Origin of the sequence: Xanthomonas campestris pv. badrii (assembly GCF_012848175.1) — a bacterium.
Taxonomy (GTDB): domain Bacteria; phylum Pseudomonadota; class Gammaproteobacteria; order Xanthomonadales; family Xanthomonadaceae; genus Xanthomonas; species Xanthomonas campestris_C.
Window position 1 is genome coordinate 2,759,165 of record NZ_CP051651.1, and the last position, 461,373, is coordinate 3,220,537.

368 protein-coding genes, 1 tRNA gene, 5 other RNA genes, 18 pseudogenes and 2 riboswitches (1 of these 394 running past the window's edge) are annotated in these 461,373 nt (G+C 66.0%); of the genes and pseudogenes, 198 read left to right on the forward strand and 194 right to left on the reverse strand.

All coding sequences use genetic code 11. The annotated features are described in order from the left end of the window. Positions 1 to 383: the 5' portion of a hypothetical protein gene (locus HG421_RS11650; protein ID WP_169706512.1), read on the reverse strand. The gene continues 37 nt to the left of window position 1, outside the view; 383 of the gene's 420 nt are visible here — the first part of the coding sequence; its start codon is at positions 381 to 383; its stop codon lies off the left edge, out of view. Between the two features lie 7 nt (positions 384 to 390). Continuing rightward, positions 391 to 1,719, reverse strand: coding sequence for a cell envelope integrity protein CreD (gene creD / locus HG421_RS11655; protein ID WP_169706513.1), 1,329 nt, complete (start codon positions 1,717 to 1,719; stop codon positions 391 to 393). A gap of 96 nt (positions 1,720 to 1,815) precedes the next feature. On the opposite strand from creD, the pseudogene HG421_RS11660 reads away from it, so the two are divergent. Further along, a pseudogene (locus HG421_RS11660) lies at positions 1,816 to 1,917 on the forward strand (peptidase C1); the annotation flags it as partial. 118 nt (positions 1,918 to 2,035) lie between these two features. Here the strand turns inward: HG421_RS11660 and creC are convergent. Further along, positions 2,036 to 3,484, reverse strand: coding sequence for a two-component system sensor histidine kinase CreC (gene creC / locus HG421_RS11665; RefSeq protein WP_169706514.1), 1,449 nt, complete (start codon positions 3,482 to 3,484; stop codon positions 2,036 to 2,038). A 49-nt stretch (positions 3,485 to 3,533) separates the two neighbouring features. Then, positions 3,534 to 4,238 (reverse strand): two-component system response regulator CreB, encoded by a 705-nt coding sequence (creB, locus tag HG421_RS11670; RefSeq protein ID WP_211161720.1) that lies wholly within the window; start codon positions 4,236 to 4,238, stop codon positions 3,534 to 3,536. 172 nt (positions 4,239 to 4,410) lie between these two features. On the opposite strand from creB, the gene HG421_RS11675 reads away from it, so the two are divergent. Continuing rightward, positions 4,411 to 5,319 carry a 23S rRNA (adenine(2030)-N(6))-methyltransferase RlmJ gene (locus HG421_RS11675; protein ID WP_169706516.1) on the forward strand — a complete coding sequence of 303 codons (909 nt, stop codon included), beginning with the start codon at positions 4,411 to 4,413 and terminating at the stop codon, positions 5,317 to 5,319. Positions 5,320 to 5,698: 379 nt separating this feature from the next. Further along, entirely contained in the window at positions 5,699 to 6,241 is a 543-nt protein-coding gene (locus tag HG421_RS11680; protein WP_169706517.1) for a GNAT family N-acetyltransferase, read from the forward strand. 165 nt (positions 6,242 to 6,406) lie between these two features. On the opposite strand, the gene HG421_RS11685 is transcribed toward HG421_RS11680, so the two are convergent. Further along, a complete protein-coding gene (locus HG421_RS11685) occupies positions 6,407 to 7,540 on the reverse strand; it encodes an Hrp-dependent type III effector protein (RefSeq protein WP_169706518.1) in 1,134 nt (377 codons plus the stop codon). 476 nt (positions 7,541 to 8,016) lie between these two features. Further along, positions 8,017 to 8,165 (reverse strand): annotated as a pseudogene (locus tag HG421_RS11695) (transposase); the annotation flags it as partial. 90 nt (positions 8,166 to 8,255) lie between these two features. On the opposite strand from HG421_RS11695, the gene mfd reads away from it, so the two are divergent. After that, positions 8,256 to 11,723: a transcription-repair coupling factor gene (gene mfd / locus HG421_RS11700; protein ID WP_169706519.1), complete on the forward strand. Its 3,468-nt coding sequence runs from the start codon at positions 8,256 to 8,258 to the stop codon at positions 11,721 to 11,723. A 208-nt stretch (positions 11,724 to 11,931) separates the two neighbouring features. Here the strand turns inward: mfd and HG421_RS11705 are convergent, their stop codons facing one another. The 4 genes and pseudogenes from HG421_RS11705 to HG421_RS11720 all read right to left on the reverse strand — a co-directional run. Next, on the reverse strand, positions 11,932 to 12,672 hold the full coding sequence (locus HG421_RS11705; protein WP_425533330.1) for a hypothetical protein: 741 nt from the start codon (positions 12,670 to 12,672) through the stop codon (positions 11,932 to 11,934). Next, complete coding sequence (locus tag HG421_RS21090; protein ID WP_211161844.1) at positions 12,626 to 16,369, reverse strand: hypothetical protein; 3,744 nt, start codon at positions 16,367 to 16,369, stop codon at positions 12,626 to 12,628. The genes HG421_RS11705 and HG421_RS21090 overlap by 47 nt, the downstream gene beginning before the upstream one ends. A gap of 301 nt (positions 16,370 to 16,670) precedes the next feature. Beyond that, positions 16,671 to 17,324, reverse strand: a complete 654-nt coding sequence (locus HG421_RS11715) for an imm11 family protein (protein WP_169706520.1) — start codon at positions 17,322 to 17,324, stop codon at positions 16,671 to 16,673. 68 nt (positions 17,325 to 17,392) lie between these two features. Then, a pseudogene (locus HG421_RS11720) lies at positions 17,393 to 18,382 on the reverse strand (hypothetical protein); the annotation flags it as partial. Positions 18,383 to 18,485: 103 nt separating this feature from the next. Here HG421_RS11720 and HG421_RS11725 point away from each other — a divergent pair. The 8 genes from HG421_RS11725 (at position 18,486) to HG421_RS11760 (ending at position 27,450) form a co-directional block, all read left to right on the forward strand. Further along, positions 18,486 to 18,626 carry a hypothetical protein gene (locus tag HG421_RS11725; protein WP_169706521.1) on the forward strand — a complete coding sequence of 47 codons (141 nt, stop codon included), beginning with the start codon at positions 18,486 to 18,488 and terminating at the stop codon, positions 18,624 to 18,626. Between the two features lie 452 nt (positions 18,627 to 19,078). Continuing rightward, positions 19,079 to 19,408 carry an STAS domain-containing protein gene (locus tag HG421_RS11730; RefSeq protein WP_169706522.1) on the forward strand — a complete coding sequence of 110 codons (330 nt, stop codon included), beginning with the start codon at positions 19,079 to 19,081 and terminating at the stop codon, positions 19,406 to 19,408. An 18-nt stretch (positions 19,409 to 19,426) separates the two neighbouring features. Then, positions 19,427 to 21,430: a chemotaxis protein CheA gene (locus tag HG421_RS11735; RefSeq protein ID WP_169706523.1), complete on the forward strand. Its 2,004-nt coding sequence runs from the start codon at positions 19,427 to 19,429 to the stop codon at positions 21,428 to 21,430. Positions 21,431 to 21,520: 90 nt separating this feature from the next. Then, complete coding sequence (locus tag HG421_RS11740) at positions 21,521 to 23,674, forward strand: methyl-accepting chemotaxis protein (RefSeq protein WP_169706524.1); 2,154 nt, start codon at positions 21,521 to 21,523, stop codon at positions 23,672 to 23,674. Positions 23,675 to 23,685: 11 nt separating this feature from the next. After that, on the forward strand, positions 23,686 to 24,201 hold the full coding sequence (locus tag HG421_RS11745; RefSeq protein ID WP_169706525.1) for a chemotaxis protein CheW: 516 nt from the start codon (positions 23,686 to 23,688) through the stop codon (positions 24,199 to 24,201). A 25-nt stretch (positions 24,202 to 24,226) separates the two neighbouring features. Further along, positions 24,227 to 25,510, forward strand: a complete 1,284-nt coding sequence (locus HG421_RS11750) for an EAL domain-containing response regulator (protein WP_169706526.1) — start codon at positions 24,227 to 24,229, stop codon at positions 25,508 to 25,510. Between the two features lie 3 nt (positions 25,511 to 25,513). Next, a complete protein-coding gene (locus tag HG421_RS11755) occupies positions 25,514 to 26,320 on the forward strand; it encodes a CheR family methyltransferase (protein WP_169706527.1) in 807 nt (268 codons plus the stop codon). After that, positions 26,317 to 27,450: a protein-glutamate methylesterase/protein-glutamine glutaminase gene (locus HG421_RS11760; RefSeq protein ID WP_211161721.1), complete on the forward strand. Its 1,134-nt coding sequence runs from the start codon at positions 26,317 to 26,319 to the stop codon at positions 27,448 to 27,450. The genes HG421_RS11755 and HG421_RS11760 overlap by 4 nt, the downstream gene beginning before the upstream one ends. A gap of 115 nt (positions 27,451 to 27,565) precedes the next feature. Here the strand turns inward: HG421_RS11760 and HG421_RS11765 are convergent, their stop codons facing one another. The 4 genes from HG421_RS11765 to gpmA all read right to left on the reverse strand — a co-directional run bounded on the left by HG421_RS11765 (position 27,566) and on the right by gpmA (position 32,973). Beyond that, positions 27,566 to 29,128 (reverse strand): phospholipase D family protein, encoded by a 1,563-nt coding sequence (locus HG421_RS11765; protein ID WP_169706528.1) that lies wholly within the window; start codon positions 29,126 to 29,128, stop codon positions 27,566 to 27,568. Positions 29,129 to 29,360: 232 nt separating this feature from the next. Continuing rightward, complete coding sequence (locus HG421_RS11770; RefSeq protein WP_169706529.1) at positions 29,361 to 31,463, reverse strand: M13 family metallopeptidase; 2,103 nt, start codon at positions 31,461 to 31,463, stop codon at positions 29,361 to 29,363. A gap of 305 nt (positions 31,464 to 31,768) precedes the next feature. Then, entirely contained in the window at positions 31,769 to 32,083 is a 315-nt protein-coding gene (locus tag HG421_RS11775) for a hypothetical protein (RefSeq protein ID WP_169706530.1), read from the reverse strand. A 140-nt stretch (positions 32,084 to 32,223) separates the two neighbouring features. Continuing rightward, positions 32,224 to 32,973, reverse strand: a complete 750-nt coding sequence (gpmA, locus tag HG421_RS11780; RefSeq protein WP_169706531.1) for a 2,3-diphosphoglycerate-dependent phosphoglycerate mutase — start codon at positions 32,971 to 32,973, stop codon at positions 32,224 to 32,226. Between the two features lie 103 nt (positions 32,974 to 33,076). Between gpmA and nfi the strand changes: the two genes are divergently transcribed. From nfi to HG421_RS11795, 3 genes are all read left to right on the forward strand, one after another. Continuing rightward, positions 33,077 to 33,784 (forward strand): deoxyribonuclease V, encoded by a 708-nt coding sequence (gene nfi, locus HG421_RS11785; protein ID WP_169706532.1) that lies wholly within the window; start codon positions 33,077 to 33,079, stop codon positions 33,782 to 33,784. 143 nt (positions 33,785 to 33,927) lie between these two features. Then, entirely contained in the window at positions 33,928 to 34,818 is an 891-nt protein-coding gene (locus HG421_RS11790) for a pirin family protein (RefSeq protein ID WP_169706533.1), read from the forward strand. A gap of 250 nt (positions 34,819 to 35,068) precedes the next feature. Beyond that, a complete protein-coding gene (locus tag HG421_RS11795; protein ID WP_169706534.1) occupies positions 35,069 to 35,533 on the forward strand; it encodes a hypothetical protein in 465 nt (154 codons plus the stop codon). A 234-nt stretch (positions 35,534 to 35,767) separates the two neighbouring features. On the opposite strand, the gene HG421_RS11800 is transcribed toward HG421_RS11795, so the two are convergent. The 3 genes from HG421_RS11800 to HG421_RS11810 form a co-directional block, all read right to left on the reverse strand. Further along, the gene (locus tag HG421_RS11800; protein ID WP_169706535.1) at positions 35,768 to 36,199 is read right to left on the reverse strand and encodes an OsmC family protein; all 432 of its coding nucleotides are present in this window, start codon (positions 36,197 to 36,199) and stop codon (positions 35,768 to 35,770) included. Positions 36,200 to 36,356: 157 nt separating this feature from the next. Beyond that, positions 36,357 to 37,211: a pirin family protein gene (locus HG421_RS11805; RefSeq protein ID WP_169706536.1), complete on the reverse strand. Its 855-nt coding sequence runs from the start codon at positions 37,209 to 37,211 to the stop codon at positions 36,357 to 36,359. Positions 37,212 to 37,357: 146 nt separating this feature from the next. After that, a non-coding RNA gene (locus HG421_RS11810) (sX9 sRNA) lies at positions 37,358 to 37,433 on the reverse strand. Between the two features lie 154 nt (positions 37,434 to 37,587). Here HG421_RS11810 and HG421_RS11815 point away from each other — a divergent pair. Both HG421_RS11815 and HG421_RS11820 read left to right on the forward strand, forming a co-directional pair. Next, complete coding sequence (locus tag HG421_RS11815) at positions 37,588 to 39,660, forward strand: carbon starvation CstA family protein (RefSeq protein WP_169706537.1); 2,073 nt, start codon at positions 37,588 to 37,590, stop codon at positions 39,658 to 39,660. Next, positions 39,660 to 39,884 (forward strand): YbdD/YjiX family protein, encoded by a 225-nt coding sequence (locus HG421_RS11820; RefSeq protein ID WP_005926176.1) that lies wholly within the window; start codon positions 39,660 to 39,662, stop codon positions 39,882 to 39,884. Before HG421_RS11815 ends, HG421_RS11820 begins: the two co-directional genes overlap by 1 nt. A gap of 809 nt (positions 39,885 to 40,693) precedes the next feature. Here the strand turns inward: HG421_RS11820 and HG421_RS11825 are convergent. Continuing rightward, positions 40,694 to 41,398: an HAD family hydrolase gene (locus tag HG421_RS11825; protein WP_169706538.1), complete on the reverse strand. Its 705-nt coding sequence runs from the start codon at positions 41,396 to 41,398 to the stop codon at positions 40,694 to 40,696. Positions 41,399 to 41,591: 193 nt separating this feature from the next. Here HG421_RS11825 and HG421_RS11830 point away from each other — a divergent pair, with 193 nt between their 5' ends. After that, the gene (locus tag HG421_RS11830) at positions 41,592 to 42,401 is read left to right on the forward strand and encodes an ankyrin repeat domain-containing protein (protein WP_169708173.1); all 810 of its coding nucleotides are present in this window, start codon (positions 41,592 to 41,594) and stop codon (positions 42,399 to 42,401) included. Positions 42,402 to 42,437: 36 nt separating this feature from the next. Beyond that, complete coding sequence (locus tag HG421_RS11835) at positions 42,438 to 43,634, forward strand: XVIPCD domain-containing protein (protein WP_169706539.1); 1,197 nt, start codon at positions 42,438 to 42,440, stop codon at positions 43,632 to 43,634. A 165-nt stretch (positions 43,635 to 43,799) separates the two neighbouring features. Here the strand turns inward: HG421_RS11835 and HG421_RS11840 are convergent, their stop codons facing one another. From HG421_RS11840 to HG421_RS11875, 8 genes are all read right to left on the reverse strand, one after another. Beyond that, positions 43,800 to 45,050 (reverse strand): DUF819 domain-containing protein, encoded by a 1,251-nt coding sequence (locus HG421_RS11840; protein WP_169706540.1) that lies wholly within the window; start codon positions 45,048 to 45,050, stop codon positions 43,800 to 43,802. A gap of 375 nt (positions 45,051 to 45,425) precedes the next feature. After that, complete coding sequence (locus tag HG421_RS11845; protein ID WP_169706541.1) at positions 45,426 to 45,641, reverse strand: hypothetical protein; 216 nt, start codon at positions 45,639 to 45,641, stop codon at positions 45,426 to 45,428. 530 nt (positions 45,642 to 46,171) lie between these two features. Beyond that, positions 46,172 to 46,780 (reverse strand): nucleotidyltransferase family protein, encoded by a 609-nt coding sequence (locus HG421_RS11850; RefSeq protein ID WP_169706542.1) that lies wholly within the window; start codon positions 46,778 to 46,780, stop codon positions 46,172 to 46,174. Between the two features lie 360 nt (positions 46,781 to 47,140). Beyond that, positions 47,141 to 48,154 (reverse strand): XdhC family protein, encoded by a 1,014-nt coding sequence (locus tag HG421_RS11855; RefSeq protein ID WP_169706543.1) that lies wholly within the window; start codon positions 48,152 to 48,154, stop codon positions 47,141 to 47,143. Then, positions 48,151 to 50,358: an aldehyde oxidoreductase molybdenum-binding subunit PaoC gene (gene paoC, locus HG421_RS11860; protein WP_169706544.1), complete on the reverse strand. Its 2,208-nt coding sequence runs from the start codon at positions 50,356 to 50,358 to the stop codon at positions 48,151 to 48,153. The genes HG421_RS11855 and paoC overlap by 4 nt, the downstream gene beginning before the upstream one ends. A 1-nt stretch (position 50,359) precedes the next feature. Further along, positions 50,360 to 51,310 carry an FAD binding domain-containing protein gene (locus tag HG421_RS11865; RefSeq protein WP_169706545.1) on the reverse strand — a complete coding sequence of 317 codons (951 nt, stop codon included), beginning with the start codon at positions 51,308 to 51,310 and terminating at the stop codon, positions 50,360 to 50,362. Further along, on the reverse strand, positions 51,307 to 51,966 hold the full coding sequence (gene paoA, locus HG421_RS11870; RefSeq protein ID WP_282434615.1) for an aldehyde dehydrogenase iron-sulfur subunit PaoA: 660 nt from the start codon (positions 51,964 to 51,966) through the stop codon (positions 51,307 to 51,309). The genes HG421_RS11865 and paoA overlap by 4 nt, the downstream gene beginning before the upstream one ends. A gap of 466 nt (positions 51,967 to 52,432) precedes the next feature. Further along, positions 52,433 to 53,440 carry a zinc-dependent alcohol dehydrogenase family protein gene (locus HG421_RS11875; RefSeq protein ID WP_169706547.1) on the reverse strand — a complete coding sequence of 336 codons (1,008 nt, stop codon included), beginning with the start codon at positions 53,438 to 53,440 and terminating at the stop codon, positions 52,433 to 52,435. A gap of 247 nt (positions 53,441 to 53,687) precedes the next feature. Between HG421_RS11875 and HG421_RS11880 the strand changes: the two genes are divergently transcribed. After that, positions 53,688 to 54,326 (forward strand): hypothetical protein, encoded by a 639-nt coding sequence (locus HG421_RS11880; RefSeq protein WP_169706548.1) that lies wholly within the window; start codon positions 53,688 to 53,690, stop codon positions 54,324 to 54,326. A gap of 529 nt (positions 54,327 to 54,855) precedes the next feature. Here the strand turns inward: HG421_RS11880 and HG421_RS11885 are convergent. After that, the gene (locus HG421_RS11885; RefSeq protein WP_169706549.1) at positions 54,856 to 55,866 is read right to left on the reverse strand and encodes a LacI family DNA-binding transcriptional regulator; all 1,011 of its coding nucleotides are present in this window, start codon (positions 55,864 to 55,866) and stop codon (positions 54,856 to 54,858) included. 94 nt (positions 55,867 to 55,960) lie between these two features. Between HG421_RS11885 and HG421_RS11890 the strand changes: the two genes are divergently transcribed. Genes HG421_RS11890 through HG421_RS11910 form a run of 5 tightly spaced genes read left to right on the forward strand, consistent with a single transcriptional unit; the run spans position 55,961 to position 60,571 of the window. After that, on the forward strand, positions 55,961 to 57,013 hold the full coding sequence (locus HG421_RS11890) for a sugar phosphate isomerase/epimerase family protein (protein ID WP_169706550.1): 1,053 nt from the start codon (positions 55,961 to 55,963) through the stop codon (positions 57,011 to 57,013). 18 nt (positions 57,014 to 57,031) lie between these two features. Next, on the forward strand, positions 57,032 to 58,246 hold the full coding sequence (locus tag HG421_RS11895) for a nucleoside permease (protein ID WP_169706551.1): 1,215 nt from the start codon (positions 57,032 to 57,034) through the stop codon (positions 58,244 to 58,246). Between the two features lie 11 nt (positions 58,247 to 58,257). Continuing rightward, a complete protein-coding gene (locus HG421_RS11900) occupies positions 58,258 to 59,382 on the forward strand; it encodes a Gfo/Idh/MocA family protein (protein ID WP_169706552.1) in 1,125 nt (374 codons plus the stop codon). A 19-nt stretch (positions 59,383 to 59,401) separates the two neighbouring features. Beyond that, complete coding sequence (locus HG421_RS11905) at positions 59,402 to 60,256, forward strand: sugar phosphate isomerase/epimerase family protein (protein ID WP_169706553.1); 855 nt, start codon at positions 59,402 to 59,404, stop codon at positions 60,254 to 60,256. An 18-nt stretch (positions 60,257 to 60,274) separates the two neighbouring features. Next, positions 60,275 to 60,571: a c-type cytochrome gene (locus tag HG421_RS11910; RefSeq protein ID WP_211161722.1), complete on the forward strand. Its 297-nt coding sequence runs from the start codon at positions 60,275 to 60,277 to the stop codon at positions 60,569 to 60,571. A gap of 257 nt (positions 60,572 to 60,828) precedes the next feature. On the opposite strand, the gene HG421_RS11915 is transcribed toward HG421_RS11910, so the two are convergent. The 4 genes from HG421_RS11915 to HG421_RS11930 are packed head-to-tail and all read right to left on the reverse strand — an operon-like array spanning position 60,829 to position 64,702. Continuing rightward, the gene (locus tag HG421_RS11915; RefSeq protein WP_169706554.1) at positions 60,829 to 61,572 is read right to left on the reverse strand and encodes a 3-keto-disaccharide hydrolase; all 744 of its coding nucleotides are present in this window, start codon (positions 61,570 to 61,572) and stop codon (positions 60,829 to 60,831) included. A gap of 44 nt (positions 61,573 to 61,616) precedes the next feature. After that, the gene (locus HG421_RS11920) at positions 61,617 to 62,192 is read right to left on the reverse strand and encodes a gluconate 2-dehydrogenase subunit 3 family protein (RefSeq protein WP_169706555.1); all 576 of its coding nucleotides are present in this window, start codon (positions 62,190 to 62,192) and stop codon (positions 61,617 to 61,619) included. Next, positions 62,192 to 63,877, reverse strand: coding sequence for a GMC oxidoreductase (locus tag HG421_RS11925; RefSeq protein WP_169706556.1), 1,686 nt, complete (start codon positions 63,875 to 63,877; stop codon positions 62,192 to 62,194). Before HG421_RS11925 ends, HG421_RS11920 begins: the two co-directional genes overlap by 1 nt. Before the next feature lie 30 nt (positions 63,878 to 63,907). Further along, the gene (locus tag HG421_RS11930; protein ID WP_429001922.1) at positions 63,908 to 64,702 is read right to left on the reverse strand and encodes a hydroxypyruvate isomerase family protein; all 795 of its coding nucleotides are present in this window, start codon (positions 64,700 to 64,702) and stop codon (positions 63,908 to 63,910) included. A 568-nt stretch (positions 64,703 to 65,270) separates the two neighbouring features. On the opposite strand from HG421_RS11930, the gene HG421_RS11935 reads away from it, so the two are divergent. Both HG421_RS11935 and HG421_RS11940 read left to right on the forward strand, forming a co-directional pair. Continuing rightward, positions 65,271 to 67,721 carry a mechanosensitive ion channel family protein gene (locus HG421_RS11935; RefSeq protein ID WP_169706557.1) on the forward strand — a complete coding sequence of 817 codons (2,451 nt, stop codon included), beginning with the start codon at positions 65,271 to 65,273 and terminating at the stop codon, positions 67,719 to 67,721. A 122-nt stretch (positions 67,722 to 67,843) separates the two neighbouring features. Further along, a complete protein-coding gene (locus HG421_RS11940; RefSeq protein ID WP_169706558.1) occupies positions 67,844 to 68,629 on the forward strand; it encodes a DUF3011 domain-containing protein in 786 nt (261 codons plus the stop codon). Positions 68,630 to 68,754: 125 nt separating this feature from the next. On the opposite strand, the gene HG421_RS11945 is transcribed toward HG421_RS11940, so the two are convergent. After that, positions 68,755 to 69,261: a hypothetical protein gene (locus HG421_RS11945; RefSeq protein WP_169706559.1), complete on the reverse strand. Its 507-nt coding sequence runs from the start codon at positions 69,259 to 69,261 to the stop codon at positions 68,755 to 68,757. A 418-nt stretch (positions 69,262 to 69,679) separates the two neighbouring features. Between HG421_RS11945 and HG421_RS11950 the strand changes: the two genes are divergently transcribed. Continuing rightward, positions 69,680 to 70,438 carry a CPBP family intramembrane glutamic endopeptidase gene (locus HG421_RS11950; protein WP_169706560.1) on the forward strand — a complete coding sequence of 253 codons (759 nt, stop codon included), beginning with the start codon at positions 69,680 to 69,682 and terminating at the stop codon, positions 70,436 to 70,438. 276 nt (positions 70,439 to 70,714) lie between these two features. Here HG421_RS11950 and HG421_RS11955 read toward each other — a convergent pair whose 3' ends face one another. Further along, positions 70,715 to 71,248, reverse strand: coding sequence for a single-stranded DNA-binding protein (locus tag HG421_RS11955; protein ID WP_169706561.1), 534 nt, complete (start codon positions 71,246 to 71,248; stop codon positions 70,715 to 70,717). A 271-nt stretch (positions 71,249 to 71,519) separates the two neighbouring features. Here HG421_RS11955 and HG421_RS11960 point away from each other — a divergent pair, with 271 nt between their 5' ends. Next, the gene (locus HG421_RS11960; protein ID WP_169706562.1) at positions 71,520 to 72,518 is read left to right on the forward strand and encodes a polyprenyl synthetase family protein; all 999 of its coding nucleotides are present in this window, start codon (positions 71,520 to 71,522) and stop codon (positions 72,516 to 72,518) included. A 200-nt stretch (positions 72,519 to 72,718) separates the two neighbouring features. Here HG421_RS11960 and HG421_RS11965 read toward each other — a convergent pair whose 3' ends face one another. The 5 genes from HG421_RS11965 to HG421_RS11985 form a co-directional block, all read right to left on the reverse strand. Next, the gene (locus HG421_RS11965) at positions 72,719 to 73,522 is read right to left on the reverse strand and encodes a dienelactone hydrolase family protein (RefSeq protein WP_169706563.1); all 804 of its coding nucleotides are present in this window, start codon (positions 73,520 to 73,522) and stop codon (positions 72,719 to 72,721) included. Positions 73,523 to 73,644: 122 nt separating this feature from the next. Next, positions 73,645 to 75,051 carry a UDP-N-acetylmuramoyl-L-alanine--D-glutamate ligase gene (gene murD / locus HG421_RS11970; protein ID WP_169706564.1) on the reverse strand — a complete coding sequence of 469 codons (1,407 nt, stop codon included), beginning with the start codon at positions 75,049 to 75,051 and terminating at the stop codon, positions 73,645 to 73,647. Then, the gene (murL, locus tag HG421_RS11975) at positions 75,032 to 76,387 is read right to left on the reverse strand and encodes a UDP-N-acetyl-alpha-D-muramoyl-L-alanyl-L-glutamate epimerase (protein ID WP_169706565.1); all 1,356 of its coding nucleotides are present in this window, start codon (positions 76,385 to 76,387) and stop codon (positions 75,032 to 75,034) included. The genes murD and murL overlap by 20 nt, the downstream gene beginning before the upstream one ends. Continuing rightward, positions 76,384 to 76,842: a hypothetical protein gene (locus HG421_RS11980; RefSeq protein ID WP_169706566.1), complete on the reverse strand. Its 459-nt coding sequence runs from the start codon at positions 76,840 to 76,842 to the stop codon at positions 76,384 to 76,386. Before HG421_RS11980 ends, murL begins: the two co-directional genes overlap by 4 nt. Next, the gene (locus HG421_RS11985) at positions 76,826 to 79,435 is read right to left on the reverse strand and encodes a bifunctional aspartate kinase/diaminopimelate decarboxylase (RefSeq protein WP_169706567.1); all 2,610 of its coding nucleotides are present in this window, start codon (positions 79,433 to 79,435) and stop codon (positions 76,826 to 76,828) included. Before HG421_RS11985 ends, HG421_RS11980 begins: the two co-directional genes overlap by 17 nt. Before the next feature lie 182 nt (positions 79,436 to 79,617). On the opposite strand from HG421_RS11985, the gene HG421_RS11990 reads away from it, so the two are divergent. Continuing rightward, positions 79,618 to 80,496, forward strand: coding sequence for a PhzF family phenazine biosynthesis protein (locus HG421_RS11990; RefSeq protein WP_169706568.1), 879 nt, complete (start codon positions 79,618 to 79,620; stop codon positions 80,494 to 80,496). A gap of 31 nt (positions 80,497 to 80,527) precedes the next feature. Continuing rightward, positions 80,528 to 81,409, forward strand: a complete 882-nt coding sequence (locus HG421_RS11995; protein ID WP_169706569.1) for a PhzF family phenazine biosynthesis protein — start codon at positions 80,528 to 80,530, stop codon at positions 81,407 to 81,409. Between the two features lie 82 nt (positions 81,410 to 81,491). Here HG421_RS11995 and HG421_RS12000 read toward each other — a convergent pair whose 3' ends face one another. From HG421_RS12000 to HG421_RS12025, 6 genes are all read right to left on the reverse strand, one after another. Beyond that, a complete protein-coding gene (locus tag HG421_RS12000; protein WP_169706570.1) occupies positions 81,492 to 82,091 on the reverse strand; it encodes a glycine zipper 2TM domain-containing protein in 600 nt (199 codons plus the stop codon). 151 nt (positions 82,092 to 82,242) lie between these two features. Beyond that, positions 82,243 to 82,677, reverse strand: coding sequence for an OsmC family protein (locus HG421_RS12005; RefSeq protein ID WP_169706571.1), 435 nt, complete (start codon positions 82,675 to 82,677; stop codon positions 82,243 to 82,245). A gap of 254 nt (positions 82,678 to 82,931) precedes the next feature. Next, positions 82,932 to 83,879 carry an aspartate carbamoyltransferase catalytic subunit gene (locus HG421_RS12010; protein ID WP_169706572.1) on the reverse strand — a complete coding sequence of 316 codons (948 nt, stop codon included), beginning with the start codon at positions 83,877 to 83,879 and terminating at the stop codon, positions 82,932 to 82,934. A 13-nt stretch (positions 83,880 to 83,892) separates the two neighbouring features. Beyond that, positions 83,893 to 84,360 (reverse strand): Holliday junction resolvase RuvX, encoded by a 468-nt coding sequence (ruvX, locus tag HG421_RS12015; protein WP_169706573.1) that lies wholly within the window; start codon positions 84,358 to 84,360, stop codon positions 83,893 to 83,895. After that, positions 84,353 to 84,919, reverse strand: a complete 567-nt coding sequence (locus HG421_RS12020; protein WP_169706574.1) for a YqgE/AlgH family protein — start codon at positions 84,917 to 84,919, stop codon at positions 84,353 to 84,355. The genes ruvX and HG421_RS12020 overlap by 8 nt, the downstream gene beginning before the upstream one ends. A 9-nt stretch (positions 84,920 to 84,928) precedes the next feature. Then, positions 84,929 to 85,117 carry a hypothetical protein gene (locus tag HG421_RS12025; RefSeq protein WP_169706575.1) on the reverse strand — a complete coding sequence of 63 codons (189 nt, stop codon included), beginning with the start codon at positions 85,115 to 85,117 and terminating at the stop codon, positions 84,929 to 84,931. A gap of 76 nt (positions 85,118 to 85,193) precedes the next feature. On the opposite strand from HG421_RS12025, the gene HG421_RS12030 reads away from it, so the two are divergent. Next, the gene (locus HG421_RS12030) at positions 85,194 to 85,766 is read left to right on the forward strand and encodes a DNA-3-methyladenine glycosylase I (RefSeq protein WP_169706576.1); all 573 of its coding nucleotides are present in this window, start codon (positions 85,194 to 85,196) and stop codon (positions 85,764 to 85,766) included. Positions 85,767 to 85,773: 7 nt separating this feature from the next. Continuing rightward, on the forward strand, positions 85,774 to 86,709 hold the full coding sequence (locus HG421_RS12035; RefSeq protein WP_211161723.1) for a DUF72 domain-containing protein: 936 nt from the start codon (positions 85,774 to 85,776) through the stop codon (positions 86,707 to 86,709). A gap of 162 nt (positions 86,710 to 86,871) precedes the next feature. Here HG421_RS12035 and HG421_RS12040 read toward each other — a convergent pair whose 3' ends face one another. The 3 genes from HG421_RS12040 to HG421_RS12050 all read right to left on the reverse strand — a co-directional run bounded on the left by HG421_RS12040 (position 86,872) and on the right by HG421_RS12050 (position 89,966). After that, positions 86,872 to 87,546 carry a YitT family protein gene (locus tag HG421_RS12040; protein ID WP_169708177.1) on the reverse strand — a complete coding sequence of 225 codons (675 nt, stop codon included), beginning with the start codon at positions 87,544 to 87,546 and terminating at the stop codon, positions 86,872 to 86,874. 130 nt (positions 87,547 to 87,676) lie between these two features. Beyond that, positions 87,677 to 88,807: a PilT/PilU family type 4a pilus ATPase gene (locus HG421_RS12045; RefSeq protein WP_104587276.1), complete on the reverse strand. Its 1,131-nt coding sequence runs from the start codon at positions 88,805 to 88,807 to the stop codon at positions 87,677 to 87,679. A gap of 121 nt (positions 88,808 to 88,928) precedes the next feature. Beyond that, positions 88,929 to 89,966, reverse strand: coding sequence for a type IV pilus twitching motility protein PilT (locus tag HG421_RS12050; RefSeq protein ID WP_104543511.1), 1,038 nt, complete (start codon positions 89,964 to 89,966; stop codon positions 88,929 to 88,931). 339 nt (positions 89,967 to 90,305) lie between these two features. On the opposite strand from HG421_RS12050, the gene HG421_RS12055 reads away from it, so the two are divergent. The 3 genes from HG421_RS12055 (at position 90,306) to HG421_RS12065 (ending at position 92,833) form a co-directional block, all read left to right on the forward strand. Continuing rightward, positions 90,306 to 90,998 (forward strand): YggS family pyridoxal phosphate-dependent enzyme, encoded by a 693-nt coding sequence (locus tag HG421_RS12055; protein WP_169706577.1) that lies wholly within the window; start codon positions 90,306 to 90,308, stop codon positions 90,996 to 90,998. A gap of 52 nt (positions 90,999 to 91,050) precedes the next feature. Next, on the forward strand, positions 91,051 to 91,902 hold the full coding sequence (proC, locus tag HG421_RS12060; RefSeq protein ID WP_169706578.1) for a pyrroline-5-carboxylate reductase: 852 nt from the start codon (positions 91,051 to 91,053) through the stop codon (positions 91,900 to 91,902). A gap of 508 nt (positions 91,903 to 92,410) precedes the next feature. Further along, positions 92,411 to 92,833 (forward strand): HU family DNA-binding protein, encoded by a 423-nt coding sequence (locus HG421_RS12065; protein ID WP_169706579.1) that lies wholly within the window; start codon positions 92,411 to 92,413, stop codon positions 92,831 to 92,833. Positions 92,834 to 92,901: 68 nt separating this feature from the next. Here HG421_RS12065 and HG421_RS12070 read toward each other — a convergent pair. After that, positions 92,902 to 92,977, reverse strand: a non-coding RNA gene (locus HG421_RS12070) — sX9 sRNA. Positions 92,978 to 93,124: 147 nt separating this feature from the next. On the opposite strand from HG421_RS12070, the gene HG421_RS12075 reads away from it, so the two are divergent. From HG421_RS12075 to HG421_RS12090, 4 genes are all read left to right on the forward strand, one after another. Next, entirely contained in the window at positions 93,125 to 93,709 is a 585-nt protein-coding gene (locus HG421_RS12075) for a M23 family metallopeptidase (RefSeq protein ID WP_169706580.1), read from the forward strand. 90 nt (positions 93,710 to 93,799) lie between these two features. Continuing rightward, complete coding sequence (locus HG421_RS12080; RefSeq protein ID WP_425479546.1) at positions 93,800 to 94,102, forward strand: DUF3861 family protein; 303 nt, start codon at positions 93,800 to 93,802, stop codon at positions 94,100 to 94,102. Between the two features lie 58 nt (positions 94,103 to 94,160). Continuing rightward, positions 94,161 to 94,700 carry a hypothetical protein gene (locus tag HG421_RS21625; RefSeq protein WP_169706582.1) on the forward strand — a complete coding sequence of 180 codons (540 nt, stop codon included), beginning with the start codon at positions 94,161 to 94,163 and terminating at the stop codon, positions 94,698 to 94,700. A gap of 55 nt (positions 94,701 to 94,755) precedes the next feature. Beyond that, on the forward strand, positions 94,756 to 95,352 hold the full coding sequence (locus HG421_RS12090) for a DUF1439 domain-containing protein (protein WP_169706583.1): 597 nt from the start codon (positions 94,756 to 94,758) through the stop codon (positions 95,350 to 95,352). Between the two features lie 140 nt (positions 95,353 to 95,492). Here the strand turns inward: HG421_RS12090 and HG421_RS12095 are convergent, their stop codons facing one another. Both HG421_RS12095 and HG421_RS12100 read right to left on the reverse strand, forming a co-directional pair. Then, the gene (locus HG421_RS12095; protein ID WP_169706584.1) at positions 95,493 to 96,035 is read right to left on the reverse strand and encodes a type 1 glutamine amidotransferase domain-containing protein; all 543 of its coding nucleotides are present in this window, start codon (positions 96,033 to 96,035) and stop codon (positions 95,493 to 95,495) included. 105 nt (positions 96,036 to 96,140) lie between these two features. Next, positions 96,141 to 96,608, reverse strand: a complete 468-nt coding sequence (locus tag HG421_RS12100) for an SET domain-containing protein (protein WP_104543498.1) — start codon at positions 96,606 to 96,608, stop codon at positions 96,141 to 96,143. A gap of 174 nt (positions 96,609 to 96,782) precedes the next feature. On the opposite strand from HG421_RS12100, the gene HG421_RS12105 reads away from it, so the two are divergent. The 15 genes from HG421_RS12105 (at position 96,783) to HG421_RS12175 (ending at position 112,690) form a co-directional block, all read left to right on the forward strand. Beyond that, complete coding sequence (locus HG421_RS12105) at positions 96,783 to 97,241, forward strand: SUF system Fe-S cluster assembly regulator (RefSeq protein ID WP_029218812.1); 459 nt, start codon at positions 96,783 to 96,785, stop codon at positions 97,239 to 97,241. A 15-nt stretch (positions 97,242 to 97,256) separates the two neighbouring features. Then, positions 97,257 to 98,714 (forward strand): Fe-S cluster assembly protein SufB, encoded by a 1,458-nt coding sequence (sufB, locus tag HG421_RS12110; RefSeq protein WP_169706585.1) that lies wholly within the window; start codon positions 97,257 to 97,259, stop codon positions 98,712 to 98,714. A gap of 257 nt (positions 98,715 to 98,971) precedes the next feature. Next, positions 98,972 to 99,736: a Fe-S cluster assembly ATPase SufC gene (gene sufC, locus HG421_RS12115; protein ID WP_169706586.1), complete on the forward strand. Its 765-nt coding sequence runs from the start codon at positions 98,972 to 98,974 to the stop codon at positions 99,734 to 99,736. Then, on the forward strand, positions 99,736 to 100,998 hold the full coding sequence (sufD, locus tag HG421_RS12120) for a Fe-S cluster assembly protein SufD (protein WP_169706587.1): 1,263 nt from the start codon (positions 99,736 to 99,738) through the stop codon (positions 100,996 to 100,998). Before sufC ends, sufD begins: the two co-directional genes overlap by 1 nt. Beyond that, a complete protein-coding gene (locus tag HG421_RS12125; protein WP_169706588.1) occupies positions 100,995 to 102,239 on the forward strand; it encodes a cysteine desulfurase in 1,245 nt (414 codons plus the stop codon). The genes sufD and HG421_RS12125 overlap by 4 nt, the downstream gene beginning before the upstream one ends. A gap of 300 nt (positions 102,240 to 102,539) precedes the next feature. Then, complete coding sequence (locus tag HG421_RS12130) at positions 102,540 to 103,079, forward strand: GNAT family N-acetyltransferase (RefSeq protein WP_169706589.1); 540 nt, start codon at positions 102,540 to 102,542, stop codon at positions 103,077 to 103,079. Next, a complete protein-coding gene (locus HG421_RS12135) occupies positions 103,076 to 103,405 on the forward strand; it encodes a non-heme iron oxygenase ferredoxin subunit (RefSeq protein WP_169706590.1) in 330 nt (109 codons plus the stop codon). Before HG421_RS12130 ends, HG421_RS12135 begins: the two co-directional genes overlap by 4 nt. Positions 103,406 to 103,744: 339 nt before the next feature. Beyond that, positions 103,745 to 106,063 (forward strand): TonB-dependent receptor, encoded by a 2,319-nt coding sequence (locus tag HG421_RS12140; RefSeq protein ID WP_169706591.1) that lies wholly within the window; start codon positions 103,745 to 103,747, stop codon positions 106,061 to 106,063. 48 nt (positions 106,064 to 106,111) lie between these two features. Continuing rightward, on the forward strand, positions 106,112 to 106,798 hold the full coding sequence (locus HG421_RS12145) for a Fe2+-dependent dioxygenase (protein WP_169706592.1): 687 nt from the start codon (positions 106,112 to 106,114) through the stop codon (positions 106,796 to 106,798). Beyond that, positions 106,791 to 107,537: a tetratricopeptide repeat protein gene (locus HG421_RS12150; protein WP_169706593.1), complete on the forward strand. Its 747-nt coding sequence runs from the start codon at positions 106,791 to 106,793 to the stop codon at positions 107,535 to 107,537. The genes HG421_RS12145 and HG421_RS12150 overlap by 8 nt, the downstream gene beginning before the upstream one ends. Positions 107,538 to 107,544: 7 nt before the next feature. Then, positions 107,545 to 108,183, forward strand: coding sequence for a PepSY-associated TM helix domain-containing protein (locus HG421_RS12155; protein WP_169706594.1), 639 nt, complete (start codon positions 107,545 to 107,547; stop codon positions 108,181 to 108,183). A 20-nt stretch (positions 108,184 to 108,203) separates the two neighbouring features. Then, entirely contained in the window at positions 108,204 to 108,719 is a 516-nt protein-coding gene (locus HG421_RS12160) for a DUF2271 domain-containing protein (protein WP_169706595.1), read from the forward strand. 161 nt (positions 108,720 to 108,880) lie between these two features. Next, entirely contained in the window at positions 108,881 to 109,684 is an 804-nt protein-coding gene (locus HG421_RS12165; protein WP_169706596.1) for a DUF4198 domain-containing protein, read from the forward strand. A gap of 361 nt (positions 109,685 to 110,045) precedes the next feature. After that, the gene (locus HG421_RS12170) at positions 110,046 to 111,020 is read left to right on the forward strand and encodes an FAD:protein FMN transferase (RefSeq protein ID WP_169706597.1); all 975 of its coding nucleotides are present in this window, start codon (positions 110,046 to 110,048) and stop codon (positions 111,018 to 111,020) included. Next, positions 111,017 to 112,690 (forward strand): flavodoxin domain-containing protein, encoded by a 1,674-nt coding sequence (locus tag HG421_RS12175; protein WP_169706598.1) that lies wholly within the window; start codon positions 111,017 to 111,019, stop codon positions 112,688 to 112,690. Before HG421_RS12170 ends, HG421_RS12175 begins: the two co-directional genes overlap by 4 nt. 258 nt (positions 112,691 to 112,948) lie before the next feature. Here HG421_RS12175 and HG421_RS12180 read toward each other — a convergent pair whose 3' ends face one another. Together HG421_RS12180 and HG421_RS12185 are read right to left on the reverse strand one after the other, a co-directional pair. After that, positions 112,949 to 113,806 (reverse strand): HutD/Ves family protein, encoded by an 858-nt coding sequence (locus tag HG421_RS12180; protein ID WP_169706599.1) that lies wholly within the window; start codon positions 113,804 to 113,806, stop codon positions 112,949 to 112,951. A gap of 412 nt (positions 113,807 to 114,218) precedes the next feature. Further along, positions 114,219 to 114,593 carry a ComEA family DNA-binding protein gene (locus HG421_RS12185; RefSeq protein ID WP_005993268.1) on the reverse strand — a complete coding sequence of 125 codons (375 nt, stop codon included), beginning with the start codon at positions 114,591 to 114,593 and terminating at the stop codon, positions 114,219 to 114,221. 157 nt (positions 114,594 to 114,750) lie between these two features. Between HG421_RS12185 and HG421_RS12190 the strand changes: the two genes are divergently transcribed. The 4 genes from HG421_RS12190 (at position 114,751) to murU (ending at position 118,723) form a co-directional block, all read left to right on the forward strand. Then, positions 114,751 to 116,244 carry a M20 family metallopeptidase gene (locus tag HG421_RS12190; RefSeq protein ID WP_169706600.1) on the forward strand — a complete coding sequence of 498 codons (1,494 nt, stop codon included), beginning with the start codon at positions 114,751 to 114,753 and terminating at the stop codon, positions 116,242 to 116,244. Positions 116,245 to 116,660: 416 nt separating this feature from the next. Then, complete coding sequence (locus HG421_RS12195; protein WP_104541895.1) at positions 116,661 to 116,933, forward strand: GlsB/YeaQ/YmgE family stress response membrane protein; 273 nt, start codon at positions 116,661 to 116,663, stop codon at positions 116,931 to 116,933. A gap of 39 nt (positions 116,934 to 116,972) precedes the next feature. Further along, positions 116,973 to 117,992, forward strand: coding sequence for an aminoglycoside phosphotransferase family protein (locus HG421_RS12200; protein ID WP_169706601.1), 1,020 nt, complete (start codon positions 116,973 to 116,975; stop codon positions 117,990 to 117,992). Then, the gene (murU, locus tag HG421_RS12205) at positions 117,989 to 118,723 is read left to right on the forward strand and encodes an N-acetylmuramate alpha-1-phosphate uridylyltransferase MurU (protein WP_169706602.1); all 735 of its coding nucleotides are present in this window, start codon (positions 117,989 to 117,991) and stop codon (positions 118,721 to 118,723) included. The genes HG421_RS12200 and murU overlap by 4 nt, the downstream gene beginning before the upstream one ends. Before the next feature lie 90 nt (positions 118,724 to 118,813). Here murU and hda read toward each other — a convergent pair whose 3' ends face one another. Genes hda through HG421_RS12220 form a run of 3 tightly spaced genes read right to left on the reverse strand, consistent with a single transcriptional unit; the run spans position 118,814 to position 121,814 of the window. Next, entirely contained in the window at positions 118,814 to 119,542 is a 729-nt protein-coding gene (gene hda / locus HG421_RS12210) for a DnaA regulatory inactivator Hda (protein ID WP_169706603.1), read from the reverse strand. Continuing rightward, positions 119,539 to 120,705 (reverse strand): AI-2E family transporter, encoded by a 1,167-nt coding sequence (locus HG421_RS12215; protein WP_169706604.1) that lies wholly within the window; start codon positions 120,703 to 120,705, stop codon positions 119,539 to 119,541. The genes hda and HG421_RS12215 overlap by 4 nt, the downstream gene beginning before the upstream one ends. Next, positions 120,702 to 121,814, reverse strand: a complete 1,113-nt coding sequence (locus HG421_RS12220) for a DUF2066 domain-containing protein (protein ID WP_169706605.1) — start codon at positions 121,812 to 121,814, stop codon at positions 120,702 to 120,704. Before HG421_RS12220 ends, HG421_RS12215 begins: the two co-directional genes overlap by 4 nt. A 22-nt stretch (positions 121,815 to 121,836) precedes the next feature. Here HG421_RS12220 and purM point away from each other — a divergent pair, with 22 nt between their 5' ends. The 6 genes and pseudogenes from purM to HG421_RS12250 all read left to right on the forward strand — a co-directional run bounded on the left by purM (position 121,837) and on the right by HG421_RS12250 (position 125,906). Continuing rightward, a complete protein-coding gene (gene purM / locus HG421_RS12225) occupies positions 121,837 to 122,970 on the forward strand; it encodes a phosphoribosylformylglycinamidine cyclo-ligase (protein WP_211161724.1) in 1,134 nt (377 codons plus the stop codon). A gap of 12 nt (positions 122,971 to 122,982) precedes the next feature. Further along, positions 122,983 to 123,453: a hypothetical protein gene (locus HG421_RS12230; protein ID WP_169706607.1), complete on the forward strand. Its 471-nt coding sequence runs from the start codon at positions 122,983 to 122,985 to the stop codon at positions 123,451 to 123,453. Positions 123,454 to 123,559: 106 nt separating this feature from the next. Next, positions 123,560 to 123,670: pseudogene (locus HG421_RS12235) on the forward strand (DUF2238 domain-containing protein); the annotation flags it as partial. Next, positions 123,657 to 124,325, forward strand: coding sequence for a phosphoribosylglycinamide formyltransferase (gene purN / locus HG421_RS12240; protein ID WP_169706608.1), 669 nt, complete (start codon positions 123,657 to 123,659; stop codon positions 124,323 to 124,325). The pseudogene HG421_RS12235 and the gene purN, both read left to right, overlap by 14 nt. A gap of 64 nt (positions 124,326 to 124,389) precedes the next feature. Next, positions 124,390 to 125,220, forward strand: a complete 831-nt coding sequence (locus HG421_RS12245; protein WP_169706609.1) for a DUF3108 domain-containing protein — start codon at positions 124,390 to 124,392, stop codon at positions 125,218 to 125,220. Between the two features lie 2 nt (positions 125,221 to 125,222). Beyond that, on the forward strand, positions 125,223 to 125,906 hold the full coding sequence (locus tag HG421_RS12250) for a DUF3108 domain-containing protein (protein WP_169706610.1): 684 nt from the start codon (positions 125,223 to 125,225) through the stop codon (positions 125,904 to 125,906). 493 nt (positions 125,907 to 126,399) lie between these two features. Here the strand turns inward: HG421_RS12250 and HG421_RS12255 are convergent, their stop codons facing one another. The 3 genes from HG421_RS12255 to HG421_RS12265 all read right to left on the reverse strand — a co-directional run bounded on the left by HG421_RS12255 (position 126,400) and on the right by HG421_RS12265 (position 128,475). Next, a complete protein-coding gene (locus HG421_RS12255) occupies positions 126,400 to 126,723 on the reverse strand; it encodes an EF-hand domain-containing protein (protein ID WP_169706611.1) in 324 nt (107 codons plus the stop codon). Next, on the reverse strand, positions 126,720 to 127,994 hold the full coding sequence (gene murA / locus HG421_RS12260) for a UDP-N-acetylglucosamine 1-carboxyvinyltransferase (RefSeq protein ID WP_169706612.1): 1,275 nt from the start codon (positions 127,992 to 127,994) through the stop codon (positions 126,720 to 126,722). The genes HG421_RS12255 and murA overlap by 4 nt, the downstream gene beginning before the upstream one ends. A 253-nt stretch (positions 127,995 to 128,247) precedes the next feature. After that, complete coding sequence (locus tag HG421_RS12265; protein ID WP_169706613.1) at positions 128,248 to 128,475, reverse strand: BolA family protein; 228 nt, start codon at positions 128,473 to 128,475, stop codon at positions 128,248 to 128,250. A gap of 54 nt (positions 128,476 to 128,529) precedes the next feature. Here HG421_RS12265 and HG421_RS12270 point away from each other — a divergent pair, with 54 nt between their 5' ends. From HG421_RS12270 to HG421_RS12340, 15 genes are all read left to right on the forward strand, one after another. After that, a complete protein-coding gene (locus HG421_RS12270) occupies positions 128,530 to 129,531 on the forward strand; it encodes a KpsF/GutQ family sugar-phosphate isomerase (protein ID WP_169706614.1) in 1,002 nt (333 codons plus the stop codon). A gap of 48 nt (positions 129,532 to 129,579) precedes the next feature. Continuing rightward, positions 129,580 to 130,128, forward strand: coding sequence for a KdsC family phosphatase (locus tag HG421_RS12275; RefSeq protein WP_169706615.1), 549 nt, complete (start codon positions 129,580 to 129,582; stop codon positions 130,126 to 130,128). Further along, positions 130,125 to 130,700: an LPS export ABC transporter periplasmic protein LptC gene (lptC, locus tag HG421_RS12280; protein ID WP_169706616.1), complete on the forward strand. Its 576-nt coding sequence runs from the start codon at positions 130,125 to 130,127 to the stop codon at positions 130,698 to 130,700. The genes HG421_RS12275 and lptC overlap by 4 nt, the downstream gene beginning before the upstream one ends. Beyond that, the gene (lptA, locus tag HG421_RS12285) at positions 130,678 to 131,244 is read left to right on the forward strand and encodes a lipopolysaccharide transport periplasmic protein LptA (protein WP_211161725.1); all 567 of its coding nucleotides are present in this window, start codon (positions 130,678 to 130,680) and stop codon (positions 131,242 to 131,244) included. The genes lptC and lptA overlap by 23 nt, the downstream gene beginning before the upstream one ends. Next, positions 131,244 to 131,963 (forward strand): LPS export ABC transporter ATP-binding protein, encoded by a 720-nt coding sequence (gene lptB, locus HG421_RS12290; protein ID WP_169706618.1) that lies wholly within the window; start codon positions 131,244 to 131,246, stop codon positions 131,961 to 131,963. The genes lptA and lptB overlap by 1 nt, the downstream gene beginning before the upstream one ends. Before the next feature lie 82 nt (positions 131,964 to 132,045). After that, a complete protein-coding gene (locus tag HG421_RS12295) occupies positions 132,046 to 133,437 on the forward strand; it encodes an RNA polymerase factor sigma-54 (RefSeq protein ID WP_248279371.1) in 1,392 nt (463 codons plus the stop codon). 86 nt (positions 133,438 to 133,523) lie between these two features. Further along, the gene (gene hpf, locus HG421_RS12300; RefSeq protein WP_011037930.1) at positions 133,524 to 133,841 is read left to right on the forward strand and encodes a ribosome hibernation-promoting factor, HPF/YfiA family; all 318 of its coding nucleotides are present in this window, start codon (positions 133,524 to 133,526) and stop codon (positions 133,839 to 133,841) included. 21 nt (positions 133,842 to 133,862) lie between these two features. Beyond that, a complete protein-coding gene (locus tag HG421_RS12305) occupies positions 133,863 to 134,321 on the forward strand; it encodes a PTS sugar transporter subunit IIA (protein WP_169706620.1) in 459 nt (152 codons plus the stop codon). Then, positions 134,318 to 135,268: an HPr(Ser) kinase/phosphatase gene (gene hprK, locus HG421_RS12310; RefSeq protein ID WP_064507316.1), complete on the forward strand. Its 951-nt coding sequence runs from the start codon at positions 134,318 to 134,320 to the stop codon at positions 135,266 to 135,268. The genes HG421_RS12305 and hprK overlap by 4 nt, the downstream gene beginning before the upstream one ends. After that, positions 135,265 to 136,137, forward strand: a complete 873-nt coding sequence (gene rapZ, locus HG421_RS12315; protein ID WP_169706621.1) for an RNase adapter RapZ — start codon at positions 135,265 to 135,267, stop codon at positions 136,135 to 136,137. Before hprK ends, rapZ begins: the two co-directional genes overlap by 4 nt. Positions 136,138 to 136,683: 546 nt before the next feature. Then, a complete protein-coding gene (locus HG421_RS12320; protein WP_169706622.1) occupies positions 136,684 to 137,076 on the forward strand; it encodes a PTS sugar transporter subunit IIA in 393 nt (130 codons plus the stop codon). Beyond that, positions 137,069 to 137,338: an HPr family phosphocarrier protein gene (locus HG421_RS12325; RefSeq protein WP_169706623.1), complete on the forward strand. Its 270-nt coding sequence runs from the start codon at positions 137,069 to 137,071 to the stop codon at positions 137,336 to 137,338. Before HG421_RS12320 ends, HG421_RS12325 begins: the two co-directional genes overlap by 8 nt. Positions 137,339 to 137,396: 58 nt before the next feature. Then, positions 137,397 to 139,136, forward strand: coding sequence for a phosphoenolpyruvate--protein phosphotransferase (gene ptsP / locus HG421_RS12330; RefSeq protein WP_169706624.1), 1,740 nt, complete (start codon positions 137,397 to 137,399; stop codon positions 139,134 to 139,136). 318 nt (positions 139,137 to 139,454) lie between these two features. Further along, complete coding sequence (mgtE, locus tag HG421_RS12335) at positions 139,455 to 140,816, forward strand: magnesium transporter (protein ID WP_169706625.1); 1,362 nt, start codon at positions 139,455 to 139,457, stop codon at positions 140,814 to 140,816. A gap of 123 nt (positions 140,817 to 140,939) precedes the next feature. Further along, positions 140,940 to 141,737 carry a prolyl oligopeptidase family serine peptidase gene (locus HG421_RS12340; protein WP_169706626.1) on the forward strand — a complete coding sequence of 266 codons (798 nt, stop codon included), beginning with the start codon at positions 140,940 to 140,942 and terminating at the stop codon, positions 141,735 to 141,737. Between the two features lie 10 nt (positions 141,738 to 141,747). Here the strand turns inward: HG421_RS12340 and cydB are convergent, their stop codons facing one another. The 12 genes and pseudogenes from cydB to HG421_RS12400 form a co-directional block, all read right to left on the reverse strand. Beyond that, the gene (gene cydB, locus HG421_RS12345) at positions 141,748 to 142,764 is read right to left on the reverse strand and encodes a cytochrome d ubiquinol oxidase subunit II (protein ID WP_169706627.1); all 1,017 of its coding nucleotides are present in this window, start codon (positions 142,762 to 142,764) and stop codon (positions 141,748 to 141,750) included. Beyond that, positions 142,764 to 144,161, reverse strand: coding sequence for a cytochrome ubiquinol oxidase subunit I (locus tag HG421_RS12350; protein ID WP_169706628.1), 1,398 nt, complete (start codon positions 144,159 to 144,161; stop codon positions 142,764 to 142,766). Before HG421_RS12350 ends, cydB begins: the two co-directional genes overlap by 1 nt. Positions 144,162 to 144,591: 430 nt before the next feature. Further along, the gene (locus HG421_RS12355) at positions 144,592 to 145,980 is read right to left on the reverse strand and encodes an amino acid permease (protein ID WP_169706629.1); all 1,389 of its coding nucleotides are present in this window, start codon (positions 145,978 to 145,980) and stop codon (positions 144,592 to 144,594) included. A gap of 274 nt (positions 145,981 to 146,254) precedes the next feature. Next, complete coding sequence (locus tag HG421_RS12360; RefSeq protein WP_169706630.1) at positions 146,255 to 147,316, reverse strand: pectate lyase family protein; 1,062 nt, start codon at positions 147,314 to 147,316, stop codon at positions 146,255 to 146,257. Between the two features lie 629 nt (positions 147,317 to 147,945). Continuing rightward, positions 147,946 to 148,665, reverse strand: a complete 720-nt coding sequence (locus tag HG421_RS12365; RefSeq protein WP_169708179.1) for a hypothetical protein — start codon at positions 148,663 to 148,665, stop codon at positions 147,946 to 147,948. Continuing rightward, positions 148,622 to 152,320 (reverse strand): hypothetical protein, encoded by a 3,699-nt coding sequence (locus HG421_RS12370; protein ID WP_169708178.1) that lies wholly within the window; start codon positions 152,318 to 152,320, stop codon positions 148,622 to 148,624. The genes HG421_RS12365 and HG421_RS12370 overlap by 44 nt, the downstream gene beginning before the upstream one ends. 322 nt (positions 152,321 to 152,642) lie before the next feature. Beyond that, positions 152,643 to 153,296, reverse strand: coding sequence for an imm11 family protein (locus tag HG421_RS12375; RefSeq protein WP_169706631.1), 654 nt, complete (start codon positions 153,294 to 153,296; stop codon positions 152,643 to 152,645). A gap of 98 nt (positions 153,297 to 153,394) precedes the next feature. After that, a pseudogene (locus HG421_RS21260) lies at positions 153,395 to 155,098 on the reverse strand (hypothetical protein); the annotation flags it as partial. A 303-nt stretch (positions 155,099 to 155,401) separates the two neighbouring features. After that, positions 155,402 to 156,073, reverse strand: a complete 672-nt coding sequence (locus tag HG421_RS12385) for a DUF1629 domain-containing protein (RefSeq protein WP_169706632.1) — start codon at positions 156,071 to 156,073, stop codon at positions 155,402 to 155,404. 160 nt (positions 156,074 to 156,233) lie between these two features. Then, positions 156,234 to 156,659: pseudogene (locus tag HG421_RS12390) on the reverse strand (hypothetical protein); the annotation flags it as partial. A 49-nt stretch (positions 156,660 to 156,708) separates the two neighbouring features. Continuing rightward, positions 156,709 to 157,650 (reverse strand): proline iminopeptidase-family hydrolase, encoded by a 942-nt coding sequence (locus tag HG421_RS12395; RefSeq protein WP_169706633.1) that lies wholly within the window; start codon positions 157,648 to 157,650, stop codon positions 156,709 to 156,711. A gap of 156 nt (positions 157,651 to 157,806) precedes the next feature. After that, a complete protein-coding gene (locus tag HG421_RS12400) occupies positions 157,807 to 158,571 on the reverse strand; it encodes a LuxR family transcriptional regulator (RefSeq protein ID WP_169706634.1) in 765 nt (254 codons plus the stop codon). A gap of 42 nt (positions 158,572 to 158,613) precedes the next feature. On the opposite strand from HG421_RS12400, the gene HG421_RS21430 reads away from it, so the two are divergent. From HG421_RS21430 to HG421_RS12420, 5 genes are all read left to right on the forward strand, one after another. Beyond that, positions 158,614 to 158,745 carry a hypothetical protein gene (locus HG421_RS21430; RefSeq protein ID WP_266103523.1) on the forward strand — a complete coding sequence of 44 codons (132 nt, stop codon included), beginning with the start codon at positions 158,614 to 158,616 and terminating at the stop codon, positions 158,743 to 158,745. A 15-nt stretch (positions 158,746 to 158,760) separates the two neighbouring features. Further along, a complete protein-coding gene (locus HG421_RS12405; protein ID WP_169706635.1) occupies positions 158,761 to 160,143 on the forward strand; it encodes an APC family permease in 1,383 nt (460 codons plus the stop codon). Positions 160,144 to 160,576: 433 nt separating this feature from the next. Continuing rightward, positions 160,577 to 161,974, forward strand: coding sequence for a trypsin-like serine peptidase (locus HG421_RS12410; protein ID WP_169706636.1), 1,398 nt, complete (start codon positions 160,577 to 160,579; stop codon positions 161,972 to 161,974). 278 nt (positions 161,975 to 162,252) lie between these two features. Then, positions 162,253 to 162,657 (forward strand): hypothetical protein, encoded by a 405-nt coding sequence (locus HG421_RS12415; protein WP_228332060.1) that lies wholly within the window; start codon positions 162,253 to 162,255, stop codon positions 162,655 to 162,657. A 21-nt stretch (positions 162,658 to 162,678) separates the two neighbouring features. Further along, a complete protein-coding gene (locus HG421_RS12420) occupies positions 162,679 to 163,686 on the forward strand; it encodes an MBL fold metallo-hydrolase (protein ID WP_169706637.1) in 1,008 nt (335 codons plus the stop codon). Positions 163,687 to 163,719: 33 nt separating this feature from the next. Here the strand turns inward: HG421_RS12420 and HG421_RS12425 are convergent, their stop codons facing one another. From HG421_RS12425 to soxR, 6 genes are all read right to left on the reverse strand, one after another. Further along, the gene (locus tag HG421_RS12425; protein ID WP_169706638.1) at positions 163,720 to 165,240 is read right to left on the reverse strand and encodes a tryptophan halogenase family protein; all 1,521 of its coding nucleotides are present in this window, start codon (positions 165,238 to 165,240) and stop codon (positions 163,720 to 163,722) included. Between the two features lie 165 nt (positions 165,241 to 165,405). After that, positions 165,406 to 166,446: a cupin-like domain-containing protein gene (locus HG421_RS12430; RefSeq protein WP_169708181.1), complete on the reverse strand. Its 1,041-nt coding sequence runs from the start codon at positions 166,444 to 166,446 to the stop codon at positions 165,406 to 165,408. Positions 166,447 to 166,450: 4 nt separating this feature from the next. After that, positions 166,451 to 167,209 carry a SapC family protein gene (locus HG421_RS12435; protein WP_169706639.1) on the reverse strand — a complete coding sequence of 253 codons (759 nt, stop codon included), beginning with the start codon at positions 167,207 to 167,209 and terminating at the stop codon, positions 166,451 to 166,453. A 438-nt stretch (positions 167,210 to 167,647) separates the two neighbouring features. Continuing rightward, on the reverse strand, positions 167,648 to 170,803 hold the full coding sequence (locus tag HG421_RS12440) for a TonB-dependent receptor (protein ID WP_169706640.1): 3,156 nt from the start codon (positions 170,801 to 170,803) through the stop codon (positions 167,648 to 167,650). A gap of 753 nt (positions 170,804 to 171,556) precedes the next feature. Continuing rightward, entirely contained in the window at positions 171,557 to 173,548 is a 1,992-nt protein-coding gene (locus HG421_RS12445; RefSeq protein ID WP_169706641.1) for a M1 family metallopeptidase, read from the reverse strand. Positions 173,549 to 173,708: 160 nt separating this feature from the next. Then, entirely contained in the window at positions 173,709 to 174,155 is a 447-nt protein-coding gene (soxR, locus tag HG421_RS12450) for a redox-sensitive transcriptional activator SoxR (RefSeq protein ID WP_169706642.1), read from the reverse strand. A 97-nt stretch (positions 174,156 to 174,252) separates the two neighbouring features. Here soxR and HG421_RS12455 point away from each other — a divergent pair, with 97 nt between their 5' ends. After that, positions 174,253 to 175,623 carry an MFS transporter gene (locus HG421_RS12455; protein ID WP_169706643.1) on the forward strand — a complete coding sequence of 457 codons (1,371 nt, stop codon included), beginning with the start codon at positions 174,253 to 174,255 and terminating at the stop codon, positions 175,621 to 175,623. A 102-nt stretch (positions 175,624 to 175,725) separates the two neighbouring features. On the opposite strand, the gene HG421_RS12460 is transcribed toward HG421_RS12455, so the two are convergent. The 9 genes from HG421_RS12460 to pdxH form a co-directional block, all read right to left on the reverse strand. After that, positions 175,726 to 175,911 (reverse strand): hypothetical protein, encoded by a 186-nt coding sequence (locus tag HG421_RS12460; protein ID WP_168968112.1) that lies wholly within the window; start codon positions 175,909 to 175,911, stop codon positions 175,726 to 175,728. Between the two features lie 90 nt (positions 175,912 to 176,001). Further along, positions 176,002 to 177,168 (reverse strand): glutathionylspermidine synthase family protein, encoded by a 1,167-nt coding sequence (locus tag HG421_RS12465; RefSeq protein WP_169706644.1) that lies wholly within the window; start codon positions 177,166 to 177,168, stop codon positions 176,002 to 176,004. Then, positions 177,168 to 177,740, reverse strand: a complete 573-nt coding sequence (locus HG421_RS12470) for a DUF1190 domain-containing protein (protein ID WP_169706645.1) — start codon at positions 177,738 to 177,740, stop codon at positions 177,168 to 177,170. Before HG421_RS12470 ends, HG421_RS12465 begins: the two co-directional genes overlap by 1 nt. Positions 177,741 to 177,753: 13 nt before the next feature. Continuing rightward, on the reverse strand, positions 177,754 to 178,158 hold the full coding sequence (locus HG421_RS12475) for a DUF350 domain-containing protein (protein WP_169706646.1): 405 nt from the start codon (positions 178,156 to 178,158) through the stop codon (positions 177,754 to 177,756). 34 nt (positions 178,159 to 178,192) lie between these two features. Next, positions 178,193 to 178,870 carry a YjfK family protein gene (locus tag HG421_RS12480; protein ID WP_211161846.1) on the reverse strand — a complete coding sequence of 226 codons (678 nt, stop codon included), beginning with the start codon at positions 178,868 to 178,870 and terminating at the stop codon, positions 178,193 to 178,195. Then, on the reverse strand, positions 178,867 to 179,949 hold the full coding sequence (locus HG421_RS12485; RefSeq protein ID WP_169706648.1) for a potassium channel family protein: 1,083 nt from the start codon (positions 179,947 to 179,949) through the stop codon (positions 178,867 to 178,869). The genes HG421_RS12480 and HG421_RS12485 overlap by 4 nt, the downstream gene beginning before the upstream one ends. Positions 179,950 to 179,977: 28 nt before the next feature. After that, positions 179,978 to 180,751 (reverse strand): PspA/IM30 family protein, encoded by a 774-nt coding sequence (locus HG421_RS12490; RefSeq protein WP_169706649.1) that lies wholly within the window; start codon positions 180,749 to 180,751, stop codon positions 179,978 to 179,980. Positions 180,752 to 180,760: 9 nt separating this feature from the next. Continuing rightward, complete coding sequence (locus HG421_RS12495; protein WP_169706650.1) at positions 180,761 to 181,177, reverse strand: YjfI family protein; 417 nt, start codon at positions 181,175 to 181,177, stop codon at positions 180,761 to 180,763. Between the two features lie 178 nt (positions 181,178 to 181,355). After that, entirely contained in the window at positions 181,356 to 181,955 is a 600-nt protein-coding gene (pdxH, locus tag HG421_RS12500) for a pyridoxamine 5'-phosphate oxidase (RefSeq protein ID WP_169708182.1), read from the reverse strand. A 204-nt stretch (positions 181,956 to 182,159) separates the two neighbouring features. Here pdxH and HG421_RS12505 point away from each other — a divergent pair, with 204 nt between their 5' ends. The 17 genes and pseudogenes from HG421_RS12505 (at position 182,160) to HG421_RS12580 (ending at position 192,481) form a co-directional block, all read left to right on the forward strand. Next, entirely contained in the window at positions 182,160 to 182,702 is a 543-nt protein-coding gene (locus tag HG421_RS12505; protein ID WP_169706651.1) for a shikimate kinase, read from the forward strand. Next, on the forward strand, positions 182,699 to 183,811 hold the full coding sequence (gene aroB, locus HG421_RS12510; RefSeq protein WP_169706652.1) for a 3-dehydroquinate synthase: 1,113 nt from the start codon (positions 182,699 to 182,701) through the stop codon (positions 183,809 to 183,811). The genes HG421_RS12505 and aroB overlap by 4 nt, the downstream gene beginning before the upstream one ends. 134 nt (positions 183,812 to 183,945) lie before the next feature. Then, complete coding sequence (locus tag HG421_RS12515; protein WP_169706653.1) at positions 183,946 to 184,197, forward strand: WGR domain-containing protein; 252 nt, start codon at positions 183,946 to 183,948, stop codon at positions 184,195 to 184,197. A 14-nt stretch (positions 184,198 to 184,211) separates the two neighbouring features. Further along, positions 184,212 to 185,276: a uroporphyrinogen decarboxylase gene (gene hemE / locus HG421_RS12520; RefSeq protein ID WP_169706654.1), complete on the forward strand. Its 1,065-nt coding sequence runs from the start codon at positions 184,212 to 184,214 to the stop codon at positions 185,274 to 185,276. Positions 185,277 to 185,881: 605 nt separating this feature from the next. Then, complete coding sequence (locus HG421_RS12525; RefSeq protein ID WP_011051975.1) at positions 185,882 to 186,175, forward strand: RebB family R body protein; 294 nt, start codon at positions 185,882 to 185,884, stop codon at positions 186,173 to 186,175. 21 nt (positions 186,176 to 186,196) lie between these two features. Then, complete coding sequence (locus HG421_RS12530) at positions 186,197 to 186,466, forward strand: RebB family R body protein (RefSeq protein ID WP_047696491.1); 270 nt, start codon at positions 186,197 to 186,199, stop codon at positions 186,464 to 186,466. Positions 186,467 to 186,496: 30 nt separating this feature from the next. Then, positions 186,497 to 186,763 carry a RebB family R body protein gene (locus HG421_RS12535; protein WP_169706655.1) on the forward strand — a complete coding sequence of 89 codons (267 nt, stop codon included), beginning with the start codon at positions 186,497 to 186,499 and terminating at the stop codon, positions 186,761 to 186,763. A 52-nt stretch (positions 186,764 to 186,815) separates the two neighbouring features. Further along, on the forward strand, positions 186,816 to 187,094 hold the full coding sequence (locus HG421_RS12540; protein WP_011051978.1) for a RebB family R body protein: 279 nt from the start codon (positions 186,816 to 186,818) through the stop codon (positions 187,092 to 187,094). Positions 187,095 to 187,151: 57 nt separating this feature from the next. Then, positions 187,152 to 187,535 carry a hypothetical protein gene (locus HG421_RS12545; protein WP_248279372.1) on the forward strand — a complete coding sequence of 128 codons (384 nt, stop codon included), beginning with the start codon at positions 187,152 to 187,154 and terminating at the stop codon, positions 187,533 to 187,535. Between the two features lie 22 nt (positions 187,536 to 187,557). Next, entirely contained in the window at positions 187,558 to 187,803 is a 246-nt protein-coding gene (locus HG421_RS12550) for a RebB family R body protein (RefSeq protein ID WP_169706656.1), read from the forward strand. Then, positions 187,800 to 188,009: pseudogene (locus tag HG421_RS21265) on the forward strand (RebB family R body protein); the annotation flags it as partial. The gene HG421_RS12550 and the pseudogene HG421_RS21265, both read left to right, overlap by 4 nt. Before the next feature lie 286 nt (positions 188,010 to 188,295). Beyond that, positions 188,296 to 188,475, forward strand: coding sequence for a hypothetical protein (locus HG421_RS21270; RefSeq protein WP_248279529.1), 180 nt, complete (start codon positions 188,296 to 188,298; stop codon positions 188,473 to 188,475). 59 nt (positions 188,476 to 188,534) lie between these two features. Further along, positions 188,535 to 188,882, forward strand: a complete 348-nt coding sequence (locus tag HG421_RS12560) for a hypothetical protein (RefSeq protein ID WP_064507355.1) — start codon at positions 188,535 to 188,537, stop codon at positions 188,880 to 188,882. A gap of 19 nt (positions 188,883 to 188,901) precedes the next feature. After that, positions 188,902 to 189,972, forward strand: coding sequence for a hypothetical protein (locus HG421_RS12565; protein WP_169706658.1), 1,071 nt, complete (start codon positions 188,902 to 188,904; stop codon positions 189,970 to 189,972). Then, positions 189,969 to 190,589 (forward strand): hypothetical protein, encoded by a 621-nt coding sequence (locus HG421_RS12570; RefSeq protein WP_169706659.1) that lies wholly within the window; start codon positions 189,969 to 189,971, stop codon positions 190,587 to 190,589. The genes HG421_RS12565 and HG421_RS12570 overlap by 4 nt, the downstream gene beginning before the upstream one ends. Positions 190,590 to 190,752: 163 nt before the next feature. Further along, the gene (locus tag HG421_RS12575; protein ID WP_169706660.1) at positions 190,753 to 191,439 is read left to right on the forward strand and encodes a glycoside hydrolase domain-containing protein; all 687 of its coding nucleotides are present in this window, start codon (positions 190,753 to 190,755) and stop codon (positions 191,437 to 191,439) included. A gap of 547 nt (positions 191,440 to 191,986) precedes the next feature. After that, positions 191,987 to 192,481 carry a hypothetical protein gene (locus tag HG421_RS12580; protein WP_169706661.1) on the forward strand — a complete coding sequence of 165 codons (495 nt, stop codon included), beginning with the start codon at positions 191,987 to 191,989 and terminating at the stop codon, positions 192,479 to 192,481. A 160-nt stretch (positions 192,482 to 192,641) separates the two neighbouring features. Here HG421_RS12580 and HG421_RS12585 read toward each other — a convergent pair whose 3' ends face one another. Then, on the reverse strand, positions 192,642 to 194,174 hold the full coding sequence (locus HG421_RS12585; protein WP_169706662.1) for an AraC family transcriptional regulator: 1,533 nt from the start codon (positions 194,172 to 194,174) through the stop codon (positions 192,642 to 192,644). A gap of 438 nt (positions 194,175 to 194,612) precedes the next feature. Here HG421_RS12585 and mdtD point away from each other — a divergent pair, with 438 nt between their 5' ends. Further along, positions 194,613 to 196,034 (forward strand): multidrug transporter subunit MdtD, encoded by a 1,422-nt coding sequence (gene mdtD / locus HG421_RS12590; RefSeq protein ID WP_169706663.1) that lies wholly within the window; start codon positions 194,613 to 194,615, stop codon positions 196,032 to 196,034. 130 nt (positions 196,035 to 196,164) lie between these two features. Here the strand turns inward: mdtD and HG421_RS12595 are convergent, their stop codons facing one another. The 4 genes from HG421_RS12595 to HG421_RS12610 form a co-directional block, all read right to left on the reverse strand. Then, positions 196,165 to 199,647, reverse strand: a complete 3,483-nt coding sequence (locus tag HG421_RS12595) for a hybrid sensor histidine kinase/response regulator (protein WP_248279510.1) — start codon at positions 199,645 to 199,647, stop codon at positions 196,165 to 196,167. A gap of 229 nt (positions 199,648 to 199,876) precedes the next feature. After that, positions 199,877 to 203,392, reverse strand: a complete 3,516-nt coding sequence (locus HG421_RS12600) for a hybrid sensor histidine kinase/response regulator (RefSeq protein WP_169708184.1) — start codon at positions 203,390 to 203,392, stop codon at positions 199,877 to 199,879. A gap of 260 nt (positions 203,393 to 203,652) precedes the next feature. After that, on the reverse strand, positions 203,653 to 207,192 hold the full coding sequence (locus tag HG421_RS12605; protein WP_169706665.1) for a sensor histidine kinase: 3,540 nt from the start codon (positions 207,190 to 207,192) through the stop codon (positions 203,653 to 203,655). 82 nt (positions 207,193 to 207,274) lie between these two features. Next, on the reverse strand, positions 207,275 to 210,832 hold the full coding sequence (locus HG421_RS12610; RefSeq protein WP_169706666.1) for a hybrid sensor histidine kinase/response regulator: 3,558 nt from the start codon (positions 210,830 to 210,832) through the stop codon (positions 207,275 to 207,277). Between the two features lie 96 nt (positions 210,833 to 210,928). Here HG421_RS12610 and HG421_RS12615 point away from each other — a divergent pair, with 96 nt between their 5' ends. From HG421_RS12615 to HG421_RS12630, 4 genes are all read left to right on the forward strand, one after another. After that, positions 210,929 to 211,591 (forward strand): YceI family protein, encoded by a 663-nt coding sequence (locus tag HG421_RS12615; RefSeq protein WP_169706667.1) that lies wholly within the window; start codon positions 210,929 to 210,931, stop codon positions 211,589 to 211,591. Beyond that, on the forward strand, positions 211,588 to 212,151 hold the full coding sequence (locus HG421_RS12620; RefSeq protein WP_169706668.1) for a cytochrome b: 564 nt from the start codon (positions 211,588 to 211,590) through the stop codon (positions 212,149 to 212,151). The genes HG421_RS12615 and HG421_RS12620 overlap by 4 nt, the downstream gene beginning before the upstream one ends. 9 nt (positions 212,152 to 212,160) lie before the next feature. Continuing rightward, a complete protein-coding gene (locus tag HG421_RS12625; protein ID WP_169706669.1) occupies positions 212,161 to 212,730 on the forward strand; it encodes a YceI family protein in 570 nt (189 codons plus the stop codon). A gap of 133 nt (positions 212,731 to 212,863) precedes the next feature. Beyond that, a complete protein-coding gene (locus tag HG421_RS12630) occupies positions 212,864 to 213,433 on the forward strand; it encodes an excalibur calcium-binding domain-containing protein (RefSeq protein WP_169706670.1) in 570 nt (189 codons plus the stop codon). Between the two features lie 18 nt (positions 213,434 to 213,451). Here HG421_RS12630 and HG421_RS12635 read toward each other — a convergent pair whose 3' ends face one another. Then, positions 213,452 to 213,694, reverse strand: a complete 243-nt coding sequence (locus HG421_RS12635; protein WP_169706671.1) for a glutaredoxin family protein — start codon at positions 213,692 to 213,694, stop codon at positions 213,452 to 213,454. 85 nt (positions 213,695 to 213,779) lie between these two features. Between HG421_RS12635 and HG421_RS12640 the strand changes: the two genes are divergently transcribed. Beyond that, the gene (locus HG421_RS12640) at positions 213,780 to 215,162 is read left to right on the forward strand and encodes an L-serine ammonia-lyase (protein ID WP_169706672.1); all 1,383 of its coding nucleotides are present in this window, start codon (positions 213,780 to 213,782) and stop codon (positions 215,160 to 215,162) included. Positions 215,163 to 216,018: 856 nt separating this feature from the next. Beyond that, the gene (locus HG421_RS12645) at positions 216,019 to 217,014 is read left to right on the forward strand and encodes an alpha/beta fold hydrolase (RefSeq protein WP_169706673.1); all 996 of its coding nucleotides are present in this window, start codon (positions 216,019 to 216,021) and stop codon (positions 217,012 to 217,014) included. A 92-nt stretch (positions 217,015 to 217,106) separates the two neighbouring features. Here HG421_RS12645 and HG421_RS12650 read toward each other — a convergent pair whose 3' ends face one another. The 3 genes from HG421_RS12650 to metX are packed head-to-tail and all read right to left on the reverse strand — an operon-like array spanning position 217,107 to position 220,437. After that, positions 217,107 to 218,195, reverse strand: a complete 1,089-nt coding sequence (locus HG421_RS12650) for a homoserine dehydrogenase (RefSeq protein ID WP_169706674.1) — start codon at positions 218,193 to 218,195, stop codon at positions 217,107 to 217,109. Then, entirely contained in the window at positions 218,192 to 219,409 is a 1,218-nt protein-coding gene (locus HG421_RS12655) for an O-succinylhomoserine (thiol)-lyase (protein WP_169706675.1), read from the reverse strand. Before HG421_RS12655 ends, HG421_RS12650 begins: the two co-directional genes overlap by 4 nt. Next, complete coding sequence (gene metX / locus HG421_RS12660) at positions 219,406 to 220,437, reverse strand: homoserine O-succinyltransferase MetX (protein ID WP_169706676.1); 1,032 nt, start codon at positions 220,435 to 220,437, stop codon at positions 219,406 to 219,408. Before metX ends, HG421_RS12655 begins: the two co-directional genes overlap by 4 nt. 71 nt (positions 220,438 to 220,508) lie before the next feature. Next, positions 220,509 to 220,629: riboswitch (SAM riboswitch) on the reverse strand. A gap of 139 nt (positions 220,630 to 220,768) precedes the next feature. On the opposite strand from metX, the gene HG421_RS12665 reads away from it, so the two are divergent. The 4 genes from HG421_RS12665 (at position 220,769) to HG421_RS12680 (ending at position 226,124) form a co-directional block, all read left to right on the forward strand. Continuing rightward, a complete protein-coding gene (locus HG421_RS12665; RefSeq protein ID WP_429001923.1) occupies positions 220,769 to 221,665 on the forward strand; it encodes a M23 family metallopeptidase in 897 nt (298 codons plus the stop codon). 125 nt (positions 221,666 to 221,790) lie between these two features. Continuing rightward, positions 221,791 to 223,395, forward strand: a complete 1,605-nt coding sequence (locus HG421_RS12670; RefSeq protein ID WP_169706678.1) for a peptide chain release factor 3 — start codon at positions 221,791 to 221,793, stop codon at positions 223,393 to 223,395. 75 nt (positions 223,396 to 223,470) lie between these two features. Continuing rightward, entirely contained in the window at positions 223,471 to 224,115 is a 645-nt protein-coding gene (gene trhA / locus HG421_RS12675) for a PAQR family membrane homeostasis protein TrhA (protein WP_064507376.1), read from the forward strand. Between the two features lie 62 nt (positions 224,116 to 224,177). Further along, positions 224,178 to 226,124 (forward strand): AsmA family protein, encoded by a 1,947-nt coding sequence (locus HG421_RS12680; RefSeq protein WP_211161847.1) that lies wholly within the window; start codon positions 224,178 to 224,180, stop codon positions 226,122 to 226,124. 98 nt (positions 226,125 to 226,222) lie between these two features. Here HG421_RS12680 and HG421_RS12685 read toward each other — a convergent pair whose 3' ends face one another. The 3 genes from HG421_RS12685 to mtgA are packed head-to-tail and all read right to left on the reverse strand — an operon-like array spanning position 226,223 to position 228,403. Further along, positions 226,223 to 226,651 (reverse strand): CBS domain-containing protein, encoded by a 429-nt coding sequence (locus tag HG421_RS12685; RefSeq protein WP_169706679.1) that lies wholly within the window; start codon positions 226,649 to 226,651, stop codon positions 226,223 to 226,225. After that, positions 226,611 to 227,663 (reverse strand): glycosyltransferase family 2 protein, encoded by a 1,053-nt coding sequence (locus tag HG421_RS12690; protein WP_169706680.1) that lies wholly within the window; start codon positions 227,661 to 227,663, stop codon positions 226,611 to 226,613. Before HG421_RS12690 ends, HG421_RS12685 begins: the two co-directional genes overlap by 41 nt. Positions 227,664 to 227,665: 2 nt before the next feature. Continuing rightward, positions 227,666 to 228,403, reverse strand: a complete 738-nt coding sequence (gene mtgA / locus HG421_RS12695; RefSeq protein WP_169706681.1) for a monofunctional biosynthetic peptidoglycan transglycosylase — start codon at positions 228,401 to 228,403, stop codon at positions 227,666 to 227,668. Between the two features lie 75 nt (positions 228,404 to 228,478). Between mtgA and HG421_RS12700 the strand changes: the two genes are divergently transcribed. Further along, entirely contained in the window at positions 228,479 to 229,369 is an 891-nt protein-coding gene (locus HG421_RS12700) for an Hsp33 family molecular chaperone HslO (RefSeq protein ID WP_169706682.1), read from the forward strand. Between the two features lie 152 nt (positions 229,370 to 229,521). Further along, on the forward strand, positions 229,522 to 230,355 hold the full coding sequence (locus HG421_RS12705; RefSeq protein WP_211161848.1) for a hypothetical protein: 834 nt from the start codon (positions 229,522 to 229,524) through the stop codon (positions 230,353 to 230,355). A 661-nt stretch (positions 230,356 to 231,016) separates the two neighbouring features. Here HG421_RS12705 and HG421_RS12710 read toward each other — a convergent pair. Beyond that, positions 231,017 to 233,980, reverse strand: a complete 2,964-nt coding sequence (locus HG421_RS12710) for a TonB-dependent receptor domain-containing protein (RefSeq protein WP_169706684.1) — start codon at positions 233,978 to 233,980, stop codon at positions 231,017 to 231,019. 356 nt (positions 233,981 to 234,336) lie between these two features. Next, positions 234,337 to 234,945: a TetR/AcrR family transcriptional regulator gene (locus tag HG421_RS12715; protein WP_169706685.1), complete on the reverse strand. Its 609-nt coding sequence runs from the start codon at positions 234,943 to 234,945 to the stop codon at positions 234,337 to 234,339. Between the two features lie 136 nt (positions 234,946 to 235,081). Here HG421_RS12715 and HG421_RS12720 point away from each other — a divergent pair, with 136 nt between their 5' ends. Together HG421_RS12720 and HG421_RS12725 are read left to right on the forward strand one after the other, a co-directional pair. Next, positions 235,082 to 236,005 carry an alpha/beta fold hydrolase gene (locus HG421_RS12720; protein ID WP_169706686.1) on the forward strand — a complete coding sequence of 308 codons (924 nt, stop codon included), beginning with the start codon at positions 235,082 to 235,084 and terminating at the stop codon, positions 236,003 to 236,005. After that, positions 236,002 to 238,476, forward strand: a complete 2,475-nt coding sequence (locus HG421_RS12725; RefSeq protein ID WP_169706687.1) for an acyl-CoA dehydrogenase — start codon at positions 236,002 to 236,004, stop codon at positions 238,474 to 238,476. The genes HG421_RS12720 and HG421_RS12725 overlap by 4 nt, the downstream gene beginning before the upstream one ends. 182 nt (positions 238,477 to 238,658) lie before the next feature. Here HG421_RS12725 and HG421_RS12730 read toward each other — a convergent pair whose 3' ends face one another. Together HG421_RS12730 and HG421_RS12735 are read right to left on the reverse strand one after the other, a co-directional pair. Further along, positions 238,659 to 239,012: a DUF1304 domain-containing protein gene (locus HG421_RS12730; protein ID WP_169706688.1), complete on the reverse strand. Its 354-nt coding sequence runs from the start codon at positions 239,010 to 239,012 to the stop codon at positions 238,659 to 238,661. Between the two features lie 274 nt (positions 239,013 to 239,286). Continuing rightward, positions 239,287 to 240,657: an NTP/NDP exchange transporter gene (locus HG421_RS12735; protein WP_169706689.1), complete on the reverse strand. Its 1,371-nt coding sequence runs from the start codon at positions 240,655 to 240,657 to the stop codon at positions 239,287 to 239,289. A gap of 372 nt (positions 240,658 to 241,029) precedes the next feature. Here HG421_RS12735 and HG421_RS12740 point away from each other — a divergent pair, with 372 nt between their 5' ends. Continuing rightward, positions 241,030 to 242,364, forward strand: a complete 1,335-nt coding sequence (locus tag HG421_RS12740) for a serine hydrolase domain-containing protein (RefSeq protein WP_211161849.1) — start codon at positions 241,030 to 241,032, stop codon at positions 242,362 to 242,364. A 383-nt stretch (positions 242,365 to 242,747) separates the two neighbouring features. On the opposite strand, the gene HG421_RS12745 is transcribed toward HG421_RS12740, so the two are convergent. After that, positions 242,748 to 243,203: a hypothetical protein gene (locus HG421_RS12745; protein ID WP_029218708.1), complete on the reverse strand. Its 456-nt coding sequence runs from the start codon at positions 243,201 to 243,203 to the stop codon at positions 242,748 to 242,750. Between the two features lie 223 nt (positions 243,204 to 243,426). Between HG421_RS12745 and HG421_RS12750 the strand changes: the two genes are divergently transcribed. After that, positions 243,427 to 243,765 (forward strand): hypothetical protein, encoded by a 339-nt coding sequence (locus tag HG421_RS12750; protein WP_169706691.1) that lies wholly within the window; start codon positions 243,427 to 243,429, stop codon positions 243,763 to 243,765. Positions 243,766 to 244,196: 431 nt separating this feature from the next. Here HG421_RS12750 and gcvH read toward each other — a convergent pair whose 3' ends face one another. The 9 genes and pseudogenes from gcvH to nudE form a co-directional block, all read right to left on the reverse strand. Next, positions 244,197 to 244,592 (reverse strand): glycine cleavage system protein GcvH, encoded by a 396-nt coding sequence (gene gcvH, locus HG421_RS12755; RefSeq protein WP_169706692.1) that lies wholly within the window; start codon positions 244,590 to 244,592, stop codon positions 244,197 to 244,199. A gap of 140 nt (positions 244,593 to 244,732) precedes the next feature. Beyond that, complete coding sequence (gene gcvT, locus HG421_RS12760; RefSeq protein ID WP_169706693.1) at positions 244,733 to 245,842, reverse strand: glycine cleavage system aminomethyltransferase GcvT; 1,110 nt, start codon at positions 245,840 to 245,842, stop codon at positions 244,733 to 244,735. 155 nt (positions 245,843 to 245,997) lie between these two features. After that, a complete protein-coding gene (locus HG421_RS21275) occupies positions 245,998 to 246,432 on the reverse strand; it encodes an NfeD family protein (RefSeq protein ID WP_064507390.1) in 435 nt (144 codons plus the stop codon). 3 nt (positions 246,433 to 246,435) lie between these two features. Beyond that, positions 246,436 to 246,930: pseudogene (locus HG421_RS21280) on the reverse strand (SPFH domain-containing protein); the annotation flags it as partial. Between the two features lie 267 nt (positions 246,931 to 247,197). Continuing rightward, positions 247,198 to 247,668: pseudogene (locus tag HG421_RS12770) on the reverse strand (SPFH domain-containing protein); the annotation flags it as partial. 151 nt (positions 247,669 to 247,819) lie between these two features. After that, the gene (locus tag HG421_RS12775) at positions 247,820 to 248,155 is read right to left on the reverse strand and encodes a YnfA family protein (protein WP_169706694.1); all 336 of its coding nucleotides are present in this window, start codon (positions 248,153 to 248,155) and stop codon (positions 247,820 to 247,822) included. 44 nt (positions 248,156 to 248,199) lie between these two features. Beyond that, positions 248,200 to 249,009: pseudogene (gene mazG / locus HG421_RS12780) on the reverse strand (nucleoside triphosphate pyrophosphohydrolase); the annotation flags it as partial. Positions 249,010 to 249,185: 176 nt separating this feature from the next. Continuing rightward, positions 249,186 to 249,986, reverse strand: coding sequence for a 3'(2'),5'-bisphosphate nucleotidase CysQ (gene cysQ / locus HG421_RS12785; RefSeq protein ID WP_169706695.1), 801 nt, complete (start codon positions 249,984 to 249,986; stop codon positions 249,186 to 249,188). Then, positions 249,983 to 250,531, reverse strand: coding sequence for an ADP compounds hydrolase NudE (gene nudE / locus HG421_RS12790; RefSeq protein WP_169706696.1), 549 nt, complete (start codon positions 250,529 to 250,531; stop codon positions 249,983 to 249,985). The genes cysQ and nudE overlap by 4 nt, the downstream gene beginning before the upstream one ends. Positions 250,532 to 250,572: 41 nt before the next feature. Between nudE and bioA the strand changes: the two genes are divergently transcribed. Together bioA and HG421_RS12800 are read left to right on the forward strand one after the other, a co-directional pair. Then, a complete protein-coding gene (bioA, locus tag HG421_RS12795; protein ID WP_169706697.1) occupies positions 250,573 to 251,991 on the forward strand; it encodes an adenosylmethionine--8-amino-7-oxononanoate transaminase in 1,419 nt (472 codons plus the stop codon). Further along, on the forward strand, positions 251,982 to 252,716 hold the full coding sequence (locus tag HG421_RS12800; RefSeq protein ID WP_169706698.1) for a 16S rRNA (uracil(1498)-N(3))-methyltransferase: 735 nt from the start codon (positions 251,982 to 251,984) through the stop codon (positions 252,714 to 252,716). Before bioA ends, HG421_RS12800 begins: the two co-directional genes overlap by 10 nt. Before the next feature lie 320 nt (positions 252,717 to 253,036). Here HG421_RS12800 and HG421_RS12805 read toward each other — a convergent pair whose 3' ends face one another. Continuing rightward, positions 253,037 to 254,053, reverse strand: a complete 1,017-nt coding sequence (locus tag HG421_RS12805) for a glucokinase family protein (RefSeq protein ID WP_169706699.1) — start codon at positions 254,051 to 254,053, stop codon at positions 253,037 to 253,039. A 699-nt stretch (positions 254,054 to 254,752) separates the two neighbouring features. Between HG421_RS12805 and HG421_RS12810 the strand changes: the two genes are divergently transcribed. The 9 genes from HG421_RS12810 to HG421_RS12850 all read left to right on the forward strand — a co-directional run bounded on the left by HG421_RS12810 (position 254,753) and on the right by HG421_RS12850 (position 275,434). Next, positions 254,753 to 257,431 carry a TonB-dependent receptor gene (locus HG421_RS12810; RefSeq protein ID WP_169706700.1) on the forward strand — a complete coding sequence of 893 codons (2,679 nt, stop codon included), beginning with the start codon at positions 254,753 to 254,755 and terminating at the stop codon, positions 257,429 to 257,431. Positions 257,432 to 257,638: 207 nt separating this feature from the next. Continuing rightward, on the forward strand, positions 257,639 to 259,321 hold the full coding sequence (locus HG421_RS12815; RefSeq protein WP_169706701.1) for an alpha-L-fucosidase: 1,683 nt from the start codon (positions 257,639 to 257,641) through the stop codon (positions 259,319 to 259,321). A 3-nt stretch (positions 259,322 to 259,324) separates the two neighbouring features. After that, positions 259,325 to 260,392 carry a glycosyl hydrolase family 18 protein gene (locus HG421_RS12820; protein ID WP_169706702.1) on the forward strand — a complete coding sequence of 356 codons (1,068 nt, stop codon included), beginning with the start codon at positions 259,325 to 259,327 and terminating at the stop codon, positions 260,390 to 260,392. A gap of 462 nt (positions 260,393 to 260,854) precedes the next feature. Continuing rightward, positions 260,855 to 263,269: a family 20 glycosylhydrolase gene (locus HG421_RS12825; protein WP_343204216.1), complete on the forward strand. Its 2,415-nt coding sequence runs from the start codon at positions 260,855 to 260,857 to the stop codon at positions 263,267 to 263,269. A 21-nt stretch (positions 263,270 to 263,290) separates the two neighbouring features. Then, entirely contained in the window at positions 263,291 to 265,990 is a 2,700-nt protein-coding gene (locus HG421_RS12830) for a beta-mannosidase (protein ID WP_169706704.1), read from the forward strand. Between the two features lie 378 nt (positions 265,991 to 266,368). Beyond that, positions 266,369 to 269,029, forward strand: coding sequence for a glycoside hydrolase family 3 C-terminal domain-containing protein (locus HG421_RS12835; RefSeq protein ID WP_169706705.1), 2,661 nt, complete (start codon positions 266,369 to 266,371; stop codon positions 269,027 to 269,029). Between the two features lie 362 nt (positions 269,030 to 269,391). After that, complete coding sequence (locus tag HG421_RS12840; RefSeq protein WP_169706706.1) at positions 269,392 to 270,852, forward strand: glycoside hydrolase family 125 protein; 1,461 nt, start codon at positions 269,392 to 269,394, stop codon at positions 270,850 to 270,852. Between the two features lie 137 nt (positions 270,853 to 270,989). After that, complete coding sequence (locus HG421_RS12845; protein ID WP_169706707.1) at positions 270,990 to 273,332, forward strand: GH92 family glycosyl hydrolase; 2,343 nt, start codon at positions 270,990 to 270,992, stop codon at positions 273,330 to 273,332. Between the two features lie 266 nt (positions 273,333 to 273,598). After that, positions 273,599 to 275,434: a glycoside hydrolase family 35 protein gene (locus tag HG421_RS12850; RefSeq protein ID WP_169706708.1), complete on the forward strand. Its 1,836-nt coding sequence runs from the start codon at positions 273,599 to 273,601 to the stop codon at positions 275,432 to 275,434. A 195-nt stretch (positions 275,435 to 275,629) separates the two neighbouring features. Here the strand turns inward: HG421_RS12850 and xopK are convergent, their stop codons facing one another. Beyond that, positions 275,630 to 278,203: a type III secretion system effector XopK gene (gene xopK, locus HG421_RS12855; RefSeq protein ID WP_282434616.1), complete on the reverse strand. Its 2,574-nt coding sequence runs from the start codon at positions 278,201 to 278,203 to the stop codon at positions 275,630 to 275,632. Between the two features lie 435 nt (positions 278,204 to 278,638). Between xopK and xopAU the strand changes: the two genes are divergently transcribed. Further along, positions 278,639 to 280,138: a XopAU family type III secretion system effector serine/threonine kinase gene (gene xopAU / locus HG421_RS12860; protein WP_282434638.1), complete on the forward strand. Its 1,500-nt coding sequence runs from the start codon at positions 278,639 to 278,641 to the stop codon at positions 280,136 to 280,138. 116 nt (positions 280,139 to 280,254) lie between these two features. Continuing rightward, positions 280,255 to 280,522: pseudogene (locus HG421_RS12865) on the forward strand (hypothetical protein); the annotation flags it as partial. Positions 280,523 to 280,600: 78 nt separating this feature from the next. Here the strand turns inward: HG421_RS12865 and HG421_RS12870 are convergent. After that, complete coding sequence (locus tag HG421_RS12870; RefSeq protein ID WP_169708186.1) at positions 280,601 to 280,861, reverse strand: XAC0095 family protein; 261 nt, start codon at positions 280,859 to 280,861, stop codon at positions 280,601 to 280,603. A 162-nt stretch (positions 280,862 to 281,023) separates the two neighbouring features. Here HG421_RS12870 and HG421_RS12875 point away from each other — a divergent pair, with 162 nt between their 5' ends. The 9 genes from HG421_RS12875 to xopL all read left to right on the forward strand — a co-directional run bounded on the left by HG421_RS12875 (position 281,024) and on the right by xopL (position 293,473). Then, positions 281,024 to 281,611 carry a restriction endonuclease subunit S gene (locus tag HG421_RS12875; RefSeq protein WP_169706711.1) on the forward strand — a complete coding sequence of 196 codons (588 nt, stop codon included), beginning with the start codon at positions 281,024 to 281,026 and terminating at the stop codon, positions 281,609 to 281,611. A gap of 15 nt (positions 281,612 to 281,626) precedes the next feature. After that, positions 281,627 to 283,135: a type I restriction-modification system subunit M gene (locus HG421_RS12880; RefSeq protein ID WP_169706712.1), complete on the forward strand. Its 1,509-nt coding sequence runs from the start codon at positions 281,627 to 281,629 to the stop codon at positions 283,133 to 283,135. Beyond that, complete coding sequence (locus HG421_RS12885; protein WP_169706713.1) at positions 283,128 to 284,207, forward strand: virulence RhuM family protein; 1,080 nt, start codon at positions 283,128 to 283,130, stop codon at positions 284,205 to 284,207. The genes HG421_RS12880 and HG421_RS12885 overlap by 8 nt, the downstream gene beginning before the upstream one ends. A gap of 125 nt (positions 284,208 to 284,332) precedes the next feature. Beyond that, complete coding sequence (locus tag HG421_RS12890) at positions 284,333 to 285,601, forward strand: restriction endonuclease subunit S (protein WP_169706714.1); 1,269 nt, start codon at positions 284,333 to 284,335, stop codon at positions 285,599 to 285,601. Beyond that, positions 285,598 to 288,888 (forward strand): type I restriction endonuclease subunit R, encoded by a 3,291-nt coding sequence (locus tag HG421_RS12895; RefSeq protein WP_169706715.1) that lies wholly within the window; start codon positions 285,598 to 285,600, stop codon positions 288,886 to 288,888. The genes HG421_RS12890 and HG421_RS12895 overlap by 4 nt, the downstream gene beginning before the upstream one ends. Positions 288,889 to 288,911: 23 nt before the next feature. Continuing rightward, positions 288,912 to 289,631, forward strand: a complete 720-nt coding sequence (locus HG421_RS12900) for a M48 family metallopeptidase (protein ID WP_169706716.1) — start codon at positions 288,912 to 288,914, stop codon at positions 289,629 to 289,631. 297 nt (positions 289,632 to 289,928) lie between these two features. Next, positions 289,929 to 290,129, forward strand: a complete 201-nt coding sequence (locus HG421_RS12905; RefSeq protein ID WP_064507411.1) for a hypothetical protein — start codon at positions 289,929 to 289,931, stop codon at positions 290,127 to 290,129. Positions 290,130 to 290,478: 349 nt separating this feature from the next. Continuing rightward, positions 290,479 to 291,612 (forward strand): sialidase family protein, encoded by a 1,134-nt coding sequence (locus tag HG421_RS12910; protein WP_169706717.1) that lies wholly within the window; start codon positions 290,479 to 290,481, stop codon positions 291,610 to 291,612. An 85-nt stretch (positions 291,613 to 291,697) separates the two neighbouring features. Continuing rightward, positions 291,698 to 293,473, forward strand: coding sequence for a type III secretion system leucine-rich repeat domain-containing effector XopL (gene xopL / locus HG421_RS12915; RefSeq protein ID WP_169706718.1), 1,776 nt, complete (start codon positions 291,698 to 291,700; stop codon positions 293,471 to 293,473). Positions 293,474 to 293,576: 103 nt separating this feature from the next. Here the strand turns inward: xopL and HG421_RS12920 are convergent, their stop codons facing one another. After that, positions 293,577 to 294,308, reverse strand: a complete 732-nt coding sequence (locus tag HG421_RS12920) for a copper homeostasis protein CutC (RefSeq protein WP_169706719.1) — start codon at positions 294,306 to 294,308, stop codon at positions 293,577 to 293,579. Continuing rightward, positions 294,305 to 295,369, reverse strand: coding sequence for a N(4)-(beta-N-acetylglucosaminyl)-L-asparaginase (locus HG421_RS12925; protein ID WP_169706720.1), 1,065 nt, complete (start codon positions 295,367 to 295,369; stop codon positions 294,305 to 294,307). Before HG421_RS12925 ends, HG421_RS12920 begins: the two co-directional genes overlap by 4 nt. Before the next feature lie 660 nt (positions 295,370 to 296,029). Here HG421_RS12925 and HG421_RS12930 point away from each other — a divergent pair. Beyond that, positions 296,030 to 296,962, forward strand: a pseudogene (locus HG421_RS12930) (vWA domain-containing protein); the annotation flags it as partial. 279 nt (positions 296,963 to 297,241) lie between these two features. Here the strand turns inward: HG421_RS12930 and HG421_RS12935 are convergent. The 8 genes from HG421_RS12935 to pilG all read right to left on the reverse strand — a co-directional run bounded on the left by HG421_RS12935 (position 297,242) and on the right by pilG (position 310,149). Further along, positions 297,242 to 297,823 carry a GNAT family N-acetyltransferase gene (locus HG421_RS12935; protein WP_169706722.1) on the reverse strand — a complete coding sequence of 194 codons (582 nt, stop codon included), beginning with the start codon at positions 297,821 to 297,823 and terminating at the stop codon, positions 297,242 to 297,244. A gap of 79 nt (positions 297,824 to 297,902) precedes the next feature. Beyond that, positions 297,903 to 298,382 carry a chemotaxis protein CheW gene (locus HG421_RS12940; protein WP_169706723.1) on the reverse strand — a complete coding sequence of 160 codons (480 nt, stop codon included), beginning with the start codon at positions 298,380 to 298,382 and terminating at the stop codon, positions 297,903 to 297,905. A gap of 33 nt (positions 298,383 to 298,415) precedes the next feature. Then, the gene (locus HG421_RS12945) at positions 298,416 to 299,600 is read right to left on the reverse strand and encodes a chemotaxis protein CheB (protein WP_169708187.1); all 1,185 of its coding nucleotides are present in this window, start codon (positions 299,598 to 299,600) and stop codon (positions 298,416 to 298,418) included. Between the two features lie 7 nt (positions 299,601 to 299,607). Then, positions 299,608 to 306,648: an Hpt domain-containing protein gene (locus HG421_RS12950; RefSeq protein WP_169706724.1), complete on the reverse strand. Its 7,041-nt coding sequence runs from the start codon at positions 306,646 to 306,648 to the stop codon at positions 299,608 to 299,610. Positions 306,649 to 306,761: 113 nt separating this feature from the next. Next, positions 306,762 to 308,798 (reverse strand): methyl-accepting chemotaxis protein, encoded by a 2,037-nt coding sequence (locus tag HG421_RS12955; protein ID WP_169706725.1) that lies wholly within the window; start codon positions 308,796 to 308,798, stop codon positions 306,762 to 306,764. 39 nt (positions 308,799 to 308,837) lie between these two features. Beyond that, positions 308,838 to 309,368, reverse strand: a complete 531-nt coding sequence (locus HG421_RS12960) for a chemotaxis protein CheW (RefSeq protein ID WP_014508568.1) — start codon at positions 309,366 to 309,368, stop codon at positions 308,838 to 308,840. After that, positions 309,368 to 309,730 (reverse strand): response regulator, encoded by a 363-nt coding sequence (locus HG421_RS12965; RefSeq protein WP_029220782.1) that lies wholly within the window; start codon positions 309,728 to 309,730, stop codon positions 309,368 to 309,370. The genes HG421_RS12960 and HG421_RS12965 overlap by 1 nt, the downstream gene beginning before the upstream one ends. A gap of 17 nt (positions 309,731 to 309,747) precedes the next feature. Next, complete coding sequence (pilG, locus tag HG421_RS12970; protein ID WP_005913706.1) at positions 309,748 to 310,149, reverse strand: twitching motility response regulator PilG; 402 nt, start codon at positions 310,147 to 310,149, stop codon at positions 309,748 to 309,750. A gap of 236 nt (positions 310,150 to 310,385) precedes the next feature. Between pilG and gshB the strand changes: the two genes are divergently transcribed. Together gshB and HG421_RS12980 are read left to right on the forward strand one after the other, a co-directional pair. After that, entirely contained in the window at positions 310,386 to 311,336 is a 951-nt protein-coding gene (gene gshB / locus HG421_RS12975) for a glutathione synthase (RefSeq protein WP_169706726.1), read from the forward strand. Then, positions 311,333 to 312,208, forward strand: a complete 876-nt coding sequence (locus tag HG421_RS12980; protein ID WP_169706727.1) for an energy transducer TonB family protein — start codon at positions 311,333 to 311,335, stop codon at positions 312,206 to 312,208. Before gshB ends, HG421_RS12980 begins: the two co-directional genes overlap by 4 nt. Positions 312,209 to 312,252: 44 nt before the next feature. On the opposite strand, the gene HG421_RS12985 is transcribed toward HG421_RS12980, so the two are convergent. The 5 genes from HG421_RS12985 to mrcB all read right to left on the reverse strand — a co-directional run bounded on the left by HG421_RS12985 (position 312,253) and on the right by mrcB (position 319,403). Continuing rightward, entirely contained in the window at positions 312,253 to 313,170 is a 918-nt protein-coding gene (locus HG421_RS12985; protein ID WP_169706728.1) for an ADP-ribosylglycohydrolase family protein, read from the reverse strand. Next, a complete protein-coding gene (gene tsaB, locus HG421_RS12990) occupies positions 313,167 to 313,886 on the reverse strand; it encodes a tRNA (adenosine(37)-N6)-threonylcarbamoyltransferase complex dimerization subunit type 1 TsaB (RefSeq protein ID WP_169706729.1) in 720 nt (239 codons plus the stop codon). Before tsaB ends, HG421_RS12985 begins: the two co-directional genes overlap by 4 nt. A gap of 245 nt (positions 313,887 to 314,131) precedes the next feature. Next, a complete protein-coding gene (locus HG421_RS12995) occupies positions 314,132 to 316,144 on the reverse strand; it encodes an ATP-dependent DNA helicase (RefSeq protein WP_169706730.1) in 2,013 nt (670 codons plus the stop codon). Between the two features lie 273 nt (positions 316,145 to 316,417). Beyond that, positions 316,418 to 316,942 carry a hypothetical protein gene (locus HG421_RS13000; protein ID WP_169706731.1) on the reverse strand — a complete coding sequence of 175 codons (525 nt, stop codon included), beginning with the start codon at positions 316,940 to 316,942 and terminating at the stop codon, positions 316,418 to 316,420. Positions 316,943 to 316,955: 13 nt separating this feature from the next. Further along, complete coding sequence (gene mrcB / locus HG421_RS13005) at positions 316,956 to 319,403, reverse strand: penicillin-binding protein 1B (RefSeq protein WP_169706732.1); 2,448 nt, start codon at positions 319,401 to 319,403, stop codon at positions 316,956 to 316,958. Between the two features lie 236 nt (positions 319,404 to 319,639). On the opposite strand from mrcB, the gene HG421_RS13010 reads away from it, so the two are divergent. Next, positions 319,640 to 321,742 (forward strand): glycosyltransferase, encoded by a 2,103-nt coding sequence (locus HG421_RS13010; protein WP_169706733.1) that lies wholly within the window; start codon positions 319,640 to 319,642, stop codon positions 321,740 to 321,742. 265 nt (positions 321,743 to 322,007) lie between these two features. Here the strand turns inward: HG421_RS13010 and HG421_RS13015 are convergent, their stop codons facing one another. Then, the gene (locus HG421_RS13015; protein ID WP_169706734.1) at positions 322,008 to 323,522 is read right to left on the reverse strand and encodes a hypothetical protein; all 1,515 of its coding nucleotides are present in this window, start codon (positions 323,520 to 323,522) and stop codon (positions 322,008 to 322,010) included. A gap of 320 nt (positions 323,523 to 323,842) precedes the next feature. Beyond that, a complete protein-coding gene (locus HG421_RS13020; RefSeq protein WP_343204235.1) occupies positions 323,843 to 326,083 on the reverse strand; it encodes a RelA/SpoT family protein in 2,241 nt (746 codons plus the stop codon). Between the two features lie 236 nt (positions 326,084 to 326,319). On the opposite strand from HG421_RS13020, the gene pqqA reads away from it, so the two are divergent. From pqqA to HG421_RS13070, 10 genes and pseudogenes are all read left to right on the forward strand, one after another. After that, a complete protein-coding gene (pqqA, locus tag HG421_RS13025) occupies positions 326,320 to 326,400 on the forward strand; it encodes a pyrroloquinoline quinone precursor peptide PqqA (RefSeq protein WP_002812057.1) in 81 nt (26 codons plus the stop codon). Positions 326,401 to 326,480: 80 nt separating this feature from the next. Further along, positions 326,481 to 327,380 (forward strand): pyrroloquinoline quinone biosynthesis protein PqqB, encoded by a 900-nt coding sequence (gene pqqB, locus HG421_RS13030; protein WP_169706736.1) that lies wholly within the window; start codon positions 326,481 to 326,483, stop codon positions 327,378 to 327,380. Then, positions 327,377 to 328,129, forward strand: coding sequence for a pyrroloquinoline-quinone synthase PqqC (pqqC, locus tag HG421_RS13035; protein WP_169706737.1), 753 nt, complete (start codon positions 327,377 to 327,379; stop codon positions 328,127 to 328,129). Before pqqB ends, pqqC begins: the two co-directional genes overlap by 4 nt. Next, on the forward strand, positions 328,126 to 328,404 hold the full coding sequence (gene pqqD, locus HG421_RS13040) for a pyrroloquinoline quinone biosynthesis peptide chaperone PqqD (RefSeq protein ID WP_169706738.1): 279 nt from the start codon (positions 328,126 to 328,128) through the stop codon (positions 328,402 to 328,404). Before pqqC ends, pqqD begins: the two co-directional genes overlap by 4 nt. Next, positions 328,401 to 329,534 (forward strand): pyrroloquinoline quinone biosynthesis protein PqqE, encoded by a 1,134-nt coding sequence (gene pqqE / locus HG421_RS13045; protein ID WP_169706739.1) that lies wholly within the window; start codon positions 328,401 to 328,403, stop codon positions 329,532 to 329,534. The genes pqqD and pqqE overlap by 4 nt, the downstream gene beginning before the upstream one ends. A 218-nt stretch (positions 329,535 to 329,752) precedes the next feature. After that, positions 329,753 to 330,265, forward strand: coding sequence for a hypothetical protein (locus tag HG421_RS13050; RefSeq protein WP_169706740.1), 513 nt, complete (start codon positions 329,753 to 329,755; stop codon positions 330,263 to 330,265). A 61-nt stretch (positions 330,266 to 330,326) separates the two neighbouring features. After that, positions 330,327 to 330,407: non-coding RNA, sX9 sRNA (locus tag HG421_RS13055), on the forward strand. A 373-nt stretch (positions 330,408 to 330,780) separates the two neighbouring features. Further along, on the forward strand, positions 330,781 to 332,268 hold the full coding sequence (locus HG421_RS13060) for a PhoPQ-activated pathogenicity-related family protein (RefSeq protein WP_169706741.1): 1,488 nt from the start codon (positions 330,781 to 330,783) through the stop codon (positions 332,266 to 332,268). A 432-nt stretch (positions 332,269 to 332,700) separates the two neighbouring features. Next, positions 332,701 to 333,735 (forward strand): glucokinase family protein, encoded by a 1,035-nt coding sequence (locus HG421_RS13065; protein WP_169706742.1) that lies wholly within the window; start codon positions 332,701 to 332,703, stop codon positions 333,733 to 333,735. Between the two features lie 99 nt (positions 333,736 to 333,834). Next, positions 333,835 to 336,470 (forward strand): annotated as a pseudogene (locus tag HG421_RS13070) (TonB-dependent receptor). A 102-nt stretch (positions 336,471 to 336,572) separates the two neighbouring features. On the opposite strand, the gene hrpA reads toward HG421_RS13070, so the two are convergent. Then, positions 336,573 to 340,685 carry an ATP-dependent RNA helicase HrpA gene (hrpA, locus tag HG421_RS13075; protein WP_169706743.1) on the reverse strand — a complete coding sequence of 1,371 codons (4,113 nt, stop codon included), beginning with the start codon at positions 340,683 to 340,685 and terminating at the stop codon, positions 336,573 to 336,575. 102 nt (positions 340,686 to 340,787) lie between these two features. On the opposite strand from hrpA, the gene HG421_RS13080 reads away from it, so the two are divergent. From HG421_RS13080 to HG421_RS13095, 4 genes are all read left to right on the forward strand, one after another. Beyond that, positions 340,788 to 341,336 (forward strand): Dps family protein, encoded by a 549-nt coding sequence (locus HG421_RS13080; RefSeq protein WP_029220802.1) that lies wholly within the window; start codon positions 340,788 to 340,790, stop codon positions 341,334 to 341,336. A gap of 226 nt (positions 341,337 to 341,562) precedes the next feature. Then, positions 341,563 to 343,365 carry a DNA helicase RecQ gene (gene recQ, locus HG421_RS13085; RefSeq protein ID WP_169706744.1) on the forward strand — a complete coding sequence of 601 codons (1,803 nt, stop codon included), beginning with the start codon at positions 341,563 to 341,565 and terminating at the stop codon, positions 343,363 to 343,365. Between the two features lie 137 nt (positions 343,366 to 343,502). Further along, the gene (locus HG421_RS13090; protein WP_169706745.1) at positions 343,503 to 343,985 is read left to right on the forward strand and encodes a hypothetical protein; all 483 of its coding nucleotides are present in this window, start codon (positions 343,503 to 343,505) and stop codon (positions 343,983 to 343,985) included. A gap of 78 nt (positions 343,986 to 344,063) precedes the next feature. Beyond that, positions 344,064 to 344,468 (forward strand): response regulator, encoded by a 405-nt coding sequence (locus HG421_RS13095; protein ID WP_169706746.1) that lies wholly within the window; start codon positions 344,064 to 344,066, stop codon positions 344,466 to 344,468. 886 nt (positions 344,469 to 345,354) lie between these two features. Here the strand turns inward: HG421_RS13095 and HG421_RS13100 are convergent. Then, positions 345,355 to 346,065 (reverse strand): rRNA pseudouridine synthase, encoded by a 711-nt coding sequence (locus HG421_RS13100; protein ID WP_169706747.1) that lies wholly within the window; start codon positions 346,063 to 346,065, stop codon positions 345,355 to 345,357. A 214-nt stretch (positions 346,066 to 346,279) separates the two neighbouring features. Here HG421_RS13100 and HG421_RS13105 point away from each other — a divergent pair, with 214 nt between their 5' ends. Beyond that, on the forward strand, positions 346,280 to 346,486 hold the full coding sequence (locus tag HG421_RS13105) for a hypothetical protein (RefSeq protein ID WP_169706748.1): 207 nt from the start codon (positions 346,280 to 346,282) through the stop codon (positions 346,484 to 346,486). 514 nt (positions 346,487 to 347,000) lie between these two features. On the opposite strand, the gene HG421_RS13110 is transcribed toward HG421_RS13105, so the two are convergent. Further along, positions 347,001 to 347,363, reverse strand: coding sequence for a response regulator (locus HG421_RS13110; RefSeq protein WP_169706749.1), 363 nt, complete (start codon positions 347,361 to 347,363; stop codon positions 347,001 to 347,003). Continuing rightward, a complete protein-coding gene (locus HG421_RS13115; protein ID WP_169706750.1) occupies positions 347,360 to 348,367 on the reverse strand; it encodes a sensor histidine kinase in 1,008 nt (335 codons plus the stop codon). Before HG421_RS13115 ends, HG421_RS13110 begins: the two co-directional genes overlap by 4 nt. A gap of 300 nt (positions 348,368 to 348,667) precedes the next feature. Between HG421_RS13115 and HG421_RS21285 the strand changes: the two genes are divergently transcribed. Next, positions 348,668 to 348,985 carry a hypothetical protein gene (locus HG421_RS21285; protein ID WP_248279376.1) on the forward strand — a complete coding sequence of 106 codons (318 nt, stop codon included), beginning with the start codon at positions 348,668 to 348,670 and terminating at the stop codon, positions 348,983 to 348,985. A 283-nt stretch (positions 348,986 to 349,268) separates the two neighbouring features. Here HG421_RS21285 and HG421_RS13125 read toward each other — a convergent pair. From HG421_RS13125 to aspS, 19 genes are all read right to left on the reverse strand, one after another. Then, a tRNA-Lys gene (locus HG421_RS13125) sits at positions 349,269 to 349,344 on the reverse strand. Between the two features lie 47 nt (positions 349,345 to 349,391). Then, a complete protein-coding gene (gene queC / locus HG421_RS13130) occupies positions 349,392 to 350,066 on the reverse strand; it encodes a 7-cyano-7-deazaguanine synthase QueC (RefSeq protein ID WP_169706751.1) in 675 nt (224 codons plus the stop codon). Positions 350,067 to 350,250: 184 nt separating this feature from the next. Further along, positions 350,251 to 350,934 carry a 7-carboxy-7-deazaguanine synthase QueE gene (gene queE / locus HG421_RS13135; protein ID WP_169706752.1) on the reverse strand — a complete coding sequence of 228 codons (684 nt, stop codon included), beginning with the start codon at positions 350,932 to 350,934 and terminating at the stop codon, positions 350,251 to 350,253. 41 nt (positions 350,935 to 350,975) lie between these two features. Further along, positions 350,976 to 351,794, reverse strand: a complete 819-nt coding sequence (ybgF, locus tag HG421_RS13140; RefSeq protein ID WP_169706753.1) for a tol-pal system protein YbgF — start codon at positions 351,792 to 351,794, stop codon at positions 350,976 to 350,978. A gap of 6 nt (positions 351,795 to 351,800) precedes the next feature. Next, positions 351,801 to 352,319 carry a peptidoglycan-associated lipoprotein Pal gene (pal, locus tag HG421_RS13145; RefSeq protein ID WP_029220381.1) on the reverse strand — a complete coding sequence of 173 codons (519 nt, stop codon included), beginning with the start codon at positions 352,317 to 352,319 and terminating at the stop codon, positions 351,801 to 351,803. A 57-nt stretch (positions 352,320 to 352,376) separates the two neighbouring features. Further along, the gene (tolB, locus tag HG421_RS13150) at positions 352,377 to 353,696 is read right to left on the reverse strand and encodes a Tol-Pal system beta propeller repeat protein TolB (protein ID WP_169706754.1); all 1,320 of its coding nucleotides are present in this window, start codon (positions 353,694 to 353,696) and stop codon (positions 352,377 to 352,379) included. 252 nt (positions 353,697 to 353,948) lie between these two features. Further along, positions 353,949 to 354,989 (reverse strand): cell envelope integrity protein TolA, encoded by a 1,041-nt coding sequence (gene tolA, locus HG421_RS13155; RefSeq protein ID WP_169706755.1) that lies wholly within the window; start codon positions 354,987 to 354,989, stop codon positions 353,949 to 353,951. Then, positions 354,979 to 355,428, reverse strand: a complete 450-nt coding sequence (gene tolR / locus HG421_RS13160; protein WP_169706756.1) for a protein TolR — start codon at positions 355,426 to 355,428, stop codon at positions 354,979 to 354,981. The genes tolA and tolR overlap by 11 nt, the downstream gene beginning before the upstream one ends. A 157-nt stretch (positions 355,429 to 355,585) precedes the next feature. Continuing rightward, positions 355,586 to 356,365: a protein TolQ gene (tolQ, locus tag HG421_RS13165; protein ID WP_005996093.1), complete on the reverse strand. Its 780-nt coding sequence runs from the start codon at positions 356,363 to 356,365 to the stop codon at positions 355,586 to 355,588. A gap of 11 nt (positions 356,366 to 356,376) precedes the next feature. Next, complete coding sequence (gene ybgC, locus HG421_RS13170) at positions 356,377 to 356,835, reverse strand: tol-pal system-associated acyl-CoA thioesterase (RefSeq protein WP_169706757.1); 459 nt, start codon at positions 356,833 to 356,835, stop codon at positions 356,377 to 356,379. A 52-nt stretch (positions 356,836 to 356,887) separates the two neighbouring features. Further along, positions 356,888 to 357,928 (reverse strand): Holliday junction branch migration DNA helicase RuvB, encoded by a 1,041-nt coding sequence (gene ruvB / locus HG421_RS13175; RefSeq protein WP_169706758.1) that lies wholly within the window; start codon positions 357,926 to 357,928, stop codon positions 356,888 to 356,890. Positions 357,929 to 357,967: 39 nt separating this feature from the next. After that, on the reverse strand, positions 357,968 to 359,086 hold the full coding sequence (locus HG421_RS13180; RefSeq protein ID WP_169706759.1) for an SMI1/KNR4 family protein: 1,119 nt from the start codon (positions 359,084 to 359,086) through the stop codon (positions 357,968 to 357,970). A gap of 2 nt (positions 359,087 to 359,088) precedes the next feature. Continuing rightward, positions 359,089 to 360,996, reverse strand: a complete 1,908-nt coding sequence (locus HG421_RS13185) for a potassium transporter Kup (protein ID WP_169706760.1) — start codon at positions 360,994 to 360,996, stop codon at positions 359,089 to 359,091. 53 nt (positions 360,997 to 361,049) lie between these two features. Then, complete coding sequence (gene ruvA, locus HG421_RS13190; RefSeq protein ID WP_169706761.1) at positions 361,050 to 361,634, reverse strand: Holliday junction branch migration protein RuvA; 585 nt, start codon at positions 361,632 to 361,634, stop codon at positions 361,050 to 361,052. A 121-nt stretch (positions 361,635 to 361,755) separates the two neighbouring features. Next, a complete protein-coding gene (gene ruvC / locus HG421_RS13195) occupies positions 361,756 to 362,277 on the reverse strand; it encodes a crossover junction endodeoxyribonuclease RuvC (RefSeq protein ID WP_169708189.1) in 522 nt (173 codons plus the stop codon). Between the two features lie 131 nt (positions 362,278 to 362,408). Then, positions 362,409 to 363,137: a YebC/PmpR family DNA-binding transcriptional regulator gene (locus tag HG421_RS13200; RefSeq protein WP_169706762.1), complete on the reverse strand. Its 729-nt coding sequence runs from the start codon at positions 363,135 to 363,137 to the stop codon at positions 362,409 to 362,411. An 89-nt stretch (positions 363,138 to 363,226) separates the two neighbouring features. Then, the gene (locus HG421_RS13205; RefSeq protein WP_169706763.1) at positions 363,227 to 363,904 is read right to left on the reverse strand and encodes an esterase/lipase family protein; all 678 of its coding nucleotides are present in this window, start codon (positions 363,902 to 363,904) and stop codon (positions 363,227 to 363,229) included. Between the two features lie 161 nt (positions 363,905 to 364,065). Continuing rightward, a complete protein-coding gene (locus tag HG421_RS13210) occupies positions 364,066 to 364,593 on the reverse strand; it encodes a GNAT family N-acetyltransferase (protein WP_169706764.1) in 528 nt (175 codons plus the stop codon). 372 nt (positions 364,594 to 364,965) lie between these two features. After that, a complete protein-coding gene (gene aspS, locus HG421_RS13215; RefSeq protein ID WP_169706765.1) occupies positions 364,966 to 366,732 on the reverse strand; it encodes an aspartate--tRNA ligase in 1,767 nt (588 codons plus the stop codon). Between the two features lie 157 nt (positions 366,733 to 366,889). On the opposite strand from aspS, the gene HG421_RS13220 reads away from it, so the two are divergent. After that, entirely contained in the window at positions 366,890 to 367,657 is a 768-nt protein-coding gene (locus tag HG421_RS13220) for a DUF3011 domain-containing protein (protein ID WP_169706766.1), read from the forward strand. 33 nt (positions 367,658 to 367,690) lie between these two features. Here the strand turns inward: HG421_RS13220 and HG421_RS13225 are convergent, their stop codons facing one another. Continuing rightward, positions 367,691 to 367,987 carry an FmdB family zinc ribbon protein gene (locus HG421_RS13225; RefSeq protein ID WP_169706767.1) on the reverse strand — a complete coding sequence of 99 codons (297 nt, stop codon included), beginning with the start codon at positions 367,985 to 367,987 and terminating at the stop codon, positions 367,691 to 367,693. 159 nt (positions 367,988 to 368,146) lie between these two features. Between HG421_RS13225 and HG421_RS13230 the strand changes: the two genes are divergently transcribed. From HG421_RS13230 to HG421_RS13245, 4 genes are all read left to right on the forward strand, one after another. Continuing rightward, positions 368,147 to 369,388 carry an MFS transporter gene (locus tag HG421_RS13230; protein WP_169706768.1) on the forward strand — a complete coding sequence of 414 codons (1,242 nt, stop codon included), beginning with the start codon at positions 368,147 to 368,149 and terminating at the stop codon, positions 369,386 to 369,388. A 59-nt stretch (positions 369,389 to 369,447) separates the two neighbouring features. After that, positions 369,448 to 371,742 (forward strand): glucosylglycerol-phosphate synthase, encoded by a 2,295-nt coding sequence (ggpS, locus tag HG421_RS13235; RefSeq protein ID WP_169706769.1) that lies wholly within the window; start codon positions 369,448 to 369,450, stop codon positions 371,740 to 371,742. A gap of 175 nt (positions 371,743 to 371,917) precedes the next feature. Further along, positions 371,918 to 374,335 (forward strand): TonB-dependent receptor domain-containing protein, encoded by a 2,418-nt coding sequence (locus HG421_RS13240; RefSeq protein WP_169706770.1) that lies wholly within the window; start codon positions 371,918 to 371,920, stop codon positions 374,333 to 374,335. 638 nt (positions 374,336 to 374,973) lie between these two features. Beyond that, positions 374,974 to 377,121 carry a phosphocholine-specific phospholipase C gene (locus HG421_RS13245; protein ID WP_169706771.1) on the forward strand — a complete coding sequence of 716 codons (2,148 nt, stop codon included), beginning with the start codon at positions 374,974 to 374,976 and terminating at the stop codon, positions 377,119 to 377,121. 149 nt (positions 377,122 to 377,270) lie between these two features. Here the strand turns inward: HG421_RS13245 and bla are convergent, their stop codons facing one another. After that, on the reverse strand, positions 377,271 to 378,164 hold the full coding sequence (bla, locus tag HG421_RS13250; RefSeq protein WP_169706772.1) for a class A beta-lactamase: 894 nt from the start codon (positions 378,162 to 378,164) through the stop codon (positions 377,271 to 377,273). A gap of 100 nt (positions 378,165 to 378,264) precedes the next feature. Between bla and ampR the strand changes: the two genes are divergently transcribed. Further along, positions 378,265 to 379,137 carry a LysR family transcriptional regulator AmpR gene (gene ampR, locus HG421_RS13255; protein ID WP_169706773.1) on the forward strand — a complete coding sequence of 291 codons (873 nt, stop codon included), beginning with the start codon at positions 378,265 to 378,267 and terminating at the stop codon, positions 379,135 to 379,137. Positions 379,138 to 379,572: 435 nt separating this feature from the next. Here ampR and HG421_RS13260 read toward each other — a convergent pair whose 3' ends face one another. Further along, on the reverse strand, positions 379,573 to 381,492 hold the full coding sequence (locus HG421_RS13260; protein ID WP_169706774.1) for an ABC-F family ATP-binding cassette domain-containing protein: 1,920 nt from the start codon (positions 381,490 to 381,492) through the stop codon (positions 379,573 to 379,575). 180 nt (positions 381,493 to 381,672) lie between these two features. On the opposite strand from HG421_RS13260, the gene HG421_RS13265 reads away from it, so the two are divergent. The 4 genes from HG421_RS13265 (at position 381,673) to HG421_RS13280 (ending at position 390,483) form a co-directional block, all read left to right on the forward strand. After that, complete coding sequence (locus tag HG421_RS13265) at positions 381,673 to 384,066, forward strand: TonB-dependent receptor plug domain-containing protein (protein WP_169706775.1); 2,394 nt, start codon at positions 381,673 to 381,675, stop codon at positions 384,064 to 384,066. Between the two features lie 591 nt (positions 384,067 to 384,657). Beyond that, positions 384,658 to 385,083, forward strand: coding sequence for a VOC family protein (locus tag HG421_RS13270; RefSeq protein WP_169706776.1), 426 nt, complete (start codon positions 384,658 to 384,660; stop codon positions 385,081 to 385,083). Positions 385,084 to 385,359: 276 nt separating this feature from the next. Beyond that, positions 385,360 to 387,747, forward strand: coding sequence for a TonB-dependent receptor plug domain-containing protein (locus HG421_RS13275; RefSeq protein ID WP_169706777.1), 2,388 nt, complete (start codon positions 385,360 to 385,362; stop codon positions 387,745 to 387,747). A 336-nt stretch (positions 387,748 to 388,083) separates the two neighbouring features. After that, the gene (locus tag HG421_RS13280; RefSeq protein WP_169706778.1) at positions 388,084 to 390,483 is read left to right on the forward strand and encodes a TonB-dependent receptor plug domain-containing protein; all 2,400 of its coding nucleotides are present in this window, start codon (positions 388,084 to 388,086) and stop codon (positions 390,481 to 390,483) included. A gap of 143 nt (positions 390,484 to 390,626) precedes the next feature. Here HG421_RS13280 and HG421_RS13285 read toward each other — a convergent pair whose 3' ends face one another. Further along, positions 390,627 to 391,820 carry a cytochrome P450 gene (locus HG421_RS13285; RefSeq protein WP_169706779.1) on the reverse strand — a complete coding sequence of 398 codons (1,194 nt, stop codon included), beginning with the start codon at positions 391,818 to 391,820 and terminating at the stop codon, positions 390,627 to 390,629. A gap of 728 nt (positions 391,821 to 392,548) precedes the next feature. Here HG421_RS13285 and ybaL point away from each other — a divergent pair. Further along, positions 392,549 to 394,246: a YbaL family putative K(+) efflux transporter gene (gene ybaL, locus HG421_RS13290; RefSeq protein ID WP_169706780.1), complete on the forward strand. Its 1,698-nt coding sequence runs from the start codon at positions 392,549 to 392,551 to the stop codon at positions 394,244 to 394,246. A gap of 139 nt (positions 394,247 to 394,385) precedes the next feature. Here ybaL and HG421_RS13295 read toward each other — a convergent pair whose 3' ends face one another. Genes HG421_RS13295 through HG421_RS13305 form a run of 3 tightly spaced genes read right to left on the reverse strand, consistent with a single transcriptional unit; the run spans position 394,386 to position 396,876 of the window. Continuing rightward, the gene (locus HG421_RS13295; RefSeq protein WP_169706781.1) at positions 394,386 to 394,955 is read right to left on the reverse strand and encodes a relaxation protein; all 570 of its coding nucleotides are present in this window, start codon (positions 394,953 to 394,955) and stop codon (positions 394,386 to 394,388) included. 29 nt (positions 394,956 to 394,984) lie between these two features. Then, positions 394,985 to 396,301: a DUF6792 domain-containing protein gene (locus tag HG421_RS13300; protein ID WP_169706782.1), complete on the reverse strand. Its 1,317-nt coding sequence runs from the start codon at positions 396,299 to 396,301 to the stop codon at positions 394,985 to 394,987. After that, positions 396,298 to 396,876 (reverse strand): hypothetical protein, encoded by a 579-nt coding sequence (locus HG421_RS13305; RefSeq protein ID WP_169706783.1) that lies wholly within the window; start codon positions 396,874 to 396,876, stop codon positions 396,298 to 396,300. The genes HG421_RS13300 and HG421_RS13305 overlap by 4 nt, the downstream gene beginning before the upstream one ends. 341 nt (positions 396,877 to 397,217) lie before the next feature. On the opposite strand from HG421_RS13305, the gene HG421_RS13310 reads away from it, so the two are divergent. The 7 genes from HG421_RS13310 to HG421_RS13340 all read left to right on the forward strand — a co-directional run bounded on the left by HG421_RS13310 (position 397,218) and on the right by HG421_RS13340 (position 407,619). After that, positions 397,218 to 397,979 carry an HpcH/HpaI aldolase family protein gene (locus tag HG421_RS13310; protein WP_169706784.1) on the forward strand — a complete coding sequence of 254 codons (762 nt, stop codon included), beginning with the start codon at positions 397,218 to 397,220 and terminating at the stop codon, positions 397,977 to 397,979. Then, positions 397,980 to 400,112, forward strand: a complete 2,133-nt coding sequence (locus HG421_RS13315; protein ID WP_169706785.1) for a TonB-dependent receptor family protein — start codon at positions 397,980 to 397,982, stop codon at positions 400,110 to 400,112. A 360-nt stretch (positions 400,113 to 400,472) separates the two neighbouring features. Continuing rightward, positions 400,473 to 401,699 carry an ATP-grasp domain-containing protein gene (locus tag HG421_RS13320; RefSeq protein WP_169706786.1) on the forward strand — a complete coding sequence of 409 codons (1,227 nt, stop codon included), beginning with the start codon at positions 400,473 to 400,475 and terminating at the stop codon, positions 401,697 to 401,699. Then, positions 401,696 to 403,498, forward strand: a complete 1,803-nt coding sequence (locus HG421_RS13325; RefSeq protein ID WP_169706787.1) for an IucA/IucC family protein — start codon at positions 401,696 to 401,698, stop codon at positions 403,496 to 403,498. Before HG421_RS13320 ends, HG421_RS13325 begins: the two co-directional genes overlap by 4 nt. Then, positions 403,495 to 404,679, forward strand: a complete 1,185-nt coding sequence (locus HG421_RS13330; RefSeq protein ID WP_169706788.1) for an MFS transporter — start codon at positions 403,495 to 403,497, stop codon at positions 404,677 to 404,679. Before HG421_RS13325 ends, HG421_RS13330 begins: the two co-directional genes overlap by 4 nt. Further along, positions 404,657 to 406,426 (forward strand): IucA/IucC family protein, encoded by a 1,770-nt coding sequence (locus HG421_RS13335; RefSeq protein ID WP_169706789.1) that lies wholly within the window; start codon positions 404,657 to 404,659, stop codon positions 406,424 to 406,426. Before HG421_RS13330 ends, HG421_RS13335 begins: the two co-directional genes overlap by 23 nt. After that, positions 406,423 to 407,619 (forward strand): type III PLP-dependent enzyme, encoded by a 1,197-nt coding sequence (locus tag HG421_RS13340; RefSeq protein WP_169706790.1) that lies wholly within the window; start codon positions 406,423 to 406,425, stop codon positions 407,617 to 407,619. Before HG421_RS13335 ends, HG421_RS13340 begins: the two co-directional genes overlap by 4 nt. A gap of 47 nt (positions 407,620 to 407,666) precedes the next feature. Here HG421_RS13340 and HG421_RS13345 read toward each other — a convergent pair whose 3' ends face one another. The 14 genes and pseudogenes from HG421_RS13345 to HG421_RS13410 all read right to left on the reverse strand — a co-directional run. Then, positions 407,667 to 408,527, reverse strand: a complete 861-nt coding sequence (locus tag HG421_RS13345; protein ID WP_248279378.1) for an AraC family transcriptional regulator — start codon at positions 408,525 to 408,527, stop codon at positions 407,667 to 407,669. 275 nt (positions 408,528 to 408,802) lie between these two features. Next, positions 408,803 to 409,537 carry an adenosylcobinamide-GDP ribazoletransferase gene (locus tag HG421_RS13350; protein ID WP_169706791.1) on the reverse strand — a complete coding sequence of 245 codons (735 nt, stop codon included), beginning with the start codon at positions 409,535 to 409,537 and terminating at the stop codon, positions 408,803 to 408,805. Beyond that, entirely contained in the window at positions 409,534 to 410,148 is a 615-nt protein-coding gene (locus HG421_RS13355) for a histidine phosphatase family protein (RefSeq protein ID WP_169706792.1), read from the reverse strand. The genes HG421_RS13350 and HG421_RS13355 overlap by 4 nt, the downstream gene beginning before the upstream one ends. Then, complete coding sequence (gene cobT, locus HG421_RS13360; protein ID WP_169708190.1) at positions 410,145 to 411,191, reverse strand: nicotinate-nucleotide--dimethylbenzimidazole phosphoribosyltransferase; 1,047 nt, start codon at positions 411,189 to 411,191, stop codon at positions 410,145 to 410,147. The genes HG421_RS13355 and cobT overlap by 4 nt, the downstream gene beginning before the upstream one ends. Next, positions 411,191 to 411,520, reverse strand: a pseudogene (locus tag HG421_RS13365) (bifunctional adenosylcobinamide kinase/adenosylcobinamide-phosphate guanylyltransferase); the annotation flags it as partial. The gene cobT and the pseudogene HG421_RS13365, both read right to left, overlap by 1 nt. Continuing rightward, positions 411,411 to 412,094 (reverse strand): annotated as a pseudogene (locus HG421_RS13370) (cobyric acid synthase); the annotation flags it as partial. The pseudogenes HG421_RS13365 and HG421_RS13370, both read right to left, overlap by 110 nt. Next, positions 412,091 to 413,074, reverse strand: a pseudogene (gene cobD, locus HG421_RS13375) (threonine-phosphate decarboxylase CobD). The pseudogenes cobD and HG421_RS13370, both read right to left, overlap by 4 nt. Positions 413,075 to 413,179: 105 nt before the next feature. Further along, positions 413,180 to 414,091, reverse strand: a pseudogene (cbiB, locus tag HG421_RS13380) (adenosylcobinamide-phosphate synthase CbiB); the annotation flags it as partial. Between the two features lie 64 nt (positions 414,092 to 414,155). Next, entirely contained in the window at positions 414,156 to 414,767 is a 612-nt protein-coding gene (gene cobO / locus HG421_RS13385; protein ID WP_169706793.1) for a cob(I)yrinic acid a,c-diamide adenosyltransferase, read from the reverse strand. Positions 414,768 to 414,996: 229 nt separating this feature from the next. After that, complete coding sequence (locus HG421_RS13390; RefSeq protein WP_169706794.1) at positions 414,997 to 415,584, reverse strand: hypothetical protein; 588 nt, start codon at positions 415,582 to 415,584, stop codon at positions 414,997 to 414,999. A gap of 97 nt (positions 415,585 to 415,681) precedes the next feature. Then, positions 415,682 to 417,559, reverse strand: coding sequence for a TonB-dependent vitamin B12 receptor (gene btuB / locus HG421_RS13395; protein ID WP_169706795.1), 1,878 nt, complete (start codon positions 417,557 to 417,559; stop codon positions 415,682 to 415,684). Between the two features lie 117 nt (positions 417,560 to 417,676). Next, positions 417,677 to 417,903, reverse strand: a riboswitch (cobalamin riboswitch). 568 nt (positions 417,904 to 418,471) lie between these two features. Continuing rightward, the gene (locus HG421_RS13400; RefSeq protein ID WP_169706796.1) at positions 418,472 to 419,758 is read right to left on the reverse strand and encodes an O-acetylhomoserine aminocarboxypropyltransferase/cysteine synthase family protein; all 1,287 of its coding nucleotides are present in this window, start codon (positions 419,756 to 419,758) and stop codon (positions 418,472 to 418,474) included. Positions 419,759 to 419,966: 208 nt separating this feature from the next. Continuing rightward, positions 419,967 to 422,552: an ATP-dependent chaperone ClpB gene (clpB, locus tag HG421_RS13405; protein ID WP_169706797.1), complete on the reverse strand. Its 2,586-nt coding sequence runs from the start codon at positions 422,550 to 422,552 to the stop codon at positions 419,967 to 419,969. Positions 422,553 to 422,734: 182 nt separating this feature from the next. Continuing rightward, positions 422,735 to 422,980 (reverse strand): annotated as a pseudogene (locus HG421_RS13410) (ABC transporter ATP-binding protein); the annotation flags it as partial. Between the two features lie 177 nt (positions 422,981 to 423,157). Here HG421_RS13410 and HG421_RS13415 point away from each other — a divergent pair. Both HG421_RS13415 and HG421_RS13420 read left to right on the forward strand, forming a co-directional pair. Continuing rightward, positions 423,158 to 423,466 (forward strand): GIY-YIG nuclease family protein, encoded by a 309-nt coding sequence (locus HG421_RS13415; protein WP_169706798.1) that lies wholly within the window; start codon positions 423,158 to 423,160, stop codon positions 423,464 to 423,466. A 45-nt stretch (positions 423,467 to 423,511) separates the two neighbouring features. Continuing rightward, positions 423,512 to 424,219: a glutathione S-transferase gene (locus HG421_RS13420; RefSeq protein ID WP_169706799.1), complete on the forward strand. Its 708-nt coding sequence runs from the start codon at positions 423,512 to 423,514 to the stop codon at positions 424,217 to 424,219. Between the two features lie 222 nt (positions 424,220 to 424,441). Here the strand turns inward: HG421_RS13420 and HG421_RS13425 are convergent. Beyond that, positions 424,442 to 424,516: non-coding RNA, sX9 sRNA (locus tag HG421_RS13425), on the reverse strand. On the opposite strand from HG421_RS13425, the gene HG421_RS13430 reads away from it, so the two are divergent. Continuing rightward, positions 424,500 to 424,575: non-coding RNA, sX9 sRNA (locus tag HG421_RS13430), on the forward strand. The two genes, HG421_RS13425 and HG421_RS13430, sit on opposite strands and share 17 nt — an antisense overlap. 8 nt (positions 424,576 to 424,583) lie before the next feature. Here HG421_RS13430 and HG421_RS13435 read toward each other — a convergent pair. The 3 genes from HG421_RS13435 to HG421_RS13445 all read right to left on the reverse strand — a co-directional run bounded on the left by HG421_RS13435 (position 424,584) and on the right by HG421_RS13445 (position 428,439). Continuing rightward, entirely contained in the window at positions 424,584 to 425,399 is an 816-nt protein-coding gene (locus HG421_RS13435; protein WP_169706800.1) for a DUF3014 domain-containing protein, read from the reverse strand. A gap of 272 nt (positions 425,400 to 425,671) precedes the next feature. Then, positions 425,672 to 426,841 carry a lysozyme inhibitor LprI family protein gene (locus HG421_RS13440; RefSeq protein ID WP_169706801.1) on the reverse strand — a complete coding sequence of 390 codons (1,170 nt, stop codon included), beginning with the start codon at positions 426,839 to 426,841 and terminating at the stop codon, positions 425,672 to 425,674. Beyond that, positions 426,838 to 428,439: a hypothetical protein gene (locus HG421_RS13445; protein ID WP_169706802.1), complete on the reverse strand. Its 1,602-nt coding sequence runs from the start codon at positions 428,437 to 428,439 to the stop codon at positions 426,838 to 426,840. The genes HG421_RS13440 and HG421_RS13445 overlap by 4 nt, the downstream gene beginning before the upstream one ends. Before the next feature lie 239 nt (positions 428,440 to 428,678). On the opposite strand from HG421_RS13445, the gene HG421_RS13450 reads away from it, so the two are divergent. Together HG421_RS13450 and HG421_RS13455 are read left to right on the forward strand one after the other, a co-directional pair. Next, positions 428,679 to 429,338, forward strand: coding sequence for a hypothetical protein (locus HG421_RS13450; protein WP_169706803.1), 660 nt, complete (start codon positions 428,679 to 428,681; stop codon positions 429,336 to 429,338). 10 nt (positions 429,339 to 429,348) lie between these two features. Next, a complete protein-coding gene (locus tag HG421_RS13455) occupies positions 429,349 to 429,618 on the forward strand; it encodes a hypothetical protein (RefSeq protein WP_169706804.1) in 270 nt (89 codons plus the stop codon). A 272-nt stretch (positions 429,619 to 429,890) separates the two neighbouring features. Here the strand turns inward: HG421_RS13455 and HG421_RS13460 are convergent, their stop codons facing one another. Continuing rightward, positions 429,891 to 430,364 carry a DUF3574 domain-containing protein gene (locus HG421_RS13460; RefSeq protein WP_169708192.1) on the reverse strand — a complete coding sequence of 158 codons (474 nt, stop codon included), beginning with the start codon at positions 430,362 to 430,364 and terminating at the stop codon, positions 429,891 to 429,893. A 208-nt stretch (positions 430,365 to 430,572) separates the two neighbouring features. Between HG421_RS13460 and HG421_RS13465 the strand changes: the two genes are divergently transcribed. The 6 genes from HG421_RS13465 (at position 430,573) to HG421_RS13490 (ending at position 442,395) form a co-directional block, all read left to right on the forward strand. Continuing rightward, positions 430,573 to 433,008 carry a TonB-dependent receptor plug domain-containing protein gene (locus HG421_RS13465; protein WP_169706805.1) on the forward strand — a complete coding sequence of 812 codons (2,436 nt, stop codon included), beginning with the start codon at positions 430,573 to 430,575 and terminating at the stop codon, positions 433,006 to 433,008. 205 nt (positions 433,009 to 433,213) lie between these two features. Further along, positions 433,214 to 433,972, forward strand: coding sequence for a trehalose-phosphatase (gene otsB, locus HG421_RS13470; protein ID WP_169706806.1), 759 nt, complete (start codon positions 433,214 to 433,216; stop codon positions 433,970 to 433,972). 47 nt (positions 433,973 to 434,019) lie between these two features. Continuing rightward, positions 434,020 to 435,798 (forward strand): glycoside hydrolase family 15 protein, encoded by a 1,779-nt coding sequence (locus HG421_RS13475; RefSeq protein WP_169706807.1) that lies wholly within the window; start codon positions 434,020 to 434,022, stop codon positions 435,796 to 435,798. Next, complete coding sequence (otsA, locus tag HG421_RS13480) at positions 435,795 to 437,162, forward strand: alpha,alpha-trehalose-phosphate synthase (UDP-forming) (protein WP_169706808.1); 1,368 nt, start codon at positions 435,795 to 435,797, stop codon at positions 437,160 to 437,162. The genes HG421_RS13475 and otsA overlap by 4 nt, the downstream gene beginning before the upstream one ends. A 554-nt stretch (positions 437,163 to 437,716) precedes the next feature. Continuing rightward, complete coding sequence (locus HG421_RS13485) at positions 437,717 to 440,152, forward strand: membrane-bound PQQ-dependent dehydrogenase, glucose/quinate/shikimate family (RefSeq protein ID WP_211161851.1); 2,436 nt, start codon at positions 437,717 to 437,719, stop codon at positions 440,150 to 440,152. Positions 440,153 to 440,529: 377 nt separating this feature from the next. Continuing rightward, positions 440,530 to 442,395, forward strand: coding sequence for a methyl-accepting chemotaxis protein (locus HG421_RS13490; RefSeq protein WP_169706810.1), 1,866 nt, complete (start codon positions 440,530 to 440,532; stop codon positions 442,393 to 442,395). Positions 442,396 to 442,558: 163 nt separating this feature from the next. Here HG421_RS13490 and HG421_RS13495 read toward each other — a convergent pair whose 3' ends face one another. The 4 genes from HG421_RS13495 to rluD are packed head-to-tail and all read right to left on the reverse strand — an operon-like array spanning position 442,559 to position 445,319. Beyond that, a complete protein-coding gene (locus HG421_RS13495; RefSeq protein WP_425533296.1) occupies positions 442,559 to 442,993 on the reverse strand; it encodes a thiol-disulfide oxidoreductase DCC family protein in 435 nt (144 codons plus the stop codon). Then, the gene (locus HG421_RS13500; RefSeq protein ID WP_169708194.1) at positions 442,980 to 443,486 is read right to left on the reverse strand and encodes a DUF4166 domain-containing protein; all 507 of its coding nucleotides are present in this window, start codon (positions 443,484 to 443,486) and stop codon (positions 442,980 to 442,982) included. Before HG421_RS13500 ends, HG421_RS13495 begins: the two co-directional genes overlap by 14 nt. 20 nt (positions 443,487 to 443,506) lie before the next feature. Beyond that, entirely contained in the window at positions 443,507 to 444,322 is an 816-nt protein-coding gene (gene pgeF, locus HG421_RS13505) for a peptidoglycan editing factor PgeF (RefSeq protein WP_169706811.1), read from the reverse strand. A 1-nt stretch (position 444,323) separates the two neighbouring features. Next, positions 444,324 to 445,319 (reverse strand): 23S rRNA pseudouridine(1911/1915/1917) synthase RluD, encoded by a 996-nt coding sequence (gene rluD / locus HG421_RS13510; RefSeq protein WP_169706812.1) that lies wholly within the window; start codon positions 445,317 to 445,319, stop codon positions 444,324 to 444,326. 120 nt (positions 445,320 to 445,439) lie between these two features. On the opposite strand from rluD, the gene HG421_RS13515 reads away from it, so the two are divergent. Next, positions 445,440 to 446,321: an outer membrane protein assembly factor BamD gene (locus HG421_RS13515; protein WP_064511063.1), complete on the forward strand. Its 882-nt coding sequence runs from the start codon at positions 445,440 to 445,442 to the stop codon at positions 446,319 to 446,321. 146 nt (positions 446,322 to 446,467) lie between these two features. On the opposite strand, the gene HG421_RS13520 is transcribed toward HG421_RS13515, so the two are convergent. Together HG421_RS13520 and HG421_RS13525 are read right to left on the reverse strand one after the other, a co-directional pair. Continuing rightward, on the reverse strand, positions 446,468 to 448,108 hold the full coding sequence (locus HG421_RS13520; RefSeq protein ID WP_169706813.1) for an NAD+ synthase: 1,641 nt from the start codon (positions 448,106 to 448,108) through the stop codon (positions 446,468 to 446,470). A 1-nt stretch (position 448,109) separates the two neighbouring features. After that, positions 448,110 to 448,502, reverse strand: a complete 393-nt coding sequence (locus tag HG421_RS13525) for an endonuclease domain-containing protein (RefSeq protein WP_169708195.1) — start codon at positions 448,500 to 448,502, stop codon at positions 448,110 to 448,112. Between the two features lie 221 nt (positions 448,503 to 448,723). Here HG421_RS13525 and HG421_RS13530 point away from each other — a divergent pair, with 221 nt between their 5' ends. Then, positions 448,724 to 448,927 carry a hypothetical protein gene (locus tag HG421_RS13530; protein WP_169706814.1) on the forward strand — a complete coding sequence of 68 codons (204 nt, stop codon included), beginning with the start codon at positions 448,724 to 448,726 and terminating at the stop codon, positions 448,925 to 448,927. Between the two features lie 70 nt (positions 448,928 to 448,997). Here the strand turns inward: HG421_RS13530 and sucD are convergent, their stop codons facing one another. Both sucD and sucC read right to left on the reverse strand, forming a co-directional pair. After that, entirely contained in the window at positions 448,998 to 449,873 is an 876-nt protein-coding gene (gene sucD, locus HG421_RS13535) for a succinate--CoA ligase subunit alpha (RefSeq protein ID WP_104539103.1), read from the reverse strand. A 24-nt stretch (positions 449,874 to 449,897) separates the two neighbouring features. Next, positions 449,898 to 451,067: an ADP-forming succinate--CoA ligase subunit beta gene (sucC, locus tag HG421_RS13540; protein WP_005992833.1), complete on the reverse strand. Its 1,170-nt coding sequence runs from the start codon at positions 451,065 to 451,067 to the stop codon at positions 449,898 to 449,900. A gap of 232 nt (positions 451,068 to 451,299) precedes the next feature. Between sucC and HG421_RS13545 the strand changes: the two genes are divergently transcribed. Both HG421_RS13545 and HG421_RS13550 read left to right on the forward strand, forming a co-directional pair. Next, positions 451,300 to 452,913, forward strand: a complete 1,614-nt coding sequence (locus HG421_RS13545; RefSeq protein WP_169706815.1) for a sensor histidine kinase — start codon at positions 451,300 to 451,302, stop codon at positions 452,911 to 452,913. Between the two features lie 315 nt (positions 452,914 to 453,228). After that, complete coding sequence (locus HG421_RS13550; RefSeq protein WP_169706816.1) at positions 453,229 to 454,623, forward strand: sigma-54-dependent transcriptional regulator; 1,395 nt, start codon at positions 453,229 to 453,231, stop codon at positions 454,621 to 454,623. A 159-nt stretch (positions 454,624 to 454,782) separates the two neighbouring features. On the opposite strand, the gene HG421_RS13555 is transcribed toward HG421_RS13550, so the two are convergent. From HG421_RS13555 to HG421_RS13580, 6 genes are all read right to left on the reverse strand, one after another. Further along, entirely contained in the window at positions 454,783 to 454,971 is a 189-nt protein-coding gene (locus HG421_RS13555; protein WP_169706817.1) for a hypothetical protein, read from the reverse strand. Between the two features lies 1 nt (position 454,972). Further along, positions 454,973 to 455,092, reverse strand: coding sequence for a hypothetical protein (locus HG421_RS13560; protein WP_029220459.1), 120 nt, complete (start codon positions 455,090 to 455,092; stop codon positions 454,973 to 454,975). Positions 455,093 to 455,160: 68 nt separating this feature from the next. Further along, entirely contained in the window at positions 455,161 to 455,349 is a 189-nt protein-coding gene (locus HG421_RS13565; protein ID WP_169706818.1) for a hypothetical protein, read from the reverse strand. Between the two features lies 1 nt (position 455,350). Next, complete coding sequence (pilB, locus tag HG421_RS13570) at positions 455,351 to 457,084, reverse strand: type IV-A pilus assembly ATPase PilB (protein ID WP_169706819.1); 1,734 nt, start codon at positions 457,082 to 457,084, stop codon at positions 455,351 to 455,353. Positions 457,085 to 457,126: 42 nt separating this feature from the next. Then, entirely contained in the window at positions 457,127 to 457,540 is a 414-nt protein-coding gene (locus HG421_RS21435) for a pilin (RefSeq protein WP_169706820.1), read from the reverse strand. 99 nt (positions 457,541 to 457,639) lie between these two features. Continuing rightward, on the reverse strand, positions 457,640 to 458,065 hold the full coding sequence (locus tag HG421_RS13580; RefSeq protein WP_169706821.1) for a pilin: 426 nt from the start codon (positions 458,063 to 458,065) through the stop codon (positions 457,640 to 457,642). Positions 458,066 to 458,423: 358 nt separating this feature from the next. Here HG421_RS13580 and HG421_RS13585 point away from each other — a divergent pair, with 358 nt between their 5' ends. The 3 genes from HG421_RS13585 to coaE are packed head-to-tail and all read left to right on the forward strand — an operon-like array spanning position 458,424 to position 461,175. Continuing rightward, entirely contained in the window at positions 458,424 to 459,683 is a 1,260-nt protein-coding gene (locus tag HG421_RS13585) for a type II secretion system F family protein (protein ID WP_169706822.1), read from the forward strand. 6 nt (positions 459,684 to 459,689) lie between these two features. Further along, positions 459,690 to 460,553, forward strand: a complete 864-nt coding sequence (locus HG421_RS13590; RefSeq protein WP_169706823.1) for a prepilin peptidase — start codon at positions 459,690 to 459,692, stop codon at positions 460,551 to 460,553. Between the two features lie 13 nt (positions 460,554 to 460,566). Further along, positions 460,567 to 461,175: a dephospho-CoA kinase gene (gene coaE / locus HG421_RS13595; RefSeq protein ID WP_169706824.1), complete on the forward strand. Its 609-nt coding sequence runs from the start codon at positions 460,567 to 460,569 to the stop codon at positions 461,173 to 461,175. Positions 461,176 to 461,373 lie beyond the last annotated feature (198 nt).

A 461,373-nucleotide genomic window follows, 5' to 3' on the forward strand; every position in this document is an offset into this window, starting at 1 on the left:
ACCGGCTGTTGCCACATCAACCACACCGCGGCGTCTTCTGCGGCCACCAGCACCCCGAGCAGCGCATCGCTGCTGCGGGCCCAATAGCTGCCATTGCTCAGCCGCTGCCATGGTCCGTAACGACGCAGTGCCGCGGCTCCGGCCTGCAGCTGTCGCCGCGACGCCTGCAAGAATGCGCAACCGCCGCTACGTAGCGCCTGCGCCGTACCCTCGTGCAGGCGCAGGCCGATCACGCCGCGGCGCCCCTGCCCGGCCAACGCCAAGGCCGACAACGCCGAACATTCCCAATGGTGCGGTGGCGCTGCGGGAAGCAGCGCCACCGTCTCGATCCCGGCGGGCAGCAGCCGCTGCGCCCGCCGGACCACCTGCCCCTGCGTCCTCATGCCGGCCTCAGCGCAGGCTGTTGCCAAGCTCGTACCAATCGAGCTTGCGGGTCACCCACATGATGCTGGCCAGGATGCCGAACAGCAGCAACGACCCCATCAGCAGCGCGTTGTCTTCGCAGATCAACAAGCTGTAGAGCACGCCATACAGCGCGGTAAGCATCACCGAGAATCCCGCCGCGCGGCGCCAGCTGCGCAACACTCCGGACAAGTAGAAGAACTGCAGGCCGATACAGGCCGCCGCCGACAGCAGGTAGGCCTGCCAGAACGCGATGTGCTCGGACAGGCTGAGCAGCAGCAAGAAGAAGATTGCCAGCGCCAGGCCCACCAGCAGGTACTGCAACGGATGGATCGGCAGGCGCTTGATCAGCTCGAACAGCACGAAGGCCACGAAGGTCAGCACCGCGAACAGGATGCCGTACTTGCTGGCACGGTCGGCCTGGGTATACACGTCCACCGGGTCCACCAGGCGCACCTCCAGCATGTCCAGCGCAGACTGGCTGGACTGCAACTGCGTCTGTGCGCCGGTGGCCAGCGACGACAGCGACCAGCTGGCATCGAAGCCTTTCGGGCCGATGCTGGGCGCGTTGGGCAGGAAACGGCCGCCGAAGGACGGGTGCTGCCAGGCAGAACGCAAGGCGATCTCGTTGTTGTCGGCGATCGGTGCGATGGCCAGGCGGCGGGTGCCGTCCAGCACGAACTGCATGTCCACCACATTGCCCGCCTGCAGCCGCCCGGCCACCGGATCGGCCAGCGGGCTCAGCTCGGCATGCACGCCCGCCGACCGATCCGCCAGCGCGCCGGCTCCACTTTCCAGTGCCACTGCACGCCCATCCACCTGCAACCGCGGCGTGCCGACCAGCCCGCGCACATCGGAAATGCCCACCGCCAGATGCGGCTGGCCATACACGCGGGTGGGTACGGCGGCGTAGTCCAGTGGTTCGTATTCGGCGTGCAGCGTCGCTTTCCAGGAATACACCTGTACGCGGTACAGGCCCACTTCGCGCACCGACGGCACCATGTCGCCGCCGAGTTTCAGGCTGCGCGGGGTCTGCAACAGCGCACCCTCGCGCTTGCGCCACACCTTGCGCTGGTTGCGCTGGTTGCCCTGCTCGTCCGGCTCGGCCACCTGCACCTCTTCGGTATACGGCAGCACGCGCACCGGCGCGATGAACTGCTGCTCGCCGGCCTTGCCCTGCGCCACCCGCTCCATCGCCTCGTCGCGGTAGCGGGCACGGTCCTGCACCGCGCCCCGGATCAGCAACAAGGGAATCAGCAACAACAGGATCAGCCCGCCGATGGTGGCAAAGCGCAACAGCAGTTTCAGGGATTTCATCGACCGTCCTCAGTCTGGGAGGTGCTCAGGCTGCGCCGTGTCGGTGGCGGGGGTTTGAGGCGAAGTTGAAGCGAATGTGAAGTAGCCGCCGCGCCGGTCAAAAACAGCTGGGGCACCGAGTCGGGCAACAAGGGCTTTGGCAAGCTGGCGTGGTCGGTGGTGGCCAAGGACGTCGTGGTGGCCGACGTGGTGCACTGATACGCCACGCGATTTGATCTGCGGATGATCCAGCTGCGGCATGTGCCACGGCGCATGCCGCATCTGCCCTGCTGCAGCATTCGGCTGCAGGCCTGTCGCGCAGCGCACGCCAGGCGCGTCAGCCGATGCGCAGGCGCAGTGCTGCCACCGCTCCACCGCCTTCGCGATTGCGCAAGGCCACCTCGCCGCCGTGCAGGCGCGCCACTTCGCGCACGAACGGCAGGCCCAGACCGGAACTGCGTTGCCCGGTCTGCGGGCGTGCCAGCGAGTAGAACCGCTCGAACACGCGTTCGATCGCGTAGTCCGGCACGCCGCTGCCGCGGTCTTCGACCATCAGGTGCAGCTGCGCGCCCTGCACCTGCGTACGCAAGTGCACGTGACTGCCCGCGGGTGAGAACGCAATGGCATTTTCCAGCAGGTTGATCAGCGCCTGCCGCAGCAGGAACGCATCGCCATGCACGGCCTGACCGCCGGCCGTCAGGCCTGCGGCATCGATCTCGACCTGCACCCCGGCGCTGGCAGCGCGTTGCGCCACGGCATCCACCGCCGCCTGCAGCAAGCCGGACACGGCGATGCGCTCGCGCGTCTGCAGCCAGCCATGCTGTTCCACTTCGGCCAGCGCCAGCAGCTTGTCGATGGTTTCGGTCAGGCGCTGCTCCTGCGCACGGATGCTGGCGACGAAGTGCTGGCGGTCGGCGTCCGGCATCGGCTCGGTGAGCAGCTCGGAGGCGCCACGGATCGCGGCCAGCGGGCTTTTCATCTCGTGCGTCAGCGATTGCACGTACTGCTCGACGTAGGCCTTGCCTTCCAGCTTGCGACGCATGGTTTCCAGCGCCTGGCCGAGGTCGCCGATTTCATCGCCGCGCGGCTCGGGCAGCGGCACCGGGATGCCGGCGCTCACCGCCTGCGCATAGCGATTGAGCCGGCCGATCCCGCGCATCAGCCACCAGGTCATCGCGATGCCGATCAATGCGGAAATGCCGATCAACCAGGCGCCGCGCTGCAGGATGTTGCGCTGGCTGGCTTGGATGAAGGGATCGATGCTGCGATTGGGCTGGGCCAGGGTCAGTACGCCGATCAGTTTGTTCGGATCATCCGGCGCATAGATCGGTGCGGCCACATGCATCACCGTGGCGGTGGGGTCGCCATCGATCTCGGGGCTGGAACGCGCGCCATACTCGCCGCGCAAGGTGCGGTAGACATCGTTCCAGCGCGAATTGTCGCGGCCCACATCGCGGCCCAGCGAATCGAACACCACCACGCCGCGCGCATCGGTCACGGTGACGCGGTAGTCCACGGTGTTCTTGCGGAAGCGCCACACCCACGCCTTGGGATCGCGCTGCTGCGCCTGCGCCAGATGGCGGGCGAAGCTGCCACTGGCAAGCGTCCCCTGCGCAAGCTCGGGGCTGGCCATCTCCGCCAGCACATTGGCCGCATCCACCAGGGTCGATTCCATCGCCTGGCGCACGCCGGGCTTGACCTCGTTGACGAACACCCGCATCACGAAGAACGCGGCCAGCCCGACGATCAGGAAAAATCCCAGGAACAGCTTGAGCCCGAGCCGCATCTCAGCGCGCCGCCCGGGTGATGCATACGCGCCTGCGCGAGGGCATCGCCTACAGCTCCAGCGCGTAGCCAAGGCCACGGTGGGTGCGGATCGGGTCGGCCGGCACGCCGGCCTGGCGCAGCTTGCCGCGCAGGGTCTTGATATGGGTATCGACGGTGCGGTCGGCGCTGTCGGCGCCGGCATCCCAGCCACGGTCCATCAGCTGCGCGCGGCTGAGGATGGCGCCGGGACGCTGCAGCAGCGCGGCCAGCACTGCGTATTCGTAACGGGTCAGCGGCAACAGGGCCTCGCCATAGCGGATGCGGCTGCCTTCGCGGTCGATCGCAAAGCCGCCATGCGGTTGCCAGCCGGGTTCGGCCACCGCTGCCGCGCTGCGGCGACGCAGGCGCGCGCGCACCCGTGCCACCAGCTCGCGCGGGGAGAACGGCTTGGCCATGTAATCGTCGGCGCCCAGTTCCAGCCCCAGCACGCGATCGATCTCGTCGTTGCGCGCGGTGAGAAAGATCACCGGCACCTCGCTGAAGCTGCGCAGGCTGCGACAGACCTCGAAACCATTGATGTCCGGCAGGCCGACATCCAGCACCACCAGATCGGCCGGCTCGGCACGCAGCCGCGCCAGCGCCTCGCGGCCCAGCAGGCAGTGTTCGGGCGCATAACCTTCGCTGCGCAGCGCGTACAGCACGGTATCGGCGATGGCGGCTTCGTCTTCGACGACGAGCACGCGGACAGGAGTGTCGGACATGGCGCGCAGCATAGCCGCAGGCGTGCACGATCTATAGCGCTGTGGCGCTGTGGCGCCGCGGCAGCGCGCGCGAGGGTCCGCGGCAGCGCAGGCCTGATCGCTGGCGCCGCCCGCACCGGCAGCAGCAGACCGCAAGCGACCGCGCACCCCAGCGCAAACCCCCGCGCCCGCTTACACTGCCGCGATGAACTATCGCCACGCCTTCCATGCCGGCAACCATGCCGACGTGCTCAAGCACATCGCCTTGCTGGCGCTGATCGACTCGCTCAAGCGCAAGGACACCCCGGTCTTCGTGCTCGACACCCACGCCGGACGCGGCCGCTACCAGCTCGGTGGCGAGGAAAGCCGCAAGACCAGCGAAGCCGATGCGGGGGTGATGCGGTTGATGGCCGAATCCACCCTGCCGGAGGTGGTCGAGCGCTACCTGCGCGCGGTGCAGGCCGACAACCAGCCCACCGCGCGCGCCGCCGCCCCCGGGCAGAAGCCGGGCCGCCCCACTGCCGGCATCCAGCTCAACCATTACCCCGGCTCGCCGCTGCTGGCGGCCCAGGCGCTGCGCGCGCAGGACCGCATGGCGTTCTGCGAACTGCAGCCGGACGAAGCCCAGGCACTGAAGCACCTGTTCGACACCGACAGCCGCGTGCGCGTGCACGCCGGCGACGGCTATGCGGCGATCCGCGCCTTCCTGCCGCCGCGCGCGGGCGAGACCAGGATCGGCCGCGGGCTGGTGCTGATCGACCCGCCCTACGAAGCGCAGGATGCCGAGTACCCGCAGATCATCCATAGCGTGCGCGAGGCCCTGGCGCGCTGGCCGCAGGCGATCTGCATGGTGTGGTACCCGATCAAGCTGCGCCGCAGCCTGCAGCCGTTCATGCGCAAGGCCGCCACCCTGCCCGCCAAGTCGGTGCTGGTCGCCGAGCTGCAGGTGCGCCCGGACGACTCGCCGCTGCGCCTGACCGGCAGCGGGCTGTTGATCGTCAACGCCCCCTGGCAGTTCGACCAGGTGCTGGCGCCGGCCTTGCCGGTGCTGAAGAAGCACCTGGGCGAACCCGGCGCCTCGACCCGGCTGGAGTGGCTGCGGCAGGACGCCTGATCCGCCGCCGGCCGTCACCATGGCCGATGGCGGCCAAGCAGCAGGACGATAGGTAGCGGCAAGCCGCTGACTGCCACCGCGCCAGGCCTCTCGATGCGGACTCGCTGCATGCCAGCAACGGGCTGGTCCTGGAGTGACTGCCCGTTCGCCGGGATGGCGCGCTCGGTCGCCCGGCTGCCACCTCGCCGCCCGGAGGTGGATCGACAGCGCCCGGCCGGCGCCTGTCCCGACACTCTCACGACTGGCTCACGGCTCGGCTCGTTACAGTTGCGTGGGAAGCACTGCCACCCCCTGTTGGTCCTTGGCGACGCACCGGATTCATTCACGGTTGCGCGCCGAGCTGGTGCCAGAATCTTCCGATCTTTAAGGAATACCGGTCATGGCCATTCGCAATCGCATGCCTCCCTGGCATGAAAACTTCAGCCTGCCCAATGGCCGCACCCTGTTGCTCCGCCCGATCCGTCCCGAGGACGGCCCGCCGCTGCAAGGGGCGTTCAGCCTGTTGGGACCGGAGGAAATCCGCGCGCGCTTCGTGCGTTCCTCCACCGAAATCACTCCGGAGATGGTGCAGAGCCTGACCCATCCCAACCCCAAGAGCGAGATCGTGCTGGTTGCCGCCGAGCAGCTGCCGCCGGGCGAAGCCCTGGTCGGCGCGGTGGCGCGCGCAGCATTGGTGCCGGGCACCCGCCAGGCCGAGTACACCATCCTGGTCAGCAGCTTCGTCGCCGGCCAGGGGCTGGGCCGGCAGCTGATGCGCAAGCTGGTCAAGTGGGCGCGCCGCAAATACCTCGACTGCCTGTTCGGCGACGTGCTGCAGAGCAATGTGCCGATGCTGCAGCTGGCCGAATCGCTGGGCTTCAAGCCGCAGGCGCATCCGGAGTCGCCGGAGTTGGTGCGGATGGTGCTGGAGTTGGATGCCTGAGGGGCTGGGATTCGGGAATCGGGATTCGGGATTCGGCTTAGGGCTGGCGATCTGCGGCTTGGCTGCAAGGCCCCTGCCCGCTCACCATCGCGGGACATGCTGCAGGTACGTCCTTGTAGCTCCGGCGCGGCATCCATGTCGAGTCAGGTCCTGCGACAGCGGGCGTCATGCCTCCTGCGTCTGGTAGGGCCCGGGCGCGAACGCGATACGCTGCATGTCGAACCTGAGCGGGCCGGAGATCAACTGGCGGCCGGATTCGTCACGCACCTCATAGCGCACGTTGGGATTGCCGCTGAAGGGTACATCCCATTGATCGACCGGAGTTGCCAGTTGGTCCGCGATGGCGCTATCGGGATCGCGAAATTTTTCAGCGACGAAATTGTCGCGTATCGATGGGTAGTCACTGCGGTCCATAGCCTGCAGCCTCAGCGCCCTTTCGATGTTCAGGGCCGGCGCAACGGTGCCGGCAGGTTTGGTGTAGTCGAGCTCTGCGCCGCGCAGGATCGCCCGATGCATGGGAAGTGCATCCTGGACAAGCGTGGGTGAGGCGAAAGGCGCCCACGGGTCCACCACGATATCGTGATCCGGCGTCTGCCCCCGGATCACCACGAACACGTGGTCTTCTCCGCTCACCATGTCTATCCTGCAGTCCCTCAGCGCAGGATTCTGCGACAGCAGTTGGTACGCCAGGCCAGCTTGCGCGTCGCAGTAGCCACCTTGCGCCCGGATTGCGGCCAAAGCCCGGAACTCCGGTCTTCCCCCATGTCTGAACGCCAACGAAGAGTGGAGCACACTCTCTCCCTCTGTCGCTGCGATGTCCTTGATCTGGTTGCCAGCCCCGTAGGGAAGAAGTGCCTTGACCAGATCGATGACCTCGCGTGCCGCTGCCAGATTGGCAGCGACTGCGGGCGTGATCACCCGCAAGCATGGTTTGGTGTCCGGCATTTGCGTCTTGACGATTGGATGCCTGGTGGCGAGTGCGTTGAGCTGATCCAGGTGGCTCGACGAAAGCTCGATCATCCTGTCGGACCGCAATAGCCCGGGGATCAGCTCCTGCCCTGGGGCCAGGGTTAGCGTATTTGTGCCGGATGCATCGGCTGCAAGGTACATATGGAACTGGTGCCCGCCTTGTCGTGCGGGCAAGGTGAATTCCAATGAGCGGGTCACTGCGGCTGCCGTGTCGAGCAGGCTCATCCTGGCAGCCCGTGCATGCGGGAAGTTGGCATCGATCCAGGCGCTGGGTTCGAGGATGTTGTTCGACGCCGCTTCCGCCACCCATCCCCGCATCCTGCTGAACACGGAGGGCTGCGGCGGCGGGCGCGAGTGAGCGGACAAGTGGCTGGTCCGGGGGCGAGTGCCTGCCTTGCCACCGGGACGTCTCGGACCTGCTTCTGCCAAGGCGGCCAGGGGAGCCAGGGCAGGTGATGCACTGTCGCTGGACGCCGCTCCTTGACGCGATGGGCTGGAGCTGGTCGCTTCATCGGCGCTATCGTGCTGGGGCGTGCTTGAATGGAAGAGCGCGGTCAATTTCTGCATGTAACTGTCTCCTGCTAAAAAACACCTGACGCGCAGCGTAAATGCGACGATTGATACCCAAGATAGCGGGGGATGCGAATGTGCCCGCCTGCTGCACGAACGCATTGGGCCACGTGCGAACCCAGGCATGATCGGCGGTCTCTTGCGCCTGCCGGGCTGCGGGGAGAGCTGCCGCTGCCCATCACGCTGACACTGCCTTCGCCCGCCGACATCGCCCGCGCCGAAGGCGAGCGGCTGGATGAGATGCCCTGCATCTGGTCGTACTCGGCCGGACCGCGTTGCACAGCGCTTCGAAGAAGCCTGCGGCCGGCCATTCAACAAAGCGCCGATGAACCGCGCTGGCGCTTCCAAAACACTCCTTGGGCAAGGCCTTCCACTGGCAACACGTAAGGCAGGGCTTGCGCCACAGCCGGGCCAAGGCCATCTTTCACGCCAGATGGACCGGGCACTGCGGGGGCTCTGATAAAATCGCCGGCTGATGCCCTCGCCTACCTACCCCTCTCCGCCGCTGCCCAAGTCTGGCCAGCTCCGCGCCTATTGGCGCGCACCGTCGTCTCCCACTGCGTTGGCCTGGTCGATCGCGCGGGCTGCCGAGGCGCATGCCGGGCCGCTGCTGGTGATCGCGCGCGACAACCAGAGCGCACACCAGATCGAAGCCGATCTGCATGCCCTGCTGGGTGAATCGACGTCGCTGCCGGTGGTGCCGTTTCCCGACTGGGAAACCCTGCCCTACGACCAGTTCAGCCCGCACCCGGAGATCATCAGCCAGCGGCTGGCTGCGCTGCATCGCCTGCCCGGCCTGAACCGCGGCGTGGTGATCGTGCCGGTGCAGACCTTGCTGCAGCAGTTGGCGCCACTGAGCTATATCGTCGGCGGTAGCTTCGATCTCACCGTCGGCCAGCAGCTGGATCTGGAGGCCGAAAAGCGCCGTCTGGAAAGCGCCGGTTACCGCAATGTCCCGCAGGTAATGGACCCGGGCGATTTTGCGGTGCGTGGCGGGCTGCTGGACGTGTTTCCGATGGGCGCAGATACGCCACTGCGCATCGAGTTGCTGGATGAGGACATCGATTCCATCCGTGCCTTCGACCCGGAATCGCAGCGCTCGCTGGACAAGGTGGACGCGGTGAAGATGCTGCCCGGCCGCGAGGTGCCGATGGACGATGCCAGCATCGACCGCGTACTGGCCTGCCTGCGCGAACGTTTCGACGTGGATACCCGCCGCAGCGCGCTGTATCAGGACCTGAAATCCGGCATCGCGCCCTCCGGCGTCGAGTATTACCTGCCGATGTTCTTCAGCAAGACAGCCACGCTGTTCGATTACCTGGACAAGCGCGTGCTGCCGCTGATCGCCACCGGCGTGTCCAACGCCGCCGATGCGTTCTGGATCCAGGCGCAACACCGCTACGAACAGCGTCGCCACGATGTGGAGCGGCCGCTGTTGCCGCCGGACGAGCTGTACCAGTCGCCCGATGCGCTGCGCGAGCGGCTCAACAAGCTGGCCCGCATCGAAGTGTGGCCAGCCGATCACCCGCGCATCGAGGACGCCGCCGCGCTCGGCGACCAACCGTTGCCGCCGCTGCCGGTGGCCGCCAAGGACGCACCCGCCGGCCAGGCGCTGGCGTCTTTCCTGGGCCATTACCCGGGCCGCGTGCTGGTGGCGGCCGATTCGGCCGGCCGTCGCGAGGCCTTGATGGAAGTGCTGGCCGCCGCACAGCTCAAGCCGGAAGTGGTCGCCGACCTGCCTGCGTTCCTGGCCGCGGCCACGCTGCGTTTCGGCATTACCGTGGCGCCGCTGGAAGATGGCTTTGCGCTGGATGACCCGCAGATCGCGGTGCTCACCGAGCGCCAGCTGTTTCCCGAGCGGGCCACCCAGCCGCGCCGCACGCGCCGGGTCGGGCGTGAGCCGGAAGCGATCATTCGCGACCTGGGCGAATTGTCCGAGGGCGCGCCGATCGTGCACGAGGATCACGGCGTGGGCCGTTACCGCGGCCTGATCGTGCTCGATGCCGGCGGCATGCCCGGCGAGTTCCTGGAAATCGAATACGCCAAGGGCGACCGGCTGTATGTGCCGGTGGCGCAGCTGCACCTGATCAGCCGCTACTCCGGCGCCTCGGCCGAGACCGCGCCGCTGCATTCGCTGGGCGGCGAGCAATGGACCCGTGCCAAGCGCAAGGCCGCCGAGAAGGTGCGCGACGTGGCCGCCGAACTGCTGGAGATCCAGGCACGTCGCCGTGCACGCGCCGGCCTGGCGTTGCAAGTGGACCGCGCGATGTACGAGCCGTTCGCGGCCGGATTTCCGTTCGAGGAAACCGGCGATCAGCTGGCGGCCATCGATGCGACGCTGCGCGACCTGGCCAGCAGCCAACCGATGGACCGCGTGGTTTGCGGCGACGTGGGCTTCGGCAAGACCGAGGTTGCGGTGCGTGCGGCATTCGCTGCCGCCAGCGCCGGCAAGCAGGTCGCCGTGTTGGTGCCCACCACGCTGCTGGCCGAACAGCACTACCGCAATTTCCGCGACCGCTTCGCCGATTACCCGATGAAGGTGGAAGTGCTGTCGCGCTTCAAGAGCACCAAGGAAATCAAGGCCGAACTGGAGAAGGTCGCCAGCGGCGATATCGACGTCATCATCGGCACGCACCGTTTGTTGCAGCCGGATGTGAAGTTCAAGGATCTCGGCCTGGTCGTGGTCGACGAAGAGCAGCGCTTCGGCGTGCGCCAGAAGGAAGCGCTCAAGGCGATGCGTGCCAACGTGCACCTGCTCACGCTCACCGCCACGCCGATCCCGCGCACGCTCAATATGGCCATGGCCGGCCTGCGCGACCTGTCCATCATCGCCACCCCGCCGCCGAACCGGCTGGCGGTGCAGACCTTCATCACCGCCTGGGACAACACGCTGCTGCGCGAAGCATTCCAGCGCGAGTTGAGCCGCGGCGGGCAGCTGTACTTCCTGCATAACGATGTGGAAAGCATCGTGCGCATGCAGCGCGAGTTGTCCGAACTGGTGCCGGAAGCGCGCATCGGTATCGCGCACGGGCAGATGCCCGAACGCGAACTGGAACGGGTGATGCTGGATTTCCAGAAGCAACGCTTCAACGTGTTGCTGTCGACCACGATCATCGAATCGGGCATCGACATCCCCAACGCCAACACCATCATCATCAACCGCGCCGACCGTTTCGGTCTTGCGCAGTTGCATCAGCTGCGCGGACGCGTGGGCCGCTCGCACCACCGCGCCTACGCGTATCTGGTGGTGCCGGACCGGCGCTCGATGACCTCCGATGCAGAAAAGCGCCTGGAAGCGATTGCCTCGATGGACGAGCTCGGTGCCGGCTTCACCCTGGCCACGCACGACCTGGAAATCCGCGGCGCCGGTGAGTTGCTGGGCGAAGACCAGAGCGGGCAGATGGCCGAGGTCGGCTTCAGCCTCTATACCGAACTGCTGGAACGCGCGGTGCGCAGCATCCGCCAGGGCAAGCTGCCCGACCTGGATGCCGGCGAGGAAGTGCGCGGGGCCGAGGTGGAACTGCACGTGCCCTCGCTGATTCCCGAGGATTACCTGCCCGATGTGCATACGCGCCTGACTCTGTACAAGCGCATTTCCAGTGCGCGCGATGCCGAGGCCTTGCGTGAATTGCAGGTGGAAATGATCGACCGCTTCGGCCTGCTGCCGGACCCGGTCAAACACCTGTTCGCCATTGCCGAGCTCAAGCTGCGGGCCAACGCCTTGGGCGTGCGCAAGCTGGATCTGGGCGAAAACGGTGGGCGGTTGGTGTTCGAGGCCAAGCCGGCCATCGACCCGATGACCATCATCCAGATGATCCAGAAGCAACCGAAGATCTACACCATGGATGGCCCGGACAAGCTGCGCATCAAGCTGCCGATGCCCGAAGGCGCGGATCGCTTCAACGCCGCGCGCGGCCTGTTGGCGGCGTTGGCACCGGGGTAGCGCCGGCGTCGCGCCTGCAACGACGGCTGCACGTGCGCAGCCGGCCCAACGATTGAGAAATCACTCGCCTGGGCGGCACGCGAACGCTGGCGGTTGGCGCAACAGCACGCAGTCCGCAGGGAGCAACCCGGGCACACCATCGAAGAGACGATGCAGATGCAGATGCAGATCGATCCGACCTCGCGGCAATCGATATCTTTGTCGGCGTTTACTGCGAAGTAGATTTGCGAAGCGTGATTTCACGATACTGACCGCGATCACCATAGCGCCGCCCTTTCTTTTCCAACTCGGCGCACAGCCTGTTTTCGCCGCAGGGAACGATATTTGCGCGGGCCACACGGTCCAGATAGGCGATCTCCGCGCGGCGCTGCTTGGCGTCGGCCAGAATGGGTTGGGCTGCCTTGACCGCGTAGCCTACTGCCGCAAGGCACATGATTGCCCCGACCGCCATCGCAGCCAATCCGATCCACATGCGTCGCGCCGCCGTCGTTTCCAGGCCGTGTTGTGCCTGCGCATACCGATGGGTGGCATGCGCCAGCGTCTGCCCTGCATCGACCATCTTCTTGGTGAACCGAGCAGCGGCCGGTTCCAGCGTTTGCGTCAACGCCTGATCGCTCAACTGCGTCAGACGCGGAAGCGCGTTCTCCACCACCCGGTTGATACGTTGATCGGCGCTGTTGACCGCGCTCTGTAAGAGCTGCAGTTGCTGCAGGACCAGATCTTCCAGGCCCTGCTCTCCTCGCTGTTGCACGGCAATCAAGGTGGCCAGGACATCGATCGCTTCCTGCAATGCCTGATTGGAGGCCCTCAACGCGGCATCGGCGTCAGCGAAGGCGGCTCGGTCCTGCATCTCCATCGTGGTGTTCCCCTCAACGATTCGATGCGCTGCACAAGCGGCCGATTCACCCACCACCGCCTCCGCCGCCTCCACCTCCACCGTCGCCCCCACCACCGCCGTCACCCTGCGGTCCGCCCTGCATCATCGGTCCATGGGCGAACTGCGGCAGCGTCATCACCATCACCGGGCCACGACTGGTTTGCACTTCCGCCGGCATGTCCAGTGCCAATGCCTGGCGTGCGGCGACCTGCTCCTGTGCTTCCTGCATGGCCTTGGCTTCCAGATGTTCGCGGCCGCGCTCGATCAACGCATGGGTGTTGGCGCTGTTGGCGATCCGCTTCAAGGCTTCATTGATCGCCAGGTCGTTCTTGGAGTCGATGGCGTAGATCAGATCGTTGACATCCGGGTCCTTGCTGATCGCCCTGCGCATGGGCGGCTGCCCATCGTCCTGCGGATTGCCTGTGCGCGCAATGGCGGTATCGGCGTCGGTAGGGGAGACTGCGCTTTGAAGACGGGAGGGGGTATTCCTCAACGCCGAGGGGCCATCCGGATCGTATCCATCACGCAATTCAAGCTGCGTAAACTGCTGCTCACCGCGCGCGGCTCGCGCTTGCCGCGCTTCAGAGATGCGGGTTTCCAGTGCAAGATCCTGTTCGAGCTGTTCTCGCAGCGCACGCATTTTCTGCAGCGTTGCTTGCCACGATTCAGCGCTTCCAGGCGCTGGGGCAGCGGGTGCTTCCTGCTCCACAGTCCGGGTGACCGAGGCCGCATCGCGTTCAGCAGATTCGCTGTCGGGCAAGCCGGCCGGGTGCTCGGCGATAGACGCTTCCAGCAGTGGCGTTTGCGCAAGACCGGTAGACGATGACAAGACAGCAAGATCACCCGGCGCTTCCGGCACTCGCGTCTGCTGCATCGACGTGTGTTGCGCGTCACTGCGATCTGCAACGACCGTGGCAGTGCGCGATACCGCGGGTGGCGCGGCCGCCAGCTGCGCGTTTGTCGGTTCCTCAGACTGTTGCGCAGGCGCATCGTGGGCCGCCTGTGCGGCATGTGCCGTCGGCAGTTGCTGCTCGTGCACCACGGCATCCGGCTGCGGATACGCCAACGGCGCATGCGTCAGCGCAACCTCATGCGCTGCGTTGGTTTGTCTGTCGTGGGCGTGGTGTTCCTGCGCCTGTTGGCCGAGCATATGCGGCTGCACCCTCTCGGCTGCAGGCGATTGGCCGTGCGGTATCTGCTGCGCCTGCGCGTGCTGGGCAATGACTTCCTGGCCCGGATGCGCCTGCCTTTCATGCGCTTGTGTGCCCGGCGCTTGAAGCGGCGGCGGCGCGGCTTGGTGCGCGCGCGGCTCCTGCTCGGGTGGTACAGCGCTCTTGGCCTGCAGCGGCTGTTGCTCAAGACCGTCAGCGTCTTGCGCCCGCCGCTCCTGCACGCGCTGCCGCGCTTGCTGGGCCTGATGTGTTTCCTCCTCGCGCTGCTGGTTGTCCTGGACCTGGCGTTCCTGCCTCTGAGGTTGCTGGGTTTCCCGTTCCTCACGCTGCTGCTGTTCTCGCTGCAAGCTGGTCTGTGCCTGGCGCTCCTGCACATCACGCTGTTCGTATTCACGCTGTTGGGCCCGGCTTTGACGCTCAAGCAATGCATGTGCCTGCAATGGGTCTTCGCTGTGCGACGTATGTCTGTGCTCAGGCGCTGCCTGCTGGAGGTGTTCGCGTACCTGGGTCGCATGCTTCTCGTGCGCAACACGCTCTTGTTGGTCGCGTTCCTGCCGCGCCTGCGCCGCGCGTGCGGCCTGCAGCTGTACCCGCATATCCAGCACCAGCTGCGGGCTGGATGATGCGTCGGCGCTCGATGCGTCGCCGCTGGCCGCCCCGTCCGATGTGGGCGCCGTGGCGGTGAGGTGGAGTGCTGGTTGGTCCGGCAAGGACGGCTGCGTCTGTTGCGCACGCACCTCCTGCAACGCCTGGCGGATGTCTTCGGTGCTGGTGAGCGCCACGATGCGCTCTACCCCATCGGCACCGCGTTGCAGGTGTGCAATGGGGCTATCGGCACCGAAGGTGCCACCCGGGCCACGTTGCAGCTTCTGCGCGCTATCACCGGTAAGTCCCGTTGCCTCGCGCGTGCGTTGGGTCGCCAGTTCGATCGCCTCGCGCCATTGCGGCTGCAGTTCCGTGCCTACGATGCGGTAGCGGTACAGCGTCTGTTCGCGCTGCCGATCTTGTGGCGATGGCGGCGCTTGCTGGATGGCCGCAATCGCCTGCGCCTGCTCTGCAAGCGCCGGTTGCAGCAGTGCGCGCATGGTGTCCAGTTCCAGCACGCGATTGCCATCGGGCTGGGCACCGTTGGTGGTCCACTGGCCTTCGATGGTGCGGTAGTAGCGCTGACCGTTCGAGGCGGTCAAGGCATCCGGATCGGGCAGCGCCTGCTGCACGGCCGGCGACATCGGCAGGCCATCGGCGGCCCAGCCGCTGCAGTGGTGGGCAAGCTCATAGCGCGCGGCGATGGCACCGGGGCTGTTGGCGATGTTGCGCGCGATGACCGCTTGCGCCTGTGCTTCCAGCTCTGCGGCCCGCAGTGGCGTTGCGATATCGGTGCGATACACAGCGCTGTCGGCGTCTGCGACCACACCGCTTTGCACAGTGCGCCGCCACTGCCCATCGCCGGGATCGCGCGTCCAGTCGGCCGTGCTGAGGCTGGGTGGATCGGTGTTGCTGGCCGGTAGGCGATACGGGTCCTGTGGTGCGGGCGCATCCTTCAGCGCCAATGCGGCGGCGACGTTGGTCGCTTGATAATTGAGTTCGCGGGCCTTCTCGTAGCTGGCGACGATGGGGGTGGAGGTGGGGTTGTCCACGCCATCATTAGTGATGTCGGCCCTGCCCTCGCGCGCCCAGGCAGTGCCGTTGAACGACCACTGCGTGCCATCGCGGTCGGTCTGGGTATAGATGGCGCGGTTGTCGAGCAGTGCGGCGGCTTTTTCGCCGGCCACGCTCATGAAATAGGCATCGGCAGCGATCAAGGCCATCGGCCCGGCGCCGGACGCGCCAAGCGCGTAGGCGGCCGTCGTGCCGCCGGCCCAGCCACCGACATTGCGGCCGGCGAAATGGGCGAGTTCTGATTGCGCTGCGAGTGGGTTGTCCCGGCCGAGTAAATGCGTGGCGCGTTGGCCGGTCATGACCGTGTCGGCGGCGGTGGCGAGCAAGCCGGCGGTGCGTAGCGCCTGGCCTGCAGATAGATCGCCTGCCAACAACTCGGCGGTGGTGAAGCCGCGCTGGGATACTGGTGTGTACGCCGGATGCGGTGCGGCGCCTGAGCCTTGGCGAATGCTGCGCGCAGCACCGCTGATGCTTATTGGCGTGTCATCCAATACCTGCTGGACCAAGGCCGCGTTGGACTCGGATAACCTCACGCGCCCGGCATCTTGGGCGTGCGCGATGACCATGCGGAATTCTTCGCGGCCGGCGATTTCGCGGATGACGGCATCGCGTTCATCCGGGACAGCGACCAGATTTTTGCCGGTCGTGCGTGCGGCGTCGATCACCGTGGCGATCCGCTGCTCGGTGCGGGTGATGGCGAACCATTCGGATTCGACATTGCTCATCGAGCGCAGCGTCTTGAGCTGGTCGGCATGGGCGGTGCGGTATTGCTCGTACTCTGAGAGCGTCCTGCGGTTTTGCGCGTTGGTCTCGGTCTTGGTCAAACGATCCGGGGTCGTTGCGAACATATCCCCATTGCTCAGCGCGACTTTGAGGGTGTCCTGCAGGTCGTGGACCTGGGCGGCGACGCGCTTTAATGCGGCAGCGTCGTTGCGCATAGCGGCTTCGCCATCCGGGGAATCAGTGAGATCGTCAAGATAACCAAAGATTGCTTTCGTGTAAGAGCTGCGCGTGCGTCCTCGGTGGGGGGATGTTTCGATTTCGTCAGCTAGCGTGCCATCTACCGGCAGATACAGGCGATTGGTCGATACGTCTTTGTCGATCAGGCCATGCTCACGCAATTTCTTGAGCAACCTATGATCGCGAAAGACGGTGTTTTCAATGACATGATGACTTTCAAGGATGACGTTACCGGACGGCATCTGCTCTTACTCCATCAAACGGTCAAAGGTTCATCGCTCAGCAACCGAAAGTGTCTATCAGCCAGACGCCGCGCGTCTTGGGTGATTTACCAAATCCCTGCGCGATCAAGGTGTCGCGCAGGAACCGATCACAAAAGGCATCTGACGTATAAGGTGTCCTGAAGACATGCGCGGCGCCGACAACGTCTTTCCTGAATCCGAACTCTGCACCACCCGCAACACTGTAGTGCTTGCCATTACGGTATCCGGTCAAGATCTTGACGGTGGATGCTTCCTCGTCGATGGCATCGATAATCCGCACCACCTCGCAGAGATAGTGCGGTGCCCCGGGCGTACCGTCTTCCAATCGGAAGTCGCATAGCGCGAAGGCAAAACCCTTCGGGTCTGCAGCTTCGAGGACCTGCTTCAGTGGCTCTGAGACCAGCCAGTAGCTCTTGAATCCACTGTGCATGTCATTGGGCATATCGCCGATGCGGCTGTCGTAGCGCAGGCGCGGGGTTTCTTTCAGTGCGGCCAAGCCCGCGTCCTCTCCAGGCAGGCTGTCAGCAATGGAAAACGGCACCGCATCTTCGTTCTCGAACTCCACGCCATGCCCGCGCCCCCCGCCACGCACGTCGGACCTGATGATGTAGAACTCGCCCTTCTTCGGCGCATTGTGATGAATCGTTTGCGTTTGCTCGGTTTGTTTCATTGCTGCCCTCCGATAGACGGTGCATGTCGTCGAGAGGCGGTCGCCGCTCTCGCTAGACGGACGCTACCAGCATACCGCTTCCGGCCGGTTGCTCGGTGTCGCAGCTGCATGATTCTGCTATCGGCGCCAAAGTTGCCACCATGGTCACCATGGCCACGTTGCAGCTTCTGCGCGCTATCACCAGTAAGTCCCGTTGCCTCGCGCGTGCGTTGGGTCGCCAGTTCGATCGCTTCGCGCCAAGCCGGTTGGAGTTCGGTGCCGACGATGCGGTAGCGGTAGAGCGTCTGTTCGCCCTGAACCTCCTGCGGCGATTGCCGGAGGGCCGCAATCGCCTGCGCCTGCTCTGCAAGCGCCGGTTGCAGCAGTGCGCGCGTGGTCTTCAGTTCCAGCACGCGATTGCCGTCGGGCTGGGCACCGTTGCTGGTCCACCGGCCCTCGATGGTGCGGTAGTAGCGTTGACCATCTGAGGCGGTCAAGGCATCCGGATCGGGCAGCGCCTGCTGCACGGCCGGCGACATCGGCAGGCCATCAGCGGCCCAGCCGCTGCGGTGGTGGGCAAGCTCATAGCGCGCGGCGATGGCACCGGGGCTGTTGGCGATGTTGCGCGCGATGACCGCTTGCGCCTGTGCTTCCAGCTCTGCGGCCCGCAGTGGCGTTGCGATATCGGTGCGATACACAGCGCTGTCGGCGTCTGCGAGCACACCGCTTTGCACAGTGCGCCGCCATTGCCCATCGCCGGGATCGCGCGTCCAGTCGGCCGTGCTGAGGCTGGGTGGATCGGTGTCGCTGGCCGGTAGGCGATACGGGTCCTGTGGTGCGGGCGCATCCTTCAGCGCCAATGCGGCGGCCGCATTGGTGGCCTGGTAGTTCAGCTCACGAGCCTTCTCATAGCTGGCAACTATCTGTGTGGCAGTGGGGTTGTCCTCGCCATCATTGGTGGTGTCGGCCATGCCCTCGCGCGCCCAGGCGCGGCCATCGAACGACCACTGGGTGCCCTGGCGGTCGGTCTGGGTATAGATGGCGCATTTGAGAGCGAGTGCTGCGGCGGCATCGGTGGCCTGGTAATTGAGTTCGCGCGCCTTTTGGTAGCTGGCGACGATGGGCGTTGCGGTGGGGTTGGTCACGCCATCGGCGCTGGTGGCAGCTTGCGTAGGGTTCGGAATGACCGTGATGATCCAGGAGCGACTGCGGATCTACACCATGGACGGCCCGGACAAGCTGCGCGTCGAGCTGCCGCTGCCCGAAGGCGCGGACCGCTTCAATGCCGCACGCGGTTCGTTGGCGGCATTGGCACCGGGCTGAAGCGCAACGCCGCCCTCGACGGCGTCACGACAGACTCGACAGCACTGCACGCCATGCACGTAGGTGAGCACCACCTGCGCGCATGGCGTGCGCGCGATTCGTCTGCGCCGTCGCGCTGATCTGCGCCATTCGTAACGGGCTTGCAGCCCTTGTCCTTGCTGGATTCGCTCCGCTCGGCCTTGTTTGAAATACACGTGCATTGTCCCGGGACTGTCCAGGACAAGCGCTCTATGAGCCTGCTTGCGACAAACCTGAGCAGTTAATGGCAAAACTGCTAGCGGATTTCACATTTACGTCATTCGACTTAATTTGGCCTAAATATTTCAGCGAGGCGCCGATATCTGCATAGACCGACATGGGCCTGCGTGCAGAGCAACGCCACGCACAGCCGCGTCACCGCGACCTTCTCCCCCCGTCATTCCACCCAACGTGCGCCATCGCTTGAGGCACCCATGAACCTTGCATCTTCCGACCTGCCTGCGCCGTTGACGCTTGCCCTGGAGGGCGAGATGACCATCCGCCGCGCTGCCGAACTCAAGCCGCTGCTGCAGCCGGCACTGGCGCACCCGGGCGGGTTGCATCTGGACCTGGGCGCGGTCAGCGAGATCGACACCACCGGGCTGCAGTTGCTGCTGGCCACCAAACAGGCGATCCAGGCCGATGGCCGGCCGTTCTCGCTCACCGATTCCAGCCGCGCCGTGGTCGATGTGATCGAACTGCTTGGCCTGCTCGAAGCCTTGTATCCGCATGCGGTTGCAAGCCTCGACGCACGCATCCACTAACGGACCGGTGACGCACGCATGGACATGAACCAGCTGATGCAGACCTTCCTGGCCGAAAGCCGGGACCTGCTCGAAGACATGGAACGCCACCTGCTCGAAGCCGAGCGTGGCGAGTCTTCGCCGGATGCGGTCAACGCGATCTTTCGCGCCGCGCATACCATCAAGGGCTCGGGCGGCCTGTTCGATCTGCCGCAGTTGGTGGGCTTCACCCATGTGGTGGAGAGCGTGCTGGATCTGGTACGCGACGAAGCGCTGACGCTGAGTTCGGAACTGATCGCACTGTTGCTGGTGTGCTGCGACCATATCCACGCGCTGGTGGAAACCGCCGCCGACCCCAGCCACGCCGATGCGGCGGCGCTGGCCGCCGAAGCCGAGCCGCTGCTGGCGCAGTTGCAGACCTATCTGCAAGGCAGCGCCTGGGGCGTCACCGCCACCACCGTGCAGCACGGCACGCCGGAAAAACAGAGCGGCTACTGGCGCATCGGCCTGACCCTGTTCGCCGACGCGCTGCGTTTCGGCAACTCGCCGCTCAAGCTGATCCGCAATCTGCGCAGCCTGGGCTCGGTGGAATCGATCAGCACCGACTACAGCCAGCTGCCCACCTTCGAAGAGCTCGATCCGGAGGCCAGCTATCTCGGCTTCCAGATCCTGCTGCGCAGCGATGCCGATCGCGCCGCCATCGACGACGTGTTCGAGTTCGTGCGCGACGATTGCGCGCTGGAGATCACCGCCGTACCGGCTCCGACCGATGCGGCAGCCGTATTGGCCAGCACGCCGGTGGCGGCTGCACCCGCCAGCGCACCGGCCGCGGTACCGGCTGCCACGCCGCCGCGCGCAGCAGCCGATGGCGGCGCACGCGGCGGCGCCGACGCGCGCTCGATCCGCGTGGATGCCGACAAGCTCGATCGCATGATCGACCTGGTGGGCGAACTCATCATTGCCGTGGCCAGCACCAATGCCAATGCGCAGCGCAGCGGCGATGCGCAGTTGCTGGAATCGGCCTCGATCCTTGCAGGGCTGGTGGAAGAGGTGCGCGAAAGCGCGCTGCAGCTGCGCATGGTCAAGATCGGCGGCACCTTCAGCCGCTTCCAACGCGTGGTGCACGATGTGGCACGCGAGCTGGGCAAGGACATCGCCCTGGTGGTGGCCGGCGAGGATACCGAGCTGGACAAGTCGGTGGTGGAAAAGATCGGCGACCCGCTCACCCATCTGGTGCGCAACGCGATGGACCACGGCATCGAACCGGCCGAGGTGCGCGTGGCGCGCGGCAAACCGGCGCGCGGCACCGTGGGCCTGAACGCGTACCACGACTCCGGCAGCATCGTCATCCAGATCACCGACGACGGTGGCGGCCTGAATCGCGACAAGATCCTGGCCAAGGCGCTGGAACGCGGCCTGGTCGAACCCGGCCGCCAGCTCAGCGACCGCGACGTATTCGCAATGATCTTCGAGCCGGGGTTTTCCACCGCCGAAAAGGTCACCAACCTGTCCGGCCGCGGCGTCGGCATGGATGTGGTCAAGCGCAACATCACCGCGCTGCGCGGCACGGTCGAGATCGACAGTGCCGCCGGGCTGGGCACCACCATCTCGGTGCGCCTGCCGCTGACCCTGGCCATCATCAATGGCTTCCAGGTCGGCGTGGGCAAGTCGGTGTTCGTGGTGCCGCTGGATGTGGTGGAAGAGTGCGTGGAGTTCACGCCCGACTACGCCAGCGACTACATCGACCTGCGCGGCCGGGTACTGCCATATGTGCGCCTGCGCGAGCTGTTCGCGCTGGGCGGCAAGACGCCGGCGCGCGAAAGCATCGTGGTGATCCGCCAGGGTGCGCAGCGTTTCGGCCTGGTCGTGGACACCTTACTCGGCGAATGGCAGACGGTGATCAAGCCGTTGTCCAAGGTCTTCGCCCAGGTCAAGGGCATAAGCGGCTCGAGCATCCTGGGCAGCGGCGATGTCGCGCTGATCCTGGACGTGCCCAGCCTGGTCCAGCAGTTGCATCCGCAGCAGGACGCGCTGGCCGCCTGAGCGCCCGCGCCACCGCTGCACATCGCCGCATCATCGTTCGCCAACCGCATCGTTCGTTTCGTTGTTCCCTGACTCCAGGAAGCTACCGCCATGTCACACCGTCTTCCGATCGCTACGCAGCTGTGGTTCACCGCCGCGCTTGCCGTTGCCCTGCCCGTCCTCGTGATCGTCGCCGGCTTCGCGCTGACGCTCTCGCACGCCGCCTTGCTGGCTGCCAGCGTGGTGGCGGCAGTGCTCAGCGGCGTGCTGCTGGCCTGGGCTATTCGCCTGGTCAACGGCTCGCTGGAACTGGCCACCACGACGCTGGATGCGTTCTCGCGCGGCAACTTCGACGTGGCCCTGCCGCAGCTGCGCGACGAGCAGGCCGGTGACGTGCTGCGCGGCCTGCGCAAGGTGCAGAGCGGCATCCGCCACGTCAACGAAGAGATCATTCGCGTGTCGCGCGAACACGATACCGGCGACATCGATGCGCGTATCGACGTGGCGCGCTTCGAAGGCGACTTCCGCACCATGGGCGAGGGTATCAACCGCATGGTGGCCAGCCACATCGCCGTCAAGAAGCAGGCGATGGCCTGTGTGGCCGAGTTCGGTCGCGGCAACTTTTCCGCCGAACTGGAACGGCTACCCGGCAAGAAGGCCTTCATCAACGAGATCGTCGACCAGATCCGCGGCAACCTCACCGGCATGGTCGCCGAGGTCAACCGCATGTCGGCCGAGCACGATGCCGGCGATATCGACGTGGTCATCGACACCCAGCGCTTCACCGGCGACTTCCGCCGCATGGCCGAAGGCATCAATGCGATGGTGGCCGGCCACATCGCGGTCAAGAAGCAGGCCATCGCCTGCGTGGGCGAGTTCGGCCGCGGCAACTTCACCGCGCAGCTGCCGCTGCTGCCAGGCAAGAAGCGCTTCATCAACGACACGATCGAACAGGTACGCGGCAATCTCACCGGGCTGATCGCCGAGATCAACCACATGTCGGCCGAGCACGAAGCCGGCGACATCGACGTGATCATCGACAGCAGCCGCTTCGATGGCGATTTCCGCAGCATGGCGCTGGGCATCAACCAGATGGTGGGCGCGCACATCGCGGTCAAGAAGCTGGCGATGGGCGTGATGGCCGAATTCGGCCGCGGCAACTTCGATGCGCCGCTGGCGCAGCTGCCGGGCAAGAAGGCCTTCATCAACGACACCGTGGAGCGCGCACGCGGCAATCTGCGCAGCATTTCCGAGGTGATCCAGGTGATGGGCGCGATGGCCGAAGGCGACCTCACCCACACCGTGGAAGGCCGCTACGAAGGCGCGTTTGCCGACATGCAGCGTTACGTCAACACCACCATGAGCCGCCTCACCGAGATCGTCGACGAGGTCAACCGCAACGCCGAGAACCTGGCCAGCGCCTCCGAGGAAGTCAGCGCCACCGCGCAATCCTTGGCCCAGGCGGCCAGCGAACAGGCCGCCGGCGTGGAAGAAACCAGCGCCTCGCTGGAGCAGATGACCGCCTCCATCGCGCAGAACACCGAAAACGCGCGCGTTACCGACAGCATGGCCGCCAAGGCTGCGAGCGAAGCGGCCGACGGCGGCGACACCGTGCGCGCCACGGTGGTGGCGATGAAGGACATCGCCAAGAAGATCGGCATCATCGACGACATCGCCTACCAGACCAACCTGCTCGCGCTCAACGCCGCCATCGAGGCCGCGCGCGCCGGCGAACACGGCAAGGGCTTTGCAGTGGTGGCTGCCGAAGTGCGCAAGCTGGCCGAGCGCAGCCAGATCGCCGCGCAGGAAATCGGCGAAGTGGCCGGTTCCAGCGTGGAACTGGCCGAAAGCGCCGGCCGCGTGCTTGGCGAGATGGTGCCATCGATCCGCCGCACCTCCGATCTGGTGCAGGAGATCGCCGCCGCCTCCGAAGAACAGACCGCCGGCGTCAGCCAGATCAACACCGCCGTGGGCCAGTTGAACCAGACCACGCAGTCGGCCGCGGCCAATGCCGAAGAACTGGCCGCCACGTCCGAAGAAATGAGCGCGCAGGCCGAACAGCTACAGCAGTTGATGGGCTTCTTCCGGCTGGGCAATGGCGGGCGCGGTGCAAGCCAGGCCAGCCGGCCGGGCCCGCGTCGGGTGGTGCAGGCCAGCCAGGCCACGGCCATCCATGCACCGGCGCGGCGCACCAACGTGCGCCAGATCGGCGCGGTGGCCGCGACCGCCGATGCCATCGACGAATCGCAGTTCGCCAGTTTCTGAAGGAGCCGACGATGCAACCGCACAGCAGCGCAGTCACCGGCACGCCAGCGCCCACGGCGCCGCAGCAATACCTGACCTTTTCGTTGGGCAAGGAAATGTTCGGCCTGGGCATACTCGGCATCAAGGAAATCATCGAATACCGGGTGCCCACCGATGTGCCGATGATGCCGCCGGCCCTGCGCGGGGTGATCAACCTGCGCGGGGCGGTGGTGCCGGTGGTGGACCTGCAGCAACGCGTGGGCCGCACCGCCAGCCCGATCACCAAGCGCAGCTGCATCGTGATCGTGGAGATCGCCCATGGCGACGGGCATCAGGTGCTCGGCCTGCTGGTGGATGCGGTGAGCGAAGTGCTGGACATCGCAGCCGAGGACATCGTGGAAACGCCCAGCTTCGGTGCCGGCATCCCGCGCGACTTCATCCATGCCATGGGCAAGATCGGCGAGCGTTTCGTGATCCTGCTCGATGCCGATGCCGTGCTGGGCCACGATGCCCTGGCCCAGCTCCCCACCGCCGCACTGGCGGCCTGACAGCCGCATGTACGCAAGGACTCCCATGCGCCCCGCCCTTCTTTCCTGCAACTGCACGCTGGCCGGCCCGGTGCTGGTCGTCGATGACAGCGTGGTCCAGCGCGAACACGCCATGGCGCTGTGCCGCCAGCTGGGTGCCAATGTGGTCGATGGCGCCGCCGACGGTCATGCCGCCCTGGAGTGGTTGAGCCGCGCCAGTGCGCCGTCGTTGCTGCTGCTCGACCTGGAAATGCCCGGCATGGACGGCGTACAGCTGCTCGATGCGCTGGCACGCGGCCAGTACGGCGTGCCGGTGGTGGTGGTGTCGCAACGCGGCGGCGCATTGATCGATGCGGTGATGCAGCTGAGCCGCAGCGCCGGCGTGCGCGTGCTGGGCGGCATCGAAAAGCCGATGAACCTGCAGGATCTGGCCACGGTGCTGGAGTGCGAACCCGACACCAGCGCCACCGTGCCGGCCGCGTTGCCGGCGGCGATCTCGCCGCTGATGGCCAGTGGTGGCGCAGCCGCCTCGCGCCTGGACCGCGCCATGCGCCGCGGCGAAATCCGCGTGGCCTATCAACCCAAGCTCGACCTGAAGGACGGACGGCTGCGCGGGGTGGAAGCGCTGGCCCGCTGGCGCCGCCCGCAGGGCGACATGATCGGCCCGGACCGCTTCATCCCGCTGGCCGAACGCGAAGGGCTGATCCACGCGTTGACCCAACAGGTGATCGACAAGGCCATCGCGCAATTGGTCGACTGGCGCGCCGAAGGCTTCGAGCTGAGCCTGGCATTGAACCTGTCGCCCCGCTTGCTGGGCGAAGCAGATTTTCTCGAGCAACTGTGCGCCAAGTTGAGCGACAACGGCCTGAGCCCGGCCGACCTGGTGCTGGAACTCACCGAGAGCGCCATCGTGGAGCCGGCCAATGCGCTGAGCATGCTGGCGCGCCTGCGCCTGCATGGGTTTGGGTTGTCCATCGACGACTACGGCACCGGTTTCTCGTCGCTGCAGCGCCTGGCCAGCATTCCGTTCACCGAACTCAAGCTGGACCGCAGCTTCGTGCAGGCCGCCCATCGCAGCCGCAGCCAGCGCACCGTGCTCGAATCCACGCTGGAGCTGGCACACCGGCTGGAGCTGACCGCAGTGGCCGAAGGCGTGGAAACCCCGGACGACTGGCGCCTGCTGCGCGAGCTGGGCTGCGATCTGGCACAAGGTTATCTGATGGGTTCGCCGATGCCTGGGCCGATGCTCTCGGACTGGTGGCGCGAACACGCCGTGCGCATCGCGCGCCTGAGCGAAGGCGCCTTCTCCGCCGATGCGGACGTGGCCTGAACCATGAGTACCGCCACTGCCATCACCGAACAGGAGTTCGGCCGCTTCCAGCGCTTCATCTTCGAAGCGGCCGGCATCAGCATTTCCTCCGGCAAGAAGGCCATGTTGTGCGGCCGCCTGGGCAGGCGTCTGCGCGAGCACCGGTTCGACAGCTACACGCAGTACCTGCAGCTGCTGGAAAGCCGCCAGGACCGCGCCGAGATCCAAACCGCCATCGATCTGTTGACCACCAACGAGACCTATTTCTTCCGCGAGCCCAAGCATTTCGAGCTGCTGCGCAAGCTGGCCGGCGAGCATCGCGGCGGGTTGCCGTTCCGCTGCTGGAGCGCGGCCAGCTCCAGCGGCGAGGAGGCCTACAGCATGGCGATGGTGCTGGACGACAGCTTGCAGGGGCGCCCGTTCGAGGTGGTGGGTACCGACATCAGCACCCGCGTGCTGGCCAAGGCGCGCACCGGGCACTACGCGCTGCAGCGCATCGATGGCATTCCGCAGCCGTATCTCAAGCGCTACTGCCTGCGCGGCCAGGGCGAGTACGCCGGCACCTTGCTGGTGGAGCGGCGCCTGCGCGAGCGCGTGCAGTTCGTGCATGCCAACCTCAACACCGCGCTGCCGTCACTGGGCAGCTTCGATGCGATCTTCCTGCGCAATGTCATGATCTATTTCAACGGCCAGACCAAGCGCGAGGTGATCCTGCGCGTGCTCGCCAACCTGAAATCGGGCGGACACTTCTGTATTGGCCATTCGGAAAGCCTGAGCGAACTCGACATCGATCTGGTCCAGGTGGCACCCTCGATCTTCCGCAAAGCGTGAGCCAAGGATCCGCCGTGCCGACTGCGTTCAACCGCCCCGCCGCCAACCCTGCCACCAACACCATCAAGGCGATGGTGGTCGACGATTCGGCGGTGGTGCGCCAGGTACTGGTGGGCGTGCTCAACGATGCGCAGGGCATCGAGGTGATTGCCACCGCCGCCGACCCGTTGCTGGCGATCGAGAAGATGCGCCAGCAATGGCCCGACGTGATCGTGCTGGATGTGGAAATGCCGCGCATGGACGGCATCACCTTCCTGCGCAAGATCATGAGCGAGCGCCCCACCCCGGTGGTGATCTGCTCCACGCTCACCGAAAAAGGCGCGCGCGTGACCATGGATGCGCTGGCTGCCGGTGCCGTGGCGGTGGTGACCAAGCCACGGCTGGGGCTCAAGCAATTCCTCACCGAGTCGGCCGATGAGCTGGTGGCCACGGTGCGCAGCGCCGCACGCGCCAACGTCAAGCGGCTGGCCGCACGCGTCACCGCCGCGCCGCTGGAAGCCGAGGTCAAGCACACCGCCGATGTGATCCTCCCCGCGCAAAGCGGCCGTGCGCTGGCACAGACCACCGAGCGCATCGTGGCCATCGGCACCTCCACCGGCGGCACCCAGGCGCTGGAAGAAGTGCTCACCGCCTTGCCGCGCGTGTGCCCGGGCATCGTCATCGTCCAGCACATGCCGGAAAAGTTCACCGCCGCCTTCGCCGCGCGCCTCGACGGCCTGTGCCAGATCGCGGTCAAGGAAGCCGCCAACAACGACAGGGTGATGCCCGGCCGTGCGCTGATCGCGCCCGGCGGCAAGCACCTGCTGCTGCGGCGCAGCGGCGCGCAGTATTTCGTGGAAGTGATGGAAGGCCCGCCGGTCAACCGGCACCGTCCGTCGGTGGACGTGCTGTTCCGCTCGGCCGCACGCGCGGCCGGCAGCAATGCGCTGGGCATCATCATGACCGGCATGGGCGACGATGGTGCCGCCGGCCTGCTGGAAATGCGCCAGGCCGGCGCACGCACGGTGGCGCAGGACGAACACACCAGCATCGTGTTCGGCATGCCAAAGGAAGCGATCAAGCGCGGCGGCGCCGACCGTATCCTTCCGCTGGGCGCGATGGCACGCGAGATCGTCACGCAGTTGCAGTAACCAACGGACGTCCGCGTCACGCGCGAACGGATCCAACAAGGCCGCCACACTCCCTTCTCCCGCCCGCGGGAGAAGGTGCCCGAAGGGCGGATGAGGGCAACCGGCGACCAACCAGCTACAACTGCGACTCCAGCGGGAACCAGCCCATCACCGTTGCCGCGCCACGCCGCCACACGCTCGCGGCCGGCTCGCGCGACCACACTTCCGGCGGCATTGCGGCATCGTCGTGCCAGCGCAGCTCGCCCTGTTCCAGGGTCACCCGATAACTGACCGGCGCGCTGACCTTGTGGTTGTACAGACGCTCCAGCTCGGCGGTCACGCTGCGGTCCTCGAACAGCAACCCCATCTCGGTGTTGAGGTTCATCGAGCGTGGGTCCAGGTTGAACGAGCCGATGAAGCCGCGCGTATCGTCCACCACGAACGCCTTGGTATGCAGGCTGGCGCCGCTGGAACCGAACAGGCTGCCATCGGGCTTGCCCATCGGCTTGAGCTCATGCAGACGCACACCCTGCTGCAGCAACGGCACGCGGTAGTCGGCATAGCCGCTGTGCACGGCCACCACGTCGTTGGCGGCCAGCGAATTGGTCAGGATGTTGACGCGCACCTTGCGCTGGCGCAGTTCTCCGATCCAGCGCATGCCCTCCTCGCCCGGCACGAAATACGGCGAGATCACCTTCAACTCGCGCTGCGCGTGCGCCATCTCGCCGATCAAGACCGATGTCATCCAGTCCGCCTGCGGTGGCGCGCCATCGGCCTTTTCCGGCGGGTCGGAGACGATGCGTGCGTGGTCCAGCCAATGCACCGGGCGGCCGCCCTGCATCAAGGCCTGCACGCTGGGCGCATGCTGCAGCCGCTGCACATAGGGCTGTGCCCGCGCGGAGTCCAGTCCGGCATCCAGGCTGCCGCGCAACGCGTCCAGCGCCTGCGGCTTGGCAGTGACCAGCGCAGCAAGCGGCAGCGCATTGGGGCTGTTCCAGTAGGCGTCGAACACCTGCTCGGCCTGGCCTACCGCCGGCCCCACCACCGCTGCATCCATGTCCATGAAATTGGTATCGCGCGCGGCATCGAAATACTCATCGCCCACGTTGCGTCCACCCACCACCGCCATGCGTCCATCGGCAATCCAGGCCTTGTTGTGCATGCGCCGGTTGATGCTGACCGTGCGCAGCACCATTTCCACCCCGCGCATCAGCGTGCCTTCACGCGCACGGGTGGGATTGAACAGGCGGATCTCGATCAACGGATGGCTGTCGAGCGCGGCCAGCACCGAATCGCTGCCGTGGATATTCATGTCGTCCAGCAGCAAGCGCACGCGCACGCCGCGGTCGGCGGCACGCAGCAGTTCGTTATGCAGCAGGTTGCCGGTGAAATCGGCATGCCAGATGTAGTACTGCAGATCCAGGCTGCGCCCGGCCGCACGCGCGGTGAGCGCGCGCACCGCGAAGGCATCGGTGTTGTCCGCAATGATCACCACCCCGGTCTGTGCGGCATGTGCCCGCTGCAGCGGCGCCACCACCTTGTCGATGGCGGTGACCCCTGCCGTGGCGGGCAACGCGTGACTGACCGGCCCGCGCTGACGATCGGCAAAACGGCCATAGCTATACAGCGACAGCGCGCTGCCCAGCACGAACACCAGCATGCCGATGCCGGTCCATTTGAAGACGTTCCGCTTGGTCACTGCCGCCCCCAGGGCTTGCCAGCGCAGCAGTGTAGAGGTTGACCATGCAACTCCATGTGCACGCGCAACTGCCCGCCCCGGGCAGCGTCCGGGCATCTGGCATTCAACCGGTCGCGACAGGCAGCGCCCGTGGCGTGCAAACCAGCACGCCTGCAGCGCCCGCGCTGCATACCGCAACCGCCACAACCACCGCACCCGCCGGAAGCGCGCGCGGTGGTTCGACCCACGGCGCTTACCAGATCGCGACGCGGTCCTTGTCGCCGCGCACCATCGCATCGCCCGGCTTGCACTGGAATGCCTGCGCGAACACCGGCATGTTCGATGGCGCGCCGTTGGCGCGGAAATTGGCCGGTGCATGCGGGTCGGTATTCAGGCGTACCCGCAATTCGCCGTCGGTGAAATTGCGGCGCCACACCGTGGCCCAGTTCATGAAGAAGCGCTGGTCCTGCGAATAGCCGCCGATCTGCTTGTTGGCATCGGGCCGTTCCTTCAGCGCCATCTGCAAGGCGTCGTAGGCTACGGTCAGGCCACCCAGGTCGCCGATGTTTTCGCCCAGGGTCAGCTTGCCCTTGACGTGCACGCCAGGGATCGCTTCATAGCCGTCGAACTGCGCCACCAGCTGATCGGTGCGCTGGGTGAACAGCTTGCGGTCCGCATCGGTCCACCAGGTGTCGAAATTGCCCTTGGCATCGAACTGGCTGCCGGAGTCGTCGTAGCCATGCATCATCTCGTGCCCGATCACCGCGCCGATGCCGCCGTAGTTCAGCGCCGGATCGGCCTTGGGATCGAAGAACGGCGGTTGCAGGATCGCCGCCGGGAACACGATCTCGTTGCGGGTGGCGTTGTAGTACGCGTTGACCGTCTGCGGGGTCATATGCCACTCGCGCTTGTCCACCGGCTTGCCGATCTTGTCCAGCATGTAGCGGTAATTGAAGGCCTGCGCGGCCTGCATGTTGGCCAGAAATCCGTCGCCACGCGTCTGAAGCCCCGACCAGTCGCGCCACTGATCCGGGTAGCCGATCTTGGGGGTGAAGCTGGCCCACTTTTCCAGCGCGCGCTGCTTGGTCTCGGCGCTCATCCAGTCCAGTTTTTCCAGCCGCGCCTTCAAGGCGACCGACAAGTTCTGAACCAGCTGCTGCATCTGCTCCTTGGACTCGGCAGGAAATGCGGACTGCACATAGAGCTGGCCCAGCGCCTCGCCCATCGCCGCGTTGACCGCGTTCAAGGTGCGCTTCCAGCGCGGCAGCATGTCCTGCTGGCCGCGCAACGTCTTCGCATAGAAATCGAAGTTGGCCTGCTCGAACGGCTTGGCCAGATACGGCGCTGCTTCATCGATGCTGTGGAAGCGCAAGTAAGCTTTCCAGGTGTCCACCGGTGTGTCGGCAAGCATCGCATCGAGCTCGGCAAAATAGCCGGGCTGGCTCAGTGAGAACGTACCGGCCGGCACCTTGAGCGCGCTGAAGAACGCCTGCCAGTCGAAATGCGGCGTCACTGCGTTGGCGCCGGCCACATCGACCGGGTTGTAGCGCTTGGCCGGGTCGCGCAACTCGATCCGCGACAGCGAGGCATTGGCCAGCCGCGTCTCGAATGCCATCACCGCCTTGGCTTGCGTGGCCGCCTGCGCGGCGGGAATGCCGGACAACTCCAGTACCCGTGCGATATACGCCACGTACTGCTCACGGATCTTGGCCTGCGCCGGATCGCTGTAATACCCCTTCTCGGGCAGGCCCAGACCGCCCTGCCCTGCATAGGCGATCATCTGCTCGGAATTCTTGTAGTCGGCATTGGCACCGAACGAGAACACGAAGCCCTGGCCCTTGGCATAACTGTCGCGCAACCACGCGGCGATGGCCGGCGCATCGGCCAGCGCGTCGATGGCCTGCAAATGCGGCTGCAACGGGGTGATGCCGGCGGTGTCGATGGCCGCCTCGTCCGAGCCGGTGCGCCACAGATCGGCGATCTTGGCATCCACCGAACCGGCCGACAGATTGCCGCGCGCCAGCTGCTCCACCAGCGCATGCTGGATGGCCAACGAGCGCTCGGCCAGCACTTCGAAGCTGCCCCAGCTGCTGCGATCGGACGGCACCGGGTTGGCCTTGAGCCACTTGGCGTTGACGAAGCCGTTGAGGTCCTGGCACGCGTTGATGGCAGGATCCAGATCGCCGCTGCCGAATGCCACGATAGGTGCATCCAGCTTGGACACATCCACCCTGGCCGGTGCGGCCTGCGGCGCGGCGGGCGTCGCCTTGGCAGTGTCGTCGGAGGCGCCGCACGCAGACAGCGCGACCGCGATGGCCAGCGCAAGCGACAGCGGCACGAACTTGTTCAACGTCATTGCATTCTCCAAACCATGACCGCGCCTGCGCGGTCGAAAAAAGTCGGCAGCCGGTCGGGAGCCGCCGGCGAAGATCAGCGCATCAGACCGCGCTCGCTTCTTCGTCGGCTACCCCGCAGCCGGCCACACCAAGATCACTGCAGCGGCACCGCAACGCCATGACGTCCGCTGCCGTGCCTTCGCCAACATCAATGCGACGACAGGCTGCCGGCACGTGTACCACTGACGCCGCGACCGCCTGTTCCCCCTGATACCTGCATCCCAACATACTTGCATCCCAACGCAACGCACGCCATTGCAGGCAGTCAACGCTGCGCGTAGAACGGCGCCATCACCAGGTAAACCGGGTACGCCAACACCAGCAGCACCGGGGCTGCCTCATGCCCGGATGTCGCATCGGCCAACGCTTCCATCTGTCGCCTCGGCCCGGCGATACCGAACCCCAGCAGCAGCACGCCCACCGCGCAGATCAGCAGCGCCAGCACCAGCCCAGCGTCGGAGATGTCGCCAGCGGCCAACGCGACGAAGGCAGCGCCGCCTGCCACCAGCACGCCCAGCGTCGCCAGGTACGCGCGACAGTACACAGCGGTCATCTGCCTGGTTTGACGTTTGCCGGACATCGCGTTTTGCCTACATGGCAGCGCGGAGCATGCATCACGCCCACGCACCGCTTCCATTCACCACCGCACGCGGCGTTTTGCAACGTGCGAAGACAGGCGCTGCGCACGACGCACGCAGCGCTTCAACCACGCAGCGGCGCTTACTTGGCCTTGCCCTGGTTGGCCACTGCCTCGGCCGCGCGCTTGGCCGCTTCCGGATCGCCCAGATAGCGGTAGCTGCGCACCTGCAGGCTGTCGTCGAGTTCGAACAACAGCGGGATGCCGGTGGGAATGTTGAGCTCCAGGATCTGCTCGTTGGAGACGTCATTGAGGTACTTGTACAGCGCGCGCAACGAATTGCCGTGCGCGGTCACCAGCACGGTCTGGCCGGCCTTCAGTTGCGGCGCAATCGCGTCGTGCCAGTACGGCAGCACGCGCACCAGCGTGGTGGCCAGCGACTCGGTGCCCGGCAATGCATTGCGGTCCAGGGTGGCGTAGCGGCGGTCGTGACACGGGTGGCCCGGGTCGTTGACGTCCATCGCCGGCGGCGGGATGTCGTAGGAGCGGCGCCAGATCTTGACCTGCTCCTCGCCGTGCTTGGCCGCAGTCTCGGCCTTGTCCAGGCCCTGCAGCCCGCCGTAATGGCGCTCGTTGAGGCGCCAGCTCTTGGACACCGGCAGCCAGTCCTGGTCGAGTTCCTTCAACGCGCCCTGCAGCGTGTGGATGGCGCGCTTGAGTACCGAGGTGTGGGCGACATCGAACTGCAGCCCTTCGTCCTTCATCAGCTTGCCGGCCGCCGCAGCTTCCTGGCGGCCCTGCTCGGTGAGGTCCACATCCACCCAGCCGGTGAAACGGTTGTCCAGATTCCATTGGCTCTGGCCATGGCGCAGCAGTACGAGTTTGCGGGTCACTACGGTTCTCCGATTGGGGGCCGATCAGCCTGCGATTGTAGCGGCAGCCAGCGCATCGCTGGCGTGCACGCGCTGCCCACGCGCTGCAGGCGATGCTGCGGGCATGCCCGACATCGCTCCCGTATTCGCCGGTTGGGACGGCAGTGTCACCCAGGCGCGACAGTTGCAACGGCAACTGGCACGGCAGGTCGTGCTGCAGGACGCAGTCGCTGCAACGCCGCAGTTGCTGGCCGGATTCGATGTCGGTTTCGAGCACGACGGCCAGACCACGCGCGCGGCCGCCGTGCTGCTGGATGCGCAGACCTTGCTGCCGCTGGAAATGCAGGTGGCACGCGTGGCGACCTCGATGGCGTATGTGCCCGGGCTGCTCAGCTTTCGCGAATTGCCGGCCTTGCTGCAGGCTCTGGCGCTGCTGTCGCGCACGCCGGACCTGGTGTTCGTCGACGGCCAGGGCATCGCCCATCCGCGCGGGCTCGGCATCGCCGCGCACTTCGGCGTGGTGACCGGCCTGCCCAGCATCGGCGTGGCCAAGCAACGGCTGGCCGGAAGCTTCGTGGAGCCGGGTGCCGACCGCGGCGACCACAGCCCGATCCTGCTGGGCGGCACGCAGATCGGCTGGGCGCTGCGCAGCAAGCCGCGCTGCAATCCGCTGATCGTCTCGCCCGGTCACCGCGTCTCCATGCAAGGCGCACTCGACTGGACCTTGCGCACCCTGCGTGCATATCGCCTGCCGGAACCGACGCGTCTTGCAGATCGCCTGGCGTCGCGCCGCGGCGAGAGTGCGCTGCCTGCACAGGCCAGCCTGCTGTAGCACGCGTCCCTGCGCACCGCCGGCGCAGTGAGCAACACCGTACGCGACCATGGCAGTCAGAACATTCCGTCTTGACCGACGCCGCGCGCCGCGCGCAGATCGCGTGCGAAGCTTTGGCTTCCCTTCCGTCACGAGCCAGCGCCATGACCACCTTGATCGCCCCACGCGTGCACGACATCGGCGGGCTGCAAGTACGGCGCGCAGTGCCTACTCTGCAGGCGCGCAGCGTGGGGCCGTTCGTGTTCGTCGACCATATGGGCCCGGCCGTGCTGGAGCCGCAGCACGGCATCGACGTGCGCCCGCATCCGCACATCGGCCTGGCCACGGTGACCTTCCTGTGGGCGGGCGAGATCGGCCACCGCGACACGCTGGGCTCGGATCAGGTGATCCGCCCCGGCGACGTCAACTGGATGACCGCCGGGCGCGGCATCGCCCATTCCGAGCGCACCCCCGGCCCCGAGCGCGCGCGCGAACATGCATTGCACGGCATGCAGACCTGGATCGCGCTGCCACGCTCGGCCGAGGAAACCGCGCCGGCGTTCCACCATCACCCCGCAGCCAGCCTGCCGCAGCAGCGCCGCGATGGCGTGTGGCTGCGCGTGATCGCCGGCCGCGCCTACGGCGAGGAATCGCCGGTGCAGGTATTCAGCGGCACGCTCAATGTGGCACTGGACCTGGCGCCGGAGGCGGAGATCGACCTGGACGCCGGGCATGCCGAGCGCGCCCTGTACATCCTCGAAGGCGAGGCGCAACTGGACGGTGCCGACGTGCCCGCCCGCCACCTGATCGTGCCGGCCGCCGGTGCCCGCGGCCGGTTGCGCGCCAAGACTCCCCTGAAGGCCTTGCTGCTCGGCGGCGAGCCGCTCGATGGCCCGCGTCACCTGTGGTGGAACTTCGTGTCCAGCTCCAAGGAGCGCATCGAACAGGCCAAGGAGGATTGGCAGGCCGGGCGCTTCGGCAGCATTCCCGGCGACGACCAGGAATTCATTCCCCTGCCGGAAACCCCGGCCCCCAAGGCGGTCAATTACCCCTGAAACCATGCGCGCAATGCGCAGCCCTGCAGGATCGGTCACCAGGTCTCGTTCTGCGAGTGCCGCATTGCACAAGGCGTGCCGCACCCAGGTGCGACAGGGCTTGAGCTTGCTCGCACAGCTGTGGTAGTGATGCAGCTGTGAGCGGAACGCGCGCCATGTGGGCGGCAGCCTTGAAGCGGGGAGCTTGAGGTGCTGCAGCGGCAGGGAGTGGCGTGGTCCCGCATCGTCATCCAATGCCGGGGAATCTTCGATGAAGTCTGCATTCTGCCTTGTCGGCCTGAGTCTGCTGCTGGCCGCCTCCACCACTGCCCATGCCCAAACCGCGTCGGTCTGCCCGCCGCTGCCACCCGCCTCGGGACTGCAGTGGAACGAGCTGGCCGGTGCCGATTATCTGGTCTGCAAGGCGGTCAACGCCGAGGGCCGCCAGGTGGTCGGGGTGATGCTGACCACCCGCGACCCCGCCATGGTGCTGGCACGCGATCGCCGCGCCGAAAAAGGCCAGATCCAGCAGGAAGAGTTCTACTGGTACAAGCTCGACCTGGGTGGCCGCGAAATACCGGGCACGGAATCGCGCCGCGTCACCGTGGTCGAACTGGGCAAGAAGCGCTACGCGCAGCTGTGGATCGATGGCGCCAGCAGCGAGGAACTCACCTCGATGCAATCGCTGGTGCAGGCGATGGATCTGCAACCGGCCAGCCTGGCGTTGCAGCGCTGATGTCTTGAAGGCACGGCGCTGCCTTGGCCTGGAGGCAGCGCCGCGCCAGTGCAGCTGCGTGGCCCGGCGCGGCCTGCAGCCGCGGTGATGCCGCCGTGCGGCCTGGGCGCTGGGCGCGCGGCTGCAGCGGCATCGGTGCTGATCTCCAATGGCGCGCTGGGCCGCGCCTTCGCTGGACGCAAGACGCAAGGCTGCTTCGCAGCTGGATGCGCAGGCAAAGCCGCGCTTCAATGCCTACGGCGTGACAGCACCGGGGGTGGCAACAAGCTCGATCCGTGGGCGGGTCGCAATGCGCACCTCGCCGGTCAACAGCCGATGGATCGGGCACTTGTCGGCCACGTCCATCAGGCGTGCGCGCTGATCGTCATCCAACGCGCCGTCCAGCACGATCTCGCGACTGATCTGCGTCCCGCCCGCACCGCGCTGGGTGTAGTGCAGGTGCACGTGCACGCCTGTCAGCGGCCATTGCTTGCGCGCCGCCACCATCGACACCGTGATCGCCGTGCAGGCGCCCAGGGCACCCAACACCTGCGATTCCGGATCCGGCCCGGCATCGGCGCCGCCGTTGGCAGGCTGTGCATCGCCGAGCCAGCAGTGCTGCCCATCGTGGATGGTGACGGTGTACGGCACGTTGCCGGTGCTGACACTGACGGGACGGTCACTCACGACGCCCTCCTGTTTACAAGTGTGGCTGACGACAGCAGCCGCTGCGGGTGGCACTCGAACTGCCCCCCGTAGCGGCTGTGCGCGATCTGCATCGCGTGTGCTGCCGATCGCGCCTGCCGATGCATGCGCGACGGTGCAGCTTCGCAAGCCCGAGGCCTCAGAAGCGCCCTTCCTGGAAATCGACGAACGCCTGCATCAGCTCCTGCTTGGTGTTCATCACGAACGGGCCGTGCCGCATCACCGGCTCGTCGAGTGGGCGCCCGGCCACCAGGATCAGCCGCGCACCCTCGGCGCCGGCGTGCAGCGTCAGGCGCTCGCCGCCGCCCAGCACCGCCAGCTCCTGCGCCGGCAGGCTGCGCGCGGCATCGCCCTCGCCCACTGCCACTGCGCCCTCGAAGGCATACGCAAAGGCGTTGTGGCCCTCGGGCAGCAGGTAGTCCCATGCTGCGCCCGCATCCAGGGCGATATCCAGATACACCGGGCTGGTCGCGGGCTGCACGATCGGCCCGACCACCTCGCCCACTGCGCCGGCAATCACCTTGACCGTCACGCCGGGCGCCGGATGCGCCACCGGGATGCGGTCGGGCGCGTACTCCTGGTACTTCGGGTCGGTCATCTTCTCGCGTGCCGGCAGGTTCACCCACAGCTGGAAACCGCGCATGCGCCCGGATTCCTGCTCGGGCATTTCCGAGTGGATCAGGCCGCGGCCGGCGGTCATCCACTGCACGCTGCCCGGCGTCAGCAGGCCCTCGTTGCCGTGGTTGTCCTTGTGCCGCATGCGTCCATCGAGCATGTAGGTCACCGTCTCGAAGCCGCGATGCGGATGGCTCGGAAAGCCGGCCAGATAGTCCTCGGCCTGTTCGGTGCCGAACTCGTCCAGCATCAGGAACGGGTCCAGCTCCGGCAATTGCTGGGTGCCGATCACGCGGGTCAGCTTGACGCCGGCGCCATCGGAGGTGGGCATGCCGCGGATGGTGCGCAGCACATGCGCCGGGGTGGTGAGGGTGCTCATTGCAGTGTCCCTGTGCAGTGTGTGGATGCCGACATCATGGGTGCGCGTGGCGACGCGCCCAACCGCGACGGTTGCAACCGATCGTTCCAAACGCCGGCCTGGCCGCGATGCCGCTAGCGCACCTTGCACCCAAACACCCTAAGAGCGGCCAACAACACGTAGCGAGCGGTCGTCAGGTGGGTGCGGACGGCGCGGAGGAACCGCAGTGTACGAGTGGTACATGCCGATTCCGAGCACCGGCCGCGCCCGCCTGGCGGCCGCGCAGAAGTTTTTCTAGCTGCTCTAAGACCAAAGTTTTACCCCGCTGTCCAAGGCTGCCATTGACCGCAGGCGAGCGCGGGTGGACCCTTGGGCGAATCGTTTACTAGGGACATGCATGAAAGGGTTCTCGAAGCTGGGCTGGGGCGCGCTGGCGCTGCTGGCCGCGTTCTGCCTGGGCACCGTGGCACTGCGGCGTGGCGAACACATCAATGCGTTATGGATCGTCGTCGCCGCGGTCTCGATCTACCTGATCGCCTACCGGTTCTACAGCCTGTTCATCGCCGACAAGGTGATGCAGCTGGATCCCACCCGCGCCACCCCGGCGGTGGCCAACAACGACGGCCTGGACTACGTGCCCACCAACAAGCACGTGCTGTTCGGCCATCACTTCGCTGCCATCGCCGGCGCCGGGCCGTTGGTCGGCCCGGTGCTCGCCGCGCAGATGGGCTACCTGCCCGGCCTGCTGTGGCTGGTGGTGGGCGTGGTGTTTGCCGGCGCGGTGCAGGACTTCGTGGTGCTGTTCCTGTCCTCCCGCCGCAACGGCCGCTCGCTGGGCGATCTGGTGCGCGAGGAAATGGGCCAGGTGCCTGGCACCATCGCGCTGTTCGGCGCCTTCCTGATCATGATCATCATCCTGGCGGTGCTGGCGATGGTGGTGGTCAAGGCGTTGGCCGAAAGCCCGTGGGGCATGTTCACGGTGATCGCCACCATGCCCATCGCACTCATGATGGGCGTGTACATGCGCTACATCCGCGTCGGCAAGATCGGCGAGATTTCGGTGGTGGGGCTGATCCTGCTGCTGGCTGCGATCTGGCTGGGCGGCAAGGTCGCCGCCGACCCGACCTGGGGCCCGGCATTCACCTTCACCGCCAAGCAGATCACCTGGATGCTGATCGGCTACGGCTTCGTGGCGTCGGTGTTGCCGGTATGGCTGCTGCTGGCGCCGCGCGATTACCTGTCCACCTTCCTCAAGATCGGCACCATCCTGGCACTGGCGATCGGCATCCTGGTCGTGATGCCGGACCTGAAAATGCCGGCGCTGACCCAGTTCGCCTCCACCGGCGACGGCCCGGTGTGGAAGGGCGGCATCTTCCCGTTCCTGTTCATCACCATTGCCTGCGGCGCGGTCTCCGGCTTCCATGCACTGATCGCCTCCGGCACCACGCCCAAGCTGCTCGCCAACGAAGGCCACATGCGCTACATCGGCTACGGCGGCATGCTGATGGAATCGTTCGTGGCAATCATGGCGCTGGTAGCCGCCTCGATCATCGAGCCTGGCATCTATTTCGCCATGAACAGCCCGGCGTCGCTGGTCGGCACCGACACCGTGGCGGTGGCCGCCAAGATCAGCGAGTGGGGCTTTTCGATCACTCCGCAGGTGCTCGAAGCCACCGCCCGCGATATCGGCGAGCACAGCATCCTGGCGCGTGCCGGCGGTGCGCCCACGCTGGCGGTTGGTATCGCCCAGATCCTGCACCAGCTGCTGCCGGGCGAAGACACCATGGCGTTCTGGTACCACTTCGCCATCCTGTTCGAAGCCTTGTTCATCCTGACCGCGGTGGATGCCGGTACGCGTGCGGGCCGCTTCATGCTGCAGGACCTGCTGGGCAACTTCATCCCGGCGCTGAAGAAGACCGAATCCTGGGCCGCCAACATCATCGCCACCGCCGGCTGCGTGGCGCTGTGGGGCTACCTGCTCTACACCGGCGTGATCGATCCGTTCGGCGGCATCCAGACCTTGTGGCCGTTGTTCGGCATCTCCAACCAGATGCTGGCCGGGATCGCGTTGATGCTGGGCACCGTGGTGCTGTTCAAGATGAAGCGCGACCGTTATGCCTGGGTCACCATCGTACCGGCGCTGTGGCTGTTGCTGTGCACGACCTACGCGGGGCTGATCAAGATCTTCGACAGCAACCCGGCGCAGGGCTTCCTGGCGCAGGCGCACAAGTTCCAGGCCGCCATCGCCAGCAACACCATCACCGCACCGGCCAAGACGGTGCCGCAGATGCAGCAGATCGTCACCAATGCCTACGTCAACACCGGGCTGACGGTGCTGTTCCTGTTCGTGGTGGGCGCGATCCTGATCTACTCGATCAAGACGATCGTGATTGCGCGCCGCACTGCGCAACGCAGCGACCGCGAAACCCCGTACGTGGCCTTGCAACCACACCAGATGGCGGATCTGTAATGGGCACCCAACTCGTTCTGGCCAGCCAGTATCAGGTGCATCGCCGCATCTGGCGGCGCCTGATCCAGACCGCGCGGCTGTGTTGCGGCATTCCCGACTACGACAACTACGTGCGCCACATGCTGGAAAAACATCCCGACAAGCCGGTGATGGACTATCCGGCGTTCTTCCGCGAGCGCCAGGACGCGCGCTACGGCGGCAAGAGCGGGTTCCGCTGTTGTTGATTGACGATCGATTCACTGGTCGATCGCTTGATCAAACAATCGAAAACGCAACAGGGCGCGATGCGAATCGCGCCCTGTTGCGTTGATGGTTCGAGTTTTGAAGCGGCGGATCTGCGACCTGGCTGCAGCGTTCTTGCCTGCCCACCATCGCGAGACGCGACGCAAGGCAGAGCGGCTGATCTGCGACTTTGCGGATAGATCAGTGGAAGATCAGTGTGTCTGCGGCTTCGCTGCAGGGCCCTCGCCCGCCCACCATCGCGGGACACGCCGCAAGTACGTCCCTGTAGGCTCTTACGCGGCATCCATGCCGCGTAAGGTCCCGCGACGGTGAGCGGGCAAGGACCTATCGAGATGGTAGGTGTGCATGGTTGCAAGCGGTGCGTTCGTCGCATCACTGTGCGTCGACCAGCGCCTCACCACCCCATCGCAAACCGAGTGGTGGACGGATTCCAGCACGCAACCCACAAACGTCTCGTCTGTCACCCAAGCCAAGCAATACGCTCTCAGGAAAGCAACCGACCAACTTCCTGGTGCGGTGTCCTCGCCGCTTGCGGGACCGTTGGCGGCATGGATGCCGCCACCGAGCCTACATGGACGTACTTGCGGCGTGTCCCGCAAGCGGTGAGGGCACCGCGCACTCGAACCAACGAGCTTTTGATCCGGCATTCGACTGCACTCAAACCACGCTAGGACTCGACAGCCCTTTCAGTGCGGGCCGATTGCACGATCTGGCCCGGTCGATTGCAGAACGAGATGGCTGCGACTTCAACGCCATCGACACCGCGCCCAAGACCTCCTGCCGGCAGCTTTCAGCCAGCGCGTTTTTGCGCCAGCTGCCCGAACAACGCAGGCAGCGCGCGCATATCGTCGAACACCGCCAGCACGCCGATCCGGCGCAACCTGTCGCCATGGCCGTGCGGAATATGGCTGGCTCCGGTGAACCCCAGCACCTGCATGCCGGCGGCCAGGGCGGCGGTTGCGCCGGTCGGGCTGTCTTCGACCACCAGGCAACGCTCGGGTGCCACGCCAGCGGTGCGCGCCGCCAGCAGGTACACGTCCGGCGCCGGCTTGGGCCGGTCCACCATGTCGGCGCTGAAGACGCGCCCGGCCGCACGCGCGGTCAGCCCGGCGCGCTCCACCGAGGCGATCACATTGTGGCGACGGCTGTTGGACGCCACCGCCAGCGGCAACGGAATCTGTTCCAGCGCCTGGCGCACGCCCGGGATCGGCTGTACTTCGGCAGCGATCAGGGACTCGCTGCGCGCCTGGATCTGCGCCAGCAAGGTGTCCGGCAACTGCAAGGCAAAATGTTCTTCCACACGCCGCAACACCTCCCGCGTGGTCTGCCCGAACGTGGTTTCCAGCAGCTGTTCCAGTGGCTCGCCCGGCACGAAAGACGCCAGCGCCTCACGCATCACCCGGTCGGCCAATATCTCGCTGTCGACAAGAACACCATCGCAGTCGCTGATCAGTAGCTCGTAACCCATTGCACCCATCTGCTTGCAAAGCGCCATTATGCCGGCCGCCTTGTGACCGGTGGCTGTGCCGCGGCGCCTGGGTGCCGCTGAACGCATCGGACGATCCCGCAGGGCTGCACAGCCCGGCAAGCAGACCCGACCATGCATCGACGCTGCTGCAGCGCAGGTTACGAAATCTTACCGCGCTCGATTTTTACAGCTGGTAGGATCGGCCGCGCTGTGGCGGGACATGCCGCAGCGTCACCAGGAATGCGATCAGGACAAGGAGATTTCGATGCAGACGCGATTCCCCACCCTGCTCGTTCTTGCGACCTCGTTTTTCGCGGTCTCATGCACCGCTTCAGCCGGTGCCAAGGAGCAAACCACCATGTCAGCTACGTTGCAGGACCACACCGTCGCCTTCCGCGACCCAGGCCTGACCGAAATTGCCGGCGCCATCGCACACGGCGATGTCGCACGGATCAAGACACTCGCCTCCACCGTCGATCTTGCCGCACACGGCGATCAGAACGTGACCCTGCTGGAATGGGCGATCTGGAACGAACAACCCAATGCACTGGACGTGCTGCTCGATGCGGGCGCAGACCCGTCGCTGCCCGGCATGGACCAGGAAACGGTCGTGCACATGGCCGCAATGGCGCAGGACCCGCAGTATCTGAAAATCCTGTTGCAGCACAAGGCACCGGTCGATGTGGTCAGCGCGCGTGCCGGCTGGACACCGATATTCCGCGCAGTGCAAAGCAAACGCGATACACAGATCGGCCTGCTGCTCGATGCCGGCGCCGATATGAAGCGCCTCGACCATACCGGCAACAGCCTGTTGCATGTGGCGGCGCAGAGCGGCGCTGCGAGCCCGGTTGTCCTGCAACTGCTCCAGGCCGGCGTGGACCCCACCGTGCGCAATGCGCAACACAAGACCTTCCAGGCGTATTTCTTCACCACGCCGGATCGCCTGCTCAATGCAGCTGGCCAACAGGTCAGATCGGACGTGCGCGCGTGGTTGAGCGCGCACGACATTCCCGTGGAAAGCAGCCGCTAAGCGCGCTTTCCGTACGACGAACGCAAGGAGCCGCGCATGAGCCCGCCAGACATATCTTCTTCCAATCCCGTCTCCACCCCGTTCGCAGAATCGATGCGGGGACAACACCCTCAACCGCAGGATCGGCAGTTTCCCGAATTGCTGCAGGACCTCTACGCCACCGCGAACCAGCGTCGCGAGGGCGGCGCCGAAACCTTTGCGCCCTTGGCCAACGGCTGGTCGCGCATGGACGATAGCGCGTTGCAGCAGGCCGGCATCGACCCTGCACTGCTGCACGACGCCAAGAGCGGTTTCGATGCCGCGTTCTACCGCAATGACCAGGGTCAGGTCGTACTCGGCTTCTGCGGCACCGACGAAGGCAAGGACTGGAAACACAATATCGGCCAGGGGCTGGGGTTCGACGACGCGCAATACGCGTCGGCAATCCAGCTCGGCAGCCAGGCACGGCAGGCATTCGGCGATCAGGTGGTCATTTCCGGCCATTCGTTGGGCGGTGGCCTGGCCGCAGCCTCGGCCATGGTCAATGACATCCCGGCCGTGACCTACAACGCCGCCGGCGTTAACGATCGCACGCTCGAACGCCAGGGTCTGGATGCATCGGCAGCCAAGGACTACGCCAGCAGCGAGTTGATCCGCGGCTATCACGTCAAGAATGAGATCCTGACCCACCTGCAGGAAGACAGCATCCCGCTGAAGTGGACGATGCCCGACGCGGCCGGCCACCAGATCGCGTTGCCGGAGCCGGACCCGCTCTCGTTCGGCCAGCGCCTGGTGCCCGGCATGATGCTCAAGCATCGCCTGGATCTGCATGGCATGGAGTCGGTGATCAAGGCGCAGGACATGCAGGCCTCGGCGCAGACCCGGGGCACCGCCCTGCAGCCCGGCAGCCAGTTGTTCAACGATGCGGTGGTGCAGCTGGATGGCCAGCGCGAACGGCTAGGGCTGCGCGACGACACCGCATTCATCAACACGGCGGCCAGCGTGGCGGCACGCGCGGGCAATGACGGCCTGCAGCGGATCGATCACCTGGTTCCCAACCGCAACGGCGACAGCCTGATCGCGGTGCAGGGACGCATGGACGACCCCACCCATCTGCGCAGCCATGTGCAGACTGCGTCTGCTGCCAACGAGCCTGCACAAGGCAATGTCAGCCAGCTGCAGCAGCACAATCGACAGCAGGCCCAGCCGCCCGTGCAGCAGCAGGAAGAACAGCGCAGGGTGATCCAGCAATAGCCCGGATCGCCGAGCGCGCAGGCAGAGGTCTTGGCAGGATCGCGGCTGCCGGCGCGATGTCTGTCGCCTCGCACTCAACCGCGGCGCCCGTGCGTGCAGAGCCGGCTGCAAGGTGGAGCTGTTCGGTCGAACAGCTCCACCACACCGGTCGGTGTCCCACCTCAGCTACCCGGCCCCTGCCATCGCCCGCAGGGTGATACCGACCAGATAGGCCAGGTAGGTGCCGGTGGCATAGCCCATCGTGCCCAGTAACACGCCCACCGGCGCCAGCGCCGGGTGGAAGGCGGCGGCAACCACCGGCGCGGACGCCGGGCCGCCGATATTGGATTGGGAGCCGATGGCGAAATAGAAGAACGGCACCCGCAGCCAGCGGCCCAGGCCCCACAGCAGGGCGATATGCACTGCGATCCAGATCAAGCCAAGCAGGAACAGCCAGGGGCGGTCCAGCAGCGCCAGCAAATCCATCTGCATGCCGATGCAGGCGATCAGGAAATACAGCAGCAGCGAGCCGATCCTGGAGGCACCGGCGCCTTCGAGAGTGCGGGCCCGGGTAAAGCTCAGCAGCAGCCCCAGGCTGGTGGCCAGCACCACCACCCACACGAACGGCGTGTCCAGGCTGAACTGGGCGGCCCAGCTCAGGTGCGTCTTGCACCATGCGGCCAACGGGGTGGCCAGCGCATGCGCCAGGCCGACACCGCCAAAGGCCACTGCCACGATCACCATCAGGTCGGTCAGGCTGGGAATCCGCGCATGCTCGGCCTGGAAGCGCGCCATGCGCTCCTGCAGCGCATCCAGCGCGCGCGTGTCCGCGCCGCTGCGCGCATCGATCGCGCGGGCACGCCCGGCCATGAAGATCAGCACCGCCATCCAGACATAACCGACCCCGACATCGACCACCGCGAACTGACCGAAGGTGGTCGCGTCCACGTTGAAGACCTCGCGCATCGCCAGCATGTTGGCGCCGCCGCCGATCCAGCTACCCGCCAATGCCGCCATGCCTGCCCAGGTATCGCCCGCCACGGTGGCCGGATGCAGCCAGCGCATCACCCCGAACGCCACCACGGCGCCCAGCATGATGCTCAGCGACGCCCCCAGGTACATGGCCACCAGCTTGGGCCCCAGGCCCAGGATCGCGCGCAGGTCGATGCTCAGGGTGAGCAGGATCAGCGCGGCCGGCAGCAACACGTCGCGGGCGATGGGGTTGTACAGCCGGGTGTTGGCACCGTCGATCAGACCGACGCTGTTGTAGATGCCCGGCAGCAGGTAGCACAGCAGCAAGGTCGGCACCACGGCGTAGAACCGTCGCCAAGGCCCCTGCTCGCGCGACGAGGTCCAGAACACGGCGCCCAGGGTGGCGGCGATCAGGCCGAAGACCACGATGTCGTTCTGGATCAGGGCGGTCACGGGTGCAGTCACGACAGGCGGTGATCCGGCAGGAGGGCCGCCAATGCGGATCGGACCACGGCGGCCGATGACAGCGAATCTAGCCGACGATGACGATGGCGCAAACCCTGGACCCCGCGTGCCCTCGCTTTACGGGCAGCAAGCGGCTTGGCAAAGGTGATCGGGCCATTGGCAGGCACTACGTGCGGCACACCGATGACTAAACGCGACGCGCTTGCCTGACGGCCTGGCAATGTCACCTGCCCCGTCTGTCGCAGCTGATGCCTTCACACCCTAAAACACGCGCCTGCAGCCGTGCGGCCACACTCTGCAAGCCATCATTTCGCCCACTTCCAGGGCAGTGCCGGCCCGCCGTTGCAAGCAAGGCGAGCCAGCCCTCACGGCCGCTCAGCCGTAGCGACGCACCACCCGCTCGCCGTCGGCCGTATCCAGCACCACGCCGCTGGGCTGGCCGGTGGTCAGGCAGTGCAGCTTGGCCATCAGCTCGGCATTTTCCAGGGCACCCTGCTCACGCAGGTAGCGCAGCGGCGACCATTGCGGGCGGGTGACCCACCAGCCGCCCTGCTCGGAATGGATGCGTACCACGTAGCGAGATTCGTCCATATGGCCTCCGGCCAGTAGGTGCCGCGCTCGAACGATGATGCGATGCCGCGCGGGAGAAGCGCATCACACCGGGGATCTGGGGGGACCAGCTCTGGCAGCCAAGCCAACTTGCCCTTACTCAAGGGGCCGCGGGAGAGTGGCCGAGGGCTCCGCGTTTGGCATAGCCAGCATGCAGAATTCCTAATGGCAATGCCGTCGGGCGGACACTGGCGGCGGAGTAGGAAAATTCTTACGTGACACAGTTCACATCCAGGGCTACATTCCGACAAACGGAGTGAAGACATCGTCACAGGCGGCCGTCATCCAGAGCGTGGACGGCGCGTCAGGGGAACCGGCGCTCATAGACACTGCCTCGGGGGAGGGGTTTGGCATGCATCTGCTCAGAAAGTTCCAGTTTCCGGTCAAGACCGCGATGGTGGTGGGCTATGTCCTGGTGATCAGGGAAGCCCTGGTGCTGTGGTCCTGATCGGGCCTTGCTGCACCGAGGCGTAGGCTGCCGGGTATCGCCGACCGATACCCGACGTTGCGTCTCACTCCCGGTCCACCCAACCGCGCTGGCGTGCCGCTTCCAGGTCGCTGGGGGTGTCCACATCCAGCGCCAGTGCCGGCGCGCTGATGCAGCCCAGGGTTTCTACATCCAGGCCTGCGAACAGGCCGCGCAAGCCGTTGTCGCCGGCCAGGGCCACGTCTGCCCAGGCGGCATGGGTGACCACCGCTGGAATGCCGCGCACACCAGCGTAGCCGCTGGTGGCGCACCCGGAGCTGGCCCGATCGGCCTCCTCCAGCAGGGCCCGCAGGTGCGGCGCGTCCAGCGCCGGTTGGTCGCAGCCCAGGATCAGGCTACGGCGCACAGCGGCGTCGCCCTGGATATGCCGGCGCAATGCCGCAAGGCTGGACCCCATGCCATCGGACCAGTCCGCGTGCGTCAGCACTTCCACCTCGAGCCCATGCAGCACCTCGGCAAGCCGGTCCGCATCCGCCCCCAGCACGACCACGCACCGGCGTGGCGCGGTCTGCAATGCGATACGTGCCGCACGCCGCAGCAACGGTTCGCCATCGCGCATCAGCAACTGCTTGGAACGGCCCAGCCGCCGTCCGGCACCGGCAGCCAGTACCAACGCCGCATGATCGTTGCTCATGCCCCGGGATCGCGTTGCATGGAGTGACGCGCTTGTCCGCGGCGTCGTGACAAGGCCGAGACTGACATAGAGCGTGCACGGTCGCGCGACTGGCGCGTGCGGCAGGCTGATGCATGCGGGTCGATGGCGCACCGACCGCAGAGCGCGTCGTCATTGCAAACAGAAACGGCAGACATGGCGACGTCTTGCAGAGTGGAGACGACCCCAGCGTAGAGATCGGACTGTGCGTGCGAGGTGACTGCGCACGGTGGTTGCAAATCCATGCGCTCGCGTCGCACGCATGACGCGCATCAGCGTGGGCATGTCCTGCGTTCTTGATGCCGGTTCCTTCGGATGCCCACGCCGACCATGTTCGCGCGCCTACGCACCCATCAGACCGACCTGCGCGTCTGCCACTGCCTGCGTGGCTTCGGCGACGATCCCGAGCGCGATGGTGTGCGGCGACGACCGTCCCATGCGCCAGCCGGCGGGCAGCCGCAGGCGCGCGAGTGCTGCATCATCGTGCCCGAGGGCGCGCAGTGCCTGCAGGCGCGCTTGGCGCTTGTGCCGGCTGCCCAGGATCCCGATGCACGCGACGTTGGACGCCAGCCCGCGACACGCAACCTGCAGGTCGATCTGGCTATCGTGCGCCAGGCTGTACAACGCAGTGCTGGCGTCCAGCTGCAAGGCGGCGAGCGCATCGCCCAGCGCGCGACGATCGTAGTGTTCCGGCACCAGACCAGGCGGCGGTTCGCTGGGGCCGTGCGGCCGCAGGACACGTAGTTCAAAGCCCATCTGGCTGGCGAGGGACACCAGCACCAATAGCGCCGGATCGGCTCCGACCACCACCACCCGCAAAGGGGGGCGGTGCACGCGTACGAACTCACTCGCACGCGTGTCCTGGGCGTTGGCGGGATAGCGGACCGCCCCGGTCATGCGATCGAGCGCAACATGAAATGCACGCCGGTGCTGGCGCGCATTGCGCCAGCGTGCCAGGTGCTCCGCCAGATCCGGCACCGGCCACACCAGCACGCCGATGCGTCCACCACAGCTGAGCTGGATATCCAGCACCTCGCTGCCTTCGCCGTAGTCCAGCCAGCGCGGCCGCCCATCGCGCAAGGCAGCCAGTGCCTCGTGTGCAACCGCCGCTTCCACACAACCGCCGGACACATAGCCAGCCACCCTGCCGTCTGCACTGATCGCCATCTCGCTGCCCAATGGCCGCGGCGAGGATCCTTGCACATCGATCAAGGTGGCCATTGCAACGCGCTGCCCGGCACGCTGCCAGGCCGTCAGGACCGGCAGCAAATCCTCGTGCAGGGCATAGCCCGGCCACGCTGGCCACGCCGAATCGGCCGGCGCCCCCTGCGTGACCGGTGCGACGACCGCGCTCACGCGCGCAGCGACTCGGGCAGGTGCGGCAACAGCTTCTCCAGCGTGACCGGGTAATTGCGCACGCGCACCCCGGTGGCGTGATAGACCGCATTGGCGATCGCCGCCGCCACGCCGCAGATGCCAAGCTCGCCCACGCCCTTGGCCTTCATCGGCGAAGACATCGGGTCGCTCTCTTCCAGGAAGATCACTTCCTGGTGCGGGATATCCGCATGCACCGGCACTTCGTATCCGGCCAGATCGTGATTGACGAAGAAGCCGAAGCGTTTGTCCACGGCCAGCTCTTCCATCAATGCCGCACCCGCACCCATCGTCATGCCGCCGATGACCTGGCTACGCGCAGACTTGGGGTTGAGGATGCGCCCGGCCGCGCACACCGCGAGCATGCGGCGGATGCGTATTTCCGCAGTGGCGATATCCACACCGACCTCGACAAAGTGCGCACCGAAGGTGGACAGCTGCTGCTTCTTCGCCAGGTCGCCGAACTCGATCTTGTCCTCCACCACCAATGCACCGTTGGCGGCCGCATCGCCAAGCGCGATGCGCTTGCCACCGGCACGCACATGGCCATCGGCGAACTCGGCCTTGGCCGGGTCCAGCCCGAGCCGTGCGGCAACGGCCTCGCGCAGTTTCACCGATGCGGCGTAGACACCGGCAGTGGAACTGTTCGCCCCCCACTGCCCGCCCGAACCGGCCGACGCGGGGAAACTGGAGTCGCCCAGCCGGACATCCACCCAGTCCAGCGGCACGCCCAGCATCTCCGCGGCGGTCTGCGCGATGATGGTGTAGGAGCCGGTGCCGATGTCGGTCATGTCGGTTTCCACCACCACGCGCCCACCCTGCTCCAGCCGCATGCGCGCACCGGATGTCATCACCGGCGCATTGCGAAACGCCGCGGCCACGCCCATTCCGACCAGCCAGCGACCATCGCGCGTATTGGCGGGCTTGGCACTGCGCTTGGACCACCCGAACCGCTTGGCGCCCTCTTCCAGGCACTTGACCAGCTGCCGCTGTGAGAAGGGGCGCTGCGGATTTTCCGGATCGACCTGGGTGTCATTGACGACACGGAATTTGACCGGATCCATCTGCAGTTTTTCCGCCATCTCGTCCATGGCGATCTCCAGCGCCATCAGCCCGGGCGCTTCGCCGGGCGCGCGCATCGCATTGCCTTCAGGCAGATCGAGCACGGCCAGGCGCGTGGTGATCAGTCGATTGGCACCGGCGTACAGCAACTGGGTCTGCGCGGCGGCGATCTCAGGTTCGCCATCGGGCAGGTCGCCAGACCAGGTTTCGTGGGCGATCGCGGTGAGCTTGCCGTCACGCCCGGCGCCGAGGCGGATGCGCTGTATGGTGGCCGGGCGATGCGTGGTGTTGTTGGCGATCAGCGGCCGCGGCAGCATCACCTTCACCGGGCGCCCGACCTCGCGCGCCGCCAGCGCCGCCAGCACCGCATCGGCGCGCAGGAACAACTTGCTGCCGAATCCGCCACCCACGTAAGGCGACATGATCCGCACGTTTTCGCGCGGGATGCCGAGGGTGGTGGCCAAATCACGCGCGCCCCAGGCGATCATCTGGTTCGACGTCCAGACGCTGAGCCTGTCGCCTTCCCACATCGCGATCGACGCGTGCGGCTCCATCATGGCGTGCGAGTGATCCGGAGTGGTGTATTCGGCATCGAGCTGCACCGGTGCCGCGCCAAATGCGCCCGCGAAGTCGCCCACATTGCTATTGGGTGCGCCGCCGGCCTTGGTGACCTTGGCGGCGCCGCGCGCTTTTTCCAGATCGTAGGCACCCACGTGGCGACCGTAGTCCACCTTGATGAGCTGGCCGGCTGCACGTGCCTGCTCGAAGGTTTCCGCAATCACCACGGCAATGGCCTGGTGATAATGCTGGATCTCCGGCCCGCCCAACAGGTTGGCGGTATTGAGCTTGCCCTTGTGCAACGCGCCGGCATTCTGTGCGGTGACGATGCCCAGCACGCCGGGGGCATTGCGTGCTGCGCTCAGATCGATGCTGCGGATGGTGCCCTTGGCAATGCCTGCACCCACCACATGCCCATAGGCGGCGCGGCCCGGCAGGTCGTGATGCTCGTAGGCGTACGGCGCCTGGCCGGTGGTCTTGCGTGGCCCGTCGATGCGGTCCACGGGCTTGCCCACCATCTTGAGTTGATCGGTGGGGTTGGTTCCGGCTGGAGTATCGAATTTCATGTCAGGCCCTCGCGTCGGCCAGGATCGCCGTCAAGGTGCGCTCGACCAGCGGCAGCTTGAATGCGTTGTGTTCGGTGGGCTGTGCGCCTTCCAGCAGCACGGAGGCAATGGCGCGGGCGCCCTGGCGCGATTGCGCTTCGGCCGCCTCGCTACGCCAGGGTTTGTGCGCCACGCCACCGACGCCGATACGGGCGCTGCCGTCGCGCTGCACCACGGCAGCCACCGACACCAGCGCAAATGCATAGGACGCGCGATCACGCACCTTGCGATACACATGCGTTCCGCCCAGCGGCTTGGGCAGCGTCACCGAGGTGATCAACTCGCCTCGTTCCAGGACTGTTTCCAGGTGCGGCGTTGCACCCGGCGCGCGATAGAACTCGGCCAGCGGCACTGCACGGGTCTGCCCGTCCGGACGCACGGTGTCCACCACGGCATCCAGCACACGCATGGCGATCGCCATGTCGCTGGGATGGGTGGCGATGCAGGAGTCACTGGTGCCGATCACTGCCAACTGCCGATTGAAACCGCCAATGGCCGCGCAACCACTGCCAGGCAGGCGCTTGTTGCATGGCTGATTGGTGTCGTAGAAATAGGGGCAGCGCGTACGCTGCAACAGATTGCCGGCGGTGGTTGCACGGTTGCGCAGTTGGCCCGACGCGCCTGCCAACAGCGCGCGCGACAACACCGCATAGTCGCGGCGCACGCGCGCATCGGCGGCCAGATCGGTATTGCGCACCAGCGCACCGATGCGCAAGCCACCTTCCGGTGTCGCCTCGATGGTGTCCAGGCTCAGGCCATTGACGTCGATCAGATGCGACGGGGTTTCGATCTGCAGCTTCATCAGGTCCAGCAGATTGGTGCCGCCGGCGATGAATTTGGCCCCGGGTTGACGCGCGGCCTTGGCCGCAGCATCGGCCGGCGAAGTGGCGCGCTCATAGCTGAAAGCCTTCATGCGCGTTCTCCTGCCACATCGTTGATCGCTTCGACGATATTGGAATACGCACCGCACCGGCAGATGTTGCCGCTCATGCGCTCCTGCAATTCCGGGGTGGTGAGCTTGGTCCGGGCGGTGAGGTCTTCGGTCACGTGACTGGGAATGCCACGCTTGACCTCATCCAGCACCGCCACCGCCGAACAGATCTGGCCAGGCGTGCAGTAGCCGCATTGATACCCATCATGCTTGACGAATGCAGCCTGCATCGGATGCAACTTGTCCGGCGTTCCCAGGCCCTCGATGGTGGTGACCTTGGCGCCCTGGTGCATCACCGCCAGCGACAGACAGGCATTCATGCGATGCCCATCCACGATCACCGTGCAGGCACCGCATTGCCCGTGATCGCAGCCTTTCTTGGTACCGGTCAACTGCAGATGTTCGCGCAGCGCATCCAGCAAGGTGGTGCGATTATCCAGGGTCAGCGTCACCGGCTTGCCGTTGACTTCGAACGCGATCTGGCTGGACGTATTGGCCGGCTCCACCGCCTGCCGTTGCGCCATCGCATTGGCGGCGGTGGCAGCCATCGATTGGGTAGCGGCAACGCTGGCTGCCGACGCCGTGCCAGCGATCAATACTTCGCGACGGGTCATCTTGATGTCTCTCATGGCTGGCATCTCCAACAATGCTGGCTTGTACAGTTCTTTACCAATGTGCAGGGTCACCGGTCACAGGCGCGTGAGTGCAGCCTGCGCGATTGCCCTGGGATCACCCGATTCCAGGGATGGCCTGCAGCAGCATCGACGTTGGAGTCTGCATGCGGTTATGAAACGTGCTCGTCATTGGATGCGTGTTGCCGTACCGCTGTGTCACTGCGCGATGCGGTAGGACGTCAAGTGCCTGCAGCATCACCTGCGAACCGGGACCTGGGCGATACCTGCAATGCAGCGGCGATGCGCGCGCCGCGCATCACCTGCCTGCGCGGCGCGCCGTAAAGCGGCTATATCAAACCGTAAGCGAACGGTCCTCCGGTGGGTGTAGACGACGCGCAGGAACCGCAGTGGACGCGTGCTACATGCTACATGCCGCACCGAGCACCGGCCGCGCCCGCCTGGCGGTGAGCGCAGTCGGTTTGTTGGCTGCTCAAAACTCCAGCACGATCTTGCCCAGGTGGCCGCCCGCCTTCTGCAGCGCGAATGCCTCGCCGATGGCCTCCAGCGGGTAAGCGCGGTCGATCACCGGGCGCAGCGGCAGGCCGTCCAGTGCACGCACCAGATCCCGCTGGTGCCGCCGGCTACCGACCACCAGCCCCTGCAGGCGCTGGTGGCGGCCCATCATCTCGGCGGTCGGCACCGGGCCGGCAGCACCGGTCAATACGCCGATCAGGGCGATGTGCCCGCCCACGCGCGCTGCGCGGATCGATTGGGCAAGCGTCCCCGGCCCGCCGACTTCCACCACATGGTCCACCCCACGGCCGTCGGTGATCTCCAGCACCTGCGCGGACCACTCGGCATGCTGCCGATAGTTGACGACATGGTCGGCACCGAGCGCACGCGCCGTTTCCAGCTTCTCGTCGGACGAGGACGTGGCGATCACCCTGGCGCCCATGGCCTTGGCGAACTGCAGCGCAAAGATCGACACGCCACCGGTGCCCAGCACCAGCACCGTGTCGCCCGCCTTCAGCCCGCCATTGACGACCAGCGCACGCCAGGCAGTGACGCCGGCGGTAGTCAGGGTGGCTGCCTGCGCATGGCTGTAACCGGCCGGCGCATGCGTGAACGCGGTTGCGGCCGCCACGACCGCAGACCGCGCATAGCCATCGACTCCATCGCCTGGCGTGGTCGCGAAACCGGGCTGCACGGGCTCACCGTCCAGCCACTGCGGGAAGAAGGTGGACACCACATGATCGCCCACGGCGAACTCGCTGACCTCCGGGCCGACCGCTTCGATCACCCCGGCGCCATCGGACATCGGGATGCGTCCGTGCGCCGTCGGCATTTGACCGAGCACGATGCCCAGATCGTGGTAATTGAGCGAGCTGGCCTGCAGGCGCACGCGGATCTGTCCGCGTGCGGGCTGCCCGGGATCGGGCAGTTCGACCGACTGCAAGGCGTCCAGACCGCCGGGGTGAGCAAGACGAATGGCGCGCATGGGAGTTCCTCAGCTAACGAATCGGGTAGCGGGATACCACGCACGCCGTGACGCGAATGCAGTCGAGCTGGCTTGCCTTGGTGCGACGGGTACTTGGCGTATTGGGCGTCGCAGGCGCATCGTGAGCCGCCGCCAAGCGAGCTTGTGCATCCTGGTGAGCCGCCATGTTCCACATCTGCGCTGTAAAATTTACATAACTTAAATTAAGGTATTGGACTTCATCAACGTTAAGACCGCGCGACAAAACATGAGCATTAAAGACAGCATTAGCCGAAAGATTGAAAACGCCATCAGCACTAGCCTTGAGAATGTAATCGACTCACGTGGCGACCACTACAGCAATCATCCTGACAAGCGCCCGACTCAGGACAACGTCTCGTCTCTCATTTCATCGTCAGCAAACACAAATGCCGTTATTACAGGCGGTTCAAGCCTGATTCCCGGTCCATGGGGAATGGCAGCTGTACTGCCCGAGTTGACGGTGGTCATTCACAACCAGATCAAGTTGATTTACGACATCGGCGTCGCTCACGGCAAAGAAAAGATCATTACCAAAGAACTCGTGTTGGGCATCTTCATCAGTGCCTTGGGCACGAGCGCTGGCAGCGTGCTGACTATCCAAGGAGGCCGCGTACTCGTAAAGCGTGCTTCGCTGCGTGCAATCCAGAAGATGATTGCAATGTTGGGTGGACGTATTACTCAGCAAGCAATCAAGTCAGCCGTGAGCAAGTGGCTGCCGCTTGTTGGCGCCGCAGCAATGGCGACCTGGACACGCTACACGACGAAAAAGATAGGAGAGCGTGCTCAGCAGATTTTCCGATTAGACATCCAGGACGACCCCAGCACAGGGGATATCGAACTTGCAAGCCATCAGCAAAACACCTGACAGCAAGCGCTTTAAGTTGTTTGGCTCATCGCAGATTCGTGTGGGTGCCTTGAGGCCCTTGAAGCTGCGTTGAGCTTTTGAAACGAGCCCTTCCCGGTACCGTGTTGGTAGTGCACAAAGACGGGCCGTAGAGCGGCTGGACTAGCTGATCAAGAACCCGCGCTACACTGCGCGACTCGCCCTGCAAGTGGGCAATCTGTGCCGGAGCACGACCCACACGGCCGTGGCCGAGTTGGAGCGGCTGCACGACAGGACGGTCAAGGACCTGTCCACGCTGTGCATGGCCGAACAGGTGCGTCGGGCGGGGAAGCTGGCGCCGCGTGCCATAGGCATCGACTAGATTGCGATCCACAAGGGCCATGACTACCGCGTGGTCGTCAGCGACCTGCAGCGCCACGCAGCTTTCGGCCTCGCGCAGAAAGCCGATGACCTACTCGTCAATAAAACCTTTCTTCACGTTCAATCGCCTTCGGGTAGGGAATTGGACTCCAAACTGGCCTGCTACTCAGGATCCGGAGGACGTTGGACGTCATCTCCCCCGCGGCGCGTCAGTGGACCCGCGCAGCATCAAGCTGAAATCCAGCGTCTGCTGCGGCGGTACGTCCACCCGTTCGATGATCGCGAGCAACAGGTTGACTGCGCGGACACCGATCTCCCGCATGGGTTGCCGGATGGTGGTCAAAGGGGGGGTGAGGTATTTGGACGACGCCAGGTCGTCGAAGCCGACGATGGACAGGTCATCCGGCACGCGGATGCCCAGGTCGCGGCAGGCCGCCAGCGCGCCCAGCGCGGCCTGATCGCTGAAGCAGAACAGTGCAGTCGGCGTGGACGCACGGGCCAACAGCGCCATCGCAGCCGCATGGCCGGATTCCACCGAGAAATCGCCCGGCACCACCACCAGCTTGCGCGCACGGCCGCGCGCCCTGGCGGACGCGCGCGCGCCTTCCAGTCGTTGCTGGTGCAGGGGGTTATCGGGCGGGCCGCCCACCACGACGATGCGCTCGTGCCCCAATCCATACAGGTGATCCATCACGGTGCGCGCGGCGGCCGCGTTGTCGATATGCACGCTGGGAATGCCCAGCGCCGGGTCGAACTCGCAGCCGTTGACCACCGGCGCCGCAGCGCCCAGCTCCTTGACGATCTCACGCGCCGTCGGCGGGAGGCGATGCCCCAGCACGATCAGGCCGTCCGCCTCGTTGCGCCGGAGCATCTGCGCGTAGCGCTCCTCGCGGTCGGGTTGGTGCTGGGTATCGCCCAGCAATACCGCATAGCCAACCGCCTGCGCTGCGTCCTCCGCGCCTTGCAGGATCTGCGCAAAGAATGGGTTGGCGATGTCCGGGACGGTGACCAGGAGCTTGCCGCTGCGCTGGGTCTTGAGCGTCCTGGCCACCGTGTTGGGGACATAGCCCAGCGCGGCGGCGGCCTGCTCGATGCGCGCGCGCGTGGACGGCAAGACTTTGTCCGGCCGCGAAAGCGCCCGCGACACGGTGCCGGCGGTGACGCCGACATGCTTTGCAATGTCGTAAATGGTGATTGCCATGACAGGGGTCTTCTTTCTGCTGTGCAGTGCACAACGGGTCTTGCGGAATGTCCATGCTAGGATAATTCAATCGATTGAATCAGGGCGAATCACCTTGAAGACGCTCAAAGGTCCAGCGCTGTTCCTCGCGCAGTTCATTGGCGACACACCTCCCTTCGATCGCCTGGACACACTGGCCGGCTGGGCCGCGGGCCTGGGTTACTCCGGCGTACAAGTCCCCACCAGCGCGCCGCACCTGTTCGATCTGGCACAGGCCGCGCAAAGCCAGGCGTACTGCGACGACCTTGCCGGCATGCTGGCCGGGCATGGCCTGCAGATCACCGAACTGTCCACCCACCTGCAGGGCCAGCTGGTCGCCGTCCACCCCACCTATGACCACCTGTTCGACGGATTCGCACCGCCGGACAAGCGCGGTGATCCCGCCGCCCGCCAGGCCTGGGCGGTGGAGCAACTGCTGCTGGCCGCCAAGGCCAGCCAGCGCCTGGGACTGACGGCGCATGCCACGTTCTCCGGCGCGCTGGCCTGGCCCTACCTCTATCCCTGGCCGCAACGCCCGCCCGGGCTGCTGGACGCAGCGTTCGCCGAACTCGGCCGCCGCTGGCGCCCCATCCTGGATGCCTTCGATGCCTGCGGCGTGGACCTGTGCTTCGAGATCCACCCGGGCGAGGACCTGCACGACGGCGCGACCTTCGAGCGCTTCCTCGATGTCGTGGACCACCACCCGCGCGCCAGGATCCTGTACGACCCCAGTCACCTGCTGCTGCAGCAGATGGACTACCTGGGCTTCATCGACCGGTACCACGCGCGCATCGGCATCTTCCACGTCAAGGACGCGGAGTATCGCGCCAGTGCGCGCAGCGGCGTCTATGGCGGCTACCAGGACTGGATCGATCGTCCGGGGCGGTTCCGTTCGCTGGGCGATGGCCAGATCGACTTCAAGGCGGTCTTCTCGAAGTTCGCGCAGTACGATTTTCCGGGCTGGGCCGTGCTGGAGTGGGAGTGCTGCCTGAAGCATCCGGAAGACGGCGCGCGCGAGGGTGCCGCGTTCATCCGCGACCACATCATCCGCGTGACCGAACGCGCCTTCGACGACTTCGCCGACAGCGGCGCCGATCCGCAATCGCTGCGCCGCATGCTGGGGATCTAGACGCCTGGGAGGGCAACCATGACGCACACCATGTCGCGCTTGGGCGCGATGATGTTTCTGCAGTTCTTCATCTGGGGGGCATGGTTCGTGACCCTGGGCACGTACCTGGTGCAGGGTCCCTTGCAGGCCAGTGCGAGCCAGGTGGCAACCGCCTTCCTCAGCCAGTCCATCGGCGCCATCCTGGCGCCATTCCTGGTGGGCCTGGTCGCGGATCGCTACTTCGCAGCGCAGCGCATCCTCGCGGTGCTGCACCTCGCCGGCGCGGTGCTCCTGTGGATGGCGTCCACGGCGACGAGCTTCGGCATGTTTTCCGCCTGCGTCATGGCCTACATGCTGCTGTTCATGCCGACGCTGGCGCTGGCCAACAGTGTGGCGATGCGGCACATGCAATCGCCTGAAAAGCAGTTCCCGCCCGTGCGGATGGCCGGCAGCGTCGGCTGGATCGTGGCGGGTGTGTTGATCGGCTGGCTGGGTTGGGAACAGGCGCACCGGCTCGAACTGACGTTTCGGATGGCGGCGATGGCATCGTTGGCCTTGGGCCTGTATGCCTTCACCCTGCCGCACACGCCGCCGCTGGCGCGGCAGCGCGACGCCGGGCTGGGGGAGATCCTGGGACTGGATTCGCTGCGGCTGCTGAAGTCGCGCTCGTATCTGGTGTTCTTCCTTGCATCCATCGCCATCTGCATCCCGCTGGCGTTCTACTACAACTTCACCAACCCGTATCTCAACGCTCTGGGCGTGCGCGGCGCGGCCGGCCTGCAGTCGCTGGGACAGGTGTCCGAAGTCCTGCTGATGCTGGCCATGCCGGTGCTGTTCGTGCGGCTGGGGGTCAAGACGATGCTGGCGCTGGGCATGGCCGCGTGGGTGCTGCGCTACGCGATGTTCGCCTTCGGCGATGCGGGCAGCGGCTTCTCCCTGCTGATCATCGGCATCCTGCTGCACGGCATCTGCTACGACTTCTTCTTCGTCACCGGTCAGATCTACACCGATGCGCATGCCGGCCCCGCCGCGCGCAGCAGCGCGCAGGGCTTCATCACCCTGGCCACGTACGGCGTGGGCATGTTGATCGGCACGTTCCTGTCCGGCGCGGTGGTGGAGCACTACACCACCGCGGCCGGTCCGAACTGGCAGCAGATCTGGCTGTTCCCCGCAGGCGTGGCGCTGGTCGTGCTGGTCGGCTTCCTGCTGCTGTTCCGCGACCGGCCGGTCGCCGCCGCCCCTTCCACGCGCTGAGGCCCCACCCGATGAGCAAGCTTGGAATCGCCATTGTCGGCACGGGCATGATCGGCGCCGTGCACCGTCGCGCGGCGCTGCTGGCCGGTGCGCAGGTTCGCGGCATCGCCGCCTCTTCCGCGCAACGCGCACGCGAGGTCGCGCAGTCATGGAATGTGCCGCGCGCTTACCGCGACATCGAAGAAGTGGTCGCCGATCCGCAGGTGCAGGTGGTGCACGTGTGCACGCCCAATCATCTGCACCGCGCCATGGCGCAGGCGGCGCTGGACGCCGGCAAGCACGTGATCTGCGAAAAGCCCTTGGCCACGACGCTACAGGATGCCCAGGCGTTGGCGGCACTGGCCGCCTCGGCCGGGCGGATTGCCACGGTGCCCTTCGTCTACCGCTACCACCCGGTGGTCCGCGAGGCGCGCGCGCGCATCGCGCAGGGCGAACTGGGGCCGCTGCGCTTGATACACGGCAGCTATCTGCAGGATTGGCTGCTGGACCCCGCCAGCAACAACTGGCGTGTGGACCCGGCGCTGGGCGGCGCATCGCGCGTGTTCGCCGACATCGGCTCGCACTGGTGCGACCTGGTGGAATGGGTCGGCGGCGAGCGTTTCGTCGAGGTCAGCGCGGCGTTTGCGACCGTGATCGCCGAGCGCGGCGCGCTCACCGGGCAGAGCTTCAGCACGCCGACGGCGGGCGGCGCGATGCAGGCGGTATCGAGCGAGGACGTGGCTACGGCGATGTTCAGAACGAGCGCGGGCACGCTGGCGGCGTTGACGGTGAGCCAGGTGTCGGCTGGGCGCCGTAATCGCCTCTGGTTCGAGATCGACGGCGCCAGGGCCAGCGTTGCATTCGACCAGGAGGATGCCGAACGGCTATGGATCGGCCTGCCCGACCAGCGCGAGGACATCTTCGTGCGCGGCCCCAGCGCCGGCAGTGCCGAACAACGCCGGCTGTCGAGGTTGCCGGCCGGGCACGCGCAGGGCTACGGCGATTGCTTCGAGGCGTTCGTCGCCGACACCTATCGCGCCATCGAACGCGAGCGGCCGGAAGGCTTGCCGACCTTCGAAGACGGGGTGCGCTCGGCGCTGATCGTCGATCGCGTCATCACATCGGCCAGAACACGTGGCTGGACATCCATCGATTGAATCCCGGGAGGACTTCCTGATGCATCTGCCTACACGCAGGACCGCGGCCCTCGCTTTGCTGCTGCTCGTCGCCCTGCCCGCCTTCGCACACGACCCCGCCGGCCCGCAACAACCCATCGCGGTGCAGATGTACACGCTGCGCAACGCGGGCTCGCTCGACCAACAGCTGAAGATCGTCCACGACGCGGGCGTGGGCGCGGTGGAAACGGTCGGCACGCAGAACGTCAGCGCTGCCGAACTCAAGCAGCTGCTGGACAGATACTCGATCAAGGCGATCTCCTCGCACGTGCAACTGGCCGAGCTGCGCAAGGACCTGGACGGCGTGATGGCGTTCAACCGCGCGATCGGCAACACGACCCTGGTGGTGCCTTACCTGGACGAGAAGGATCGGCCGACCGATGCCGCGGGCTGGACCGCCTTGGGCCGGGAACTGGGCCAGATCGCGAAGCGGACGCAGGCCAAGGGCATGCGCCTGGCCTACCACAACCACGACTTCGAACTGGTCGACTTCAATGGCAAGACCGGGCTGGAGCTGCTGTTCGCAGCCGCCGGCCCCGATCTGCAGACCGAGCTGGACCTGGCCTGGGTCGCGCGCGCGGGCTACGACCCGGCGACAATGCTGGGCAAGTTCAAGGGCCGCATGTTCGCAGTCCACGCCAAGGACAATGCGCCAAAAGGCCAGGCCGAGGACGAAGGCGGCTTCGCCGCCGTAGGCCAGGGCGTGCTGGACTGGAACGCGATCCTGTCTGCGGCGGCGAATGCCGGCGTACGCTGGTACATCGTCGAACACGACCGTCCACGCGATCCGGCCACCGTCATCCAGACCGGAGCCGATTACCTGCGTCAGCACCTGCCCGCCAGCACGCATCGCTAGCACGCAAAGGAGCCTGGTGTGAAAACGATCCTGACACTGGCCGCGGCGCTGCTGGGTGCGACACTTGCGACCACGGCGTGGTCCAAGGACGACCCGACGGCCGGCGCGCAACTCTACGCAACGCACTGCACGGCCTGCCACGGTGCGACTCGCGCAGGCATGCCGCCCACGTTCCCGGCGCTAACCGACGTGGGCACGCGGCTACAACCCGCGCAGATCAAGGAAAAGATCGTAAAGGGCGGCGGGTTGATGCCGCCCTTCCCTCAGCTGTCGCAACAGGATGTCGACAACCTCGCCAGCTTCCTGGCGCAATAGGGCGTGCCATCGATGCCCGGGCAGCTTGCGTTGGGCGTGTCAGATTGCCAGTCAGGCCGCGCTGCGCAACACCGGCTGGCGGCCTGACAAGCCCAACCCGCAGGTCAGCGCTTGCGCGCCTGGCGCTACGCCACCATTCCGGCCGCATCCTCCACGCATGCGCGCGCTTCCTGCCTGCGTGCATGCGCCACAGCGACGCGATCTGCCCGGGGAGTGATGACACGCCCCAAGATGCCGGCGGCAGCGTTGCGCCGGCGCTACAAGGCGCGTACCCAGATGTTGCGGTAGCTGACCTTGGAATCGTGCTCCTGCAGCAAGATCGGCGCGCACCCATGCGGCGCATACGACGGCGCGCCGATGTACTCGGTCTTGCCCGACAGGACGGTATCGTCCTGCACCAGCACGCCGTTGTGCAGGACGGTGATGCGGGCGGGTGAGGTGAGCCCGCCGCCCTGCGAGAAGCGCGGCGCCTTCCAGATGATGTCGTAGGTCTGCCACTGGCCCGGCGCACGCGAGGCGTTCACCAGCGGAATGGCCTGCTTGTAGATCGCGCCGGCCTGGCCGTTGGGATAGGTCGGGTTGTTGTCGCTGTCGAGCACCTGCAGCTCATACAGTTCCTGCAGGAAGATGCCGCTGTTGCCTCGCTGCTGGCCGTCGAACCCGCGGGTCCCGGTGGGCGTGCGCCATTCGACATGCAGTTGGATGTCGCAGAAGCGCTGCCTGGTGCGGATGCCCTTGCTGCCCGGGACCACGGTCAGCGCGCCGTCGGCAACGCTCCAGGGCGCCCGTCCGCCCTGCTCCGACTCCCAGGCGGAGAGATCCTTGCCATCGAACAACACGATGGCGTCTGAGGGCGCGCTGCCCGGGGGCGTGGCTACGGTCGCGGGGACGGGCGTCCACACCTCGGTCCTGGCCGGATCGCGCGACGCATCGCCGCTGGTCTGCGCGAACGCAGGCGCCGCGGCCAACAGGCACGCCGCCGTCAGGAGGTGTCTGGTCATGGTGTTCCCGGGGACGTGGCGCAGGGGCGCATCGTTGCGGTCCATCAGTTCGTCGCCCAGGCAGGCGTGCCGGGGACATAGGCCATGTCGCCGTCGTAACGGCCCGGCACGGCGACGTAGCGCAGCACGTCGGTCGCGGCGACCTTCGAGGTGAAGAAGCTGAAGATGGCCAGCTGCTTGATCATCGTGAAGTAGTGCGGCATTGCTTTCGCCTTTTCGGCGGTGCCGATATCGGTGGTTTCGACGACATGTTTCCTGGCTTCCGCATCCAGCGCGCGCAGCAGCTCGGTGCGCGCCTGCGGCGCGAGCGACACGAATCGGCCGCCGGCGCGTGTGTCGATGTCGACCAGGCCGGCGCGGAACGCCGCCTGCTGCCGGGCGGTGTAGCAATCGGTGACGAAGCGCGCCATGAACGCGCCGACGCCGGCATCTTTGGCTCCCGGCGTTTTGGTCCGCGGCAGGATGGTCTCGGCGATCTCGTCCAGCGTGGCTACATCGGCAGCGGAGAAGATGGTCTTCGCTCCCTCGGCCGGCGCCTGTGCCTGGCCCAGCGCGGGCAGGCCGATCATGGCCGCCCCCGTGGCGGCGACGATCATCTTCAGCAGTTCGCGGCGTTCCATCACAGATTCCCCGCTTTCAGTTCGCGCACCGCATGATCCGCCGCGCGGGCCGTCAGCGCCATGTAGGTCAGCGAGGGATTGACGCAGGCGCTGGACGTCATGCAGGCACCGTCGGTCACGTAGACGTTCGGCGCGTCCCAGACCTGGTTGTGCTGGTTCAGCACGGAATTCCTGCGGTCGCGGCCCATGCGCGCGGTGCCCATTTCGTGGATGCCCTTGCCGGGCGCGTAGTCGTCGTCGTGCATCTGCACGTCCTTGACGCCGGCGGCCTCGAACATCTCGGCGGCATCGGCGGCCATGTCCTTGCGCATGGCCTTTTCGTTTGCGCGCAGGGACACATCCATCGCCAGCACCGGCAGCCCCCATTTATCCTTGCGCTGCGCATCCAGGCGGATCGTATTGTCGTGGTGCGGCAGCATTTCGCCGAATCCGGTCATGCCGATACGCCAATCGCCCGGCTGGGTCAGCGCCTCCTTCAGGTCGGCGCCGATGTTCAGCTCGGCGATCTCGCGCGACCATCCGGTGCGGCTGGCGCCGCCCTGGTAGCCAAACCCGCGCAAGTAGCCGCGCTTGTCCGCGGCGACATTGCGGAAACGGGGAATGTAGAACCCGCACGGACGACGGCCGAAGTAGTACTTGTCTTCATAGCCCTCGACCCGGCCGGAGGCGCCCGCGCCGAAATGATGGTCCATCACGTTGTGCCCAAGCTCGCCGGACGAAGACCCCAGCCCACCCTCCCAGACATCGGTGGCCGAGTTCATCAACAGCCAGGTCGAGTTGAAGGAGGATGCGTTGAGGAAGATCACGTTGGCCGTGTATTGATAGGTCTGCCTGCTCTCGGCATCGATGATCTCCACGCCCCGCGCACGCTTGCGGTCCTTGTCGTAGAGCACCTCCTTGACGATCGAGAACGGCCGCAAGGTCAGGTTGCCGGTCTTCATCGCCGCCGGCAGCGTCGCCGCCTGGGTCGAGAAGTAGGCGCCGAACGGACAGCCCAGGATGCACTTGTTGCGATACTGGCAGTTGACGCGGCCCTGCTCGGGCATCGGCTGGGTGATGTTGGCGGTGCGCGAATGGATCAGGTGCCTGGTTCCGCCAAAGGCCTTCTTGATCCGCGCAGCCACGTCCTTCTCGACGATGTTCAACGGGATCGGCGGCAGGAACTGGCCATCGGGCAACACGTCCAGGCCCTCGCGCGTGCCGGCGATGCCGGCGAACTTTTCCACATAGTCGTACCAGGGTGCGATGTCGGCGTAGCGGATCGGCCAATCGGTGGCGATGCCATCCTTGAGGTTCGCCTGGAAATCCAGGTCCGACAGGCGATAGCTCTGCCGCCCCCAAAGCAGCGAGCGACCGCCCACGTGATAGCCACGGAACCAGTCGAATCGCTTGATCTCGGTGTAGGGCGATTCGGTTTCGTTGGCCCACATGCCCTGCAGGTTTTCGACCAGGGCGTAGTCGCGCTTCAACACCGGATAATCGGCCTTCATCGCCTGGGTCGGCCGGTTGTAGTGCGGGAAATCCCACACTTCCTTCATCGCGTTGACATAGTCCTTGACGTGCTCGATGTTGCGCCCGCGTTCCAGCATCAGGACCTTGAGGCCTTTCTCGGTCAGCTCCTTCGCCGCCCAGCCGCCACTGATTCCCGAACCGACGACAATGGCGTCGTAGTGATTGTCTGCCATGGATTCTGCTTCACCTGGGTAGAGAGCATTTCAGACGTCGCACAGGCGGATCGCCTCGCGCAGCGAGCCGACGGGATCGGGCGCGGTAGGAATGAATTCCTGCGCCAGGTAGCCGTCGAAACCGGTAGCGCGGATCGCGCGACAGATGGCGGGATAGTGGAGTTCCTGAGCGTCTCCAATCTCGTGCCGACCAGGCACGCCCGCAGTGTGGTAATGCTTGAAGCACGCGTGATGCTTGCCGATGGTGGCGATGATGTCGCCCTCCATGATCTGCATGTGGTAGATGTCGTACAGCAGGCCGAAATGCTCCGAGCCAATCCGCCGGCACAGCTCCACACCCCATGCCGAGTGGTCACAGAGATAGTCGGGGTGATCGACCCTGGAATTCAGCAGTTCCATCACCAGCACCACGCCGCGCTTTTCGGCATGCCCGAGGATGCGCTTGAGTCCGGCTTCGGCGTGGGCCATGCCGTCCTGCGGATCCATGCCATTCCGGTTGCCGGAAAAACAGATGAGGTTGCGATAGCCTGCATCGGCCACCAGATCGATATGCCGCGTATAGCGCTCGACCAACTGGTCGTGGAACTGGCGGCCGGCGAAGCCCTTGTCCAGGCCGATCTCCGCGCCGTTGCACATCGAGCTGTACACGCCGTTGGCCTTCAATGCGGGCCAATCCGTAGGGCCGACCAGATCGATGGCGGCAAATCCAAGCTGTTTCACCGTCTGGCACAACTGGGCGATCGACTGCTGCGGAAACGTCCACCGGGCCACCGAATGCTTCAGCGTGCCCTCGCGCGGCGTGGCAGCGGCAAGCGCAGGCAGCACGCCCGCAACGCTGAAGCCAAGGCTCCCGGCGACACCCAAGCGCAGCGCATCTCGCCTTGTGAACCCCGGAGCCGGAACCGGCCCGCTCGATTGCATGGACATTCGTTTTCCGGCCTCCCAACCGGTCTCAAATGCTGATGATTTGCCTCGATTCAATCGATTGCACCATAGAGGAGAGAATCGTCTTTTTGCAAGACGCAGTGCACGAAAGCCATGCGGCAGGCTACACCGCCTGTCGCGGGGGAAGGTCACGGTGTAGCCGGCGCCCGCAAGGGGTACGTAGAGTCTGGCTCTGAGCGCGCTGTCGGTGCCCACCTGACGCTTGCTCCCACGGTTTGCTCGCCGCTCCAAGCCGACAGGCGTCGCACTGTGATCGATACCCGGAGAACGCTCGGCACGGTGTGCAGGTATCGATTGATGGGCCGCTGCCACTGCCACGCAATGCAGACGAAACACATGACCTTCTTTCTGCTGCAGGAGGCCGGCAGAACCAGACTCAAGCAATGCCTCCGCTAATGCCTGCTGATAACCTGCCGGTATCTACCCGGCTGGTTCCCGGAACGCCATGGTGTCTGCCCTCCACCTTGCATGTGCCGCATTGGCGGGCTTCATGCTGGCGCAGCCTGTCGCTGCGCACACATTGCAGGTCGCTGCTGCCATCGCTACCACCAACCCCGCCGGGTCCATGCCGACAGCGACCGACAGCGCACCGACTGCGATCGATGTCGCCGACATTCCATCGCTGGCTGACGCAGACCAGCGGCTGGCCGAGCGCGCCAACGAAGCGAATGCGGGATCGGTCACACCTGCCGTCTCCTTTGCCCGTCAGTTGGCAATGATCGAAGTTGCTGTCGAAGATCCGTTCTGGCGCATGACCTTTGCGGAAATGCGGACGCTGCCGATTGCGCGCCTGGAAAGCCTGTCACGCCACTGGCGCTTCCAGGCACGTCTACTGACACGCTGGCAATCGGATCTGGCCCTTGCCACCAGGCATCGGGCCAGCGACGCAGCAGGGTTGGCGTCCCGTCGCCAGGCCTGGGTGGCAACCGCGACATCCGGGCAGGAACTGCCCACTGCGCTGCAGGAACGGGTGGACGAAGTCGTGGCCGACCTGACCCAGGCCGAAGCAGGCGTCTCGGATCCGCTGGCCAGACTGATTGCGCTCGGCCGACGCGGCAATGCGGTGGGCGCGCGCATCGAAAGCGCGCAACGCCGCGTCGCGGAGGCGATCGCAGCGTACGACACGCGCCTGCTACGTATCGACGGGCCGCCCCTGTGGCAACTGAAGCCTGTCGGTGTCGTGTCCAACGCCAGTACGGGCAACACTGTTCGTAGCGGCCTGGAGATCGAATCACGCTTTGCCGGAGAGTATGTCAAGAGTGATGCCATGGTCGGCCGGCGCGCCTTGCAGACATTGCTGTGTTGTTCGCTACCGTTGTTGCTTTGGCTCGCTTGGCACAGCCGCGCACCGATCCGGGCTGGGCAGGTCAGCCGGACCGAGGCGAGCGTGCTCTCACGTCCGCTCTCCTGCTGGTTGCTGCTTCTGGTCATCGGCGTGTTTGCTTTCCAGCCCGATGCGCCGATGCTGACACATCAGCTGGCGCTGGTGCTTGCGGTCGTTCCGGTGATGCGGCTGCTGCCGATCTCGCAACGACGGCTACTCGGGATAACTCCTCACGTCGCCAGTGCCTTGTTCCTGCTGCTGCGGCTGGGTTTCGTATTCCTGTCCAGCCCGGTCGCTTATCGCCTCTACATACTTCTGCTGACATTGCTCGGCCTGGCTGCCGCAGGCTGGCTGCTGCGGCGTGCACGCCACCATGGTCACGCATCGCACAACGGACGCCTCGGCAGGGCACTACGTGCAGCGCTACATGTCGCCGGGGTAATGCTGGGAGTGGCGCTGGTGGCCAATGTATTCGGTAACGTGTCGCTGGCCGAGACATTGACCGGCGGCGTCATCGACAGCGCGTACTTTGCCCTGCTGCTCGCCGCCGGCATGACCGTCCTGGCAACCTGGGTCCAACTGCTGCTGAAGCGCCCCGGCGTTTCGCGCTTCCGGCTGGCACGCGAGCATGCGGACCCAGCCGTGCTGGTACTGCTCAAACTGCTGACGGCCGCTTCCGTCGCAGGCTGGCTCGTCTACGCACTGGACCGCTTCCGTGTGCTGGCTCCGGTCAACGAGGCGTTGTCGGCCCTGCTGGACCACAGCTGGGCGCTGGGGGATCTGCGCTTGAGCCTGGGCCATGTCCTGCTGTTCGCACTCAGCGTGGTGCTCGCCTTCTGGCTCGCCAAAACGGTACGTCTGGTGCTCGATGGCGAAGTGCTGTCGCGCATGTCATTGCCGCATGGCGTTGCCAACAGCATCGCTTCACTGAGCTATTACGCTGTACTGCTGCTCGGCTTGATCGCGGCGCTGTCGGCTGCCGGTTTCAGGACCAGCCAACTCACCTTCGTGCTCGGTGCATTGGGCGTTGGGGTCGGCCTGGGCCTGCAGAACGTGGTCAATAATTTCGTCTCTGGCCTCGTACTGATCTTCGAGCGCCCATTTCAACCTGGCGATGTGGTCGAGGTCGCAGGTACGACCGGCCGGGTACGTGACATCGGTATGCGTGCGACCCGGCTGTCCACCTTCGACGGTGCCAGTGTCGTGGTACCGAATGGTCAAATGATCTCCCAGCAACTGGTCAACTGGACGCTGTTCGATCGCAGCCGTCGGCTCGAATTGCGGGTCTCGGTGGCATACGGAAACGCGCCCAAGGAGATAGAAACCCTGCTGATCGACGTCGCACGCGCCACGGAGGGAGTAGCTTCCGCACCTGTACCAATCGTCCTGTTCGACGGCATGGGCAATGTGGCGATGGAGTTCATCGTGCGCGCCTGGACAGTGGAATACGATCATGCAGCGACTACCCGCAGCCTGCTGTACGCGCGCATCTACGAGGCGCTGACCACGCGCGGCATCGGTTTGGCGCATGCTGCAGCGGAGATCTATCCAGCCCCGCCCCGCAACGCATCCTGATTACCATGACGGTGCGGCGATTGGACGCGTCGATGACCGATGTCGATCTTCGCACGCATGCGACATGCCCTTCCTGCAGACCCGTTGCCTGATGACGTGCGGAGATCACCAAGGAGAACGCAGTGAAAAAATGTATCGCTGTCGGTGTTGCCACGTTGGCCACTGCCATTTCGCTTGCGCCCGCCTCGGCGGCGGTCCAGCAGTTCAACGCAACCTGCCCCGGTGGCGTGGAGGTGCATGCGGACCAGGGCGGCCCGGTGTTCATCAACGGACGAGAAACACGCCTGAAGCGATTCAATGAGGATTACTACGAAGCGAGTGATGGACAGGGGCTGACGCTGTCGATCAACCGAACCCCTGATGGCGGCACCCAGATGTCCTATACCGGACCCGGCAATGACAACGGCGTGTGCTCGGTCCAGTCATCCCCGCACGATGTGTATCCAGGCGACAAGCACCCATCGTCCCAGCGCTATGCCGAAGATGCGTTGGCTGCCACCGTGACCTGCGCGTCGGAAGATCGCACGCAGCACGAATGCGCGATGGACACGCGCGGGGAAGTGATCGTCTCCCGACAGATCAGCCACACCCGTTGCGTGCGCGGCGACAACTGGGACGTGAACCGGCATTCCATCTGGGTCAAGGACGGTTGCCGCGCCGAGTTTCGTAATGTGTCTCAGGGCAGTGGAGCCAGGAATTCAGGGCGACAGCAGGCGGGGGGGCGCCGCACCGACCTGGCGAGTGCCTGCAACACGCGTGCACGCGCTGATGGAGAAGAGGTGACGAGAGTGGCGGTCAACCAGGACCTGACCGAACTCATCATCAACTATCCCGATGGCCGGCATGGCTGCCTGGTGCATGATGACGGCACCGTCCAGTCCCTGACGCGACTAGGACGCCAGCGATAGTCTGCTGTCGTTGCGTTTCTGCGCGTAAAAATATTGAGCCACCATCAGGCAACACCAGTCCCTACGCAGTGGGCCGGAGGCACCATCGCCGGCCCCAATAATGGCAATCGCTTTTTCTGCAATCATCAGAAACGGTTCTGACCAGGCTCGACAGCGCTACAGGTGCCTTCGAAGGTTTCCAACCCCTTCATCGTCATGAAGCCGCTACGCCGGTCGATCGAGATCTTCGGAACATTCATGCCGTTGAACTTGAACGACCCCTGGATGCGATCGGGGGTGATATTCAGATCATGCAACTGCCACCAACCGCCGTTGCTTCCGCTTGAAAGCGGCGGTGCCATGCTCTTTGGCGGCCTGATCCGCCCTGCTCCATCGTGGATCTCGATCTGGAATGTCGCCTGCATTTGTTCCCGGCTGTACTGAACGCCGCTGCGCTGGACGTACTTGTGCTTGGCCGGGTCCCATTCGTAGCCGGACGTATCGTGGCTGGCCAGATGTTCTCCACTTCCCGAACAGATCAGGTCGAAGTCGGTACGCCCGGCAACATCCGCTGATGCCGGAAAGGTCAGCACTGTAGACAGACCTGCGAAGGAAATGGCGGATGCACTGCGCCAGATGATCGAACGTTTCATGCTTGATAACTCCGTGCGAGTAATGGTCGGTACCACGACATCATGCAAGATGTCTCTATCCACTCGTACCAGCTTTTCGAAGAATCCACTTATCGATCGAGCCCGTGAGAAGCGGCAACAGCAACGAACCGGATAACCAGGTTGCTCCTGCATTCTTGCGGAAATCGAAGGAAATAACGACACCCGACGCACATACCAAAGCGATCTGTACCATAACGTCAGCAATCGAGTGCAGCCGTCATCGCCTTGCGTTGCAGCCCCCATCGCTCGAAATGACGCGCCCGTTATCGTCTCGGCGAATCAGCTCAAAGCGCACTGAACCTCAGAAGAACTCCTGCAGCTGGTTACGCGATATTCGTCATAGAAAAAAGCGGTTGCGAACGTGCTTGAATATCGCTGTCATCGTGGGCATTCGCAGATGGACGCACGCGCCGACCTCACCCGATCCGATTTTCCTTTTTATAATCGGCAGCCGATCCCGATCTCGGCGCTGCAATGGCTGCTCATCCTGAGTGCGCTGTGCACTGCGTTCGCATTGCTGATCATGCCTTGGCCATCCAGCGACTCCATCGCGGGGCGCTGGGTGCACCCACTGCTTTTTTGCCTGGTGCCGTTGGGCGCAATGACATTGATCAGCGGACGTGCCGTGGCGGCCCTGTTTCACCGGCTGCGTGTTCGCGATGGTCTTTGGATGATCGCGATCGCCGCTCTGAACCTGGCCGTCACCGTCTTGGTGGCGCTCGCGTTTTCCGGGCAGCATCGCGCGTCCTCCAATCCCCTGTTTGCGCAGCTGGGCGGTGCCGATCTGTCGACGCGCATCCTCGCGTTCGGGATGATGGCACCGCAGCTGCTGGGCGAGGAGCTGCTGACCGTGCTGCCGTTGCTTGCGCTTCTGCAGTGGTTTACGGCCCGTGTGCGGATGCGCCGCAGCCATGCGGTCCTGTGCGCATGGCTGTTGTCGGCCCTGCCCTTCGCGCTCGCTCATCTGCCCACCTATCAGTGGGATCTGCTGCAGTGCCTGGTCATCATTGGCACCGCACGGCTGGTGCTTTCCCTGGCCTACCTGACGACACGTAATCTATGGGTCTCGACCGGCGCCCATCTGCTCAACGATTGGGCACTGTTCGGCTTCGCGCTCTCGTATCCAGTCGCCTCGATGCTGGGCGGACTGACATAGCGCAAGCCTGCTGCTTGGGGGTTGGCATGACGTCATGCCGCACCGACTCCAGATCATGCACACAACAGCATTGACGCCGCTTGCAATGCTGCACTGCTCAGTGCGTTGAACATCTGCGAGCAAGAGCAGTGGAGATCCCGTCGCCGTGCTTCCGGACCCCAGGTTCGGAGGCAGCTGCCTGTTCAGGCGCTACGTTCCACGCCTGATACAGAGAAGGAAAAGGCCCGCGTGAGCAGGCCATTGCTTGTAACGCAAGAATTGTTTGAGTCGCCGAACTCAAAAAGGGATGTCGTCGTCGGCAAAATCGTCCATCGGCGGAGCCGACTGCTGCTGCGCCGGCTGCTGACGACGCGGGGCATAGTCCTGACCACCGCCACCGTAGCCGCCGCCCTGGCCGCCACCACCACCGCCCTGCTGGCGCGGGGCCTGCGAGCGCTGCGGACGGTCGCCGCCCATGCCGCCACCACCGCCGTCGCCACGGCCACCGAGCATCTGCATCTCGTTGGCGACGATATCGGTGCTGTACTTCTCCACACCGTCCTGACCGGTGTACTTGTCGTAGCGCAGCTCGCCTTCGACGTAGACCTGCGAGCCCTTGCGCAGGTATTCGCCGGCGATCTCGCCCAGCTTTCCGAAGAACACCACGCGGTGCCATTCGGTGCGCTCCTGGTTGTTGCCGTCGCGGTCCTTGCGCACGCTGGTGGTGGCCAGGCTCACGCGGGTGATCGCCATGCCGGACTGGGTGTACTTGGTGTCGGGATCGTTGCCGAGGTTGCCGACGAGGATGACTTTGTTGATGCCGCGGGCCATAAATGCTTCCGATGGTGCGCCGGCGCCGAAGGGGCGCGGCGGTGAATGTCTTGGGGCCAATGTTACCGCACCTGCCCTGCCCGGGTGCCGCCGCGCGGCGCGCCGCCGGGCCGGGAAATGCCGCGCCGGCAGGTGGGAATCGGCATCGGGCGGCAACCCCGCGGGTCAGGCGCCACAACGGTTTCCGCCCTGCCCCGGCGGCCGCGGCACACGCGGCGGGACGGATCCGGCCCGGGCACCTATAATCGATGTACATCACGAACGCCTGCGCATGACCATCGCCGAAGACCTCCCCACCGTTCTGGGCCTGCCCCAGATCCAGTCCCTCGCCGCGCCCGACATGGCCGCGGTCGATGCGTTGATCCGTCGCCGCCTGGCGTCGGACGTCGTGCTGATCAACCAGATTGCCGATCACATCATCTCCGCCGGCGGCAAACGCCTGCGCCCGATGCTGGTGATGCTGGCAGGCCACGCGGCTGGCGGCTCCGGCCCGGAGCACCATCAGCTCGCGGCCATCATCGAATTCATCCACACCTCGACCCTGCTGCACGACGACGTGGTGGACGAGTCGGACCTGCGCCGCGGGCGCAGCACCGCCAACGCGCTGTGGGGCAACGCACCCAGCGTGCTGGTCGGCGATTTCCTGTATTCGCGCAGCTTCCAGTTGATGGTCGAGCTCGACCGCATGGAAGTCATGCAGATCCTGGCCGATACCACCAACCGCATCGCCGAAGGCGAAGTGCTGCAGCTGTTGCACGTGCACAACCCGGACACCGACGAAGCCGCCTACCTGCGGGTGATCGAGCGCAAGACGGCGGTACTGTTCGCCGCCGGGACCCGCCTGGGCGCGCTGGCATCGGGTGCGGATGCGCAGGTGCAGCAGCAGCTGTACGACTACGGCATGCAGCTGGGCTTTGCCTTCCAGATCGCCGACGACGTGCTGGATTACGCCGCCGAGGCCGAGGATCTGGGCAAGAACCTCGGCGACGATCTGGCCGAAGGCAAGGCCACGTTGCCGCTGATCCACGCCATAGCGCACTCGGACGAGGCCACCCGGCAGCGCCTGCGCGCCATCGTCGAACAGGGCAATGCGGCGGCGATGCCCGACGTCCTGGCCGCCATCCATGCCACCGGCGGATTGGACTACAGCCGCCAGCGCGCCGCCGAATACGCCGCCGCCGCCGAGCAGGCGCTGGCAACCCTACCCGACAGTCCGGCAGTGGCCGCACTGCGCGGCCTGGCACGTTACGCGGTGGAACGGACGCATTGATCCGGCGCGCTGTGCGCGCCGGACGGGATTTGGGATTCGGGATTGGGGATTCGTAAAAGCGGCTTGGCTGTGCTCTTACGCATCCCGGCATTCGATCGCCCAGCGATGTTCAACGCAAATCCCCGAGCACAAACTCACGAAGGATCGGGAGGACGGGACCACGCGTTTGCGAATCCCGAATCCCAAATCACCAATCCCGGCTACTCAGCAAACCGCTCGTCGAAGAAGTCACCCAACATGCGGTAGGCACGCTTGGCGGCGCGCGGGTTGTAAAGGCAGCCCGGCGGGCTGTTCGCATCGGCTTCGGCAAAACAATGCACCGCGCCGCTGAAGTTGACGAACTGCCAATCCGCGCCGGCGGCATTCATTTCGGTTTCGAACGCGGCGATGTCGGCCTTGGTCACGCTCTTGTCGTCGGCGCCGTTGAGCACCAGCAACGGTGTCTTGGCCGAGCCGGCTGAGGCCGGGCTGGGCGTGGCAATGCCGCCGTGCAGGCTGACCACACCGGCCAGCTGCGCGCCGGCGCGTACCAGTTCCAGCACCGTGGTGCCGCCAAAGCAAAAGCCCACCGCACCGATGCGCGCTGCATCCAGCGGCGCCTTGCCGGCCTGCGCCTTGAGCATCTCAACGGCTTTCAGCGCACGGGCGCGCAACGTCGGCGGGTCTTTCTTCAACGCGCCGGCAAACTGCCCAGCCTCGCTGTCGTTGGCGGGGCGCTTGCCCTTGCCGTACACGTCGGCCACCAGCACCACGTAGTCGTCGCCGGCCAGCTGCTTGGCTTTCTCTACGGCAGATTCGTTGACGCCGCGCCAGTTGGGCACCATCACCAGGCCCGGGCGCTTGGCATCGCCGGCGTCGTCGTAGACCAGCACGCCGCTGTAGCTGTCTTTGCCGACCTTCCATTCCAGCGGCCTGGCCTGCATCGCCGCCATGGCCGGACATGCCAGCGCTGCCAGGACGACACCAACCAGACCCACACGGCTCCACGACCATTGCTTGTGCATGCGCTTGCTCCCGGAGATGTGCGCACAGTGTAGGCCGAGCCGGCGTGCAGATGCGATCGCGATGCGCCTCGACGCAAGAACAGGCAGCACGATGGCCACCGCGTTGGCGCAGGCAACGCGTGTTACTGCACGCCCAGCCCGGGAATCGCACTGATCGCCGCCGGATCGAACCCGGCCAACTGGGCGAAATGCCGGCCGCGGGCCACGTAGTCGCTGTACGCGCCGAAGCTGGGCGCACCTGGCGACAGCAGCACCACGCCGCCCTGCTCGCCCAGCGCGTCGCGTGCCAGCTGCATGGCATGTTCCAGATCCGTAGCGGCGTGCAAGCCGAAGCGGCCCCCATCGGCCAGTGGTTCCAGCAGCGCATGGATACGCGGGCCGTTGGCCCCCATGGTGACAATTTCCAATGGTGCCTGCTGCGCCATCTGCGCGGCGAAATCCTGCCAATCCAGCCCGCGGTCATGTCCACCGACCAGCAAGGCCACGCGCCGTTGCGCGAAGCAGGCCAGCGCAGCCAGCGAGGCATGGGGGGTAGTGCTGATGGAATCGTTGACGTAGCTGATGCCGTCCACGCTGCCCAGCAACTGCAGCCGGTTGGGCAAGGGCCGGAAACTCGACGCCGCCGGCGCCAGTGCCGCGGCATCCAGGCCCAGCGCCTCCACTGCGGCCAGCACCGCGCACAGATTACGGCGGTTATGTTCGCCGGGCAGTGGCACATCGGCGGTATCGAAAATGGCCTGTTCGCCGCGGTACACCACGTCGCCGCGCAGATGCCAGCCCTCGGGATGATTGAACCAGCGCACCTGGCTATCGGGCAACTGCATGCCGCGCAACAGCGGATCGGCCGCGTTGAGCAAGGCGATGCGCGGGCGGCCTTCGGTCACCAGCGAGAGCTTGTCGCGCACGTAGCGCGCCTCATCGCCGTGCCAGTCCAGGTGTTCGGGAAACAGGTTCAGCACCAGCGCCAACTGCGGGCGCGCACCACTGCGCGCGACCTCGCCGGTCTGGTAACTGGACAACTCGATCGCCCAGTACGTCGGTGGCGGCTGCGGTGCCAGCACTTCCAGCAAGGGCTGGCCGATATTGCCGACCAGCGCGGTACGCTGCCCGGCGCTGCGCAGCAGGTGCGCCAACAGCGCAGTGGTGGTGCTCTTGCCCTTGGTACCGGTGACACAGATGGCACCAGGCACGTGCCCATCGGCCTGCGCGTGCTCGGCGAACCACAGCGCGGTGCCGCCGATGAACTGCGTGCCTTGCGCGGCCGCGGCCAGCGCCTCGGCGCGATACGGGCTGATGCCGGGCGACTTCAGCACGATCTCGAACCGGCCCAACGCCTGCGCGCTGGCATCGGTCTCTACCTGCAATGCCGCATCGTCCAGCGCCGCGAGTTCGCGCGCCTCTTCGGCACTGCAGAACACCGTCAATGGCTGGGCAGGCAGTGCGGTGCGCAACGCGCGATACGCCGCGCGTCCTTCGCGCCCCCATCCCCACACCGCAACCGCCCTGCCCTCAAGCTGCGAAATTCGCACGCACGCGCTCCCACAGCGCCGCCGGGATACGGTGCTCGCCATCGATGGCCATCAACGGCTCCAGCTGCAGCGCCTGCGGATCCAGTTGCGGCTGGATCTGCCGGATGAAACGCGTCACCAGCGCGTCTTCCTTCCACTCCGCACGCGTTGCCAGCAACGCCATCGCAGCGCGCGATTCGCGGCCCTCGCCCACGCATTCGAACGGCTTGTGGTCCTGGAATTCCAGCAATGCGTCGTAGCCGCCGGCCTGCGCGGCATCGTCGAGCAGATTGCGCCCGAAGATTCCCACCAGTCGCGTCTTCGGCATGAAGGGGGCCAGCGCCAGGAAGACGAAGTGGCACTTCGGGCACACCCCGCACCAGCGGTGTACCGGGCGTTCACCCATGATGTGGAAGTTGCGGTTGCAGCTGGAAAAATGCGCGTCGTAGTGGTCGGTCTTGGCGAACTGACGTGCCACCGCCAGCTCGGACAACGGTCGCAGCAACGAGTAGTAGCGCAGATCGGCCGCCACGTGCCGCTGCACGTACTCGCCGAACGCCTGTTCGAAGGCCCAGCCCTTGGACCATTGGTGATTGACCTCGCCGGTACCCGGAATCTGGCTGCCGTAGCTGGCCGAGCGCTCGTTGGAAAACACCACCTGGTCCACGCCGGTCAGCAATGCCGACAGCACCAGGATGGCCGAATTCACCGCAGTCACCGGAATATGCCCGTTCCAGGCGCCCTGGCGATTGAGCTCGAACAGCTCCGGCGCCAGGACGCGGCCGACATTGAGCACCGGCAGGCCGGTGCGCTCGGCGCAGGCACGGATGAGCTGGGAGCCACCGATCCAGCTCACGGTCTGATCGACACCGGCCCGGCGCAGGGCCTCGATGCTGACCAGCGAATCCTTGCCCCCGCCGATGGCGACCAACGCATGCTCGCGCAAGCCCAACGCAGGCGCTTGCTCAGCTGCCTGCGCAGCCACCGGAAAGTTGATCTTGCCGTGCAGGTTCAAGCCATTGCGGTAGGCAAACTCGCCCAGGCCATGCAGATAGACGCTTTCCACCAACGCGGCGGTGTCGGCATCGATGCTGTAGCTGTCGATGGCGATGGTCGGCGGCACTGCGGCCTTGTAGTAGCTCACGCCCGCGATCAGGTGCAGCAGCTGCACCGCCTGTTGCACGGCGGCGGCACGGGCGCTGTCCAACACGAACGGTGCGCCTGGCACGGCGACGGTTTCCACCAGTTCCGGGCCCTGGTCGAAGGCATACACCAGCGTCGCCACGCCGGTCTGCGCGTCGAGCGCGCAGCGCACGAAACGGAATGTGGAGATCTGGTGTTTGTCGAAAGCGCTCATGGACTACCTGCAGGAACGTGCAAACGACGCAGATAACGTCGGCACAGGACATATTCAATCATGGAAAACGGCACCGCGGCCCACAGCAGCGGCAGGCAACCGATTGCGAACAACAGCAGCATGACCTGCGAGCCGATCACCTTCGCATCGCCGGTCACCGCCAGCGCCAGCACCAGGTACACCAGCAGCGCCGGCAGATAGCCGAGCCCGCTCAACAGCACCGTGCGCACTGCCATGCCGCCGGCCTGCCGTGCCGGGGCGCGCGCCTGGCGACGCTGCTGCCAGCGGCCAGAGCACCACGCGCCGGTGCCGGCGGCAAGCACTGCGGGCAGCACCCACTTCAGGCTGTCGGTCCAGGGCACGCGCAGGTCCACCATGTCGATGGCCGTGGACATCACCATCGACACAGCGCCGGCCAGCATGCTGAGCGCCACGAACTCAGCCAGCGGGCGCATCGATGACCTCTTCGCGTGGCAACTCGCGCTGGTTGTAGGTGCTGGCCATCGAGTAGCCGTATGCACCGGCATCGGCCACCAGCATCACATCCTCCGGCGCGGTGCTGGCCGGCAGCCGGCGGCGCTTGCCGAACACGTCCGAGGATTCGCAGATCGGTCCGACGATATCGAAACTGCCATCGGCCGGCGCGTCGAGCCGGCTGAGATTCTCGATGTCGTGCCAGGCGTCGTACAGCGCCGGACGGATCAAGGTATTCATGCCGGCATCCAGCCCCACGCGCTGCACGCCGTCCTTTTCGATCACCTGGGTGACCTGCGCCAGCAGCACGCCGGCCTCGGCCACCAGATAGCGGCCCGGCTCGATCGCCAGGCGGTAGCCCGGGTGCACGGCCTTGACCTCGGCCAGGCCCTTGGCCCACATCTGAAGATCGAACGGCTCGTCCTCGGCACTGTAGGGAATCGGCAGGCCGCCACCGATGTCGATGGTCTCCACCGTGCCGATGCGGCGCGCGAAGCCGGCCAGTTCGTCGTACATCATCCGCCAGTGTTCGCCGGTCTCCACGCCGCTGCCCAGGTGCGCATGCACGCCGGTGATGGTGACATCGAGCGTGCGCGCCGCCTCCACGAACTCGTCCACGCGCGTGGACGACAAGCCGAACTTGGACGCCTTGCCGCCGGTATTGACCTTCTCGTGGTGGCCATCGCCGTGGCCCAGGTCGATGCGCAACCACACGTTGCGGCCACGGAACACCTCCGGCCAGTTGCGCAGTGCCTCGACGTTGTCCACGGTGACGGTCACGCCCAGCGCAAAGGCGGCTTCGTATTCGGCCCTGGGCGCAAAGCTCGGAGTGAACAGCACCCGCCGCGGCGACAGCTCCGGCAGCGTCTGGAACACCCGGCGCAGTTCACCGTGCGACACGCATTCCAGCCCGAAACCGGCCTGTTCCAGCGCCATCAGGATCGCCGGATGCGCATTGGCCTTGATCGCGTAATAGCGCTGATCCACCGCGGCAATCTGCGCCAGCGCGTGCGCACGCGCGCGCACCGTCGGCAGGTGATAGGCGTAGCGCGGCGTACCGGCCTGCGCCAGCGACAGCAGATGCGCACGCTCGGCATGCCACCACGGCGTGGGCCGCGGACGCACCGCCCCGATGATCTCGCGCCAGCGCGGGCCGAACACCTCGCCTTCGCTGACCGGCATTGCCCCACTGTCGATCAATTCCGCATGCAGGATCGGCAGCAGGCCATCGGCGTCGGCCTCATCGATGACGAAGGTCAGGTTCAAGTCGTTGGACGACTGCGAAATCATGTGCACGCGCTCCTGCCCGAACGTGGCCCACACATCGGAGAGCTTGTGCAGCAGCGAGCGCATGCCGCGCCCGACCAGGGTGATCGCCGCGCAGGGAACAATGATCTTGACCTTGCAGATCTGCGACAGGTCCGCCGACAACGCCGCCAACACGTCGGTATTGACCAGGTTTTCCGACGGATCCAGCGACACGGTGACATTGGTCTCGGCCGAACCGATCAGGTCCACCGACAGGCCGTGCTTCTTGAACAGCGCGAACACATCGGCCAGGAAGCCCACCTGCTGCCACATGCCGATGCCTTCCATCGACACCAGGACGATACCGTTGCGACGGCTGATCGCCTTCACGCCCAGCACCGGCTCGGCATTGCCGTCGATGCTGGTGCCGGGCAGATCGGGGCGTTCGGTATCCAGGATCGCCATCGGCACGCCGGAATCGCGGCAGGGCTTGATCGAGCGCGGATGCAGCACCTTGGCGCCGGTGGTGGCGATTTCCTGCGCTTCGTAATAGTCCAGCCGGGTCAGCAGGCGCGCGTCGGGCACTTCCTTCGGGTTGGCGCTGAACATGCCGGGCACGTCGGTCCAGATTTCGACCCGGCTGGCACCGAGCAGCGCGCCGAAGTACGCCGCCGAGGTGTCCGAACCACCACGGCCCAGGATTGCGGTACCGCCATCGGCGTGCCGCGAAATGAAGCCCTGGGTGATCAACAAACGCGTGGGCTGCGCATCGAATCGCGCGCGCCAGTCCGCATCCGATTGCCATTGGCACGACACCGACAGGCGCTTGGACCATTCGCTCTGGTTGGGCTGCGGCGGCAGCGCCGACAACCACTGCCGCGCGTCCAGCCAGCCCATGTCCAGGCCGTTGGCATGCAGATACGCCGCACCGATGGTGGAAGACAGCAATTCGCCCTGCCCCAGCACCTCGGCCTGCCAATCGAGCGTGCGCGTTGCGGCGCGCGCATCGGCAAGCAAGGCATGCAACGCGGCCAGCCGCTCGCCCAGCACCGTCTGTGCATCGAGCTCGAGCTCGGCAACGAACTCGCGATGACGCTGCTCCAGCGCGGCCACGCGCTGCGCGCTGTCGGCAGCGCCATCGGCAATGGCCGTGAGCTCGTTGGTCACGCCCGACAATGCAGACACCACCACCAGCACGCGGCCGCCGGTGTCGTTCGCCCGTTTGCCCGCCAGTTTTCCAATCGTGTCCCAGCGATGACGACGCGACACCGAAGTGCCGCCGAACTTGAGGACGATCCAACGATCGGTAGAGTGGGGAGCTGACATGGAGTAGGCGTTTGAGATTGGGGGGGGAAAGCCGGTATGCCGGGCAGAACCCCCGATTCTACTGCCAATATCTCTCTCATGACCCCGCCAGCGGTCGCAGTCGCACAGCCTGGCTCCACCACGCCGAGACGGTTCGCGCTGCAACCATCGGCATCCGCATCCGCCATCGAGATCGCACCCGCATGAGCAAACATCGCTATCTGCAACTGGATGTCTTCGCCAGCCGCACCGGCAGCGGCAACCCGCTGGGCGTGGTGTTCGACGCGGCTGCCTTGTCGAGCGAACAGATGCAGCAGATCGCCGCATGGCTGAACCTGTCGGAGACGATCTTTTTCCTGCCGGTCAGCGTGCCGGACGCCGACTACCACATCCGCATCTTCACCCCGCGCGCGGAACTGCCGTTCGCCGGCCACCCCAGCGTGGGTGCGGCGTGGGCCGCGGCCACCCACGGGCTGACCGGCTTCAAGGCCGACGGCCGCCTGCGCCAGCAGTGCGCGGCCGGCGTGCTGCCGGTGGAGGTCTTCGACCGACACGGCGCCCTGCAGGTCCGGCTGCGCGCACCGCGTGCGCGCGTGGTGGCGGCCGGCGACAGCCACGCAGCGGCAGTGCACGCCGCCTGCGCCGGGTTGCGCACGGCCCCGCATCCGGCAGCGCTGTGGAACAACGGCCCCACTTGGTGGCTGCTGGAACTGGCCGATGCCGATGCGGTGCGGCAGGCCGTGCCCGATCTCGCCGCGATCACCCGCCTGACCCAGGCCAGCGCGGCCACCGGCTTGGCCATCTACGCGCCCGTCGATGGCGGCATCGAAGACCTGGTCGTGCGCGCGTTCTGCCCCGGCGATGGCATCCCGGAAGATCCGGTTACCGGCAGCGCCAATGCGTGCATCGCCTCACGCCTGCACGGCGAGGGACGCCTGCCGGGCGAGGGCTCGCGCTATGTCGCCAGCCAGGGCCGTGAGGTCGGCCGCGACGGACGCATCCAGGTGGAACTGGACGATCAGGGCGAGGTTTGGATCGGCGGAACGACGCTGCAGGTGATCGACGGCCGCATCGATTGGTAAGCTGCCGCGCCCTGCCCGCGGATCGCCCCTGATGACCACCCGCCGTTTCCTGCAACTGGATGTGTTCTCCGCCCGCCCCGGCAGCGGCAACCCGCTGGCAGTGGTGCTGGATGCGCAGGGACTGGACGATGCCGCCATGCAGGCCATTGCGCGCTGGACCAAGCTGCCGGAGACCACCTTCGTGTTCCCTGCGGCCGATGCACACAGCAGTTACCGGTTGCGCATGTTCTCCCCGCAAAAAGAGGTCCCGTTCGCCGGTCACCCCAGCGTGGGCACGGCGCATGCGGTGCTCGACGCCGGGCTGGCCGCGCCCGACGACGGCCTGCTGGTGCAGGACGGCATCGCCGGGCAGTTGCCGCTGCGGGTGGAGCAGATCGATGGCCACCGCAGCATCGCCATCCGCACGCCCCGCGCCCGCGTTGCCGAACAGGTCACTGCCGACGACCCGCGCCTGCACGCTGCGCTGCATGGCTGGCCGCTCGGCAGCCTGCCACCCGCGCTGATGGACGGTGGCCGCACCTGGTGGGTAGTTGAACTGGCCAGCGAAACCGCCTTGCGCAGCCTGCAACCGGACTGGGACGCGATTGCCGCGCTGGCCGAATCCACCGGCAGCATGGGCGTGTTCGCCTATGCGCGCGCCGCGACCGCAGGCAGCTACGACCTGGCCGTGCGCGCGTTCGTCGGTAACGGACGGCGCTTCGAGGACGCCGCCTCCGGCGCGGCCAATGCCGTGCTGGCCGCATGGCTGGACAGCCGCCATGCGCTGCCTGGCAGTGGCCGCCGCTATGTGGTCAGCCAGGGCCGCGAAATCGGTTTCGATGCCTTGCTGGAGCTGCGCATCGACAGCAACGGCGACGTGTGGTCCGGCGGCCAGGTGCAGACGGTGATTCGCGGGACCTTGGACTGGCGTTGAGCTGTGGGCTGCAGGGCTCCCGACACAAAAAACGCTGCGGTCTCCCGCAGCGTTTTTTTTCAAACAGCCCAGACCCAGTCGATCAGTCGGGGCGTACGTCCACACGCACGCGGATCCGGTCGCCCGGGTTGTAATCGCTACGCGTGTGATACGTGCGGCCACCGTATTCGTAAGTCACGTCGTAGCCGTCAACGCGTTCGCGCGTGGTGCGGTAGGACACCGGCTCGCAGACGCTGACGTTGCCGCGATAGGTGCGGTTGTTGGCCTCGTAGATCGAGCGGCCCGCGGCCACGCCGGCCATGGTGCCGACAGCGGTACCCACCAGCCGGCCATTGCCGCCACCGACCTGGCTGCCCAGCACCGCGCCGGCGATACCGCCGATCACGCTCGCCACGCCGCGACCGGAATTGGGCGAGGCATAGCCCCCCTCATTGCGATAGTAGCCATCATTGCTGGTGTAGTAGCCATCGGACGGCCGGTTGTAGCAGCGCTCACTGCTGCGTTCGTTGTAGGAGTCCGACACGATGATCGGATCCACGCGCACCACCCGCGCGTATTCGTAACGACCGTCCTCGTAGCCGCCGCGATAGGTGTCGCGGTAGCCGCTGTCGTAGCGCTGCGCCGTTGCGTTGCCCGCTACGGCCAGACCCATTACCAGAGCACCAAGCACAAGAGTTTTCATTGCGGCAGCTTCACAGGGAGGACACGCTGCCGATGCTCGGCTCGCGGCAGTGAAACCGCCCTGAACCGAGCTGGCCCTGCAAAGCCCTATTCAGGTTTCCGCCAGCTGCATGGCGCCGGCGCGCGCGCCAGCGCCATGCACGCGTAGGGCATCAGTTGGAGAACTCGGTCTCCAGACTGATCGGCACTGCGCTCAATGCCTTGGACACCGGGCAATTTTTCTTGGCGGTATCGGCCAGCTCCCGAAACCTGGCTTCATCGATGCCGGGCACCACGGCGGTGAGCTTGAGGCGGATCTGCGACAGCTGCGGGCCGCCTTCCATCGATAGATCCACGTCCGCGCGCGTGTCCAGCGAGGACGGCGGGAAGCCCGCTTCGCTCAGCTGCGCCGACAGCGCCATGGTGAAGCAACCCGCGTGCGCAGCGGCAATGAGCTCTTCCGGATTGGTGCCCTTCTCATCGCCGAAGCGGCTGCTGAAGGCGTAGCGGGTGTTGTCCATCAAGCCGCTCTGCGGCGTGCTGAGCTGACCCTTGCCGGTCTTGAGGTCGCCTTCCCAGTGTGCGGTGGCGTGACGTGAAATACCCATTGCGATCTCCTGCGATGAAAGGGACCTCACGATAGGGGAGCGGGTGTTACGTGGTGGTGCTGGGATTCGGGAATCGGGATTCGGGAATCGTAAGAGCGGATCGCGGGGCGCGGCCGGTGGGAAGCGGCGGTGTCTTCCGCTCACAGGACTTTGCATCGGGCGCGACCACGCAGCAGAGCGTGAGTGCATCCAGCGAAGCTGTTCGCACCTTCGCAATCGAAGATCACACATCGGAAGCGGCCGCGTTGGGGCTGTTAGCCGAGCAGGGTTTCCAGCACGGCCATGCGCACCGCCACGCCGTTGGCAACCTGGCGCAATACGCACGATTGCGCGCCATCGGCGACTTCGTCGGTGATTTCCACGCCGCGATTGATCGGGCCCGGATGCAGCACCGCCGCATCGCGGCCGGCGCGCGCCAGGCGTTCGCGGGTGAGGCCGTAGTCGCTGTGGTACTGCTCCAGCGAGGGCACCAGGCCTTCTTCCATGCGCTCGCGCTGCAGGCGCAGCATCATCAGCGCATCGGCGCCTTCAAGCATCGCATCGAAGTCCTGGCCGACCACGCAACCGTCCAGCATGTCGTCATCGGGCAGCAGGCTGGCCGGGCCGCAGACGCGGATCTCGCCAGCGCCCAGCGTGCGCAAGGCATGCAGGTCCGAGCGCGCCACGCGCGAGTGCTTCACGTCGCCCACGATGACGACCTTGAGCCTGGAAAAATCAGTGCCCTTGGCCTGGCGCAGGGTGAGCATGTCGAGCAGGCCCTGGGTGGGATGCGCACTACGCCCGTCGCCTGCATTGATCAGCGCGGTGCCCTCGCCCGCAGCTGCGGCCAGCGCTTCCACCGCGCCGTCGTCGGGATGGCGCACCACGAAGCCGCGCACGCCCATCGCTTCGAGATTCTTCAAGGTGTCGCGTGCGGTTTCGCCCTTGCGGGTGGACGAGGTGGATGCATCGAAATTGAGCACGTCCGCGCCCAGCCGCTGCGCCGCCAGATGGAAGGAGCTGCGCGTGCGCGTGGAGGGTTCGAAGAACAGCGTGCACACCGCGGTGCCGGCCAGCACGCTGCGCTTGCCGACGCGACCCACCGCGGCATCGCGGATCTGGCCGGCGCGGTCGAGCAGTTGCAGCAGCGTGGCGCGCGGCAATCCTTCCAGGGTGAGCAGGTGACGCAAACGTCCATTCGAATCGAGTTGCATGGCAGTCATCGCAGGTCAGGAATCAGGGAAGAAGAGTGGCCTGGTCGGGCGCGGCCAACCAGCGTTCGACGATCACGGCCGCAGCCATCGCATCCAGTGCCTCGGCATCGCGGCGACGCTTGCGCCCATCGGCACGCTCGCGCGCGAAACGCTGCGCGGCCTCGACCGAACTGGAGCGCTCATCGATCAACACCACCGGCAGCGCATAGCGCTCGCGTAGCTGGCGGGCGAATGCATGGGCACGCTTGCGCGCAGGCTGGTCCTTGTCGTCCAGGGTGAGCGGATCGCCGACCACCAGGCCGTCGGGACGCCACTGCTTGTGCACGCGATCCAATGCCACCCAGTCCGGGCCGCCGGCATGCACGTTGATCACCGCCACCGCGCGGGCGCCTGCACCCAACGCGGTGCCGACCGCCACGCCGATCCGGCGCGACCCCACGTCGAAGCCCAGCACCGTGCCATCGGGGCGGATGGTGCCCGCCTCAGGCATGCCCGGAATAATCCGTCAGCCGGAACAGATCCACGCCGATACGACCGGCGGCCGTCTGCCAGCGATCTTCCAGGGCGGTATCGAACAGCACGTTGGCATCGGAGGGCGCGGTCAGCCAGCTGTTCTCGCCCAGCTCGAATTCCAGCTGCCCCGCCCCCCAACCTGCACAGCCCAGCGCCACCAGCGCATTGCGCGGGCCTTCGCCGGCAGCCATGGCTTCGAGGATGTCGCGCGAGGTGGTCAGGAACACACCCTGCCCCACTTCCAGGCTGGAATCCCATTCGCGCGCATCGTCGTGGATGACGAAGCCGCGCTCCGGGTGCACCGGCCCGCCATTGAGTACGATCTGCTCGCACAGCTGCGCGTCTTCGGTTTCGATCCCCATCTGCGACAGCACTTCGCCCAAGGTGTACTCGGACGGGCGATTCACCAGCACGCCCATCGCGCCGTTCTCGTCGTGCTGGCAGATCAGCGCGACGCTGCGTGAGAACGTGGGGTCGGACAGCGCCGGAAGCGCGATCAGCAGTTGGTTGGCCAGAGGCGTGGGCAAAACGGACATGGCCGCATTCTAGCCGTTCGCTTCGCCGCGCGCAGAGCCGCTGCCATACTGGGCCTTGCCGGCGCCGGAAATGCACGATGCCGCCGATGCGGCTGCCTTCGCGGTGGCCCGCATGCGGTACCCGACCGACGCGTTCAGCTTGATCACGGTGCATGCCACGTGCAGCGCCGCCGAAGCGTTGCGGCGGCGCAACGGCATCGCGCCTTCGGCGCCACGGCTGCTCGCCCACCGTGGCAGCGACTGGCAAGCCTCGCCCCACAACCACAGGCCCCCCATGAGCGGTTATTGCAGCATCGCCCCAGGCCATCCGGTCCATGGCCACTACCACGATCACGAGTACGGCTTTCCGCAGCGCGACGAACGCGAGTTGTTCGAGCGGCTGGTGCTGGAGATCAACCAGGCCGGACTGAGCTGGGAAACCATCCTGCGCAAGCGCGTCAATTTCCAGAAGGCCTACGACGGCTTCGACGTGGACACTGTTGCGGCATATGCCGACCAGGACATCAGCAGGTTGATGGGCGATGCCGGCATCATCCGCAACCGTCTCAAGGTGCTGGCGGCCATCCACAACGCACAGGTCATCCAGGCGCTACGCGCCACGCACGGCGGCTTCGCGCAGTGGCTGGACGCCCACCACCCGCTCGACAAACCGGCCTGGGTCAAGCTGTTCAAGAAGACCTTCCGTTTCACCGGCGGCGAAATCACCGGCGAGTTCCTGATGAGCCTGGGCTACCTGCCCGGCGCACATCATGCCCGGTGTCCGGTGTTTGCGCAGATCCGGGCACTGGCGCCGCCCTGGCTGCAGGCGCAGAAGCCGGCGAAGACGCGCACGGTCCAGCGCGGCTAGACACCTCTTGCACGGCGCACGCGAAATGCTCGTGCGTATGGCTATTCGCATCGGCATTTCCGGTTGGCGTTATGTACGCTGGCGCGGCACGTTCTATCCGGTTGGCCTGGCCCAGCGGCGCGAGCTCGAATACGCCGCGGGCTGCTTTCCCAGCGTGGAAATCAATGGCTCCTTTTATTCGCTGCAGCGCCCGGACAGCTTCCAGCGCTGGCATGACGAAACGCCCGAGGACTTCGTGTTTTCGGTCAAGGGCCCGCGCTTCATCACCCATATGAAGCGCCTGCGCGATTGCGAGCAGGCGCTGGCCAACTTCTTCGCTTCCGGAATATTGCGGCTGGGCGCCAAACTGGGCCCGATCCTGTGGCAGCTGCCGCCGACACTCCGGTTCGATGCCGCGCTGCTGGACGCATTTCTAGGCAGCCTGCCGCGCGATAGCCAGGCCGCGTTGGCGCAGGCGCGCAAACGCGATACCGCGCTGATGCAAGGGCGCAGCGCCCTGGCGATCGATCGCCAGCGGCCGATCCGTCACGCATTGGAAGTGCGTCACGACAGCTTCTGCGATCCAGCCTGCATGCGCCTGCTGCGGCGTCACAAGGTCGCGGTGGTGGTTGCCGACACCGCAGGGAAATTCCCATACCTGGAGGACGTCAGCGCCGATTTCGTCTATGTGCGTCTGCATGGCGATGCGCAGTTGTACGCCAGCGGCTACAGCGACACCGCACTGGATCGCTGGGCAGCACGCATCGCCGCGTGGGCCGGCGGAGCCGAACCGCACGATGCAGCCCGTGTCGGTGCAACCGCCCGCAAACGCTCGATGCGCGATGTGTACTGTTATTTCGACAACGACATGAAGGTGCATGCGCCGTTCGATGCGCGCGGGTTGATGCAACGGCTGCAGTTGCCTACCGATTGCCCGGCACGCGAAAACATCGAGGACCGCTGACAAACGACGGCGCGTGGCCGGGCGGGCTGGCCGGCGCACGGAAGGCGGCATGCATCGCTGGCACGCTGCGGCTGCGGGGGAGCCGCAGCGCCCACTGACAGCTGCCTGCGACGTCGTGTTCGCGGCTCCCAGACGTGCCATGCGGGCGATCTTCGGCCCGCGTCACACGCCCATATACCGGTGCGGGCGGTGATTGAACATCAGCACCAGACTCAGCATCAGCGCGCCGATCGCCGAATACAGCACCTTGTCCGGCTTCAAGACGAAAAACGCCACCAGCATCAGCATCGCGTCGAAGCTCATCTGCACCTTGCCCGCGCTCCAGCCGCGCTCGCGCTGCAGGTAGACCGCCAGGATGCCGATGCCGCCCAGGCTGCCGCGGTGGCGAATGAAGAACAGGATGCCCAGGCCGGACAGCGCACCGCCGACGATGGCCGAAAACGCGGTGCTCATATGCGCGTAATCGGCCCAGCGCGGCAGCAGATTGGTCAGCGCGCCGCAGGCAGCGACCGCCGCGAACGTCTTCAGGGTGAATTCCCAGCCCATCCGGCGCACGCTCAACCAGTAGAACGGCAGGTTGACCAGCACGAACACCAGGCCGAAATTCCAGTCCAGCGCGTAGTGCAGCAAGAACGCCACACCCGCCATGCCGCCGATCATCAACCCACCCTTGGCGAAGATCGCAAGGCCCAGCGAAGCCACCAACGTTGCCAGCACCATTCCCTGCACGTCCTCGGCCACCGAGTGGTGATACGCGTGATCGTCGGCCGCGGTGCCGGCCGAATCCGGCGGTGGCGTCAACGGGCCGGACGTGACCACGGCGCCGTCATCGGGCAACGGCTCTTGCTCCGGACGCAGATCGGAATCGGGAAGGCTCACGGGTATGGCGACTGCAGTGGGGTGCGCTATTAGACACTATCGGCCGCCCTGGTTACATCTGAAACCGGGCGGCCGCTGGCTGCCGACCTCACCGAACCTCGGCAATCTCCACGCCATCCAGCCCCTGTGCCAGGGTCTTGGCATCGCCGCCCTGGGAGAGCTTGATGCGCAGACGTACTTCATTCTGCGAGTCCGCGTAGCGCAGCGCGTCTTCGTAGCTGATTTCACCGGCCTGGTAGAGCTCGAACAGGCTCTGGTCGAAGGTGCGCATGCCCAGGTTGGTGGACTCCTTCATGATCTCCTTGAGCTTGTGGATCTCGCCGTCGCGGATGTAGTCCTGCACCAGCGGCGTGCCCAGCATGATTTCCATCGCCACGCGGCGGCCGCGGCCGTCCGGGGTCGGAATCAGCTGCTGCGCGACCACGCCCTTGAGGTTCAGCGACAGATCCATCAACAGCTGGTTGCGGCGATCTTCCGGGAAGAAGTTGATGATGCGGTCCATCGCCTGGTTGGCGTTGTTGGCGTGCAGCGTGCACAGCACCAGGTGGCCGGTTTCGGCGAAGGCGATGGCGTGGTCCATGCCCTCGCGGGTGCGCACCTCGCCGATCATGATCACGTCCGGCGCCTGGCGCAGGGTGTTCTTCAGCGCATTCTCCCAGCTGTCGGTATCGATGCCGACTTCGCGCTGGGTGATGATGCAGCCCTCGTGCTTGTGCACGAATTCGATCGGGTCCTCGATGGTGATGATGTGCCCGGTGGAATTCTGGTTGCGGTAGCCGATCATCGCCGCCAGCGAGGTCGATTTACCGGTACCGGTGGCGCCGACGAAGATGATGATGCCGCGCTTGGTCATCGCCAGCGTCTTGATCACCGGCGGCAGGCTCAGTTCTTCCACGGTGGGAATGCGCGTCTCGATCCGGCGCAGCACCATGCCCACCTGGTTGCGCTGGTAGAAGCAGCTGACACGGAAACGCCCGACCCCGGACACGCCGATGGCGAAGTTGCACTCGTGGGTCTTTTCGAACTCCTCGCGCTGCGCCGGCGTCATCACGTTCAGCACCAGGTCGCGGCTCTGCTGCGCGGTCAACGGCGTCTGCGTGATCGGGCTGATCTTGCCATGCACCTTGATCGCCGGCGGCATGCCGGAGGTGATGAACAGATCCGACGCCTTCTGATGCGCCATCAGCTTGAGGAAGGAGGTGAAGTCGATGGTGCTCATGGCGTGCTCCCTCGGAGCCGGGAATGGAGAATCGAGAATCGGGAATTGGAGGAGCCGGGCAACGGACTCGGTGACGGGAACCGCCTTTACGATTCCCCATTCCCGATTCCCTATTCCCGAATCACTCGAATATCCGCTTGTCCTTGGCGTACTCGCGCGCCTGGTTGCGCGTGATCAGGCTGCGCTTGACCAGGTCCTGCAGATGCTGGTCCAGGGTCTGCATGCCGTATTGCTGGCCGGTCTGGATCGCCGAATACATCTGCGCCACCTTGTCCTCGCGGATCAGGTTGCGGATGGCCGGGGTGCCGACCATGATTTCCCAGGCCGCAGTGCGGCCGCCGCCGACCTTTTTCAGCAGCGCCTGCGAAATCACCGCGCGCAGCGACTCGGACAGCATCGAGCGTACCATCGGCTTTTCGCCGGCCGGGAACACGTCGATGATGCGGTCGATGGTCTTGGCCGCCGAGCTGGTATGCAGGGTGCCGAACACCAGGTGGCCGGTTTCCGCGGCGGTCAGCGCCAGGCGAATGGTCTCCAGGTCGCGCAATTCGCCGACCAGGATGATGTCCGGGTCTTCGCGCAGTGCCGAGCGCAGCGCTTCGTTGAAGCCGTGCGTGTCGCGGTGCACTTCGCGTTGGTTGATCAGGCACTTCTGCGAGGTGTGCACGAATTCGATCGGATCCTCGACGGTGAGGATGTGGCCGTATTCGTTCTTGTTGATGTAGTCGATCATGCCGGCCAGCGTGGTCGACTTGCCCGAACCGGTCGGGCCGGTCACCAGGATCAGACCCTGCGGCTGGTCGATCAGCTGGCGGAAGATCGGCGGGCAGCCCAGGTCTTCCAGCGTCAGCACTTCGGAGGGAATGGTACGGAACACCGCACCGGCACCGCGGTTCTGGTTGAACGCATTGACACGGAAGCGTGCCAGCGAGGGAATCTCGAACGAGAAATCGACCTCGAGGAATTCTTCGTAGTCGCGCCGCTGCTTGTCCGACATGATGTCGTACACCAGCGCGTGCACCTGTTTATGGTCCAGCGCCGGAATATTGATGCGACGGACATCGCCATCGACACGGATCATCGGCGGCAGCCCTGCAGACAGGTGCAGGTCCGATGCCTTGTTCTTGACAGAAAACGCCAATAGTTCAGCGATATCCATGCGCTGCTTTTCCCCTAGGCTGCGATTGGAAGGTACTCCCCGGCCGGCAGTATAGCGTTCTGGCAGCGCGCGGGAAGCGGGCGGACGCCGGTTCAGGCCGGCAGACCGGTGCAGGGCTGAAGGCGTTGTTGTCCGGGCATGAGCGGCATGGCGCCTGGCTGTATCCGGACCTGGGCGCCGCCGACGACACCCGGCAACAGCCGCACATGTGCGCAAACCTTCCACCTGCCCCGTCTGCGTGCCTGTCCACCTCCTTTATATAGGCGGCCGGACGCTGCGCGCTGGAAGCCAGTCACCGGCAGCGGCACACTAGCGCCCCCGCCTTTGCTGGATGTCCCCGTGCCGGTTTCCTCGCTGCAGCAGATTCTCGATGCCATCCAGGCCGCGGCCGCCCAGCATGCCCGCGGCGACGTCCGCCTGCTGGCGGTCTCCAAGACCAAGCCTGCCGAGGCCATCGCCGCGCTGGCCGCGCAGGGACAGCGCGCATTCGGCGAAAACTACGTGCAGGAAGCCGAGACCAAGGTCGCCACGCTCCGCGCACTGGAGCTGGAATGGCACCTGATCGGCCACCTGCAATCCAACAAGGCCGAGCTGGCCAGCCGGTGCTTCGACTGGGTGCAGACCGTGGACCGCCCCAAACTGATCCCGCTGCTCGCGCGCCACCGCCCGGACGGCCGCGCACCATTGAATGTGCTGATCCAGGTCAACATCGACGATGAGCACAGCAAACACGGCTGCGCGCCGGAGGCGATCGACGCGCTGGCCGACGCCATCGCACTGCATCCTGCATTGCGCCTGCGCGGATTGATGGCCATCCCCGCCCCGTTTCCGGAAGCGGCGCGGCGCGCAGACGCGTTTACCCGCATGCAGCAGTTGTTCGAACAGCTGCAGCAGCGCTTCGCGCAGGTGGACACCTTGTCGATGGGCATGAGCTCGGATTTCACCGAAGCGATCGCGGCCGGCGCCACCATGGTGCGCGTGGGCACGGCGCTATTCGGTGCCCGCGTGCCCGCGCCCGACGCATCCGCCTGATCCGCGCTGCGCGAACGCACGCACCATCCATTCCTGCTCACTGGAGTTTCCAATGACCCTGCCTTCCGCGCCTGCGTCGTCCGCCAACGCCGGCTCCATCGCCTTCATCGGCGGCGGCAACATGGCGCGCAGCCTGATCGCCGGACTGACACGGCAGGGCGTGCCGGCTGCCCGCATCCGCGTCGCCGAGCCAGTTGCCGACCTGCGCGCGGCGCTGTCGCGCGATTTCGGCGTGCAGACGCTGGACAACGCATGCGAGGCCGCCGATGGCGCGCAGACGTGGGTGCTGGCGGTCAAGCCACAGGTGATGGCGTCGGTTTGCGCGCAGCTGGCCGATCTCGCCCAGGCCCGGCAGCCGCTACTGGTCTCGATCGCCGCTGGCATCACCGCAACGCAATTGCAGCGCTGGTGCGGCGGCGAGGTGGCCGTGGTCCGCGCAATGCCCAATACCCCTGCCCTGCTCGGTGCCGGCGTCACCGGCCTGTACGCCACTGCACGCGTCTCCCAGACCCAGCGCGCGCAGGCAACCGAATTGCTGCAGAGTGCCGGCGTCACCGTGTGGATCGACGAGGAGACACAGATGGATGCGGTAACGGCCGTTTCCGGCAGCGGGCCGGCCTACGTGTTCCTGCTGGCCGAAGCGATGGAAGCGGCGGCGCAGGCGCAGGGACTGCCGGCCGACACCGCCCGCACGCTGGTTCTGCAGACCCTGTTGGGCGCCTCGCGCATGCTTACCGAATCGGGCGAGGCACCCGAGGTACTGCGGCGTCGGGTGACCTCGCCCAACGGCACCACGCAGGCGGCCATCGAGACATTTCAGGCCGGTGGTTTCGAAGCGCTGACTGCACAGGCCATTGCCGCAGCCACCGAACGCGGCCGTGGCCTGTCGGCTGCCAACGATTAGGCGAGCTGTGCCTGCTGCACGGCGTGCGGTCGATGCAAACGCGCAGCAACGCGCTGTCCCGGAGCAAGCATCGGTCGGCCGCGTTCCTGGAAGCAGAGCCGCGGCGCGCTGCGGGCTCGCAGCGCAATGGCGCGATGCCGCCACCGAACTGCAGCGCCCTCATGCACCGCGCATGCGGACAGTGCAATCGATGCCAATCGATGCCATCGGCCATCAAGGCACTGACACCGTGGCCCGGCCTGCGCGCATCCGCGCAAACGCGCGCATGCGCGCGCAACCTGCCTGCTGCTTTGCGTCAGATGCGACGCGAACCTGTGCGCGGTGTGTGTTGCGCACGCTGTTTTGTACGCGTTCTACGCCGCTGGTGAACGAATCCCGGTCGAAAGACGCTTTTTTTCGGCCGTTTCATCGTTTGCCTATTGGCGGCGCGCAGCAGTTGCCCTACATTTCGCGTTGCCGACCGGGTCGGCAGACCCAACACCACCAACGAATACGGAACGCATAACTCATGGCAAAAACCGCCGCTAAGAAGGCTGCCCCCAAGAAGGCAGTGAAAAAGGTCGCCGCCACCAAGACCGCAAAGCCGGCCAAGGCCGCTACCAAGACCGCCGCGCCGAAGCCGATCAAGGAAGCCCTGAGCAAGACCGGCCTGGTCGCGCACATCGCCGAATCCACCCAGCTGGCTCCGAAGGACGTCCGCGCCGTGCTGGCGTCGCTGGAAGCCGCTGCGCATTCCTCGCTCAACAAGAAGGGTGCAGGCAGTTTCACCCTGCCGGGCATGCTGAAGCTGACCGCCGTGCACGTGCCGGCCAAGCCGAAGCGCAAGGGCATCAACCCGTTCACCAAGGAAGAGCAGACCTTCCCGGCCAAGCCTGCCAGCTTCAAGGTCAAGGCTCGCCTGCTGAAGAAGCTGAAGGACGCCGCGCTCTGATCGAGCGCGCATCCGGTGTCATCGAGACGGCCTTCGGGCCGTCTTTTTTTTTGCGCAGTTCCAGGAGCGGCACCCAACACGTAGCGAGCGGTCGCCAGGTGGGTGCGGACGGCGCGCAGAATCGGAGTTGTACGCGTGGCACATGCCGCACCGAGCACCGGCCGCGCCCGCCTGGCAGTGCGCGCAGCAGGTTCGTGAGCTGCTCTAAACGTCATGGCAGCGCCGCACCACACGCCACTCATCACCGCTCGCCTACCCTGACCGACATCCCCCCCCCGAAAATCATCATCCGTGCCATCTGCATCTCCCACATCAAGCCCCGCACGCAGGCTTCGCCGCCGTCTGCTGTGGATCGCCGCGCTGTGCGTCCTGGCGGTCGGTGCGCGCTGGGCGTGGCAGCTGCCGGTGGCCGACCGACTCCGCACCACCTGGGAACTGTCGCAGATGCCGGCACCGCAGGCGCTGCGGATTCCGGTGCACAACGTACGTGCCCGGCAGATCGCCGACACGTTCGGCGCGCCACGGGGACGCGACCGCACGCACGCCGGGGTCGACATCTTCGCGCCACGCGGCACACCGGTGGTGGCATCGACGCATGGCGTGGTCAGCGCGATCGGCGATCGCGGCCTGGGCGGCAAGCAGGTCTGGGTACTCGGCCCGGCGATGGAGCGACACTATTACGCGCACCTGGACGACTGGGCGGCAGGCTTGGCGGTAGGCGACGTGGTCGAGCCCGGCACGCCGCTTGGCATGGTTGGCACCACCGGCAACGCGCGCGGCACGCCGCCGCATCTGCACTATGGTGTGTATGGGCGCAACGGTGCGTACGATCCGCTGCCGCTGCTACGCAAAACCGCGCCTTCGCCGGCCGACTGAGCGTGCTGGAACACTGCGTCATGGCCTGCGCTATCGAGCGCGCCGCGGGCTGCGCCTATGGTGGCCTCATCCCGAAGTGACGCGACCACCATGTCCCGAAAACGCTATCGCATTACGGTCACGCCCATCGAAAACGACGGCCGCCCCTGCGACGACCGCTGCACCATCGAGTTCGAACAGCGCTCGCGCGCCGACTGGATGCGCCTGCTCGAGGAATTGCACCTGCGCCGCGACCTCAGCAGCGATGAGTGCGCTGCACTGACGGTGGGATCGCAACTGCTAGAAGACCTGGCCGCGCGCCCACGCGCGCAGCCCAGCGACGCGTTGGACGCGTTGCGGCCCAGGCTGCAGTTGCTGCTGGAGCGCCTGCAACGCGTGCACCCCGGGCCCTGAGCGCGCAGCTGGCTGCATGGCACCGTTACACTGCGCGCTTCGGGGACGGAGAGGCGCCATGCGCTGGGTCACCATTGCCATATCGCTAGCCGCACTTGCCGGTTGCAGTTGTCAGCGCAGCGCAGATCACCAGATCGACGCGGCCACGCCCGCGTCGACGGCGACCACGTCGCCCCCACCGGCAGATGCGGCTGATCGCCGTGTCTCGGCACCATCTGCGGCCGACGCGCTCGCCGCTGCGCAAGCGCGTACCGACCTGACCGAAGCAGGCGCCACCGTGCAACGCTACCTGGGCGCCCTGCCCGGCTCAGCACGTGCCGATGCCGATGCACTGTGGACAGGCGGGCGTCCGCCACCGGTGCCGGATGACGCCGTCCTGCGGGCGATGACCGACATCCAGTCGATGCGGATCAACAACGACCCGCCGGTCCTGCTGGACCCGGGCAACCCGCAGCGACGGATCGAAGTGCCGGTGCGCATCATCGTGCGCAGCGCATCCGGAACGCAGCAGCTGGTTGGCGCGTATCGCCTGCAACCGCGCGCAGGCAGCAACACCCTGGAGATCTACTCGGCCACGCTGCACCCGGTACTGCGCTAACCCGTGGTTCACCGACACGGGCTAAGGTTGTCTCACCCGTTGCCGGAGTCACTCGATGAAACTGCGTTCGCTTGCCGGATCCGCGCTCGCCCTTGCCTTGGCACTGCCTGTCAGCGGCGCGTGGGCGGCGCCACAGATCCAGGGACACCAGATCAGCGTGCAGGCCAGCGATCTGCAGCAGTATCTAGGTGGCCGCTTCCCGCAGACGCATGACGCGCTCGGCGGGCTGATCGAAATGACGGTCAGCAACCCGGCGCTGTCGCTGCCGCCAGGCGACCGGATGAAGATGGCGTTCGACCTGGCGGTTGCCACCGCAGGCGCTGCGCCGGCGCCGGTTGGCAATGTCACCTTGACCAGTGCGCTGCGTTACGACACTGCCAAGCAAGGCATTTACCTGGACCAACCCAGCATCGACGATTTCCGCCCGGCCAACGCCGGTGCGAAGCTCGACCACAGTACCCGTCAGCTGCTCAATACCTGGCTGGCCGACTATGCGCGCAAGGAACCGATCTACCGCATCGACCCGGCGATCGCTGCCGTCATGGGCGCGGTGCAGGTGGAGTCGGTGGGAATCCAGAACGGGCGCGTGGCCGTCAACTTCAACCAGAACATCGAGCAACTGGTGCCGGCGGCGGCGCTATCGGGAAAATAGGCTGCTCGCATCATGTGTGAACCAGGCAAGACCGCCAGGTGCGACGCAACAAGCGCCTACACGAAGGCCCGACGCGATAGCGCCGGGCCTTCCCTCAACAGATGCATGCGTATGCCATCAGTGCCTTTGCAACTTCAGCCTTACGCAGTCAGCGCTTTGGCAACCGCGGCGCTGAAGGCGGGAATGTCATCAGGCTTGCGACTGGTGATCAACTGACCGTCCACCACCACTTCTGCGTCCTGCCAGCGCGCGCCAGCGTTGCTCAGATCGGTCTTGACCGACGGCCACGACGTGACATTACGGTCGCGAACCAGGTCGCTTTCCAGCAACAGCCACGGCCCATGGCAGATCGCGGCAACCGGCTTGTTCGCCGTGGCACATGCACGAATGAAGCTGATCGCCTGCGCATCGGTACGCAAGGTATCGGGATTGAGCACACCGCCGGGCAGCACCAGCGCGTCGTAGTCTTGCGCCGTCGCCTTGTCCAGCGCACGGTCCACCGCCACCGACTGGCCCCAATCGGTGTGATCCCAGGCGCGGATCTTGTCCGCATCGCCCGGCGCGATCACCTCGACCTTGGCGCCCCAGGATTCCAGCAGGCGCTTGGGTTCCAGCAGTTCGGACTGTTCGAAGCCATCGGTGGCCAGCACCGCGATGGTCTTGCCAGAGAGCGAATACGACATGGGTAGGCTCCTTACTGAAAGAAGCCCGCACCGTAGGCAGCGTGGCGTTGCGCACCCGTGAACCGATGTATGCGTCGCGTCAGCGCGCAACGCGCCTGCACAGGCTCAGCGCTTGGGCTGCAGCATCGTGCCGGTGCAGTTCTTGGAGCCGCAACGGCATTCCCAGATCTTCTTCAGCCGTGGCGTATGCCGTTCACTCAGGGTGATGCCGTAGTTATAGGTCAGCTCTTCGCCGGGCTTGATGGCGCGCTTGGCCTCGATGAAGATCTTGTCCTTGCTGCGGTCATCACCCTCGGCCTCCTCGATCACCGCTTCGCAATTGGGATTGCAGCTGTGGTTGATCCAGCGCGCGACATTGCCCTCGTAGTTGGCATCCAGGACGTAATCGTCGCTGAGCGTAAACAGGAAGGTGTGCCCACTCTCCACATCGCCAGTGTCGTCGGCATCCACTTCGGCATGCGTGCGCAGGCGGCCCTTGTACTGGATGATCCGCTCACCCTTGCGGAGCGGGGCGAGGGCGAACATGCCGTTGCCGTGGATACGTGACTTGCGGGCGGCAACTTTGCGCGACATGTAAGGGTCCGGTGATGGGGCCGCTCATTGTGACTGCAGCGCGCCCGGGCGCCAAGCACAAGCGCGCCAACGCCGGCAATGGAGTGCGCTTGCTGCTGGCTGAACCGGGCGGTTGGCCCTGTTGCGCGCAAAAGCGTACAATTTCGGTCCGCTTTCGGATTTTCCCGCCCGCTCATGCTGCGCGTCACCAAACTCACCGATTACGCCACTGTCGTGCTGACCGTGCTGGCTGCACGCAGCGAGCAGGTGCTCAGTGCCAGCGAGCTGGCCGAGCAGGCCGGCCTGGAAGCGCCGACCGTGAGCAAGATCCTCAAGCCGTTGTCGCAGGCCGGCCTGGTCGAAGGCCTGCGTGGCGTACATGGCGGCTACCGGCTCGCGCGCGCGGCCAGCGAGATCACCCTGGTGGAAATCGTCGAGGCAATGGAAGGCCCGCTGGCGATCACCGAATGCAGCCAGGACCACAGCCAGTGCGGCATCGCGCAGACCTGCGGGGTGCGCTCCAACTGGCGCCTGATCAACGACGTGGTGGGCGATGCCCTGCGCCGCGTGACGCTGGCGCAGATGCTGCAGCCCCTCTCCCTCCCTGGCGACAGCCGCCGGCGTTCCATCGCCGCGCGCGTCGCGACCACCTGACCTGTAGGCAGCCCGATGGCCACCGAACTTGCTCCTCCGCAGAATGCGCAGATCCTCGAACGGCTGGGCCGGCGTTACGACGCCGGCTTCGTCACCGAGATCGAATCCGATTCGCTCCCGCCCGGCCTGGACGAAGATGTCATCCGTGCGCTGTCGGCCAAGAAAGACGAGCCGCAGTGGATGACCGACTGGCGCCTGGAGGCCTACCGTCATTGGCTGAAAATGCCGATGCCGGAGTGGGCGAAGCTGCAGATCGCGCCGATCGATTTCCAGGCGCTGAGCTATTACTCCGCACCCAAGGGCCCGAAATACGCCTCGCTGGACGAGGTGCCCAAGGAATTGCTGGACACCTACGACAAGCTGGGCGTGCCCCTGCACGAGCGCGCCAAGCTGGCCGGGGTCGCCGTGGATGCGGTATTCGATTCGGTCTCGGTCGGCACCACCTTCCGCAAGGAGCTGGCCGACAAGGGCGTGATCTTCTGTTCGATGTCCGAGGCCATCAAGGAGCACCCGGAGATCGTCAGGCAGTACCTGGGCAGCGTGGTGCCGGTCGGCGACAACTACTTCGCCGCGCTCAACTCGGCGGTGTTCTCCGATGGCAGCTTCGTGTTCATTCCCAAGGGCGTGCGCTGCCCGATGGAACTGAGTACCTACTTCCGCATCAATGCCGGCCATACCGGCCAGTTCGAGCGCACCTTGATCGTGTGCGAGGACAATGCCTATGTGTCGTACCTGGAAGGCTGCACCGCGCCGATGCGCGACGAGAACCAGCTGCATGCGGCGGTCGTCGAGCTGGTGACGCTGGAAGATGCAGAAATCAAGTATTCCACCGTGCAGAACTGGTACCCGGGCGACGAGGAAGGCCGCGGCGGCATCTACAACTTCGTCACCAAGCGTGCCGAATGCCGTGGCGCGCGCAGCAAGGTGACCTGGACCCAGGTCGAAACCGGCTCGGCGATCACATGGAAGTATCCGTCGTGCGTGCTGCTAGGCGACGATTCGGTGGGCGAATTCCATTCGGTCGCGCTGACCCACCACCGTCAGCAGGCCGACACCGGCACCAAGATGATCCACATCGGCAAGCGCACCAAGAGCAAGATCGTCAGCAAGGGCATCAGTGCCGGACGTGGCCAGAACACCTATCGCGGCCAGGTCAAGGTGGACCGCAATGCCGATGGCGCGCGCAACTACACGCAGTGCGATTCGCTGTTGATCGGCAAGCAATGCGGCGCGCATACCTTCCCTTATATCGAGGTGAAGAACCCGGGCGCCACCGTCGAGCACGAGGCCACCACCTCCAAGATCAGCGACGACCAGCTGTTCTATTGCCGCGCGCGCGGCATCAGCCAGGAAGATGCGGTGTCGCTGATTGTCGACGGCTTCTGCAAGCAGGTCTTCCGCGAACTGCCGATGGAGTTCGCGGTGGAAGCCAAGAAGCTGCTGGAAGTCTCGCTGGAAGGCAGCGTCGGCTGACGTTTATTCCTTCTCCCCCAGGGAGAAGGTGGCGCGAAGCGCCGGATGAGGGGCGCCAAGAAGATCCTCGAAAGATTGACCATGACAAACGCGTCGCCACGCGCCAGCCAGGGTGAATTGTCGAAGAGCTTCGGACGCTCACTTCAATGGCGCGTGGCGACGCGTTCATTAGTCGCTGAGGCTTTCAAGTTGCTTGCGGCGCCCCTCACCCCAACCCCTCTCCCGGCGGGAGAGGGGCTCAATCACTGGACACGACTATGCTCAACATTAAAAATCTCCACGCCAGCATCGCCGGCAAAGACATCCTCAAGGGCCTGTCGCTGGATATCCAGCCCGGCCAGGTGCACGCCATCATGGGGCCCAACGGCGCCGGCAAGTCCACGCTGGGCAATGTGCTGGCCGGGCGCGATGGCTACGAGGTCGGCGAAGGCAGCGTGCAGTTCGACGGCAAGGATCTGCTCGACCTGCCGCCGGAAGAACGCGCCGCCGCCGGCCTGTTCCTGGCCTTCCAGTACCCGGTGGAAATCCCCGGCGTCAACAACACCTATTTCCTGCGCGCCGCGCTCAATGCGCAGCGCAAGGCGCGTGGCGAAGACGAGCTGGATTCGATGCAGTTCCTCAAGCTGGTGCGGCAGAAGCTGGCCGTACTGCATCTGAAGGACGAGCTGTTGCACCGCGGCGTCAACGAAGGCTTCTCCGGTGGCGAGAAGAAGCGCAACGAGATCTTCCAGCTGGCCGTGCTCGAACCCAAGCTCGCCATCCTGGACGAGACCGATTCCGGCCTGGACATCGATGCGCTCAAGAGCGTGGCCGACGGCGTCAATGCGTTGCGTTCGCCGGAGCGCTCGTTCCTGGTCATCACCCACTACCAGCGCCTGCTCGACTACATCAAGCCGGACGTGGTGCATGTGCTGGCCGAAGGCCGCATCGTGCAGAGCGGCGGCCCGGAGCTGGCGCTGGAGCTGGAAAAGCATGGTTACCACTTCCTGAAGGACCGCGTGGTGCCCGAGGTTGCCGCCTGATGAGCGCGCTGCTTGATTCCCTGGCGCGTGGTTTCTGCGGTGATGACAGCCGCCGCGCCGAACTCGATGCCGCCCTGCACAGCGGCCTGCCCGGCCCGCGCGCCGAAGCATGGAAGTACACCTCGCTACGGCAACTGGAACGGCGCAGCTTCCAGCCCGCGCCGCTGGTACCGACGCTGATCGATGCCGCCGCGCTGGACGAGATTCCGTCGCCGCGTCTGGTCTTCGTCAACGGGCGGCCATCGCAGGCACTGAGCGATCTGTCGACCTTGCCCGATGGCGTGCAGCTGAGCACCTTGTCCGCGTTGCCGGCTGAAAGCGGCCAGGCGCAACAACTGCTCGGCCGACGCTTCGACGGCAGCGACGAGATCTTTGCCCGCCTCAATGCCGCACTCGCCGATGAAGGCGTGCTGGTACAGGTGCAGGACGCTGCGCAGATCGCGCTGCCGTTGCATCTGGTGTTCGTCAGCGTGGCCGGCGAACACGACCTGGCCTGGCATCACCGGCATTTGATCGAATTGCGTGCCGGCGCGTCGTTGAACGTGGTCGAACACCACCTGCATGTCGGCGATGCGGCGCACCTGGCCAACAGCTTGATGCATGTGCACCTGGCGCAGAACGCGGTGTTGTCGCATGCACGCGTGCAGGCCGACAGCGCGCAGGCGACCTCACTGCTGCGCACCGACGCCGTGCTCGCGCGCGATGCACGCTACCAGCGCGTGGATCTGGAACTGGGCGCCGGCTTGTCGCGGCACGAACTCAACGTGCGCCTGGAAGGCAGCAACGCCCGGCTCACCGCCAATGGCGTGCTGCTGGGCAATGGCCGCCGCCATGTCGACACCCGCCTGGGCATCGAACACATCGCCCGCGATACCGTCTGTGAGCTGGTATGGCGCGGCGTGGGGGCCGATCGCAGCCGCGTGGTCTTCCATGGCGGCATCCGCATCCGCCCCGGTGCCGACGGTACCGATGCGCGGCTGTCCAACAAGAACCTGCTGCTCTCGTCCAACGCCGAAATCGACACCCAGCCGGTGCTGGTGATCGACGCCGAAGAAGTCCAGGCCGCACATGGCGCCACCGTCGGCCAGCTCGACGACAACGCCTTGTTCTACCTGCGTTCGCGCGGCCTGCCGCAGGCGCAGGCGCAGCGGTTGCTGAGCGCCGCGTTCTGCCACGAGCCGTTACGGGTATTGCCGGACGCGCTGACCGCGGTGCTGGCGCTGCAGCTGGACCGCGCCCTGAATTCGGCGGGCGTGGCATGAACATGCCGGCCGTTCCGCAGCACGCCGCGCCCGATTGGGAGCGCGTGCGCTCCGATTTCCCGCTGCTGATGCGGCAGGTGCACGGCAAGCCGCTGATCTATTTCGACAATGCCAACACCGGGCAAAAGCCGCTCCAGGTCATTGCGGCCACCGACGAGTTCTATCGCCGGCAGAACGCCAATGTCAGCCGCGCAGTGCATGCGCTGGGAACCGAGGCAACCGATGCGTTCGAAGGCGCGCGCAGCAGGCTGGCGCGCTTTCTCAACGTGCGCGCCGACGAGCTGGTGCTGTGCAGCGGCACCACGTTCGCGATCAACCTGGTGGCTTACTCGTGGGCACTGCCGCGGCTGGGCCCGGGCGATGTGATCCTTATCTCGCGCATGGAGCACCACGCCAACATCGTGCCGTGGCAGCTGGTGGCCCAGCGCACCGGCGCCAGCATCCGCGTGGCCGAGATCACGCCCGATGGTGCCCTGGATCTGGAGGCACTGCGCAAGGCGATGACCCCCGAGGTCAAGCTGCTCGCCGTCACGCATGTATCCAACGTATTGGGGACGGTGAACCCGGTGCGCGAGATCTGCCGCGACGCGCGCAAGCGCGGCATCGTCACCGTGGTGGACGGCTCGCAGGCGGCGCCGCACCGGCGTATCGACGTGGCAGCGATCGGCTGCGACTTCTATGCCATCACCGGCCACAAGATGTGCGGCCCCACTGGCACCGGTGCGCTGTGGGCGCGCCGCGAACACCTGCAGGCGATGCCGCCGTTTTTAGGCGGCGGCGAGATGATCAAGGAAGTCAGCTTCGAGGGCACCGTGTTCAACGATGCCCCGCACAAGTTCGAGGCCGGCACGCCCAATATCGCCGGCTTCGTGGGCCTGGGTGCGGCAGTGGACTATCTGGACACCCTTGGTCTAGCGCATGTGGAAGCCCGCGAGGCGGAACTGCTGGCGCACTTGACCGAGGAGCTGCAGCGCATCGACGGCCTGCGCATTTTCGGCACCACGCCCGACAAGGCAGCGGTGGTGTCGTTCCTGGTCGAAGGCGCCCACGCGCACGACCTGGCCACCCTGCTCGACCTGGAAGGCGTGGCCATCCGCTCCGGCCAGCATTGTGCGCATCCGCTGCTGCAGTTCTACAACGTGGCCGCCACCTGCCGCGCGTCGCTGGCGTTCTACAACACCCACGACGAGATCGAGCGGTTTGTTGCTGCACTGAAGAAGGTGCGGACGCTGCTCGGGTAAGTGGCAGACCCTTCAATTCTCTGCGCTGCTGCAGTTCCTTCTCCCGCTGGGACATTGTCCTCCTTTATGGAGGAGAAGGTGCCCCGCAGGGGCGGATGAGGGTACGTGCGAAGCCTGGCGTAGTTCGACTGCGCGAGCGCTTCGCTCCGTACCCTCACCCCAACCCCTCTCCCGACGGGAGAGGGGCTTGCTCAACGGATCCTGCGCACACCGAGCCAACCGGCGTGCATCTCTGATGCAGCCGACCAAGCACCAGCGAATCCCGATTCCCGAATCCCGATTCCCGCTAAACTGCCCCACATGCAGACCACCACCTTCCGCACCGCCACCGTCGATGACATCGACGCCCTTGTCCAGCTGGTGACTTCTGCCTATCGCGGCGACAGCAGCCGTGCGGGCTGGACCACCGAGGCCGATATCCTCGATGGGGCCCGTATCGATCCGGCCGTGCTGCGCCAGGACATCCTGCGCGAACGCAGCCTGGTGCTGCTGGTCGAACAGGATGGCCGCCTGCTGGCCTGCGCGCATATCGCCGACGACGACGGCACCGGGTATTTCGGCATGTTCGCGGTCGATCCGTCGCTGCAGGGCAGCGGGCTGGGCAAGACCCTGCTGGCCGAAGGCGAGCGCATCGTGTCCACCGAGTGGGCACTGCCGTTGATCCGTATGACCGTGATCGACGTCCGGCACGAGCTGATCGCCTTCTACGAACGCCGCGGCTACCGCCGTACCGGTGTCTTCAAGCCCTTCCCGTATGGCGACGAACGCTTCGGCGTCCCGCTGCGCCAGGATCTGCGCTTCGAAGTCCTGGAAAAGCACTTCGAGCACGCCACGCCGTGAGCGAGACCTGGACCTTCGTCTGCGCCAGCGACGCGCTGCTGCCCGGCGAGCTGCAGACCGTGTGGGATGAAGTGACCGACGCGCCCATCGTGGTGTTCAACCTCGACGGCGCGCTGTATGCACTGGAAGACCGCTGCAGCCACGAGGACTACGAGCTGTCGCCCGGCAGCTTCGACCCGGTGGCAGGCACCATCGAATGCCAGTTGCATAGCGCCCGGTTCGATATCCGCGACGGGCGCCCGTTGTGCGCGCCTGCCTACACCGCCGTAGCCAAGTTCCCGGTCAAGCGCGAACACGACGGCATCTGGACCCGCGACGATCGCTGAGGCGGTAGCCACCCCAACCACCGTCCCACGCTGGAGTCTGCCGATGGCGCTGGCGACGTGTACCATCGGTCGGCGAAGATTGCAAAAAAGAATGATTTGCATTTAATATCGCAACCCTTCAGGTGTTCTTAACATCTGACCTGCCCTGCGATCCCATGCGTCCAGCCTTGTCCGACACCGTCGCTCTGCGTTCACCGGAGCTGCGCTTTCCAGCGCGGCGCGGCATCGCATGCGGTGAACGACTACCGGTCGCGACGGGCTGGCAGCGGTAGGCAGACCCTCCCGCATCCGCCGAGCCATCGCCAGGCCGGAGCATCGTTTTCCTTTTCGAGATGTCTCATGACTCCCAGGATTTCCCCGCTCACCTCGGCCGTGCTGTTGACCTTGTCCGCTCCCGCGTTCGCCCAGCCTGGCGATGCGCCCGCGCCTCCGGGCGCGGTGGATCTGGATGCGATCCGGGTGCAGCAGGAACGCGCGCAGAAGCCGTCCTCGCCCAAGTACACCGAGGCGCTGCGCGACACGCCGCAGACCATCACCGTGGTCACCAAGCAGACCATGGACCAGCAGAACCTGCTCTCGCTGCGCGATGTGCTCAGCACCCTGCCCGGCATCACCTTCGGTGCGGGCGAAGGCGGCGGCGGCTATGGCGACAGCATCAACCTGCGCGGCTTCACCGCCAGCAGCGACATCACCACCGACGGGGTGCGCGACAGCGCGCAGTACAGCCGCAGCGACACCTTCAACCTGGAAGCGGTGGAACTGATCAACGGCGCCAACTCGGCCATGTCCGGTGCCGGCTCGGTCGGCGGCAACATCAACCTGGTGACCAAGACCGCCGGCCAGGGCGATTTCACCAACGTGCTGGTCGGCGGCGGCAGCGACCGTTATGGCCGCCTCACCGTCGACAGCAACCAGGATTTCGACAATGGCACCGCGGTGCGTCTGAACGCCATGGGCCACACCCAGGACGTGCCGGGCCGCGATGAGGAATTCCGCCATCGCTGGGGCTTCGCGCCGTCGGTGGCCTTCGGCCTGGGCTCGGACACCCGCTTCACGCTGAGCTACCTGCACCAACACGACAACAACCTGCCGCAGTACGGCGTGCCGTTCGCGCTCAGTCCGTTCAACGATGGCCCGCTGCCGGGCGTGGACCCGGAGACCTTCTTCGGCTATCGCAACACCTCGCGTCAGGAGATCGACGTGGACATGCTGACCGGCGTGCTGGACATGGATTTCAGCGACACCTTCAAGCTGCGCAGCCTGGCGCGCCTGCAGCGGGTGGACCAGTTCCTCAACGCCACCGCCCTGCAGGGCACCTGGTGCCTGCCCAACGGCACCGACCCATACACCGGGCGTGCCTGCGTCGGCCAGCCGCCGGCGACCTGGAACCCGAACAGCGGCCCGCGCGGGTTGGTGCGCGACACCGAGAACTTCATCGCGCACAGCCAGACCGACCTGACCGCAACCCTGCACACCGGTGCCATCGAGCACCGCGTCGTCGCCGGCGTTGCCTTCAGCAAGGAAGACTTCGAACTGGACAGCGGCACCACCTTCCGCAACGCCGACGGCTCCACCACCGGCATCACCTATCCGCAGCAGTCCTTCGACAACCCGTACAACATCTGGACCGGCCCGCAGAACTACTTCCGCACCGGCCGCAGCAAGGGCAGCCTGACCAATCAGGCCGTGTACCTGTTCGATACGCTGCAGTTCAACGAGCAGTGGATGCTCAATCTCGGTGGCCGCTACGAGCACAACGAAGGCGATAGCACCAACTACACCGTCAACGCGGCCGGCGATGTCACCGGCGTTGCGGCCGGCTTCCCGGCGGGCAACGAAGAAGACCTGTTCTCCTACCGCGCAGGCCTGGTGTTCAAGCCGGCGGACAATGCCAGCCTGTACGTGTCCTACGCCAACAGCAAGACCCCGTCCAAGGCCTCGGTCAACGGCTCCTGCACGCCGGTCGCCACCGCCACTGCCGGTGCCAACTGCAATGTCGCGCCGGAAACGGCGGTCAACATCGAACTGGGCGGCAAGTGGGACGTGCTGGATGAGCGCCTGGCGCTGACCGCGGCGGTGTTCCGCAACGAGCGCGAAAACTATCGGGTCAACAGCGGCGACCCGCTGATTCCCGAGCAGGTCCTGGACGGCAAGGCGCGCGTGGACGGTATCGCACTTGGCGCGGCCGGCTACCTGACCGACCGCTGGTCGATCTTCGCCAACTACACCTTCCTGGACAGCGAGGTGCTGCAGAGCGTCTCCAATCGCACCGAAAGCCTCACCGGCGACCCGGTCGCCGGACGCGAACTGGTGCAGACCCCGCGCAATGCCGGCAATGTCTGGACCACCTACACGCTGGATCGCTGGATCTTCGGCTACGGCATCACCTACCAGGGCGGCTTCTACCCGAACAACGCCTCGACTGCGGCCTATATCAAGACCGACGACTACTGGGTGCACCGTGCGATGGTCGGCCTGCGCGTCAACGATTGGCTCAGCCTGCAGTTGAACGTGAACAACCTGTTCGACGAGGAGTACTACACCAGCGTGCGCAACAACCTCACCGTCAATGCCGCCGGTACCGTCACTGCCGGCAATGGCTGGGCGATTCCCGGCGAAGGGCGCTCGGCGGTATTGAACGCCACCTTCAGCTTCTGACCTAGCAGGACGCCGTCCTCCGCGTGCGGACGGCGTGGAGACCACCGCATGCTGCTGCCCATTCCCGATGTCCTCGATGCCACGCAACTGGGCGCATTACGTGCGCGGCTGGACGCAGCCGACTGGGCCGATGGCCGCATCACCGCCGGCCACCAGTCCGCGCAAGCCAAGGACAATGCGCAGCTGCCCGAAGACAGCGCGCTTGCGCGCGAGGCCAGCGCCTTGGTGCTGGAGGCGCTGTCGCGCAGCAGTACGTTCTTTTCCGCCGTCCTGCCACGGCGGATCTATCCGCCGTTGTTCAATCGCTATAGCGGCGGGCAATCGTTCGGGTATCACGTGGACAACGCGGTGCGCTACGACCGCAGCCGTGGTGGCGCCGAGCCGGTGCGTACCGATGTTTCCGGCACGCTGTTCCTCAGCGACCCGGACAGCTACGATGGCGGCGAGCTGGTGATCGAAGACACCTACGGCACGCAGTCGGTCAAGCTGCCCGCCGGGCATCTGGTGATCTACCCCGGCACCAGCCTGCACAAGGTCAACCCGGTCACCCGCGGCACGCGCGTGGCGGCATTCTTCTGGACCCAGAGCATGCTGCGCGATGCGGCGCAGCGCCGGCTGTTGTTCGAACTGGATGTCTCGATTCGGCGGCTGACGCAGGACACGCCGGGGCACCCGTCGCTGATCCAGCTCACCGGCGTGTATCACAACCTGTTGCGGCAGTGGGCCGATGTCTGAGCCCGCGCCGGATCCCGCACGGCTGCGCACGCAGCCCGAGCAGGCCATCGCCTCGCTGCGCAGGGCCGCAGCCGGCCAGGACAGCGCTGCGCAGCTGCTGCTCGCACAGCTGTATGCCGAAGGACGCGGCGTCCCGGCCGATCCGGCCACGGCGATGCTGTGGTACGAAGTGGCCGCCAATGCCGGGCAGCCGGTAGCCATGAACCAACTCGGCCGCTGCCATGAGCTGGGCTTCGGCACGCCCGTCAACGAGGCACTGGCGGCGCTGTGGTACCGCCGCGCCGCCGACCATGGGCTGGACTGGGGCATGTACAACCTGGCGCATCTGCATGCCTCCGGACGCGGAGTGGCACAGGACCAGACGCAGGCCCTGGCGCTGTATCGCCAGGCCGCCGAACGCGGGCATGCCAAGTCGATGAACTTCCTGGCGCGCTACCTCGACCAGGGCCTGGCCTGCACCGCCGACCCGCATGCCGCGCGCGACTGGTATCGCAGGTCTGCCGAGGCCGGCGACTTCCGCGGCCAGGCCAGCTACGCCACCGTGCTGGCCGATGCGGGCGCGCTCGATCAAGCCGAGCGGTGGATGCGCCGCGCCATCGCCGGTGGGCATGCCGGCTTCCTGCGCCAGCTCACCGCCCTGCTCGGCAACGCGCCGCAGCCGCGCCTGCGTGCGCTGCTGGAGGAGGTGACGGCGCGGCAATCGCAGTTGCAGGCAACCGCCGTTGCGGTCACGGCCTGAGCACCGCATGTCGCGACCTGCCGCCACCACTGCCAGTGCCCAGCAACGCCGCGGATTCTGGCTGCGCATGCTGCATCAATGGCACTGGATCAGCTCGGCGCTGTGCCTGATCGGCATGCTGCTGTTTACGATCACCGGGCTGACCCTCAATCACGCTGCGCGGATCGAAGCCAGCCCATCCACCGAGCAACGCACGCTCACCCTGCCAGCTGCCTTGTTGAAGACCCTGGGCAGCCGGCAGGACGGCGATGCACCGCTGCCGCCCCGCGTGGCGCAGTGGCTTGGACGCCAGCTCGATATCAGCATCGGTGCGCGCAACGGCGAATGGTCCGCAGACGAGGTGTATGTCGCGCTTCCGCGCCCCGGTGGCGATGCCTGGCTGAGCCTGGACCGCAACACCGGCGCGATCGAATACGAGCGCACCTCGCGTGGCTGGGTCGCCTATCTCAACGACCTGCACAAGGGCCGCAACGCCGGGCCGGCGTGGGGCTGGTTCATCGACGTGTTCGCCATCGCCTGCCTGGTGTTCTGCATCACCGGGCTGTTCCTGCTGCATCTGCATGCGCGTCAGCGCCGCATGACCTGGCCGCTGGTCGGCCTGGGCCTGTTGATCCCGCTACTGCTTGCCCTGCTGTTGATCCACTGACCCTTTCCTCGGAGACGACCATGCGCGCCACCCTGACCATCGCCCTGAGCGGCCTGCTCGCCATGCCGGCGTATGCGGCCACGCTCGATATCACTGTCGAGATTCCCAAGCTCAATGTCGCCGAATACCACCGCCCTTACGTGGCGATCTGGCTGGAAGGCGCGGACCAGAAGGTCGCCGCCAACCTGGCGGTCTGGTATCAATCCAAGGACACCGCCGAAGGCCACGGAACCAAGTGGTTGCCGGATCTGCGTCAGTGGTGGCGCAAGAGTGGCCGCACGCTGGACGTGCCGGTCGATGGCGTCACCGGCCCGACCCGCCCGGCTGGCGCGCATGCGCTTTCCTTCAGCGACACCAAGAGCGCATTGAAGTCGCTGCCAGCCGGCCAGTACACGCTGGTGGTGGAGGCCGCGCGCGAAGTGGGCGGCCGCGAACTGGTCAAGGTGCCTTTCAGCTGGCCGGCGACAGCGCCGCAAAGCGCCAAGGCCAGCGGCAGCAGCGAACTGGGAGCGATCAGCCTGACCGCCAAGCCTTGATACCAGGCGCCGGCACGCGGAGCGGGCTGTCGTACTGACCCCTGCCCCGCCGGCGCAAGCTGCACATCGTCTTTGCATTTCATTTGCACGCATCCAGCCAGCGCCGCGACGCGCGCTGATCAGACACGCGCCCACCGCCCCCGCATTCTCAAGGAGTTGTCATGCAACGTTCTCTCGTCCTGATCGCCCTGCTCGCCGCACTGCCGGTTACCGCGCTTGCGCACAAGGCCTGGCTGCTGCCCTCGCAGACCGTCATTGCCGGCCAAGCGCCGTGGATCACCGTCGATGCCGCGGTATCCAACGACCTGTTCTACTTCAACCATGTGCCGTTGCGGCTGGACAACCTCAGCATCACCGCGCCCGATGGCAGCGCGCTCAAGCCGGAAAACCCGGCCACCGGCAAATACCGAAGCGTGTTCGACCTGCAGCTCACCCAGCCCGGCACCTACAAGCTCGGCATCGTCAATGCCGGCCTGTTCGCCAGCTGGAAGGAAGACGGCAAGCCCAAGCGCTGGCGCGGCAACGAGGCCAGCTTCGCCAGCGAGGTCCCGAAGAACGCACAGGACCTGCAGGTGTCGCAATCGCTCAGCCGCGTGGAAACCTTCGTCACCCGCGGCGCACCGACCACCACCGTCTTCAAGCCAAGCGGCAAGGGCATCGAGCTGGTGCCGGTCACCCATCCCAATGACCTGGTCGCCGGCGAAGCCGCGCAGTTCACCCTGCAACTGGATGGCAAGCCGGCCGCCGGGCTGGAGATCGAGATCGTGCGCGGCGGCACCCGCTACCGCGATGCGCAGAACGAGATCAAGCTCACCACCGACGCCAAGGGCGGCTTCAGCGTGACCTGGCCAGAGCCCGGCATGTACTGGCTGGAAACCAGCAGCGAAGACAGCAAGACCTCGCTGCCGCAGGCCAAGCAGCGTCGCCTGGGCTATGTGGTGACGCTGGAAGTGCTGCCGCAATAAGCGCAGCCGACAACACTGCTGCGCCGCTATCTGGCGGGCGCGCCAGTGCGCGGAATCGGTCTGTCCCGCTCGTACACGTCGGATCCCGTGCACCGTCCATGTCCGCCCGGTCACTACTCGCTACGCCCCTTATTCGCAGTGGCGGCCGCGCACGCAACGATCCTGGTGACGTGCCGGGCCTCTTGCCTGATGGAGCAGTCGCCCCGCGTTGCTGTCCGCGCGGCGACTGACCGCGCTGGCATCGTCGAAAGGTGCGCACGGCCGCTGGCGTCGATCGCCGAACCAGCACGATGCTGATGCAATCGGCTGCGCCGCACGTCACCATCATGTTCCTGCCGCAGTGCCTGCTCACAGTCCACGTATGAACGCATTCGCTCCTGCAGACACCACGCTTGCCACCCTGGGCGGCCACAGCATGGGCACCACCTGGAGCGTCAAGCTGGTGGCGCCGCGCAGCCGCGACCTGCATCCGCTGCATGCGCGCATCCAGGCAGCGCTCGACCGCGTGGTCGCACAGATGAGCACCTGGGACGCGAGCTCGGACATCAGCCGCTACAACCGTCTGGCGGCCGGCCACTGGCAGGCCTTGCCCGATGCGTTCCACACCGTGCTGCGCACCGCGCTGGACATTGCCCGCGCCAGCGACGGTGCCTTCGACCCCACCGTCGGGCCGATGGTCGAACTGTGGGGCTTCGGCGCCAATGGGGGCCGGCGACGGGTGCCATCGCCCGAGCAGATCGCGCTGGTGAGCCTGCGCTGCGGCTGGCAGCGCCTGGAACTGGATGGCCCGCGTGTCCTGCAGCCGGGCGCGGTGGCGCTGGACCTGTCCGGCATCGCCAAGGGCTATGGCGTGGACTGCGTGCGCCACGCCCTGGTACAGGCCGACATCACCAGCGCCTTGATCGATGTCGGCGGCGAACTGTTCGGTTATGGACGCAAGCCCGATGGCAGCACCTGGCGCGTGCTGGTCGAATCCGCCCCCGATGAAGACGCCGGCGCGGCGCTGCCACCCCGGGTGCTCGCCCTGGACGGCGTCGCCGTGGCCACCTCCGGCGACCGCTGGCACCGCTTCGAAAGCGACGGTCTGCGCTACACCCACACCTTCGATCCGCGCACCGGGGCACCGATTCCGCACGCGCCCGCCGCGGTCACCGTCCTCGCCGCCGATGCCATGCACGCCGACGCCTGGGCCACCGCCATGACCGTGCTCGGGACCGACGCCGGGCTTGCATACGCGCACAAGGCCGGCCTTGCGGTGCGCTTTCTGACGCGCCACGACGGCAGCCTGCACGAAGCCATGAGCCCCGCCTTCGAGCAGCATCTGGCCGCCTCATGACAGCCGCACGCGCACGGGTCTGGCTGGGGAATGGAGCGTTGCTGCTTGCCCTTGCCGCAATCGCTGCATGGCTTGCCAGCCTGCACCAGGGCGCATGGTGGAGCGCGCCGACGCCGCAGCGCTGGCAGTGGGCAGCACTGGGCATGACCCTGTATGCCGCGGTCTGCGCTGCCATTTTTATCCGTAACCGCCAGCGGGCCGGCGTGTCTAACGCAGACAGCAGCGGCATGCTCATCGCCTGGGCCAGCCAGACCGGATTCGCCCGCGAGCTTGCCGAGCGCAGCGCGGCCGCGCTGCAAACCGCCGGCCTCGCTGCGCATGCACTGCCACTGGACGCGGTGGATGCCGATTTACTCGCCCGCGTGCCGCGCCTGCTGTGCATCGTCAGCACCACCGGCGAAGGCGATGCACCGGATCATGCACAGGCGGCCGAGCGCCATTGGCTTGCCGGCAATGCGCAGGACCTGGCTGCCGTGCACTACGCGGTCCTGGCATTGGGCGACCGCCGCTACACGCAGTTCTGCGCGTTCGGCCGTCGCATCGACGCCGGCCTGCAAGCACGCGGTGGCACGCGCCTGTTCGAGCGCATCGAGGTCGACAATGCCGACCCACGCGCCTTGCTGCACTGGCAGCAACGGCTGGCAGAACTCACACCGGCACTGGCGAGCCAGCCAGCGTGGAGTGTGCCGACCTATGCGACCTGGCAGCTGCGCGAGCGTGTCCATGTCAACCCTGGCAGTGCCGGTGCACCGATCCATCGGCTGCGGCTCGTGCCCCGCGACGGCGCGCTACCGCCGTGGAGCGCTGGCGACATCGCCGAGATCGCCCCGCACAACGCGCCTGCGCAGGTGGAGGACTGGTTGCAGCGGCACCGCTGCGATGGCGCGCAGAGAGTCGATGGCCGGGCGTTGCGCGACTGGCTCGCGGGCGCGCAGCTGCCTGCAGATGCAGACGCAAGTGCGGATGCATGTGCAGATCCAGCTGCATGCACGGAGGCAGACGCGAAATCGGATACAGCGATACCACCTGCAGGGCTGGCGGCGATGGTGCGTCACCTGGTCGCGCTGCCGCATCGTGAGTATTCGCTGGCATCGATCAGCGAAGAAGGACATGCCGAACTGCTGATCCGCCAGCATCTGCATGACGATGGACGGTTGGGGATCGGCAGCGGTTGGCTGTGCGTCCATGCACCTGTCGGTGCCGCCATCGCATTGCGATTGCGCAGCAACCCGGGGTTCCATCCACCCGCGCCTGAACGCCCCATGCTGCTGATCGGCAATGGCACCGGCATCGCCGGATTGCGCGCACATCTGCGCGCGCGCATCGCCGCCGGCGCACGCGACAATTGGCTGATCTTCGGCGAACGCAATGCCGCACACGATGCGTTGTACGCCAACGAGCTGCAGCAATGGCAACAGCATGGCTGGATTGCGCGCATGGACCTGGTGTATTCGCGCGACCCCGCCTCCCCAGCACGTTACGTGCAGCACGCGCTTGCCGCCGCGGCCGAGACCCTGCGCGAATGGATCGACCGCGGCGCCTGCATCTATCTCTGCGGCAGCCTGCGCGGCATGGCGCCGGAAGTGGACCGCAGCCTCGACACCATTCTGGGCCAGGCGACCAGGCAGGAGTTGCTGCAAAACGGGCGCTACCGGCGCGACGTGTACTGAGCGGACGCGGCCAGATTTCAGGCAGGTGTCATGATCAAACAGCGGTTTTGCCGGGATCTCTCTCGGGGTTGCAGCCACGCGCCCTGCATGATTTTTATGTCACCGTTCAAGAGCTGCTACTGCCAATGTCTTGATGCAGACCAAGAGCAGCCCGCAAGGCGACTGCGCGGTACGCCAGGCATGCACGGCCGGCAATCGGAAACCTCACCACCATGCCTGCACGTCGGCTACCGTGCGCTCCACCCTGACGACGGCCTGCTACGCTTTATCAGCCGCACTCACCCGGATCGCCAGCAATTCACCGCCGCCATCCAGCACGTAACGGGTCCGTGTCGACGCACTCAACCAGGCGGTATCGCCGGCCGCCAGGGACGGCAGGCCACTCTCGCGCCCGAAGCTGGCCTGCCCGGCAAGCAGATGGATCGCCCAGGCAGTGCCAGGGTCGGCGAAGAACAGCATGGTGCCGACCAACGGCCGATGCAGCAGCTCGGCCTGCAGCACATCGCGTCGCCACATCAGATTGAAATCCTGCGTCGGCCCGTCCAGCAACACCGCGCTTACCGCAGCTTCGCCGGCAAATCGCACGCGTTGATAGGGCGGCATTAACTCGACGCAACGCCCAACCCGCGCAGGGCTTGCGAGAAGATGCTCGGCGCCGCTCGATCTTCCCCCGGTGCCAGCATGTTGGCCGGCATTCGCTGCGCCAGTCGCATCCAGACGACCAACTTTCCCGTCACCTGCACCAGTATCGGTATCAGTGTCGGTGTCGGTGTCGATGTAAGTGTCGGTGCTGGAGTTCGTGTCGGTGTCGGCATCGACAGCAGCGTCGACATCGGCCTTGACGCTGGTATGTGCATCGACATCCACATTGCCAACGCCATTGCCGAACTGCAGACGCATGCCACTGCCCCGCAGCAGCACCAGCTCACGATCGATGCCAGGAAATGCGGAGAACGCGGCATCCTGCTCGATCTCGGCGATCGACAGACGCAGCGCCCATCTTTCCGCATCGCCCAGACGCAGGATCTCGCGCGTCCAGCCCAATTGATTGCGCCACCGCTCGCGGCGGTAGTCGGTGGCCGGAATCACCCGGCTGCTCAGGTCTGTTAGCTGCATCGGTGCATTGTGCCCGAAGCGTCATACCCAGCGCGGCCTGATCCCGGCTACGTGCACGCTGCCGTTTGCCGTTTGCCGTTTGCCGTTTGCCCGAGCATTCAACACGGCCATGCCATCAGAATCCACGCGGCCGCGGCAGCATGGAGGCGAAGGCGCCCGCAGCGCATCGATGTCTCGCGTGGGCAGGTTTCACGCGCCACTGTCCGTGCGCCATCGAGTGCCTTCCACTACGGCAGCATTGCGCTGCGCCCCGGCCCAGATCCGCCCAACGAAAAACGCCCGGCTGCACATCCAAGTGCAACACCGGGCGATTCCACGTCCTTGTCGGCTTCCAGCCATCCCCCGGACATCCTGTCCAGTTAGGTTGCGGCCACGCATCCTCGCGTCGAACCGTATCTCGGATCCCTTCCCCTTAACGCCGTCCCACCGGTTTCACCGCCGCCCCCTTGGCAGCCTTCTTGGCAGGCGCCATCGTGGCCCCCACTTCGATCAGGTCGCGATTCCGTTCGACCGTCTTGAGTCCGATGCCCTTGACCAGTGCCAGTTCCTCGGCACTTTTGAAGGGACCGTTCGCCTGGCGGTGCTCGACGATTGCCTCGGCTTTTGATCGCCCGACATTCGTCAGCACCTTGTCCAATTCCTCAGCAGACGCGGTGTTGATATCGACCTTTTCAAGCGCGTACGCATTCGAGGACAACAACAACGCCAGTAGCAGGGACTTCAGGACTACGGTAAATGACTTCATTGCAACGCTCCTTGTGGCTTGGGTGATGGTCCTAGCCAGCATTCCTGCCGGCGGAGCCAGTGTCCCGCGCCACATGCAGCAATCCTATCGCCAACGAACTTTTCACACAGCCGGTGAACTGCGCGCCGCCTTGTAGGGAAATCCCTACCCCATGTCACCGGCGTAGAATGGGCTGCTACGTCACGCATTCGGAGCCTCCATGGACAGCGCCAAGATCGACCAATTCATCAGCGACACCTGGGACCGCGAGATCGTCCCGCAACTGGTCGATTACATCCGTATCCCCAACAAGTCGCCGATGTTCGACGCCGACTGGGTGGCCAATGGCTACATGGAGCAGGCCGTGACCCTGATGGAAACCTGGGCGCGGGCGCAGGCCATCGACGGCATGCAGGTCGAGGTGGTGCGACTGGAAGGCCGCACGCCGTTGATCTTCATCGAGATTCCGGCCACCGGCGCCGAGTCCGGCGACGACACCGTGCTGTTGTACGGGCACCTGGACAAGCAGCCGGAGATGACCGGCTGGGATGCCGACCTCGGCCCCTGGGAGCCGGTGTTGCGCGAGGACAAGTTGTACGGCCGCGGTGGCGCCGACGACGGCTATGCGATCTTCGGTTCGCTGGCCGCGATCCTGGCGCTGCGTACCCAGGGCCTGCCGCATGCGCGTTGCGTGGTGCTGATCGAAGCCTGCGAAGAGTCCGGCAGCTACGATTTGCCGGCCTATGTGGATCATCTGGCCCAGCGCATCGGCAAGCCGTCGCTGGTGGTCTGCCTGGATTCGGGCTGCGGCAACTATGAACAGCTGTGGTGCACCACCTCGTTGCGCGGCCTGACCGGCGGCAACCTCAGCGTGAAGGTGCTGGAAGAAGGCGTGCATTCCGGCGATGCCTCCGGCGTGGTGCCGTCCAGCTTCCGCCTGCTGCGCCAGCTGCTGTCGCGCATCGAAGACGAAACCACCGGCCGCATCCTGCTCGACGGCCTGCATGTGGAGGTGCCCTCCGAACGGCTGACCCAGGCCAAGGCGGCCGCCGCGACGCTGGATACCGCGATCTTCGACAAGTTCCCGATGGCCGATGGGCTGGTACCGATGCATGAGGATCTGACCGAGCTGGTGTTGAACCGGACCTGGCGCCCGGCGCTGTCGATCACCGGGGTGGATGGCATGCCGCCACTGGCCTCGGCCGGCAATGTGCTGCGCCCGCACACCGCGGTGAAGCTCTCGCTGCGGTTGCCGCCGACCGCCGACGGCAAGGCCTGCGGCGAACTGCTCAAGGCCGCCCTGCTGCGCGACCCACCCAATGGCGCGCAGGTGAGCCTGGAGCTGGAAAAGGCCTCGTCCGGGTGGAATGCACCGGAGATGGCACCGTGGCTGACAAAGGCCATCGACGACGCCAGCCAGGCGTTCTTCGGCAAGCCGGCGATGTACATGGGCGAAGGCGGCTCGATCCCGTTCATGGGCATGCTCGGCGAAAAGTTCCCGGGCGCGCAGTTCATGATCACCGGCGTGCTGGGGCCGCATTCCAATGCGCATGGGCCGAACGAGTTCCTGCACATCCCGATGGGCAAGCGGGTGACTGCCTGTGTCTCGAAGGTGATCGCCGAGCATCACGCCGCCTGCCTGCGCGGGGAGACCAGCGGCGCGCCGGTGGCTGCCGATAGCGGTACCCGGCATGGTGGGCACGGCTGCTGCTGAGCCCTGGGGTTGGCCCTTGCCTGCGGTTGGGTGCGAGGGCGAAAGGTCAGCGGTTTGGATTGTCTAGCCGACGTACCCCTATCTCCACACCCCGTACCCTCACCCCAACCCCCGCTCCGCGCCCCGGCCCGCGCCAGCAGCGCGGGCGCTCCAAGGCACGCGCGCCAGTGGCGCACAAGCTGCGCCTTATCGCCCCGCCGGGAGAGGGGCTTTTGTCGACGCAGTTGCGATAGCCAGTCTCGCCGACGACTTCCGTGTCTCCATTCAGTGCCTCGCGGCCTCCCATCCGGATGTCGCGCGGCGCGAACAACAGCTTGTTGCACGTGCTCGATCAAAGTCGCCAGCGTTGCGCGCGCAACGCGGGTGGACCGCATCCGAAATGCTAGTCTGCCGATCCCGTTCGCTCTGGTGCTGCGATGAACACATTGTTTGGTAGCGACAGCTGGCTCTACATCCTGCTGGTCGGATTTGTGGTCGGATTGCTGGCCCGTTTCATCACGCCCGGCACGCAGCGTCTGGGGTGCCTGCTGACCATCGTGCTGGGCATTGCCGGTGCGGTGGTGGCGAGCTGGTTCGGCCGCTACATGGGCTGGTACCGGCCGGGAGAGCCCGCCGGATTTCTGGGCGCATTGCTCGGCGCCATCGCCATCCTTGCGCTGCTGCGGCTGTTCAGCGGCAGCAAGCGCTGAGCGCCGCGTGTCCATCACTTCACTACTCAGCAACGCACCATGACGTCTTCGCCTTCAGAGACCGCGCGCGACGCGCTTCGCCTGCAATGGGCGCGCCACGCGCTCGACGATCCGCATGCCAGCCTGCACCGCGCGTCGGTCGACGCGGGGTTTCGCAGCTATTGGCGCACCCACGGGCGCGGCGCGGATCGCATCCTGATGGATGCGCCGCCGGAGCTGGAAAACGTGGCGCCGTGGCTGCGGATGCAGGCCTTGCTGGGTGCGCATGGCGTGCGCGTGCCGCAGGTGCTTGCGCAGGATCTGCAGACCGGCTTCTTGCTGCTGGAAGACCTTGGCGTGCCGACATTGGCACAGGTGCTCACCGAGGCCAATGCCGACGCGCTGCTGGACGACGCAATTGCGCAACTGCTGTTGCTGCAGCGCATCCCGCCGCCCGCCGAGAGCGGCAGCTTCGGCGAGGCCTTGTTGCAACGCGATGCCGGATTGTTCGAGGAATGGTTCCTGGGCCACCACTTGGGCGTGCAGCTGAGTTGCGCGCATGCCGAGCAGTTGCAGCTGGTGCAGCGCCGCCTGATGGACAACGCGCTGGCCCAACCCCGTGTGTTCACCCATCGCGATTTCATGCCGCGCAACCTGATGCCGGTGTCCGGTGGCCCGGCGGTGCTGGATTTCCAGGACTGCGTGATCGGCCCGATCGCCTACGATCCGATCAGCCTGTTCAAGGACACCTCGGTGAGCTGGCCGATCGCCCGCGTGGACGGCTGGCTGGAGCGCTACCACGCGCGCGCTGTTGCGGCCGAATTGCCGGTTCCGCCACTGGCGCAGTTCCTGCGCGATGCGGACTGGATGGGCGTGCAGCGGCATCTGAAGAATCTGGGCATCTTCTCGCGCCTGAGCCATCGCGATGGCAAGCACTGGTATCTGGACAACGTGCCGCGCTTCATCGCCTACCTGGACGAGGTGCTGCCGCGCTACGCCGAGCTGGCGCCATTGATCGGCATCCTGGACGAGGTGATCAAGCCAGCCCTGGCTGCGCGGATGCCGCAGGCCACGCCATGAAGGCGCTGATCTTTGCCGCAGGATTCGGCGAGCGCATGCGTCCGCTGACCGAGCGCACTCCCAAGCCCTTGCTGTCGGTCGGTGGCACGCCGCTGATCGTCTGGCACCTGCGCAAACTCGCTGCACTGGGCGTTGTCGAGGTGGTGATCAATACCTCCTGGCTGGCCGAGCAATTTCCGCAGGTGCTGGGAGACGGCAGCGCGTTCGGCCTGCGGCTGACCTATTCCTACGAAGGCGCGACACCACTGGAAACCGGCGGCGGCATGCTGCATGCGCTGCCGCTGCTGGGCGATGCGCCGTTCCTGCTGGTCAATGGCGATATCTGGAGCGACTTCGACTTTGCGCGCCTGTCCGACGAACCAGCCGGGCTGGCACAGTTGGTGCTGGTCGACCAGCCTGCCTATGCGCCCCATGCCGACTTTGCGCTGCAGGCCGACGGCACGGTGCGCGCCGATCTGCCTGCAACCCATACGTACGCCGGTATCGGTGTGTACAGACCGGCACTGCTGCGTGACTGGCAATCGGTGATCCGGCCATTGCCCGAGCAGGCCGGCACGGCGCCGCGGTTCGCATTGGCGCCGATCCTGCGCGCGCAGATGGCGCAGGGCCTGGTCGATGGCATCCATCACGGCGGTCGCTGGACCGATGTGGGAACGCCGCAGCGGCTGGCGGAACTGCAGAGGGAACTGGCGGGACCCGGGACCCGGGACCCGGGACTCGGGAAAAGCTGACGCCAGAGCATGGGCATTACCTGCCGCCGATCCACCGAAGCGGATCCATGCGCGGCACACCACTGCACCGCGACCCGCTTCGCTTCTGCCTTATCCCGGTCCCGGGTCCCGGGTCCCGGGTCCCGGCGCCCCCGCTACCACCCGCCGCAGAAACGGCACGGTGATGCGGCGCTTGGCCGCCAGGGATTCGCGATCCAGCCGATCCAGCAAGGCCACCAGGCCGGCCAGTTCGCGCTCGCTGTGGGTGAGCAGCCAGTCGATCGCCGCGTCGTCCAGCGCCAGACCGCGTCGCTGCGCCCGATCGCGCAGCACCGCCGCGCGTGCCGCGTCGTCGAGCACCGGTAATCCGATGCGGATGCACTGCGACAGCCGCGACCGCAGGTCGGGGAGCACCAGCGCCAGCCCATCGGGCATCTGCCGCGCGGTATAGAGCAAGGTACTGCCGGCCGCGCGTGCGCGGTTGTGGAAATCGAACAGGGCAACTTCGTCGTCGCGTTGCCCGGCGATGCTGTCTACGCCGTCCAGCGCCACCAGGCTGCGCCCTTCCAGTGCTTCAAGCGCATCGCACAGGCGGCCGGCAGCAGCCTGCAGCGGCAGGTACGCCGGCGAGCGCCCGGCCTGCTCGGCCGCCGCGCACATCGCCAGGGCCAGGTGGGTCTTGCCGGTGCCGGCAGGACCGGCCAGGTAGAGCCAATCGCCCGCCTGCCCGGAGGCCAGGGCCTGCAACTGGGCGAGCAGGCCCTCGGGCGCGGCGATATAACTGTCGAAGCGCTGGTCGGGCGGCGCACGCAACGCCAGCGGCAACTGGGGGACGCTCACAACCGATCAGCGTCCTTGGTCGGGTCGATGATGACGCTGCGTTCGGGCGTGGACTGCAGCACGATGCCGGCCCGCTCGCCCGCGTACAGATCGCTGCGGGTGTATTGCTCGTGCGCGTAGCGCAGCAATACGTTGGCCACCGCCGCCACTGGCAGCGCCAGCAGCATGCCCAGAAAGCCGAACAACTGGCCGCCCGCCATCACCGCGAAGATCACCGCCACCGGATGCAGGCCGATCTTGTCACCGACGATGCGCGGGGTGAGCACGTAGCTTTCAAGCAACTGGCCAACGGTGAACACCACGCCCACGCCGATCAGCAGCTTCAGGTCCAGGCCCTGCGCCTGCACGATGGCTGCCAGCAGCGCGAGCACGATGCCGGTAGTGGCGCCCAGGTACGGGATGAAGCTGATGAAGCCGGCGATGATGCCGATCAACAGCCCCAGATTGAGCCCGATGATGGACAGGCCGGTGGCATAGATCGCCCCCAGCGCCAGCATCACCAGGAACTGGCCGCGGATGAAGCCGCCGAGCACGTCGTTGGATTCCAGCGCCAGCCGGCTCACGGTACCGATATAGGCGCGCGGGATGACCGCCGCCACCCGCTCCACCAGCCGGTCCCAGTCGCGCAGGAAGTAAAACGCCAGGATCGGCAGCAGCGCCAGGTTGATCACCCAGGTCACCATCGCAAAGCCGGAGCGCGAGACGTAGCCGAAGAAGGTCTTGGCAGCGCCGCCGGCCTGTTCCCAATGGCTGCGGATCCAGTCGATCAGGCGCTCCGGGTCCAGCCAGGCCATCAGCTGCACGCCGGTCTTGGCCTCCAGCCAGGGAATGGCGGTGCCGATCGCCCAGTTACGCATCTGCGGCAAGGCGTCGATCAGGGTCATGATCTGGCGTTCGATCATCGGCACCAGGATCATCAGCGCCAGCACGAACAGCAGCGTCGCCAGCACGAACACCAGCGCCACCGCCATGTTGCGCGAGCGCCCGGCACGTTCGATGCGATCCACCAGCGGGTCGCCCAGCCAGGCCAGCAGCAGCGCCAGCACGAACGGGGTCAGGATCGGCGCCAGCAGCGAGACCACCCACAGCACGCCGACGATCACCGCCGCCCATTTGAGGCGACGCAAGAAGATGGCGATTTCGGCTTCGGGGCTCAGGGTCATTTCAGGCGGTACTCGGCGTGCTCGTTGTCGAGAATGATCGGGCCCTCGGTCGGGACCGATACCGAGACCAGGGGACTATTGTCACCGAGCATACGGTTGAGCCCGGAAATGCCCGTGAGCAGTTCCAGGTCCACTTCCATGCGATCGCCATTGGCGCTGACCGGGCGGATGCTGCGCACCACCGACACGCCCTGTAGGGCAGCGGCCACGCGCAGATAGTCGTCGGCGCTGTGGATCCCGGTGATCACCGCGCGATACACGCCCGGCACGCCCGAATCCACCCGCTTGGCGTAACGCTTGACCAGTGCGTCGGCGGCGCCATCGGCGCCGGCGGCCATCGCGCGGCGGGCATCGCCATCGCTGCTGGTCCAGCTGGACAGCACGTTGCCGTTGTCCACGAACACCCAATCGGCGGTCCAGCCGGCCCCGCTGCGGTAGAGCTTGCCGATCAGCTGCATCGGCGGGCTGTACTTGGCCGAGGCGCGCGACACCGCAGCGGTGTCCTTGCGCCAGATCGCGCCGGCCAGCACCTGCTCGGCAGCCGCGCCGCCGGGCAGCCCGAGCCGGTAGCCGCGCTCGATGGCGCGGTCGAGCACGCTGCGCGCAGCGTTGGCCTGCGCCACGCCCACCAGGCGCGGGCCGCTGCCATCGTCGATGGCCAGCCACAGCACCGGCTTGGGGCGCGGCAATGGCCACACCGGCAAGCCCAGCGCGGCGATCAGGCCATCCACGTCCGATTGCCGGAACCGTGCAACCAGGGTCGTGCGGAAGGTGGGCGCGCCCGTGCGCGACGTGCCTTGGTCCTGGCGGTAGTCGTAGTGTTCGACGTAATTGGGCGCGTTACGCAGCGCCTGCGGCACGCCGGGGCGGCTCATGACGCTGCGGTCGCCGGAGACCTTGCCCAGCACCGCGCCCAGCGCGCGGGCCAGGGCACCGGGGCGATCGGACTCGCTCTGGCTGTTGACCGGCACTTCGGCATCGTAGGCGCTCTGCGCCTTGGCGACATCGCCTTCGGTACGCAGGTCTGCCTGCGCAAAGGCCGGAACCACAGGCATGGCGACCACGAGGGCGAGAAAGAAAACGAGACTGCGGCGCATCGACGGTTCCATGGCGTAAGCGTATCCGGGTGAATTGTTGCCCGAATGGGGCGCTAGCGCCAACGTGGCTGTTAAAATCGCCGCCTTTACTGCCGAGCCACCCACGCCCGTGACCAGCCCAACGCCTTCCACTCCCTCGCCCATGACTTACCGCGATGCGGGTGTCGACATCGATGCCGGCAATGCCCTGGTCGAACGCATCAAGCCGCTGGTCAAGCGCAGCTTCCGGCCAGAGGTGATGGGCGGCCTGGGCGGGTTCGGCGCCTTGTTCGACCTGTCGGGTAAATATAAGGAACCGGTGCTGGTGTCCGGCACCGACGGCGTGGGCACCAAGCTCAAGCTGGCTCAGCAGCTGGGCCGGCACGACACCATCGGCATCGACCTGGTCGGCATGTGCGTCAACGACGTGCTGGTGCAGGGCGCCGAGCCGCTGTTCTTCCTGGACTACTTCGCCACCGGCAAGCTGGATGTGGACACCGCCGCGGCCGTGGTGGGCGGCATCGCGCGTGGCTGCGAGCTCTCCGGTTGCGCGCTGATCGGCGGCGAAACTGCCGAAATGCCGGACATGTACCCGCCTGGCGAATACGACCTGGCCGGCTTCACCGTGGGTGCGGTGGAAAAATCGCAGCTGCTGGATGGCGCGCAGGTGCGCGCCGGCGACGTGCTGATCGGCATCGCCTCGTCCGGCCCGCATTCGAATGGCTATTCGTTGATCCGCAAGATCTACGAGCGTGCCGGCGCCCCGGCCGAGCATGTGCTGGACGATGGCAGCAAGCTGATCGACGCACTGATGGCGCCGACCGCGCTGTACGTCAAGCCGGTGCTGGCTCTGCTCAAGGCGCATGGCGAGGCGATCCACGCCATGGCCCACATCACCGGCGGCGGGTTGACCGAAAACATCATCCGCGTTGTTCCGGACGGGCTGGGCCTGGACATCGATGCCACCGCCTGGACGCTGCCGCCGGTCTTCGCCTGGCTGCAGCGCGAGGGCGCGGTGGCCGATGCTGAAATGTGGCGCACCTTCAACTGCGGCATTGGCTTCGTGCTGATCGCCTCGCCCGAGCAGGCCGCCACGCTGGAGCAGGCGCTGGATGCGCAGTCGCTGGCGCACTGGCGTATCGGCCAGGTGGTCAGCGCGCAGGGCGACGAACGCGTGCGGATCGGCTGAGAGAAGACCTGCATGGACGCGTCCCCGATCGCCAGCCCTTCCACTGCCGCTGCCGCGGCCAGCGCTGAAGATCTGCAGCAGCTCAAGCTGCTGTCGATCTTCCACTACGTGCTGGCCGGCATCACCGGGCTGTTTTCGTTGTTCCCGTTGATCCATCTGTTCATGGGCCTTGCCATCGTGACTGGCCATCTGCCCATGGAGAACACTAGTCCGGATGCGCCGCCCATGGACCCGCGCTGGTTCGGCTGGTTTTTCGTGGTGTTCGCGGCAGCGTTCATCTGCTGCGGCCTGACGCTGGCAGGGTTCATCGCCTACGCCGGCCGTTGCATCGCCCAGCGCAGGCGGCATCTGTTGTGCCTGATCGTGGCCGGCATCTCCTGCTCGTTCATGCCGTTCGGCACCGTGGTCGGTGTGTTCACGCTGGTCATCTTATTGCGCCCTCAGGTCAAGGCATTGTTCGGTCCTGCCGCAAGAGCCGCCTGAGAGCCACGTGATCATCAGGACTCCGCGCCACGCCAAATCAACTGCGTTGATCGTCACCATCGCGGTGTTTGGGGCGAGCGGGATCGCGCCGCTGTGGGCGGTCGAAAACGGCCAGCAGGACGACGTTTGGGACGCGGATACCGACATGCTGCTGGCAACACTCGGCAGCCTGGCGGCCTACCCCGTGGTAAGGACGGTGTTCAATGCACGCGACTGATCGGCGCTTGCGCCTGGCCGTGCTGGCCTCCGGGCGCGGCAGCAACCTGCAGGCCATCCTGGATGCGATCGCCAGCGGGCGCCTGCATGCCGAGGTGGTCGGGGTGTTTTCCGATCGATCGCAGGCGCCGGCCCTGCACAAGGTCGAGCAGGCGCTGCGCTGGAGCGCCAGCCCGCGCGATTTCGCCGACCGCGCCGCCTTCGATGCCGCGCTGGGCGATGCCATCGCCGCCGCGCAGCCGGACTGGGTGGTCTGCGCCGGCTACATGTGCATCCTGGGCGAGCCGCTGGTGCGCCGTTTTGCCGGGCGCATGCTCAACATCCACCCGTCGCTGCTGCCCAAATACCGCGGACTGCACACCCATGCGCGCGCACTGGAGGCCGGCGACGTCGAACACGGCGCCAGCGTGCACCTGGTGGTGCCGGAGCTGGATGCCGGCAGCGTGATCGCGCAGGCCCGCGTGCCGGTCCTGCCCGGCGACAGCGCCGAGCAGCTGGCCGCACGCGTGCTGGCACGCGAACACCCGCTCCTGCTGGCCACCCTGGAATTGCTCGCCGCAGGCCGCATGCAGATCCACGGCGACACGGTCCACCTCGACGGTCAGTGCCTGTTTACGCCACTACGACTAGAGTCCGCTGACACCGCATTGACCTGAATGCGGATACGCCTTCCTCATCCTGTCTCGGACATCCTTGCGGCCCCGTGCCTCCTATCAGCGCATGAACGTCATTCCGATCGCCACCGCGCTGTTGACCACTGCCCTGCTCGCCCCGGCCGGTAGCGGCCGCGCGCAGCAGCCTGCCGCCGCGCCTGCGCCGGCCACCGCGCCCGCAGCGGCTGCCGCGCCCCAGACAGCGCCGGCGTCTGCCGCAACCTTGCCGGCCAGCACCTGGACACCACCGCCACTGGAACCGTTCGTGGCGACCTACCAGGCGTTCTACCGTGGCAAGGAAGCAGGCGATGCCACCATGCAGGTCAGCCATGGCGACGGCAGCCAGTGGCGCATCGACATGTCGGTGCGTGGCCGCAAGGGGTTCGCCAGCATCCTGGGGCTGAACCTGGAACAGAGCACGGTGTTCCGCGTCGACGGGGGCACCTACGTGCCGCTGAGCCAGAGCACGGTGCGCAAGGCGGTGTTCTTCGGCAAGAAGGTCACCGGCGTGTACAACTGGCAGGCCGGCACCGCGCAGTGGGATGGCGATCTGAAGAAGGAACGCCAGCAACCGATCCCGCTGCAGCCCGGCGACCAGAGCGCGCTGTCCCTGAACCTGTCGCTGATGCGCGATGCGCAACCCGGCCGCAACCTGAGCTATCGCTACGTCGACGTGGGCAAGGTGCGCAAGTACGACTACCGCGCCGCCGACACCACCGAAGTGGTGCAGGTCGGCGATTTGAGTTACGACGCGTTGCGCGTGTACCGCGTCAACAGCGGCGACAACGAAACCATCCTGTGGATCGCCAACGGGGTGCCGACCCCGGTGCGCATCCTGCAACGTGACAAAAACGAGGATCAGGTGGATCTGCGCCTGGTCGAATACCAAGGAACCTGACCATGAATATCGTCCCCCGTCCCAGCGCCCTGATCGCCGCCGCTGCACTGGCCGTGGCCAGCCTGCCGGCGTTTGCCGTCCAGCCATTCCAGGCCGACTACTCCGCCAATTACATGGGCATGCAGGCCAACGGCACCATGACCCTGGCATCCGCCGGCGCCAACCAGTGGCGCTATACGCTGACCATCCAGAACCAGCTGGCCAACCTCACCCAGAGCACGGTGTTCGAGGAAGCCGGCGGCCAGCTGCGCCCGGTCAGCAGCAACGACACCTCGTCGATGATGGTCAAGCGCCGCAATGTCACCGCCAACTACGACTGGAAGACCAGCCAGGCGACCTGGGGCGGCGACATCAAGCCGGACCGTCGTGGGCCGGTCAAGTTGCAGCCCGGCGATATGGACGCACTGCTGATCAACCTGGCAATCACCCGCGACCTGGCCGCCGGCAAGCCGCTGAACTACCGCATGGTGGACGAAGGTCGCATCAAGCCGATGAGCTACAAGGTGATCGGCAAGGAAACCATCACCGTCAACGGCAAGCAGGAGCAGGCCACCAAGGTCTCGCGCGTGGATGGCGACAAGGAATTGATCGCCTGGGTGGTCAAGGACCTGCCGGTGCCGGCGCGCCTGCTGCAAAAGGAAAAAGGCCAGGACGCGCTGGACCTGACCATCAAGTCGCTGCGCTAAGCGAGATGCAGCTGCCATTTTAAGAGCGCGCCAAGGCGCAAGGCTTTAAAGGAGCCAGTGGGTCGAGGGCGCGGCGCCCTCGCCGCTCGCGGGACACGCCGCAAGTACGTCCCTGTAGCCTCGGTGGCGGCATCCATGCCGCCACACGGTCCCGCAATCGGCGAGGACACCGCACCAGGCAATTGGTCGGTTGTTCGCTTAAAAGCTTGTCCGTTGATCGGCTTGCGTATTGATCGGCTCGGGTTGGGAGATTAGCGGACGCTTGCTTGTCAGAACTGCAGGGCACGGTGCCTGCTCTTACGATGCACACCGACCCTCTCGACCGGTCCTTGCCCGGCTACCGTCGCGGGACCTTACGCGGCATGGATGCCGCGTAAGAGCTTACAGGGACGTACTTGCAGCGTGTCCCGCGATGGTGGGCGGGCAAGGGCCCTGCGACCAGGCCGCAGTTCAGCCGCTTTAGACTGATCCATCTGCACCAACCCATCACTCATCAGGGCTTTGCTGCGGCCTTGTCGTCGCCGGTGCTGAACACCGTGCGGCAGTCCACGCGGATCTGCTCGTCATTCTTGCGCCAATAAAATAGGTCGCAATGGCGCTTGCCTTCCACGGTCTTTTTCACCGCCACCGCGTAGAACGACTGCGCGATCTCGTCGCGGCTGGCGGTGCCGTCGCCGTTCCAGTCCATGTCCTTGAACTCCACGCCCTGGGTGATGGCCATGCCCACGCTCCAGGCATAGGCCAGCCACGCCAGGATCAGCACGATCACGCCGAGCAGGATCTTGCGCCGGGTGGTGAAACGTCCGCGCAGGATCATGCGGTGCGCCCGATGGTCGCGCCCAGCGCCCCCAGCTTCTCCTCGATGTTTTCGTAACCACGGTCCAGGTGGTAGATGCGGTCGATGGTGGTGTCGCCATCGGCGACCAGCCCTGCCAGGATCAGCGACGCCGATGCACGCAGGTCGGTCGCCATCACCGGCGCGCCGCTCAGGCGTTCGGCACCGCGCACGATGGCGGTGTGGCCTTCGACCTGGATGTCCGCACCCAAGCGCAGCAGCTCGTTGACGTGCATGAAGCGGTTTTCGAAGATGGTTTCGTTGATCACGCCCACGCCATCGGCCACGCAGTTGAGCGCCATGAATTGCGCCTGCATGTCGGTGGGAAACGCCGGGTACGGTGCGGTGGTCAGGTTGACCGCGCGCGGGCGCTTGCCGTGCATGTCCAGGGTGATGCTGTCGCTGGTGGCGGTGATGCTGGCGCCGGCCTCGGTGAGCTTGTCCAGCACCGCGTCCAGGGTGTCCGGGCGCGCGCGGCGCACGGTGACGCTGCCGCCGGTCATCGCCGCAGCGACCAGGAAGGTGCCGGTTTCGATGCGGTCGGGCAACACCGCGTGGTGCCCGCCGCCCAGGCGTTCGACGCCTTGCACCACGATGCGCGGCGTGCCGGCGCCTTCGATCTGCGCACCGAGCGCGATCAGGCAGTCGGCCAGGTCGGTGACTTCCGGCTCCATCGCCGCGTTTTCCAGCACCGTGGTGCCTTCGGCGAGCACGGCGGCCATCAGCACGTTCTCGGTGCCGGTGACGCTGACCATGTCGAACACGTAGCGGCCGCCCTTCAGGCGCCCATTGCTGGTGGCCTTGATGTAGCCGTTCTCCACGCTGATCTCGGCACCCAGCGCCTGCAGGCCCTTGATGTGCTGATCCACCGGGCGCGAGCCGATTGCGCAGCCGCCGGGCAGCGACACTTCGGCAGTGCCGTAGCGCGCCAGCAGCGGGCCCAGTACCAGGATCGAGGCGCGCATGGTCTTGACCAATTCATACGGCGCCACCTGGTGCGTGACCGAGCGCGGGTCGACCAGGATCGAGCGGCCCTTGGCCAGCGTGCCTTCGTCGATGGTGACCTCGGCGCCGAGCTCGCTGAGCAGTTTCACCGTGGTGATCACGTCGTGCAGGTGCGGCACGTTGCTGATTTCCACCGGCGCATCGGCCAGCAGGGTGGCGCACAGGATCGGCAGCACTGCATTCTTGGCGCCGGAAATATTGACTTCGCCATGCAGCGCTCGGCCGCCGGTCACTACGATTTTTGCCATGGGAATCTGAGAAATCCGAAAGTAGAAGGGATGTCGGGGGAATGAAGTGAGGGACGGGTCGACCGTGGTGCGCGCGGGGCGCGGTGGAACCGGGGGATCGAGCGGCGCCGGGTACGGCCCGGGAGGCGCTGAGCGCAGTTGCGTGAGCGTGGACGACGCCAGCCGAAGCGATGCAGGTGCATCCCGCTTACCGCCCCTGCCCTGCACACCGCTTTCGGCCCAGCCCGCCTGATGGCGAGCGCGGCGGCTGCGATCAGCCTTCCTCGGGCGTCAGGGTCTTCAGCTGCAGCGCGTGGATCGCCCCGCCCATCAGATCGCCCAGGGTGGCGTAGACCATGCGATGCCGCGCCAGCGGGGGCTTGCCGGCAAAGGCCGGGCTGACCACGGTGGCCTCGAAGTGCACGCCGTCGTCGCCGTGCACGTCGACGCGGGCTTCGGGCAAGCCGGATTCGATGAGTTTACGGATGGTTTCGGCGTCCAAAGGGCGTTTCCTCATAAAATGAGCGCACATTCTACTCTTCACCCGAGTTCCCGCATGGCTGTCTCGCACCTGCCTTCTGCCACCGTCAGCGACGCCAGCCTGGTCGCCAGCGGCCAGCGCGTGCTCCAGATCGAGCGCGAGGCGCTGGCCAGCGTGGGCGCGCGCATCGGCAGCGACTTCGCTGCGGCCTGCCGGCTGGTGCTGGCCTCGCGCGGGCGGGTCGTCGCCACCGGCATGGGCAAGTCCGGCCACGTGGCGCGCAAGATCGCCGCCACCCTGGCCTCCACCGGCACCCCGGCCTTCTTCGTGCACCCCGGCGAGGCCGGCCACGGCGACCTGGGCATGATCACCGAGGCCGACATCGTGCTGGCGCTGTCGTATTCGGGCGAATCGGACGAGGTGCGCATGCTGCTGCCGGTGCTCAAGCGCCAGGGCAACCCGATCATCGCCATGACCGGGCGCGCAGGTTCCACCCTGGCCCAGGCCGCCGACGTGCACCTGGACGTCAGCGTCTCCGCCGAAGCCTGCCCGTTGCACCTGGCCCCGACCTCCAGCACCACCGCCTCGCTGGCGATGGGCGATGCGCTGGCGGTGGCCCTGCTCGATGCACGCGGCTTCACCGCCGACGACTTCGCCCGCTCGCACCCGGCCGGCAGCCTGGGCCGCCGCCTGCTGCTGCACATCACCGACGTGATGCACGCCGGCGACGACCTGCCGCGGGTACGCAGCGACGCCAGCCTCAGCGAAGCGCTGATGGAAATGAGCCGCAAGCGGCTGGGCATGACCGCGGTGGTGGACGATGACGGCCGCCTGATCGGCCTGTTCACCGACGGCGACCTGCGCCGCGCGCTGGACAGCGACATCGACGTGCGCAGCGCCGGCATCGCGCAGGTGATGACGCGCAACCCGCGCACCATCGGCGCCGATCAACTGGCCGCCGAGGCCGCGCGGCTGATGGAGGACTACAAGATCAACGGTTTGATCGTGGTGGACGCGCAGCAGCGCGCGGTCGGCGCATTGAACATTCACGACCTGTTGCGCGCCAAGGTGGTTTAACAGGTTCAGTTTTCAACCGCCGGACTCCGTTCTCACCGATTCGTGCCGATGCCCTACTCTCCCCTGCAGCACCTTCCCGCCGACCTGATCGAGCGCGCCGCGCGGATCCGCCTGGCCTGCTTCGACGTCGACGGCACCCTGACCGACGGCCGCCTGTACTACGACCACGCCGGCAACGAGAGCAAGGCGTTCAACGTGCTCGACGGCCAGGGCCTCAAGCAGCTCGAACACGCCGGCATCCATGTCGCGCTGATCACTGCCCGCGCCAGCCTGTCGGCGGAAAAACGCGGACAGGACCTGGGCCTGCATGTGCAGATCGGGGTCAAGAACAAGCGCCTGGCGGTGCTGGCGCTGTGCCAGGAACACGGCCTGTCGCTGGACCAGGTGTTGTTCATGGGCGATGACCTGCCGGACCTGCCGGCCCTGCTGGCGGTGGGCCTGCCGGTAGCCCCGGCCAATGCACACCCATGGATTGCCGAACGCGTGCAGTGGCATACCCGCGCCCGCGGCGGCGAAGGCGCGGCCCGCGAGGTCTGCGACACGCTGCTGGCCGCGCAAGGCCAGGTCGAACGCATCATCGAAGGATTTTCGGCATGAGCTGGAACTGGCGGACCACGCTGGGCATGGTGCTGTTCGTGGCCGCGGTCGTGTCCGGCTGGTCGGCGTGGCAGCAGCGCGCGCGTCCGGTCGAGACGGCAGTGGACGACTCAAAGGCCGACTACGTGCTGCGCGACTTCGAGCTGATCGCGCTGGACAAGCGCAGCGGCAAGGAGTCGATGACGCTGCGTGCGCCGGAGATGCACCGCAACCGCGCCGACCAGACCTCCGAAATCACCACGCCGGTGTTCCTGCTGCCCGACAACGCCAACCAGCCGTGGACGCTGCGCGCCAAGACCGGCTGGGTCAGCCCCAAGGGCGACGAGCTGCGGCTGCGTGGCGATGTCGAAGGCGACAGCCCCACCACCGGCCCAACCCCGCCCACCACCTTCCGCACCCAGAGCCTGGACGTGTTCCCGCAGCAGAATCTCGCCAAGACCGCTGCGCCGGTGACCATGACCCGGCCGGGTATCATGCAAAGCGGGGTCGGCTTCGAGGCCGACCTCAAATCGCGCCAGTACAAGCTCCTTTCCCAGGTCAAGACCCGCTATGAACCGAATGCTGCCCGCTAAACTGGCGTTTGCCGCGCTGCTGTTGCCTGCCCTGGCGATGGCAAAGACCAGCGACCGCAATCAGCCGATGGCGATCGATTCCAATGCCAACGACTGCAACATGCTCGACGACAGCGGCAAGTGCCGCTTCAGCGGCAATGTGGTGATCACCCAGGGCACGCTGGAAATCCACGCCGATACCGCCGACATCTTCCAGAAGAACGGCCAGACCGACCGCGTGGTGCTGACCGGCAAGCAGGCCACGCTCAAGCAGCAGATGGACGACGGCGCGATGATGAACGGCCAGGCCGACAACATCGAATACCAGGTCGCCGACGAGATCATCATTCTGACCGGCAACTACAAGGTCGACTCGCCCAAGGGCACCAACGCCGGCCAGCGCATGGTCTACAACACCAAGACCGGCAACATGCAAAGCGGCGGCGACGGCAGCCGCGTGCGCACCATCATCCAGCCCAAGAACCCGGCCCCTGCCGCGGCGGCACCGGCACCGGCCGCCAAGCCTGCTGCCAAGCCGGCCACCAAGCCGCAGGGGAACAAGTAATGCTGGTCGCCACCGGTCTGCGAAAGAAGTACAAGCAACGCGAAGTGGTCAAGGAATTCGGCCTGACCCTGGAGGCCGGTGAAGTGGTCGGCCTGCTCGGCCCCAACGGCGCCGGCAAGACGACGTGCTTCTACATGATCGTCGGCCTGGTCGACGCCGATGCCGGGCGCATCGAGCTGGACGGCCGCGACCTGACCGCCGAGCCGATGTATGCCCGCGCCAAGCTGGGCGTGGGGTATCTGCCGCAGGAGCCGTCGATCTTCCGCAAGCTCACCGTGGCCGACAACATCCGGCTGGTGCTGGAGCTGCGTGAGGAACTGGACACTGCCGGCCGCGAGAAGGAACTGGTGGCACTGCTGGAAGAACTGCAGATCACCCACGTGGCCGATCAGCTCGGCGCCAGCCTCTCCGGCGGCGAACGGCGCCGCTGCGAGATCGCACGCGCGCTGGCGGCCAAGCCGCGCATGATGCTGCTGGACGAACCCTTCGCCGGCGTGGACCCGATTTCGGTCGGCGAGATCCAGCGCATCATCATTCACCTCAAGGAACGCGGCATCGGCGTGTTGATCACCGATCACAACGTGCGCGAGACCTTGGGAATCTGCGACCGCGCGTATATCCTCGCCGAGGGGGGCGTGCTGGCGCAGGGGGCACCGGACACGCTGCTGGCCAATCCCGACGTCCGTCGCGTGTATCTGGGGGAAACTTTCCGCCTTTGAGCGCGTCGCCGCGCCATCGCTTCTTCCAGTCAGTGCCCGCATGAAAGCCCGGCTCCAGACATCGCTAGGACAGCAGCTGGTCATGACGCCGCAATTGCGTCAGGCGATCAAGCTATTGCAGATGTCCACCACCGAGCTGGAACTGGAGATCGCCGAGGCGGTGGAGACCAACCCGCTGCTGGAATGGGCCGACGAAGCCGCGCATGCGGCAAGCGAGCCCCCGGCCGCGGCATCGTCCTCCAGCGAGGAGACCCCGCGCGAGGACGCGGCACCGGCAGAACGCGATGACGACTGGGCGCAGGACGAGCTGCAATGGACCGGCACCGGTAGCGGCGGCAGCTTCGACGACGACGAGTCCGGTGATGCCGCCGAGCGCGTGGCCGACTCCGAAACCCTGGCCGACCATCTTCTGTGGCAGTTGCATCTGTCGCCGTTGTCGCCACGCGACCGCCAGATCGGCGCGACCCTGATCGACGCGCTGGACGAAGACGGGTATCTGCGCGAGCCGCTCTCGGCGATTCTCGAAACGCTGGCGCTGGGCGCAGCCGTGGACGAGGCCGAAGTGCTGACCGTGCTGCACCAGATCCAGCGCTTCGACCCGGTCGGCGTGGGTGCGCGCACGCTGGGCGAGTGCCTGGCCCTGCAGCTGGCGGTGCTCGACCCGGCCACGCCAGGCCGTGAGCTGGCGCTGCAGATCGTGGCCGGCCCGCTGGAACGGCTGCCGCGCAGCGGCGTGGCCGGCCTGGCGCATGAACTCAAGCGCTCGGCCGCCGATGTGGAACAGGCCGTGCAGCTGGTGCGCTCGCTGGACCCGCGCCCGGGCAAGCAGATCGGCGAGTTGTCGCAGGACACCTACGTGGTGCCCGATTGCGTGATCTGGCGCCAGCGTGGCATCTGGCGCGCATCGCTGGCCGGCCGCGCGCAGCCCAAGGTCACCATCCACCGCGGCTACGAGAACCTGATCCGCAGCTGCGGCGAATCCGATGCCGGCTATCTGCGCGGGCAGTTGCAGGAGGCACGCTGGCTGCTCAAGAGCCTGGAAGCACGCGGCGAGACCCTGCTGCGGGTGGTGCGCTGCCTGCTGCAGCATCAGGCCGGGTTCCTGGAATTCGGTGCGCAGGCGCTGCGGCCGCTGACCTTGCGCGAGATCGCCGGCGAGCTCGGCCTGCACGAATCGACCATTTCCCGCGCGATCGCCCGCAAGTACGTGCGTACCCCGCGCGGCACCATCCCGTTGCGCTCGTTCTTTGCCTCCGGCATCGACACCGACGGCGGCGGAGAGGCCTCCAGCACCGCGATCCAGGACATGATCCGGCGCCTGATCGAGGCGGAGAACCCGCGCAAACCCTTGTCGGACGCCAAGTTGGCGGATCTGCTGAAAACCTCCGGCGTACCAGTGGCGCGGCGCACCGTTGCGAAGTATCGTGAGGCCATGAACATTTCCGCCTCCCACGAACGCGTGCGCATCGCCTGACGTTGCACCACCGCAACGCCGGCCTGTGCCGGGTTTGTCGGAGTACCGGAACGGTTCATTGGCCCACCGACCAATGGAGGTATCCGATGCGCATCGAGACGTATGGCCACCAGCTTGAAGTGACCCCCGCCCTGCGGGACTACGTGGCAAGCAAGCTGCAGCGACTGCAGCGCCATTTCGACCAGCACTGCGAAGTCCGAACGCAGCTGGCCGTTCGCAAGCCGGACCACCACGTGGTCGCCACCGTCAACCTTCCCGGTCGCACGCTGCACGCCGACGCCAGCGGCTCCACCATGTACGCCGCCATCGACCTGCTGGTCGACAAGCTCGACCGTCTGGTCCTGAAGCACAAAGAAAAGAAATGTAACCACCATGCACGCGAGGTGCGCGACAATCCCGCATGACGCTTCCCGCTTGATGCCCTCATGCCCTTAACCGATCTGATGGCGGCCGTGCGCACCGTAGTGTCGCCGGCCGCCGATCGCGACACCGTCCTGCACGCCGCCGCCGCCCTGCTGTCCTGCCGCCAGGCCGGCGCCGACGAGCTCTACACCAACCTGTACGAGCGCGAGGCCCTGGGCAGCACCGCCATCGGCCACGGGATCGCCATCCCGCACGGACGCTGCCCCAACCTGACCGAACCCCGTGGCGCCCTGCTGCGGCTGGAGTGCCCGGTGGCCTTCGGCGGCGAGGAGCCGGTGGATCTGGTATTCGCCATGGCGGTGCCGGCGCACTACACCCACCAACACCTGATGCTGTTGTCGGAACTGGCCGAGCGCTTCTCCGATGCGCAGTTCCGCCAGCAACTGCGTGCCGCGCCCGACGCCGACGCGCTGATGGCCCTGCTCACCGACGCCCCTCCGCCACAGGCCAGCGCGGCATGAATACCGCCATCACCGCACGCGAACTGTTCGACCAGCAGCGCGACAAGCTGGCGCTGCGCTGGGTCGCCGGACAGAAGGGCGAGCACCGCGAGATCCAGGCCGGCAGCAACAACGCCCGCCGCCCCTCGCTGGCCGGCTACCTCAATGTGATCTATCCCAACAAGGTGCAGATCCTGGGCACCGAGGAGCTGGCCTGGCTGGATTCGCTGGATGCGCGCCAGCGGTGGGAGACCATCGAAAAGATCATCCAGGTGCAGCCGCTGGCGCTGGCGATCAGCAAGAACCAGTCCTGCCCGGAAGACCTGCGCGCGGCCGCCGACGAATCCAATACCCCGTTGTGGATTTCGCCCAAGCGCGGCCACGAGCTGCTCAACCACCTCTCCTACCACCTGGCGCGCACGCTGGCGCCGCGGGTCACCCTGCATGGCGTGTTCATGGAGATCTATTCGATCGGCGTGCTGATCACCGGCGAAGCCGGCTCGGGCAAGAGCGAGCTGGCGCTGGAGTTGCTCAGCCGCGGGCATCGCCTGGTGGCCGACGATGCGCCCGAGTTCACCCAGATCGCCCCCGACGTGCTCGACGGCACCTGCCCCGAGCTGCTGCAGGACCTGCTGGAGGTGCGCGGCCTGGGCGTGCTGAACGTGCGCGACATGTTCGGCGACACCGCGGTGAAGAAGAACAAGTACCTGCGCCTGATCGTGCACCTGACCCGGCCGATGACCGAGCCCACTCCATCCGGCTACGAGCGCCTGACCGGCGATTCCGGCAGCCGCCACGTGCTGGACCTGGACGTGCCGCTGATCACCCTGCCGGTGATGCCCGGCCGCAACCTGGCGGTGTTGACCGAGGCGGCCACGCGGCTGCATATCCTGCGCACCAAGGGCATCGACCCGGCGGCGATGTTCATCGCCCGCCACAGCAACCTGCTGGAGCGACGCACGCCATGAGTATTGCGCCCTCCACGCTGATGATCGTGAGCGGGCTGTCCGGCTCGGGCAAATCGGTCGCGCTGAAGACCTTCGAAGACCTGGACTACTACTGCTCGGACAATCTGCCGGTGGAGCTGCTGCCGGATTTCGTCAAAAGCCGCCTGCGCGGCAACCCGATTGGCGACCAGCGACTGGCGGTGGGCATCGACGTGCGCAGCCGCAGCGACCTGACCCAGCTGGCGCAATGGCGCCAGGCTGCACAGGAATACGGTATCGAGGCGCGCCTGCTGTTCTTCGAAGCCAGCGATGAAGCGCTGATCAAGCGCTACGCCGACACCCGTCGCCGTCATCCGCTGAGCCATCTGGGCCTGGCACTGCCGGAGGCGATCACCCGCGAGCGCCAGTTGACCGAGCCGCTGCGCATGCAGGCCGATGCCATCATCGACACCAGCACGCTCAACGTACACCAGTTGCGCCGCCGCGTGGTCACCGAATTCGCGCTCGGCTCCAACGACCGGTTGTCGCTGTTGTTCGAATCGTTCGCCTACAAGCGCGGCGTGCCGGCCGAAGCCGACTTCGTGTTCGATGCGCGCGTGCTGCCCAATCCGCACTGGGATCCGGAGCTGCGCCCGCTCACTGGCCGCGATGCCGGCGTGCGCGAGTACCTGGACAACGAGGCGGACGTGCAGCGCTACAGCGCGCAGATCGTGGACCTGCTGGACACCTGGCTACCGCGCCTGCGCAACGACACCCGCAGCTACGTGACGATTGCGTTTGGCTGCACCGGCGGCAAGCACCGTTCGGTCTACATGGCCGAGCGCATGGCGCGGCATGCGCGCGAGCAGGGCTGGCCGGAAGTGGCGACGTTTCATCGCGAGCAGGACTGAGGAGCTGGGAATCGGGAATCGGGAATCGGGAGTCGGGAGTCGGGAGTCGGGAATCGGGAATCGGGATTTGGGAATCGTCAAAGCGGTATCTGGGGGTCTGTGGCTGCATGTGCACATGGAGAAGAGCCACGGATGCATGATCCTTTTTGAATCTGGTTGTTTGTGGATGGCTTGGGTTGGGTGGGTGCTGTGGAGAGTTGCCGCTCTGCATTCGGCGCTGCTGGATTGTTGATGTGTCTGAAACGTCGCTCGGCGCTTTCGCGCTACGTGCTTGCGACGTTGCGTTCAAGGCGTGGCTGGTGGTATCGGCCATGCATCGCCCTTCCCCCTTGCGCCTGTCGCGGGTATTGCAGCGCTCGCTTGCGAGCTGGTCTGCATTGGCAATGCTGCCCACATCACGAATCGGTGCGTCCTAGGCTGAAAAACGCGATCGCTGCGCGTGGTCACACTAGTCGCTGCGATGGAGCTAAACGGCTATTCAGTTCGCAACACACCGGTGCGGGCAAACGCTATCGCGCAGTCATGCCGACCTGTTAACGTTTCGACATGGCCTGTGGCATTCTCCTCATTACTCATCCCGGCATCGGCGCAGCGTTGTTGAACGTGGCGACGGGGCTGTTGCGGCAGCTGCCGCTGAAGACCGAAGCGTTCGACGTACCGTTCGATGCAGACCTGGACGCATTGCTGCCCCAGGCCTCGTCGGCGATGCGACGGGTCGACAGTGGCGACGGCGTGCTGGTCATGACCGACCTGTATGGCGCCAGCCCCAGCAATCTCGCCAGCCGGTTGGCAAGGCTCGGCACGCCGGTTCGACGGGTGTCCGCATTGAGCCTGCCGATGCTGCTGCGGGTGATGAATTACCCCGAACAAGGTTTGCAGGAGCTGCCCGCCACCGCGGCGGCAGGCACCCGCAACGGAGCGATCATCGACGATGCTTGAACGCGAACTCATTGTGTCCAACCGACTCGGACTGCATGCGCGGGCGACCGCCAAGCTGGTGCAGACGCTGTCGTCCTTCCGCAGCAACGCCACGCTGGCGGCCAAGGGCCGCGAAGTCAACGCCAAGAGCATCATGGGCGTGATGCTGCTGGCCGCCGGCCAGGGCACCAGCGTGGTGGTGCGGCTGGATGGCGAAGACGAGGCCGAGGCCTTGCAGGCATTGGTCGACCTGTTCGAGCGTCGTTTCGACGAGGACAGCTGAGCATGCGTGGCGTCGGTGCCGTAGCGACCGACACGGCGCGGCTGCGCCAGGGGCACGCATGAGTCTGCGCCTGCGCGGACACGGCGCCGCACGCGGCAATGCACTCGGGCGCGCGCGCGTGCGCCAGAGCCACACGCTGGAAGTGGCCGAGCAACGCGTGCCGGCCAGCCAGGTGGAGGCGCAGTTGCAGCGCCTGCACACCGCCATCGATGCGGCACGCGGCGAAATGCAGCAGTTGCGCGACCGCCTGCATGGCGCGCTGGCACGCGAGGTCGGCGAATTCCTCGAACTGCATGCGCTGCTGCTGGACGACCCCGAACTGCTGCAGGGCCTGGACGAGCTGATCCGCACCCATCGCTACAGTGCCGACTATGCCCTGCGCGTACAACGCGACCGGCTGGCGGCGGTGTTCGATGGCATGGAAGACGCCTACCTCAAGAGCCGCATGGACGATCTGGACCATGTGATCGGGCGCATCCATGCGTTTCTGCACAAGCGTGCGCCCGACCTCAAGGGCGTGGCCGGCGAGATCCTGGTCTGCGACAACGTCGCCCCGTCCGAACTGGCGCAGCTGCAGGCCCAAGGCGTGGTCGGCATCGTCACCACCGCTGGCAGTGCGCTGTCGCATAGCGCGATCCTGGCGCGCAGCCTGCACCTGCCGCTGGTGGTGGGCGTCAGCGATGCAGTGCAGAAGATCGACGATGGCGATGTGCTGATCGTCGACGCCGGCTCCGGCCAGGTGATCGTGGATCCCACGCCCGAGCATCTGCGCGACTACCGCGAGCGCCTGCGCGCGCTGGCCAAGGAACAGCGCGAACTGGGGCGGTTGCGCTCCAAGCCCACGCGCACGCGCGACAACATCGACATCACCCTGCTCGCCAACGCCGAATCGCTGGAAGACGTGGCGCGCGCGCATGCCATGGGCGCCAGCGGGCTGGGGCTGTATCGCACCGAATTCCTGTTCCTGCAGCGCAACGAGCTGCCGGACGAAGACGAGCAGTTCCAGGCCTACCGCGACACCGTGCTGGGCATGAGCGGCCGGCCGGTGACCATCCGCACGCTGGATCTGGGCGCCGACAAGGCCGACCGCACCGGGCTGACGCTGAGCGACGAGGACAACCCGGCGCTGGGCCTGCGCGGTGTGCGGCTGTCGCTGGCCCGTCCTGCGGTGGCGCAGACGCAGCTGCGCGCCATCCTGCGCGCCTCCGGCTACGGGCCGGTGCGCATCCTGGTGCCGATGGTCAGCGGCCGCGAAGAAATCCAGTTGCTGCGCAAGCAGCTGAAGAAGCTGAGCGCGCAGTTGCGCGCCGAAGGCCACGAGATCGCCGAGCACATTCCACTGGGTGCGATGATCGAAGTGCCTGCCGCGGCGCTGGCGCTGGACTGCTTCATCGACGCTATCGATTTCCTGTCGATCGGCACCAACGATCTGGTGCAATACCTGCTGGCAGTGGACCGCAACAACGAGGCACTGGGCGAGTTGTATTCGCCGTTGCATCCGGCAGTGCTGCGGCTGATCGCGCAGGTGATCGCCACCGGACGCAGGGATGGCAAGCCGGTGGCGGTGTGCGGCGAAATCGCCGGCGACCCGCGCTTCGTGCCGATGCTGCTGGCGCTGGGGCTCACCGAGTTCAGCCTGCACCCGGCCACCCTGCTGGAAGTACGCCGCGCCATTCGCGACAGCCATCTAGGCGAGCTGCGCGTGCATGGCGAAACATTGCTGCGCGCACGCGACCGCAAGGGCATCGAGAAATGGCTGGCCGCCATCGCACAGGACAACAGCAGCAAGAGCAGCTAGAACAGCGCTGCTGTACTTCCTTCTCCGCGTACGGGGGAGCGCTGCTGCACTTCCTTCTCCGCGTGCGGGGGAGCGCTGCTGCACTTCCTTCTCCCGCGTGCGGGGGAAGGTGCCCGTAGGGCGGATGGGGGCGCCGCGCCGAGCATCGGCCTGGCAATCAATGACCCGGTCACTACTGACGGACCTCGTGGCGGCACCCAGCGTTTGCCAAGCGCGCCGGCACTGTATGTTTCGTCATCGCGCGCAAGCGATAATGCCGTGCTGACCCAGCACCGCGTCTTCCACTGATGGCGCGTCCACTCTTCCGGGGAGCCGCGCATGGCCGAAGCCGTCCGCCACGACAAGACCGCGCGCCAGCTACGATTGCTGTCCGACGCGCTGGATAGCGGACGCCTGGGGCCGGTGCGCCGGTTGGTCAATACGCTGGCGCCGGCGGAGATCGGCAACCTGCTCGAGTCGCTGCCACCGGGCAAGCGTGAAGTGGTGTGGGGGTTGGTCGACCCGGAAGACGATGGCGAAGTGCTGCTGCACGTCGGCGACGAAGTCCGCGAAAGCCTGCTGGCCGACATGGACCCGGACGAAATCGTCGCCGCGGTCGAAGACCTGGACATCGACGATCTGGCCAACCTGGTCGAGGACCTGCCCGATACCGTCATCGACGAAGTGCTCAAGTCGATGGATCGCGAGAACCGCGAGCGACTCGAACAGGTGCTGTCGTATCCGGAAGACACCGCCGGCCGCCTGATGAATCCGGACGTGGTGACAGTGCGCGCCGACGTCAACGTCGATGTGGTGCTGCGCTATCTGCGCCTGCGCGGCGAGCTGCCCGATCATACCGACCACCTGTACGTGGTGAGCCGTCGCCACCAGTATCTGGGCCGCGTGCCATTGGCAGCGCTGGTCACCCACGAGGACAGCACCCCGGTCAACCGGCTGATCGACGACGAACAGCCAGCCATCGACGTGGGCGACGGCTCGGACGAGGTAGCGCGCCGCTTCTCCGACCACGACTGGATCTCCGCGCCGGTGGTGGACGACAACAACATCCTGCTCGGCCGCATCACCATCGACGACGTGGTCGACATCATCCGCGAGCAGGCCGAGCACCAGGCGTTGAGCGCCGCCGGCCTGGACGAGGACGAGGACATGTTCAGCCCGGCGCGGCGCGCGTTCCGGCGCCGCCTGATCTGGCTGGGCATCAACCTGTGCACCGCCTTCCTGGCCTCCAGCGTGGTCAGCCAGTTCGAGGGCACCATCGAAAAACTGGTCGCGCTGGCAGCGCTGATGCCGATCGTGGCCGGCATGGGCGGCAACGCCGGCACCCAGGTGCTGGCGCTGATGGTACGCGGCCTGGCGCTGGGGCAGATCGGCTCATCCAACGTGATGACCCTGCTCAAGAAGGAACTCACCGTGGCGCTGATCAACGGGCTGTGCCTGGGCATCGGGCTTGGCCTGATCGTGCTGGTCTGGTTCGGCCAGCCAATGCTGTCGCTGGTGATCGGCACCGCACTTACCGTCAACATGCTCACTGCCGCCTTCGGCGGGGTGCTGGTGCCGGTGACGCTCAAGCGCCTGGGCTTCGATCCGGCATTGGCGGGCGGGGTGATCCTGACCACGCTGACCGACGTGATGGGCTTCCTGAGCTTCCTGGGCCTTGCCACCTTGATCCTGCTGCACTGACCGCGTGCAGCATCGGCCATCCTGGCGATCGCATGAATCCACGGCACCCACCGCCGCCGCGTGACGTGCCAGCGCACGTGCATGCGGTAATACTGCAGACCTGTATTGGATGGAGAGCCGTGCGTGATCTTACGTTGCGTCGTACTTGGACTGCTTGCGCTGGTGCTTGCCGGCTGCTCCAGCATGGGTGAGCATCGACAGGATGGCCGCAGCGGCCACTTCGTCAGCCGCACCTTGCAGATGGAAGGCCGGCTGTATCGCTATCAGGTGTTCGTCCCGGCTGCCAAGGCGGCGCGGCCGTTGCCGATCGTGTTGTTCCTGCATGGTTCGGGCGAACGCGGCGACAACGGACGCGACCAGGCCGAGGTCGGAGTAGGCCCCTACCTGAGCGAACACACCGCCCGGTTTCCAGCGCTGGTGGTGTTGCCGCAGGTGCCCGACAACGAAGAATGGATGGGCATCAACGCGCGCATGGCCATCGCCGCGCTGGATGCTGCCAGCGCCGAGTTCGCTGCCGACCCGCAGCGCACGTATCTGACCGGCATCTCGATGGGCGGTTACGGCGCATGGGAAATCGGCCTGATGCAGCCACAGCGCTTTGCCGCGATCGTGCCCATCTGCGGCGCGCTCAAGGCTCCGCGCGATGAGCGCCGCACACTGTATGTGAGCCTCGTGGCCAAGGAAGCAGACCCGTATACGGCAGCGGTCACCCAGCTTCGGCACGTGCCGATCTGGACCTTCCATGGCGCCAAGGACACCTCGGTGCCACCGCATGACGACCGCGCGCTGTACCGCGCTGCAAAAGGCGTGGGTGCCAACCTGCGCTACAGCGAATATCCGGAAGGCAACCACAACGTCTGGGACGCGACCTACGCGGACCCGGCGATGTGGGAGTGGATGTTCAAGCAGCGCCTGCGCTGAGCGTCAACGCTCAATGGTGATAACCGGTCTGGGCAGTGATCTTGCCGCGGAACACCCGGTACGACCACACCGTGTAGCCCAGGATCAGCGGCAGCAACATCACCAGCCCCACCATCGCGAACAGCTGCGAGGACGGCGGCGCGGCCGCCTGCCAGAGGGTGTAGACCGGCGGCACCAGATACGGCCACATGCCCAGCACCAGGCCCAGGAAGCCGAGCACGAACAAGCCCATCGCCAGCAGGAATGGCGCCGTGTCCGCTCGCCCCGGCTCGGCCGCGCGCCACAGCGCATAGCCCACCACGGCAACCAGCACCGGCACCGGCATCAACCACAGGTAATGCGCATCGTTGAACCAGCGCTCCATCACATGCGATTGCAGCGACGGCAACCAGGCGCTGACCAGGCCGATGAAGATCAACACGCTGATGGTCAATGGCCGGCTCAACTGCCGCGCCAACTGCTGCACGTGACCCTCCGTCTTGAGAATCAGCCAGGTGCTGCCGAGCAACGCATAGCCGAACACCAGGGCCGCACCGGTCAGCATCGCGAACGGGCTGAACCAGCCCCAGACCCCGCCGACATAGCGGTCGTTCTCGATCGGCAGGCCCTGCACCAGCGCGCCCAGGATCACGCCCTGCGCAAAGGTGGCCAGGATCGAACCGGCGGCGAAGGCATTGCTCCACAGCCGCCGCGAGCGGTGCGCCTTGAAGCGGAACTCGAACGCCACCCCACGGAACACCAGCGCCATCACCATCAACAACACCGGCAGATACAGCGCCGACAGGATCACCGCATAGGCCTTGGGAAAGGCGGCCAGCAGCCCTGCCCCACCCAGCACCAGCCAGGTTTCGTTGCCGTCCCAGATCGGCGCGGCGGTGTTCATCATCAGGTCCAGTTGCGCTTCGTCCTTGCGGAACGGCGCCAGGATGCCGATGCCGAGCACGAAGCCGTCCAGCACCACGTACATCAGCACGCCGAAGCCGATCACCGCAAACCACGCCACCGGCAGGAGGGTCGTCATGTCCATCAGGCAGCTCCATCGATCGGTTCGTCGGCGGCCGAGAGCGGCCGTGCAGGCGTGTGTTCGCCATGGTCTAGCTGCGGCGCATCGTGCGGAGTTGGCCCGATCTTGCCGATCTTGACCAGGTACCAGATGCCCCAGCCGAACACGAACGCGTAGCCGGCCACATACACCGACAACGAGATGGCGGTCATCAACGCCGATTGCGGGCCGACTGCGTCGGCAGTGCGCAGCAGCCCGTAGACCACGTATGGCTGGCGGCCGATTTCGGTGACGAACCAGCCGGAAATCAACGCAATGAAGCCGCTCGGCAGCATCCAGCGCCAGGTCGCCAGCAACCAGCGCCACTGCACCAGCGTGCCGCGCCACAACGCGAACGCCGACACCCAGGCCACCAGCAGCATCAGCGAGCCGATCCCGACCATGATGCGGAAGGCGAAGAACACCGGCGTCACCGGCGGGCGCTCGTGCGCCGGCACCGAGGTCAGCGGCGCGATGCTGCCATCCAGGCTGTGGGTCAGGATCAGGCTGCCCAGGCGCGGAATCGCCAGCGCGTAATCGTTGCGCTCGGCCTGCGCGTTCGGCAATGCGAAGACCACCAGCGGAAATCCCTTGCCGGGTTCTTCGGCGTGCCAGTGCGCCTCCATCGCCGCGATCTTCATCGGCTGATGCTTGAGCGTATTCAACCCATGCATGTCGCCGACGAAGATCTGCAGCGGCACGGTGATGGCCGCAAATACCACCGCCAGCTTGAGCATGCGCAGGCCCGCCTCGCGGTGCACGCCACGGTGCAGATACCAGGCACCCACCGCGCCGACCACAAAACAGGTGGTGATGAACGAGCCCAGCGCCATATGCGCAAGCCGATACGGAAACGAGGGGTTGAAGATGATCTTCAACCAGTCGACCGGATGCACGATCCCATCGATGACCTCGTATCCGGCCGGCGTCTGCAGCCAGCTATTGGAGGAGAGAATCCAGAACGTGGACAACAGCGTGCCCAGTGCCACCATGCAGGTGGCGAAGAAGTGCAGGCGCTCGGAAATGCGGCCCCAGCCAAACATCATCACGCCCAGGAAGCTCGCTTCCAGGAAGAACGCGGTGAGGACCTCGTAGCTCAGCAGCGGGCCGATCACGCTGCCGGCAATCCGGCTCAGTTCCGGCCAGTTGGCGCCGAACTGGAAGGCCATCACGATGCCGCTGACCACGCCCATGCCGAAGGACACGGCGAAGATCTTCTGCCAGAAGAAATACAGCTCGCGCCAGACCGGCAGGCGGGTGCGCAGCCAGCGCCATTCCAGGAACGCCAGCAGGCTGGAGAGACCGATGGTGAACGCAGGAAACAGCACGTGGAACGCGATGACGAATCCGAACTGGATCCGCGACAGCAGCAAGGCGTCCATGGAGCAACCTCCAGGCAAATGGAAAGACCAGCTACGCGTCGGTGCGGAGCGATTGCCGCCATGCCTGCGGTCATCGAGCGCGACCGACTGCGCTACGCCTTCATGATAGGGACGCTAGAGCACGTTCCCGATGCGACACGGCGTCGCATCTGCGTCAAACCGTCGCGCCCGTGCGGCGAAGCGTGCGATGCAATCGCAGACGGCATGGCGATGAGCGCTATCGCGCCAGCCCCCGGGTGTACTGACTGCGGCCAGCGTCACGGCGTCGCAGTCGCCCGATGTACGGCGCTGCGCAGACCCGCGCCTGCTGACCTGGCCGGCATGCGCGGGCGTCTGGGAGTGCCCATCACCGCGCGGTTCACGCAAGCCTGGCCTTCTGCGCCATCAGGCAGGCGACCCAGCACTGCGGCCCGTCGCCCGGCTGCGCCGCCTAGTGCGTGCGGCGGATCCGCCGGGCGATTTCGCTGACCACCGCAATGGCAACGGTCAGACCCACCATCGACAGGAACTGCGTCCGCGTCTCGGCCGAGCTGGCCAGCAGCACGAAGATCACGCCCAGGATCGTCAACGCCAGCACGGTCAGAAATGGATAGCCGCGCATCCGAAACGGCAATGCGATGCCGGCGCGATCGGCGCGGGCGCGCAGGATCAGCTGCGACAGCAGCGAGATCGTCCACACCAGCAGGCAGGTGGCACCGACGATATTGAGCAGCACCGGCAACACCTTGTTGGGATACAGCAGCTCCAGTGCGGCGGCCGCAAAGCCGAACAACACGCTGGCGATCACCGCCGCCAACGGCACCTGCTCGCGGCTGGTCCTGGCGAGCACGCGCGGCGCCTCGCCGCGCTGGGCCAGCGAGAAGATCATGCGCGACGCGCCGTAGAGATTAGCGTTGAGCGCCGACAGCAGCGCCACCACCGCCACCAGGGTGATCGCAGTGGCCGCACCGGGAATGCGCGCCACCTCCAGCACCGCGGCAAATGGCGAGCCGAGCGCCTTGCTGGTCCACGGCACCACCGCCACGATCACGCTGATCGACCCGATGTAGAACACCAGGATGCGCCAGGCCACGGTGCGGATGGTGCGGGCCAGGCTGCGCCCGGGGTCGGCGGTTTCTGCCGCCGCCACCGCCACGATCTCGGTGCCGCCAAAGGCGAACACCACCACCAGCAAGGCCGCGCCAACGCCGGCCAGGCCATTGGGCGCAAACCCGCCGTTCTGGGTGAAGTTGGACACCCCCGGCGAGGTCACGCCGGGCAGCCAGCCGGCCAGCAGCGCGAAACCGATCAACAGGAACACCACGATCGCCACGACCTTGAGAATGGCGAACCAGAATTCGAATTCGCCGAAATTACGCACGCCCAACAGGTTGATCGCGGTGAAGGTCGCCATGAACAGCAGCGCCAGCAAGGGCACCGGCAACGCCGGCCAGACGGTCGCGAGCAGGCCGGCGGCGCCGACCGCCTCGGCTGCGATCACCACCACCACCTGGAACCACCACAGCCAGCCCACCGTGGCGCCGGCGGTCGGGCCCATCGCATCGGCCGCATATACCGAGAACGCGCCGCTGGCCGGCTTGGCCGCCGCCATCTCGCCCAGCGCGTTCATCACGATGATCACCAGGGCACCGGCGATCAGGTAGGACAGCAGCACCGCCGGCCCGGCTGCCTGGATGCCGACGCCCGACCCCAGGAACAGCCCGGCACCGATGGCGGTGCCCAGGCCCATCATCATCAACTGCCGCGGTTTGAGCGCATGGCGCAACGCAGGCGCGGCGGTCGAAGCGTTCTGGGCAACAGGATCGGTCGGAAGCGACATGGACGGCATCGGAGAGGTGGTAACGCGACACGATACCGCGTCGCGGCGCCGGCCGCGCCTCTTGACGACACAGCGGCGCCCGGGTGCGGGGTGCTGCTGCACCGCAACGTGCCTTGGGCCCTGCCCCCATCGAGGCAGGATCGGAAACGGGCGCGCCACTGCAGCGTGCTGCGCGCCTTGCGCATGCGCTCGGTCAAGGCATGCTGTTCTGCAGTGCCGGATACACAAATCCCCGGACGAGCCGGGGATTTGCCACCATCCTGGTGCGCAGCGCTCACTCCGCCAGGTTCTTGCCCGCCCCTGCGGTGGCGATCACCTTGGCCTTGACCTGCGCGGCCGCGGTGACGGTGTAGGTGTAACCCAGTGGTTCCGGGAACACCTTGGAGCTGATCCAGGTGGTGGCGTTGGCGTACGGCTTGCTGCCGTCCGGCGTGCCCCAGGTGATGCCGCTGCCCACGTAGTTGTTGATCAGGTCCCAATAGCCGATCTCGCTGCTGTCGCGCGAGGTCACCGGGTTCTTGATGTTCTCGAAGTAGTTGGACTCGATCTTGGCCACGCCGCCCATGCGCACATTGATGCCGGAGGTGGTGACGTTGTTGAAGTAGTTGTTGTAGATGTGGCTCAGGCCACGGCGCTGCAGCGGCACGCGCGACTCCACATTCTCGAAGCGGTTGTGGTGATACGTGGTGCGTGCCGCCGAATTCTTGGTGTCGCTGTCGCTGAAACCATTGAGCGCGACCTTTTGATAGTTATAGACATGATTGTAGGACACGGTGACGTGGTGCACGCCCTTCTTCATGTCGATGCCACCATCGAAGGAGGCATCGCCGGCACCGGAGCACTTGGTGAGCGAGGCGAACACGGTGTTGTGGTCGACCCAGATCCTGGACGGCGAGCCGCTGGAGTTGCCCTCCAGCGAAATCGAGTCGGCATCTTCGCCACCCTGCAGCAGGCCGATGGTCATGTTCTGGATGATGATGTTGTTGGCGTTGCCCACCACCCATAGACCGAAGTTGGCCGCCGAGCCATTCGCCCCCCTGATGGTGACATCGCTCTTGTTCTTGATCTGCACGGTCTTGGCCGGCAGCTTCCACTGCGCGCAGACGTCCTTGATGGTGCCGAAGTCGAACTTGCCGGTGTAGTTGAGCACCAGCCCGCCGCTGCCGGAATAACCGTCGATTGCCGCCTGCATCGCTTCGAAGGTGGCCACATTGACCGGTGTCTTGTTGCCGCCGCCGGTGGTGGCGGCACCGTAGCCGACCGGGCCGGCCATGGCGCCCGCAGCGCAGGCGGACAGTGCGAGCGCAACGGCGCCCTGAAGCATCTTGCTGGTCATGCAGCCTCTCCCAAAGAAGTCGATGAGCGGCGCATGCCGCCTGCGCAGTGGCAGCGGCGACAGCGACGCGTTACGTGGGGGGCTGCATTCTTCGCGCGACTTACAACATAAAACAATTATCCATCTATGAAACTTTGACGCGCCACGGTGTTCTTCCCGCAGGACATGCAAAAGAGACAGTGGGAGACACCCGGGACAAGACACAACGGCGCCTGCTATCAGGTGCCGCTGCCGGCCTCATCGGCGTTAAGTTGGTGTGGCCCGCATGATCAGCTGGACGGCGTCCATTGATTGCCGCGACGCGCATGGCGATGCGCGAGGTCGGTTGGCACATTGTGCGCGCCACCTACTGGGCATGGATGCGACGATCGGTAGAGGCCTTCCTACGACCACTGCGCGGCGTAGACGCCGCAACCGGCAGCGCATGCACGCAATGGCGTTGATGCAGAGACCGAGCCCGTCACCGGTGAGGCCGATGCGCCCTGCGCAACGATTTTCTGGTTTCCTGGCGCCGGGCTTTACGGCGATCGGCACCGAGATGACGAACCGATACGTCGCTGTGACGTGCGATCCGCTGAAGGCGCTGCAAGTTCCACAGGCAAGGCCGCCCCCCCAGGGCAGCCCTGCCTTCATCGGCTTGAGGATTGGCGTAGGGCGACAGCGCGATACTGGCCTCGATCGCCATAGCGGGGCCCCTTCTGCTCGACAACGGCGCAGAGCCTGTCTTGGCCGCAGGGCACCAGGTCCGCGCGTGCGACGCGGTCCAGAAAGGCGATTTCCGCGCGGCGCTGGGTGGCCTCGGCCAATACCGGCCGGGCGCCCTGGACGGCGTAGCCGACTGCAGCCAGGCACAGGAGCGTGCCGACCAACAGCGCGCCAAGCCCGGCCCAGCTACGCCGGATGACGCTGGTTTCCAGCGATTGCTGCGCCTGTGCATAGCGCGCGATCGCCTGCTCAAGCGTCCGTTCCGCCTGGACCATCTTCTTGTTGAATCGCTCGGTCGCCGGTTCCAGCGTCTGCGTCAGCGCCTGACTGCTCAATTGCGTTAGCCGGGGCAGCGCATTTTCCATCAGGCCACTGACGCGCTGATCGGCGTGTTTGACGGCAATCTGCAGAAACTGCAGCTGCTCCCGGACCAGATCTTCCAATCCGTGCTCGCGCCGTTGCAGCGTCCCGATCAGTGCCGCCATGGCCTGGATCGATTCTTTTAGCGTGCGTTCCGACGCGTTGACATCGGGTAGTGCGGAGGTGTTCTGCATGTCCATGGTGTTCTCTCGATGATTCGACTTGCTGCACGTGTCCCGGCTATCCACCGCCGCCGCCGCCGCCACCGCCACCGCCACCGCCATCTCCGCCACCACCACCGTCACCCTGCGGACCGCCTTGCATCGCCGGTCCGTTGGCGAACTGCGGCAATGTCATCACCATCACCGGGCCACGGCTGGTCTGCACCTCTGTCGAGACGTCCATGTTCAGGGCCTGGCGCATACTCGCCTGTTCCTGAGCCTCCTGCATCGCCTGGGCATCCAGATACTCATGCCCTTGTTTGGCAAGTGCCTGGCTATAGGGGCTGTTGGCGACCCGCTTCAAGGCCTGTTCGATCGCCAGTTCGTCCTTGCAGTCGATGGCGTACAGCAACTCGTCCACATCCGGATCGCCGGTGATGGCTTTACGCTGGGGCTGCGGCCGATCTTCCTGCTCGCCAGCGGCAAGAGGGTGTGGCGCGGTGTCTGCAGGCGGAGCGCGTGGTGGTCTCAGTCCAGAGGGACCATCCGGATCGTACCCTTCACGCAATTCCAACTCGGTAAATGGCCGCTCGCCACGGTCCACGCGCGCCTGCCGCGCTGCTGCGACGCGGTCTTCTGTTTCGAGCTCCTGTTCGAGTTGGATACGCAGCTCTCGCATGGATCGCGCTATTTCCTCCCAGGAGTTTGGATCGGCGGGCACAGCGGCAGGAAGGTCGTGCTGATCTGCCAGGGACGCAGAAAGCGGCTCGCGCGCATCGGCCGTGTCCTCGGGTGTGTCGGCTGCGCGGCCAGCGGTCGGCATTTCCGGCGATGCCCCTGTCGCCTGTGCGAGGTGTGCGGGCACTGGCAACGCTGCAGGGGGATCTGGTGCTTCCGGTGCTTGAGTCTGTGGCGTGCGCGCCTGTTGATCGTCGCGGTGTTCTACCGCCGCCGGGGTGGCGAGCGATGGCGCGGAAGGCGCCGTCGCCACCTGGGGCAGGTGCGCATCCGCCGACTGCTGGAGCTGTTGCGCAGGTGCATCTTGCTGCGCATCCGGGGCTTGTGCAGTCATCGGCTGTTGGCCGCTGTGCAGGTCCGCAACCTGCTGCTGCTCTGCCGGTGCGGTCTGCGCGATCGCGGCGCTCTGCGCTGTCTGCTGTTGGACTTCCTGCGGACGCTGTTCTTGCGTTTGCTGGCTTTGCGTCCGCTGCTGCGCTACGTCGGATGCATGTGCTTGCGCAGGCTCTACCACTTGTTCCTGGGGCCGTTGGGCGGCGTCATCATGGGTAGACCGCTGCTCGGGCTGGCGTGGTGATGTGTCTTGCGCATGGAGCAACGACGGTTCGCGTGCGGCGGCTTCCTCTGCCAGCTCCTGCTCGCGTTGTGGCGCCGTTTGGGCGTGCAGCGGCTGCTGCCCGGCATGGTGCACAGTCTGCGCCTGCAGCCGGTCCTGCTGGCTCTGCCGGGCGTCCTGAGCCTGGCGTATTTCCTGCTCGCGCTGCTGTGTCTCCTGAGCCTGCATCTGCGCTTGTTCGCGCTGCTCCGTCTCGTGCGCCTGCCGCTGGACGTGTTCGAGGTGCTGGGTGTCCTGCGCCTGGCGTTCTTGTTGCTCCAGACGCTGCGCTTGCTGCCGTGCTTCCAGCGCGGTATGCGCCTGCAGCGCCTGGGCAGCTTGCGCCCGAACCTCGTGCGATGCTTGTGCCTGCAGCGCCTGGGCGCGAGCCTGCGTCAACTGTTGATCTTGCGCCTGTCGTGCCTCCTGCTGCCGCTGTTGGTGCTCTTGCGCGGTGCTGGCCGCCTGGCCCTGTGCCTGCACGTCGAGCGCCTGCTGTTCAGAAGGCGGTGATCCGGACGTGTCTGCATCTGTCGAGCCTTCGGACGACGCTGGCGCGGAGGTTAGATGCTGCATCGGCGCGGCCGACTGCTGGCGCGCCTGCAGCTCCTGCAGCGCCTGACGGATGTCGTCGGTGCTGGTGACCGCTGCAATGCGCTCCACGCCGTCGGCGCCGCGCTGGAGATGGGCGATCGGGCTGTCGGCGCCATACTGACCGCCTGGTCCACGCTGGAGCTGCATCGCGCCATCGCCTGCGAGCCCTTCCGCCTCGCGGGTGCGTTGGATCGCCAGCTCGATCGCTTCGCGCCATTGCGGCTGCAGTTCCGTGCCTACGATGCGGTAGCGGTACAGCGTCTGCTCGCGCTGCCGATCTTGTGGCGATGGCGGCGCTTGCTGGATGGCCGCAATCGCCTGCGCCTGCTCCGCAAGCGCCGGTTGCAGCAGTGCGCGCATGGTGTCTAGTTCCAGCACGCGATTGCCATCGGGTGGAGCGCCGTGGCTGGTCCACTGGCCCTCCATGTTGCGGTAATAGCGCTGGCCGTTCGAGGCGATCAGCGCATCCGGATCGGGCAGCGCCTGCTGCACGGCCGGCGAGATGGGCAGGCCATCGGCTGCCCAACCGCTGCGGTGGTGGGCAAGCTCATAGCGCGCGGCGATGGCACCGGGGCTGTTGGCGATGTTGCGCGCGATGACCGCTTGCGCCTGTGCTTCCAGCTCTGCGGCCCGCAGTGGCGTTGCGATATCGGTCCGATACACAGCGCTGTCGGCGTCTGCGACCACACCGCTTTGCACAGTGCGCCGCCATTGCCCATCGTTGGGATCGCGCGTCCAGTCGGCCGTGCTGAGGCTGGGTGGATCGGTATCGCTGGCCGGTAGGCGATACGGGTCCTGTGGTGCGGGCGCATCCTTCAGCGCCAATGCGGCAGCGACGTTGGTCGCTTGATAATTGAGTTCGCGGGCCTTCTCGTGGCTGGCGACGATGGGGGTGGAGGTGGGGTTGTCCACGCCATCATTAGTGATGTCGGCCATGCCCTCGCGCGCCCAGGCAGTGCCGTTGAACGACCACTGCGTGCCATCGCGGTCGGTCTGGGTATAGATGGCGCGGTTGTCGAGCAGTGCGGCGGCTTTTTCGCCGGCCACGCTCATGAAATAGGCATCGGCAGCGATCAAGGCCATCGGCCCGGCGCCGGACGCGCCAAGCGCGTAGGCGGCCGTCGTGCCGCCGGCCCAGCCACCGACATTGCGGCCGGCGAAATGGGCGAGTTCTGATTGCGCTGCGAGTGGGTTGTCCCGGCCGAGTAAATGCGTGGCGCGTTGGCCGGTCATGACCGTGTCGGCGGCGGTGGCGAGCAAGCCGGCGGTGCGTAGCGCCTGGCCTGCAGATAGATCGCCTGCCAACAACTCGGCGGTGGTGAAGCCGCGTTGCGAGACTGGTGTGTACGCCGGATGCGGTGCGGCGCCTGAGCCTTGGCGAATGCTGCGCGCAGCACCGCCAATGGTTGTGGGCGTGTCATCCAGGACCTGCTGGACCAGGGCTGCGTTGGACTCGGATAAGGTTATGCGCCCGGCATCCTTGGCGTGTGCGATGGCCATGCGAAATTCCTCGCGGCCGGCGATTTCGCGGGCGAGGACATCGGGTTCACGTGGGACGCCGACCAAATTGCGCCCCGTTATGCGTGCGGCATTGATCACTTTTGCTATCCGCTGCTCGGAGTGTGTGATCGCGGCCCATTCCGATTCGACAGTGCCCATGGAGCGCAGGGTTTTGAGCTGCTGCGCATGATCGGCACGGTATTGCTCGTACTCGGAGAGGGTGCTGCGGTTTTGTGTGTTGGCCTCGGCCTTGGTCAAGCGATCCGGGGTGGTTGCGAACATATCGCCATTGATCAGTGCGACTTTGATTGTGTCTTGCAGATCATGGACCTGGGCGGCGACGCGCTTCAAGGCGGCAGCGTCGTTGCGCATGGCGGCTTTGCCGTTTGGGGAGTCAATTATTTCATTAAGATAACCGAATATTGCTTTCGTATAGGAGCTGCGCGTGCGTCCTCGGTGAGGCGAAGTTTCAATTTCATCCGCCAGCTTTCCATCTACCGGAAGATACAGGCGATTAGTCGATATATCCTTGTCGATCAAGCCATGCTCAAGCAATTTCTTAAGCAACCTATGATCGCGAAAGATGGTGTTCTCAATGACATGATGACTTTCAAGGATGACGTTACCGGACGGCATCTGCCCTTACTCCATCAAGCGGTCAAAGGTACGTTGCTCAGCAACCGAAAGCGTCTATCAACCAGACGCCGCGTGTCCTGGGCGATTTGCCAAACCCTTGCGCGATCAAGGTATCGCGCAAGAACTGATCGCAAAAAGCATCTGATGTATAGGGTGTCCTGAAAACATGCGCGGCCCCGACCATGTCTTTCCTGAATGCAAGATCGGCACCGCCAGCAACTCTGTAATATTTCCCATTTGGATACCCAGTCAACACCTTGACGGTAGATGCTTCTTCATCAATGGCGTCGATAATCCTCACCACTTCGCAAAGATAGTGTGGTGCCCCGGGCGTACCGTCTTCCAATCGGAAGTCGCATAGCGCAAAGGCAAACCCCTCCGGGTCTGCTGCCTCGAGCACCTGCTTCAGCAGTTCGGAGATCAGCCAGTAACCTTTGAATCCATCGTGCATGTCATTCGGCATATCGCCGATGCGACTGTCGTAGCGCAGGCGCGGGGTTTCCTTCAATGCAGCCAGGCCAGCGTCCTCTCCAGGCAGGCTGTCAGCAATGGAAAACGGCACCGCATCCTCGTTCTCGAACTCCACGCCATGCCCACGACCGCCGCCACGCACGTCGGACCTGAGGATGTAGAACTCGCCCTTCTTCGGCGCGTTGTGATGAATCGTTTGCGTTGGCTCGGCTTGGTTCATGGATGCTCTCCGATACACGGTGCATGTCATCGAGAGGCGGTCGCTGCTCTCGCTAGACGGACGCTACCAGCATACCGCTTTCGGTCGGCTGCTCGGTGTCGCAGCTGCATGATTCTGCTATCGGCGCCAAAGTTGCCACCATGGTCACCATGGTCACCATGGCCACGTTGCAGCTTCTGCGCGCTATCACCGGTAAGTCCCGTTGCCTCGCGCGTGCGTTGGGCCGCCAGTTCGATCGCTTCGCGCCAGTCCGGTTGGAGTTCGGTGCCAACGATGCGGTAGCGGTAGAGCGTCTGTTCGCCCTGAACCTCCTGCGGCGATTGCCGGATGGCCGCAATCGCCTGCGCCTGCTCTGCAAGCGCCGGTTGCAGCAGTGCGCGCGTGGTCTCCAGCTCCAGCACGCGGTTGCCATCTGGTGGGGCACTGTTGGTGGTCCACTGGCCCTCCATGTTGCGGTAATAGCGCTGGCCGTTCGAGGCGATCAGCGCATCCGGATCGGGCAGCGCCTGCTGCACGGCCGGCGAGATGGGCAGGCCATCGGCTGCCCAACCGCTGCGGTGGTGGGCAAGCTCATAGCGCGCGGCGATGGCACCGGGGCTGTTGGCGATGTTGCGCGCGATGACCGCTTGCGCCTGTGCTTCCAGCTCTGCGGCCCGCAGTGGCGTTGCGATATCGGTCCGATACACAGCGCTGTCGGCGTCTGCGACCACACCGCTTTGCACAGTGCGCCGCCATTGCCCATCGTTGGGATCGCGCGTCCAGTCGGCCGTGCTGAGGCTGGGTGGATCGGTATCGCTGGCCGGTAGGCGATACGGGTCCTGTGGTGCGGGCGCATCCTTCAGCGCCAATGCGGCAGCGACGTTGGTCGCTTGATAATTGAGTTCGCGGGCCTTCTCGTGGCTGGCGACGATGGGGGTGGAGGTGGGGTTGTCCACGCCATCATTAGTGATGTCGGCCATGCCCTCGCGCGCCCAGGCAGTGCCGTTGAACGACCACTGCGTGCCATCGCGGTCGGTCTGGGTATAGATGGCGCGGTTGTCGAGCAGTGCGGCGGCTTTTTCGCCGGCCACGCTCATGAAATAGGCATCGGCAGCGATCAAGGCCATCGGCCCGGCGCCGGACGCGCCAAGCGCGTAGGCGGCCGTCGTGCCGCCGGCCCAGCCACCGACATTGCGGCCGGCGAAATGGGCGAGTTCTGATTGCGCTGCGAGTGGGTTGTCCCGGCCGAGTAAATGCGTGGCGCGTTGGCCGGTCATGACCGTGTCGGCGGCGGTGGCGAGCAAGCCGGCGGTGCGTAGCGCCTGGCCTGCAGATAGATCGCCTGCCAACAACTCGGCGGTGGTGAAGCCGCGTTGACCTGGTGGTACCCGCAGCGGCCGTGCAGCTTCTTCACCAAGCACATTTTCGACCTGCAGAATGCCTTGATCGGAAAGCGTCAGGCGGCCATTTGCATGAGCTTGGACAATTGCTTGAGAAAGCGAGTTTCTTCCAATCTCTGGGTCACCGCCCTTAATAAGGTTTTTGCCGGATTGTCCTACGTATTGAAGTGTAGATACGACACGCTGCTCGGAGTGGACGATTGATGACCAGCCAAGCTCGGGTCTTTGCAGCGTTGGAACTGCGTCGATCTGAAACGCAAGCCTCTTGTCGTAGCTCGGCGCGTCCTTGAAAAATGCATTGATGCCTGGCCGCATGTCGTCTGCAACCATGCCGATTGGGGCATTGGTGTAAAGGTCCGCATTCCCCAAGCCGACCCTCATAGTATCGATCAGGCGATCGACCTTGGGGGCAATTCTCGCGATGGCACCTGGATCGCCAGCAAGTGCCAACTGACCATCAGCGGTCTGCGACAATCGCCCCAGTCTGGCCAACGAGCCATCTTGGTAGTCTTTAATAGGCCCACCACTATGTGGCGAAAGCCCTGGCGCACGCGCCAGTGCGGGCTCACTCGGCATATAAACCAGGTTGCGGTCGGCATTAATATTGAATACTTTTTTCTGCTAAAGTATTTCAAGCAACGGACTGTTGCGAAGCGTTTGCTGCTCCGCAATATGATGTTCTTGAAAAATCGTACGTCTAGGCATGACGGAATTCCGTTATGAAAACTAAGCGTCTTTCCAATCAGCAGCGTCTCGAAACCAAAGTCCGTCAGAAGCCCCTTTTATCCCAATACCAGCGCCATGCACCGCATCCAGCAGCACGCGGTCGCAGATTACATAGTAGTCAGCAGAGAAAGGCATCCTAAATACATGAGAATCTCCGATCACATCCTTTCGAAAAGCCAAGCTCGCGCCACCAGTTAGATCGTAAAATTTTCCGTTAACGAAATCGTCGCTAACTTCTATCTCGACTTTTGAATTTTCCTCATCGAGCGCATCCAGAACTCGCACGACATCGCACAAGAAGTATTTAGGACCCTGGGTGCCATCGGCCATCAGGAAATCGCACTCTACGAAGCTAAAGCCCTCTGGATCGATGATTGAGAATACCTGATGTAAACGCTCGGACACGAGCCAATAGCCACTGAAACCGGCTTCCATGTCTTTAGGCATAACGCCTTTCGATGGGTCGTAGATGAGACGCGGCCTCTCTGGAAGCGGAGGAAAGCCACCTTCATTTGGCCTCAGAATCAATCGGGGAGGAATGAGCAGTTTTTTCACGTTTTCGAACACAACCCCGAGTTCGGGGCCATATTCAAGATCCGGCATCAGGATGTAGAACTCGCCTTTTTGCGGATTATTCTGAGCACTCACTTGCAGTTTTTGGGTTCCGTTCATGGGTATCGCTCCAAAGCTTCTTAATTATGGTGACTTTGCCAGACTTACAGATCAACGGCCCAGTGATTCACCTTCAAGCAGTGCCACATTTCTCAGCCTGCAACATCACGCTTGCGGCCACGTTAGCGCGCAGCATGACTAGGACTCCAAGTAGAAGATACTTTATCCCATGCCAGTAGTGCTGGCCGTCCGAGGCGGTCAAGGCATCCGGATCCGGCAGCGCCTGCTGCACCGCCGGCGAGATGGGCAGGCCATCGGCTGCCCAACCGCTGCGGTGGTAGGCCAGTTCATAACGCGCGGCGATCGCCCCAGGACTGTTGGCAATGTTGCGGGCGATGGTGGCCTGCGCCTGCGCCTCCAGTTCGGCCGCGCGTTGCGGCGAGGCGGTTTCCTGCACGTAGTTGCCGCGATCGTTGGCGCCGGAGACCTCGGTCTTGACCAGACGATGCCACTGGCCGTCTGCCGGGTCGCGCTTCCAGTCGGCAGGCCTCAGGCTGGGGCGGTCGGTGGCGTTGGCCGGCTGGCGAAAGGAATCGGCCGGCTCGGGTGCGACTTTCAGCGCCAGTGCGCCATCGGCATTGGTGGCCCAGGCGGTGCATGCGCAGCAGATGCGCTTCTGCCGTCGGTGTCCCTGCTCAGACTGTGCGCGCGACCAGTGCTGGTACCTGCACACGTTCCCGGCCGGGCCAGGGCGTGTGGTCATCGAGGAAATCGCCGACCAGGCGCATGCAGGCTGCGCGTTCTTCCACGTGCGGCATGTGGCTGGAGTTGGCGAACACGTGCCAATGCGCGTCCGGAATCAACCGCGCATACGGCTCCACGGTTTCCGGCGTGGCTTCGTCGTACTTGCCCGACAGCACCAGCGTGGGCGCGGTGATGCGATGCAGGCGCTCGATGATGCTCCAGTTGCGCAGGCTACCGACCACGTGGAATTCGGTGGGGCCATTCATGGCGTGATACACGGTGGGATCGGCCTCGATGGCGGCAAAGGTGCGCGCCACTTCCTCGGGCCATGGCAGCACCCGGCACACATGACGCGCGTAGAACGCCTGGCTTGCCGCCCGATACGCTGGGTGGTCCAGCGTGCCGGCGGCCTCGTGCTCGTCCAGTGCCGCCTGCACCTGCTCGGGCAGGCCGCCGCGCAGGCGCAGTGCGGCCGCACGCCACAGGCCCATGGAGGCCGGTGAATTGGCGATCACCAGCGCACGCAGCCCGCTGGGCCGACGCACCGCGTGCTCGGCCGCAAGCATCCCGCCCCAGGACTGACCAAGCAACGCGTACTGCGACAGCCCCAGATGCTCGATCAGGCGCTGCAGTTCATCCAGAAACAGGCCCACCGTCCAGAACGCAGGGTCGGCATTGGGAAGGTGGGTGGAGCGGCCATTGCCGAGCTGGTCGTAATGAATCACGGCACGCCCGCTGGCGGTCAGATCCTTGAAGCTGTCGACATAGTCGTGCGTGCATCCCGGACCGCCGTGGGCAACCACCAGCGGACAGGCATCGCTGCGCAGGTCGCCGGTGATGCGGTACCAGGTGCGATAGCCGCGAAATTCGACGTAACCCTCGGTGGACTGCATGACCTGCGCTGCCTGCGGCAATGATGAGCGCCGAGCCTAGCGGGCCGCCGGCACGGCGTTAACTGGCAAATCTCACAGGTTTGCGTCGCTTCAGGGCTGCTGCGCCGGGTGCGGCCCACATGCGTGGCCGGCAATCCGATCGATCCCCATAAACCCTTATGGCTCCAGCAACCGATAATGCATACCGCGCACCACCGCCTCGACGCGATTGCGCGCACCCAGTTTGCGCGCGGCGGAGTTCAGGTGCAGGTTCACCGTGGCCGTGGAGCGATTGAGCGCGGCGGCGATGCTCTTGGCGGTCAACCCCTTGGCCGAATACTGCAGGCATTCGCGCTCGCGCCGGGTCAGCGCGATGTGGTGGCAGCGGCGTTCCTGCGGGTCCAGCAGCTCCTGCGCGCGCGCCTGGAAGGCGTGCGCAAGCAGCAGGAACGGCGACAGCTGGGCTTCGGCCAGGCGCGGCGCTTCTGCAGCCACTGCATCCACCGCCCCACTGAAAGTTGCAAACGCGCCACCCGGCAGATGCAGCGGCACGGTGACACCGGTGCCCATTCCGCTGTCGCACAGATAGCGCGTCACCTGCCGATGCTGGCCGCCGACGTATTCCACGCCGTCGCAGTCGCCATCGGTGCGGTAGGACCATACGAATGGCGTGGTCCTCCGCGTGGCACGCTGCTGAACAGGGTCATGTTGGTAATAGCCGTGCTCGCACCAGACATGCTGCATGTCGCCAGGCGCATTGCGCTGCATGAACACCGTCGGGGTGATCAACGCCCCCTCCATGCTTAGCGGCACCGGGGCATAGTCGTACACCACCGACTGGAATCCCAACGCACACACGTCGCTGAACACCCGGTCCAGGCAGGCATCGAGCGTGTGCAGCGCCTGCAAATCGCGGCCCAGGCTGGCCAGAGTGTCGAACATGGGATTCCTTCGCGGCCACCAGAGGCACTGGACGTATCCAGCATGGAAAACCTAGCATTTTTCATAGTGGATGGGCTTGCCGGCCACATTATCGTCACAATGCCGGTCACCCAGCTGCACTGCAGCATCGGCATCCTCGGCGCCCGCGCCCGCATCGACCCCGGCCTTACCTGACAGCGGACACCCTGCATGACCGATACCCCCCGCCGCGACGATGCGGCTGCGCTGGAACGTTTTGGCTATACACAGGAGCTCAAGCGCCAGCTCACGCTGAAGGACCTGCTGATCTACGGGCTGGTCTTCATGGTGCCCACCGCGCCATTTTCGATCTTCGGCGGGGTATTCGACATCAGTGCGGGCATGGTGCCGCTTACCTATGTGGTCGGCTTTGTGGCGATGCTGTTCACCGCACTCAGCTACCAGCAGATGTCGCAGGCGTTTCCGGTGGCCGGCTCGGTGTATGCCTACGTGGGGCGCGGCTTGAGCAGCGGCATGGGCTTCCTGGCCGGCTGGGCGATCCTGCTCGACTATCTGCTGGTGCCCACGCTGCTCTACGTGGTCGGCGCCAACGCGATGCACAACGTGTTGCCGTCGGTGCCGCAGCCAGGGTGGATCGCCTTCTTCGTGGTGCTCAACACCGTGGTCAACCTGCGCGGGATCGAAACCACCGCGCGGGCCAACCGGGTATTTTTGTATGCGCAGCTGGTAGTGCTGGCGGTGTTCGTGGTGCTGGCGACGCTGGCGATCCAGCGTGGCGTCAACGGCGCGCACTGGTCGTTGCGCCCGTTCTACAACCCGCAGGCGTTCTCGCCGCAGCTGATCTTCAGCGCGTTGTCGGTGGCGGTGGTGTCGTTCCTGGGCTTCGATGCGATCTCCACGCTGTCGGAGGAGGCGCGTGGCGGCAACCGCGTGGTCGGCCGCGCCACCTTGCTGGCCTTGTTGCTGGTCGCCGGGTTGTTCGTGTTGCAGACCTGGCTGGCGGCCCTGCTGCAACCCACCCTGCTGCGCTACCCCAACGAGCAGGCCTCCAACGATGCGTTTTTCGAGATCGGCCACCTGATCGCCGGGCCATGGCTGCAGATCGTGATTGCGCTGACAGTGGCCATCAGCGCGGCAATCGCCAATTCATTGGTGGCGCAGGCAGCGACCTCGCGGCTGTTGTTCGCCATGGCGCGTGATCGCCAATTGCCGGCGTTCTTGCGCTATATCCATCCCCGCACCGGCGTGCCGCAGCGCGCCATCCTGCTGGTGGCCGCGCTGAGCATGGTGCTGGGCGAAGTCTTCGTCGGCCAGATCGCCTTGCTGTCGTCGCTGTGCAATGTGGGCGCGCTGACCGCCTTCGTGCTGTTGCATGTTGCAGTGGCCTGGCACTTCCGCCGGCAGGGCCGCCTGGTCCTGCACGGCGTGGTGCCGTTGATCGGCGGCGTGATCCTGGCCTATGTGCTGATCAATGCGGACCGGCATGCCCAGCTCGGCGGGCTGGCATGGTTGATGGTCGGCCTGGCAGTGCTGGCCTTCCTGAAAGTCAGCGGGCGCTCGACCGAGTTCCGCGCCAGCGATGCGCTGGAGTAGCCCGCTTCTCGTCTGAAGCTTTCGCCTTCTGCCAGCGCTGCCATGCAATCGAGATGCGGCCGATCTCGCATGCGTCGCGCAAGCGATCAGACGCGCGCAGCCTGGCGCGCTACGGCGTCGTCCTGCCACCACACGCTGGCAGATCCAATGCTGCAAGCATCCCTGACGCAGGCCGCTACAGCGCTGCGCGAGCATGGCCGAGCCTTGCGCCCTGCCTGCACTGCGACGCGAGCGCAGGTGCACGACGTTCGCAAGACTTGGCAACGCAAGCTGGGTGAAGGCGACTATCGCTTTCATGATTGATCATCTCTGAAAGAGATTTTCAGCACATATTCAGTTGTGGACATTCGCTAGTCTCGCCTGGCGCCAACGATGGCGCCGCAGGCCCTGGCCCCCGCCACTGCCTGCCATTCCCTGACGAGAAGGACTACCCATGATTCGCAAGAATGCGTTGTATCTGGCGCTGTTCTCCGCTGTTTCCGGCTCCGCGCTGGCTGTGCCGCCCACCGAGATGGATGCTGCACCGGTGAGCACTGCGCCGCAGGCGGCCAAGCTCGGCGCAGCGACCTTGCAGTCGGCAAGCCTGCGTGGCGGCATCCTGCCCACGCGCGTGGTGCAGCTGGGCGCACCCAGCGGCCAGGAACTGCGCAGCGTGCGCGAAAAACGCATTGCGCAAGTCAAGCATGGGCAGCCGCTGCAGATCGGCTTTTCGCGTGCCGTGACGCAGCCGCTCGTCAACCTGGCCAAGCTGGATTGGCAGATGGCCGGCGATGGTTCGCGCGTTGCCACCTTGAAGCTCGGCTCCGCGCAGGCGGCCTCGCTGCGCGCGGCGCTGGTGTTGCGTGGTGCTGGCGCAACGCCGGGCGATCCGTCGCGGGTGACGCTGCGCTTTGCCGGCGACGACGGACGCGTGTTCGAGCAATCCGGCGCAAGCTTCGTCGGTACCGGTGATGCCATCGGCTGGTCGCCGACGGTCAATGGCGACAACCTGCTGGTGGAGATCTCGCTGCCGGCCGGGCTGTATCCGGAAAACTTCAGCCTCAGCGTCCCGCAGCTGTCGCATCTGGACATCAGCCCCACCGCCAGCCCGCGCGACATGATGACCATTGCCATTGGCGAAAGCGATTCCTGCCAGAACGATATCGTTTGCCGTGCCAATCCCACTGCCGGCTTCACCAGCGCTGCCAAGGCGGTGGCGCGCATGGTGTTCACCACCAGCCAGGGCTCGTTCCTGTGCACCGGCACCCTGCTCAACAACACCAATACGCCCAAGCGCAACCTGTTCTGGACCGCCGCGCACTGCATCAGCACGCAGACAGTGGCCAACACGCTGCAGACCTACTGGTTCTACGACGCAGCCAGTTGCAACGGCAACACCGCCAGTTCGCAGGCGACCACGCTGAGCGGCGGCGCGTTCCTGCGCCATGCCAACACCACGCGCGACACCGCGCTGCTGGAGCTGAAGACCGCACCGCCCAGCGGCGCGTTCTACGCGGCCTGGAACAGCGCGGCGATCGGCTCCACCGGCACCTCGATCGTGGGCATCCACCACCCTGCCGGCGACGTCAAGAAGTATTCGCTGGGCTCGGTCACCGGGCTGAACACCTCCATCGACGGCAAGAGCCCGTTCTATCGCGTGGTCTGGAACGACGGCGTCACCGAAGGCGGCTCGTCCGGCTCGGGCCTGTTCACCATCGCCAGCGGTGGCGCGTATCAGCTGCGCGGCGGCCTGTACGGCGGGTATTCGTACTGCGCCGCGCAGACCGATCCGGATTACTACTCGCGCTTCTCCGACGTGTATTCGTCGATCTCCACGTTCTTCGGGCAATAAGCAAGATGGCACGTGGCAGGCGCAACGTCGCCTGCCACGTTCGCCTGCGTGCCGGCTCGGTGGCTGCGTCCCGGCCAGGCACACCCAATGCGTTGCCAGCGGGCGCGCCTTATCGGCCGCGATCGATGCAACCGATGGACTGACGCACGCCTGCGGCTCCTGGTAGTGCCGCACCATGCGCAAGGACCTGTGCTGCAACGAATTCCTTCTGCCACGCGGTCCGCTGCGCCAGGCCCGCAGAATCAGGCAGACTTGGCACCTCACGTCTGGGGGTCGCCATGGCGCTTCATCAGTATCGCTGCGTGTCGTGGGCGCTTGCGCGGGCAACGGTGGCCTTGCACGGCAAGGCGCTGGCGGCAGGCAAGCCGGCTGATCGGGACGAAGCCAACGCCTGTGCGCCGCCGCGCTGCCTGGATCACGACTCCGTGCGCAGCGGCAAGTATGCAGACGATCAGTTGCGCGAGCGCTCGTATCTGCCGACCACCGACGCAATGGACAATGCCAAACCTGGGGCAACCGATCGCCTGAATCGTTGTGCCGACGCCAGCACCGCGGAGTTCGACAAGAAGACCGTGCCGATGAAGGACGACGCACGCCGCGGGCCATTCCATGCCATCTTCGCCCAACGCATGGGCTTTTATCGCTCGCCAGCGCTGGCCGACTTCATCGGCCACGAGCTGTGACGCGCACCCTAAGGAATCGTCATGCCCGAACCTCTCATCTCTCGCCCCCGTCGGGCGCTGCTGCAACTCACAGTATCTGCCGGGATCGTGACCACGGTCGGCCCGCTCGCGGCAGCGTCCGGCGCCGGCGCCAGCCAGGTGCGTGCCAATGGCAACGCGGCGGCGCCCGCGCCGTTTCCGGCCAAGGGCAGCGTCCTGGTCTTGCTGGGTACCAAGGGCGGGCCGACGCCGTCGCCGCTGCGTGCAGCGGCCGCCAATGCCCTGGTGATCGACGGGCAGCCCTACCTGGTCGACTGCGGCAACGGTGTGGCGCAGCAGCTGGCCAAGGCCGGCATCGCGCTGCCGGCACTGCGCGATATCTTCCTGACCCATCATCACTCCGACCACAACGCCGACCTGCTCAACGTGGTGTGGCTGGCCTGGGCCAGTGGCCTGCAGACGCCGGTGCATCTGTACGGGCCACCGGGCATCGGCGCGATGGTGGATGCGTTCGTGGCGATGAATGCCATCGACATCGAGGCGCGCATGCGCGAGGAAGGACGCCCGCCGCTGCGGCCGTTGATCCATGTCCACGAGTTCGACCAGCCCGGCACGGTGCTGCAGAACGATCAGGTGGACGTCACCGCTGCCCTGGTGGACCACTACACGCTCAAGCCGGCGTTTGCGTACCGCTTCGCGGCGCGCGACCGCAGCGTGGTGTTCTCCGGCGACACGCGTTATCTGCCGGCGCTGGCCGACTTTGCCAGGGACACCGATGTCCTGGTGCATGAGGTGATGTACCTGCCCGCGCTGGAAAAGATGCTCAAGACCAGCGACAACGCGCCGACCTTGCTCGACCATCTGCTCAAGAGCCATTCCACCAGCGAGGAAGTCGGCAGGATCGCCGCCGCTGCGCGCGCGAAACTGCTGGTACTCACCCACTTCGTGCCTGGTGGCGACCCATCGATCACCGATGCGATGTGGAGCGAGGGCGCACGCAAGCACTACGCCGGCCCGATCGTGGTCGGCGCCGATCTGATGCGGTTGTAGCGCAACGGATGGCGGTGATCCAACCCGGGATGGTTAGCGGGCCATGACCGGCGTGCGCGCTCCCCACACGTCCGGCCTTGCCTTGCAATAGCGTTCGATGAAGGCCTGCTGCGAGGGGAACTGCTCCACCGCGTGCTGGATCGGCTGGGCGATGCCGTCCAGCAGGCGTTGCAGAACCTGGTCGGAAAACGCGCGCGTCAGCGGGTGATGCTGTTCGGGCATCAAGCCCTGGCCCATCAGCACATGCGTCCAGGAATCGACCCGGAACAATTCGTCCGCCGCCTGCCAGGCGTGCGCACGCTCGCGCCAGGCGCGCAGGCGCACCGCCAGCGACTCCGGCAGCTCCATCTCGCGGCATTGCCGCCACAGCGGTTCGTCGCGCTGGGTGGCGTGGTAGTGCAAGGTGACGAAATCGCGCACGTGCTCCATCTCGGCGCGGCTGACATCGTTGAACAGCTGCACCTGCGAGGGCGCGATGCCCTGCGCCGGGAACAGCGTCAGCAGCCGCACCACCGCCGAGATGGTGAGGTGGATGCTGGTGGATTCCAGCGGCTCGATGAAGCCGCTGGCCAGGCCCAGCGACACCACGTTCTTGTTCCAGGCCTTGAGCCGGCGGCCAGTGCGAAATGGCACCATCCAGGGGTCTTTCACCGCGGGGGCGGCCACGTCGCGCAGCAGCTTGGCATGCGCCTCGTCGTCGGACAGGTGCCGGCTGGAAAACACCAGGCCGTTGCCCACCCGGTGCTGCAGCGGAATATGCCAGCGCCAGCCGGCTTCGTGCGCGATGGCGCGCGTGTACGGCACCGGCGGACCCAGCGCCTCGGTCTGCACCGCCACCGCGCGGTCGCACGGCAGCCAGTGGCTCCAGTCTTCGTAGCCGGTGTGCAGGGTTTGCTCGATCAATAGGCCGCGGAAACCGCTGCAATCGATGAACAGCTCGCCGGCAATGGCCTGCCCGTCTTCCAGCACCAGGCTGGCGACATCGCCGCTGCCCGGGTGTACCGTCACCTGCTGGATCCGGCCCTCGATGCGGGTGACGCCACAGGCCTGGCTGCGCGTGCGCAGGAAGCGCGCGTACAGTGCGGCATCGAGGTGGTAGGCGTAATTGACCGCCGGCTCGCGCGGCAAGGCGAAGCGGTCCACGCGCGAGGCCACGGTTTCCAGGCAGTAATCGCCAAAGCTGCCGCCCATGCCGCGGCGCTGGCTTTCCAGCCACAGATGATGGAACGCGCACACCAGGGTGCTCTGCCCGGTGATGCCGAACGGGTGGATATAGCGATCGCCCTGGCGCAACCAATGTTCGAAGGAGATCGAGAGCTTGAAGGTGCCCGCCACCTCGCGCAGGAACTCCTGCTCGTCGATCTGCAGGAACCGGTGAAAGGTGCGGATCGGCGGCACCGTCGATTCGCCGACACCCACCGTGCCGATCTGCTCGGACTCCACCAGGGTGATGTCGAGCAAGTCGCGAAACTGGTGCGAGAGCGCGCAGGCGGCGATCCAGCCAGCCGTGCCACCGCCGGCGATGACCACCTTGCGAATCTGAGCCTGAGTCACTGCGAACTCCCGTGGACTGGATGTGGAATGGCGGTCGCCACGTGGGCCGATCCTGTTCGGGACCGCACAAGGGTTGCACGCACAGCGATGCCAACACGGCCCGGCTGCGCCCTGCCAATGGCCGGCGCCGTCATCCGGTAACCCGCATTGGACGCACTGCGTCCATCAGCGATTGAGCCTGCCGATCAGCATGGCGCGCAGCTGGCGCGCAAGGACCGGATCGATCGGCCCCAGCGCCTGCCGCGCCGGTTCGGGCAGATGCGCGCCGGCACGCTCGGCCGGTCCGAACACGTAGTAATCGAACAAGGCACGCCACGCATCCTTCTCCGCCGCCGGGCGGTCGCGGATGGCCCACAGCGCGTGATACAGCGCGGGCATCGCCGCCGGCAACTGCGCAGGCGCCGTGCTCCACCAGTAATTGACCAGCACGTTGAACGGCTGCAGCGACTGCACGTGGTGCCACCACATGCTCGGGATGAACAGCGCATCGCCCGGCTCCAGCACGGCGGTGCGCGCATGCAGCTGTGCCTGGGCGAATCGCGGGTAGCGCTGCAGGTCGGGGGTTGCGATATCCACCATGCTCACCGCCTGCCCGCCCGGCGTGGGATCGAGCGGCCCAGGGTAGAGATTGGCCACCTGCTCCGGGGGAAACAGCGTGAAGCGCCGCTGCCCTACCGCGCAGCACGCCAGGTTGTTGGGCGCGTCGTAATGGCAGGATGCGGTGACGCGATTGCCGATCCAGATGCTGGGCTGCACGTTGACGCCGCTGGCCGCCAGGTCCAGTTCGTTGTGCGCACGCAGGCCAGGCACCCCATCGTCGACGGGCAGCGAGGCCAGATAGTAGGTCGGCGGCTGCAGGTCGTCGCGATGGGCGGCGATCGCGTCCAGCAAGCTGCCCAGGCTGCCGCGCTGCACCTCGAAATTCAGCGCGCCGCAGTCCTCGGTGTAGAACGGACGGCCGGCGATTGCCGGCCCGCCATAGGAGTATTGCAAGGCGCGCCCAGTGTCGTGCGCTCGCAGCTGGTGCATCGCCTCATCCGGGCTGCGCAGGCCGGCCTGCACCAGCGACCAATCGCGTGCGATTCCGCGCAACACCACCGGCTCGGCCGCCTCGCAGAGTTCGGCCAGTGGCAGCGCCTGGGGCCGGCAATCGGTGCGCTCGGCAATCGCAACGGCGGCAGGGCCATGACGTGCAGGTGCATCCATACGATCAGGCATGGGCAGCGGCAGGCGCAGTGCGCGCATGTTGCAGGCGGCGCTGCTTTTCGGCCATCAGGCGGCGCACGTTGTGCAGCGATGCCAACATCAGAAAGGCACCTTCCAGATACCCCGCCTGGTGCAATTGCTGCAGGGGCTGCGCGTGGAGTGCGGCAAGTCGCTCGCGGTCGATGGCGAACAGGCCGTCCAGGTGGGCGGCATGGGTGGCATCCAGTGCGACATCCAGGCGTACCGGCTGGATCAGGCCCAGGGCATCGAAAGCCGCCGCCATGGCCTGCCCGGCGTCCACGCCTTCGCGAATGCCGCGCAGCACACCGATGATGTGCTCCAGGTATGGGCTGTGGCCGCCCTGCGGCAGGAACACGGCCTCGCCCTCGCTGCGGCTGACGCGCGGGTGCTCCAGGTCGATATGGATCACCGGCTCCTGCACCAGTGCACCATCGATCCGCTGCTCCTGGAAGCCGATCAGAAATGGCCCCTTGGCGACGATGCCGGGCAGATAGTTGGCGCTCCAGCGGCCGTCGTGCAGGAACAGGTTTTCATCCTGGGCAAAACCCAGCAAGGCCACCGATTGGTAGCCACTGGTGGCGGGGTCCTTGCGGAAGAACAGCGGGTATTCGCGCTGCAGGTCGGCGTACTCGGTCACAAACGCCGGCACCAGCCCGACCGCATCGCCGAACTCGGCCCCGAAGCGCAGGACCACGCGCACATCGTGATGCGTCACGTTGTTGAGCACTGCATATCGCGTCATCGACGACTCCAGCAGACATCCGCGGCGGACGCCCGCACTGAAAGATTGGCGTGCGGCCCACCCGCTGCACGCGACAGGCACCGAGCATTGCCAAAAAAACCCGGGCCGGCAAGCGGCAGGGCAGCATGCGCGCCGCATCGGCAGCACGAATCGCCCCGTACCTGCATGCGCCGCCCGGCCGGGAACGTTCACCACATCGATGCGTGCAGACCGAACGTGCGAGTACACAGCACGGCGGGAACAACCGTTGCGCCCGCCACCGGCAATTGGTGCCTGCACAGCAGCACCCGCACTCGGGGGGCGCGAATGATTCGCGCGCGACGCACAGCCGTCAGCCAAGCGACGCCCGCGCCATGGACGCAGCATGTCCAGGGAACATGCCATTCCATGGCGCGGCCGCACCCAGCTGGCGGTGCGCGCCATCGCCTTGCCGCTGGCCTAGAACGCGTAGCGCACGCCCAGGGTGTAACGCGGCTGCTGATCGATCAGGCGGATGATCTGCTTCTCCGAACGCCCGTGCCAACGCACGTCTTCGCCGGTCAGATTGATCGCTTCAAAGCCCACCGACAGCTGCTTGCTGAGCGCGTAGCTGACGCTCAGGTCGAACTGCTGGTAAGCCTCCACGTAGTACGGGTTGCGATTGGAGGCGTCCTGGTTGGCAGCGATCAGGTATTCGTCGCGCCAATTCCAGGCCAGGCGTGCGCTCCAGCCGTATTTTTCGAACATCAGCATGACGTTCGCGGTATCGCTCAGGCCGAGCAGCGCGAACTGGTCGCGGTCGATGACGTTGTTGTTGAACGCCACGTCGCCTTCGACGATGGTGTAGTTGGCGTAGATGCCGAAGCCGGTACTGCCGAAGAAGTACTGCCCGCCCAGCTCCCAGCCGTGGATATTGGCCTTGTTCTGGTTGATCGGCCGCGAGACATCGAACTGGTACAGCGGGTCGGCCGCCGTGCCGACCAGGTCGTAGGCGTTTTCCAGGGCCAGGCTCTGCGCCGAGCTGCCGTTGTAGGCGGCCAGGCCACCGGTGGCGGCAGCATTGCGCAACAGCGCCGTGGCGGCGAACAGCGAGGTGTCGTTGGCCGAACAGGCCGCCGCCACGTCGTTGCCGGCGGCACCGACCTGCGCGGCGCACGCACCGCTTTGCAGGAACGCCAGCGCCGCCTGCGCATCCGGGCCCGAGGTGGGATCGGTCAGCCCGTACAGGGTTTCGCGCGACACCGTGGTACCGAGGAAGTTGCTGACGCGCTTGTTCCAGAACGTGGCCGACACATAGCTTGCGTCGGCGAAATACCATTCCAGTGCCAGATCGAGGTTGTCCGATTCCAGCGGGTCCAGCGTCGGTGTCTGCGAATCGCCACTGGCGCGGTTGGAAGGATTGATCAGGATCGAACCCGCCGGCGTATTGGGCGTGGGACCAGCGAGCAGGTTGTTGTATGGCGCGCGTGCAATGGTCTGGCCGAACGAGGCACGGCCCTTCAACTGATCGGTGATATCGATGCTGAAGTCCAGGTTCGGCAGGATGTAGTTGTAGCTGGTCTTCTCGCTGAAAGGCTGCTGCTCGGTGGAACGCAGCAACTGGAAATCGTTGTTGGCCTGCCATTGCAGCGCGACGGGTGTGGCCACCTGCGAGGTGGATTCCACGTCGGTCCGCTCGTAGCGCAGGCCCAGCCGCGTATTGGTGGTCATGCCGGAGATATCGCCGGTCAGTTCCAGCTGAACGTAGGCGGCGCGGGTCTTTTCTTCGACCTGGTTGTCGGAGCTGTAGAGCGGGTTGTAGCGCGTGGCCGCGCCGTATTGGCTGCCCCCCCATAACGCCAGCTGGCTGGCGTCGCCGCGCCAGGCGTTGCGGGCAGCGCCGTTGGGATTGAAGTCGTCGAACATGCCGACGATGCTCACCGGCCGCAGCAAGGCCGTCATGCCCGGCTCCCTGCCGGCATTGGCCACGCCCCAGTCGCCCAAGGCGGAATAGGTGTCGCTGGTCAGCCGATGCATGGTGGTGTTGGACGAGCTGACGCCGAACTGGAAGCGCCCGTCGTCGAAATCGAACTTGCCGTCCAGGCGACCTTCCTTGGTTTCGGTCACCTGCTTTTGGTAATAGATGCGTTGGACCTGCGAGCCGAGATTGTTGGTGGTGAAATCCGGGTTGACCACGCCATTGGTGCCGGCCAGCGAATCGGCCACGGTGGGGTACCAGGTACGTGCGCCGATCGGCAGCGAGTTGTTGAACCACAGCTCCTGTGCCCACTGCCCGCCGCAGGACGGACCGTTGGTGCAATTGTTGGTGCCGGCAAAGCTGAAATATGTGGCGCTGCCGCCGGTGACCGGATCGTTGGGCAGGCTCTGGGTCTTGGAGTTGTGCGCATCGAAGGTCAGCTGGAAGCGGTCGGTCACCTGCCAGTCCGCATTGAAGCCGAGCGAGCCGAGCGTGTACTTCTGCTCGTTGCGCTGCTGCTCCATGCCGAAGTCCTTGGCGCCATTGGGCACATCGCGCAGGTAGACCGGCGTGGCGACCGTCTGGCCGGTATCGAAGGTCAGGTCGGTGAAGCTGTTGGCGCGTTGCAGCCAGATGCCCTGCTCGCCGCGTTCTTCGCGGATTTCGTTGGACGAGTAGGTGTAATCCAGGGTCAGCGTGAGGCTGTCGCTGGGAGCGAACTGCATCACCGCCTGGCCGTTCATGCGCTCGCGCTGGAAATCGGCGAACGCATAGCGGATGTCGTTGGGCATGCCGTACAGCTGGCCGATCGCCGGTGCGTTGGTCACCACCGTGTCCGGACGCAACGCCGGATCGGTGCCGGTCCAGCGCTGGATGTTCCAGCGGTTTTCGGTGGCCTGCACCGAGCCGCCATGGCGCTTCTGGTAGCTGGCGCTCAGGCCGATACCGAAGGTCTTGTCGGGGTTGGTATAGCTGAAGATGCCCGACACTTCCGGGGTCAGCGAATCGCCGAACGGCTGCGAGCGGTCGGACACCATCTTGGCGCCGGCATTGGCCACCACGCCATCGTGATTGAACGGCTTGTCGGTCTGGATGTTGATGGTGGCGCCGATACCGCCGCTGGGCGCGGTGGCGCGGCTGGTCTTGAACACCTCGATGCCGGTGATGGCCTCGGAGGCGAGCTGGGCGAAGTTGAAGGCGCGTGTCCCCACGTCCACGCCGCCGATCGGGGTCTGGCCAGGCGCGCCGAACGCATCGGCGCCGGGAATCAGCCGTCCGTTGAGGGTGACCGTATTGAACTGCGGGCCGAAGCCACGCGCGGTGACCTGCGCGCCTTCGCCGTCGCGGCGTTCGATCGAGATGCCGGTGATGCGCTGCAGCGATTCGGCCAGGTTGGTATCGGGAAACTTGCCGATATCTTCGGCGCTGATTGCGTCCACCACGCCGGCGGCATCGCGCTTGATGCCCATCGATTGGTCCAGGCTGCTGCGGATACCGGTGACGGTCACGGTGTCGAGCGTGGTGGCGGCATCGCTGCTGGACTGCGGCGCGGGCGGCGGCGGAGCCACATCTTGTGCAAATGCGGGATTGATGACCAACAGGCCACCGACGAAGGTAAACATGGCCTTCGACTTGAAGCTGCTCAACGTACGACGCATCGATGTGTCCTCGGGAATGGAGTCCAACCGCCTACGGCCGATGTCGCGGCATGCGACACGGCAGAGTCATGACCACCGCCCGATCGGCGGTGGCGAACACTACTGCTCTTTGAATAAGATCCCCTGGCGCGCACGCCGGCGATCGCCCCTTCGATCGCCCACCTGCGTTGTGCGGCGCATGCCTGCCGCAGACGTCATCGACACCACGGTGTCGCCAACGCCTGCGCACGGCGCCGCCTGCACGGCGTGTCGGCCAGTGATAGCGCTAACACGCTGCGCAGCCTAGTGAGGCATCGAAGGGCTTGTCACCGTGCGTTGCAGCATAGTGATGGACGGGCACTGTTACAGCCGATACGGCGATCGCTCGAGTCCGCATACGCAATGTAATGGCGGCGCGGCTGTAAGCGTTATCATCCAATTACGCCGAAACCGCCAATCGCTGCGGTGAAATTTGCACAATGAAACCGCAGTGATGCAGCGGGACGAAGCGACTGCGCAAACGGTGAAACGGCACATGGCGATTGCGCCCGCCTTCGGTATGAGGCGCTGCGTAGCACTCGCCGGAATGATGCCATCGGCATGGACCTACGCAGATGTGCGACAGCGCAGATGGGTCCGTTGCGCCGCTCGGACGGCACGCACATCGCAATCGATTGCGCCATGCGATGTGCGTGCAGTGCCGTGGTGGCTACACCCGTTGCCGACCGGGATCGGCAACGGGTACCCCCGGTCGGCGACGAATGCCGGCCACTGTCAGCCGATCGCATCCACCCGGTCGTCGCTGCGATCCGCGTCGGGCAATGCATGCTCCGGGTCTAGCGTCACGTGCAGCACTTTCTGCGTGGTCGGCAGGGTCAGCGTGGGCGTGGCGGTCTGCAGCCAGGTTTCCACCGGCACGCGGCGGTCCAGATGGCTGCCGTCGGCCAGGTCCACGCGCACGGTGACCGGCATCACCAGTGGCTGGCGGCTGCGCAGGGTGAGCCGCAGCCCCTTGGCCGGATCCTGGTCGACGTACTGTGCCCGGGTGATGCCCATGTCCAACTGCCAGTTGTTGAAGTACCAACCGCGCCACCACCAGCCCAGGTCTTCGCCGCTTTCGCTTTCCATCAGCCGAAAAAAGTCCGATGGGGTGGGATGCTTGTAGGCCCAGGTGGCGATGTACTTGCGGAACGCCGGGTCGAAGCGCTCCGGCCCCAAAATCTGCTCGCGCAGCAGCACCAGGCCCAGCGCGCCCTTGAAATAGGTCAGCGGATGACGGTAGGTCTCGCTGGTGGCATCGGCGATGTCCATCAGCGTCGGCGCGCTGCGGTCGGCCAGCAACGGCAGGGCCTCATCGACCGGATTCCCACCCTTGGGCGCATATTCCGAATCGCGCTTGGGCGCGTACTCGCCCTTGTTGAACGCGTCCGATGCATAGACATCGATGAAGGTGTTGAAGCCTTCGTCCATGAACGCATGCCGGCGTTCGTTGGAGCCGACGATCATCGGAAACCAGGTGTGGCCGATCTCGTGCGCAGTGATCCAGAACAGGTCCTTGCCGCCGTCCTCGAAGCCGTCGAACACGATGCCCGGATATTCCATACCGGCGCCGTAGCCACCCAGGTTGATCGCCGCCGGCCATGGGTACGCATACCACTGCGAGAAATGTTCGATCGCGCCTTTGACGTATTCGGTAGAGCGGTTCCACTTGTCCGCACCCACCGCTTCCACCGGATACACCGACATCGCCAGCGACTGCGCGCCGCCCGGCAGGTTGATGCGTGCGGCGTCCCACACGAACGCAGGCGATGCGGCAAACGCCACGTCGCGGGTGTGCTCCATATGGAAGCGCCAGGTGCGCGTGCCGGTGCCCGCCGGTGCCCCCGCACGTGCGGCCACCTCTGCCGGCGTGCGGATCAGCACCGTGCGGTCGCTGCCGCGCGCCTGTTGCAGGCGTTGCTGCTCGGCGCGGCTGAGGACCTCGGCCGGGTTGGTCAACGCACCGGACCCGGCGACCAGGAACCCCTCCGGCACGGTCACCGCATAATCGAAGTCGCCGTATTCCAGATAAAACTCCGAGCCCAGATACGGCTGGGTGTCCCAGCCGCGCAGATCGTCGTAGACGGCCATGCGCGGATACCACTGCGCCACTTCGTAGATCTCGCCCTGCTTGCTGGCGCTGTAGGCGGTGCGCCCGCCCCAGGTGCCCGGCATGCGGTAGCGGTAGCGGATATGCAGGGTCAGCGCCTTGCCCTGCCCGGCCAGCGGCTGCGGCAGGTCCACCCGCATGCGGGTGTCGTCGATGAGGAAATGTGCAGGCTGACGCTTCCCGCCGCTGTCGACCTCCACGCTGGCGATCTGCATGCCGTCGGTGAACTGGGTGCGCCGCGACGGGCGGCTGGCAGCGGCACGTGAGTCGGCGCGGTAGATGTTCTGATCCAGCTGCAGCCACACCACGTTCAAGGTGTCGGGGCTGTGGTTGGTGTAGTGGATCGCCGCCTCGCCGCTGAGCGTGTGGCTGGCCGGGTCGATGCTGGCCTGCAGCTGGTAATCGGCACGGTTCTGCCAGAATAGCGGGCCAGGCACGCCGCTGCCGCTACGGTAGGCGTTGGGGGCGTTGGGCAGTTGCAGCGGCGCAAACAACGCCAGCGGGTCGAACCCGGCTGATGGCGCCGCGGGAGCGGTGGCGGCCACCGCGCAGGCGCAGGCACTGGCACAGGCAAGCGAGACGGCAACGGTGAGTGCTCGGCGCATGGTGGGGAACATGGCGGGTCCTGCAACGGGAGGAAGCGCCATGCTACGGCCAATTGCAGCGACATCCATGCCATCGGTGGTCAAACGGGCCGCCATCGACGCGTCCGCACGGCTTGCAGGTTGCGGCGACCAACGCGTGCAATCCCCAACGCACGCAGCCAAGGTGCTGCCATCAGTCCTGAGCAAGCGCGCCCAATCGCAGGGCACCGTCACCGTCGTCGGCCAATCGATCGTCCGGATTGCTCAACCGGCAACGCCGCAGCGACAGACAGCCGCAGCCGATGCAATCGGTGAGCTGGTCGCGCAAGGCCTGCAGCTCGCCGATGCGTGCATCCAGTTGCCCGCGCCAGCGTGCGGACATGCGCGCCCATTCCGCGCGGGTGGGCGTGCGCTGATCCGGCAACACCGAAAAGGCGTCCAGCACTTGCTGCAATGGCACGCCCAGCCGCTGCGCCACGCGGATCACCGCAATCCGCCGCAGCACATCGCGCGCGTAACGCCGTTGATTGCCCGCGGTGCGCAGGCTGCGGATCAGGCCTTTGCGCTCGTAGAAATGCAGTGCCGACACCGCCACGCCACTGCGCTTGGCTACCTCACCCACGGACAACTCACGCTGCATTGCCTTGACCTCAACCTTGGTTGAGGCAGGATGCTGCGCGGCCATGACCGATGCAAGCAGCACGGTCCTGACCATACCCACCCGCCCTGGATGTTCGATGCCCACCGATACCGCCTTGCCTGCCGCACCGCTGCACGACACGTACCCCACGTCGATCCTGGCAGCGCCGTATCGCGCGGCAACCCTGGGCATGGTGGCGCTGGTCTCGCTCAATGCCTTCGAATCGTTGGCGGTCGCCGCGGCCATGCCGACCGTGGCGCGCGAATTGAGCGGCCTGCCGCTGTACGCGCTGGCGTTCGGTGGCACGTTGGCCACCAGCGTGGTCGGCATGACCGCGGCCGGGCGCTGGAGCGACCGTAGCGGCCCCGGCGGCGCGCTGGGCGCCGGGTTGCTGTGCTTCGTGATCGGCCTGTTGATCGCCGGCCTGGCGCCGAGCATGCCGCTGTTGATCGCCGGCCGGCTGTTGCAGGGGTTGGGCGCCGGTGCCTATTCGGTGGCGCTGTATGTCCTGGTCGGGCGGCTGTATCCGGAACACCTGCGGCCGCGCGTGTTCTCGGCGTTTTCTGCAGGCTGGGTGGTGCCGTCCCTGATCGGGCCGAGCATCAGCGGGCTGATCGTGCAGCACGCCGGCTGGCGCTGGGTGTTCCTGTCAGTGCCGTTGCTGGCGATTCCGGCGGGGCTGATGCTGTGGCCGGCCTTGCGCGGGCGCACCTGGTCGAACACCACCACCACCGAATCGAATGCGGTCCTGGGCTGGGCGATTGGCGCGGCCATCGGCGTGCTCGGCGTGTATCTGGGCGGGCAACTGCACGGCCTGCTTGCGCCGGTGGCGATGCTGCCGGCGCTGCTGCTCACGGTGTATTGCGCCTGGCATCTGCTGCCGGCCGGCAGCTTGCGGCTGGCGCGCGGCCTGCCCAGCGTGATCGCGTTGCGCGGTATCGCAGCGGCGGCATTCTTCGGCTTCGAAGCGTTCCTGCCGCTGCTGTTGTCGCGCGAGCGCGGGCTGTCGCCATTGCTGGCCGGTGTCGCGCTGAGCGTGGGTGCGCTGGGCTGGTTCAGTGGCTCATGGTACCAGGGCCATAGCCGTGCCGGTTGGTCGCGACCGCGTCTGCTCCAGGCTGGAGCAGTGTTGATGATGGTGGGGATCGCGATCGGCGCAGGCGCGGTGTGGCCGGTGTTTCCGGTGCCGCTGGCGATTGCCGGCTGGGCCCTGACCGGGCTGGGCATGGGGCTGCTGTATCCCAGCCTGTCGGTGCTGACCCTGTCGCTATCGCCGCCCGATCGGCAAGGGGCCAATAGCTCGGCGATGCAATTGAGCGAAGCCATTGCGGTGGCCGGCATGCTGGCGCTGGCGGGCGCATTGTTCGCCGCGCTGCTGGCATCGGCCACCGCGGCCGCCTATCTGAGTGTGTTCGTGCTGGCCTGGTTGCTGGCGGTGCTCAGCCTGCTGGTGGCGCGGCGGGTCTGAGCCGTACGGCATGGGCATGGCACTGCCGCACTGTCGTCACCTTTCAATGGGCATCGTTTGCATCGCCTGCATCGCTGCCCCAACGCAGGACCTGACGCGCTCTCATGCCATCTCCGCATGCGACACATCAATAAGCGTGACACCAGCGAAGACTTTGCCGATCTTGCCGGTATTGCTTCGATCGGCACGGCGGATACATCCCCGCAACCGGTTGGTCATTTTTTCGCCACCCATCTTGACAGCCTTGCAGGCCGGGGCCTGCCGGCACTTGTCCACAGCCTTGTGCAACTTCCATCCACAGGGGGTGTGGAAAACCTGCACTGCATCGCACATCCGCAGGGGCTTGCCTGCGGCTGTGGCCTGTGCAAGGCCGCATCCTCAATCCAGGATCACGTGCGGCACGAAGCGCGAGGTGTCGCGGGTGATCGGGCCATCGTCGTCGCGCATGCCCAGCCCGGCCGGGCGGTCGGCCACCACCCAGCTGCCCACCAGCGCGTGGCGGCCATCGAACACCGGCAATGGATGGTGCGCCTGCAGGATCGCCGGCCCGTCTACATACGGCCCGTCGGTCTGCGCGGCCTCGCCCTGTGCGGTCACCAGGGAGATATTGGCGCCCTCGCGCGACAGCAGCGGCTTGCGCACCCAACCGGCGCTTGCCGCCTCGTTTGCCTGCGCGAAACGTGCGGGCAGCAGGTTGGGATGGCCCTGGTGCCGCTCCCACAGCAACGGCAGGATGCCCTTGTTGCTCAACACCGATTTCCATGCCGGTTCGATCAGCCGCACGCGGTTGGCGATCAACGCCGGGCCGAAGCGCTCTTCCATCATGAATTCCAGCGGGTAGAGCTTGAACAAGGTGTGGATCACGCGGTCCTGGTCGTCGGTGAACCAGCCCTCGGCGCTCAGGCCGATGTCCTCGATGGCGACTTCTTCGGTGGCGATGCCCACCTGATGCGCGCAATCGCGCAGATAGCGCACGGTGGCGCGGTCTTCCAGCGAGTCGCGCACTGCCGAAAAATGCATCTGCGCACCGACCGCGCCCTCCATCGCCAGCGCGCCCAGCGTTTCGCACAGCAGGTCCTGGATCAGGTTGTACTGATCGGTGCCCTTGGGCAGCGCACCGCTGGCGATCTGCTGTTCCAGCCACAACCACTGGAAATACGCCGACTCGTACAGCGAGGTCGGCGTGTCGTAGTTGAGCTCGTACAGCTTGGCCGGGCCGTTGCCGGCATATGCCAGGTCCATGCGGCCGTACAGATGCGGGTCGCGGTCCTTCCACGAGTTGGCGATCCAGTCCCAGTAGAACGGCGGGATGGCCAATTGCGTCATCAGCTGTTCCGAACCGACCACCTCGTCCACCAGCTGCATCGCCATGTCGTGCAGGTCCTGGGTGGGCGCTTCGATGTCGTCTTCGATCTGCCGCAACGAAAACGCGTAGTACGCGCGCTCGTCCCAATACGGCTCGCCGTCGATGGTATGGAAATGGAAGCCGAGCGACTCGGCCTGGCTGCGCCAATCCGGGCGCTCGGCGATGGCGATGCGTTGCATCAGCCGCCGAACCCCGAGCTGCGCCCGCCACTGCCGAACGAACTGCGTGCCGCCGCGCTGGAGCCGAAGCCCGAGCGCGACACGGTGATCGCCCGCGTCGGCATGTCGATGGCGCCGCTGCGGCCGCGCACGGTGCCGATGCGATTGCTGGCCAGATCGCCATTGGGCTTGTAGAAACCGCCGCTGCGGTAATCGCGATACAGCGGAATCGCGCCGCCGTAGCGATAACCACCGCCGCCGCTCATATTGCCCAGCGCATACCCCAGCAGGAACCCGCCCATCGGCGGAATCCAGCTTTGCTGGCCCTGGTTCTGTATCGCGGTGCAGCTGCCGAATTGCTCGTCGCATTCGTAACGCGTATTGAAACGCGGCGCAGTCTGCTGGTGCTTGGCCGCGGCCTCGTCGTAGGCCTTCAGGCATTGCTCGATGCTGCCCTGTTCCTGCTTGATCTGGTAACAGTCCGATGCCGATTGCAGCACCACCCCGGTTTCCGGCTCCGAGCCACAGCCGGTAACGAAGGCGGCCGGCAAGGCGGCCATCAGGGTGAGCTTGAGGTTGCGTGATCGCTTCATGGCGTAGGCTCCGTTACGGCGTGATCGCCGCGGCGTTGATCAGGCCCACAGCGATCGACACACCGGCAGAAAAAATACCGGCGGCAGCGACGTTGTCGGTGATCTGGCGCGAGATGCGTCCGGCCACCAGGTTGGCCAGCAGATACGCCAGCACCTGGATACCGCAGGCCACCACGCCCCAGATCAGCGCATCGACCAGACTCACCGAATGGGTGATGGCCGAATGCAGCGGCAACGCCACGCCGATCAGGTTGCCGGCCAGCGCCGCGGCGGCGGCCACGTTGCCTTGCCGCAGCAGGGTGAAATCCTTGTGCGGGGTGACCAGGGTCACCAGCACCACCGAGACGATCAGCACGCCCAGGCCGGTGCCGAAGTAGGAAAGAAACGCCAGAAAGCTCTGCAGGTTGATCGGGTTCATGACAGGACCGGTTGAGGAAGGGGCGAGCGCGTGCTCAGGTGATGTCCAGATCGGCAACGGTGACGTCGATCCCGACTGCATAGGTGACGCAGAATTCATTGGGGCCGGAATCCTCGCCGGTGACCAGCAGGAATTCCTCGCGCTGCAGCTCCGGCACGTCGCGGCTGTAGAGCATGGCGTAATGGGTGAGATCGCCATCGCGGCGCGGCGGCTGGTAGCGATACAGCACTTCGTCGTAGGCGATGGGCGGGATGCGCGCACTGTCGTCGGTGGACTGGGTGGCGCGCTGCCAGCGCTTGCCGGCATAGTCGATCTGCGCCGCACCCAGGTGCGGATGCTGCATCACAAAGTCCTGGAAGGCCTGTTTGCTCGGCGGGTTCACCGTCTCGCAATACACGAATGCCTTCATCGCTTCCAGATCGCCGCCCACGGTGGTGACCTGCAGAAACGCATCGTCATCCAGGTAGAACCGGTGCAGTGCGTAGCCATCGCCCAGATTGACGTGGCCGTAGCACGGGATGCCCTGGTTGCCACCCGGCAACTCGGCAGTCATCGCGTCCGGTGCCATGCGATACAACGTGGTATCGATGGCGACCTGCCCGCCCACGCGCAACCCCAGCGGCAGCGCATGCCCGATGGCCCCGGTGCCGGAACCGGGCAACGGCGGCGGTTGCGGTTGGCCGAACAACTTGCTGAAAAAACTCATCGTCAGACACCTCGTGGCGATGCGGAAACGGAAACCGCGGCGGTGCGCAGCACCTGCCATGCGATGGCATGCGCAGGCACGCGCTGCTCGGCCAGGTAATACAGCATGGCACCGACGGGCACCGGGGTACCGGCCGGCGGATTCAGGCGCAAGCCGCCCTCGGGCGTGCGCAGGCCCAGCAACAGCGCGCCATGCTGGCTGAAATCGGCGGCCAGCACGCTGTACTCCAACGCCTGCGCATCGGCCGGCACGGCCAGGCTGAACTGGGTGGGGCCATCCTCCACCGACAGCAGTTCGGCGGTGATCGCCGCGCTGCCCGGGTCCTGCGCGGCGCGGGCCAGGATCTCGGCGGTCATCGGTCGCGTGCATTCGATGGCCGGATAATGATGGTTGACCAGCCGCGCGGCACTGGCCGAATCGAAATGTGCCACCACGTGCGCAGCCGGCGCGTGCGCCATCAACGCGAACACCGCTGCCAGGGTCTGGTCTTCGGAGGGCGGATTGACGATCACCCGCGCCGCGCCGGCGATGCCGGCACGCTGGTACACCTCGGTGTGCGTGTACGACTCGGCCGCCACGAAGCGCATATGGTCGGGCATCGGATTTTCGGCGATGCCTTCGGCCACCAGCACCACGCCTTCATCGTCGGTGGCGGTATCCGATAGCAACAACTCCAGCAGACGGGTGGACGCCGCGCCCTGCCAGCCGATCAGGATGGTGTGCCCGCGCAACGCGTCGTAGGCCATCTTGCCCATGTAGTGACGCCTCCAGAAAGTGATGAGCACCGCGCTGGTCTTGGCCAGCACCGTGGCGAACAGCGCCACCGCGCCCGGCATCAGCACGAACGCGGCGATATAGCGCCCGGCCACCGACCCCGGCGACAGGTCGCCATAGCCGATCGTGGTGGCGGTGGTCATGTAGTAATACGGAAACGCATCCAGGCCGACGAGCTCGTGCTCGCCGGCCAGCAGCAGCAACACCCAGCTCAGGCCCATGTGCGCCAGCAAGGCCAGCGCCACCACGCCCCAGCTGACGCGGCGCACGTGGCGCCGCAAGACCAGAAAAAGCTTTCCAACGATGATCATGGCGCGTCCTGTGCCGTGGCGTTGCGCGTCAGCTGTCGCTACGCGGGACCTGCTGCACGTCGCGCACCTGGCCGATCAACGGCGCGGCGCCGCTGCCGCCTTCATGACCCAGCTGCGCAGCCGGCTTCTTGAAGCGTGCCAGCACCGCGGCGGCGTTGGATTCGCCTTCCATCAGGCCGGCGGCAGCCAGACGACGGTTCAGATCGCCGTCGCCGCTGGAGGCTTCGAGTTCTTCGGCCGATTCGATCCGTGCGGAGGTTTCGGCCTGGCGCGCCTTGATGCGCTCCAGCGATTCCAGTGCCGAGCCCATCTTGCTGCTGGCACCGGAATGCCGCGCAGCGATGGCGGCCTGCGCCTTCTGCACCGCATCGGTGGCCTTGACCGTATCGATCTGCTGGCGCATGCCGCGCAGCTGGTTTTCGGTCTTCTGGATGGTGGCCTTGAGCGTGGCCACCGACTGGTCCAGCGCGGTCTTGGACGCCTTGTCGCCGGCGTCTTCGCTTTCCAGCGCGGCCAGCTTCACCGCCACGTCGTGCGCCAGCGCCTCGTCGTTCTTGGCCAGGGCCCCTTCGATGTAGCGCGTGTACTCGGCCATCTTGCCGGCGCGGGCGTCGATCTTCTGCTGGGCCAGCTTGCTCTGCGCCATCAGCTTGGTCAGTTCTTCGCGCGAGCGCGTGAGCTGGGCGCCGGCATCGCGCATTTCCTGGTCGAGGATGCGCAATGCGTTGGCATCGACGGCCTTCTGGCCGGTTTCGTGTGCAGTCCCACGCAGCAGCGTGATCAGCTTGGAGAAAATACTCATGACAACGCCTTATGAAAAGAACGGCTTGAGAGATTCGGCGGCATCCAGCGTATTGGCCGCCAGGGTCTGGATTTCCTCGTCGATCTGGTCGAGCGTGGACGATGCCGACAGCTCGCCGAACACCACGTAGCTGTCCTTGCCGTCGACCTGGACCAACCCCAGGTTGGAGAGCGGATTGAGCGGATTGAGCCGCAGGCAGGCATCGTTGAATGCGGCGCGGTCGTTGACCTGCTCGGCATGCGCCAACAGCGTGGACACGAAGATCTGCGAGCCGGACGCGGCGACCTGGATCTGCATATCGCCGTGGTCGGCCAGGGTGAGGTTGATGGCCGGTTCCAGCCCGTCGATCAGTTCGACCTCGATCGGCTGGCCGCGGTAGCGCTCGGCCAGCAGGCCGTGCAATTCGACGGTGGTGTACTGCGTCATACGATGTCCTGTCCTTTGGAAACGGTGGTCAAGCAATGGGCGGACATACTACAGACTGTCTGCGACCGGCAGAAAGTCCCGAAGTCAGCGGGTCAGGCAAGCGGCAGGCGGCAGTAGACCACCCGTTCAGTTGGCTCGGCAGCGACCGCCGCGCGCACCCGCCACCCGGCCTGCGCGCTCATGGATACAGCATCCGCTTGGTCCAGTGGCTGGCCGCATCGGCCTCGTAACGCCAGCGCTCGTGCAGGCGGAACTTGGCGCCATACCAGAACTCGAACGCCTGCGGCACCACCCGGAAGCCGCCCCAGCCGTCCGGACGCGGCACGTCACGGCCTTCGAAGGTGGCTTCCACCTTGGCGATCGCCGCATCGAATTCGGCGCGCGAGCCCAGCGTCTGCGACTGCAACGACGCCCAGGCGCCGATCTGGCTCATGCGCGGGCGCGAGGCGAAATACGCATCGGATTCGTCCGCGCTCACCAGTTGCACGCCGCCCTCGATGCGCACCTGGATGCCGGCTTCGCGCAGGCTGCGCCACAGGAACAGCAGCGCTGCCTGCGGATGGGTCTGCAGGTCGCGGCCCTTTGCGCTGTCCAGATGCGTATAGAACACGAAACCGCGCGCATCGAACGCCTTGAGCAGCACGGTCCGCGCGCTCGGGCGCCCGTCCACATTGGCGGTGGCCACGGTCATGGCGCTGGCTTCCAGCTCGGCGCTGTCGTGCGCCTCGGCGTACAGCGCAGTGAAGGTGGCAAGGGCTTCTGCGTACAGGTCGGGCATGGCGGTGCGTGGCAGCAGGATGGAGGCCCATTGTGGGCGCATCGCGTGCGCTTGTCCCCTCGCCATGCCGCCGCATGCGATGACCGCGGCGTCCGCCTCGTTGCCACGCACATCCTGGCAAGCGCGGGCAGCGCGAAGACCGGAATGGCTTCAAAGCGCCGCAACCGGCCCCGTGCGCGGGCGTGAATGCTAGGATCGGTGCGCATGAACCCCGCTCCCAATCTCGTGATGGTCGGCCCGATGGGCGCCGGAAAAAGCTGCATCGGCCGCCGCCTGGCCGAGCGCTTCGGGCTGGACTTCGTGGATGTGGACCAGGCCATCGTCGAGCAGGCCGGCAGCAGCATCCCGGCCATCTTCGAGCAGCACGGCGAAGCCCGCTTCCGGCAGCTGGAAGCGCAGACCCTGCAGACGCTGCTGCAACAGGACAACAAACTGATTTCCACCGGTGGCGGCGCGGTGCTGGATGCAGGCAACCGGGAACGCATCCGCGCACGTGGCTTCGTGGTCTACCTGCATGTCAGCGTGCCCGCCCAGCTGACCCGGCTGGCGCGCGACCGCAATCGCCCGCTGCTGCAGCGCGCCGACCGCGAGCAGGTGCTGCATACCATGGCCGCCCAGCGCACCCCGCTGTACCAGGAGGTCGCCGACCTCACGCTGGAAACCGATCACTTCTCCCCCAACGAGGCCACCGCGCAGCTGGTGCTGCGGCTGGCCGCGCAATGGCGCATGTCGAGTCCCCCTGCATGACACTTCCCCGTTCCCCGCGCAGCGTCGATGTCGACGGTGCCGCCCCCTACACCATCACCATCGCCCCCGGCCTGCTGGCCGACGGTGCACGCCTGGCCAGCCACGTGCGCGGCCGCCATGTGCTGTTGCTCAGCGACTCGCAGGTGGCCCCGCACTACGCAGCCGGCGTGCGCAACGCGCTGCTGCAGGCGCGCCCGGAGTTGCTGCTGGGCGAGCTGGTGATCGCCGCCGGCGAAGCCTCCAAGACCCTGGACAACTTCGGCGCCGCCATTGGCGCGCTGGCCGAGCTGGGCGCTACCCGCGACGCCTGCGTGTTCGCGCTCGGTGGCGGCGTGGTCGGCGACCTGGCCGGTTTCGCCGCCGCCTGCTGGATGCGCGGGGTGGACTGCGTGCAGTTGCCCACCAGCCTGCTGGCGATGGTGGATTCCTCGGTCGGCGGCAAGACCGCGGTGGACATCCCGCAGGGCAAGAACCTGGTCGGCGCGTTCCACCCGCCGCGCGCGGTGATCGCCGACACCGACACCTTGCGCACCCTGCCCGCGCGCGAGCTGCGCGCCGGCCTGGCCGAGGTGATCAAGTACGGCGCCATCGGCGACCCGCTGTTCTTCCAGTGGCTGCATGCCGAGCGCCACGCCTTGCTGGACGGCGAGGCGGACGCGCTGGCACAGGCGATCGCCCGCAGTTGCGAGCACAAGGCCGAGATCGTGGCGCGCGACCCGCTGGAAAAAGGCGAGCGTGCCCTGCTCAACCTGGGCCATACCTTCGGCCACGCCATCGAGACCGAGCAGGGTTACGGCGCGCCCGGCAACGACAACCTCAACCATGGCGAAGCGGTGGCGGTGGGCATGGTGCTGGCCGCCCGGCTGTCGGCGGCGCTGGGCATGAGCTCCGCGCAGGACACCGAGGCGCTGCGCGCCCTGCTGCGCGACTTCGACCTGCCCACCGAGATCCCGCCCGGGCTGTCGCCCGATGCGCTGCTCGGCCGCATGCGCCTGGACAAGAAGAATGTGGCAGGACGCCTGCGGCTGGTGCTGTGGCGCGGTATCGGCAAGGCCGAGGTGGTGCCGGATGTGGACGAGGCCGCGGTGCTGGAGATCCTGGCCGGCTGAGCCCTCGCCGGCTGGCGGTGGCGCCGCCAGGCGCCAACACAGCAAGCGCCTGCCCACACTGTCTTCGCACCTGGCGCAGCCGCACCGCATCCGGCCAGCGCCGCCTTCAGCAGTGCCCGGCTACAATCGGTGGCATGCGCATCCTCCTGCAACACGATTCCGGCGGCAACCAGCCGCTTCGCTACGTCCAGCTGACCCTGCAACCGGATCTGTTCGGTGGCTGGGAACTGCTGCGCGAAAGCGGCCAGATCGGCGGGCGTACGCAATTGCGGCGCGACCAGTACCTGCTGCAGGACGAGGCCGACCGGGCCTTCGAAAAGGCCCGCGACACCCAGCTCAAACGCGGCTTCCAACTCATCACCGGCGGCGCCGACGCGTCGCTTTGAGGACATCTGATCCCATGCTCAAGAACGATCGCCTGCTGCGCGCCCTCAACCGCCAGCCCGTGGACCGCACCCCCGTGTGGCTGATGCGCCAGGCCGGCCGCTACTTGCCGGAGTACCGTGCCACCCGCGCGCGCGCCGGCAGCTTCCTGGGCATGGCCAAGAACCCGGAGATCGCCTGTGAGATCACCCTGCAGCCGCTGCAGCGCTTTGCGCTGGATGCGGCGATCCTGTTCTCCGACATCCTGACCATCCCCGATGCGATGGGCCTGGAGCTGTACTTCGTCGAAGGCGAAGGCCCCAAGTTCCGTCACCCGCTGCGCGATGCGGCCGCCATCGCCCGCCTGGGCGTGCCGGACATGGAAACCGAGTTGCGCTACGTGATGGACGCAGTGCGCCTGATCCGCCGCGAACTGGACGGCGCAGTGCCGCTGATCGGCTTCTCCGGCAGCCCGTGGACGCTGGCCTGCTACATGATCGAAGGCGGCGGCAGCAAGGAATATGCGCGTATCAAGGCGATGGCCTTCAACGCGCCGGATGTACTGCATCGGCTGCTCGGCACCGTCACCGATGCGGTCATCGCCTACCTGTCCGCGCAGCGCGCCGCCGGCGCGCAGGCATTGCAGGTGTTCGACACCTGGGGCGGCGTGCTGTCGCCGGCGATGTACCGCGAATTCTCGCTGCCCTACCTGACCCGCATCGCGCGCGAACTCGAACGCGGCAACGGCGCCGAGCGCACGCCGCTGGTGCTGTTCGGCAAGGGCAATGGCGCCTATGTGGGCGAGCTGGCCGCCAGCGGCGCCGAAGCGGTGGGCGTGGACTGGACGATCTCGCTGGCCGACGCTGCGCAGCGCGTCGGCGGCCGCGTCGCCCTGCAGGGCAACCTGGACCCGGCCACCCTGTACGGCTCGCCCGAAGCGATCCGCGCCGAGGTCGGCAAGACCCTGGACAGCTACGCCCAGGGCAACGGCGGCTCGCGCGAAGGCCACGTCTTCAACCTCGGCCACGGCATGTCGCCAGACATGAACCCGGAGCACGTGGGCGTGCTGGTCGAGGCGGTGCAGAGTTTGAGCAAGCGCTGATTTTCCGTACAACCGACAGCACTGCGTGTGCTGTCGGTTGCTGAAGAATGCGACAAGCGGCAGTTCCGCAACGCCAGCGCGCAATGCGCTGAGAGCGTCTCGCAAGCACAGCCGTGACGGTTGCAGATTCTCTGCGCATTCGCTGCAAGAGCACGCAGTGAGAGCGTGCCGACGGCATCGAGAGTGCAGTGCTCGTACCTCAGCAGGCTCGCTTCGATCCCGCACCAGCGCTGCGCGCCGCAGCGGCCGGGCAAGCCATCGTCAAGCGAGCGCAAGCCGTCGGTGCAGCCGCAACCTGCACGCTCTCACGCATTCCGCAGGGTGTTTTCGCAAACCCGGTTGCGATTCATCGACAAATTCCCCGCACCGCGTTCCAGATCGTGGCACCGGCTCGTATGCCGCTCTCAAGCCGCATCGGCTTCACGTCGATAAACCCGGCATTGCCGTCGTTTGCGCCAATTCTTCGGAGGTGCAGCGATCTACTGTTGCTCCACGGTGATGCGGTGCGACTGCAACACATCTCCAGCCAGGCGGGCCGCCTGCACAACCTCGACACCGTCACGTTTGTTCCAGCGTTTCGACATCCGCAAACCAGGGAGAAAAGCATGGCCTTTCCAACTGCCGTCAACGACCAGATCACCGACTCCGTCACGCAAGCCAATACCAAGGTGCTGGGCGATGCCCCGGCCATCGCCATGGGCAATCTTTACCAGGCGACCGCACAAGCGCTGGCCAATGCGGCCCACAACGCGACCAACGCGCAGCAGCAGAGTTACGTCACTGCGCAATCGGCCACCACCATGGGCGTGGCCACGCTCTACTCCATCGATACCGCCACCACCGGGGTTGCGACCAAACAGATCTTGAGTACCGGCGTGCCTGGTCTGGTCTCGCGTTAACTCAAAAATTAGGAGAAGAAAATGGCATTTCCGACCGCAGTCAATAACCAGATCACCGACTCCGTTACCCAGGTCAATACCAAGGTCCTTGGCGACGCGCCGGCGATCGCAATGGGCAATCTGTATCAGGCAACCGCGCAAGCGTTGGCCAATGCTGCCCACAACGCAACCAACGCGCAGCAGCAGAGCTATGTCACTGCGCAGTCGGCCACCACCATGGGCGTGGCCACCCTGTACTCCATCGATACCGCTTCCACCGGCGTCGTCACCAAGCAGATCCTGAGCGTTTAACGGCCAGGCTAACGCCAAGGACATCCACCAATGGCATTTCCCACCGCCGTCAACGACCAGATCACCGACTCGGTGACCCAGGCCAACCTGCAGGTACTGGGCAGTTCCCCGGCTGCAGCCATGGGCAATCTCTACCAGGCCACCGCACAAGCGCTGGCAAACGCGGCCCACAACGCCACGCTCGCGCAACAACAGATGTATGTCACCGCACAGGCAGCAACCACCATGGGCGTTTCGATGCTGTATTCGCTCGATACCGGCACCACCGGTGCCGCCACCAAGAAGATCCTCGGCTAACCGCTAACGCCGCAGCGTCTTCGTTCTTCCACCACCTCAAGGAGCTATCACCATGGCCTTTCCGACCGCCGTCAACAGCCAGATCACCGATTCCGTTTCCCAGGTCAACACCAAGGTCCTCGGCGATGCGCCGGCGATTGCAATGGGCAACCTGTTCGTCGCCACCAGCCAGGCGCTGTCCAACGCCGCGCACAACGCCACCAACAACCAGCAGCAGTCCTACGTGACGATGCAGGCATCGACCACCCAGGGCGTCTCCACCCTGTACTCGATCGATACCGCGTCCGATGGTGTGGCCACCCGGGAAATCCTGAGCGCCGGGCTGACCTGATCGGCACCGGGCGCCGCTGCTGCCGCACCAGCGGCGCCCGGTTGACTAAGCGACGCGATGCCAACCCCATGCGGTTTCGTTGATCGAATCGAGAAAGGACGCCTCATGCTGCAACTACGTCATGTCCCCACATCCAACACCCTGGACGTCGTCGTGCGACTGATTCGGGGCCGCACCATCGTGGCGACGTTTGCGCCACACCAGAAGGCGGTGATGAACGTCGAGTTCGACGGCATCCTGCCGGTGATTCCCGGCGCGCAGCCATTGGTGTATCGCCAGAAGCTGGGCAACGCGATCGTCGTGGCGCACGGCAATTTTGCATTTCTGGAACGCGTACCCGATGGCGTGGCCCTGCAGTACGCGGGCAGACACGAGCCACAAAACACCGTGCTGTTCTTGGCGTCGGCTGGCATTGAACAGCGCAGGCCGTCGCTGGCCTAGAACGCTGGGCTAGTGCCCCGTCATGCAGCCAAGCGCGCGTGCCGCAAGCGTCGCCAGCCTGGTCGGCCCTGCCGCAACCGGTGCGGCGTTGGCCATCGGGCACGCGCCGGCCTTCGCGATGGGGGCAACGTATCTGGCGTTGTCCGATTCCATCGCGCTGGCAATGGAAAACGCCGTCGCCAATCAGCAACGCGGACAGGTGCTCGCCGATGCCGCACTCACCCAGATCCTTGCCTTGATCATCCAGAAGGGAGCGACTTCATCATGATCGACGACAGTACCGTGAACAGCCAGATCGTCGACGCGGTGAGCAGCATCGTGACGCTGACCACCGGTCAGGCCCCCGCGCAGGCGCTCGGCATGCTCGATGCCGTGATGCTGGAAACGCTGGGCATGGCGATGCACAACGCCGTCAACCGGCAACAAGGCGCCGGCATGATCAATGCCGCCGCGATCACTGCCGCCTGCGCCAAGATGATCTCGGCCCCGTTCCCGGTTCCGCCACCGCCACCGCCCGCGCCTCCAGGCCCTCCACCGACAGTCGCGCCATTGCCCGGCCCGCCCCCCGTACCGCCCCCGCCGGCCGCGCTCATCGCAGCCGCAGCCGCGGAAGCCAAGACGGCCGTCGACGTGTTGAAGACCCAGGCGCAAGGCGCCTCGGCCGATGCCGCCACCGCGACCGCCGACCTCATGGAAGTGCATGCACTGAGCGTACCGCCGCCGCTGCCTGCCACTGCCCCCGCCCCCGGCGCTGCCCCCAATGATCCTGCCACTGCTGATGCTCCTGCTGCTGCACCCCCAGTTCCGCCCGCAGCCGCAGCTGCTGGCGCACCCACTCCTGCACCTGCACCTGCTGCTCCTGCTGCACCTGCATCTGCATCTGCACCTGCACCTGCACCTGCACCTGCAACGCCGCCTCCGCCATAAGCCGCCTGCATAGAAGCGCGTTTCACCACCAGGCCTCATTGCCAGGCCGCCGATCAATCCACGGGAGCCGAGATGGAACCGAGCAAGGTCAACGCCCAGGTCATCGATGTGATCAACCAGACCCAGATGGCCACCATGAGCCCGCAGGTCGTGCTGACCAGCGGCGCCGGAAAGGCGTATCAATCGGTGGCGCAGTCCACCGCCATCGCGGTGCAGGACGCCACCGATGCGCTGCGCAATGTCTCCACGATCGCCACCACCGCCGTCGGCGTGGCGATGGCGCAGTACCTGGCCACCGGCGACGCGAAGTACGTCACCGCGCTCACCCAGGCGCAGTCGCTGATGCAGGGCGCCACCGACGACTTCGCCAGGATCGGTTCGGCGGCCGGCCTGGTGCTGAAGAACTTCCCCGCCGGTTGACCTCACAAGGAGTCATGCAATGTCCGTTTCAATCGCAGGCCGCCTGATCTCGATGCCAACGATGCTCTCGACGCTGGGCAGGCAGTGCCTGGCCTTCATCGATGGAGGCACGCAATGGCTGGCCTGGGCGATCCAGTCGCCCGGTGTGCGCTACGACTTTCCCGACGAGAGCAACTTGCTCGACGAAGTGCAGCAAGGTCTGCACGGCTCGCGCCTGGCCTTGTTGCCGCAGCTGGAACTGAAGGTCAGCCCGGTCAAGCTGATGACCTTGGGCCCGACCGACCTGGGCACGCTGGCGCGCGCCGAAGCCGGCGATACGGGTTCGGTGGTGCAGGCGCAGCTGCAGCGGATCTTCCGCGACAATGCCCTGTACACGGCAAGCGACCTGGCCGCCGGCCGCAGCCTGCTGAGGCAGCTGAAGGTCGATGGTGCTGCGGTATTCCAGTCGCTGGACCTGGAGGAGAGCCTGGCACTGCGCCAGCTGGCCGCCGACGCTCCACAGGCCGACGTGACCCCGGCACTGCAACAGGAAGCGGCGGCATTCGCCGTCGAGCAGGCGCGCACGCCACTGGAATTCTGCGACTACTACCGCTTCTATCTGGCCTGCACCGCCAATATCGCCGCCGCGGACGAGCGCGCGCATGTGGCGGCTTCGGCCGTGCAGGCGCTGCTGCCGCAGTTGTTCGGCACGCTGGATTGCCCACTGGTGCAGGGGCTGCCCGCGCCCAGCGAGGTCGAACGCAGCGTTGCCGAATGGCTGGCGCGCGGTCGCCAGATCGGCTTCGCGCGGCTGTCGCTGGCCGCCCAGCAGATCGTCCAGCACACCCGCTACCGAGGCGACGGCGGCGACCAGGCGGCGAGCGATGCGATCCGCCTGTACCTGCAATCCGCGCAGGCCTTCCTGGCCGCCAACCGGCCCAGCCGCGGCGTGCTGGACCAGGATGGCAACAGCTGCGTATTCGCCATGCACAACGACACCCTGGCTGCGCTGCTGCAGGTCAACGGCGGCGTCATCTCGCTACGCGATTTCGGTGCCGCACCTGCATCCAGTAGCACGTCGCAGGTTGCGGAGACGGAGGACTCGGAGTGAACACATCAAGCTGGCCCCCCGCGGCCACCGAACAGGCCGCGCCTGCAATCAGCGCCGCCGACGCGGCCCGCGAGGCGGTGCATGCAGGTCGCGCCGCTGCCTTGGCGGCCGCCCGCCAGACCGTGTTGCAAGCCGAACACGCGCTGGGCGAAATGCTGCGCACGCTTGCAGCGCAGCGCCCAACCGAAACCGCACCACGCGCCGCGCCGATGCAGCCATCGCGTGCCGATGCCGTTACCCCACTCCATCCCGCTTCCATTTCAGGAGACACCATCATGTCCGACGATACCCAGCCCACGCCGCCGAACCAGCCACCAGCCATCACTGCGCAATCGCCAGGATCGTCGCAGATCGAAGCCGCGCTGAAGGCGGCGCAAGCCCAGATCGATCAGGCAATGGCCGCCAGCGATAGGGCAGTGCAGGCGGCCATGCAGGCCGCAACCGCGGCGACCGCCGCAGCCGGCAACACCCAGGCGGTCGACAGCGCGAACGAGGCACTGCAGCAAGCAGACCAGGCCGCCGCCGCCGCGGTCGCCGCCGCGCAGCAGCAGACCGAGCAGGCGATGAGCGCCACGTCGCCAGTGAACCCGAACCCCGGCAGCGAGACAGCCGGCTGACCGATGCAGTTCCAGGTGTCGGCGATGCCGACACCTACGGTGAACCGTCCGGACACGTCCGGACCGGTCAGCGGCTCCTCCGCCACCAAGGCACTCCGACAACACGACCACACCGCCATCGCCGCGGCCGGCCCGACCAATACACGCTCCGAAGGAGTTGGACATGACGTGCTACGCAGGCTTCGATACCGATCAATTCCCCGGACTACCTGCCCTCGATTGGCTCAAGACCCACACCGAGCTGGCGTGGTGCGGCTACTACCTGGCACCGGCGCCGAGCCATGCCGACACCGGCTGGATGGGCCAACGTGCCGCGTTGATCGCGCAAGGCTGGGGCCTGGCCCCGGTTTACTTGGGTCAGCAGACGATCGGCCCCGGTTCGCACGACGTCACCGCCCGGCAAGGCAGCAGCGATGGCGCACAGGCCGCAGCGCTGGCACGCGCCGAAGGCTTTCCCCAGGGTGCGGTCGTCTATCTCGACTGGGAAGATGGCGGCAGCCCGCCCCAGGCCGCCATCGACTACATTCGCCTGTGGATCGCCGCGCTGGTGGAAAACGGCTATTCGCCAGGCCTGTATTGCTCGCACGCGCGCGCAGTGGAATTGCTCTCGCGCATCGGCCCAGGCCCCTCCCCGCGCGTGTGGGCCTGGCGCGTCTCCACCGCGGGCCGTCATCGCTATACCGGCGACATCCAGCACATCCAGGCCGCTGACCCGGCCGGCTGCGGGTATTCCCAGGCCTCGCTGTGGCAATACGAGCAGGATGCGGTGCTGTCGCTTCCCGATACGCCCTGCGATGGGCTGGAAGTTGATCTCAGCCATTCGGCTTATGCAGATCCGAACGTGCCTTGATGTTGCGCGTCCCGCTGTTGAAGTGCTGAAGATGGACAAGTCCTGGCAAGAACATAGAAAACGACATGCTACTAGCCGATCACTCCCTCACCTGAGATCAACGATGCCAAGCAATATCCACATGTGTCCGCTCGGCGGTCATCGAAACGGTCGTGCAGCCGGACAGACGCATTCCCCGCACCAATAACGTTGATAACAATTTAGATAAATCCGCAGCATAGCCATGGCGCCAGCTCAGCCAAACCGGATCAGCCAAGCGACACAGCGGCGAGGCGGCCAGAGTTTAAGATGTCCTGACAGCCCTTAAATCCACATCATTATTTCATCAAACACACCAGACGACAGCGATAGCAATCGCGATCAGCACCTGACGTTCGACATGCCAGTCGGATCAAAACCCTGGCGATAACTCCAGCATTGTGAAAAATTTTACGTCGCACAGGGTCATTCACTATTAAAACACTCACGACCGCCCAACCGGAGTTCCGCCGGGAATTCAATAACAGCCCCTGATCCACCATATTTAAACAAACCAAGGAAAATACACATGTCAGATCCTAACCCGCTAGCAAACGAATCCAGAACACCGATCCCTTTCGATCAACTTCCTTCGGAAATGATCCAGTACGCCATTAACTACATGCAACCAGAGGACCTGCAGAAAATCGGCATGACGTCAACCAGATTGAACGAAGAGGTGAATTATTTTATCCAAATGAGGCTAACCGACGATCCGGCAATCAAGAGATTTGAAGCAATGTTCAACAACATCAGTCCGGAGGGAATATTAGGCCAAGAGCGAATCGCCATGCTTGTTGCTGGATACGAGGATGGAAGCTGGGCCAATTACGTCATCGACCCCCCAACCGACGACGAAATCAAAAGAACGAGGTTACAAATCATGAAATACGCCTTGTATTTGATCTTCAATGGACGACTTTATGAGCGCCGAAGCCGTCAGCCGATACGCACCGGGACTTCCATCGCCGAAGTAGTGGGGAGATGGGCGGCCGGTCAAGTCATATGGGAGAAGAATGACTGAGCTGACAAGGCATATCGAGTATTTCTGAAAAAAAATATCCAGTGGGTCATCACAAGGGCGCTGCAATAATGACCAGCACGGATGGAATGACTGCGCTGCCTGCAGAACTTCGTGCTGGACCATCGCGGTGACCCAGCACGAAGCGTCTAACTACCTGCTGCTAGTCGATCCCACCGCCTGTTCCGGCGTTACGGAACTCACGCGGACTCACCCCCACCAGCCGCCGGAAGCTCTTCTCGAAATGGCTCAGGTCGCCGAAGCCGACCTTCAGCGCTACTTCGGTGATGCGCAACTTTCGTTGCTGTTGCAGCAGCTGTTTCGCCTTCTCGATACGCAGTTGCTGCAGCATCGGTTTGAACGGGGTACCGAGTTCGTCGCGGAACAAAAAGCCCAGATGCGACTGGCTGACGTGCGCCTGCCGGGCCAGGTCGCCCAGGGTCAGCGGCTCGGCGTAGTGCTCGCCCAGGTACACCAGGGCGCGCCGCAGTGCGTCGTGCAGGCTGGCCAGACGTTGGCCGGGGCGGTGCGGAAGACCGGCGATCCAGTCGACCGGGGTTTCGGGCAGCGTTGGCTTGTCTGCAGGATCAGCCTGTTGCGGAATAGTCGCGTGCGCATCGCGCTGCGCTGCTTGTGCCCGACCTTCCAGCAGACGCGACGCGTGGCGCTGGATGTCGGCAATGCCGACCGGCCTGCCGGCGGTCATGACCGCCAGGCGCAGCACCATCCGCTCCAGCTCCTGGAGATTTTCTGGCCATGGGTAGTGGATCAGGGCGTCCATCAGCACCTCAGTGACCAGCTGACCGTGATCCAGTCCATGCCGATCCAGCACGCGCTGAACATGAAAGCCGATGTCTGCCCGCCGCCTGCGCAACGGCGCGAGCTCGATTGCCAGGACATCAAGTTGCGACAGCAGCGCGCGTGAGAAGCGCCCAGCACGTACGCGGCGCGACAGATCAGCGGTCGTGGAGGCGATCACCCGCGGCCAAGCCTCGCCTCCCGACCCAGCCCACGGTGTGTATTGACCCCCAAGATGCCCAGCAAGCTGACGCTGTAGCGCGTCGTCGAGCTCGTCCACGCTCTGCAGGAACAGCGTTCCCCGGGACGCGCGCTCGAGCCATGCTGCCGGTGCATCGCCGGGCGCAGCGCAATCGACCGCAACGAAAGGTCCCTCCCGCCAGGGTGCAGTGGCATGCAGCAGGATCGCCGCGTGCTCTTTTTCGGTACCGAACTCGCCGCGCACGATGACCGGCAAGCGACTGTGCGCGGCCCGTTCGACGAACTCGTCGATCGTCCAGACTTCCTCGCTGAGCCCTGCGATCATCCATGATCGAGCGAGGTGTTCTTCCGCCCAGGTGCGCGCTGCATCACGCTTGATCAGATACGCACAACACTTTGCGATCTGCTCGCACAGCGTCATCGCTTGCGTGGTCACACCGCTCAGGGCAGGGGTCACGCGCAGCGTGCCAAGCACTTGCCGGGCGTACTGGACGGGGAAACACCGCTGTGAGGTTGCCTGCTTGTTCGCCTGATCCGGAGCAGGCGGATCGCTTTCCTCCACCCCCAAAAACTCGCATACCGCGCCGTGCAAGATATCGCTCTGCGAGAGTTGCCCGGCAATTTTCTCCAACATGGTTGCCATGGAATCGCCCGGAAGATAGGCGCGCTGTACTACATCCAAGACCTGCTTTTCCATTGATGTCCGACCTGATCATTGGCGCGCTCAGAAGGCGGCCATACCCAAGTCGCGCCATCCCTGACCAGACCGTCGGCAAAGCTCCAAGCACTGCATTCGCTTTTAGGTTCAACGCTCCCGCCTTCCGCTCGATCACTCCATCGCAACGCAGGGAAACCCACGCTTGCCTTGGCTGGATCTCTCGGAGGCGCAAAAGATTCGCCGGCGAATCCAACGCGTGTAGCAAGCCATAGCAGGCATTAGCACGCGGCCATTGCTCTGTCCCGGCGATTCGTGACATCTGGCCGGCCCGACATTCAATTGGGTGAGACCGGTCTCATTCGATGACGGTGCAGCGCCGTCGCTGCCACGGACTCAAGCAACGCTTTGGCGCATGGCGTTGCGACTTCCTGCACGGCAGCGCTGGGATAATGGGCGGTCCCTCTCATGGCGATGCCCATGCCTCAGCCCGCCCCCACCTTGCGCGCCTATGCCACCATCAAGCCGTTGCTGTGGCTGGTGTCGCTGGCGATCTTCATGCAGATGCTGGATGCGACCATCGTCAACACGGCGTTGCCGTCGATGGCGCGCAGCCTGCGCGAAAGCCCGCTGCAGATGCAGTCGGTGGTGTTCAGCTATGCGCTGGCGGTAGCGATGTTCATTCCTGCCTCCGGGTGGATTGCCGATCGCGTCGGCACCCGGCGTACCTTCCTGGCCGCCATCATCGTGTTCACGCTGGGCTCGCTGCTGTGCGCCGCTGCGCAGCAACTACCGCAGCTGGTGGCCGCGCGCGTGGTGCAAGGCATTGGCGGGGCGATGCTGTTGCCGGTGGGGCGGCTGGCCGTACTCAAGACGGTGGCGCGCGAAGACTTTCTGCGCGCGATGAGCTTCATCGCCATTCCCGCCCTGATCGGCCCGCTGATCGGCCCCACACTGGGCGGATGGCTGGTGGAAGTGGCATCGTGGCATTGGGTGTTTCTGATCAACCTTCCGATCGGCATCATCGGTTTTATCGCTGCACTGAAGATCATGCCGGACCATTACGGCGACGCACGCCGGCGCTTCGATCTGGTCGGCTATCTGATGCTGGCGTTCGGCATGGTGGCCTTGTCGCTGGCGCTGGACGGTATCGCCGAACCCGGCATGCGCCACGCCTTGGTGATGCTGCTGGCGATCGGTGGGCTGGCCGCGCTTGCCGGGTACTGGCTGCATGCCGGCACGGCCGCCGATGCATTGTTTCCGTTGGCGCTGTTCAAGGTGGCCAGCTACCGCATCGGCATCCTGGGCAACCTGTTCGCACGGGTCGGCAGTGGCTCGATGCCGCTTCTGATCCCGTTGCTGCTGCAGGTAGGCCTGGAGATGAGCCCGATGCGCGCCGGGCTGATGATGGTGCCGGTGGCGCTGGCCGGCATGGCCGCCAAACGCGCCGCGGTCAAACTGGTGGGCCGCTTCGGCTACCGCAACACGCTGATGGTCAACACCGTGCTGGTGGGCCTGGCGATGGCCAGCTTTGCGCTGATCGAGACTGGCCAGCCGCTGTGGGTGCGGCTACTGCAGCTGGCCTGCTTTGGTGGGGTCAATTCCTTGCAATTTACCGTCATGAATACTGTGACCCTGCGCGATCTGGACCGCGCGCAGGCCAGCCCCGGCAACAGCCTGCTGTCGATGGTGATGATGCTGGCCACCGGGTTCGGCGCTGCGGCAGCCGGCAGCCTGCTGGCCGCGTTCAATACGCACCTGGGCGATACGCACGGCGCCACCGCGGCACTGCATGCCACCTTCCTGTGCGTGGGCGGCATTACCCTGACCTCCACGTTGATCTTCTGGCAGCTGGCCGAAACCCGGCCGCATCCCAAGGATGTCGAAGCGGTTGCCGAGTAGGGACGCGCATGCCGCGCGGTGCTGCATGCGGCTCCGCATCATGGGCGCCACTGCTGGACTGATGTGGTTTTCCTGGTCGTGCTTGCGCTGCCGCGACCGCGCTGCATCGCGCATGTCGAGCGGCACGCGCCTATCCATCCTCGCGCGGGCGGGCGCGCCGCAGCGCCTCGGCAATGGTATCGGCCAGCATGTCGCCGGTCAGCGGCTTGCGCAGGAAACTGTCGAAACCGGCGTCCTGCGCGGCCGGTTCGGCGGCTTCGTCCGAGCGGGCGGTCACTGCGATCAACGGCATCTCGTAGCCGAACACGCGCAGTTGCCGCGCCAGTGCGAAGCCGTCCAGCCCGGGCAGATCCAGATCCAGCAGGGCGATGTCGAAGCTGGTGTCGGCCGCCTCGGTCAGCGCCGCCAACCCGTGCGGTGCATGCACCACCGAATGGCCCTGCGAGCGCAGCAGGCCCACGATGACCTCGGCAATGGTGGGGTCGTCTTCCACCAGCAGGATGCGCTGCGGCGCGACCGCCGCACTGGCGCGCGGCACGTCGCCGGCCAGCGTGGCATCGGAGGTCACCCAGCGCAGCGGCAGGTCCACCACAAAGCGCGTGCCCGCACCGAGCCGGCTGATCACCTCGATATGCCCGCCCATCGCCAGCGCCAGTTCCTGGCAGATCGCCAGGCCCAAGCCGCTGCCACCGTAGCGTGAGGTGGTCTTGGCACCATCGCCCTGTTCGAAGCGCTGGAACAGCCGCGCCTTCTGGTCGGCATTGATGCCCGGGCCGGTATCGGCCACTTCGAAGCGCAGGCCCTGATACGAGCCCAGCGTGGTCAGCTTGAGCCCGACCACGCCGCGCTCGGTGAACTTGATCGCATTGCTGAGCAGGTTGAGCAGGATCTGCCGGATGCGGGTGGGGTCGCCGCTGGCGGTGATGTCGCCCAGCAACCCCACTTCCAGGCTGAAACGCAGGCCGCGTTCCTGTGCCAGCGGCGCCATCAGGCTTTCCACTTCGGCGATCAGCTGGCGCACCGAGAACGGCTGCAGATCCAGCTCCAGGCGTCCGGATTCGATCCGCGCCAGATCCAGCGCGTCGTTGACCAGGCGCAGCAGGTGCGCGCCGGCACGGCGGATCGATTCGGTGTAGCTGCGCTGTTTGGTATCCAGAGGCGTCTTGAGCAGCAATTCGCTCATGCCCAGCACGCCGGTCATCGGCGTGCGCACTTCGTGGCCAAGCGTGGCCAAAAAGCGGGTCTTGGCCAGCGATGCCTGTTCGGCCAGCTCCTGCTTGTGCACCGCCAGTTGCCAGGCATTCAAGCGGCGCAGGCGACGGCGGTACAGCAACACCGCTACGGTCACGAGAAAGAACACCAACAGCGCCAGTACCGTCAGCCCCCACGGCGACAACCACCACGGCGGCATGACCTGGAACTGCAGGCGCTGGCTGGCCGACCAGATGCCGTCGGCGGTGCGCCCCTGCACCTCCAGCACGTAGTGCCCGGCAGGCAGGCGCGAGAACAGGCGCTCGCCGCTGGGGCCGACATCGATCCAGTCCGGGTCGTAGCCGCTGAGGCGGAAGCGGTAGCTGGTGGACTCGGGATTGGTGAAGGTCGGTATCCGCGCCACGATGTGCAGATCGCGGTCGCCGTCCTGTATCTGCAGCGGCGCAACGCCGGTGACATCCAGCCCACGCTCGCCGCGTCGCAGCCCCACCCGTTCGATCAACAACTGCGGCCGACGTAAATTGGGGCGCATCGTGGACGGATCGAACACCACCACGCCGTCGGACGTGCCACCCAGTATCTGCCCGCCGCTTGCCTGCACCAGCGTGGCCACCTGCATGGGCGAGCTGGGCAGGCCGTCGTGCACGTTGTAGACGCGCACCAGCTTGCTGCCGGGATCGACGCGGATCAACCCACGATGACTGGACACCCAGGCCACGCCACCGGCATCGACCACCAGGCCGGTCGGCGCAACCTTCGGGAACTCCTGCTCCTTGCCCACCGTGTCCAGATGGATGAGCTGCGCGCCATCCCACAGATACCGCCGCAGTTCGCCCGCAAGCCCCACCCAGACGATGCCGCCCTCTCCCAGACGGAACACGTACGTTGGCAGATCGGCGGCGCCGGGAACTGCGATGAACCGGTCCAAGTGCGGGTCCCACCGCCACAGACCGGCGTTGTTGCTCAGCCAGATCTGCCCATCGGGTCCGATCCGCATGTCCAGCACGGTCAGCGCCTTCAGGCCGTGGCTTCCGTAATCGATCGTCCTGAGCAGTTGCCCCTCGCCGTTCCGCAACTGGATGCCCTGGGTCATCAACGCCACCCAGATGCGCCCTTGCGCATCCTCGGCCATCCGGCCCGGCCTGCCCGCCATATCGGGGTCGGCCGCAGGATCCACGCTCTGCAGCAGCGGCCAGCGCCTGACCTTGCGCGTGCGCGGGTCGTAACGCACCAGCGTTCCCTGTACGCCGATCCAGACCACCCCCTGCCTGCTTTCGAACACGCTGTCGGGGATGCGCATCGGATCGATATTGGGCAGATGCAGCTTGACCCGGCCGCTCGCCGGATCGAAGTATTCCAGCGCGCTATGCGAGCCCGCCACCCAGACACCACCGGCGGCCGATGGCGCTGTGGCGGTAATCGACGGGTTGGTCAGCGACTGCGGATCATCCTTGTGATGCGAGAACACCGCAAAGGTGTCCCAGCGCGGCGGCAGATGCCACAGACCGCCCTCCAGGCTGGCAAACCACAGCCCGCCCTCGCGATCCTCATAGGAATCGATCCAGTTCCGGTTCACCAGGCCGTGCGCCGACGCACTGTAGGTGGGCACCTGGTCGACGGACGAACCATCGGTGCTGATGCCCAGGCCAGCGTCGATGTCCAGCCAATGGCGCCCGCGTCGATCACGCAGCAGCACGCCCCTGACCTGCGGCTTGGTCGCAGCGCTCTGCCATGGGCGCGTGATGGATCGCCCGGCGGTATCGAGCCGAAATGCATGACCGGCCAGGTCGCCAACCCATAGCACCTTGCCGCCCGGTTCCATGTAGAGCCTGTTGACGGCCTGCTCTGCAACCGGAAGCGGCACACGCTGCATGCGTTGACCGTCCCAATGCACGAGTCCACCCCAGGTGCCGATCCACATCGAGCCGTCAGCGGCGGCTTCGAAACCCACCACGCTGTCGGATGGCAGTTGGTGCGGCTCGCTGGCGGCCGCGGAAAAGTGCTGCATGCGGCCGTCCGCCCGATAGCGGTACACGCCCTGCTTGGCGGTTCCGATCCAGAGCGCGCCATCCGGTGCGGTTGCCAATGTCCACACCATGGCATCGCGCAATTCGGGAAACTGCGGGTCTTCCAGCCGCTGGAAGGTGCGCGTCCTTGCGTCCAGGAAACCGACGCCGCCGTCCTCGAAGCCCAGCCATACGCGATCGTTGGCATCCACGCAGATGCCCCAGATCACATTGCTGGTCAGGCCATCTTCCATCCGCCAGATGCGGTAGTTGCGGCCATCGAACCTGGCCAGCCCGTCATCGCTGGCGATCCACAGGTAGCCCTGCTTGTCTTCGGCAAAATCGTTGACGGTGTCGGAGGGAAGTCCGTCGGCAACCGTCAACTGGCTGGGCACCGGTGTGGCAGGGGTACGCGCCTGCGCCGGAAGCACGGCCAGACACAGGCACAACCAGAGCGCAGCAAGCGGCCGATGGGCAAGGCGGGTTAGAAGGCGCACCGGATCAGTTTCACGACAAGTGGGCGCATAGTGCGGGCCACGCGCGGTGCGGGCAAGCCTGAGGCTATTCATGGCGACACGGGTGGCACCTTTCACCGGCTCGGCTGACGCCGCACGACGCTTTCAGCTACATGCCATCGCGTGCCCCCGCCTTGCGCAATGCCTCGGCGATGGTATCGGCCAGCATGTCGCCGGTCAGCGGCTTGCGCAGGAAGCTGTCGAAACCGGCGTCCTGTGCGGCTGGTTCGGCGGCTTCGTCCGAGCGGGCAGTCACCGCGATCAGCGGCATCTCGTAGCCGAACACGCGCAGTTGCCGCGCCAGTGCGAAGCCGTCCAGCCCGGGCAGATCCAGATCCAGCAGGGCGATGTCGAAGCTGGTGTCGGCCGCCTCGGTCAGCGCCGCCAACCCGTGCGGTGCATGCACCACCGAATGGCCCTGCGAGCGCAGCAGGCCCACGATGACCTCGGCAATGGTGGGGTCGTCTTCCACCAGCAGGATCCGCTGCGGCGCAACTGCCGCACTGGCGCGCGGCACGTCGCCGGCCAGCGTGGCATCGGAGGTCACCCAGCGCAGCGGCAGGTCCACCACAAAGCGCGTGCCCGCACCGAGCCGGCTGATCACCTCGATATGCCCGCCCATCGCCAGCGCCAGTTCCTGGCAGATCGCCAGGCCCAAGCCGCTGCCACCGTAGCGTGAGGTGGTCTTGGCACCATCGCCCTGTTCGAAGCGCTGGAACAGCCGCGCCTTCTGGTCGGCATTGATGCCCGGGCCGGTATCGGCCACTTCGAAGCGCAGGCCCTGATACGAGCCCAGCGTGGTCAGCTTGAGCCCGACCACGCCGCGCTCGGTGAACTTGATCGCATTGCTGAGCAGGTTGAGCAAAATCTGCCGGATGCGGGTGGGGTCGCCGCTGGCGGTGATGTCGCCCAGCAACCCCACTTCCAGGCTGAAACGCAGGCCGCGTTCCTGTGCCAGCGGGGCCATCAGGCTTTCCACTTCGGCGATCAGCTGGCGCACCGAGAACGGCTGCAGATCCAGCTCCAGGCGTCCGGATTCGATCCGCGCCAGATCCAGCGCGTCGTTGACCAGGCGCAGCAAATGCGCGCCGGCACGGCGGATCGATTCGGTGTAGCTGCGCTGTTTGGTATCCAGAGGCGTCTTGAGCAGCAATTCGCTCATGCCCAGCACGCCGGTCATCGGCGTGCGCACTTCGTGGCCAAGCGTGGCCAAAAAGCGGGTCTTGGCCAGCGATGCCTGTTCGGCCAGCTCCTGCTTGTGCACCGCCAGTTGCCAGGCATTCAAGCGGCGCAGGCGACGGCGGTACAGCAACACCGCTACGGTCACGAGAAAGAGCACCAACAGCGCCAGTACCGTCAGCCCCCACGGCGACAACCACCACGGCGGCATGACCTGGAACTGCAGGCGCTGGCTGGCCGACCAAATGCCATCGGCGGTGCGCCCCTGCACCTCCAGCACGTAGTGCCCGGCAGGCAGGCGCGAGAACAGGCGCTCGCCGCTGGGGCCGACGTCGATCCAGTCCGGGTCGTAGCCGCTGAGGCGGAAGCGGTAGCTATTGGATTCGGAATCGGCAAAGCTCAGCAGGCGCGCCACGATATGCAGGTCGCGATCGCCATCGCGCACCACCAGCGGCTGCACATGGCTGAGGTCCAGCCCGCTCTCGCCGCGTCGCAGCCCAACCCTTTCGATCACCAACGGCACCCGATGATCGGTGGGTTTGAGGTCGGCAGGATCGAAGATCACCAGACCGTCGGGCGTGGCACCGACGATCATGCCCTTGGACGATTGCACCAGCGAGCGTGCCACGAACTGCGGGTTGGGCAGGCCGTCATGCACGCCAAACACCCGCACGCCGCGCGTGGCAGGATCCACGCGGATCAGGCCACGCATGCTCGACAGCCAGGCCACGCCATCGCCATCGATCACCAGGCCTTGCGGCGCCAACGCCGGAAATTCCTGCTCGGCGCCCACCGTGTCCAGATGCTGCAGGCGGCCGTTCTTCCACAGGTACCGATGCAACTTGCCCAGCCCGGCGAACCAGGCCACGCCGCTGTCGGTGAAGCGAAAGGTAAAGATCTGCTCCCGCGGCGCCCCGGCGATCGCCTCGAACCGTTCGCTGGCGGCATTCCAGCGCTGCAGGCCATGACTGCCTGCCAACCACAGCACGCCATCCGGGCCGTTCTGCAGATCGTGCACGACTGCGTCGTGCGCCAGTCCATGGCTGCCGCGAAACACCCTGCGCAGCAGCCTGCCCTCTTCATCGCGTTCCTGCAGCCCGGTGGCGGTGCGGACCCAGAGGTGCCCGTCGGCGGTCTGCTGCAGCGCTTCCATTACTGCATCCTGCGTTTCGTCCTGGCCATCGCCCTGCAGCCGCTCGTCGGCCATCTTCCAGCGCCGCAGCGCGCCACTGGCCGGGTCGTAGCGCACCAGTTCGCCGAAATGCCCCACCCAGACCCGGCCCTTGCGATCTTCGAGCACGCTGTAGGACCAACTGCTTACCCCCAGGCTCGGCAATACCCGCTCCATCTTGCCGATGGCTGGATCGACCCGCTCAAGCGCGCCGGCGGTGCCCACCAGCCAGAAGCGTCCGTCGCGCGATTTGGCAGCGGCCTGGATCGCCAGGTTGCCACCATGCTGACCGTCTTCCTTGGAATTGAAGACCACTGCAAAACGTCGCCAGTTCGATGGCAGGTGCCACAGCCCCCCATTGGGGCTGGCGAACCATACCCCGCCTTCGCGATCCTGGTAGGCCGACTCCCAGTTGGGACGGATGCGGCCGTGCGCCGACAGGCTGTACAGCGGTACGTTGCTCACCGCATCGCCGATGGCGTGGCCCAGCCCGTTCAGCGTATCCAGCCAGTAGCTGCCATCGTGGTCGCGCAGCAGCACGCCCAACACCGGAAACTCGGCGGGCACCTTCCAGTGATGCGGACGCACGCTGCCGTCGGCAGCGCGGCGGAACAGATGATCGTCGCTGGTGCCGATCCAGAGGCTGCCATCGGGGTCGGCGGTGAGCCGGGTGATGATCTTCGAGGTCGGCGTGGGAAACGCCTGTCGCTCGAAGTCCTTGCCGTTCCAGTGCGCGGCGCCGTCGGCGGTCCCCACCCACAGCGTGCCGCGTCGATCCACTTCCAGCCGGTAGATCGCGTTGTCGGGCAGGCTGCGCGGGTCATCGGCGCGATGCACGAAATGCTCCAGCGTGCCATCCGGTCGCAGCCGATACAGCCCGCTGCTCTCGGTGCCGAACCAGATGCTGCCGTCTTCGGTGGACTGGATGTTCCAGATCGCCGCGCCACGCAGCGCCGGATAACGCGCACTGTCGTAGAAGGTGAAGCGATGGCGCGAAGCGTCCAGCATCGCCAGCCCCGCCATCCCGGTGCCCACCCAGACCCGGTTGCGCTTGTCGACATGCACCGCCCAGGCCTGGTTGTCGCGCAGCCCGTCCTCGATGCGCCAGATGCGGAAGTTGCGGCCATCGTAGCGTGCCAGTCCATCGCTGCTGGCCAGCCACAGATAGCCATTGGCATCTTCGTCGAACCCGTACACCACGTTGGACGGCAATCCGTCGGCCACTGTCAGCTGCCGCGGCTGCGGCAGCACCGGCACACCGGCGCAGGCCGACATCGGCCAGACGAACGCGGCCGTCAGGCACACCAACAGCACGCACCTGAGCAGCGACACGGTCGCCAGCACACGCCAGGAGAGACGGATTGGTTGCAAGGTGCGCCCTTGTTCTGTTTCAACGCATAGTGCGGACCGCCCTGCATGCTGGCAACACGCGGTGGTCTGATGCGCCGACTGCGATATTCCGGGTTGCATGCAGCGGCAGCGGTCGGCGACCAGATGCTCGCCAGGCACGGGAGCACGGCGCGTTGCGGGCAGCATCAGCCCGGCAGAGCAATCGACTGCGCGCGTGCGCGCGCCACGCGTGCGGCGGCAATGGCCTCCACCAGCATGTCCGCGGTCACCGGTTTACGCAGGAAGCCATCGAACCCGGCGTTCTGCGCCTGCGTCTCGGCATCGCGGTCGGCGCGTGCGGTGACCGCCAGCAAGGGGAAGCCATGGCCGAGCCGGCGCAACTGCGATGCCAGCGCGAACCCATCCAGCCCCGGCAGATCCAGGTCCAGCAGCGCCACGTCGAACCCGCCATCGACCGCCTCGGACAACGCCGCCAGCCCATGCGCGGCATGCACCACGCGATGGCCGCGCCCACTCAGCAGCCCGCCGATCACTTCGGCCACGGTCGGGTCGTCTTCCACCAGCAGGATGCGCAGCGGCTCGCCGGCCAGGGTGCGCGCCTGGCCGGCAACCGCGCGCGGGGTCGAACGATCGATCGGCAAGGGCAGGTCCACGGTGAACTGGGTGCCCACACCCAGCCGGCTGCGCACCCGGATCTGGCCCTTCATCGCCACCGTGAGTTCCTGGCAGATCGCCAGCCCCAGCCCGCTGCCACCATAGCGCGAACTGGTGCGTGCGCCTTCGCCCTGCTCGAAGCGCTGGAACAGCCGCTTCTGCTGCTCGGGACCGATGCCAGGACCGGAATCGCGCACCTTGAAGCGCAGGAACTCGCCATGCTGCGCCACGCTGAGCCCCACCTCGCCACGTTCGGCGAACTTGATGGCGTTGCCGAGCAGGTTGATCAGGATCTGGCGCACCCGCGTGGCATCGCCCACCACCATCAGCCCGGAGGGCAACTGATTGCGGTAGCGGAACTGCAGCCCGCGCGCCTCGACGATGGGGTGCATGAAGTCGGCCAGTTCCTGGGTCAGCTGCGATGGATCGAACGGCTGCTGCACCAGCTCCAGCTTGCCGGCCTCGATGCGCGCCAGATCCAGCGCATCGTTGACCAGCCGCAACAGATGCGCACCGGCCTTGCGGATCGCATCGACGTGGCTGCGCTGCTTGGCATCCAGCGGGGTGGCCAGCAGCAGTTCGCTCATGCCCAGCACGCCGGTCATCGGCGTGCGCACTTCGTGGCCCAGGGTAGCCAGGAAATGCGACTTGGCGACCGACGCCTGCTCGGCCAGCTGCTGGCGTTGTTGCGCCAGAACCCATTCCTGCTGGCGCTGCCCCCGCCGCCGCCATCCCCACACGCCCAGGCACAACAGCACCACGCACAGCAGCGCCGCGGCCAGTTGGGTGGGCGTACTCAACCACCACGGCGGCCGCACTTCCAGCTGCAGCGCGGGGGCGGCGATCCACTCGCCGTCGCCGGCACGCGCCTGCACCTCGATGCGGTAGTCGCCCGGCGGCAGCCGCGAGATGACCCGTTCGCCGGTGGCGCCCTGCTCCACCCAGCGCTCGTCGTAGCCATCCACCCGGTAGCGATAATGGGTTGCCGCAGGATCGACGAACGACAGCAGGCGCGCACTGATGCGCAAGTCGCGGTCGCGCGCGTTCAATACGATCGGCCGCTTGTGCGGAATCGGCTGCGGCCGCTCGGCGTCATTGCGACGAACCTGCACCGACTCGATCACTAACCGCGCCACCGCTGCCGGGGCGAACGGCCGCGATGGATCGAACAGCACGATGCCGCTGGTGGTCAGCGCCAGCACCTGTCCGCCGGGGCCGGTGACCGGGGGACGCATCGAAAATTCGCTGTCCGGCAGGCCGTCGCGCTGGCCGAACAGGCGTACCTGACGCTGCCCCCGTTTGTAGGCAAACAGGCCACGCGAGGTGGTCGCCCACACGGTGTCGGTGCCCCCCAGTGCCAGGCCACGGATTTCGGTCGATGGCATGCCCTGCGCGCGCCCCACCCGTTCCAGCAGCTGCGCCTGCCGCCCATCCCAGCGGTAGCGTTCCAATGCACCGGAGCGCCCGACCCAGAATTCGTGCGGCGACACGAACGCCAGCGCATACACCTCGGAGTCGCCACCACCGATCACCCTGCGGAAGCGCTCGCCCTGCCAGACCCACAGGCCATCGCCGGCCGCCACCCACGCCGAGCCGTCCGGGCGGATGAGCAGCTGTTGCACCATGCCCCCAACCTCGCTGAGGTCGCTGCCGAAGCGGAAGGTCGCCAGCAGGCGGCCGTCTGCTGCACGCCGCTGCACCCCGCCTTCCACGATCGACAGCCAGAACTCGCCATCGACGCCGGGCACCATCAGTTCCACCCGGTGGGTGTCGGAGGTGTCGAGCCCCATTGCGAGTTGGCGTTTTCGCCCGGTCTTGGGGTGATACAGGGTGACGCCCTCACGCAGCGCGACCCACAGTGCACCATCAGCGGCCGGCAGCACCGACTGCACGGTTCCACCACCGAGCACATCGCTATGCAACAGCGGCAGCACCTCGCCCTGATCGCCGACCCGATACACCCCTTCGCCGGTAGTCACCAGGAAGCTGTCACCGTCCACGGCTGCGTTCACCAGATACAGGCCCTCCAGCTGCTCGCCCTGGGTCTCTAAGATGGTGGAAAAGCGCTGCCAGTCCGGTGGCAGGTAGGCCACGCCCTGCGAAATCAGCCCGAGCCAGAGTCCGCCCTGGCGGTCCTGCATGACATCGAGCACACCGCTGTGGGCAGTCAGAAAGCCGCTGCCACGGTCGCCCTCCATGACGCGCAGCGCGCGCGTGCCGGGGGCGACACGAAAGAACCCGTCGGCCGCTCCCACCCAATAGCCGCCATGGACATCGTGCACCACGGTGCCGGCACGCACGCTGGACGCCCCTTCCCAGGGCGCAGGCTCGAGCACGTCGTTCGCCGTGACCCGGTACAGGCCCTGGCTGCTGCCCACCCACAGCGTGCCGTCGTCATCCTTGCTCAACTTGAACACCGTGGCGCTCAGGCGCTGCGGCGCAATGCGCACGAACCGCTCGCCATCGCGCATCACCAGGCCGCTTGCGGTACCGATCCACAGCCGGCCACGCGCATCGACCGCCATGCTGAAGATGGTGTCGCTGGGAAGCCCGTCCGGCGCATCGGGAGTGGCACGGAAGACCGTGACCCGGCCATCCTCCTCGCGGCGGCACAGGCCACCGCCACTGCTGCCGATCCAGATCGCGCCCTGCGCCTGCGCCAGTGCCCAGACCTGCCCGACACAGGCGTCGGCCACGGCGGGAAAGGTCGCAAAGCGCGTGCGCTCCGCATCGAGCATGCTCAGCGGCGCGCCGTTGACGCCCAGCCAGACCCGGTCGCGATCGTCGACCAGCAAGGTTTCCACCTCGTTGCCGGGAATCGAGCCGGCGCTGTGCGGGTCGTGCTGCCACACCTGCAGGCCGATGCCGTCATAGCGCGCCAGCCCGTCGCTGGTGGCCGCCCAGACATAGCCCTGCCGGTCCTGGGCCAATGCCAGCACCATGCGCGAAGGCAGCCCCTCGGCCGGGCCGAAGCGGCGCATCCGTGGCGTCTCGATCTGGTTCACCGCCATCGCATCCATGCCGATCAGCAGCAGCATGAACGCAAGTGCGCACAGCACGCGATTGTTCATTGTCATCCTTGGTCCCGGCCACCTGCGCGATCACGCATTCCCCGGCCGGACTGCACTGTACCTGCTCCGGCACGCGCGGTGACTACCCGGCAGCGCTACCGTCAGGCGCGTCCGCCGCCTCGGCGAGCACCCGCGCCAGCGCGCTGGCCAGCAAGTCCCCGGTGACCGGCTTGCGCAAGAAGCCGTTGCAGCCGGCCGCCATCGCCTGCGGCTCGGCATCGGCGTCGGCCCGCGCGGTCACTGCCACGATCGGGAAGCGCACCCCACGCGCGCGCATCTGCGCCACCAGCGCGGCTCCGTCGATGCCGGGCAGGTCCAGATCGCACAGGCCCGCATCGAAACTGCGCATGCTCACCTCCGCCAGGGCCGCCAGACCGTGCATCACATGCGTCACCGCGTGACCGCGGGCCTGCAGCAGGCCCACGATCACCTGCGCCACCGTCGGGTCGTCCTCGATCAGCAGCAGCTGCAAGGCCGCCTGCGGCGGCGCCACCGCACGTGCCGCCTCCGGCGCAACCACAGGCAGCGTGGTCACCCACCGCAACGGCAACTCCACCACGAAACACGCGCCCTGCCCCAGCTCGCTGCTGACGCTCACCGCGCCCCCCATCGCCGCAGCCAGCTCGCGGCAGATGGCCAGCCCCAGTCCACTGCCGCCATGCCGCGCATGGGTGAGCGCGCCTTCGGCCTGTTCGAAACGCTGGAACAGCCGCCCGCGCTGCTCGGCGCTCATGCCCGGACCGGTATCGCGCACCTCCACCCGGATGCCTTGCCCGGGGTGCTGCGGCACGACGCATACGCGCAGCTGCACGCTGCCACGCTCGGTGAACTTGACCGCGTTGAACAACAGGTTGAGCAGGATCTGCTGCACCCGGCTGGCATCGCCATGCAGTGCCGGCGGTAGCGCGTCATCCAGCTCGCAGGCGAACGCCAATTGCTTCTGTTCGGCACTGGGACGCACCAGCTCGACCACCTGCCCGATCAACTGGCGCAGATCGAAATCGCGGTAGTCCAGCGGCAGCTTGCCGGCCTCGATGCGGGCCAGATCCAGCGCATCGTTGACCAATCGCAGCAAATGCTTGCCGGCAGACTGGATCGCACCGGCGTAGCCCTGCTGCCGCGTATCCAGCGGCGTCTGCAGCAGCAACTCGCTCATGCCCAGCACGCCGGTCATCGGCGTGCGCACCTCATGCCCCAGCGTCGCCAGGAAGCGCGTCTTGGCCAACGATGCCTGCTCGGCCAGCTCGCGCTTGTGCTGGGCCAGCTGCCACTGCGCGCGCATGCGAACACGACGTCGATAGGCGGCGGCGAACAGCGCTGCCACCGCCGCGCCAAGCAGGCATATCGCAGCCAGGCCCATATCGCTGCGCCACCAGGGTGGGTTGACGGTGAATGCGAGCGTGTGCACCTTCGATGCATTGCCCAGCGGATCGACACCCTGCATCTGGAGCACATAGTTGCCGGGCGGAAGGGTCGAAAACTCGCGCATTCCTGAGGCGTCGTGCTCCACCCAGCCCGAGTCGAACCCTTGCAGGAACGTGCGGTAGCGATTGGCCATCGGATCGATGAAAGACAGCAGCCGCATGTTGATGCGTAGCTGGCGGTCCACCGGCGACAGCGAAAAACCACCGCTGATCGGCAAGCTGCGGCGACGTTCGCCAGCCTGCACGCTCACCGTCTCCAGGCGCATCTCCGGCGTGAACGTCGGCACATCCGGTGCGCGCGTGTCGATCAGCACGGTATAGCCATCGGCGGTCCCGCCCACCAGCACGCCGTCGCGCGCCATCAGCAGGCAGCGGTGGCTGAATTCCAGGCTGGTCAGTCCATCGCGCGCGGTAAAACTGCGTACCTGTGCCCGTGCCTGACGTGGATCGATGCGCCACAAGCCGCGTGGCCCCGACAACCACAAGCGCCCCTGACTGTCGCGCTCCAGCCCGTAGGCGTCCATCGCAGGAAAGCCCTCGGCCGAGCGGATGCGGCGTAGCCGCTTCCATCCAGTGCCATCGCTGCCCCAACGTTCAAGGCTGCCTGCGCGATACAACCACAGATGGGTGGCATCTTCGACCACGAACGCCTGCAGTGTCTCCTCGGTTTCAAGACCAGGCACCGGCACGAAACCACCGGCCGCCGATTGCCAGGCATACATGCCGCCATACGCACTCACCCAGATGCGCCCATCCGGGCCCTTGCGAATTTGCGGAGACACCACTTCCTTCAAACCGTGCGGGTGGTGTTGATCGATCGTGTCCAACAACCGCCCGCTTGCCAGGTCGCGTCGCTGGATCACCTGCTCGTAGGCCACCCATAGCGTGCCGTCGCCTGGCTCACCGATCCACAGCGCCGCTTCGGCAGGCCCTTCATCGCTGAAGTGGCGTAGCGCGCCGGTGGTCACGTCAATACGCGACAGTCCAAAACGCCCGCTCCCCAACCACACGGTGCCGCGACTGTCTTCCAGTGCGGTTGCCACCTCCATGTCGCGGAACTCCGGCTGCTGGATGCCGGTCTGGGTCAATGCACCGGTGGAGGTGTCGTAGCGCAGCATCCGGCCGCTGCGATCGAACTGCCACAGCCCGCCCGAACGTGCAGCGGGTGCAAGGCTGCAGCTGAGCCCTTTGCCCTGCTCGTTGATCTGCTTGAACGCTGCCGTGCGCCGCCAGTCTTCGCGCAGGTAGGCAAGCCCGCGCCCATGCAAGGGCACCCAGATTCCGCCATGTGCACTACGCCAGATGGTGGTCACGTGTCGGTTGGACACCAGCGGCGTATCGCCGTTGTTGACCGGCACCGGCGGCTGGTCCTGGCGGGTATGCCACAACCCCTGCTCGGTGCCCAGCCAGAATTCGCCATCGCCCGCATCGGCGACCGCCCAGACACGATTGCCCGCCGCAAACATCGGCGCCCAGGTCGGGGTGTGCCAGACACCGGATCCGTCCATCGCGCGCAGGCCGGTGTCGGTAGACGCCCACAACCGCTGCCCTACCCACTGCAACGCATTGATGCCGCTGTCATCGCCATCCGGGCGCACCCGGTGCAAGGCCATGCCGTCGTGGTACGCCAGGCCACCAAGGGTGCCGATCCACATCCGGTCGCGATCATCCAGCGCCAGGGCATAGACCGGATTGGGCGCCAGGGGGTCGTCCATCTTGGCCAGATCCAGGGTGCTGAACTGCCCCTTCGCATCCAGCCGCAGCACCGCGCCGGTCGACAGGCCGAACCAGATCTCGTCGCCACGGCCGGCAATGGCGTAGACATCGCCCACAGCGAGTTCGGGCACCTGATTGGGCAGGTAGGCCGTCAGCGTGGCGCGGTCAGCACTGAGCATCGCCACCCCGGCGCCCCCCAGCGCCAGCCAGAGCCGGTCCTGCGAATCGATGTAGATCGCCTGCAGCAGGTTGCTTCTGAGCGAGTGCGGGTCGGTGGGCTCATTGCGCCAGACCTTGAACCCGGCACCGTCGTAGCGCACCAGTCCATCGGTGGTGGTCATCCACAGGTAGCCGGCACGGTCCTGTGCGATGGCGGTGATCATGGTGGAGGGCAAGCCCTCGGCCGGGCCGACGATGCGAAACCGCGGAATGGCCGGAACCCCGGCCAACGCAGGACATGCCGTCAAAACGGCGAGCAGTACGATCAGCAGCACACGCATGTGGGAATCCCTTCCACGTCCAGCCGGCATGCTCGCAATGGATCGTTGCAAGCGCAAGCCGCGCGCGCGGCGCCGGGATGTGTCTAGAATCCGCCCATGACGCCCCTAGCCCGCCTGTTGCTCCTTCCCGCCCTGGCCCTGACCAGCCTGGCCGCCAGCGCCGCACCGGTGCGCTACGCGCTGGATCCGGTGCATACCCGGGTGCTGTTCGCGGTTGAACATGCCGGCTTTTCCAAGGCATTGGGCACGGTGTCCGGCAGCACCGGCAGCCTGGTCTTCGACCCGGACGACTGGGCGTCCGCACGGCTGGAGGCGACCGTGCCGCTGCGCCGCGCCGACCTGGGCGATGCTAAGTGGAACGAGGCCACCCTGGCACGCAACCTACTCGACGCCGAGCGCTTTCCCGACGCGCATTTCGTCTCCACGCGCGTGCAGGCCAGTGGCGACAACCGCGCCAGGGTCACCGGCAACCTCACCCTGCACGGCGTCACCCGCCCGGTCACCCTTGAGGTGACCCTCAACGCACTCAAGCGCCATCCGCTGCCGCCGTTTCGCCGCACCGCCGGGTTTTCCGCCACCGCCACGCTGAGCCGGGCCGAATTCGGCATCGATGCGTGGAAATCGATGATCGGCGACACGGTGGAATTGCGCATCGAAGCCGAAGCGGTGCGCGAAGGCCGCGCCGACGATGAGCCCGCACCGCCGCAAGCCGCACCCACCCCACCGGACAGCGCCGCCAGCCAGGAATCGGGAACATGAGCCTGAAGAACACCGACCGCTGGGGCGGCGTCAGCCAGACCCTGCACTGGGTGATCGCGCTGCTGATCCTGGTACTGGGCATCGTCGGCCTGACCATGGGCGAGCTACCCAAGACACCGAAATATTTCTGGGTCTACACCGCGCACAAGTCGGTGGGGCTGACCGTGCTGGCGCTGGTGATCGTGCGGCTGGGCTGGCGGATCTATGCCGGCGCGCCGCCGCCGGTGGCAGGCACGCCGCGCTGGCAGGAGCGCATTGCCGGGCTCACCCACTGGCTGCTGTACGCGATGATCTTCGCCATGCCGCTGTCGGGCTGGCTGTACGACTCCACCAGCGGCCTGCGGCCGTTCCGCTGGTTCGGCCTGTTCGACGTACCCAAGCTCAGCCCGCCGGACGAACACCTGCGCGCCATCGCGCACTTCATCCACGAGTGGGGCTTCTGGTTGCTGATTGCCGTGGTGCTGGCCCATGCCGGCGCCGCGCTCTACCACCACCTGTTCCAGCGTGACGCCACCCTGGCGCGGATGTTGCCGCGCGGCTGGCTTTCCTCCAGACCCTAAGGATTTCCCATGTCGTCCAAGCTGTTCGCCTCTCCGCTGCTGGTCGCTGCCTCGCTGGTTGCCACCTTGGCCGCTGCCCCGGTATCTGCCGCCGAATATGTTCAGGCCCCCGGCTCGACGCTGGTGTTCGCCAGCAAGTACGACGGCGAAGTGTTCACCGGCAAGTTCCCCGGCTTCGACACCACGCTGAGTTTCGATCCGGCCAACCTGGCCGGCGCCAAGCTCGATGTGCGCATTCCGCTGGCCAGCGCAATCAGCGGCAACAACGACCGCGACTCGACCCTGCAGGGCCCGGACTTCTTCAACGTCGCCAAGTTCGCCACTGCGCGGTATCGCGCCGACAAATTCCGTGCCCTGGGCGGCAACCAGTACGCCGCCGACGGCACCCTGGAGTTGCGCGGGGTCAGCAAGCCGGTCACGCTGACCTTCACCTGGACGCCCGGCGCGCAGCCGGTGCTGGCCGGCAAGGCCGTGGTGAAGCGACTGGACTTCGGCGTGGGTGGCGGCGATTGGGCCGACACCAAGACCATCCCCAACGAAACCGCGATCAGCACCAAGGTCGTGTTGAAGGCGAAGTAACGCCACAGGCCGCAACCGGACGCGGCCACTGAGCGGCGGACTACCTCGTCGGGTCCGCCGCTTTTTTGTGCCTGCAGCGAGGAATGACACCGCAGGACAGCTAGACTGGAGGCTGACGCCGAGGATCCGAACGATGCGCACACACGGAACGTTGACCCGCTGGAATGCCGAGCGAGGCTTTGGCTTCATCACTCCGGCGCGGCCAGGCGATGATGTGTTCGTGCATGTGTCCGCCTTCGGCCGCGGCACGCCGCCGCCGCGCATCGGCGAGCTGATCTCCTTCGAGACCGACGCCGGCCCGGACGGGCGCCTGCGCGCGGTGCGCATCACCCGCGCCGGTACGCAGGCCGGCAGGCACGCAGCTTCCAGCCATCGCCACGCACCGGGCACGGGGACCAGCAGCGGTTTCCGGCTCGGGCTCGGCAAGGTGGTAATGCTGATGCTGCTGACCGGTGGCACCGCCGTCGCCTACCTGCAACGCGACGCCCTGAGCGCGGCGATGGCGCCCAGCACCGTCGCCGAGCCGGCACCTCGAGTCGCAGCGCCTGCTGCTACCCCGGCGCCCCCCGGGTGCGATGGCCGTACCCGGTGTTCGCAAATGCGCTCCTGTGCCGATGCCACCTATGTGTTGCAGCACTGCCCCAATACCCAGATGGATGGCGACGGCGACGGGGTGCCCTGCGAGCAGCAGTGGTGCCGTTGATCTGAGCGACCTCCCCATCTAACCGACCCGGGCGCGACCTTCCTGCAGCCACGCACGCACCCGCGCGCCATCGAACGGCCACGCCAGTTCGCGCCCGTGCGCATCCCGCAACACCGGCACCCGTGTGCCGTAAACGGCCTCGAGCGCGTCGTCGTCGTCGATGAACACGCTGCGGAAGTCGCCCGCACGCACCTGCGCCAGCACTTCGATGGCCTGATCGCACAGGTGGCAGTCATCGCGCTGGTACAGGGTCAGGGCCATGCGGACGTCTCATGTTGCGCTGCAGCCGTGCCGCAATCGCCGAACGACTAGAATAGCCGCCTTTACGCTCACCTCTCCGGCACGCATGGCTGTCAGCACGTTCGACCTGTTCAAGATCGGTATCGGTCCCAGTTCCTCCCACACCGTGGGGCCGATGCGCGCCGCCGAGCGCTTCGTGCACCGTTGGCTGCTCGACGCGGGCCGCCTGCACGAGGTGGCGCGCATCCGCGCCGAAGTGTTTGGCTCGCTGGCGCTCACCGGCCGCGGCCACGGGACCGACAAGGCGGTACTGCTCGGGCTGGAAGGCCACCGCCCCAACCTGATCGACCCGGACATCATCCCGGCCACGCTGGAGCGTATCCGCGCCAGCAAGCGCATCAGTTTGATGGGCCAGCACGACATTACCTTCGACGAAAAGCGCGACCTGCCGATGAACAAACGGCAGAAGCTGCCCTACCACACCAATGGCATGCGCTTCACCGCCTATGCCGCGGACGAGAGCGTGATCGCCACGCGCGATTACTACTCGGTCGGCGGCGGCTTCGTGGTCAACCAGGACGATGCCGCAGACGACCGCATCGTGGCCGACGAAACGCCACTGCCGTATCCGTTCCTCAGCGGGGACGAACTGCTGGCGCAATGCGCGCGCAGTGGGTTGAGCATTGCCGCGCTGATGTTCGAGAACGAAAAGAGCTGGCGCAGCGAAGACGAGATCCGCCATGGCCTGCGCGAACTCTGGAATGCGATGCAGTCCTGCGTGAGCCGCGGCATCCGCGAGGAAGGCACCCTGCCCGGCGGCCTGAACGTCTCGCGGCGCGCGCCGGCGCTCTATCGCGAACTCTCCTCCAAACCGGAAGCGGCCATGCGCGACCCGCTGACCACGCTGGACTGGGTCAACCTGTACGCGCTGGCGGTCAACGAAGAGAATGCCGCTGGCGGCCGCGTGGTCACCGCGCCCACCAACGGCGCGGCCGGCATCATCCCGGCGGTGCTGCATTACTTCGACCGGTTCTGCGCAGGCGCATCCGAACAACGCATCTTCGATTTCCTGCTCACCGCCGCGGCCATCGGCATTCTCTACAAGGAAAACGCCTCGATCTCCGGCGCCGAAGTCGGCTGCCAGGGCGAGGTCGGCGTGGCCTGCTCGATGGCTGCCGGCGGCCTGGTGGCCGCGCTTGGCGGCAACCCGGGCCAGATCGAAAATGCCGCGGAAATCGGCATGGAGCACAACCTGGGCCTGACCTGCGACCCGATCGGCGGGCTGGTACAGATTCCGTGCATCGAACGCAATGCAATGGGCGCAGTGAAGGCCATCAACGCCAGCCGCATGGCCATGCGCGGCGACGGCAAGCACAAGGTCTCGCTGGACAAGGTCATCAAGACCATGCGCGACACCGGCCGCGACATGCAGGACAAGTACAAGGAAACCAGCCGCGGCGGTCTGGCGGTGAACGTCATCGAATGCTGAGTCAATCGTGGACGGCGTGCTGATCAACGCAGCATGCGCAGCGACGAAAGAACCCACTCCACAGAGGCTTGCCATTGCGCTGCCCTTCTCGTGCACACGGGAGAAGATGCGCGAAATACGAATGAGGGAACGCCCCCGGCGCAGCGAACGCTCCGCCCTTCTCCCGCACGCGGGAGAAGGGGCGCGAAGCGCGGATGCGGAAACGCACCAGCCGCAGCGAACGCTCTGCCCTTCTCCCGCACGCGGGAGAAGGTGCGCGAAGCGCGGATGAGGGAACGCACCAACCGCATCGAACGCTCTGCCTTCTCCCGCACGCGGGAGAGGGTGCGCGAAGCGCGGATGCGGAAACGCACCAGCCGCAGCGAATGCTCTGCCCTTCTCCCGCACGCGGGAGAAGGTGCGCGAAGCGCGGATGCGGAAACGCACCAGCCGCATCGAACGCTCTGCCTTCTCCCGCACGCGGGAGAAGGTACGCGAAGCGCGGATGAGGGAACGCACCAGCCGCAGCGAACGCTCTGCCCTTCTCCCGCACGCGGGAGAAGGTGCGCGAAGCGCGGATGAGGGAACGCACCAACCGCATCGAACGCTCTGCCTTCTCCCGCACGCGGGAGAGGGTGCGCGAAGCGCGGATGCGGAAACGCACCAGCCGCAGCGAATGCTCTGCCCTTCTCCCGCACGCGGGAGAAGGTGCGCGAAGCGCGGATGAGGGCAGCAGACCTCAGCGCACGCATTGGAGCCTGGTCGCCAGCAATCGCCAGCAATGCGCCTGCAGCGCCCGCTAACCGCCACCTGGCTGTACGTTCCCACCACATCCGCCGCTGTACCGTCAGCGCCTGGATTTGGATGGAGATACACGATGCGAAAGCGCGTTTGCACCCTCATGCTCGCCCTGGCCTGCAGTCCGCTACTGGCGCAGGAAGCCGCGTATGGCCCGCGCCTGGAAGGCTTCGACTACCCCCACCCCGTCAAGACCTATGCATTCACCTCGCAACAGCAGCCGCTGGAAATGGCCTACCTGGATGTTGCGCCGACCGGCACGCCCAATGGCCACACGGCGGTGCTGCTGCATGGCAAGAACTTCTGCGCCGCCACCTGGGAAGACAGCATCGCCGCGCTGAGCAGGACCGGCTACCGCGTCGTCGCGCCGGACCAGATCGGTTTCTGCAAATCCAGCAAGCCGGCCGCGTATCAGTTTTCGTTCGCGCAACTGGCCGACAACACGCATGCGCTGTTGAACAAGCTCGGCATCCAACGTGCGGTGGTGGTCGGCCATTCGATGGGCGGCATGCTGGCCATTCGCTATGCGCTGATTTACCCGCAAGCGACCGAGCATCTGGCGCTGGTCGACCCCATCGGGCTGGAAGACTGGAAGGCCGAAGGCATCCCCTGGCGCAGCGTGGATGCGTGGTACGACAACGAGCTGAAAACCAGCTTCGAACGGATCAAGAAGTACCAGATGGACGTGTACTACGCCGGTCAATGGGAGCCCGAATTCGAACGCTGGGCGCGCATGCAGGCCGGCATGTCGCTGGGCAAGGGCAAGCAGGCCGTGGCCTGGAATCAGGCGCTGACCTACGACATGGTCTTCAACCAGCCGGTGGTCTACGAGCTGCCCAACCTTGCGGTACCGACCACGCTGTTCATCGGCCTCAAGGACCGCACCGCCATCGGCAAGGACACCGCACCGCCGCAGGTCAAGGCACGCGTGGGCGATTACACCAGGCTGGGCAAGCGCGCGGCGGCCGCGATCCCGAATGCGAAACTGATCGAGTTTGCCGACCTGGGCCATTCGCCGCAGGTGCAGGACCCGGCGCGCTTCAACGCTGCGCTGTTGAAGGCGATTGCGCAGTAACTGCTGGATGGCGATGCGTGACGACCCGGGTCGTTGCGCATCGCCGCAGCAGCGTGACTTCCGGACGGTGGTGCAGCTCCGTGCCGGGCCGATCAACCGGCGACGATCCGCAACACGTCATCCAGCAACGCGGCCGCGGTCACCTCGGCGCCCGCACCCGGGCCCTGGATCAGCAAGGGCTGCGCGCGATAGCGGTCGCTGCTGATCGCCACGCGGTTGTCGGTACCGGCACCACCGGCCAGGGGATGGTCCAGTGCCAGCTCACGCAATCCCACGCTTGCACCGTGTGCATCCACGCGACCGACGAACCGCAGGCAACGTCCTGCAGCCCGCGCCTGCTGCCAGCGCGCGCCGACCTGCGCATCCAGCGCGCCCAGCTGCGCCTCCAGCTCCACCAGTGGCGTTCTGGCGAGGCTGGCCGGCACCAGCGATTCCACATGCACCTGTTCGGCCTCCAGTTGCCAACCCGCCGTGCGCGCCAGGATCAGCAGCTTGCGCCGCACGTCCTCACCGGACAGATCGATGCGCGGATCCGGCTCGGTATAGCCCGCCGCCACCGCCTCGCGCACGCAATCGGAAAAGGCAGCGCTGCCGTCATACCGATGGAACAACCACGCCAGCGATCCGGACAACACGCCTTCGATCGAATGGATATGGTCGCCGCCGGCCACCAGCGCGCGGACGCTGCTCAGCACCGGCAGCCCGGCGCCCACGGTGGCACTGTCGCCGTAGTGCGCGCCACTGGCATGCCGGGCGGCGTGCAGCGCCTGCGCACGCGACAGCGCCGTGCCCTGCCCGAGCTTGTTGGCGGTCACTACATGCACGCCACGGCCCAGCCATTCCACATGCCATTGCGCGACCACATCGCTGGCGGTCGCATCCACCAGCACATCGCCGGCGCGCAGCGCCACGGTCTCCGCCCAGGGCTGCAACACGGCCTGGCCACGCGGGGCGGCATTGGCCTGCTGCAATGCCTGTTCGGCGCTCACCCCGCAGTCGTGGGCGATGCGCGAATTGGCCAGCCAATCGAAGCGTGGCAGCTGCAACTGGCGCTGCTGCAAGGCGGTGTAGCGGGTCACGAAGGCGCGCCCCACCGTCCCGGTGCCCAGCAAGGCAAGCCGCGGAGTCGGCGTCACCGTTGCCTTCGCTGCGCGCGGCGATACGGGCAGCACGCTGCTCATGCGTCGACCTGTTTGCGGGCGGCGTTGGTCAGGGTCGCCTCGGCGCGCGCCAATCCGGCGCGCAGGTCGATCAGCAAGTCGTCGGCCGATTCGATCCCGATCGACAAGCGCAGCAATCCATCGGAAATCCCTGCCGCCGCACGTGCTTCGGCGGTCATCGCCGCATGCGTCATCGAGGCCGGATGGGCGATCAGGCTTTCCACGCCCCCCAGCGACTCGGCCAGGGTGAAGTAGCGCAACCCATCGACGAAGGCGCGCACCGCGGCTTCGCCACCGTTCAATTCAAAACTCATCATCGCGCCGAAGCCCTTCTGCTGGCGCGCTGCCAGGGCATGGCCCGGATGGGTCGCCAACCCGGGGAAATACACCTGATTGACCGTCGCATGCCCGTCCAGCAATGCAGCGATGGCATCGGCGTTTTCCTGGTGCACACGCAGGCGCGCATCCAGCGTGCGCAGGCCACGCAGGGTGAGGAAGGCATCGAACGGCGAGCCGGTCAGGCCCAGCGCATTGGCCCACCATACCAACTGCTGGTGCAGCTGCGCATCGCGCGCCACCACCGCACCGCCCACCACGTCGCTGTGGCCGTTGATGTACTTGGTGGTGGAATGCAGCACCAGATCGGCGCCGAATTCCAGCGGCTTTTGCAGTGCCGGCGACAGGAAGGTGTTGTCGACCACGGTCAACGCACCCACCTTCTTCGCCGCTTCGATGACGAAGCGCAGGTCGGTGATGCGCAGCAGCGGATTGGACGGGGTTTCGATCAACACCAGCTTGGGCGACTGCGCCAGTGCATCGGCCAGCGAGCGCGGGTCGGTGAGGTCGGCGGTGATCAAGGCGAAATGGCCCTTTTTGGCCAGCGCATTGAACAACCGCCAGCTGCCGCCGTAGGCATCGTGCGGCACCACCAGCGTATCGCCCGGCTGCAGCACCGCGTTGAGCACCAGATTGATCGCGCCCATGCCGGTGGAGGTAATCACCCCGCCCGCGCCGCCTTCCAGTTCGGCCAAGGCTTCGCCGAGCAGGTCGCGGGTGGGATTTCCGCTGCGGGTGTAGTCGTACTGGCGCTTGTTGCCGAATCCGTCGAAGGAAAAGTTCGACGACAGCACGATCGGCGGGGTCACCGCGCCGTAGGCGGTATCGCGGTCGATACCGGCACGCACGGCGGCAGTGGCGGCAGTACAGGGGGCGTCGGCGGGGTCGCGAGAGCTCATACGGTTTCTCCGGTGATGCGAAGGGCAGTGGTCAGGATCGCGTCGATGCGATCGATTTCTTTCAGGAAGGCGTCATGGCCATACGGCGAGCGCAGCACGCGCAGGCTGCCGCGCGGCCCCAGTCCTTCGACCAGGCTGACCATGTCGGCCAGCGGCACCAGGCGGTCGCCCTCCACCGCCACCACCACGGTGGGCACGCGCACCTGCGCGGGGTCGATGCGGTGCAGGTCGATGGATTCGGACAGGCGCAGATACGCATTCACCGGCGTGCGCGCCACGTACTGCGAACCGGCGGCGTCCAGATAGTCTTCGGCGGCCACCCGCACGCGGCCATTGATCACTTCCGGCGGCGCGTCGAAGCGCTCGCTGAATTCTTCCGGCGTGCGGTAACTGAGCATGGCGAACTGCCGTGCCAGCGCCAGGCCGTGATGTTCCGCGCATTGCAGCTGGCCCAGTGCCACCGCGCGGCGCTGCAGCGCGCGCCATGCCGCCGCATACGGATGCGCGCGGTGCGCGCCACTCACGGCGATCAAGGTGCCGACGCGACCGGCATGGCGGGTGGCGAAGTGCAGCCCGACCAGCGCGCCATACGAATAGCCGACAAAGCCGTGCAGGCGGGTGATCCCCAGCGCGTCCAGCAACGCGGCGATCGCGTCGGCCTGGTCGGCGGTATCGATCGGCGCATCCAGGGTGCCGTCGGCACCCAGGAAGTCGAACGCCAGCAGGCGACGCGACGCCGGATCCAGCGCGCGGCCAGCGCCCACCAGGCCATCCACCCAGCCCTTCTCGGGAAACAGGGCATTGGCGGCCAGATGCCGGTGCGCAGAAATGCCGCCGGCCACGAACACGACCGGCGCGTTGGCGGCGCCGACCAGCTCATAGCGTAGCCGCAGCTCGCGCAGCCCGGCGTGGCGCATCGGCAGCGAGACGACAAGTTCGCCGCGCACGGCGGCAGCACTGGCAGTGTCGGCAGTGGGCGTTACAAGGTCATCAGAAGTGGTTGGCGATGCTGTGGTCACGAGGCTCATGGCGATATCCGGGGTGGATCGGCCATCGAGCTTCGCGGGAGCTCGCGTTCGACGTGCGCAAGGCACGAGTCGAACCATCTTTCGGCGGACGCGGAGGTCCCCGCAGGATTTGGCACCAAACGCGGGCGCTTGCGCGCTCCGCTGGCTGCCCCGGCATCAAAGGGCCTGTCCCTCCGCCGGTCTCGATGGTGAGGCCACGATGCCACCGCGCTTTTACGATGTCAATCGCTTCATGCGGATGGAGAGATATATTTTCATCCGATACCACTGCGCGCGGTGACCGGCCGCATACTTGCGCCTTTTCGCCCGGCTCGATCGCGTGCCCCATCTTTTGTCTTGCTGCCCCAGTCCCGTGATCTGCGCAACGCTTGCCGCGGCGCTGCTGTTGCCCGCAGCCGGCGCCAGTGCGCAGCAGCGCTGGCACTGGCCACGCGCTGCAGCACTGCCTCCCACCTCCACTGCCACGCAGCCGCTCCCCGCGCCGACCAGCGCCGGGCCGGCGCTGCAGCTGGAATGGCAGGCGCCGGTCTATCTGGTCTGGGTCAGCAACCCGCTCGCCGGGCCCGCACAGGTTCGGCTGAGCGCGCCGTCCAGCGAGGACTACCGCGCGGTGCCGCAATTGCCGCTGACGCTGCTGCTGGCGGCGCACGAACGCCGCCTGCTCGCACGGCTCTATCCGGCCAGCAGCCAGCGCACCCTGGCCGGGCTGGGCCTCAGGCTGGAGGTGATTCCCGGCGACCCGCAGGCCCGGCCCCAGCCGGTGCGCTATCAATTGCCCTTCCGCGACCGGCCGGTGCAGGTGGATCAGGGCTACGGCGGGCACTTCAGCCACGCCGACCTGCCCAACTGGTATGCGGTGGACTTCGCCCTGCCGCAGGGCACGCCGGTGCTGGCCGCCCGCGAGGGCGTGGTGATGGAGCTGCGCCAGGACGTCACCGATGGCGGCGCCGCCGACCCTGCTGCCGGTGGCGGCAACCTGGTGCGGCTCCTGCACGCCGACGGCAGCATGGCGCTGTACGCCCACCTGGCGCCGGGCGGCGTGGCGGTGCGGCTCGGCCAGCAGGTCGGCGCCGGCGAGCGGCTCGGTGCTTCCGGCAATACCGGCTACAGCACCGCTGCGCACCTGCACTTCTCGATCCAGCGCAATGCCGGCCTGCAGTTGGTCTCGGTCCCGTTCCGCATGCTGGGGCCGCAGGGCGAGCTGCAGTTTCCCTCGCCCACTCCCTGAGTTGAGTGGCGCCGGCCAGGTCTCGCAGGTCTGGCCGGCAGCCAGCAAAGGTCCGCCCCGCCGAAGCCGCTATAATCACCGGCTTCCTCAGTTTCCGCAGGCGTCCGACCGGGCGCGCCCCGCCCATGTCCGAAGTCTCCAACGAAGCCGCGCGCCGCCGCACCTTCGCCATCATTTCCCACCCCGACGCCGGCAAGACCACGCTGACCGAAAAGCTGCTGCTGTTCGGCGGTGCGATCCAGATGGCCGGCTCGGTCAAGGGCCGCAAGGCCGCCCGCCATGCCACCTCGGACTGGATGGCGCTGGAAAAGGAGCGCGGCATCTCGGTGACCTCCTCGGTGATGCAGTTCCCGTACGAGAACAAGATCGTCAACCTGCTCGACACCCCCGGCCACGCCGACTTCGGCGAGGACACCTACCGCGTGCTCACCGCGGTGGACTCGGCGCTGATGGTGATCGACGTGGCCAAGGGCGTGGAAGAACGCACCATCAAGCTGATGGAAGTCTGCCGCCTGCGCGATACCCCCATCATGACCTTCATCAACAAGCTCGATCGCGAGGGCAAGAACCCGATCGATCTGCTGGATGAAGTGGAAACCGTGCTCGGCATCCAGTGCGCGCCGGTGACCTGGCCGATCGGCATGGGCCAGCGCCTGAAGGGCGTGGTGCACCTGATCACCGGCGAAGTGCATCTGTACGAACAGGGCCGCAACTTCACCCGCCAGGATTCCACCATCTTCCCGTCGCTGGATGCCCCCCGGCTGGTAGAAAAGATCGGCGCGCAGATGCTGGCCGAGCTGCGCGACGAACTGGAACTGGTGCAGGGCGCCAGCAATCCGTTCGACCTGGACGCCTATCGCGCCGGCCAGCAGACCCCGGTGTTCTTTGGCTCGGGCGTCAACAACTTCGGCGTGCAGCCGCTGCTGGATTTCTTCGTCGAACACGCACCGCCGCCGCAGGCGCGCGATACCACCGGCCGCCGCGTCGAGGCCACCGAGCCCAAACTGAGCGGCTTCGTGTTCAAGATCCAGGCCAATATGGATCCGCAGCACCGCGACCGCGTGGCGTTCATGCGCGTGTGTTCGGGCAAGTTCACCGCCGGGATGAAGGCCCTGCACGTGCGCAGCGGCAAGGACGTCAAACTGGCCAATGCGCTGACCTTCATGGCCTCCGACCGCGAGATCGCCGCAGAAGCGTGGCCGGGCGATGTGATCGGCATCCACAACCACGGCACCATTTCCATCGGCGATACCTTCACCGAAGGCGAATCGCTGTCGTTCACCGGTATTCCCAACTTCGCACCGGAACTGTTCCGGCGCGCGCGCCTGCGCGACCCGCTCAAGCTCAAGCAATTGCAGAAGGGTCTGGCGCAGCTGTCCGAAGAAGGCGCCACGCAGTTCTTCCGCCCCTTGATGAGCAACGACCTGATCCTGGGTGCGGTGGGCGTGCTGCAGTTCGACGTGGTCGCCTATCGGCTCAAGGACGAATATGGCGTGGATGCCATCTTCGAGCCGGTCAGCGTGACCACCGCACGCTGGGTGCATTGCGACAACGCCAAGAAGCTGGAGGAATTCCGCGAAAAGAATGCCGGCAACCTGGGCATCGATGCGGCCGGCCAGCTGGTCTATCTCGCACCCACGCGCGTCAACCTGCAGCTGGCGCAGGAACGCGCGCCGGATGTGCGCTTCTCGGCCACCCGCGAGCACGCGCATGCCAAGGCCATCGATTGACCCGCGCTTGAGCCGCCACATGCCTGCGCCACGGACGGCAATGCGAATTGCTCGCAGTTGCGGTACCTTTTTGGAATGAACGCAGACGCTTCCCCCTCGACCGACCTGCGCGACGAAATTGCCAGTGCCGTGACCCACGGCCTGGGCGCCATCGCCGCCCTGGCCGGTGGTTCGGTGCTGATCACGCTGGCCGCCATCTACGGCGATGGCTGGCAGCTGGCCACCTCCATCGTGTTCAGTGCCACGCTGGTGTTGCTCTATGTCGCCTCCACGCTATTCCATGCCATTCCGCATCCAGGCGCCAAGGCGCGGCTGCAGGTGCTCGATCACTGCGCGATCTATCTATTGATCGCCGGCACCTATACCCCGTTCACGCTGATCAACCTGCGCGGCCCATGGGGCTGGGGATTGTTTGCGGCCATCTGGACGATCGCCGCCGCGGGGGTGATCTTCAAGCTGTTCTTCACCGGCCGCTTCCGGTTGCTGTCGACCATCCTGTATCTGGCCATGGGCTGGCTGATCATCGTGGCGATCCAGCCACTGCTACGCTCGGTCGATACCTGGTCGCTGTGCTGGCTGCTGGCCGGCGGGCTGTTCTACACCCTGGGCACCTACTTCTACCAGCGCGACACCCAGCGTTACTTCCATGCGATCTGGCACCTGTTCGTGCTTGCCGGTAGCGCCTGCCACTTCGTTGCGGTGATCGAACAGGTGATGTGAGCAGCGTGCGGGCGTTCGCACGCCCTGCACGAGCCATCGCCAACCATGCGCACGTGAACAACGTGACTGATGCCACCGATCCTCGCACCTTGCGCCCATCGCGTCGGCGACGCTGGCTGATCGGGCTTGGCATCGTGGCCGGTCTGGTGGTCATCTTCCTGATCCTGTTCGACTGGAACTGGTTGCGTGGTCCGGTCGAGCGCGTCGTCAGCGCAAAGACCGGCCGTGCGTTTCATCTCGGTCATCTGGACGTGGATCTGGGCCGCACCACCACCATCCGTGGCCAATCGCTGCAGCTGGGCAATGCCACCTGGTCCAAACGCGGTGCGATGGCGGAATTGAACGCGGCCGAGATCGATGTGGAGCTATGGCCGCTGCTGCGTGGCAAGGTCCGCCTGCCGGAAATTCGTCTGGACCACCCCAACGTGCTGCTCGAAGCCGGCAACGACAGCCACCCCGGCAACTGGGTGTTCGATACCAGCGATGGCGACGGCAGCATGCCGCGTCTGGGCCGGCTACTGGTGACCGACGGGCGGCTGCGCTACATCGACGACGCCAGCCGCTCGGACATCGACGTGGCGATCAATAGCCTGGCGCCACCGGGCAGCGACCAACGCGCCGCGCCGATCGGCATCGAGGGCAAGGGGCGCTGGAAGGGTTATCCATTTACGCTGAAGGGCGATACCGCATCGCCGCTGGAACTGAGCCAGAGCGAGCACCCGTTCCGCATCGATCTGCGGGGCCGCGCCGGCGCCACCCGCACGCATGTGCGTGGCACGCTGACCAATCCCTTCCAGTTCCGCATGTTCGACCTGCAGATGGCGTTGAGCGGTCAGGACATGCAGGACCTGTATCCGCTGACCGGCGTTGCCATGCCCTCCACGCCACCGTACGCACTCGACGGCCGGCTGCGGCGCGATGGCGATGTGTGGCGCTATGAGACATTCACCGGCACTGCCGGCGACAGCGACCTGTCCGGCACCGCGGAGATCGACCTGCGCAACAAACGCCCGTTCCTGCGCGCGGACCTGGCCTCAAAACGCCTGGATTTCGACGACCTGGCCGGCTTCATCGGCGCACCGCCCAAGACCGGGGCGGATGAATCGGCCAATGCGCAACAGAAGGAGCAGGCCAGCCAGCTTGCTGCCAGCGCGCGCATCCTGCCCACCACGCCGTACGACCTGTCCAAACTGCGCGCCATGGATGCGCAGGTACGCTGGCGCGCGCAACGCATCAATGCGCCGTCCTGGCCGCTGGATGACATGGATGCCTCGCTGAACCTGAAAAATGGCCTGCTGCAGCTGGAGCCACTGAACTTCGGCGTGGCCGGTGGCGACATCCGCTCCACCATCCGCATGGACGCGCGCAACGAGGTGATCGCTACCCACCTGAAGGCCGGCATCCGCGGGATTCGGCTGGATCGGCTGTTTCCCGATGCCACCCTGGCCAAGCAAGCCTCCGGTGCCATTGGCGGCGAGCTGGATCTGCGTGGTCGCGGCAACTCCATCGCCGCGATGCTCGGCAGCGCCGATGGCGCGATCGGCGTGGGCATGGGCCGCGGCCACGTCGGCAACCTGATCATGGAGCTGGCCGGGCTGGACATCGCCGAATCGCTGAAATACCTGATCACCAAGGACCGGCAGATTCCGGTGCGCTGCATCTTCGGCGACTTCGGCGTACAGGACGGCCTGATGCAATCGCGCGCCCTGGCCTTCGACAGCACCGATACCATCATCGTTGGCGACGGCAACATCAGCCTGAAGAACGAAACCCTGGATCTGCTGCTGCGCCCGCGCCCCAAGGACCGCAGCATCCTGACCCTGCGCTCGCCGCTGCGCATTGGCGGCACCTTCAAGGATCCGAGCTTCCGTCCCGATTTCAAGGCCCTGGGCGCGCGCGGCGCGATCGCCATTGCCCTGGGCAGCATCGCCCCACCCGCCGCGCTGCTGGCCACCTTCGAACCCGGCCCGGGCAAGGACAGCGACTGCGGTGGCACGTACGCGCAGTAAAGTCCGGTCGCGCATCCGCGGCACCGCGTTTGCGGGCGCTCTCGTGGCGGGGCCGCAAAGCCCCACCCGGCAAGCGCCGCTACGGGGAACCAATGGGCTCAGCTGGCGATATACCGCTGCAGCTGATCGATATCGCGCCGCTGGTCTTCGATCACCGCCTTGACCAGGTCGCCGATCGAGATGACTCCCTGCACACGCCCATTTTCGACCACCGGCAGATGCCGGAAGCGGCCGTCGGTCATCAGCTGCATGCAGCGCTCCACGGTGTCCGAGGGCGACACCGTCACCACCTGCGAACTCATGATCTCCGCCACGCTGGTGCTGTGGGACGAACGCTCGCGCAGGACCACCTTGCGCGCGTAATCGCGCTCGGACACGATCCCGGCAAGCCGCGCGCCGTCCATCACCAACACCGCGCCAATGCCCTTCTCGGCCATCAGCCGGATCGCTTCGATCACGGCGGCATCGGCCGCAACGGCGAATACCTCAACCTGCTTGGTCCCCAACAGCTGTCGTACGGTCTGCATGGCCCGCTCCGCGCTTGGTCTGGTGATCGCAGCCTACTCCCACCGCGCCGCGCTGGGTATCGACCAGGTACAGCGGACGCTGCTTGGCCTCGTCGTACAACCGGCCCAGGTATTCCCCGATCAGGCCCAGCGCAATCAGCTGGATGCCGCCCAGGAACAGGATCACCGACATCATCGTCGGCCAACCCGCGACCGGGTCGCCCACCAGCGCCGCCTTGATCACCACCCAGCCCCCGAACAGGAACGCCGCCAGCGCCGTCAGCAGGCCCAGATAAGTCGCAGCCCGCAGCGGCACCGTGGAAAAACTGGTGATGCCGTCCAGCGCAAAATTCCATAACCGCCAGACCGTGAACTTGCTGGTCCCGGACAGGCGCGGCGCGCGCCGGTACGGCAGCGCCACCTGACGAAACCCGACCCAGCCGAACAGGCCCTTCATGAAACGATGCCGCTCGCGCAATTGCTGCAACGCCTGCACCACCCGCGGCGACAGCAGGCGAAAATCGCCGGTGTCGGCGGGGATCGGCGTGCGCGACAGGCGCCGGATCACCCGATAGAACGCATGGGCGGCACTGCGTTTGAGCCAGCTCTCGCCCTCGCGGAACACGCGCGTTCCGAAGATATTATCGTAGCCCGCCCGCCACAGCGCGACGAATTCCGGAATCAGTTCCGGCGGGTCCTGGCCATCGGCATCGAGCAGGACCACCGCGCCGGGCAGCACATGATCCAGTCCCGCCGAGACCGCCACTTCCTTGCCGAAATTGCGTGACAGCCGCACCGCACCCACCCGTGCATCGGCCTGCACCAGCGCCTGCACCACGTCCCAGGTGCCGTCGGTGCTGCCGTCATCGACATACAGCACCTGCGTCTGCAGCCCCTGCAGCTGTGCCAGCACCGCGCACAGCCGTGGATGCAGCAACGGGATGCTGGCTTCCTCGTTATAAGCCGCGATCACCACGGTCAGGCGCTCGGCAACGGCAACGGCAGGGGCGGCGCTGGTGTCGGTCGTGCTCATGCTCACCTGGCCTGCAGATAGGCCGCGCCGCCCAGCTGGCGTGCCTGCCGATGGATCCACGCCGTGCGCCGCTGCACGTAGGCGCCCGGCCGGCGCGCGTCATAGCGCCGCGGCGATGGCAGCACCGCGGCCAGACGCGCCGACTCGGTCGGCGACAGCCCGGCCGCGTCCTTGCCCCAGAACTGCCGGGCAGCCGCCTGCGCGCCATACACGCCGTCGCCGAACTCGGCCACGTTGAGATACATCTCCAGAATGCGCTGCTTGGGCCAGAACAGTTCGATCAGCACCGTGTACCAGGCCTCCAGACCCTTGCGCAGCCAGCTGCGGCCCTGCCACAGGAACACATTCTTGGCGACCTGCTGGCTGATCGTGCTGGCGCCACGCACCCGCCCGCCGCGCGCATTGTGATCGCGCGCCTTTTCGATGGCCTGCAGATCGAAGCCATGATGCATCGGGAACTGCTGATCCTCTGCCGCCACCACCGAGATCGGCAGGCTGGCGGCGATCTTTTCGTAGTCGCGCCATTGCTGATGCAGGGAAAACCCGACGTCGCCCTCGCCCCACGCTTCCAGATAGCGCCCCACCATCATGCTGCTGATCGGCGGGTCGACCACCCGCAGCACCAGCACCTGCAACACGCTCGCGGCGGCAAACAGCAGTGGTGCGGCCAATAGCCAGCGCAGCCAGCGTCTGCGCCGCGGTGGCGTCCCCTGCTTGCCATCCAATGCATCCGTCCCCATTAGTTCGCTTCGACCTTCGATCCCGATGCCTGCCGCATTATCCGGCAACCGGCGTCCCTTACGTCCGATGTCTCCATGACCGATCACGATCAGCTGTCCCGTTTCCTGCTGCCTGCCGCCGGCGTGCGCGGAGTCCATGTGCGTCTGACCAAGGCCTGGCACGACATCCAGGGCGCCGCCGCGTACCCGCCAGCCGCGCGCCAGCTGCTCGGCGAAGCCGCCGTGGCGGCCGCCCTGTTCACCGGCCACACCAAGGTGGACGGTCGCCTGTCCGTGCAGCTGCGCGGCAACGACACGCTGCGCACCCTGTTCGCCGAATGCACCGCCGCCGGCACCTTGCGCGGCATCGTGCAGCTGGCCGACGGCGCCGATGCGCCGACCGACCTGCGCGAACTGGGCGAGGCCGCCCTGCTGGCGATCACCATCGAAAACCCCGGCCTGGACCCACGCGAACCGCAGCGCTACCAGAGCCTGGTCGCCATGCAGGCGCCGGACCTGGCCGAAGCCTTCGAGACCTACTTCCAGCAGTCCGAACAGCTGCCGACCCGCCTGTTGCTGGCGGCCGGCCCGGATCAGGCCGCCGGCCTGCTGCTGCAGAAGCTGCCCGGCGACGAAGGCGACACCGACGGCTGGACCCGCATCGGCGCCCTGTTCGACACGCTCGGCGCGCCGGAACTGCTGTCGGTCGCCGGCGACGACCTGCTGCACCGCCTGTTCCACGACGAAGATACCCAGCTGATGGGCAGCAAGCCGCTCAGTTTCGGCTGCTCCTGCTCACGCGAACGGGTCGCCTCGATGCTGCAGTCGCTGGGCGAAGAAGAGGCCCGCGCCGCAGCAGAAGAGACCGGCAGCGTGGACGTGCGCTGCGAATTCTGCGGCCGTGAGTATCACTTTGCGTTGACCGATCTGGCCGTACTTTTCAGTGCAGCGCAGCCCTCCCAGCAGGCGCCGGAACGGTTGCAATAGATAGCATTACGGGTGCGTTCCGGGGAACGTGACTACTTGTTAAATAATCATAAACACCCTAGCATTCTCCCTGCCCGCTCTCGGGAACTTAACAATCACTCCTGGGTCTGATCTCCGGTATGCGACACCTTCTGCGCCTTCCGCTCGCTTTGCTGGTTGCCCTTGCGGCAGCCACGGGTGTGTACGCGCAGTCGGCGCAGCAAGTGCGCGAAAGCACGATCCTGCCGGTGTGGAACAAGGGCAGTGGCAAGGTCGAGGCGTTCCTGTATCTGGAGCCCACCGGTGAGCAGAAGGCCGGTGCGCGTTGGCACTTCGGTCGCAACTCGCTGGATGCGGCGTTCGGCCTGACCTCCGGCGATTCGCTGGGCCTGCTGTGCAACAGCAGCCGCGGCACCAATATCAGCGGGCTGGCCAGCCATTGCCTGTTGGCCGGCATCGGCGACGACGAGGAAGACAGCGCCGCCGCGTCGCGTCGTGTGTCCGGAACGCTGGGCTTCAACCGCGCTGGTGGCCGTGTCGGCGTCACTGCCGGCACCGGTCGCGACACCCTGCCTGCCTGGCTCATCGGCGCCGGCAAGGCACCGCTGACGCGTGTCGAACAGAACGACCTGACCGTATTCGGCCAGAAGAACATCGGCCGCGAAGGCTTCGTCTCGATCGGCGGCACCTACGCCCGTGCGCGGCTGGTTCCGTTGGCGGACGTCTCACCGGCAATTGCCGACCAATGGGACAGCAAGACCTTGAGCGTTGGCGGCGGCTACGGCGCTTTCAGCGCCAACGTCATCGGCCGTGTGGTGGACGTTCCCGGCCAGCCCGAGAAGTGGGAAGGCCTGGGCCTGGGCCTGACCTGGCGCACCCCCTGGAGCGGCCAGCTCACCGTCGGCGCCGAAAACGTCATCTCGCGCGGCAAGAACCCCTTCGCGCCCAACAACGACAGCAACAGTGACGGCACGGTTCCGTACGTCCGGTACGAGCAGGATCTGTAAGCCTTCCTCCTGCCCCAAACGATCACGCCACCGCCATAGACGGTGGCGTTTTTGTTTTGGTACCTGCAGAACCTAATTGTTTGGTAACAGCTGCCCTCAGGGCGCGTCGCCAGGTATTGGGAAAGCGCATCTGGTATCGCAAGCCGTCAAGCAATGGAAAATCAGGCACGCACTTTTCTGGCCGACTGTCACTGCTTCCACGCAATACTGAACCTTTCTCGAAGACCTCAAAAGTCGCTCGATCCCAGTACAGGGTTTTCTACTTTGCCTTGAGCTGCACGCAGCGAAGTGACGCTTGGCCAGGATTCCAGCATGGCGTGGCGTGACGCTGCCCGTCATCGGCAGCGCACCAGCATCGCAATCAGCCTGCACGGTTAAAACGTCCCGCACTGCCTTACGCCTTCTATCTAACTGCTGGGCCTATCTGGCTGCCGGGCAAGCGGGGCTATGGGACCATCGACCAAACGATTTCAGACGCCGCATACCCAATCAGTCAGAGTGCTTTCCGTTCTGCTGGCGAGCATGCTCACCGCATACTGATTCGGCAACGGCACCTTCAATATCCGCCCAGGACAATGCCCCGGTCCGCCTGACCAAGGCCCATAAACGGCTACGCCCCCGAGATCGGGGGCGTAGCTTAGGTCAAACGATCAAACGCCTATCAGAAACGCTGGGTGTAACGCATGTACAGGAAACGACCGATGTCGAAGCCGCCGAAGTAGGACACGTTGGAGCTCGGCTGGCTATACAGGGTCGGACCAACGCGGTCGAACACATTGTTGGCGCCGGCAGAAATCGTCGCGTTCCACGGGGCATTCCAACGCACCTGGACGTCATTGAAGACGGTGGCGCCACGCTCGTTGGTCGGGTTACCCACCGAAACGCCCTGATTGTTCGGAGCGCGGTAGTTGGGATCGCTGCACTCGTCCGGGAACTGAGCCGCATTCAGGCAGGCTTCTTTCAGCCCGGAGAAGTAGCGCACCGTCCAGCTGGCACCGAAGTCGCCCTTATCCCAATTGAGTGCGACGTTGGAGCGAATGCGGAAATGGGTACCGGTCGTCGTACCGGCCCAGCCTACACCCGTGAACGGGTTCGGATTGGTGACGGAGTTCCGGGTGGTGACCAGTTCGTCGCGGCTGGTGTAGGTGGTCGTCCACTTGACGCCGAAGGTTCCGGCCGTATCGGTCGCCAGTCGGTAACCCAGATCCAGGTCGTAGCCCTCGACTTCACGGTAACCCGCATTGATCGAAGTGCGGTTCAAGGTGTTTACGATGCCAGTGACGGGATCACGGGTGAACGCGTTGCAGCGCTCGGCGATACCGTTGATGTAGCAGTCGTTGAGGATCAGATTGGCGGTGTCGCCGATGATGGTGTTTTCGACGCGGATCTGCCACCAGTCAAGCGACACGTTCAAGCCGTTGACGAAGCCCGGGCTCCATACAAAACCCAGGGTCTTGGAGGTGGAAGTTTCAGGTGTCAGCTCGTCATTGGAGCCGGACAGGAACGCCAGTGGCGTCTGCGACGAGGCTGCCGTGGTCGGCACGAAACCCTGCGCCTGCTGACGGAAGGTAGCCGCGTTGACCGGCAGTGCTGCAGCGCAACGAGCGCGGACAGCAGCGCTGTTTCGGGAAGCACCGAACTGCACGTCACAAGGATCGGTGAAGAAGTCGAAACTTTGCGAACCGCCGCCGTAGAGATCGGAAATGGTCGGGGCGCGGAAGCCCTCGGCCCAGGTACCGCGCACCAGCAATGACTGGAACGGCTTCCACTTGAAACCGAACTTGCTGTTCACGGTATCGCCGAAGGTGTTGTAGTCGGAGTACCGGGATGCCAGGCTCAGACTCAGCTCCTGGGCGAACGGCAGATCAGCCAGAATCGGCACGTTGAGCTCGGCATAGACTTCTTCCACCTTGTAGCTTCCGCTGGTAGGGAAGTTGGCCAAGCCAGAAGTGTTACCCGACTGTGTAAGCGCGTCCGGGCTGAACTCACCTTCTTCCTTACGCTGCTCAGCGCCCACGGCGAATCCGAGATCGCCAGCAGGCAGGGAGAACAGGCTGCCCGACAAGTTGGCCGTGATGACCTTCGTCTTGGTGTCTGCAGTCGCGTGCGTGGTGGGGATCAGGAAGTCCTGCAGGGCCTGATTGCCGGTCAGTGCACCCGGACCGGTCAGGCCAGCGGCGATGAACGGATTGAACGGCACGCACTGCGCCAGAGCGATCGGAGCAGCAGCCGAGCCGCACTGCGCAACGCCGGATGCATTGATGAAGGACGGACCCACAGCTGCACGCAACGAGGTCAGGTTGAGATCGCCGTAACCGCTCTGCACCAGCTTGTTGTTGTTATAGAGGTAACCCACATCCCAGTCGAAGATGCGGTCGCCAACATTGAACGAGCCGTCAAACGCGCCCGAGAAGCGATACGTGGTCAGCTCCGCACGCGTGGTGCGCGGTACTTCGGTCGTACGACGCCACCAGTTCGGGATTTCGCGATTGAGCGGATTGAATGCGCTATCCACCGACATCGGCGAACCGAATGCGAGTGCCTGGTACGGGTAGCCCGCGATCTGGCGCTCGGAATCACGATTGCTGTACAGCACGTTGGTACGAAAACGGACGTTGTCGGTCAGATCATAGGAGCCGTCCACGAACAACGAGCGGCGTTCCTGCGGGGTGCGCAGGTCAGTCCAACGGTTGGTATTGGTCTTGTCTTGCGTAACGAACTGGTCTGTATTCTGGGCCCGGTAGTCCGCCGGGTTGTCCGGGTTGCCGCCGTCGCGCACCAATACGCGCACTTCGCGATTCGGATTGGCTGGGGTGGCTACCGCAGGGTAAGCAACATTGGGCAGCGCATCCGTCGGGCGGCTGACGAATCCACCGAACTCACCGACGGCAGTCCAGCCAAAGTCCGGATGATTGGACGAACGCGGGAATTCCGAATACGGACGGTCAGAAGCAGCAACCTTGTTTTCCTTGGCATATTCGATGCCGACGGTCAGCGTTCCACGCTCGCCGGTCACACCCATCACGAAGTCGGCATTGGTCGTTTCGCCATCGCCCTGCGAGTACTGGCCGTAGTAAACGCTGCCGGTCGCGCCATCGAAATTGGTGCGGGTGATGATGTTGATGACACCGGCGATCGCGTCCGAACCGTAGATCGAGGACGCACCGTCCTTCAGCACCTCGATGCGATCGATCGAAGAGACAGGAACGGTGGAGATGTCCTGCAGGCCGTCAGTGGTGATGCCCAGACGCTTGCCGTTGACCAGGACCAGCGTACGCGCTGCACCCAGGTCGCGCAGGCTGATATAGGTACCACCGACTGCTTCGCCGGAAGACAGCGGCGACGCGCGGCTGATCGGCGGCGTGCCGACTGCGCTGATGTTCTGCAGGATGTCGGCGACCGACGAGAAACCCTGCTTCTCGATGTCGGCGCGGCTGACGGTCAGAATCGGCTGAGCGGTTTCGGTATCCACCTGGCGGATGCGCGAACCGGTCACTTCGATACGATCAAGGTTGGTCGCGCCGGTGTCCTGGGCGATGGCGATCGAAGGCAGTGCAGAGGCAGTAGCGCCAACCGCGATGGCGAATGAAATCGCGTCGCGAAGCTTGCTGGTCTTGTAAATCATTGAGCTCTCTCTCCAAGATCTTGGTAGTGGCGTGATGAACAACCGTTCGAGGGATCGAAAAAGCGAACCCAAAACGAAAGGTGGAGCCGATAGTAGCTATCAAGTTGGAAAAATTAAAGATGCGTTAACAAGAAATTGTCTTTCCGTGAATTCAGGGCGAGCTTAACTTTCTCAAGCGCCGTTGGAGATCGCTAAAGTTCCCTGCACAGCTGCCGCTAAAGCTGCAAACCACGGCCTTGAGGCAAGCGGCCCCAAGCATAACGAAAGAATTATCTTTAAAAACAAAAACTTACGAATTTCCGAGCAAGCGCTCCAGCGATAGATCAAGCAAGCCCAAGCGGATATCGGTGCTGCGTTTAGCCCGGAATCAACGTCTGAATCACATGCTCGACGTAGGCCTCGAAATCTTCCCGGGCCTGCTTGGGTTGCTGCAGTTGCAGCGAAAGCTGCAGGAAGCCGACGTAGGCGGCGTAGGCCAGGCGGGCGCGGTGCTGGGCGTCGGTGCGGGACAGGCCGGCCTGGCGGAACGAGGCGATCAGGTAATCGAGGCGGCGCTGCGAGACGCGGTCGATGACCGGACGCACTGCCGGGTGATCGAGCGCCTTGAGCAGTTCGCTATAGATAACGTGTGGTTTGACCTCATGCGCGACCAACTGGAACAACGCGCGCAGGCGGGCACTGGGGTCCGGAACATCTTCCAGGCTGCCGAACACTTCCTTTTGTTCGAAAATTTCCCAGCGTTCCAGGGCCGCCTGCAGCAGTGCGTCGCGTGATGGGAAGTGCCAGTAGAAGCTGCCCTTGGTAACGCCGAGCCGGCGCGCCAACGGTTCTACGGCGACCGCGCCCACGCCCTGCTCGGCGATCAGGTCCAGCGCAGCCTGCGCCCAGTCGTCTGCGCTGAGGCGGTTGCCGCGGCCGGAACTGGCGCGGGGAGTGGTGGGGCTGGATTCGGTAATGTCGTTCATGCCGCGATTTAACCATACGCTTGGGTCAGTTGCAGTATGCGTCACGAAAACGACGCACAATCGCCACGATTCAATGGCTTAACCGTCCATACCAGAGAGTATTGACAGGCGGCGGAACGCATCCATACCATTAGGTATGGTCACTCTTCCTTCTACCCTCGCCCGCACTGCGTCTGCGCCGCTGATCAGCGCTGGCGATGCCGAGTTGGCGGTGTCGGTGCAAGGCGCAGAACGCGCACAGACGGTCGTGCTGGCGCATGGGTTCGGGCAGACGCGGCACGCGTGGGACACGACTGCAGGCGCGTTGGCGCAGGCTGGCTACCGTGCGCTGTCCTACGATGCGCGCGGGCATGGCGACTCGAGTTTCAATGCCGCCGAGGTGCGCTACTCGCCGACGCAGTTCACCGATGACCTGATTGTCGTGGCGGGCGAACATGCCGAACCGCCAGTGCTGGTCGCCGCCTCGATGGGAGGCTTGTTCGGCCTGCTTGCGGAAGCGCGTTGGCCGGGATTGTTTCGCGCCATCGTGCTGGTCGACATCACGCCGCGCTGGGATACCAGCGGCGTGGAGCGCATCCTGCGCTTCATGACCGCGCACCCGGACGGCTTTGCCTCACTGGAGGCCGCCGCCGATGCAATCGCCCATTACCTGCCGCATCGGCCGCGCAAAACGGCAACCCAATTGCGGGCGCTGCTGCGCCAGCGCGACGACGGCCGTTGGAAGTGGCATTGGGATCCGCGTTTGGTCGAAGAACTGGCCGGACAGAATGCGCAGCTGCAGCAGCATGCTCTGCTGGAAGCCGCCGCACAGGTGCGCTGCCCGGTGCTGTTGATCAGTGGCGGCCGCAGCGATCTGGTCACGCCGGCCACCATTTCCGAGTTCCTGTCGATCGTGCCGCATGCACAGCATGTGCATCTGCCCGAGGCCACGCACATGCTGGCCGGCGACGACAACACCACGTTTACCGCCACCGTGTTGCAGTACCTGGACGCATTACCCTCGGTTGGCATCATCGCAGCGTCCAACATCACCGAGCATGTCACTGGAGCAAGACCATGAGCATCGTTGCACCGTTCCTCCTCGTCATCCTGGCGGCGGGTATCGCTGCCTATCACCGCATGCGCCTGGCCACCTGGGTTGCGATCAGCGCCTGCGTGCTGGTGGCGTGCTGGCTGCTGGGTGCCAATCTCACCGCCACCATCGTTGCGGCCGTGCTGGTCGTGCTGGTGTCTGCGCCGGTGCTGTTGCCGTTCCTGCGCAAGCCGTTGTTGACCACTCCGTTGATGGCATTCTTCCGCAAGGTGTTGCCGCCGCTGTCGCAGACCGAGCGCATTGCGCTGGAAACCGGATCGGTCGGTTTCGAGGGGGAGCTGTTCACCGGTGACCCGGATTGGCAGAAGCTGCTCAATTACCCCAAGCCGCAGTTGACTGCCGAAGAGCAGGCCTTCCTGGATGGCCCGGTGGAAGAGTTATGCAAGATGGTCAACGATTGGGAAATCACCCACGTCCACGCCGACCTGCCGCCGGAGCTGTGGGACTTCATCAAGAAGAACAAGTTCTTCGGCATGATCATTCCCAAGCAGTATGGCGGCCTAGGTTTCAGCGCGCTGGCGCACCACAAGGTGATCCAGAAGCTGTCTTCGATCTCCAGCGTGGTCAGCTCTACGGTCGGCGTGCCGAATTCGCTCGGTCCCGGCGAATTGCTGCTGCACTACGGCACTCCGGAGCAGAAGGATTATTACCTGCCGCGTCTGGCCGTGGGTGCGGAAGTCCCGTGCTTTGGCCTGACCGGCCCGTTTGCCGGCTCCGATGCCACCTCGATCCCGGACTACGGCATCGTGTGCAAGGGCGAGTGGAACGGCGCCAACGTGCTCGGCGTCAAGCTGACCTTCGACAAGCGCTACATCACCCTGGCACCGGTCGCCTCGCTGATCGGCCTGGCCTTCCGCGCGTATGACCCGGACGGTCTGATCGGCGACAAGAAGGACATCGGCATCACCCTGGCCCTGCTGCCGCGCGAAACGCCCGGCGTGGACATCGGCCGCCGCCACTTCCCGTTGAACTCGCCGTTCCAGAACGGCCCGATCCACGGCGAAGACGTGTTCATCCCGCTGAGCCAGTTGATCGGCGGCGTGGAGATGGTGGGCAAGGGCTGGAACATGCTCAACGAGTGTCTGGCAGTGGGTCGTTCGATCACCCTGCCCTCCACTGCCAGCGGCGGCAGCAAGGCTGCGGCGGTGGTCACCGGTGCGTATGCGCGCATCCGCAAGCAGTTCGGCCTGTCGGTCGGTCGTTTCGAAGGCGTGGAAGAGGCGCTGGCACGGATCGGCGGCAAGGCCTATGCGATCAGTGCGCTGTCGCAGGCCACGGCGGCGGCGGTGGATCGCGGCGATGTGCCGTCGGTGCCGTCGGCGATCGCCAAGTATCACTGCACCACCATGGGCCGCGAAGTGGTGAGCGACATGATGGATGTGATCGGTGGCAAGGGCATCATCCTGGGGCCGCGCAACTTCGCCGGCCGCGCCTGGCAGGCCGCGCCGATCGGCGTGACCGTGGAAGGCGCCAACATCATGACCCGCAGCCTGCTGATCTTCGGCCAGGGCGCCATCCTGTGCCATCCGTGGGTGATGAAGGAGATGCAGGCAGCGCAGGATCCGGACACGCGTCGCGGCCTGGAAGCGTTCGACCAGAGCCTGTTCGGGCACATCCGTTTCGGCATCTCCAATGCCGTGCGTTCGTTCTGGTTCGGCCTGACCGGTGCACGCATTGGCGCAGCGCCGGGCGATGCCTACACCCGCCGCTTCTTCCGCAAGCTGGACCGTTACTCGGCCAACCTGGCGCTCATGGCCGACGTGTCGATGCTGATGCTGGGCGGCAAGTTGAAGTTCAAGGAGTCGTTGTCGGGGCGTCTGGGCGATGTGCTGAGCCACATCTACATGACCAGCGCGATGCTCAAGCGCTACCACGACGAAGGCGCACCGGCCACCGACCAGCCGTTGCTGGCCTGGGCCTTCCACGACAGCGTGCACAAGATCGAAACCGCGTTGTCGGCCGCCCTGCGCAACTTCCCGATCCGCCCGGTGGGTTGGTTGATGTGGGTGCTGATCTTCCCGCTGGGCCGCCGCGCCGAAGCACCGGGCGACCGCCTGGGCCACCGCGTGGCCTCGATCCTGATGGCTCCCAACGAAGCACGCGATCGCCTGGCACAGGGCGTGTTCCTGACCCCGTGCGCCAACAACCCGGGTGGCCGCATCGCCAGCTACCTGACCAAGGCGGTGATGGCCGAGCCGGTGGAGCGCAAGTTCCTCAAGGCGCTCAAGACCAAGGGCATCGAGGCGCTGGAGTTCACCGCACAGCTGGACGAAGCGGTAGCCGAAGGCGTGCTCACGCTGGACGAGCGCAAGCTGCTGGAAGAGCTGCGCGAGATCATGATGGATACCATCACCGTGGACGACTTCGATCCGCATGAACTGCGCGCTGCCAGCTTCTACGACAAGCCGCAGGCACAGCAGCCGCGCGAAGCGGCCTGATTCGGCGTTCGTCGACAAGGCAAGAACAAACGGCGAGCTTCGGCTCGCCGTTTGCGTTTGAGGGCACGGCGGGCGCGCTGCAACGCAGGCTTCGCAGGCCGATGACGCCACGCGGAACACGCGTGGCGCTAGCGCACAGGTCTGCTGCTAGCGCGCCCGAGGACGACGGCCAACGGCTTCGCTCAGAGCGGCAACCACAACAGCGCCAGTGCGATCAGCGCAGGCAAGGCCTGCACGAAGAAGATCCGGCGGTTGACGCTGTAGGCGCCATAGCAGCCCGCCACCACCACACAGCCCAGGAAGAAGCTCAGCACGTCCGCGCGTTCGGCCAGTGCGCCCCAGAACAGGCCGGCGGCCAGAAAGCCGTTGTAGAGCCCCTGGTTGGCCGCCAGTACGCGCGTGGCCTGTGCCTTCTCCAACGTATTGCGGAAGGTCTTAAGGCCCAGTGGGCGGGTCCACAGCAGCATTTCCAGCACCAGGATGTAGACGTGCAGCAGGGCGACGCACAGACCGGCAACGATGGCGAACAGGGACATGGCAGGCAGGAGTAATGAACGTGGCGGCAAGCATAGCCGCGATGACATTCCCTCTGCCGGGGAACCCATTCAAAGGCCGGCGATTGGCCGCTGCCGAGAAGGCGTGCCCGGCACGGCAGGGGCGCTCACAGTCGTGGTCAGGCAACCTCCGATGGACCCAGGCAACGCAGACAACTCCGATGCATGGGTGTGACCAGCGCGCACAACCGCAGCCAGATTGTGTTGATTACCCAATCTGCCTGCGCCATCGGCAAGGCGCACGCGACCCCATCGATCAGCGCGGCGAACCGGCCGGGGTCTGCTCCGCAGCCGCATCGCGCTCTGCAGGCAGCTTGCGCGCTTGCCGCAACAAGCCAAACGCCCCGACGGTCATGCCTACCGCCGCCAGCAGGCCCACACCAAACACCGCACTGGAGCCCAAGGCCGAGACCAGCTTGTGGATCCACACGAAGCTGAGGTCGCCACCCCGGTAGATCACCGTATCGATCGCCGCACCGGCCTTGTAGCGCCATTGCCGATTGACCCGCGTGTACAGCGTCTCACGTGCCGGCTTGGCGAGCGCGAACTCGCTGGAGCGCGTGATCACCTGCACGATCGCGATCATCATCGGCAACGGCGAGGCGGCCAGCGCGGCGTAGCCCAGGGTGATGGCCACACCCGGAATCAGCAGCGCCGGCGCAATGCCGAAACGCGACAACAGCGCGCGCGTCACCAGCAATTGCAGCACCAGCGTCAGTGCGTTGACCGCCAGATCGATACTGGCGTAATACGCCGTACTGGCCGCCGCATCCGTATACAGCCGGCGGACCAACGCAGCCTGTTCGTTATAGAGCAAGGTGCCGACGCCCACGCCCAACAGGGTCATCAGCGCCAGCCAGCGCAGCAGCGGCTCGCGCATGATCAGCTTGAGTCCGCCAAACACGTCGCCGCCCATCGGCACTTCGCCCGAATCCAGCCGGAACTGCCGCTCGCGCGCCACCGCCCACAGCCGCAGCCGCAGCACGCACACCACGCACACCGTCAGGAACCCGGCCGACACCAGCATCAGATGCGCGATGCCGATCCGCTCCACCAGGGTGCGGGTGAGGACCGGCCCGAGAAACGCGCCCAGCGTGCCCGCCGCACCGATGTAACCGTAGTAGTTGCGCGCCTCGGCATTGCTGAAGACATCGGCCATGAAGCTCCAGAACACCGCCACCGCGAACAGGTTGAACACCGTCACCCACAAGAAGAACGCCATGCCGCGACCAGGCACGCCGCTGTCGAACAGCACGTAGAACAACAGCAAGGTCGCGATGAAGAAGCCATACACCGCCGGCAGGAACACCCGCCGCGGGTAGCGGCTGACCAGCGCACCGTACAGCGGTTGCACCAGCACCATGATCAGGAAGGTGCAGGTAAACAGCACCTGCAAGGTGAAGTCCTTGAGCGGCATGCCGTGTGCGGCGAAGAACGCGATCATGCCGGTGGGAAAGAGCGCTTCCACATCCGCCGAGGCGCCCATCGCCTCGCGTACCGGGCGCAAGACGTAATAGCCGCTCAGCAGGCAGAAGAAATACAGGAACGACCACGCCAGCGGCGGCGAACCGCGCAGTGCTGCGCTTAGCCGACCAAGCGCATAACGCGGCGCAGGCAAATGCGTCATGGCGTCAGCATCCCCGCACGAACGAGCCCGACAGCAAGAACATGGCAGCCACAGCACCCGGCGGAAGAGCGCGCACGTTAGCCGATGCAGCGCAGCACGGCCAGCGGCAACAGGACGCGACTGTCATGGCGCCATCGCCCGGCACGCGGCTTGCAGCATTCGCGTACAGGCCCACACACAGGCCATCTACTACGTTGCCGGCACGCGCAACGACCGGATTTCCGAATCAAAATCGTCAATAGGATCAATATGATGCCCATTCATCTTCTGGCAGTTTGTGCTATTGCGAAGCGCGGCGCTAGAATCGCTCCAAGCAGTGGAACAGGCGGGACAACCATGACAGAAATGCGCAGGCGCCGACGGTTCCGTCCGTTGGCCATCGGGCTGCTTGGGGCGTTATTGCCTCTGGCCCTCTCTTCCACGGCACAGACGCCTGCGCCCATTGCCAACGCGTTGCAGCCCGCGCAGTCTCCCACTGCCCCGCTGGCGTACCGCGCGTCGTTGCCGGCCAGCAGCGTGTTGGCGCCCGCCGCCGGCTTCGACGTGGCGGCATTCGAATCGATGGCCGACCAGCTGACCTATGGCAACCGCGTGCCCGGCATGGCGATGGCCATCGTGCAGGGCGGCAAGGTGCTCAGCGCGCGCGGCTATGGCGTTACCGACGTCAATCATCCGCAACCGGTCGATGCCCACACCGTGTTTCGCCTGGCCTCGCTGTCCAAGGCCTTCGCCGGCACCATGGCCGGCCTGCTGGTCAACGACGGCGTGCTGCGCTGGGACAGCAAGGTGGTCGACTATGTGCCGGGCTTCCAGCTCAGCGACACCGCGGCGACCCGCCACCTCACCGTCGCCGAAGTGCTCAGCCATCGCGTCGGCCTGACCCGCAATGCCTACGACCGCGACGTCGAGTCCAACGCCGACTACTACTCGCTCAGCCACAAGCTGGCGGCCGCGCCGCTGCGCTGTGCGCCGGGCGATTGCTATGCCTACCAGAACGTCGCTTTCAGTCTGGTTGGCGATGTGGTGTTTGCCGCCTCCGGCAGCTTCTACGAGCAATCGGTGGAGCGACGCATTTTCAAACCGCTGGGCATGAACGATGCCAGCATGGGCCTGGCCGGCATCCAGGCCAGCCCGCACTGGGCACGCCCGCATGTGCGCAGCCGCAACGGCTGGGTGGCGTTGACGCCCAAGCCCACCTACTACCGCCTGGCACCGGCCGCCGGCGTCAATGCCAGTGCCAGCGACATGGCGCAGTGGCTGCTCGCGCATACCGGCCATCGCACCGATGTATTGCCCGCCCCGCTGTTGGCCACCTTGCACGCACCGCTGATCTCTACCCCGGGCGAAATGCGCTCGGGCTGGCGCCACGAGCGCGTGGATGCCGCCAGCTACGCGCTGGGCTGGCGCGTATTCGACTACGCCGGTCACCAGGTGGTGTTCCACGCAGGTGCCGTGCAGGGCTACCGCGGCCTGATCGCCCTGTTGCCCGAGCGCGACCTGGGCATCGCGATCATGTGGAATGGCGAAAGCGGCCTGCCCTCCGGCATGATGCCGACCATTCTGGACCGTGCACTCGGATTGCCGGCCAAGCGCTGGCTGGATATCGATGTGGATGGCGACTTCGGCAGCGAGAACATGCTGGCCGACAAACCCGATCCGGCGGGCAAGGGGGTTTCGTCCGGCAAGTCGGTGGCCTCGCCACGCTGAGCCGGCCGTTGCACCGGCACTGACTCACACACAGGCGGCTTCGGCCGCCTGTGTCGTTTCTGCCCGGCGCACCGCCCGCGTACACGCCGCGGGCCGCCCCCACGTTGTAACCCAGGACGATGCGAGAAGCGCGCGCTCGCGGCATCGCACGGGACAGCCGCGCAGTTGTTGCAGCGGCTCGGCGGAGCGCGCTCACCACGCCCCCATCCGCCCTTCGGGCACCTTCCCCCGCAGGCGGGGGAAGGCAGACGACACGCTTCGACCTCCCTGGCGACATGAGCCCGATACGCTGGGAATTGAACAGGGCCGCCCAATAAAAAAGCTCCCTCCCCGCTGGGCGTCGGGGAGAGAGCTCGATGTTTACGGCGATCGGGTGTTGCAGATCAGATCAGCGGCGCCGGGGTTGCAGGCAGCGCGACCGGAGCGGCCTTCTTCTTGCGAACGGCCGGCTTCTTCTTGGCGACCTTCTTCGCGGCAGGCTTCTTGGCAGCGGACTTCTTGGTGGCCGCCTTCTTGGTTGCCTTCTTCGCTACGGCCTTCTTGGCAGTCTTCTTGACGGCCTTCTTGGCGGCTGTCTTCTTGGTCGCCTTCTTGGCGGTCTTCTTCACAGCCTTCTTGGCGGCAGTCTTCTTGGTTGCCTTCTTCGCAGTCTTCTTCACTGCCTTCTTGGCGGTTGCCTTCTTGGCAGTCTTCTTGACGGCCTTCTTGGCAGCAGTCTTCTTCACTGCCTTCTTGGCGGTTGCCTTCTTCGCGACCTTCTTGGTCGCCTTCTTGGCGGCGGTCTTCTTCACTGCCTTCTTGGCAGTGGGTTTCTTTTTCGCAGCTTTTTTAGTGGCCATGTAATTGGCTCCTCGTCAGTGAACTATGGAGGTGAAACGCCCAGTTGAACCAAACCCCGCGCCGGCATGCCGTCGTCGGGAACCGTCCGCAGGTGATGCGCGACGGGACGGATACAGAAACACCCGCATCGAACGGCGACACGGGTGCGTGATCGGGACGACTGCTGTTTTCTTGGAGAGAAGCGGACCCGACTCCACCATCGATCGTGCTTCGGCGGACGTCTTGAACAAGCTGGTCGGCTTGGTGTCGATTCTGCTCACTCTCTTTCGCAGCAATGTCTGCTGGGCGAAACCTAATCACGCTTTTTTTTACTGTCAACACTCTTTTGCAATTTTTTTTCAGCCAGCCATCGCAATGTGCGGCATCGACGCCGGGCAAGTGCGTCGCGCGCGGCAAGCGCGGCATGTCCGTGGCGCGCGCCAGCACGACAGCGTTTTCAAAAAAACACTTCTTTTCCGCTGTTTTCTGCAAGCGATGAAAAGGTGCGCGGCTGGAGCAGCCGCATTGCCGGCACAGCGTGGCATGCGTTGCGGCATCGCCCGCCGCCTGTCCGCCAGCTGAAAATTTTTTATCCGCCAACTCCACTTCCGGCGTCGCACGAGCAGAAATGCGCAAACTTATTGCGTCATTCGATCGCCATGCTTGCGCTCTTGCGCGACGTCGAAGGCAACGCGCGGGAGGTGGAGAGGATCATCGACGCGCGTTGTCGCCGACAAACCTTTTCACCGAGCGCACGCCAGACCCTCACGACTGACTCACGCCAGAAATCCGACGCGGCATCCAGCTGCTCCTGCCGCGGAGTGCTTTCGACGATGCACGCAAGCGCGAAGCTCGTCGCGCGGCAGCACCGGCTGCAGCGATGGCGTCGATCCGAGCGCGCAGGTCCGATTGCCCACTCGATCACGCTCCAGCGCGTGCATCGCGCAGCGCTGCCGCCCAAAAAAATGGCCGCTCGGAGAGCGGCCATCGGTATTGCGGCAAACGAGGTGGACTCAGTGGTCGTCGTCTTCGAGCAGCTCGGCGTAGTCGTCCGGCGACAGCAGATCGTTGAGCTCTTCCTTGTCGTCAAGTTCGACCACGAAGATCCAGCCTTCGCCGTAGGCGTCTTCGTTGATGGTCTCCGGCTTGTCGCTCAGCGCGCTGTTGACCTCGACCACGGTACCGCTGACCGGGCTATACACGTCGGAGGCGGCCTTGACCGACTCGACCACCGCCGCGCCGTTGCCGACCTGCACGGTGTCGCCGACGCCCGGCAGTTCGACATAGACCAGGTCGCCCAGCAAGCCCTGGGCGTGGTCGGAGATACCGACGGTGACGCGGCCGTTGCTTTCGACGCGGGCCCACTCGTGGGATTTGAGGAACTTGAGGTCGCCAGGAATCTCGCTCATGGGTGTGCTCCGGGGAAACTTGGGGTTGGGGACAGGTGGCTAGTTTAGACCGCGCGATGAGACAGGTGCACGCGCGTCGGCATGGCTGGGTTGCATGCGGTTACAGGATGCCGACTGGTCTGCAGCCGACATCACCCGGCTCATTCGCCAAGTACGCCGGGCTGCGCCTGGCCTTCGCGCACGAACGGAAACTTCACCGCGCGCAACGGCACCTGGCGGCCACGGATGTCCACGCGCAGGTCGTCGATGCTGCCGGCCGGCACGCGTGCAAAAGCGATTGCCTTGCCCAGCGTGGGCGAGAAGGTCCCGGACAGGATCTCGCCCTGGCCGGCCGCGGTGAGCACGGTCTGGCCGTGCCGCAGCACGCCCTTCTCGTCCATCACCACGCCGATCATCTGGCGTGGGGCGCCCTGCGCCTTTTGCGATTCGAGCACGTCGCGGCCGATGAAGTCGCGGCCTTCATCCAGGGCGATCGTCCAGGCCAGCGCGGCTTCGAACGGACTGACCGCGTCGTCCATGTCCTGGCCGTAAAGATTCATGCCCGCTTCCAATCGCAGCGTGTCGCGCGCGCCCAGGCCGGCCGGCTTGACGCCCTGCGCGAGCAGCGCATTCCAGAATGCGACCGCCGCGTCCTGCGGAAGCACGATTTCGAAACCGTCTTCGCCGGTATAACCGGTGCGCGCAAGAAACAGGTCGATACCATCGCGCGAGCGCGTCTGCAGCGCGGCGAAACGGCCGAGCTTGCTGGCAGCCGCGGTGTCGGCCGGGTCCAGCAAGGCGATGACCTTGGCACGCGCGTTGGGGCCCTGCACCGCCACCATGGCGAAGTCGCCGCGCTCTTCCACCTTTACCTCGAAGCGCGCGGCCTGCGCGCCGATCCACTGCAGGTCCTTTTCGCGGGTGGCGGCATTGACCACCAGGCGGAAGAAATCCTCGCGCATGAAATAGACGATCAGGTCGTCGATCACCCCGCCCTGCGGGTTGAGCATGCAGGTGTACAGCGCCTTGCCGGCGACCTTGAGCTTGTCCACCGAGTTGGCCAGCAGGTAACGCAGGAACTCGCGCACGCGCGCGCCGTGCAGGTCGACCACGGTCATGTGGCTGACGTCGAACACGCCGGCGTCGCGACGCACCTGGTGGTGTTCGTCGATCTGCGAGCCGTAGTGGATCGGCATGTCCCAGCCGCCGAAGTCGACCATCTTGGCGCCGAGCGCACGATGGGTGTCGTTGAGGATGGTCTTCTGGGTCATGAGCGCCGGTCCAAGGGAAAGACGCCCATTATCGCCGCCCGGCCGCACTTGCGGGCAAGCCGTGCAGACGCACAGCCGGACTCCAAGGCGCGCACGCCTGACACTGCCACCCCGCACTGCAACATCCAGCGCAGCACGGGACCGCTGCACACCAATCAGCCGGCCGCTTCCACCAGCAAGGTCATGCCATCCACACCGACGATACGCACCGGTGCGCCGGCCGGCAGCTCCGGACCGCTGACCACCCAGAACGCGTCGTCGACCTTGGCGCGACCGCGGCCATCGTGGATGGGCTGATCGAGCAGCACGCGGCGGCCGATCAATTGCTCGGCGCGCCGGTTGAGCAAGGGACGGTCGCTCTGCCGCCCCTTGCCGCGAAACCAGCTGCGATAGACCTGCACCGACACGAAGCTGAGCAGCACGAACGCCACGATCTGCACCAGCAGCGACATGCCCGGCACTGCGAGCACCAGCACGCATACCGCCGCCGCGGCAATCCCCATCCACAACAGGAATGCACCCGGCACCAAGGTCTCGGCGGCGATCAACAGCAGCGCCAGCACCGCCCATACCACCACATCCCAACGCATGGCTCAGACTCCTGCGCGCGGCGGCATCGGCGGCACGCGTACACCGGCGGTATCGGGCTTGGCCAGCGCCTCCTTCGCCAGGTCCGCGATGCCGGCGATCGAGCCGATGATGCCGCTGGATTCCATCGGCATCAGCACGAACTTCTGATTGGGTGCGGTGGCCAGCGCCTTGAACGCCTCCACATATTTCTGTGCGACGAAGTAATTGATCGCCTGCACGCTGCCGTTGGCGATCGCATCGGACACCACCTGGGTGGCACGGGCTTCGGCCTCGGCCAGGCGCTCGCGTGCTTCGGCATCGCGGAAGGCGGCTTCCTTGCGGCCCTCGGCTTCGAGCACGGCGGCCTGCTTCTCGCCGTCGGCACGCAGGATCTCCGACTGCCGCGAGCCTTCGGCTTCGAGAATCTGCGCGCGCTTTTCGCGCTCGGCCTTCATCTGCCGCGCCATCGAATCGATCAGGTCGCGCGGCAGCTGGATGTCGCGGATATAGAGCGTGTTATGGGCGTTGAGATGAGATGCGTTGGCCGTCAGCGGTGCGGAGCGGATGCTGCGTGGCGCTGGCTTGGCTGGCGCCAAGGCAAGCCGCGCGGCGCACGCTCCGTGCCGCTGACGGCCAACCCTCCGGCAAGCGCCCTGTGGCGCGCCGATACTGCGTTGCGCGCTTTGCCCAGGCCACCAGCCTGGGCTGCAGCGCACGCCTTATCTCGACGCGCCACAGGACGCTTCGCACTCGTCTCAACGCCCATAACACGCTCTAGATGCGGGGACCTTGATGCCCCACGGATTGGTGGCCTGGTCGACCACGCTCAATAGCTGGGCGTTGATGGTTTCGCGCTGGCTCAGCGATTCGTCCAGGTCCATCGAGCCGATCACCGTGCGGATATTGGTCTGCACCAGCGCGATCGTGGCGATTTCCAGGTTGGAGACTTCATAGGCGGCCTTGGCCGCATCCAGCACCTGGAAGAACACCACCCCGTCCACGCGCACCACCGCGTTGTCCTTGGTGATGACGTCCTGGCTGGGCACGTCCAGCACCTGCTCCATCATGTTGATCTTGCGGCCCACGCCGTAGACCACCGGCACCAGGAAGTGCAGCCCGGGGCTCATGGTGTGGGTGTAGCGGCCGAAGCGCTCCACCGTCCACTGGAATCCCTGCGGCACCATGCGTACGGTCTTGAACAACACGATGACGCCGGCCACCAGCACGGCGATGGCCAGAAACGAAGTTGGAAACATGTGCAGCCCCTTTGCAGTGACGAGTCGGTCCTGCGCGAAGTATGCACCCGCTGCACACACCACACCGGCGGCAACGGACAACGCTGCGCGGCGCCGCCCCTGCCGTCGCGCACCGGCATAGGACGGCGTGCGCGAGCAGCGCCTCCCCGGCTCAGGCGTTGCGTGGCGCGAACATGATGACCGCCATGCCCAACAGGCAGCAGCCGGCACCGAGCAGGTCCCAGCGTGTGGGCGTGATGCGGTCCACCCACCACAACCACAGCAGCGCACTGGCGATGTAGACCCCGCCGTAGGCCGCGTAGGTGCGTCCGCTGGCGGTGGGATGCAGACTCAACAGCCACACGAACAGCGCAAGGCTAAGAGCAGTGGGCAGCAGCAACCACGCACTGCCACCCTTGCGCAGCCATAGATAAGGTAAGTAGCAACCCACCAGCTCGGCCACGGCGGTAGCGACGAACAGCAGCAGCGTGCCCGGCGCGGAGTTCATCGGCGTGCCACAGGGTCGGAATCGGGCATCGGGGCTGCGGCCGCTTCGTCCCGCTTGACCTGTTGCCACAAGGCTTCCTGTGCGCTCAACGAGAGCGCGTCCAGTGCCGTGCCCTGCGCCTGCGCGCGGGCTTCCATCGCACGGAAGCGCCGTTCGAATTTCGCATTGGCATGCCGCAGCGCGGCGCCGACGTCGACCTTGGCATGCCGCGCCAGGTTGGCGCAGACGAACAGGACATCGCCGAGTTCGTCTTCCAGGCGCGCCTGGTTGTCGGCCACTGGGCCGCGCGCGAATTCCACCCGCAGTTCCTCGATTTCTTCCTGCAGTTTTTCCAGCACCGGCGCCGGGCCCGGCCAGTCGAACCCGACCCGTGCCGCGCGCGACTGCAGCTTGGTAGAGCGCTGCCACTCCGGCAGGCCGCGAGCGATGCCGGCAAGCGCCGAGTCGTCGAGGTGTCCGGCGGCGCGACGTTCGTCGCGCTTGATCTGCTCCCAATTGGCGCTGACCGCCTGCGCGTCATCGGCTGCCTGCGCCGCAAATACATGCGGGTGGCGACGCACCAGCTTGTCGCTGAGCGTGGCGACCACATCGGCAAACCCGAACGCGCCCTGCTCGGCCGCCATCTGCGCGTGGAAGACCACCTGCAGCAGCAGGTCGCCCAGTTCGTCGCGCAGTCCCGGCAGGTCGTTGCGATCGATCGCGTCGGCCACTTCGTAGGCCTCTTCGATGGTGTACGGGGCGATGCTGGCGAAGGTCTGCTGCACATCCCAGGGACACCCATGCTGGCGGTCGCGCAGGCGCGCCATCAACTGCAGCAGGCCTTGGAGATCGCCGGTGGAGGGGGTCTGGGACATGCAGGATTCCTGAAACGGGATGTGGGGAAAGCGCCGTCGGCGACCCACCGGCACGGTGCGCTGCAGCGCCGATCGCCGCAACCGATGCCACGCAGGGAAGCTACCGAAGTGTAGCGGTCAGCCGATGACGGCCCTGCCTGCCAGCCGCGCGCCACAGGCACGACCGATGGGCACGCTCATGCCAGCCAATCGCGCCACGGCAGATTGGGGTCGCCCAGCGCGATAAAATCGCCATTGAGCAAGGTGTCGCGACGGTTGTAGCGGAACGGTTTGCCGCTGGCGCCGGCCAGCAGCACGCCACCGGCGGCGTGCAGCACGCACTGGCCCGCGGCGGTATCCCATTCGGAGGTTGGGCCGAAGCGTGGGTAGACATCCAGATCGCCTTCGGCGATGCGGCAGAACTTCAAGGACGAGCCTTGCGCCACCACGTCGATCTCGCCCATGCGCTCCAACGCGGCGGCGGTGCGCGCATCGCGGTGCGAACGGCTGGCCGCCACCCGTAGAGGTGACGCAGCCGGCGTGCGCGTCTGCAGCATCTCGTCGCGATCGCCATCGCGGCGGTAGGCGTTCTCGCCGCGCGCGGCATACCAGACCCGGCCATCCACCGGCGCCTGCACCACGCCCAGCACCGGCGCGCCCATATGGATGAGCGCGATGTTGACGCTGAACTCGCCATTGCGCTTGACGAATTCGCGGGTGCCATCGAGCGGATCGACCAGCCAGTAACTGGTCCAGTGCTGGCGCTGCGCCCATGCCACGTGCGCGGATTCTTCCGACAGCACCGGCACGTCCGGGGTGATCCGGCGCAGCCCTTCGACGATGACGCGGTTGGCGGCCAGATCGGCCTGGGTCAGCGGGCTGGCATCGTCCTTGATCTGGACCGCAAAGTCCTGTGCGTACACCTGCATGATGGCATCGCCGGCCTCGCGGGCGATGGCGATCACGGTTTCGCGCAATTCCATCGGGATGCGGATCATGGGTTGCGCTCCAGCCACTCGCGCGCAATGAACAGTGCCGCCAGCGAGCGGCCTTCGGAAAAATCGTCGCGCAGCATCAACTCGTCCAGGCGTGCCAGCGGCCAGGGGATCACGTCCATCTCTTCCGGCTCGTCGCCGGGCAGGCGTTCGGGGTAGAGATCGCGCGCCAGCACCAGCCACGATTGGTGACTCATATAAGTAGGAGCGAGCGTCATCGCGCGCAGCACCTGCACCTGGCGCGCGCCGTAGCCGGCTTCTTCCTTCAACTCGCGGTCGGCGGCCTGCTCGGGTGTCTCGCCGGCATCGATGCGGCCCTTGACCAGGCCCAGCTCGTAGCGGTGCACGCCGGCGGCATACTCGCGCACCAGCAACACGGTCTGTGCGTCCAGCATCGGCACCACCACCACCGCGCCATGGCCCTGGCTGAGCTGGCGTTCGTAGATGCGGCGCTGGCCGTTGGAAAATTCCAGATCCAGCTGCTGGCGCCGGAACGGCCCTTCGCCCAGATCGGTGGTCTTGTGGATGATCGGCAGACGCGGGCTCATGCGCAGCACGCAGCCGCGGAGCGGGCCGATAGAATAGGCGGATGCATCGACATGTTCATGAGCCCGAAATCCTAGCAGACCCGGCAGCCTCCGAAGCTGCCGATCATTGGCGACAACGCGATCTTGCGGTGCTGTGGCACCCATGCACGCAGATGCGCGAGCACCCGCACACGCTTCCGCTGGTGCCGATCGCCCGCGGCGAGGGTGCCTGGCTGATCGGCCACGATGGCCGCCGCTATCTGGACGCGGTGAGCAGCTGGTGGACCAACCTGTTCGGCCATGCCGAACCGCGTATCGGCGCAGCCATCGCGCAGCAGGCCGGTACGCTGGAACAGGTGATGCTGGCCGGCTTCACGCATGCGCCGGCAGTGCAGCTGGCCGAGCGCCTGCTGGCGATTGCACCGCGCCAGGCCGGGCGCGCGCCGCTGTCCAAGGTGTTCTATGCCGACAATGGTTCTGCCGGCGTGGAAGTGACCTTGAAGATGGCCTTCCATTACTTCCACAACCGCGGCGAGCACGGCCGCACGCGTTTCATCGCGCTGGAAAACGGCTACCACGGCGAAACCATCGGCGCGCTGTCGGTGGGCGACATTCCCTTGTACCGGCGCGTCTACGCACCGCTCCTACTGGAATCGATCTTTGCACCCTCGCCCGATGCCTACCTGGCCGAGCCCGGCCAGAGCGCAGAGGAGTACGCGCTGCAGGCCGCCGATGCCTTGCAGGCCGTGTTCGAACGCTCGCCCGGGCAGATCTGCGCGCTGATCCTGGAGCCACGCGTGCAGTGCGCCGGCGGCATGCGCATGTATCACCCGGCCTATCTGCGTCGCGCACGCGAACTGTGCGACGCGCATGGCGCGTTCCTGATTGCGGACGAGATCGCCTCCGGCTTCGGCCGCACCGGCACCTTGTTCGCCTGCGAGCAGGCCGGGGTGATGCCCGATCTGTTGTGCCTGTCCAAGGGCCTGACCGGCGGCTTCCTGCCGTTGGCGGCGGTGCTGGCCACGCAGGCGGTGTACGACGCGTTCCTGGACGATTCGCGCGAACGCGCATTCCTGCATTCGCACAGCTACACCGGCAATCCACTCGCATGCGCGGCTGCATTGGCGACCCTGCAGATCTTCGCAGACGACGACGTGATTGCGCGTAATCGACACACCGCTGCCCACATGACCACGCTCGCTGCGCAGATTGGCGAACACCCGGCGGTGGCAGACGTGCGCCAGGCGGGCATGATCGTGGCGTTCGAGCTGACCCAGGGTGGCGACAAGCGCACGCCCTTCCCTGCAGCAGCACGGATCGGGTTGAAAGCGTATCGCGCGGCGCTGGCACGCGGCGTGGTGCTGCGACCCTTGGGGGATGTGCTGTACTGGATGCCGCCGTATTGCGTGGACGAGACGCAACTCGCGTTGCTGGCGGCCACCACCCGCCACGCCATCGAGGAGGCCGTTGCATGCGCCTGACCCGCTCGCATGTGGCACTGCCGCTGCAGTGCGACCAGGACGTCACCCTGCCCGAAGCCTCCGCCAATCACCTGCTACGCGTGCTGCGGCTGCGCGAGGGCGATGCCTGCATTCTCTTCAATGGCGACGGCAGCGATTACCACGCCCGCATCAGCGTGGCCGGCAAGCGCGAGGCGCGTGCGCGGGTGGAGCGTGTCGAGCCGTTGCACAATGAATCACCGTTGCGGATCACCCTGCTGCAGGGCATCGCACGCGGCGAGAAGATGGACCTGATCCTGCAGAAGGCGACCGAGCTGGGCGTTGCGGCCATCGTGCCGGTCAATGCCGAGCGCACCGAGGTCAAGCTGGATGCGGCACGCATGGAAAAACGCGTGGCGCACTGGCGCAGCGTGGTGGTGTCCGCGTGCGAGCAATCCGGCCGCGCGCGCGTACCGACCGTCGCTGCGCCGCTCGGCTTGCAAGAGGCAGTGCAGGCCTGCGACCCGCAGGCGCTGCGGCTGACCCTGGACCCGCAGGGCGAGCATCGCCTGAGCACGCTGAGTGCGGATGGAGAACAGGGGCTGATCGTGGCGATCGGGCCTGAAGGCGGCTGGTCGCCACGCGACCGCGCCACGCTGGCCGATGCCGGTTTCACCGGCCTGCAATTGGGTCCACGCATCCTGCGCACCGAAACCGCCGGCCTGGCCGCCATCGCGGCGTTGCAGACGCGTTTCGGCGACCTGTAGGTTCGAGGGATTAACAGGACATCGCGTTCGCTGACGCGCAGTGCGGTAGCGTCGCGCCTTGTGTGACCGGACGACAGGCGAGACGAGCGACCCACGTAGGAGCGCCCCCTGGGCGCGAGGAGCCTCGCCGGTAACGCCGTCGCGCCCAGTGGCGCTGCTACGGGATGCGGCGATACGAGTGCCGATAGACCCGATACAACACGAATTGGAATGACTGCAAACGCGCGAACGCACTCGAGGTGCAGGAGCGCACCTAATAGCGAAAGGTACTATCGGTAACGCCTGTCGCGCGCCCGGCACGCTTTGCAGTGTGTCGTGCGTCAGCGCCCGTGCTGCAGAAACCAGCTGGCGGCGCCGATCACGCCAAGCTGGCCGTGCTCGACGATACGCACCGGCACCTGCGCAAGCGCCGGACGCAGCGTGCCCTTGTCGAGCAGCCGGGCGACGAAATCGCTGGCGGCAATGAAGTCGGCGATCTGCGGCAGGAATCCGCCAGCCAGGTACACGCCGCTGCGGATGCCGTATAGCAGCATCATGTCGCCGACCACGCTGCCCATGAACCCGCAGAACGCCTGCAGTGCATCGCGTGCGAGCACGTCGTGGCCCGCCAGTGCGGCGGCAGTCACATCGGCCGGGCCGGCATGCGCGGCCGGCTCGCCGCGCAGCGTGGCCAGCGCCATGTAGAGGTTCAACAGGCCTGGGCCCGACAACAGCGTTTCGGTGCCCACATGGGTGCGTGTGCGGCGCAGCTCCTGCAGCAAGGCCACCTCCAGGTCACTGGCGGCGGCAAGCGCGGCGTGCCCGGCTTCGGTCGGCAGCACGACCGCACTGGCACCATGCGGAATCCACACCGCCGCGCCCAGGCCCGTTCCCGGGCCGAGCACCAGTGCCGGACCCGGTGCACCCTGCGCCGGACCGGACAGCTGCATGACCTGGCTGCCGGTCATGTAATTAGCAGCATAAGCGACCGCTTCGAAATCGTTGACCAGATGCAGCGCCTGCATGCCGAGCTGGCGACGGATCTGTTCCGGTGCCAACACCCATGGAAGATTCGCGGTGATCACACTGCCGTCCTCCAGCGCATACCCGGCACTGGCAATCACGCCGCGGCGCACCGGCGCACATCCCAGCTCGGCAAAGAAGGCCGACATGATCTCGGCCAGGCCCGGATACTCGGCGCAGCGGTACTTGCGATAGTCGAGCACCGTGACCGGCGTACGCGCATCGTTGCTCGGGCACACCAACGCCAGGCGCACATGCGTCCCTCCCACGTCTGCGGCAACGAAGGTGTCGGGGCGCGGAAAGGCCACCGCTTCCATTGGGCTGCTTGCGCTCACGCATTCTCCTGATTAAGTGGCAGCGGGCTGGCGTCGAGTCCCGTCGTCCGACGAACGGCAGCGGGTAGACAACGTTGTCAGTAATCGCCTTGTAACGCAACCGTGGCGGCCACAATCGGCACCACATGGCGCTGCGACCATCATCCACGAAAATTCCGCATCGATCACAAAGATTCCCGCATAAACATCGCGCAGGATATGGCTTCGTCCGTTCCAGCCATCGAAGGCGCCAATCGATATGCGCCGCCGTGCGCTCCATCGCGGCCACGCATGCACGTACTTCGCCGTTCACGCCGCAAAAATGCTGCATTGCAGCGCAATCGCAGCCACATCAGAGATCTGTGACGACGTGTTGACAACGCTGTCAGCGCTACGCGAGACTCGATCCAAATCGGGGTTCTGGCAGGAGGGGCCATGGACTGTTCGGTACTGAAGAACGGCTCTTCCCTCGCCTGCCGGTTCCAGATTCGTGAGGAGTGCGTCATCGGACGTTCGACTCGCTGATGTCGCATTCGCTCCACCGCTTCACCACACGGGGGACACCTCCTCTACCACGCGAATCGACGCGACCCGCCGTACCTGCGGATGCGGCGCTCGATCACCGCGACGGTCAGGGCGTGTTGTTTTGCCGGCCACGCCGAGCGCGTGACGCCTTTCCGAAGGCGGCGCGCTCACAGCACTAACCAACGAGGTTTAGCCATGCACAGCCGCACCACGACGTTAGCACTCTGTATCACCGCCGCTCTGTACTGCTCCGGCTCTGCAATGGCTGCCGGACAAGAACAACAGGCTCCTGCCGCCACGCCGTCGGCGACCACCGAACTGGACACCATCACCGTCACCGGCTACCGCGCGTCGCTGGAAAAGAGCCAGGCGGTCAAGCGCTCGGCCAACTCCATCGTCGATGCGATCAGCGCCGAAGACATCGGCAAGTTCCCGGACATCAATGCGGCCGAATCGCTGTCGCATCTGCCGGGCATCAGCGTCGACCGCCAGTTCGGCGAAGGCGAAAAGGTCAGCATCAACGGCACCGACCCGGCGTTGAACCGCGTGCTGCTCAACGGCCAGACCATCGCCTCGGGCGACTGGGGCGGCAATCCGACCGATACCAGCGGCCGTACCTTCAACTACACCTTGCTGTCGCCGGAAATCATCGGCCTGATGGAGGTCTACAAGACCCCGGAAGCGCGCATCGATGAAGGCTCGATCGGCGGCACCGTGATCGTGCACACCCGCAAGCCGCTGGACCTGCCCAAGAACACCATCCGCGGCTCGATCGGCTACAACTACAACGACCGCTCCGAAGAAGGCAATCCGCGCGGCTCGGCGCTGTGGAGCTGGAAGAACGACGACGAAACCTTCGGCGCGTTGATCTCCGCCACGCATGACAAGCAGGACCTGGCACGCGCCGGTATCGAATACTTCGGCTATACCACCGGCGAAGGCATTCCGCCGACCGCGACCATCACCGGCGACGGCAGCGATGTGGCTACCGCACGCGTGCCCGCCGGCATCAGCAGCGCGTTCTTCCAGCAGACCCGTGAGCGCAGTGGCCTGCAGGGCGCGTTGCAGTGGAAGCCCGACGAGCAGAACGAGTTCAACCTGACCGGCCTGTACATCAAGGGCAAATACAACAACTTCAGCCAGGCGCGCTACGTGTGCCCGGCATGTAATGACGACCGCCAGAAAATCACCCAGGCAAACGTACAGAACGGCGTGGTGACCTCGGCCACCGTCGGCGATGGCGCCGCCGGTCAGCCGTATGCGCAGCTGGACGCGAATTATCGCGAGAGCACCGTCACCACCAAGAGCCTGAACCTGCGTCACGACTGGTCCGGCGAAAAGTGGGTGTTCACCACTCAAGGTGGCTACACCGAGGCAACCGGTGGCAAGGACCCCGAGTATCTGATGAAGTTCCTGATGCAGGACGGCGGGTACAACTACGCATTCGACGGCCGCAACACCTCGGTGAACTACGACAACGGCGGCGCTTCCAACTGGGCATTGCCGGGCAACCCTGCAGGTCTTGCACCGGGCCAGGAAGGCAATATCCCGGGCACCACCACCGGCATCATGCAGGCCGGCGGCATCGCTTATCAGAAGAGCAAGGACGATGAGAAGTACTTCCAGTGGGACGCTTCGCGCGATCTGGAATGGGGCCCGTTCACCAAGCTGCAGTTCGGCTACAAGTACATCAACCACAATAACGGTGTGGACGCGCGCGGTAACCGCATCAACACCACCGACCCGGTATCGCTGACGCAGTTCAATCCGGGCACCACGCCGAGCAGCCTGTACGATGGTCTGGGCGCCAGCGGCGACCTGACCACCTGGCCGACCGCCAACCTTGGTGCCGTGCGCAGCTACCTGCTGTCGCAGCCGCAGGGCGCATACCGCACCGACTTCGGCGCCTCGTTCGATGTCAAGGAAATCACCCAGAACATCTACACGCAGTTGAACTTCGAGTCGGGCCAGTGGCGCGGTAATGTCGGCGTGCGTCTGGTCGAGACCACCGACAAATCGCAGTTCTGGCAGAGCAACGACGGCGGCACCAGCTTCCAGCGCGTTGCCGAGACCAACGACTACCGCAAGGCGCTGCCGAGCTTCAACATCGCCTACGACATCACCGACGACGCCGTGCTGCGCTTCTCGGCGGCCAAGGTCATCGCACGTCCGCGCTACGCCGACCTGGCCGGTACCTTCACCATCAACAGCGGCACCGGCGATCTGACCGCCAACGGCGGCAACCCGGATCTGAAGCCGTACGAATCCACCAACTACGATCTGGCTGCCGAGTGGTACTTCGCGCCGTCCAGCATGTTGTCCGGTGAGGTGTTCTATCGCGACATCAGCTCCTACATCGTCAGCGCCACGACTCCGCAGCAGCTGAACCCGGCACCGCCGGCCATTGCTGGCCTGTACCAGGTGACCACGCCGGTGAACGTGTCCGACGCCAAGGTCAAGGGCGTGGCGGTCAACTACCAGCAGACCTTCGGCCTTGGCTTTGGCTTGCAGGCCAACTACACGTTCGCCGAGTCCGACTCCAGCTCCGGTCTGAACCTGCCGTACCTGTCGCGCGACACCTACAACGTGATCCCGTACTGGGAACACGGCGACTGGACCGTGCGTGTGAACTACAGCTACCGCTCCAAGTACTTCACCCAGATCGGCCGCCTGGAATCGCGTGACTTTGCCGATGCCTACAAGCAGCTGGATCTGAACGCGTCCTACCAGATCACCGACTACATGGGCATCACCGTCGGCGCGACCAACCTGCTGGATTCCACCTACCGGGTCTTCAGCAACACGCGCGATACCCCCACGGCGTTCTACAAGAACGGCCGCGGCTACCAGGCCCAGCTGAACTTCAAGTTCTGATGTAGCACTAGCGCGCCACCGACCCTCCACGGTGGCGCGCTTTTTTTGAGCGGTGCGTTGCATGCAGCGTACCGCTCGATGTTGTACCAGGGAGTGGTACTGGCCACGCCCCTTCGCGATCGAGGGAGCATGGCCAGGCCCGCTTTTGCCATCCACGCACGGTTGCAGCATCGCCGGCGCGTCTTGCTCAACAGGAGTGCAGTTCCCATGACGACCGATAGCCGCGTGTTTGCGGCTCCATCCCGCCGCCACGCCGGAGCTGCATCCAGAACGCGAATGCTCGCGCTCGGCCTGCTGCTCGCATTGCCTGCTGCCACGCTCAGCGCGCAATCGCCCACCGCACCGACCGCCACCACGCTCAGTCCCGAAGCCATCGACCAGCAGTGGCTCGATGCCACCGCCAAGTACGCGCCCGAACGCGAGCGCCTGGTGCGCGAGGCCGAAGCCGGCGCACGCAAGGGTCCGTTCCGCCCCGACTGGGCCGCGCTGAAGGCGTATCGATCGCCGGCGTGGTACGACAACGCCAAGTTCGGCATCTTCATCCATTGGGGCGTGTTCTCGGTGCCGGCGTTCGGCAGCGAGTGGTATTCGCGCAACATGTATCTGCAAGGTTCCAAGGAGTTCGCCCATCACGTGGCGACCTATGGCCCGCAGGCGACCAGTGGTTACAAGGATCTGATTCCCAAGTTCACCGCACCCAGGTTCGACCCCAATGGCTGGGCCAAGCTGTTCCGTGAGTCTGGCGCACGTTACGTGGTGCCGGTGGCCGAGCACCATGACGGATTTGCGCTGTACGACTCCAAGTTGTCGGACTGGACCGCGATGAAGATGGGGCCCAAGCGCGACCTGCTGGGCGAGCTGTCCACCGCCATCCGCGCACAAGGCCTGCACTTCGGCCTGTCCTCGCACCGCGCCGAGCACAACTGGTTCTTCGATGGCGGGCGCACCTTCGACTCCGACGTCAACGACCCGCGCTATGCGGCGCTGTACGGCCCGGCGCAGGTGCGGTTGCCGGGCAAGGACGACGCCGACGTGGCCAACGACTGGACGCCGGTTTCGCAGGCCTGGCTGGACGACTGGCTGGCGCGTACCACCGAGTTGATCGATACCTATCAGCCGGACCTGATCTATTTCGATTGGTGGATTGCCCACCCCACCTTCCGGCGCAGCCTGCCGACGATGCTGGCGTATTACTACAACCAGGGCGCAGCGCGTACCGACGCCGACCGCGGCGTGGTGGTGAACTACAAGCTGGGCGCGTTTCCTGAAGGCGCCGGCACGCTGGATATCGAGCGCGGCCAGCTGACCGGCATCCATCCCACGCATTGGCAGACCGATACCTCGGTGAGCAATGCATCGTGGGGTTACATCGAAAACGACACCTACAAGTCGCCCACCTTCATCATCCACATGCTGGCCGACGTGGTGGCCAAGAACGGCAACCTGATGCTCAACATCGGCCCGCGTGCCGACGGCTCGATCCCCGACACCGAGCGCGGCATCCTGCTGGCGATCGGTCGTTGGCTCAAGACCAACGGCGGCGCGATCTACGACAGCACGCCGTGGCGCGTGTATGGCGAGGGCCCGACCGAAGTGGTGGGCGGCACCTTCCAGGACGTCAAGACCAAGCCGTACACGGCAGAGGATTTCCGCTTCACCACCCGCGATGGCGCGTTGTATGCGATCGAGCTCGGCTGGCCGAGCAATGGCGAAGCGGTGATCCGTTCACTCACACCCGCCGATGGCGTGCGCGGCGTGACCTTGCTGGCCAACGGCAAGAAGATTCCGTTCGAACAACGCGCCGATGGCCTGCATCTGCGCCTTCCCGTAAAGCCGGTCGGCGAGAGCGCGTATGTGTTCCGCATCGACCTTTCTTCCCCCACTCCCTGACGGATGTTGTCTTTCATGAGTAAGCGATTGACCTGGATGTTGCTTGCGCTGGCACTGACCTGCGCCCCGGCCCTGGCCAAAAACCCCACGGCGTTGTTCTATCTGATGAACACGCAGAAATCGACCAACTCGTTCATTGCCAATGTCGACAAGATCGATGTGGTGGTGCCCACCTGGTACGGCGTGGATCAGAACGGCCTGGTCAACGGCACGCCCAATATGTACCTGTACGACATCGCCAAGCAGAAGAAGCTGCGGGTGATGCCGATCCTGTCGATGACCACCGGCCGCGACGGCTTCCACAAGCTGATGCACGATGAAGCGGCCAAGAAGCGCATGATCGAATCGCTGCTGATCCACGGCAAGCAGCACAAGTACTACGGCTTCCAGTTCGACTTCGAGAACATCGCCTGGACCGACCGCGATGCCTACACCTTGATGGTCAAGCAGACCGCCGATGCGCTGCACAAGGCCGGCTTCAAGATGTCGGTGGCGGTGGTGCCCAATGCACCGGGCCATGCCGAAGGCGGCCAGTTCTCCAAGTGGATGTGGGAATACTGGCGCGGCGCGTACGACCTGAAGGCGCTGGGCCAGGCCGCAGACCTGATCAGCATCATGACCTACGACCAGCACACCCGCTGGACCACGCCCGGCCCGGTGGACGGCATGGTGTGGATGAAGAAGCACCTGGATTACGCGATCACCCAGGTACCGAAGGAAAAGCTGTCGCTGGGCATCGCCACTTACGGCTACCGCTGGTACACCGGCAACCCGGTGAAGGAAGACGGCACCGAGGCGTCGAATATTTCCGCGACGTATATCGACGCCGACGAATCCTTCCCGCTGGCGATCGAACAGAACGCCACCGTGCAGTGGGATCCGGTGGAGCAGGAATCGTGGTTCTACTTCTACCGCGACGATATGCGCGAGTGGGTGTTCCGTCCGGATGCGCGCAGCTTCAAGGCACGCTACGACATGGCCAAGCAGTACGGTCTGGAAGGCTTCAGCTGCTGGGTGCTGGGTGCCGAAGATCCGAAAGTGTGGGACGAATTGCCGGTCGCGCAACGCTGACTCACACACCCGACTGGCGTAGCGCGTTGAAGCGTGCGCCAGTCCCTGCGTGAAGCGTGGCGGCTTTGTTACCGTGCGTTGTGCGATGCAAGAGCAGACCGCCATGTGCACCCGATGCGGCGAGGGATGCGGCATGCGCTCGAAATCATCGATCGCCACTCGTACACTGCAAAGGGGCTGCCGCCATTGTCGCCACATGTGTGAGTCGCAGCGTGGCAGCGGCCAGGCATCGCTGGCGTGTGGCACTGCACGATGCGTCTGCCCTACCCCGCTGCGTCGGTGTCTTGTCGCAGTGCCCCGCTCTCCGCCATATCGGGATGTGAATGCATGATGGTCAACACCAGCCGGACTCCACACACACCATTGTCGAGAGTGCTGTGGCTGGACACGTCGCCATCGGGCACACCCTTATCGAGTACGCCCTTATCGAGCATGTCTGCATCGCGCACGCGGTCATTGGGCATGCTGTCAGCAGGCAGGCTGCCGTCGCGCCTGCTTGCGTTGTCGCTGGTCGCGCTGATGCTGGCCGGCTGCGGCAAACGCGAAGCCGGCACTGCACCGGCGGTGGCACGTGCAGGCGCCGTAGCGGCCGCACCATCGACCGATGCACCACTCCCCCTGATTCCAGCACCGGTCCAGGCGACGCCTGCGGCCGGTCGTTTCACCATCGACACCGGCACCGTGATTTCGATCGAAGCCGGCGACGCCGATGCGCGGCGCAGTGCGGAGTATCTGGCCGGCCTGCTCAAGCGCACCCGCGGGCTGAGGTTGGAAGTGCGTGCCGAGGCCACGCCTTCGCCGGCCAGCATCCGCCTGGAACGTCACGCGCAGGCACCGGTGAGGCAGAAGGAAGGCTACAGCCTGGACGTGACTGCCAAAGGCATCCGCATCGCTGCGCGCGACGGTGCCGGGCTGTTCTATGGCGCAATCAGTGCCTGGCAGTTGATGACCCCGGATGCGCGCAAGGGCGCGGTGGCCGTGCCCGGCGTCAGTATTGTCGACTGGCCGCGCTTTGGCTGGCGCGGCCAGCATCTGGACGTGGCCCGCCACTTCCACGACGTGGACACCGTCAAGCATGTGCTCGATACGATGGCTCTGCACAAGCTCAACGTGCTGCATTGGCATCTGACCGACGACCAGGGTTGGCGCATCGAGATCAAGCGCTATCCCAAGCTCACCGAGGTCGGTGCCTGGCGCACTCCGCCGGGTGCCGGCAGACACGGCACGCCGGAGCGCTCCGGTGGTTTTTATACGCAGGAGCAAATCAGCGAAATCGTCGCGTATGCGGCGCGCCTGCACATCACCGTGCTGCCCGAGCTGGACATGCCCGGCCATGCGCAGGCAGCCGTTGCTGCCTATCCCGAAGAGGTGGGCGTGCCTGGCGTGCGCACCCAGGTGGGTGTGGACTGGGGCGTCAACCCGTATCTGTTCAACACCAGCGAGCGCAGCCTGAGCTTCATCACCAACGTGCTGGACGAAGTGCTGACCTTGTTCCCGTCCACTTATATCCACATCGGTGGCGATGAGGCGGTCAAGGATCAATGGGAAGCCTCGCCTGCGGTACGCGCGCAGATGCGCAAGCTGGGCGTCAAGGACGCGCATGCGATGCAAGGCTGGTTCAACGAACAACTGGCGCAGTATCTGACCGCGCACGGCCGGCGCATGATCGGCTGGGACGAGATTCTGGAAGGCGGCGTGCCGGCCAGTGCGTCGGTGATGTCCTGGCGTGGCGTCGAAGGTGCCGTGACTGCAGCAAGGCAAGGCCACGATGTGGTGCTCGCGCCGGGCGACTGGCTGTATCTGGACAACCTGCAGACCAGCCGCAGCGACGAACCGAACGGTCGCTTGACCGTGTTGCCGTTGTCCAAGGTCTACGCCTTCGACCCGGTACCAGCCGAGCTCAGCGCCGATCAGGCCCGGCACGTGCTGGGCGCGCAGGGTGCGTTGTGGTCCGAATACATTCCCTCGCGCTGGCATGTGGACCACGCGCTGTTCCCGCGGTTGTCTGCGGTGGCGGAAGTGACCTGGTCGCCGCCGGCGGCACGCAACTGGAACAGCTTTCTGGCACGCATGCCGGCACAGCTGCAGCGCTACAAGGCACTGGGCATCGATTACAGCGATGGCGCCTTCGCCGCCGATATCGCCCTGGAAACTGGCCCCAACCCGGTACTCGCCGGCGGCCCGGCCAAGGTGGCGCTGAGCACGCAGGCTGGGGCGGGCATGCTGCACTACACTACCGACGGCAGCGATCCCACGCCGGCATCGCCGCGCTACGAGGCGCCGTTTACGATCACCCTGCCGACCACGGTCAAGGCCACCGCATTCGCCGCCAACGGCGTGCCGCTTGCCGCCACGCGCAGCCGCACCTTCGACCGCGCCTCGCTGTTGCACGTGGACACGCAAGGCCTGCGCGATTGCGTGGCGCAGGGCGCGCTCGGCCTGCGCCTGCCGTTGTTGCCGGAAATGACCGGCGCCGACACGCCGGTCTACAACGTCGATCTGTTCCATGCCTGCCGGCTGTATCCGCAGGCACGGCTGGATGGCGTCGGTGCGATCCGCATCGAGGCCGCGCGCCTGCCCAACAACTTCGGTCTGGCGCATGAGCAATCCAAGGTAGTGCAGTACCCGGCCAGGACCCGCGGCGGCGAGCTGGAAGTGCGCCAGGGCTGCGACGGCGAACTGATCGCCAGCGTGCAGCTGCCCAGGAGCGACACCCTGGGCGAACAATTCACCCTGGAAACGCCGCTGCCCGCACGCACCGGCACCCACGATCTGTGCCTGCGCTTCACCGCGCCGATTCGCGGCCCGTTGTATGCCATCGGCGCCGTCCAACTGATTGAAACCACCGCGCAGGCGCCCCCCGCCGCCACGCGCTGACCCATCCAAGGAGACTCACCCATGCCCCTGTCGCACCGCACTGCCCCCGCACTGTCCCTGCTCACACCCGCACGTCTCGGGCTTGCCCTGACCTTTGCACTTTCGCAGGCCTGGGCGGCACCGCCGACGGCAGTGAATCTGGACAGCGGCTGGCAGGTGCGCCTGGTGCCGGGGCAGGAACAGGCCAAGACCTATCCCAAGGCCGCGAGCTGGATGCCGGCGCAGGTGCCGGGCGTGGTGCAGACCGACCTGATCGCCGCCAAGGTGGTGCCGGACCCGTTCCTGCGCGACAACGAGGGCAAGATCCAGTGGGCGGGCTTAAGCGACTGGCAGTACCAGACCCGCTTCAACGTGGATGCGGCCACACTCAAGCGCGAGCACGTGGAGCTGGTGTTCGATGGCCTGGACACGCTGGCCGAGGTCACCCTCAACGGCAAGACGCTGCTCAGCGCCGACAACATGTTCCGGCAATGGCGGGTGGACGCCAAGCCGCTGCTCAAGCGCGGCGACAATGTGCTGGAAATCACCTTCCTTTCGCCGATCAAGAAGATCCAGCCGTGGCTGGCCAAGCAGCCGTATGCGCTGCCGGGCGCCTACGATTCGGCATTCGGCGATGAGCCCGATGGCCGCCACAGCTCCACCTATGTGCGCAAGGCGCCGTATAGCTACGGCTGGGACTGGGGCCCGCGCATGGTCAATGCCGGCATCTGGAAGGATGTGCGCGTGGAAGCCTGGGATGCGCTGCGTGTGGACGGGCTGCATATCGCCCAGCAACGCGTCGACGCGGACGCTGCGCAGTTGCAGGCGCAGCTGGAACTGCAGGCCGGGCGCAGCGGGCCGGTGCAGGTGACGCTGGAGGTGCTGGGCCCGGATGGGCAGAAGGTGGGCCAATTTACCCAGGACGCGGTGGTCGACCCGGGCCAGAACCGCATCGACCTGGCCGTGCGCATCGCCAAGCCCAAGCGCTGGTTTCCGGCCGGCTATGGCGCGCAGGACCGCTACACCTTTGTCGCCAGCGTGCGCGATGCCGATGGCGACAGCCAGCAGATCAAGCGCGTCACCGGCCTGCGTTCGGTGGAACTGCGGCGCGAAAAAGACACCTGGGGCAAGAGCATGGAGATCGTGATCAACGGCATCCCGATCTTCGCCAAGGGCGCCAACCTGATTCCGCTGGATGCCTTCCCCTCGCGCGTCACCGCCGAGCGCATGCGCAGCACCTTGCAGGATGCGCGCGATGCCAACATGAACATGCTGCGCATGTGGGGCGGCGGGCATTACCAGGACGACCACTTCTACGAGGTTGCCGACGAGCTGGGCATCATGATCTGGCAGGACTTCATGTTCGGCGGCGCAGTGCCGCCGTATGACGTGGAATTCCGCGAGAACACGCGGCAGGAGGCGATCGAACAGGTCAAGCGGCTGCGCGATCACCCCAGCGTGGTGCTCTGGTGTGGCAACAACGAAGTGCAGACCGGCTGGGAAAACTGGGGCGACCGGGTCAAGTTCAAGCAATCGCTGGACCCGGAAGAACGCAGCCGCATCGAGCGCGGCATGACCACCTTGTTCGGCACCGTGTTCCGCGAAGTGGTGGCCACCTACGACAGCGACGTGCCGTACTGGGCCACCTCGCCGGGCACCAATTTCGATGGCGCCGCCGACCAGGCCAATGACGGCGACATGCACTACTGGAAGGTGTGGGGCGGCCCGGCCCTGCCGGTCACCGAATACCTCAACGTCACCCCGCGCTTCATGTCCGAATACGGCCTGCAGTCGTTCCCGGACATGCGCACCGTGCGCGTGTTCGCCGACGCGGCCGACATGGACCCGGAATCGCCGGTGATGCGCGCGCACCAGAAGTTCGACAAGGGCAATGGCAACAAGCGGCTGATGCTGTACATCCGCCGCGAATTCGGCGAGCCCAAGGATTTCGAGAGCTTCGTCTACCTGAGCCAGTTGATGCAGGCCGAAGGCATCAACCTGGCCGCCTCGCACCTGCGCGCCTCGCGTCCGCAGTCGATGGGCTCGCTGTACTGGCAGCTCAACGATGTGTGGCCGGGCGCGTCGTGGTCCAGCGTGGATTACTACGGCCGCTGGAAGGCGCTGCAGTATCACGCGCGCCGCTTCTATGCACCGGAAATGATCGCCGCGCTGCGCAACGACAAGGGCCAGACCGAGGTCTCGCTGGTCTCCGATCGCACCACCGCCTTGAATGCACGCTGGCGCATGCAGGTGATGGGCATGGACGGCAAGGTGCTGAGCAAGCGTGAGCAGAAGGCCACGGTCAAGCCGCTCAGCAGCCTGCAGGTGGGCAACTTCAGCGATGCGCAATTGCTGGGCAAGGCCGACCCCAAGCGCAGCTATGCGGTGTTCGAGTTGCTGGAGGGCGACACGCGGCTGTCGCGTGAAGTGGTGTTCTTCGCACCGGCCAAGCAGCTCGCGTTGCCAACCGCAACGATCGACAGCCAGTGGCGCGCCGATGGCGATGGCTATGCGCTGACCCTGACCAGCAATACGCTGGCGCGCGAGGTGTGGCTGTCGTTCGGCGACCTGGAGGTGACCGTGGCCGATAACTCCTTCGACCTGCTGCCGGGCGAACCGCTGACGCTGCACGTGTCCAGCAAGCTGCCGATGGCGCAGGTGCAGTCTGCGCTGCAGGTGCGCGATTTGGGAGCGACGCTGGCAGGCGCTCCGCCGGAGCCGGAGGCAGCGGCGGCGAAATGAGCGGCAGAAAGGCCCTCATCCGCCCTTCGGGCACCTTCTCCCGCCAGGCGGGAGAAGGACGTGATATCCGGCCATGCCTGCCCTCTCCCGCATGCCTACCCTCTCCCGCATGCCTGGCCTCTCCCGCATGCGAGCCATTTGCCACATGCGTGCCCTTGTTCTCGTTCGCACGGCTTCGTCCCGCATTGGGTGTCCTTCTCCCGCTGGCGGGAGAAGGTGCCCCGCAGGGGCGGATGAGGGCCCGCCGCAGGACCAGCAACACTCATTACACCAATGGCGCGCAGGACACCGCCGCACAGCAACCCAACCTCGCCGCAGCCGCTGCGGCAACACCAGAACAACACCTGGCGGATCTTTCCGCTGCGCAGGAGTGAATCGATGTCATCCGTGTTTGTCTCGCGTCTTGCCCTGGCACTGGGCCTGAGCCTTGGCCTGCCCTGTATCGCCCTCGCCGCGGCCGCCGACCGCAGCGGCACGCCCGAACAGCGCGCCGCCGCGCTGGTGGCGCAGATGAGCCGCGAGGAAAAGCTCGCCCAGGCGATGAACGATGCGCCGGCGATTCCGCGCCTGGGCATTCCCGCCTACGAATGGTGGAGCGAAGGCCTGCACGGCATCGCGCGCAATGGCTACGCCACGGTGTTTCCGCAGGCCATTGGCCTGGCGGCAAGCTGGAACCCCACACTGATGCAGCAGGTGGGCACCGTCGTCTCCACCGAGGCGCGTGCCAAGTTCAACCAGGCCGGCGCTCCCGGCAAGGACCACCCTCGTTACGCCGGGCTGACCATCTGGTCGCCCAACATCAACATCTTCCGCGACCCGCGCTGGGGCCGCGGCATGGAAACCTACGGCGAAGACCCGTTTCTCACCGGGCAGCTCGCAGTGGGTTTCATTCGCGGCCTGCAGGGCGAGGACCTGAGCCACCCACGCACGATCGCCACGCCCAAGCACATCGCCGTGCACAGCGGCCCGGAGCCGGGCCGGCATGGTTTCGACGTGGATGTGTCGCCACGCGACGTGGAAGCGACCTATACGCCCGCGTTCCGCGCTGCGCTGGTCGAGGGACAGGCCGGCTCGGTGATGTGCGCCTACAACTCGCTGCACGGCACCCCGGCGTGCGCGGCCGACTGGCTGCTCAATGGCCGCGTGCGTGGCGATTGGGGCTTCAAGGGCTTTGTGGTGTCCGACTGCGATGCGGTGGACGATATGACCCAGTTCCACTATTTCCGCCCCGACAATGCCGGCTCGTCGGCCGCCGCACTCAAGGCCGGTCACGATCTCAATTGCGGGCATGCCTATCGCGACCTCGGCACGGCGATCGAACGCGGCGAAGTGGACGAAGCCCTGCTCGATCAATCGCTGGTGCGGCTGTTCGCCGCCCGCTACCGCCTGGGCGAACTGGAAGCCCCACGCAAGGACCCGTACGCGCGGCTGGGCGCCAAGGACATCGACACCCGCGCCAACCGTGCATTGGCCCTGCAGGCTGCCGCAGAATCGATCGTGCTGCTGAAGAACGCCGATGCCACGCTGCCGCTGAAGGCCGGTACGCGGCTGGCGGTACTCGGCCCCAACGCCGATGCATTGGCCGCGCTGGAGGCCAACTACCAGGGCACCTCCGCGCAGCCTGTGACCCCGCTGCTGGGCCTGCGCACGCGTTTCGGCGCGCAGCAGGTGCGCTACGCACAGGGCGCGCCGCTAGCCGCCGGCGTGCCGGGCATGATTCCGGAGACCGCCCTGCGCAGCGACGGCAAGCCGGGACTGCGTGGCGAATATTTCGACAACGTGGACATGACCGGCGCGGCGCGCGTGGTGCGGCAAGACCGCGTGGTGAGCTTCAACTGGGACCAAGTCGCCCCGGCAAAGGGCGTGCCGGCCGATCGCTACGCAGTGCGCTGGAGTGGCGAACTGCTGCCGCCAGGCCCCGGCGACTACACGTTGGCAGTGCGCGTGGCGCGCTGCTTCGACTGCACCGGACACGACCCGGTGCGGCTGTACATCGACGACAAGCTGGTGGTTGCCGGCAACGCCGAAGACAAGCACGTGCCGGCCGGCATGCACAACGCCGATGGCCGCAACGTGGAAACCGTGCTGCACTTCGACGATACGCGCCCGCGCAAGATCCGCCTGGAGATGGAACACCGCGGCCAGGACCAGGGGGTGCGCCTGGAATGGCTGGCACCGGCCGCCGCGCAACTGGCCGAGGCCGAGCAGGCAGTGGCGCAGGCCGATGCGGTGGTGGCCTTCGTCGGGCTGTCGCCGGATGTGGAAGGCGAAGAGTTGCGGATTGATGTGCCCGGCTTCGACGGCGGCGACCGCAACGACATCGCCCTGCCCGCCCCGCAGCAAGCGCTGCTCGAACGGGCAAAGGCCTCCGGCAAACCGCTGGTGGTGGTGTTGATGAGCGGCAGCGCGGTGGCGATGAACTGGGCCAAGCAGCACGCCGATGCGATCGTGGCGGCGTGGTACCCGGGCCAGTCCGGCGGCACCGCCATCGCGCGTGCGCTGGCTGGCGATGACAACCCCGGCGGGCGCCTGCCAGTGACGTTCTACCGCTCCACCAAGGACCTGCCGCCGTACGTCAGCTACGACATGAAGGGCCGCACCTATCGTTACTTCAAGGGCGAGCCGCTGTTTCCGTTCGGCTATGGCCTCAGTTACACCAGTTTTGCCTACGACGCGCCGCAGTTGTCCAGCACCACGCTGCGGGCCGGCACCACGCTGCAGGTGACCACCACCGTGCGCAATACCGGCACGCGTGCCGGCGATGAGGTGGCGCAGGTGTATCTGCAATACCCGGACCGCCCGCAGTCGCCGTTGCGCAGCCTGGTCGGATTCCGGCGCGTGCATCTCAAACCGGGCCAAGCGCGTGAGCTGACCTTCCAGCTGGATGCACGCGCCTTGAGCGATGTGGACCGCAGCGGCCAGCGCGCGGTGGAAGCCGGCGACTACACGTTGTTCGTTGGCGGCGGGCAGCCCGGCACTGGCGCGCCCGGCGCCGCAGCGGCGTTGACGATCCAGGGGCGTTCGCCGCTACCGAAATGATCGACGCGGCCACCACCGCCAGCAGACATCGGCAGCGATGCGCACCGCTCGACCAAGCCCAGTGAGGCAGCGGCCGACTCCGAACGCCTGGCAGGCGAGCGCGCATCGACCTCGCCGGGGTGGATCGCCTGTGCCATGCGCGCGCATGTCCAGCTGTGCATGGTCGGCATATGCAACCTGCCGAAGCAGGAGCGAGACCGCACCGGATTGTGCGGGCGCACTATGCATCTGCGTTGCACACGTTGTATGGTCATCCGGAATTGGTCATGCATAGGTCTCATCGCCACCGTTGCGCTCCCGCGGCGTCCGGCGCCGATCTTCACGCGTGCGATTGCCAAGTAAACCCACGGAGTCTTGAGGTCATGCACACCCGTCGCGACATCCTTCAACTGCTCGGTGCCGGCGCGGGCGCCAGCATGCTCGCCAGCGCCCTGCCCGCCTTTGCGGCGGCATCCACCCCTGGCACCCGCGGCGTCGGTGGCTTCGTCAGCAAGCGTCCGCCCAGGGCGCAGCGCCGCTTTGTCAGCAAGGCGGTCGAGCAGCAGATCGCGCAGATCAGCGCGCGCATCGCCGACCCCGAACTGGCCTGGCTGTTCGAGAACTGCTATCCCAACACGCTGGACACCACGGTGGAGACCGGCACCCGCAACGGCAAGCCGGACACCTTCGTCATCACCGGCGACATCCATGCGATGTGGCTGCGCGATTCCTCCGCCCAGGTGCACCCCTACGTGCCGCTGGCCAAGCGTGACCCCGCCTTGCGGCGCATGTTCCATGGCCTGATCCAGCGCCAGGCCGCCTGCATCAGACTCGATCCGTACGCCAACGCGTTCCTGCCCGATGGCCAGACCCAGCGCCTGAAGTGGTCGCTCAACGACATCACCGAAATGAAACCCGGCGTGGGCGAGCGCAAGTGGGAAATCGACTCGCTGTGCTATCCGATCCGCATCGCGCACGAATACTGGCGCGCCACCGGCGATACCGCACCGTTCGACGATGACTGGCGCGAGGCGATGCACGTGGTGGTACGCACCTTCCGCGAGCAGCAGCGCAAGGACAACCGCGGCCCGTACGTGTTCCAGCGCCCCTCGCCGCTGGCCACCGAAACCCTGGTGCTGGAAGGCTACGGCCAGCCGACCAAACCCAACGGCATGATCCATTCGATGTTCCGCCCGTCCGACGATGCCTGCGTCTTCCCGCTGTTCGTGCCGGCCAACCTGTTTGCGGTGGCCTCGCTGCGGCAGCTGGCCACGATGACCACCGCCTTGCATCGCGACGCAGGGTTTGCCGCCGAATGCACCGCACTGGCCGATGAAGTGGAAACCGCCACGCGCCAGTTCGGCCAGCAACGCGACAGCGATGGCCAAGCGTATTGGGCGTTCGAAGTGGATGGCTTCGGCAACCAGTTGTTTATCGACGACGCCAACGCGCCGGGCCTGCTCAGCCTGGCCTACCTGGGCTGCTGCGACCGCGCCGACCCGGTGTTCCTGCGCACCCGCCAGCTGGCGTGGAGCGAGCGCAACCCGTATTTCTCGCGCGGCACCGCTGCCGAGGGCGTGGGCAGCCCGCACAGCGGCATAGGCACCATCTGGCCGATGTCGATCATTCAGTACGCGCTGGTCAGCGACGACGACGCGCAACTGCGCCAATGCCTGCAGTGGCTCAAGACCACCCACGCCGGCACCGGCTTCATGCACGAGGCCTTCCACAAGGACAACCCGAGCACCTTTACCCGTGACTGGTTTGCCTGGGCCAACACCTTGTTCGGCGAATTGATCATCGACCTGTCCCAACGCAAACCCCAACTGCTGCGTAGTAGCTGATTGTCCGAAACGCCGGATCCTCTCTTTCCCGGCGGAACGACACAGCACTTGATCTTCCCTTCTCCCGCCGGGAGAAGGTGCCCGAAGGGCGGATATGGGTGCCCCGGCATCGGCCCGCAAACTCCGAGACCAGACACATGGCAACACGACGCGGTTTTCTCCAAGGCGCCATCGCCGCAGCATTGTTTAGCAGCGTGGGCCTGCCCTGCCTGGCGCGTGCGCGCGCTGGCAATTACGCGCTACCGGCCGATGCGCGCACGCGCGCCGATCTCACCCGGCATGTGGATGTCTTCATCGGTACCGGCGGTCATGGCCACACGTTCCCCGGCGCGACGTTGCCGTTCGGCATGGTGCAACTGAGCCCGGACACCTACAACGCGGTGTGGGATTCGTGCTCGGGCTATCACGAGTCCGATGGTTCGATCATGGGTTTCTCGCACACCCATCTGTCCGGCACCGGGATCGGCGACATGTTGGATTTCCTGCTGGTGCCGGCCACCGGCGAGGTCAAACTGGTGCCCGGCCCGCTCGACAACCCGGATGCCGGCTACCGCTCGCGTTACGACCATAGCGATGAAGCCGCCTCGCCCGGCTATTACCGCGTGCGTCTGAAGGACAGCGGCGTGCATGCCGAGCTCACCGCCACCGCGCGCGCCGGCCTGCACCGCTACCACTTCCCCAAGGGCAAGCCGGCGCATGTGCTGCTGGACCTGTGCCACGGCATGCAGGACAAGCCCGGCATCGCAACCCGCGTCAGCGATGCACAGCTGCGCGTGGTCGACACGCAAACACTGACTGGCGGCCGTCGTGTCTATCAATGGGCCAAGGGGCGCTACATCTACTTCGCCATGCGCCTGTCGCGGCCATTCGCCAGCGTGCAGCTGTACGACGAAGATCAAGCGCTGCCCGCCGGCACGCACAGCCGCGACGGCACCCACCTCAAGGCCGCGCTGCACTTCCCCGATGCCTCCCAGGCGCCATTGCTGATCAAGGTCGGCATCTCCGCGGTCAGCGCCGACAACGCGCTGGCCAACCTGGACGCCGAACTGCCGGACTTCGACTTCACGCGCGTGCATGCACAGGCGGTGGCCGCCTGGGAAAAGGAACTGGCCCGCGTCCGCATCGACACCGACGACGAAGCACAACGGCGCATCTTCTACACCGGGCTGTATCACAGCCTGCTGGCGCCAACGTTGTTCAGCGACGTGGACAACCGCTACCGCGGCATGGACCTGCAGATCCACACCGCGCCGAAGGGCTACCACAACTACAGCACCTACTCGCTGTGGGACACCTACCGCGCCGCGCATCCGCTGCTCACCCTGGTGCAGCCCGAGCGCGTGCCTGATCTGGTGCAATGCCTGGTACGCGGGGCCAACGAATGCCCGGACGGCGTAGGCATCTGGCCGCTGCAAGGCGTGGAAACCGGCTGCATGATCGGCTACCACTCCGCGGTGGTGCTGGCCGAAGCGCACGCCAAGGGCTTTACCGGCATCGACTACAAGGCCGCGTGGCCGGCGTACCGCAAACGCGCCATGGACGACACCACCCATGGCCTGGGGTATTACCGCACGCTCGGCTACATCCCCGCCGACAAGGTGGACGAAGCGGTCAGCCGCACCCTCGAATACGCCTACGACGACTGGGCCTGCGCGCACCTAGCACAGGCCGCCGGTGCCACTGAGGATGCACGCGCATTGCGCGCACGCTCGCGCAACTACCGCAACGTGTTCAACCGCGACAGTGGCTTCGTGCAGGCGCGGCTTGCCGATGGCAGCTGGGCCACACCGTTCGACCCGCGCGGCATGGGGCATATGGCCAAGTGGCGCGATTTCACCGAATCCAATGCCTGGCAGGCCACCTTCCTCAATCAGCACGACCTGTACGGCTACATGGACTTGTACGGCGGCCGCGAGGGTTTCGTCGCCAAACTGGACGAGCTGTTTTCCACCAGCTCCGACCTGCCGGCCGATGCGCCGCCGGATATCGACGGCCTGGTCGGCCAGTACGCGCACGGCAACGAGCCCAGCCATCACGTGGCGTATCTGTTCGCCTACGCAGGCCAACCGTATAAAACCCAGGCGATGGTGCGCCGCTTGCTGCGCGAGCAATACCACGACGCGCGCAACGGGCTGTCCGGCAATGAAGACTGCGGGCAGATGAGCGCGTGGTTCGTGCTCAGCGCGCTGGGCCTGTATGCGGTGGACCCGGTCAGCGGCAACTACGTGCTCGGCAGCCCGTTGTTCAAACGCGCCACGCTGGACGTGGGCAACGGCCGCAGCCTGCGCATCGTGGCCAAGGACAACAGCGCGCAGAACGTCTATGTGCAAGCGCTGACCTTCAACGGCAAATCGCTTACCCGCGCCTGGCTGCGTCACACCGAGCTGGCTGCCGGCGGCACGCTGGAATTTGCGATGGGCCCCAAGCCGAACCCGGCCTTCGGCGCAGACAAGAAGGATCTGCCACCGTCGTTCGCGTAACGCAAGTGCACCGCTGCCGAACGCACCCGCAAGCGGTATTGCTCTTCCTTCTCCGCAAGCGGCATTGCTCTTCCTTCTCCCGCAAGCGGGTATTGCTCATCCTTCTCCCGCAAGCGGGAATTGCTCTTTCCTTCTCCCGCAAGCGGGAATTGCTCTTCCTTCTCCCGCAAGCGGGAGAAGGTGCCCGCAGGGCGGATGAGGGCAGAACGCAAACACCAGCGCCCCCATCCACCCGCACCACCGGCCCCACCTACATCGAGACCTCCATGCTGCGTACCACTCTTGCTCCCCTGGTCCTGGCCCTGGCGCTCGCGCTGCCCGCCGCCGCTGCTACGCCCGAGTCCTGGCCCGCCTTCGCCACCCAGGGCACGCAGTTCGTGCGCGATGGCAAGCCGTACCAGATCCTGTCCGGGGCCATCCATTTCCAGCGCATTCCGCGCGCTTACTGGAAGGATCGCCTGCAGAAAGCACGCGCACTCGGCTTGAACACGGTGGAAACCTACGTGTTCTGGAATCTGGTCGAACCGCAGCAAGGCCAGTTCGATTTCTCCGCCAACAACGACGTCGCCGCCTTCGTCAGGGAAGCCGCCGCACAAGGCCTCAACGTCATCCTGCGCCCGGGCCCCTACGCCTGCGCCGAATGGGAAGCCGGCGGGTATCCGGCCTGGCTGTTCGGCAAGGACAACATCCGCGTGCGCAGCCGCGACCCGCGCTTTCTGGCCGCCAGCCAGGCCTATCTGGACGCGGTGGCAAAACAGGTGCAACCGCTGCTCAACCACAATGGCGGCCCGATCATCGCAGTGCAGGTGGAGAACGAATACGGCTCCTACGATGACGACCACGCCTACATGGCCGACAACCGCGCCATGTTCGTCAAGGCCGGCTTCGACAAGGCCTTGCTGTTCACCTCGGACGGTGCGGACATGCTCGTCAATGGCACCCTGCCCGACACCCTGGCAGTGGTGAATTTCGCGCCAGGCGAGGCGAAGAGCGCGTTCGACAAACTGATCAAGTTCCGCCCCGAGCAACCGCGCATGGTCGGCGAATACTGGGCCGGCTGGTTCGATCATTGGGGCACGCCGCACGCCAGCACCGATGCCAAGCAACAGACCGAAGAACTGGAGTGGATCCTGCGCCAGGGACATTCGGCCAACCTCTACATGTTCATCGGCGGCACCAGTTTCGGCTTCATGAATGGTGCCAACTTCCAGGGCAATCCCAGCGACCATTACGCGCCGCAGACCACCAGCTACGACTACGACGCCATCCTCGACGAAGCCGGCCGCCCCACGCCCAAGTTCGCACTGATGCGCGATGCCATCGCCCGCGTCACCGGCGTGCAACCGCCCGCGCTGCCGGCACCGATTGCGATGGCCGCACTGCCGGACACCCAACTGCGCGAATCGGCATCGCTATGGGACAACCTGCCCGCGCCGATCGCCATCGACACCCCGCAGCCGATGGAACACTTCGGCCAGGACTACGGCTACATCCTCTACCGCACCACCATCACCGGCCCGCGCAAGGGGGCGCTGTATCTGGGCGAGGTGCGCGACGTAGCACGCGTCTATGTCGATCAAACGCCGGTCGGCAGCGTCGAACGCCGGCTGCAGCAGGTCTCCACCGAGGTGGACATTCCGGCTGGCCAGCACACGCTGGATGTCCTGGTCGAAAACAGCGGCCGCATCAACTACGGCCCGCGCATGGCCGACGGCCGTGCCGGCCTGGTCGACCCGGTACTGCTGGACAACCAACAACTCACCGGCTGGCAGGCCTTCCCGCTGCCGATGCGCTCACCCGACAGCCTGCGCGGCTGGACCCGCAAGCCGGTGCAAGGCCCCGCCTTCCACCGCGGCAACCTGCGCATCGGCACCCCCACCGACACCTATCTGGACATGCGCGCCTTCGGCAAGGGCATCGCCTGGGTCAATGGCGTCAACCTGGGCCGCCACTGGTCCATCGGGCCGCAGACCGCGCTGTATTTCCCAGCGCCGTTCCAGCGCAAGGGCGACAACACCGTGGTGGTGTTCGACCTGGACAACACCGCCAAGCCGAGCGTGCGCGGCCTGCAGCAGCAGGTGTGGATCACGCCGACGAAATAACATCGGCCAGGAAACCACCGCGCTCATCGTCAGGCGGGCATGGCGTTCGCTACGAATCGGTACCTACCGCTCCTACGCTGCGGCTATGAGCGCCCGCCCGCATACACTGAAGACTGCTCGCCACGTTTTGTCAGCCCCCCCCGGCCGTGGCGCCAGGTGCATCCCACTGGCAACGACGCCACGGCTGCTGATCGCTCAAGAGCTGAATGACGCCGTTGCCGCTGCCTCAGCCTCTTCACGAATGCGCGCGGCCTGCATTTCGGTGGCCAGCAACGTACCGCGTACGTCGGTAGTGTGCCGCCTGGCCTGCTTCATGCAGAAATGCGCAAAGCCCGCACTTCCTGGCTGCGGCGTGATCGCGTTTGCGGTCAACGCACCGATCAGGCGCTGTTGCAACCCCTGCATCCTATTTTCTGCTCGGCGGATTTCTCTAATGTCCGCGCTTGCCAGTTCCTTGTTTGCCATGTCCAGTTCTTCCAACATCAGGCTGACGGATCGCAACTGAAATTCTTCGCGCTCACGCGCTTCATGCAGTTGCGTGGACAGGCGTTCCTGCGCCTGCCTAGCCGTGGTGGCTATGGTTTGCGTGTGGTGGATTGCACCACCTGCAGCATCCACCGCCGGCAGTTCCACCCGCAACCGTAGCTTTGCTTCTAGATATTTCTTTTGTAACTCAAGGCAGGATTGCATGTACGCAATCTGCGGCTTGACCGAGCCTGGCGTTTGCAGCCACTGACCCAACGCTGTTTCGGTCAACGTATCGGTATGTTTTGCATAGCTTCGCGCTGCTTTTTCGCCAGCCACGCGAGGTTTGCCGGTGAGCACTGCTCGCCCGTAGGTCGCCCCTGCAAAAAACGCTGCCTTGGCTCGCTTCGCAAGCGAGGACGGGTGAGCCGCCTGACCCGTTGCTGGGCTCTGATCGGTAGAGCGAGGCACTGCCCGATAGCGTTTGTTCATATCGCTGGCGCAGGCCTGCAAGAGCTCTTCCCGTGCTTTTTCCTGACCGTCGATACAGGCGTACAGGGCGCTGCGCAATTCAAATCCATGCTGCGAAACGGCAGCAGTTGCGTCCATCACCGACGACGCGTCGTCGGCTGCAGGCGATATCCGGCTCTTCGCTACCGACTGGGCAGTCACTGCGTGCCCGGCTGAGTCGGGCATGACGTGGTCAGACACCTGCGGGTCGCCAGCATCGGTGGTTACGACGGTATCCGAGGCTTCTTCCCGGGTACGGTCACTGACGGGCGGTGCGCCATACGGGTCCTCTCCACCCGCTACAGCAGCGAGGCCCGCCTCGGTCGCGGGCAGCAGGTCGGCCACGGCAAGCGATGCCCGATCCACGCCGGGAAGGTCTGCAGTCTCGTACTTGCGATAGCGTTTTTGCTTGCCATGCGCCAGCAGGAACTGGTGTCCACCAACCCCCATTGTCACCGCACCCAGCAGACCGGCACCGACCACCAAACCCGTGCCCACGGGCCCGGCCACGGTGGCTGCACCAAGCAAGACTGCGGTACTGACTCCGGCTTTGGTCAAGGTGCTGGCCGTGTAGGTGACGCCGCCAACGACAAAGCCCTTGTTCCAGTTGTTGAAGCTGCCGGCGAATCCGCTGCGCTGGGCCAGCTTGATGCTCAAGAAGTGCTGGTAGCGTTGCGCGCCTGGGCTGAGCTCGCCCGGTTCCAGGTGTTGCAGGAAGTCTTCCACACGCGCCACATCGGCAACCACGCGTTTTTTTTCCTTGCGTGACTGGTGCAGGAACGTACCGCCCAGTGCGGTGGCAGCGACGCTTGCCAGCGGAGCCAACACGAATGTGCCGGCAATACCGGCCGCCGACGCGGCGCCTGCGGCGGCGGTGCTGTGGCCGATCAAGCCAGCAGCATTTGCGTTCTTGGCCCCGAGTGCCAGCCCGCCCTGGATGCCGAGCTCTGTCGTGGCCTTGGTAAAGATCACGCCTGCAGACGCCATTGAGGTCATCGCGATGGCGCCATCACGTGCGTTGCGCTGCTGTTGGTAAGCGACGGTATCGATCGCTTCGCTCAAGGCATGGATCTGAGCGCCTGCAACTGCACCCAATGGGCCGCTCCCAAACGCAGGTCGCAGCAACGCCCTCTCCGACTCCAGTTGACGTTTGCGTTGCCGCAGCGCACCGCGTTGTTCAGTCACTTCGCGGGTTTCCTTGTAAGCGGCATAGATCGCAAGGCCAGAGAGCGGCAGCATGGCACCACTGATGCCCAAGCTCATTGCCAGATCGGCAACGCCTCCGGGCGCCCCCTCTTCAGCCAGGGTGTGCATGATGCTCTCGTGCGCTTCAGGCTCGATCGGATGCGCATCCATAGGGTGCTCCGCGCCGTTACCAGGCTGAGTCTGATGGTCTGCCGGCAGTGCCGTGTGATCGCCCGGCGTGTGCTCGTGGGAATGCGCAGGTTGGTCGGCTTCCGGAGAATGTTCCGGTTCGCCCGAGTTGGGCAATTCAGCGATCAGTTCCGCCGTATTGTCTGCAGTGCCATGCAGTGGATCGGCAAGATACTTGGCCACCACGAATGCATCGTACACTGCCTCTGCTTCCTGAATTTCGGCCATGACGTCTCCGCCGGTGTGCCTCCCGGACGCGTGCACGGAAGAGGAATTTTTCCTATGCAAACGTTGTCTTAACGATCCCAGCCCCATGGGCCAGCCATTGGGAGCGGGGAGATCTTCAACTGAAACAGGTGCCTCTGGAGCGGGCGAAAAAGACGAACCAACATGACGGCTGATGTGTGGCTGGATGCGCATAGCTTCAGACTCCTCATACGTGACGCGGGGAGGCTACGCCTCCTGCCCACAGGGACCAGCTGATCGACGAATTCAATTTCCCGTGAACGAATCGCAGAGTAAGGCGCATTCGGATCTGGCTGAGCTGTTGAGGAGTTCGCCTGAGAAGCATCGTCTGTTCGTTGCTTTAATCACGCATTTTTAGTGCGCGCATTACCACAATTGCACATCACTTCGCATTGCCTCACACGACCTCGTATCAAGGTTCCGCGTGCACTGCATGCCTGGGTAGAAGGTTGCGCAAGAGTCCGCCCGATGGTCCGGTCGAGATTGCAGCTATGTCGTCATGCCTGGCCTGACAACTGCTTACGATTCACCAGCCACTCATTCCAACGATTACGGCACGTTTCTGTCACCATGAAGATCTCGGACACTCACCCGGCTGTACCACATGGCATGCAAGCGGATGGCGATCAATCCGAGACATCAACGCATCCAGCATCCGAACACCATGAGCCAGCCGCCCCTGGCCAGGATCACCCGCTCAGGCCGCTGAAAAAAAGAAGGGTAAGCGGAAGCAAAGATTCCTCTATCCCAAAGTTGAGTCTGAACGTAGATCACAGACCTCCTAGAGTCATAGTGCCACGTTCGCTTTCACGCTCGCTGTCCATGGACAGCAGCACACCGACAACGCCAGGCTCCAATTCCAGCCGCACATCGACGCCGTACGCCCATTTGCCGCTACTGGGATCGCTACTCGACCCGCCTACACCTGGCTCTGCCGCCCTGTCACCGTCTCCTTCGAGTGCCTCCGGCATCCTGCGAAACGAGAGAATACAGGCACGTGACAGGCGTTATCGTCAACAGAGTGTTTCGCTCAGTCCGCGCACAATAAGGGACCTCACCACCAATTCTCGGCGTTCAGAACTGATCAGGCGATTGTCATCGTTGAAGCCTGGCGCGCCGGAAATCGAGAACGGCTTTCTCCCTCTACGGCTTGAGTCAACGCACGCCGGCAATGACCAAAGCCTCAAGAACATGCAGCCGATCGGCAAAGGCGCTTCCGGGAGAGCCTATGCTGTCCGTCTGGCCGAGGATTTCTGGCGATCCGGGGAAAATTGTGGGCGGGACTTTGTCTTCAAGGCAATGTTGAACCCAGATCCCCAAGATCCGATCCCGACCACTCTGTATGACAAGGGCTTCCAGGAAAATGCGTCCGATCCAAAAACTTCCCTCTCGTTGCACAAAGCCAACATATACAGGGAATATCACATGACCGTGTCACTGGATGAGGGGACTCGCGTCATGCGTGCCTACGGTCTGGCGCAGATCGACAACGTATTGGGCGTATTGCTGGAAAAAATCCACGGCACCACTGTCGGCAAGCTGGTCGAGCTCGCGCGCCCGGCATTGCAGCAGCGGACGATCACTGCGCCGGAGTACCTTGACATGACAAAGCAGCTGATGAGAGATGTCTTGATTGCCTTGTCCCGCTGTGAAGAAATAGGAATCGTGCACCAGGACGTTTCACACAACAACGTCATGTACGACCGGTCCAATAAAATGTTCCGGCTAATCGATATGGGGCTGGGTGGAGAAGAGGGTGAGTCCGCCAGCATAGGCACACCCGGCTATATCGAGATGAATTTGCAAGCAAGTCATCGACGGGACGTTTACAGCGCTGCCCAACTCCTAGTGCATTTCATCAAACGCCCGGATTACCACATGGGCTATTTGGGCATTTCCCTGGCAAAGTCAAAGGAAGACTTTCCATTGATGGATGAGCTGCAACATCTGCCCTCTGAACGCAAGCAAGAGATCGTCGCTTTTTTTAACCGCATGATTGGCCAAGATCGTGCCACGGCAGAGGATTTGCTGGCGGACCCATTCATCAAGGATGCCGCGCTGCGGCTCCAGGAAGGTGTCCATGCAACCTTTGAAAAATTGACTCGATAACTTGCTCCTGAAAATCCGTTGAAACCCAATCGTCGGCAGCGAACGACGCACTGAGCGCAAGAACTCCACTTTATCGCGCCGACCCAGTCACGCAGTGCGCGGGTTGCCGCATGCCTCGGCGCCAATCGCAGTGGGCCAAGCCCTGGGAGCACACCAAGGCCAACCCGCGGGCGAAAGTGGAACATCCGTTTCAGGTGATCGATCGCCGGGTTGGTGACGTCAAGGTCCGCTATCGATAGCTTCTCTGAAAGCTAACACGTGAGCAGCGTGTCAGTGGGTCATTACAATCGTGGCCTGGTGAAGAGCACCACGCAGGTACTGACACTGTTTGCGCTCCCCAATCCATGGATGGCGCGCCGGCAATTGCTGCCGGCCAAGGGCTAGCTGCGAATGCATCACGCACTGCACAGGTGCATACGGATCGACACGCATCAGCGCTGACAAATTCACCCGCCGCCTCTCTCAAACAGGTGCGTGCAACGTCGCCGGCCAGCGCGTCTCCTCCAGAATCAGACGCACCTGTTCTGCCAGCAACTCCATACAGAGCGCCAGTTCGTCCATCCGAATCGCCGGTTGCGGAGCCTGCTCCTCTTCACGCGTGCGCGGCTGCGCAATCCGCGCGAGAAAACGCATGTGCTCGCCAAGCTTCCGCAGGCGGTCCTGCGCATGCTCGGGCAGGTAATACCCCCGTACAGAGCCATCACCGTCAAAAGATTGCTTCATACCGTTATCACGTTCCATCGCATGGCCTCTCATCAGCAGACCCCTCTGCTTGAGCATGAGGTTAGCAGGCAATGGACCGCCCCACATCCATTTTTATTGCATCAAATTCAATGAAGCATAATTTTATTGACAAACGACTGACGGCACTTCATCGTTCGCTTCATGGTCGATCATGCACTCACTTCCACGCTTGCCAGGCATGCGGACGTCCGCATGGGTCACCCGTTTCGCGGGTCGATTCCTGAGGTTGCCGGGGGCAGCGTGCGCGTTGTCCAGATCAGGGACGTCGCACGTGCCGGGCTCTACACCTACGACGCGCTTGTCGCAACAGAGGTGGAAGGCCGCAAACAACCCGACTGGCTGCTGGATCAGGACATCGTGTTCATCGCCAGAGGGGCCAGCACCTTCGCAGCGCTGGCACAGGCACCGCCGCCACGCACGCTGTGTTCCCCGCACATCTATGTCATCCGTGTGAAGGCACCGCAGCGGCTGTTACCTGCCTTCCTCGCATGGCAACTCAATCAGCCGCCGGCACAACGCTATCTGCGTCAGTCGGCGGAGGGCAGCAGCCAGCTGAGCATCCGCCGCACAGTGTTGGACATGGTCCCAATCCGCCTACCCCCACTGCAACTGCAACACGCGGCCATTGCGCTGGAGCGGGCCGCACAGGCCGAGCGCGCCACCCTCCACGCACTGATCGACAACCGCACCACCGAGCTGGCGATCTTCGCCGAGCGCCTACTCGCCTAAGCCTTTGGAATTTTCATGAGCAAGACCGATATCGCCCAGGACACCATCAACGCCGCCGTCTGGGGCGCCTGCGACACCTTCCGCGGCACCGTGGATCCCAGCGTCTACAAGGACTACGTGCTGACCATGCTGTTCCTGAAGTACGTCTCCGACGTCTGGCAGGACCACTATGACGACTACAAGACCAAACACGGCAACAAGCCCGGCCTGATCGAAGAACTGCTCAAGAGCGAGCGCTTCGTGCTGCCGCACAGTGCCAACTTCTACACCTTGTACGACCAGCGCCACCGTCCCGGCAATGGCGAGCGCATCGACACCGCCCTGCACGCCATCGAAGACGCCAACCTGGGCAAGCTGCGCGACGTATTCCAGGACATCAGCTTCAACGCCAATAAACTCGGCGAAGAACAGCAGAAGAACGACCTGCTGCGCCACCTGCTGGAAGACTTCGCCAAGCCCGCGCTGAACCTGCGCCCCTCGCGCATTGGCCAGCTGGACATCATCGGCAACGCCTACGAGTACCTGATCAAGAACTTTGCCTCCAGCAGCGGCAAGAAGGCCGGTGAGTTCTATACCCCGCCGGAAGTCTCAGCGTTGATGGCGCGCCTGATGGACCCGCAACCAGGCGACGAGATCTGCGACCCCACCTGCGGCTCCGGCTCGTTGCTGCTCAAGTGCGGCCGCCTGATCCGCGAGCGCACCGGCACCGGCAAGTACGCGCTGTACGGCCAGGAAGCCATCGGCAGTACCTGGGCACTGGCCAAAATGAACATGTTCCTGCATGGCGAAGACAACCACCGCATCGAATGGGGCGACACCATCCGCAACCCCAAGCTGCTGGCCGGCAACCACCTCAAGGACTTCGACATCGTCGTCGCCAACCCGCCGTTCTCGCTGGAGAAATGGGGCCATGACAGCGCCGACAACGACCCGCACGACCGCTTCCGCCGCGGCCTGCCGCCACGCACCAAGGGCGATTACGCCTTCATCCTGCACATGATTGCCACCATGAAGCCGCGCAGCGGCCGCATGGCCGTGGTGGTGCCGCATGGCGTGCTGTTCCGCGGCGCCGCCGAAGGCCGCATCCGCCAGAAGCTCATCGACGAAGACCTGCTGGACGTGGTGATCGGCCTACCGGAAAAGCTGTTCTACGGCACCGGCATCCCGGCGGTGGTGTTGGTGTTCCGCACCAAGAAAAAAGACAAGAACGTGCTGTTCATCGATGCCAGCCGGCAGTACCAGGACGGCAAGAACCAGAATCTGCTGCGCGAAAGCGATCTACAGCGCATCCTGGACACCGTGCAGGCGCGCCAGAGCGTGGACAAGTACGCCTACCTGGCCAGCCCGGCCGAGATCGCCGGCAACGACTACAACCTCAACATTCCCCGCTACGTGGATACCTTCGAGGAACAGGCCGAGATCGACCTGATGGCGGTGCGCCGCGAGCGCGAGCAGCTCAAGGCCGAACTGGCCAGGCTGGAGGAGCAGATGGCTGGGTATCTGAAGGAACTGGGCTATGAATAAGCGCACGCCGCCTGAACTGCCGACGACTCCGCAAGCCCCTGCCGCAGGCCGCTCATCTGCGTCGCATGGCGAACTGGTGCTTTACGCCACAGACGATGGCGCCGCCCGCTTCTATCTGCGCGCGGAGAACGGCAGCGTCTGGCTCAGCCAACTTGAGCTAGCAGAGCTGTTCCAGACGACCAAGCAAAATATCAGCCTGCATGTCAAAAATGTCATTTCAGACAATGAGTTAGCGGAGTCTACAGTTGTCAAGGAAGACTTGACAACTGCCGCCGACGGCAAGCGCTACCGCACCAGGCTCTACAACCTGGACATGATCCTGGCTATCGGCTACCGGGTGAAATCCCCGCGCGGCACCCAGTTCCGCCAGTGGGCCACCACCCACCTGCGCGAGTACCTGGTCAAGGGCTTCGTGATGGACGACGAGCGCTTGAAGGATCCGGCCGGCTGGGACCACTTCGACGAGCTGCTGGAGCGCATCCGCGAGATCCGCACCTCGGAGAGGCGCTTCTACCAGAAGATCCGCGACCTGTTCGCCCTGTCGGTCGATTACCGCGACGATGACACTGCCACCGGCCAATTCTTTGCCGTGGTGCAGAACAAGATGCTTTACGCCGTCACCCAGAAGACCGCCGCGCAACTGATCGTGGAGCGCGCCGACCCCGACCAGCCCAATATGGCGCTGACCGGCTGGAAGGCCGGACGCGTGCGCAAGACCGATGTCATCGTGGCCAAGAACTACCTGCACGCCGAGGAAATCACTCAGCTCAATCGCATCACCGCGATGTTCCTGGATTACGCCGAGGACCGCGCCAGCCAGCGCCAGGACCTGCGCATGGACGACTGGCGCCAGTACGTGGACCGCTTCGTCGAATTCAACGAACGGCCGTTGTTGAAGGATGCCGGCACTGTCAGCCACGAGAGGATGCAGCAAATCGCGCATGAGCGCTATGCGGTGTTCGATGCGAAGCGGCGCAAGGCGGAAGCATTGGCAGCAGACGAAGAAGATATCAGAGCGCTGAAGTCGGTGGAGAAGCTGGCTCGGAAGGGAGGCAAACGTGCTTCCGAATGAGAATAGTAAGGTGATGCAAAAAACATGTCTCCCCCGCATAACCGGTAACCTCGCATTGGACTTCTCGCCTGCATGTCAGATCGCATTCAACGTGGCTACTCAGAACAGCTGCAAGGAAGGGCCAGATGCTACCTGAAGGCTGGAGCCGCCGACCGCTTCATGAAGTTGCGGATGTGCGCACTGGAGTGGCGAAAGGGAAAACTGGTCTGACTGACCCGGTGGAGCTTCCTTATCTTCGCGTGGCGAACGTGCAGGATGGCTTCATCGACCTAAGCGAGGTAAAGACGATTGCCGTGGAAAGGCATCAGATCGATCGCTACTCGCTCCAGGCGGGCGACATCCTGATGACCGAGGGCGGCGACTTCGACAAACTGGGGCGAGGTGCCGTCTGGAATGGGGCGCTCGCCCCTTGCCTGCATCAAAACCATGTCTTCGCGGTCCGTGCGCAGCGCGAGCTGATCAACCCCCTATTCTTATCCGCGCTGTCTGGGAGCGAATACGGACGCACTTATTTCCTGGGTTGCGCCAAACGCAGCACCAACCTCGCAAGCATCAACTCTTCGCAGTTGAAGGCATTTCCGGTACTGCTGCCTCCCATTGCCGAGCAGCATCGCATCGCCCGCATCATCTCCACGTGGGACCAGGCGATCGCCACCACCGAGCAACTGCTAATCAATTGCCGTACCCAACAAGCGCTACTTGCGCAGCAAGTGCTGACTGGCAAGTCGCGCCTTGAGGAGTTCAATGCGAAAGGACACCAAAAAAACACACCGTATGGACCGATCCCGGGAGATTGGGACTACCTGCAGATCAGCGAGATAGCCTCAGAAATCTCCGAAAAATTAGGTTCATCAGCGCCACACCCGGTCCTGTCCTGCACCAAGCACCATGGCCTGGTTGATTCGTTGACCTATTTCAAGAAGCAGGTCTTCAGTGCAGACACGTCCACGTACAAGGTGGTCCCAAGGGGCGGATTTGTCTATGCGACCAATCATATCGATGAAGGCTCAATCGGCTATCAAGACCTGTACGGCGCCGGCTTGGTCAGCCCGATGTACACCATCTTCAGGACGAGTGAGCGGGTTGTGGACTCGTATCTGTTCGCGCTCCTGAAGACCGAACACTACCGGCAGATCTTTGCCTCAGCAATCAATGCATCCGTGGACCGTCGCGGCAGCCTGCGCTGGAAGGATTTCCAGCGCATTCGTGTTCCGCTTCCGCCAGTGAAGGAGCAAGAGGCGATCGCGCATGTGCTATTCCAAGCAGGCAAGGAAGTGCAATTGATCCAGGCCCAGCTAAAGCTGCTACGTGACGAAAAATCCGCCCTCATGGCCCAACTCCTCACCGGCAAACGCCGCGTGCGCCTGCCCACCGAGGAGGCGAGCGCCGCATGAGCCACAGCGCCCCCGACACCCGCGAACAGGCCAGCGCGCAGCTGCCCGCCCTGCACCTGCTGTGCAACCTGGGCTGGCACTACCTCAGCGCCGCGCAGTGCCTGGCGCTGCGCGGAAGCACCCGCGAAGTGCTGCTGGTGCCGCGGCTGCTGGAGGTACTGCAAACGCGGCGCTACACCTACAAGGGCCAGGAGTATCCGCTTTCGCCCGGCGCCATCGACCAGATCGTGCGCGAGCTGTCGGCATTGCCGCTGGGCGATGGGTTGCTGGCAGCCAACGAGCGGCTGTATCAGTTACTTGCGCTGGGCATCACCGTCACCGAGTTCATGCCCGACGGCAAGAAGCACCAGCCCACCATCGCAGTGATCGACTGGGCCGATGCGGCTGCCAACCGCTGGGACATCACCGAAGAGTGTGAGGTGCTGTCCGCGCAGGGCACGCACACGCGCACGCCGGACATCGTGGGCTACGTCAACGGCCTGCCGCTGGTGGTGATCGAGGCCAAGCGCCCGGCTGCCGGGCATGCCGGCAAATCGATGGTGGACGAGGCCATCAGCCAGCAGTTGCGCAACCAGCGCAGTGAGGAGATCCCGCAGCTGTTCGCTTACGCGCAGCTGCTGCTGGCGCTCAGCCTGACCGAGGCGCGCTATGGCACCACCCAGACCCCGGCCAAATTCTGGGCGCGCTGGCGCGATGAGCAGTTCGACGAAGTATCTGTGCATCGCCTCAAGAACGCTGCCTTGCCCGCGGCCACGCGCGATGCGCTGCTGGCCGGCAAGCCGGCACCGCTGCGCGCCTACTGCCAGGCGCTGTGGGCGCACCCGATGCTGCCCACCGAGCAGGACCGGCTGCTGGCCGGCGTGCTCACGCCAGCCCGGTTACTGGAGTTTCTGCGCAACTTCGTGCTGTTCGACCGCAAGGTGGGCAAGCTGGTGGCGCGCTACCAGCAGTTCTTCGGTATCCGTGCATTGCTGGCACAACTGCGCAAGTTTCGGCCCGATGGCGGCCGCGAGGGTGGTGTGCTCTGGCACACCACCGGCTCGGGCAAGAGCTTCACCATGGTGTTCCTGACCAAGGCGCTGCTGCTGGATGAGGCCCTGCAGGAATGCCGGGTGCTGGTGGTCACCGACCGCACCGACCTGGAAACCCAGCTGGCGCGCAATTTCCTCAGTGGCGGCGCGTTCGGCTCGGCGGTCGCCACCCGCAAGGACGGCGAACGCAGCAAGGCCACCACCGGCCGCGACCTGGCCCAGCGCATCGGCCAGGGCACTGAGCGCATCACCTTCTCGCTGGTGCAGAAGTTCACCACCGCCGCCAAGCTGCCCGAGTGCCGCAACCCCTCGCCCGATCTGATTGTGCTGGTGGACGAAGGCCACCGCAGCCACGGCGGCGAAACCCACGAACGCATGCGCAAGGCGCTGCCCAATGCGGCCTATCTGGCCTTCACCGGCACCCCGCTGCTGAAGGACGAAAAGACCGCCAACAAGTTCGGCCCGATCCTGCACGCCTACTCGATGCAGCGCGCGGTGGAAGACCAGACCGTGGCGCCGTTGCTGTACGAAGAACGCGTGCCGGAACTGGATGTCAACGAAGCGGCGGTGAACCGCTGGTTCGACAAGATCACCGCCGGGCTGTCCGAGGCGCAGAGCAGTGATCTGAAGAAAAAGTTCGCCAGCAAGCGCGCGGTGTATGGCGCCGAAAACCGCATCGAACTCATCGCCTGGGACATCGCCGCCCACTACCAGGAACACGTCAAACCGCTTGGGTTGAAGGGCCAGGTCGCCACCGACAGCAAGCGCGATGCGATCCGCTACAAACGCGCATTGGACCAGACCGGCCTGGCCAGCAGCGCCGTGGTGATCTCCCCACCCGACACCCGCGAGGGCAACAGTACGGTGGACGAAGACAATGCGCCAGACATCCATAAATGGTGGAAGCAGACGATGACCGATGCGCGCATCAGCCCGGAAGACTACGAGCGCGAAACGGTGCACGCCTTCGGCGGGGAGGGCGCGCCGGATCTGCTGATCGTGGTGGACAAGCTGCTCACCGGCTTCGACGAGCCGCGCAATGGCGTGCTGTACATCGACAAACCGCTGAAGGGCCATAACCTGATCCAGGCGGTAGCACGGGTGAACCGCCTGCACGATGCCAAGCGCCACGGCCTGCTGGTGGATTACCGCGGCATCCTGCCGGAGCTGGATACCGCCGTGCGCGCCTACCGGGATCTGGAGACACGCACCCAGGCCGGCTTCGACGTAGCCGACCTGGAGGGGCTGTATCACGCGGTCAGCAGCGAGTACAAACGCCTGCCCTCCCTGCATGCGCGGCTATGGGCGTTCTTCGACGGCATCACCAACCGCCGCGACCTTGAACAGTTCCGGCAACGGCTGATCCCGCACTTCGTGCGGGGCGCCGATGGCGAGGACTACGACGAACGCCAGGCCGTGCGCGAGGACTTCTATGCGGCACTGACTGCGTTCGGCCTGTGCCTGCAGACCGCCTTGTCCTCGCGCAGCTTCTTCGAAGACACCGCCTTTCCCGACGCACTGATCGATCGCTACAAACAGGATCTGCGCTTTTTCTCTGGCCTGCGGCTAACGGCCCGCCAGGATGCGATGGAAACGGTGGACTACAGCGTGTACGAAGAACAGATCCGCAAGCTGGTGGACCAACAGGTGATCGGGCGTGAGGTCCGTGAACCGGAAGGCGCCTATGTGGTGCACGAACTGGGACAGGCGCAGGACCCGCACACCTGGTCGGAGGAAAAGACCCGTAACGAAGCGGATCTGATCCAGACCCGGCTACGCAAGACCATCGAACAGGACCTGGCCGGCGATCCCTACGCGCAAAAGGTCTTCGGCGAGCTGCTGCGGCAGGCCATCGCCGAGGCAGAGGCGATGTTCGACCATCCGTTGAAACAGTATGCGGTGCTGCGCGCATTCGAGCAGCGCCTGCAAAGCGAACAGACCCCTGGAATTCCTGCAGCGCTCGCCGACAAGCCGCAGGCCAGTGCGTATTTCGGTGCCATTCGTCTCACCCTGGGCGAACAAGCCATGGAGGCCAATAGCGCTGAACGGATGACGGCGCTGGTGACGCTGGCCATCACCATCGACGAGGTGGTGCGCAATGCGGTGGCAGAACATTCGTTAAACCCGCACAGCATCGAGTCCCAGATTCGTCAGACGCTGCTTCCGGCGATGTTCGATCTGCTTGGGCTGGATCACGCCAAGGCCATCGTGGACCAGGTGATCCACATCGTGCGCATCGGGCGCAGCCGCGCGTGACAGCTGCCGCCCCACAAGCCCACATGGTGGTGACCTATGGCGAGCGCCTGATTCGCTGCCAGATCCACCGTTCCCCCACCCGACCCATCACGCGCGTGGCGATCCATGTGGAGCCGGATGGTCGCGTGCGGCTGGATGCGCCGCTGCAGGCAACCGACGCACAGATACGACAGGCCCTCACCCGGCGTGCGCGCTGGATTCACCTGCACCTGACCGCGATCGAAAGTCGCCTGCGGCACGTCACGCCCTACGCCTACGTCAGTGGCGAAACCGTGCTGCATCTGGGCAGACGCTATCGGCTGAAGGTGATCCCTGACGCAGAGCAGGACGGCGTGCGCCTACGTGGCGGCTATATCGAAATACGCGTCACCAGCCGGGCGCCTGAGGCGGTAGGCGCCGCGCTGGACCGTTGGCAGCGCGAGCGTGCCAGACAGGTGTTGCCGCAGCGCGTCGCCGACATGGCCGCGCATCTACGCTGGCTCAGGCAGCCACCGCCCCTCGCATTGCGAGAGATGCAGCGGCAATGGGGCAGTTGCTCGCCTCTGGGCAGGATCAGCCTGAATCTGGCACTGATCCGTGTCCCCACGGTGTGCATCGATTACGTCATCCTCCACGAGCTGTGTCACCTGAAGCTTCACAACCATGGCAAGGGCTTCTATCGACTGCTCGACGCCCATATGCCCGACTGGCGGAATGTGAAGCGTCGCCTGGATGGTCTGGCGGAGCTTGCACTACGTCAGTGAAGGCGGTTCCACCGCAAGCTGAGGGTTCACCGGAGTGTGGCGATGCACCAGTTGGGAGTGCCCCCAGCGCCTGCCGATAGAAAGCCAGGGCCTGTCGCCGCCCAAGGCAGATCTCCGTCGCCGACCCTTCAGCCGCGCCGCGTGCCGCCGCTATCAGAACGGCCGGTGCCGCCGCACCGCCCGCTACCGTGGATGTATCGGGCGGACCAGATTCCAGGCAAGATCACCGGCTGACCCCGTTACGGATGCGCTTGCTTGCGACGTAGACGGCTTGATTGCAGGTTCCAGGAGCGTTGCATGTCCTCGTCCACCGTTACGCAAGACCCCATTCCCGCCGATGCGGAACACACCCAGCACGCGTTCGCCGAGCAGGTCCACGGCAAGCCCATGGACAGCACCGAGGCGGCGCACCGGATGGCCTTCCTGTGCCAGACCGAATCGGCAAAGAAGCCGCAGACGCTGTTGCCGCCGCAGGTCCGCGACGACAACGCGGCCTGAGCACAGCGAACGATGTACAGCGGTAGCGAGCGCGCTCGGCCATCATCGATCCTTATCTGCTGCCCAACTGGAACGACCCGCCTACCGTCTGCTGGCAGGTCGCGGGGTCGGCCCCGGTGGTCTGTGTCAGCTGTGCGCCCGCACCGGTGGCCATGCTGAAACCCTGCGTCACGCCCCACACCGTATGGGTGGTGCGCCCGACCGGTTGCCTTGCCGTGCGTGATCGGCGCCCACCGCCGCCTATGCGTAGGATGACCAAGGCACAGGTATTCAATAGATGATAAACGGGTCTCTATTGAATCCACACCGCACTGGCCCCCGATGTTTTCCACGCGCTTGTTGACCTGCCTTGTTGACCTGCCTTGTTGCCAGTCTTGCTGCCTGCAGCGCGCAGGCACGCTCTCCTGTCTCTCCGGCCTCGCCCATCGTGCGTAGCGAGTTCATCGCCGACCCTGCCCCCACGCCGCAGGCCCACGCCTCCACCCTGCTGGAAACACGCGATGGGCAGCTGCTGGCCGCCTGGTTCGGCGGTACGCGCGAAGGCGCGCCCGACGTCGGTATCTGGCTCGCACGGCGTGGTCCGCAACAGTGGCAGACACCGCAACGCATCGCCGACGGCGCGCACGCCGGCGAGCAAGGGACCGATGTGCCGGCCTGGAATCCGGTGCTGTTCCAACCGTCCACCGGGCCGGTACAGCTGTACTACAAACTCGGCCCCAACCCGCGGCAGTGGTGGGGGCTGCGGCTCACCTCGATGGACGACGGCGCGACGTGGTCGGCGCCGCAGCGCTTGCCGGACGGCATCCTTGGCCCGATCAAGAACAAGCCGCTGCAGTTGCCGAGCGGCCGCATCCTGGCACCCAGCAGCAGCGAAGACCGTGGCTGGCGCGCGCATCTGGAATGGAGCGACGACGACGGCGCGCACTGGCAGCGCGGCATGCCGCTCAACCAGCCGAGCGTGATCGGCGCGATCCAGCCCAGCCTGCTGCTGTATCCGAATGGTCGTCTGCAGGCGTTGGGCCGCAGCCGGCAGAACACACTCTTCAGCACCTTCTCCGACGATGGCGGCCTGCATTGGCAGCCGATGCAACTGCTGGATGTGCAGAACCCCAATTCCGGCACCGACGCGGTGATGCTGCGCGACGGCCGCGCCTTGCTGGTCTACAACCCCGCCATCGCCGGCAACAACTGGTGGGAGGGACGCGGCACGCTGGCGGTCGCATTATCGGATGACGGCCTGCACTGGCAGCGAGTGCTCACGCTGGAAGACAGCGCCAAGGACGAATTTTCATATCCGGCCGCGATCCAGACCCGTGACGGGTTGGTGCACATCAGCTACACCTGGAAGCGCCGACGGATCAAGCATGTGGTGCTCGATCCCACGCGACTCGACGCATGCGGCCCTTGCCAGGCGCCCGCCCCCGCAACGCAGTCTGAGCGCTGCACAACGGCATGCGCCCAAGCGGCCGATCCTTCGTCATGATGACGGTGGCTTCGCCTCCACCGATTCGCCAGTAGCGATGCATGCCGATCATCGTCGGTGAGCTACAGCCAAGACGAGCACTGCGATGCCACGCGTCGATCAACCACGCCCGCCGGGCACGCCTATCGGACTGCCGGGGCAGGATGCACCCAATGCGAATGCACCCGCGCGCAATGTTCCACCCGCACATCCCGCGCCCGAGCGCCCTACCGGCATACTCGGCGGCCTGATCAGACATGTGCCTGGCTACCGGTCCGGCCGCCCCCGTGTGCCACCGACCGTTGGCGCTTCGCCATTCCAGCGCTCCACAGCGCTTCGCCCGTACCGCGACGTTCTGGCGCAATGGCAACGACACTACAACGCAGACCGCAGTCGCTGGCACAGCGCATGGCGCCAGGCCAACCGCAACGATCCGCAAGTCGAAACAAGAACGGCCCGGGCGCTCAAGACAACAGCCGACATGCTGGAGGACGCTACCCTACCGGGGCGGGTAGCGCTGGAGCTGCACTCAGTTCCCCTTCCGCAATTCCCCGATCAGGCATACCGTCTTTCTCATCTGCAGCACATGACGATCAACGCGGCGGGGCTGATGGAGCTTCCGGACGCCATGCAGCAATTTTCGGGCCTGGAAACACTGACGCTTGCGCACAATCCGCTTGATTCGCTACCTGCGTCCATCGCAAGCCTCAGCCGATTGCGTGAGCTCTCCATCCTGTCCTGCCCGGAATTGAAGGAACTTCCCGAACGCCTGGCGAGCACCAATGCATCCGGCGAGCACGAGGGGTTGGTCAACCTGCAGAAGCTGCAGCTGGTGGGGACCGGGATCACATCGCTTCCTGCTTCCATTACCGGCCTGCAAAACCTGAAAACGCTACAGATCCGCAATTCGCCGCTATCCACCCTTGCCCCGGCCATCCATCGAATGCCAAGGCTGGAAGAACTCGATTTGGAAGGCTGCACAGCGCTGAGCAACTATCCGCCGATTTTTGGCGGCGGTGCGGCATTGAAACGACTGAATTTGAAAGACTGCAGCAACCTGCGCACCCTGCCGCTGGACATTCACCGCCTGACGCAACTCGAAGAACTCGACCTGCGAGGCTGCGACAACCTCTCCAGACTGCCCTCGTCGATTGCAAGATTACCTGCCAGTTGCACTATCCGGGTGCCGCCGCGTCTACAGGCGGAACTCGACCGTCTTCGTCTGATTGCGCGCCCCGCCGAACCAGAGCAGACCGGCCCAGCCGCCCCGGATCTCTCGCCACCTGGTGCCGGCAATCAAGCCAGCGCATCCTCGTCGGCGACAACCGCCGAACCGCTTCGCACGGCTGCGCTCGAACGTATTGAAGACACCGCACAGACCATGCTGAGCACGGTCATTGATGAGGAAAGAAATCCCTTTCTGGAAGGTGCCCCATCCTACCTTCCAGAAAATCGCCCACCCGACGCTCCCACCACCTTCGGCCAGATTCCGGCCTTGCAGAAAATGCTGGAAGAAAGCAGGGATCCCCATTTCCTGAGGCGGGTGATCGAGATGGCAGGCCCATCCCCCAGAGTCGAAGACCCGAGCGAGGAAGGCCTCAGCCGCCACTACGCGAACGTCAGCAACTGGAAGGCGCAGAAGAGCGCGCACCTGGGCATCGTCGATCCTCTCGGGCAGTACGTTTATCACGCAGGCAGCCAGCTCGACGCAGCGACCTTGGCCAAGGCGATCCAGATGTGGAAGACCCGGGAGCTGATCGTCAACGCACACCCGCAAGACCGCGCGCGCTTTCCGGCTTTCACGCTGCACATTCCCGAGCAGGTCAGCGACGGCTCTGAGGACGAACGGCAAACAAGCCCGGAACCTTCAGGCCATCAGTAGATGGCGAACGCGACAGGCACAGCAGCCCATCACGCGTCGCGGTCAGCGTGCGTGCGCAACTCCGGCAGCGCCTATACGGGCCGAAGGCACCGTTGTACGCGTTTCACGTTCGCTGCAACGCGTCCACCATCCGATGTACCCGCGCGGCATCGGTGCGCTGGTAGTCTCCGCCCAGGTCGCTGATGTAGGCATGCGGCGCAGGCACCTGCGCAGCCACCGGCCCCCGAGCAGACGCATGGAATTCGCAGGCGCCGGTCCGGGCGCGCAAGCTGGCGACGTTGTGCTCGGAGACGCCCGCGCCCGGCATGATGCCGATGCGGCCGGCCGCCTGCCGCACCAGCGCGGCGATGACGTCTACGCCCTCGATGGCGCTGGCGCGCGCACCGGAGGTCAGCACGCGTTCGCAGCCCAGCGCGATCGCATCTTCCAGCGCGCGCGCAGGCTCGGCACTGACGTCGATCGCACGGTGAAAAGTCACGCCCAGCGATCCAGCCGCCTCGATCAGCACGCGCATCGTGTCCATATCGACCTGGCCATGACGATCCAGCGCGCCCAGCACCACGCCATCGCAGCCCAGCGCAACGCACTGCTGCACATCGCGGCGCATCGCCTCCACCTCATCGGCACTGAACACGAAGTCGCCCACGCGCGGGCGGATCAGCACATACAGCGGAATCCGCAAACGCGCACGCACCACCGCCAACGTGCCGAACGACGGCGTCAGCCCGCCGCCATCCAGCCCGCCGCACAGCTCAACGCGCATCGCACCGCCTGCTTGCGCGGCCAACGCCGAGGCCACCGAATCGGCCGCCACTTCAAGACCCAATGCACTCATGCCGCCGGCTCGCTGGTGTAGTGGCTCTCGCCCGGCACCAGCAGATCCTGCCGCTGCGCATCGCACACCGCGTAGCTGAAGCCCTTCTGGATCGCGAACGCACCCACCTCGCCACGCTTGTTCATCGCCAGGAATCCCACCTGCAGCGTGCGCGTCAGTTCCGGCTTGCGGCGGATCAACCGCATCACCACCTCGCGGCAGGCATCGGCGGGCGACTTGCCCTGGCGCATCATTTCCACCACTGCAAAGCTGCCGACATTGCGGATCACTTCTTCGCCCACGCCGGTGGAGGTCGCGCCGCCCACCTCGTTGTCCACATACAGGCCAGCGCCGATGATCGGGCTGTCGCCGACCCGCCCGTGCATCTTCCATGCCATGCCGCTGGTGGTGCACGCGCCGGACAGATTGCCGTGCGCATCCAGCGCGATCATGCCGATGGTGTCATGGTTGTCTTTACCGCCCGGCAACTTGGCATCGCGCCAGGCGCGGTTTTCGACGTTGGCTTCGGGCGAATACTTCGAGGTCTTCAACCACTGCTTCCACGCCGCTTCCGAACTTGGCGTCAGCAACCTGGTTTTCGGAAAGCCCTGCTCCAACGCGAACTGCCGCGCGCCATCGCCGACCAGCATCACATGCGGGGTCTTTTCCATCACCGCGCGCGCCACCGAAATGGCATGCACCACATCTTCCAGCGACGCCACCGCGCCGCAGTTGCCCAGGTGGTCCATGATGCAGGCGTCCAGGGTCACCCGCCCATCGCGATCCGGATACCCGCCCAGGCCCACCGTCGGATTGTTCGGGTCCGCTTCGGGCACCCGCACGCCGGCCTCCACCGCATCCAGCGCCATGCCACCGGTACTCAGCAGCTTCCACGCGGCCTGATTGGCGGCCACGCCGAAATCCCAGGTGGAAATCACCCGTGCCTGACCTTTGGGCAACGCCGCAGGGCGGCCCGCCGCGGTGCCAGCGGCCGCGGCCTGCGCACGTGCGCCCCATCCGGCCAGGCCGGAAGCGATGGCGCCCAGGGTGGCGCTCTTGAGGAAATGACGACGTTGGATCATCCAGGCGAACTCCGTAACGGAAACAGATGCCGCGCACTGCGCCGCAGCCTCCCATCATGCGGCAGCAACGCGCCTGGATAAACCGTCATGCAGCGCTGTCGTGTGCGGATCCGCGCACAACCAGTGCATGGGCGGACCGAGCCCTGATCGAGCGCAGCGTGTCCGATGGGTGGTTGGAGCTGGCTGGCGTAATGGCAGAGAACAGACGCTGCCGCACCGAACCAGCAGTGGACTGTGGGATGGGGCAGCCAACGCGCTCCTCTTCGTCGCCCCATCCAGCGCTGCGCGCCATCCTCTTTCGTTGTGAAAGGGATCGAACGCGGGACGGTTGGGAGCGCGAGGTCGGCTGCGTTGCCGCAGCGTACGCCAGGGCGCCGAAAAAAAACTGCATCCGTTTAACCCCATTTGCCGCCCTGGCCCGTTTCACCTGCAGAGGCGCAGTGCACGGCGACCTCGGGCTGCCCGGTTGTTCACCCATTCGTTCTCGCCACGCAAAGGATTCCCATGCCACGTCACAGCCTTCTCGCGCTCGCCTTGCTGCTGAGCGCCTGCTCGCACGAACCCACCTCACCCGTCGTTAGCGACCCGCCCGCATCGCCCGACGCAGTGGCGCCGCCACCTTCCACCGACGAGATCGCGTACACGCCTATTGTCCAGGCCATGCCGCCTCCGCCGGTCGCGTACACGCCCGTCCCCCCAGCTCCACCCGTGCACGCGCGGCCGGCACCGATGCCCAGCAGCGCGCTTGCGCGGCAAGCGCCTGCTGCGGCGCTGATGGCACTGCCCGAGAGCCGCGGCATGATCATGCCGGCGCCACCGGCCGCCCCGGTCGAGAACCGCGAGACCTACCAGACCCTCAGCGACAACCCGATCGTGCAGGCCGCGGAATACCCGGTGTCCACCTTCAGCATCGATGTCGATACCGGCAGCTACAGCAACCTGCGGCGCTATCTCACCAGTGGCAGCCTGCCGCCGGTGGATGCGGTGCGCGTGGAAGAGATGATCAACTACTTCCGCTACGACGACCCCGCGCCCCGCGATGGCCAGCCCTTCGCGGTGCGCACCGAACTGGCTCCCGCGCCCTGGAACGGCAAGCACCTGCTGCTGCGCATCGGCATCAATGCACGCGATGTCCCGACCACCGCGCTGCCGGCGGCCAACCTGGTGTTCCTGGTCGATGTCTCCGGGTCGATGGACGCGCCCGACAAGCTGCCGTTGCTGCAATCCTCGCTCACGCTGTTGACGCGCCAGCTGCGCGCGCAGGACCGCATCACCCTGGTCACCTACGCAGGCAGCACCGCGGTCGTATTGCCGCCGACGCCGGGCAACCAGCAGGCACGCATCGTCCAAGCCATCGACAGCCTGCAATCCGGTGGCGGCACCGCCGGTGCCAGCGGCATCGAGCTGGCCTACCGCGCCGCACAGCAGAGCTACCTGCGCGGCGGCATCAACCGCATCCTGCTGGCCACCGATGGCGACTTCAATGTCGGCGTCACCGACTTCGATACGCTCAAGGGCATGGTTGCCGAAAAGCGGCGTTTCGGCGTGGCGCTGTCCACGCTGGGCTTTGGCACCGGCAACTACAACGACACGCAGGCCGCCCCGAGCACCGATTGAGCCCGGCGCCCGGGAGCTCGACGGTCAGGCACGCACCACGTGCATCCATAACGACCTGAGCGGCCACACCCCGGTATCGATGCATCGTGGTACGAGGATCGACTTCCGGCATCGGATCTACGCCGAATCACGTCCTCGTGGAGGGTGGCGTTTATCTCGCAACGCGGCACCACCACCCGCGATCGCCACCAACTCTGCGATGGCCAATGACCGCCGGCCAGACGCGACCGAATCGCCCACCTGAGCTGCAGCGGCTCAGCCGTTACCGCCTTCGCCCGCCTCGCCGTCCTCGCGCAACAGGCTGCTCAGCACGTGGTCGCGCCACACGCCATTCAACTGCAGGTAACGCCGTGCGCGGCCTTCGATCTGGAAGCCCAGCCGCGCCAGGACCTGGGCGCTGCGCACATTCTCCGGCACGTATTGCGCCATCACCCGGTGCAGACCCAACGGTCCGAACACGAACGCGATGCCCTGCGTGGCGGCCCACTGCATCAGGCCACGGCCTTGTGCCGCGGCATCCAGACCATAGCCGAGATGGCAGGCCTGGAACGCACCGCGCTGGATCTGGGTAAACCCCACCGTACCAATCACCTGCTGCGCCGCGACCAACACCAGCTGCAGTTCGCGCTCGCCAGGAACCGAAGTGCGATAGGCGATGCACAGCCGCCGCCAGCCGTCTGCGGTGTAGAACGCCTCCGGCCGCAGCGGCATCGCATCGGCAAGATGGGTGCGGTTGCGCGCGTGATAGTCGGCGACCGCTGTAGGGTCGACACTGGCGAGGTCGCAGAGCAGCACACCGTCGGCATGCCGCCGCGGCAAAAACGCCGGCAAGCTCATTGCCTGCCTCCGTCACCGCGTTGTTGCGGATAGCCGCCTGCGTGAGACACGGCTAGAGCAGAAACCGGGTTCGCCGCCCTCAGGCGGCGTCGGCTGCTGCAAGCGCCTGCGCCACCTGCCACTCGATGGCATCCAGGTTCGGCAACAGCGCGCTCTGCTCGCCGAGCAGCACGCGCATGTGCACACCTTCCGGCAACGCGTCTTCCGACGCGTCGGCCAGCAGTCCGTCGCGCGGTACCGAGATCAGCTGCGGGAACGAGGCCGTCAGCAGGGCGAAGTACGGCAGTGCGGGATTACCGCCCAGCGCCTTCAGCACGATGACCTTGTTGTTGAGCGCGGTGGGCTCCTCGCCCAGGCCGCTGAGGCGTGCGAACGACAACAGCGGCACCTTCCAGCCGTACCAGTCGATGCGCCCGACCACCCAGCGCGGCATGTCCGGCAGCGCTTCGACCGCCACCCGCGACATCACCTCGGCCACCGTCGCGTTGGGCAGCAGCACGCGCTCGTTGCCCGCCTGAATCAGGACGCCGCGGATTTCGTCGTTATTGGCGTAGCTCATCGCACTGTTCCGATCTGAGAGGGAGCGCCCGGCTTATGCCGGCCAACGCTGTGCCAACGCCTGCGCCAACTGCGCGGGGTCGCCGGTCAAGATACCTTGTCGCGCCAGCCGCGCTGCCGCAGCCGGGTCGTAGCAGCCGTCGGCGGACTGACCCGCCAGCCAGGCGCCCTGCTCGGCCAGCGCCAGCGAGGCTTCCACCAATGCTTCGTTGGCACCGCTGAGCATCAGCACGGCGCTGTCGGCCGGCGGCAAGGCGGCGATCAACCCGGCCGGATCGCTCTGCGCCACGAAGGCCAGTGCGCCGGCGTGCTGCTGCAGGCCGATCTCGTGGGACAACACATAGACCTTGCCCGGCGCGACGGTCTGCCCGGCTTCGCCCAGTTCCACCGGCAGCGCGGACACGCGCCCCATCTGCCGCACCAGGTTGCCGTACTGGCCGCCATCGAGCGTCATGCGCACCAGCACGGCACGCGGAAAGTGCGGTGGCAATGCGGACAGCAGGCGACGGATCGCATCCGGTCCACCGATCCCGGCCATCACCAGCACCGCGCCGGTGACCTCGCCGCTAGGCTCCAGATCCACCAGCGACAAGCCGCCGGTGGACAGCGCAGCCACCTCCGGTTCGGTGCGCGGACGCACCACCACGGCGACCTCATCCACCAGGCCCCAGGTGCTGGAATCGCCCAGCGTCTGAGCGGGCTTGTCGGTAGCCGCCGGCGCGTCATGTGCGGCCGTCTGCGCAAACAACGCATCGCCGGGCATGTTCTCGAAGGCATGCGCGGCCGCTTCCAGGTGCTGGTCCAGCTGCAGGTCCGAATGCTGCTGCGGCGCCAGCGTCAGGCCGGGCTCGGGCTGCAGCGAGGGCTCGCTTTCGGTGCCCGGCGGCAACACGTCGGCATGCCCATGCAGCTTGGCGGCCAGATGGCGCACCCAGCGTTGCGCTTCCCAGCCCTCGCGGCGCACCGTGAGTTCGGCTTCGTCGAAGATCACCGTCACGCCAGGGATGTTGAAGGCCGGCTCCAGCGCCTCGAGCGCATCTTCGATCGCCGGTTCCAGCGCGACCAGCACCGCCACCGGCTCGGCATCGCGCAGCATCTGCACGTCCACCGCCGCAGGCTCGTCTTCCAGCACCACCTGCGCACCAGCCAGGCCAAGCGCTTCGCGCAGGCGCTCGCGCGCCTGTCCGGGCCGGCCCAGCAGGGCGACCGGAGTTCCCATTGCGCCATTAGTCTCGGACACGGGCGATCCCCAGCAGGTCATACACGTTTCGCATCAGATCCAACTCTTGGTAAGGCTTGCCCAGGTAGCGCTGCACGCCGATCTCGAAGGCGCGCTGGCGATGCTTCTCGCCACTGCGCGAGGTGATCATCACGATCGGCACCGCCTTGAAGCGCGGGTCGGCACGCATCGCGGTGGCCAGCTCGTAGCCGTCCATGCGCGGCATTTCGATATCCAGCAGCATCAGGTCGGGCACGCGCTCTTCCAGCAGTTCCAGTGCCTCGACACCGTCGCGGGCGGTGGTGACGTCCAGGTTGTGGCGTTCCAGCACGCGGCTGGTGACCTTGCGCATGGTCAGCGAGTCGTCCACCACCATCACCAACGGCACCTGACGCTGTGCCTCGGCGGGAGTGTCCAGCGCCGGACGCGCCGGCTGGCTGAGGTAACGACGGACCAGCGGCGCCACGTCCAGGATCACCACCACGCGGCCATCGCCGGTGATGGTGGCGCCGTAGATGCCCGGCACCGAGGCGATCTGCAGGCCCACCGGCTTGACCACGATTTCGCGGTTGCCCAGTACCTGGTCGATCGCCACCGCGGCGCGCAGGTCGCCCGCACGCACCAGCAGCAACGGCACCTGCGCCTGGCCATCGGCACGTGCGGCGGCCTGGCCGACCAGCGAGCCCAGGTCGTGCAGCACGTACTCTTCGCCGGCGTAGTGGTAACCGCCCTCGCCCGACTCGTAACGGGTGCGCGAGATGCGCCCGATGCCACTGACCGATGCCACCGGCACCGCAAAGGTGGTGTCGCCGATCCGCACGAACACCGCCTGGGTGACCGCCAGCGTCTGCGGCAGGCGCAGGGTGAAGGTGACGCCCTGGCCACGCACCGAGTGGATGTCCACCGAGCCGCCGAGCTGGCGCACCTCGTTGCGCACCACGTCCATGCCCACGCCACGGCCGGCCAGCTGGCTGACCTGCTCGGAGGTGCTGAAGCCGGAGGCGAAGATCAGGCCATCGAGTTCGGCCTCGCTCAGCTCCTGGCCCGCTTCGATCAGGCCGCGCTGCTGGCCACGGCGACGGATCGCCTCGCGGTCCAGCCCGGCGCCGTCGTCGGCCACTTCCAGCACGATTTCCGAGCCTTCGCGGCGCAGACGGATCGCGATGCTGCCTTCTTCCGGCTTGCCTGCATCGCGGCGTTGCTCGGGCGTTTCCAGCCCGTGCGCGACCGAGTTGCGCAGCATGTGTTCCAGCGGCGCGACCATGCGATCGAGCACGTTGCGATCCAGTTCGCCCTGGGTGCCTTCCAGCACCAGGTGCACCTGCTTGCCGGTGTCGCTGGCCGCCTGGCGCACCACACGGCGCAGACGCGGCACCAGGCCATCGAACGGCACCATGCGCGCGCGCATCAGGCCGTCCTGCAGCTCGGAGCTGACGCGCGACTGCTGTTGCAGCAGGCCGTCGTACTGACGCGAGAGGTCTTCCAGCACGCCCTGCAAGCCGCCCAGGTCGGCGGCCGATTCGTTCAAGGCGCGGCTGAGCTGCTGCAGCGTGGAGAAGCGGTCCAGTTCCAGCGGATCGAAGGTGCGATCGCCCTGGTCCTGCTCACGCTGGTAACGCGCCACGATCTGCGCTTCGGTTTCCAGGTCCAGACGCCGCAACTGGTCGCGCAGACGGGCGTTGGTGCGGTCCAGTTCGCCCATGGCACCACGGAACGCGCCCATCTGCTGTTCCAGGCGCGAGCGGTAGATCGCCACTTCGCCGGCATGGTTGACCAGGCGATCGAGCAGATCGGCGCGTACGCGCACCTGCTCCTGCTGCACGCGCGGCAGGAAGTCTTCTTCGCTCTGGCCTTCGACCGGAATCGGTGCCGACAGCGGAGCCGGTTCCACCGACGCCTTGGCGATCGCACGCACGTCCGCGTCGCTGGGCTCTGCGGCATTGCGGCCACGGGTACGGGTTTCGAAGGCTTCCACCAGGTCGGTGGGCATGGCCACCGCGCGGTGCATGCCGGTACGGGTCAGCAACTGGTGCAGACGATCGAAGCCACGCTCGAACAGACGGACGTCGTCGCGGTCGATGTCGGTGCGGTTGGCCGCCACGGCTTCGAGCAGCGATTCGATCGCATGCCCGAGATCGCCGATGGCATTGATGCCGGCCATGCGCGCACCGCCCTTGAGCGTGTGCAGATCGCGCTGCAGTCCGTTGAGGACCTCGCGGTCTTCCGGCATTTCGCGCATGCGCGCGATCAGGCCATCGCTGTGATCGAGCAGGTCGCGGCCTTCCTCGACGAAGATGTCGATCAGTTCGCCGTCGAGTTGATCGAAGTTGAGCGGGCCCACATCGAAGGCGGCACCGACGTCATTGCTGACGGTGTCGGTACGCGCGGCGTCTTCCACCGGCGCACTGAAGGCGGCGGCAGTGTCGGCCGGCTCGGCCGCACGTTCGCTGGCAGAGGCCTGGTGTTCGGCAGCATCGGCGTGCCCGGCCTGCTCCGAGTGCTCGACCTGGTCCGTCGTGGCCGTCGCATCCATGGATGCAGGCTCGCCATCGTGCTGCGCGTCGGTCTCGGCGACCGGCTCGGCGTGCGCCTCGGGCGCGATGTCCGATTGCGGATCGCCCGCCTGTTCCACCTGGTCGGCCGCATGCGCCATTTCGAACGCCTGCACCGATTCGATGGTGTGCTCGGGCAGCGCCGCATCGGCATGCACGGCGTCGTCCTGCTGAGCGGACTGCGCCGCATCGGCGTGTTCGGCCTCGATCTCGGCAACGTGTTCGCCGTGCGTCGCATCCTCGACTGCCGTGTGTTCGGCCGTCTCGGTGTGCTCGCCGGAGTCTGCGTGTGTCTCGGAAGGCATGTCCCAGGCAGCGGGCTGCTCCGGCTGCGACTGCTCCGCATCTGCCTCGGCATCCACATCCGACTGCGCAGCGTGCTGTGCGTCGGCGTCGGCGTCGTGCGACGGTGCGGCTTCGTCTTCGCCTGCCTGCCCGGCGACGTCCTCGGAGTGGACCGGCGCGGTGGCATCGGCATCGGAAGACACGTTGATGTGTTCCTCCTCGCCTCGATCGGTCTGCGACAGGGCGTGATCGGTCGACACGCTGTCCAGCGCCGTGGTTTCCGGCGTCCAGTCTTCGGCGATGGCGGCAGGTGCCTCCTCGCCCACCGGGGCATCGGTGTGCACCGCTTCCAGCGCGTCGATGCTCTCGACCGTTGCGTCGTCGGCCACGGCATGGGCGTCGTCCGCGCTGGCAAGCGTCTGCGCCTGACCAAGCGCGGCTTCCGCGTCGGCCAGCTCGTCGACCACCACGGTGTCCTGCGTGGAAACGCCGGAGTCCGTGCCGTCTGCAGCCGGATCGCCCGCTGCTGGGTCGTGCGCAGCGAACGACGCATCCGCATTGGACACGGCATGCGCCTGCGTGTCAGCCGCATCGGCCGGCACCTGCGCTGCATCGTGCGCCAGCGCCGCATCGGCGGCGTCGGCAGGCTGCCGTTCGGTGGCGTCCCAGGCATCGGCGTCGACCGCCGGCTCATCGGCCAGCGTGTCGTGTGCGTCGTCGGCCTGCGCCGCAGCCTCGTGGTGGTCGGCGCCCACGGCGTCGCCCTGCACAGCTGCTGCGTCGTCGGCTGCCGTCTGCGCAGTGTCGACGTGCGCGGCGTGCTGATCCTGCCACAGTGGGTCGTGCTCGTCCGGCGCCGGTGCCTGCAACGCATCGGCGGCGTCCTGGTCGGCCTCGGCGTCGGCCAGTTCGTCCACCGCAATCGGCGCCTCCGCAGAGGCCTCGGCGTCGTGCGTGTGGTCGGCCAGCTGCGTCGGCGAGGCGGCGTCGGACGGCAGAGCGCTGGCATCCAGGTACTGCGACAGGTCTTGTACGCCGGTCAGTTCGACCGTCGTGTCGCCGGCAACAGCCTCTTCGCCTGCCGCGTCGACGTCGTCCAGGTCTTCCAGGAACGCCTGCGGCGGCCACTGCGCTTCCGGCAGGGTGTCCACCAGGGCGCGCAGGCGCTCGGTCAACGGCGCGAACGACGGAATCAGCGGAGCCTCGGCGCGCAATGCGCTCACCGTGGTGGCGATCGCCGCGGCCATGGCCGCAATCGCATCGATCCCGTCGGGCGACGGCGTTGCCGATGCCGCGAGCAGACGCTTCACATAGCTCTCGGCCGGGGTCGTCACCAGGGTGATTTCCGGCACGTCGGTCATTGCGAACGCGCCACTCATGGTGTGCACGGCACGCAACAGTTCTTCGGTCGCCAACTGCGGCGCCGCCTGGGTGGCCTGCAGCCACGCGTTGACGGTTTCCAGATGGGTGGCGACTTCGGCTTCGAGGATTTCGCGCAGCACGCTGTCCACCGATGCCGGGGTTCCGCCGCTGGCGGCAGATGCGCCGGCCACGGCCGCAGCCGCAGGCACCTCGGCGCTTGCCGGCGTCGCCGCCGCAGGCACGTAATAGACCTCTTCACCGGCAGCCACGCGCTCGGCAATCGCCTGGATTTCCGGCAGATCCGCATGGATGCGGCCCTGGTGACGCAGCGCTGCATTGAATTGCGGCAGCACCTCGTAGGCCAGCTCGACCATCGCCACCACCGCCGGACTGGGCGGACGCGAGTTGTCGAGCACGCGGTTGAGCATGCTTTCGATCTTCCAGCTGAACTCGCCAAGCACGCTGGCGCCGACCAGGCGGCCGCTGCCCTTCAGGGTGTGGAAGACGCGGCGGATCGGACGCAGGTTGTCCGGGCTGTTCGGCGCAGCGCGCCAGACCGGCAGCAGCTGCCCCAGGTTGACCAGTTCCTCGTCGAATTCCTCGAGGAACACCTCGCGGATGTCGTCATCGATATCGCTGTCGCCGAAGCCGCCGAAGATGCCGGCATCGGCCGCCACCGGCACCGACGCGCCAGGCGCCTGCACCGGCGCGGTGTCGGCTGCGGTATCGGGACTGCCCGGCGAGAACTGCGGCCGCTCGGTGTCGAACTGCGCGGCAGCGGCATCGAGATCGGCCAGGAACGCAGCCGATGCGGCATCCAGCTCGAACTCGCTGACCACGGCCTGCTGCACGCGCGGCGTGGTCTGCTCGGCAGCTGCCTCGGCGGGTGCGTCCGGCGCGTCGGGCACGGTGTCCACGAACGGGCCGTCCGGCTCCTGCGGCAGCGCAGGCGGAGCTGGCGGCGGCGAGAACGCATCTTCGATGCTGACCTGCGCACGGCGCGCTTGGTTTTCGGCAATGAACTCCAGCGGCGCGTCGGCCTGATCGGCGTCGCCCGGCAAGCTGATCTGCTCGATCTGCAGCGGCGCCTCATCGGCCACCGCCGGCGCAGCGGCGTGTTCCTGTTCCAGGGCGCTCAGGTCCACGGTGTAGCTGACCTGCGCGGCCTCGTTTGCGAGATGGCCCTCCTGCTCGGCCAACACCGGGTCGAACGCGGAAGGTGCGAGCGGTGCCACCTGCTCGGTGGTTTCCAGCTGCCAACCGCCAGGCGCCTGCGCGCCATCGTCGGACAGCTCCAGCGGCGCCACCGTAAACGGCACGTGCGCCTGACCGGACACGGTTTCCTCGGCGGCAACCGGGTCGAACGAAAACACCGTGTCGGTCGCTGCCGCGCCGGTGTCGTGCACCGCGCTGGCCGCGAACGGCGATTCCACCACGGTGGCGTTGGTCCACTCCAGCGCTGCGACCGGCGCGGCGTCGTTGGCCGCCGCATCCGGGGTGCCGGCAAGCTGCAGTCCGCCGACGGCGACCGGTTGCGGCTCGACGACGCTGCCCGGCTGGTCGGCCCCCACCGGCAATTCGGACGGCTGTCCGGACGGCAGCGGCCAATAACGCAGCGTTTCCAGGCTGTTGCGGGTGATGTCCAGGATCTCCTCGCGGCCGGGACGGCGCTCGCGCAGGGCTTCCAGGTAGTACTCCAGGCTGGCCATCGCATCGGCCAGGGTGTCCAGCTGGCGGCCGCTGGGCACACGCTGCTTGCCGATCAGCTCCAGATCGACATAGCGACGCACGCCTTCCAGGTAATCGGCCGCCTGCGGCAGTTCGAGGATGCGCAAGGCACCGCCGACTTCGCCCAGCAGGTGCGGCACATCGGCCAGGCGCGCGTGGTCCCAGTTGGTTTCGATGAAGGCGACGAAGTGCTCGCGCGCCGCGCCGAAATTGGCGATTGCTTCCTGCGCCAGCACGTCCACGGTGCGGCGCACCTCCGACGAGGTGGCACTGTTGCTGGCTTCGTTGCCATCGCCGATGGCGGCGCCGAGGCTGGCGACCTGATCATCCAGCGAGGCATCCACGTACAGCAGCGCGCCGGCGATATCCAGCAGCACGCTTTCGTCCATCTGCACCTGGCCGTCGACCACGCGCGCCAGCGCATCGCGCTGCTGCACGACGACATTGCGTGCCACGCCCAGGCCCATCATGCCCAGGGTGTCGGCCACGCTGCCGAGATCGTTGACCTGGGTCTGCAACTCGGCGATCTCGCCGCCGGTGCGCAGGTGCAGGTCCAGCGCGTCCTTGACGCGCAGCAATTCTTCCTTGACCGCGCTGCCGACCGTGTCGAGCAGCTCGCGATTGCGCCCGGAAAGGCTGCCGCGGGCGTGATCCAGCTCGGCTTCGGTGGCGACACCGGCCTGCGGATCGAACGCGAACAACACGCTTTCATTCAGACCCGGCTGGCCACGCGTGGCGCGGATTTCGTTGAGCAGCGGCAGCAGCACGATCGGAATGTCGCGATGGCCGTTCTGCAGGCGCTCCAGGTAATCGGGCAGCAGCACGGTGCCGCGCATCAGCATGGCGCAGGCTTCGTCGCGGTCGGCCACCTCGCCGGCCTGCACGGCCTGGGCCAGCAGTTCCAGCTCTTCGGCCACCATGGCCGGCGCGTACAGCTCGACCATGCGCAAGGTGCCCTGCACCTGGTGCAGGTAGCCGGCGCAGAACCGCATCCGACTGGTGTCGGACGGTTCTTCGGCGAAGTATTCGATCTCGTTGCGCGCCTGGCGCAAGGTCTCGTCCAGCTCCGGCTTGACCCAGCCCAGCGCGGCGTGGCTCATCGCATCGCGAAGCGCACTCATTGCAGCCCCCTGACTACGGCCGGCACGCCGCTTGCGCGGCCACCGGTCACTTCCTGTATCGACGTAATGCGACTACGCGCCATCTGCTGATCCTTTCCCGTTCCGCGTCGTGGTCACGCCGGCAGCTTGAAGTCGGCGACCGAACGGCGCAGATCGGCAGCGAGCTGAGCCAGGTTGCCGATCGACTCGGCCGTCTGCTCCGCACCCTGCGATGTCTGGCTGGTGATCTGTCGGATCACGCCCATGGTCTGTGTGATGTCCGTCGCTGCAGCCGACTGCTGGTGCGCGGCGATGGAGATGTTCTTGATCAGGTTGTTCAAGGCGTTGGACACGCGCTCGATTTCAGTCAGCGCGGTACCGGCGTCTTCGGCCAGGCGTGCACCGGACACCACTTCGGAGGTGGTCTGCTCCATCGAGCTGACCGCTTCGTTGGTATCGGCCTGAATGGTCTGCACCAGGCCTTCGATGCGTCGGGTCGCACTGGAGGTGCGTTCTGCCAGGCGCTGCACTTCGTCGGCCACCACCGCGAAACCGCGACCGGCCTCGCCTGCGGATGCGGCCTGCACCGCGGCGTTGAGCGCCAGGATATTGGTCTGCTCGGAAATGTCGTTGATCAGTTCCACGATCGAGCCGATCTCCTGCGAAGACTCGCCCAGGCGCTTGATGCGCTTGGAGGTTTCCTGGATCTGGTCGCGGATCTGGTCCATGCCCTGGATCGTCTCGCGCACCACGCCGGCACCCTCGGCGGCGATGACCACCGAGCGCTGCGCCACTTCGGCCGACTCGGTGGAGTTGCGCGACACCTGTTCGATGCTGGCCGCGATTTCGCTGATGCGCTCGGAGGCGGTGGTGATCTGGTTGGCCTGCTGGCCGGCCGCTTCGGCCAGCTGCATGGCCGTGGCCTGGGTTTCCTGGGTCGACACGGCCACCTTGGCGGAGGTGTCGTTGATGGTGGTCACCAGGTGACGCAGTTCGTCCACGGCGTAGTTGATCGCGTCCGCGATCGCGCCGGTCATGTCCTCGGTCACCGAGGCTTTCACGGTCAGGTCGCCCTCACCGAGCGAGCTGATTTCGTCCAGCAACCGCATGATCGCCTGCTGGTTGCGGCTGTTGAATTCCACCTGTGCCTGGTAGCGCACGTCCTGCTCGCGGGTCCGTACCCGCACCGAGCTCCAGACGAAGCCGATGATGGCCAGCAAGGCGAGCAGGCCGGACACCACGCCCAGCCAGAAGTTGGGAAACAGGCGGGTGTCGCGCACCGAACCGAACGCGGAGAACGCGTCGAACAGCTTCTTGCTGTCGTCGAGCATCTTGCCCGAGCCGGCGGTCAGCGCCGCGGCCGAGGACTGCGCCGCGAACAGGTTGCGCGAGCTGGCGAGGATGGCGTCGACGTCCTTCTTCATCGTCGCCCACTGCGTCTGCGACTGTTCCAGCGCCGCCAGGGCGGCCGGGTTGCGCACCGCGGCGATGCCGAGTTCGTCGTTGCCTGCGCGCAGGCCTTCCAGCATCTGGGTGAACACCACCGAGTCGCGTGCCAGCGCGTCGCCGGAGGCGGCGGCATTGGCGCCGCCGGCGCGCATTTCGGTCACCCGGCGCGCCATGGTGCCGGCCACCACGACCTGCTGCAGGGTGTTGTAGATCTGCGAGGCGGGCGCGCCGCTGACCGTCATCGCGCGCACCACTTCGTTCAACTGCGCCTGCAGCTGCGGCACGCTGCCGGAGAAGCGTTCGGCGTTGCCGGCCAGGCCGAGCACCGCCGGTTCGCTGGCGATGACCTGGTCGGCATTCTTGCTGAGCGGCACCCAGGTCGCCTTGAGCTGCGCCATCGCGCTGGCCACCGAGCCTTCCTGGCCGTAGCGGCCATCGAGTTCGCTCACCGTGCTGTCGATGCGGCCCTTGGTCTCCTTGAAGGCGGCAAAGGCCTTGGCGTCACCGGACACCGCTTCACGGCCCTGGTTGGCCAGCTGCTGCGAGAGTACCTGCAGGTCGGCTGCGCCGGTGCCGGCACCGGCAAGGCGACTTCCCTGCCAGGTGGCGACGCCGGTGTTGGCGCCGAACACGATCATCGACAACACCAGCAGGCCAAGCCAGAAGCTGGTGCTGACGCTGCCGAGCTTGTTGGTCTTGCGGGCGTCCGGGGCGGTACTCATGGTTCGACCTCGATCTGTATGACGTGGCGGGGTCGCGGCTCAGGCCGCGGCCTGCCGGAATTCAGGAGTGCGCGACAGCAACGCCAGGGAGAACACGCCCCAGTCCTGCGTCTCGTTGCGGAAGGCACGGTCGATGAAGTGCGCGTAGCGGCCTTGCGCCAGCTCGCCAGGCTCGACCGCCTGCGCCTGTTCGAAGCTACGCTGGCCGTAGAGCTCGTCGATGGTCAGCGCGACGTCGCCGCCGCTCTGACGCATGATCAGCACCCGCTGGCCTTCCTGCAGCACCGTGCGCCGGCCCTCCAGGAACTGCTTCAGATCGATCACCGGGAACAGGTTGCCGCGCAGGTTGCCCACGCCCAGCAACCAGGGCTGGGCGCCCGGCACCGGCGTCACCGGCGGCATCGGCACGATTTCCGCCACTTCGCGGAAGTCCGAGACCAGCCGCCGGGTACCGACGCGATAGCCGACGCCACGCCAGATGTCTGCGGAGAACTGGCGTTCCGGCAGCGGCGTGGCGTGCGCAAGACTACGCCGCTCGTAGTCTTCGAGAATGTCGAATGGAGAGCGCATCAACGCACCAGTTGTTTGATGCGTGCAATCAGATCGTCTTCGCGCGGCGGCTTGACGATGTAATCGCTGGCACCTTGTCGCAAACCCCAGGCCTTGTCGGTTTCCATGCCCTTGGTGCTGACCAGCAGCACGGGGATGTCCTTGGTGGCCTGGTCGCGTGCGAGTGCACGCGTTGCCTGGAAGCCGCTCATGCCGGGCAGCACCACATCCATCAGCACCAGATCGGGCGCCTGGCTGCGAACCAGCTCCAGTCCCTCTTCGGCGTTGTCGGTGGCGACGACCGTATGGCCAGCTTTTTCCAGCCATTGACTGAAGACTGCCCGATCGGTGGGCGAGTCCTCGATCAATATAATTCGAGCCATGTTGCCTTTCCCCCTGGTCAGGCGTGGACGTACGTGCGGATCGCGCTCAGTAATTCTTCACGTGTGAATGGCTTGGTCAGATATTGCTCGGAGCCGACGATGCGGCCGCGTGCCTTGTCGAACAGGCCATCCTTGGACGACAACATGATCACCGGCGTCGACTTGAAGAGCTGGTTGCCCTTGATCAACGCGCAGGTCTGGTACCCATCCAGACGCGGCATCATGATGTCCACAAAGATGATCTGAGGTTGCTGGTCCGCAATCTTGGCCAGTGCCTCGAAACCATCCGTCGCTGTCACTACTTCACACCCTTCGCGCTTCAACAGCGTTTCGGCGGTGCGGCGAATGGTTTTCGAATCATCGATCACCATCACCTTCAGTCCTGCGAGTTCCCCACCCGCAGCAATGTTTTCACTCATGCAAATATCCCCGGGCGCGCAACGCTTCATCCCTTCCGGCGTCGCTACGAAACTGCATGTATATCCCAAGACCCGCATCGACTGTCAAGGGCGCGTTGCCGGGGCCCCGCCAGGCGGACGTTCCGACTGCGTCCGGGTGCGTTTCGGCCGGCAAGTCGCGCATTCGCAACCGGCCGGGCGCGCCATCGCCCGCCGCTTGAAGTTACCATCGGCAACCTGTTCGAAAGGTTTAGCCCATGTCGCTCGACGTCGTTGTGGTGATGGACCCCATCGCCTCCATCAAGATCGCCAAAGACACCACCTTCGCCATGCTGCTGGAGGCCCAGCGCCGTGGGCACCACCTGCATTACGTGCGCCCGGGCGGGCTGAGCCTGCGCGAGGGCCGCGCGGTGGCGCAGGTCGCGCCGCTGAGCGTGCGCGAGGACAAGACCAGCTGGTTCACCCTGGGCGAGTTCGCCGAACTGGCGTTCGGCCCCGGCCAGGTAGTGCTGATGCGCAAGGACCCGCCGGTTGACGCGGAGTTCATCTACGACACCCAGGTGCTGAGCGTGGCGCAGCGCGCCGGCGCGCAGATCGTCAACGACCCGCAGGGCCTGCGCGACTACAACGAGAAGCTGGCCGCGCTGCTGTTCCCGCAATGCTGCCCGCCCACCCTGGTCAGCCGCGACTCTGCCGCGCTCAAGGCGTTCGTGCTGGAGCATGGCCAGGCCGTGCTCAAGCCGCTGGACGGCATGGGCGGGCGTTCGATCTTCCGCAGCGGCACCGGCGACCCCAACCTCAATGTGATCCTGGAGACGCTGACCGACGGCAACCGCAAGCTGACCCTGGCGCAGCGCTTCATCCCCGACATCACTGCCGGCGACAAGCGCATCCTGTTGGTGGACGGCGAGCCGGTCGATTACTGCCTGGCGCGGATTCCGCAGGGCGACGAATTCCGCGGCAACCTGGCCGCCGGCGGGCGCGGCGAAGGCCGGCCATTGTCCGAACGCGACCGCTGGATCGCCGCGCAGGTGGGCCCGGAAATGCGCCGCCGCGGCATGCGCTTCGTCGGCCTGGACGTGATCGGCGATTACCTGACCGAGGTCAACGTCACCAGCCCCACCTGCGTGCGCGAGCTGGACGCGCAGTTCGGGCTGAACATCGCCGGGCTGCTGTTCGATGCGATCGAGGCCGGCGCCGCGCAATGAGCACGGCCGCGGCCCTGCCTGCAGCGATGGACGAACGCCGGCGGCTGACCACCACGCTGGTGATCTCGCTGTTGCTGCACGGCGCGCTGATCCTGGGGGTGGGCTTTGCGGTCAGCGAGGACGCGCCGCTGGTCCCGACCCTGGACGTGATCTTCAGCCAGACCAGCACCCCACTGACGCCCAAGCAGGCCGACTTCCTGGCCCAGGCCAACCAGCAGGGCGGCGGCGACCACGACACCGCCCAGCGCCCGCGCGACAGCCAGCCAGGCGTGGTGCCGCAGGACCGCACCGGCCTGGCGCCGCAGGCGCAACGCGCCACCAGCGTGAACGCACCGCAGCCGACCCAGACCCGGGTGGTGAGCAGCCGCCGTGGCGAACAGGCCGTGCCGACGCCGCAACCGACCCCGCAGACCGACCCACTCACCCCGGCCGATGCGCAACGCATCCAGCGCGATGCGGAGATGGCCCGGCTGGCGGCCGAGGTGCACCTGCGCTCGGAACAGTACGCCAAGCGCCCGAATCGCAAGTTCGTCTCCGCCAGTACCCGCGAATACGCCTACGCCAACTACCTGCGCGCCTGGGTGGACCGCGCCGAGCGCGTGGGCAACCTGAATTATCCGGACGATGCCCGCCGCCGCCGGCTGGGCGGCAAGGTGGTCATCAGCGTGGGCGTGCGCCGCGACGGCAGCGTGGAAAGCAGCCGCGTGCTGGTCTCCAGCGGGATCCCGACGCTGGACGCCGCCGCGTTGCGGGTGGTGCAGCTGGCACAGCCGTTCCCGCCCCTGCCCAGGACCAAGGACGACGTGGACATCCTCGAGGTGACGCGCACCTGGCTGTTCCTGCCCGATGGTGAGTTGCACGACGACCGCTGACACACGCCCAGGCGCGCGCTGTGCGTCCAGTGGTGGCCAGGATCTCAGGCCACCTGCGCCGCGGCGTGCAACCGGTCGGCCACCGTCATGATCTCGGCTGCGTCCTGCACGCGTTCGCGCCAGGCGGCGGGGATGCCCTCCACACCATAGAACGCGCCGGCGAGCTGGCCGCAGATCGCCGCGGTGGTGTCGGCATCGTCGCCCAGGTTGGCCGCGCGCAGCACCGCCTCGGCGAAGGTGCCGGTAGTGGCGAAGCACCACAGCGCCGCCGATAGCGCATCCACCACGTAGCCGGTGCCGCGGATCTGCGCTGCCGGCACCGCTGCATGGTCGCGCGCGGCCAGGGCCTGCACGGCCGGGGAGACCATTGCTTCGCACGACGTGCGCAGCACCTGAGCGCGCGTTGCGCCGAGCAGGGCGGCCCGCATCTGGGCCGCGAACAACCGGCAGGCGTCCAGTGCTTCGGCGGCGGCATGGGTGGTGCGCGAGCTGTCGGCGGCACGCTCGCCCAGCTCGCCGGGGCGATGCGCGTAGTACATCGCCACCGACGCCAACCGCATCAGGGATCCATTGCCGGCCGCGCGCGGATCGGCGCTGCCGCTGAAGGCGGGGCCGCCATCGAGATAGCGCTCCAGCGCCTGGCGCACGGTGTTGCCGATATCGAAACAGCGGCCGGTGCTGCTGAGGTAGCCGTGCTGATACCAGTTGCAATAGCGATTCATCTGGTCGGCGGGATCGAAGCCTTGCCGGTGCAGCAGGCTGTGCGCCAGGCACAGCGCCATCGAGGTGTCGTCGGTCCACTGCCCTGCACGCAGGGCGAACGGACCACCGCCGTGCATGTCGTCGATCGGCGTGAAGCTGCCGGGCGCCTGGAATTCCAGCGTGGTGCCCAGCGCATCGCCGACTGCCAGACCTAGCAGGCAGCCGCGAAACCGCGCGCGTTCGAGATCGCCGTGGGTCATGGCGCGGCGGCCGCCGCCTTCGCTGCGCGTGCGGCCTGTTGCTCGACCAGGGTCAGTGCGACGTTGTCGCGCAGGTACGCCGGTTCCACGCGCTCCGGCGCCAGCCCTTCGCCCCGCTGCAGCGCGGGCACCGCCAGCGTGAGCAGATCGGCGGCATGCGGCAAGGCGCTGGCATCGACGCTGCTCAGCTGCGCGGCAAGGCGTTGCTGCAGCAGTCCGTCGGCGGCCGCAAATCCGGTTCCCACCCCGGCCACGCGCTGCGCCGTCTCGGGCATGGCCACCGCATCGGGCGTGCACACGCGCTCCGGGGCAAGTTCCAGCAGCCCTTCCTCGTTGCGCGCGAACACCCCGGCATAGACCTCGCCCATGCGCGCATCGATGCAGGCCAGCACATGCCTCGCCTCGGCCGGCGCGCGCAAGGCCAGCACCTGCAGCGTGGAGACCGCCAGCACCGGCAGATCCAGGGCCAGCGCGATGCCCTGCGCAATACCGATCGCCAGCCGCACGCCGGTGAAGGCCCCGGGCCCGCGGCCGACCGCGATCGCATCGAGCTGACGACGGGTGATGCCGGCGTCGGCCAGCAGCGCCTCGGCCCAGGGCAAGGCCAGTTCGGCGTGACGACGCGGTGCCAGTTCGAAGCGCTCGATCACGCGTCCATCCACGTGCAGCGCAACGGAGCAGGCTTCGGTGGAGGTTTCGAAGGCGAGGATGTTCATGGGAGAGAGCCGGGACCGGGGACCCGGGACTGGGGAACCGGGAAGGCGCAAAGTCTAACTGATCGATTCGAGCGGACGAGGCGGCAGATAGACGGGATCGGGGACCCGGGACTGGGGACCCGGGAAGGCGCAGCTCGACGGATCGGTTCGAGGGTCCGAGGTGGCATCCGGGATGTGCCACCTGCGTCGTTGCCATTGCACAGGAGCGCGACATAGGCGACCGCCCAGAGCACTCGGTCCTGCCCCTACCCGGGTCCCGGGTCCCCGGTCCCCAGTCCCGGCTCCCCGGCCCCCAGTCCCGCCCCCTCGAAAAACGCCTGCACATCAGCAAGCTCCCGCGTGCGCGCAAACGGCGGCAGCGAGGTCATGAAGGTGCGCCCGTAGCTCTTGGTGATCAGCCGCGGATCGCACAGCACCAGCACGCCACGATCGGTTTCGCTGCGGATCAGCCGGCCCACGCCCTGCTTCAGCGCGATCACGGCCTGCGGCAACTGTTCATCGCGGAACGGATTGCCGCCCTCGCGGCGGATCGCATCCAGCCGCGCTTCGAACACCGGGTCGTCGGGCGCGGCGAACGGCAGCTTGTCGATCACCACCACGCTCAGCGCGTCGCCGACCACGTCCACGCCCTCGCGGAAACTGGCAGACCCCAGCAGCACGCCGTTGCCGGAATCGCGAAAGCGTTGCAGCAACGTCGCGCGCGGCGCCTCGCCCTGCACGAACAGCGGCCACGGCGCACCGCGCAGCGCGTCGGCGGCCTCGCGCAGCGCGCGGTGCGAGGCGAACAGCACGAATGCGCGGCCATTGGAAGCTTCCAGCACCGGTGTCAGCGCTGCGATCAAGGCGGTGCCGAAGCCGCGCGCGGCCGGGTCGGGCAGATTCGGCGGCAGATAGCACAGCGCCTGGCGCGCCCAGTCGAACGGGCTGGGCTGCAGCAAGGTCATCGGGTCGCTCAAGCCCAGCCGTAGCGCAATGTGATCGAACTGCCCACCCACCGCCAGCGTGGCGGAGGTGAACACCCAGGCCGCCTGCGACTTTTCGCGGTGCTCGCGCAACGGTCCGGACACGTCCAGCGGCGTGCGCTGGCAGCGGAATCCGCGCGGGCTCAGTTCGTACCAGAGCACATCGTTGTCGACCGTCTGTTCCGGCGGATCCTGCGCAAAATCCGCCACCGGCAGGTCTTCGCCCAGCCAGCGCGACAGCCGATTCAGGGCGTCCTGCGCACGCGCAGTGCAGCCATCGAACCCAGGCGAGGCCTCGCGCAATGGCAGCAAGGCCTCGCCCAGCCGTGCCAACGCCGACAGTACCGCATCGAAGCCTTCGCGCACTTGCGGCTTGGCCAATGCGCGCCACTGCGTGCCACGCGGCGGCAGGCCTTCCATGCCGGCGCGCAGGCTGCGCAGCGCATCGTCCAGCGCCAGGATCGGCGCCTGCAGGCCGGCCTGCGCGCCGGCGACCAGGCGCGCTTCCACCATGCAGTCGCGCGCCAGTTCCTGCCACGGGCGCATGCCGAAACTTTCGCCGAAGAAATTGGCCGCCAGCTCCGGCAACTGATGCGCTTCGTCGATGACGAACGCCTGCGCGCCCGGCAGGATCTCGCCGAAGCCTTCCTGCTTGAGCGCCAGATCGGCCAGCAGCAGATGGTGATTGACCACCACCAGATCGGCGGCCTGCGCACGCTGGCGTGCCTGCACCACGAAGCACTCGCCATAGAACGGGCATTCGGTGCCCAGGCAGTTGTCCACCGTGGAGGTCACCATCGGCAGCAGTGGCGAATCGTCCGGCAGGGCATCCAGTTCGGCCATGTCGCCGTACTGGGTCCGCCCGCTCCAGGCCACGATGCGCTGGAACTGGGTGACCTGCTCGGGCGTGGCCAGGCGCGGCTCGCCACGCGCCTGCTGGGTGCGGTACTTGCACAGATAGTTTGCGCGGCCCTTCAGCAACGCGCTGCGCAGGCCCACGCCCAGCGCGGCGCGCACGCGCGGCAGATCACGATGGAACAGCTGGTCCTGCAGCGCGCGCGTGCCGGTGGAGACGATGGTCTTCAAGCCCGATAGCAGCGCCGGTACCAGATACGCATAGGTCTTGCCGGTGCCGGTACCGGCCTCGGCCAGCAGCACGTCGCGTTGCTCGAACGCCTCGGCAATGGCGCCGGTCAGGCGCAGCTGCGCAGCGCGCGGCGCGAATGCATCGAGCTGGCGCGCAAGCGCCCCGCCGTCGCTGAGCGCCTCGATGCTGGCAGTGGCAAGTTGGGACATGGGACCGGACGGATGCAGGCTGGAAAGCACGACAGCCTAGCGCGTGTGCGGTGATGCTGCCCGGGTTGCGCTTGATCGCTTGCGGATACGCGCGCCACTGCGGGAGCAACCGCCGCGCCGCGCCCGTAGCCGCTGAAAACCGATCGCGCAGCCGGAGCGCTGCGTTCCCCTGGCTTCGATGCCCTCCAGACACCGAAGCATGCTGAGGGCACGGCCGTAGCATGCCTCAACGGTGCCCACCTGGCGGTGAGCGCAGTCGCTCGATCGCCGATCTCAGTACCTCTTCATTCCCGGCACGGTGCAACCGACGATCTGCGCCTTGGCCGAGGCGGCGTTTTCCTTCTCGCCACGTGCCAGGCGTGACTGTTCGATGGTGGCCCAGTGACGGCGGCACAGCGGGCCGGTCTTGGAACCCAGCTCGATCGCCTGCCTGGCAAAGCGTTCGGCGGCCGGCCAGTCGGCCTGCAGCACGGACACTTCGGCACGTTCCTGCAGGATCGCCGGGTCGCCGGACACCAGCCCCAACGCCTGATCCAGCGCCGCGGCCGCACCGGTCAGATCGCCGGCCTGGCGCTTGCTCTTGGCGGTGTCGCGCAGGTCGTCCACCTGCGGGTCGCGCAGCGGCTGCACCGACAGCTCGGTGTCGTCGGCGCCGGCCTCGCGCTCGATCAGCAGCAATCGCTGCGTCGGCGTGGTCGGATCCACCGGGGTGGGCGGCGGCGTGGGCGGCGCGCTGACGCAGGCAGCCAGTGTCGCGGTGGCCGCGGCCAGGACAAGCGGACGGTGCAGTCGGATCATCGAATCGCTCCAATCAATGTGCAGGGGGCGCCGACGCGGGCGCCGGCGCAGGGTCTTCCGGCTTCTTCTCCAGGCCGAAGAAACGCCGCCAGCCGCCGCCGCTGGATTGCTCGGCAGGCGCGGAGGACGCATCGGCAGGCTCGCCTTCGATCGACGGCGCGTTGCCCGTGCAGGGGGCATAGGCAGGCGTGAAACCGACCACGAACGGGAACTGGCGCGCGCCAGGGCAGCCGGCATCGGTCACGCCGGTACCGGCTGCATCCACCGATTGCCAATCCAGCCCCTTGCCGCTGACCTTCAGGGGCGCGCTGGGCAGGCGGGCAAAGATGCTCGACCACACCCGCATCGCGCCGGTGGCGCCATACAGGCCGGTCTCGGCGTTCTGGTCGTTGCCCATCCAGATCACTGCCAGATGGTCGCCGGTATAGCCGGCGTACCAACTGTCGCGACCATCGTTGGAGGTACCGGTCTTGCCGGCCGGCGACAGACGACCCAGGCCATCGCCCAGCAGCTGTCGCGCGGTTCCGTTGCTGACCACCTGCTGCAAGCCGATGCTGATCAGGTTGGCGGCGACCGAATCGCCCTCCTGCGCCGGTGCCGGAGTCTTGTCGTAGCGCTTGAGCAGCTTGCCCTGCGGATCGAGCACACCGCGCACCGCGTGCAGCGGCTGGATCTCGCCGCCGGCCGCCAGGAACTGGTAGAGCTGCGCCATGCCGTACGGGCTCTGGTCGGTCGCGCCCAGGATCAGCGACGGATTCGGGTCGGCCTTGATGCCGGCCAGCACCTGGATCAATTGGGCGATACGGTCGGCGCCGACCTGCATGCCCACCCGCACCGTGGCCTGGTTGTAGGAATGCGCCAGCGCATCCACCAGCCGCACCGTGCCGTGACTGCGGTTGTCGGAATTGCCAGGCGACCAGGTCTTGCCGCGGCCGAGCTGCACCGTGACCGGCGAGTCGTCGACCCAGCTGGACAGCGCCCAGCGGTCCGGCGACGCCAGCGCCAGCATGTACACGAAGGGCTTGAGCAGCGAGCCCACCGGCCGCTGCGCTTCCACGGCGCGGTTGAAGCCCGGCTTGGCCACATCGCGGCTACCGACCACGGCCAGCACATCGCCGTTGTGCACGTCGGTGAGCACCAGCCCGGCCTGCAGCGGCGGGCGCTTCTTGTTGTCCAGCCGCTTGATGGTGCCGGTCACTGCCCCTTCGGCATACGCCTGCGCGGACGGCGACATACCGGTGAGCACACTCATGCCGGCGCCTTGCAGCACGCCTTCCGGGTAGTCGTGCGCCAGCTGGCGTCGCACCAGATCCACATAGGCCGGGAAGCGATTGGCCGCGACCAGGCCGGGCTCGGTGGGTACGCCCAGCGGAGCGGCGAGTGCGCGCTTGTACTCCGCGTCGTCGATCAGCTTGTTCTCGTGCAGCTTGCCCAGCACGAAGTTGCGCCGGTCCAGCGCGCGTTCCGGGTTACGCCGCGGGTCGTAGTACGACGGCCCCTTGACCAGCCCGATCAATAGCGCGATCTGTTCGGTGGTCATCGAATTGAGATCGCGGCCGAACCACAGTTCGGCACCCGACGACACCCCGTGGATAGCCTGCCCGCCCCGCTGGCCCAGGTAGACCTGGTTGAGATAGGCCTCCAGGATGGTGCGCTTGTCGTAACGCGCCTCCATGATCACCGCGTACAGAATCTCGTTGAATTTGCGGGTGAGCGTCTGCTCCTTGCCGATGCCGAGCAGGCCGCTGCGGGCCAGCTGCTGGGTCAGCGTGCTGGCGCCCTGGCGCACCTGGCCGCCGGAGCGCAGCATGATCCAGGCCGCACGCACCATGCCGCTCAGGTCGATACCGTGATGGCTGTTGAAGTCGCGGTCTTCCACCGCCTGCAGGCCGGTGACCAGCAGCTCCGGCACTTCCTCCATCCGCACCAGGCGGCGTTCTTCCTGCTTCTGCCCGTACAGCGTGGCGATCCGCGCCGGATCCAGCCGCGCGCTCTTCAGCGCCTTGCGGCTGCCGGCATCGCGCAGACTGGCCACGCGCCCGCCCGACAGGGCAAGCTCGATCCGCCGTGCGGGCACGCGCCCGTCCACATCGATATAGCCGCGGCTGGCGATGATGAAGCGGCTGCCATCCTGCTGGTAGGTGCCGGCCAACGTGGCCTGTCCGTCGTCACGGTAGGACGCCGCATCCAGTTCGGTCTTGAGGGTGGCCGCATCCAGCGCATTGCCCGGCGCCAGCACCAACGGACGCCCGTACACGCGGGTGGGAATCTGCCAGCGCAGCTCGCCGAAGCGCTGGCTGACCTGCTTGTTCAGATACACCGTGTACGGGATCAGGAAACCGAGCGCCAGCGCAATCGCGGCAAATCCCCAGACGATCAGTCTGCGCTGCCAGCGGGAGCCTTGCTCGTCGGTGTCGTCCAGGAAATCGTCGGAATCGTCGTTGTCGTAGCGTCGGGGCACGGGGATGCGAGAATGTAGGGTGCGGCGAGTCTAGCGCAGCGCTGTCATGGTTGCGGTCCGCCTGCCCGTTCCGACTTAAGCGCGGCTAACAAAGCACCGGCGCTGGAGCTCGGGCCGGCGTGGGCCGGGCGCAAGGCGGCGGGATCTCCCCCGCTACACTGCCGCGCCATGCCGCTGCGCCCGGTGCGTCAGCGCCACCACGTTCCACCTGTCCTCTACGCCGGAGTTCCACCGCAATGTCGATGTCCCTGGCCGATGCGCGCTATCTGTTCAACCGCGTGCTCGGCCTGATCCACCGCTCTGTGGCCAGCATGCGCACGCGTGGCTGGCGCGCCACCTGGCAGCGCATTCGCGTGCACACGCAGGCACCTCCGGCCGCACTGGGCACCCCGCTGTGGTTGCCCGACGCAACGCCGTTTGCCCCCTTCGCGCTGCCGCACAGCGCAATCCCACGCGTGACGGTGGTGATTCCGGTCTACAACCACATTGCCCACACCCTGGCCTGTCTGCGCGCACTGGCGGCGCATCCGCCACTGCTGGCGATGGAGACCATCGTGGTGGACGATGGCAGCAGCGATGCCACCGCAGTGCAGCTGCCGCAGATCTCCGGCCTGCACTATCACCTGCGCGCCAGCAATGGCGGCTTCATCGCGGCCTGCAACGACGGCATCGCGCTGGCGCGCGGCGATTACGTGGTGCTGCTCAACAACGACACCATTCCCCAGCCCGGCTGGCTGGATCGGCTGATCGCCACCTTCGATCAGCATCCCGGCGCCGGACTGGTCGGCGCCCAACTGGTCTACCCGGACGGGCGGTTGCAGGAATCGGGCGGCGTGGTGTTCGCCGATGGCAGCGCCTGGAGTTACGGGCGCTTCGAATCGGCCGACGACCCGCGCTACGCCTATGCCCGCGCAATGGATTACTGCTCGGGCGCGGCGATTGCCCTGCCACGTGCGCTACTGCAGACGCTGGGCGGGCTGGATCGCCGCTACATGCCCGCCTACTACGAAGACACCGACCTGGCGTTTGCGGTACGCGCCGCCGGCCGCCAGGTCCTGGTCCAGCCGGCCAGCGTGGTGGTGCACGACGAGGGCACCAGCAACGGCACCGACGTGCGTACCGGGGTCAAGGCGTATCCGGTGCGCAACCAGCGTGTGTTCGCTGAGAAATGGCAGTCCACCTTGGCAGCGCACTTGCCGCTGGGCACCGTTCCCGGACCTGCGCAGCTGCACCGCGGGCAACGCCAGGTGTTGATCCTGGACGAATGCGTGCCGCAGCCGGACCGCGACTCGGGGTCGCTGCGGCAGTTCAACCTGATCCGGTTGCTCTGCGAGGAGGGCGTGCATGTGGTGTTCGTGCCCACCCGCCGCGAGCACGCCGGACGGCACACGCAGGCACTGCAGCAGCTGGGCGTGGAAGTCTGGTACGCACCGTTTCTGGACGGCATCGGCAGCTGGCTGCGTACGCATGGCCCGCGGTTTGCGGTGGTGCTGCTGGTACGTCACCACGTTGCGCATGCCTGCCTGCCGTTGCTGAGACACTATGCTCCGCAGGCGCGCACGCTGTTCGACACCGTCGACCTGCACTACCTGCGCGAGCGGCGCGGCGCCGAACTGGCCGGCGATGCCAATCTGCTGCGCAGCGCAGAACGTACCCGGTTGCGCGAACTGGAGATCATGGCCGCCACCGACGTCACCGTGCTGGTGTCCGCTGCGGAACAGGCGCAGTTGCACGCGGACGCGCCGCAGATCCGCACCGCCCTGCTCTCCAACCTGCACGAGGTGGCCGGCAACGGCCCCAGCTTCGCGCAACGCCGCGACCTGGTCTTCGTCGGCGGCTTTCGTCACCCGCCCAATGTGGATGCGGTGCAGTGGTTCATCAGTGCGATCTTCCCGCAGGTGCGTGCCCAGCTACCGGATGTGGTGTTCCACTGCATCGGCGCGGACCTGCCCGAGGCGCTGAAACTGCTGGCCGAGGAATGTCCCGGCGTGCAGTTGCATGGTCATGTGCCGGATCTGCTGCCGTTCATGGACAACGTCCGCATCGCGGTGGCGCCGCTGCGTTTCGGTGCCGGCGTCAAGGGCAAGATCAATCTCAGCATGGCACATGGGCAGCCGGTGGTCGGCACGAGCTGTGCGGTGGAAGGCATGCACCTGCGCGATGGTCAGGATGTGTGCGTGGCCGACGACGCCGATGCCTTCGCCGCGGCGATCGTGCGCCTTTACCAGGATGCGACGCAGTGGCAGCGCCTGGCCGACAACGGACTGCGCAACGTGGACGAGCATTTCTCGCTGGATGCCGCGCGCAAGACGGTGCGTGCATTGTTCATTGCCGATTGAGTCGGCGCTGTTGAATCAGTGCATCGCCGAGTGAAGCGGCATGCGGCGGCGTTGGCACGTCGCCGCTGACTCTCAACGCGCTTCTGAGTGCAGTCGCGAGCGAACATCGCACATCTGGGCGCGCACCTGCTGGTAACAGCTCGCAGGTGCCATCTCCGTTCACTTGGTGGAGTAACAACCCGCCTGCCCCTCTCTGCTGGGGGAAAGGGTTTAGAGAAAAAGGACGAACGCAGGCCGGGCACCGTGCTCGCCACGCTCGCACCCATCAGCGCTGCTCGGTCACCGCCCTGACCCGTCGCGTGAACTCGGCCAGTTCGGGCAGTCCCGGGTCCAGCTGGTGTGCCTCGTCCTGCGCACGCCGCGCGAACGCGGCATCTTCCTGGCCCAGGCGTTCGCTGCCAACGGCAATCCAGCGCTGCGCCAGGCGCCGGCGTGCGGCGGCCAGCGCCTCGCCCGTGGGCGTCAATGCCTGCCAGGCATCCAGGCAGCCGCGCGCCGCGCGCAGGCGGTTATCGCGAAGCTCGTCTTCGAAACAGCGTCGACTGGCCGGCGCCACGCGCGCAGCGGCCTGCAGCACGCGCGCATCGCGCGGCGCCAGCGCCTGTGCGGCGCGCACGGCGTCGTAGGCGCTGGCGCCCGGCGGGGTCATCCATTGCTGTCGTGCCTCGGCATCGGCCACGCGTTGCAGCAACACGCGCAACCGGCGTTCGCGCACGCCACGCGACAAGCCGGTTTCTGGCCCACGCTGGGCATCGCGGGCGCGCGCGATCGCCTGTTCGGCCTGGGCGATGGAGGCGGCGCCCGGCACCAGCACCCGCGCCTGCTGCAGCGACTGCATGGCGTCGTCAAAATGGAAATCCGCGGCCTGGCGCCCCGCCTGGGCGGCATATTCGCTGGCCACCTGCTCAAGCCCGCGACGTGCGCCGGCATCTTCCGGCTCGGCCGCCAGCACCGCCATGAAATCGCGCGCCGCCGGTGCCAGGCGCCCCCGTCGCAGCAAGGTGTCGGCACGCTGCCGCCGCTGTTCGAGCGCACGGTGGTAATGGCCTTCGGTCGACGGCACATCGGCGTGGCCGGCGTCGTAGCGCTTGGCCGCCACCAACAGCGCGGCGGCCTCGCCAAGCGCATCGCGCGCCAGGGCGTGGCGCGCCTGCGCCAGCAGATCGGCCAGGGCATCTTCGCGCCCTTCCAGTGCATCGGTACGGTCCGGTGCCAGGCTGAGGACGCGTTGGTACAGCGGCAACGCACTGTCGGGCGTGCCATCCAGGCGACCCTGTTGCTGGGCGGCGACTGCTTGGGCGACCAGGGCATCCAGGCCGGCGCGGCGGGCCTGCAGGTCGCGCAGACGCAGGGCGACCGGGGCGATCTGCGCCTGCGGCACCTCCAACGCGGTTGCCAGCGCCAGCGCACGTTGCGCATCGGCCGCATCGCCGGCCGCGATCGCCGCACGCGCCTGCACCACCGCGGCCGCACCGGTACGCGCCAGCCCGGCGCGGGCCTCGCTGCGGTCGCCATCCAGCGCAAGTGCGGCGGCAAACAGTTCGCGCGCCCCGTTGCCGTCGGCAGCACTGAGCGTGCCGCGTGCCAATGCGGCAGTGCCACGCTGCAGCAGTTGCTGGATCCGGGTGTCCGGCCACAGCCAGTCGGCGAGCGGCTGGCGCAACACGATCACCCCCATCAGCAGGCAGAGCGATAGCGCCAGCACCACGCGCCAGAGCGCGCGGCTGCGCAGCGGCGCCCAGAGGCGGGGCGACCTGGCCCAGCGCGGCAGCGGAAACATGCGGTTGCGTCCATCCTTGGCGCGACCTGACGGGGACGCGTTCACCCTGCCATGGTAGCGGGGTGGCGCGAAGGTGGCGTGGGTTTGTTCGGGAGTCGGGAGTCGTTGAGGCGCGCACGTGCGAACGGCTGAAGGCGCCTTGAACTCCTTCGGCGAATTTTCAAGGCGCCTGCAGTGCGGGGCAGGCACAGCTGCAGCGTGAGCGGCTGCCCGTATCGCGGGCAAGCCGGACGGATGAGCGGTGGAAGCCGCGCATGCGTATTGGCAGCATCGGCCGAAGGGGGCACTTTGACGCAGAACACTGCGGTTTTGCGGGCCGCTTAGCCTAGTCTTCGCACTTCGCTGACCCCGGGCAAGGCATCCAGCTTGCCCAGCAGCGCAGACAACTGGTCGTAGTCGCTGACCTTGAGCCGCAGCCGCAGCTGCGCCCTGCCGGTGTCGCGCACGTTGTCGCTGTTGATCTCCAGCACGTGAGCGTCTTCCTGCGCGATCAGGTTGGTGATGTCCTTGAGCAACCAGCGCCGGTCCACTGCGCGCACCTGCACATCCACCTCGTAGCCGCTGCCCGCCTTGCCCCACTCCACCGGCAACACGCGTTGCGGGTGGGCGGCCGCCAGCCGCGCCAGCGCCACGCAGTCGGTGCGGTGCACGGTGATGCCGCGGCCGCGGGTGAGATAGCCGGCAATCGGCTCGCCGGCCACCGGCTGGCAGCACCGCGCCAGTTGCACCAGCAGGTTGCCCACGCCCTGCACGGTGAACTTGGACTTGCCCAGGCCCTCGCGGCGCGCGGTCGGACGTGGCGGTGCCGGCACCGCCGGCTGCGAGGCGGCGCGCTCGGCTTCCAGCAGCGCACGGCTGACCTGGTTCGGCCCGGTGTCGCCCAGCGCCACCTGGATATACAGATCGTCCGCATTCTCGGCGTGGAATTTGCGCGTCGCCACACTCAAATCGGCGTGCTGCAGGCCCAGCCGCTTGAGCTCGCGATCGAGCAAGTCCTTGCCGGCCTGCACATTGCGGGCGCGGTCGAGCTTGTGGAACCAGGCACGCACCTTGTCGCGAGAACGCCCGCTGGCCAGAAAGCCGTTGGACGCCAGCAACCAGTCGCGGCGCGGGTCCGCTTCCTTGGCGGTCATGATCTCCACCCGGTCGCCGCTGCGCAGCCGGTAGGTCAGCGGCACGATGCGGTCGTTGACCCGCGCGCCGCGGCAGCGGTGCCCCACCATGGTGTGCACGTGGTAGGCAAAATCCAGCGGGGTGGCGCCCTGCGGCAGATCGATGACCTCGCCCTTGGGGGTCAGCGCATAGACGCGGTCCTCGATCAGCTCGGCATCCAGCGCGCCGGCCAGTTCGCCGTGGTCGCCCTCCTGCACCTGTTCCAGCAGCTGGCGCATCCACAGGATCTTGCGGTCGAAGGCCTTTTCGGCGCCCTTGCCGCCCTCCTTGTACTTCCAGTGCGCGGCCACGCCGAGCTCGGCCTGGGCGTGCATCTCGTGGGTGCGGATCTGGATTTCGATGGTGCGCCCTTCCGGGCCGACCACGGCGGTGTGCAGCGAGCGATAGTCGTTGGCCTTGGGCCGGGCGATGTAATCGTCGAACTCGCTGGGCACCGGCGTCCACAGCGAATGCACCGCGCCCAGCGCCGCATAGCAGGCGGCCACATCGTCCACCATCACCCGCACCGCGCGCACGTCGTAGAGCTGGTCGAACGACAAGCGCTTTTTCTGCATCTTCCGCCAGATGCTGTAGATGTGCTTCGGCCGCCCGCTGACCTCCGCGCGCAGGCCCTGGTCCGCCAGCGCGCTGGAAAGCATGCGCTTGACCGCTTCGATATAGCGTTCGCGGGCGATGCGGGTCTCGTCCACTTCGCGGGCGATGCGGCGGTAGGTGTCCGGCTCCAGGTGCCGGAACGCCAGGTCTTCCAGTTCCCATTTCACCTGCCAGATGCCCAGCCGGTTGGCCAGCGGTGCATGGATGTCGCGGGTGAGCTGAGCCAGCGCGCGGCGCTGGTCATCGCTGAGGCGGTCGGCCACGCGCATGCGCGCCAGCTGCCGTGCCAGCAGGATCGGCACCACGCGCAGGTCATGGATGATGGACAGCAGCAGGCGGCGCAATCCCTCGCTGTTGCGCCCGGCCTCGCGCCCGGCGTGCAGCGCCCACACCTGATCGGCCGCATCCAGCCCGTCGAGCAGCCCCTCCACTGCCACCCGACGTTCGGCCGGCTGCCAGGGCAGGCCGGCCATCGCACCGCGTAGTGTCGGCAGGTCGAACAGCAACGCCGCGATCAACGTCGCCTCGTCGGCGGCCAGCAGTGCCAGCGCATCCAGCGTGTCGCCAAGCAGCGACCACGCCACGCTGTCGGCTGGCGCAGGCGGCGCGTCCTGCCAGGCGCGCGCCAGCGCTTGGCGCAATGCGGGAGTAACCGATGCCAGCGCGGGGCGCTGCAGCACTGCCTGCAGGCGGTCGAATGAGGAACTGGTCACTACGGTGGACACGGCGGCAGGCGATGACTGGAGTCTGGCAGCTACGGTAACGTGCGCGTCACCATCTCCACAACGCGCAATTTCCAGCCTGGCGCGGGCAGCTCATCTGGGCGCACTTATGGTCGGTTCACCCGCCAAGGGCTTGATTCGCAACCGCTGCGCGCCACGACGGGTGCGATGGCACACATGCCGCGCGGCACGGGATGCGGCTTTTTACGCGCCCTTTACAACTCGGGCAAACCGGCTGCCTATGCTCCCTGCACGTCATCGCCGCATTGCGCAGCGACGGCGTTTTTCCACCAACTGCGAGGTAGCCGATGAAGACCTGGAAGAAGCCTGTCGTTCGTGAAGTGAATTGTGGCGCCGAAATCAATTGCTACGTCTCCGGCGAGTTTTGATCCGGCCGTTTCTTGGCTCACCTGCCGCCCTCCCATTGATGCATGACCGGCTGCGGCCGGCAGATAGGTAACAGCTCTCCATGCGCATCATTGTTCTGGGATCGGCAGCCGGCGGTGGGCACCCGCAGTGGAATTGCCATACCCCCGCAAGCCAGCGGGCGTGGCAACAAGCAGACGGTGCCCAGCGTCGTACCCAGGCCAGCATCGCCGTCAGTGCGGATGGCCAGCGCTGGGTCCTGATCAATGCCTCACCCGATTTTCGGCAACAACTTCTTGCGACGCCTGCGCTCTGGCCGCAGCACGGCCTACGGCATTCGCCGATCGAGGCGGTGCTGCTGACCAGCGGCGAGATCGACCATATCGCCGGGCTGCTGTCGATGCGCGAGAGCCAGGCGTTCTCGTTGCATGCCAGCAGCCGCGTGCTGGAGCTGCTGGCGCAGAACCCGATCTTCGACGCCCTCAATCCGCACTACGTGTCGCGGCAGCCATTCACGCTGGACACGCCGTTGTCACTGCTGGGACTGCAACTGACGCCATTTTCGGTGCCGGGCAAGGTCCCGCTGTTCATGGAATCGCGCAGTGGCGGCGACCTGGCCGGCTCCGATGAAGAGACCCTGGGCCTGACCATCGACGATGGCCGCCACCGCGTGCACTACATCCCCGGCTGCGCGGCCATGACCGACGCATTGCGCGAGCGCCTGCGCGGCGCCGAGCTGGTGTTCTTCGACGGCACGCTGTGGCGCGACGATGAGATGGTGCAGCTGGGCGTCAGCCAGAAAACCGGCCAGCGCATGGGCCATCTCAGCATCGATGGCCCGGACGGCACCATGGCGGCGTTCGCCCCGCTCGATGTGGCGCGCAAGATCTTCATCCACATCAACACCACCAATCCCGTGCTCAATCTCCATTCGCCCGAATACGCCAGCGCGCGCGCCAACGGCTGGGAGGTTGCGCACGACGGCCTGGAGATCACCCTGTGACCGCCCTGCTCCCCCCCGACCAACTGGAAGCGGATTTGCGCGCCATCGGCGCGCGCCTGTATCACGACCAGCACCCGTTCCATGCGCTGCTGCACGATGGCAAGCTCGATCGCGGCCAGGTGCAGGCCTGGGCGCTCAACCGCTTCGAATACCAACGCTGCATTCCCTTGAAGGACGCGGCGATCCTGGCGCGCATGGAAGACCCTGCGCTGCGCCGCATCTGGCGCCAGCGCATCCTCGACCATGACGGCAACAGCGCCGCCGACGGCGGCATCGCGCGCTGGCTGCATCTGACCGACGCACTGGGACTGGACCGCCATTTGGTGGAATCCGGACGCGCACTGCTGCCGGGCACGCGCTTCGCGGTGCAGGCATATCTGCAGTTCGTGCGCGAAAAGAGCCTGCTCGAAGCGATTGCCTCCTCGCTCACCGAGTTGTTCGCCCCCACTATCATCGGCCAGCGCGTGGCCGGCATGCTGAAGCACTACGACTTCGTCTCGCCCGAGGCGCTGGCCTACTTCGAGCATCGCCTGACCGAGGCACCGCGCGACTCGGATTTCGCGCTGGATTACGTCAAGCAACATGCCAACACCGCAGAGAAGCAGGAGCTGGTCAAGGCTGCGTTGCACTTCAAGTGCTCGGTGCTGTGGGCGCAACTGGACGCCTTGCACGTGGCCTATGTCTCACCGGGGATCGTGTGGCCGGACGCCTTCGTACCCGACCGCGCTGCCAGCCGGGTCGCCGCGTGAGCAGCATTGGCCGCGACAGCCAGCCGGCCCTGCGCGCAGGCGTGCGCCTGCAACACGACCGTGCACGTGACCAATGGGTGCTGCTCGCACCCGAGCGCGTAGTCGAACTGGACGAGATCGCCGTCGTGGTGGCGCAACGTTTCGACGGGGCGCGCTCGCTGGCGCAGATTGCGCAGGAGCTGGCGGCAGAATTCGATGCCGACCCTGCCGAGATTGAGGCAGATGTGATCGAACTCACCGGCACCCTGCATCAAAAGCGGTTGCTGCGATTATGAGCAATGCCGTACCCCCACCGCCGCTATCGGTGCTGCTGGAGCTGACCCACCGCTGCCCATTGGCGTGCCCGTACTGCTCCAACCCGATTGCGCTGGCGGCGCTGCGCGAAGAGATGGATACCGAGGGTTGGCGTTCGCTGCTGCAGCAGGCCGCCGACATGGGCGTGCTGCAGGCGCACTTTTCCGGTGGCGAACCGATGCTGCGCAAGGACCTGCCGGAGCTGGTGGCGCATGCGCGCGCGCTCGGCCTGTACAGCAACCTGATCACCTCCGGCGTGGCCGGCGGCGAGCCGATGCTGGACCAGTTGCAGGCCGCCGGGCTGGAACACGTGCAGCTGAGCGTGCAGGACGTGGACCCGGCCGGTGCCGATCGTATTGCCGGGTATCGCAACAGCCTGTCCAAGAAGCGCGAATTCGCAGCCGCCGTGCGTGCACGCGGCCTGCCACTGACGCTCAACGCGGTGCTGCACCGGCACAACGCCGAACGGGTGCCGCAGATGATTGCGCTGGCGCTGGAATGGCAGGCCGAGCGTATCGAGGTGGCCCATACCCAGTACTACGGCTGGGGGCTGCGCAACCGTGCTGCCCTGATGCCCAGCCGTGAACAATTGATGGGCACGATTGCTGCGGTAGAAACTGCACGCCGCGAACTTGGCGACCGCCTGGCGATCGACTTCGTCACCCCCGACTATTACGCACGCCAGCCCAAGCCCTGCATGGGCGGCTGGGGCCAGCGCTTCGTCAATATCTCTCCGCGCGGCGACGTGCTGCCCTGCCATGCCGCCGAAACCATCGAGGGCATGCGCTTCGACAATCTGCGCGATCGCACGCTGGCGCAGATCTGGAACCACGGCGAGGCCTTCGTGCGTTTCCGCGGCACCGCATGGATGCCCGAGGTGTGCCAGGGCTGCCCCAAACGCGAGATCGACTGGGGCGGCTGCCGCTGCCAGGCGCTGGCGCTCAGCGGCGATGCCGCCACGCTGGACCCGGTGTGCGAGCGCTCGCCCGCGCATGCGCAGGTGCGCGCCACTGCCGAGCGCGAAGCTGCGGCCGTGGCACCGGACTTCGTGTACCGCCGCCCGGCACGTGCCGAACGCGCGCCTTCCACCGCCGACGTGACGCCGGACTAGCTCCCACCCAGCGTTGCCGGGCATATCGGTTCCTGCGCGGCAGACAACGACACGGTCATTCTCTGGCTCGGCATGGCCATCCTGCTGCCCACTCGCGGCGCCCGCTCGTCAAGCGGCTGCGCTGGGCAGGACCCGGCAGCCGCCAGACAGTCTGCCAGCCGCAGTCACCTGCCCGCCCAGCGTCTACACTAGCGGCCTCTTACTGACGGATGGCTCTCATGTCGCTCGCGCGCCGCATTCCACTGCTGGTCTGCCTGACCCTTGCATTGACCGCCACACCGGCGCTGGCCCAGCGCTCCGTGCAGGGCGACCTGCAGTCGCAGATGAGCGCCGAGCAGTTCAAGGCCGCCGGCCTGGACAAGCTCACCGCCAGCGAACTGACCGCGCTCAACGACTGGTTGCAGGGCAAGGTTGCCAAGGAAGCCGCGGTGGTGGTCGAACAGGCCAAGGAAGCCGGCCGTCAGGAAGTCATCGTCAAGAACCGCGGCTTCTTCGACTTCGGCAGCAAGGAGCCGATCGAAAGCACTCTCGTGGGCGAATTCAAGGGGTTCTCAAAGGGCCGTATTTACACTCTGGCCAACGGTCAGGAATGGGAACAGACCGATGCGGCCAGCCTGTCGGGCGTACGCAAGGACGCGCCGAAGGTGAAGATCAAACCCGGCCTGGTCGGCGTGTGGTATCTGCAGATCGAGGGCTATAACACCCCAGCCAAGGTGCGGCGGACCAAGTAAGCGCCCCTGACAAAACGATTGCGCGGCCGTCGGGCAGGCACGGCCCACGCTCGGAGTCGGCGTGTACCGCATGCGTACACTCCGGTTCTGCGTGTGCCCTCCGCACCACCACCTGACGATTGCCCGCTACCTTCTGTTAGCCGCTCTCAGGCGCGTGGTGACGCCGCCGCCCGCTGGCCGCGCCAACACGCCGACCTCGGGCAGGGCCACGCCAGCCCTTGCCATCGCGATATGCGCGCCGTTGCTGCTGGCGTGCACTAGCGTCCGAAAGACCAAGGCCACCGGCAGACGGCATAACCTGCGCCTGCGCACATCCGATGCGCCATCGCGGTCGCACTCTGTGTCTTGGATTGCTGGCGGCTTCGCTTGCGCCGCCACCATGCAGCCCTAGGTCACCGCGGCATGCGCGCGTCTGCCAGACTTCCGCACAGCCATCTGTTGCCCTGCCGCGCACGTCTGGTGGCTGCCTGACTGCTGACAATCGCAGCACCCTGCGCTGCATCCGGAGAACGCCGATGTCCCTGACGACACCTTATGCCCTCGCGCTGCTGCTGTTCACCACCGGATCGGCGCTGGCCGACACTGCTGCCGAACAATGCACGCGCCCGGAGGTCGGATTCGACAAGGCGCTGGTCTGCTATCACGACGCAGTGGAGCGACAGCCGCTGGTGTATACCCGCGTTGCCACCAGCACGGTGAACGGTGTGGAGCGGCGCGACTATCTGCTGACCTCGCAGACCTGGTCGCCCGAATCGCTGGTCACCCCGGCGGTGTGGCAGCACGCTGTGGCGATCTACGTCCCCACCGATGCGCTACCCACCCGCGCGGTGCTGCTGTCCACCAATGGCACCCGCAATGCGGCTGCGGGCAGCGCGGCGCAACCGGCCAGCGAGCTGCAACCCGAGGCGCTGGCAGCGCTGGCGCAGCGCAGCCGCACCGTGGTGATCGCGCTGAGCGACATTCCCAATCAGGCGCTGACCTATCGAGGAGACGACACGCCACGCCGCGAGGATGACAGCGTTGCCTATACCTGGTCGCAGTTCCTGCAAGCGCCGCAGCAGCGCAAGACCCTGCTGCTGCATGTGCCGATGGCGGCGGCGATCGCCCGCACCATGTCGCTGGCCGAGCGCGAGCTGGCGCCGCTGCGGATCCATCGTTTCATTCTCGCCGGTGCCTCCAAGCGCGGCTGGGCGAGCTGGCATGCCACCATCGCCGACCGGCGCGTGGAGGCGGTGGTGCCGTTGGTGATCGACATCCTCAACATGCCGGCCGTGCTGGACCATATGTACCGGACCTATGGCGGCAATTGGCCGATCGCATTCGCCCCCTACGCCAGGCAGGGAATCACCGCGCAGCTGCAGACGCCGGAGTTCGCGCAGCTGGTGCAGGTGCAGGATCCGCTCAGCTACCTGCGCTCCCCGTACCGCAAGCGCCTGTCGGTGCCCAAGTACATCGTCAACGCCAGTGGCGACGATTTCTTCCTGCCGGACAATACGCGGTTCTTTTACGACGCATTGCCTGGCAGCAAGGCCCTGCGCATGGTGCCCAACAGCGCGCATAACGGCATCCGCGCATCGGTGGTCGACAGCCTGGTGCCCTTCATCAGGCGATTGCAGCAGCGGCGTGCGCTCCCGCAGCTCAGCGGTGCACTGCAGGCAGGAACGGCACCGCAGATTCGCCTGCGCTCCTCCGAGCGCCCTGCCCAACTGCGGCTGTGGAGTGCCAGCAATCCCCAGGCGCGCGATTTCCGCTATGCCTGCGGCATCCGTTACAGCGCGACCGCGCTACCGCTACCACGCGGCAGCAAGGTGGCGGTGCCGATACAGGTTCCGGCAGTTGGTTGGAGCGCGTACTTCGTCGAAGCCACCTACGCCGATGGCTTCGTCGCCACCAGCCAGACCTATGTGCTTGGTCAGCAGCAATACCCCACCCAGGCACCGCCCACCGACAACGCCGCCTGCAGCACGCTACCGGGCGTTGCCGGCCGCGACGTAGCACGCTGAGAAGCGGAACGCGCCATGCACTGGCGCGACGACCGAAGCGCCGCGCCTTGCGGCGCGTAACCGCGATCGTTGTCCCTGGTACGTAGGGCGTATCTACACCTTGGTCATCGAACACGACCGCCCGCCTGCGGACGTGGCGCCGACGGCAGCACGGCCGCCACTGCTTCGGGCCTGAGAATCCCTCACTCTGCCAGCCAGCTGAGTCGCCGATGCGCACCGTCGCACCCACGGGCAATCCACCAACTCGACAATGTTGACCGGCCTGCGCAACGAAGTCCGCACACAACCGGTCAAAAGGGCCGATTCGGCACTTGAGCTCGCCAGCAAGATCGATCCAACCCGACTGGACCATTGACATCGTTGTCACCAACTCCTACACAGGCCCCTACTCGCTGACGGCACGGGCCGATCAGACGGATCAAAGGACTGCACGTGGCTGCGACCTCGCACTCTGCTCAGGCTTCTGTCTTGCCCGCCATTCCTGCTGCAGCCGGCTTCATCGCCGCCGATGTCGGTGGCACGCATGTGCGTCTTGGTCATGCGCTGCAGACCGACGGTGGCGCGATCGAGCTGGCGCATTACCGCACCTATCGCTGTGCCCAGTACCCCAGCCTGGACGCCATCCTGGCCGATTTCCTGCCACAGGTGAGCCGCGTGGATGCGGTGGTCATCGCCAGTGCCGGGGTTGCGCTGGACGAAGACACCTTCATCAGCAACAACCTGCCGTGGAGCATTTCGCCCAAGCGCCTGCGCAGCGCGCTCGACCTGCGTCGCGTGCATCTGGTCAACGATTTCGAAGCGGTCGCCTACGCCGCCCCGCTCATGGAGCCGCGTGCGGTGCTGCAGCTGAGCGGGCCCACACCGCGGCATGCACGCGCCGCCGGTCCCATCCTGGTGGTCGGGCCGGGCACCGGGCTGGGGGCGGCGGTGTGGATCGATGCCAGGCCGCGCCCGATCGTGCTGGCCACCGAAGCCGGCCAGGTCGCGCTGGCCAGCACGCACGCGCACGAAGCGCAGTTGCTGCACATTCTGCTGCGCGATCGGCACTACCTGCCGCTCGAACATGTCCTGTCCGGCCCCGGCCTGCTGCGGCTCTACACCGCCGCCTGCCAATTGCATGGCACCACCCCGCGGCTCGCATCGCCCGCGGCGATCACCCACGCCGCCCTGCACGAGGACGATGCGCTCGCACGCGAAACGCTGCAGGTGTTCTGCGCCCTGCTCGGCCATGCCGTGGGCGACATGGCCCTGGCCTACGGCGCGGCCGGCGGCATCTATCTGGCCGGCGGCATCCTGCCGACCATCGGCAGCTTCCTGGCGGCCAGCGCGTTTCGTGCGCGCTTGCTCGACAAGGGCGGCATGCGCGAGGTGCTCGAACGCATCCCGGTCAAATTGGTCGAGCACGGGCAATTGGGCGTGTTCGGCGCGGCCAATTGGTATCTGCAGCATCACGCTGACGTGTCGTAAGCGATTGGCCGCGCGTTTTTCGAACGCGCGGCGGCAAGACCCCGCATCCGGCGAGCAGCAGCCCGCCGTCCATCCCTGTGCGTGATGAGGAGAGACATCATGAAATACAGCACCACCCTGCTGTCCAGTGCGATTGCGTTGTCGTTGGCATTCACCGTGCAAGCCCAGGACGCTGCAGGCCAGCAAGCCACCGACCTGGACGCTGTCCAGGTGGTCGGCATCCGTGCCAGCCTGGAAAAATCGCTCGACACCAAACGCAACAATGCAGGCATCTCCGAGGCGATCACCGCCGAGGACATCGGCAAATTCCCCAGCACCAACGTGGCCGAAGCGTTGTCGCAAATTCCCGGCGTCACGTTGGACAGACGCTTCGGCCAGGGCGAGCGGGTCAGCATCGACGGCACCGACCCCAGCCTGAATCTGTCGTTCCTGGACGGCCACCCGGTGGCGCAGGCGATCTGGCTGTACGGCGAACAGCCCAGCCGCGGCTTCGACTACACCTTGCTGGCGCCGCAGATCCTGGGACGGGCGGAAATCCTCAAATCCTCCGAGGCACGGCTGACCGAGGGCAGCCTGGGCGGCACCGTGCTGATGCATACCCGCCAGCCGCTGGATCTGGAGGTCAACGAGGTCGCCGCCTCGATCGGCTACAGCTACAGCGACCAGGCCAGCCAGGGCAAGCCCAACGCGGCATTGCTCTACAGCTGGAAGAACAGCGCGCAGACCTTCGGCATCGCGGTGTCGGCGCAGCATTACCAAGAGCGCGTGGACCGCCGCGGCATGGAAGTGTTCGGCTACGCACCGGCCAGCAGTTTCGCCAATGCCGCAGGCACGGTGCCGCCCGATGCCGATGTGCCCAACTCGATCAATGCGGCCTGGTTCCAGCAGGACCGCGAGCGCGACAGCGCCGTGGTCAACCTGCAGCTCAAGCCCAGCGAAGCGCTGGAGTTCACTCTGAGCGGCCTGTACATCAACGAGAGTTTCGACAACTACAACCAGTCGATGTACAGCTTTCTGACCTGGAATCCCGGCACCGTTGCCGCGGTGGACCGCTTGGGCGATGTGCGCAATGGCGTGGTGACCAGCGGCCATTCCAGCGCCAATGCCGACCCGCTCGGCGGCACGGTGATCTACGACAACAACGTGCGCGAGTCCGAGGTCACCACCAAGGGCCTGGACCTGCGCGGCGCGTTTCGCGGCGAGGGCTGGGGCCTGAATGGACAGATCGGCCAAAGCAAGTCCGAGAACAAGGACCTGTCGCAATACTTCATCGAGCCGTTCTACAACGGCGGTTTCAGCTGGGACACGCGCCGAGGCATCCGCTTCGACGACCCGGCCGCTGCACGCGACCCGGCCAACTGGGGCTCGGCCGGCGGCTGGTTCGGCAACAACGGCATCTTCTCCACGCAAAGCAAGGACACCTACGGCCAGCTGGATGTCAATCTGCAGTTCGACAGCGTGTTCAACCAGCTGCTGCTGGGCGTACGCCACGGCAAACACGACGAGCGCTTCGAACTCAATGTCTATGGCGGCGTCACACCCGGCACGCTGGCCGACGTGGGCACCATCGGCCTGACCGATCTGGACGGTTTCTATCCCGACCATGGCCGACATGTGCAGGCGGGCCGCAACAATGTATTGAACTGGATCCGCAACAGTCCGGTGGATTATGCCGCACCCGATCCGGCCAGCTATCTCAACAACACCTGGGCGCTGCAGCAGACCAACAATGCCGCCTACGCGCAACTGAATTTTTCCGGCGGCGGTCTACGCGGCAACCTTGGCGTGCGCTATGTCGATTCCAAGACCGAGGGCAGCGGCTTCGTCTACAGCGGCACGCCCTCGCTGGCCAACGCCGACAGCCTGTGGCAGACCCGCACCCGCAAGGAAGATTTCCTGCTGCCCTCGCTGACCCTGTCGTACGACACCAGCGACGATTGGGTGTTCCGCTTCGCCGCGGCCAAGGTGATCGCCTGGGCGCCGTACAACAGATGGTCAACAACACCTTCCTCAACGACACCACGCTGACCGGCAGTGGTGGCAATGCGGAGTTGTCGCCGTACGAGTCGTGGAATTTCAACCTGTCGGCCGAGTACTACTTCGCCCAGCAATCGGTGGTGGCCTGGTCGGTGTTCTACAAGAAGATCGACAACTACATCGACACCAGTGCCAGCGTGGAGCGCCAGTACAACGCACTGCGCGATACCGCGCCGCAGAGCTGGGCGCAGTTGGTGGGCAGCAATGGCTGCACCGCAGACGGCTATTGCGACTACAGCATCCAGCGGCCGCGCAACGCCGGCCAGGGCAAGGTCAAGGGCTTCAATCTCTCCTTCCAGCAACCCTTCGGCGACAGCGGCTTTGGTCTGACCGGCAACTACACCTACGCCAACGGCGAGAACAACACCGGTGATGCCCTGCCCTACCAGTCGCGCAACAGCGTGGCGTTCAGCCCGTACTTCGAGAAAGGCCCGCTCAACGCACGGCTGACCTACAACTGGCGCGACAGTTACCTGGCCGGCGGTTATGTGGCCGGCGCTGCTCCGGCCAGCGTGGACGACTATGCCGAGCTCGGTGCCAGTCTCGGTGTTGCGTTCAGCCCGAACTGGTCGCTGCAGCTGGATGCACAGAACCTGCTGGATGAAGAATACCTGCAGTATCTCGGCGACAAGGACCACCTGGCCGGCCGCTACAAGAGCGGGCGGCGGTATATGGCCACCGTGCACCTGAAGTTCTGAAAGACGGTTTCGCCAGCGGCGCATCGCGCCACCCGCTTGGGTGGCCGATGCATGCCGGCGCGCGCAGCGGCGTACGCCGCGCTCCACCGGCGATCGTCACCATCAGCCGCGCAATGCCGCCACCCGCTGCGCCAGCTTCTTCGCCGAGACGCCGGACTTGGCACCCAGTTCCTGCGCGAATACCGACACCCGCAGTTCTTCCAGATCCCAGCGCAGTGCCTGCCAATCGGGCCGCTGCTGCAGCCCGCGCGCAGCCGCGTCCTCCAGCGCGTCCACGAACGGCTTGAGTTCCAGCATGCGTGCCTGGTCGCGCGCCGGGTCGCGCTTGGCGCGTTCGGTGCGCAGGATCATCGCCTTGAGATAGCGCGGGTAGTTGGCCAGGGCCTGCGCCGGGGTCTGGCGCAGGAAGCCGGCATGCACCAGGGCGCGCAACTGTTGCTCCATGTCGTCCAGGTTGCCACGCGCCCAGCCCATCAGCGGCGCTTCCAGCAGTGGCTTGAGTTCGGCCACCGCACCCAGGATGCTTTCGGCCAGTTTCAGGCGTTCCATCGCTTCGCCGAACAGGCGCTTGCCGGCATCGTCGCGCCGATGCGCGAACGCGCCCGGGTCGCGGATGGCGCCCAGGCCTTCGGCCAGCACCGCATTGAGCGCGGCATCGACCAGATCGCCGCGCAGGCGCTCCTGCGATTCGATCGCCGCATACAGCAGGCCGGTCTTGGGCGACACCGGCAGCTGCTTGCGCGCCTGTTTGATCTTGTCGGCCAGGGCGATTTCCAGCAGCCGCCGCACGCCGCGCGGATGCGCCTGCGCCGCTTCGTTGCGGTCGGCAAAGATGCGTAGCGCGGCATCCTCGCCCTGATCCACCAGCGCCGGATACGCCGGCACACCGGCTTCGCCGGCCACCTGCTCGGGGATCGGCGCCGCCGGAAAGTCGCGCAGGCCTTCGGCGGCCAGCGCACGCCCGGCACGTGCGGCAAACGCCTGGCCGGCACGTTCGCCAAAGCGCGCGCGTAGCCCGTCCAGATCGCGCGATTCGGCCAGCACCTTGCCGTCGTCGTCGCGCAGTCGCAGGTTCATCAGCAAATGGGTCTCCAGCGCTTGCTCATCGAAGTCCAGCGCCGCCACCTGCACGCCGGTGGCCTTGGACAGGAAGCGCGCCAGCTCGCCGCGCATGTCATCGGCCGACGGCAGGCTATAGGCCTCGTAGAACGCCCGGCCAAAATCCGGCGCCGGTACGAAGTTACGCCGTTGCGCCTTGGGCAGGCTGCGGATCAGCGCCGATGCCTTGTCGGCGACGAAACCCGGCGCCAGCCACGACAGACGCGCCGGATCCAGCGCGTTGAGCAGATGCAGCGGCACTTCCAGCGTCACGCCATCGTCGATGGCGCCCGGCTCGAAGCGGTAATGCAACGGCAGCCGCGCACCGCCCAGCGGGAAGTACTTGGGGAATCGATCGGCCTCGCTGCCTTCGCCGGGCAGCAGATCGTTCAAGCTCCAGTGCAGGCTGCGGCGCTTGTCGGCCGGCAGCGTCTTCCACCAGGCGTCCAGCCCGCTGGCCGAATGCAGCTCGGCCGGAATGCGGTCCAGATACCAGCGCGCCTGCCAGTCCTCGTCGGCCACGATACCGGCGCGACGCAGCTTGGCTTCTTCTTCGCGCGCCTGTTCCAGCACCCGCAGGTTGTCGGCCACGAACGCCGCACGCGTGGTGATCTCGCCGGTCACCAGGCCCTGGCGCACGAACAGGTCATGCGAGGCCACCGGATCGATCTTGCCGAAGTGCACCGGCTTCTTTGGCGCCAGCACCAACCCGAACAGACTGATCTGCTCGGACGCCACCACCTGCCCCTGCGCACGCGACCAGTGTGCATCGAAATGCTTGCGCGCCAGCAGATGCCCCAATTCGGCGATGGCCCACTCCGGCTCGATCGCCGCATTGGTCATGCCCCAGACTTTTTGTGTATCCAGCAGCGTGGCGGCCAGCATCCACGGCGGCGGCTTGCGTGCCAACGCCGAGCCGGGGAACGGGACGAAACGGCGCTGGCGTGCTGCCAGGAAATCGCCTTTTTCGGTGCGGTGGCCAATCTGCGTCGGCAGGCCGGCCAGCAGCGCGCGGTGCAGCGCCTGATACGCAGCAGCACGTTCACGCTCGCTGGTGCGCGCCGACGCCTCGGCGGCCTCTGCCTGCCGATTGGGCGCCACCGCTGCAGGCCGCACGGATGGCGCGGCCGGATCGGCCTTGCCCTCGCGCGCCAGCCGCGCGGCACGGTGCAGCTGCCCGCGCGTGGGCCGGTTGGCGTTGTGGCCATCGGCACGCGCTGGCGCGCTGGCGCCGGCCAGCAGCGGCGCCAGCATGGCCGTGGCCGGCTCCTCGCTCCAGCCCAGTTCTTCGCACAGCAGACGCAGCTGCCGATGCAGTTCGCGCCACTCGCGCATGCGCAAGAAGCCCAGGAAATGCCGGCCACACCAGTCGCGCAACTTGGACTGGGTGAGGTCTTCATGCGCCTGCCGGTACGCCTCCCACAGCCGCAGGATGCCGACGAATTCCGAGCGCGCATCGGCAAACAGCGCATGCGCGTTGTCGGCGGCCTCGCGTGCTTCGGGCGGACGCTCGCGCGGGTCCTGGATGCCCAGGAACGCTGCAATGATGATCATCTCGCGCAGGCAGCCGTGCTGCTGCGCGGCCACCAGCATGCGTGCCAGCTTGACGTCCACCGGCAGGCGCGCCATCTGCCGGCCGATGGCAGTCAGACGCCGATCGGCATCGATCGCCCCCAGCTCCAGCAATTGCTGCCAGCCGTCGGCCACCGCACGCTCGTCCGGCGCTTCCAGGAACGGGAAGTCTTCGACCCGCCCCAACCCCAGCTGCAGCATGCGCAGGATCACGCCGGACAGCGACGAACGCCGGATCTCAGGGTCGGTGAACGCCGGGCGCGCGGCAAAGTCCGCTTCCGCATACAGCCGGTAGCAGATGCCCTCGGCAATCCGCCCGCAACGGCCCATGCGCTGGTTGGCGCTGGCCTGCGAGATCGGCTCGATATGCAGGCGGTCCAGCTTCTGCCGCGGGCTGTAGCGCTTGACCCGCGCAAACCCCAGGTCCACCACGTAGCGGATGCGCGGCACCGTCAGCGAGGTCTCCGCCACGTTGGTGGCCAGCACCAGGCGCCGACGCGGACCGGGGTTGAACACCCGGTCCTGGTCGGCGGCAGAGAGCCGCGCATACAGCGGCACCACTTCGGTATCGCGGTACTTGCGCCGTTCCAGGGCATGATGCGCATCGCGGATCTCGCGCTCGCCGGGCAGGAACATCAGCACGTCGCCACGCGGATCGAGGCGGGTGATCTCGTCGATCGCCGCCACGATGGCATCGTTGACGGTGCGTTCGCCGTCGCGCCCGGCAGCGTCGTCATCGCCGCCCGCCTCGCCTTCGAGCGGCCGGTAGCGTACCTCCACCGGGAAGGTCCGGCCTTCCACGCTGATCACCGGCGCGTTGTCGAAATGCTGGGCAAAGCGCCCGGTATCGATGGTGGCCGAGGTGACGATCAGCTTCAGGTCGGGGCGCTTTTTCAGCAGTTGCTTGAGATAGCCCAGCAGGAAATCGATGTTGAGGCTGCGCTCGTGCGCCTCGTCCACGATGATGGTGTCGTAGGCCGACAACCAACGGTCGCTGGCGATCTCGGCCAGCAGGATGCCGTCGGTCATGAACTTGATGCGGGAATGCTCGCCCACCCGGTCGGTGAAGCGCACCTGGAAACCCACCGTGGTGCCGAGCGGGGTCTTCAGCTCGTCGGCCACGCGTGCGGCCACCGCGCGCGCGGCGATCCGGCGCGGCTGGGTGCAGCCGATCATGCCGGCCGCACCGCGCCCGGCGGCCAGGCATAGCTTGGGCAGCTGCGTGGTCTTGCCCGAACCGGTCTCCCCGGCGATCACCACCACCTGGTGGTCGCGGATCAACGCGATGATGCGCTCGGCCTCGCGCGCGATCGGCAACTGCTCATCCGGGGTGATGGCCGGCTGCTGCTCGGCACGCGCCTGGCGCTGCGCCTGCGACGCCGCCAGTGCTTGCTCGAAGGCCTCGCGCGCCTGCACATTACCGGGCTTGCCCTGCCAGCGCGACCACAGGCCCAGCAAGCGCCCACGGTCGCGGCTCATCGCGCCATCGACAGCGCGGCGGCGCTCGCGCAAGGTATTGGCAAGATCGGTGTCGATAGCGCTCATTGATCCAAGAATGTGAAAGATTGAATGACGTTTGATCCTTTAGCCTGTCTATTGTGACGCCATAACTGTTCTGTCAGACATCAACCTCAGAAGGACCCTTCCATGTCCAAGAAAAAGAACGCCAACAAGCCTGTCGTCGTCAACGATGCCCTGCCGGTCGCTGCCGCATCGGCGCCACATATCGATATCGGGATCAAGGACGCCGATCGCAAGCAGATCTCCGACGGCCTGGCCCGCTACATGGCTGACGCCTTCACCTTGTATCTGAAGACCCACAACTTCCATTGGAATGTCACCGGGTCGATGTTCAACTCGCTGCACACCATGTTCGAAACCCAGTACACCGAGCAGTGGGCTGCGCTGGACGAAGTGGCCGAGCGCATCCGCGCCCTGGGCTACAACGCACCGGGCTCGTACCGCGAATTCGTCGCGCTGACCTCGATCCCGGAAGAGCCGGGCCTGAGCGACAGCGCCGACTGGCGCGAGATGGTGCGCCAGCTGGTCAGCGGCAACGAAGCGGTCTGCCGCACCGCGCGCAAGGTGCTGGGCACCGCCGACGACGCCGGCGACGACCCGACCGTGGACCTGCTGACCCAGCGCCTGCAGACCCACGAAAAGTACGCCTGGATGCTGCGCTCGCTGTTGCAGTAGACCCTTGGGGCTTCACCCTTCGGGTTTGCGCCCCTCTCCCGCCGGGAGAGGGGTTGGGGTGAAGGTACGGCGGGAGCCAGGGTGGTTTCAGACGCAACGCCGGACGCCCTCTTTCTAGGGAATGTTGGGCGCACACGCTCGCATCGCGGCGTTCCCCGACTCGCCAGTCCGCAACACTGCAGGCATGACAGCCACCCGGGCTTGACCCGCGCGGTATCCTAGGTCGATGTCTTCTCCCGCACACGAATTGCTCAGCCGCGTCTTTGGTTACGACGCCTTCCGCGGCCCGCAGCAGGCCATTGTCGAACACGTCGCTGCCGGCAACGACGCGCTGGTGCTGATGCCTACCGGCGGCGGCAAGTCGCTGTGCTACCAGGTCCCGGCCTTGCTGCGCGACGGCATCGGCATCGTGGTCTCGCCGCTGATCGCATTGATGCAGGATCAGGTCGAGGCGCTGCGCCAGCTCGGTGTGCGTGCCGAATTCCTCAATTCCACCCTGGATGCGGAGAACGCCCAGCGTGTCGAACGCGCCTTGCTGTCCGGCGATCTGGACCTGCTGTACGTGGCGCCGGAACGGCTGCTGACCCAGCGCTTCCTGTCGTTGCTGGAGCGCAGCCGCATCGCCCTGTTCGCCATAGACGAGGCCCACTGCGTCTCGCAGTGGGGACACGACTTCCGCCCGGAATACCGCCAGCTCACCGTGCTGCACGAACGCTGGCCGCACATCCCGCGCATGGCGCTGACGGCCACCGCCGACCCGCCCACGCAGCGCGAGATCGCCGAGCGCCTGGACCTGGTGGACGCGCGCCACTTCGTCAGCTCCTTCGACCGCCCCAACATCCGCTACACCGTGGTACAGAAGGACAACGCGCGCAAACAGCTCCAGGAGTTCCTCACCCGCCATCGCGGCTGTGCCGGCATTGTCTACGCGATGTCGCGGCGCAAGGTGGAAGAAACCGCTCAGCAGCTGTGCGCGCAAGGCTTCAATGCCCTGCCCTACCATGCCGGCCTGCCGGCGGAGGTGCGCGCCGAGAACCAGCGCCGCTTCCTGCGCGAGGACGGCATCATCATGGCCGCCACGATTGCGTTCGGCATGGGCATCGACAAGCCCGACGTGCGCTTCGTGGCGCACGTGGACCTGCCCAAATCGCTGGAGGGCTATTACCAGGAAACCGGTCGCGCCGGCCGCGACGGCGAGGCCGCCGAGGCCTGGCTCTGCTACGGCCTGGGCGATGTGGTGTTGCTCAAGCAGATGATCGAACAAGGCGAAGCGGCCGAGGAGCGCAAGCGCCTGGAGCGCGCCAAGCTCGACCACCTGCTCGGCTATTGCGAATCCATGCAGTGCCGCCGCCAGGTGCTGCTGGCCGGCTTCGGCGAGACCTATCCCAAACCCTGCGGCAATTGCGACAACTGCCTCACCCCGGCTGCCGCCTGGGACGCCACCGTGGCGGCGCAGAAGGCACTGAGTTGCGTGTATCGCAGTGGCCAGCGCTTCGGCGTGGGCCACCTGATCGACATCCTGCGTGGCAGCGAGAACGAGCGCATCAAGCAGCTGGGCCACGACCAGCTGAGCACCTATGGCATTGGCCGCGATCTGGACGAACGCACCTGGCGCAGCGTGTTCCGCCAACTGGTTGCTGCCAGCCTGCTGGAGGTAGACAGCGAAGGCCACGGCGGTCTGCGCCTGACCGATGCCAGCCGCCAGGTGCTCAAGGGCGAGCGCCAGGTGATGATGCGACGGGAAAACCCGTCCGCTGGCCGCGAGCGCGAGCGCAGCACCCAGCGCACCGGCCTGCCGGTGCAGCCGCAGGATCTGGCGCTGTTCAACGCCTTGCGCGGATTGCGCGCGGAGCTGGCCAAGGAGCAGAACGTGCCGGCCTTCGTCATCTTCCACGACAGCACGCTGCGCAATATCGCCGAGCAGCGGCCGACCAGTATCGATGCGCTGTCGCGCGTGGGCGGCATCGGTGGCGGCAAGCTGGCCCGGTATGGCGCGCAGCTGATCGACATCGTGCGCGAGCAAGGCTGATGCAACAGCCTGTGCCAGCGGACGCCACGCGCCGGCACACGCTTGGCCTGAATCGACAGCGGACATTCAATCAGCCGTTGCTAGTTTCACAGGGCGAGCTGGCACGCGCTGCCAGTCACTTGAGTAGAGTCGAACCGATGAAACGCAGCCTGCTTCTCCTGGCCACTCTATTCGCCGCCGGTGGCGCACTCGCCCAGAACGGCGACGGCAGTGCCGGGCCGGCATCCGCCCGCGCCCTGGACCTGAGCGTCCCGCAGGCACCGGTGCAGTACCGGTCCGACCCGGAATACAGCACCGATCCGCCGGGCACATTCTACGGCGACAAGAGCGGCCCGCGGCCTGCACTGGCACGTCCGAGCGCGGCGTCGATCGCTGCCGAGCGCGCCGAACAATGCCAGGGCAAGCTGCACGGCGCCGTCGAGACCGGCATCGGCTATTCCAGTCGCGGCGGCAACAGCAACTGGCAGGCCGCCAACCTGAATTCCTGCAAGACCTATTACGACGACGACGGCAAGGCACACCAGATCGGCGTCAGCATCAGTGTTGGCCGCGGCGAAGGCCCGGTATTCGGCCCGCGCTACGCGCCTGGCGGCTATGGTCCCGGCCCCTTCGGTTGGTGACCATACGGCTGCGTCTGCGTTGACGAAGGGTTCACTGCTGCATCGCTGAGAATGTGGCCTGCCTTACGAGACGTGCTCATGTCACAGAACAAGGAACGGCCGGTTGTATTCGTTGTCGAAGATGGCGACGGCACCCGACAACTCAGTTGCCTTGTGCTGGAAAGTTACGGCTTTACCTGCCGCAGCGCAGGCTCGGTGGAAGAAGCGCTGACATTGATCGAAAGCGACCCGCGCGTCGATGTGCTGTTTTCCGATATCCACTTTCCCGGCGGGCTGACTGGCGTGGACCTTGCGCTGAAGACCGCGCACGCGCCGTACAACCTGCCGGTACTGCTGACCTCCGGGCTGGCGGTCGAATACGTCGAAGAAATCCTGCCCGACGGCGTGGCCTTCCTGGAAAAGCCCTACACCCCCGAGCAACTGCTCACCGCCATTCGCAGCGTGATGGCCAAACGCCGCGTGCTTGCCACCCCTGGCGCGTAATGCCGAGCAGCCGATGAGCTTATCGGGAAGGCCCTGACAGCTTGTCAGCCGCCCCCCGATTTACGTGATGCATATCTCACTTAAACTGCCACTACCGGACGCGAGGCCTGTTGGGCCGCTCGACTCGTGAGGCGCTGAGCACGCCCCTGCCGGGACATTGCCGGTCGTGATTGCAGTGCCGCACTGGCTTGCCGTCACCGACGATGTCTGCGTGCGTGTTTGTCCGCACATCGGCGCATCGGCCGATCGCCTGGATGCGCAGCATCCAGCCAGCCACTGCAAGGGCGGCATGGCGACGCACTCGTATCCCTGGCGCCCGCCACACCGCGGGCTCGGTCGGTGCCTGCAGGCCGATGCGCATCGTCAGACAGCATCGCTGCACCTTCTTCCCACACCGTGCACCGTGTGCCTGCTTGCGAGTGCGTCGATCAAGACGTGTGAGGGAAACTTACCCACGCACCGTGGCTCCATGTCAGCTCGCCCCCGTTGAATGCGAACGCGACACTCGAAGCGCACAAACGCATGCAGTAGGCGCGGCATCGAACGCGGACCGACACCCACCGGTTGCAGACGCGAACTGCATCGCTGCTTCGTTCAGACATTTCACGCGTTCAAGCAGGCCGCTCGCTAGGCTAACGTCAGTGCAGCGATTGGCTGCAGACGATTTCAGGAGATTCTCATGGGCGACAATGCATTCCTCTCACCAGCCTTCGTCATTCTGGTCATCGGCATCATTGCCGTCGTGATCTGGCTGGTGACACGCGCCAAGAAGAAGCGCAACAAGAAGTAAGCGTCCAGGCACCGCGCGCAACGCGTTGGATCGTACACCGTACAGGCTGCACTCCAGCGAGCACACGACTGCGATACGCCGCCCGACAGCGCCGGATCAGAAGCGCTCACCTGCCGGCAGGTAGCGCCATTGACCAACTGCGAGCTTGCCCAGCGACACCCGCCCTATACGTAGCCGGCGCATGCTGACCACCTCAAGCCCTACCTCGCCGCACATAAAACGAAGCTGACCCGGCTGCACGTGCTTGATCGCAAAGCGCAGCCGTTCTTCGTTCTGCCAGCTCACCTTGCACCGCGGCAGGCTGCGCCGCTGATAGACCAGGCCCTGCGCCAGACGTGCCATGCCATACGGGCGCAACTCGCCACGCACTTCCACCAGAAATTCCTGCTCGATCGAGCTGGCATCGGCCGTCAATCTGCGCAGTACCCGGCCATCCTGGCTCAACACCAGCAGGCCGCTGGCATCGTCTTCCAACGGCAGCGGCGCATTGAGACGCAGAAAATGCCGTTTGAGCACGCGCAACTCGGCGTTGTCCAGCTCGCTGCGGCTTGCCGGCTTGGCCAGCGCCATTGCGGCGTCGGCGGTCATTCCTGCCGGCTTGTGCAACAACAAGGTCGCAGGCTCGGCGGGTTCCAGTACCGCATCCGGCGCCAGCGTCACCTGCACGGCGGTCGCCAGGGCCTGCGGCTCTTCGACAACCGCCCCGTCCACGCTGACCCATCCACCCTCGATATATTGCTGCGCCTCGCCACGCGAACAGCCGAACTGCGCGGCAACGCATTTATCCAGACGGATGGGATCGGACATCAGGCAAGCTCAGCATCAGGGCCCGGCAGTGTACGTGCTGGCTCGCCGCATGCGCGAGGCAGCGCGTCTCCTACCGCGTGCTACACGGCGGAGTAAAGCCAACAGATCCGCAGCGCGCTATCGGCTAAGCCTGCGCCACCGCAGCGACTGCATCGCCCCGCTTCTGCCCTGCACCGCAAAGTGGGAAACTCAGCGCTCACACAGGAGCTCGCAGATGTTCATCAAGTTCGGCACCACCCGGGTCCGCCTCACCCATATCTCGGTCATCAGCGATCCGTTCAACGCTGGCGAAAGCTTCGGCTCCTACTGCCACTCCGTGCGGGTGGGCCTGCTCTCCGGCGAAGAAGTCTTTGCGCGTTTCAACAGCGAAGCCGGTGCACAACAGCTGCACGCCGACGTGCTGGCTGCGCTGGAAAGCTGATCCCGTCCACAGCGTGGCGCGCGCTCCGCTGCTCGGGCTGTCTTGGCCACCAGATGCAGTACGCGCGGCCAAGACTTTATGCAAGCGCACCGCCCTATGCAGCCAGGCGCTGCCACAGCGTTGATCGTGCGGGTCGACTGCGCCAGCACTGGCCCCGATGACGCTACGCACGTCGCATGTCAGGCGGTGGGCCGGAGGCAATCGGATGCGCCCACCAGCGTGTCGTGTGCAGCACCACACGCGTTCTGCAGGTACAGCCGCTCTCCAGCAGATCCGCAGCGCATAACGGCCGGACGCTTAGCGCAATGTCATTGGCATCGGCGTCGTGCCGACGCCGTTGCTTTTCTTGAGTCGCTCTCGGTGCGCCGACGACGCAATAAGCACCTCGTCCACCGCTTCGGCCCAACGGGCGCACATCGACGCGGCCGGGCACGCACATGCGCGCTAGTGCGTTCGGTGATACGCATTCCGTGCCGCAGCGCGGACGACTGCTAGGGCCCTGCTGGCGTCGGCGTCAGTCCGCGCTGGCCTTGCGCTCCAGCGCGGACAAGGCGTTTTGCAGGTCGCGGAACTGAAACGGCTTCTGCAACCCATGCCGATGGCGAAACTTCTCCGGAATTCCGCTCTGCGCGTAGCCAGTCACGAACAGGTAGGGCACGCCGCGCGCATCCAACGCTTCTGCGATCGGAAACGAGAGCGTGCCTCCCAGATTGACATCCAGCACCGCCAGATCCAGGTTGCCTTGCTGCACCACCGCGAGTGCAGCATCGACATCGCCAACGGTCGCGGCGATGTCGTAGCCCAGTTCGACCAGGCAATCCTCCAGCAACATCGCCACCAAGGATTCGTCTTCGACCAGCAACACCCGCATGCTCACGGCTGTACCTCGGCAGCTACCACCGGCAACGGGATGGAGACCCGGTAACGGACACCGGCGGGGTCGAAGGCAAGCTCCACCTCGCCCTTGAGGTCGTGCTTCAAGCCGCGCTCCAGCAACCGTGACCCGAACCCCTTGCGTGCAGGAGGCAGCACGGTCGGGCCACCGAGTTCTTGCCAGGTGAGGTCCAGCATCTGCTGACCATCGCGCGTGCAGCGCTCCCAGACGATCTGCACATTGCCTTCAGACGAGGACAACGCGCCGTGTTTGAGCGCATTGGTGCACAGCTCGTGCAGCGCCATCGACAGCGCCAGCGCGCGTCGTGGATCCAGATGGCAGGACTCACCTTGCAGGAGGAATCGCCGGCTGTCGCGCGACTCGTAAAGCGCTGCCGCATCGCGCGTCAGCTCCAGGATATCGGCGCTGACCCAGTTCTCCCGGGTCAGGGTGTCGTGCGCACGCGATAGCGCTAGCAGGCGCGCATCGATCTTCTCCTGCGCATCGGCAAGGCTGTCGGCATTGTTGAACGACTGACGCGCCAACGATTGCACCATCACCAGCGAATTCTTCACGCGATGGTTGAGCTCGTTGATCAGCAGCTGCAGATGTTGTGCGTGTTGGGTGTGCTCGGTGATGTCGCGCGTTGCCCCGGCGATCGCTTCGACGTTGCCATCTGGCCCGAACACGGGCGTAAAGATGTAGTCGTAGATGCGCAGGCCCTTGACCGTATGCGGAAACGGCACCTCGCCGCGGATCGGCTCGCCGGTTGCGATCACTCGTTCGATTTCCTCGTCGTGCATCGCCGCATGCCAGGGCTCGTACCCCAGCTCCAGACACGTCTTCCCGGCAGCATCCTCCCAGCACATACCCCACATCGTCAGTAGCGCCTGGTTGGCGTAGACGAAGCGGTGCTGGGTGTCGAACACGTAGAGGAGATCCGGCGTTGCCTGTAACAAGGCCTCGTAAATCCGCGACCTTGCGGCGTCTTCCTGATGCGCGGTCATTACACGTCGTGGTCCTGAAGGTGGAGCAGACAATAGAGTGAAGGCCGTGAACGCGCGATCATGCCGCCGCAGACCGATAATTGCCTGAAAAGGCATATCTTTCAGAAGTTTTTGCGATGCGCGTCCACCCTTCTATTCGTCGAATCAGAGGGCACTCGGCGCCACCACGGGTTCATTACCGCTGAACGCTGGAATAACCCATCCGTTTCGCAAACCCACAGTCACGCAGGCGCCTTATCCGCGTCGTAGCCTCGCGGCGATTTGAATACAGCCCCCCTCCTCTGATGCAGATCGACGCCGATGAAAACGCCCCGCTTCCCGTTTGGAAATGCCTTCCACCGCACCACGCTTGCGTGTGGAATCCTGTTGTTTTCCACCCTTGCCACCACGACGTCGGCCAGGACACTTCACTTCGTTTCGCGCACCGAACAGATGACTTCATTCGATAGCGGCGGCCCGAGCAGGAGCGACGTGTTCAAACACCAATGGACCGACGGCGCAACGCAATGCCTGGACGCGTTTCCGCAGACCAAGAGCGTGCAGCTTGGGCGGATCGATGCGCATCAGATCAGTACGAAGGGCTTTCGGGTCACTGGCAGGTGGATCTGCCGCGGCTGATGGGTTCAGCTCCCGCATCCCCAACGCGCTTGCGATCGACCGATGGCACCAGCTGGACGGCAGCGGGTTCGCACAGACGATCCAGTTGCGACGCGCTTGCACTGCGGCAAGGCCAAGGAATGCGAGCGCCATCGCGTCGAGTGCAGACAGCCCCATCGCTTGGCTCGCCCAAACGGTGAATATGCACATGGCCGGCTCGGCGTATGCACGAGGCCGACGCAATCATTGCCGAGCCGATGTCAGCTTGCGGAGCGATGGCAGAGGCTGAAAGCCTTGCGGTATATGGTGGGCCGTGATGGATTCGAACCATCGACCAAAAGATTAAAAGTCTTCTGCTCTACCGACTGAGCTAACGGCCCACTGCCCCGACTACGCGTCGGGGTGCGCATTCTACCCTACCCGGGCGTCAAGACGAAATGGCGTAGTGTGTGGGGTCCGGGACGCCCGCATCGGCAAAGCCGGCCGCGCGCAATTGGCAGGCGTCGCAGTGGCCGCAGGCGCGTCCTTCGGCATCGGCGCGGTAGCAGGACACGGTCAGGCCGAAATCCACGCCCAGGCGCACGCCTTCACGAACGATGTCGGCCTTGCTGAGGAACTGCAGCGGCGCATGCACGCGCAGGCCCGCGCCTTCCACGCCGGCCTTGGTCGCCAGGTTGGCCAGCACCTCGAAGGCACGCACGAATTCCGGCCGGCAGTCCGGGTAACCCGAATAATCGACCGCATTGACGCCACAGAACAGGTCGTTGGCGCCGACCACTTCCGCCCAGCCCAGCGCCAGCGACAGCATGATGGTGTTGCGCGCCGGCACGTAAGTGACCGGAATTCCGCCGCCGCCGGCCTCTGGCACCTCGATGTCGTCGGTGAGCGCCGAGCCGCCGATGCTGCGCAGATCCACGTCGACCACCTTGTGCGCCACCACCCCCTGCGCCGCGGCCACGCGTGCGGCGGCCTCCAGTTCGGAAGTATGCCGCTGACCGTAGCGCACGCTTAGCGCGTGCACCGCAAAGCCCTGCTCCTGGGCGAGCGCAATGACGGCGGCAGAGTCCATGCCCCCGGACAACAACACAACAGCTTTCTTCATGACGAATCAGGCGATGACAACAGAACCGGAAGGCTAGCAGGGTCGGTCTGCAAGGCGATAGCGCAGCCGAGCACGCGCAGGAGGTTTCATCGTTTGCACAGGACGTACCTACGCACAGGCCAGACCATCGTGCGCTGCTCAAGTCGAAGCCGAGCAGGGCCGGAGTGCTGCAGCGTGGCGTGGCTCAGCGACCGGGTTCGTCGTTCCACAGAATCTTGTGCAACTGCATCTGGAAGCGCACCGGCAGCCGGTCGGCGACGATCCAGTCGGCCAGTTCGCGTGCGCTCACCTGGCCCTTGCTGGGCGAGAACCACACCGTGCAGCGGCGATCCAGCACGTGCTCGGCAACACAGGTGCGCGCCCACTCGTAATCGGCACGGCTGCAGATCACGAACTTGATCTGGTCACGCGCGGTCAGCAGCGGCAGGTTGTCCCAACGGTTGCGATGCTCCTCGCCCGACGCGGGGGTCTTGATGTCCACGACCCGCGACACGCGCGCATCGACCCCCGACACATCCAGCGCGCCGGAGGTTTCCAGCGAGACGTCGAAGCCGGCATCGCAGAGCTGCTGCAGCAACGCCAGACAGCGCTTTTGCGCGAGCGGTTCGCCACCGGTCACGCAGACATGGCGCACGCCGTGGCTGGCAACCTCGGCAACGATGGCGTCGATGTCATGCCACTGACCGCCATGGAAGGCGTAAGCCGTGTCGCAATAGGTGCAGCGCAACGGGCAGCCGGTCAGGCGCACGAACACCGTTGGCCAGCCGGCCGCTTCGGCCTCGCCTTGCAAGGACAGGAAAATCTCGGTGATCTTCAGCCGCGGCAATGGCGACTGGACGATCTCGCTGGGGACGGCGGCGGCATTCATGGGCAAAGTATGCGCTGCGCCAAAGGCGCGGGCGCGCGGGTTCAGCGTAGCTGCTGACCGAGGCGGATTGACTGCAGGCGCTCCTGCGCAACGCGTGCGGCGTCGGTGCCGGGATACTGCGCTGCCACCTGCTGCAAGGTCTGCTGGGCTTCGTTGTTCTTGCCCGCACCGTACTGCGACAGGCCAAGCTTCAATAGGCCGCCGGCGGCCTTGTCATGCGTGGGATAGCGGCTGACCAGGTCGCGGAACTGCGCCTCTGCCAGCTGGAAATTACGGGTGGCGTAATAACTCTCGCCCAGCCAATACAGGGCATTGGGGGTGTAGACGCCGTTGGGATACAGCTCGAGAAAGCTCAGGAACAGCTGCGACGCATCGTCGTACTTGCCATTCTTCAGGGCATCGAACGCGACATTGTAGGCCGTGCGTTCTTCGTTGCTGACGGCCAGGGTGCCCGGGTCGCCGTGAACAGTGGGCGGCTTTTCGGAAGTGGCCGCCGCTGCAGGCCGCGCGGCCGGAGCCGGGGCTGGGGTGACGCTGCCGCTGGCAGAAGGCAGCGGCGGCGTTGCGCCACCTGCACCTTCCAGCCGGTTCAGACGTCCGTCCAGGTCCAGATACTGGTCCTTGGACTGCTGCTTGAGTTGCTCGTTGTCGTGCTGCAGCTGTTCAACGGTCGCACGCAATGCCTGCAGGTCCGAACGCGCCTGCTGCAGCTGATTGAGAAGATCGTTGTTGGCCTGGCTATTGGCCTGCTGCTGCTCGAGCACGGCAACACGATCAGCGAGACTGGCTCGCTGGGCGTATGCCGGCGCGGCGACCACGAGGGCCGCCGCGACGAACAGGGATGTCACTCGAAAGCGCATCGCTTCTTACTGAGCCGTGTACACGATTTCGACGCGACGGTTCTGCGACCAGCAGCTTTCGCTGGTTTCGGTGCAGACCGGACGTTCTTCACCGTAGCTGACCACGGTCAGCTGGCTGGCCGAACCACCGGCAGCCTGCAGGGCCGACGACACGGCATTGCCGCGACGCTCGCCCAGACCCATGTTGTACTCGCGCGAACCACGTTCGTCGGCATTGCCCTGCAGGGTGATGCGCGAGGAAGGACGGTCACGCAGGTACTTGGCGTGGCACGCCATGATGGCCTGGAACTCCGGCTTCAGGGAGTCCTGATCCAGATCGAAGTAGACAACGCGCTGGCGCAGGCAGGCATCGGTATCCAGGTCGCCCGGGCCGTACAGGCCGGAGGTGGACGGACCGGTGGGCACGGAGGAACCGGCGGTGGTATCGGTTGCCGGAGGCGGAGTTTCCTTCACCTTCTTGGAGCAACCAGCCAGCACGGCAACGGACAACAGGGAGACAAGCAAGACGCGGGTGGACTTGTTCATGGGATACCTATGGAGGCTCTGGGCCGATGAGTGGTGTAACGCAGCGAAATATTAACATTAATGCGCGGTTCGGTAAGGCCCCCACGCAGGTTCTCTCACATCGCCATCGGCCAGAACCAGACGCTGCCGCACCCGAGCGTCGGAAGACACCGCGTACAGCACGCCACGACCACCCTCGCGCGCGGCGTACAGCACCATGCTGGCGTTGGGCGCAAAGCTCGGCGATTCGTCCAGCGACCCCGGCGAGAGCGTACTCCAGCTCGGCGAACCCAGGCTGCGGTCCATCATCGCGATGCGGTAGCTGTTGCCGCTGCCCTGGGCCACGGCGATCTTCTTGCCGTCGAACGACACGCTGGCGGTAGCGTTGTAGTTGCCCTGGAAGGTCACGCGGTTGGCGCTGCCGCCGCTGGCAGCCACCTGGTAGATCTGCGGGCGACCGCCGCGATCGGAGGTGAAGTAGATGCTGCCGCCATCCGGTGCCCAGGTCGGCTCGGTATCGATGCCGAAGTGGTTGGTCAGCTGGGTCAGCTGCTTGCTGCCCAGGTCCATCACATAGATCTCGGGGTTGCCGCTGCGCGACAGGGCCAGCGCCAGGCGACGACCATCGGGCGAGAACGCCGGCGCGCCGTTGATGCCACGGAAACTGGACACCAGTTCACGGGCGCCGGTGGCGATGTCCTGCAGATAGATCGAGGAGTTGCCACGCTCGAAGCTCACGTAAGCCAGCTTCTTGCCGTCCGGGCTCCAGTTCGGAGACAGCAGCGGCTCGGCCGAGCGCACGATGGTCTGCGGGTTGTAGCCATCCGAGTCGGCCACCATCAGCGCATAGCGCATCGCGCCGCCCTTGCCGCTGGCGGTCACGTAGGCGATGCGGGTCCAGAACGCGCCGCGCACGCCGGTGATCTTTTCATAGATCGCGTCGGCCATCTGATGCGAGACATCGCGCATCGCGTTGGCACGCGCGGTCATCGCCAGGCCGAGCAGGCGCTCGCCCTTGGCCACGTCGAACAGCTCGTACTCGACGCGGTAAGCACCCTCGCCCGCGTCCATCACACGGCCGACGACGATGTAGTTCTGCTTGAGCGTGCGCCAGGTCTGGAACTGCACCTCGGTACCGCGGGTCGGCTTTTCGACGATCTGCGCGGCAGGCAGCGTGCGGAACTGGCCGGAGCGGTCCAGGTCGGCGCCGACGACGGCAGACACATCGGTCTGTGGCGCAGTACCCGAACCCTGATAAGGCATGGGGACGACAGTGATCGGCGTCGCCGAGGCGCTACCGCCCACGATGTCGATGGTGAGCCCTTGCTGTTGCGCGAGCGCGCTCAGCGGCAACAACAGGGCGGTCAGGGCAGCTAGCCAACGCAGCGGTTTTTTCATGGACGGCTCGGATCGGGCAGGAAAAGTGGGCAAGGGATACCAATCAGCGAGTGAACATACTCGCAATCATGAACGCGACAGCGTGAAAATGGAGCGAGCAGAAGCTTGGCACAGCGACGTCATGGAATAGAAAAAGGCTGGGCGTCGCCTTGCCGGCGGCGACGCATCTATCCCAACGCCAGCGCCACCTCCCGGCAACCGACACCTGTGCTGCGGCGCCAGCCGGCACCACGCCGACGCCGGGTGCGGGCATCACTGATCCTGCGCGGTGAACACGAAGGTCAGATTGCGCTGGAACACCGATTCGAAGCCGCGATACGGCAGCGGCTGCGCGCTCAATACCGCCGCTTCGATCGAACGCTGGCCGGCCTCGTCATACGGGCAACCCGGCGCGACCTTGGCTTCCATCACGCTGCCACCGGGCAGCTGACGGATGTTGATGGTGCACTTCTGGCCGGGCGGCACGGAGGGCGGACGCACCCACTGCGCCAGCACCTTCTGCTGGATTGCGGCGGCGTACTTGGCCGACAGGTCGGTACTGGTGCCGCCCTGCCCTGCGGTCGGCTGCGCGCTGGTCGCCGCGGCGGCAGAGGCTTGCTGCGCACGCGCAGCGGCCACCTGGCGCAGCTTCTGTTCGGCCAGCGCCGCTTCCTTGGTGGCCTGCTCGCGCTGGCGGCGGATCTCGGCAATCTTCTTCTCACGCTCGGCGTCGGCGGCTGCCTGCTGCGCGGCGGCCTGCTTCTTCTTGGCGTCGGCCTCTTCCTGCTGCTTGGCCAGGCGAAGTTTCTGCTCGGCCTCTTCCTGGCGCTTGCGCTCGGTCAAGTCGATCTGCTCCTGGCGACGCTTGGCTTCCTGTTCCTGCTTGGCCTTTTCAGCGGAAATGGCCAATGCATCGACCTTGTCCTGGTCGATCTTGTCCGGCTGGGCCACGCGCTCCTGCGCCTGCGCCTGCTGCGGGGTGGGCGCATCCTGCGGACGCGGCTCGGGAATCGGCTGTGGCGGCGGCACGCTGTCTTCCGGCGCAGGCTCGGGCAGCGGCGCCGGCGGCGGCGGCGCCTCCACCGGGGTGGCCTTCAGCGCCTGGCGCGCCACGCGCGCCTCGGCCGCGGAGACGTCCAGCGAAGCTTCCATGCTGGGGTCGCCCGCAGCCGGTTCCACCGAACGTTCCGGCGACCACAGCCAGCCGGCGATGAACACCAGCGCGACCAGGACATGCACGACCAAGGCCAGGACCACCGGCCGCAGCCAGCCGTCCTCGCGCGCACCTTGGGTGGGGAATGCGTCAGCGTGCATCGCTGCCTGCGGTGCCGCCGGAGTCGGAGATCAGGCCCACCTTCTCGACCTTGGCCTGCTTGAGCACATCGATGGCGTCCATGATCTTCTGGTACGGGGCGGCACGATCGCCGGCCACCACCACGCGGGCATCCTTGTCCTGCGCCACGATGGCGGCCAGTTGCGCCTGCAGCGCAGTGACGTCCATTGCCTGCGGCTTGCCCTTGGGCAATTGCAGGGCCAGCTGACCATCGGCGGCGACCACCACCACCACCGGGTCCTGCTTGCTCTCCAGCGCCTTGGCGCGCGAGCTGGGCAGGCTGACGTCGGTGCTCAGGGTCAGCAACGGTGCGGTCACCATGAAGATGATCAGCAGCACCAGCATCACGTCGATGTACGGCACGACGTTGATGTCGGATTTGAGCTTGCGCTTCTTGCGGCGGGAAATACCGGAGATCATCGCGAAACGTTCCTAATTAATCCTCGGCGCCGGGCGGCAGCGGAGTCGCGCGGCGCCCGGGTGAAGGGCAGCCGCACATGACGCTGTGCATCGACGCGACTGGCTCGCCCGGCCACGTCCCGCATCGAACCATGCGGGTGCATGCCGGGAGCGCGCATCACTCGTCCGCGCCGGCCTGGCGCTGCAGGATGGAGCTGAACTCGTCGGCGAAGGTTTCGTAGCGCACCGACAGCCGTTCCACGCGGGTGGTGAAGCGGTTGTAGGCCCACACCGCCGGAATCGCCACGAACAGGCCGATGGCGGTGGCGAACAGCGCTTCGGAGATACCCGGCGCCACGGCCGCGATACCGGCCTGCTCACCGCTGCTGACCATGTCGTGCATGGTCACCATGATGCCGAACACGGTGCCGACCAGGCCGACGTACGGCGCGGTGGAGCCGATGTTGGCCAGCAATTCGAGATTGCGCTCGAGCTGGTCGACCTCACGGGTAAAAGCGGTGCGCATGGCGCGCTGCGCGCCTTCCAACTGCACGCGCGCGTCCAGGCGACGGCGATCGCGCAGGCGCGAGAACTCGCGGAAGCCGCTTTCGAACATCGATTCCAGACCGCCCACGGTGCGGTTGCGGTCGGTGGCCGAGGCGTACAGCTTGGCCAGATCCGCGCCGGACCAGAAGCGGTTCTCGAACTCGTCGGCCTCGCGGTTGGCCTGCTTGAAGGCGCGCGCCTTGCGAAAAATGATGACCCAGCTGATGAACGAGCCGATCAGCAGCAACAGCACGATGATCTTGACCGGGATGCTGGCGCGCAGGATCAGGTCCACATAGTTGATGCTGCTGTTGTGCGCCGCCGTGGCGGTTTGCGCCGCGGCCGCGGTGACTTCCTGGGGTAGTGCTTCCACTACCGTGTCCTGCAGGGCCAGGAGCAATGCAATCGACATCCGTTCGTTCCTCAGTAATCGGATTCTGGGGTTTCTAGAGCTTTCAAAACGTCATACACCGCGTCGTCCATGCCGCAGGGGCGGAAGTCGCTGGCGCCCAGCGCGGCAATGCGCACCTGAGCGGTCAACAGCACTTCGCCCTCGCGGCGCACCGACTGCGCGAACAGCAGGCTGGCCTGTTTGCATTTCAACAACACCGCCGACACCGACAGCGCGTCGTCAAGCCGGGCCGGCTTGAGGAAATCCAGTTGCATCGAGCGGACCGCAAACACCAGACCATGCTGCTGGCGCATCGCCTCCTGCCCGTAACCGGCCGCGCGCATCCATTCGGTGCGCGCACGCTCCAGAAAGGCGACGTAGCGCGCGTGGTAGACCACCCCGCCGGCGTCGGTATCTTCCCAGTAAATGCGTGTCGGCCAACTGAATACAGGCGGGGATTCGGGATTCGGGAGTCGAGATTCGATGGTCATGGGTACGGAATTTCGGTCGGGACGGCCCTGGTTGGTGACCAACGGAGCGCCATCAAAACAGGTCTCCCGGTTCGCCGATGGCCGGGGCTCGGTCGCGCGGGGGTTTCAGGCCCAGGTGCAGATAGGCCTTGGGCGTGACCATGCGGCCGCGCGCGGTGCGGATCAGAAAGCCCTGCTGGATCAGGTAGGGCTCGACCACGTCTTCCAGCGTGCCGCGTTCTTCCGACAGCGAGGCCGCCAGCGATTCCACGCCCACCGGGCCGCCGTCGAAGTGGTCGACGATGGTGCGCAGCATGCGGCGGTCGAGCTCGTCAAAGCCCTCCGGATCCACTTTCAGCATCTGCATGGCCGCCTGCGCCACCGGCAGATCGATATGGCCGGCGGCCTTGACCTGCGCGTAGTCGCGCACCCGGCGCAGCAGGCGATTGGCGATACGCGGCGTGCCGCGCGCGCGGCGTGCGATCTCGGCCGCGCCTTCGGCCGTGCAATCGATGCCCAGGATGGTGGCCGAACGGATCACGATACGGGTCAGCTCCTGCGGCGAATAGAACTCCAGCCGCTGCACGATGCCGAAGCGGTCGCGCAAGGGCGCGGTCAGCAGGCCGGCACGGGTGGTGGCGCCGATCAGGGTGAACGGCGGCAGATCGATCTTGATCGAGCGCGCCGCGGGGCCGTCGCCGATCATGATGTCGATCTGGAAATCTTCCATCGCCGGGTACAGCACTTCCTCCACCACCGGCGACAGGCGATGGATCTCGTCGATGAACAACACATCGTGTGGCTGCAGGTTGGTCAGCAACGCCGCCAGATCGCCGGCCTTCTCGATCACCGGGCCGGAGGTCACACGCAGGCTGACGCCCAGCTCGTTGGCGATGACATGGCTGAGCGTGGTCTTGCCCAGGCCCGGTGGCCCGAAGATCAGCACATGGTCCATCGCCTCGCCGCGCGCCTTGGCGGCCTGGATGTAGATCTCCATCTGCTCGCGCACCGGCTGCTGGCCAAGATAATCGGCCAGGCGCTTGGGCCGGATGCTCGCATCGGCGGCATCGTCTTCGCGGGTGGAGCTGCTGGCGATGATGCGCTGCTCGGTCATCCCGCCATCTTCTCATGCCGCGCGTCGATGGCCCAGGGTCTAGAAATCAAGCTCGGCCTGCCGCAGCACGCTGAAGAACGCATCGAAGCTCGGCGCCCGCCAGGTGGGCACCAGCTGCTCCCAACGCTCGAAATAGACCACCTCCGGCTCGCATTGCGGGCCGTGTGCGCGGTAGTCCAGGCACAACAGGCAGTCGACGTTATGGGCCGACAGCACCAGCACCTGATCCAGCCCGGCATGCAAGCAGGCTGCAGCACTGAAGTCATTCCGGTCTTCGAAGGCATCGGCAAAATCCAACACGCTGCGGATGTGCGCCAGCGGCGGCAGATCGCGATCCACCAGCACGCATTCCCAATCCACGTAGCGATCGGACGGAAAGCGGGATCGTGGCACCCAGCACCAACCGGTGTCGCCGCCGTCCTGCACGGCATACAGACGTTTGAACAGCTCCGGCAGTCGCACACCCAACTGTGCCTCGGCCGCGGCGAACGCATCGTCATCCGCAGCGGCTGCATGCTCGCTCCAATGGCCGGGGCCGCTCCAGAACGTGGTCAAGGCGGGCGGCTGCGGTTGCCACCGCACCACATTTCCATCGTGCTTTGCCTGCAACGCGGGCGACCAGTAGTGGACATCGACCAGTTGCGCCAGCAGCGCGTCCACGTTGGCGAACACCGCCAGCCTGCGATTGTTGCCTGCATCGACGTAGACCAGGGTGGGCTCGGCATCCGATGCCACATAGTCCAGGCACAGCGCCCGGCTCGGCGAACGGTCATCGGCGGCGATGACGATCAGATGGCGATCATCGCCACCGGCAGCGAGACCGGCAAACGCGTCGTCGCGGTACTGCTCGCGAGCACGCACCTCGGCGAAGGAAAACAGCTCCGCGCTGCCAAGCAGGCGTGCACGCGGGATCAGCCATTCGGCCTTGAGCCAGTCAGCCGGCTCCTCGAGGGACCGACCACGCGCCATCTGCACCGCGCCGCCGTCGTAGCGTGCGTACAACTTCCACAGCCAGTCCGGCAGGCGGACACCGAGCCGCGCTTGCGCCGCGGCGATCGCAGCATCGGTGGCCGGCACGCGCCCGAGATTGAGTGCCTCATCCCAGAAGGTGTCCGGGCTCGGCGAGCGCCCGTAGACCATCCACTTGAGCGCGGCCACGCTCAGATCTCCACTTGCGCGCCCAACTCGACCAGGCGGTTACCGGGGATGCGGAAGAAGCCGGTGGCCGGGGCGGCATTGCGATGCATCAGCGCGAACAGCTTGTCGCGCCAGATCGGCATGCCGCGGTTGGCGCTGGCCACGATGGTCTCGCGGCTGGCGAAGAAGGTGGTGTCCATCGGATCGAAATGGATGCCGCCCTGGTCGCAGGAGCGCATCAGCGCCAGCGGCACGTCGGGCGTTTCCATGAAGCCGAAGCGCACATAGACGCGGTAGAACTCATCGCCGATCGATTCGATCTGCAGACGCTTGTCCACCGGCGCATAGGGAATCGGCAGCGTGTCCACGTTGAGGAAGATGTTGCGTTCGTGCAGCACCTTGTTGTGCTTGAGGTTATGCATCAACGCATGCGGCACCACCATCGGATCGGCGGTCAGGAACACCGCCATGCCGGGCACGCGCGCCGGCGGCGCCAGCATCAGCCCGGGCAGGAAGCTGTCGATGCGGATACCGTCCTTGCGGATTTCTTCGCGCAACAGCGCACGGCCGCGGCGCCAGGTGCGCATCAGGGTGAACACCACGATGCCCAGCGCCAGCGGAAACCACGCGCCCTGCAGCAACTTGGCGCCGTTGGCGATCACGAAGGCCAGTTCGATGATGAAGAACACCACGCACAGCGGCAGCACCCAGCTGCGCCAACGCGGCCACAGCGCGCGCGCCACCAGCGCCAGCAGCAGGGTGTCGATCAACATGGTCATCGATACCGAGATGCCGTAGGCCACCGCCAGATTGGTGGAGCTGCGGAAGACCAGCACCAGCGCGATCACCATCACCATCAGCAACCAGTTGATGCCGGGCACGTAGATCTGGCCGATGGTGTCGCGCGAGGTGTGCTTGACCAGCATGCGCGGGATGTAGCCCAGCTGCATGGCCTGGCGCGCCACCGAATAGGCGCCGGTGATCACCGCCTGCGAGGCGATCACCGCCGCCAGCGTAGCCAGGATGATCATCGGATACAGCGCCCAGCCCGGCACCGCCTCGAAGAACGGGTTTTTCAGCGCGGACGGGTGGTTGAGCACCAGCGCGCCCTGCCCCAAGTAGTTCAGCAGCAGCATCGGCAGCACGAAGAAGTACCAGCCGTGGCGGATCGGGCGCGCGCCGAAATGGCCCATGTCCGCATACAGCGCCTCACCGCCGGTCACCGCCAGCACCACCGCGCCGAGGATGAAAACGCCGTGCCAGCCGTGCTCCATGAAGAAACGGATCGCCCACCAGGGGTTGAAGGCCTTCATCACCTCCGGCGCGTCGACGATGTTCCAGGCACCGATCGCACCCAGCGACAGGAACCACAGGCAGGTGATCGGCCCGAACACCTTGCCGACCTTTTCGGTGCCGAAGCGCTGGGCCATGAACACCAGCAGCAGCACCACCACGGTGATCGGCACGATGAACGGGTGCAGGCTGGGCGCTGCGATCTCCAGGCCTTCCACCGCGCCCATCACCGAGATGGCCGGGGTGATCACGCCGTCGCCGAAGAACAGCGAGGCGCCGAAGATGCCGAGGATGCCCACCACGTACGCCGAGCGCGACCCCTGCTTGAGGGTGCGCTGGGCCAGCGCCATCAGCGCCATGATGCCGCCCTCGCCGTCGTTGTCGGCGCGCATGATGATGGTGACGTACTTGAGCGTCACCGTGATCATCAGCGCCCAGAACGCCAGCGACAGTACGCCGAGCACGGTGTCGTGGTCGCTGCTCAACCCGTAGTGCGGCGAGAACGCTTCCTTCAGGGTGTACAGCGGGCTGGTGCCGATATCGCCGAACACGACACCGATGGCACCGATGACCAGGGCCATGTGGCCGTTGGCGGGCGCGTGGCCGTGGCCCGCTGCAGGAGTGGAGGTCTGTGACATGAGTGGGCAGGGTATCGCCGAAGGGCGTGAAGAATAAGAAAGGCCGAGGCTGCTTAACGCAGCGATGCCTGGAGGGCCTTGCGGATGACCGTGGCGACGTCGTCGCCTTCTGCCCCGGCCTCGCGTGCCATGCGCGCGGCCTCGGCCGGCTTGTAGCCCAGTTGCTGCAGGGCGACGGTGGCTTCGGACACCGCGTCCGGACCGAGCTGGCCGGTGATCGGGGCGCCGCTGCTGAAGTCGGCGGCGCGGTCGCGCAGCTCCACCACCATGCGCTCGGCAGTCTTCTTGCCGATGCCCGGAATACGCGTGAGCGCGGTGATGTCGCCACTGGTGATCAGGCGGGCGAACTCGTCCACGCTGACCCCGGACAGCACCGCCAGCGCGATCTTGGCACCGATGCCGGTGACCTTCTGTACGTCGCGGAACAGCCGCCGCTCGCCCTCGCGCAGGAAGCCGTACAGCGCAACGCTGTCTTCCTTCTGCGCGTAATGGGTGAACAGGATGACGTCGCGGCCGACATCGGGCAGGTCGTAGAAGGTGCTCATCGGCGCCTCCAGCTCGTACCCCACCCCGCCCACGTCGATCACCAGCCACGGCGGTTGCTTGTAGGCCAGGATCCCGCGCAGACGGCCGATCATTGGGCACCGCCTTGGCGGTGCCGGGAATGGGGAATGGGGAATGGGGAATCGTAAGAGCACGCGCTGCTCCCGACCCTGCTGCTGTTGCGATTCCCGATTCCCGATTCCCGAATCCCGATGTTCATTTCTTCCGGCTCCAGGCCTGTTGGGTGTTGACGCCCAGACGTTGCGCGGTGGCGCGGACGTGGGCGTGGGTGATGGCGACCGCCAGTGCATCGGCGGCGTCGGGCTGCAGCTTGCCTTTCAGGTTGAGCATGATGCCCACCATGTGCTGCACCTGCACCTTGTCCGCGCCGCCCTTGCCGACCAGCGCGAGCTTGACCTCGGTGGCTGCGTATTCGTGCACCGGCAGCTCGCGCATGACCACCGCGCAGATGGCCGCGCCGCGGGCGTGGCCGAGCTTGAGCGCCGAGGCGGCGCTTTTGCCCATGAAGACCTTTTCGATCGCCACTTCATCCGGCCGGTAGGTCTCGATCAACTCGCCCAGCCCGCGCAGCAGCCGCTTGAGCCGCTGGGAAAAGTCGCCCTCGCCCAGCAGCATCAATGGCGCATGGTGCACATGCCGGCTGCGACCGCCTTCGTCGATATCGATGATGCCGACCCCGGTGCGCTGGGAGCCGGGATCGATGCCCAGGATCCGGATGGTGCCGGGACCGGGGACCGGGGACCCGGGACCCGTAACAGCAGGCTCGGCGATGGCTTGGCTGTTGCCATCGCTCTTCCGGGTCCCCGGTCCCGGGTCCCGGGTCCCGACAAGAGCTGCCTCAGGAATCATTACGCGCTCAAGGACGCTTGATCGACGTTCGAATACACATCCTGCACGTCGTCCAGGTCTTCGAGCATGTCCAGCAGCTTGCGCACCTGCACGGCGGTGTCGCCGTCCACGGCGATGTCGTTTTCGGCGCGGAAGGTGATTTCGGCGTGCGCGGGCTCCAGGCCGGCCGCGGCCAGGGCGTCCCTGACCTGGGCGAAGGCGTCCGGGGCGGTCAGCACGTCGATGGCGCCGTCTTCCGGGTACACCACCACGTCGTCGGCGCCGGCTTCGATGGCGGCATCGGTGAGCGCCTCTTCATTGGCACCGGCGGCAAAGCTGAGCACGCCCAGGCGCTTGAACATGAAGGCCACCGAGCCCTCGGTGCCCATGTTGCCGCCGCACTTGCTGAAGGCATGGCGCACGTCGGCCACGGTGCGCACGCGGTTGTCGGTGAGGCAATCCACGATCACCGCCACGCCACCGGGCGCGTAGCCCTCGTAGCGGATCTCTTCGTATTCCACCCCTTCCAGCTCGCCGGTGGACTTCTTGATGGCGCGCTCCATCACGTCCTTGGACATGTTGGACGACAGGCCCTTGTCCATGGCGGTGCGCAGGCGCGGGTTGTTGGACGGATCGCCGCCGCCTGCGCGGGCGGCCACGCTGATCTCGCGGATGATCTTGGTGAACATCTTGCCGCGTTTGGCGTCGGAGGCGTTCTTGCGGCCTTCGATGGAGGGGCCTCTACCCATGAGTGGTTCCAGACTGGCTTGGATGACAGGGCGCGGATTTTACCTGATTGCTTGCACTCACCGGGGCAGCAACATGCGCCAGCGGATGTTCAATGCCGAAAGCGGCCCTGGCGCAGGAAGGCCAGCGCCTGCGCGGCGGCGGCCGGCGAGCGCAGCAGGCCGCTGTGGCTGGCCTGCACCACGCAGTGGTCGCGCAGCCCCGGCAGGCGGGTTTCGGACAGCGCCACGGTGCCGTCGGAGTCGCCGTCCAGCGGGGCCAGCCAACGGCCGACGCCGCGCGGGATGCAGCCTGCCACCTGACCGATCTCGGCCGTACCGTCCCACTGCGCAAAGCCCTGCTGCAGCAACGCGGCGCTGCGGCCCATGGCCCAGACGCCACCGCGCCGGGCCAGCCCGCGCGCGGCAGCGCTGCCGCACAGCGGCGAGCCCAGGCAGACCACGCGGCGCACCGGCAGGTCGGGGGCGTCGCACAAGGCCTGCAACGCCATCAAGCCGCCCAGGCTGTGGCAGACCAGCAACTGCGCGCCACTGCTGCGCACGCGCGCGATCAGCTGCGGCACCGCCTGCGCCGGACCGCCCAGCACGCTGGCGTAGCCGAACAATGCCGGCGCCAGTCCGTCGCCACGCAGCCGGCGGGCCAGTGGCAGCAGCCAGTGCGCAGTGTTCCAGATGCCATGCACCAACAGCACATCGGCGGTGGTGGTGGTCGATTGTCTGCGCGAGCTGCGTCGCGGCGTGACCGCAAGGGCCGAAGATGCGCTGGACAAAGGCTAACAGCACCGGAACGTGGCGCGCAGGCGTCGGGCAATGCGGACGCGGCGCAGGACCTGCAGTGTACGAGCGCCCGACGCTGGCGCGTGAACAGACGTGGCGCGGCGGCGACCCACGCCAATCCCGAATCCCGAATCCCCCAATCCCCGCTCCCCACTCAGCCCGCGGCGGCGATCGGCCCACGCCGCAAAATGAACTCGCGGTCGACGATCTTGCCGACCGGAAAATCGTACTCGCCCACCTTCTCGAAACCGTAGCGGGCATAGAAGCGCTGGGCGCCGAAGTTCTCCGACCACACCCCGATCCACAGCGTGCGCGGGCCGTCGCGCTCCAGCCACTCCAGTGCGGTTTCGAACAATCGGCTGCCCCAGCCGCTGCTTTGATAGTCCTTCAGCAGATACAGGCGCTTGAGCTCACCGTCGCCGGGACGCACGTGCTCATGCGGCAACCCGCACGGACCGGCGGCGGCGTGGCCGACCAGCAGGTCATCCAGCTCCAGCAGCCAGATCGCATAGTCCGGATGCGCCAGCACGATGCGCGCGCGCTCCACCGCATAGGTCTCTTCGAGAAAGCCGCGCAGGTCTTCCTGCGGGTAGAGATGGCCGAAGGTTTCGGTAAAGGTCTGCGCAGCCAGAAGCGACAACGCTTCGGCATCGTCCGGCGTGGCGCGGCGGATGCGGGTCATGCGGGCTTCTCGTGCCGGATGGACGTGGCAGCTTGTCGCATGCGGCGTTGGTGGTGCAAGCGTGGGGATTCGGGAGTCGGGAGTTGGGAGTTGGGATTCGCAAGAGCGAGAGCCGGAGCCGGGAGAGCGAAAAGCAAAGGCCGCGGCCCGGGAAGCGGAGGCTGGGCCGGATCTGCGATGGGCGCTGGCTTGGGTATTGCCTGCAGTGGGGACCGGGGTCGCGGTGGCATGGCGGCTCGGCGTTCCATGCCTTGCATGGCGCGCACATCTCACCAAAGGTATAAACGGCTCCGATTGGGAGCGCGATGTGGCTGCGTGCGGCCCCGCAGCGCTGCCTGGCCGCGCACTTGGCGTGGCCAGGCCCGGTGCAGGTCAGGCCTGCTTGGGGCGCACCTGCACGTGCACTTCGGCCAGTTGCTCGGCGGCGATCGGCGATGGGGCGTCGGTCATCAGGTCCTGGGCGCCGGTGGTCTTGGGGAACGGGATCACGTCGCGGATGGACTCGGTGCCGGCCATCAGCGCGGCAATGCGGTCGATACCGAAGGCGATGCCGCCGTGCGGCGGTGCGCCGTAGTTCAATGCGTCCAGCAGGAAGCCGAACTTGGCGCGTGCTTCTTCGGCGCCGATACCGAGCAGCTCGAACACCGCGCTCTGCATGTCCGGGCGGTGGATACGGATCGAGCCGCCGCCGATTTCATTGCCGTTGAGCACCATGTCGTAGCCACGCGACACCGCGGTGCGGGCATTGGCGCGCAGGTCGGCAATATCGTCCACCGCCGGTGCGGTGAAGGGGTGATGCAGGGCGACGTAGCGCTGCGCTTGATCGTCCCATTCGAACATCGGGAAATCGGTGACCCACAGCGGCGCCCAGCCATCGGCGACCAGGTTGAACTCCTTGCCGGCCTTCAGCCGCAGCGCGCCCATGAAATCGGACACGGTGGTGTAGCCGCCGGCACCGAAGAACACGATGTCGCCATTGCCTGCACCCACGTGCTTGAGCAGTGCGGCAAACGCGTCTTCGGAGAAGAACTTGGCGATCGGCGAGCTGACCTCGCCGGTCTCCGACAGCTTGATGTAGGCCAGGCCCTTGGCACCGTACTTGGCGGCATGCGCGGCATACTCGTCGATCTGCTTGCGCGACAGCGTGGCACCGCCGGGGATGCGCAGCGCGGCCACGCGACCGTCGGCATCATTGGCGGCGGCGGTGAACACCGGGAATTCGCTCGCCTTGACCAGCTCGGCCACATCGACCAGTTCCAGCGCGATGCGCAGGTCCGGCTTGTCCGAGCCATAGCGCCGCATCGCCTCGGCCCAGGTCATGCGCGGGAACTGCGCAGCCAGATCGACATCCACCACTTCCTTGAAGATGGCACGGATCATGTCTTCGACGAAATCCTGCACGTCGCGCTCGCGCACGAAGGCAAACTCCATGTCCAGCTGGGTGAATTCCAGCTGGCGATCGGCGCGCAGTGCTTCGTCGCGGAAGCAGCGCGCGATCTGGTAGTAACGGTCGAAGCCGGCCACCATCAGGATCTGCTTGAACAGCTGCGGGCTCTGCGGCAAGGCGTAGAACTCGCCCGGATGCATGCGCGCCGGCACCAGGAAGTCGCGCGCGCCTTCCGGGGTGGCCTTGGTCAGGATCGGGGTTTCGATGTCCTGGAAATCGCGTGCGTCCAGGTGCCGGCGCAACGCCTGCACCAGCTTGATGCGGGTGCGCTGCATGCGCTGCATTTCCGGGCGACGCAGGTCCAGATAGCGGTACTTCAGGCGGGTGTCCTCACCCGGGTTTTCATGCGCATGGAACGGCAGCGGCGCGGCCTTGTTGAGGATGGTGATGCGCGTGGCGATCACTTCCACCTTGCCGGAGCGCAGCTTGTCGTTGACCGCATGACGCGCACGCACCACGCCTTCGACCTGCAGCACGTCCTCGTAGCCCAGGCTGGCGGCCACCTTGAACACTTCGGCGGAGTTGGCGTCGCCCTCGGCCGGCTCCACCGTCACCTGCACGATGCCTTCGTGGTCGCGCAGGTCGATGAAGCACACCCCGCCCAGATTGCGGGCCACGTCGGTCCAGCCGGCGAGAGTGACGGTTTGGCCGATCATGGTCTCCTCGACCAGGCCGCAGAAGTGGGTACGCATCGAAAGCTCCGCTGAAAACCCGACGCAGGACAGCGCCGGAAAGCCGGATATTCTGGGGCCGGCGGCCGGCAGGAGCAAATGCGGCGGCGGTCACCGGCGCTTAAGTCGGCGCCCGGCTGAATAGGCGCCACGCCCCTCCCGCACCAAGGACGCCTCGATGCTGCGCACCGCCCTGCTGATCTCCGGCTTCAGCCTGATCGCCCTTGGTGGCGCGCTCGGCAACCGCCCCGCCGCCGCGCAGGACCGCGGCTTCAATGGCCCCAGCATCACCTGTTCCAGCAACGACAACCGCCGCCGCGAATGCGATACCCCGTTCCATGGGCGTGCCGCGCTGGTGGAGAACATCTCCGGTACCCGCTGCATCGAAGGCCGCAACTGGGGCAGCGGCCGCGGCCGGATCTGGGTGGACAACGGCTGCCGCGGCCGCTTCGTCGAGGCGCGTGGCGGCTGGGGCGGTGGCGGCTGGAATGGCGGCGACGACCGCCCCGGCAATGCCGCCGCCGGCACCGTGCGCTGCGAAAGCCGCGACCAGCGCCAGGCGATCTGCAATACCGGCTGGCGGCGCGCCATGATCGTGCGCCAGCTCTCGGGCACCCCCTGCGTGGAGGGCCGCAACTGGCACCAGGAAAACGGCCGGATCTGGGTGGACGACGGGTGCCGGGCCGAGTTTGCGCAGGCCCGCGGTGGCGGCTGGGACCGCGATGACGGCTACGGCGGCCGCCCCCGGGGCAATTATTCGGTGACCTGCAGCAGCGATGACCGCCGCCTGCGCACCTGCGACTGGAACGGCCGCGCCGGCCGCCCGGTGCTGACCCGGCAGCTGTCCGATACCCGTTGCGAGGAAGGCCGCACCTGGGGCTACGACCCGCGCCGCTCCACCGTCTGGGTCAACGACGGTTGCCGCGCGCGCTTCGACGCACGCTGATCCGGAGCGGCGCATGGATGCGCCTTGCCGTGATCACGCCTTGTCGGACGCCGGCTTGGCCGGGGCCGCCGGCTTGCCGTCGCTGGCAGCCGCTGGCTTGGCGTCGCCGCCGCCACTGGTGTCGGTGAGGTTCTTCTTCTTTTCGCCCGCCGACTTGAAATCGGTCTCGTACCAGCCGCTACCGGACAAGCGGAACGACGGCGCGGTGACCTGGCGCTTGATGGCGTTGGCGCTGCAGGCGGGACAGCGCTCCGGCACCGGGTCGGACATTTTCAGCAGCCGATCGAACTGGTGATCGCAGGCGCTGCACTGGAAGGCATAGATAGGCATGGCACATCGACGAAAAGTAACGCGGGGGCGCAGATTCTAGAGCCAGTTCCACACCGGCGCGCACCGTTGCGCGCCATCGGGTGAAACAGGCCACTGCAATCAAGCTGGTACAATTGCAGACGTGACCGACGCGCCTTTCTCCCCACGAGGGCCGCATACGTGTTGCGGTTGACTGCGCTGCTGCTTGGCGTGGCCTTGCTGCTGACCGGCAGCGGGCTGCTGGGCACGCTGCTCGCCGTACGTGGTGGCCAAGCCGGCTTCGATGCACGCGCATTGGGGCTGATCATGTCCGGCTATTTTGCCGGCTTCTTTCTGGGCACCTTCTTCGCACCGCCGCTGATCCGGCGCATCGGGCATATCCGCGCCTTCGCGTTCTACGCGTCGCTGGCGGCCATTGCGGTGCTGCTGCATCCGATCTGGCTCACCCCGTGGGGCTGGGGCGTGCTGCGGCTGGTCACCGGCGCCGCCTTGGTCGGCCTGTACACGGTGATCGAAAGCTGGCTCAACGCCGAGCCGGATGCGCGTCGGCGCAGCCGGGTGTTCTCGGTGTACATGGCGATCAACCTGTCGGCGCTGGCGCTGGGGCAGATCCTGCTGACCATCGGCGATGCAGGCGCACCGGCCATGTTCACGCTGACGGCAATCCTGTTCTGCGCAGCAGTCCTGCCGGTGATGACCACCCGGCTGATCCCGCCCGAGGTACCGCAGGTCTCGCGGCTGCGGTTGGTCACGTTGTATGCACTGGCGCCGGTGGCGACGATTGGCGCCGGCCTGTCCGGCCTGGCGATGGGCGCGTTCTGGGGCATGCTGCCGGTGTATGCCGACCGCATCGGGCTGGATGCCGACGGCGTGGCGATGTTCATGCTCACCGCCATCGTGGGCGGGGCGGTGCTGCAGTGGCCGATCGGGCGCATCAGCGATGGCCATGACCGTCGCATCGGACTGGTCGCGGTCAGCGTGCTGGCTGCCGGCGTCGCCATCGCCGCCGCGCTGCCGATGGTGCAGGCGCAGACGCAGGCGCTGTTCGTGCTGTTCTTCGTGTATGGCGGACTGGCGTTCTCGCTGTACCCGTTCGCGGTGGCGCACATGCTGGACTACCTGCCGCGCGAGGACCTGCTGTCAGGCTGCAGCAGCCTGCTGCTGGTGCACGGCGTGGGCGCGGCGATCGGCCCGGCGTTGGCGGGCGGGGCGATGCAGAAGTTCGGCCCGGCTGCGTTGCCGGTTTATTTCGCGGTGATGTTGCTGGCGCTGGCCGGCTTCACGCTGACGCGGCTATTGCGGTTTGCACGCCGCCGCACCCACCCCATTGCGTTCCGCCCGATGCTGCGTACCACCCCGTCGGCGCTGGAACTGATGCCGGAAACCGATTCACCCTCCCCTCCCCAAAAGGAAGCACATTGATCGATCAAACACGACTCCCGAACACCTCATCCCTGACCCACCCCCGCCCGGATCCTGCCGTGATCCTGGCCACCGACCTGGATGGCACCTTCCTGGCCGGTTCCGCCGAACACCGTCACCAGTTGTATCGGCTGGTCGACCAGCATCCCGAGATCCGCCTGATCTTCATCACCGGGCGCGGGCTCGAAGCGGTGATGCCCCTGCTCACCGACCCCACCATTCCCCGACCCGACTATGTGGTGTGCGATGTAGGCGCCACCGTGGTGGACGGACACACACTGCAACCGCTGCAGCCCCTGCAATCGATGATCGACGCGCACTGGCCCGGCGAGCAGGCGGTGGCGCAGGCGATGCGCGCATACCCGCAGCTGCAGCGCCAGGACGTGCCGCAGGAACGCCGCTGTTCGTATTTCTGCGACCCGGCCACGCTGGCGCCGCTGCGCGCGCAGATCGAGCAGACCGCACGCGCGCTGGGCTGCGATGTGCTGTATTCGGCCGACCGCTATCTGGACATCCTGCCGCCGGATACCGACAAGGGCCGCACCCTGGGCGCACTGGCGCGCCAGCTGGAACTGCCGCGCGAGCGCATCCTGGTGGCCGGCGACACCCTCAACGACCTGTCCATGTATCTGGCCGGCTTCCGCGGCGTCTGCGTGGGCGACTCGGAAGTGGCGTTGACGCAGGCAACCGCCCACTTGGACGCGACCTACCACGCCAGTGCGCCCGGCTGTGGGGGCATCCTGGAGGCGATCGCGCACTTCGGCCTGCTTGCCGACGACGACCCGCATGTGCCGGCAGCGCAGGTCCCGCGCAAAGGCGGCGCAGACCTGGTGATGGTCTACCACCGGCTACCGTATGACGAAGTGGTCGAACACGGCGAACTGGTACGCCGCGCGCCGCGCTCGCCCAACGGCATCATTCCCTCGCTGCTGAGTTTCTTCGAGGGCGGCCAACGCGGCTCGTGGGTGGCCTGGAGCGTGGACGACCCCAAGCGCAGGCCCTTCCAGACCCATACCGAGGTGGATGCACAGCGCTACCCCACCCTCACCGCCGCGCGCGTGCCGCTGAGCAAGAACGAGGTGGATATCTTCTACAAACGTTTTTCCAAGGAAGCATTCTGGCCGATGCTGCATGCGTTCTGGGAACGCGCGCGCTTCCGCGAGGACGACTGGCAGGTATTTCTCGGCGTCAACCGCAAGTTTGCGCAAGCCACGTCGGCCGAGGCGGCGCAGGGCGCCACGGTGTGGATCCACGACTACAACCTGTGGATGGTGCCGGCCTACCTACGGGAGTTGCGCCCGGATCTGAAGATCGCCTTCTTCCATCACACCTACTTCCCGTCTGCGGATGTGTTCAACGTGGTCCCGTGGCGACGCGAGATCATCGGCAGCCTGATGTGCTGCGACTACATCGGCTTCCATATTCCACGGCAGGTGGAGAACTTCGTCGACGTGGCACGTGGGGTGATGCCGGTGGAACGCCTGGCGCAGGAAAGCTGCGCACCGCGCTTTCTGACCTACGGCTGTGCGGTGGGCCTGGACACCATGACGACCTGCCTGCGCGTGGCAGATCGCGATGTCGCGCTGGGCGCGCATCCGGTGGGCACGGACCTGCGCCGCATCCGCGCGGCGCTGAGCAAACCGGACGTGCGCAACGACATCTTCAAGCTGCGCCGCGAGATCGGCGCGCGCAAGCTGGTGTTGTCGGTGGAGCGGCTGGATTACACCAAGGGTACGCTGGCAAAACTGGAAGCCTTCGAGCGCCTGCTCGACAGCCAGCCGCAGCTGCTGGGCAAGGTGACCTTGTTGATGGTGTGTGTGCCGGCCGCACGCGAGATGACGGTCTATCGCACCTTGCAAACGCAGATCGAGCAGGCAGTGGGCCGCATCAATGGACGGTTCTCGCGCCTGGACTGGACCCCGGTGCGCTTCTTCGCCCAGGCGCTGCCGTTCGAGCAAGTGGTGGCGCATTACGCGGCGGCGCAGCTGATGTGGATCACCCCGCTGCGCGATGGGCTGAATCTGGTGGCCAAGGAATTCGTGGCGGTACAAGGGATCGAAGGCGGCAGCGGCGTGCTGGTGCTGAGCGAATTCGCCGGTGCTGCAGCAGAACTCAAAGGCGCGGTGCTGACCAACCCGCACGACCCGGCCGATCTGGCGGCCGGCCTGTTGCAGGCGCTCTCGATGCCCGACGACGAGGCGGCCGGGCGCCTGCGCCAGCTGTACGACAGCGTGGAGTACTACACCATCGATCACTGGGGACGCGACTTCCTGGCGGCGGTGGCACGCAGCCGTGGCGCGCATGCGCGCCTACCGGTGGCAGCAGCCAGCGCAGTGGCAGAGCCGGTCGACTAGGCACTCGCCATCACGCGTTCGGCAACGCGCGTAGGCACACGCAAACGCCCGGTTTCTCCGGGCGTTTGCGTTCCTTAAGCCGGGTGTGACGCTGGCCCATCGGCAGCGCGGTCATCATCACGCAACGCAAGCGCGGCAGGCTGCGGTCATTCCCTCCTTCGCCTGCTGGATTGCAATGGATTCGATGTCCTGCCCGCGCGTGCGCCATCCGGCCACGCTTGCCTTGCTGCTGGTTCCGCTGACCTTTCCCGCATACGCACAACAGGTTCCCGACGGCGCCGCACCATCTGCACCGCTTGCAGACGGCAATGGCAATGGCAGTGGCGAGCAGGTCGCCACGCTGGATCAGGTGCAGGTGGTCGGCCAGGCGATGACCTATTCCAAGACCACGGTGAGCAAGGAGATGCTGGACCGGCAATTCGTGCTGGGCAGCGTCAACGACGCGCTCAACGAGTTGCCCGGGGTGGTGGTCACCGAGGCCGACGCGTTCGGCTCGTCGGATTGGGGCACCCAGATCAGCATGCGTGGCTTCGTCAGCAACCGCGACACGCAACAGATCGGCACCACCATCGATGGCGTGCCCAACGGTGGCTCGGCCTATGGCGGCGGCTCCAAGGCCAACCGCTTCATCGACATGCCGGACCTGGAAACGGTGGAAGTGAGCCAGGGCACCGCGGATATCGCCTCGCGCTCGAACGAGGCGTTGGGCGGCACGTTGAACTACCTCACCGGCGAGCCGCTGGAAGAACAGCGCGTGCGGGTGATCGGCGGTATCGGCGACAACCAGGCGCGCAAGTACTACGCGCGCTACGACACCGGCGTACTTGGCGGGACCACGCGCGCCTGGATCAGCGGCTCGTCGGCGCGCAACGACGACTGGATCGACGGTAGCGGCCACACCCGCCGCGATCATCTGGCCGGCAAGTTCGTCAGCGCCCTGGACATGTGGACGCTCAGCGGCTACGCCTCCTACGACGATGCCGACGAATCCGAATACACCAGCGTGACGCCGGAGCAGTTCGCGCGCGATCCCGAACACGACCTGCTGACAGGCAGGCTCACCGGCATTCCCTACCTGGACCAGAACTACCGCTCCGGCTCGCGTGCATTGCGCAAGAACACGTTTGGCTACCTGCGCGGCGCCTTCGACGGCGGCAACGGCATCAAGGCCACGCTCACCGGCTATGCACATCGCATGCAGGGCCGTGGCGACTGGATTCCGCCGTATCTGGTGGACGTCACCAACGATGGTGTCGGTGCGCGCGAATCGGAGGCGCGCGGCGGCAACACCGTGTATGGCGGCAGCGATCTGGGCAAGCTGTATTACCTGACCCCGGGCGGGGCAGCCGCGACCCTGCTGGCCGGCTGCGCCGGCAGCGATGCGGTGCCGGCCGAATCCAATCCGGCCTGCTATCCGGCCGGTTCGGTGCCGGTGCAGTCGTATCGCCACAGCCACTACGACAACCACCGCGCCGGCGCCATGGCCGATGTGGAATGGCGCCACGACCTGGGCCCGATCGACAACACCGTGCGCGCCGGCGCGTGGCTGGAGCGCTATGACCGCAGCGTCACCCGCGACTGGCACCGCCTGCTCAACGTGGGCACCAACATCGCCTTCGACCATCAGCCGTACTGGGTGCAATTCAAGGACGACTACCAGACCGACGAGCAGATGTATTACGTGGAAGACGTGATGCGGTACGGCGCCTTCGCCTGGCGCGTGGGCGTGAAGCAATTCTTTCTCGACCAGACCCGCGACCGCCGCATCGGCGATGCGCAGCACGTCGAATCGGATGCGCATTCGGACCCGCTGCTGTCTGCCGGCCTGACCTGGACCACGCCGGTACAGGGGCTGGAAGCCTTTGCCGGTTACTCGCAGAATTTCGCCGCGATTCCCTCCGGCGTGCTGGGCGAAACCGACCCGGTCGCCTTGAGCCGGGTGAAGCCGGAAACCGCCGACAATATCGAGCTTGGCCTGCGTCTGGGCCGCTGGCCGTTGACCGGCAGCATCACCCTGTACGACATCCGCTTCGACAACCGCATCGTGTATGTGCCGGCCAACTTCGTCACCGGCATCGACTACCTGGGCGAAACCGACGGCGTGTACGAGAACTTCGGCGGTGTGCACGCGCGCGGCGTGGAAGCGGCACTGGGCTATGGCTGGGACAACGGCTGGCGCATCAATGGCGCCTACACCTACAACAAGGCCGACTACCTGGGCAGCGGCGATGCGGCGCGCGATACCGCGCTGGAGATCACCCCCGGTGCGCAGGTGATCGGCCAACCGCGCAACACCTTGGTCATGTCGGCCGACTGGCGCGGGCAGGCATGGCGCTTCGGTGTGTCCGGGCGTTATCTGGGTAAGCGCTACCTGGATGCCTCCAACCGCGCCGCACTCGATGGTGTGACCACCTTCGATGCGAATCTGGGGCTGGAGCTGGCGCAGCTGTCGCCGCAGCTGAAGGGCCTGCAGCTGGCGCTCAATGTCAGCAACCTCACCGACAAACGCTATCTGGAAGGTGTGGACGGCAGCGACAGCGCGTTCATCGCGGCGCCGCGCACGGTGGGGCTGACGCTGACGCTGGATCTGTAACGGCGGATCGACCGGTGCGTGCTGCACGGGCGCTGCTGCTGACTTACGCTAGTGAGAGATTTTTTAGGTGCGGGTGCTGCGCCCCCATCCGCCCTTCGGGCACCTTCCCCCGCAAGCGGTGGAAGGCAGCGTTTCCCTTCTCCCGCAGGCGGGGGATGGCAGCGTTTCCCTTCTCCCGCTGGCGGTGGATGGCAGCGTTTCCCTTCTCCCGCAAGCGGGGGGAAGGCAGCGTTTCCCTTCTCCCGCAAGCGGGGGGAAGGCAGCGTTTCCCTTCTCCCGCAAGCGGGGGAAGGCAGCGTTTCCCTTCTCCCGCTGGCGGTGGATGGCAGCGTTTCCCTTCTCCCGCTGGCGGTGGATGGCAGCGTTTCCCTTCTCCCGCTGGCGGTGGATGGCAGCGTTTCCCTTCTCCCGCTGGCGGGGGGAAGGCAGCGTTTCCCTTCTCCCGCTGGCGGGAGAAGGTGGCGCGTAGCGCCGGATGAGGGCGTCGCCGGCGGGGCTTAGACACCGGGGTCCAGAAAGCCCGCGCCTACGCCTGCAGCTAGCTGCTTATGCCGACCATGCCCCCATCCGCCCTTCGGGCACCTTCCCCCGCAGGCGGTGGAAGGGACTCGTGAAGTTTCAGCCAATCAGGTGACACGATGATCGATCTTCCCCGCCGCCGCGTCCTGCAGGCCGGACTGAGCGCCGGCACGACGGCACTGCTCCCCAGCATCGCGCGGGCCGCAGCCATCGCGCCAGATCGCCGCAGCGGCACGCTGGAAGACCTGCAACACGTGGTGATCCTGATGCAGGAAAATCGCGCGTTCGATCATTACTTCGGCGCCCTGCCCGGCGTGCGCGGGTTCGGCGATCGCTTTCCGGTTCCGGCTCCGCCGCTGCCGGGTGCGTCCTCGCGCACGGTGTGGCTGCAGCCCAGCGAAGACGGCATGCAATGGCTCACCCCATTTCCATTGGATACGGCCGCGCAATTCGGCTTCATGCGCGTCAAGGGCACGCCGCACAGCTGGCCGGATGCGCAGCAGGCCTGGGACCATGGCCGTCTCGGGCGCTGGGCGGCAGCCAAGCACAATCACGCGCTGGGCTACTACGGGCGTGCGGATATTCCCTTCCAATACGCGCTCGCCGATGCATTCACCCTCTGCGATGCGTACCACGCCTCGATCCAGACCGGCACCAATTCCAATCGCGTGTTCCTGTGGACCGGCGGCAACGACCCGCAGGCGCGTCATGGCGGGCCGGTGATCGGCAACTCGCACGACAACTTTCCGGAACTGGGCGGTTTTGCCGAGCCGTATCGCTGGACCAGCTATGTCGAACAGCTGCAACGCGCAGGCGTGAGCTGGCAGATCTACCAGGACATGGCCGACAACTTCACCGACAACCCGCTGGCCGGGTTCGAGACGTTTCGGCAGGCCTACCGCAACGCGCCGGGGCACCACGCGCAGCTGCGCGCGCGTGGCATCAGTACGCGGGGCGTTGCGCAGTTGCGCGCGGACGTGATGGCCGGCCGGCTGCCGTCGGTGAGTTTCGTCATTGCCGATGCGGCCGGCAGCGAGCATCCGGACCCGTCCAGCCCGGCGCAAGGTGCGGCCTATACCGCGCGCGTGCTGGATGCGCTCACCGCCGATCCGCAGGTGTGGAGCCGCACCGCCTTGCTGCTGATGTTCGATGAGAACGATGGCTTCTTCGATCACATGCCGCCGCCTGCGCCGCCATCGCCGGATCCGCGTGCCGCTGGCGGCTTTGCCGGCGCCTCCAGCATCGCCACCGACGACGACTACCATCGCCAGCCTGCACCGGGCGAGCAGAAAGTGGATCTGCCTGAGCTGCGCGGCCGCCCGTACGGGCTGGGTCCGCGCGTGCCGCTGTATGTGATTTCGCCGTGGAGCCGTGGCGGCTGGGTGGATTCGCAGGTGTACGACCACACCTCGGTGCTGCGCCTGCTGGAACGGCGCTTTGGCGTGCCCGCAGCGCAGATCACACCATGGCGGCGTGCGGTGTGTGGCGACCTGACCAGTGCGTTCGACTTCCGCAGCGCCGATACGCGCCCATTCGTCGCGGCGCTGCCCGATGTGGGCGATGCGGCAACGCGTGCAGCGGCTATGCGCGAGCACACGCTGCCGTCGCTGCCGGCCACCTTGCAGCCGCCCGCGCAAGCGTTTGGTGTGCGCCGTTCGCGCGCCGTGCCGTATCGCCCGAGCGTGCAATTGGCGCAGGTGCCAGAGCATGGCGAGGTCCGGCTACACATGCACAACGGCGGCGCGGCGGCGGTACTGCATGTCTACGACCGCTACGACCTGGCGGCGATCCCGCGCCGCTATACGGTGGGTGCCGATGCCACGCTGGACGGCGACTGGACCACCTACGATGGCCGCTACGATCTGTGGCTGATCGGCCCGAACGGATTCCATCGTCACTATCGCGGCGACCTGAGCGCAGCGTTACTGGTGGCTGAGATCGAACAAGATCCGAACGAGGCCGCATCCATGTTGCTATCGCTGCGCAATGGCGGCGGCGCTGCCGTGCAGGTGGAGCTGCAACCAGGCGCGTATGCAGCCGCGCAGCCGCGCGAACGTCTGAGCATTGCGCCCGGCGCGACCGAGCGGCGCCGTTGGAAAGCGGCAGCAACCGGTGGCTGGTACGACCTGTGGGTGCACCACGACGGCGCAGCCCAGCGCCTGGCTGGTCGTATCGAAACCGGCGCCGACAGCGTCAGCGACCCGGCCATGGGTGGGCCGGCGCGGCTGCAGCAGGACAGGCCTGTCGTGATCGGCGCGCTGGGTTGAGTGGCCGTCCAGGTTGAATGTTGCCGCTGGCCGGCGGCAACCATCGCTGCGCATCACGCCGCTGCGTGGAAGAACGTCGCAACCTCCCTGGCCCGCATCGTGCCTGCCGAATCGATGCGCCGCTATCACCACGTGTCGCTTCGGCAGGCTCACCTTGCAAACCATTCCCGCACCGCGACCGCCACCGCCTTCAACGCCGCATCGCGTGCAGCAGCGTCGACCTTGGCGCCGTTCAAGTACGTCGTCAGCAGCAGTGGCGGCCGGCCCTTCGGCGGCCAGAGGATGGCGATGTCGTTGCGGGTATCGGTGCCGTTGCTACCGGTCTTGTCGCCGATCTTCCAGTCGGCCGTGAGCCCCGCACGCAGGCAGTCGTCGCCGGTGCGGTTGTCGATCATCCAGTCGGTCAGCTGCGTGCGCGAGGCAGGCTGCAGGGCATCGCCAAGCAGCAGCGTGCGCAGCGTCGACGCCATGGCCACCGGGGTGGTGGTGTCGCGCGGCTCGCCAGGGGCGAACCCGTTCATCTCCGGCTCGTAGCGGTCACTGCGGGTCTTGGCATCGCCGATGCTGCGCAGGAAGGCGGTCACGCCGGGCGGGCCGCCGACCAGCGGGAACAACAGGTTGGCGGCAGGGTTGTCGCTATAGATCATCGTGGCCCGGCACAGTTCGCCGACACTCAGCGCGCCGCCGACATGGCCCTTGGTGACCGGGGCATGCTCCAGCATGTCCGCGGCACGGATCTTGACCGGTTGCGCCAGCGTGAGCTTGCCCTGATCCACCCGCTGCAGCACCGCGGCAGCCAATACAAATTTGAAGGTGCTGCACATCGGAAAGCGCTCGTTCTCGCGCTGCCCGAAGCGCCAGCCGGGGGCGCTGCCGAGCAGGCTGATGCCCAGCCGACCACCGGTACCACGTTCGATGTCCGCCCATTGCGCCCGCAGCATGTCGTCCATATTCACCGCCGGGCTGAGTGCCCGCGCGGGTCTGGACGCCGCAAACAGCATGCCCGCGCCGGTTGCGTACAGGAACTCTCGCCGATTCGACATACGTTTGCCTCCTTGAGGGAGCCCGCAGTATCGATGCGCACGCCGCGGCCGACCATCGCGATCTTTCGATCACAGGCATGAATTGGACTAATCTCTCTGCATGCCCCGCCCCCGCCTGCCGCTCAATGCCCTGCGCGCGTTCGAAGCCGCCGCGCGCCATCAAAACCTGACCCGTGCGGCGAACGAGCTGTGCGTGAGCCAGGCCGCGCTCAGCCACCAGATCAAGGGGCTGGAGCAACAGCTGGGCACCAGCTTGTTCCACCGCCTGCCACGCGGGGTGGCGCTGACCGACGAGGGCGCGGCGCTGGCGCCGGTACTGGGCGAGGCCTTCGACCGCATCGCCACCACCCTGGAGCGCTTCGCCGATGGGCGCTATCGCGAGGTGCTCAGCGTGGGCGTGGTCGGCACCTTCGCCACCGGCTGGCTGCTGCCGCGATTGCCGGCCTTTCATGCCGCGCATCCGGACATCGAATTGCGCCTGTCCACCCACAACAACCGGGTCGATCTGGCCGGCGAAGGGCTGGATCTGGCGATCCGTTTCGGCGATGGCGACTGGCAGGGCCAGATCGCGCATGCGCTGATGGAGGCGCCGTTTGCGCCGGTGTGCGCGCCCAGCATGGCGCGCGGCCTGCGCACGCCGGCCGATCTGGCGCAGCTGCCGTTATTGCGCTCGTATCGGCTGGACGAATGGCCGCAGTGGTTTCGCGCCGCAGGCGTGGCCGAGGTCGCCGCGCGCGGGGCGATGTTCGATTCCTCGTTGACGCTGGCCAGCGCGGCGGCGGCCGGTGCCGGCGTGGCGTTGCTGCCGCTGCCGATGTTTCGCCAGGATCTGGACGCAGGGCGGCTGGTGTGCCCGTTCCCGATCACGATCGATGCGGGACGCTACTGGCTGACGCGGCTACGTTCGCGGCCTGAGAGTGAGGCTGGGAGGAGGTTGCTTGCGTGGTTGTTGGTGGAGCAGACGCTGGAGTGACGTTGGATGCGTGGCGTGTTGACTGCGTGCGTATGCTCGACACCATCTGCGATGGCTGCGCTGCACCTTATCTGGCCATCCATCAAGATGGCTGTCTTCCGCCTTACCCTCACCCCAACCCCTCTCCCGCAGGGAGAGGGGCTTTTCATCACCAGAGCTGCGGCTCCGTTCTCCCGCCGGGACATTGTCCTCCTTCATGGGGGAGAAGGTGGCGCGTAGCGCCGGATGAGGGTGCGGGCGCCAAGCGCAACGCTTTCGGCGGCGACTGCCCTACCCACCTGGGCTCCAGACACACCCGGCGAGCAGCACACATGCTCGGTCCGGGCGCTGCTCCGTCGACGCATGATGCAGAACATCAAAAACCCCGGACCACTGAAGATCACCTTCAGCAAACGCGATCAATCAACACGCAGCAGCATCACCTAGCCCCCTGCCTTACGCGCCCTCGATCAACTCCATCCACGCCGCTTCCGCTGCGGCCAGCTGCTGTGCGGTGGCCTCGCGGTCGCGGCCCAGCACCGCCATCTTGTCGCTGTCGGCGTAGTTACCAGGATTGGCCAGCTCGCGGTCCAGCTCCGCCAGCGCCGCTTCCAGCTCGCCGACGCGTTTTTCGGCGCTGGCCAGCTTGTGCGGGTTGACGGCTTTCTTCGGCGGTAGCGGTTTGGTCGGCGGCGGCGGGGTCGGTGCCACTTCGGCCATCTTCTGCTTGGTGCCTTGCGCGGCCGGGCGGCTGCGCAGCCAGGCGGCGTATTCGTCCAGATCGCCAGCGAACGGCTCGACCACGCCATCGGCCACGCGCCAGAAACTGTCGCAGACCAGGCCGATCAGATGGCGGTCGTGCGAGACCATCACGATGGCGCCTTCGAAATCGCTCAGCGCCTCGGCCAGCGCCTCGCGCATTTCCAGATCCAGGTGGTTGGTCGGTTCGTCCAGCAGCAGCACGTTGGGCTGCTGCCAGGCGATCAGCGCCAGTGCCAGGCGCGCGCGCTCGCCGCCGGAGAAGCCATCCACCACTTCGAAGGCGCGGTCGCCGGCGAAATTCCATTTACCCAGGAAATCGCGGAATGCCTGATTGGAACCATCCGGCGACAGCTCGCGGAAGTGGTCCATCGGCGACTGGCCCTCATGCAGCGATTCCACCGTGTGCTGGGCGAAGTAGCCGATGCGCAGGTCCGGATGCGCGCTGCGCTCGCCTGCCAGCGGTGCCAGTTCGCCCACCAAGGTCTTGACCAGGGTGGACTTACCCGCGCCATTGGGACCCAACAACCCGATGCGGTCGCCTGCTTCCAGGCCGAAACCGACATCGTGCAGGATGACCGTGGCAGCGTCGCCCCCATCCGCCCTTCGGGCACCTTCCCCCGCACGCGGGGGAAGCGAGGCCGGAGCCGGATAGCCGGCCTGTACATGATTCAAACGGATCAACGAAAACGGCAACCGGTTGGGCTGGGCGAACTGGATGCGGAATTCGCGCTCGGCGCGCACCGCTTCGGTGCCGGCCATCTTTGCCAGCCGCTTCATGCGGCTCTGCGCCTGGGTGGCCTTGCTGGCCTGCGCCTTGAAACGGTCGATGAAGCTCTGCAGATGCGCGCGCTCGGCCTGTTCCTTGTCGTGCGCGATCTGCTGCTGGCGCAGATGCTCGATGCGCTGGCGCTCGAAATCGGTATAGCCGCCCACATACAGCTTGGCGGTGCCGCCATGCAGGTGCAGGGTGTGGGTGGCCACGTTGTCGAGGAACTCGCGGTCGTGCGAAATCAACAGCAAGGTGCCCGGGTACTTGAGCAGCCACTGCTCCAGCCACAGCACCGCGTCCATGTCCAGGTGGTTGGTCGGTTCGTCGAGCAGCAGCAGGTCGCTGGGCATCATCAGCGCGCGCGCCAGGTTCAGGCGCACCCGCCAGCCGCCGGAGAACGAGGACACCGCGCGGTGGTGCGTATCGGCCGGGAAGCCCAGGCCGTGCAGCAGCTTGCCGGCGCGCGCCTCGGCATCGTAGGCGCCGATCTCGGCCATCTTCTGGTGCGCATTGGCGACCGCTTCCCAGTCCTCGCGGGCGGTGGCCTCGGCCTCTTCCTGCAGCACCGCGGACACCTCGATATCGCCGCCGAGCACGAACGACAGCGCCGGGTCCGGCAGCGAAGGAGTTTCCTGCGAGACGCTGGCCGTGCGCACCTTGCCGGGCAGGTCGACATCGCCCTTGTCGGCCTCCAGCTCGCCCTTCACCGCGGCGAACAGGCTGGACTTACCGGTGCCGTTGCGGCCCACCACGCCGACGCGGTAGCCGGCATGCATGGTCAGGTCGACGTTGGACAACAGCAGACGCTCGCCGCGTCGCATGGAGAAGTTGCGCAGGGAAATCATGGATGGACAGTCCGATAGAACGAAAAGGAATGAGCAGATGAGCAGCATTCCTGCGACGCCATTCTAGCGTTAACGAATAATTAGCGCCTTCAGGTTGGCCGACGCGATCTTCGCCCTCCCGCGACCGCCCCCTGCCTAGCCTTGCCTGGTCCTGCTCGGACCCACGTTTCCGGAGTTGTCATGAACATCCCCCTGTCCTGCCTTGCGACCGCCGTGGTCGCTGCACTGCTTGCCTCTCCCGCCCAGGCCCAGACCGCTGCGCCCACCACCACGCCGGCCAGCACCGCCAACACCCTGGATACGGTGATCGTCACCGGCACCCGCGTCTCCGACCGCACCGTGGCCGAATCGCAGTCGCCGATCGACATCATCAGCGCCGAATCCCTGCAGGCCACCGGCACCCCCGAGCTGGCCACCGCACTGGCGCGCGCCCTGCCCTCGCTGAACTTCCCGCGCCCTGCCCTGAGCGACGGCACCAGCGCGATCCGCCCTGCGCAGCTGCGCGGCCTGTCGCCGGACCAGGTGCTGGTGCTGGTCAACGGCAAGCGCCGCCACACCTCCTCGCTGCTCAACCTCAACGGCACCATCGGCCGCGGCGCCGCCGCGGTGGATCTGAACACCATTCCGGTGGCGGCGATCGCACGGGTGGAAGTGCTGCGCGACGGCGCCTCGGCGCAGTACGGCTCCGACGCCATCGCCGGCGTGGTCAACATCGTGCTCAAGGGCGCGGAAAAGGGCGGCAGCCTGCAGGCCGGCTTTGGCCAGTATTCGGCCGGCGACGGCAACAACTACGAGCTGTCCGGCGACACCGGCGTGGCCTACGGCGGCGACCGCGGCTGGCTGCACGTGGCCGCCCAGCTCAACCAGCAGGACCCCACCGACCGCGCACGCGGCTATGCCGGCGCGCCCAGCGTCTCGCAGCCGGCCGTGGGCCAGAAGGCATTCAAGATCGGCGACCCGGACGTCAATGCGCAGGCCGCCTCGCTCAACACCGAATACCAGTTCAGCGACAGCATCACCGGCTACGCCTTCGCCACCGCCAGCAACCGCGACATCACCTCGTTCGCGTTCTTCCGTGCGCCGGGCAGCAGCCAGAACCTCCTGTCGGTCTACCCGCAGGGCTTTTTGCCGGAGATCCAGAGCTACGCCAAGGACCGCTCGCTGGTTGCCGGTGTGCGCGGCTCCACCGCCGGCGGTTGGGACTGGGATGCCAGCTACAACTACGGCTACAACCGCATCGACTTCCACACCCGCAATACGCTCAACGTGAGCCTGGGGCCGACCTCGCCCACCTCGTTCTACGATGGCGCGCTGGAGACCACGCAGAACATCGTCAACCTGGACGTCAAGCGCGGTTTCGACTGGGGCCTGGCGTATCCGGTCACCGTGGCCTTCGGTGCCGAGTACCGCAACGAAAAGTGGAACCAGTCGCCGGGCGAAGTGGGCTCCTACTTCCAGGCGGGCACGCTTGCCGGCGGCGCGCAGGGCTTTGGCGGATTCGCGCCCAGCGTGTCCGGGCAGTATTCGCGCGACAGCTACGCGGTGTACGCCGACATCGAAGCCGACTTCACCGACACCTTCTCCGCCGGGCTTGCCGGGCGCTATGAGGACTACAGCGATTTCGGCAGCCAGGCCTCGGGCAAGGTGTCGGCGCGCTATGCGTTCACCGACAAGATCGCGTTGCGCGGCACGGTGGCTTCGGGCTTCCGCGCGCCGTCGCTGGCGCAGCAGTATTTCCAGTCCACCAGCACCACCTTCCTGGCCGGCAACCCCAATCCGTTCGAGATCCGCACCTTCCCGGCCGACAGCAACGTGGCGCGCGCCTTCGGTGCCGAACCGCTGGATGCGGAAACCTCGCTGTCCTACAGCCTGGGCCTGGTGCTGCAGCCCACCGATGCGCTCTACCTCACCGTGGATGCGTACCAGATCGATGTGGACGACCGCATCGTGCTGTCGTCCAACCTCACCGGTGCCGGCGTGCGTAGCCTGCTGGAAGCGCAGGGCATCTTCGGCATCAACGGCGGGCGTTACTTCACCAACGCGGTGGATACGCGCACGCGCGGCGTGGACGTGGTGGGCAGCTACCGCTGGCAGCTGGCCGCCAGCAGCGTGGACCTGACCGCCGGGTACAACTACTCCGAAACTGAGGTGCGCAGCGTGGCGGCCAACCCGGCGGCATTGTCGGCCAACGGCTTGAGCCTGGAGCGTATCGACCGCACCGAGCGCGGCCGCATCGAGGAAGGCTTCCCGCGCGACAAGTTCCTGGTCAACGGCAGCTGGAATTCCGAGCACTGGACGCTGGCGCTGGGCGCCACCCGCTACGGCAAGTACAGCACGCGCCCGGCGGCGGCGATCAACGACCAGACCTTCGGCGCCAAGTGGGTGGTGGATGCGTCGGCCAGCTACAAGGTGGACCGCTGGACGCTCACCCTGGGCGCAGACAACCTGCTGGACGAATACCCGGACGAAAACAACTTCGCCAACTCCACCAGCGGGCAGTTCCCGTACAGCAACCTGTCGCCGTTCGGCTTCAACGGTGCGTATGTGTACGGGCGCATCAACTACCGCTGGTGAGCGCTGCGTCCCTGCAGAGGCGCTGCGCAGGCGGCTGGTGCAGTCGTGAGGTCGGTGGCGGTGGTGCCGACCTCGGTTTGGGCCAGCTGCGGTCGAATGCGTGAGGTGTGGGTGCGGCTTCGAGCGGGGTGCGGGCATGAAGCGCGTCCCGCGCCGCCAGGCTGGTCGTTCCTCGGTGCCTGGCTGGCGCATCGCAGCGGCCGCGCACGGTCAATGCCTGCAAACCCTGCATAGCGACCGCGCCCGTCCTGACGGTCGCGCATTGGATTTCAGCCGATGCGTGCGTGTTGCATCGCCGGCAATCTGGTTCCGCCAAACGCCCCGGCTTGCCCGGGGCGTTCGCGTTGTGTCGCGCGCCTGCCATGCGTGCGGGCGGTCACGACTGTCCTGCATGCGCACCGTCTGCTTGGCAGGTGGCAACCAGGCGCTGCAGGCACGACTTGCGGCCGGCGCCATGATGGGCTCGCCAGGCCACGCTGCACCCTGCATCGCGCAGCCGAGCCGCAGCCTGCGGACCACGCCGATGCCGTGACGACGCCTGCGCCGGCTCCGTGTTATCACGCGTGTTCCTGTCCTTGTCGGAGCATGCAGATGGAAGCATCGCAGTTGAGCCGTGGCCGCCTGATCGACCATCTGCATCTGGTGGTGCAGGACCTGCCGGCAAGCCGGCGTTTTTACCAGGCCGTGCTCGACGTGCTGGGCGTGCCGATCGGCGGCGAAGGCCAAGGATTCTTCTGGGCCGACGAACTGTTCGTGTCCGACCGCGACACCGTTGCGCAGGGCGTGCTGACCGGCCGCCATCATCTGGCCTTCCAGGCCCGCGACGTCGCCATGGTGCATGCCTTCCATCAGGCTGCGCTGGCACACGGCGGTCGCGACAACGGCGCACCGGGCCTGCGCCCGTACCTCCCGAGCTATTACGCCGCTTTCGTGCTCGATCCTGATGGCAACAATATCGAAGTGGTCTTTCATGGTCCTGCGCAACGCAGCGCCGATGCGGTGCAGATCACGTTTTGATGCACAACTTTCATAACTGGTATCGATGTCCAAAATGGGGCGACGCAATCCGTTGCCCCCGCTGGGGATATGCAATCCACGCCTCACTTTGGTGCACGATGACAACGTTGGCACACGCATACGTTCGATGACGGTTGCATGCGCAACGTAACCAAAATTTGACATGGGGTTACACGTGGTTAATGGTTGAGAACGCACCGCAGCTGCCGCAACGGACGCGGCCTGGGAAGGGGGCCCACTGCGCTGCATCCGTTCCCCACTCGGAGTTTTCACCGCATGAATTGCAAGTCCAGTCCACTCGCAGTCGCTGTTGTCGTTGCCTTGTCGTTTTCCGCTTCAACCGCAGTCGCGCAGTCGCAGGCTCCTGCCCAGCAGACCCTCGACACGCTGATCGTCACCGGCACCCGCGTGGCGGATCGCACCGTGGCCGAATCGGCATCGCCGATCGACATCATCTCGCCACAGGCACTGGAATCGACCGGCACCACCGAGTTGGCCACCGCGCTGTCACGCGCGATCCCCTCGCTCAATTTCCCCCGGCCCGCCATCTCCGACGGCTCGGACGCGGTGCGCCCGGCGCAGCTGCGCGGCCTGTCGCCCGATCAGGTGCTGGTGCTGGTCAACGGCAAGCGCTATCACAGCACCGCGCTGATCAACCTCAACGACACCCAGGGCCGCGGTTCCTCGCCGGCCGATCTCAACACCATCCCGATCGCGGCGGTGGAGCGCATCGAAGTGCTGCGCGATGGCGCGTCGGCGCAATATGGTTCGGACGCGATTGCCGGCGTGATCAACGTCGTGCTCAAGGGTAGCGGCGAAGGCGGCAACCTCAATGGCCGTTACGGCAAGTACAGCGCCGGCGACGGCGAGCAGTACCAGCTCTCCGGCGATGCCGGCTTCAGCTTCGCCGGCACCGGCAAGGTGCACCTGGCCGCGCAGGCCGGCCATTCGGACCAGACCAACCGTGCATTGCCATTCGGCGGCCGCGTGGAGCAGCGCTACGGCGATCCCGAGATCGACCAGGGCGCCATCTCGTTCAACGGCGAATACAGCCCCACCGATTACCTCACCTTCTATTCGTTCGGCATGGTCAGCCGGCGCGAAGTGCTGTCCAACGGCTATTTCCGGTTTGCCGGCGACAACCGCAACCGCCCGGAAATCTATCCGGACGGCTTCCTGCCGCAGATCTACAACGTCAGCAAGGACGTGTCGTGGGTGGGCGGCTTGAAGACCTCCACCGAAGGCGGCTTGAACATCGATCTGAGCTACAACTACGGCCAGAACAATCTCACCTTCGATGTGCGCAACAGCTTGAACAACAGCCTGGGGCTGGCCAGCCCGACCGACTTCCATGCCGGCACGCTGGAAGTGACGCAGAACGTGCTCAATGCCGACTTCACCAAGACGCTCGATTGGGGCCTGGCCTACCCGGTCACGCTGGCCTTCGGCGCGGAATGGCGTGGCGAGAAGTTCAACCAGTCGCCGGGCGATGCCGCGTCTTCGGCCAACGGCGGCATTCCCTCGGCCAATGGCGCATTGATTCCGGGCGCGCAGGTGTTTCCGGGCTTCAAGCTCTCCGATGCCGGGTACTACAACCGCAACAGCCACTCGGCCTATGTGGACCTGGAAGCGGACCTGACCGAGAAACTCTCCGCAGGTCTTGCCGGGCGCTACGAGAAGTACAGCGACTTCGGCGACACCGCCACCGGCAAGCTCTCGCTGCGCTATGCCTTCACCGACAAGGTGGCGCTGCGTGCCACCGCCTCCACCGGCTTCCGTGCGCCCTCGCTGCAGCAGCAGAACTTCCAGTCGATCGCCACGCAGTTCCTCAACGTGGCGCAGCCCAACGGCACGGTGACCGCGATTCCGTTCGAGATCGGCACCTTCCGTACCGACAATCCGGCCGCGATCGCGCTCGGCGCCGAACCGCTCAAGGCCGAAGAATCCAAGAACTACGGGCTGGGCGTGGTGTTGCAGCCAGTCGACAACCTCTACATCACCATCGATGCCTACCGGATCGATATCGACGACCGCATCGTGCTGTCTGAGAACCTCACCTCGATCGCCGCACGCAACTACCTGCAAGCCAATGGCTTCCCGGGTATCGGTGGTGGGCGCTACTTCACCAATGCGGTGGATACCAAGACCCAGGGCGTGGATGCGGTTGGCACCTACCGCTGGGCGCTGGATGGCGGCAGCGCGGAGCTGACCACCGGCTACAACTACAACAAGACCGAAGTCGAGCGCATCGCCGCCAACCCGGCTGCGCTGGAAGCCATCGACCCGGGTGCAGTGCGCATCGGCCGCGCAGAACTGGGCCGCATCACCGAAGGCACGCCGCGCGACAAGTTCTTCCTGGGCGGGACCTGGTCGCCGGGCAACTGGTCGTTCACCGGCACCGCCACGCGCTGGGGCGAGTTCAGCACCTTCGGTACCAATGCCGGCAGCGACCAGACCTATGCGGCGAAGTGGACGCTGGATCTGGCCGCATCCTACAAGCTGGGCGCGTGGAACTTCACCGTCGGCGGCGACAATGTGCTCAACGAGTATCCGGATCGCCAGCAGGCCGGCCTGGGCACGCGCACCTACCTGCCTTACAGCAGCGCCTCGCCGTTCGGCTTCAATGGCGCGCTGGTGTACGCCAACGTGAACTACAAGTGGTAAGCCCCCTGCGCCGGTCGGCAACGACCGGCGCAGGCATGCTGCGGCAACGCATCAGCTCCTCCTGACGCCGTCACGTTTTCCGGCTGCTCGCGCACCTGCGCGGGCCTGCCTGACCGAGGCGTCGCTGCACCGCTCCAGCAAGGATGCGCTCAGCAAACTGCGCAAGGCGCCGCATCGGGCCTTGCCGATTGCTGTCATCTTCGCGCACGCCGCTTCCGTACCCCGGAAGCATCCGCCGCGCAGGCTTGACCGATCACCCCTGTGCAGTTGCATTCCCCCCCGGCATCACCCGTGCCTCGTCGCTGCGTCCATCGTCCCCTTTGAGCCTTGATCCCCATGCACACCTCCAACGCACTCTCGCTGGCGATTTCAGTCGCACTCACCGTCTGTTGCTTCGCTGCCAGTGCGCAGTCGCAATCGACCCAACCGCAGCAGACCCTGGACACCCTGATCGTCACCGGTACGCGCGTCAGCGACCGCACCGTGGCCGAATCCGAATCGCCGATCGACATCATCACCGAGCAATCGCTGCAGGCCACCGGCGCGACCGACATCGCCACCGCGCTGGGCAAGCTGCTGCCGTCGCTGAACTTCCCGCGCCCGGCCATCTCCGACGGCAACGATGCCGCACGCCCGGCCACCTTGCGCGGCCTGTCGCCGGATGCGGTGCTGGTGCTGGTGGACGGCAAGCGCTATCACACCTCTTCGCTGATCAACTACAACCCGTACGTGGGCCGCGGCTCGGCGCCGGCCGACCTGAACTCGCTGCCGATGTCGGCGATTGCGCGCATCGAAGTGCTGCGCGACGGCGCCTCGGCGCAGTACGGCTCCGATGCCATCGCCGGCGTGGTCAACATCGTGCTCAAGCATGGCGCCGATGCGGGCAGCAACAGCGTTTCGATCAACGGCGGCCTGATGGACAAGGGCGATGGCGCGCAGAACGGCATCGACGGCTCGATCGGGTTGCCCTTCGGCGGCACCGGTGGCGACACGGCGCCGGGCTGGGTGCGGCTGTCCTGGAACTACCAGAACACCATGGACACCAACCGCAGCGAGAACACCAACCGCGCCACCACCATCGCCGGTGCGGCCAATCCCAGCGGCGTGCCCTACCAGCGCCACGGCGATCCGGATTCGACCTTCTACCAGGGGCTGGCGGCCTTCGGCTACGACTTCTCGCCGAACGTGGAGCTGTACGGCCATGTCAGCGCGAGCCGGCGCGAAGTCACTTCCAACGGCTATTACCGCGCCTTCGACAACACCAGCCGCAACGTGCAGGCGGTGTATCCCAATGGCTTCCTGCCGCAGATCTACAACCCGGTCAACGACCGCTCGGCGGTGCTGGGGCTGAAGGGCACCACCGCCAGCGAGTGGAACTGGGACGTGTCGGCCACCTATGGCAAGAACGACATGAGCTTCAACATCCTCGACAGCATCAACACCAATCTGTACTGGACCACCGGCAGCTCGCCGACCCGCTTCAATTCCGGCGGCTTCGAGACCGAACAAGGTGTGGTCAATCTGGATATCAACAAGTCCTTCGATTGGGGCCTGGCGTATCCGGTCAACGTCGCCTTCGGTGCCGAGCATCGCCAGGACCGCTACGAGATCACCGCCGGCTCGCCGGCCTCGTACTTCTTCGACCCCAACACCATCAATCCCGATACCGGCGCGCCCTACCCCGGCGGCGCACAGGTGTTCTCCGGTCTGGAGCCGTCGGTGGCGGGCAGGTTTGGCCGCCACAGCAACGCGGTGTACGCCAACCTGGAAGCGGACATCACCGACAAGCTCTCCGGCGGTATTGCCGGCCGCTTCGAAAACTACAGCGATGCCGGTTCCACCCGCTCGGGCAAGCTGTCGGCGCGCTATGCCTTCACCGACACGTTCGCGCTGCGCGCCACCATCTCCAACGGCTTCCGCGCGCCGTCGCTGGCACAGCAGAACTACGCCTCGGTGGTGACCCTGATCCAGGACGGCGAGCTGGTGCAGGTGGGCACCTACCGCACCTCCGATCCGGTGGCCGTCGCCCTGGGCGCCCGCCCGCTGAGCCCGGAAAAATCCACCAACTACGGCCTGGGCGGCGTGTGGCAGCCCACCGCCAACTTCACCTCCAGCCTGGACGTGTACCAGATCCGCATCTGGGACCAGATCCTGTATTCGGACCAGCTGCAGCTCGCGCAGCCGATCGGCCAGGTGGCGGCGGTGCAGTTCTTCGTCAACGGCGCCACCAGCCGCACCCGCGGCGTGGACTGGATCAACAGCTACCAGGCCGACCTGGGCAGCTACGGCAAGCTCAACCTGAGCGCCAGCGCCAACTACAACAAGACCACCATCCTGGAGTTGTCCAACCCCAACTTCGGCCGCGCCAGCCAGGGCCTGCTCACCGATGCCACGCCGCGCACCAAGTACATGGCCGGCGCGGATTGGTCGATCGGCGGCTTTGCGCTGAACTTCAATGCCACCCGCTACGGCGCCATCAAGCGCATCAGCGACCCGGCCGATGGCAGCCAGGACCAGACCTACGACGCGCGCTGGTTGCTGAACCTGGCTGCCAGCCAGACCTGGAACGCCTTCACCTTCACCGTGGGCGCGGACAACCTCACCAACCAGTATCCGACCAAGGCGCAGCTGACCACCGGCTACGACGATCGCGCCGGCGGCCTGCAGTACTCGTCGCTGTCGCCGTTCGGCTTCAATGGCCGCTACTGGTATGGCCGGGTGACCTACCGGTTCTGATCGCGCGCTGGCTGCCTGCGCCGATCGACCGCGATCGGCGCAGGCATGCCGGCCTGGATATCACCCGTCGACGGCGCTGCCTGCGTGTCCGTCGCCAGCCCGCGATGCCTCTGCGTTGCGAGCGGACCCGCGCAGGCGTTGCATCACCAGGACGCCAGCAAGGCATCCACGCCACGCAGGTTGGAGCGGTCGTTCCAGGTCAACGCATCGAGCTGTTCCAGGCGCAATGCCGGCAGCTGTTCCAGCACGGCCGCAAGCGCGGCTTCCATTTCGATCAAGGCCAGCCGGTTGCCCAGGCAGTGGTGGATGCCTCCACCGAAGGACAATGCACGCCCCTGTTGCCGGCGGATGTCCAGCAGATGCGGGTTGGTGAACTGCTGGGTGTCGTGATTGGCGGCACCGAGCATCAGATACACCATGTCGCCCTCGCGCAGGGTCACGCCATCGATGTCGAACTCCTGCAGCACCGTGCGCGTGGCCATCTGCACCGAGCTGTCGTAGCGCAGGCATTCGAGCACCGCATTGGGCATCAGCGCGGGGTTTTGTTTGAGCATCGCCAACTGGTCCGGATGCCGGTGCAACGCCACCAGCGCATTGCAGATCATGTTGGAAGTGGTTTCATGGCCGGCGAAGAACAGCAGGATCACATTGGAAACAATCTCGTCGCTACTCAAGCGGCGGCCATCGTCCTCGGCGCGAATGAAGCGCGAAATCAGGTCGTCGCCATTGGCGCTTCGGCGCTGCTCGATCACCTGCTGGAAATAGCGCTCCAACTGCAGATACGCCGCACTGGTGGCCTCCAGCTCCTCGGCCGTCATCATCGCGTCGAACACCTTGGCCAGCGCGCTGGTGGCGTGCCCCACCGTGGTGGCGTCGGCAGGATCGATATCCAGCATGCGGCAGATGATGCTGACCGGCAGCGGAAATGCAAAATCCTGTAGCAGATCGCAGTGGCCGTTGGCGCGGAACGTGGCGATCAGCCCAGCGGCGGTATCGCTGGCCACCTGGCGCATGGATTCGATCTGCCGCGCGCTGAAGGCCTGGGTCATCAGGCCGCGCAAGCGCGTATGCGCCGGCGCATTGACCAGCAGGAACATGCGGCTCATTCCCTGGAACAGCGGCATCTGGGGCGCATCGTCGCCGTAGCGCAGGCGAATGCTCTCCAGATAATCGCGGCCAACGCGTCGGTCGCTGAGCAGGCTCTCGACCACGCTGTAGCGGCCGCTCATCAGCCGGCGCGCCTCCACTTCCACCAATGGCCCTGCGTCGCGCAGACGCGCATAGGTGGGGTAAGGGTCCTGGCGAAACTGGGGGGTTGCGAGATCGCGAAGATGCATGGCCTGGGCTCGTGGGGCCTGGTCGCCGGATGAAGCGACAAGGTGGGCGTGGGGAGGAATGCGACACGTATGCGACGCAAGGCCCGGATTGTCGGTCGCGCTCATGCCAACGCCGCGCCCCGGCGCGAAGCCGTGTCGTCAAACTTGAATCGACCTGCCTTCGACGATGCAGTTGCGTGATCCATCGCGTGGACTGACCGCGGGTGCCGCATGTACGGGCACAGCCGGCCACGCGCGCACGGCGCGCGTTGCGACAACCGCTCGCCACCGTAACGTGCACTGCTGCATCCGATGCACTGCCCGCCCATGAGCGTGTGCGCAACCGCAGCATGTACATGGATGTCTCACCTGCGCACGCGCAGCGTGCCTGGTCGTTCCGCGGTACGCATTGCACGCAGGCTGGCTCGCGACACCGCTCGATACGCCTGGCGCTGTAGCGCTGCAGGCGCGGCAACCCGCTGCTGCACTGACATCCGCCGTTGCGTCGCCAGCGTGCGCGCATTGCGCAAACAATCTCCTAGGCTGCGCCTCTGCGCCACGTGTCGCATCGCGTTAATCATGCGCTGTGTACTATGGGCGTCCGGCCAACCGGACCAGCAACGCGGTCTTGTTCCCCTCGCGCCGGACCCCAGCCATGACCACGCAATGCCCGCAGGCGATGCCCGGCGCAGTGCCGTTGGCTGGGCACGCCCTCATCGTTCTCCCGGACACGCTCACAACGGATTGGAATGCATCACGACACCAGCCTCATCGACATCATCGCCGTCGGCCTCGCGGTCGCCTTCATCCTCGGCACGCTCGCGCAGAAGGTGAAGCTCTCGCCGCTGGTCGGCTACCTGCTGGCCGGCGTGTGCGTCGGGCCGTTTACACCCGGCTTCGTGGCCGACCAGACCATGGCCAACCAGCTGTCCGAGCTGGGTGTGATGTTGCTGATGTTCGGGGTGGGCCTGCACTTCTCGCTCGAAGACCTGATGGAAGTGAAGTGGATCGCGGTGCCCGGCGCGCTGGCGCAGATCGTGGTCGCCACCCTGCTCGGCTGGGCGCTGGCCTGGAGCATGGGCTGGCCGCTGATCCACGGGCTGGTGTTCGGCCTGGCGTTGTCGGTGGCCAGTACCGTGGTGCTGTTGCGTGCACTGGAAGAACGCCGTTTGCTCGACACGCAGCGCGGGCGCATCGCAGTGGGCTGGCTGATCGTCGAAGACCTGGTGATGGTGCTGGCGTTGGTGTTGTTGCCGGCGTTGGCGGATGTGCTCGGTAGCGCCACACCGGCAACCGCGCACGATGGGCAATCGCCGTCGCTGCTGGCCGCGCTGGGCGTGACCCTGCTCAAGATGGTCGCGTTCGTCGCGGCGATGCTGGTGATCGGCCGGCGGGTGATTCCGTGGTCGCTGGAGAAGGTGGCGGCCACCGGTTCGCGCGAATTGTTCACCCTGGCCGTGCTCGGCATCGCGCTGGGCGTGGCCTTCGTCTCGGCCACGCTGTTCGGCGTGTCGTTCGCGCTGGGCGCGTTCTTCGCCGGCATGCTGCTCAAGGAATCCGAACTCAGCCACAAGGCCGCCAGCGACTCGCTGCCGCTGCGCGACGCGTTCGCGGTGCTGTTCTTCGTGTCGGTGGGCATGTTGTTCGATCCGATGATCCTGATCGCGCATCCATGGCAGGTGCTGGCGACCTTCCTGACCATTACCGTGGGCAAGTCGCTGGCGGCGTTCCTGATCGTGCGTGCCTTCGGCCACCCCACCGGCACCGCGCTGACCATTTCCACCAGCCTGGCGCAGATCGGCGAGTTCTCCTTCATCCTGGCCGGGCTGGGCGTGCAGCTGGCGATCCTGCCCGAGACCGGGCGCGACCTGATCCTGGCCGGCGCGCTGTTGTCGATCGTGGCCAACCCGTTCCTGTTCTCGTGGCTGGACCGCTGGCAGGCGCGGCAGATCCAGGACGCGCCGGCTGCAGTGGAGCCGGAGTTGCCGCCAGGCCCGCCATTGCCTGCCGATGGCCATGCGATCGTGATCGGCTATGGCCGCGTGGGCAGTTCGCTGGCGCAACTGCTGCGCGGTCGCGGCGTGCCGGTGCTGGTGATAGACGACAACGGCGATCATGTGGCCAAGGCGCATGCGGCCGGGATTCCCGGCATCCGTGGCAGCGCCGCCGCCGACCGGGTGCTGGCCGAGGCATGCCCGGAACATGCCAAGATCGCGATCCTGGCGATCCCGCAGCCGCTGGAAGCGGGCGAAGCGCTGGCCAAGCTGCGCGCGATCAACCCGTCGCTGACCCTGCTGGCGCGCGCGCACAGCGACGCCGAGGTCAAGCATCTGCTCGACCATGGTGCCGACGGCGCCGTGCTGGCCGAACGCGAACTGGCCTATTCCTTGGCCGAAATGGTGATGTCCACCCCGCCGTATCGGGCGTTGAGGGTGCCGGCTTCTTGATGGCGGTTGGCGTCCACAGCGCCACCATCCGTTGACAAGGTGCATGCGCATGCCGCTCTACGCCTTTCAGAATGTGATTTTCCCGGGTCGCAGCGGCCCGGGGCTGTCACGGGCGATGCATACCAGGTTGCCAGCGACCTCAGCGTGGCTTGACGAGCCGATACTGACGACGATCACCATAGGCCGCGCCCTTGGTGTCCACATTGGCGCATAACTGCGCGCCACACAACGTCACGTCGGCAGCGTTGTAGGCGCGCAGCAACTCCGCGCGCAACTGATTGTCGCGGATCTGCTGGCGGTACTGGCCCAACAACCATCCACCGCCGCCCAGCAACAGCAGCAGGCTTCCCAGAACAACCGCAGCGCCTTTCCATAGCAGCAGGCGCTGCCCGCGTTCGACACGCTTGAGTTGATCGGCCAGCGACTGCGCGCCCTCGCCGATCAAACCACCGACTTGCTGTAGCCGCTTCTCGAAGCCGGCGACCGGTTGGTCCATTCCCTGCTGGATGCTTCGAATCACGGTGTCGGGCACGCGCTGCAGGGTCTGCTCGGCCGAACGGGTGACCACGGATGGCAGCGACTGGGCCACTTGCTCCAACTGCTGTGCAAGCCGGCGTTGCAGTTGCTCCAATTCGGCGCATCGACGCTCGAACTGTTCCATCAGCATGGCGGCCTTGCTGACCAGCTCCATCGGATCTTGCGTGTTCATCGTGCGTCCTGCTTTCCTGGTGATGACGCCTACAGGCTGCGCGCGCCGGCACGCATGGTTTCTTGCTGTTGCAGCTCGGCCTGCTGCCGCTGCGCCTGCATTGCATGTTGCGCCGCCTGTTGTTCCTGCTGGTTCACCGTCTCGACGGCCTCGGCGCGCAAGGCGCGGCCAGGCGGCTCGTTGGCCAGCGTCTGAGTCATCCGACGGAATTGATCACGGTCGCCGCTCTGTGCGGCGGCCAACATCCGGTCGAGAAAAGCACTCGGGTCGTCCTGCAAGGTCGGCAGCCTGCCGCCATGTGTCGGCGATGCCGCACGAACATCCTGTGTGTCCTGCTTGAGCGGCACTTGCCACCCCTGCGGCGTATGGCTGCGCTCGCGGTCCTGCTGGAATTGCTGCATCTGCTGCCCCCAGCTGGGCGCATCCATTTCCCGACGCCCGCCCCCTGGCTCCAGCGGGCCGCGCAGGTGATCGATCCCATCACGGGCCAGACCGGGAATTCCGCGCGAGTACAGCGTCACGCCCGCCCGCAGCGTTTCCACGTCATCGCGATACTTGCCGATCATCGGCGCGTATTGCCTGGCGAGCTGCTGGGTTGAAGGGTCTTCCAAGACGGAGGTATCCAGTTTTCCGGCCCCATCGACTGGCAGGAAGTTATGCATGCGATGCGACTCACCCAGCTTGACAGCCGCAGACACCGGATCACGCGCATCCAAGGTATCGGAGGTGTTGGCGTAACCAGCGGCCTTCAAAACAGCAATCTCGTGCGGTGTGGCATAGACCTCGACCTGGCCGTAATGGCGGCTTGCGGCGCTGACTGCATCGCCGGCCATGACGTGATTGATTACATCGCCGCCACCCTCCGGGATCCGCCGATCCAGACTGACCGCGCCGTAGGCGTCGAAGGTCTGTCCCTTGAGCTTGAAGTGATGTGCAGTCACTTGCGCCAAATTACCACCAAGCGAGTGGCCTGCAACCGTCACATCGGGTGCTGGCAAGCCGGTACTGAGATGCTTCTGCTCTGCATATTTCAAGGCGACCTGGGTAAATGCGATGGCATCCGCTACCTGTGCATTGTGGCGGGTTGCGACCATTCCACCGTCGGCCAGTGCGCCGTCCAGGATGGGCTGACGATCAAACTCGCTTCCTCGGTGGACAACCACTATTTCCCTGGTGTCAACCCTCTCGTATATCACGCCTTGGTAGCCTGACGGCCTGTCCACATATTGCAAACGTCGGACAGGCAAACTGCCAATGTCTACAATGGCGCTTCTCTCTCCAGTATCTTCAGGTCTGTCGTAGCCATCGCGAGTCAGCGCGGCATACTGCTGGCTGGTGAGGCTCATGGGGCAACCCTCTCCGCTTTGAGAGTTATACGAAATAAGTTACTCCGGTTCGGCTCTCCGTATTTCTCAGCAAGTTCCTCACCGAAGTCGACGTAACCCTCAAACTTACTTTTTGGATATCCTCCCAACCAAAAAAAAGTTGTTTTTTGACTAAGCTCATTAAAATATTTCTTTTCCAGGCTAGGCGCAAAAGCTGTTTCTGCACTACTACCTGTCGCCTTTAGGGAAACGCCAACACCTCCAAATTCCCAATGGCAGATTCCCTTGCCATAGTAGTCAGCATCGACCATGCCATCCATATAAACCATCGCCATGTAAGCTGTATCGTCGATCCTATGAAAAACAACAGGTATTCCATCTTCCTTAGGCTTTGTGGACATACCCAACGCAGGGTCGAACGGCGCACATTCATCGCGATTCGTCATGTCATAAAATGCCGTACCTGATACTGATCCAAACGGACCCGGCGCATCCTCGATGGTCAAGGTGATCCGATAGGCCTGCTTCGGATGCGGGTTCTTCCGATAGGTAGGATCTGCGTCAGCGTCGCGGGCCTGCACGTCCTTGGATTGCATGGTTGTCTCCTTTGCTCCGCAAGCGCACAGAAAAGTCGCCAGGCAGATGCATAGCAATGCGGCTGATGTGCGATACATGGTGCAATTGGCCGGTAACGCTTGTTTCCGCGAGACTACGTCCTTTCCAGGGCAGCGACAACATTGCCCATACGCAAGGCTAATGCTGCTGATCACATCGAGTACGGGCCGCAGGGCACCGACGATCTCGGATGAGTCTCCCCACATTCTGGTCGAAACGGGCAGGGCCAAGCCCCTGGTTACCCAAAAAGACCATAAAACACACTTGATAATCATTCCCATCAAGCGCAGGATGAGCGCCCGTTCCCCTGGCGGCCTCTTCCATGGCGTGTGCAGTCGGCCTTCTCAATGCGTTGCCCAGCGTGCAGCTGTGCGAGTTGCTGGGCCGTCTGGGCTATGCCTTCGTGGTGATCGATCTGGAACACGTGCTGCGGTCGCCCGACGCGCTGGAACACGCCATCCGCGCCTGCGAGCTGTCCGGCTGCGAGGCCTGGGTGCGGGTGCCGGAGGCCGACGAAAAACTGATTGGCCGCGTGCTGGATGCCGGCGCGCGCGGCATCGTGGTGCCACGCGCCGAATCGGCCGCGCAGATGGCACGGGCGGTGGCCGCCGCGCGCTTTCCGCCACTGGGCCGGCGCGGCATCACCGGCGGCCGCGTCACCGGCTTCGGCAACGTCGATCTGGACACGTATATCGCACAGGCCAATCGCGACATCCGCATCGTGCCGATGGTCGAAAGCGCGGCCGGCATAGCCGCGCTGCCGGAGATCCTGGCCGTGCCGGGCGTGGCGCTGGTGATGGAAGGCGCGTTGGATCTGGCGCTGGACCTGGGTCTGGGCCCGCAGCCCACACATGCGCAGGTGTGGGACCTGCTGCTGCAACTGCATGCGCAATGCCGCGCCGCCAACGTGCCGTTCTGCCCCAATCCGCGCACCGATGCGCAACGCACGCATTGGCTGCAGCAGCCGGACCTGCGCTGGCTGCTCGCCGGCGAGGACCGCGCCCTGATCCAACGCGCACTGCGCGGCCACCTGGCCACGTTCGACACACCCACTTCCCTACCCGCCTGCAGGAGCACGCCGTAGATGTCGACCTTTCGTTTCCACGCCCTGACCCTTGCCATCGTGGCGGCCAGCCTGGGCCTGCCGCCGCAGGTGATGGCCGCCGACGCGCAGGCGTCCGACGCTACCGAAGGCCAGCCCCCCATCCGTGCGCTGGACGCCATCCAGGTGCAGGGCAGCCTGCTGGGGCGCTCCAAACCCGATGATGTGCAGCGCTACGCCGGCAGCCGCCAGGTGATCGACCGCGCGCAGTTGCGCAATGGCGGCAATCGCTCGCTCGACGATGCGCTGCAGCGCGTGCCGGGCATCAAGATCTTCGACGAAACCGGCACCGGCGCGCTCCCGCAACTCATGTTGCGCGGCCTGTACGAAAGCCGCAGCGGCCGCGTGCAGGTGCTGGAAGACGGCATTCCGCTCGCGCTGGCGCCCTATGGGCAGACCAGCCTGTCGTTGTTTCCGGTGGGGCTCAATCAGATCGATCGCATCGACATCGTGCGTGGCGGCGCGGCCGTGCAATACGGGCCCAACAACGTGGGCGGGGTGATCAACCTGGTCAGCAAGGAGATCCCCAGCGCGTGGAGCACCACCCTGGCGCACAAGGTCACCGCCGGCGGCCAGGGCCAGTTCCTGCAGGACAGCGCGCTCAGCAGCGGCGGCTACCTCACTGACAACTTCGGCATGCAGGTCGATGCCAATCGCACCTATGGCGAGTACTGGCGCGCACACAGCGATACCGACATCAGCAACCTGCGCGTGCGCGCGGAGTGGTGGCTGGACGACACCAGGTTGATCAAGGCCAGCGTGCAACGCTATCTGGTGGACATGGATCTGGCCGGGGCGCTGAGCCCGGCCGATTACCGGCGCGACCCGCGCCAGTCCACGCGGCCGTTGGACAGCTTCAATGGCCGCACCACGAGAGCGTCGTTGGGGTATGAGCAGGTGTTCGGAGACTGGGGGCCGCTGCAGGATGTCCGCTTGTCTTGGACCAACTTCAGTGCGCGCAGCAGCCGCAACTTCATCGTCGGTATGCGCCAGGCCGCCACCGAAACCTGGCGCTCGGACCTGCCGCCGCAACTGCGCCAGACCGCCCCGCGCGACTTCCGCGTGGTCGGCAGCGAGCCGCGGCTGAGCTGGAACATGGGCACTGCCGGCGGCGTGCGTCAGCAATGGACCGCCGGTGTGCGCGCGGTGCGCGAAGACATCGATTTCCTGGTCGGCAACCTGCGCCTGCGCGATGGCCTGTTCACCAGCGTGCGCGACTGGCAGTTCGAAGACCGCGCACTGGCAGCCTATGTCAGCAACGCGATCACGCTTGCAGATGAGCGCCTGACCATTACCCCCGGGCTGCGCTATGAGCGACTGGATTCGCGCTACTTCAACCGGGCCACCGGCATGCGCACGCTCAACCAGACCCGCGACGTGCTGCCAGGGTTGACGGTGGGCTTCCAGGCCAATGACCAGTGGTTCTTCTATGCCGACGGGCAGCGCTCGCTGCGCGCGCCGCAGGTCACCCAGATCATCTTCGGCAACAATCTGGATGCCGAACTGGCATGGAATTACGAAGCCGGCACGCGCTACCAGCCCAACGACCGCACCCGCATCCAGGTCGGCGCCTATCTGATCGACTTCGACCAGCAGATCCAGCTGGACAACACCACCCGCGTGTTCCGCAACCTGGGCAAGACCCGTCACCAGGGCGGCGAGGTGGAACTGCAGTGGAGCCCGGAAAACCTGCGCGCGCTCACCCTCAACGCCGGGTATGCGTATCTGGATGCCAGCCAGGAATCGGGCGCATTCCGCGGCTTCCGGGTGCCGTTCACCTCGCGCAACCAGATCACCCTGGGCGGCAACTACGCGCTCGGTCATACCACGGTCGCACTATCGGGCTATTACTTCAGCAAGGCCTACAGCGATGCCGCCAACACCGTGCAGGAGAACGCCATTGCCTCGGTGGGCCAGCTGCCCGCCTACATGGTCTGGAACACGCAGGTGAGCCACACGCTGTTCGAACGCGATGGACAAAAATTCAGCGCATCGCTGGCGATCAACAACCTGTTCGACCGGCAGTACTGGTTCCGTGGCGTGGACACCAGCCCGTGGGGCCGCCAGGCCGCACCTGGGCGCACCGTGACCGCAGGCCTGGAGTACACGTTCTAACGCACGGCAACGCAACAGGAGGGTCTTGCGAAACGGCAGATGCTGTCCGCCGCAGCAGCAGACACTTGCCGGCCACTACCACCGATTGGCACGCCAGCACTGACGCTTGAGAACACCGCTGCAGCGTTCCTGCAGCAGCAATACACGACCGATGGACAGGGGCATCGGTTGCGCCCGATGGCGACGGCGATCGTGCTGCGATCGCCGTGGAAACAGATGGCGTGCATGACGCACGCTTCGGCGCCGCAGCACGCGGCATTGCGATCGACCCATCGCAGGCCACCCAACGCCGCACGCGGCGCCAGGCAGCCCGTTTCAGTCTCGGTTTTTTTCCTACCGCCCTGTCGAACGAGAGCTGCCATGAACGCTGTACCCGACGCCCCCCTGGTGATCCTCACCCATGTCTGCCACCCGGCCATCACCGACGGCTTCCTGCCGGCCGCGCATGCACAAGGCATCCCGGTCTGGTTGCTGACCGACCATCGGCTCGATCACCTGGCCCACTTCCGCGACCATCCCGCGCATGCGCCGCAGCGGGTGATCGAATGCGATGTCTTCAATCCACTCGGCGTGCTGGACGTGCTGCACGATGCCCAGGTGCAGCCGCGTGCCGTCTTCAGCAACAGCGATCACCTGCAGACCAGCGCTGCGCTGGTGGCCGCCGGCCTGGGGCTGCCGGGCAAGGACTGGCAGGTGTGCTACGCCGCCAAGAACAAGGCCGCGATGCGGCAGCGCCTGCGTGCGCGTGGATTGCCCTGCCCGTGGTTCTGCACCCTGGCGCCTGGTGCCGCACCGCCTGCGCAGATCCCGTGGCCGGTGGTGGCCAAGCCGCGCGAAGGCGTCGCCAGCCTGGATGTGCGCCATTGCGCCGATGCCGCGCAACTGCAGCGCTATCTGGACGAGACCTGGCAGCGTCACCCGCAGCGCACCGTCTTGCTGGAGGGCATGCTGCACGGGCCGCTATTCACCCTGGAGACGCTGGGTGACGGGCACAGCGTGCAGCCCATCGGTGGCTTCAAGGTGCGGCTGTCGCCACCCCCGCACTTCGTCGAATGCGAGGCGCAGTGGGATGGCGACGTGGGCACGCCGGTGATCGCGCAGGCAATGCAGCAATTGCGCAGTTTCGGGGTGAACTTCGGGCTCTGCCACAGCGAATTCGTCCTCACCGCCGACGGCCCGGTGCTGGTGGAGATCAATTACCGCAGCATCGGTGACCGCCGCGAATTCCTGCTCGATGCCATGTTCGGCCAGCAATGGTTCGCCGCCGCGCTGGCGCCGCATCTGGGCCAGCCGCTGCCGCCGCTGCGCAGCGTACGCAGGCACGCCCTGCTGCGCTACTACGTGGCCGACCACGACGGCGAGCTGGTCGCTGCCAGCGAAGACCGCCGGCATCACGATGCGCACTGCGATGTGCAGTACCGGCGCATGCGCGCACCGGGCGAGCGCATCCAGCTCAGCCATTCCAACAAGGATTACCTGGGCGTGCTCAGCGCACTGGCCAGCGATGCGCAGGCGCTGCAACAGGCCGTGGTGCAGGCCGAAGCCGGCCTGCAATGGCAGATCGACAGCGCGGGGGCACGCGCATGAGCCTGGCCGCCGACCAGCGCTATATCGCCATCCGCATCATCGATGCCTGCCTGCGCGAAGACCTGCGCGCCATCGTCAGCCGGGGTGCCCTGGCCACGCCGCAGGCGCACGTGCGCGCGGCGTGGCCCGACGCCGTGCCGGGTGATGGCTGGTGGAAGATCGCCCATCTGCCCGACGGCACGCTGTGGCTGCCGATCCATCGCCACGGCGTGTTGCAGGACATCAGCGCCTGCGACGACCGCTGGGTCGTGCAGACCGCCGCCGGCGCACTGCTCGAACAGGGCAGCCACGCCTGGCTGCAACGCCTGGGCGCCGGGCTGGACGCGGAGAGCCAGCGCTTGCATCGCGCCTATGCCGACGAGGCCGATTGCGCCGCCGCACATCGCCAGCTGGCGCGGCAGGCGTACCACGCGCAGGCACCGGCGTTGAACGCTGCCCTGCAGCACGCCGATGCCGCCGAGCGCGCGTATCGCTGCGACCAGTTGGCAAGCTATCGCGACCATCCGTTCTACCCCACCGCACGTGCCAAGGCCGGTCTGGAACCGTCCGAACTGCGCGATTACGCACCCGAGTTTGCCCCCACCTTTGCGCTGCGCTGGCTGGCGCTGCCGCAGGCGCAGCGCAGCTGCACCAGTCCACCGCCGGCCGAGCTGTGGCCGGCATTCAGCGATGTGGGGCTGTCGCCGGCGCTTGCGGCCACGCACGGGGTGTGGCCGGTGCATCCGCTGGTGTGGGAGCGGCTGGAGCAACCCGGCTTCGAATTGCCCCCTGGCGCGGTGCGTGCACCGCAGCCCTGGCTGCTGGTGCGCCCTGGCTTGTCGGTGCGCACGCTGGTGCCGCTGCAGCACCCGCAGTTGCATCTCAAGCTGCCGATCCCGATGCGTACGCTGGGCGCGTTGAACCTGCGTCTGATCAAGCCCTCCACGCTGTACGACGGGCACTGGCTGGAACGCGCCTTGCGGCTGATCGATGCGCGCGATAAGGCGCTGCGCGGGCGCTGCGTCTTCGTGGACGAATCGCACGGCGGGCATGTCGGCCAGGCCCGGCATCTGGCCTATCTGCTGCGGCGTTATCCGCCACTGGACGACAGCACATTGGTGCCGGTGGCCGCGCTATGTGCGCTGCTTCCCGATGGCCGGCCGATGGCGGTCCATCTGGCCGAGCGGTTTGCGCAAGGCGACCTGCACGCCTGGTGGCGCGACTACACAGAACTTCTGCTTGCAGTGCATCTGCGGCTGTGGCTGGGTTACGGCATCGCGCTGGAGGCCAATCAGCAGAACAGCGTGCTGGTATATGCGCCCGGCCGGCCCACCCGGCTGCTGATGAAGGACAACGACGCCGCACGCATCGCCCTGCCGCAGCTGCGCGCGCAGTTGCCGGAGATCGCCGAACTGGGCCCGCTGCAGGATGCGCGTATCGCGGTGGACGATGCGCAGGCGCTGGCGCAGATGGTCTGCACCATCGTGCTGCAGCTGGATCTGCAGGCGGTGCTGGAGGGTCTGGCCGAATGGCAGCCCGGCCTGCGCGCGGCATTGCTTGCGCAGCTGCAGCAGCAATTGCTGCAGGCCCTGGCGCAGCTGGACGCCGAGGGCATCGACACCGCGCCCGCGTATCGCCTGCTGGCGGCGCCACGGCTGCCGGTGAAGTACCTGCTCAGCGCCGGCAGCCTGCTCAGCAAGCAGCTCACCGGTGCGGCCGACATCAACAAGTTCTACGGCGACAGCGCGCCCAATCCCTTCGGCACCGCATTCGCCGCTGCGCAGCCATCGCCGCGTCTGCAGGCCGGGGGGCGGCGATGAGGCGCGTCCTGGGCCCGGTACTGGCGGCGCACTACCTGGCGGCCTTCACCGCGCTGGGCATGCCGTTGTTCCTGCCGCAGGTGCTGGCCGACCTGGCGCCAGGCGCGGCGGTGGGCTGGAGCGGCGTGCTGTATGTGCTGCCGACGCTGTGCACCGCACTGACCGCCGGCAGCTGGGGGCGGCTGGCCGATCGCTACGGGCGCAAGCGCTCGTTGCTGCGCGCGCAGCTGGGGCTGGCGCTGGGCTTTGCGATCGCCGGCTTCGCGCCCACGCTGAGCTGGCTGGTGATCGGCCTGGTCGTGCAGGGCGCCTGCGGCGGTTCGCTGGCGGCGGCCAATGCCTACCTCGCCAGCCAGCCGCAAGCCGGCCCATTGGCACGGGCGTTGGACTGGACGCAGTACTCGGCGCGTCTGGCGATGGTCAGCGCCCCCGCCTTGCTCGGGCTTGCGCTGGCGCTAGGCCCGGCGCAAGCGCTGTATCGCGCGCTCGCACTGTTGCCACTGCTCGCATTCGCGCTGACCTGGCGGCTGCCGGCCGACCCACCGCACGTACGTTCGGTTGCCGCAGCCACTGCGGCGGCGAACAGCACGCCGCCCGCGCATGCAGCACCGGCGGCTCCATCCCTATGGCCTGCGCTGCTGCTCGCGCAGTTCCTGTTCTGCTTCGCGATGGTGGTGACGTTTCCGTACTTCATCCCGTACGCACTGGCGCGCGGCGCCGGGCACGACGCACTGGCAGGGCTGCTCTACAGCCTGCCGCATCTGGTCTACCTGGTGGTGCTGCCGTGGTGGCGGCGCGGCGATGGCGAGCTGTGGCTGGTGCCCGGGCTGGCGCTGTTTGCGCTGGCCTGCGTCTGGCAGGCGGTGCTGCACGATCCCATTGCGTTGGCCGGCGCGCGCCTGCTGTTCGGCGTCGGCATGCTGGCCGGCCTGCGCGGGCTCAATCGCAGCCTGGCACTGGTGGCCAGCGGGCCTGGCGCCGGGCGCCTGTTCGGCCGCTTCGACGCCTGCGGCAAGTGGGCCGGCGTGCTCGCCGGCGCCGCCGCGGGTGCGCTGACCCAGGCGGCCGGTACCGCCGTGCCCTTTCTTGCCGCCGCGCTGGCTGCGGCCGCTGCTGCGCTCACCGTTCTGGTGCGCTTTCCTTCGAGGAGACCTGCCGATGTCCCCGCACACGATGCATGACCCCTGGTACGCCAGCATGGCCGACGCGCAGGCCTGCACCTGCTGGCTCAACTGCTACCTGCGCGAGTTCGCCATCCCGCGCCACGCCGCCGACTTCGACTACCGCGGGCTGGATCGCCCCGGCCCACGCGTGGCCGAGCAGCGCTGGCTGCGCATCGACCTGGGCGAGGCCGGCACGCTATGCGTCCGCATCGCTTACGCCGACCGCCTGGGGCGCTGCCGCTTCGCGTCCACGCCCTTCCTCAAGGCCGCCGGGCAGCCGTGGCATAGCCTGGACGCGCCCGCACTGGCGCGTTGCCTGCTGCAATCGCTGGGCAGTACGCACGCGGTCAACCCGGAGCTGCTTGCGCAGAGTGCCAACAGCGTGGCGATCACCGCCGCGTTGCTGCGCCAGGCCCAGGGCAGCACACCGACCGGCGAGGCGATGATCGATGCCGAACAATCGCTGCTGTGGGGCCATGCCTTGCATCCCACGCCGAAGAGCCGCGAAGGCGTCGCGCTCGACCAGGTCCTGGCCTGCGCGCCGGAAGCGCGGGCGGCGTTCCCGTTGTTCTGGTTCCGCATCGACCCGCGCCTGCTGCGGACCCAGGGTGCCGACGTCCGCGCCAGCCTGCGGCAGCTCAGTGGCAGCGACGCGCTCTATCCCTGCCACCCGTGGGAAGCGCAGCGCCTGCTCGAAGACCCGCTGTTGCGCACGCTGCAATCGCGTGGGCTGATCGAGCCGGTAGGGCCGCGCGGCGACGTGCTCTGGCCCACCTCCTCGGTGCGCACGCTGTATCACCCGCAGCTGGAGTATTTCCTCAAATGCTCGGTGCATGTGCGGCTGACCAATTGCGTGCGCAAGAACGCCTGGTACGAGCTGGAAAGTGCCGTCGCGCTGACCGAGCTGCTGGCCCCGAGCTGGCGCATGCTGGCGGCGCAGGTGCCAGGGTTCGATGTGATGCTGGAGCCCGCGGCCACCTCGCTGGAGGTGGCGCAGGTGGATCGCGCCCTGCATGACGCCAACCCGCTGGCGGCGCGCGCACTGTCCGAGAGCTTCGGCATCCTGTACCGCAAGACCATTCCCGCCGCGCAGCGCGCGCGCTGGCAGCCGCAGGTCGCGGCCGCCTTGTTCACCTGCGATGCGCAGGGCAACAGCGTCTGTGCCGCACGCCTGCAGGCGCTGACCAGTGCACGGATGGATCGCCACACCTGCACCGTGCTGTGGTTGCGCGCCTATGCCGGGCTGCTACTGGACGGCGTGTGGAGCGCGCTGTTCCAGCACGGCATTGCGCTGGAGCCGCACCTGCAGAACACCGTGATCGGGTTTAGCAACGGCTGGCCCACGCGCGTGTGGATCCGCGATCTGGAAGGCACCAAGCTACTCGCCCACCACTGGCCGGAAACACGCCTGCACGGCGTGGGCGCACGCGCACGCCAATCGCTGTACTACACGCCGGAACAGGGCTGGAACCGGATGGCGTATTGCGCGCTGGTCAACAACCTGGCCGAGGCCATCTTCCACCTGAGCGAAGGCGACGCGGTGCTGGAGGCGCGCCTGTGGCACTGCGTAGGCGAGATTGCGCTGCGCTGGCAGCAGCGTCACGGTGCGCAGCCGGCGTTGCAGGGGCTGGTCGATGGCGCGCCGCTGCCGGGCAAGAACAACCTTGGCACGCGCCTGCTGCAACGCGCCGACCGCCAGGCCGACTACACCGCACTGCCCAATCCCATCGCCGCGCTCGCCATTGCACGGCAGGTGGCCGCATGAGCCTGCGCATCGACACCGCCACGGTGATTCAGGCGCTGCCGCAGCTGCGCGCCGACAGCGACGGCCCGCTGTGTGCGTATGTCTACGATCTGGCCGCTCTGGACGCGCATGCAGCCTGGATGCGCGCGCAACTGCCAGCGCAGTGCGAGCTGTTCTACGCGGCCAAGGCCAATGCGGAGGCGCCCATCCTGCGCACGCTCGCAGCGCATGTGGATGGCTTCGAAGCCGCCTCCGGCGGCGAACTGGCCTGGTTGCACGCCCAGCAACCGCAGGCGGCTTTACTGTTCGGCGGGCCGGGCAAACTGGACAGCGAGCTGGCCCAGGCCGCGGCCCTGCCCGACTGCAGCGTGCATGTGGAAAGCATCGGCGAACTGCAGCGCCTGGCCGCCATCGCGGCACAAGCCGGCCGCTGCGTTCCGGTGTTCCTGCGCATGAATATCGCCGTTCCTGGCGCGCAGAGCACGCGGCTGATGATGGGCGGGCAGCCCTCGCCATTCGGCCTGGACCCGCAGGATCTGGACGCGGCCATGCATTTGTTGCGCATCAGCCCGTCGCTGCGGCTGCAGGGTTTCCATTTCCATCTGATGTCGCACCAGCGCGATGCCGGTGCGCAGCTACAGTTGATCGGCACCTATCTGCGCACCGTGCAGCACTGGCGACAGACCTACGCGCTCGGGCCGTTACGGGTGAACGCCGGCGGCGGGTTCGGCGTGGACTATCTGGCGCCGGGGGCCTCGTTCGATTGGGCCGGCTTCTGCGCCGGGCTGTCGGCGCTGCTGCGCGAACACGGCAGCGCATTGCGCCTGCGGCTGGAGCCGGGCCGCTACGTCAGCGCCAGCTGCGGCTGGTACCTGATGGAGGTGCTGGACATCAAGCGCAGCCACGGCCAATGGTTCGCCATCGCCCGCGGCGGCACCCACCATTTCCGCACCCCGGCCGCGCAGGCCCACGACCACCCCTTCCGCGTGCTGCGCGGCACCCGCGCCCCGGTGATCGGCGACACGCCGGTCACCCTGGTCGGCCAGCTGTGCACGCCCAAGGACGTGCTGGCGCGCCAGCAACCGGTGGCCGCACTCGCACCCGGCGATTGCCTGGCCTTTCCGCTGGCCGGCGCCTATGCGTGGAATATTTCGCACCAGCAGTTCCTGATGCACCCGCCGCCGCAGCGGGTGTTCTTGCCGGTCGCTGGCTGAGGACATCGATCGCCCGCAGATGCGGTGTCCGCTGCGCGGCCGCAGGTTCAGCCCTGGCCAGTGCGTGGCGCCACCGGTACCCGGATATCCGCACGCAGGATCGCTTCAGGCGTTTCTTCCGGGTCGTCCAGGAACAGGTAATGCACAGGCGCCTCGCGCAGCACATAGCCGCTGCCAGGCAGCCAGGTCGCCAGCACCCGATCCAGCGTGTCTTCCAGACCGGCATACGTGCCGATGTGGCGCAGCACCGCGTGCAGGCCACCATCGAGATGGCGCAGCTGCAGTGGTGCAGTGGGCGCTGCAGCCGTATCGAAACCGACACCGCACTCGAACAGGTGCGCATGCGCCGGCACGTCGCGGTGGTCGCTCAGCGGCAAGCCGACCAGGCACTGCAGATGATCGACGACGCCGGCGCGCGCCGCCCAGGCCACGACCTGGCCGAAGCCGCGATCCAGATCGTCGAACGCGCCACGCTTGCGCAGCACCACCAGCTCGAACGGCTCCAGGGTCTGCACGCTGACCGCCAGCGGTGCCGAGGCAACGTGCGCGCCTGCCGGTGGCGCGGACAGCTGCTGCAACTTGCTGGCACGCAGTGCCGGCGTTGCACGCAGGACGCTGGGGCTGGCCTGCACGGCAGTGCGGCAGGCACGTGCCAGGGCCTGCGGTGTCTGGTAGCCCACCGCCAGCGCGACCTCGGTCACCGAGACATCGCTGCGTCCCAGCAGATGCAGGGCCTGGCTCAACCGCAGCCGCGCAACCGTCTGCCCCACCGGCTCACCGGTGAGCGCGCGATAGACCCGATGGAAGTGATACGGCGACTGATGCGCGATGGCGGCCAGTTCGGCCAGATCCGGCAGTGCCGCGCCGCTGCGTACGACGCTCTGCAGATGCGCAACCACACGCTCCACACCTCGCTGCCAACTGGTCCCGGCTGAGTCTGCTGCTTGCATGATGATGGCTCCCTGGCGACGGCATCAGCATCGCCCGATGCGTTGGCGTGCGCGGTCCCGATCTTGCGCATTCGAGGCCGGTGTTGCACCTGCGCCGGAGGACGCAGCAGGCCACACACGCTGACGGATGTCGATGGTCGCAGCGCCCACGGCCGCTGCGCAGGCGCGAACGATGCGCGGGCCGGGGTCCATCCGTCGGCAGGCCGATTGCGTCAGCTGCAGCGCCTGCGTGTTCAACCCGACCACAGCGCCAGCGTCACCAGCACGGCCGTTTCGGTCAATTCCACCAATGCGCCGCAGGTATCGCCGGTCATGCCACCCAGACGCTGCAGGCAGGCGCGGCGCCAGAGTGCGAATACCAGTGCGGCGATGCCGATGCTCAACGCCGCGATGGCCAGGCCGGCAACGCTGCACACTGCGGTGCCGGCGCTCAGCGCCAGCCACAGGCCCACACGTGGTGCGCCCGACAGCGTGCTGCCCAGCCCGCCAGCGCGCACATATGGCGTGCTCACGAACGCGGCAACCAGCGCGCTGCGCGCCAGTAGCGGCGCCAGCCATAGCGTGTCCGGCGCCTGCGTCAGCAGGCTGGCCAAGGCGGCGCATTTGAGCAGCAACACCAGCACCACTGCGGTGACTGCCATCGGGCCGCTGGTGGGGTCCTTCATGATCGCCAGTGTGCGTGCGCGCTCGCCCATGCCGCCGACCCAGGCATCGGTGGTGTCGGCCAGGCCATCCAGATGCAACGCGCCGGTCAGCCATACCCAGGCGCTCAACAGCAGCGCTGCGCCCAGCAACGGCGCAACCTCGCGCAGGCACCAGGCCACCCCGCACACCACCCCACCCAGCAACACGCCCACCAGCGGGTACCAGCACAGCGAGCGCGCCTGCGCGCCTGCGCGCGTGAACACCCGGGCGGGCACCGGGATGCGGGTCAGGAACCCGATCGCCGCCAGCAACCCGTCGATCATTCGGTGGCGTGCGCCGGCGGCAATGCCGTGGATGAGACCGGCGATCTCAGGGCGCCAGCCGCGTCGGTCGGCGGCCAGGCCAGCGGATGCAGCGACGCATGCGGCACTGCCAGTTCGGTCATCCGGCCGAAACCAGTCCCGGCGACCAGGCACTGCAAGGCGCGGATGGCGCCGCCGTGGGTGACCACCAGCACGCGCTGTGCCGGGTAACGGGCGAGGATGGCATCGAGCGCGGCCGACAGGCGCGTGCAGAAGTCGGTAAACGGTTCGGCCTGCGGCGGCGGATGGCGCAGCGGGTCGGCCCAGAAGCGGCCCAGCGCTGGTCCTTCGTCGCGATCGATATCGGCCACCGGCACGCCCTGCCAGCGGCCGAAGTGGTATTCGCGCAGCCGCGGCTCCAGCTGCAGCGGCAAGCCGCGCGTGCTGGCGAGTTCAGCGGCAAACGCTGCGCAGCGCTGCAACGTGGAGGCCACCACCACCTCCCACCCGCCATCGGCGGTGGCTGCGCGCAACTGCTGCCATCCCAGCGCGGTGAGCGGGTCGTCGAGCTGGCCGCGATAGCTGCGCTGGCCGGTATCGCCATGCCGCAGCAAGGTGATCTGCGCGCTCATGCGTCGGAGACCCCTGCTTCGGCAAAGGTGGCCATGCCGTTGTGCAGGGCGCAGGCGCTGCGCAGCAGCGGAATCGCCACCGCCGCGCCGCTGGCTTCGCCCAGGCGCAGGTCCAGCTGCAGCAGCGGTTCGGCATCCAGCGCGCGCAGCAAGGCGGTGTGGCCGCGTTCGTGCGAGCGGTGCCCGAACAGCAGCCACTGCCGCACGCCGGGATTGAGACGGGTGGCCACCAGCGCCGCGGCGGTGGTGATGAAGCCATCCACCAGCACCGGAATGCCGGCCTGCGCGGCAGCGATGTAGGCGCCCACCAGGGCGGCAATCTCGAAACCGCCGAGCCGGCGCAGGCGCTCCAGCGGGGTGGCGGCATCGGCGTGCAGCGCCAGCGCGCGGGTGATCACGGTGGCCTTATGTGCGATGCCTTCGGCATCCAGCCCGGTCCCGGCGCCGGCCATCGCCTGCGGAAACTGCGATAACAGCGCGCAGCCCAGCGCGGCGGCCGCGGTGGTGTTGCCGATGCCCATCTCGCCGCCCACGAACAGCTGCGTATCGCAGCTGCGTGCCTGCGCAATGCTCTGGGCACCCGCGGCGAGCGCGTCGCGCAGCTGGCTGGGCGTCATCGCCGGTTGCTCGCAGATATTGGCGCTGGAAGGCGCGATCCAGGCGCGGCGCACACGCGGCAGCTCGCCCGGGTCGTTGACCACGCCCAGGTTCACCACCTCCAGCCGCGCACCGAGTTCGCGCGCCAGCACCGAAATCGCCGCACCGCCACGGGCGAAGTTGCGCACCATCTCACCGGTCACTGCCTGCGGGAACGCAGACACGCCTTCGGCCGCGACGCCGTGGTCGGCGGCATACACCGCGATCCAGATCCGCTGCACCACCGGCTGCTCGTTGCGCTGCCAGGCCGCCAGCTGCACCGCCAGCTGCTCGAGCCGGCCCAGCGCACCGTGCGGCTTGGTCAGTTGTTCCTGCCGTGCCAGCGCCGCTGCACGCGCGCGTGCGTCCGGCACCGCGCATGCGGCAAAGATCCAGTCGCTGCTCATCATCGCTCTCCCTTCAACACCATCGGCAAGCCCGCCACCACGAACACCACCCGCTCGCACTGTAGCGCCAATGCCTGGTGCAGCCAGCCGGCCTCGTCGACAAAACGCCGCGTGAGTTCGCCCAGCGGCACGATGCCTTGCCCCACCTCGTTGCTGACCAGCACGATCTGCCCCGGCAGCTGCGGCAGCGTGGCCAGCAGTGCCGCGCGCTCGCGCGCGAAGGCATCCGCATCCGGGTGACCCAGCAGGTTGCTCAGCCACAGGGTCAGGCAATCCACCAGCACGCAGCGCTGCGGCGCCGCCAGCGCCTGCAGGGTGGCCGCCAGCGCAACGGGTTCTTCCACGCACTGCCACTGCGGCGGGCGCCGGCTGCGGTGATGCGCGATGCACGCCGCCGCGGTCGATGTCGGCGATCAGCAGGACCGGGCAATCCACTGCCTCGGCATAGCCCATGTTGGCGATGTCGTTGGCGCGCAGGTTGATCTCGGCCGGGCTGCCGGCGCCTTCCACCAATACCACCTCGAAGCGCGCGGCCAGGCGGGCGTGCGAGGCCAGCACGGCGCTGAGCGCGGTGGACTTGTAGGCGTGATAGCCCACCGCATCCAGCGTGGCCACCGCCCGCCCGTGCACGATCACCTGCGCACCGGTGTCGCTGTTGGGTTTGAGCAGCACCGGGTTGAAGTCGGTGTGCGGCTCCAGCCCGCAGGCCTGTGCCTGCACGGCCTGCGCACGGCCGATCTCGCCGCCATCGACGGTGACTGCAGAATTGAGTGCCATGTTCTGCGGCTTGAACGGCGCCACTGCCACGCCCTGGCGGTGCAGCCAGCGGCATAGCGCGGCCACCAGCGTGCTCTTGCCGGCGTCGGAAGTGCAGCCCTGCACCATCAGCACGCGCGCGCTCATGCCAGCAGCTCGCGCAGCGCCGCGTCCAGGCGCGCCTCGCCGGCCGCATCGGGCGGCAGGCCGAAGCGCAGGCTGGCCGGGGTATCGAACAGCCGGGTCAGAATGCCGCGTCTTGCCAGCGCCACGTGCAGGGCCTGCGCATCGGCGCGTTCGCACCACTGAAAAAACGCGGTGCCGGCCGACGGCACGATACCGTGGCGACGCAGCAACTGCGCCAGCCGCTGCGATGCGGCGTGCAGTTGCGCGCGTGCCTGTACGTGCTAGGCGGTATCGGCCAGGGCCTGCTGCACGGCCCAGCGGGTGGGCCCGCTCACGGACCATGGCCCCAGCTGTTCGCGCAAGGCGTCCAGCAGCGGCGCATGCGCGCACACGAAGCCGGCCCGCGCGCCGGCCATGCCGAAGAACTTGCCGACCGAGCGCAGCACCACCAGGCCGGGTTGCTGCGTCTGCGCGCACACGCTCGCATGCGGGGTTGCATCCATGAAGGCCTCGTCGATCACCAGCCAGCCGCCACGCGCCGCCATCCGCGCATGCAGCTGCAACAGCACTTCGCGATCGAAGCTGTCCGCGCACGGATTATTGGGATGGATCAGCACCACCACATCGAAGGTATCGGCCGCCTGCAGCAAAGCCGCTGCCGGCAGCGGCACCACGGTGTGGCCGGCGCGCCGCCAGGCGTGCGCATGTTCGGCATAGCCCGGCGCGAGCACGCCCACACGGCCGCGACCACGCAACAGCGGCAGCGCCTGGATCGCCGCCTGCGAGCCGGCCACCGGCAGCACCTGCGGCGCGCCGTAGTAGGCCGCCGCGGTTGCGGCCAGGCCGTCGTCGGCTTCGGGCAGGCGCTGCCACACCGGCGCCGGAATCGCCGGCACCGGCCAGGCAAACGGGCTCACACCGGTGGACAGGTCCAGCCAGTGCGCCAGCGGGATCGCATAGGTTTGCGCGGCGCGGCGCAACCGGCCTCCGTGTTCAAGCATGCGGTGCTCCAAAGGGAAGGACATGGCGCCGCGACCGGTCGCCATCGTGCGCTGCACAGCCGCGCACTGCACAGCCAGTGTGGCGGTCGGCACCGGCTGCGATCCTTGCATCACCAGTGCCATCGACAAGGCGCCGAGCAGCAACCAGAGCAGCACGCCTGCGCGCACCAGCAGCAGCGCGCGGCGCACGCTGTCGGCGCTGGCCGGAGCGCCCTCGCCCAAGACGGGACGTGGCTGCCACTGGCCGTGATACGGCGCCGGGCCACCCAGGCGCACGCGCAGCGCGCCGGCACCGGCGGCCATCACCGGCCCGGCATTCGGGCTTTTCCAGCCGCGGCCCTGGTGCCAGGCGCAGCGCAGGCCCGCATGCGTTGCGCCGAGCGCGGCGTAGGTCACTGCGGTCAGGCGTGCCGGCAACCAGTTGAGCACATCGTCGATGCGTGCCGCCGCCCAGCCGAAGCTGGCGTAGCGCGGCGTGCGATAGCCCCACATCGCATCCAGCGTATTGGACAGCCGGTACAGCACCGCGCCCGGCGCACCCAGCAGCACTCCCCAGAACAATGCGGCGAATACGGCATCGCTGCCGTTCTCCAGCACCGATTCGGTCGCGGCCGCGGCCACCTGCGTGGCATCCAGCGCGGCGGTATCGCGGCTGACGACGCGGGCCACTGCCGCGCGCGCTGCCGGCAGGTCGTCGGCCTGCAACGCAGCGATCACCGGTTGCGCGTGTTCGCCCAGGCTGCGCAATCCCAGCGCCAGGTACAGCACCACGGCGGCAAATCCGGCCGCTGCCCAGGCCGACCACCACCACAACAGCGCCTGCAGCCCTGCGGCCACCAGCGTCCACGGCAGCACCGTGACACACCACGCCAGCACCCCGGCGCTGCGGTGGTCACGGTGCAGGCGTTGCTCGATGCGCTGCGCCCAGCGGCCGAACAGCACCAGCGGATGCGCACGCCGCGGCTCGCCCAGCAGCAGGTCCAGCAGCACTGCTGCGGCGGCCGTCAGCAGCAGCATCACGCGCGGCCCAACCGCATGCCACACGTCAGCCCACCGCCGGGCAACCCGCGCGCACGCATGCCTACAGCTCGATGCCGAGCTGCGCCTTGATGCCGGCGTTGAAGGCATGTTTGACCAGCCGCATCTCGGTGACCGTGTCTGCCACCTCGATCAGGCCGGCGGGCGCTCCGCGTCCGGTGATCACCACGTGCTGACCGGGCGGACGCGCAGCCACCGCGGCCAGTACCTCGTCCAACGCAACGTAGTCCTTCACCAAGGCGATATTGAGTTCGTCCAGCAGCACGAAGTCGTAGCGTGCATCGGCCAGCATGCCGCGCGCCAGCTGCCAGGCCGCCTGCGCGGCGGCGATGTCCACGTTGCGGTCCTGGGTTTCCCAGGTGAAGCCTTCGCCCATCACGTGGTAGTCCAGCAGATCGGGAAAACGGCGAAAGAATGCCTCTTCGCCAGTGGAGAAGGTGCCCTTGATGAACTGCACCACGCCGCAGTGCAGGCCATGCCCGAGCGAGCGCGCCAGCATGCCGAAGCCGGACGAACTCTTGCCCTTGCCGTTGCCGGTGTTGACTAGCAGCACACCGCGATCGATCACTGCGCGCGCGATGCGCCGGTCCACCAGTTCCTTCTTGCGTTGCGCGCGTTGCCGATAATGCGCGTCGTCGTGCTCGGGGGAATTCATGCGCGTTCTCCCATCATTGGAAGCGCAGCGAGGCTGCGCCGTGTTGCGATCGATGCGAAGGCGATGACCGGAAAGAACACCGCCCACGGTGCGCTGGGCAGGATGTCAGCGCCTGCGACAGGTTGCCCGTGGGCACCGACCATCAGCAATACCAGGGCAATGCCGCAGGCCCATGCCGCACCGCCGTACAACCTCGCACCTGCCGGTGCGATTGCCTGCGCTGTCGCCGTCATGACAGTTCCAGTGGTGTGACCGGCTCGGTGACACTGCGCAGCGCGCGCCAACGCAGCAGGCACCATGCACCGACCAGCGCCAGATACAGCGCGGTGGTACGCACGAACAGCGGGCCCCACTGCCATGCGCGCTGCAGGTAATGCGCCCAGTGCGGGTCGGCGTAGCGCCCGCCCAACCAGTAGAACGCGCCATTGGAGATCAGGAACGATACCGCTGCAGCCGCGACCCCCAGCGCCCAGGCCGCGCACAGCGACATCGCCGCAGGTGCAAGCCGCGCCTGGAACGCACGGCCGGCGTACCACAGCACGGCATAGGCCAGCGGCAGCGCGGCGTAGGCGGCGGTGATGCAGAAGTCGCTGACGCCGGCCAGCGATACCGCGGCCCAGTCGATCAGCACCGCCAGTCCCAGCAACAGCGAAAACGCCGTATGCCGACGCAGCGCCAGGCCACCGAGAAAGAACACCGCCATCGAGGCATCCGGCAGATGCAGCCAATCGCCGACGTGATGAAAGCGGGTGGCCGTCATCGCCAGCATCAGGGCGATGAGCAGGTTGCGTCTGGCGGTGCGGGAAAGTGGTGTCATCGGTATTGCTCAAGAACAACCAAGTGGGCTCCTCGCTGCGACCGGTCGACACCGGCCGCCTGGCTGCATCGGCGATCCGCGCTGTGCCAAGCGCGTTTCACCGGGTCGGCTGGTAGCGGAAGGTCAGCAGGTAGTTGCGTCCCGGCTGTGCGTACCAGCGTGCGGTTTCGTACTGGCGGTCGAACACATTGTTGGCGGTGAACTGCACCTTCAAGTCTGCGTTCACCGCATAGCTCACGCGCAGATCCAGCAAGCCGTAGCCGGCCAGTTGCTCGGTATTGGCCAGGTCGTCGTAGCGCTTGCCCGACCCGAACAGGCTCGCGCCCACGCCGAACGCGCCGAAGCTGCGGTCGGCATCGATCCGCCCGCTCTGCCGTGCGCGCCGCGGCAACCAGTTACCATGATCGACCTCGCCATCGGCCTGCGGCTGCAGCCAGGTCAGCGCGCTGCGCAGGGTCCAGCCGGCCAGCTCGGTGTCGTAGCCGGCTTCCACACCGCGGATGCGCGCCTGGTCGATGTTGTTCGGCTGCCCGAACGGATGGGTGGCATCCACCAGCCCCGCATCGTAGGCAATCAGATCGTCGATGCGGGTCTGGAACGCATTGAGCGTCCACACCCCCCAGTCGTAGCTGCCACGCAAGCCCAGCTCGGCACTGTTGGAGGTTTCCGGCCCCAGCAGCGGATTGCCGAAATCGGGGTAGTACAGCTCGTTGAAGGTGGGTGCCTTGAACGCGGTGCCATAGCTGGCGGTCAGGCGCAGATGCTCGGCAACATCCCAGCCCCACAGCAGGCTGCCGGTGGTCTTGCCGCCGAACTGGCTGTTGTCGTTGCGCCGCAGGCTGGCCTGCAGCGACTGGCTGCCAAAGCTCTGCTGCCACTGCGCAAACGCGGCGCGGTCGATCCGGCTGTCGGCATCGTAGCTGTCGCTGCTGGCGATGGCATCGCGCTGCCAGTCGAAGCCGACCGTGAGCAGGCCGGGTGCGGTGGTGATGTCGGCCTGCAGCGAGCCCTGCTTGCGGCGCGTGTCGTAGGTGGACAGGTACGCGCCGTCGTAATAGCTATCGCTCAGATCGGCGCTGCTCCCCAGGCTGGCGGTGAATTTGAGCACGTCGCTGGGCGCATAGCGCACGCGCCCGCCCACGGCCTGCTGCACGCCCTTGCCCAGGTTGCCGCCGAAGGCCGAGCCGTCGTATTCGTTGCGGCTCTGCGTACGCAACGCATGCACATCGGCATCCCACTGCCGGTTGAAGCGCCAGCCGCCCTGCATGCTCAATGAATCGTTGCGATAGCCGTCGCGGTCCGGATCGTAGGCGCTGGAGCTGGTATCCAGATACGCATTGATGCCATCGGTTTGGTCATGCACGGCGTTGACCGAATACCAGCCGCCGGCCTCGCTCGGATCGCCCTGGCTGCGCCCGGCGACACCGGCGCCATAACGGCGCGCATTGTCGCTGCCGGCCGCCACGCTGAGCGTGGGCACGAAGCTGCCTTGCGGGCGACGGGTAAAGATCTGGATCACCCCGCCCAATGCCTCGGAGCCGTACAGGCTGGAAAACGGCCCACGCACGATTTCGATGCGCTCGATCTGCTCGATCGGCAGGTCCTGCAGCGCCGCGCCACCAGATGTGGCCGAGCCGATGCGCACGCCGTCGATCAGCACCACCAGATGATCCGACTCGGTGCCGCGCAGGAACAACGAGGTCGCCTTGCCCGGGCCGCCGTTATTGGCCAGCGACACGCCGGCTTCGCCACGCAGCAGGTCCTGCAACGCGGTGACCTGGCGACGCTCGATCTGCGCGCGGTCGATCACGGTGACCGGCGCCAGCGTCTGGTCCTGGGTCTGCGCGGTGCGCGAGGCGGTGACCACCACTTCGTCGAGATCGATGGCGGCCTCGGCCTGGGCCAGGTTGGCCACGCACAGCGACAACCCCACGGCCAGCACGGCGCGAGACGGCAAAACGGAAGAAACGGACATCGACTGCTGCTCCTGGAACCGCGCCTACCCGCGCGGGGGCAATGGGGTCGGCAGGCAGCAACGGGCCAGGCGTCCGGCGCGCGAGCACCAGATGCACAGGGCCACGCCCACCGCGTGCCGGGTCAATCCCTAAAGGCCGGTCTCCGGGCTTGCGAGCGGAAGCGTGGTTGCTTCCCGGATCCGCGCCTTCCCATGCACAGCACAGTGGCGTTACCTGCGGACCCTTGTCTCGCCCACCGTTGCGGGGGCAGCTCCGGACTTGCGCCGCGCCAAGGCGAGGCGCGCACCGGATTCCCGTTTAAACCACCGGCCAGCCGGCAGTCACCTCAGGGGCGCGCATGGTAGCAGGATTGGCGGCGGCGCCTTGGGCGGTGCGCGGCAACCGGCCAGGCGCAGAGCGTCGCCACGCGCCTACCAAGGGGGTGCCAATTCCTTCTCCCGCCGGGACATTGTCCTCCCTCATGCGGGAGAAGGTGGCTCGCAGCGCAGGATGAGGGTACGAAGCCTCGCGATACATGGAAGCAGCATGCTGGGTTGCACGCATGTCCGCCACCGAGCTTCATCTCTCACAGACGAGTGGGCTTCGCCCCCGTACCCTCACCCCAACCCCTCTCCCGCGGGGAGAGGGGCTTCAAGCCGTGATTCATCGGCGTGTTGAAGATTTCCGGGTCATGGAAGCGACGTGCCGAGGCGGCTGCGTGGCTGGGGATTGGCGCAGAGCGGCACATGGATGTGCCGCGGCGGCGAGTCAGACAGGATGTCTGACCGAGCCGAGGAGCCAGTCCCCGGCCGCGCTGCCGCCCCTGCCGAAGCCAGTACCGACAGGCATCGTGCTTCGCCGTACCCTCACCCAATCCCACTGCCGCAGGGAGAGGGGCTCCCCGTTCTTGCTTATGAAGATGGCTGAAAACCTCACGCCCCCTGCAGCGCCTGCTCCAGATCCGCCAGCAGATCATCGATATGTTCGATCCCGATCGACAACCGCACGGTGTCTTCGCTCACCCCGGCATGCTCCAGTTCGGCCGGCCCGAGCTGGCGGTGCGTGGTGGATGCCGGGTGCGTGGCCAGCGACTTGGCATCGCCGATATTCACCAGCCGGGTAAACAGCTGCAGCGCATCCAGAAACCGTGCACCGGCCGCGCGCCCACCGGGCAACCCGAAGGTCAGCACGCCCGAGCCGTGCCCGCCCAGGTACTTCTGCGCCAGCGCGTGCTCGGGGTGATCGGGCAGCGCCGCGTAATTGACCCAGGCAACGCGCGCATGCTGCTGCAGGTAGCGGGCAATCGCCAACGTATTGGCATTGATGCGCTCCATGCGCAACGGCAAGGTCTCGATGCCTTGCAGGATCAGGAACGCATTGAACGGCGACAACGCCGCACCGGTATTGCGCAGCGGCACCACTCGCGCGCGGCCGATGTAGGCGGCCTCGCCCAGCGCCTCGGTATACACCACGCCGTGGTAGCTCACATCCGGCTCGTTGAGGCGCGGGAAGCGCGCCTTGTGTGCGGCCCACGGAAAGCGCCCGCTGTCCACGATCGCACCACCGATGCTGTTGCCGTGCCCGCCCAGGTACTTGGTCAACGAATGCACCACGATGTCGGCACCGAAGTCGATCGGCCGCAGTAGCGACGGCGTGGCCACGGTGTTGTCCACGATCAGCGGCACGCCGTGCGCATGCGCGACCGCGGCAACGGCTTCGATGTCGGTGATATTGCCACGCGGGTTGCCGATCGACTCGACGAACACTGCCTTGGTGCGGTCGTCGATCAGGCCGGCAAACGCCTGCGGGTCGCGATAGTCGGCAAACCGCGTGCTGATGCCGAACTGCGGCAGCGTATGCGCGAACAGATTGTAGGTACCGCCATACAACGCGCTGGACGACACGATGTTGTCGCCCGCCTCGGCGATGGTCTGGATCGCATAGGTCACCGCGGCCTGCCCCGATGCCAGCGCCAGCGCCCCGATGCCGCCTTCCAGCGCGGCCACGCGCTGCTCCAGCACATCGTTGGTGGGGTTCATGATGCGGCTGTAGATATTGCCCTGCACCTTCAGGTCGAACAGATCAGCGCCGTGCTGGGTATCGTCGAAGGCATAGGCCACGGTCTGGTAGATCGGCACGGCCACCGCGCGCGTGGTGGGATCGGGACGATAGCCCCCGTGTACGGCGATGGTCTCGGATTTCCACTGCGGATCGGTCATGGCACGGCTCGCTCTCGGAAAGAACGCCGAAGATAGCCGCGACCGCTGGTTCCTTCCCAAAGCAGTGGTGATGACCTCATGCCACCGCGTTGTAAGCACAACTGATGCGCCGCGCCCGTCCGCATAACGCAAACGGGCACTACCTGCGCAGTGCCCGTTTGATACATCACTCATCTATGCCGATGCGACGCACGCCCATGACCAACTCTCAGCCCTTCGTAAACGCCAGCCGCCCGCCGTCGCTGCGCACCCGCACGGTCTCGCCGCTGGCGTATTGGCCCGACAGGATCTGCTGGGCCAACGGGTTTTCCACCTGCGACTGGATCGCGCGCTTGAGCGGGCGCGCGCCATACACCGGGTCGAAGCCGACATTGCCGAGCAGATCCAGCGCGGCATCGTCCAGGTCCAGCTTGAGGCCGCGCTCGGCCAGGCGTTTTTCCAGGCCCTGCAGCTGGATACGCGCGATCGACTTGATCTGCGCCTTGTCCAGCGGATGGAACACCACGATGTCGTCCAGCCGGTTGATGAACTCCGGGCGGAAATGCGCCTGCACCACGCCCATCACCGCCGCCTTCATCTGCGTATAGGCCTCGGCACTATCGTCGCCGGACAGTTCCTGGATCTGATGCGAGCCCAGGTTGGAAGTCATCACGATGACGGTATTGCGGAAATCCACGGTGCGGCCCTGGCCATCGGTCAGGCGGCCATCGTCGAGCACCTGCAACAGGATGTTGAAGACATCGGCGTGCGCCTTTTCCACCTCGTCCAGCAGGATCAGCGAATACGGGCGACGACGCACCGCCTCGGTCAGATAGCCGCCCTCCTCGTAGCCCACGTAGCCCGGAGGTGCACCGATCAGCCGCGCGACCGAGTGCTTCTCCATGAACTCGCTCATGTCGATGCGGATCATCGCCTCGGTGCTGTCGAACAGGAAATCGGCCAGCGCCTTGCACAGCTCGGTCTTGCCCACGCCGGTGGGACCCAGGAACAGGAACGAGCCGCTGGGACGATTGGGATCGGACAGCCCGGCACGCGAGCGGCGCACCGCATCGGACACCACCTTGATCGCCTCGTTCTGGCCAACCACGCGGTGATGCAGCTCATCTTCCATGCGCAGCAATTTGTCGCGCTCGCCTTCGAGCATCTTGTTGACCGGAATACCGGTCCAGCGCGACACCACCTCGGCGATTTCCTCGGCAGTCACGCGGTCCTGCACCAGCTTGAAGTCGTGGTGCTCCACTTCGTTGGCCAGCAGCATCTGCTTTTCCAGCTGCGGCAGCACCCCGTACTGGATCTCGCTCATCTTGGCGTAGTCCTGGCGGCGCTGTGCGGCTTCCAGCTCCAGCTTGGCGTGCTCGATCTGCTCCTTGATCTTGGTGGTGCCCTGCAGCGCGGCCTTCTCCGACTTCCACACCTCGTTGAGATCGGAGAACTCGCGTTCGAGCTTGTCGATGTCGCTTTCCAGGTCGGCCAGGCGCTGCCGCGAGGCTTCGTCCTTTTCCTTCTTCAGCATCTCGCGCTGGATCTTGAGCTGGATCAGGCGGCGCTCCAGGCGATCAAGTTCCTCCGGCTTGGAGTCGATCTCCATGCGGATGCGCGATGCGGCTTCGTCCATCAGGTCGATGGCCTTGTCCGGCAGCTGGCGGTCGGTGATGTAGCGGTTGGATAGCGTAGCCGCCGCCACGATCGCCGGGTCGGTGATCTCCACGCCGTGATGCACGGCGTAGCGTTCCTTCAGCCCACGCAGGATCGCGATGGTGTCCTCCACCGTCGGCTCGCCCACGAACACCTTCTGGAAGCGGCGCTCCAGCGCGGCATCCTTTTCGATGTACTTGCGGTATTCGTCCAGCGTGGTGGCACCGATGCAATGCAGCTCGCCGCGCGCCAGTGCCGGCTTGAGCATGTTGCCAGCGTCCATCGCGCCATCGGCCTTGCCCGCGCCAACCATGGTGTGCAGCTCATCGATGAACAGGATGATCTGGCCTTCGTTCTTGGACAGGTCGCTGAGCACAGCCTTGAGGCGTTCTTCGAATTCGCCGCGGAACTTGGCGCCGGCGATCAGCGCGCCCATGTCCAGCGACAGCACGCGCTTGCCGCGCAGCCCTTCGGGCACTTCGCCGTTGATGATGCGCTGGGCCAGGCCTTCGACAATGGCGGTCTTGCCGACGCCGGGTTCGCCGATCAGCACCGGGTTGTTCTTGGTGCGCCGCTGCAACACCTGGATGGTGCGGCGGATTTCTTCATCGCGGCCGATCACCGGATCGAGCTTGCCGCTCTCGGCGCGCGCCGTCAGATCGATGGTGTATTTCTCCAGCGCCTGGCGCTGTTCCTCGGCATTTTCCGATTGCACGGTTTCGCCGCCGCGCAGCTTGTCGATGGCCGCTTCGATCTTCTTCTTGTCGCCCCCGGCCGCACGCAGCGCCACGCCCAGCGGGCTGGCATCGTCGGCAGCGGCCAGCACGAACCACTCACTGGCGATGAAGGCATCGCCGTGCTGCTGGGCGAGCTTGTCGGTCTGGTTGAGCAGGCGATTGAGATCGTTGCCGATCGACAGGTTGCCTTCCTGGCCGGACACCTTGGGCAGCGTCTCCAGCGCTTCGCCGAGGCGCTCGCGCAGCAGCGGCACGTTGACGCCGGCTTGCGACAGCAACGGGCGCGTGCTGCCGCCACTTTGGTCTAGCAGCGCGGCCAGTACGTGCACCGGTTCGATGATGTTGTGGTCGCGTCCCACGGCCAGCGACTGTGCGTCGGCCAGTGCCTGCTGGAACCGCGAAGTGAGTTTGTCCATCCGCATGGGGATTCCTCTGAACGGGTGGCCGGCAAGTCCGGCGATACCGAGCAGATGCGGTTTCCAGGCGGCGTTTCAAGGTGTGCTGCGACACGAAGATGCTGGCCGCCGGCAGCCAGAGCTGTGCCCGGCAGCCGCGGTTGCCGCTGCGCACGCAGTGCGCGGTGGCTTGCCAGTGGCAGAGCGCGCTAGCCGATCCGCCGCAGCGGCCCCCCCGCCCGCGCCGAAGCGGCAGGTGTTACGGCGCCCTGCTCCGCGGCCGACATCGGTGCCTCCCCCGCCCCGCTGCCCAACAGGCGCGAGAGCACCTGCGCCTGGGTCGCCGCCAGCGCCGGCATGCCGGACGTGCGCGGGTGCGCCACCGGCACGTCCACCTCCAGGCCGACCTGGCCGTGCTCGATCACCACGATGCGATCGGCCAGCGCGCAGGCCTCGGCCGGCCCGCACAGGCCGTAGTTGCGCGCCATCTCGATCAGTGCCGGGTCCACGCTGCGGATCCGGTGTGTTTGGGTGCTGATTCACTCCGGCAGCGCGGAGTCGGCCGCAGGCGCCGCCGGCCAGTCACCGCCGCGAACGCAGCGCATGCTTCACCGAAGGGCGATAATGCGCGGATGGATGCGCCCAAGCCCTGGTATCTCTATCTGCTGCTGTGTCGCAATGGCAGCTATTACGCCGGCATCACCAACGACCTGGAGCGGCGCTTTCAGGCGCATCTGCGTGGCACCGGTGCGCGTTACACACGCGCCAACCCGCCGTTGCAATTGCTGGCCAGCCACCCGTATCCGGACCGTGCCAGTGCCTCGCGCGCCGAGTGCACACTCAAGCGGCAACCGCGCGCACGCAAGCTGGCTTGGCTGTTGGCGCAGCCGCACGACACCGCTGGGTCACAGGCTGCTGACACCTCGATCACGCCCGCCTAGCCACGCCTTTCCTACGCTGCAGTGCCACCCTCTTCGGAGTCGCGCATGCACTATCAGCTCTATTACTGGACCGGCCTGCAGGGCCGCGGCGAATTCGTGCGCCTGGCCCTGGAAGATGCCGGTGCCGCGTACACCGATGTGGCGCGTGTCGAGGGCGACGACGTCATGGCTCCCTTCCTGGAAGGCGAGCAGCCGGGCGCGCAACCGTTTGCCCCGCCCTTCCTGCAGGCAGGCGATGTGGTGGTGGCGCAGGTGGCAGCGATCTTGCATTTTCTGGGTCCGTCGCTGCAGCTGGTCCCCGATGACGAGGCGCAGCGCCTGCAGGCGCTGCAACTGCAAATGACCATTGCCGATCTGGTGGCCGAGGTGCACGACACCCATCATCCGATCGCGACCGGCCTGTACTACGAGGACCAGAAGGCCGAAGCCGCCAAGCGTGCCAAGGACCTGCGCGACAACCGTCTGCCCAAGTTTCTCGGCCATTTCGAGCAGGTGGTGCAGCAGGCTGGTGGGACCTGTGCGTTGGGCCTGCACTCGTATGTGGATCTGTCGTTGTTTCAGCTACTCAGCGGGCTGGACTACATGTTCCCGAAGCGGATGGCGACATTGGCGACCGACATCCCGGGTCTGCGCGCCGTACAGCAGCGCGTGGCAGCACGCCCACGGATCGCCGCCTACCTCGCCTCCGAACGGCGCGTGGCGTTCAACACCAGCGGCATCTTCCGCCACTACCCGGAGCTCGATGCGGCGTAGGCGCTGGCAGGGAGTGCATGCGGCAGTACCCGGCCGTCGCGTCAGCGGCCAAGCAGCGGCTGGCACGATGCGCCTGGCGGGCTGCGAGCATGCCAATCGCATGTCCAGCTGAGCGATGGCGCTTTGCCTGCAAACAGCGCTGCAGCCGATTCCACATGCGGCCACAGACGCGCCTGCATGACCGCAGGCCGCAGGTCGGATCCACGGCCGGACGCCAAGAGCGGCTAACAAAAACTACTGCGCAGCCGTCAGGCGGGCGCGGTCGATGCTCGGAATCGGCATGTACCACTCGTACACTCCGGTTCCTGCGCCCCGCCCACACCCACCTGACGACTGCTCGCTACGTTCTGTTAGCCGCTCTGAATCAGCGCGTCTGCAACAAGGCCGCACGAATGCGCTGCAGTTGCGCCTTCACTGCCGACGCCTGCTGCGGCCCCAGCCGCACGATGGCCTTCTGCCCGACCGACAATCCTTCCAATGCCGGGTCCACGAAGCGATAGCGGCCACGCGCATCGCGCACCACCGCCACCGGCTGCGTTGGGTCCGGCGTGCGCAACAGGTGGTCGATCACATCGATCACGCGGTCGTTGAAATAACGGTCCGGTGCGCCCAGGTTGGCGTAGGCCTGCTGAAACAGCGGGTAGAAGCGCACATAGCTGCGCGCCATTGCCTGCGCATCCACGGCGGTGAATGCGGCGACATACGGTGCATAGCGGCTGGCATTGGCGTGATCGATGACGGTGCGATCTGCAGCAGGCGTCACCTGCAGTTCGCCCGGGACCAGCTGCAGCACCGAGGCGCGGCGGCTGATGCTGGGCTGGGTGAGGTTGTCGATCATGACGACCACGCGCTCGATCAGGTGCGGCCGCAACACGAGCGACAGCGCTGCGTCGTCGGGCACCAGATCCAGCAGCGCCTGCCATGCGGCGTCATCGCTCTGCGCCAATGCGGGAATTGCAGCATCGGCGGCATCGGCCGATGGCGCCTGCACCGGATGTCGCGGCGCGGCGGGGGTGGGAGGCGATGGAGCGACCGCAGCAGCCACCGCGCTGGCGGTCTGGCTGACGGGTGCAGGTAGCGCGCCCGATGTCTCGCGTGGCCCGCTGAACAGCCACCAGGCGGCGCCGACAATCAATGGCACGGCCACTAGCCACGGCCAGCGCGACGGCTTGGTTTGCATCATGGAACTCCTTGCATCGACAACAACACCTGGACTATGACCATCAGATGTTGCAAGGGTTCCATCGATCTGCCGCCGCAGCGCATTCATCGATCGCGCGCATGGCGACGCAATGCGCATGAGCGCCTTAAACCTCTCGCCAATCCCGCAGGGGCGCTCCGTCCGAACGCGCGGACCGTCCGCGCTCAGGCAGGCATCCCAACACGCGTTCTACCGTGCAATCCGAAGCAATGGCGCATGGTGCGAAGCACCAGGTGCCATTCGCCCTGCCTTCAACCGGCGAAGTTCAGCCGCGCATTCACCCACGCCGCCACGATCGCAGCGGCCGCCTCCTTGGCCTGTTTTTCCGGCAAGCGCTTTTCGCGCACCAGCCATGCGGCGGTCTCTGCGCGCACCTTTGGCAGTAACGCGCGTACCGCCTTGCGCGCTGCGGCGGGCCAACCACTGCCATCGCCGCTCCAGGCGGCAATCGCCTTGTCCGGGTCATCTCCGTAGCGCTTGCGCAAGGCCGGTTGCAGATACAGCAGCGGCGACACCGATGCACGCAGCGCAATCACCCCCCACTCGGCGTAGCTGGCATAGCGGATGGTGCCGGCGTCCTTGCCCAGGGCTTCGATCAAGGAATCGAAACCATCGTCCAGCTGCTTCCAGCCGGGCAGCGCGAACAGCCCGCCCGGCGCCTCGCAGACCGGGGCGAACGAATCGCGTGTGGATCCGTACAACGGCCCGAATGCCTCGTACGCCGGCTCGCCCAACGCGGCGAAGATGAAGCAATGCACATAGGGGCGGTTGCCGCTGCCATCGCGCTCGATCCACATGCGCAGCAGCAGGAGCACCTTGTTCGGATCCTGCGCATCAGGGCCTGCCCGGGCATCGTCCAGCAGCGAAGCGGCAAAATCGTCGACCGTGCGCAAGGCCTTGCGCGCGCTATCGAAGCGCGCCGTCGCCAGTGCGCCATCCACGCCGGCGGCCGGCACGAACCGATGCAGATACGCCAGCCACGCCGATGCCAGCGGCGCGTCGTACGCCTGCAACTGGCGCGCCGCCTCGGCAGGCGCGGCGGGAATGCTGGCGATGCTGCGGTCCAGTACCTGTTGCTGGGCGGTGAGGGCCTTGGTCAGCACATCGGTCCTGGTGGTGAGGCTGCGCTGCAGACAGTCGTCCGGCTTGGCGTCCTGCGCGCAGGCATTGCGCTGCCGCAGCCAGGCGCGTTGCTGATCGCGCACGCCGGCCACTGCAGCGCGCGGCGTGGTCTGCACCAGCTCCCGGTAACGCTCATCCAGCTGCTCGTCCAGCCGGCCAAGCGCCGGCACCGCACACAGGCGTTTTTCTACCGGTGTGCTCGCCCGCGTGCAGTCGAACGAGGCTGCCCACGCACCGCTGGCACCCAGTACCAATGCAGCGCCAAGCAACCACTGCAGCGCGCATGAGTGGCGCGTCATTGCACAGCCTGCTTGCGCGCCGGCAGCAGCGACAGCAGTAACAAGGTCACTGCCAGCGCGACATAGGCGCCGACGAACTGCCAGCTGATCACCCGCGCCAGCCCGTGCAGCGACCAGGGCAGATAGATGCCACCGCGCGGGTCTACCGAGTGGATCAACCCGAACAGGGTCAGCCCTGCGGCGACCAACAAAAACCCTGCGCCGCGCCGCAACCGGCCATCGATCATCGCCGCCACCGTGGCGATCCACAGCATCGCCGTGATGATGAAGCCGTTGCCCAGCGCAAAGATCACCGCCAGTTCCGGCAGGCCATGTCCATCCACCCGCGTGGTCAGCGCCACCAGTTGATCCGGCGCGATCCAGCCCGGCGCCTTGATGGTCAGCAGGTACGCCACCGAGGGCAGGAACCCCAGCACCATGGCGCCGGCATGTTGCCGGGGCGTGGCCTGGAACGCCTGGGTGGTGATGTCGATGGACACATACACGATGATCGGCGCCAGCACCGCCAGCGGCAGCCACTGCACCAACCCGCTGATGATGCCCAGCATGCCGCCGATGCCGACGAACAGACCGGTCAGCAGCGTGTAGCCCGAGCGCGCGCCCATGTGCTTGTACGCGGGCTGGCCGATGTAGGGCGTGGTCTGCGCCACGCCGCCGCAGACGCCGGCCACCACTGTGGCAAAGGCTTCCACCAGCAGGATGTCGCGGGTGCGGTAATCGTCGCCGGCTGCGCGCGCGCTTTCGCTGACATTGATGCCGCCCACCACCATCAACAGGCCGAAGGGCAGCAGCAATGGCAGATACGCCACCGTGGCCGGTAATCCATCGATGAACCCCAGGTTCGGCAGCGGCAGCACGATCTGCGGCGCCGTCCAGGCCGGCACGGCGAAGCCCGGCGCGCCCAGCCCGGCCAGGCCAAGCCCGTAATACAGCGCAGTGCCGATCACGAAGGCCACCAACACGCCCGGCAGCTTGGTCGGCAAGCGGCCCTTGGCCAGCAGCACGTACAGCAGCAGGCCCAAGGTGACGAAGCCGGCCACCGGCGAGCGCAAGGTTTCCAGCAGCGGCAGCAATCCCATCAACACCAGCGCGATGCCGGCGATGGAGCCGAGCAGCGCCGCACGCGGCAGCGCCCGGGTCACCGCCTCGCCCACGAACGACAGCACCAGCTTGAGCAGGCCCATCACCACCAGTGCGGCCATGCCGAGCTTCCAGGTGGCGATCGCCGCCGCCTGCGGGTCCAGCCCTTGTGCCTTGAAGCCGGCAAACGCCGGGCCCAGCACCAGCAGCGCCATGCCGATGCTGGTGGGCGCATCCAGGCCCAGCGGCATCGCAGTGACGTCGTCGCGCCCGGTGCGGGCGGCCAGCCGCCGCGCCATCAAGGTGTAGAGCAGGTTGCCCACCAGCACCCCGAACGCGGTGCCGGGGAACATGCGCCCGAACACCACCTCGGCGGGAAACTGGAAGATGCCCACCAGCGCCATCGCAATGAAGCCCAGGATGGAGAGATTGTCGACCACCAGGCCGAAGAAGCCATTGAGGTCGCCGGCGACGAACCAGCGCGGCGAGGCCGCAGGACGCGAAGAGGGAGCGGGCATGGGGTCTGCAAGACGTGGGTGGACAGGCGATGGTAGCCGCAGTCCACCCCCACACGACAGTCGAGTATTGCTTACCCGGATCAGTCGAATCACCACGTCCGCATGTATCGCACCCGGGCACCCCACAAAAACGTGCGTTTGGCAAAAGTAGGCTCTGATCACGAACTGGCAATGGCATCGCCCTGTCTCCAGGCAATTGCGCGATCATCGCAACGCACACGATCACAAAGCGGTTGCCTATGAACGAGGACATCATCGCGTCATCTCGATTGACTGTGGAGACCTTTCAACGTCTGGTCAAATATCCCTTGCAGGAGCTACTGGGCGGTGAGATCTACAGCGTAGAGGACGAAGCGCAAAGTGGCTCAGCGCTTGCTCAGACCCTGGATCAATCTGCTTCCTCGGATCTATTGGTCCAATACCAGGCCAGCGGCTCGATCTTCGCCGCAGCGAGCCGGATTCTGTTCAACGACCAGGATGGCTGCAATCGGTTTGATATGTCGATTACGCTGCGCAATTCGGTGAACCGCAGCATCGACCGCACCGAATTGAACAAGCTGCGCGCTTGCGCAATGCAACTTCGCAACGGAATACCGGCACTGATCCCCCGCTTCCTTTGCTACGCGCGCGTTTTCCCGAAGAAGTCGCCGACCACGCTGTTCGATCTGATCGCACTGGAGACGCTCCCATTGGTCGATCATGTCTTCAACAGCAATGAATTCGATCTACCACGGCTGCGCAGGCAGATGGAAGCAGAAAATTGCGAGGAAGTATCGTTTGATCCCGCGTTACGAAATCTGGCGGGGATCAGGACCAAGAACGCCAATACATTCGTTTATTTGAGCAAGCGCTATCTCGATCAGGCGGGCATGCCCTACATGTACCGGAAATACACATGACTATGACCCAGTGCTTGCCAACGGTAAGGCGAAGAGTCTGGTCATTTTCTCGAATGCACCCAAGCGCCTTGCGTTGGCAAGCCTTGCGCTACCAGCACTGCTGGCGGTGATTTTCCTGCGCCGACAAGACACCGCCGATGAGCAGCGCAGCTTCGACTCTTTGGCCGCTGCTCAGCGGTTCGCCGAAGAGCGAGACCTTTCCGGATTCGACTGCTTCCTGAGCAGCAAGCAGGGGCGATGGGAGGTACGCTGCTACCGGCGCCCACAATCTCCGCAATAGAAGCGCGCGCCACCCGCGCACCGTGACTACGGCGGCACACGCCGGACCGAGTAGGTGCAGCGCGCCAACACAGCCAGCGCCTTGCCGCGCCAGGCGCCCTGTACGGTCACGTCTGCGCGATGCAGTCCGGACATTCCCGCATGTGCCCCCTACCCGACGGGGACTGCGCACCTATCCACTACGGATGGAACGTCGGCAGCGCGCGCACTGCGGCGCCGGCAAAGATTCGTCCTGCGGAGTCGCCGACCGCGCAGCCATGTTCGCCGCATCGCTCAGAACGACACCTCCACCGGCTGCCGCGACCACAGCACCGACTGGTGCCCGGTGGCCTGCTTCCAGGCCAGCCGGATCGCCTCGATGTCGTTGCGCCGCTGCGGGGTGTCTTCATGCAGGATCACCAGCACCTTGGTGCCCAGCCGGTTCGGCTCCCTGGCGCCGCGAAACAGCCACTGGCCGTAGGCATCGAACACGGTCAGCCCGTCCGGGAAGCGCGGGGTCACCTCCTTGTCCAGGAATGCGCGCCACTGCGCCTGGCCGATGGTGCGGGTCTGCGGGCGGTCCGCCGGGCCGGTTTCCTCGCCTACGCCGAAGTACAGTTCGCTACGCACCCAACCGTGCGCCGCAGCCGGCCGCGCCGCATCGCCCTGCAGGCTGGCGGTGGTCGCGGCCGGTGCGCTGGCAGGCGTGGTCGCGCAGGCGCTCAGGGCCAGCACGGCGGCAAACAGGCAGGACGGCAGCAACTTCATCGACTTCTCCACGGCAGGTTCGGGGGGCAGGCTCATGCGTTCCGGATATCAGCTGATACCGGCATGCGCGCACTGTGCCATCTCGCACAGGCCTGAACAACGCGATAATATCTCTCCATCCGGATGAATGTGGAAAATCCGACCCCTTTGCGCCCCAGCCTGGCCGGATGCCAACCGCGCGGCGCGTTGCAGTTGCAGGAGAGAGAGCATGACCCGCCCCACCCTTTCGGTGATCGGCCTGGCCGCGGCCACGGTGTTGAGCGCCAGCGCACAGGCCCAGCAAGCCGATGCCGGCGCCACCACCCTGGACACCGTGATCGTCACCGGCACCCGTGCCAGCGACCGTACCGTGCTGGAATCGACCGTGCCGGTGGACGTACTCACCGCCGAAGACATCCGCAAGGCCGGCGTGGTCAACGGCGAACTGGGCAGCGCGCTGCAGGCGCTGCTGCCCTCGTTCAACTTCCCGCGCCAGTCCAACTCCGGCGGTGCCGACCATATCCGCGCCGCGCAGCTGCGCGGGCTCTCGCCCGACCAGGTGCTGGTGCTGGTCAACGGCAAGCGCCGCCACACCTCGGCGCTGGTCAATACCGACAGCAAGATCGGCAAGGGCACCACGCCGGTGGACTTCAACTCCATCCCGATCAACGCGATCAAGCGCATCGAAGTGCTGCGCGATGGCGCCGGCGCGCAGTACGGCTCCGATGCCATTGCCGGCGTCATCAACGTGATCCTGGACGACAACCCGGAGCGTGGCGAACTGGAAGCCAGCTTCGGCGCCTATAACACCGACGTGAAGCCGATCGACCGCCGTGTCACCGATGGCCAGACCAGCTATGCCAGCGCCAAGGTCGGCACGCTGCTGGGCGACGACGGTGGTTTCTTCAAGGTGGGCCTGGAGCTGAAGAACCGCGAAGCGACCAACCGCGCCGGCTTCGACCAGATTCCGCCGTTCGAAGAGCAGACCCCGGCCAACCTCGCCTTGGCCGGCCGGCGCAACTACGTCCTCGGCGATGGCGCCACCAAGGGCCTGAACGCCTGGCTCAATACCAAGATCCCCTTCAGCCCCACCGGCGAGTTCTACGCCTTCGCCACCTACAACCAGCGCGATACCGAAGGCGCCAACTACTTCCGTTACCCGGACAGCAGCGCCAACTGGCGCGAGCTCTATCCCAACGGCTACCGGCCGATTTCCGAAGGCGAGAACCGCGACCTGCAGGCAGTGGCCGGCGCACGCGGGCAATGGGGCAACTGGGATTACGACGCCAGCGTCAACCATGGCCGCAACGACTTCACCTACCGGCTGCGCAATTCGCTCAACGCCTCGCTGGGGCCGACCAGCACCACGCGCTTCAAGACCGGCGATTTTGCCTTCGCGCAGACCGTGGGCAACCTCGATCTGACCCGCGTATTCGATGCTGCCGGTGCCACCCACACCTTTGGCACTGGTGCTGAATTCCGCCGCGAGCAGTACCGCACCCACGCCGGCGACCCGGCCAGCTACGCGGCCGGCCCGTTCACCGACCGCCCCACCGGCTCGCAGGCCGGCGGCGGCCTCACCCCGCAGGACGAGGCCGACCTGTCGCGCAATGTCGCCAGCGCCTACGCCAACGTCTCCAGCCAGTTCGGCGACAAATTCTCCACCGACCTGGCTGGCCGCTACGAGCATTACCAGGACTTCGGCAGCCAGTGGACCGGCAAGCTGGCCGCGCGCTATGCGTTCGCCCCGGCGTTCGCACTGCGTGGCGCCATTTCCAACAACGTGCGCGCGCCCTCGCTCAGCCAGATCGGTTACGAAGCCACCTCCACCGGCTACGACGCCGCCGGCCGCCTGACCCAGGGCCGCCTGCTGTCGGTCAACAACCCGATCGCACGCGCGCTCGGCGCCACCGACCTGAAGCCAGAAAAATCGGTCAATTACAGCCTGGGCTTCACCAGCCAGCTGGGCGACCACTTCGACCTGTCGCTGGATTTCTTCCAGATCGATATCGACGACCGCATTGCGTTGTCCGAAGACATCACCGGCGATGCATTGACCAGTTTCGTGCAGCAGAACTTCGGCGTGACCGGCGTGCAGAGCGCCAGCTACTTCCTCAACGCTGCCGACACCCGCACCCGCGGCGCCGAGCTGGTGGCCAACTGGCGCCAGTACGCCTTCGGCGGCGACCTGCTGCTGACCGGCACCTACAGCTACGCCAAGACCGAGCTGGAAAACATCATCGCCACCCCGGCGCAGCTGCTCGCCTTGAACCCGGACTACGTGCTGTTCGGCGTGGAAGAGAGCAACACGCTCACCGATGCCGCACCGCGCACGCGCGCTGCGCTGGCGGCCAACTGGAGCAACCAACGCTGGAATCTGCAGACCCGCGTGAACCGCTATGGCAGCGCCACCCGCGTGTTCGACTTCGGCGGCGGCTTCGTGCCGCGCCAGACCTACGGCGCCGAATGGCAGCTGGACCTGGAAGCCGAATACCACCTGGGCACGCAGTGGACGCTGGCCATCGGCGGGCAGAACATCCTGGACAACTATTCGGACCGCTCCATCGACGACATCGCCTACTTCGGCAACCTGCCCTACGACGTGCTGTCGCCGATCGGCAGCAACGGCGCGTACTGGTATGGGCGGGTGCGGTACAGCTTCTGAGCAACAGCGCAGAACTCTAAAGCCCCTCTCCTGCGGGAGAGGGGTTGGGGTGAGGGTACGGGCGAAGCCCTCGTGCAGCCAAACTCCAACAGGCTTCGCCCGTACCCTCATCCGCCCCTGCGGGGCACCTTCTCCCGACGGGAGAAGGGGTAATCGCCGCCGTTCCATAACCTGAATCTCACACCGCCTTGCGCACACTGCCCTGATGGCAGACGTGCATTCCCCCCTTCCGTCGCCGCCATTGCTGGACGATGCCTGCGCATTGTTCCTGGACGTGGACGGCACCCTGATCGATTTTGCCGACAGCCCCGAGGCGGTGCGGCTATTGCCTGAGGTGCGTGCGGCCATCGGCCGCCTCAGCGTGCGGCTCGCTGGCGCCATCGCCCTGGTCAGCGGGCGGCCGCTGGCACAGCTCGACGCCCTGTTCGCCCCGCTGATCCTCCCGGCCGCCGGCCTGCACGGCCATGAGCTGCGCAGCGACACCGCGGCGCGCGCAGCGATGCCGCAGGACACCTCCGAGTGGCTGCATGGCCTGCATCAACGCGCCGCCGCGCTCACCCATCGGCATCCCGGCGTGCTGGTCGAAGACAAGGGCGTCAGCGTGGCGCTGCACTGGCGCGCGCAGCCGCTGGCCGGCCCCGACGTGCTCGCCTTCGCGCAGGACGAAATCGCCCAGCTCTCCGGTTACCGCCTGCAGCCGGGCGATCACGTCGTGGAATTCGTGCCCGAAGGCAGCAACAAGGGCCTGGCGGTAGAACAGCTGATGCAGCACGGCGCCTTCGCCGGCCGTACCCCCGTGTTCGTGGGCGACGATCTCACCGACGAATTCGGTTTCGAGGCGGCAAACCGGCTCGGCGGCTGGAGCGTGCTGGTGGGCGACCGTGCCCAGACCAGCGCGCGCTATCGCGTCCCAGGCACGGCCGCCGTCCATGCGTGGCTGCAACAGAACGCGCGCGGTACCTGAGCACCCGCCCTCCCCCTTTCGTCATTGCATAGGATCGTTGGTACTTCATGACCGAGCCAAACCTGGATCTGGGCGTCATCGGCAACTGCAGCTTCGGCGCATTGGTGGATCGGCAGGCACGCGTGGTGTGGAGCTGCCTGCCCGCCTTCGACGGCGACCCCGCCTTTTGTTCGCTGCTGTCGCCCAAGACCGAGGGTGGCGACTTTGCCGTGGAGCTGGAGGATTTCGTCAGCAGCGAGCAGCACTACCTGTCCAATACCGCCGTGCTGCGCACGGTCCTGCGCGACAGCAAGGGCGGCGAAGTCGAGGTGATCGATTTCGCACCGCGCTGGCGCAATAACGGCCGCTTCTATCGGCCGGTGAGCATCATCCGCCAGATCCGTCCGTTGGCCGGCAACCCGCGCATCATCGTGCGCGCCCGCCCGCTGGCCGATTGGGGTGGCCGCACGCCCGAGACCACCTGGGGCAGCAACCATATCCGCTGGGTGTTGCCGGAATTCACCCTGCGCCTGACCACCGACGTGCCGGTGCGGTTCGTGCGCGATGGCCTGCCATTCGTGCTCAGTCACCCGGTCAGCCTGGTGCTGGGCGTGGACGAATCGCTGACCCGCTCGCTCACCGGCTATGTGCAGGAAGCGCAGGAGCGCACCGAAGAATACTGGCGCGAGTGGGTGCGGTATCTGTCGATCCCGCTGGACTGGCAGGAAGCGGTGATCCGCAGCGCGATCACGCTCAAGCTGTGCCAGTACGAAGACAGTGGCGCGATCATTGCCGCGATGACCACCTCGATCCCGGAAGCGCCCAACACCCCGCGCAACTGGGATTACCGCTATTGCTGGCTGCGCGATGCGGCCTTCGTGGTGCGTGCGCTCAATCGCCTGGGCGCCACCCGCACGATGGAGCAGTTCATCGGCTACATCTTCAACATCGCCACCAGCGACGGCACCATGCAGCCGCTGTACGGCATCGGTTTCGAATCGCAGCTGGAAGAGCACGAAGTCGAGACGATGGCTGGCTACCGCGGCATGGGCCCGGTGCGGCGCGGCAACCTGGCCTGGATCCAGCAACAGCACGATGTCTACGGCAGCGTGGTGCTGGCGTCCACGCAGCTGTTCTTCGACCTGCGCCTGAAGGATCAGGGCGATGCAGACACCTTCCGTCGCCTGGAGCCGCTGGGCGAACGCGCCTACGCACTGCACAACGTGCCCGATGCCGGCCTGTGGGAATTCCGCGGCCGCGCCGAGGTGCACACCTACACCGCCGCGATGTGCTGGGCGGCCTGCGACCGGCTGTCCAAGATCGCCGAGCGGCTGGTGTTGCCCGAGCGCAGCAGCTATTGGCGCGAGCGTGCCGACAGCATCCGCGAGCGCGTGTTGAACGAGGCCTGGAGCGAGGAGCGCGGCCACTTCACCGACACGCTCGGCGGTCACCGCCTGGATGCCTCGCTGTTGCTGCTGGCCGATATCGGCATCGTGGATGCTGGCGACAGCCGCTTCGTGCGCACGGTCGAAGCGGTGGGCCGCGTGCTCAAGCATGGCGACGCGCTCTACCGCTACATCGCACCGGACGACTTCGGCGAGCCGGAAACCAGCTTCACCATCTGCACGTTCTGGTACATCGATGCGCTGGCGTCCATCGGCCGCAAGGACGAGGCGCGTGAACTGTTCGAGCGCATTCTCTCGCGCCGCAATCACCTGGGCTTGCTGTCCGAAGACCTATCGTTCGAGGACGGCGAAGCCTGGGGCAATTTCCCGCAGACCTATTCGCACGTCGGCTTGATCATCGCAGCGATGCGCTTGTCGCGGAGCTGGCAGGAGGCATCATGAGTCGTTTGGTGGTGGTATCCAATCGCGTCGCAGTGCCGGGCGAAACCCGGGCCGGCGGCCTGGCGGTGGGGTTGCTGGCCGCGCTCAAGGAGCGCGGCGGCATGTGGTTCGGCTGGAGCGGCAAGACCGCACGCGGCGACAGTGGCGGCATGCACGAGCAGACCGAAGGCGACATCACCTTCGTCACCATGGACCTCAACAAGCGCGACATCGATTCGTACTACAACGGTTTCGCCAACCGCACGCTGTGGCCCCTGCTGCACTTTCGCCTGGATCTGGTGGACTACGATCGCGCCACCCGCGAAGGCTATCTACGCGTCAATCGCCTGTTCGCAGAAAAACTCGCGCCGTTGCTGAAAGACAGCGATACGGTGTGGATCCACGATTACCATATGATTCCGCTGGGCGCGATGCTGCGCGAGTTGGGCGTGGGCTGCAAGATGGGTTTCTTCCTGCACGTGCCGATGCCGTCGGCCGATCTGGTGCAGGCAATGCCCGACCACGCACGCTTGTTCAGCATGTTCTACGCCTACGATCTGGTGGGCTTCCAGACCCAGCGCGATGCCGAACGCTTCAAGGCGTATGTGCGCCTGTTCGGCGGCGGCCGCATTCTGGAAGGCGACCTGGTCGAAGGCCCGGGCGGGCGGCGGTTCACTGCGGCATCGTTCCCCATCGGTATCGATACCGATCTGATTGCCAATCAGGCAAAGGCCGCCGTCGGCAAGCAGGCGGTGCGCGATTTGCGCGAGAGTCTGCGCGGGCGGCAACTCGCCATCGGTGTGGACCGGCTGGATTATTCCAAGGGCCTGCCGGAACGCTTCCAGGGCTTCGAGCGTTATCTGGAACGTTATCCGGATCAATCCGGCAGCCTGACCTATCTGCAGATCGCGCCGGTGTCGCGCGGCGATGTCACCGAATACCGTCACCTGCGCAGCCAGCTCGAACAGATCGCCGGCCATATCAATGGTGGGCATGCAGAGCCGGACTGGACGCCACTACGCTACGTCAACCAGAACTTCAGCCATGCCACGTTGACCGGCTTCTATCGTGCGGCCTCTGTATGCCTGGTCACGCCATTGCGCGATGGCATGAACCTGGTCGCCAAGGAATTCGTGGCGGCACAGGATCCGGAAGACCCGGGTGTCCTGGTGCTGTCGCTGTTCGCTGGCGCGGCCGACGAAATGAAGGAAGCGCTGCTGGTCAATCCGCACGATCTGGACGGTGTGGCCGATGCGATTGCAACCGCGGCCAGCATGCCGCTGGCCAGCCGCATCGAGCGCTGGCACGCCATGATGGACCACCTGCGCAAGAACACCATCAATCACTGGCGCCAACGCTATCTACAGGCACTGGCCGAGGTCTGAGCCAGGCTCGGCGCGCCCAGACGCACCGCGATCGGGCAATGCATCCTTCTCCTGCCGGGAGAAAGGTGCCCGAAGGGGGGATGAGGGTACGTGTACACGTAACCCTGAAAAATCTCGGCGTCTACAGATCCCGATTTTCAAATCCCAAAATTCCCGCTTTATCATTTGAGTCAATAGCGAAATAGAGCTACCCCAGAATCATGCATTCGCCGCCACATGCGAATGCCGCCCGAACCGATGGGCATCCACTGCAGACTCACATTCCCTCTGAATTTGAGCAATTTCAGCGTTCCATGCTCACAGGTTGGAACGCTGGTTCCTATTCCGTCACGGACAGGCGGCGGCGGGAGGTCTAAAATATCTACATGAGTGGCGCTGAGGACCCTGGGAGGGGCTGCGCGTTCATGGCGTTCGATGTTCCTGTTAGATCCGGGCCGCCTATCTGCCACCTGCGATCTCTCTCCCTCCACGGCTTGTCGCCCGCTGCGGCCCCAAGTCCTTCCTGACATCTCAAAATGACTGATCAATCCTCAAAACGTGGGCTAGGCACCTGGTTGCTGGTGGCCTATGCCGTGGTGATCGCCGTGCTCGGTGCGGTGCTCGCCTACGAAGGCGGTCGCCTGGTGGCCGTCGGCGGTTCCTGGTACTACCTGCTGGCAGGTATCGCGTTGCTGCTGGCGGGCGTGCTGCTCGCGGCGGGCAAGCGCGCGGGCCTGTGGCTGTTCGGCGCCACCCTGGCCGCCACCATTGCCTGGGCGCTGTGGGAAGTGGGCCTGGATGGCTGGGGTCTGGTCCCGCGTCTGGCCTGGATCTCGGTGCTGGGCCTGGTGCTGCTGCCGTTCTGGAGCGTGGCGCGTCGGCGCATGCAGCCCCTGTCCGGTGCCGGCTATCTGGTGGTCGCCGGGGTGCTGCCGGTGCTGGGCGCAGCGCTGATCCTGTGGCCGTTGTTCGTGCCACGCAATGTCGAACTGGCGGATGCGTCCAAGCAGGCCGCCAATCCCGCTGCCTTCAGCCGCGCCACCGTGCCCAGCCCGGACGGCAACGTCGCGGCCAATCACGACGCCAGCAACTGGACCGCGTACGCCGGCTCCAACCTGTCCAACCACTACACCCCGGGCGCGCAGATCACCCCGGAGAACGTCAAGAACCTGAAGATCGCCTGGGAGTTCCACACCGGCGACCTGAAGCCGGCCGGCTCCAAGCTGGGCTACGCCTTCCAGAACACCCCGCTCAAGGTCGGCGACCTGCTCTACATCTGCACGCCCACCCAGAAAGTGATCGCGGTGGAAGCGGCCAATGGCAAGCAGCGTTGGCGCTTCGACCCGCAGACCAACCCCAAGGCGATGGCCGGCGTGGCCGCCACCACCTGCCGTGGCGTGTCGTACTACCAGGCACCGGAAGGCACCGCCGAGTGCCCGACCCGGATCTTCTGGCCGATGGTCGATGGCCGCCTCGGCGCGCTGGATGCGCAGACCGGCAAGCTGTGCACCAGCTTCGGCAACAACGGCTATGTGGACCTCAATGCCGGTACCGGCAACACCAAGCCGGGCTTTGTCGGCCCGACCTCGCCGCCGGTGGTGATGCGCGGCGTGGTGATCCAGCCCACCGGCCAGGTGCGCGACGGGCAGGAAGGCGATGCGCCGTCCGGCGTGGTGCGTGGCTTCGATGCGCTCACCGGCCAGCTGCGCTGGGCCTGGGACCTGGGCAACCCGGCGATCACCGCCGAACCGCCGGCCGGCCAGACCTATACCCGCTCCACCCCGAATGTGTGGTCGCTGATGGCCGCCGACGATGAGCTGGGCCTGGTCTACCTGCCCACCGGCAATGCCTCGGGCGACTTCTTCGGCAAGGGCCGTACCCCGCAGGACGAGGAATACACCGCCTCGCTGGTGGCCGTGGATGCGGCCACCGGCAAGGAGCGCTGGCACTTCCGTACCGTCAACCACGACCTGTGGGACTACGACATCGGCCCGCAGCCGAACCTGGTCGATTGGCCGGTGGCCGGCGGCGGCACCCGCTCTGCCGTGATCCAGCCCACCAAGTCCGGCCAGGTGTTCGTGCTGGACCGTGCCACCGGCGCGCCGTTGATGCCGGTCAAGCAGATCCCGGTGCCGCAGGGCACCGATCACGGCGACTGGACTGCGGCCACCCAGCCGGTCTCGCCGGGCATGCCCAATACCGTGGGCGCGCCGAGCCGCGAGGTGGAAACCATCATCGAATCCGACGCCTGGGGCATGACCCCGTTCGACCAGCTGGCCTGCCGCATCCGGTTCAAGCAACTGCGCTACGAAGGCATGTTCACCCCGCCCACCCTGCAAGGCTCGCTGGCCTTCACCGGCAACCATGGCGGCATCAACTGGGGCGGCGTCTCGGTCGATCTGCAGCGCGGCATCATGGTGATGAACAGCAATCGCCTGCCTTACACCTTGCAGGTCTATACCCGCGAAAAGATGAACGAGCTGGGCGTGGTGTCGGTGTTCGATGGCAAGAGCAAAACCCCCGGCTACATGGCGCAGAAGGGTCTGGCCTACGGTGCCCGCAAGGAGCCGTGGATGTCGCCGCTCAACACCCCGTGCGTCGCCCCGCCGTGGGGCTACATCGCCGACGTCGATCTGCGCACGCAGCAGGTGCTGTGGCGCCGTCCGCTGGGTACCGGTTACGACCAGGGCCCCATGGGCATTCCGTCCAAGACCAAGTTCGAGATCGGCACGCCCAACAACAGCGGCTCGCTGGCCACCGCCGGCGGCGTGACCTTCATCGGCGCGAGCCTGGACGATTTCATGCGCGGCTTCGACACCCGCACCGGCAAGCAGGTCTGGGAAACCCGCGTCCCTGCCGGCCCGCAGGCCGCACCAATGAGCTACACCATCGATGGCAAGCAATACATCGTGGCCGCCGTCGGAGGACACGACCGCATGGAAACCAAGTCGGGCGACAGCGTGATCGCCTGGACGTTGCCGGACGACGCCCAGGCGACGCCGGCGAAATAATCCTGCGCCTGCCAGTGAAGTAGCTGATCGAACCGGTCGTCGCGAGACGGCCGGTTTTTTTGTGTGCGGCACCGGGAATCGCTCGCGCGCGCAGCCAGCACGGCCACTGCACAGCGGTCGGGCTCGCTTTTCATCACATGATATTTACATTCTTTCCCCATTGGTCGATGGATCGCAGCCCTGGTCGACCGGCCACGGCGCCTGATGAAACCGCTTCCAAATCAAGTACATCGGCGCGTATGCAGGCCTTCCCGCCACGCGCCGACAAACGGTGCATTCACACCATCATGATTCGGGCTCGGCCGCCGATACCCCATGTGCAGCCACCTCCTGCCGCACACCGATCCCCCTTCCAGAACACCAGTTGGACTCAGCCTATGTCTTCACACGATGCCGCCCCCGTTTCCCGCCCAGCGCTGGGCGCAAACGTTGCGCGTAGCGCCTGGGCCGCATGGCTGCCCGCCGCCGCCCAGATCGGGCTGCTGGCCTTGCTGACGGTCTATGCCACCACGCTGGTGCCCGGCGGAGTTGTGGGCGCTTTCGCCAGCTTGTTCCCTGCGCTGCTGGTGCTGGGCGCGGCCAGCGCGGGCATCTGGTGGTGGACCCGTCGCCGTCACAGCGCACAGCTGCAGCAGGCGGTGACTGCCGTCACCGCGATCGGCGATGGCCGCTTCCAGCGTCTGGACCTGCGCACCGCAACCGGCGAACTCGCGCCACTGCTGCGTGCCTTGCAGGACACCCAGGACAAGCTGGCCATCCGCATCGATGTGATGGAACAGGGTCTGCGCCACGGGCAATTCGTGATCAAGGCGCTCGACGATCTGGACACCATGATCCGCATCGCCGACGACGACGGCCAGGTGCTGTTCGCCAACCGCAAGCTGCTGGCGATGCTCAAGCTGATCGAGCCGGATGTGCAGAGCTTCCGCCCCGGCTTCCACGCCGAAGGCTTCGTCGGCGGCAGCATCGGCGACATCTATCCCGACAGCCAGGCCGCGATCGACCGCATGCGCGCGTTGAACGCGTCCAAGGCGGTACGTGCGCCTTTCTTCGGCCGCCAGATCGACTTCGTCTACAGCCCGATCATCGCCGCCGACGGCACCAAGCTGGGCACCATCGCGCAGTGGGTGGATGTCACCGCCCAGGTCAACGCCGAGCAGGCGCTGATCCAGATCATCGACGCGGCGGCGATCGGCGATTTCAGCCGCCGTATGCAGCTCGATGGCATGGACGGCGTGCTGCTGTCGCTGGCGCAGGGCATCAACCGCATCTACGATTCGGTGGAAACGCATCTGGCCGCACTGGCGCGCGTGATCGGCGCGCTGGCCGAGGGCGACCTCACCCAGCGCGTGGACGGCGATGCGCACGGCATCTTCGCGCGACTGCGCGACGACACCAACCAGACCGTGGCCCGCCTGACCGAAATCATCGGCGGCATCCAGACCGCATCGGACACCATTCGCCAGGCCGCGGTGGAAATCGCCGCCGGCAATACCGACCTGTCCGAGCGCACCGAACAGCAGGCCGCCAACCTGGAAGAAACCGCCAGCTCCATGGAGGAACTGACCTCCACCGTAAAGCAGAACGCCGATAGCGCATTGCAGGCCAACCGCCTGGTGGTGGGCACCGGCGAAGTCGCGCAAAACGGCGGCCAGGTGATGGACGATGTGGTTGCCACCATGGGCCAGATCAGCACCGCCTCGCGCAAGATCGGCGAGATCATCGGCGTCATCGATGGCATCGCGTTCCAGACCAACATCCTGGCGCTCAACGCCGCGGTGGAAGCGGCGCGCGCCGGCGAACAGGGCCGCGGCTTTGCGGTGGTGGCCTCGGAAGTGCGCGCACTGGCGCGCCGCTCGGCCGACGCCGCCAAGGAGATCAAGACGCTGATCGCCGACTCCACCGACAAGGTCGAACTGGGCTCGGGCCTGGTGCATCGCGCCGGCGCGACCATGCGCGAGATCGTCGGCTCCGTGAAGCATGTCACCGACATCATGAGCGAGATCACCTCGGCCAGCGCCGAGCAATCCAGCGGCATCGAGCAGGTCAACCGTACCGTGGCGCAGCTGGACGAAGTCACCCAGCGCAATGCCGCGCTGGTGGAAGAAGCCACCGCCGCCGCACGCAGCCTGGAAGAACAGGCGGTGGAACTGGCCGATGCGGTGTCCATCTTCCGCCTGCAATCCGACGCCCGCCCCGGCCTCTCCACTGTCGTGCGCGCCAGCTTCCACAACGCGGCGTAGGCCCGGTAAATCGCGCGATCTGTAGGAGCGCACCGGGGCGCGACGGCGCTTTCCCGGTTAATGCCCGTCGCGCTCAGGCGCGCTCCTGCGAACAGCGCATCGGCGTGCCCGAGCGCGCTGTCCCGGCATCAGGACAGAAACGGCCCATCCATGCCGCCGTGCGTCAATCCAGAAAGCGCGCGTGTTGCTCGGGTGTGGGCAGCATGCAGTGGTCGCTGCGGCCGAACCAGCGATAGCGATTGCGTGCGATCAGGCGATACCCGATATCGCGCAAACCACGCGGTATCACGCGTAACACTGCCGCCAATCGCCACAGGCCGCCCAGTCCCGCCAGTACCCGCACGATGGCATCGCTGTCGGTCCATGCGCCGCTGTGGTCCACCAGCAGGAACGACAACGGGTCGTCCGGGTCCAGCCCATGCTGCTGCAACAGCGCGCGCCCGGCCTGGCCCTGCATCGCGGCAAAGCGATAACGCCCGCGTCGATCGTGGCGCAGCAGGAACGTGACCCAGCCATTGCACAGCAGGCACACCCCATCGAACACGATGGTGGCCGGCGCGGTGCGCATCTGCGCAGTGGACATGTCAGCGTGGCTCAAGCCATCCCTCGTAGCGAATGAACGGCCCCACCAGCGGCAGGTGCACGTCGACCAGAAACCCGTAGCGGCCGGCATCGGCATGCTCGCGGCAACGCACCTGTTCGAACCAGCGCGCGGGCAGTGGAATCCAGCCGAACGCCCACACGCGTGTGGCCTGCCAATACAGGGACTGGGCATCGGCACGCAACGCAAACTCGAACCGTACCGCGCCCAGGTGTTCGCGCAAGGCCGCTCCCTCGCGCCACAGCCGCGAATACATCGGCAGACCGGCAAAGCGCCGGTGCCAGCGCTCGCCCTGCGCATCGACCAGGAACTCCACTTCTACCGCCACAGCGCCGCTGCGCGGCAATCGGCTCAGCAGCGCCAGCAGGGGCACCAGCACATGCCGACCGCGCCGGATCTGCGCCTGCCCGGCAAAGGTCTGCCGCTGCTGTACCGAATGCAGCGCGCGCACCGGCGCCGGCAATTGCGCGAATGCCTGTTGCCCCAGCACCTGCGCGAACAAGGGCGTGCTCAGGGCGCGATCCACGCCAGCGTCGCCATGCGTCCGCTGCGGCGGTCGCGGCGATGCGAGAAAAAGCGCGCCGGGTCGGAAATGGTGCACAGGCCGCCGCCATGGATCGCATCGGCCCGCAGACCGGCACGCTGCAGGCGCAGCCGCGCCAATGCGTACAGATCCACGCGCCAATGTCCCGCTCGCGTGGCCGCGAATGCGTGCTGCGCCTGCATGTCTTCGTCGACGAAAGCGTCGAAGACGTCCTGGCCGATTTCATAGGCCTGCGGTCCCGCAGCCGGGCCCAGCCAAGCCATCAGCTGCGGCGCCGGTGTCTGCATCGCCGCCACGCTGCGCTCCAGCACGCCATCAGCCAGACCGCGCCAACCGGCATGTGCGGCCGCGATCTCGCTGCCATCGACCGCAGCGAGCACGACCGGCAGGCAATCGGCGGTGAGGATGGCCAGCACCCGCCCCGGCACGTCGGTCACGGCGGCGTCGGCGGTGGGCTCATGCGAGCCCGGCGCACCATCGCCCGCAGCGTCCGCCTGTACGCCGGCGCCTGCCGACAGCGCCTCAAGCCGCACGACATCCACCCCGTGTACCTGCCGCAGCCACTGCGGCGGGCCGGGCAAGGCCAGCGCCTGCATCAGCAACACGCGGTTACGCTCCACCCGTTCCGGCGTATCGCCCTCCGGGCTGCTGCGGTTGCCGAGGTTGAGTGTGTCGAACGGTGCCTGCGACACGCCCAGGCCATGCCGCAGCGTGGTCAGCGCCCGGATCCGCGGCGGCGCCGGCCAGTCCGCCAGCAGGATGAATGGAGCGGCCACACTCACCTCAGCGGCGCGCCAGTTCGGCCGCGCGTGCGCTGTCCTCGCGCAGCGCGGTCATCAGCCGCTGCAGATCGGCCGGCACCGGCGCGCTGGCACGCACCGGCTCGCCACTGACCGGATGCAGGAATTCCAGCGTCTCGGCGTGCAGCGCCTGGCGCTTGAAGGTACGCAGCTCATGCACCAGCGCGTCGGTGGCGCCCTTGGGCAGTTTGAGTGCGCCGCCGTACAAGGGGTCGCCGACGATCGGCGATTTCAGATGTGCCATATGCACGCGGATCTGATGGGTGCGCCCGGTTTCCAGCCGGCATTCCAGCGCGGTATGCGCGCGGAAACGCTCGCGCAGCCGGTAATGGGTGACCGCATCGCGGCCGTCGTCGCGCACCGCCATCTTCAGGCGGTCGCGCGGGTGGCGGTCGATCGGGGCGTTGGCGGTGCCGCCGGACACCAGCGCCCCGACCACCACCGCCAAATACTGGCGATGCACGTCGCGCGCGGACAGTTGCTCCACCAGCGCGGTCTGCGCCTGCACCGTGCGCGCAACCACCATCACCCCGCTGGTGTCCTTGTCCAGGCGATGCACCACGCCGGCGCGCGGCACCGCCGACAGCGCCGGGTCGCGGAACAGCAGCGCGTTGACCAGGGTGCCGTCTGGATTGCCAGCGCCTGGGTGCACCACCAGGCCGGCCGGCTTGTCGATCACCAGCACCTGCTCGTCTTCGTACAACACGTTCAGCGGGATGTCCTGCGGCGCGGCATGGGTCTGGGTTTCCAGCACCACCTGCAGCTGTACGCTCTCGCCGCCGCGCAAGGTGTCGCGCGGACGCGCCATGTCGCCGTCCAGCAGCGCGTCGCCGGACTTGATCCATTCGGCCAGCCGCGAGCGCGAGAATTCGGGGAACAGTTCGGCCAGCACCGCGTCGAAACGCCGTCCTGCAGCGCTGTCGGGCACGACTGCCTGACGGATGGACGGGTCGGTGGGGTCGGCAGAAGGGTCGGACATGGACACGGGTACTCGGGCAAAAACGGGAATTTGAGGGTCCGGGCAGCAGGAGTCAGTCGCCGGACAGGCCACTAGGCTATCATCGCCCTTTCGTTTTCCTGATGCGTCCTGCCCAGACCCATGATCCGACGGTCCACGTTTTCCGCGCCTGCGCGCCTGATTGCCCTCATGCTGGTCATGGCGTTCGTCGTCACCGGCTGCCACCGCGGCGCCAAGGACAAGAATCCCGACGAGGGCATGCCGGTCGAGCAGCTCTACGGCAAGGCCCATGAGCTGATGGAAAAAGGCAACTGGGCTGGCGCCGAAGCCAGCTTCAAGCGCCTGCAGGCCCAGTACCCGTACGGGCCGTACACCGAGCAGGCGATGATCGAAAGCGCCTACGCGCAGTACAAGGCCGGCAAGCACGACGACACCGTGTCCAGCGTCGACCGCTTCATCCGGACCTACCCGACCCATCGCAACATCGCCTACCTGTACTACCTGCGTGGGCTGGCCAACAGCAACCGCGACACGGTGTTCCTGCGCCGGGTGTGGTCGCTGGACCCGAGCCGCCGCGACCTGTCGTCGCCGCAGCAGGCCTACAACGACTTCAACACCGTCACCGACCGCTACCCGAACAGCCGCTACGCTGCCGATGCGCGCAAGCGGATGATCGAGCTGCGCGACATCTTCGCCCAGCACGAGCTGGACAACGCGCTGTACTACCTGCGCCGCAATGCCTGGGTGTCGGCGGCCGGCCGCGCCAACTACCTGCTGGAAACCTATCCGCAGAGCGCCTACCAGTACGACGCGGTGGCGGTGCTGGCCGAGGCCTACACACATCTGGGCAACAAGACCCTGGCCGCCGACGCGCGCCGCGTGCTCGAACTCAACAGCCCGCAGCACCCGTGGCTGAGCGGCAACTGGCCGAAGTACCCCTGGGCCATCCGCAAGCTCAATCCGTTTGCCGGCGAAAAGTCTGCCGCGACCGGACAACGCAATGCACAGATGAATCGCGACTGAGATCTTCGACGGTCGCATGAAGCACAACAAGGGGCCGCAAGGCCCCTTTGTTTATTGGGCAGGTCCTGCCGGCGTGAAGGAGGCCGCCGCCACGCGCGCGCCGGCAACCAGTTCTACGACATCGCTGCAACGGGGCATTGGGAGCGTTACTGCCCGCTATACCCATTGGTGATCGGGTAGCGCCGCTCGCGCCCGAACGCACGCCGCGACACCTTCGGCCCCGGCGCAGCCTGGTGACGCTTCCACTCGTTCAGCCGCACCAGGCGTAGCACGTGCTCCACCGTGTCGGCCGCGTACCCGGCAGCGACGATGTCGTCGCGCGACTGCTCTTGGTCGACATAGCGGTACAGGATGCCGTCGAGCACGTCGTAGGGCGGCAGCGAATCCTGGTCGGTCTGGTTGTCGCGCAGCTCGGCCGATGGCGGGCGCGAAATCACCGCCGGCGGAATCACCGGCGCGCCACCCACGGTGTTGCGCCACTTGGCCAGCCCGAACACTTCGGTCTTGTACAGATCCTTGAGCGGCGCATAGCCACCGCACATGTCGCCATAGATGGTGGCGTAGCCCACCGCGTATTCGCTCTTGTTGCCGGTGGTCAGCAACAGCCCGCCGAACTTGTTGGACAGCGCCATCAAGATCACGCCGCGGCTGCGCGACTGCAGGTTTTCCTCGGTGATGTCCGGCTGGGTGCCTTCGAACATCGGGCCCAGCGCAGCAAGCAGCCCTTCGAACACCGGCGCGATCGCGACGGTTTCCAGCTTCACCCCTAGTGCGCGGCACTGCTCATCGGCCAGATCGTTGGACAGGTTCGCCGTGTAGCGCGAGGGCAGCCGCACTGCAGTGACGTTCTCGGCGCCCAGCGCATCCACCGCCATCGCCAGCACCAGCGCCGAGTCGATCCCGCCCGACAGCCCCAGCCAGACCTTGCCGAAACCATTCTTGCGGCAATAGTCCTGCAGGCCGCGCACGACTGCACGCCAGGCCAGCGCATCCATGCTTTCGTCGCCATCGTCCACCCAGACCACCGGGGTGAAGCTGCGCTCGTCAGCGGCATAGTCCACCACCAGCCACTGGTCCACGAAGGCGGCAGCCGCCGGATGCACGGTGCCATTGCCGTCGGCCACCACCGAGGCGCCGTCGAACACCAGCGCATCCTGGCCACCCACCACATTGAGATAGGCGATCGCCGCCCCGCTTTCGCGGGTACGCTCGGCCAACAACGCATCGCGCTGGGCATGCTTGCCGCGCTCGTACGGCGAGGCATTGGGCACCAGCACCAGCTCGGCGCCGGCCTGCACCGTCTTGGCCAGCGGCTCGGCGAACCACAGGTCCTCGCAGATCACCACGCCCACCTGCACGCCCTTGACCGTGACCACGCAGTTGTCGCCATCCGGGTCCACGTCGAAATAGCGGCGCTCGTCGAAGACCGCGTAATTGGGCAGCTCACGCTTGCGGTAGGTCGCCTCGATCCGGCCGTCGCGCAGCACGCTGGCGGCGTTGTACACCACGCTGCCGGCGCTCTGCGGCCAACCCACCACCGCCACGATCCCGCGCGTGGCCGCCGCGATCCGCGCCAACGCCTGTTCGCAATGGGCCAGAAAACCCGGCCGCAGCAGCAGGTCTTCCGGCGGATAGCCACTGATCGCCAGCTCGGGAAACAGCACGATGTCGGCCTCGAACTCGTCGCGCGCAGCCGCGATGAAGGCGATGATGCGATCGGTGTTCTGGGCGACGGCGCCGACCGGGAAGTCGAACTGGGCCATGGCGATGCGCAGGGTCTGGGACATATCAACGGCCTTGTGCGTGTGTTTTCCGAAACACGGAAGCGGGGAGGGAGGAACGAGCCGCAAGCAAACCTCGCGCGATCATCTCGCAGACATCGTCGCCGCTGGCAAGCACTGCATTATTCCAGAAGCGCAGCACCTGGAAGCCCTCGCAGTGCAGGAAGGCATCGCGCGTGGCGTCCGCGCCAGGCAGCAGGTGCTGGCTCCCGTCGATTTCGACGATCAACGCCCGGGCGAGGCAGACGAAATCGACGATATAAGGCCCGATGGGAAACTGACGCCGGAACTTGAAGCCGAGCAGGCGTCGATCTCGCAACCGATACCAAAGCGCGCGCTCGGCTGCGGTCATCTCACGACGCAGGTGTCTGACGAATCCGGTCTTGGCGGCGTGACGCATGGACATTCCCGACAGCAGGATGGCCAATGTGACTTGTAGCGCCCGGGTGGCGCTATCGGTGTTGATGACGCGTTGGCGTCGGAGATCGCCGCGTGGAAGGCGCCCTCACCCCTACCCCTCTCCCGCAAGCGGGAGAGGGGATGTCGCCGCCAGCGAGGGGCGTGGGTATGAGCGTGGCATGCTCCGTAGATCAGGCAGGCAACGGTCAGCCTGACATTCTCGTGAACATGATCTCAGCAGAATCGTCGCTGTCGCTGTTGCTGTTGCCGTTGCCGTTGCCGTTGCTGTTGCTGTTGCTGTTGCTGTTGCTGTTGCTGTTGCCGTTGCCGTTGCTGTTGCCGTTGCCGTTGCCGTTGCCGTTGCCGTTGCTGTTGCCGTTGCTCCCTTCTCCCGCCTGCGGGAGAAGGTGCCCGAAGGGCGGATGAGGGCACCAACAAAAAAGGCCGCCCGAAGGCGGCCTCTCTGGACGCTTGCACGCTTGCGCGTGCGGCGTACTTACTTCACCAGCGCAGCAATCGCCGCACCCAGATCGCCCGGCGAACGGACGGTCTTGACGCCGGCCGCTTCCATCGCCGCGAACTTGCCTTCGGCGGTGCCCTTGCCGCCCGATGCGATCGCACCGGCGTGGCCCATGCGCTTGCCGGCCGGCGCCGAGGCGCCGGCGATGAAGCCGACCACCGGCTTCTTGACGTGGTTCTTGATGTACTCGGCACCGGCTTCCTCGGCGTCGCCGCCGATTTCACCGACCATGATGATGCCTTCGGTCTGCGGGTCTTCGTTGAACAGCTTGAGGCAGTCGACGAAGTTCAGGCCGTTGATCGGGTCGCCACCGATACCGATGCAGGTGCTCTGGCCCAGGCCCACTTCGGTGGTCTGCTTGACCGCTTCATAGGTCAGGGTGCCCGAACGCGACACGATGCCGATCTTGCCCGGCTTGTGGATGTGGCCCGGCATGATGCCGATCTTGCACTCGCCCGGGGTGATCACGCCGGGGCAGTTCGGCCCGATCAGCACGGTGTCCGGATGCGAGCGGGTCAGCACGTTCTTGACGCGCAGCATGTCCAGCACCGGGATGCCTTCGGTGATGCACACGATGACCTTGATGCCGGCCGCAGCCGCTTCCAGGATCGCATCGGCCGCGTACGGCGGCGGCACGTAGATCACCGACGCATCGGCGCCGGTGGCCTTCACGGCGTCGGCAACGGTGTTGAACACCGGCAGGTCGATATGGGTGGTGCCGCCCTTGCCGGGAGTCACGCCGCCGACGACCTGGGTGCCGTATTCGACCATCTGAGTGGCGTGGAAGGTGCCCTGCTGGCCGGTGAAGCCCTGCACGATCACCTTGGTGTTCTTGTTAATCAAAACGGACATGGATAGTTCCTTCGGTGTCGTGAATCAGGCGGCGTTCTTGACAGCTTCGACGACCTTCTTGGCACCGTCGTTGATGTTGTCGGCCGGGATGATGGCCATGCCGCTATCGCGCAGCAGCTGCTTGCCTTCTTCCACATTGGTGCCTTCCAGGCGTACCACGACCGGAACCTTGACGCCCACTTCCTTGACCGCGGCAATGATGCCTTCGGCAATCATGTCGCAGCGGACGATGCCGCCGAAGATGTTGACGAAGATGCCTTCGACCTTGTCCGAAGACAGGATCAGCTTGAACGCTTCGATGACGCGCTGCTTGTTCGCACCGCCGCCCACGTCCAGGAAGTTCGCCGGCTCGCCGCCATTGAGCTTGATGACGTCCATGGTGGCCATGGCCAGGCCTGCGCCGTTGACCATGCAACCGATGTTGCCGTCCATGGTGACGTAGTTGATGTCCAGCTCCGACGCGGTCACTTCGGTCTCGTCTTCCTGCGTCTTGTCGCGCATGGCGATCAGCTGCTTCTGACGGAATGCGGCGTTGTCATCGCTGTCGAACTTGCCGTCCAGCGCATACAGGTTGCCGTCGTCCAGGATCGCCAGCGGGTTGATTTCAACCAGCGCCAGGTCCTTTTCGTTGAACAGGCGGTACAGGTTCACCATGATGCTGGCGAACTGGCCGGCCTGCTTGGCATTGAGGCCCAGCTTGAAGCCGAAATCGCGGCCGTGGTAGCCCTGCACGCCTTCGACGAAATCGACGTTGAGCGCGTGGATCAGCTCCGGCGTTTCGGCCGCCACCTGCTCGATCTCCACACCACCCTCGGACGAGGCGATATAGGTGATGGTCTTGGTGCCGCGGTCGACCAGGATCGACAGGTACAGTTCCTTGACGATCTCGCCGGCGGTGGTCACCAGCACCAGGTTGATCGGCAGCTCGACGCCTGCGGTCTGGTAGGTCGACATCTTGGTGCCGAGCATCTTGGCCGCTGCGGCCTTCACATCGTCGGTGGTCTTGCAGAACTTGACGCCGCCAGCCTTACCGCGGCCGCCCGCGTGGATCTGCGCTTTCACCATCCAGGGGCCCTTGCCCAGGGAATTGGCGACTTCAACCGCTTCGTCCGGGGTCGCCGCGACCTTGCCGGCCGGAACGGGGATGCCGTACTCGGCAAGCAGCTGTTTTGACTGGTATTCGTGGAAATTCATGCGTCACCGTGGGAAAAGGAAACGACCGCTGCGTGCAACGCAGACCGCGGGGGCGGCACGTCATGGGACGCGAGCGGGCCGCCTATTGTGGCCGACCACGCCCTGCGGCGCAAAATTGGCCGGAATTGGTTGCCCCGTCGGCGCACTTGCGCATCGCGGCACACTGTGCACACGCACTGTGCACGGCACCGCACCTGCCTATACTCGCGGCTTGTTCCGGCGGGAAATCGGCTTGACATCCATCGCATCGCTCATTGCCCGGGTCCAGTCCGCGCCGCAGCGCGAGCTGTACTTCTTCTCGCTGTACCGGGTGCTGGTGGCGGGCCTGATTGCGGCCCTGGTGTTCAGCCCCTTGTCCGACGCCATTCCCGAGCCGCGCTACCCACGCCTGGCAGCGGCAGTGGCGATCGGCTATCTGTGCATGGCCATCCCGCTGCTGTTCTGGGGGCGCAGCGAGCGCCGGCTCACCGCCACCGTGCTGTGCGCGGTGGTCGCCGACATCCTGGCCGCAACCCTGGCCACGCATGCCCTGCCTGGCGCCAGCGCCGGCATCGCGATGATGCTGTTGTTCAACGTGGCGGCCGCCGCGACCCTGTTGCGGCTGCGCTACGGCATGAGCATCGCGCTGCTGGCCAGCGCCGCCATCGTGCTGGAGTACCTGTGGACCCTGCTGGAAGGCGGCGGCGCCACCCGGCCGGTGGCGGAGCTGGCGATGTTCGCCACCAGCTATATCGCGGTGGCCTTCATCTGCGAACAGATCGCCTCGCGCGCGCGGCGCAACCAGGTGCTGGCCGAAGAGCGCGGCGCACAGGTTGCCAACCTGTACGAGATCAACGAGCTGATCATCCGGCGCATGCGCACCGGCGTGCTGGTGGTGGATGCGCACAACCGCATTTCGCTGGCCAACGAGGCGGCCCTGGCCTTGCTGGGCGATGGCGACCAGCGCAATGCGCCGGTGGACCTGTCGCTGGTCGCGCTCACCCCGGAACTGGCGCGCCGGCTGCAGCGTTGGCGCAGTGGATGGCGCCAGGAAGAAGCCCCGCTGCAACTCGGTGCGGACCGCCCGGAAGTGCAGCCGCGCTTTGTGCGGCTGCTGGCCGACAGCGACCTGGTGCTGGTGTTCCTGGATGACGCCACCGTGGTCTCGCGCCGGGCCGAATCGCTGACCCTGTCGGCCATGGGCCGTTTCTCGGCCAGCCTGGCGCATGAAATCCGCAACCCGCTGGCCGCGATCAGCTACGCCTCGCAGTTGCTGGAAGAATCGCCGGACATCGGCGATGCCGACCGCCGCCTGCTGCAGATCATCAACCAACAGTGCCAGCGGACCAACGGCATCGTCGAAAGCGTGCTCGGGCTGGCTCGCCGCGAGCGCGCAAACCCCGAAAACCTGGATCTGGCCGCCTTCGTACGCCGTTTCGTGGTCGAGTATCGGCAGACCCTGTCGATGGAGACCGACATCCTGGAGGCCAGCATCCAGGGCAGCGCCGTCAATGCCCTGGTCGACCCAAAACACTTGCACCAGATCCTTACCGCGCTGGTCCACAATGCGCTGAAGTACGGCCGGGTGATGGACGAGCCGGCGCGGGTGAAGCTGCGGGTCGAGCGGCAGGACCGCATGGCCGTCATCGATGTGATCGACCGCGGCCCCGGCATCCCCGACACCGTTGCTGCGCAGCTGTTCCGCCCCTTCTACACCACCTCCGAACACGGCACCGGGCTCGGCCTGTACATCGCCCAGGAACTGTGCCGCGCCAACCAGGCACAACTGGAGTATGTGTCGGTTCCCGGCGGAGGCGCATGTTTCCGGATTTCGCTGCAGGGACCAAACGGCTTGCTTGGGAAATAAGCGCGCGGCCGCTGGCGCGGATCTGGAATTCGGTCCATCAGGTAGGCCGCACGACAGGATCGAACGCAGCACGTTGCGACAGCCGAACCTATACACGTCGCAGGACACGCAGTTTGCGCACACCTATAGATGTAAGCCTGTCGCAGGCAGAGACACGCGCACGCAGCACCTCTGCATGTCCTGTTTGCTCGCCGCAAACCGCCCTTGCAAACCGGTGGAAATCCGCATTGACGCACCTGCGCCGCGGGTGAACCGTTGGGCCTCGACCCAAACGGTAATTGTCGAGTGTCATCACGCTGGGCTATCGTGCGCAGCATGAACGAACCCAAAAGCGCCCTGGTTGTCGATGACGAGCGTGATATCCGCGAGTTGCTTGTTCTCACCCTGGGCCGCATGGGCCTGCGCATCAGCACCGCCGCCAACCTGGCCGAAGCGCGCGAGCTGCTGGCCAACAATCCCTACGATCTGTGCCTGACCGACATGCGCCTGCCCGATGGCAACGGCATCGAACTGGTCACCGAAATCGCCAGGCAATACCCGCAGACGCCGGTGGCGATGATTACCGCGTTCGGCAGCATGGACCTGGCGGTAGAGGCCCTGAAGGCTGGCGCTTTCGACTTCGTCAGCAAGCCGGTGGACATCGGCGTGCTGCGTGGCCTGGTCAAGCATGCGCTGGAATTGAACAACCGCGACCGCCCCGCCCCTCCGCCACCGCCGCCGGAACAGGCCAGCCGCCTGCTCGGCGATTCGATCGCGATGGAAGGCCTGCGCACCACCATCGGCAAGGTCGCGCGTAGCCAGGCACCGGTCTACATCGTGGGCGAATCCGGCGTGGGCAAGGAGCTGGTTGCGCGTACCATCCATGAGCAAGGCGCTCGCGCGGCCGGCCCCTTTGTGCCGGTCAACTGCGGCGCCATTCCTGCAGAGTTGATGGAGAGCGAGTTTTTTGGGCACAAGAAAGGCAGCTTCACCGGCGCGCATGCCGACAAGCCCGGCCTGTTCCAGGCCGCGCATGGCGGCACCCTGTTCCTGGACGAGGTCGCCGAACTGCCGCTGCAGATGCAGGTCAAGCTATTGCGCGCGATCCAGGAAAAATCGGTGCGCCCGGTCGGCGCCTCCGGCGAAACCCTGGTGGATGTGCGCATCCTGTCGGCCACCCACAAGGACCTGGGCGACCTGGTCTCCGATGGCCGTTTTCGGCACGACCTGTACTACCGCATCAACGTGATCGAGCTGCGCGTGCCGCCACTGCGCGAACGCGGCGGCGACCTGCCGCAGCTGGCCGCCGCCATCATCGCGCGGCTGGCGCATAGCCACGGCCGCCCGATCCCCTTACTCACGCCCTCCGCACTCGATGCGCTGGACCAGTACGGCTTCCCGGGCAACGTGCGCGAGCTGGAAAACATCCTTGAACGCGCCCTGGCCCTGGCCGAGGACGACCAGATCAGTGCCGGCGACCTGCGCCTGCCCACGCACGGCGGTCAACGTACGGCAGCAAGCCCCGGCGCCGGCGCGGCCGAACTGCGCGAAGCCGTGGTCGATATCGATCCCGCCTCCGCCGCCCTGCCCTCCTACATCGAACAACTGGAACGCGCCGCGATCCAGAAAGCGCTGGAGGAGAATCGCTGGAACAAGACCAGGACCGCCGCCCAGCTGGGTATCACGTTTCGGGCGTTGCGCTACAAGCTGAAGAAGCTGGGGATGGAGTAGAGGGACCAGGACTCGGATTCTGACACCGGTCCGGGATTGAAGCTCGAGGGGATTGGGAAGCCAAGCGCGGATCAGCGCAGTGCAAGGACAATACGACGCCTAGACAACTCCCTTCTCCCGCCCGCGGGAGAAGGTGCCAGAAGGGCGGATGAAGGCACTTTAGTCCTTGGTCACCCGATTGATCTCGGCCAGGCTAGTCACCCCGTGCGCAGCCTTCATCAACGCCGACTGACGCAAATCGCGGATACCGATCTTCTGCGCCGCCTCGGCGATCTGCGTCGCATTGCCACCGTCCTCTTCCTTCTCCCGCCTGCGGGAGAAGGTGCCCGAAGGGCGGATGAGGGGCACTTTAGTCCTTGGTCACCCGATTGATCTCGGCCAGGCTAGTCACCCCATGCGCAGCCTTCATCAACGCCGACTGCCGCAAATCGCGGATGCCGATCTTCTGCGCCGCCTCGGCGATCTGCATCGCATTGCCGTCGTCTTCTTCCTTCTCCCGCCCGCGGGAGAAGGTGCCCGAAGGGCGGATGAGGGCGCCTAATCCTTGGTCACCCGATTGATCTCGGCCAAGCTAGTCACCCCATGCGCAGCCTTCATCAGCGCCGACTGACGCAGATCGCGGATGCCGATCTTCTGCGCCGCCTCGGCGATCTGCATTGCATTGCCGTCGTCTTCTTCCTTCTCCCGCCTGCGGGAGAAGGTGCCCGAAGGGCGGATGAGGGGCACTTTAGTCCTTGGTCACACGATTGATCTCGGCCAGGCTAGTCACCCCATGCGCAGCCTTCATCAGCGCCGACTGACGCAAGTCGCGGATGCCGATCTTCTGCGCCGCCTCGGCGATCTGCATCGCATTGCCGCCTTCCAGCACGATCGCACCGATTTCGTCGGTCATCGGCATCACCTGGTAGATACCGGTACGGCCCTTGTAGCCTTCGGTGCACTCGTCGCAACCGACAGCTTCATAGAGCTCGATGTTCGCAACTTGCTCTGGCGTGAACCCTTCCGCCAGCAGCGCATGCTCCGGCAAGGTCGACTTACGCTTGCAGTTGTTGCACAACCGCCGCGCCAGCCGCTGCGCGATGACCAGGGTCACCGACGAGGTGATGTTGTACGGCGCGATACCCATGTTCATCAAACGCGCGATGGTCTGCGGGGCGTCATTGGTGTGCAGTGTCGACAGCACCATATGGCCGGTCTGCGCCGCCTTGATCGCGATCTCGGCGGTCTCCAGGTCGCGGATTTCGCCGACCATGATGATGTCGGGGTCCTGGCGCAGAAACGAACGCAAGGCCGCGGCGAAGGTCATGCCGCGCTTGTTGTTCTGCTGAACCTGATTGACGCCGGGCAAGCGAATTTCGACCGGATCCTCAGCCGTGGAGATATTGCGCGTCTCGTCGTTGAGAATACCCAGCGCCGTGTACAGCGACACCGTCTTACCCGAGCCAGTCGGCCCGGTAACCAGCACCATCCCGTAAGGCTTGTGGATCGCATCCAGGAACAACTTCTGCTGGTCCGCCTCATAACCAAGCTTGTCGATACCCAGCTTGGCAGCACTGCCATCCAGAATACGCAGCACCACCTTCTCGCCGAACAGGGTCGGCAAGGTACTGACACGGAAGTCGATCTGCTTGGTCTTGGACAGGTTGAGCTTGATGCGTCCGTCTTGCGGCACCCGCTTTTCGGCGATATCCAGCTGCGACATCACCTTCAAACGTGCCGCGATGCGCTGATTCAGCTTCACCGGCGCCTTGGCCACGTTCTTGAGCAGTCCATCGATGCGCAAGCGCACCCGATAGTCGTCTTCATAAGGTTCGAAATGGATGTCGGAGGCTCCCCGCCTGATCGCATCCACCAGCACCTTGTTGACGAACTTCACCACCGGCGTGTCATCACCCTTGGCATCGACCCCGGAATCCCCGCCGGCGCCCATGTCCTCGTCCCCGGCCGACACGTCCAGGTTGTCCATGCCCTCATCATCGTCACCGAGCGACGACCCAAGCGACGCATTGCTCGCCTGCCACTGCTCAAGCGTGCGACGGATCTGATCCTCGTCGACCAAAATTGGCTCGACCACCAGATTCGTATGGAACTTGATGTCATCCAGCGCCCGGGTCTGGGTCGGGTTGCTTACTCCCACGAACAACCGGTTGCCGCGCTTGAACAGCGGCAGCACCTGGTGCTTCTGGAGCAACTCCTCACTGACCAGCTTGACCGCGTTCTGGTTGGCGTCGAATACCGACACATCCATCAAGGGCATGCCGAACTCGACTGCGTTGGCGGCAGCAAGTTGAGACGCTGAAACCAGCTTTTTCTCGGAGAACCATTGTGGCAGCGGAGTTTTCGCCGCCGCAGCTTGATCCATGGCAACACGGGCGCTGGCTTCATCCAACGCTCCATCTTGCACCAAGCGGCGTGCGATACCTGTAATTCCAACCAGATTAAAATTGCTCGCGGCATTCATAAAGGCACCCCTCCACAAACGAAAATAGATTGTCCAAGCGCTTCAATTCCTGCAATCGGGAGGCAAGTACTTTGCCATTCCGGAAACTCGCCGACACGTCCACACCACTGGCTGCTCCGAATTGTAGGTAGGCGAAAGGGACAATGTCACAGCGCCCGCCACGTCGGTGGTCACCACCGTCAGGATACCGGAGCCTTGACAGCTGAAAGAGGCGACGTTTTTCGTAGCAGAAGGAAGCCCATCCACGCCGCGGCACGCCGCGGATGTCAAAGCATTTTCATTGTTTATATTTTGCGTTACCGCCGCCTTCGCGGAGTCGGCAAGAACAATCGCCTCGGAGACGCGGGCTTTTATGGCGTAGCTCTGGTACGCCGGCAGGGCAATTGCGGACAATATGCCTACAATGGCCACCACGATCATCAGTTCAAGCAAAGTAAAACCGTTTGCTCGATTCATGACTCCTCCAGTATCGCGCCTGCCGTCTCCACTTGGACCTTACACGAAGAGGCCCCGCATTGCGGGGCCTCTAGACAGCCAGGCAGACTAACTCAACAGTTAGCGGCACTCAGCCGGGTAATACTTGGACTGGCTGCCGCTGCCGACGCAGCGCCAAGTGGTGCCCACTGCGGAGTTGGCGGCGCCCACGGTCGGGGTGTAGGTGAGGATCGTGCCCTTGGTGCGGGTAGCGTCGCCGGTCACGATGATTGCACCAGTAGCAGCAGTACAGCTGATCGAAGCCATGTTGGTCGTCGCGGCAGTGGCACCAACGCCGGTGCACGCGTCGGCCGGCAAAGCACCGCCATTATTGGCGATGTTTTCCGCTACGGTGGTCTTGAACGAGCTAGCCATCACGGACAGTTCTGAAACACGCGAACGGATGGTGTAGTCCTGGTAGGCCGGCAGCGCGATGGCGGCCAGAATTGCAATGATCGCCACGACGATCATCAGTTCTATCAAGGTAAAGCCTTGCTGCTTCTTCATTGTGCATCCCCGTTGGAAAATTGAGTGTCGATGTAAAAAGGCTTACAACCATTAGTGCTGACCAGGGCGCATCAATTTCAATCCGCCTTGCGTAGCAGAGCAAAGCAGGTTGCGTGCCAACTTATCCATTGCAAGCCAATGGTGCCCCCGCAATCCATTCTGGCAGACTCGGTGGTGATTGAAAGCTCCAATTTGCACAAATGAGAACCGGCTTGCGATGTGACGCAGGCCGTCACTTTCCGTCAAGGACCGCGCCCTCCACGGGCACCTTGCCGGCTTTTGCGCAGGGTGTCGAAGTCCTCCAAACACGCTACCATGCGCAGAGCTCAGGCCTGGGGATGGCCTATGGGGAGGTTTTATGTCAGTTGCGCGCAGCACTCTTAAGAAGCAGGCGGTCGACCGCACCACCACGCAACCGCAGACGTTCCTGTGGGAGGGAACGGACAAGCGCGGCGTGAAGATGAAAGGTGAACAAGCGTCGCGCAATATGAACATGTTGCGGGCCGAATTGCGGCGCCAGGGCATCAACCCCAGTTCCGTCAAACCCAAGCCTAAGCCGCTGTTCGGGGCCGCTGGCAAGAAGATTACCTCCAAGGACATTGCCTTCTTCAGTCGGCAGATGGCTACTATGATGAAGTCAGGGGTTCCAATTGTTGGCTCTCTCGAGATCATCGGAGAAGGCCACAAGAATCCGCGAATGAGGCAAATGGTCGGGCAGGTCCGCACCGACATCGAGGGTGGCTCGTCACTCAACGAGGCAATTAGCAAGCATCCCGTACAGTTTGACGAACTCTACCGAAACCTTGTGCGGGCGGGAGAAGGTGCAGGCGTCCTGGAAACGGTGCTGGATACGGTCGCCACTTATAAGGAAAATATTGAGGCGCTGAAGGGCAAGATCAAGAAGGCGCTTTTTTACCCAGCAATGGTGGTTGCGGTGGCCCTCATCGTTAGTGCCATCCTGCTTATCTTCGTAGTCCCGCAGTTCGAAGAAGTGTTCAAGGGCTTTGGCGCTGAACTTCCCGCCTTTACGCAGATGATCGTCGCGGCGTCGCGCTTCATGATCAGTTATTGGTGGCTACTGTTGCTCATCGTGGGCGGCACGATCACCGGTTTTGTGTTTGCCTACAAGCGCTCACCGCGCATGCAGCATGGGATGGATCGCCTCATCTTGAAGGTGCCTGTCATTGGTCAAATTATGCACAACAGTTCGATTGCGCGATTTGCGCGCACCACTGCCGTGACCTTTAAGGCCGGCGTTCCCCTGGTGGAGGCACTTGGGATCGTCGCTGGCGCCACCGGCAACAAGGTCTACGAGGAAGCGGTGCTGCGCATGCGCGACGACGTCTCGGTCGGCTATCCCGTCAATATGGCGATGAAGCAGGTGAACCTGTTCCCGCATATGGTGATCCAGATGACCGCCATCGGTGAAGAGGCGGGCGCGCTGGACGCGATGCTGTTCAAGGTTGCGGAATACTTCGAACAAGAAGTCAACAATGCCGTGGATGCGCTCAGCAGCTTGCTCGAACCAATGATCATGGTCTTCATCGGTACGATCGTCGGCGGCATGGTCATCGGCATGTATCTTCCGATCTTCAAACTCGGCGCAGTGGTTGGATAAGACGTAATGGCATTTCTCGACCAGCATCCCGGTCTCGGCTTCCCTGCCGCGGCCGGACTGGGACTGCTGATCGGCAGCTTCCTGAACGTGGTGATCCTGCGCTTGCCCAAGCGCATGGAGTGGCAGTGGCGGCGCGACGCGCGCGAGATTTTGGAGTTGCCCGATATCTACGAGCCGCCGCCGCCGGGGATCGTGGTGGAGCCCTCGCACGATCCGGTGACCGGCGACAAGCTCAAGTGGTGGGAGAACATCCCGGTCCTGAGTTGGGTGATGCTGCGCGGCAAGTCGCGCTACAGCGGCAAGCCGATCTCGATCCAGTATCCATTGGTGGAGCTGCTCACGGCCTTCTTGTGCGTGGCTAGCGTATGGCGGTTCGGCTTCGGTTGGCAGGGCTTCGGCGCCATCGTGCTGAGCTGCTTCCTAGTGGCGATGTCAGGCATCGATCTGCGCCACAAGCTATTGCCGGATCAGCTCACCCTGCCACTGATGTGGTTGGGTCTAGTCGGCTCGATGGACAACCTCTACATGCCGGCCAAGCCCGCCCTGCTGGGTGCGGCGGTGGGCTATGTCTCGCTATGGACGGTGTGGTGGCTGTTCAGGCAGCTCACCGGCAAGGAAGGTATGGGCCACGGCGACTTCAAGCTGCTGGCCGCGCTCGGCGCCTGGTGCGGGCTGAAAGGCATCTTGCCGATCATCCTGATCTCCTCGCTGGTCGGTGCCATCCTGGGCTCGGCCTGGCTGGTGGCCAAGGGCCGCGACCGCGCCACCCCGATTCCGTTCGGCCCCTATCTGGCCATCGCGGGCTGGGTAGTGTTCTTCTGGGGCAACGACCTGGTGGATGGCTACCTGCACTTCGCAGGCCTGCGTTGACCGGGGCGCGGCGATGAGCGACTTCATCGTCGGCCTTACCGGCGGCATCGCCTCCGGCAAGAGCGCACTGGCCGCCGAGTTTGAGAAGCTGGGCGTGCCGGTCATCGATGCAGATGTCGTTGCGCGGCAGGTCGTAGAGCCGGGCCCGATTCTTGATGCCATCGCCGATTGCTTCGGGCGTGCCATCCTGTTGCCGGATGGCACGCTAGATCGACAGGCTTTGCGCCAAATTGTCTTTGCCGATCCAAGTCAACGGAAGGCGCTGGAAGCCATCACCCACCCCGCCATCCGCAGCGAACTGCAGCGTGCAGCGCTGGCGGCCCAGGCCCCGTACGCCATCGTTGCAATCCCCTTGCTCGCCGAGGCCGGGGGACGTGTGGCCTACCCATGGCTCGACCGCATCGTCGTCGTCGACGTGCCAGTCACCTTGCAACACGAGCGTCTGGTGCAGCGCGATGGCGCTACGGTTGAGCTAGCCGATCGCATGATTGCTGCACAAGCGACGCGCGAGCAACGACTGGCCATCGCCGATGACGTAATCCGCAATGACGGTGAACCGGAGCAGTTGACGCAGGCGGCACGCAGATTGGACGCGGACTATCTAGCACGGGCCAACCGCTAGGCCACCAGGCATCGGAAGTCAGTTATGCACCATGAATCATGATAGATAGATCGCACCTCTGATCAGACATAGTTGCAGCGACTGCTACAGAGCGCCTAGGGTGCACTGAGGCGATCACAGAAAGCACAGAACTGCTCGCCGCTAGCGGTCATGCTTTTACGATGAAGTCCTGTCTGCGCAGGTGCAAATACGATGACC

Coding starts and splice junctions, on each gene's coding strand:
- HG421_RS12140 (WP_169706591.1), top strand. CDS start 103,745: ATGACTCCCAGGATTTCCCCGCTCACCTCGGCCGTGCTGTTGACCTTG.
- HG421_RS12885 (WP_169706713.1), top strand. CDS start 283,128: ATGAATAAGCGCACGCCGCCTGAACTGCCGACGACTCCGCAAGCCCCT.
- HG421_RS12095 (WP_169706584.1), bottom strand. CDS start 96,035: ATGTCGTATTCGCTCTCTGGCAAGACCATCGCGGTGCTGGCCACCGAT.
- mdtD (WP_169706663.1), top strand. CDS start 194,613: ATGCCTCAGCCCGCCCCCACCTTGCGCGCCTATGCCACCATCAAGCCG.
- HG421_RS12130 (WP_169706589.1), top strand. CDS start 102,540: ATGCAGACCACCACCTTCCGCACCGCCACCGTCGATGACATCGACGCC.
- tolR (WP_169706756.1), bottom strand. CDS start 355,428: ATGATCTCCGGTATTTCCCGCCGCAAGAAGCGCAAGCTCAAATCCGAC.
- HG421_RS12250 (WP_169706610.1), top strand. CDS start 125,223: ATGAATATCGTCCCCCGTCCCAGCGCCCTGATCGCCGCCGCTGCACTG.
- HG421_RS11980 (WP_169706566.1), bottom strand. CDS start 76,842: ATGCGCCCGCTGGCTGAGTTCGTGGCGCTCAGCATGCTGGCCGGCGCT.
- HG421_RS12090 (WP_169706583.1), top strand. CDS start 94,756: ATGAAACTGCGTTCGCTTGCCGGATCCGCGCTCGCCCTTGCCTTGGCA.
- HG421_RS12835 (WP_169706705.1), top strand. CDS start 266,369: ATGTCATCCGTGTTTGTCTCGCGTCTTGCCCTGGCACTGGGCCTGAGC.
- HG421_RS13580 (WP_169706821.1), bottom strand. CDS start 458,065: ATGAAGAAGCAGCAAGGCTTTACCTTGATAGAACTGATGATCGTCGTG.
- sucC (WP_005992833.1), bottom strand. CDS start 451,067: ATGAATTTCCACGAATACCAGTCAAAACAGCTGCTTGCCGAGTACGGC.
- aspS (WP_169706765.1), bottom strand. CDS start 366,732: ATGCGTACCCACTTCTGCGGCCTGGTCGAGGAGACCATGATCGGCCAA.
- otsB (WP_169706806.1), top strand. CDS start 433,214: ATGGCAGACGTGCATTCCCCCCTTCCGTCGCCGCCATTGCTGGACGAT.
- HG421_RS13000 (WP_169706731.1), bottom strand. CDS start 316,942: ATGATCCGACTGCACCGTCCGCTTGTCCTGGCCGCGGCCACCGCGACA.
- HG421_RS12900 (WP_169706716.1), top strand. CDS start 288,912: ATGGTGGTGACCTATGGCGAGCGCCTGATTCGCTGCCAGATCCACCGT.
- HG421_RS13520 (WP_169706813.1), bottom strand. CDS start 448,108: ATGTCCCAGACCCTGCGCATCGCCATGGCCCAGTTCGACTTCCCGGTC.
- HG421_RS12030 (WP_169706576.1), top strand. CDS start 85,194: ATGAGCGGTTATTGCAGCATCGCCCCAGGCCATCCGGTCCATGGCCAC.
- recQ (WP_169706744.1), top strand. CDS start 341,563: ATGTCTTCTCCCGCACACGAATTGCTCAGCCGCGTCTTTGGTTACGAC.
- ptsP (WP_169706624.1), top strand. CDS start 137,397: ATGAGTCTGCGCCTGCGCGGACACGGCGCCGCACGCGGCAATGCACTC.
- HG421_RS11680 (WP_169706517.1), top strand. CDS start 5,699: ATGGCCATTCGCAATCGCATGCCTCCCTGGCATGAAAACTTCAGCCTG.
- HG421_RS11865 (WP_169706545.1), bottom strand. CDS start 51,310: ATGAAGGCTTTCAGCTATGAGCGCGCCACTTCGCCGGCCGATGCTGCG.
- HG421_RS11900 (WP_169706552.1), top strand. CDS start 58,258: ATGAGCAAGCTTGGAATCGCCATTGTCGGCACGGGCATGATCGGCGCC.
- HG421_RS12545 (WP_248279372.1), top strand. CDS start 187,152: ATGCCAACCCCATGCGGTTTCGTTGATCGAATCGAGAAAGGACGCCTC.
- HG421_RS12375 (WP_169706631.1), bottom strand. CDS start 153,296: ATGAACCAAGCCGAGCCAACGCAAACGATTCATCACAACGCGCCGAAG.
- HG421_RS12470 (WP_169706645.1), bottom strand. CDS start 177,740: ATGAAGCGATCACGCAACCTCAAGCTCACCCTGATGGCCGCCTTGCCG.
- sufC (WP_169706586.1), top strand. CDS start 98,972: ATGCTCAACATTAAAAATCTCCACGCCAGCATCGCCGGCAAAGACATC.
- HG421_RS11835 (WP_169706539.1), top strand. CDS start 42,438: ATGAGCCCGCCAGACATATCTTCTTCCAATCCCGTCTCCACCCCGTTC.
- HG421_RS11805 (WP_169706536.1), bottom strand. CDS start 37,211: ATGAGCACCCTCACCACCCCGGCGCATGTGCTGCGCACCATCCGCGGC.
- HG421_RS12125 (WP_169706588.1), top strand. CDS start 100,995: ATGAACATGCCGGCCGTTCCGCAGCACGCCGCGCCCGATTGGGAGCGC.
- nudE (WP_169706696.1), bottom strand. CDS start 250,531: ATGAGCCCGCGTCTGCCGATCATCCACAAGACCACCGATCTGGGCGAA.
- HG421_RS12065 (WP_169706579.1), top strand. CDS start 92,411: ATGGCAAAAACCGCCGCTAAGAAGGCTGCCCCCAAGAAGGCAGTGAAA.
- HG421_RS12405 (WP_169706635.1), top strand. CDS start 158,761: ATGACCGATACCCCCCGCCGCGACGATGCGGCTGCGCTGGAACGTTTT.
- aroB (WP_169706652.1), top strand. CDS start 182,699: ATGACACTTCCCCGTTCCCCGCGCAGCGTCGATGTCGACGGTGCCGCC.
- HG421_RS11990 (WP_169706568.1), top strand. CDS start 79,618: ATGAGCAAACATCGCTATCTGCAACTGGATGTCTTCGCCAGCCGCACC.
- HG421_RS12710 (WP_169706684.1), bottom strand. CDS start 233,980: ATGATTTACAAGACCAGCAAGCTTCGCGACGCGATTTCATTCGCCATC.
- HG421_RS13435 (WP_169706800.1), bottom strand. CDS start 425,399: ATGCAAACCAAGCCGTCGCGCTGGCCGTGGCTAGTGGCCGTGCCATTG.
- paoA (WP_282434615.1), bottom strand. CDS start 51,966: ATGCCAGCCATGAGAGACATCAAGATGACCCGTCGCGAAGTATTGATC.
- cydB (WP_169706627.1), bottom strand. CDS start 142,764: ATGGACATGACGACCCTCCTGCCGGTGGCGTGGTTTGCGGTGATCGGC.
- pilG (WP_005913706.1), bottom strand. CDS start 310,149: ATGAGTGAAAACATTGCTGCGGGTGGGGAACTCGCAGGACTGAAGGTG.
- HG421_RS12715 (WP_169706685.1), bottom strand. CDS start 234,945: ATGAACGACATTACCGAATCCAGCCCCACCACTCCCCGCGCCAGTTCC.
- HG421_RS13560 (WP_029220459.1), bottom strand. CDS start 455,092: ATGCAGATCGCCGAGGCGGCGCAGAAGATCGGCATCCGCGATTTGCGG.
- HG421_RS11925 (WP_169706556.1), bottom strand. CDS start 63,877: ATGGCAGACAATCACTACGACGCCATTGTCGTCGGTTCGGGAATCAGT.
- HG421_RS21285 (WP_248279376.1), top strand. CDS start 348,668: ATGAAAACGCCCCGCTTCCCGTTTGGAAATGCCTTCCACCGCACCACG.
- HG421_RS12575 (WP_169706660.1), top strand. CDS start 190,753: ATGACGTGCTACGCAGGCTTCGATACCGATCAATTCCCCGGACTACCT.
- HG421_RS11845 (WP_169706541.1), bottom strand. CDS start 45,641: ATGGACGAATCTCGCTACGTGGTACGCATCCATTCCGAGCAGGGCGGC.
- HG421_RS11985 (WP_169706567.1), bottom strand. CDS start 79,435: ATGTCAGCTCCCCACTCTACCGATCGTTGGATCGTCCTCAAGTTCGGC.
- HG421_RS11950 (WP_169706560.1), top strand. CDS start 69,680: ATGGACGCACGCGCCGACCTCACCCGATCCGATTTTCCTTTTTATAAT.
- HG421_RS13310 (WP_169706784.1), top strand. CDS start 397,218: ATGGCGTGTGCAGTCGGCCTTCTCAATGCGTTGCCCAGCGTGCAGCTG.
- HG421_RS13265 (WP_169706775.1), top strand. CDS start 381,673: ATGAACATCCCCCTGTCCTGCCTTGCGACCGCCGTGGTCGCTGCACTG.
- HG421_RS11875 (WP_169706547.1), bottom strand. CDS start 53,440: ATGCGCGCCATTCGTCTTGCTCACCCCGGCGGTCTGGACGCCTTGCAG.
- HG421_RS12025 (WP_169706575.1), bottom strand. CDS start 85,117: ATGCCGTTGCGCCGCCGCAACGCTTCGGCGGCGCTGCACGTGGCATGC.
- ampR (WP_169706773.1), top strand. CDS start 378,265: ATGCCCCGCCCCCGCCTGCCGCTCAATGCCCTGCGCGCGTTCGAAGCC.
- bla (WP_169706772.1), bottom strand. CDS start 378,164: ATGTCGAATCGGCGAGAGTTCCTGTACGCAACCGGCGCGGGCATGCTG.
- HG421_RS12495 (WP_169706650.1), bottom strand. CDS start 181,177: ATGACGCAGTACACCACCGTCGAATTGCACGGCCTGCTGGCCGAGCGC.
- HG421_RS13320 (WP_169706786.1), top strand. CDS start 400,473: ATGAACGCTGTACCCGACGCCCCCCTGGTGATCCTCACCCATGTCTGC.
- xopL (WP_169706718.1), top strand. CDS start 291,698: ATGCCACGCGTCGATCAACCACGCCCGCCGGGCACGCCTATCGGACTG.
- HG421_RS21625 (WP_169706582.1), top strand. CDS start 94,161: ATGCGCTGGGTCACCATTGCCATATCGCTAGCCGCACTTGCCGGTTGC.
- HG421_RS12180 (WP_169706599.1), bottom strand. CDS start 113,806: ATGCAGCTAACAGACCTGAGCAGCCGGGTGATTCCGGCCACCGACTAC.
- HG421_RS11675 (WP_169706516.1), top strand. CDS start 4,411: ATGAACTATCGCCACGCCTTCCATGCCGGCAACCATGCCGACGTGCTC.
- mgtE (WP_169706625.1), top strand. CDS start 139,455: ATGGCCGAAGCCGTCCGCCACGACAAGACCGCGCGCCAGCTACGATTG.
- HG421_RS13210 (WP_169706764.1), bottom strand. CDS start 364,593: ATGACCCGCATCCGCCGCGCCACGCCGGACGATGCCGAAGCGTTGTCG.
- HG421_RS13225 (WP_169706767.1), bottom strand. CDS start 367,987: ATGCCTATCTATGCCTTCCAGTGCAGCGCCTGCGATCACCAGTTCGAT.
- HG421_RS13305 (WP_169706783.1), bottom strand. CDS start 396,876: ATGCAATCCAAGGACGTGCAGGCCCGCGACGCTGACGCAGATCCTACC.
- hrpA (WP_169706743.1), bottom strand. CDS start 340,685: ATGAGCGCTATCGACACCGATCTTGCCAATACCTTGCGCGAGCGCCGC.
- HG421_RS12100 (WP_104543498.1), bottom strand. CDS start 96,608: ATGTCGCGCAAAGTTGCCGCCCGCAAGTCACGTATCCACGGCAACGGC.
- HG421_RS12535 (WP_169706655.1), top strand. CDS start 186,497: ATGGCATTTCCCACCGCCGTCAACGACCAGATCACCGACTCGGTGACC.
- HG421_RS12465 (WP_169706644.1), bottom strand. CDS start 177,168: ATGCAACGCATCGCCATCGCCGAGCGCCCGGATTGGCGCAGCCAGGCC.
- HG421_RS12105 (WP_029218812.1), top strand. CDS start 96,783: ATGCTGCGCGTCACCAAACTCACCGATTACGCCACTGTCGTGCTGACC.
- HG421_RS13060 (WP_169706741.1), top strand. CDS start 330,781: ATGTCCCTGACGACACCTTATGCCCTCGCGCTGCTGCTGTTCACCACC.
- queC (WP_169706751.1), bottom strand. CDS start 350,066: ATGAAGAAAGCTGTTGTGTTGTTGTCCGGGGGCATGGACTCTGCCGCC.
- HG421_RS12005 (WP_169706571.1), bottom strand. CDS start 82,677: ATGGGTATTTCACGTCACGCCACCGCACACTGGGAAGGCGACCTCAAG.
- HG421_RS13390 (WP_169706794.1), bottom strand. CDS start 415,584: ATGACACCACTTTCCCGCACCGCCAGACGCAACCTGCTCATCGCCCTG.
- HG421_RS12610 (WP_169706666.1), bottom strand. CDS start 210,832: ATGCGTGTGCTGCTGATCGTACTGCTCGCCGTTTTGACGGCATGTCCT.
- HG421_RS11885 (WP_169706549.1), bottom strand. CDS start 55,866: ATGGCAATCACCATTTACGACATTGCAAAGCATGTCGGCGTCACCGCC.
- HG421_RS11795 (WP_169706534.1), top strand. CDS start 35,069: ATGAAGTCTGCATTCTGCCTTGTCGGCCTGAGTCTGCTGCTGGCCGCC.
- HG421_RS11945 (WP_169706559.1), bottom strand. CDS start 69,261: ATGAAACGTTCGATCATCTGGCGCAGTGCATCCGCCATTTCCTTCGCA.
- HG421_RS12625 (WP_169706669.1), top strand. CDS start 212,161: ATGTCGTCCAAGCTGTTCGCCTCTCCGCTGCTGGTCGCTGCCTCGCTG.
- HG421_RS11825 (WP_169706538.1), bottom strand. CDS start 41,398: ATGGCGCTTTGCAAGCAGATGGGTGCAATGGGTTACGAGCTACTGATC.
- tsaB (WP_169706729.1), bottom strand. CDS start 313,886: ATGAACATCCTCGCCTTCGAAACCTCCACCGAAGCCTGCTCCGTTGCG.
- HG421_RS12270 (WP_169706614.1), top strand. CDS start 128,530: ATGGCTGTCTCGCACCTGCCTTCTGCCACCGTCAGCGACGCCAGCCTG.
- soxR (WP_169706642.1), bottom strand. CDS start 174,155: ATGCAGCGTGAGTTGTCCGTGGGTGAGGTAGCCAAGCGCAGTGGCGTG.
- HG421_RS11725 (WP_169706521.1), top strand. CDS start 18,486: ATGACCGTGATGATCCAGGAGCGACTGCGGATCTACACCATGGACGGC.
- HG421_RS12160 (WP_169706595.1), top strand. CDS start 108,204: ATGCGCGCCACCCTGACCATCGCCCTGAGCGGCCTGCTCGCCATGCCG.
- HG421_RS12490 (WP_169706649.1), bottom strand. CDS start 180,751: ATGAGTATTTTCTCCAAGCTGATCACGCTGCTGCGTGGGACTGCACAC.
- HG421_RS12645 (WP_169706673.1), top strand. CDS start 216,019: ATGCGAAAGCGCGTTTGCACCCTCATGCTCGCCCTGGCCTGCAGTCCG.
- HG421_RS12980 (WP_169706727.1), top strand. CDS start 311,333: ATGAGCACGGCCGCGGCCCTGCCTGCAGCGATGGACGAACGCCGGCGG.
- HG421_RS13185 (WP_169706760.1), bottom strand. CDS start 360,996: ATGTCACAGACCTCCACTCCTGCAGCGGGCCACGGCCACGCGCCCGCC.
- HG421_RS12145 (WP_169706592.1), top strand. CDS start 106,112: ATGCTGCTGCCCATTCCCGATGTCCTCGATGCCACGCAACTGGGCGCA.
- sucD (WP_104539103.1), bottom strand. CDS start 449,873: ATGTCCGTTTTGATTAACAAGAACACCAAGGTGATCGTGCAGGGCTTC.
- HG421_RS12815 (WP_169706701.1), top strand. CDS start 257,639: ATGACGACCGATAGCCGCGTGTTTGCGGCTCCATCCCGCCGCCACGCC.
- HG421_RS12825 (WP_343204216.1), top strand. CDS start 260,855: ATGCTGTCAGCAGGCAGGCTGCCGTCGCGCCTGCTTGCGTTGTCGCTG.
- murA (WP_169706612.1), bottom strand. CDS start 127,994: ATGGCAAAAATCGTAGTGACCGGCGGCCGAGCGCTGCATGGCGAAGTC.
- lptB (WP_169706618.1), top strand. CDS start 131,244: ATGCTGGTCGCCACCGGTCTGCGAAAGAAGTACAAGCAACGCGAAGTG.
- HG421_RS13090 (WP_169706745.1), top strand. CDS start 343,503: ATGAAACGCAGCCTGCTTCTCCTGGCCACTCTATTCGCCGCCGGTGGC.
- tolA (WP_169706755.1), bottom strand. CDS start 354,989: ATGCACGCTGACGCATTCCCCACCCAAGGTGCGCGCGAGGACGGCTGG.
- HG421_RS12190 (WP_169706600.1), top strand. CDS start 114,751: ATGGACAGCGCCAAGATCGACCAATTCATCAGCGACACCTGGGACCGC.
- HG421_RS13240 (WP_169706770.1), top strand. CDS start 371,918: ATGGATTCGATGTCCTGCCCGCGCGTGCGCCATCCGGCCACGCTTGCC.
- cobT (WP_169708190.1), bottom strand. CDS start 411,191: ATGAGCAGCGACTGGATCTTTGCCGCATGCGCGGTGCCGGACGCACGC.
- HG421_RS12540 (WP_011051978.1), top strand. CDS start 186,816: ATGGCCTTTCCGACCGCCGTCAACAGCCAGATCACCGATTCCGTTTCC.
- HG421_RS12515 (WP_169706653.1), top strand. CDS start 183,946: ATGCGCATCCTCCTGCAACACGATTCCGGCGGCAACCAGCCGCTTCGC.
- HG421_RS12700 (WP_169706682.1), top strand. CDS start 228,479: ATGACCGATCACGATCAGCTGTCCCGTTTCCTGCTGCCTGCCGCCGGC.
- HG421_RS13300 (WP_169706782.1), bottom strand. CDS start 396,301: ATGAGCCTCACCAGCCAGCAGTATGCCGCGCTGACTCGCGATGGCTAC.
- HG421_RS12045 (WP_104587276.1), bottom strand. CDS start 88,807: ATGAGCACCATCGACTTCACCTCCTTCCTCAAGCTGATGGCGCATCAG.
- HG421_RS12410 (WP_169706636.1), top strand. CDS start 160,577: ATGATTCGCAAGAATGCGTTGTATCTGGCGCTGTTCTCCGCTGTTTCC.
- HG421_RS13440 (WP_169706801.1), bottom strand. CDS start 426,841: ATGACGCGCCACTCATGCGCGCTGCAGTGGTTGCTTGGCGCTGCATTG.
- HG421_RS12355 (WP_169706629.1), bottom strand. CDS start 145,980: ATGTCGCTTCCGACCGATCCTGTTGCCCAGAACGCTTCGACCGCCGCG.
- pdxH (WP_169708182.1), bottom strand. CDS start 181,955: ATGCCCGACCTGTACGCAGAAGCCCTTGCCACCTTCACTGCGCTGTAC.
- HG421_RS12200 (WP_169706601.1), top strand. CDS start 116,973: ATGACGTCTTCGCCTTCAGAGACCGCGCGCGACGCGCTTCGCCTGCAA.
- HG421_RS12845 (WP_169706707.1), top strand. CDS start 270,990: ATGGCAACACGACGCGGTTTTCTCCAAGGCGCCATCGCCGCAGCATTG.
- cobO (WP_169706793.1), bottom strand. CDS start 414,767: ATGAATTCCCCCGAGCACGACGACGCGCATTATCGGCAACGCGCGCAA.
- HG421_RS13350 (WP_169706791.1), bottom strand. CDS start 409,537: ATGATCGACGGGTTGCTGGCGGCGATCGGGTTCCTGACCCGCATCCCG.
- creB (WP_211161720.1), bottom strand. CDS start 4,238: ATGCTGCGCGCCATGTCCGACACTCCTGTCCGCGTGCTCGTCGTCGAA.
- HG421_RS12505 (WP_169706651.1), top strand. CDS start 182,160: ATGAACCCCGCTCCCAATCTCGTGATGGTCGGCCCGATGGGCGCCGGA.
- xopAU (WP_282434638.1), top strand. CDS start 278,639: ATGCAAGCGGATGGCGATCAATCCGAGACATCAACGCATCCAGCATCC.
- mtgA (WP_169706681.1), bottom strand. CDS start 228,403: ATGGGGACGGATGCATTGGATGGCAAGCAGGGGACGCCACCGCGGCGC.
- HG421_RS12295 (WP_248279371.1), top strand. CDS start 132,046: ATGACGCCGCAATTGCGTCAGGCGATCAAGCTATTGCAGATGTCCACC.
- HG421_RS13330 (WP_169706788.1), top strand. CDS start 403,495: ATGAGGCGCGTCCTGGGCCCGGTACTGGCGGCGCACTACCTGGCGGCC.
- HG421_RS12870 (WP_169708186.1), bottom strand. CDS start 280,861: ATGAAGCAATCTTTTGACGGTGATGGCTCTGTACGGGGGTATTACCTG.
- HG421_RS12820 (WP_169706702.1), top strand. CDS start 259,325: ATGTTGTCTTTCATGAGTAAGCGATTGACCTGGATGTTGCTTGCGCTG.
- HG421_RS12620 (WP_169706668.1), top strand. CDS start 211,588: ATGAGCCTGAAGAACACCGACCGCTGGGGCGGCGTCAGCCAGACCCTG.
- HG421_RS21430 (WP_266103523.1), top strand. CDS start 158,614: ATGGAAAACCTAGCATTTTTCATAGTGGATGGGCTTGCCGGCCACATT.
- HG421_RS13355 (WP_169706792.1), bottom strand. CDS start 410,148: ATGAGCGCGCAGATCACCTTGCTGCGGCATGGCGATACCGGCCAGCGC.
- HG421_RS13050 (WP_169706740.1), top strand. CDS start 329,753: ATGTCGCTCGCGCGCCGCATTCCACTGCTGGTCTGCCTGACCCTTGCA.
- HG421_RS21275 (WP_064507390.1), bottom strand. CDS start 246,432: ATGCGTTGGGATGTGGTGGTATGGGCGGTGCTGGCGCTGCTGTTGATC.
- HG421_RS12725 (WP_169706687.1), top strand. CDS start 236,002: ATGAGCATCGTTGCACCGTTCCTCCTCGTCATCCTGGCGGCGGGTATC.
- HG421_RS12165 (WP_169706596.1), top strand. CDS start 108,881: ATGCAACGTTCTCTCGTCCTGATCGCCCTGCTCGCCGCACTGCCGGTT.
- paoC (WP_169706544.1), bottom strand. CDS start 50,358: ATGAAATTCGATACTCCAGCCGGAACCAACCCCACCGATCAACTCAAG.
- HG421_RS12670 (WP_169706678.1), top strand. CDS start 221,791: ATGTCCGAAGTCTCCAACGAAGCCGCGCGCCGCCGCACCTTCGCCATC.
- gshB (WP_169706726.1), top strand. CDS start 310,386: ATGTCGCTCGACGTCGTTGTGGTGATGGACCCCATCGCCTCCATCAAG.
- HG421_RS11960 (WP_169706562.1), top strand. CDS start 71,520: ATGACCATCGCCGAAGACCTCCCCACCGTTCTGGGCCTGCCCCAGATC.
- sufB (WP_169706585.1), top strand. CDS start 97,257: ATGGCCACCGAACTTGCTCCTCCGCAGAATGCGCAGATCCTCGAACGG.
- HG421_RS11915 (WP_169706554.1), bottom strand. CDS start 61,572: ATGACCAGACACCTCCTGACGGCGGCGTGCCTGTTGGCCGCGGCGCCT.
- HG421_RS13550 (WP_169706816.1), top strand. CDS start 453,229: ATGAACGAACCCAAAAGCGCCCTGGTTGTCGATGACGAGCGTGATATC.
- HG421_RS12935 (WP_169706722.1), bottom strand. CDS start 297,823: ATGAGCTTGCCGGCGTTTTTGCCGCGGCGGCATGCCGACGGTGTGCTG.
- purN (WP_169706608.1), top strand. CDS start 123,657: ATGCACGCGACTGATCGGCGCTTGCGCCTGGCCGTGCTGGCCTCCGGG.
- HG421_RS11740 (WP_169706524.1), top strand. CDS start 21,521: ATGTCACACCGTCTTCCGATCGCTACGCAGCTGTGGTTCACCGCCGCG.
- HG421_RS12560 (WP_064507355.1), top strand. CDS start 188,535: ATGGAACCGAGCAAGGTCAACGCCCAGGTCATCGATGTGATCAACCAG.
- HG421_RS12430 (WP_169708181.1), bottom strand. CDS start 166,446: ATGGATGCACCTGCACGTCATGGCCCTGCCGCCGTTGCGATTGCCGAG.
- HG421_RS13295 (WP_169706781.1), bottom strand. CDS start 394,955: ATGAACACGCAAGATCCGATGGAGCTGGTCAGCAAGGCCGCCATGCTG.
- HG421_RS13525 (WP_169708195.1), bottom strand. CDS start 448,502: ATGCGTCACGCCGCCAAGACCGGATTCGTCAGACACCTGCGTCGTGAG.
- ybaL (WP_169706780.1), top strand. CDS start 392,549: ATGCATCACGACACCAGCCTCATCGACATCATCGCCGTCGGCCTCGCG.
- HG421_RS13260 (WP_169706774.1), bottom strand. CDS start 381,492: ATGATTTCCCTGCGCAACTTCTCCATGCGACGCGGCGAGCGTCTGCTG.
- HG421_RS12580 (WP_169706661.1), top strand. CDS start 191,987: ATGTCAGATCCTAACCCGCTAGCAAACGAATCCAGAACACCGATCCCT.
- HG421_RS13080 (WP_029220802.1), top strand. CDS start 340,788: ATGTCCAAGAAAAAGAACGCCAACAAGCCTGTCGTCGTCAACGATGCC.
- HG421_RS11965 (WP_169706563.1), bottom strand. CDS start 73,522: ATGCACAAGCAATGGTCGTGGAGCCGTGTGGGTCTGGTTGGTGTCGTC.
- HG421_RS12195 (WP_104541895.1), top strand. CDS start 116,661: ATGAACACATTGTTTGGTAGCGACAGCTGGCTCTACATCCTGCTGGTC.
- HG421_RS12640 (WP_169706672.1), top strand. CDS start 213,780: ATGGCTGTCAGCACGTTCGACCTGTTCAAGATCGGTATCGGTCCCAGT.
- creD (WP_169706513.1), bottom strand. CDS start 1,719: ATGAAATCCCTGAAACTGCTGTTGCGCTTTGCCACCATCGGCGGGCTG.
- HG421_RS13285 (WP_169706779.1), bottom strand. CDS start 391,820: ATGCATCTTCGCGATCTCGCAACCCCCCAGTTTCGCCAGGACCCTTAC.
- HG421_RS12150 (WP_169706593.1), top strand. CDS start 106,791: ATGTCTGAGCCCGCGCCGGATCCCGCACGGCTGCGCACGCAGCCCGAG.
- HG421_RS12850 (WP_169706708.1), top strand. CDS start 273,599: ATGCTGCGTACCACTCTTGCTCCCCTGGTCCTGGCCCTGGCGCTCGCG.
- sufD (WP_169706587.1), top strand. CDS start 99,736: ATGAGCGCGCTGCTTGATTCCCTGGCGCGTGGTTTCTGCGGTGATGAC.
- HG421_RS11920 (WP_169706555.1), bottom strand. CDS start 62,192: ATGGAACGCCGCGAACTGCTGAAGATGATCGTCGCCGCCACGGGGGCG.
- nfi (WP_169706532.1), top strand. CDS start 33,077: ATGCCCGACATCGCTCCCGTATTCGCCGGTTGGGACGGCAGTGTCACC.
- HG421_RS13315 (WP_169706785.1), top strand. CDS start 397,980: ATGTCGACCTTTCGTTTCCACGCCCTGACCCTTGCCATCGTGGCGGCC.
- HG421_RS12995 (WP_169706730.1), bottom strand. CDS start 316,144: ATGTCCCAACTTGCCACTGCCAGCATCGAGGCGCTCAGCGACGGCGGG.
- HG421_RS12890 (WP_169706714.1), top strand. CDS start 284,333: ATGCTACCTGAAGGCTGGAGCCGCCGACCGCTTCATGAAGTTGCGGAT.
- HG421_RS13475 (WP_169706807.1), top strand. CDS start 434,020: ATGACCGAGCCAAACCTGGATCTGGGCGTCATCGGCAACTGCAGCTTC.
- HG421_RS11995 (WP_169706569.1), top strand. CDS start 80,528: ATGACCACCCGCCGTTTCCTGCAACTGGATGTGTTCTCCGCCCGCCCC.
- HG421_RS12435 (WP_169706639.1), bottom strand. CDS start 167,209: ATGACGCGATATGCAGTGCTCAACAACGTGACGCATCACGATGTGCGC.
- HG421_RS11790 (WP_169706533.1), top strand. CDS start 33,928: ATGACCACCTTGATCGCCCCACGCGTGCACGACATCGGCGGGCTGCAA.
- HG421_RS12685 (WP_169706679.1), bottom strand. CDS start 226,651: ATGCAGACCGTACGACAGCTGTTGGGGACCAAGCAGGTTGAGGTATTC.
- HG421_RS12220 (WP_169706605.1), bottom strand. CDS start 121,814: ATGGAACCGTCGATGCGCCGCAGTCTCGTTTTCTTTCTCGCCCTCGTG.
- ruvX (WP_169706573.1), bottom strand. CDS start 84,360: ATGCCTGAGGCGGGCACCATCCGCCCCGATGGCACGGTGCTGGGCTTC.
- HG421_RS12920 (WP_169706719.1), bottom strand. CDS start 294,308: ATGAGTGCATTGGGTCTTGAAGTGGCGGCCGATTCGGTGGCCTCGGCG.
- HG421_RS21435 (WP_169706820.1), bottom strand. CDS start 457,540: ATGAATCGAGCAAACGGTTTTACTTTGCTTGAACTGATGATCGTGGTG.
- HG421_RS12420 (WP_169706637.1), top strand. CDS start 162,679: ATGCCCGAACCTCTCATCTCTCGCCCCCGTCGGGCGCTGCTGCAACTC.
- HG421_RS12000 (WP_169706570.1), bottom strand. CDS start 82,091: ATGAAAACTCTTGTGCTTGGTGCTCTGGTAATGGGTCTGGCCGTAGCG.
- HG421_RS12650 (WP_169706674.1), bottom strand. CDS start 218,195: ATGAGCAGCGTGCTGCCCGTATCGCCGCGCGCAGCGAAGGCAACGGTG.
- HG421_RS12360 (WP_169706630.1), bottom strand. CDS start 147,316: ATGACCAGCAAGATGCTTCAGGGCGCCGTTGCGCTCGCACTGTCCGCC.
- HG421_RS13340 (WP_169706790.1), top strand. CDS start 406,423: ATGAGCCTGCGCATCGACACCGCCACGGTGATTCAGGCGCTGCCGCAG.
- ruvA (WP_169706761.1), bottom strand. CDS start 361,634: ATGATCGGCCGTCTGCGCGGGATCCTGGCCTACAAGCAACCGCCGTGG.
- HG421_RS12475 (WP_169706646.1), bottom strand. CDS start 178,158: ATGAACCCGATCAACCTGCAGAGCTTTCTGGCGTTTCTTTCCTACTTC.
- ybgC (WP_169706757.1), bottom strand. CDS start 356,835: ATGACCATCGAATCTCGACTCCCGAATCCCGAATCCCCGCCTGTATTC.
- HG421_RS11895 (WP_169706551.1), top strand. CDS start 57,032: ATGACGCACACCATGTCGCGCTTGGGCGCGATGATGTTTCTGCAGTTC.
- HG421_RS11745 (WP_169706525.1), top strand. CDS start 23,686: ATGCAACCGCACAGCAGCGCAGTCACCGGCACGCCAGCGCCCACGGCG.
- HG421_RS12800 (WP_169706698.1), top strand. CDS start 251,982: ATGCGCCTGACCCGCTCGCATGTGGCACTGCCGCTGCAGTGCGACCAG.
- gcvH (WP_169706692.1), bottom strand. CDS start 244,592: ATGAGCGAGATTCCTGGCGACCTCAAGTTCCTCAAATCCCACGAGTGG.
- HG421_RS12585 (WP_169706662.1), bottom strand. CDS start 194,174: ATGGAAAAGCAGGTCTTGGATGTAGTACAGCGCGCCTATCTTCCGGGC.
- HG421_RS13245 (WP_169706771.1), top strand. CDS start 374,974: ATGATCGATCTTCCCCGCCGCCGCGTCCTGCAGGCCGGACTGAGCGCC.
- pqqE (WP_169706739.1), top strand. CDS start 328,401: ATGAGCAATGCCGTACCCCCACCGCCGCTATCGGTGCTGCTGGAGCTG.
- HG421_RS21270 (WP_248279529.1), top strand. CDS start 188,296: ATGATCCTGCCACTGCTGATGCTCCTGCTGCTGCACCCCCAGTTCCGC.
- HG421_RS13515 (WP_064511063.1), top strand. CDS start 445,440: ATGATCCGACGGTCCACGTTTTCCGCGCCTGCGCGCCTGATTGCCCTC.
- HG421_RS12185 (WP_005993268.1), bottom strand. CDS start 114,593: ATGCTGGCTAGGACCATCACCCAAGCCACAAGGAGCGTTGCAATGAAG.
- tolB (WP_169706754.1), bottom strand. CDS start 353,696: ATGAAAAAACCGCTGCGTTGGCTAGCTGCCCTGACCGCCCTGTTGTTG.
- HG421_RS13585 (WP_169706822.1), top strand. CDS start 458,424: ATGTCAGTTGCGCGCAGCACTCTTAAGAAGCAGGCGGTCGACCGCACC.
- HG421_RS13270 (WP_169706776.1), top strand. CDS start 384,658: ATGGAAGCATCGCAGTTGAGCCGTGGCCGCCTGATCGACCATCTGCAT.
- HG421_RS12080 (WP_425479546.1), top strand. CDS start 93,800: ATGTCCCGAAAACGCTATCGCATTACGGTCACGCCCATCGAAAACGAC.
- HG421_RS11820 (WP_005926176.1), top strand. CDS start 39,660: ATGGGCACCCAACTCGTTCTGGCCAGCCAGTATCAGGTGCATCGCCGC.
- HG421_RS13015 (WP_169706734.1), bottom strand. CDS start 323,522: ATGTTTCCGCTGCCGCGCTGGGCCAGGTCGCCCCGCCTCTGGGCGCCG.
- HG421_RS13465 (WP_169706805.1), top strand. CDS start 430,573: ATGACCCGCCCCACCCTTTCGGTGATCGGCCTGGCCGCGGCCACGGTG.
- gcvT (WP_169706693.1), bottom strand. CDS start 245,842: ATGACCCAGAAGACCATCCTCAACGACACCCATCGTGCGCTCGGCGCC.
- lptA (WP_211161725.1), top strand. CDS start 130,678: ATGAACCGAATGCTGCCCGCTAAACTGGCGTTTGCCGCGCTGCTGTTG.
- HG421_RS13415 (WP_169706798.1), top strand. CDS start 423,158: ATGGATGCGCCCAAGCCCTGGTATCTCTATCTGCTGCTGTGTCGCAAT.
- HG421_RS13100 (WP_169706747.1), bottom strand. CDS start 346,065: ATGTCCGATCCCATCCGTCTGGATAAATGCGTTGCCGCGCAGTTCGGC.
- xopK (WP_282434616.1), bottom strand. CDS start 278,203: ATGCGCATCCAGCCACACATCAGCCGTCATGTTGGTTCGTCTTTTTCG.
- HG421_RS21090 (WP_211161844.1), bottom strand. CDS start 16,369: ATGCGCAACGACGCTGCCGCATTAAAGCGCGTCGCCGCCCAGGTCCAC.
- HG421_RS12605 (WP_169706665.1), bottom strand. CDS start 207,192: ATGAACAATCGCGTGCTGTGCGCACTTGCGTTCATGCTGCTGCTGATC.
- HG421_RS11815 (WP_169706537.1), top strand. CDS start 37,588: ATGAAAGGGTTCTCGAAGCTGGGCTGGGGCGCGCTGGCGCTGCTGGCC.
- HG421_RS11905 (WP_169706553.1), top strand. CDS start 59,402: ATGCATCTGCCTACACGCAGGACCGCGGCCCTCGCTTTGCTGCTGCTC.
- HG421_RS13460 (WP_169708192.1), bottom strand. CDS start 430,364: ATGAAGTTGCTGCCGTCCTGCCTGTTTGCCGCCGTGCTGGCCCTGAGC.
- HG421_RS12615 (WP_169706667.1), top strand. CDS start 210,929: ATGACGCCCCTAGCCCGCCTGTTGCTCCTTCCCGCCCTGGCCCTGACC.
- HG421_RS12955 (WP_169706725.1), bottom strand. CDS start 308,798: ATGAGTACCGCCCCGGACGCCCGCAAGACCAACAAGCTCGGCAGCGTC.
- cysQ (WP_169706695.1), bottom strand. CDS start 249,986: ATGATCCGCATCCCGATGGAATTGCGCGAAACCGTGATCGCCATCGCC.
- mfd (WP_169706519.1), top strand. CDS start 8,256: ATGCCCTCGCCTACCTACCCCTCTCCGCCGCTGCCCAAGTCTGGCCAG.
- HG421_RS12400 (WP_169706634.1), bottom strand. CDS start 158,571: ATGTTCGACACTCTGGCCAGCCTGGGCCGCGATTTGCAGGCGCTGCAC.
- HG421_RS12875 (WP_169706711.1), top strand. CDS start 281,024: ATGGTCGATCATGCACTCACTTCCACGCTTGCCAGGCATGCGGACGTC.
- HG421_RS12630 (WP_169706670.1), top strand. CDS start 212,864: ATGCGCACACACGGAACGTTGACCCGCTGGAATGCCGAGCGAGGCTTT.
- HG421_RS12170 (WP_169706597.1), top strand. CDS start 110,046: ATGAACGCATTCGCTCCTGCAGACACCACGCTTGCCACCCTGGGCGGC.
- HG421_RS12215 (WP_169706604.1), bottom strand. CDS start 120,705: ATGACCCTGAGCCCCGAAGCCGAAATCGCCATCTTCTTGCGTCGCCTC.
- coaE (WP_169706824.1), top strand. CDS start 460,567: ATGAGCGACTTCATCGTCGGCCTTACCGGCGGCATCGCCTCCGGCAAG.
- HG421_RS12445 (WP_169706641.1), bottom strand. CDS start 173,548: ATGTTCCCCACCATGCGCCGAGCACTCACCGTTGCCGTCTCGCTTGCC.
- HG421_RS12830 (WP_169706704.1), top strand. CDS start 263,291: ATGCCCCTGTCGCACCGCACTGCCCCCGCACTGTCCCTGCTCACACCC.
- HG421_RS12950 (WP_169706724.1), bottom strand. CDS start 306,648: ATGAGTGCGCTTCGCGATGCGATGAGCCACGCCGCGCTGGGCTGGGTC.
- HG421_RS13420 (WP_169706799.1), top strand. CDS start 423,512: ATGCACTATCAGCTCTATTACTGGACCGGCCTGCAGGGCCGCGGCGAA.
- HG421_RS12635 (WP_169706671.1), bottom strand. CDS start 213,694: ATGGCCCTGACCCTGTACCAGCGCGATGACTGCCACCTGTGCGATCAG.
- rapZ (WP_169706621.1), top strand. CDS start 135,265: ATGAGTATTGCGCCCTCCACGCTGATGATCGTGAGCGGGCTGTCCGGC.
- HG421_RS13095 (WP_169706746.1), top strand. CDS start 344,064: ATGTCACAGAACAAGGAACGGCCGGTTGTATTCGTTGTCGAAGATGGC.
- HG421_RS13325 (WP_169706787.1), top strand. CDS start 401,696: ATGAGCCTGGCCGCCGACCAGCGCTATATCGCCATCCGCATCATCGAT.
- HG421_RS12155 (WP_169706594.1), top strand. CDS start 107,545: ATGTCGCGACCTGCCGCCACCACTGCCAGTGCCCAGCAACGCCGCGGA.
- HG421_RS12365 (WP_169708179.1), bottom strand. CDS start 148,665: ATGGCGGTGGCGGTGGCGGTGGCGGCGGCGGCGGCGGTGGATAGCCGG.
- rluD (WP_169706812.1), bottom strand. CDS start 445,319: ATGTCCGACCCTTCTGCCGACCCCACCGACCCGTCCATCCGTCAGGCA.
- creC (WP_169706514.1), bottom strand. CDS start 3,484: ATGCGGCTCGGGCTCAAGCTGTTCCTGGGATTTTTCCTGATCGTCGGG.
- pilB (WP_169706819.1), bottom strand. CDS start 457,084: ATGAATGCCGCGAGCAATTTTAATCTGGTTGGAATTACAGGTATCGCA.
- HG421_RS12775 (WP_169706694.1), bottom strand. CDS start 248,155: ATGAACTCCGCGCCGGGCACGCTGCTGCTGTTCGTCGCTACCGCCGTG.
- clpB (WP_169706797.1), bottom strand. CDS start 422,552: ATGCGGATGGACAAACTCACTTCGCGGTTCCAGCAGGCACTGGCCGAC.
- HG421_RS12735 (WP_169706689.1), bottom strand. CDS start 240,657: ATGACGCATTTGCCTGCGCCGCGTTATGCGCTTGGTCGGCTAAGCGCA.
- bioA (WP_169706697.1), top strand. CDS start 250,573: ATGCATCGACATGTTCATGAGCCCGAAATCCTAGCAGACCCGGCAGCC.
- HG421_RS13115 (WP_169706750.1), bottom strand. CDS start 348,367: ATGACCGCGCATCAGGAAGACGCCGCAAGGTCGCGGATTTACGAGGCC.
- pqqB (WP_169706736.1), top strand. CDS start 326,481: ATGCGCATCATTGTTCTGGGATCGGCAGCCGGCGGTGGGCACCCGCAG.
- HG421_RS13335 (WP_169706789.1), top strand. CDS start 404,657: ATGTCCCCGCACACGATGCATGACCCCTGGTACGCCAGCATGGCCGAC.
- HG421_RS12245 (WP_169706609.1), top strand. CDS start 124,390: ATGAACGTCATTCCGATCGCCACCGCGCTGTTGACCACTGCCCTGCTC.
- HG421_RS12730 (WP_169706688.1), bottom strand. CDS start 239,012: ATGTCCCTGTTCGCCATCGTTGCCGGTCTGTGCGTCGCCCTGCTGCAC.
- HG421_RS12905 (WP_064507411.1), top strand. CDS start 289,929: ATGTCCTCGTCCACCGTTACGCAAGACCCCATTCCCGCCGATGCGGAA.
- HG421_RS12455 (WP_169706643.1), top strand. CDS start 174,253: ATGCCCACCGATACCGCCTTGCCTGCCGCACCGCTGCACGACACGTAC.
- HG421_RS13280 (WP_169706778.1), top strand. CDS start 388,084: ATGCACACCTCCAACGCACTCTCGCTGGCGATTTCAGTCGCACTCACC.
- HG421_RS13220 (WP_169706766.1), top strand. CDS start 366,890: ATGCTGCGCACCGCCCTGCTGATCTCCGGCTTCAGCCTGATCGCCCTT.
- HG421_RS12385 (WP_169706632.1), bottom strand. CDS start 156,073: ATGAACGGAACCCAAAAACTGCAAGTGAGTGCTCAGAATAATCCGCAA.
- HG421_RS12325 (WP_169706623.1), top strand. CDS start 137,069: ATGCTTGAACGCGAACTCATTGTGTCCAACCGACTCGGACTGCATGCG.
- ruvB (WP_169706758.1), bottom strand. CDS start 357,928: ATGACCGAGCAGCGCATCATCGCCAGCAGCTCCACCCGCGAAGACGAT.
- HG421_RS11850 (WP_169706542.1), bottom strand. CDS start 46,780: ATGAGCAACGATCATGCGGCGTTGGTACTGGCTGCCGGTGCCGGACGG.
- HG421_RS12925 (WP_169706720.1), bottom strand. CDS start 295,369: ATGATCCAACGTCGTCATTTCCTCAAGAGCGCCACCCTGGGCGCCATC.
- tolQ (WP_005996093.1), bottom strand. CDS start 356,365: ATGTCGATTGCATTGCTCCTGGCCCTGCAGGACACGGTAGTGGAAGCA.
- HG421_RS12440 (WP_169706640.1), bottom strand. CDS start 170,803: ATGCGTCGTACGTTGAGCAGCTTCAAGTCGAAGGCCATGTTTACCTTC.
- HG421_RS12050 (WP_104543511.1), bottom strand. CDS start 89,966: ATGGATATCGCTGAACTATTGGCGTTTTCTGTCAAGAACAAGGCATCG.
- HG421_RS12305 (WP_169706620.1), top strand. CDS start 133,863: ATGCCCTTAACCGATCTGATGGCGGCCGTGCGCACCGTAGTGTCGCCG.
- murU (WP_169706602.1), top strand. CDS start 117,989: ATGAAGGCGCTGATCTTTGCCGCAGGATTCGGCGAGCGCATGCGTCCG.
- HG421_RS12720 (WP_169706686.1), top strand. CDS start 235,082: ATGGTCACTCTTCCTTCTACCCTCGCCCGCACTGCGTCTGCGCCGCTG.
- HG421_RS12840 (WP_169706706.1), top strand. CDS start 269,392: ATGCACACCCGTCGCGACATCCTTCAACTGCTCGGTGCCGGCGCGGGC.
- HG421_RS12530 (WP_047696491.1), top strand. CDS start 186,197: ATGGCATTTCCGACCGCAGTCAATAACCAGATCACCGACTCCGTTACC.
- HG421_RS12320 (WP_169706622.1), top strand. CDS start 136,684: ATGGCCTGTGGCATTCTCCTCATTACTCATCCCGGCATCGGCGCAGCG.
- HG421_RS13490 (WP_169706810.1), top strand. CDS start 440,530: ATGTCTTCACACGATGCCGCCCCCGTTTCCCGCCCAGCGCTGGGCGCA.
- HG421_RS12550 (WP_169706656.1), top strand. CDS start 187,558: ATGCAGCCAAGCGCGCGTGCCGCAAGCGTCGCCAGCCTGGTCGGCCCT.
- hemE (WP_169706654.1), top strand. CDS start 184,212: ATGCTCAAGAACGATCGCCTGCTGCGCGCCCTCAACCGCCAGCCCGTG.
- HG421_RS12020 (WP_169706574.1), bottom strand. CDS start 84,919: ATGTCCGTTTTGCCCACGCCTCTGGCCAACCAACTGCTGATCGCGCTT.
- HG421_RS11955 (WP_169706561.1), bottom strand. CDS start 71,248: ATGGCCCGCGGCATCAACAAAGTCATCCTCGTCGGCAACCTCGGCAAC.
- HG421_RS11775 (WP_169706530.1), bottom strand. CDS start 32,083: ATGTCCGGCAAACGTCAAACCAGGCAGATGACCGCTGTGTACTGTCGC.
- HG421_RS11880 (WP_169706548.1), top strand. CDS start 53,688: ATGAGCATTAAAGACAGCATTAGCCGAAAGATTGAAAACGCCATCAGC.
- btuB (WP_169706795.1), bottom strand. CDS start 417,559: ATGTCCGTTTCTTCCGTTTTGCCGTCTCGCGCCGTGCTGGCCGTGGGG.
- proC (WP_169706578.1), top strand. CDS start 91,051: ATGACCCTGCCTTCCGCGCCTGCGTCGTCCGCCAACGCCGGCTCCATC.
- HG421_RS12600 (WP_169708184.1), bottom strand. CDS start 203,392: ATGTCGGCCTGCGCCGGTGTGCCGGTGCTGCCGCAGCCGCGGCAGCTG.
- HG421_RS12525 (WP_011051975.1), top strand. CDS start 185,882: ATGGCCTTTCCAACTGCCGTCAACGACCAGATCACCGACTCCGTCACG.
- HG421_RS13400 (WP_169706796.1), bottom strand. CDS start 419,758: ATGACCGATCCGCAGTGGAAATCCGAGACCATCGCCGTACACGGGGGC.
- lptC (WP_169706616.1), top strand. CDS start 130,125: ATGAGCTGGAACTGGCGGACCACGCTGGGCATGGTGCTGTTCGTGGCC.
- HG421_RS12255 (WP_169706611.1), bottom strand. CDS start 126,723: ATGATCCTGCGCGGACGTTTCACCACCCGGCGCAAGATCCTGCTCGGC.
- queE (WP_169706752.1), bottom strand. CDS start 350,934: ATGAATGCCGCCGCCGTCCCCAGCGAGATCGTCCAGTCGCCATTGCCG.
- HG421_RS13450 (WP_169706803.1), top strand. CDS start 428,679: ATGAACGAGGACATCATCGCGTCATCTCGATTGACTGTGGAGACCTTT.
- HG421_RS11730 (WP_169706522.1), top strand. CDS start 19,079: ATGAACCTTGCATCTTCCGACCTGCCTGCGCCGTTGACGCTTGCCCTG.
- metX (WP_169706676.1), bottom strand. CDS start 220,437: ATGAGCCTCGTGACCACAGCATCGCCAACCACTTCTGATGACCTTGTA.
- HG421_RS12945 (WP_169708187.1), bottom strand. CDS start 299,600: ATGGGAACTCCGGTCGCCCTGCTGGGCCGGCCCGGACAGGCGCGCGAG.
- HG421_RS12350 (WP_169706628.1), bottom strand. CDS start 144,161: ATGGACGCCTTGCTGCTGTCGCGGATCCAGTTCGGATTCGTCATCGCG.
- HG421_RS12565 (WP_169706658.1), top strand. CDS start 188,902: ATGTCCGTTTCAATCGCAGGCCGCCTGATCTCGATGCCAACGATGCTC.
- HG421_RS12690 (WP_169706680.1), bottom strand. CDS start 227,663: ATGAGCACGACCGACACCAGCGCCGCCCCTGCCGTTGCCGTTGCCGAG.
- HG421_RS12810 (WP_169706700.1), top strand. CDS start 254,753: ATGCACAGCCGCACCACGACGTTAGCACTCTGTATCACCGCCGCTCTG.
- HG421_RS12275 (WP_169706615.1), top strand. CDS start 129,580: ATGCCCTACTCTCCCCTGCAGCACCTTCCCGCCGACCTGATCGAGCGC.
- HG421_RS13105 (WP_169706748.1), top strand. CDS start 346,280: ATGTTCATCAAGTTCGGCACCACCCGGGTCCGCCTCACCCATATCTCG.
- HG421_RS12940 (WP_169706723.1), bottom strand. CDS start 298,382: ATGAGCTACGCCAATAACGACGAAATCCGCGGCGTCCTGATTCAGGCG.
- HG421_RS11715 (WP_169706520.1), bottom strand. CDS start 17,324: ATGAAACAAACCGAGCAAACGCAAACGATTCATCACAATGCGCCGAAG.
- HG421_RS12415 (WP_228332060.1), top strand. CDS start 162,253: ATGGCGCTTCATCAGTATCGCTGCGTGTCGTGGGCGCTTGCGCGGGCA.
- HG421_RS12230 (WP_169706607.1), top strand. CDS start 122,983: ATGGACGCGTCCCCGATCGCCAGCCCTTCCACTGCCGCTGCCGCGGCC.
- HG421_RS13275 (WP_169706777.1), top strand. CDS start 385,360: ATGAATTGCAAGTCCAGTCCACTCGCAGTCGCTGTTGTCGTTGCCTTG.
- HG421_RS12175 (WP_169706598.1), top strand. CDS start 111,017: ATGACAGCCGCACGCGCACGGGTCTGGCTGGGGAATGGAGCGTTGCTG.
- HG421_RS12880 (WP_169706712.1), top strand. CDS start 281,627: ATGAGCAAGACCGATATCGCCCAGGACACCATCAACGCCGCCGTCTGG.
- HG421_RS11770 (WP_169706529.1), bottom strand. CDS start 31,463: ATGACGTTGAACAAGTTCGTGCCGCTGTCGCTTGCGCTGGCCATCGCG.
- pqqA (WP_002812057.1), top strand. CDS start 326,320: ATGAAGACCTGGAAGAAGCCTGTCGTTCGTGAAGTGAATTGTGGCGCC.
- murL (WP_169706565.1), bottom strand. CDS start 76,387: ATGAGCGCTTTCGACAAACACCAGATCTCCACATTCCGTTTCGTGCGC.
- HG421_RS12965 (WP_029220782.1), bottom strand. CDS start 309,730: ATGGCTCGAATTATATTGATCGAGGACTCGCCCACCGATCGGGCAGTC.
- ybgF (WP_169706753.1), bottom strand. CDS start 351,794: ATGCGCTTTCGAGTGACATCCCTGTTCGTCGCGGCGGCCCTCGTGGTC.
- otsA (WP_169706808.1), top strand. CDS start 435,795: ATGAGTCGTTTGGTGGTGGTATCCAATCGCGTCGCAGTGCCGGGCGAA.
- hprK (WP_064507316.1), top strand. CDS start 134,318: ATGAATACCGCCATCACCGCACGCGAACTGTTCGACCAGCAGCGCGAC.
- HG421_RS12895 (WP_169706715.1), top strand. CDS start 285,598: ATGAGCCACAGCGCCCCCGACACCCGCGAACAGGCCAGCGCGCAGCTG.
- HG421_RS11750 (WP_169706526.1), top strand. CDS start 24,227: ATGCGCCCCGCCCTTCTTTCCTGCAACTGCACGCTGGCCGGCCCGGTG.
- HG421_RS13445 (WP_169706802.1), bottom strand. CDS start 428,439: ATGCCCGCTCCCTCTTCGCGTCCTGCGGCCTCGCCGCGCTGGTTCGTC.
- HG421_RS12960 (WP_014508568.1), bottom strand. CDS start 309,368: ATGCGCTCTCCATTCGACATTCTCGAAGACTACGAGCGGCGTAGTCTT.
- pal (WP_029220381.1), bottom strand. CDS start 352,319: ATGAACAAGTCCACCCGCGTCTTGCTTGTCTCCCTGTTGTCCGTTGCC.
- HG421_RS13200 (WP_169706762.1), bottom strand. CDS start 363,137: ATGGGTAGAGGCCCCTCCATCGAAGGCCGCAAGAACGCCTCCGACGCC.
- HG421_RS11755 (WP_169706527.1), top strand. CDS start 25,514: ATGAGTACCGCCACTGCCATCACCGAACAGGAGTTCGGCCGCTTCCAG.
- HG421_RS12010 (WP_169706572.1), bottom strand. CDS start 83,879: ATGACTGCCATGCAACTCGATTCGAATGGACGTTTGCGTCACCTGCTC.
- HG421_RS12395 (WP_169706633.1), bottom strand. CDS start 157,650: ATGCAGTCCACCGAGGGTTACGTCGAATTTCGCGGCTATCGCACCTGG.
- HG421_RS12985 (WP_169706728.1), bottom strand. CDS start 313,170: ATGACCCACGGCGATCTCGAACGCGCGCGGTTTCGCGGCTGCCTGCTA.
- HG421_RS11830 (WP_169708173.1), top strand. CDS start 41,592: ATGCCGCAGCGTCACCAGGAATGCGATCAGGACAAGGAGATTTCGATG.
- HG421_RS12485 (WP_169706648.1), bottom strand. CDS start 179,949: ATGATCATCGTTGGAAAGCTTTTTCTGGTCTTGCGGCGCCACGTGCGC.
- HG421_RS12745 (WP_029218708.1), bottom strand. CDS start 243,203: ATGGCCACTAAAAAAGCTGCGAAAAAGAAACCCACTGCCAAGAAGGCA.
- HG421_RS12655 (WP_169706675.1), bottom strand. CDS start 219,409: ATGAGCTCTCGCGACCCCGCCGACGCCCCCTGTACTGCCGCCACTGCC.
- HG421_RS13010 (WP_169706733.1), top strand. CDS start 319,640: ATGTCGATGTCCCTGGCCGATGCGCGCTATCTGTTCAACCGCGTGCTC.
- hpf (WP_011037930.1), top strand. CDS start 133,524: ATGCGCATCGAGACGTATGGCCACCAGCTTGAAGTGACCCCCGCCCTG.
- trhA (WP_064507376.1), top strand. CDS start 223,471: ATGAACGCAGACGCTTCCCCCTCGACCGACCTGCGCGACGAAATTGCC.
- HG421_RS13590 (WP_169706823.1), top strand. CDS start 459,690: ATGGCATTTCTCGACCAGCATCCCGGTCTCGGCTTCCCTGCCGCGGCC.
- HG421_RS11735 (WP_169706523.1), top strand. CDS start 19,427: ATGGACATGAACCAGCTGATGCAGACCTTCCTGGCCGAAAGCCGGGAC.